This window comes from Pseudomonas sp. B16120 (assembly GCF_044218845.1).
In the GTDB taxonomy this organism is placed as follows: domain Bacteria; phylum Pseudomonadota; class Gammaproteobacteria; order Pseudomonadales; family Pseudomonadaceae; genus Aquipseudomonas; species Aquipseudomonas paracarnis.
Map to the genome: position 1 here is coordinate 2101846 of NZ_CP162588.1, position 461373 is coordinate 2563218.

A 461373-nucleotide genomic window follows, 5' to 3' on the forward strand; every position below is an offset into this window, starting at 1 on the left:
TGCGCATCAATGCTCGCCATCACTATGGGCACTTGGGTGGCTGGGTGGCGGCGCACTGCCGTAACCAGGGGTATGCGGCAGAAGCGGCGAGCGCGGTGATGGATTTCGGCTTCGAGGCGCTAGGGTTGCAGCGCGTGGGCAGCCAGTGTTTCGCGCGCAACAAGGAATCGGCGCGAGTCATGGAGAAGATCGGCCTGCGCTATGAAGGCTGCATGCACCAGGCGTTCCTGAAGAACGGCGTGTATGAGGACTTGCTCGGGTTTGCCAGCGTGCGTGATGACTGGGAGCGCTGCTTGTGAGCGGCGACGTCGACCACGGCCGACGCCGGGTCCTCGGCGGGTTGGTGGTCGCTACCGCCTTTTCCATCCTCAGCCCGTTTGCGCGCAGTGCCGGGGTGGATTATCCGTTCACCCTCGGCGTGGCTTCCGGCGACCCGTTGCCAGATGGCTTTGTGATCTGGACGCGCCTGGCGCCGTTGTTCAATGCTGCGGATGGCCGTGTCGGCCTCAGTCGCTCGGTGCCGCTGCGTTGGCGGGTAGCCAGCGATGCGGCGATGACGCGCATTGTGAAGCAGGGCGAAGTACTGGCGACGCCCCGTTTTGCTCACGCAGTGCATGTCGAAGTGGCGGGGCTGGCGGCGGATCGGCCGTATTGGTACCAGTTTGAAGGGCTCGGTGCGCAGAGCCCGGTGGGCCAGTCGCGCACGATGCCGCCGCTGCAGGCCATGGCCGCGGCCCGGCTGGGGTTTGTGTCCTGCTCGCACTGGGAACGTGGCTATTTCAGCGCCTACCGACACCTTGCCGCCGAGCAGCCGGACCTGGTGTTTTTCCTCGGTGATTACATCTACGACAGTTCCTATGCTGCGGATTCGGGCAAGGTGTTTCGTTCTCACGGCAGCGGCAATGCGCAAAGCCTGAGTGATTACCGCAACCGCTACGCACTGTACAAGACTGATCCAGACCTGCAGGCCCTGCACGCCGCGGCTCCTAGCGTCGTAACCTGGGACGATCACGAAGTACAGAATGACTACGCCAACCGCTGGTCCCAGGACCCGAAAGTGACGGTGGCGCAGTTTCTCAAACAACGCGCGGCGGCTTATCAGGCGTTTTACGAACACATGCCGCTGCGTGCCAGCAGCGTGCCGAAGGGGCCGGACATGCGCATTTACCGGCGCCTGGATTACGGCCGGCTTGCGCGTTTCCATGTGCTCGACGGTCGCCAGTACCGTTCCGAGCAACCGTGCATCGCGGCCAATGGCAGCCACCAGGGGCATATTGTCACCGCCCCCTGCAGCGACCTGCGTGACCCTGGCCGCACGTTGCTCGGCTGGCAGCAGGAAGCCTGGCTGGATCAGGGCTTTGCCCAGTCTGGAGCGCAGTGGAATGTGATCGCACAAGACCTGCTGGTGGCGCCGCTGATGCAGCGTGACCTCACCAACCATAAGCTTGGCCGCTGGACCGATGGCTGGGATGGCTACATGGCGAACCGCTCACGGATGCTGGCGTCGATCGTGCGCAATCGCGTGAAGAACCCGGTGTTCTGGGGAGGGGATATTCATTCGTTCTGGGCCACCGACCTGCATGCCGACGCAGAAAGGCCGGACTCGGCGGTGGTCGCCACCGAGTTTGTTGGCTCGTCGGTGACCTCCGACGGCCCGCCCTATGACGCGTTCATGAAGATCATGCCGCTCAACCCCCATGTGAAGTTTTTCGACAGTCGCCAGCGTGGGTATGTGTCGGTGGAGTTGGCGGCCAATAGCATGTTGACGAATTTTCGTGCGATCAGTGATCCGCGTGACCCGGCGGCGACGGTGTCGACGTTGAAGTCGTTCGTGGTTGAGCCGAGCAGGGCGGGGGCGATTGCCGTGTAGCCTGTTTCTTTGGGGCGATCCAATGTGGGAGGGGGCTTGCCCCCGATAGCGGTGTGTCAGTCACTGCATCTGCTACTGCACTAACGCTTTCGCAGGCAAGCCAGCTCCCACAGGGGAACTGAGCTTAACTGAATGGCATTAAGGCAAGCCTCCTCCCGCATTGATTTCATAGCGCACCGAGAGCGCGCCTTTTTTCTCCGACAACGCCAGGATCGTTACCTGGCCCAGTTCGCTCAGCGCTTGGACATGAGTGCCACCACAGGCGTAAGCCGGTAATTCGCCGAAGCCGACTTCGCGGGTGCCATCTTCCAGCGTCATATAGCGGGGATAGTCGGCGGCGATCCATGTGTTGACCCACTGCTGGAGCGTCTGCGCATCCATGTCTTGCGCGGTCTGGCCACGGATAAAGGTGATCTTGCCTTCGCCGGGCCAGTGGTGAGCCTTGATCGGCATCCAGCCCAGGCGTTCGCCGGCATTGCCAATTAAGTGCCCCGCCGAATGCAGACGAGTGTGCAAGGCGCGCCGCTGTGCGTCGACTCGTGCAATGGCGGGTCCTGGTTCCAGGGGCTGGTCGACGTAGTGCACCACCTGTTCGGCTTCCTGCACGACCCGCAGTACCTGGCTATCGCCGAGCCAGCCGGTGTCGAACGGCTGGCCGCCGCCTTGGGGGTGGAAAATGGTCGACTGCACAATCACGGCGAATTGCTCTTCGTGCGGGGTGCAACTGAGCACTTCCAGCTCGGCCGTCAGGTGGTCGTGGGTAAAAAACAGGCGCTCGGTCATTATTTACATCCGCATCAGGGTTCTGTGGGCAGTATAAATAGTGCGCAGATGGGTGATAATCCGCTCAATTATCAATGGACCTGTGCGTCATGAGCATCAATCTTCCTTTACCGTTATTGGGTGAAATGGCGATTTTCGTCAAGGTCGTGGAAACCGGCAGCTTCTCCGAAGCGGCGCGGCAACTCAGCGTTTCACCTTCGGCGGTGAGCCGCAGCATCTCGCGCCTGGAACAAGCCCTGGCCATGCGCCTGCTGCAACGCACCACGCGCAAGCTGCGCCTGAGCGAGGGCGGCGAGGAGGTGTTCAAGCGTTGCCAGGAGATGGTCAATGCGGCGCGCTCGGTGATGGAAATCAGTGGGCAATTTACCCATGAAGCCGAGGGGCTGGTGCGGGTCAGTGTGCCCAAGGCGGTGGGGCGATTTGTGGTGCACCCGCATATGCCGGAATTTTTGCGGCGCTATCCCAAGGTGGATGTGCAATTGATCCTGGAAGATAGGCATGTGGATTTGATCGACGACAACGTCGACTTGAGCATCCGCATCACCGACAGCCCACCGCCAGGCTTGGTCGGGCGCCAGCTGTTGCCCATCGAACATTTGTTGTGCGCGACGCCGCAATATCTGGCCGAGCACGGTACACCGAGCCATCCCCATGATCTGCTTGGGCACAGTTGCATTTATCTGGGTGAAACACCGGGAGATTCACGCTGGAAGTTTCGCCAGGCTGGCAAGGCGGTAACGGTCGGCGTACGCGGCCGGTATGCGGCGAACCACACCGGGGTGCGGCTGGAGGCGGCGTTGCAGCATGTCGGGATTGCCAGCTTGCCGTATTTCACCGCGCGGCATGCATTGGAAGCGGGGGAGTTGGTGCAGGTGTTGCCGGGGTGGGATTTTATTGCCTCGTACCATGGCGAGGCGTGGCTGCTGCATTCGCCCACACGGTACCTACCGCCGAAGTTGCGGGTGTTTATCGATTATCTGGTGGAGTGCATGGCCAAGGAGCCCACGCTGCGGCGGCGGTAGGAGCGCGGTTGCTCGTTCCCACGCTCTGCGTGGGAATGCCACCTTGGACGCTCCGCGTCCTGCCTTTATGCCTGTGCACGGGTGACGCAGAGCGTCACAGGATAGGTTCCCACGCAGAGCGTAGGAACGAGCATAGTCGTCAGTGTTTGCTCTGGTCCTGAGGCATCGCCAGCAGCTGTTTTTCCTGGTTCCAGTCGAACGGTTCGTCGTTCTGTTCGGCTTCATAGCGACGTTCTTCCAGGGCCTGGTACAGGTCCAGTTCTTCGTCGGGCATGAAGTGCAGGCAGTCGCCGCCAAAGAACCACAGCAGGTCGCGGGGCACCAGGTGGGCGATTTGCGGGTAGCGCAGGATGACCTGGCTCATCAGGTCCTGGCCCAGGTACTGGCTTTCGATCGGGTCGATTGGCAACAGGGCGCGCAGTTCGTCGAAACGCTCCAGGAACAGCGAGTGGCTTTCCTCGGGTACCTGTTCGGCTTCGCCGACGGCAACCAGGATGCTGCGCAAGTGGTCGAGCAAGACGAGATGATCGGCAACGACGTTGGACACGAGATAAGGCCTCTAAAGCAAAAACGGGCGCGAGAGTATAAGCCTCTCGCGCCCGTTTTTATATGACCGCTCGACTCAGCGGACTTTACCTTCTGCCTGCATCAGCTCTTCCTTGCTGAAATCATCCACGTCGATCACCTTGCGTCGCGCCGCCTCGGCATCGCGCAGGGTTTGCGCCTCGGCCGGTTGCAGCACGCCGGCCTGCAGGGCCGCGTCGATGGCATGCTCGCCGGCAGCCGGCTTGACCTGGCCGCTTTTGAGCGCGCTGTGGAGTTTTTTCTGCAAGGGGTGGCTGGCACCGAGCAGGTCGTAGGCATGTTGCAGGGCGCCCACCGGATCTTCTGCTGATTGCGGGCGATAACAGCCGGCCAGCAATTCTTCCAGGGTCGGGTCGCCCTTGGCGCGGCCGATCACGGCTGCCACTTCGGCATCCAGCGCATCGGACGGGCCGGTATGACGACGCCCGAATGGGAACACGATCACCCGCAGCAGGCAGCCCAGCACCTTGTTCGGGAAGTTGCTCAGCAGCTCATCCAGTGCGCGTTCCGATTCGCCCAGGCTTTCTTCCATGGCCCAGGCAAACAGCGGCTCCAGATGGTCCGGCGAGTCCAGGTCGTGATAACGCTTGAGCGCCGCCGAGGCCAGGTACATGTGGCTCAGCACATCACCCAGGCGGGCGGACAGGCGTTCGCGGCGCTTGAGCTCGCCACCCAGCAACATCATGCTCAGGTCGGCCAGCAGGGCAAACGCAGCCGCCTGGCGGTTCAGGGCACGGAAGTAGCCCTGGCTCAACCGGTTGCCCGGGGCTTTTTCGAAGTGCCCGAAGCCCAGGTTCAGCACCAGGGTGCTGGCGGCGTTGCTGACGGCAAAGCCGATGTGTTGCATCAGCAGGCCGTCGAATTCCTTCAACGCCTGGTCATGGTCTTCGCGGCCGGCCAGGGCCATTTCCTTGAGCACGAAGGGGTGGCAGCGAATGGCGCCCTGGCCGAAGATCATCAGGTTACGCGAGAGGATATTGGCGCCTTCCACGGTGATGAAGATCGGTGCGCCCTGCCAGTTGCGGCCCAGGTAGTTGTTGGGGCCCATGATGATGCCCTTGCCGCCGTGCACGTCCATGGCGTGGCTGATGCACTCACGGCCACGCTCGGTCAGGTGGTACTTGAGGATCGCCGACAACACCGACGGCTTCTCGCCCAGGTCCACGGCGTTGGCGGTGAGCATGCGCGCACTGTCCATCAGCCAGGCGTTGCCACCGATGCGTGCCAGGGCTTCCTGGATCCCTTCGAAGGCCGACAGCGGTACGTTGAACTGTTCGCGCACCTGGGCGTATTGGCCGGTCACCAGGCTGGTGAACTTGGCAGCGCCAGTGCCGACGGCGGGCAGCGAGATCGAACGGCCGACCGACAGGCAGTTCATCAACATCATCCAGCCCTTACCGAGCATCTCCTGGCCACCGATCAGGTATTCCAGAGGGATAAACACATCCTTGCCGGAGTTGGGGCCGTTCATGAAGGCGGCGCCAAGCGGCAGGTGACGACGGCCGATTTCCACGCCAGGGGTGTCGGTAGGAATCAACGCGAGGCTGATGCCCAGGTCCTCTTCCTCACCCAGCAGGTGGTCTGGGTCATAAGCCTTGAAGGCCAGACCGAGCAAGGTCGCGACCGGGCCGAGGGTGATGTAGCGCTTTTCCCAGTTCAGGCGCAGGCCGAGGGTTTCCTTGCCTTCCCATTCCCCTTTGCAGATCACCCCGGTGTCGGGCATGGCGCCCGCATCGGAGCCGGCCAGCGGGCCGGTGAGGGCGAAGCACGGAATGTCGTCGCCGCGGGCCAGGCGCGGCAGGTAGTGGTTACGTTGTTCGTCGGTGCCGTAGTGCAGCAGCAGTTCGGCGGGGCCGAGGGAGTTGGGGACCATCACGGTGGAGGCCAGGTCACCACTGCGGGTCGCGAGCTTCATGGCGACCTGGGAGTGGGCATAGGCGGAGAAGCCCTTTCCGCCGTACTCCTTGGGAATGATCAGGGCGAAGAAACAATGGGTCTTGATGTGTTCCCAGGCTTGCGGCGGCAGGTCCATGGCCTGGCCGATTTCCCAGTCGCTGACCATGGCGCAGAGTTCTTCGGTGGGGCCGTCGATGAACGCCTGCTCTTCCTCGGTCAATTGCGCCTTGGGGTAGGCCAGCAATTTGTCCCAGTCGGGGCGGCCACTGAACAGTTCGCCATCCCACCATACGGTACCGGCATCGATCGCATCGCGCTCGGTCTCGGACATCGGCGGCAGCACTTTCTGGAACCAGCTGAACAGCGGCTTGGTGAAGTATTGGCGGCGCAGGTCGGGCAGCAACAAAGGCGCGGCCACCACGGCCAGGAGCACCCAGAAGATCAGCAGCAGCCAACCCGGTGCGTGGCTCCAGGCGCCCATCGCCAGCAGGTAGACGGCGACCACGCCCAGGGCGGGCAGGGGGGCAGTACGGCGGTGTGCCAGGTAGGCAATGCCGACCACCAGCACCAGTATCCACAACAACAGCATATTCAATCCTCCGTGAACCAGGGGCGAAACCACCAGGGAGCTTAGTCGGCATCCGAACAAGCCGGGTGATCAGGGTGTAACAAGGTGTACTGGGCAACCCATCAGCCGGCGCCGGCATTTGGCCGAATCGTCGTTATCTCTCTGGCAGGCCTGGTGGTTAAACTCCAGGCTCCCCTCGGAGATCAAGCTCATGAATACGTACTTGAGTCCCAGCCGCTTCATCGATAGTGACCACCCTGTGGTGGTGGAGTTCGCCGAGAAACATCGCGGAACCCGCCCGGATTTAAGTGACCAGGCAGTCAGTCTTTACTACGGGGTGCGTGAGGCCATTCGCTACAACCCCTATACCTTCAGCCGTGACCCCAACACCTTGAGTGCCAGCTTCGCCCTGGCGGCCGGCGAAAGCTACTGTGTGCCCAAAGCTACGTTGCTCGCCGCTTGCGCGCGCCACTGCGGCATTCCCGCACGCATTGGCCTGGCGGACGTGCGCAACCACTTGTCCACACCGCGGCTGCTCGCGCTGCTCAAGAGTGACGTGTTCGCCATGCACGGTTATACCGAGCTTTACCTGAACGGCCGCTGGGTCAAGGCCACTCCGGCGTTCAACCAGCAACTGTGCGAGGTGTTCGACGTGCCGCCGCTGGAATTCGATGGCCTGCACGACAGCGTGTTCCACGCGTTCAATCGCCAGGGTCAGCGTTCGATGGAGTACGTGGTGGACCACGGGCAATTTGCTGACGTGCCTGAAGCATTTTTCTTCGGGCATATCCGTCAGTGCTACCCGCACCTGTTTGCCGACGATGCGCCCACCCTGCTCGGCGATATGCAGAGCGATTTAAGCCGCGGCTGAACCGGCGTATGCTGCTGCCTTCATCCAGCCAAGTTCATCCACAATAAGGCGCGGTCATGCTGAAGATCTGGGGTCGTAAAAATTCATCAAACGTCAGGAAAGCACTGTGGTGCGCCGAGGAACTCGGCCTGGACTATGAAGCAATTGATGCGGGCGGGGCTTTTGGTGTGGTCGATACCCCCCAATACCGGGCCATGAACCCCAATGGCCGGGTGCCGGTGATCGAAGATGGCGACTTTGTGCTGTGGGAGTCCAACACCATCGTGCGTTACCTGTGCGCCAAGCAGGCATCGGACTTTTACCCCAGCCACTTGCAAGCCCGGGCCAACGCCGAAAAGTGGATGGACTGGACCACTTCCACGCTCGCCGACCCGTTCAAGGCGGTGTTCTGGGGCATCGTGCGCACCCCGGCTGACCAGCAAAACTGGGACAGCATCAATGCCGGGCGCCAAGCCTGTATCGACGCGCTCAAAACCGTCGAACAAGCCCTCGCCGAGCAACCCTACCTGTCCGGCCAGGCGTTCGGCATGGGCGATATTCCCTTGGGCTGCTTCATCTACGCCTGGTTCGAGATGCCCATCGAACGCCCGGCAATGCCGAATCTGGAGGCCTGGTACCAGCGCTTGCAACAGCGCCCGGCCTACCGCAAGGCGGTGATGACCGCGTTGACTTAATACACACTATTAATACGGGTGACTGTACTTGTGCGGCATGGGCAAGCACCATGCTCGCATTGCATCGCCGGTTGAACTACCTGCGGTGTGCCCTCATCTATTCTTTCTATTCCCTTCTTTGGTGCGTATTCCGATATGAGTTCCGCTCTGTCCATCCGGCAGCTAACCAAAACCTACGGCAACGGTTTCCAGGCCCTGAGTGGTATCGATCTGGACGTTGCCGAAGGTGACTTCTTCGCCTTGCTGGGCCCCAACGGTGCCGGCAAATCCACCACCATCGGTATTCTCTCCACCCTGGTCAACAAGACCAGCGGCACGGTGAATATCTTCGGGCATGACCTGGACAAATCCCCGGCGGCGCTCAAGCGCTCCATTGGCGTGGTGCCCCAGGAATTCAATTTCAACCAGTTCGAAAAGACCTTCGACATTGTCGTGACCCAGGCTGGCTACTACGGCATTCCGGCGAAAGTCGCCAAGGAACGCGCCGAGCAGTACCTGACCCAACTGGGCCTGTGGGACAAGCGTGACGTGCCTTCGCGCTCGCTGTCCGGTGGCATGAAGCGACGCCTGATGATCGCCCGTGCCCTGGTGCATGAGCCGCGCCTGTTGATCCTCGACGAACCTACCGCCGGCGTGGACATCGAACTGCGCCGCTCGATGTGGACCTTCCTCACCGAACTGAACGAGAAGGGCATCACCATCATCCTCACCACCCACTACCTGGAGGAGGCTGAGCAGTTGTGCCGCAACATCGGCATCATCGACCACGGCACCATTGTCGAGAACACCAGCATGCGCAACCTGCTGGGCCAGTTGCATGTGGAAACCTTCCTGCTCGACTTGAAAAACAATCTCTCGGTGGCGCCGCAGTTGCTCGGCTACCCAAGCCGGCTGGTGGACAGCCACACCCTGGAGGTGCAGGTGGATAAGGCCATGGGCATCACCGCGCTGTTCACCCAGCTGGCGACTCAGAACATCGAAGTGTTGAGCCTGCGTAACAAAACCAATCGCCTTGAGGAGTTGTTCGTGTCCCTGGTGGAGAAAAATCTGGCGAAGGTGGCGGTATGAGTTCCGAACTGCAACCCAACCTTGTCGCGCTGCAAACCATTGTCTATCGCGAAGTGAAGCGCTTTACCCGGATCTGGCCGCAGACCCTGCTGCCGCCGGCGATCACCATGGTCCTGTACTTTGTGATCTTCGGTAACCTGATCGGCCGGCAAATCGGCGACATGGGTGGTTTCACCTACATGGAGTACATCGTGCCGGGCCTGATCATGATGTCAGTGATCACCAACTCCTACGGCAACGTGGTGTCGAGTTTCTTTGGCAGCAAGTTCCAGCGCTCCATCGAAGAGCTGATGGTCTCGCCGGTGTCACCGCACACCATCCTCATCGGTTACACCCTGGGCGGCGTGTTGCGTGGCCTGATGGTGGGGGTGATCGTGACGCTGCTGTCGCTGTTCTTTACCCACCTGCAGGTGCATCACCTGGGGGTCACCATTCTGGTGGTCGTGCTGACGGCGACGATCTTCTCGCTGCTGGGCTTTATCAACGCCGTGTTCGCACGCAACTTCGATGATATTTCCATTATCCCGACCTTCGTGCTGACGCCGCTGACCTACCTGGGCGGGGTGTTTTACTCCATCACCTTGCTGCCGCCGTTCTGGCAGACGGTGTCCTTGGCCAACCCGGTGCTGCACATGGTCAACGCCTTCCGCTACGGCATTCTGGGCGTGTCGGATATCAAGATCAGCGTGGCGATCACCTTTATGATCGTTGCGACCGTGGTGCTGTATATCGGTTGTGCGCGGTTGCTGGTGAGTGGGCGTGGGATGCGTACATGATGTGGGATTGGAAATAACAAAACGGCCTCATCAGAGGCCGTTTTTTATTGGATGCACACCGAACAAATGTGGGAGCTGGCTTGCCTGCGATGGTATCGACTTCGCTTGACGGGTGTACCGAGGTGTCTGCATCGCAGGCAAGCCAGCTCCCACATTTTGTGTCGGCGCACGCGCTTCAGTTTTTTAGTGCCAGCTCGATCAGGGCATGCAGTTCTTCTACCGCCAAAGGCTCTGCCGAAAACAGAATACGAAACACCGTAGGTGCGGCGAGCAGGTTGATCAGATGGTCAACGCTCGGTGGCTGTTCCTGCGGGTAGCGGTCAACAATCACCTGCAACTGCCCACTCAGGATGCTCACGCAATACCCTGGCGTCGGGCTGCTTTGCACGTCGCGCATCATGTTGCGGCCTACGTCCGAACTCATCTCATCCAGGTATTGCTCGGCCCAGGCTTGCAGGTCGCCACGCAGGCTGCCGGTGTTGGCCGGTTCGGTATCGGGACGCATTCGGGCCAGGGCGACGTCGGCGAGCAGTACTGACAGATCGCCCCAGCGCCGGTAAATGGTCGACGGCGTGACGCCTGCACATGCCGCAATCATCGGCACGGTGACACTGGAACGCTCATGGGCTTCCAGCAATTCGCGCACCGCTCTGTGGACGGATTCTTGTACCCGGGCACTGCGGCCCCCCGGGCGGAGGCCTTCTTTGATCGCCATGGGCAAGACCTTAACACAAAGAATTTGCTTTAAGCGCCAGCGAATAGCACACTGCACAAAAGCAAAATATTAGCTTTAGCGGAGCGTGCCCATGTCCAGTGTCATCTCTCAGCGGTCCAGCCTGGCGTTTCTAGTGATCATGGTGCTGACCTTTCTCGCCGCCTCCAGCGCGCCGACGCCCTTGTACCAGGTGTACCAAGACCACCTGCATTTTTCGGCGGCCATGCTCACGGCCATCTTTGGTGTCTATGCCGTGAGCCTGCTGGCGGCCCTGCTGACGGTGGGGTCGCTCTCGGATTACCTGGGGCGCAAGCCGGTGATCTTCGCCGCGCTGCTGCTCAATAGTGTGGCGATGCTGCTGTTTATCCACGCTGACAGCACCGCCTGCCTGCTGGCCGCCCGCGCGTTACAGGGCTTCGCGACTGGCACTGCCACAGCGGTATTGAGTGCGACGCTGCTCGATACCGACCGCGTCCGCGGCCCGATGCTCAACAGCCTTGCACCGATGCTCGGCATGGCCAGTGGTGGCCTGGGCAGCGGGTTACTGGTGGAGTACGCGCCATGGCCAACCCAATTGATCTATTACGCCCTGCTGGGCTTGATGGTGATGCAGGCTCTCTATGTATGGCGCCTGCCTGAAACGGTCAGTCGTATACCCGGCGCCTTGCAGTCCCTGGCGCCAACCCTGCATGTGCCGCCGCAGGCGCGCCGCGCCTTGTGGCTGGCGATGCCATTGAATGTGGCCGTGTGGGCGCTGGGTGGGTTCTTTTCCTCGTTGGCGCCGTCGTTGGTGCGCGTCGCCACCGGGTCGACCTCGCACTTGATCGGCGGCGGGCTGGTGGCGGTGGTGACCTTGAGCGGCGCGGTGATGATCTACAGCCTGCGCAATCACGCGGCTGACAGGGTGATGCGCTTGTCGGCTGCACTGCTGGCCGTGGGCGTGGGGTTGCTGCTGGTTGCCGTAAACACCGCCAGCCTGTGGCTGTTCTTTGTCGCCAGTGTGATCGCAGGCCAGGGCTTCGGCGGCGGTTTCATGGGCAGTGTGCGCAGTATCGTGGGCCTGGCGTTGCCCCATGAGCGGGCGGGCCTGATGTCGGCGTTCTATGTATTGAGCTACCTGGCGTTCTGCGTGCCGGCGCTGTTGGCGGGTAACCTGAGCCGCGTCTTTGGCCTGATCGCGACCACGGACGGCTACGGTGCGGTGCTTATCTTGCTGTCTCTCGGCGCGCTTGTTGGGTTGTTGTGGCGGGACACGGCGCAGGCAAGGGCCAGCGCATGATTACGATTAATATAGGTAAAATAGATAACAGCTAGAGATATTACCCGTTATATAGATATTCGATCAGGTTCTATCATGGCCCCAACCTCAAATGAGGAAGAGGATTAACCCATGACCTGCTCGACCACTCACCGCTACAAACCCTTCAGTCACTTGGCACGTCCCCGGGAAGTGATTCGCCAGTTCACCCCGAACTGGTTTGCCGCGACCATGGGCACCGGTGTGCTGGCGCTGGCCTTGGCCCAGCTGCCAGTCAGCCTGCCGGGCCTGCATGCCGTCGCCGAGGGCCTGTGGCTGTTCACCATTGGCCTGTTTGTGCTGTTCAGCGTGCTGTATGCCGCCCGCTGGGTGATGTTTTTCCACGAGGCGCGGCGCATCTTCGGGCACTCAACGGTCTCGATGTTTTTCGGCACCATCCCCATGGGGCTGGCGACTATTCTCAACGGCTTGCTGCTGTTCGGCCTGCCGCGCTGGGGCGGTGATGTGATCCCGTTGGCCGAAGCCTTGTGGTGGCTGGACGTGGCCATGTCCCTGGCCTGCGGCGTGCTGATCCCGTTCATGATGTTCACCCGCCAGGAGCACAGCATCGACCAGATGACCGCCGTCTGGCTGTTGCCCGTGGTGGCGGCCGAAGTGGCAGCGGCCAGCGGTGGCTTGCTCGCGCCGCACTTGGCCGATGCCCATTCGCAACTGGTGATGTTGGTGACCAGCTACGTGCTGTGGGCGTTTTCCCTGCCGGTAGCGTTCAGCATTCTGACCATCCTGATGCTGCGCATGGCCTTGCATAAGTTGCCTCACGCCAATATGGCAGCGTCGAGCTGGTTGGCCCTGGGCCCGATCGGTACCGGTGCCTTGGGCATGTTGCTGCTCGGTACGGATGCCCCTGGGATCTTCGCCGCCAATGGCCTGGCCAGTGTCGGTGAAATGGCCCACGGCCTGGGCCTGATTGCGGGCATTACCCTGTGGGGCTTCGGTTTGTGGTGGATGTTGATTGCGGTGTTGATCACCCTGCGTTACCTGCGCGCCGGTATCCCGTTCAACCTGGGCTGGTGGGGTTTTACCTTCCCATTGGGGGTTTACGCCTTGGCCACGCTTAAATTGGCGAGCCTGTTACAGCTGGCGTTTTTCAGCGTGTTTGGCAGTGTGCTGGTGGTTGCGCTGGCGCTGATGTGGCTGATCGTGGCCAAGCGCACCGTGCAGGGCGCTTATAAAGGCGAGCTTTTTGTTTCGCCTTGTATTGCCGGGCTAGCGAATAAGTAAGCAGGATTAGGTAAAGTCGTGGCCTGATAAATAAAGGCCACGCAGGAACACGGACGACGATGAGCCATCCTTCCCAATTTACCTTGCTGCGCACGCGGCGCTTCTTGCCGTTTTTCATTACCCAGTTGCTGGGCGCGTTCAACGACAACATCTTCAAGCAGTCGCTGATTCTGGCCATCCTTTACAAGCTCACCATCGAGGGTGACCGCTCCATCTGGGTCAACCTGTGTGCTTTGTTGTTTATCCTGCCGTTCTTCCTGTTCTCGGCGTTGGCCGGGCAGTTTGGCGAGAAATTCAACAAGGACGCGTTGATCCGCGCGATCAAGATCGGCGAGATCGTGATCATGGCGGTGGGCGCGACGGGTTTTCTGACCAATCATCTTGAACTGATGCTGCTGGCGCTGTTTGCCATGGGCACTCACTCGGCGCTGTTCGGCCCGGTGAAGTACTCGATCATGCCCCAGGCCTTGCACGACGATGAGTTGGTGGGCGGCAACGGCCTGGTGGAGATGGGCACGTTCCTGGCAATTTTGGCGGGCACCATCGGTGCCGGGATCATGATGTCTTCCACCCATTACGCGCCGGTGGTGGCGGTGGCGATTGTGGCCGTGGCGGTGCTGGGCTACCTGGCCAGCCGCAGCATCCCGCGCGCAGCGGCGTCGACACCGCAGCTGCGCCTGGACTGGAATATCTTCACTCAGTCGTGGGCGACGTTGCGCATGGGCCTGGGGCAGACGCCGGCGGTGTCGCGCTCGATTGTCGGCAACTCATGGTTCTGGTTTGTCGGCGCGATCTACCTCACGCAAATCCCGGCCTATGCCAAGGAATGGCTGTACGGCGACGAAACCGTGGTGACCTTGATCCTCACGGTGTTCTCGGTGGGCATCGCCCTGGGCTCGATGCTGTGCGAAAAACTCTCCGGGCGTAAGGTGGAAATCGGCCTGGTGCCGTTTGGTTCGTTTGGCCTGACCGTGTTCGGCCTGCTGCTGTGGTGGCACTCCGGCGGCTTCCCGCAGAACGTGCAAGCCAACGATTGGCTCGCGGTGCTCAGCTACGGCCAAGCCTGGTGGGTGCTGTTCGATATCCTCGGCCTGGGTGTGTTCGGCGGCTTTTACATCGTGCCGCTGTATGCGCTGATCCAGTCGCGTACCGCCGAGAACGAACGGGCTCGGGTGATCGCGGCCAACAACATTCTCAATGCACTGTTCATGGTGGTCTCGGCCATCGTGTCCATCCTGCTGTTGAGCGTGGCCAAGCTGTCGATCCCCGAGTTGTTCCTGGTGGTGTCGCTGCTCAACATCGCGGTTAACACTTACATCTTCAAAATCGTCCCCGAGTTCACCATGCGCTTCATGATCTGGCTGCTCAGCCATTCCATGTACCGCGTGGAGCATCGCAACCTGCAAGCCATCCCGGATGAAGGCGCGGCGTTGCTGGTGTGCAACCATGTGTCGTTTGTCGATGCGCTGTTGATTGGCGGTGCAGTACGTCGGCCGATTCGCTTTGTGATGTACTACAAGATCTACCGTTTGCCGGTGCTCAACTTTATCTTCCGTACCGCCGGGGCGATTCCGATCGCCGGGCGTCATGAGGATATGCAGATCTACGAACAGGCGTTCTCACGGATTGCCCAGTATCTGAAGGAAGGCGAGTTGGTGTGCATCTTCCCGGAAGGCAAGCTGACAGCCGATGGCGAGATCAATGAGTTTCGTGGTGGGGTGACGCGCATTCTGGAAGAGACACCGGTGCCGGTGATCCCCATGGCATTGCAGGGTTTGTGGGGGAGTTTCTTCAGCCGCGATCCGAACAAGGGCTTCTTCCATCGGATCTGGTCGCGGGTGGTGCTGGTGGCGGGTGAGCCGGTGGCTGTGGAGGCGGCGACGCCTGAGCAGTTGCAGGCTGTGGTGGGCGGTTTGCGGGGGAGTGCCAGGTAGTTTTTCGTTGTTTGTCAGGGCATCATCCCAGGCAAGCCAGCTCCCACATTTTGAATTGTGAATACAGTCAAATGTGGGAGCTGGCTTGCCTGCGATAGCGGTAGTGGCTTATGTCGAGATCTTGAGGCCAATCAGCCCACAAATAATCAACGCCACACTCGCCAACCGAAACAACGCCATGGACTCTCCAAACAGGATAATCCCCGCAATTACGGTGCCCACGGCGCCCACGCCGGTCCAGATGGCATAGGCGGTGCCCAGCGGCAACTCCTTCATGGCCAGCCCCAACAACCCAAGGCTGACGGCCATGGCGGCAATCGTCAGGGCGGTGGGCAGCGGCTTGCTGAACCCGTCGGTGTACTTCAGACCGACGGCCCAGCCCACTTCAAACAACCCGGCAAAAAACAGAATGATCCAGGACATGATGACCTCGCTTCTATCAAAGTGGGGTCGTCCCCGGGTGAGCGCTTGATAGCGTCGCGAGGTCGTCCCCGCGAAGTTCGGTAGAGTGCCGAAATTGGACCAGGCGATCAAGTTACGGCGTGGTTTCCAGGGCGCGGCGGTCTTCCTTTTCGCTCATGCGGCGGAAATAGGTCGACAGCAATGCGCCCGAAATATTGTGCCAGACACTGAACAGCGCACTGGGTACCGCTGCCAGCGGCGAAAAATGTGCACTGGCCAGCGCGGCACCCAGCCCTGAGTTCTGCATACCGACTTCCAGCGCCAACGACTTGCGTTGCGCCAGGGGCAACTTGAACAGTCGCCCGGTGAAGTAGCCCAGCAGGTAACCGAAGCTGTTGTGCAGCATCACCACCGCCATGATCAGCAGGCCCGATTCGGCAATCTTGCCTTGGCTTGCGGCAACCACGGCCGCGACGATGATCACAATGCTGACCACCGACACCAGTGGCAGTACGTCCACCGCATGCCTTACCCGATCACCGAGCAAGCGCTGCGCGACCACGCCCAGTACGATGGGTAGCAGCACCACTTGCAGGATCGACCAGAACAGCTCCATGAACGACACCGGTAGCCAGGCCGAGGCCAGCAGCCAGATCAATGCCGGTGTGAGCAGCGGGGCGAGGAGGGTGGTGACGGCGGCAATCGCTACCGATAAGGCCAGATCACCCCGGGCCAGCCAGGTCATCACGTTGGACGACGTGCCACTTGGGCAACAGCCGACCAGGATCACGCCAACGGCAATTTCCGCCGGCAAATGGAACGCCTGGCACAGCAACCATGCCACGCCCGGCATGATCACGAAATGCGCGACCACGCCCAACGCCACGCGCCAGGGGTGGCGAGCGACTTCGGCGAAGTCTTCCAGTTTCAAGGTCAACCCCATGCCGAACATCACCAGGCCCAGCAGTGGGACGATGGCGCTTTTCAGGCCGATGAACCAGCTGGGTTGGAGAAAGGCGACAACGGCAAAGATCAACACCCAGTAGGCAAAGGTGTTGCCGACGAAGCGGCTCAAGGCGGCGAGTGCGCGCATGGGGATGTCCTTTTTTATTCGATTTCTGAGTTGTCGATGCAATCAAATGTGGGAGCTGGCCTGCCTTCGATAGCGGTGTATGAGTCGGCACTACTCTGGCTGACACTCTGCTATCGCAGGCAAGCCAGCTCCCACACTGACCGTGCCCACATTGGATCGGTGTTGCTTAGATGCCCTGTGGTGTCTCTTCGCCGCCCAGTGCCTCAACCAACGCTGGCAGGAAATCGCCGAAAGTCAGCATCATCAAGGTAAAGCTGGCATCCAGTTGGCCCAGGGCTTCATCGCCGCCGTCCTGTTCCGCCTGGTCTTGCAGCAGGTCTTCGAACTTCAGACGCTTGACGGTCATCTTGTCGTCGAGCATGAAAGACAACTTGTCCTGCCACGCCAGGGACAGTTGGGTCACGACCTTGCCGGTGGTCAGGTGCAGTTGGATCTCTTCGCTGGTCAGGTCTTGGCGCTTGCAGCGCACGATGCCGCCGTCTTCGTGGGTGTCGCGCAGTTCGCATTCGTCGAGGACGAAGAAGTCATCGGCCGGTTTCTGGGTGGTGACCCAGTCGGTCATGATGGCAGTTGGTGCAGTCTTCACCGTCAGCGGACGGACGGGCAGAGTGCCGATCACCTCGCGCAAGGTCGACAGCAGGTCTTCGGCGCGCTTTGGGCTGGCCGAATTGACAAGGATCAGGCCCTGTTTCGGCGCGATCGCAGCAAAGGTCGACGAGCGACGAATAAAGGCACGCGGCAGGAAGGCCTGGATGATTTCATCCTTTATCTGGTCGCGCTCCTTCTTGTAGACCTTGCGCATCTGCTCGGCTTCGATCTCTTCGACTTTCTCTTTAAGTGCATCACGCACCACGCTGCCCGGCAGGATGCGTTCTTCCTTGCGGGCGGCGATCAGCAGGAAATCTCCACTGACGTGAACCAGGGGAGCATCTTCACCTTTACCGAAAGGTGCGACGAAACCGTAAGTGGTCAACTCCTGGCTTGCACAAGGGCGCGCCAGCTTGGTGGCCATGGCCGCTTCCAACGCCTCGGCATCAACAGGCAGATCTTGGGTCAGGCGATAGATAAGCAGGTTCTTGAACCACATGGGGTGAGTCTCTCCTCTATACAAAGGGGGGCATTATTCTCTTGATCACGCCGCAGGCCAACCCTGCCTAAGCCATTGGAAGGGCTGAAAAAAAAGATTTAAGAAAGTGCTTGCCAGACTTAGGGTCGCTCCGTAGAATGCGCGCCACACCGAAACGAAGGGTGATTAGCTCAGCTGGGAGAGCATCTGCCTTACAAGCAGAGGGTCGGCGGTTCGATCCCGTCATCACCCACCATTCGCTTCAGTGTTACGCGCAGCGGTAGTTCAGTCGGTTAGAATACCGGCCTGTCACGCCGGGGGTCGCGGGTTCGAGTCCCGTCCGCTGCGCCATATTTGCTTCCACTAAGGCCCACTGAACGCCTGGAAGCCACGGAAATAGCGGCCTTGAGCCGCTTTTTTCGTTTTCTGAATTCCACTGGAATCCATCTCCAGCCACGGTTTTTAAGTACACATTTGAGTACACCGCTGGCACAGCCTTTTACGATCCCTTGCGCATCAATTTTCGTATTGGTCCGTCTACCGCTGGGCTGTATTCCCCTCCTTGATGCAAAAGGAGGTGTCTGATGGCTCTGACAGATACAGCGATCAAGCAAGCCAAGCCCGCCAGCAAGCCTTATACGTTAACTGATGGGGATGGCTTATCCCTGCAAGTGCCCACGACGGGTTCGAAGCGCTGGCATTTCCGTTTCTATTGGCATGACAAGCAATTGCGTATTTCCCTTGGCATCTATCCCGACGTCAGTCTCAAGGAGGCTCGCCAGCGGAGAGAGGCTGCACGTGCGCTGGTGGCCAACAATATCGATCCCCGCTCACATCGTCGCGCCGAGCGCCAAAAAGCCTCTCACGCCGCCAACAACACGTTTGAAGCGGTTGCTGGTCGCTGGCATGAGTTCCGAAGTAAAAAGCTGACGAAAAGTAAGAAGGGCAGTGCAGGGCAAGCGAGCAAATACCTCAAGAAGGACATGCTGCCGTGTTTGGGCGATCTTCCGATCTCAGATATTTCTCGGGGTGACGTGCTGGAGGTCATTAGGCGAATTGAGCGCAGAGGGGCGCTGGTCTCTGCTCGAAAGGTACGCACCTGGCTCAACCAGATCTTTCGTTTTGCCATGGCGGAAGGGCTCGTTGATGTGAACCCAGCAGCAGACCTTGATATCGTTGCCGAGACGCCGCGGCCAGTTCGCCATAATCCCTTCCTCCAGGTAAATGAACTTCCAGGACTGCTCAGGACCGTCACCCAATATGGGTGTGCAGAAGCGACACGGCTTGGTATTCGTCTGTTGCTGCTGACAGGGGTTCGTACAGGAGAGCTGCGGGCGGCTACGCCAGACCAATTCGACCTCGACAAGGGGATCTGGCTGGTGCCGCCGGAGGGTGTGAAGCAACTCCGGAGTCGTGTTCGAACACAGGGGAATGAGATCCCACCTTATGTGATTCCACTGTCTATCCAAGCAATTACAATTGTGCAGCGGCTAATGCAGTTAAGGGCGCGCGGTGCGCGGTACCTGCTGGTTCACCGATACGAACCGCAGGAAATGATCAGTGAAAATACCCTTAACACCGCGATTAGCCGTATGGGTTACAAAGGAAGGCTCACCGGGCATGGCATCAGGGCCACCATCTCAACGGCGCTCAACGAGGTTGGCTTTGTAGAAGAGTGGATTGAGGCGCAGCTCTCACACGCTGATACCAACCAAATTCGGGCTGCATACAATCATGCGGAATACGTCGAGCCGAGACGTAGGATGATGCAGTATTGGGCGGACTTATTAGATGCGCTAGAGGTCGGCTTTGCTCCACCTAGGCCAGAAACATACATGGCGCAGAGCGGTCGACGTTCAATGGATTTTCTGAACCCGCAGCAGGAGTATGCTGGTGATGGTATGAGGTGCTAGGGTTAGAGTTTTCGAATCAATCCGTCCCGACTATATTTTTCAATGAGTTAGCCCAATCTGAAAAGGTTGGGCTTTTTCATGTCTAAAAAATACTCCCACATTTACTCCCACGGATATCTTGGACCTCGGTAGATATGCCACTTGAGAGGCCTTCAACCGAGCCGGTCGAGCAGCATTTCGACCATTTCTTTGTTCGAGTAGGCGACAATGTCGAGCGGAAGGTTTTCCTGCCGCATAAGCGCGATTAGGGCACAGGCTGTGAAGGCCCAGAATGATGAATCGGCTGGCAGAGTGTAGCCACGGATCATTGCTGTCAGCCGTTCGGTAATCGGTGGATATTCGCTATTGCCCCAACGTGCATGGGGCGGCGTCATCGCATGAATGATGACGGCGGCGAGCGTGATGCCCATCGCACGCTTGTTCTGGACCTGGGCGAAATCGTGTCCGTGTACCTTCGCATAGGCGGCGAGCTCGCTTGTCATGAAAGTTCGGGCATAGGTGTCGCAGGCGATTTCCTCTTCAGGTCGCGTAGAGGGCGCGCGTTTATCGTCGCAGAACATGACGTGCTGGAATTCGTGTAGCAGGGCGAAGGCCAAGGCGAGCGCAACAAGGTCGAATGCCGCCATGTGCTGAATGTTGCCCAGGCCATCACGGTCAGCGCTCGGCAGGGGGATGTCCACCGGCCAGGATACGTCTGAGGTCTTTTCGGCTGTGATAAGCGACTGGGCGGCGGCGATGCGCTGCTTGTAGTCGAATTCATATTGGCCGCGTTCTTCATCGACACTGAGGGCTTGGTCGAGCGGTAACCCGTTGGATGTCGCGACAACTAAGGCTGGTGCGTACACTTCGATGGCCCGCCACGAGCTGAAGCCAAGCAGCCAGAACAAGTCGATCGTCTTAGTGTCGAACTGGATACGTTTCCCGTTGGCATTCATCGTCACGCCCTTTCTACTTGGCGCGACCTCGACGGCATGGCCGTATTGGCTCCAAAGACCGCTGATTTCATCGGCTCGTTCGGGCACGGCGCCTCGGAGGAGATGTAGGATGATCGTCCGATCAGATGGCTCATTCGTCATTGTCGTTGTCTATTCTGTGCTCGTGGGGGGCAGGAGGTTGGCGACGGTCACGCGGCTTGCTCGTCACAACGGGTTTGCCGTCCAACTGTAGATGAGTGATCGATGAGATGACTGAGTTCGCCCAAATCGTGCTGCATTCGATGTCGCCATCGCGTTCAAACCAGTGGGTCACGCCGGGGATGAGATCAAACGGGATGGGATGTGTGGCCAATGGGTTGTGAAACACTTCCAGTTCCTGACACTAAGCTTCGCCCCACGGCCAGAGTGCTTGGTATTCGGCACTGTCGACGGCAAGGTTGAAATCGATAGGCTCTAATGCGCCCGGAGTTCGGTCGACGAGAATGCCGCGCCTGATCATCGCCAGCCCGGGCGGTCGCCATCCTGCCAAGAAACCCATGCGGTTGAATTTGGCGAGCGTTGCAGAATTACTGAAGATGACGGCCGAGAGGTGTGCGAAATTTGGGTCGCGGAAGAGCCCAGCAGGAATGCTGTGTGGGCCCGTCAGATTTGCGATCGGCACTCCAATCGCGCGACGATCAGTGCCATCACCGGTGACGTCCGCGCGTAAGCCGTAGAGGTAGGTGGGAAGAGCCTCGCGGCTCCAAACCATGGAGCCGAAATCATGGAAGTCGGCGATCGCTAAGGCGAACGGCTGTCCTTTTACATGGTCTAGTTCATGATAGTTGCGCTGGAGCTTGCCGCGCAGCGTCTTTGCGAATCGTTCCGCCGGCTTGCCTGTGAGCCGTTCAATGCGATCCTTTGGGGCATGAACCCATTTCCCGATGCCGCCGGCGCGTGGAAGCTCTGAGTTTGCTGTAACTGCCTCAATCCAGCATGCGTTACCTTCCTTCTCGATCAAGAAGTCGGGAGAGACATGGTCTTGTCGGACGTTCAAACCCTGCTCACGAAAGCAGCTGAAAAGGTAGAGCTCGAACAGACGGGACGCAAAGTTGTTGGTTTGAAAGTCCGAGACGAAATTGGCGTCGGGGTTGGGAAGCGCGAGGTAGCATTCGCCGACCGCCATGAGCGCCGGCAGATGGTTGATCGTGGTTGTCAGTAGCTGGAACTCTGGAGATGTCCCACGCGGCCCCGGTTTCAGCAAATGCGGGCGACGCCTGACTCCTGGCGGCAATGGCTCCGGTGGATCACTGGCACGCATAGCGACGGTGAGTCGGTCTAGTGCAGCCTCGGGTGTGGAGTAGGGCCCGCTTTCATCTACTTTGATCCAACAGTGGTCGATGCGGCGGCGCATGGCCAGATATGTGAAAGCTCCTGTGTCCGGATCAAGAAGAATGCAGCCGGTTACGCCACCAGTTTCGGCCTGATAGGCACTGGAAATATGTGCGGGGTCGAAATTGGGACCGTGCTCGAGCGACAGGGCATAGAGCTCGAATTGGCGCTGGCTGATTAAGGTGAAAAGTCGAGTTTCGCCGGTTGCGGACATGGTCGGCCTCTTAGCCCTGTATGTAGCAGATGCGCGAATTCAAGTTCCTCTTCACAAGGACTCCGTTGCGGCAAGGATGTCGGTGGACTCCCAGTTGTCGATCTGGCGGATGGTCACGAACTAACGGTCCCAGACGCCCCAATTCACGGTCAATGGTGCCTGTGCCAGGGGATTGTGAACATAGGTGATTGGCCGAACCTGACGCGAGAGGTTGCCAAGGCCAACCCGTGACCAGATCACGCCTGAGATATCTGCGAAGCGCTCGTCAAGAAATGCCGAGCGCGGGATCGGATTCCGTTCTCGGTGGATCAAGGGAGAGACGTGAAAGCCTTCTTCGATGACATCGCCTGTATCGCGATCGATAGTGAGGAAAGCATCGCCGATGGGGAACAGTGTCGTCATGATGAGTGGTAAGGGATGTTCGGGGACATAGATGCCGAAGCGGCTGGCGCTGATCGCGACGATGCGAGCGTCTTCCGGGGCGATCACGCCCTGTTCGATATAGCGGCTGATCTTCCTTGCTTTGGTCCAGAATGCCCCGGAGGTCCGAAGTTGCGCTTGACGGATCGGCGCAGCAATAAGGCCACCGCCCTCATTGATCGGCACAGGACGCACAATCCGTTATGATCCCGCAGCGCGTCCGTCTGGAGCTATAGCTTCGATCCAGATACGGCGATTCTCTTCAAGCACGCATAGGTCGGGCTGGCCGCCTTCGCGCTGACGGTCGGCGACGGGCAACAATGTGCGCCTCGCCTCAAGAAGTGTGCAACCTAGATACATCCCCCGGAAGCGTACATCCACGTCACGTGCGAATCCCTAGCGGAAGTCTGGATCGGCATAGGGCTCGTAGTGGGTCCACATCTCTTGCAGTGTGACGCGAAGCTGCTGCTCAACCGGGCTTTCGGCGGCCTTCAGGTTCTCGAACCCCAGATCGAGATTGGAACCGTCAACATCGAGTAGGTCGCTCATTGTCTGATTGTTTCCATATGCAAAAGCGCGGGTGAGGGGGTTGACGACAAAAGTTTCGTCATACGGCACTCTATGCTCTCTTAAATGTCTGAGTTATGACTTTTTTCAATGGTGAGATTTGGAGGTCCGATGAGAATTGAGGAGAGTTTTAATCCGATCAAGGATTTTAAACTGGAGGAGCTTGATGATCCAGATTTCAAGGAGGACTCTGTTAGGGAGGAAATTATTCTTCCTATATTGAAGCATCTAGTGTGCTGTCTCAAAAATAAAGCTCCTCATGCCTGTGAGACCATTGCCTCACGGGCTCGCTGTATCTTGTTCAAAATATCTTCCCCCTTGGCGTTCCAGACGTAGCGAGTCGGCTGCGCATTTCGCAGTGCCAGGAACGTGGTGATCGAGCTTTCCAGTTCGCGAACCGAACTGAAACTGCCGTCACGCAGGTACACCGTGATATCGCGAAAGAAGCGCTCAACCATGTTCATCCACGAGCTGGAGGTCGGGGTGAAGTGCATGTGGAAGCGCTTGTGCTTCTCAAGCCATGCCTTCACTTTCGGGTGTTTATGCGTGGCGTAGTTGTCCACGATCAGATGCAATTGGAGCTGTTTGGGCGTTTCTCGATTGATCTTCTTGAGAAACTCCAGCCATTCCTGATGCCGGTGTTGGCGCTCTATGGAACTGATCAAGCGCCCCTGAAGATAATCCAGCGCAGTGAACAAGGTGACGGTGCCATGGCGGACATAATCGTGCGATTGCGTACGGATATGACCGATCCCCAAAGGCAGTCCAGGCTGGGTACGCTCCAGAGCCTGAACCTGGCTTTTTTCATCGCAACAAAGCACCAATGCCTTATCCGGCGGATCCAGATACAGCCCGATGACGTCCCAGAACTTCTCTTCGAAGTTTGGATCTTTGGACAGTTTGAAGGTACGTGTCAGGTGCGGTTTTATATCGTTGGCGGCCCATATGCGCTGGACGCTGGCCGGTGAAATGCCGGCGACTCGCGCCATGCTTCGACAGCTCCAGCGAGGCTGACCGATAGTAACCGTCCGGCCAGCACCCTCTCCTGACAGCCCTCCAAATTAGCCAAGATAGTGGACACCATTTTTTAGTGGACACTATCTTGGATACAGTTGCCCCCGCTCGTCGAACCGGTCGCCGCCCCAACTTTTCGCTGACGTTCAAACGCCAAGTCGTCGAGGCCACCCTCCAGCCTGGTGCTTCCGTGTCGTTGATCGCTCGTGAGCATGACGTCAATGCCAACTTGGTCTTTCGCTGGCGGCATCAATATCATGAAGGGATGTTCGGCCCGACTAACCAGAGCGCAACGCTTTTGCCTGTTCAGGTGATTGAGGCGTCGACGGATGCATCGCAAACCCTCCAGCCACAGCCCGTATCTTATTCCGAGATCGTGATTGAGCTTGGAAAAGCCAAGCTGCGCATCACTGGCACGCCTGACCCGCATACCCTGGAAGTCATCTTGCAGCAGTTACTGCGATGATTGCCCCGCCTGCTGGAACCCGTATCTGGATCGCCGCCGGCGTCACGGATATGCGCCGTGGCTTCGATGGATTGGCAGCCTTGGTGCAAACTCAACTTGAAGCCGATCCATTCTCTGGCCAGATTTTTGCCTTTCGCGGACGGCGCGGTGACCGGATCAAGCTGTTGTGGTGGGATGGCGACGGTTTGTGCCTGTTTTGCAAACGGCTGGAACAAGGGCGCTTCGTTTGGCCGCAAGCTACCAGCGGCAGCGTGTCGCTAACGCCTGCGCAGTTGTCGATGCTATTGGAAGGCATTGATTGGCGCAGGCCCACTCGTACAGCGCCCGTCCTTGCGGTCTGACTTGCCACGCTGAAAAAATCCCAAGTAACATTCGGTCATGACTATCGCGACCGACTCCTTGCCTAACGATCTTCAAGCCTTGAAAGCTCTGGTCTCTGCCCAACGGGCAGAGATTGAGCGCTTGAAAATGATGATCGCCAAGCTGCGTCGTATGCAGTTCGGTCGCAGCTCCGAGCAACTCGACGCGATGATCGATCAGCTCCAACTGAGTCTTGAAGAGTTGCAAGTCAGCCAGACTGAACTGACGCCGCCAACCGAACCGCCACCTCGCCCTGTCTCTCGGCGCAAGCCATTACCTGAACACCTGCCTCGCGAAATTCACGTCCATCAGCCCGAATCACAGTGTTCTGGTTGTGGTGGGAAACTTCGCCACTTGGGGGAGGATGTGTCTGAGGTGCTGGAGTACGTCCCAGCGCGTTTCAAAGTGATCCGCCATGTTCGCCCCAAATGGGTTTGCCGCTGCTGTGAGCACATTGCTCAGGTACCGGCGCCGAGTCGCCCGATCGCTCGAGGCTTTGCAGGCCCGGGGCTACTGGCCCATGTGCTGGTCTCCAAGTTTGTTGACCATTTGCCGTTGTATCGACAATCCGAGATCTACGCCCGTGAGGGCGTGGATCTGGAGCGTTCAACCCTGGCCGACTGGGTCGGCCAGAGCAGTCAGTTGCTCAGGCCACTGATCAACGCCCTTGAGCACCACGTCATGAGCGGTCACAAAGTCCATGCCGACGACACGCCGATTGGCGTGCTCGCGCCGGGCAACGGCAAGACCAAAACGGCTCGCCTGTGGACGTACGTGCGCGACGACCGACCTGCTGGTTACACGACACCGGCGGCGGTCTGGTTTGCCTACTCGCCGGATCGCAAGGGAGAACATCCCCGCGCTCATCTCAAGAGTTTCAGCGGGATCTTGCAGGCTGACGGCTATGCCGGTTTTGCTCAGTTGTATGCGACGGGCATTATTCAGGAAGCCGCCTGCTGGGCTCATGCCCGGCGCAAGTTTTACGATGTCTACAAAGACCAGGCTTCACCACTTGCTGGCGAGGCGCTGCAAAGAATTGCTGCCCTGTATGCCATCGAGAGCGAAATTCGAGGGCAACCGCCTGACCAACGCAAAGCGATTCGGCAAAGCCGGGCCAGTCCGCTGCTGGAACAATTACACGCATGGCTTAACCAGACGCTGACTCAACTGTCGAAAAAATCGGCATTGGGCGGTGCGATCTTCTATGCCCTCAATCGGTGGCAGGCTTTAATGCGCTACTGCGATGACGGCCGAATCGAAATCGACAACAACACCGCCGAACGGGCGCTGCGCGCCGTTGCGCTGGGCCGCAAGAACTATCTGTTTGCCGGTTCCGATGCCGGCGGAGAACGCGCGGCTGCGATTTACAGCTTGGTGGGCACTGCCAAATTAAACGGGTTAAATCCGCAGGCGTATCTGACCTACGTGCTGGAGCATATTGCCGAGCACCCAATCAATCGGGTAAGCGAGTTGCTGCCCTGGAATATTTCTTTGAACCACTCTGAGCACTGCGAGGCCGCCTGATCCATGGTTAAAATTGTCCGTTTACCCAAACCCGCCTCCGAGCTGTTGCTGCTGCACATTGAGCTGAAGTGGATCACTCCGAAGATTTGGCGCCGTTTCGCAGTGCCTGAAAACATCACCTTGGGCAAACTGCACCATGTCATCCAGGCCGTGATGGGCTGGAGTGATAGCCATCTGCATGAGTTTGAAATTGCCGGTGAGCGTTATGGTATGCCCGATCCCGATGGCTGGGGGCCGGCGGTTAACCCGGAAGCTCGTAAAACGCTGATCAAGGCGCTGAACGGAAAGCGGACATTTAATTATCTCTACGACTTTGGTGACAGCTGGCATCACAGTATCAAGGTCGAAAAAACGTTACCCGCTATTGCCTGTCCTCAGGCGCCGTATTGCATCGATGGCGCCAATGCTTGCCCACCGGAAGACGTGGGTGGCGGGCCTGGCTATGAGGGCTTTTTGGCAGCGATGGCCAACCCCGATCATCCAGAGCATGACGACATGGTTGAATGGCATGGCGATGTTTTTGATCCAGCGGCATTTGAGTGCGAGCGCGTGAATCAGCGGTTTAAACGGATTTAGGTTTGAGTTGCAAGGCGGTGTAGCTCGGACGCTTACGACCGATACGCGGCTGAGTGACCTGCTCAAGTGTTCGTTTCAACGCTTCGGCCGATAGGGATGGCTTGCGACCTCGTCCGGGCAGATCCACTAGGCCTTGTAGACGCAGCTCTTGAAAGCGCTTGCACCAGCGGGTGACTGAAACAACGGAGAGACCTGTCAACTGGGCAATCTCGTTACGAGAACAACCTCGAGCGGCTAGCAAAATCACCCGTGCCCGACGACCGTCGCGCTGACTGATCGTGGCTGATCTTATGCGCCGACTCAGTTCAATTTGTTCGTCTTCACTGAGCACGATGTCCTGAGAGTTCATGTGATCACTCCAAGCACTGACTGACCACAGAAGCATAGCTCAGGTTAGAAACTTATTTCAGAGACGGCACACTAGGGTATTCGGCTAGTAAGCCATATAAAATTGTTCGCAGTAAACCGCTTGTTCATCCTTTCATATCAATTGGTAGCTCTCGAAAAAAAATTACCTGCATCCCGGATTACCTTTTTGAAGTAAGTGGTCAGTATTCATGGCTTCTTGAAGCAAAGGCGCCTGACGAAAATATCACTTCAGGGGCTCACGTTGAACAGGCTTATTCTTATGCTATTCATAGTGAGATTCGTGTACCAATGTTTGCATTGTGTAATGGTCGGGAGTTTGTGCTTTTTAATATAAGTAAGCCGGACCCTATATTGCATTTTGCAATGGCTCTGTTGCCTCAGTATCTGGATGAGCTTAAGAGGATTCTGGGTCCAGAAAACTCATTGAGTTATGAGTTTAAGTTAGCAAAGGACCTTGGCCTGCATCTTAAGAGGCTTGGCTTTCATGAGGTTGAGCATCTAATATTTCCAGGTGTTCCTATAAGTTTCATTGCCCAGCTTGATGGAAATATGTTCACAACTGGAAGTAGTACTGCGTTGCCTGGTGGCGACAGCTATGTTGTTTCGCTAGATTTCGGGCTGAGCGCCCTTGCCCAGTTGAAAGCTAAAATACCCGCAGATGCAATGAAAATTCTCCTTGAGCGAAAATCCGAAGGGAGGTCTTGCGTCAGGTTTACAAATGCGTCGATATTGACAACTGTGGATTGTCGTGTTGGTGAGAAGCTAGAAGAAAATTCAGATGAGATTTTTATGCCCCTCATTGTAAATAATTTTATTTGACGTGCTCTGTTGCTGGTGAAGCAGCTGACCTCTTCGGTAGGGGTATAAAATTAGAAGAAATGTACGGCAGTCCACGCAGTTTTCGGAATTATGGTCGTTGTAGGCCGTTGGTTGTTGGCAAACAGCCACGTCGAGCGCCCGGTACGGGCGCTTTCTTCTGCCTGATGTTGGTGCGGATGCGGAATTGCCCGACCTGCTTGGGCAAGACTGACCCTGGCATGAATAAGTAGATAGCCAGCACAGACGGCCACAGCTCAAGAATTTGCTTTAGCGCATCGTTCAGCTCAGAGGCCGGAACGACGGCCTCACCGGCACTGACTGCCGACAAGCTGGCTTCCTTGTAAAGCTTGCGCCACAGGAAAAGCTAGTTGGCATTCATACCGTTGCGCCTGGCGACTACCGAGACGCTCTGCCCGGGCTCCAGGCTCTTGCGCACCATGGCCAGCTTCTACTCGGGGCCCCAGCGCCGCCGCTCTTGACTAAGCGATTTACCGTCACCCTTGTCGTTACTGTTAGTCAAACATACCCGTCTGCCTACCCCTTCTCTTAAATATCCTGTCTTTCAAGGGGCTCGTTCACGTCCTTGAAGAAGCGATGTTCGAGAGAGTGAGCCCGTTCAGGTTTTTGGAGGCTTTACCCGCTTCGCTTTAGAGATCAAGTGATGGGTCTTAGTACCGCTATCAGCCTCGGACCGGGATGCGCTGGCTGGTGATGCTGGTCGGGTGGCGCTGAGGCTGCGATGGGCGCTGCGTTTCGTGCTAGGCGGGATGGCGGACTACCTGCGCGACAACCGCATCGAGGTGTTTCAGCAGTACTGAAGGAGGTGTTGATCCGAACCCCGCTTCATGGCCACGGAACGAAGATCATCCAGCGCACTTGCCCAGCTTGATGGTTTTGCCTAGGGCGAACAGCGTGCTGTCGATGTGCATCAGGTAATCCGCTGACTCTTTAAGTTGCGGGTCGAAGCATTCGGTTTTCAGCCAGCTCTTGTAATCGTTGATACCAGAGACCTGGTTGTTGAGCAATGTGATCCGGCGGATGGAGTCCATCTTTTTTTCGTCGTTGCGATCGGCGCGCCATAGCAGGAAACCACGCAGGACATGCTGGTCGATGATGGGCTCGCGCTTGTCGGCAAGGTGGCGGCCAAACTGGTGGAACACCTGTCCCCGGCCGTTTTTCCGCGCAGTGTCGGCATGGGCGCCGCGCACTCCTTCGACGATGTGCGTCACCTTCGCCAGGTCGCCGTTCTTCCAAGCGATGGAATAGAGCAGCTTTTCCAGCGGTGACAGCGTCCTGGCGCTGATTCGGGGGTGGAGCTCGCCCTCGTCGGTCAGCAGCCCGTCGGCTATCAGGGTGGCGATCTCATCGCTGTTGATCGAGAGCCGCAGTTCCGGGTAGTCCTTACGGTCCAGTCGATTGACATGAAGGTCGGGGCGCTGGAAGACGATGGCCGAAAACTCATCGGCAGAGCGTGCCCGTAGAATGTCGGCGAACACCGCATCGACCAGCTTCAGGGCTTGGACGTTGTTCACCTTCAAGCATCCTCGCCGACGTTGTTGTAGGTCTTGCGGTTGACCAGCCAGGGCAATGCTGGCTGGCTGCGAACGTGCTTGTAGCGGCCCCTGGCGAATTCATAGGTTTTCAGTTCCTGGAAATAGCGACTGCGCCCGTGCCATTCATAGGTCACGAGAAATACCAGCAATGGCTTGTCCGCGTGTTCCCATACCCCGTGTATGCGCTCCAGCGCCATCTGCAGCTCAGTAACCCTGGTGTAGCCGATGAAGGTCTGAAACACTGCATCATCAGCGCGTTTCAGCAGCTTTTCGAACTCATTGATATCGGTATGGGCTCGTTTCCATTCCCATTCCACATAGGACAGGGTTTGTTCCGGAAAACGTATGACTGCATCGGTACGGCCGCCTTGCTCGAATAGTGCGCGAGCGCCGAGCAGGGTCGCGCATTGCCTGACCACCAAGCCGATATGAATAGTCCAGTTGGCAGGGTTGGCCATGGAGTGCTCCTCTGTCACGGGAAAGTCTCGATACCAGAGGCAGTTGAAGAGGGTTACGAAATCTCGTTCGATGCGTTTCACCGGCATTCCTTGCATGGGGCAGGAGGAGGGGGGCATCATATTGCAATAATGTGGCGATGGCACACCGCCCCATAATTACTGTTGCTGCAGGGCCATGTGTTTGCGGTACCTGCAGTGTGCTGAACTCCTGCGTCAGCAACGTCTAGACGGGGGATACAGCAATATCGGGAGTGTGTCCCCGGTCCAGCTGGCGCAACTGGAATTTCACGGCTGTCATGGTGCCCATCGACGCCAGTGCCTTGTTCATCCAGATGATGGGTCGTAGTTTCGAAGCATTGTCCCGCCCCTGGCGCCACTGCCTTGCCAGGTCGGGCTCCATGGCCAAGACGGTACCGTTCCCAGCCATGGCAATACCCGAAGCGATCACCTGTTCTACCACGGCGCGATGTCGGATGCCGCCGGCAACCATCAGCGGCATTTCCGTCACGCCCTGCAAATCCCGAGCAAAGTCGATGAAGTAGGCGTTCTGGGCTAGGGGCCGTCCGTAGGGCGCTGTAGGTGTTCCTCTAGCAGTGCTCCGCCCCAAGCTCGATTGTGCCGCTCCTAATAAGTCTCGGCGTCGGTTTACGCCGAGGATGAGGCATAGCATTATGATGCCATTCGAAAGCAGGAGCATTAGTATGGCAGCTTGGATGGCGAGGTTAATGAATAGGCCATTTCAATGGTTTGAGTCTTTCGTTAAACCAGGAGATGATCTTGGCGTCAAAGGACTATATCGAATTTTTATTTTCGCATTATTAGTTGTTTCGGCGATTTTTTTAATCGATGTGGCATTGACCCTCTCCACAAATAAGGAGAGCGAACCAAGTCACGGGGTTTTTGGTGATTTTTTTGGCGGAGTGGCCAACCCTTTTTTGACGTTCCTTACATTTATGGGCTTGCTTCTGACAATAGTTGTTCAGAAAGTGGAACTAAGAGATTCAAGGGAGGAAATGAAGCGCTCCGCAGATGCTTTGAGTGAGCAGGTAGTGGCCTTCAGGAAGCAGAGCTTTGAGGTGACTTTTTTGAAAATGCTCGAGATTCACTCCGCGCTTACCCAGTCGATAGATCTGTTGTTAGTAAAAGCCAACAAGACCGTCACCGGGACAGACTGTATGGCTCGCTTCCATTTGAGGCTAAAAAAAAAATACCGTAGTAAATTTAAAGGCAATGGAATGTCTTTTGATGGCATGACACTGCAAGGTATGGAGGAACTAAAATCTATGTATGTTGAGTATTGGGAGCCTATTAGAAAAAATTTGCATAGCTGGCATGAAAGCCTTTCAGTAATTCTGGGATATATAGAGTCGGAGTCCAGTTCAAATGAACCCTACCTGTCGATGGTATCTGCTCAGCTATCGGAATATGAAAAAATATTAGTTTTTTATCATGTTGCTCTTCACGATCAAGCTCGGTTGAAAAAGCTGGTTTTAGAGTTGGGTTTTTTGAGAAACTTACCCGCTGATCTTCTCCTTCATAAAAGTCATATGCAGTTGTTGCCGACGACGAGTTTTTTGTAGGACGACTGCAAGCGAGCGGGGTTGGTCTCTCGGAAAGCTAGGGTGCATCATTAGCCTGCAAGGTGTCTAAAAAATGGGCGTGATTTAGACCTCTCGAGCATGGTGTGTACATTCGGCTGCCCAATCTCTGAATGTGCTACGAAACCGATGCGCAGTGATGACTCTGTCATTGCTATCACGCGGGCCTTTGCCCTCATCTTCGAGGTCTCTATGATCCACGCGACGCAGGGTCATCAACATGGCTATGTTGCTAATCGGTCCGTGCTCCTGGAAACAGTCGCGAGCTTCTTTGGATTCGTGGGAGCCCGTTTAGCTCAACTGCGGGGCACGTTGCAGAGCAAGCGTCAGCCAGCCGTAAACCTGAAGATCGATGGCTCGCAACGGCGCGTCGATCTGAAGGTGGATAATATCGACATAGCCTTCCTCATGGGCAAACTGCAATGGTTCATCGACCACTGACAGCAAGGTTCAGAAACTCTACAATTCTCATCTTGGCCCTCACTGTATTAAGGGGTTAAGGCGTAAGCCCTGCATTGGTTTTGATCGAGCATTTCGTAGCGCTCACTTGCTGAAACCCAAAGAATTCAAAATCGAAAGGACTCTTCATGACTGCAGGTAGCAGAAGCCAATCCACCTCCACGGAACTGACTGGTGGGGCAGGATTCAACTACGAAGACCAAGTAGTGGCCTACTACCTCGTGGCGCTACTGCTCGAAGGACATGCGGCGGGATGTACCGGGGTGGTCAGGTCCGTTGCGGTACAGCAGGCGGCCGATCATCCGATGGATGATCTTATCGTGGAGATGAAGGACGAAGCCGGTAAGCGAGTGCTCGGCCTGCAAGTAAAACGTTCGTTGCGGCTCACTGCGGCGGCTAGCAATTCAGATTTTCTCAGCACTATGACTGCCGCTGCCGCTACCCGGCGGCTGCCGACTTTCCAGGTCGGCCGCGATGCCTATGGCTTTGTGACCGAGCATGTTGCGGTGGCGAGTTACCGTTCGATCAACCGGTTGATTGACTGGGCCCGCGCAGATGTCTTTGGAAAAGATTTTGCTAGGCGCTTCGAGGTCGGGGGAACTGCGGCCGCTTCAGAGCGTTCTTTGCGGACAGAACTGCAGCCGTTGACTGAGACACAGACAAAGAACGAAGAAAAGGACTTCTATCAACACCTTGTAGCGCTGCGTATTGACGGGCTCGGTGAGGGCGGCATTTATCGTGGCGCCGTAATCACCCAGTTGAAAGGGGTGATCGCTAGCGATCAGGAAGGGCTTGCAGAGTTGTTGTTCAATCGGTTATGCCAGATCGCAAGCGATGGGGCTGGGCAGGCTAGAAAATGGACGCGAACGACACTTGTTCAGCAGTTGCGGGGCGCAGTGCCACTCCGGTGCGCTCCCAGCTATGTCGCGGACCTTGACCTGATTCAACGGTATTCTACGGACGGCATGGCTGACATCCTGGAGGATGTTGGCAGTTACCACGTCGAGCGACCCAGTGTTGCCAAGGAAGTTGCTGCACATCTAAAGAAGTTTCGGCTGGTAAATCTAACGGGCTTGCCTGGTTGCGGGAAATCGGTGGTTTTAAAGCAGTTCGTTAAGACTGCCTCCGCGAAGGGACCATGCCTATTCATCAAGTCTGACCGATTGTTCGGAAATAGCTGGTCAGCATTCTCCGCAACCTTGGGCCTAAGGCATGCCGCAGAAGAAATCCTTGCTGAAATCGGGAGCACAGGTACACCGATCCTGTTTATCGACGGCATTGATCGCGTCCCTTTGGATCGTAAGGGCATCATCATTGATCTGCTGAGGGTCATTGAAACCCATGAGACCCTCAGCAATTGGAGAGTCTTAGCAACATCTCGGGACCAAGGGTTAGAACCGTACCGAGCATGGTTTCCAAGCAGTTTCTATCACGATGACGGGATTGGCGATGTCTTTGTAGAACCCTTTTCGGATGCGGAAGCCGATAGGCTGGCGGACCAAATTCCAGCACTCCGTTCGCTGCTAAGTAACTCATCTGCGGTGAAGGAAATTGCACGGCGGCCTTTTTTCGCCGCAGTACTAGCGAGAAACAGCGCAACAATTCAAGGCTCAGCGCTGCAGACAGAAATTGATCTGATCGCAGCCTGGTGGTCCCGTGCAGGCTACGATGCATCACCCGATTCCGCTTACGTAAGGCGACGCGCCATCCTCGATCTCGCGGAGAAAGGTGTAGGAGAGTTGGGTAAAAGTGTTCGGCTTCGCAGATTAGAGCCTAGTACCGTGTCCCAGCTAGCCTCGCTCAAGGCTGACCTCATTGTTCGCGACCATGATGATGGAGCGGCCGTCTCTTTTACCCACGATATTTTCTTTGAGTGGGCGTTTTATCAATTGTTAATCGATCTTGGCCCTGATTGGCACGGCGCGATCGGTGAAGCCGGCGAGCCCCCCTTACTCGGTCGAGTGGTGGGATTACTCGCCCAGCGGAGCCTGGGTGTTCCGGGACAATGGACGCAAGGATATCGTTTGCTGGAGAGCAGGCCACTGAGGCCGCAATGGCGAAGAGTCTGGCTGACCGCGCCCCCTTTCACCGCAGCCTTCATTGCAGAAGGCACACAAGCAGAATTCACTTCTGCCATGCAGAAGGTTGATTTCCAACTCTTAGAAAAGCTTTTAGTGTGGTTTCAGGCGGAGCACACTATTCCCAACCCCGTGGTATTAGAGCGTGCTGGAGGTGTTGAGGACGGGGAGGACTCCATACGTATTGCGCACCTTCTGGGTTGGCCTTCGGATGTCAGAAGCTGGGGCCGGCTCATAGATTGGTTGTTATCAGTTGCCGATACATTGCCCGGTCGCCTGATTCCATGTGTGGTGGATGTTTTTGAAGTATGGCTGAACATGTGGGCCAACCACGGCAACAAGCGCACCCGCGGTATCGTGGCTCAGAGTAGCAATTGGCTGCTGCATCTTGAAAACTCGAACCGTGCTGATTCAAATCACCGGAAATGGGTCGATCTTGGCCGTGACGCCATCAATCAGCTCGCCGTTTCTCTTCGCCGCGCTATCCTACGAAGTGCAGCTGCATTCCCTCATGCAGCCGTTGAGCTTTACACGCGCGCAGCGGATACCGAGCACTTACGAGATGATGCATACAGTACGCTAATGGCATACACACACGTTATGGCGTCCGTTAATCCAGAGGCCGTCGTTAAACTAGCCAAAGCAGAGTTGCTGGACGAGTTGCCTGGTGATCGCTTTGCACGCGAGGAAGAGGAAAGTCGAAGGAGCGCCGAGCGCAGGAAAGCCATACGCGCAATTCCTGAAGAAGAACGATCTCCTAAGCAACAGCAACTGCTGGGCCATGTGTTTCACTCCTTGGGCCAACAGCTTCCGAAGATCGATGAGTCAGGCATCAGAAAATACCACCGCTACTACTCTGATCCCTCGGCTCTGCACGAGCCGTTTGCCAGCCTATTTGCCCACGCCCCTGATCAAGCTCTCGGGCTCATAAACGATATGTCCAACCACGCAGTGAAGGGTTGGCGGCAGGTTCATGCACTCCGGGATGACCTGAAGACTCCCGTGCCAGTCATACTGGAATTTCCTTGGGGCGTGCAGGCTTTTTGGGGCGATTGGCCAGTCTACAGCTGGTCTCAGGGCCAATTAGGCGCCGCCCCGCTCGAATGTGCATACTTGGCGCTTAGCTATTGGGCATTCCAACAACTTGAACATGGCCGGCCGACAGACGAAATCATCCGGCTGATCGTAGAAAACTCAGATGGTATCGCTGCTCTTGGATTGGCCCTGGTTATTGCACTTGAATCGCTTCATGTGTCCGAAACCACGTTGGTATTGGTAGGCTGCCAAAGGCTCTGGCAGCATGACCTAAAAAGGGTGGTCCAAACGCCTACCTTGGACATCGACATTTTTGGACTCGGCCTGGAATCAAGGTTGATGGGGGACAAAGCCCAAGCCCAAGCTTTTTTGAAAGCACGGAATAGTCGGAAACGTAATGTGCGGCAACTCGCAGCAGCTTTTGCGATGACGGGTAATGATCAGTTACGTGATCGTTTTCGGGTTGCCCTCGCCGCATTCCCAACCGCGCTCCCTTTCGAATTTGAAGAAGACGCTAATGATGCTCTCACCACCAAGCGCTTGATGGAGTTAGCAGTGCTGTGGGCGGGACAAGGTGATAGTGATAACTACCGAGCAGTTCCAACACAATCGGGCCTTACCGAAATTTTGTATGAGTCACCAGTGCCATTGGATACAGAGCATCAGATAAGACTGGAGGAGACGACGGCGTTTCTTCACGCATCGAGCGTACTTGATTGGGCAACCCGATCACTCGAGCAAAATGCGTTACAGCCTCGCTTAAATCTGGAGCGCGCGATTGCATTTGCCAAACAATATGACACCGATGAGATGTTTGAGGTGCGTTACGACGTAGGTGATCATGCGGTGCAGAGTGCGATTTCCTGCATTGCCGCATGCGTCATACGGCTTGGCTCAGAGGAGAGCGGGGAGCTTGAGTGGGCTTGGGAGGTCATGGGGCGCGTCTGGAATATGCGGGAGCGCCCTCTCAATGGCTCGCAGGTTTCATGGCATCCGTTTAACCACCTAATTGTGGCGTTGGTGCATAAAAGGCAAACCGATAGCCTGGATGTCGATGCCGTTACAGCGTTAATCGATCTGACCTCTCATCCGCTGGAGGGTGTTTCGGCTCTGGCTTTTTCAGGATTGTTCCAAGATCCTGACCTGGCAGTAAATTGGGTGTCTGCCCAGTTAGCCATGCGGATGGCCGTTCGTTGGCGCTCGTCCTGGACACCCAAAGGTGGCCACGACCATTCCAGAGACCGCATCAATCGTGATCAGTCTCTGCTGCTCGCCCATGAAGCGCTTTCTGAGGCACATCCTACTCAGTTCCCAAGTATGCCAAAGCCCTGGGAGCAGTTATCAGAGGCTATGGGTAAGGAGGGCGATCAGGTCCTGCGTGATCCTGACCCATTCTTTGACTGGCATTTTGCCGCGGGAATCTTTAAGTACTTCCCCGTTGAACGGTGGTGCTCTTCAGATGTGTATGGGGATTTTTGGCAGTCGGCGCTTGATGACCTCGCAGCATGGACGGCTTCGAGGCTGGTTCCACCCATGCCTGAAGGAGGGAAAGAACATCACCCAGAGGAGTACGACTGGCATACCTCACTCGGTGATTTGTTTGCTCGCTCAGCACCACTAGTCGAAGAGCGATGGTTCATCGATTCCTGCTTAAGGCCGTTCTTAGTGCCAGAGCGGAATGCACTTCAAATGCTAAGCCGTATCGCTCAATCCTTGACGATCCGCCATATTGTAGGTGCTCCCGTCATTCCCTCGAGCACTTTGCCGTTGTTATACATGTGTACTGAAAGGCTGATCAGTGATCGGGCGTTTTCAAAACGAAATGATGGTTCTGTCCACGATAATGCGTTGTCACGACTCATCGATGCGTTGCTGTTTGTAGCGACAGAGGATAAGCCAGGTGCGAATCGATTCGCGAACGGCAACTGGTCAGAAATCGAGGCAGTCATGCCATTGATTACTAAAATCATGTCCTCCATCGGTTGGTCGTCGTATGTAATGGGTAAGTTTTTGAGCCTTTGTGAACGAGCTGCAGATGTCTATCCTTTGGATGCGTTCATCCATCAGGTGTCAGCTGCACTTGAATCCCTTGAGCGGGCCCACGGAAGCTGGACGGGCTCTACACTACCAGCACGTATTGCTGCTGTTGTACAGCGCCTCGCCGACAGGTACTTCCCTCTCGATCAGAGCCAGTCGCTTGGCTTGCTGCGTATACTCGACGCGTTGATCGATCTAGGTGACCGTCGCAGTTGTGCCTTAGAGCAAAGTGAAGCGTTCAGAGCTGTACGCAAAAATTGCTGACTGTGTGTCGCCAACAAAGTGAAGGCTCCGCCCGTGTCCGATCAGTTCAAGTTCGCTTGCTCCCAGAGTAAATCTAGTGAGTTACCTAAGCTCATTCGATTTCGCTTCACTCTAGGACGGACCAAACGAGCTTCAGCCGCAGGGTTGGTTGTTGCATTCACTGCTGTGCCGCGAGGCCTCGTGCGAGGTTAATCCCTAAGCTATTGCGTTCATTCTCCCGGACGGCCTCCTGGGGGTGGCGACGCAACATCACCGGCTGCCGGATAATCACCTGCAATCCGGGCAAACGCCCGGCGAACAGCAACGCTACACCCGTGATGTCCAGGGGGCATTGATTGTGGTGGATCGATAAATCTGATATCACGGTGCGATCACGTCGAACAAGGAAGATGACGTATGCATTTGCGTCGCATCACTATCAAGCGTTTCAGGAAGCAGCAATTTCAGGCGGTGACCGCGGTTGGTTTAGAGGGCAGCACATTTCCCAAAGGAAATGAGAAAACAGACGTTAAGTGGCTAGAAAACGCAGGCCGCCGATTTTACGTAAGGGTGGCTTGCGCTAAAAGGCGGGCCCACTCCCTGTATGTCTGGCGTAGTTCGCAATTCACTTCTGCTATTGGTCTGGCCACTGGTTGCCCCGCTTATGCTTGAGTTGAAGATGTATCCGGCCAAAAACGGCGATGCCTTTTTGATCAATGCTAACGGTCAGTACGTTCTGATTGATGGAGGTTATGCCAGCACCTACACGTCTTGCATTTCCCCCGACTTGACCATGCTTGCGGAGCGGGGAGAGCGTCTTAGTCTGGTGGTCTGCAGTCACATCGACGCAGATCACATCGGTGGGTTGTTGGCCTTCTTCGACGATAACGGTGATCCCGGTTCTCGTAGGATCGAGGTTGACGCTGTCTGGCACAATAGTCTGCGTTCGGTGCCGTACACGTCTGATGGACCAGACCTGGGCGATCATGCTGGCGTTCTACAGGCCTTTAAACGCCGCGGTTTTCCTGTGCCGCCGGCGCTTTCCCCTAATCCTATCGGGGCGAGCCAAGGAAGCTCCTTGGCTAAGCTTCTCAGATCCAAGGGCTACCATTGGAATCATAGTGATGGCTCTCGCTCGATCGATAACCGTTGTGCTCCTTACACCTTGGGCAACCAGGTGCAACTGGAAGTACTGGGGCCTACCCTTGAGCGATTGGAAGCCCTAAGTAAACTGTGGTTACTAGAGATGCGTCGGTTGGGCTACCGGGGTAAGCCTTTGAGCAACGATTTAGTAGACGACGCTTACGAGATGTGGTGCAGCCATGCAGCGCAACAATCGCGCGTACCCAGTGTTCGCCCCATTGCTGCTCGGCGCGATCGAACCCTCGCCGATGCCTACACACCGGATACGGCAAGAGCCAATGGCAGCTCCATTGTGTTGGTGCTTTCTGCTGGCTCGGCTTGTGTGCTCCTATTGGGCGACGCTTGGGCCGAAGAAGTTGTCGAGGCATTGCAACGACACTACCCGGGCGCTCAGGGCTTGATGTTCAGTGCGATTAAAGTCGCTCACCACGGGAGCCTCTGTAATACCAGTCCGGAACTCCTCGCGTTGATCGATGCGCCTTGCTACCTCGTTTCCTCCAACGGAAGCAGGCACTGTCATCCAGACTTCGAAGTCTTGGCAGCGATCGTAGATCGACCTGCGACTTTTGAGCGCAAGCTCTATTTCAATTACGAAACCGCATCCGTGCAACGGCTGCGGAGTCACTCATCACAATCCGGGGCGCGCTTCAGTGTTCACGTCGTCAAGGATGAATGGATTCAATTAGGAGACGTCAACTGTGGCGGATGAAGTGGTAAAACAAGCAACTTGCCGTGTCAGCAATGCCCACGAAGAAGGCACCGGCTGGCTTATTACCCCCTCACTCGTATTAACGGCCTTTCACTGCGTTGAGGCGGCTGTAGCTTCAGGCGCAGACATCATCGTTCAGTTTGGCTCCGGCGACGCATCGTTGCAGCATAACGTGACGGTTCAGGCTCAAGATGCAGACCTGGATATCTGCCTTCTCCGTCTACCTATCGAGCATCCATTTGAACCACTTGTAATCAGCACCCGGCGGCTCAGGGGCGGTGAAAAATGGTCCGCATTCGGCTATGCCGTGCACAAGCTTAACTTGGGCCACTTACTCAACGGCGGGATCCAGCAAGCATTAGACGAACTCGTCCATGGGGTCGATCTAGATCTATCAGTCAGCGCGGACACCCACCTGACAGATTATGGTGGTCTCTCTGGCGCGGCGTTGATGGTCGAAGGGGAGTGCCGCGGAATGTTACGCGTAAGCGTCAACACTGCGCTCGCGGCAATAAGCTTCCACCAGCTATCTCCTTTCCTCGAAGCCAATGGTGTACTGGCAGACGTTGCCTCAGTTGAGGCACAACGTATGCCTTTTGGTACTCGACCCGAATTCGACCGATTGCTTGAAGAACGCTTGGCCACACTCGAGAACGGTTACTTGGTCATGGAGGGGGCCCATGGTATCGGCAAGTCAACCTACTGCCGGCAATTTGAACCTGTTAGTAAGTCGCTCGAAGTGTTGGGGATATACGCGCTATCTGAGCGGGGGCGTGGGATCACTCCGGCGCATCAGGCCCAGCCGGAAGTATTTTTTGATTGGATCAATTCACTGTGGTCGAGTGCGGTGAGCGGAAAACCGGCGCGTTTGCAGGAGCTCTCTTATCCAGAGCTGATCCGAACCAGCCATAAACGAATCCAGGATCTGGCACACCGCCAAGCGGCAGTGGGCAAGGTCGGTGTCATTTTTATCGACGGTCTGAACGAAGCCGCTAGCGTCGGCACGGACGCTCTTCAACGACTCGTCGCGCTAATACCACCAACGTTACCGACTGGGTTGGTGATTGTCATAACCGTCGCCGGCTTGGATGTACATGCAGCGAGCATGGGCGGTTTGTTACAGGGTGCTGCTCGTTTGACCTTGCCCGCACTGGGGCAAGACAGTCAACAAGAGCTGTGTACAGAGTTACTCGACCCGACCGTAGCAACTTCAAAGCTAGTTAGCCTGTTGTGTGACCGGGCAAAAGGGCATCCGCTGTACCTGCGCTACCTTACTGATATGGTGAACGACGGGGCAAGCGAAGCCGATATTATCCAGATGCCGGCATTCAGCGGCACCATTGAAGACTACTATGAAACCTTGTGGGGACAGTTGCTCACCGACCAGGATGCGGTGAATTTGCTGGGGCTTGTGGCGCGCCTACGCTGGGGACTCCCCACCAAGGACCTGGTCGCGATGCTGGAACCAGCCGAGAGCATGGTATATGTCCCCACGCTCGCGAGAATCCGTCATCTGTTTTCTGAAGCGGGAAATACCGAGATTTACCATGCTTCGTTTTCAGAGTTCATCAAGCATAAAACCTCTACGGTTGGGGAGCGTCTACAAGAACGGCTGGCCGAGTTTTGCTACTTGGTCCAGAGCGGAGACTATGGTCAGCTGAATCGGGTTTACCACGGGTTGTTGGGCGGCACAGTGGGGCAAAAACAGGCAATCCAGCACTGCCAACAAACCTGGGTGGACACCTCGGTCACGCTCGGTGCCGAACCGGACGTACTCTTGGGAGACATTGAGGCTACGCTTACCGCAGCGACTCAGATCGGTGCGGCCCAAGATACGATTCGCTTGCTGCTGTTGTCGCAACGCCTGACCTTTCGTTACAACACCCTGTTTACCCAAGCCGCTGAACAAGTGGCCTTGGCCTTGTGCGCGCTCGGGCATACCGACCAGGCGCTGCGCCATCTGATTCGCAATGGTCGTCTTGTTGCTCCTCCCCTCGGTACTTGTGCAGTCGTTCATGCTTTGATTCGGATGGGCAGTACAGCGCAAGCCATGCAGCTGATTGACGCAATGCATCAATCATTGGATTCGGTTTTTGAAGATTTTCAAGCGACAGGCAGCATTGAAACGGATGTGTTTCTCCAGACCGTAATGCTGCGCCTGCATGGATTGGCATTGGAAAGCGCCGCTGGTGGCGAACCACCCGTAAACCCTATCTTAGCAGCGGCGATACGACAGGTCCGCGCTGTCCCTGAGGCTTTCGGTGAGATCGACTTGGGCGAGGTTATCGCCAATCTGGGCGGCAGTTTCTACGGGGCAAAGTTATGCCTGGAAGGACTGTATACCCCGATTGCGCGATTGCCTTTGACAGCTATTCCGCCTGAGGCAGTGGTCTCGACACTGCTCGGCGTGCTCAATCATGCCAGAATCAATTCGCATCTGTATGGCATACCCTTGTCTGCAAGCATGGTTGGACCATTGCTCAGTGATCTGGACGAGGCTAGTCAACGGCTCGACCAACCTACCGAATTATCTTTAAGCACAGTCAATACTTTGATTGAAAGCGGGGCATCACCGCAGCTCATTCGCAAGTGTGGGGGTCCCACTCTCACCAAAGTCCAGCCATTGATGTTGTATTCGTCCAATCGCGCACGACCGGACCTTACGGGATTCCTAGAATCGTACGAGCTGTGGCGGGCAGCGGACTTTCTCAATGAAAGCTATCAGGAACCGGCGATTGGCTCAGAGGTTGGGGCCGACTGGGAGGCGTGGTTACGCTCGCTGGTGGCTTCCGTCGCCTGGGCGGATGGCACCGCCCGCCGAGCAAAAGCCATTAATGACGCGCAAGTACTGGGTCAGGTGTGGTCGTACTTATCGGACCGCGTTCTGCCGAACATGACGCGTCCTTTGAGTGAGCGCATGCACTGGCAGCACGCCTATGCCATACCGGAATCCATTTTCCCTGCGCTGTTCCAGCGATTGGCAAAACTGCTGGTGGAATGCCTGCCACAATTCGTCGGCCAGTTGTTAACGGTACTCAAGCAGGGGTTTGCCGAGCAACTGGGCCTATACAACGAAGGGTTTCGACAAACATTGGCCATGGTGGCGGATCAGTTCATGACCATGGAGCTGCAACCGACTATCGCCGATGCGCTGTTTGACTTGCTAATCCGGTGGCGTGATTTCGTCCAGACAAACGTCGAGAACCGCTACGAGCTCATTCCTGAATTACTGCGTATTGTCCCATTACTGAAGCGACTGGACGCGGAGGAAGAGGCGGTCAAAACTTATCAGACGGTGTTGCGCTTCTCCATGGGGCCCAGTTGGTATAAGGAGGACCAGCTTTCGCTCATGTCCAGCACGCTGGCAGCGCTGCCAGCGGCTACATTGATACCGACCGCCTCACTGCAGCAAATTGCTGCGTATCTTGAACGTGCAAGCGGGGAGATGACATTCCAGCGCTATGTGCGGGCAGATAAGGGCAACTTCATAGCTCAACTATGCCGACGAGCCCTGTACAGCCAGGCTGTTGATTACTTCAAGCACCAAACATGTGGAACGTCGCCCCAACTTTATGAACAAGCGGCAGCAGGGGGCTTGGATCGGGTGGCGCCGTTGACCGGCATGCATTTCCCGGGAGGTGCGCTTGAAGAGCAGGCCGCATTACTCTCGCTGTTATGGGAAACGCCCGATAGTCTAGATTGGCGGTTGTACTGGGCTTTGTTGGAGGTCTTTCAAAGTGGTGATGACCGTCATCTTGACGATTGGGGGATGCACTATGCCCGGTTAATTAGCGCCATGGTTGTCGGCTCTGATGACCTAAAGTGGGCGGAGGGGCGCGTCCGAACTATCTCGCAGAATATGAATGCCGAACGATCGCTCCGCCTGCTACGAGCCTTGGTTGCTGCCTTACCGACGACACATACAGCTATTTTTGAGCCTGTGCTTGCGATTATTGAGACGAGCGCAGGACCTGAACCCTTTGAGCAGTTCACAGACAGCTCCAGTCGTGCCACCGCCACTGCTCAGCCCACATCGGCTGAACCTGAGTCGGAGTCAAAGGCAGAATCTGTTGGCGACACCTCGGTGGAGGAGTCGCTTTACCAGCCCGGGCTTTTTGGAAAGTTCTCGTTTGATGAGCAGGCGCGCGTCGAGTTGCAAACCGCGCTAACGCTCAAGCGTAGGGGTAACACTACCGCGGCAGTCAAAGCAGCGGTTCGCGTATTGCAGACACTGCAGGATGGCGGCTGGTCCGTCTGGACGAGCAACCACACCGGATCAGCCGCAGAAAAAATAATACAAGACGCGGTTCCAGAGGCTGACGCCTTAGCCAGACTGTATGGTCCCCTGGCGCTAGAAGAACGCCATGTTCGACGTTGGCTGATTGCGTCGCACATGATCGATAAGGTGGCCAGCAAGCTGAACGCGGATCAACAATGCACGCTACTCCACCATGCTATCGAGCACGTCGGCCACATGGTCGGAGAAAACGCGACGCAGGAATTTGAGTATCTGGAAGGCGCAACCACGAGTGTAGAGGTAGCGTTATTCGATTTTTTCTTGTGGACGCTCGATCATCCATCTTGGGAGCGGCGGGATAGCGCGGCAGCTATGTTGCTTTGGTTAGTGAGCACGGGAGAGACCTATTTTGTTCCCGTTATACGGCTGGCGTTTTCGATGGATTCACACAATCGGGCCGATCTCGCGGCAGCAGTCTTGGACGTATTGTCCCGCCGCAATCCTGTGGCCTTGTGGGAGCGCCTTGCTCCGCATCTCGATCTAGCTATGCTGCTCGTCGAATGTCGACACGTATCGCGCCTGGCCATTCTTTCCAGGATCGTTGATCGTGCCGCAGAGCAGGATAGCACCACCGCGCAGGCCGCACAGACCACTCTAAATACCGTCCTAGACCAGCAAGCCACTGAGCCGTCTGACGATCCGATCGCTCCGCCGAGCCACTTCCCACAGGGGCTGCGTTCGCAGTGGGCTACATTGGCAAGGCTAGGTCTGATTACGGCAAGCACGCGGAACAAAACTGAAGAGGTGCTGGCGCAACTCTGCTCGCCGCTGTCGACGGAGGTCACACATCTCTTGGAGCAGCGTGTTGCAGAAAACTTCAGAGAGCCGGAACAAATCCCGACGGGCCGCTGGGCGAACAAAGTCCGTTATGCGTTCAATCTCGGCCTTTACCAATCCACGTCCCGCGAGCAGTTGCACGTCATCGAAGAGCTGTTACGGTGCCATAACCCTAACCATTGTGCAGCACCTCCGAATGGTCATCAGTTTCTCTCTGACCTTATTGCATCGCTCAAGATGCGCTCGCTAAAGGGCTTTCGGCCATTCAGTCAGGGTTTAGTTTTTCTCGACGTGCAATGTGTGATCGAATTGAATGGGAAAATTGTCACCGTTGAGCTGCTGGCCCATCTCCGCTCACCCGATCCTCGGCAGTCACCTTTCGTATCGCTTGAGGGGTTCAAGGCCAACCAGGATGCGCCACAGGCGCCTGACGGGCAGATGGCAATTTGCGTTCGCGCTCGGCCTACAGCGGCCTATTTTGCGTCGCGCACGCCTTCCGTACCGACGCGCAAATTTCTTCAGTTGATCGGTGTCAGTGAGTCAGCCACCGTTCGCTATCACTGGCGTGATGGCAGTACGGTCGCGGCGAACGGGGGCAGTCGTCGCTGTGAGGCGGCCATGCTTTCCATTCATGAAGGTGCTTTGACACTTCCGCCTGGGTGGAATATCGGCTGGGAGCTTCGGCTGAATGGAAAAGTCTGGGCAGTAATGAAGTCTTGAGAGAAAGGAGATTTAAATTATGGCTACTTTTGATACGCCAGAAACCCGGGCTGATTTTGAGGAGCGGATGGGAGTCCTGGTAGAAATGTGCCGAACCGGCCGTATGCGCTTTGTCGAAGGAGTAGGGGGGTATGACAGCATCTCTCGGGTCAGATATCTGCCCAATGGCAGGGTCGATTTCCTCAGTATTGACGAGTCTGCTCGCTTGCAAGCGAATATGGCTCATCAAATGCCAACGTTCGCCCCCTCATTTGATTCCGATGAAGATTGAACCCACCATTCACAATTCATACGAGATGATCATAACGGCTTGCCATAAAAGGATTACATCAAATAGCCCCGCCGTGCAGCTCGCCGACGTGATGATCGGCGCGGCTATCGAGATGGCTCAGAGGATTACTGGCCGTATCAGCAATGGGCTTGAGCCGGAAGCAGTGCTGAGGTTGTATGCCGATGATCAGCTTATCCATATGCTGCCCTCGTTAGACATTGAAGACCAGATCGCATTTCGCGAGGTAATTCAGGCGTCAGCCCTGATTGATTGCTATGCCAAACATTTTCCCAGCTAGCGAACCAATGGGGCAAAATTTGTCCGAATAGGTATTGAACGAGCTTTCGCCTTGGATTTTGATCAGTCGGCACAGACGTATGTAATGATTTTCCGTGAGAGTCTATAAAATCTAAGGTCGCTCACCGCCCTGAGTCGGTTTAGCCAGTTTCACTCTGCCAGATTCCGCGCTGAGAACCGTGACCGCCTCATGTCTTTCTTTTCTGGCGGTCAACCCCTTGCGAGGCTAGGGCTCACACAGGCACACTCCTGTACAGCCGAAACGGCCCTCAAGCGTTAAGTTGGCGTAACGTATCGAGCGGCATCCAGGGAAGGGCAAAAAATGGAAAGAATTGATGACCGTTATTGACGATACCCTGCCCGGGCCCATTGTCTGGCCATCTATCGACGAAATCCCTCCACAAGAAGAGGGAGGCCCAATTGCCAGAGCTGGCTTCAGTTATCAGGACGAAGTTGCCGTTGGGTTTCTCATTGAGATGCTGCGCTCCTCAGCTGTCGTAAAGGTTCATTGCGAATCGCACGATGACATTCTAATAGTTCGATGCATCGATGGGGCTCTCTTTGCCGAGTTTGTCCAGGTCAAAGGTAACCAGTTGGACCAGCTATGGTCCGTAGCCAATCTTTGTACTCGCAAGAAGGGCTTAGGGACTTCGATTTTTGAGGTTTCGCTAGCTCGTGACCGGCACGATCTACCTTCTCTGTTTCGGCTGGTCACCCATCGGCCTGTGGCGCCTCCACTTCGCGTTTTGACATATCCGCTCGGCTCGCTCGGACGAGAATCAGATGGGAATGCAGTAGTTACGCTGCGGGCCGCAATTTCCGAGTACCACCCTGACGCCAAGTCGCCGAAGGGCAACGATACGCAGTTTTGGATTGAAAATTGCGTCTGGGACATTCGAAACGACCAAAGCAACATCGCCAATGCAAATCTGATCAAATTGATCGAACTATCTGCCATCGATGGTCGTTGTTTACTTCCTGAGCACGCTCAAGTGTTGCTCACAGAGTTACGGGAATGGGCAAAACGGGCTGGAGAGGCGCGATGGATTCCCGATCGTGACAAGAAAATCATCGAGCGCGCTGAAGTTTGCGCTTGGTGGGAGCGGCGTACGGCAGAAATTCGTGAAGGAGCCGCAGCGCCTGGTGGGGGCAAACTCTCACACAAGCTCGATGAAATCGGTGCCGGTGACGAGATGATAGCGCTTGCTGTCGAGTTGAGACGAGACTATGCCGCGCTGATGCGAACCCCTCGTTACATGGAAACGGACGAAACGGCTGCGCTCCAACAGCGGGTTAAGTCGGAAATGATGCGTTTGCGAGCACGATATTCTGCCGGGCACCTAGACATCGACGGGGTGGAGTTCCTTTCACTGTGCTTGGACCGCCTGGACGAAGTGAACGAAGCACGGCCTGACGGTGAGCAGGATCGTTCGGCCTTCTTACAGGGATGTATGTACGACATCACAGATCGATGCTTACACCGATTTGGGAGACCACTACGATGAAGTCTCTCGAACGTTTGGGTAGCCGTCCAGTGAGCTTGCCGCTAGCGGCCGACGACGTCATCGAATTTCATATGGCAAGACTGCTGCTGCTCTTGAAACTATGTGGGACTGCAGGCCGAATTGACGGTTTGACTAAGATGGCAAAGCTAGACTTCTTCGTTAGATACCCAGACTTCTTCAATGTCGCGCGCGATCAGTCGGTCGGAACAGTGCGGAGCGACCACGCTGTCGAATCAGCCATGGTGCGGCACCACTATGGTCCTTGTAGTGGTCTAATGAAACCGGACACTCATTTAGGCGAGAATGCTCGCCATATCGAGGTGTCAGATGACCAAGCAACGTCGTGTCTTTTCCGCTGAATTCAAACGCGAGGCTGCTGACCTCGTACTCAAACAAAATTACAGCTGCATCGAAGCCAGTCGTTCACTCGGCATTGGCGAGTCGGCCCTGCGCCGTTGGGTCAGTCAGCTTCTGCAGGAACGCACAGGCGTCACCCCGCAGAGCAAGGCGCTCACCCCAGAGCAGCAAAAGATCCAGGAGCTGGAAGCCCGAATCGCCCGTCTTGAACGAGAGAAATCGATATTAAAAAAGGCTACCGCGCTCTTGATGTCGGAAGATCTCGAGCGTTCGCACTGATCCATCAGCTAAGCGCCCATGAACCTGTTGACTGCTTGTGCGAGGTGTTCGAAATCACCCGTTCGACTTACTACGCCCATCGCCTCAGGCGGCGTTCTCCGGGCGTTGAGAGAATTCGATTACGCAGTCGAGTCAACGAACTGTTCACCCAGAGCCGAAACGCTGCTGGCAGCCGAAGTATCGTGTCGATGATGCAGGATGATGGCGAGCAGATCGGGCGTTTCAAGGTGCGAGGCTTGATGCGGGAACTGGGGTTGATCAGCAAGCAGCCTGGCTCGCATGCCTACAAAAAAGCAACGGTCGAGCGGCCTGACATTCCAAATACACTGAATCGTAAATTCGATGTTCCCGAGCCAAACAAGGTTTGGTGCGGTGACATCACCTACATCTGGGCGCAAGGGAAATGGCACTACCTGGCCGTGGTTATGGATCTCTATGCTCGCCGGATAGTGGGCTGGGCGTTATCAGGAAACCCGGATGCTGACTTGGTCACCAAAGCACTGGATATGGCCTATGAGCAACGCGGGAAGCCTCAAGGGCTGCTGTTTCATTCGGATCAGGGATCGCAATATGGAAGTCGCCACTTCCGTCAGCGTCTGTGGCGGTACCGCATCAGCCAGAGCATGAGTCGCCGGGGCAATTGCTACGACAACTCGCCGATGGAGCGAGTATTTCGCAGCTTGAAAACCGAGTGGATACCTTCAGTGGGTTATATGTCGGTTCAGCAGGCACAACGAGACATCAGTCATTATTTGATGCATCGCTACAACTGGATACGGCCTCATCAATTTAATGGCGGGCTAACGCCGGCTCAGGCCGAGAAAAAACTTAACGTCGTGTCCGGGATTAGTTGACCACTACACCTTGGGACAAGCGCTACTATCACGTGCTGGCAAATCTGGAAGCAAAGGGATTGATTTCGGTGACTAAAGAGAAGAACTCATATCAAATCGCCCTGACCGAACTCGGGCAAAGTCGAGCGAAACGTTTGCTCGGTCTTCCATCTTTCGAGCCAATTGTGGATCGTATGAAGGATGTTAAGCGCGCTTTTGGCGCTCGCAGCGGCTCCTCGCTCAAGCAGATGATTTACAAAGTCTTTGATGAAGAAGTTGGACAGCGTCGTCTCGGCGAGGTGATCGAGGCATGAGCGGCCCCTACCTTTCGATCGCGCGATTGTCTCGACGGCTCACTACCGGCACCACGGAAGCGCTAACTTTCCAGCCAGGCGTCAATCTACTGATTGGCCAGCCCAATACGGGCAAAACAAAGTGGCTGCAGATGCTTGATCATCTGTTGGGCGATCCATCTTCCTTTGAGTCCACGTTCGATGAGCAGCTCTACGAGAAATATGACGCGATCAGCGCCGAGCTTGTAATCGGCGAACAAACGCTGAATGTTGAGAGGCGCTGGAAAGAGCCCGGTAGCAAAAGCAAAGTATTCGTTGATGGCGAGCCGCTGTCACCTCGCGATTTTCAGCATGTGTTGCTCGACAAGCTGGGCATTCCGTTGTTGCACTTTCCGAAGGGCAATCCCTTCTCGGGCCAAACGTGGCCTGAGCTCAGCTTCCGGATGCTATTGCGCCACATCTATCGCCAGCAGCGATTCTGGGGTGGGATCGCGGATCAGCAGATCGACGCAGAGCAGCATGCCTGCATGCTGCAGTTTCTCGGGCTCGCCGAGCATATCTATACCGACGAGTATGGAAAGTTGGTAGAGATGAAGCTCACTGCTGAGCGACTCAAAGCGCGTCGTGAGCAGTATGGCGCTACTCTTAGTGAGCTCGCCGGCGACCTTTTGACCGCTGAAGGCCTCGATCTGACAGTAAATTCAGAAATGGTCCGACTGGCAGAAGAGCGCATCATTGGGAAAATCGACGACCTGCACGTCCAACGCGACAGGACGCTAACCTATGGGAGGGATAAAGTTGTTGCGACAGAGTCGCGTGGTCGCATCGATGCATTGAGCGAAAAAAGGGCGACTCTCATCATCGAACGGGAGGAGCTGTTTATTCAGGCCAAGGCGACGAATGAGCGCCTTGAGGAAATGAAGCGCTATCGCGACGATCTAAATAATGAGCTGGCTCGGCTGCATCGTGCAGAAGATGCAGGCGCAGTATTTGCCGACTTGAAAGTCACGCATTGCCCTGCATGTGATCAGCCCGTCGCGGCTCAAGCTGTCGCCGACGTTAACTGCCATCTGTGCCATCAGCATCTGCCGAGCGACCCGATGGTTGAGGGCATGGGCGCTGCACGTCTGCAGTTCGAGAACGATCGGCTCACCGGTGAGGTGCACGAAGCGAAAAGCTTACTCGATGTTTTGGAGCGGGAGGCAATACGACTTGCCCGTAGGCACGAGACACTCAATGAGCAACTTAAGGCTGCTGAGACTGAGCTTGCGCCCGCACGGCAAGCGGTTTCCGCCTTAGTCAACGAGGATCTACGCGCAATTGACATGTCCATGGGTGAGCTAAACGAGCGGCAGCGCCAAGTACAGCGTCTCAAAGGGGCGCTCGAGTTGGGTGAGCAACTGACCGCACAGATCCAAGAAATGGAAACTACCATTGAGCCGTTGCAGGATCAGGTCGACGCAAAGATGCGTACGATGGATTTTAGTCATGGCGAAGAAATGCTCGCGGCAGGTATGTCTACTTACTTGAACTCGCTTAACACCCTAAAACCCAAAGTCTGGCGGCACAGCGCACCAGACGTGAATCTTTCCCGGTCAAGCTTCAGCATCAAGGTTGGCACCAGACGGTGGAACTCTGCCTTGGGCGGGACGGACACTTTGTATTTCTTAATGTCGTACCACTACGGCCTTCTCTCGCTAAGTGCCACGCCTGGGTACCACTACCCGGGCTTGATGATTATTGACCTCCCCGGAGACTTTCTGGGAGAGTCGGTCGAGGACAAAGAGAACTTTATCGTTCAACCTTTCATCGACCTTTTGGGCCAAGAAGCTTATGCAGGAGCGCAAGTCATCATCACGGGTGCCTCCTTCCAAGGCCTAGAAGGCGTTCATAGGAACAAACTCACCAAGCCTTACGTTGGGTGACGCCTCATACCATGTATTAAGGCTCTGCGATTTTAAGAAAAGGATTGTCGGGTGGTGTCAATTCAAAAAAAAGCTTCGGCTCCTCAATGAGATACCCCTTCAGGATGGTTTTCTTCCTGGGGCCCTGGACATGGCATGCCCAGATATTTAGGCCGTTGTCTCGCTTCCTGTGGACCTTCAGTTTTTCAAAATGCTTCTGCACCCAACGCCATTCTTCAAGTTGTTGATCGGTCCCCTGAGAGAGACCAGGAAACTCCTGCGCGTAGCGTTGGAAGATACCAGGCGTGACCAGAAATACGCTGCCACTCACCGTGTGGATTTTGGCCTTGTTATCGTTGATGACTAGCTTGTGGCTTAGGATGCCTTCCTTGACCCAATTCAAGAATACGTAGCCAGGGTTATCCGAAGGTAGGGTTGAAGTTTCAAGAGCGTTTTCTGACGGTGCCTCACTGGTCTCAGGCTTTTCCAACTCGAACATGTCCAGCAACGTGCCGAGGTAGTCGGCATCCTCCAGCGCCATGGGATCCGGCTGCGGTTGGCTTTGACTTGATCTTGCACGGACTGTCTCGGCCGCTGGTGTTGGTACCGGGGTGTCAGTTGAGTTGTCATGCACTGCAATGCTCACCGTTCCGCTGAAATTTTCGGGGCGGTCTTCGTTCCCCCAGATCAACGCGGGTTGAAGGCGCAGAAAAGTGAAACTCTGCTGCCAGTCGCCCTGCGTGACAAGAGCGCTCCAGATGGCTTTGCCTTCTAGGGTAGACTCGACCAGTCCATGCGATTGCAGTTCGTCGAACACGGCTATGTTGGATGAAGGAATACCTTCAATCGACTGCGACAGCAAATAGGCCCGCAGCTTGTCCGTGACCGTCTTGCTTACCAGCCAGAGTGCGTCCTGGGTCAGCCAACCCGCGGCACCCGGCTGATTGAGTTTCAGCTCGTGCTGAACCAGGTGACGCAGTCCGCTGATCAAGTGATGTTGCAGCGAATGAATCGGCGCTTGCAGCGCCTTGCTGGGGTTACCACCGATGTTCTGTGCGGTGGAGACGCGGTCGGCCTTTGTCACTAACTCACCGAGCACGCCGGCACGTTCGTACTGGCCCGCCAGGACATACAGCAAACTGGCCCACAGTGCTGGAAATCCGCTTAGCCAATCGAGGATTGGGCGGTCGAGAATCTGCGTGTAGAGCAAACCTGCAGCGGCGCCATGCAAGTGATAGTCGCGACCCTTGATGTAACGAAAACGGTAGGGCTGATCCAGCGGACCCTGCCAAGGGTGCCAAAGACGGCCGTCTTGGCGTTCAACCTGCAGGTCCACGGCGATCTTGCCGATGTCATGCAGCAGGGCGCCATAGGCGATGCCAGCCGACCAAGCATCGGTCTGAGCGGCTTGGTCTTCGGGTGCGGCACCGGTGGGAAGCAGATACGACTGACGCAGTTTCAAACTGCAGGCGACCAGTTCCAGTCCATGGTCGAGCATGCCTCCGAGATAAGCGTGGTGGTGCGTCTCGCTGGCCGGGAGTTGCTGGACCCGTTCGGCGTAGCGATGGATCGGATTTAAGTAGAGCTGGATGAACTGCGCGTGGGAGAGGGCGGTGTACTGCCAGATGCGATCGAGCAGCTGGCGGCGGTGCTCCGCGGCTAACAAGCTGTGAGCCGATTCGATGGGCAGGTAGCCTTCGGCGACGTTGACGGTCGGTGGCGGAGGGGGCTTCCGCCTTTTGCGGCGAAATAGGCTGAACATCGTGATCTCCGTGAAGTGTCTGGGGCAGTGGCCTTTTAGCCTTTTCGGATAGAGCTCTTACCCTTGAGCACCCATTCCCTTCCAACCCTTATCCGTCCTTTTGGCTCGCATCCCTTTGCATGGCAATTGGAATATGGATACGGCTAGGCATCGTTTTGTTGGGGGTAGTATGGGCAAGAAAAGAGTCGGTACACTGCGGTGTATATTTTTTGGGTCTTGCCATGAACCTCACTGACGCCACGCTCGTGCTGCTGCTCGCGGCACGTATCCATGGAACCGACGAAGCTGTCAGAGCCTCGGCGAAGAGCGTGGTCAAGAAGTTGCCGCGCAGTAAGCGTGATCTGATTTACAAGGTGATCGACAGCCGAAGTCCCCTCGAGCTGGTGGATTATCTGGCGCAGAACCTGGATGAGGAATGACAGGCTGTGGGGATGTGCCCATCCCTGACTCTTTGAATTAAAGCCCAGCGGCATGGGGTTTTCTGGGCGCAGAAAAAAAGGGCCCAACTTGCGTTGGGCCCTTTGATGCGATTGCAGCGGTGAGGTAATGATCAAACTCCATCGTTCATGCATCGTGAGTCATCCATTACCATCTGCTTCCGTTGCTGCTCCAAGTTCAGTACGTACTCCGAGGCGCTTCGGGCCAGACCACTGGCGCGAAAGATCGCGCGTTTGTCAGCCTTGAGCAGGCCAAGCCAGGAGTCGATGTAGCCCTCGTGCCGCAGCTCCCCCTGTATACCTGCGTAGGCACATAAAAAAGCAGCGCCCATCTCGGCGATCAACTCCTCAAACGCGTAGCCTGGCGAGCCGAATGGACAGGCTGACGTCACGCCTTCGCGCTGCAACCGAGTGTGATGCCCGGTCCAGTGCGTCAGCTCATGCAGTGCCGTGGCGTAGTACCCGCCTTCATCGTGAAATTGTGCTTTTGTCGGCAGTTGGATGAGATCCCTGATCGGGTGGTAAAAGGCTTCGTCGGCAGGCCGATGAACGATGCGTGCACCTGAACTTAACAGCAGATTTTCCGCGGCGCTGTTGGGCTGGAAGGGATCACTCTGTTCAGTCTCGAGCAGGGTGTCATTGAGCATTTCGAGCCCCTCCGTTTGCTCGATGTTGAACAGAAAATGCGTCCTGAGAATGCCGAAGTGAGCGATCTTAGGTTGACCGTTTTCATCGAGTACTGGTTGGCCTGACTCGGTCTGTTCCTCGCGCTCCATCGGCTTGTAGAGTACCGCCAGAGTGCTGTGCTCACCCTTACGAATGTGCCCGCCAGCTTTTTTGGCTTGATTGAAAGTCAGCCAACGATCTTGAGTGAACCCCTGCAACCTGGCCTCGGCCCAGAGCAGCGGTAAATTGATGCCCGAATACGGACGTCGCGTGATGGCGTTGACGGGGTAGGGTTGATGACCGATGTGAGCGGAGCCACTTGAGGACCAGGGTTTGATCCAGGGTGCAACGCCTTGGTCTAACGCAGTAATGATCTTGTCAGTTACGTCTTGGTAGATATCACGCATGGCAATTTCCTCGAGAGAAAAACGGAGGAACGCCGTGCCCGTCGGGGAGGGTTCCCCGGTTGGGTGATGTGCTGGATTGATGCAGGTCTTGCATGTTGTTCGAATGTGGAGTTGAACGCCGCTAATTGCGCTTAGCGATGGTGTTCTCCTACAAGCGCTATCAGCAAGGCGCTAGGCTGACCCGGCTCTTGGAGTAGGCTCAGACTCAATTGGAGCAACGGCTCGGGGTCTAAGTGATCGGCTGTTTCAATATGCATTACCTCGAACAGCACGTAAGGCTTGTGTGGAAAGGCCAGGTGGGCCTCGAAGGCTGCGCGCAATACGTGGCTCAACCGATCGACCTGCAGCTTCTCAGCGTGATCGGATTGATTGAGCAGTACTGCGCGTTGCCACGCGCCAGGAGTGAACACGATGGGCAGCCGAAGGGTGTTCAGTGTTTCCGGTGTAAGTGAGTCGGGCATGGTATGTCTCCGTTGAAAACGCGAAGAAACCTGTCCCGTGCGGAGAAAGATTTCCCCGCAGTGGGTTGAAGAAAATCAAGAGGGCTTACCTCACGAGCAGAGCTCGAAAGGCGCTCATAAGAGCAGTAGGCGTTCATTACCGTAGAAACGGTCACCGTGCGAGCCACCGAACGCTAATCGCACTTGGGGGGAACCATCATCGAAGTGACGTAGCCTTGAAGGTTCTGGCTACCTGGGAAAGTGCTGTCGATAACAGCGATCCGCACCTTGTATTTAGCCGGACGATTTATCTGGGTCAATCGCTGTAGAGACGATGTTTCGCAGAGCTTGTCTTCTGGCTTCCAATGAGGATTTTTCGGCCGGGGAAACTGATAAACGGTCAGGCATGGGCCGTTTTCAGTAGTAGCCTATTCCTCTAGGCTTAACCATGAAAACGCTCAGAAGAGGGCGAGACCATGCCGACTCAACAACCTGTTCAGAATTCACGTGCCCACCGCTGGGCGTATTCCTGTGGTCTGTCGGTGAAGCGTGGTTACCGTAGGTTGAAAGCTTTTGAATCCCATGTGTTTGAGCGTGCGGAGACCGCAGGTGTGCCCGCAGGTAGATTTCTTGTTCGCGGGAGTTTTCTGATTGCCAAACTGGCATTGATCGGAGGATTACTGTTTGTCAGTGTTTGGCTGGTTACTTTCATTGTGATGATGCTGGCTGTCATCACTTTGCTATGGCTCAGGACTTTTATTGGTGCCGATCGCGAAGATAAAAATCCAGGGGCAGACTATCTAGGTGCTGATCTCTACATCGGCGACTTCGACGACAATGGGCATTACATAGGCGACAGCAAGTCATCTAATTGAGCGCTTAGCAGCACCCAATATTTGATCCGTACCTTTGCTCGCTGAATCACTTGCAGCTTTGCTACCGTTCGCCAACATGCCTTGAATACCGCTGCCGACTGAATATCCTGCCCAGCTCATGGCGCCTAGAAATAGCATTGGTAGCACGATGAACATCGCCCCCATCACATACTCGATCACCTGCGCTGTGACGGTTCCATCCATGAGGCCGGATGTGGGCAGCGACAACAGCACCTGATTGGAAGCCGAAACCTGGTTGTACAGGGTATCGAGCATGCTGGAGTCGACCCAGCGCGCCAGTTCCCACCAGAAGCTCAGCATGTGTAAGGTGAACAGCGCAAACGTTACCGTCATGACGGTCTTCAGCTGGTAGGTACTGACAAGCAGGATCAGCGGCAAGCTGATGATGACGCCCATGATCAGGAACGCCTGCACCATCGGCAATGCTGCGCGTAGTGCATTCATTGCCGGGAAGTTGCTGAAGGAACCGAGGGCCAACCCGGTGTTGGTGGCCAGGTTATTGAGCCCCTGATTGATCGAACCGCCACGAGCGCTGGAGCCGTAGTCCTGATACACCTGTCCGGGCGACATGGACATCGATTGCTGGCGCGGGCTAACCAGCTCGCGAAGGGTGGCATCTTCGATCTCGTTGCTCGAACGCCCAGTCAACCAACCTTTCAACTGAGTCAGCAAAGAGGGATTAACCTGCTCGATCAAGCGTTCGCGTAGCCCGACACCACGGTCGCTCCACCACTGCTTACAGGTGGGGTAGCCCGCGCCATTCTCCAGCCGCGGCAAGGAAACATCGCGGTTGTCGTCATACGGCCAGCTGACTCTCGGTGTACGTGAGCGATCCGTATCGTAGTAGCCGGGTGTGTCGAGAAAATAGCTTGACCCGATCCACGCTGCGTCGTGGCTTTGTGCTTTATCCAACTGCGGACGGTTGGTGAACAGCCGAGAACGGGAATAGCCATAGCAGTCGCGAGTGAAGTCGGCGACTTCCTGCAGCAGGACCTGATTATCGATGCGCGAACTGTCGATCTCCATGCGCATTTGTCGGATATCCGGTGCGCAAGGGATGGAGGCGGTGGCTGCCGCAGTCACGCCTTTGCTCAAAGCATGCACCAGAAACCACCAGATCGGCACATTGGCGGAGCGCCCGCCGATGGTATTGAACGTCGTCCCCCAGGCAGTTTCCGCTGGCTTGGTCACACTTACGCCGCAGCGCTGACTCGCCGCATCATCGAACGTCATTGACGAGAGGCTCAACGGAAAGACCGGCGCGCAGCCGAACAACACGACGATGTAGGCCAGCCACAACCGGTTCTCGATCCGTGGCACCGAGAGCAGTCCCTTGTTGCCCTCATCCGCACCTTGCTGACGGGCAGACAACCATTCCTGCAAGATGATTGCACCAAAGGGCGCGGCGAACAGCCCTGTGTCGGACAGGACACTCCAGAGGCCGTTGTTGATGATCCAGGCCAGGAGAGAGAGGTAAAACTCCAAGTAACTGTTGGTGCTCATGAGCATGGTAATGACCTCACAGTCGGGTGAGCTCGACGCAGATAAAGAGCAGGAACCCTACTGTCCCGATGCGTTTTATGCGCCGTCGATCCTGTGGTCGATGTCGGTAGCGCCGAAGCAGATCCCACCAGAGTGCAAAGAGAGCGCCGTAGAGCAGGGCACGCCACCATCGCAGATTGGGCCGTACGGATTCGAATGCCTGCTGCCAGGCGTCGAAACTACCCAGCGCGGTACTACCTATCCAAGCGACCAGTGCGGCGGTCAGGATCATCACCGCAACCATCCCCAGACTCGAAAGCAAAGTGAATAGCGGTGAGCGTTTCATGGCTCACTTGCGCCTGGCGTCAGCATCATTGAGTCGACCTGGCTCAGGGTCACCTTGCTCGACGGTGCGCGAAGCATCGGCACCACCTGCATGTCGATCGAGCACGAGGCTGGCGGTGTTGGTAGCCAACATTTGCCGAACCTGCAGTTCGGCCTGCAGCAGGCGTATTTCGCGCTCCAGCGCGTCGATGTTTTTCGTCAATGCGATTTGGGCCGGCTCGGCGGAGGCGATGTTCGGTTCTTGACTGCCCGCCAGCAGCGTACGCAGTAGCAGCAACGCCTTGTGGAGTACGCTGGATAGGGCTGTCTCACTGGCCAAACGCCGTGCCAGCAGATCCTGGTCGGGATCGTCACGCAGGGCTTCAACCACACCTCGGGTCACCAGTAACATCGGGCTGGAGGCCTTAGCCAGATTGTCAGAAGTAGGCGGCAGCGAGCCGGACAGCAACCCTTGTAGTGCTTTGAGGTGTTCGCTGTAGGCCTCCTGAATCAGCGGAGTCAATCCGCTGCCAGCGGTCGCACGAAGGGTTTCGCAGCTGTCGCAGGTCGAGACTTCGCTCTCGCCCAACACGCGAACGGCCCATTCGGATTCCTCTTGGGGCGAGGTCCATGTCTGGCAAATAGCCCCACCCAGACAATCACCGCTACTGATCGAGGCGCTGTCATCCACCGAACGGTTATGCAGCAGGTTATAACCCGCGCGCACCACGTCGGCGGTCACCCGAATGGGCGTCTGCCCATTGCCTCCAGCCTTCGAGCCGCCGACCCAGGACACCCCATTGTTGCCGTTACGGGTCTCGGTATTTTTCACCGCGGCCACCGCATCACCACCGGTTTGCTCCAGGTTGCCCTGCATCTCCTCGTTTTTGGCCAGCGCGCCCCAGCCGGCCTGACCGACCTTGTCCGCCATCTTTTCGGCCATGGCCTGGCAGGTCAGCTTGGAGCGGTCGAAGTCGATGCGCCCCTGCATCACCCCGTTACTGAGCAACTCATAGAGACCTGGGTTGGCGCGCTGTATGATCAAGGCAGGCAGCGACATAACGGCTTGGGTCGCGTTCTGCACGATGCTGCCCATGATTTGCTGGAAACCTTCAGTGACGCCGTTCAGTTGGTTTTGCAGGGTGTTGGTGAGGCTCATTTTTCCGCACATCATGTTCGCTCGCCATGATCCGCCGACACCGAGACCACTGGGCCGATAGAGCGAACTCGGTGAGCCTACTGCCGAGCCGCCACCAATGGTGTACATCACGCGGTCATCGAGCACTTCGCCTTGAGTGCCAAGGCGATAATCGCCTTCGGCGGCGTGGGCATGCGTGGCCATGGTGAGCAGTCCACAGAACAACAGACTCATCGTGCCCAACCATGGTCTTGCGAGAAGCTGACTCATGAAGCACCTCCTTCAAAGTCGATGCTGAACAGAAAGGTTTGCCCCTCACGTTTGCAGCAGCTATAGGGACGCCAAAGCGACCAGGCGTAGCCGCCATCCGCGCTCTGGACTGGATTGCTGGGGAAGATGGCGCACGTGGGTTGAATTTGGGGGGAGAGCAATTGCCATTTGTGGGTCGAAGCGTCGTTTTCGATGATAGGGCCAGGCGGCCAGTAGCCGTCGTGTCTGGCTGGTGTGAGTGGTGCATACACATGCGGCTGCCAGTTTCGGGTAACCACATCACCGGCCCGTTGTGCCATGACTGCGGCTGCCTCGAAATCGTCGGGCTGTACCAGAAAACCCTGCCTGGGATAAACGTTGCCCCACATGTTTCCTAAAACTTGACTACCGACTTCGCGGACTCCGGGCACAAGTGACTCTGGGTAGAAATTTTCCGGGATGCCATGGCGCCAGGCCAGTGAGTCCAGGGTACTCAGGTAGTAAGGTATGAATGCTGTTGCACCGCTGGCGCAGGCATAGCCGGATTGCGAAGCCAGTTGCGTTGCGATCCAGCCGCCGGGGTGGCCGATGCCATCGACGTTCTTGAAGCGGGTCAGGTTGTCGCGGTGGGTGTTCGGGGTGATCAGGTTGCCGCCACCTTCCGCACCGCTGATGGGAGAGGAAAGGGTGGCCATCTCGGTCCAGGGGTTATTGCCCGTGGCGGTGTAGCTTGAGACCACCAGTTCAGGAATGAAATGACGAACCTTGGTCGAGGTTTTGACTGTGCAGCCGAACGGCGTGCAGAGCAACCAGAAGCAAATGCCGACGACCCTGTATTCGAGGCAGTCTGGCGAAAGCACGGAGGACGTGATGCTTCCGGTGTCCAGAGCCACGCTTGGGCCGCATGCCAGCAGGATGCTCAGTGCCAAGGGTCTTAGCTTTGCGGGCGATATTGACGAGCAGACGGCAGTCATAATCCAGGCTCAATATGTATGGCCTGGGCAGATTCGGTGAGGGGCTGGAGATTGTCAGCGGAAATTATGGAAGCGGGTGTATCGGGTTTGCGAGACTTGAGACTATTATTTGACGTGAAGGGAGCTGCTCAGGATGTCGGGTTCCACAAGTAACTGATCTGCGGTAATTTCGAAAATATTGGCGAGCTTGCACAGAACCAACAGCGACGGATTGCCCGTGCATCGTTCGATTTGACTGACGTAGGTGCGATCTACCTCGGCCATGAGCGCGAGCTGCTCCTGGGTAAGGTTCTTCACGCGTCGCATCAAGCGGATGTTTTCCGCCAGCTGCAGACGAAGTTGTTCGTAGTCTTGAGTCATGCGCGCAAATTGCGCCTTGAGGGACTCTCAATCCACGGGATATAGTCTGCATTGGCACTGCTCTATGCCATTTGAATGCTTATGGCTGGTACCTAAAGCCTAAATTTTTTCGAAGCTGGCCTTTGCGTCTGAAAATAAATCAGAAATTTAGGGTGTATATGGACGAAAACTACATTTCAATTCCGCCGGCGGATGGTTGTCCAAGTCTTCTGACGCCGTGGGGTAGCGAATTTTCCTCAATGATTGAGCGCGGCGTGCAATGCGCGCAGGCTTGGCTTGATGCACCTGGCGAAATTCCACTGTGGTGGGAGCTGGCGCAAACCCGCAAGACTTTTCCTGTTGGTGACTGTCAAGATGCCTTTGAAGCCGGATTCTTGTTGAGGATTCAGCAGCGGCTTCGGGGTTTACCGCAATAACTGGTCACTCGCTTTAGAGCGAGAGGCCTGAACAGATTCCGCTATGTTGGATCTATTCCTCGCATCCTATCGATCCGTTCAGCTACGCGATACGCCGCTTCCAACTCTGAGCAGACGTTCTCCTGCATCAGTGTCCAGCGCTCGGCTTTCTCCTCGGGCTCAGTCATGGCCAGAGCGAGATAAAGACTGGGTGGTACGGCCCGAAACAGCGTCTCAATTTTTTTCGATAGCACGACCCCTTCGGTGTACTTCCCCGGCTCCTTGCCAGCGGACAGCAGCAAGGCTTTTTGCGCAGGCGTGAGCTTTTTGAACCGTGCGATTTCCTCAATCTCCGCGGGCGGCATATTCAAGCAAATCCACCATTCGATCATGTTGAGCATGGTCTGCGCAGCCGTTGGAAAGTCGGCAAGGTTTTGCGTCGCCAGCCAGAACCAGGCGCCGAGCTTGCGCCACATCTTCGTGCCCTTGACCACGAAGGGCGCCAGCAGCGGGTTCTTGGTAATGATGTGCCCCTCGTCGGTGACCATGATGATTGGTCGGCCCAAGTACTGGTCGCGCTCGGCGAGGTTGTTTACGGTGTTCATCAGGCTGATGTAGCTAATGGACATCTGAGCCTCATAGCCTTCGCGAGCGTAAGTGGCGAGATCGACGATGGTCACATCGCTTTCCGGCCACGGGGTGCCTTCACGGTCGAAGAGCTCACCCTCGAAGCCCTGGCAAAAGAGATCGATGGACTCGCCCATTTCCTGTGCACGTTCGCGACGTTTTTCCGGTAAGCGCGAGTCTGTGGCGACGCGCAGTAAAGCGTTGCGCACATCGCGGGTCAGTACCTGACGGTTCGTTGCGACACAGATTTGCGCCGCATCGAGAATACACTCGCGGATCAAGCTGCGATCAGCTCGACTCAGTCGCGCCTCTTCCTTGGCCTCGCCACCGGTGATCATCAGGCGAGCGGTGATTTCCAACTCGCCGAGAACATCGCGCTGGTCCTCGCGACTGGCTACTGCTTCATCGTCCCACTCATCAATGGAAAGGCTCGCCACCTGATCTGGTTGTTCGACCAAGCGCCAGGCATCGCCGAATGGGGCAAGACTGACCGGGGCGCCAGGTTTTAATTGGACCTTGTTGATCGACAAGCCCTGTGTGGCGAAGTAGTCACCCTGCAGGCCGAACGAGTTGCCAGCCTCTACGATAAATAGGCGAGGGCGGTATATAGCCATGATCTGCATCAACAAGGTGACTAGGGTCGCTGACTTGCCGGCGCCGGTGGGGCCGAATAACAGCAGATGGCCGTTCATTGCCCGGTCTAAACGTGACAACGGATCAAAGCTCAGAGGCGACCCACCACGATTAAACAGCGTGATACCCGGGTGGCCGGTGCCAATGCTGCGGCCCCAGACTGGAACGAGGTTTGCCAGGTGTTGGGCGAACATCAGGCGTGTGTACCAGTTACGTGTGTCGCGGGCTGGGTTGTAAGCCATCGGTAACCAACGCAGGTAGCTGTTGCAGGCGGCGACTTCATCGCCCTCACGCACCGGTTGTAGCCCCGCACCCAGCAGCGCGTTCGTTAGGCCGACTGAGCGTTGGTGCAACTGCTGTTCATCGTGACCGCGCACATAAAATGCCAGGGTGCCGCGGTACAGCTTGTGCTGTCGGCCAATGATCGCACGAGCCTCTTCAACATCCTGACGGGCCTGAGTCGAAGCCAAGTTTTCACCAATGGCTTTGCGGGCCAGGCGGTTCAACTGATCTTCGAGTACATCTTGTGGTTTGACCACCAGGGTCAGACTCATCACCGTGCCTTCGGGCAACTGGTCGAACAGCGCATTCACCGCGTCTCCCTTGCGGATTTCGCCAGTGAGTTGACCAATCAATGGCGCCCGGCGCAGCTTGTCCACCACCATGACCCGGTGGGGCTGACCATCAAAAAACCAGAGTCCATGCTGCACGTCCGAACGCGGTTCGTTGAAGAACAGGCGTTCGGCAAAGTCATGATCGAAGGGCAGCTCCAGCGATTCGCCTTCGCCGGACTCCGGATAGGCTACCCGGCGGTAGAAGCCCTCGGGCGCTTCATTAGTGAGACGGGGTGCCGGATTGAACCAGGGCAACAACCAGGCATACAAACCTCGGCCATCGACTCGCGTCGATTGCACCCCGCACGCCTGCAACGAAACAGCGATACGTTCGCAAGTTTGTTGCAGCGATTGCACTGGGTTGAGTCCCGCCTCCTCACCGACAGACTCAAGCCAGCGATAGATCACCAATCGCACCCGACGGTTGTTTCCTCGCCAGGGCAGGCGCGTGACTGCCTTATCCTCGAACAGGCCGCCGGGCTTGGAGATGGCTTTCAAATGTCGGCGAATAAGTTCCAGGTACGCTTCGGTGAAAACCGTGCCTCGGGCGCCGTCCTGAATATAGTCGGTGAGCCGGGTCAGGTAGGGGGTGAAGTCGTTGTCGTCCTGGCAGAAAAATTGCGCCACCCAAGGCGCTTGATCCAGCTCGTCAAAGCTATCCTGCAGGGCATCTTCAAGGGCATCGCGGGCTGCCATTAACCAATCGGGTTCGCGCCCTTCGGTGCCGATGGGCAGTAGCTCGAAAACCGCACCCACAGAGCGATTGTCATCTAGTAGAAAACAGTGCTCGGTTTCGAGGTATTCGACCCACGGCAGATGATCGGTGAAGCTGGGATTGTGCGCATAGAGCGCAGCTTCATCGGCCAGTGTGGCGCGGGGGCGCAATGGGTTGCGCCAGGCTTTCCATGCAGACGTGCAGTTGCCCGTATCGTCGCTACACATTACAGATCTTCCTGACGTTCACCCGGCATTGCGTACTGCACCCGTTGGTAAAATGGAAAGACGGTCGAGTATCCAGGCACTGGTGCCTGCTCGGTACCACTCAGATGCGGATACACGTACATCACCAAATCAGGATTGGGCAGGCGCGGGAATAGGTTGCGAATTTCATTCGCTGCTGTACGCGTGTACGGTTCTTGGAGCGAAGCGGAGAGATCTGTTTGAGCCAACGGGCGGCGCAACGGTTGCCGAGCATCCAACAGTTGCTGTTGTGTACCCTGTGAGCCGGCGCCGTTCCAGATATCCAGCATGGTTTGCTCGCCATGCGGCAAAAGTGTGTCCTTGTCGGTGGAACACCCCGTCAGGACCCAGCAGAGCAAGCTAATCCAGATCAGATAGGGAGGTATGGTCTTTTTCATGGCGAACGCTCCGGCCCTTGGGCTCGTAGTCGATGGTGATCTCATGGTCGAGGTGTAGGGTCACCTGTGCTGCAGGTGGTACATACACGGCAGCAAAGGCTTCGCCATACAGTTTGTTGACCCACTCGCGAATGTCGCTGACCCCACCACTGAGAATTGAATTCAGTGCGCTATTGCCACTGCTGCTGGTGACCCCGAAGGCACTGCCGCCCGTGCTGATCGTGCTGCTGTTGTTTTGTTCATTCCCGAGCAAGGCAGCGACACCCGCGCCGGCAGCAGTGATCAGGCTCTGGCTACCGAGGTACTGCTGGGCATTCGAGCGACGCTCGCCGGCAATGCAAGGAATGCCATACGGATCGGAGAGGTAACCGAGTCCACCGCGGATCTTGTCGGTGTTTGAGCTCTGGGTGGTGGAGGCATTGCGGCTGGATACCGCTTTCGGCTGAGGCACCGTGCGGATGGTGCCATCGGTAAACACAAAAGTGATCGACTCGACCTGTCCGCGTACGCATGACAGGGTCCAGTCACCGGACGCCGTGCCGCTCATCACAGCACCCGCGACGTCTGGCAGGTCGATGCCGTTGGCCGTCAGGTTTTCCGGACCGACCAGTACCTTGAAGGGATAGGGATCATTCACGGTGCCATCCACCGGGACTCGGCCAATCAGCGCGGTCATGGCGACCGAGCCCATCAATGTCGCATTTTCGGGAATGGTGTAGACCGGCTTCGCACCTTCGGTACGATCACCGGATCGCGTCAGGTCACGCTCACCCTTGGTGACCTCGCGTAACTGCTTTTGGCTGCGGTCGATGGCATTGTCCTTCAAGCCCTCGAGCGAGTTGAAGGCATTAGGCAGACTCGGTGCGGAAGAGGTCTTGGTTTTGCCTCGGGCTTCGGTGGAGGGAGCATCCGAGGGTTCAATCCACTGCAGCGCATCGTTGGCAGAATGCCGCCCTTCGAACTGGTCCCCATCGCCCGGTTCAAGCCCCAGTCCGATCGGCATATCCTTGCCTTTGCCGGTCAGCGCCGACAACTGTTCCTGCAATTGCGTCAGCAGACCGCGAGCCTGACGACTGTCTTGTTCCGCTTTGAGGCGTGCTTCATTGGCTTGTCGGCGGCCTTCGTCTACCTGCTGGGTCACACTGCCAAGTGCCGTCTGAATACGCGAGTCGACGCTGTTTTCTCGCTCGCGCAGGCGGTTGTTTTCCGTCTGCAGCGAATCGTTGTGTTTCTTCAAACCGAGCATGTCGCTGCGCATGGCCTTCACTTGGCCTACCAAGGTGGCGACCGTGTCGCGTGGGGTATCGCCCGCAATGCCGAGCGACTTGGCTTGCTCGGCAGATAATTGAATATCGCCCTGATCAACTGGGTGCTCTGGAGAAGGCATGCTGCCTCCCGCGACCCAGCTTTTCATGATGATCAGCGCCACACCCAGCAGCGCAGCCGGTACCAGCCATTTGAGCAAGGCGTTAGCCTTCATCGTCAGCACCTCGCGCAACGGGCGGAAGCATCACGGCGTGTTCGAGGCCTGCACCTCGAGTGATGAGGTAGGCAATCGTGGTGTCTTCCGCACTGCCGACCGGCCCGAGGAAAGCATGCTGGAAGGTCGCGGCGAACAGCTTTGCCTGAAGCTGACGCGGATCTAGTTGCACCGTCGCTGTACCTCGATTGCGCAACTTCACGGCCGTCACCCAATAGTCACCGAGCCGCCAGGCGGCGATGGGTGTGCTGGAAACGTTTTCGCTCGGCAGCAGGGTCGGCAGTTCGGTGCGCATCTTGAGCGGGACGCGGCGTACGCCGGGCAGGGACTCCACGGTGAGCAGCGGGCCGTACAGGCTTTGCGCGGCGTAGCGCGTCAAAGCGGCCGGGATCGGCGTACGTTCTGGAACAGGGAAGGTGCTCGATTCAGACTCGATAGCTTGCATCGGAGCATTCTTGAGAATACGCACGGGCTCTAGGGGTTGATCGCCAGGCGTGGCCGCGATATCCAAGAGGATGATCTCGCCCGTCTTGACCGATTGCAGTTGCAGTCGTGTCGGTGCAATGGCTTCCGACGCGCGCAGGTACAGCGTGCCTCCGGTTGATTGCACGCGCAGTTTATCCTTCAGCGTGGAAGGCACGCCGACACGAACAGCTTCATCGACAAAGACCACTCGTTCCTGATTGATCACCAGTGGGACCGCGAGCGGTAGGCGTTCCCAGTGCATCAGTTCGACGGCCTGCGCTGCAGCGCCCGATAGCATCAGTGTGAGGGTGAGTCCCAGGGTAGAAATCCGCTTCATGGCTCACCTCCAGGTAGGGAGATTTTTTGCGGCGTACCCTGATAGCAATCCAGTGCGAGGCCCCACTTATTGCGTTCGGGGTCCAGATCGAAACGCACCACCCGTAACGGATAGCGCACGACCACCCGTTTCACCGGTTCGGCGGCGTAATACTCATCAGCGTTGAGGTCGAGTGTGACCAACCAACTGTCGCGATCGAGTTGCTTGACCCGCAGTTCCGGATCTTCACTGTAGCCTCGGCCTAGAATTTCGTAGACGCCACGCACCCGTTGACGCAGTTCGCCGGCGGCCTTGCGATACTCGTAGTCGCCGTCGAGGAAGGCCTTGCAGGCAGGTGTCAGGTAGGACTGCAAGCCATAGATGGCGCGGCGATAATCCTGCTCGCCATCCGAGGGCCAGCGGTTGAGTTGGCCAAAGATGTACAGGGCAAAGGCATACACATTCTCTGGGGGAACATCCCACCACTTGCGCGTGCTGCCCGAGCGCAGATCAGGGGGTACATGCACGGTCAGATCGGTCGGTGCTGAGCGCCAGCCATACCATAGTCCGGCGCTGAGCAGGGCGAGCATCACTATCGCCAGACGCAGGCTGAAGATATGAGCCTGTTGGGCATCGACCTTGTTTCGAAATCGACTCATGGCTGCCACCGGGACAGGGCAGGGCGCAGTCGACGCGAACGGCGAACTGTCCAGGCACCGGAGTGGAGAATCAAACTTCCACGCCCCAGGCGCCAACGGCTGGCGAGTATCCATTCGAGCTTGCGGTACAACCAGGTCTCCGGACGAGCCCGTTTGGCCCGACGCAGTAGCGTGCCACCGATCAATAAGACCACTGTCATGCCTGCGATCATGCTGGTCGGCGCCACGGCAATCGAGGCGGTGACGATCGCCAGAGGAATGCCCACCAGCAGGCCAATGACGGCACCGGTGCCTAGGGCCACCCACATTTCATCATTGGTTAAACCGCGCAATACGGCTGGATCACGATTGAGTCGCTCTGGCAGAAAGACCAAAGTGCCGTCGGCAAGACGTTCGATAGTGTCGTTCATGCCAACCTCACAGAATCGCGGCAGCCTTGGTGAGAAACCAGATGATGATCACCACCAACAGGGCGCCGATACCGACTACCGCGCCGAGGTCTTTCCAGGTCTTGCGCTGGTTTTGGACATCGGCGAATACAGTCAGGGAATGCCAAGCCACGCCGAGAAACGCGAGCAGGGCAATCAGTAGACCGAGCAGAATGCCGCCGTCGTAGGCGTAGTTTTTGATCGTCTCGATCAATCCGGAACCTTCGCCTCGGGACGGCGCCTCCATGGTCGGTAGCTCGGCAAAAGCTAGGCCTGGACCAAGGACAAGCAGCAGACCTATTAAGCGTTGGCTTGCACGATCACGCAGGTTGTTTTTAAGGGGGACAAGGCACTTGAGCATGATGGCGATCTCCGATATTAGGACAGGGTGAAGAACATCAAAATCAGCAAGGTGAGCAGTACGCGCGCAACGCTGCCGCCAAAGGCACCAAAGCGCACGCTTCCTGTCGCCCAGCCCCGGTAAGCCGTCCACATCACCCAGGCACACCAGAGCAAAGCCAGGACCAAAACCATGGAGATCCAAAGCATCGAACTGCCTTGCGCCGAAAAGCCGGAGGCGTTTTGGAAGGCAGCGGTCTGCGCGTCCGTCATGCTCATGGCGAGGGTTTCTCGGACGAGGTGTCGAGGCGATAATTGCCGACTAATTCAGTGGGGTCGCGGGGTTGAGCGCGAGAAGGGGAGAGATAATCCTGTACACCGTGGCGGATACGCTGGATGTCATGAATTAGACGGAGATAGTCAAAGCGATATCGTATGGACGTCTCTGGCGTATTGGTTGTATTTGCGCGATTCGCGATGTGCTCAGTAACCTCAAGCTGTTTTTGGATGAGCTCCATATCAACCGGTTCTTGACTGGGTGTTGCGTTGGCGCAGCTGCACGCTACCAACAATATGGAAATCAGAAGGCGGGGGATGAAGTGCGTAAGCATGGCAATCAGCTCTGGATTCTCACGTTCAGGATTGTGAAAATGACCAGTTAAATCCCTAGGAAAATTGAAGCAGAGACAATCGTTTTTGAGGGCGATTGACCTCTTGGGTATTCTTGATTGGCGCGGTCCACATGCGCCGACGGTAGGGTTACACCGAGGGGCTACCCCCTCAGTTTTGAACATGAGGTTGTTTTTTAGGGAGCAGTTTTTATGCAATGGCTTTATCTGTTTATAAAACCATATTATTGGATATCTTTCATTGCCTCTTACGGGGTGGCACAGAACCTAGAAGGAATCGGTTGGTTTGGTTATTTTAATGATATATACGAGCCAGGTATACCGTACCCGCTGTTGAATCTTAGTCCTGTTGCGGGCGTAAAAATAATTTCTTTGTTTTTTTTTATGTTTCTTGTTTTGGTGGGCCTTGTATTTGTCAGAGGGGCTTATGTTCTAGGGCGTAAGCCGGGCACGGCGGGATTGTTGATCGTGCTTTTTCCTGGGTTTTTATCACTGGTCGGGTTCGCACCGAGTTGGTGGTTGCTTATTCCTGAGGACTTTAATCTGGGGGCGGGTTATATAGGTGGCTTTTGGAGCAGTGGAATAAATTTTTTAATTGCATTTGTCTTGGGTTGGTCGATTATTTTAATTTTTGCGAATTTTTTTAAGAGTCCGAAGTTTAAGCATGGCTATGACCATCTGTGGTGCATGCTAAGCCTGGTGGGATGCATGTATTTGGTGGTTGACTCCCAAGCAAAGTTTGATCGTGACCAAATGGTAGATACTAATAAATTGCTGGGTGACTATTTGCGGTTTTATAAAGATCGGTATCAAGATTTGAAGGAGAGCTGTCTAACCGATACCTCATTTTCAGGGGCTGAAAATGCAGTCTGCAAATCCGCTGTCAAAGTGTATTCGATATTATCGATCAATAGCGTCGGAGATGAACCGGAATTGAGACGCTACGGAGATTCCTGGTTGCAATCATTACCAGGCCCCGATGCCATAGCCAGGATAAATGCTTATTTTTGCTCTCGTGCCAATAATAGCGGCGCGTGCCATGAAACACCTTCTCATCTAATGATAAATAGTCAGGAGTTTGGGAGCAAAGATTACATTCCACTGACTGCCCATGGGGAGCGTGTACGTAAGCTCTATGAAAAACTTGGAAGGTTAGTGGATAAGGTTAAGCTGAGTCGCGAGCACGAAAATTTGAAGTATTTTCTCTTTTGTATTATTTCTTTTCTTGCGGGCGGCAAGGCCGCAACAGCGTCATTATCAATAATAGGAGAGGGTAACATGAAGTCGCGCTCGTGGTTGTTGCGCGCAATGAGAGTAATATTTTTTAAATGCTGGTTTCTCATAAAGCTGAGAGCTTGCTAAGTGGCATATCATTCTAGCTTTTTGGCTCTCTTGGATAGGAATTCTTCTAGTTCCTTGGTTGAGCTTCAGGTGATTTGTTTAGATGTATTTTTTGAATGTGGTTGTTGTCAATGCGGTGGCTGCCCCGAGTATCACGGCGCAAGGGATAAAAACGGCCGGCGGATTGAGTGTAATGGGTAATGATAGGTAAACGATCCAGGGTAGAGTCAATAGCGGTACCACAGTCCGTTTTGCACGGTGATAAATAAAACTACTTTCCCGACCTGCGCCAAATTTGCGCAGGTCGCGGCGTATCAGACCATCGATAAAACCAGTAAACATGGCCATCAGAAACAGGGGGGCGGCCAGGACCAGAATGGTCAGGCGCACCACGAAGGTAAAGATCACATAAACTGCGGCCAGTACGAAGTCCTCAATGCTTACGTAGATCTGGTTGATCCAGCTCCAGAAGCCGTTGCCCTGGCTCGATACCCGCGCCAGCTGGGCAAAATCCGCAAAGCCAGTCTTGACCAGCAGCCACTGATTGAGGAGATCCAGCCACTGGACAATCGTCTGTCCGGGTTGTTGGAGGATGAGTGACGATTTGAAGTGCTCGCTCAGCCAACCTAGTTCGTTGGTCAGCATGGCTTGGCTGTGCCGCCAACCCTGATCACCCCAGAACAGCAGCAAACCGGCGAATTCGACGAGGATCGAAAACAGCAACGAGGCGATCAGCATACCGATGATGCGTAAAACCAAGCCGATTGCCGAGACGATTAATCCCGGGCGCTGGATCGGTTGTGGCGACGTGTTCTGGGCGGAAGTCGCCATCGTTCACTCCATATTGCGAGTTGCATAGTTGATGTGGGCACGACGCCTGCCGAATACGTGTTTGCTGAATCGAAACCTATGACAGGGCCGGGTTACTTAACCTGATCCAGATCGCAGTTTGTTGTTGGACCGCCACCGCTCGCACTCCACCATTGGCCCGGCTGTTCGTTGTAAGTTGCCCGCATCCGCTGGGTAAGCTCCTTCAGGTCATTGGGCATGGCATCGTCGTTGGAGGGCTTAGGTAAGGGCATGCGGACTTTCCAGAGTTGGCCCCCGGCCTGGAAGGAGAACATTTGCCCCTTGGGCAAACTGACGATGTGAGCAGGCTCGATCAGCGGCACGCTGGTGCTGCTGACACGGTCCTGTGAGGACGAGGTGAAGTCCGTGTTGGCCTCCGGATCGGAGGTGTCGGTCGCGCCCGAGACCAGGGTCTTGGTCAGCACATTAACCTTGGGCAACTGCTGGGTGAGCAGTTCCGCGGTTGCGGTTTCGCGCACCCGCAGCATCTGTAGGGTGTTGAAATTGCCCACCACCTGGCCGGCCTTGGCGCGGTTGCCTATACGTGCTTCGATATCGCTGAGGGTTTGGGTGTAGGCGGTTACCTGGATACCGGCACCGCCCCCTTTGTTGATCAGCGGAATGAACTCATCGCCCATCAACTCGTTGAACTCATCGGCATGCAGGTTGATTGGCAGTTTGTCACCAGCGTTGCCAGATTGAGGCAGCCCATGGTCAATGCCATGCTTGTAGATATGACCCGCGACCGAGACCAAGTCGGCGAACATTGAATTGCCCACGGCGGCGGCCACTTCGGCATCAGTCAGCGCATCCAGGCCAACGTAGACGATTCCGCGTTTTCGGATGATCTGCATCCAGTCGAAGATCGGCCGCGGGTCATCCAGGTCGGTGTAGTTGGGAGCCAGTAACTGAGCGGTCTTGCCGGTGGTGAGTTTCTCCAGCAGCGGCAGTAGCGAGGCCACGATTTTGTCGAAGTAAGTGCGGTCGTAGCGCACCGCTGAACGCAGTCCGTCCATTACCGGATCAAATACACGCTTCACCGCCAGGTATTGCTCGATGGCCACCACCCGCTTTTCGCGTCCTATCATATGCCGGGGAATGTTCTTCTCGGTGAGCTTGCCTTCGAGCTGGACGATCACTTCCCACGCCTTCGGTTCGGTCTTGGCGAAAAACTGCTGGGCGTATTCGATGAACAGCGCATCGATGTTGACCACATGCCGCTGGATCTGCAGGTAGTCCGGACGCCGGCCCAATTCGATCAAAGCCCGGGCAATGATGTTGACGAAACGCCAGGCGAACTCACGGAAGGCCGCGGAGTTACCTTCACCACTGAGCTGCCCAGCAATGCGAGATGCCACCTCAGAAATACGTCCGAAACGTCCCACCGCGTTGTAGCGGGCGGAGATTTCTGGCCAGCCCAGATGGAAGACATAAAACTCTTTCTCCCGTCCGGCACGTTTGGCTTCGACGTACATGCGCTTGAGCAAGTCGGCATCGCCCTTCGGGTCGAAGACAATCACTACCTCATGTTCAATGCGGTGAATGTCCTGGGTGATGTACACCTCGGCGAGTCGCGTCTTGCCGACGCGGGTCGTGCCCAGCACCAGGGTGTGACCGACCCGTTCGCCCAGAGGCAGACTGACTTCCGTTTCATCGGGCTCGACCCCATGCAGCAGTGGCGAGCCTCCTACCGGTGGTAAAGGGCGCAACGGATTGAAGGCACTGTCCCAGGCGGTGACACGGGACAATATCGAGAGCGGAAACGGTGCATGCTCAAGGGACCGTTCGAGTCCACGGGCCATACGATAGCGGGTCGGTTGGTCGACATAACGTGCGACCGCTGGATCCTGAGCCTCGACCAAGCGCTGGGTATGCAGGCGGGTCCAGCGAAACCCGCGGCCCATGAACAGACGCTTACAACTGACCGGAATCTGCCGACTGGTCAGCTCGTAGCGGGATAGCCGACGGATATTGCGCCGGTAGCGCAACACCTCCCATGCTTGTCGCAGGCGGATCAGGCCGAATAGGGTATAGGCCAGCGCCGCAACCAGCCCGATCTCGGGTGACAGGGCCACAGCCCAGGGCGAGTACACGCACAGTACTGCGGCAGCGATGCAAATTGCTACCGTGTAAAGCTCTACCGCGGGACGGAGCTTGGACTCCATCGTATGCTCGGCCATGACCTTACTCACTGCTCCAATGATGTGGCAGTGATCAAGACAGGGTAATGCTCAATCTGCAGGCGGGTGGCGATGTCGTTACCGTTGACCGGTAGGATGGTGACACTAGGAGCGGCTGCTCGGATCCGAGCCAAGGCTCCGGTATCGGCCACTTCGACGGCAAGGCCAGCCGCGCCGATTTCCTGCAGCTCAGTCGCGCGTTGACGCAACCAAGCCAGTGATTGGGTATCCTCACCCACCAGGAAAAATGGCCGTAAGCCCGGCATGTTTAGGGCGCGAGACGTGATTTGGCCGGGGCTCAAGAGGGAGCTGCGAACGGGTAATATCCAGGTTTCATCGGCAAATGTGGACAAGTCCGCATGCATGGCGCGACCAGGCTGGAGATTGCTGTTTATGGGCGGCCTAGCAACTTGAAGATGGGGACGGGTGAAGCCGCCAAACTGGTCCTCTGCAACGGATTGTTTCGACTGGGCGAAAGCAGCCAAGAGCAGGGAGAAGTAATAGGCAGTAGGAATTCGTTTCATGGTGGTGTGCCTTGTTCAGCGGAAGCTTGTAGCCGTGCGAGTTGCCGGGAGAATCCATCGCGGTAGCGCGCGGCGGGTAAACCTCCCGCAGGGCGGTGATAACGCCCAGCGGCTGAAACCCAGTCACCGGTGACGGCGTGATGCTCTTGCAGCAGGGCGGCAGTCACAGCTAGATTGCGGTAGGGTTCGAGAGCTTCGCAGGGACTGGAAAAACGTTGTCCGTGATAACCCAGGTTGGTTTGCCCAAGTCCGGCGTCGACCCGTTTAGCGTCATATTGTGTGAGCGCCTGGAGCAAGGCGTGACATGCGGCCTGGCGAGTGGGGAAACGGTAGGGTGTTCCGGCGATATTTAGGGTCCAAGGCCACGGCAGCAGTCGACCACGGACGCGAATACCGCTCTCCTGTAAGGCAATCGCGAACAACACCGTAGAAGGGATGTTGGCGTCATGCGCCGCCAGTTGATAAGCCGGAGGCGGAAGTTCGTTAGCCCGAACCGTGTGCACCGTCAGCAGGAGCGCAATAGAAATCAATCGAGACGTTGCCATTGTCCATTCACCTGTTGAAATGTGGCGGGCAATGGCCCCGGAGCCCCCAGGCTGAACCATCGACCACGGTCATGGTTCAGGGTGATCTGCCCGCGTTGAACCTTAGCCGGATCGATGTCCGCTTGCCGAGCCCAACTGCGGACGCGTTCATCTTGGCCTTGGCTGCCCACTAGGTAGATATCGAACGCCGTGTCACTGTTCTGCAAACGTTGTGCTTCAGCGGTGCATGCAGGGCAGTGGTCCTCTACAAAAAGGGCTGGGCGCGGGGCGACTGATGAGCTGGTAGGGGAAGAAGATGCCATGCCCTGGATCGGTAGCTGGCCAGGAAACAGCTTGGTCCAGGCCGCGGTGTAAGCGTTTTGGTAGGCCAATTCACGCTCGGCGCGTTTGGCTTCCAGTGCTACCTGTAATTCAGCATAGCGCTGGCGCTCTTGGTCGGTCTGGGCCTCAACCCCTAGGGCGGTCAAGGGATCGAGCTTCGGGCTCCAGAAACCACGTGGGCCGGTTTGGATCTGCTCGAAGCGCGTCCACTCCTGCTCCGTCAGACCCCAGCTTGCAGCCTGTTCAGCGTGCAAGCGTCCCAGCGGAATGGATTGTGTGTCCTGGATCCGCGACGGTGTCGTGACAGGCGTGCCCATCGCATCGCCTATGGCCAGCAGCGACGCGAGACAGACGACGGGGAGTAGTGGCGCTCTGTTCATGATCGCTTCTCAAGGGAGTTGCACGGTCTGGTCTGGCTGAGCGACCACCGAGAAGATGGCTGAGTGCGGCTCCAGCACTTTCAGGTGCCAGGCTCCGAACTGCTCGCCGGCATGCAGCAGCCGAACATCTATGAGAGAGCTACTGTCATGAGGTGCGACTGCCAAAAAGCGCTCACCTCCGCGGGACTCGACACCCAACACCGAGAACGGTGGCGATAGTGGGACGGGTTTTGGGGGAGCCGTCTTTTTCGGCTTGTTCGCGGAAGAGGTTGGCGGTGGTAGGGAAGGCTGAGTCTTGAGCTCCAGTAGCTGCTGTTCGACGTGCTCAAAGCGTCCGCTTAGAGCTGTCAGATCTTTCACTTTGGCGCGCTCTGCCAGACCGTCGCGCATCTCCTGTATCTCTTGCGCCCACTGATCCAGCATCGGATCGAGGGTATTGGCCTGTTGCTCACCTGTATCGACCATCTGCTTCAGGTCTTTCAGCGAGTACTGCAGTTTCTCCTGTGCGTCCCTGAGCGCGCTTAAATCACGTTGCAAGGTGTCCAAAGTTTGGAAGCGCTGGGTGTTCGTACTCTGTAGCTCGGCCATGCGCTGATACTGGTTAAACAAACCGCCGCTCAGCCCGGCGACTGCCAGGCAAAGTAAGCCAACAATTATGGTTTGAAACGTCGAGGCTTTCATGGACGTGCCTCCGCCTGATGGGACGAGTCTGGTGTAGCCCGCACGATGCCGACATCAGCTTTCTGCTGTTCGAAGCAGACCGAACGGCTGACCTCATCGGTCGTGAGTTGCCAGGAGGAGCCAGCCAGTACCTGTAGTGCGCTGCGTAACGCAATCGGGCCGAGTCGGTAATGGGCTGCAGGCAGAGGCCGAGTGAAAAGTGTCTTTACTGGTTCGGTGGTAGGGCAGAGCGAATAACCCGAGCGCTGCAGCACGTAATGCATCGCCTCCTCTACCGAGGGATTAAGGTTGGACGGTATGCTCAAATCAATTATTTGAGCGAGAAGATCACGTTGCTCCGTAGTGGGCTCTGTGCTCACCAGGGTATAGCGACCATAACGGATCTCCGCCGGATGGTTTGCTTCGGCCGGGCTCCTTGATAATTGGGTCCGATTGGAGCCACTGTCGATCTTTGGATTAGTCGGCAATGGGGTGGAAATTTGCGCGCTGCAGGCACTCAAAAAAAACAGCAGGCAGACAGGCGTAAAAAAACGCTCCATAAAAAAACCTCATGTCAGATTCAGTACAGAACCTGACATGAGGTGAAGGATCGATTCAGTGAGAAATCCGATTTATGGCAGGTCGTGTTAACGCTAAATACTTTGCTCTGCATCATAGATAGCTAGTCCATCCAAGACAGCAGCGTCGGGGTCGAAGATCAACAATCGCACATCCGCCAATGCCGCCATATACAGTACGTTGACCAAGGCTGCCGGCGTACTAGCATCGAGTTGCTCTTGCCTCAGCGATGAGTAAGAACAGCCCTCGATTTTTATCAGGTTATCGTCTGTCCAGGGCGTGCCGATCAGCTTACACCCGACGCCATTGCAGTCCTTCAGGACAAAGGGTTCGAACAGCAGCCCGGTTGGGCTAGAGTCGAAATAGTCCGCCCCGCGTTCCAAGTAGCGCAATGCTTCTTCAGTGAGGTGTGCGGTACTGATCTCCCAAGCTCGGCTGTAGCGTCCAGTCTCGAAACTCAAACGATGGACCACGGACTTGGCTTCTTCCAAGGAGTCAAAGTCCGCGACGTGGCACTGCGCGTTGAACACTTAGCCTATTACGGCATAGACCACCTAGTGCACTAGTCCGTTGGACGGGCAGCAACCATCCAATTCATTCAGAATGGATTGGCCTTCGCTGATCAAGGCGAAATCATCATTGAAGATGCAGGGGACCAGTTGCAACGTATCGTCGGACAGATGCTCCTGGGAGTCGTGCATAGGCCGAAAGCAGGGAGGACAGCCATCCTCGTAGAAGATCAGTAACAACCGTTCGATATAAAGTTTGTCGTAGCCCCGAGTAAATGGATTTGAGGCGATCAGCAGGGTGGGTGCTTGGTGTGTGGGGTTCATGAGCGTGCTCCAGAATGAAAATAAACGAGGCGCCCGTAGGCGCCTGTGAGGTTTAAAGCCATCCGTATTCGGCAAGGGAGAGCGGGCGACCTTCACCTACGATAAAGTGATCCAGTACGCACACGTCGATCAAGGCCAAGGCCTCTTTCAGCCGTACGGTCAAAACACGGTCCGCCTGGCTGGGCTCTGTACACCCTGAGGGGTGGTTGTGAACAAAAATGACGGCTGCAGCGTTATGCGCGAGGGAACGCTTAACGACTTGGCGGGGGTAAACGCTGGCGCTATCAATGCTGCCGTGAAAGAGGATTTCAAACGCCAGCACCCGGTGCTGGGCGTCAAAAAAAATCACACCAAAGACTTCATGTTCTTGTTGTGTAAGCTGCAGTTTTAGGTAAGAGGTCACGGTTTCAGGTGACGTCAGTTTAGGACCGCGGTTGAACAGTCGACGATCCAGAATATGCAGCGCTTCGTCGATCAGCTGGTTTTCTTGGATAATGCGATCAGCCTCGAAATCCGAGGTCTCAATCAGTGTGAGTGGGGTGTTCATGGCGCTACCTCCGAATGGAATAATCAGGGGTACACGCCCGAGGGGAGTGGTTTCCCCAGGGTGGGTGTGGAGTTGCAGGCGTTTGCAGGTGATGTAGGGTTTACAGCCGAGTGTATCGGTGGCGTTGACCGTGCAGAGGTGAACCACAACCGTCGCAAGGCAATGGAGAAAAGGATCTTATTCCCCAGCCGGTTTCGGGATCGAAGTCGGCACTGATGGGCAATAAGCGAACCAGCCCCCGGTGTATCGCGGCGATACGTTGTTCGGTCTCATCTGGCGAGTAATACAGCGATAACGTGCTGTAGTCCTCGTAAGCCGCACCGAACAGGCAGTCGTCGCAAAGCCAGAAGGATTCCATATAGGTTCTCCTGTGCTGGTTGAAGAAAAGGCGCTCGATTGAGCGCCTTGATGTAAAACATCAGGGATTGTTCAGGCGGACTGAACAGCACGTGTGGCGACACGGCGGGCCGTGCGGGGAGTGGTTGGAGATTCCGGTTCAATCCTGGAGTCTGTAGGGTTGTCGGTATCCTCAGCTTCGGCATCAGCCGAAGTTGGGGACGGCTCACGGTTTGGCGCTTGCTCAGCAGGTGCTGTTGCTTCCTGCCTGGCGGGCGCTTTGTATTCGAACTTGCCATTGACCTTGATCCAGTCGATGAACAGCAAACGACCTTTCAGGCTGGCGCCAGGTTGGCCTTGTTTATCGCCTTTCTCATAGAGAAATGGGTCGATCCACAGGTCACCAATACGGAACGACAGCAAGACCTTTTTCTCGGCTTTGACGGCGTCCATATAGAGACGAATCAAGCGGTCAGCTTCGCCACCAGCGACTTTGCAATCAAAGCGGGTGTACTCCACTGCATCGGAGGCACCATGCAAGGCTGCGATATCGCAGGCCATGAATGGCTGGCCGCGGCGGACCTGTACTTCACGAACACGGTTGAGGTAGCCGATACCGACGGTGTGCAGGTTGAAGTAAGAGGTCGCTTCTTGGGGTTGGTTGGCGTAGGCCATGGTGGTTCTCCTGTTTCAAGGGAAAACGGCGACGCACATTCCCTGACAGGGAAGTGAGCCCCGTCAGGGTGGGTAAGATGAAGGCGAGTTATGAACGACTCGTCACCGGCAAGCCGATGACCATCAGAATGATGCTTCTGGGGGAATAGCTGTGTAGCAGAGGAACGTCTGCGGTGGTAATCCGCAAGCATGGAGTAGTCGGCATTCATCACCGCTGAAGCGGCAACCGCGCGAGCTTCCGAACGCTAATCGCACTTGGGTAAACCACCACGAACGTGGCGTAGCCTTGAAGGTTTTGGCTACCTGGGCTGGGCTGTCAACGACAGCGAACCACGCCCTTTGTATAAGCCTGTCACAGGGGAGCGTCAAGACGCTGCAACCCGATTTTTTACGCCTGGATTACAGTGGTATTCACTGGCATGAACAAAATGAAGAGTAGGCCCGACGGGGCGTCAGGCGAGGAACAGAAAAGCCACCTCTGACGGTCTTACGCAGTCGTCAAGCTCCTCGCAAAACTTGGTTGAACTGCGTAATGATTCGTCAACCGACCCTTGTCGTGGCCTGGGTCGGAACGTGTTGGCACGCATCCGCGCACAAAGGGTGCCCCTTGGTTCCCCGGTGGGCTCCGGGACTGAATACGATCGTAGAAGCGGATGACCGCTATTGCCAGATAGAGGCAACAGTGGTCATCCGCCACCACAATCAGGTCGAGCAAAAAACCGGAATTAAATTCCGCAGAATAGAAGGCTCCGAACTCGAAGAGTTTGACCGAACTGCCCGGAGCTAATCGGTCTTGGGTCGCCGTTGGCGGTTATCCAAAGCTACTACAGCAGAGAGGTCAACACGACGTCAAGCCTGCAGGCCCCCTTCATAAGACGCTACGTTGAACCCGATGAAAGAGGTTACTTACTGCCGAGATGTGCGGCTAATTGTTCGACGGTTGCCAAGATAAAGGCACGGTCGCTTTCCTTCAGTCCACTCAGCAGACCCGCGATCATCTGACCCTGGTCATTGGGGCGATTACTCGAGGCCGTCAGGAGTTCGTCCATCCGGCAATCGAAAATATCAGCCAGTTGCATCAGCTTGACCACTGAAAGCTCCACTACACCCCGCTCCAGGCGCGAGATGGCTTCGCTACCGATCCCTAAACGTTCAGCCACCTCTTCCTGGGTCAGATTACGCTCGCTGCGGTGCTTCGCGATCATGCGCCCGATTTGGGCTTGGGTTGGATGTTTATGTGCCAAGTGATGAGTTCTCCAGTTCAACCCGAATGGTTGAGCAAAGACCCGTTGACATGAACATCCTTAAGGGTTGAGTATCGACTCATTGGGTTGTTATAGTGACTGAAACAGCTTTATATCGCGACGTGGTTTCTGTCCCTCCAGGGATCAGAGTCCAGAGTGGTTATTAAGAACGACGGTCTGACAGGACCAAGTTGAGGGATGGTTGAGCATGGAAGATGAGAGAAAGGACGTCATGGATTTAATTTGGGATCGAACACTGGAGCTGTTCATCAAGATTCATGATTGCCCGGATAATCCCGAATACTTCGAACGACTTGTTCATTGGCTCAACGAAGATCCTGCCCACCTAAAAGCCTTCAACGAACTGGGGCAGATATGGATTTCGACAGGCATCGCTTTGGCCCGTGAAGTCGGACAACCTTTGATCGACTTGGAGCGGGATCAGGCGCCGCTGATGATGCACTGAGCTGTGCACCACCCTAACTTCATGTTGATCTCAATCGAACTGTCATGGGCGGCGCGTCTCTTTTCTGAACTGCGTAGTGCCCTTGCAGTTCGGATACTGCGAGCATGACCAGAACGGCCCAGATTTGCCCTTCCGCTTGATCATTGAGGCATTGCAAATGTGGCAGGTTGGTCCGGCTTTGTCCGTTATCGACAAGGTGAGCGCACCACAATGTTCGACCAGCTGCGAAATCCATTTCGCCTGCTTTGCGACGAACGCATCCAAGGTCAGGCGTCCCGCTTCGATTTCGTCAAGAGCCTGCTCCCAAATCGCAGTCATGCCAGGATCCGCAACTGCAGCGGGCACCGCCTCGATCAGGGTATGGGCCGCCGCCGTTGCCATTAAGGCGCGTTTTTTCTTCAGCAAATAACCGCGATCAATTAACCCTTTGATAATGCCGGCTCGTGTGGCTTCGGTTCCGATACCGGTGGTGTCCCGAAGTTTCTGTTTCAGGCGTGGGTCGTTGACAAGCTTGGCGACGTTTTTCATCGCCTTGATCAGATCACCCTCGGTGAGAGGTTTAGGAGCGGCAGTTCGCATGGATTTGAGTTCGACATTTTCCACTGCGCACTGCGTGCCCTGTTGCAAGATGGGTAAGACTTGGGATTTGTGACTGGGCTCATCCTCCTCGGTGTTTTCGGAGAGCGAGCTTTTCCAGCCCTGGACTAAGATCAGTTTGCCCACAGCGGTCAATCGTTCTTCGCCACACGCCAATTCGACCTGGGTCCGATCAAACTCGTGATGCGGAAGAAACTGCGCTAGGTAGTGGCTACGGATCAGTTCGTAGACATGGCGTTCTTGTTCGGACATCCGCACCAAGTTTGCCGGTTCGGTGGTGGGGATGATGCCGTGGTGCGCAGTGACCTTGGCATTGTTCCATGCGCGGGAGCGCAATGATTGATCGAGGTCCTCGAATGCAGGTCTGAGTGCAGGATCCGTTTTGAGCAGGGCGTCGAGTACCGCGGAAGCCTCGTTGAACATATTCTCTGGCAAATAGCGGCAATCGCTGCGCGGGTAGGTGGTGGCTTTGTGGGTTTCATACAGGGCTTGGGCGATGTTCAGGGTTTCCTGGACGCCGAGCCCCAGCTTACGCGAGCAGACTTCCTGCAACGTGCTTAGGTCGTAGGGCAGGGGCGGCGGTTCTCGGAAATGCTCAGTATGTAACGAGAGTACCGTGGCGGACTTCTCGTCGGTGATTGTTTGGACCGCGTGATGGGCAAGCACTTGTTGTAGGCAACGCCCCGACTCGTCCCGTCCTGAGCATGGCGGTAACCACGACGCGATGAATCGCTGGCCCATCGACGATAGGTGTACCTCAATGTTCCAGTAAGGCACCGGGACGAAGCCGGCAATCGCACGATCCCTATCGACCACCAGACGTAAGGTGGGTGTCTGGACGCGCCCCACTGACAAAACGCCGTCGTAGCCTGCCCGCCGACCAAGAAGGGTAAACAAACGACTGAGGTTCATGCCGATCAGCCAGTCGGCCCGGCTACGGGCGAGGGCCGAGTGATAGAGCGGGAAGGTCTCCTGACCAGACTTCAGCGAGGTCAGTGCCCTGCGAATCGATGCTTCGTTGAGTGCGGACAGCCAGAGGCGCTGAACAGTGCCTCGGTACTGGCAGAGCTCCAATAATTCGCGGGCAATCATCTCACCTTCGCGGTCGGCGTCGGTTGCGATGACAACGGTGGTGGCTTCGCTGAGCAGGCGTTTGATGATTTTGAACTGCGCGGCAGTCTTGGGTTTGACCTCCACTTGCCACTGCGCCGGAATGATCGGTAGATGATCCAACGACCAGTTCTTGTATTGAGTGCCGTAGGCTTCAGGCGGGGCCGTCTCCAGTAGGTGGCCGATACACCATGTGACAGTTGTCTCGGGGCCGATCAGGCAACCATCGCCACGCCGAGTGGCTCCGAGAACCTTGGCGATGTCACGACCCTGGGAAGGTTTTTCGCAGAAGAAGAGGCGCATATAACTACTCCGGATTGAGTTCGGAGCAGCGTTGTTCGAATTAGCAGGGGCGAGATATGAGAAACCTGAATGGCAGGTTCCTCATATTAGTCGGTGAGGGCGGCCTTGAATGAGCTGAAGCTGTTACCTTATTGGAGCGTTCGTAGCTGGGTGGGGGGCTTCATGAGCAGCGAGCAATGGCAGGCCTGGAACCTCGCGCAAAGGCGCAATTTTTATGCCTGAAGTCGTTCAGGCCTTAGGTGATTGCCCTCTGTGTTTCTTGGGTTTCGACGTCGGCGAGCTGGCCTGCTCAGTATTTTGAGCGGCCGTCGGTTCACTGGAGCGTTCCCGCATGACCACGCTGTTTACCCTGTGAGGCAGGATTCCGACTCGACGGGCCTCGATCTTGAAGGTCACCCGTGCATTGTCTTCGCTGTCCTCCCACTCATCGCGCACCGTACGACCTTCGACCAACACGCGCATGCCTTTCTGGTACAGCGTGCTCCAGTGTTCAGCCTCACGGTGCCAGAGCTCAACCGGTGCCCAATAGCCGCCCCGATCTTCATAGCTGCCCTCGCGTGGTATGGGGTTGTCGAAGTACACATTCAGCCGTAGCAAACGCCGTGGCTCGTCATTGCCTGAGGCGAACTTCTGGAACTCTGGTGCACTGCCGATATTGCCTTCGCCGACGAAAAAAGTACTCATCGTGTTTTCTCCACTGCGGGTGTGAACTGGCGCAGCAACTGTTCGGCACTGGCCATTTTGATCGCGCAGGTCGTAGCCTGGCGGTAGAGCGAATGCACCACACTCATCTGAAGGTTTAGTGCGATACGCGCGCATTCGAAACGGTGCAATTCCTCTCGTACGATCTGCGGCAATGCTTTGTTGGAGATCTGACGTTCCCAAACCTCCACACCCATGCGAGAAAAATCACGGGTGCGCCAACGCAAAAAGGTGCTGCCCGCACTGGTCTTCTGCAGCACCAATCGTATCTTCAATAGCGAGTACGGCGGCTGCCCGGCTTGCTGCACGACAGCCTCCATCAGGCGACACAACTGCGCCTCGATTTCCCTCGCCACCTGCGCCAGGTGCTCCAACTCCCCCTTACCCTTAAAAGGTTTTAAAAGGCCTTTTAGGGAGGCAGCGTGTTCGAGCTGCCGATAGGCATCCGGTGTCAACGCTTCGAAGGGCATTGGGTGAATCGGGATCATGGGATTCATGCATCAGCCTCCGACTCATCTACGCTCGCAGACGGACCGTCCACTACCTCTGCCAAAGCGTCAGCGTCATCCACTGCTACAGCACCACGGCGAATGATCGGCGGTGAAAACCGAGAACGGCGATGACCCTCAAGGATGTCCATCGGGGGCAATCCATACTTCTCCACGGCCGCCAGGGCGCGGGCATTATTTGCGGCCATATCATCGCGTGTAACGCCGGCATGTCGATAACGTTGTGCCTGACCGAACAGGCTGCGTAACAGGTGAGCACCGTCGTCGATCCAGGCTTCCATGTCTCTTCGGCCGATCAAGGCGGTGTGATGGGCCAATAGGGTATGGCGTACCAGCGTGTCGTAATCGGTCAGCAGGTAGACGGCTAGAAAACCCAGCTGACTACCGATGTACAATGGCAAAGTAACGGGGTGGATGTTGAGGTTGTCCCCCATGTCGATCTGTGTCGGCAGGTCCTGTCTTATTCGGTCTAACTGTTGAGTCAGTTCCAGCATTCCAGCCTTTGCCTGCATCAATTTTTCTTCGAGCTGCACGATGGCCCAATCTGCATAGGGATCGTCCTGAGCCGCAGTTTGTTTGATCAGGTTGGTGACACTGATGTAACCGGCCATACCCATGATCGAGTGGACGCCTTCGCGTGCGGCTCGACCTTGCCAGATACGGGCTGCATGGTGGGTATGCAGGGTCAGGGTGATGCTGCTGCGCAATGAACCCAGATTGAGTTGATAGTGATCGGCCATGGTGTTGTCCTCGCATTGGCTTGGACGAGACGTTGCGACAGATGAGGGTCAAGGACAGCCAAAAAGCTGAATGCGGTCTATTCGGTTTGGTGAGAGAGGGCAAATGCCTGACGTCTACGGTTATTGGAACTACGCCCAGGCGTTTCCCTAAACGCTCCATGGTTCGGTCCGATATTTTCGTAGATTGGAACGCTATGGATTTGATGCCACTGGCATCAAATCTACTGACGTCCACTGCCTCCACGCAGTTGGCGCAGCTCATTTAGGCACGCTTGGGCGAGGGCTGATGCAGGTTCGCCCTTTTTTCGAGATGGCCGCGAGGGGGCGGTTGGGGGCGGTTCTGCGATGGGTGATGGTTCGGCCTGACTTGCCCAAGGACGAAAGTCGCCTTTCAGCGCACGCTGGATCAGGCCCATCAGATAGGCCGCTGGTTTGCGGATACCGCCGGCCTTACAGCGTGCCCCCGCCTCGTTGAGCACAGCCTGCTGATCCGCTGGGTTAAGCTTGATCAGCGCCACCGCGACGGCCTGACGTTCGCTGGGACTCAGGTGCAGCGCAGTGGGCCAGCGCAGGTTATCCACAGTAGAGGTCGCGCGCGGTACTGTACATTTACTTTCTTTTAATACAGTACAGGCGGCGTTCGGATTCCGAACGGTGCTGGAAACGTTAGGGTTCGAGCCTGATTCGGAATCCGAACGAGGGCCTGCACGATTCCGAACGCGGTGATCTTCCCCATGTTCGGCATCGTGAAATGCATCACCGGGTGGCTGATCCAAGCCTTGCTGCGCCCACTGTTCGCCCCAACTGTCCAGCCGCGTCGGTAACCGACCCTGATCGATATTCGTGTCCTGTCGGACCTCCTCCACAATGTGCTGAGCGACAATACGCACCGCCTTTGTCGCATGTCCGAGGGCATGTCCGACCAGTTCTAGGTAATCCTGATCGAGCTCCATGGCTTCGGCGGGGGTTAACGGCTCATCGTGCAGAACGTACAAAGAACCTTGTAGCTGCCCGCTGATTTGATCGCGACCGCGGCTAACCAAGCTGAGCCAACGAGTGAGCCTGAGCATCGTCAACACGCGTGCAATGGTTTCACGCGAGGCTGACGCACCGTAGGGCACGCTCGAGAGGTAAGGCTGCAAATCCTCATAGCGCGGCGTGACCACGCCCTGGCCTTGCAGCATGAGCCGAAATACCTGCCAGGCATTTCGCTCCAATGGCGTCAGCCGATTATCCAACAGCAGCCGGCGTGGCACGATTTCGTGGGATTGGCCGCTAAACAGAAAGCCAGCCTGTAGAGCCTGATTGGAGGGCTTTTCAGTGGTAGAGCGTGCTGGCCAGCGCTCATGCAGCTGCTGTGTGCATTGCTGCAGGACACGTTGCCAGCGGCTGGAAGGAACAGCATTCATGTTTTGTTGCTGTACTGGTCGATTTGCTGCCAAACGATGGTCAAGCTGATCTGCTGTTCTTCGGCAAGCATCATCATAGCGTCGAGTTTATCCTCGGTGCCGTCCTCTGTTCCTATTTGGCACCAACGTTGCCACAACGCATGCTCCTGCGCTTCGCTCAAATGTTGGGGGCGGCCTTTACGGCTTTCTATCTTGAGTAGACGCCGGCGCATGGCTGTTTCCGAATGCGCCAAGCCAAAACACTGGTACATAATGGTGCTGCTGGCGCCGAGCTTGAGTGCTCGGTTGATCAACCGTTCGTTCTGTTCGTCGCGTTCAGCTTGTTCAATCAAACGATGCAGCACTGGCGAGTCAATCTTGACCTCAAGCCAAGGGACAGTGGCATGGGCCAGGCGCGATAGCGTGGTCGGTGGTAAGGATTGCAGCACGAAGATGTCATCCTCACTCAGTCCAAGTGCCTTGCAACGTTGCAGGTTGCCCAGGCGCAGTTCGTGCAGTACCTGGGTTAGCATGGCTTGATTGAGCATATTGAAGGACAAGTTCATCTCAGCTCCTCCGGTGAGTTTTTGTCTTCAGAGATGAGTGTTAAGTCGATTAGACGCCGGGCCAGGCGGATCAGGCGAAACAGCTTGATTAGCAGACTGTCAGGCAGTCGCTCCAGCCCCACGTCCGTGACTGGTCTATCTGGTAGAGGGAGTTGATAGACCCCCAGCAGCAACTGCCCGAACAGTGCAGAGGGGATTTGCTTGCGGTCCTCCCAGTTAACCTCGTCTTGAGCCCTTAACAGGGCCAGGAGCATTAGGTGAACGCCGGTCGAGCGAGGCGCTGAAAGATCAAGTCGCTCAATGTCTAGGGTGAAGCCCAAACCAAGCTTTTGATCAATGATGCTCTCGGCATCTCCGGCATAGGCCGCCATTTCCCGAGCCAGTCCAGCAATGGCTAAACGCAGTTGTTCGGGCGTATCCAGCGGTGGTGTGATGATCCAGAGGTCGTCGATTGGGCAGGTTTCGACTGGAGACGTCGCCTCGCTGGATATCTCGCGATTGATTTGCTCACGAATCTGTTGAACGCGTGGTAGAGGGCTGACCGCAGGTGAAGCATTTGTTTCGGGTGCTCTGAGCAGTTCTTCTGGATTTGGCTCTACCTTGCTCTTGGCATCAGTTGATTCGGGTTCAGTGTCGGAGGAGGGCAACTCTGCCGCAGTTTCATGCACGCTTGGCCGATGGCTGCTTTCTGAGGTCGTGGTGGTGACAGCCCCAGGCGTGGAGGCGACCCGTTGGGTATCGCTCAGCTCCAGGGCCAGCATACGGTAGGACTGTCCGAGCAAGTGGCTCATGCGTTCGAGCAATTCGTCCTGGATCTGCTCAAGATCAAAGGATTCAGGATCGCTATCGAAGTAGCCCATGGTTTCTAGCCAGAACTCTGCAAATGAAACGGCAGCGGTTGGATAACGATTCCAGGTTCGCTCAGCCTGACTACGTAGACCGATCAGGCGCTCTATCTGAGGCTTACCCAATCCGGCATACAGAGTTTGTGGAATGGCGGGCAATAAGTGTTCGAGGGTGTCCAGCATACGGCTGATATGCGACTGCGAAATCGGATAGCCTCCAGCGGCAAGACGTCGAGCCAGTTCCCTTTGTGATAGATCTGCGCCATCGGACTCAAGCATGGTTTTGAGTTTGGCTACTGCCAGCGCCCGTTCGATGAACGTGAGTTGACCGTGCAGGTCGCTTTCCGCCAAATGGCCGAGTAGGGCGGTGATTTCATTGCCCCAAGGTCGGAACAGGCAGTGGATCCGAAAGAAACGCTCGTCGCGAGTTTCCTGCCACAGTTCGCCGAGAATGGCTAAGCGCGTATTACCGCCGTTGCGGATGATGAAAGAGGTTTCACCCGGGCGGCGGGTTATCGGTGGCGGTTGATCCAGCCCGCGTTCACGGATCGACGCCTTGATATCGTCATAAAGCGGGTTACGAATGAAGCGTGGGTTGTGTTCGTAGGGACGTAACTGTTCCAGAGTGACCAGCATGGGAGTGTCGATGACGGGATCGGACAGTCGCTCCAGTCCAGGACCTTGAGTGAAGTGGTCCTGGTGCAGCTTGTCGGTAATTTCCTCCTGACTGAGCTTCTTCATCTGAACCGCCTCGGTTAACGCCGGCTACGCAAATGGTCACCGACCTCGAATTTCACGATTTCGGCAGTCCCTGAACCTTCGAAATGTTGGGAGAGTTCTGCGAGGAACCACAACATGGCCGAGCGCCCCCCTTGCAAACGAAAAACCAAAGTGCAGCACTCCCCGCAAGCCGCGTCGTGTGGTCGAATGGAAGGCTGAACGACGATAGGAAACTGATCCAACATTAGAAAACTCCTTACCAAGCCCTGATGGCTTCAAGGTCGATCAAACAAAAATAATTCGGTGAAAAAGCTAATTGGGCGATTTGGTTTATCGAGACTCCGCACACCTCATTACCGATGAGATCGCTTCGCGCCATTCCGGGAATAATTCGATTGCCAGCGCTTGCATTACTTCTAGCGCAGACTGCGAGCGTCGGCGTTTACTCGACGGGCGAGCATCTATTCGGTGGACCGGTAAGCCGAGGGAGGCGGCATTGAGGTACGCCACCCGGTCCGGGATTACGGTGTCTAGAACCGAGATATTGGTAGCCTCTGCGAAATTCTCGCGCAGGCTTCGGATGATCATCCGGGTGTCCACTCGATTGACGTTCACTTGGTTCAGTAAGAGCCGCAACGGCGGCGGGTCGATGCCTAGATGACGAAACGGTTCGAGCTCACTCAGTAGTTTTAAGGTGCCCCGACGCATTTCGCGGGCAGCGAGCATTTCCGGCGTGATGGGAGAGAGGGCGAGATCGGAGGCCAAGATGGCCATTTCCAACAGCACACCGCGGGCTCCCTGAGTATCAATCAAAAGCAGGTCATAATTGAGATGCAAATCGTTGAGCAAATTGTGTAGGCGTAGTCGTCCGTCAGGGGCATGTAGCAACAAAGTGCTCAGTCGACCTTGATCGTCATTAGAGAAAATCAGGTCGAGACCGACGACTGCAGTCCTAGAAATTATTCGTTCAGGTATTGTTAGATTGAGTGCAATGAGCTCGTACGCACCTGCCTGCGCTTTCTGGCTCAATGAATAATAACTGGAGAGGGTGGGTTGGCTATCCAGATCCAAGAGCAGAACACTGAGACCAGCATCGGCCAACAGGCCGCCGAGGTTCGCCGCTACTGTAGTTTTGCCTACACCACCCTTGGTGGAAACCACCGAGACCACGTGCATCACCTTCACTCCTGTTGTGAAAGGCGTTCTGCAATCCAGTGTTCGATTTCCAGAGAGTCCCAGCCGACTGCGCGCAGCCCGATACGCTTCGCCCGCGGGAACTTGCCTTCCTTCATCAGGTTGTAAATATGCGCACGTTTGAAGCCGGTTTTTAGTTCAACCTCGTCACGTCGCATGATGTGCCGTTGGGGTTGAGGTGCTTCGAGTGCGGGTACCGATGGGTTGGACATGCTAGTCACTCCTGGCGCCTGTTGGCGCGTGGTGGGAAGTGACTTGGATTGAATCGCACTAACGCGGCTGAGTCATTGCACTGCAATCAAGCCCATTGCAACGCAATTGACTGGATCAGTTGTTTTTCTTGAGGCTACGATTGGCCACGGCAAACTTTTCATCCAGCGTCCGCTTGCTGAGGCCGGGCACATCTTTGTGACGGGCGACAATGGCGTCGACGATGGCTGCTTGATTCGTGAATACCGAAAGAGGTTTTCCGGCGGGCGAATGGTCCAAAAGAAGGCTGACCAATGCCCCGATCATATTGTGATAGGTCAGTTCACTACGCTCGCTGAGTTGACCATTCGTTTTGGCCAAGGCTTTGAGATCATCTCTTTCAAGTCCAATCGACTGGAGTTCTCCCAAGATTTCTTGAACGTGTTGCTGTTGCGCTTTCAACGCTCTCGATAACTCGTCTCGATCTGCTTTCACTGAAAGAAACGTTCCGAGACTGACCTTTGCAGATGTATCCTCACCGGACTCGAATAAAAAGCTGGGCTTATGGTCGGGATAATGAATTTCCATCCAGCGGCGTAAGTCTGAATGGCGTATGGTCAGCTGATAGGGCTCTACGTAGCTTCCCAAAGGAACAGAAACGCCGAGGCAGCCGTACGGCAGTTCTCCATTGCGTATGGCGTCTAAAATCCTTTCGACAGCGATGTGAAGATTGGGCCATTGGGGAAAGAGGGTTGCAAGGTTCTCAGGACGAGACCAATCCGCCTGCATAATTTGGGCTTCGTAGCGAGTGAGATTGCACCAGCGCAATGCTGCATCTATAGGGCGATAGAAGCTTTTGCTATGCGAATTAAAAACATTAATAGCCATAGCGTGACGGACCTCCATTCCTAATGGATAGGCCTCTCACCGACTATCAATATTCAAACTAGCGATTCATGCTAGCTGTTTCCTCCATCGACCAAATCGGTGAGGTCATTTAATTTCGAGTGCTACCAGAAAGCAATACCCGAGTAGCAATCGATTTTTTACGCGATCCAGAGCCACGATCTCGGTCTCTTAACAAAAAAATCGGGTTCTGATTAGGTATCCTCCACATGACCCAGAGGTGCAGATATCATTAATCAATGATGCAGATTCTTGATGTTTGGAACTTCTTGATCAGTTGAACCACTCTGGATGTTAATAGCTAGGGAAGATTGATTATATTGTGCTGAGGCCCAGAGCCTAATTTCGTAATATTTTCCGCACCCCTGTCATTTACAATGAGCACGCTGCCCTCTCGATATCCCCCAGCACCTGGCGTACCTTCCGGTAGCATTACCATAGGTGTCATCGATACCACCATGCCCGGTTCTAGCACCGTCTCGATATCTTCGCGTAATTCGAGCCCAGCCTCCCGTCCGTAATAGTGGCAGAGGACTCCATTTGAGTGACCGTAACCGAATGTGCGATATTTGAGCAGATCCGCTTGTAGATAGATTTCATTTAGCTCTGCGGCAATATCGCAGCAACGAACCCCTGGTCTGATTAACTCCTGCCCGCGTTGGTGTACTTTGCAGTTGATTTCCCATATGCGACGTTGCTGGGTATTTGGCTCACCCAAAAAAGCCGTTCGTTCTAATGAAGAAAAATAGCCTGCGATCATCGGAAAACAGTTAACTGAAAGTATATCCCCGGATTTAACTCGACGACTGGTAACGGGATTGTGTGCACCATCAGTGTTCAGACCGGATTGAAACCACGTCCACGTGTCGCGTAACTCGCAGTAAGGCATACGCCTAGCAATTTCCCTAGTCATTGCAGACGTCCCCGCAATGGCTACCTCGTACTCAGGCACACCTTCAGATATCGCGTCTAAACAAGCCGCACCTCCTACGTCCGCTACCGCTGCACCAATACGAATCAGCTGGATTTCTTCGGTTGACTTGAACATGCGAATACGGTTGGTGCCAGGCGCGATGTCAACCAGTTCCGCATTGTCAAGAGCGGCTTCGATCTTGCGAAATTTATCGAGGGATAGATGATCGAACTCTACGCCTATACGGCGAGATTTTAATGGGATTGCTTTACGTAGAGCAACGAAATAGTTATCACGCTTCCAGTCTGTATAGACAAGATTATCTCCCCAGCTGCGGCGATAACCTTGGCCTCCATCAATATTGGTCGTGATAAGAATGGAGCTATCGTGCGTTACTACTAATGCGTAGCTACGCCCAAACTCGCAGAACAGGAAGTCGCCAAAATAGTTTATGTTGTGTATTGAGCTCAATACAATGGCGTCCAAACTGGTGCTGGTCATATGCTGACGTAATAACTGAAGGCGTCGGGACATTTCCTTCACACTGAAAGTAGACCGTGTTTTAGGTCCATTTTGAAGTGTAATGTAATTAGGCATGCTCATGCCGAGGTTCCTATCTAGTGAAGGCAGCGCGTAGCATCTCCTTCACGCCCAATAGGAACAAATGACGATTTTTAATTCCGTACCATTAGCAGAGCTTATGGCTGAGACAGATATCTAGCTGCCCAGGTTCAAGCGCCGCTGCGACAGGTGCTGCTCCACCTCGCTCTTAATCCACTTCTTCAGCGCCTGAACCCGAGGGCGGTCTTCATGGATGCTCGGGTGCACTAGCCATACTTGGCCATCTTGCATTACCTCAGGGAACGGCCTGACCAAGGTACCGCTTGCTATCTCTTTTGCACACAGCGAATGCCGCATTAACGCGACCCCTTGACCATCACAAGCCGCCTGCAAAACAAGGTCTGCCCGTGAAAATGAGCAGCCACCACGGGTATTGATATCGTAGCGGCTGTGCCGGGAGAAAAAAGCGTCCCAGTTGGTGCTGTAGGCAGCGTGAGGCATAGAGTCATGTAACAAGATCGTCTGGCACAAATCACCATAATCTTTGATTTCTACTCGTGCCAACAAATCCGCGCTGGCTACTGGATAAACGAGGTCATCGAATAGATGTAGCTGAGAGAGTTTGGCATTGTCAGTCCAAGCGCAGCTGATTGCCAAGTCGACGCCGTCGCTATTGAAATTAGGGGTACTCAGATCTGCTTCTACCTCCAACTGTATGCCAGGGTAGGCTTGATTGAAGGATGGCATCCGCGGCAGCAACCACTTGCTAGCGAAGGAGGGCATAACGCGCACTTTTAGCGTGCCACTTAGCTCTTCATCTCCAATTTGGTGCAAGGTCGTTCCTAAAAGCCTCAACGCTTGGTCGACTCCGACGTGCAGCCGTTCACCGCGGTGCGTAAGCCTCAAACCCCGAGGCAGGCGATAAAAAAGCTCATAGCCCAGTTCCTGCTCAAGCGCTTGAATCTTCTGGCTTACAGCGCTTTGTGTAAGGAACAGGTCTTTTGATGCGCGAGTGAAGCTCAAGTGCCGTGCAGCAGCATCGAAGTAGCGCAATCCCTCAAGAGAAGGTAGGGCACGAGACATGACGAGGCTCCAGCTGTTGGGATTTTACCAGTACAAGCATGAGTCATGCCGACATTAGTAAACCTAATGAGTCGACGTTAAAAATAGCCGTTTGTTCATGATTTCGGTTGTGGACATGCTGTGTGAACGCCAACCGGTTCGCCCACTTCTACTCGTAACTCATCGAAAGGATCGCGTCATGAGACCACTGTATTCGCTGCTGACCCCATTGTTAGTTGGCACTTTAGTGTCCTTTGCAGCTATTGAGGCTAAGGCTGATTTACTTTCTGACATCAAGGGGCGTGGCGAGATTGTCGTCGCAACCGAAGCACGTTATGCGCCTTTTGAGATGATCGAGGACGGTAAAATTGTCGGGTACGGGAAAGACTTGCTTGACGCGATTATACTCGATTTGCCCGGGGTTAAACTTAAACAATTAGATGTTCCATTTCAGGGTATACTTCCTGGATTATCCAGCAAAAGATTCGACTTCGTTGCCACGTCACTTACTATCACTAAGGCGCGCGCAGAAAGTTTTGCTTTTACCTTGCCTTTCTCCACTGCTAGTGTGGCAGTATTGAAGCGTAAAGGGGACGCCCGGATCAATAGTGCCGAAGATTTGATTGGCATGGTAGTAGGAAGTCAGGCCGGGGCACCACAAATCGACGTGCTCAAGGAGTATGAGCGGACTGTACTGCAGCCGACTAAGAACTCGGGCGTGAAAGAAATCAAGGCATTTATGGACTATAATGAGGCTTATGCGGCTTTGGCCTCCCGTCGCGTCGATGCAGTAGTTCAATCCCTACCCAATCTCGCGCCTTTAATCAAGGAGCGTGGAGATGTATTTGAAATTGTACAGCCTCCCTTCGGACCGCCGACATACTATGCGTGGGCCGGTCGTAAAGATGCTGACAGCGCCTCTCTTGTTAAATTCTTTAGTGACGGTATTGCAAAGCTGAACGCAAGCGGTGAGTTAGCCAAGCTTCAGCGCAAATGGTTCGGCTTCGAAATGCCTCTACCTACTGATGCTGTTCCAGCACCGATAAACTGAATGCAGTAATGCTAGTCGGGAAAATTAGGTATGTTTGATTTAACAGCTACAGCCCACTATTTGCCACAGCTTTTGGCAGGCCTGTTTACCACACTATGGGTATCTTTGACCGCTATTGCGTTAGGGCTGGTGATGGGCTGGGCTGTTTGCCTTGGTCTGATGGGTGAGCGTAGGTGGCTCCGGATGTTCTGCGCTGCTTATGTAAGCTTCTTTCGAGGCACGCCTTTGTTGGTACAGCTTGTTCTAGTATTTTATGCACTGCCTTCTATCGGAATAAGTTTACCTCCACTGGCCGCCGCGATTGTCGCATTAACTTTGAATAGTGGAGCCTTTCAGGGTGAAATATTGCGCTCCGGTTTCCAGCTTCTGCCATACGGTCAAACTGAGGCGGCCAGAGATCTTGGTCTGTCGCGCTGGCAAGCATTGATTTATATTAAAACACCCCAGGTGTTGAAGGCCATGTTGCCTGCTCTTGTAAACGAAACTATCGATATCATTAAAAATTCCTCATTGATTTCTGCTGTCGCTGTACATGAGCTTATGAGGACAGCTCAAACCCTTGCCTCAACTACCTACCGCCCCATCGAATTCTTTATCGTGACTGGTCTGCTTTACTTGGCCCTAACAATGGCGACTGGACGGGTGGGTAACTGGCTGGAAGCTAGGCTAAAAATTGCGTAGGAGGTGCCTTTGATCGGCATTGGTCTGTTTGACGAGTACGGTAGCTCAATCCTAGCTGGGATTTGCGTTACGCTGAAAATGAGTATTGGGGGAATTGCGCTGGGGATGGTTTTAGGCCTGGTGTTACAGAGTTTTTACAAGCCAGATAACAAGCCAGCTGCCTTTTTATATAAGCTGTATTTAAACATTTTTCGGGGTACTCCGCTTCTTCTACAATTATTTTTGGTTTTCTATGGGGGACCATACATAGGTATTGACTGGACTGCAGAAACCGTAGGATTGATAGGTCTAGGGTTGTATGGTGCAGCCTATTTTGCTGAGATATTTCGTGCCGGACGTGAGTCAATTCCACAAGGTCAACTCGAAGCTGCAAGAGATCTGGGACTGACAGGTACTCAGGTATTTCGCGTTGTGCTGTGGCCGCAGATGATGGCTCGGTGCGTACCAGCAGTTGTCGGGCAGACGATAATTCTACTAAAAGAGTCGTCTGTTTTGTCGATTATAACAGTCGCTGAGTTAACTAATGTGGCGATGACAATTGCTGTTCAGAGCTACTCCATGCTGGAGCCATATACGATATTGGCGTTGACGTATTGGGCTATTGCCATTGTACTAGCTGGCATTGGTTCCAGAGCTGAGCGGCATTTTAAAAATTATCTGCAGCGCTGAGGTTATGCATGTCGAATTCATACGCTATAGAAATTCGTGATTTGCAAAAAAGCTATGGTCAGCATGAAGTGCTCAAAGGCATTTCACTCACCGTCGCAAAAGGCGAGGTTGTTAGCATCATCGGAGGTTCTGGATCTGGTAAATCAACGTTGCTGAGATGTATAAATTTTCTTGAAGAATATGACGGTGGTGAGGTATTGGTAAATAACCGCCTTATTGGTTACGGAAGCTCTGTTACTGGAGGTTTGTACCAATTGCCCGAAAACACAATCCAGAGTTCGCTTCGCAAGGTGTGCATGGTTTTTCAACAGTTCAATTTATGGCCGCATATGCGTGTTCTTGATAATATTGCCACCCCCCTGAGGCTTGTAAAAAAAATTCCGAAACTTGCGGCATATGCAATGGCGGAGGCCCAGCTTGAAAAGGTCGGTCTCGCTCATAAGGCTTCCAGCTACCCGAGTCAACTCTCCGGAGGTCAACAGCAACGGGTTGCAATAGCCAGAGCGTTGGCGATGGAACCCAGCATTATGCTGTTTGATGAGCCTACCTCAGCTTTAGACCCCGAATTAGTAGGAGAGGTGCTCAATGTCATTAAGGACGTTGCGAGTGAAGGTATGACATTAGTTATCGTGACGCATGAGATGGGATTTGCGGCAAAGGTATCGGATAAAGTCGTCTTTCTCGCTGATGGTCGCGTAGAGGAGCAGGGACCTCCTAGCCAGATATTTGGGGCTCCCACCAGCCCTCGTTTACTTCAGTTCCTTACTTCATGGAATGAGCGGCAGAATGGTGGCAGTGTGAATTGAATTGAATTGCATTGCATTGCATTAATATGGTCTTGCTTTGTGATCAAGCTATCATCTGATCTCTTTCCTTAAACATTAGGTGCTAAATGTTATATTGCGCGGTGTCGCGTTTGAGCATGGTACTGAGGATGCAGAAAAGTGCCTAGAATTCCTGGTAGTGACTTGCATATTGTGAAAGTTGGGTTCTTGCTCACTGAGGGGTTTGACCTATATTCATTAGCGAATGCTATACAGCCATTACGATCCGCTAATCATGTAGCAGGATTTCAGCTTTGTGAATGGCAAATCCTCAGTTTAGAAGGGGGCACGCTTAACGCAAGCAGCGGCATAGCTACCGAAACTACTCGGCTGGACCATGCGCAGTTATTTAATGTGTTGATCCTGTGTACCGCCGAGAATATACATTTCGATACGGATTACGATGTTATCAGGCAGCGGCTGGACAATTGGACCACCGAGCCTGTTGATCTGGGGGCCTTCGGCGGTGCGGGCTGGTTGTTGGCAATGAGTGGCGCGCTAAATGGTTTTCGTTGCAGCCTTCCTGAAATAGGTTACTCCCAGCACCTCGGTGTTTACAAAGACATCAAATTTGTTACTGCGCCATTCTGTGTCGACCGTGGACGCCTAACATGTATTGGCCGCCAAGCTGTTCAAGGGCTCATGTGCGAATTTCTAGCACAAGAGTATGGCGGATATATTATGTTAGAAGTTGAAAAGAATCTGGCAGTTAAATCAGGCGCACGTGGTAGGAACCCTCACGTCCGAACTTAAATCCAGATAACCGTTATGAACGGGCTTATCGATGTAAATTTAAGAGACAGAGCCCTGGTTTTCTTGTGTGGCCGATTCGAAAGTGCTCAACCGTTCGCATATCAATCCTGAATTCATAGAATAAGCGCAACGCTTGAAACGAGAGGCAGAGAGCCAGCCACCGGTAGAATCCAGGCTCTCACACCGAAGGATTCAAGCGCAGATGACTACGCATTACCGGCAGCTGACTCAGGGACAACGTTACCAGATTGAGGCTGGCTTGAGCGCCGCAGAGAGCCAGGCGAGCATTGCAAAGCGGGTCGGCGTGCATCCCTCGACGATCAGTCGCGAGGTTCGCCGCAACAGCACCCAGAATATCTACAAGGCTGTTTCTGCGGCCCATGAAAGTGATGCTCGTCGAGCGGGTGCGCGCAAGTTTTGCAAGCCGGCGACATGGCTCAGCCATCATCTCCCGGTGTGGCTCAAGCATGGCATGAGTCCGGAGCAGATCGCCCAGCGGTTGAAGCAGGAGCAGCCAAGCCGGGCGGTCAGCCATGAGTGGATTTATCGGTTCATTGCCGCCGAACAGCGCGCCGGTGGTGAGCTTTATACCTATCTGCGACATCGCCGAAAGCGCTACCGGAAACGCTATGGAAGCCACGATCGGCGCGGGCAGCTGCGTAATCGCGTGTCAATCAGTGAACGCCCAGCCGAGGTCGAAAGCCGCGAGCGCCTGGGGGACTGGGAGGGCGATACGGTACATGGACTGGGCGGTAACCTGGTGACCCTGGTTGATCGCAAAAGCGGCTATCTGAGCGCCTATCCGGTCAAGCGCAGAACGCGCCGGCAGGTAACGCGGGCGATCAATCTGATGCTTCAGGGCCATGCCGCTCACACGCTGACGCTGGATAACGGAAGGGAGTTTGCCGGGCATGAACGCATCGCGCTACGGAGCCAGTGCCAGGTCTTTTTTGCAGACCCCTATTCATCCTGGCAACGTGGCACCAATGAAAACACCAACGGTCTGCTCCGCCAGTATTTCCCCAAGGGCAGCGACTTCAGCAAGCTGACCGTCGAAGCCGTCAATCGGACAGTAGCGAGGATCAATCTACGCCCGCGCAAGCGCTTGGGCTGGAAGACGCCGTACGAAGTGCATACAGGGGTGAGCGTTGCACTTATGTGTTGAATTCAGGAATGTTATTTACTTCCCGACCGAAATTATCCATCGCCAAGCTAGTGTGCCGTCTCTGAAATAAGTTTCTAACCTGAGCTATGCTTCTGTGGTCAGTCAGTGCTTGGAGTGATCACATGAACTCTCAGGACATCGTGCTCAGTGAAGACGAACAAATTGAACTGAGTCGGCGCATAAGATCAGCCACGATCAGTCAGCGCGACGGTCGTCGGGCACGGGTGATTTTGCTAGCCGCTCGAGGTTGTTCTCGTAACGAGATTGCCCAGTTGACAGGTCTCTCCGTTGTTTCAGTCACCCGCTGGTGCAAGCGCTTTCAAGAGCTGCGTCTACAAGGCCTAGTGGATCTGCCCGGACGAGGTCGCAAGCCATCCCTATCGGCCGAAGCGTTGAAACGAACACTTGAGCAGGTCACTCAGCCGCGTATCGGTCAGCCTCGCTGGAGCTGTCGAAGCATGGCGCGAGTCGCCGGCATTTCACCGGCCAGCGTCCAGCGCATATGGGCCGCCAACGATATAAAACCGCACCTGACACGTACCTTCAAACTGTCCAAAGATCCAAACTTCGAAGAGAAGTTCTGGGACGTCATCGGGCTGTATCTGGATCCGCCGGATAAGGCATTGGTGCTTTGTTGCGATGAAAAAAGCCAGGTTCAGGCTCTGGAGCGTACCCAGCCTGGACTGCCTTTGGGGATCGGTCATATCCGTACGCAATCGCACGATTATGTCCGCCATGGCACCGTCACCTTGTTCACTGCGCTGGATTATCTTCAGGGGCGCTTGATCAGTTCCATAGAGCGCCAACACCGGCATCAGGAATGGCTGGAGTTTCTCAAGAAGATCAATCGAGAAACGCCCAAACAGCTCCAATTGCATCTGATCGTGGACAACTACGCCACGCATAAACACCCGAAAGTGAAGGCATGGCTTGAGAAGCACAAGCGCTTCCACATGCACTTCACCCCGACCTCCAGCTCGTGGATGAACATGGTTGAGCGCTTCTTTCGCGATATCACGGTGTACCTGCGTGACGGCAGTTTCAGTTCGGTTCGCGAACTGGAAAGCTCGATCACCACGTTCCTGGCACTGCGAAATGCGCAGCCGACTCGCTACGTCTGGAACGCCAAGGGGGAAGATATTTTGAACAAGATACAGCGAGCCCGTGAGGCAATGGTCTCACAGGCATGAGGAGCTTTATTTTTGAGACAGCACACTAGTTTCGGTAATCTCTCTACCACCGTGGCCATACCCTTGTCCCGAGATTGATCGGGCTAGCATGAAGATCTGCCTCGGCAAGGATGTTATCGTCGATATCATGATATCCGCTGATGAATCGCATCCCTCTGCCCATTCTGGAAGCCGGTCTGCACATCTGAGATGTGTTGGGCTACTCGGAACTCATGCGCTTTTTCGCTCTGATTACCGATAACAGCGCAAATACGCTGCACTTGGCAGACCCCTACAGGCTAGCGGTCAGGCGACCTGCTAATGTTTGATCCTGTCAGCCCCAGGCGACTACGTAATAATCTGATGTTGCTCTACAAAGCAGAGTCCTGATGCAGCGCAGCTCGGCGCGTGGAGTTATTCTCCGGTTGAACCGTCTGTGTCAGTAAATGTTGCTTCTCCTCCCCGCATCACCGCTCGCCTCACCCAGAGAAGAACCATGCACTCGAGCTCGCTCGCTTCGGTGCGCTGGTCACCTATCGCCAGCATCTAAGCTGCGTTTTTGGCTCGGTCTCGACGGTCGGGATTGTCCATGTCTCACCTCTATTAATGCGTTTTTAGGTAATAAACGGTGTCCTAATACGAATTATCAGAATGAAAAATCCCCACTAGACTCGACCTCATCGCCGCATTTTCACGTTGCGAAAAGAGAAAGGAGTTACGTTTTGCAAACACACGAGGCATCCAAGTACACCACAGGCCTGCGGCGCGTAGTTGTGACCGGGATGGGCTTGGTATCCAGCCTGGGCAATAGCCAGGCGGAGGTTGTGCAGGCATTGCGTGAAGGGCGCTCGGGAATTGGCTTTAACCCGACCTACGCCAAAGCAGGACTGCGTAGCCACGTCAGCGGTCTGCTGACCGTGGATCTGGAACAAATTGACCGCCGCCAGCGCCGCTTCATGGGCGATGCCGCTGCCTATGCCTATCTTGCGATGCGCGATGCAATAGCTGACGCGGGGCTGAAGCCAGAGCAGGTGTCTAATCCCCGAACGGGCTGCGTGATGGGGTCGGGCGGCGGCTCCAGCGAAGATATCGTCCAGGCTAACCAGTTGCTCGAACAGGGCATTCGCAAGGTCGGTCCTTATCGAGTGCCGCGGACCATGACCAGTACGGTGTCGGCCTGTATGGCCAGTTTTTTTGCCATCAAAGGACTCAACTACTCCATCGCTTCGGCTTGCGCGACCAGTGCCCACTGCATCGGTCATGCGTACGAGCAGATCCAGTTCGGCAAACAGGATGTTGTATTCGCCGGGGGAGCCGAGGCCGAACATGTCAGCCAAAGCTGTATGTTCGACGCCATGGGGGCTTTTTCGACGGGCTACAATGATGTGCCGACCCGGGCAAGCCGGCCATACGATGTTGCACGCGATGGTTTCGTGATAAGCGGAGGCGGTGGGGTGCTGGTTCTAGAAGAACTGGGTCATGCACTTGAACGCGGTGCAACAATCTATGCAGAGGTGATTGGTTATGGCACCGCTTCCGATGGCCAGGACATGGTATCGCCCAGCGGCGACGGCGCACTTCGTGCCATGCAGGCCGCATTGATTCATTGCGATGAAACTGTTGATTACCTCAATACCCACGGCACCAGCACTCAGGCGGGCGATCTGGTTGAGTTGCGGGCTGCCTCACTGGCGTTCGATGGCAAGTTGCCGCCGTTCAGTTCAACCAAATCATTGACAGGTCATGCACTGGGCGCTGCGGGTGTTCATGAAGCTATCTTTTCGCTGTTGATGATGCAGCACGGATTTCTCGCGGCATCCCACAACATCGAGCAGTTGGACCCGGAAGTTGAAACGTTGCCAATCATCCGCACTACGCGCCTTAACCAGCTCGTAAATTGCGTCATGAGTAACAGCTTCGGTTTCGGGGGGGCAAACGCCAGCCTTATTTTTAGCAAACGCGCACTCGACGCGTGATCCGGGGAAATCGACTGGAGTGAAATCGCTGCGACTTGGCCGGTAATAGTCGGGTCATTGCGAGCGGCAACCAAGGTCCGCCAGAGACTAACAGCGCCTCTGCCTTTTTATTTAGTTAGCTACTGCCCATCGCTTGTTCCGACAACTGACAGTGAGGTGGATATGACAACTAATACGCACACGCCCCAGCATCCAGTGGAGTTGAAAAAAGTAGTCTGGGCGGCTTCCATCGGCAACTTTGTCGAATGGTTTGATTTCGCGATTTACGGCTTTCTTGCGACTACGATTGCGCAGATATTCTTCCCCAGCGGCGACACGACGACCGCACTGCTCAAGACGTTCGCAGTATTTGCCGTTGCCTTCGCCTTCCGCCCGCTGGGCGGCCTCGTCTTTGGCATGTTGGGGGATCGGCTGGGGCGACGCCGTGTACTCTCGCTGACTATCCTGTTAATGGCCGGCGCAACGACTCTGATCGGCCTTTTACCTACCTATGCGAGCATTGGCTTGATGGCTCCGGTGCTGCTGACGCTTATTCGCTGCGTACAAGGCTTTTCCGCCGGAGGTGAGTACGCTGGCGCCTGTATCTATTTGATCGAGCACGCCCCGTCCCACAAACGTGCTCGCTACGGCAGTGCTGCTCTGGTTTCAACGTTTGCCTCGTTCGCCGCCGCAGCCGTGGTCACTTATCTGCTCAATACTTTCCTAAGCACCGAGGAGATGCTCAGCTATGGTTGGCGTCTACCGTTTCTGATTGCTGCCCCCCTAGGCTTGGTAGGTTTGTATCTGCGCTGGCAGCTGGACGAAACCCCGGCATTTAAGGTCATCGCAGCAACCGAACGCGGTGTGCATGCGCCGCTCAGAGAAACGTTGCGTGAGCAGGCTGGCGCGATGTGCTGCCTAGGTGCATTCATCTCGTTGACAGCATTGTCCTTCTATATCTGCACCACCTATTTTGTAACCTATCTGCAGCTTCAGGGTGGCTTGCCTCGGCCTACTGCACTGTTGATTTCCGTACTCACGCTGGTATTCGCCGCCGGGCTCTGCCCGCTGGCCGGCGCTTACTCAGACTACATTGGCCGGCGGCGCACCATGCTGACCGCCGCCTTATGGCTGCTAGTGACGATTTATCCGGCTTTTCTGCTGGCCAGTTCTGGCACTTTCGTAGCGAGTCTAATCGGCGCATGCCTACTAGCCGTCGGCGCAGTGCTCTGCGGGGTCGTTACGGCTGTGCTTTTATCCGAAGTTTTTCCGACCCATACGCGGTACACCGCTTCGGCCATTACTTACAACATGGCTTACACGATCTTTGGCGGCACCGCGCCGTTCATGGCGACCTGGTTGATCGAGCAGACCTGAAGTTCCATGGCCCCTGCGTTCTACCTCGCCGGCATTGCACTCTTTGCTCTGGCCGGTGGTTTGTCTCTGCCGGAGACCTGCGGACGTTCACTAGATAGAGACGTGGCTACGCAACAGCCCAGGTTTAAGCCCTTAGTCTGATCGTTCGATCATTGAGGCTTCCCAGATAGAACCCACACCAGGTCGATGCGTGCCATACCATAATGTTCCTGCATTATCCTGAATGCCTCAGACTGGGCGTCTGAGGCATTCGCGGCACATTCAGCAGTAGCCATCTGAGCTAAGCCGTTAGGCGGTCAGGTCTCGCAACAACGCCTTGAATCTGGCGGCCGTGGGCGTTTCGTACTCCTCGTTCCAGGCGGCTATGGTTTGCACCCAAGCGTGATCGTTTTTCAAGGGTAGAATGACCACTCCTTCGCGCTGGATCTTGTAGGCGCATTCCGAATAGATCGACACCCCCATATTGGCGGCCACCAACCCAAAGATACCTATGCTGGTCGTCGCCTCCTGAACGATGTTTGGCGTAAAGCCAAAGCGCTGGCAGAGTCGAAATGACTGGTCCCGAAACAGACTCCAGCCGCTCGCCGCACCGAAGATGAAGCGCTCGTCTTTGAGTTGTTCGACTTTGATGCTGGCCTTGTTGGCCATGGGATGCTTGGCTGGGAGAATGGCGACCATTCTTTCTCGCGAAACAGGTAAAGATTCGATCCCCGGCATTGACACCGGCCCCAGCAGAAAACCCACGTCGATCAGGCAATCATCAATTGCTTTGTACTGTTCGTGTGACGGCATGTAGAGCAACTCTACCAAGACGTTGGGATGCAGATCCTTGAAGCGCTCAAGTATCGCGGGCAGGGCACCGTTGATGGCGAAGTCGTTATAGGCGACTGTCAGATGACCAACATCACCCGCCGCTGCACTACGCGCAAGTTCGATGCCTCTCGCTATGTGGCGAAATACCTGCTGACACTCATGCAGAAACAAACGACCTGCCTCAGTAAGCGCAACTTGCCGGGTGGTGCGCTGGAATAATTCCGCTCCAAGCTCTTCCTCCAGCCCTTTGATCAAGCGGCTCAGTGCCGGTTGCGTAATGAATAACCCGTCAGCCGCACGCTTGAAATGCAGATGTTCCGCCACCGCCATAAAGGCTTTCATTTGCTTGAGATCGAAGCGGATATTGATGTTCATATTGGTATCAATAGTGGGAAATAATGAATTGGATGGAATTTATTCCCCAGATTATCTTGAGCTCTAGGTCAAGGCAAACCCAAATGCCAACCGTTATTACTTAGGTCGGAGAGACTCACTATGTCGCAAGAACTGATGATTATGCTGGAGCGCGCTTTTGAAGAATCCACCAAGCTCTACAAGGAGCGAGGTTTTCAGCGCCGGATTGGTTTCGGTAAACGCCCAGCGTTGATTAACGTAGACCTGGCCAACGCCTGGACCCGTCCGGGAAATCCATTCACCTGCGATAAAATTGACGACGAAATAATTCCGGGCGTCCAGCGCCTTATGAAAGAGTTTCGCGCTAAGGGCTTTCCAATCGTCCACGTGACGACTTGCTACCAGAACACGGATCGAAATGACCCGAATACCGACATGGGGCAGTGGCACAACAAGATACCCGTGGATGTGGTCAACCAGAGTGACGAAAGCCTCTGGGCCATTGACTCACGTATAGCCCCTATTGACGGTGAATTCGTCCTTATTAAAAAGCGCGCCAGTTCGTTCAGCGGAACATCACTGGCAGGCTATCTGCGTTCAGCCGGTGTCGACACTATTCTGGTCACAGGTGTCACGGCTTCAGCCTGTGTCCGCACCACGCTGTGTGACGGCCTGGCCGAAGGCTTCCGTACGATTGCAGTGAAAGAATGTATCGGTGATCGAGTACCGGGAGCGGTGGCTTGGAACTTGTTTGATATCGACGCCAAATTCGCTGACGTGGAGACAGTCGACACATGTCTGGATTACTTGACCACTGCAGGTCAGAAGTAACGGTGAGTGAATGATGCGATCCGTAGGGTAAGGACCCAGCGGAATAAAAGGGCCGAGCGCTTACGCTTTACGGCCCTTTTTCTTTTCCTGTCTTGTGCATCCATCGGCGCCGCCTTTTTCAGGACGATCTGATGGGGTGGTGGCCGATCAATTAGGGGGGGCGCCACTGGTTTGGTCTTCGGAATACAGTGAGACGATATGGTCGAACGACGTAAATTCAGCTGCTGCGTGAAGGGAAAGAATCTGCGTTAAGTGGATGATGAACTTCGAGCGCCTTCAACCCAGGCTAGAGCAGGGTATTTGCTGCTCGAGCATTTATCGCTTCCCGCTTTCACCTAGGCACTGGACATTATTGTCACTGCTAATCTGTTGTGTCCTGAATTGTTTGCTTCACATACCTTTGGTTTGCAAGACGGGGAAGTCGTAAGCGATTTGGGGGTGATTATCAGACCCGCGCTCGTATCAGGCTGGCGGACATTCAGGATCTGGATTTGCTGGTTGTATGCGGTGGTTAGCCCTCTCGGCCGGTCCAGACAACTCCGATAGGCCTGTCTGCTGGAAGTAGAGCTATCTACACCTGGCGTAAGTGCGGCTGATGAAGGTGCTATTTGGTAATCAAGGCGCCCGCGAAATCAGCCAGGCTGACGTCAGAAATCAGCGGCGTTCGATCGCCGACCTCCATAAGTCTGCCGTTGCCGCGCTAGCTCAACGTATCGAGATTACGACGTAGTTGCTTGAGATTTGACTAGCGTTACCTAGCATCGAATAGCCAGCACAACCTGTCCGGCGCCAGCCTCACGCGCGACGTGCTGAGCGCTGATGGACATATGTCATCCAAAACATCGCGCTGTGTAGCGCTTTTTTGATTAGCCCTGAGTTCCCCTTCGAAAATAGCGGGTCTGGTCAATTACAGGTCGGATTCGCACAAAAAATCCTACGTCGCATCTGTTCGAATGATCTTCAGCGGCCAGCCAGAGTGGCGTCTTACGTCGCTCAATCAACGACAAGGATAAATGACATGCAAATGCCTAAAACCATCCAGATCAAGAACGGCGAAAAAGTGAAATCGACGTTTTCGGTTGAGGAATACGCCAATCGACAGGCCAAATTGCGAGCGTATCTAGCGCAAAACAATATTGATGCGGCAGTATTCACGTCCTATCACAACATAAACTACTACAGCGATTTCCTGTTTTGCTCTTTCGGCCGCCCGTACGCGCTGGTCGTCACCCAAGACAGTGCCGTTACTATCAGCGCCAACATCGATGGCGGTCAGCCTTGGCGCCGCACCGTGGGCACTGAAAACATCGTTTACACCGACTGGCAGCGCGACAATTATTTCGTCGCGATCCAGCAAGCATTGCCGAAAGCTGGGCGCATTGGCATCGAATTTGACCATCTGAACCTGCTCAATCGCGACAAACTTGCCAGTCGTTACCCGCAGGCCGAATTGGTGGATATCGGCGCACCTTGCATGCGTATGCGCATGATCAAATCCGCCGAAGAGCATGCAATCATTCGCCATGGTGCCCGCGTGGCAGACATCGGTGGCGCAGCAATCGTGGAAGCCTTGCGTGATCAGGTGCCGGAGTATGAAGTCGCCCTGCATGCTACCCAGGCAATGGTGCGAGAAATTGCCCGCACCTTCCCGGACTCCGAACTGATGGACACCTGGACCTGGTTCCAGTCTGGCATCAACACCGACGGTGCACATAACCCGGTGACCTCGCGCAAGGTTAACAAGGGCGACATCCTGAGCCTCAATTGCTTCCCGATGATCGCTGGTTATTACACTGCGCTGGAACGCACAATGTTCCTGGACCATTGCTCCGACGAGCATCTGCGTTTGTGGGAAGTGAACGTTAAAGTGCACGAGGCCGGCCTGAAACTAATCAAGCCGGGCATGCGCTGCTGCGATATCGCCCTGCAACTTAACGAGATTTTCCTTGAGCACGATCTTCTGCAATACCGCACTTTCGGCTACGGCCACTCCTTCGGTACGCTGAGCCATTACTATGGCCGCGAAGCTGGGCTGGAACTGCGCGAGGACATCGACACGGTATTGGAGCCGGGGATGGTGGTTTCTATTGAGCCGATGATCATGCTGCCTGAAGGCCTTCCGGGAGCGGGCGGTTACCGCGAACACGACATATTGATCGTCAACGAGCAGGGCGGGGAGAACATCACCAAGTTCCCGTATGGCCCGGAACACAACATCATCAAGAAGTGAGATTACGCGCCGCACAGTGAACCTGTGCGGCGTTCTCTTTCATTAGTGGCAAACGTGTAGAAAAAAACCGTCCCGGCGGCTGAGTTAAACGGAAAAAACAACGCATGCACGATAATATCGCGCATCATTTACTGACCCTAAACCCTGCCAAGTAAAACAATAGAGGGTATTTGTCATGTTCTACGTCACGATTCCGGCCACTGGCTCGAACCAAACCAATTTCCATACCGCTTCAGGTAGCGATACAGCGTTGCCTCTTCATTCCGATAAAAGCACCTCTACCACCGGAGGTGCGCAATGAGCACCCGAAGCGCAAGTCTGACGTCGATTCTGGACCAGCAGCTTGAACAGGTGTCCGAGCGCAAGGCACTGCGGCGCGCGGCCAGTGCCAGTTTCATGGGCAACTTCGTCGAATGGTTCGACTACGCAGCCTACGGCTATCTGGCAACCGTTATTGCACTGACGTTTTTTCCTCAGACCGACAAGGCGACCGGCCTGCTGGCAACCTTCGCGGTGTTTGCGCTTTCGTTTATCGTCCGACCGCTGGGAGGGCTAGTCTGGGGGCACTTCGGAGACAAATACGGGCGGCGCAGCGCATTGTCCTGGTCGATTCTGATCATGTCAGTCTCGACCTTCTGCATCGGTATCCTGCCGACTTACAACCATATTGGTCTGTGGGCACCGGCTCTGTTGTTACTAATCCGCTTGTTTCAGGGCTTTTCCGCTTCCGGAGAGTACGCCGGTGCATCAGCCTTTCTGGCCGAGTATGCCCCCGAGGGTAAACGCGGTTTGTATACCAGCATCGTGCCTGCGAGTACTGCTGCCGGCTTGTTGTTCGGAGCAGTGTTCGTGGCCGGTCTGCATTCGTGGATGAGCGTTGAGGATCTGCACAGCTGGGGCTGGCGTTTGCCCTTCCTGCTGGCGGCACCGTTCGGTCTAGTCGGGCGTTACATTCGCATGAGTTTGCAAGACACACCCAAATTTCTGGAGATGGAAAAACGCCTCGAGGCCAAGGAATGCGCGACCCACGCTCCGGTTCGCGAACTTTTGACCTTACACCGGCGTAGCGTGATTATCGGGATCGGTGTGACATGCCTGAATGCGGTGGCGTTCTACCTGTTGCTGAGTTATATGCCGACCTACCTGTCCACCGAGATGGGCATGAGCGAGAGTGATTCGTTCATGGCGTCAACGGTATCGTTGGCGACCTATATCGGGCTGATTTTCCTGATGGGCAAACTGTCGGATCTGTTCGGACGAAAGACCATGTTGCTGACCGCTTCGGTGCTGTTCCTAGCGCTTACATGGCCGCTGTTTGGCATGCTGAACAACCAGCCGCTGGTCGTCATTCTAATGATCCAGATCGCTTTTGGCGCGATCCTGGCGATGAATGATGGCACCTTGCCGTGCTTCCTCGCCGAGATATTCCCGACCCGCGTGCGCTTCAGTGGTTTTGCCTTTAGCTTCAATATCGCCAATGCGGTTTTCGGCGGCACTGCGCCCTTTATTGCGACCTGGCTGATTCAATTGACCGGTAACAAAATGGCGCCAGCCTGGTATCTACTGGCGGCCGCTGCCGTTGCTTTGATTGCCATGCTCGCCAGTCGCGAGACCGCGCATAAAGCCTTGCAGGATTGACCAGCACCATCACTACCCTGTAGAAGCCGAGCTTGCTCTGATCGCGTCCTTGAGGTCGCCGTGACGAACAGGCTCGGCTCCTACAATTAATGCACGGCAGCCACTTTTTTTCGTTCACTTATGGGCGATATGCCGAAGAAACGGCTGTAGCATTTGGAGAAGTGCGCTGGGGAGACAAATCCGCAAGCTAGGGCAATGTCGCGCACTTGCGACTCGCTGCGCAATAGCAATTGCCGCGCTCGCGACAAACGCAGCTCCAGGTAATACTGACTCGGTGTGCGTTGCAGGTGCTTGTGAAATAGGCGTTCCAATTGCCGCACCGATACTTCGTTCAACCGCGCGAGCTCCTCAAGGCTCAATGGCTCATCGAGATTGGCTTCCATGATTGCCACCATCTGGCTGAGCTTAGGTTGGGACGTGCCCAGTTTCTGTCGTAATGGGACACGTTGTTGTTCCTGCGCGCCCCGTACCCGATCACACAGTAGCAACTCGGCCGCATGGGCTGCGATGTCCCGACCACCGGGTTCGCGGGCAATCAACTGTAGTGTCATGTCCATAGAGGCCACGCCACCGGAGCAGGTGTAGCGATCGCGATCGAGCTCGAATAACTGGTTGGAAATAATGATCCCCGGGAACCGCTCCTTCAATGCTTCGATATCTTCCCAGTGAATCGTGCAGCGATAACCCTTGAGCAAATTGGCGCGCGCCAATAAGTGGCTTCCAGTGCAAATCCCGCCTAGTGGCACCTGATCGTGCGCTAGCTTACGTAGCCAATTGAGTAACGGTTGACTGCTGTGATTGGAGACGATCGGGTTTGATCCGACAACAAACAGAATATCCAGTTTTGGTGCATCGGTGATCGTGTAGTCGGGCAGGATGCGCATGCCGTTGCTGGCCGTGACCGGCTCCATGTTGGCTGCGATGATAACCGTGCGAAACATCGGTTGACGCGCCGCCATATTGGCTATGCGCAATGTTTCCACGGCGGAGGCGAAGCCGATAGTGGTGAAATTTGGTATGACCAGAAAACCTACGGTTTTCACTGGCCGTGGTTCATGAGCCGAACGTCCCGCATCGGGGGGGAGCGCCGCCTGGAGTTTCGCCATTGTTAGCACTCCTCAACTGCATAAGTGACGCGCTCTTCGGCAATCTGCCGACGTTCGCAACATCATTTTTTTCTACGAGGGTTAACCCTGCTTTCAGTCTTTGGATCTTACTCCGAGTGTCCGATCAATAGACAAAGCGATACCTGCTGCACGCAAGATTTGTCTTGGGGTCAATTTGAAGCAGGTCGATCCGACCAAATGGCTACGGACGCTAATGTCCATCGCATGTATGCAATTACCTTCAAATCCCGCCGCCGGTAGGGCCAAACGTCTAGCAGTGTATGCGGAATGATGCATCATTTCTCACCCCGGCCCATCGCCAAGTGATACCGGGAGAAAATTTGTGGGTTGGTCCAAAGACGAGCTTGCTCGGAGGCGTCGATTGCTTCCTGCAGCGGTCAGTGATCTAGGTGTCGTCCCCTAGCATTACCCGGCAAAACGAAACCTTCCCCGATGCCCTCGATATCGGCTTTTCATGTCTGGCATTTGGCAGAATGAGTTCCTGATTCGATCAGTTTTGGGTCGTGCCCTTACAAAAGTCTTGATCTCGGCCGTCGCCAAGTTCAGTGATCAAAGTCAGTTTAAGCCGCTTATGGGTGCGACATCAGCCTTAAGAGCATCTCTGACTCTGTTGATACATTTACCTTTAATGGAGCCAGCTATGCGTTCCTACTGACTGAAGCCAACGCCTCCGTTGGCGTGCGGCGGCCGATACCGCTATAGGTGTGGTGTTGACTCTGTTGGTGCTCAGCTTACTGATGCGGCGCGTGTTGCGGCTAAGAAATTCGCTGCATCAACTTAACGGCGGTCAGGGTGACCTGCCCCGGCGCCTGCCTATCCAGGGCAACGATGAAATCGCCCAGGTTGGGGAGGAATTCAGTTGCTTTCTGAAAAGCCTGCAGGGGTTAATTAGCGACGTGATGAGCAGCTCGCAGCAAGTTTGAGTCAGAAGCCATGTTACCTCCAGCGAAGCGAGTCAAACCGCCACCCCCTTCAGCAGCAACTGCAGGAGTTGATCATTTGGCTACGGCCATTCAGGAGATGGCAATCACCGCGGAGGACGTCGCATGCAATGCTCAAGCAGCGGCCCTGGCTGCCAACGCCATCAATGAGGAAACCGATACTGGCGACAGCCTGGTCTCGCTTAACCCCTCCCCACGCCTGGGTGCTATTTGCTCTTTATATGTTAGTTAATTCTGTATTTGTGATATTCAAGCGAAGTCATTACAATATTTTTAGGATTTTTTTGATAAAGGTTTTTGCAGATTTTCTATTGCGAAATTATTATTTTGGCTCCATCTTTAGTTTTTATTGAGTTTGATTATTTAACAGCAGTTTGGGTCTTCCTCCGACATCGAAGAGGGGCTAACACACAATTCAAGGTCGAATCCAGGCAAGCGTAGGTAATCATTTCAAATTGATAATCTAAGCCAATGCGCACATGCGCCCCATCCTGACCCTGATATGGTTGGCATCTATTATGAACATCGCGTTGAGCGTTGACGGAAATCTTCGTTCGCACCCTGTACGCACCATCGAGTCGGTAGGATTTTTGTTGGTCAATAATTTCACGTTGATTGCAATGGCAGCAGCTATCGAATCGTTGCGGCTGGCAAATCAATTGTCCGGCCAGAAACTTTATAGCTGGCATACTTTAACCCTGGATGGCCGGCCTGTCTTGGCCAGCAACGGTTTGAAAGTTTCACCCGATGCTGTTGGAACGACGTCTCCGGCGATGGATGCGGTGTTCGTCTGTGGCGGTAAGGATATACAGCTAAGGTGTACCGAACAGCAGTCTGCTTGGCTGCGGTCACAGGCGGCGCAGGGTGTGTGTTTGGGTGGATTATGTTCTGGCAGTTGGGCGTTGGCCGCTGCTGGTCTTCTCGAGGGTTATGAATGTAGTATAGATTGGGCTTTTTGGCTTGATATGCAGAAAGACTTTCCGGGTGTGCTCGTCAGCCCGCAGCTGTTTGTGATTGATCGCAATCGCTATACTGCATCAGGCGGCACTGCATCTTTGGAAATGACCCTGCGGTTGATTGGCGACCGGCACGGGCATGAATTGGTGACGCAGATTTGCGAAGCGCTCACTATCGAAAATCAATGCAATGCAACAATACACCAACGGCTACCGATCAAGCACATCCTGGGCTCGTCACACCCGATGTTGCAGGAGGTGGTCGCGTTGATGGAGAACAACCTGCGTGAGCCACTTGAACTCGATGAACTGGCAGGCTATTTGAGTGTGTCCAGACGCCATCTGGAGCGCTTGTTTCTGAAGTATCTGCATTGTGCGCCTTCGCGTTACTACCAAAAATTGCGATTGATACGGGCCCGAAAGTTGTTAAAGCAGACGTTGATGTCTGTGAAGCAGGTCGCTCATGAGTGCGGGTTTGTTTCGACCCCGCATTTCAATAAACGTTATCGTGAGCAGTATGGCAGGGCACCAGGCGCGGAGCGCGCTCGACACACCAGCCTGCGGATAAATCCATGAGATACCTACTGGATTCGAACAATTCCAGGCAAATACAACAGAAACATGAGCGATCTGTTCGAATATTTTTTAGGCGAAAATCCTAGAGCGACGTACAGTTTAACTCTAAATTTTGCAATCAAGCAGGTGCAGCCTAAAGCGGGGCGCATCATATTGAACTCAATTACTTTAACCCACAAGACCACTAGAAACTCGCTGCGCACTATCCGCAAACACAGCTCGTCGACATTGCAGCGCTGTGCAAGCGCATGCATATGATCAAGTCGTCTGACAAGTATGTGATGACTCGCCTTGGTGCGCGGATTGCCAAAATATTTTTCGATACTTGCCTGTCGGGGAACGGCTTACAAGGTCCTGCAGGACTGAGTCCTAATACTGCGAAGGAGTGACGCCTTTACAATCAGGTGCAATGCAGCGAACCTTGTTTGCGCTCCCCCATTGGTGAAACCCCGAAGTAACGGCTATAGCATTTTGAAAAATGCGCAGGCGAGGCAAATCCGCAGGACAGTGCGATATCTCGCACTTGCGATTCACTGCGTAGCAGCAATTGTCGAGCACGTGACAGGCGCAGTTCCAAGTAATATTGGCTTGGAGTGCGCTGAAGATATTTGTGAAACAGACGCTCCAGCTGGCGTACCGATAACTCGTTCAAACTCGCCAGTTCATCCAGCCCAATCGTCTCTTCAAGATTTGCCTCCATGATTGCAACCACCTGGCTCAGCTTGGGCTGCGTGGAGCCTAGGATCATTCGCAATGGCACACGCTGTTGCTCTCGCTCACCTCTAACTCGGTCACACAACAGCAGTTCGGCAGCGCGGGCTGCAATCGCGGTCCCGCCAGATTCGCGTGCGACCAATTGTAAGGTCATGTCCATAGAGGCAACGCCACCAGAACAAGTGTAGCGGTCTCGGTCCAGCTCGAACAATTGATTGGAAATGATGATTCCGGGAAAACGCTCTTTCAGCGCTTCGATATCTTCCCAGTGAATAGTGCAGCGATATCCTTTGAGTAGATCGGCGCGCGCGAGCAAATGGCTTCCTGTGCAGATGCCGCCTAAAGGCACGCGTTGGTGAGCCAACTTGCGTAGCCAATTGATCAGCACCCGGCTGCCATGATTGGATATGATCGGATTGGCGCCAACTACGAACACCGTGTCCAGTTGTGGAGCGTCATCGATGGAATAATCAGGCAGGATTCGCATACCGCTGCTTGCGGTCACCGGATCGTGACTGGCTGCAATGATCACGGTTTTATACAGCATCTGGTGGGCGGCCATATTCGCCATTCGAAGTGTTTCTATAGCTGAAGCAAAGCCGATCGTTGTGAAGTTGGGCAATACCAGAAAGCCTATGGTCTGAATCGGCGGTTGCGGTTTGCTCGAGCTTGCTGTCGCGTTTTTTTTTGTATAAGTCTTCGACATTTCCGAATTTTCCTCAGCATGCCAAGACCCGGTTCAACAAGGGTAGCAGGGCGTCGCTTTAAGCGTTTTTCTTATTGTTATTACATCTCCTAATTTTCAATCCTACACCTATTGGCGTGTTCAAAGTAATTCTCTTGCCGAGTGTAGGTGGGCATTTTGATGTCGGAAACAGACAAATCAGGCGTAGGGCGATTTTGCACAATCGGTTCACATCCTTCGGTAGCCATAACGCCTGCTTCAGATACACGGATTGCCGAAACCAAAACAATAACGACGGAGCAACGCCGTCATCGGGAGAGCACCCATGTTCAAGAAAAACGACCAAATCCAGGGTTATGACGATGCACTGCTGGCGGCGATGAATGCCGAAGAGCTACGTCAGGAAGATCACATCGAGCTGATCGCGTCGGAGAACTACACCAGTAAACGCGTCATGGAAGCGCAAGGTAGCGGCCTGACCAACAAATACGCCGAAGGCTATCCGGGAAAGCGCTACTACGGCGGCTGTGAGCATGTGGATAAAGTCGAGCAACTGGCCATCGACCGCGCCAAGCAACTGTTCGGCGCTGATTACGCCAACGTTCAACCGCACTCCGGCAGCTCGGCCAATGCGGCGGTTTATCTGGCGTTGCTGCAAGCGGGCGACACCGTGCTGGGTATGAGCCTGGCCCACGGCGGTCACCTGACTCACGGTGCGAAAGTCAGCTTTTCCGGCAAGCTCTACAACGCCGTGCAGTACGGCATCGACACCGCTACCGGCCTGATCGATTACGACGAAGTCGAGCGTATCGCCGTTGAATGCCAGCCGAAAATGATCATCGCCGGTTTCTCGGCCTACTCGAAAACCCTCGACTTTCCACGCTTCCGGGCAATCGCTGACAAAGTCGGCGCTTACCTGTTTGTCGACATGGCCCACGTGGCTGGCCTGGTCGCTGCCGGTCTGTACCCGAACCCGCTGCCGTACGCCGACGTTGTCACGACAACGACCCACAAAACCCTGCGCGGCCCACGTGGCGGCCTGATCCTGGCCAAGGCCAACGAAGAGATCGAGAAGAAGCTCAACTCGGCAGTCTTCCCCGGCGGTCAGGGTGGCCCGTTGATGCATGTGATCGCGGCCAAGGCCGTGTGTTTCAAGGAAGCCATGGAGCCTGGCTTCGTCGCTTATCAACAGCAAGTGATCGATAACGCTCAAGCCATGGCGCAAGTGTTCATCGACCGCGGCTACGACGTAGTTTCCGGTGGTACCGACAACCATTTGTTTCTGGTCAGTCTGATTCGTCAGGGCCTGACCGGCAAAGATGCCGACGCCGCTCTGGGCCGTGCACACATCACCGTCAACAAGAACTCGGTGCCTAACGATCCGCAATCCCCATTCGTGACTTCGGGCCTGCGTATCGGCACCCCGGCGGTCACCACTCGCGGCTTTAAGGTCAGCCAGTGCGTTGAGCTTGCCAGCTGGATCTGCGACATCCTCGATAACCTCGGTGACGCAGATGTCGAGGCGGATGTGGCGAAGAGTGTGGCAGCCCTGTGCACGGACTTCCCGGTTTACCGCTGAGAGCAGTTTTGGAGTAAATGACTATGCAACGCTACTCGGGCTTCGGCCTCTTCAAGCACTCCCTCAGCCACCATGAAAACTGGCAGAAGATGTGGCGCACGCCGACCCCGAAAAAGGTCTACGACGTGGTTATCGTCGGCGGCGGCGGGCATGGTCTGGCCACGGCTTATTACTTGGCTAAAGAGCACGGCATCACTAACGTGGCCGTGGTCGAGAAAGGCTGGCTGGGCGGCGGCAACACGGCGCGCAACACCACCATTGTGCGTTCCAACTACCTGTGGGACGAGTCGGCGCACTTGTACGAACACGCGATGAAACTGTGGGAAGGCCTGTCCCAGGACCTGAACTACAACGTGATGTTCTCCCAGCGCGGCGTGTACAACCTGTGCCACACCTTGCAGGACATGCGTGACTCCGAGCGTCGGGTCAGCGCCAACCGCCTCAATGGCGTGGACGGCGAATTGCTCAACGGAAAACAGGTCGCAGACGAAATCCCGTACCTGGACTGCTCGAAAAACACGCGTTACCCGATCATCGGCGCAACCGTGCAGCGGCGCGGCGGCGTGGCCCGTCACGACGCCGTGGCTTGGGGCTTTGCCCGTGCAGCCGATGCCTTGGGCGTGGACTTGATCCAGCAGACCGAAGTGATCGGCTTCCGCAAGGAAAACGGCGTATGTGTCGGCGTGGAAACCAATAAAGGCTTCATCGGCGCCAAGCGCGTCGGCGTGGTAACGGCCGGTAACTCCGGGCACATGGCGAAACTGGCGGGCTTCCGTTTGCCGATCGAATCCCACCCGCTGCAAGCGCTGGTGTCCGAGCCGATCAAGCCGATTATCGACAGCGTGATCATGTCCAACGCCGTACACGGTTATATCAGCCAGTCCGACAAGGGCGACCTGGTGATCGGCGCCGGCATCGACGGCTACAACGGTTATGGCCAGCGCGGCTCTTATCCGGTGATCGAACACACCGTGCAGGCCATCGTCGAGATGTTCCCGGTGCTGTCCCGCGTGCGCATGAACCGTCAGTGGGGCGGCATCGTCGACACCACGCCGGACGCTTGCCCGATCATTTCCAAGACGCCAGTGCCGAACATGTTCTTCAACTGCGGTTGGGGCACCGGCGGCTTCAAGGCCACGCCGGGCTCGGGCAACGTGTTTGCCGCCAGCCTCGCCAAGGGCGAAATGCACCCGCTGGCAAAACCTTTCTCCATCGACCGTTTCCACAACGGTGCGTTGATCGATGAACACGGCGCAGCGGCTGTCGCCCACTAACAGGAGAAATCTCTATGTTGCATATCTTCTGTCCTCACTGTGGCGAACTGCGCTCCGAAGAGGAATTCCACGCATCCGGCCAGGCTCACATCCCGCGTCCACTAGACCCGGCTGCCTGCACCGACGAGGAGTGGGGCGACTACATGTTCTTCCGTGACAACCCACGCGGGTTGCACCATGAACTTTGGGATCACGTGGCCGGTTGCCGTCAGTATTTCAATGCCACCCGTGACACCGTGACTTACGAAATTCTCGAAACCTACAAGATCGGCGCCAAGCCGCAATTCACCGGTAAGACAGAGACGAAGAAAGTCGCCACTGGTCTGGGAGAGAAGGTATGAGTCAGATCAATCGTCTGTCCAATGGCGGCCGCATCGACCGCAGCAAGGTGTTGAACTTCACCTTCAACGGTCAGACTTATCAGGGCTTCGAAGGCGACACCCTGGCCGCTGCTCTGCTGGCCAATGGCGTGGATGTGATTGGTCGCAGCTTCAAGTATTCCCGCCCGCGTGGGATCTTCGCCGCAGGCTCCGAAGAGCCGAATGCGGTCTTGCAGATCGGCGCCACCGAAGCGACCCAAATCCCCAACGTCCGCGCCACGCAACAGGCCTTGTATTCGGGCCTGGTCGCCACCAGCACCAACGGCTGGCCAAGCGTCAACAATGACGTGATGGGGATTCTTGGCAAAGTCGGCGGCAAGCTCATGCCACCGGGTTTCTACTACAAAACCTTCATGTACCCGCAATCGTTCTGGATGACCTACGAGAAGTACATTCGTAAGGCCGCAGGTCTTGGTCGTTCGCCGATCGAGAACGATCCGGATACCTACGACTACATGAACCGTCACTGCGACGTGCTGATCGTCGGCGGTGGTCCTGCTGGCCTGGCGGCTGCTTTGGCGGCTGCGCGCAGCGGCGCCCGGGTAATTCTGGCGGATGAACAGGAAGAGTTCGGTGGCAGTTTGCTCGACTCCCGCGAAAGCCTCGACGGCAAACCATCCAGCGAATGGGTGGCCAGCGTTATCACCGAACTGAAATCTCTGCCGGACGTGGTGCTATTGCCGCGCGCCACGGTCAACGGCTACCACGACCATAACTTCCTGACCATTCACGAACGCCTCACCGATCACCTCGGCGACCGCGCTCCGGTTGGCCAAGTACGTCAGCGTATAAATCGGGTTCGCGCCAAGCGTGTGGTGCTGGCCACCGGTACCCATGAGCGTCCACTGGTCTACGGCAACAATGATGTGCCGGGCAACATGCTGGCCGGCGCAGTCTCGACTTACGTGCGCCGTTACGGCGTAGCTCCGGGTAAGAAACTCGTGCTTTCCACCAACAACGATCACGCCTACCGCGTGGCGCTGGACTGGCTCGACGCAGGCCTGCAAGTGGTGGCCATCTCAGACGTACGGAGCAGTGCACGCGGCGCGCTGGTGGAAGAAGCTCGTGCCAAAGGCATTCGGATTCTGACTGGTAGCTCTGTGATCGAAGCCCGCGGCAGCAAGCACGTCACCGCAGCTCGTGTTGCAGCCATCGACGTTGAAGGTCATCGCGTCACCAGCTCCGGCGAATGGCTCGACTGCGACTTGATCGCCAGTTCAGGTGGCTACAGCCCTATCGTTCACCTGGCTTCGCACTTGGGCGGCAAGCCGGTCTGGCGTGAAGACATCCTCGGTTTCGTACCGGGTGAAGCGCCACAGAAGCGCGTCTGCGTCGGCGGCGTCAATGGCGTCTACGCCTTGGGCGACGCGCTGGCCGATGGCTTTGAAGGTGGCGTACGCGCAGCCAGCGAAGCTGGTTTCAAAGTCGTCGAAGGCATCTTGCCCAAAGCCCTGAGCCGCGCTGAAGAGCCAACACTGGCGCTGTTTCAGGTGCCGCACGACAAACCGACTGCTCGCGCGCCGAAGCAATTCGTCGACCTGCAAAACGATGTCACCGCTGCCGCCATCGAGCTAGCGACCCGCGAGGGCTTCGAGTCGGTCGAGCACGTCAAACGCTACACCGCGCTGGGCTTCGGCACCGATCAGGGCAAGTTGGGTAACGTCAACGGTCTGGCCATCGCGGCGCGTTCACTGAACGTGACCATCCCGGAAATGGGCACCACCATGTTCCGCCCGAACTACACGCCGGTGACCTTCGGCGCAGTAGCCGGTCGCCACTGTGGGCATATCTTTGAGCCGGTGCGTTACACCGCTCTGCAAGCCTGGCACGTGAAGAACGGCGCCGAGTTCGAAGACGTCGGCCAATGGAAGCGTCCATGGTACTTCCCGAAGAAAGGTGAGGACATGCATGCCGCCGTCAATCGCGAATGCAAAGCCGTGCGCGACAGCGTTGGCCTGCTCGATGCCTCGACACTCGGTAAGATCGATATCCAGGGCCCGGATGCACGAGAGTTCCTCAACCGCATCTACACCAACGCCTGGACCAAGCTCGATGTGGGCAAGGCGCGTTACGGCCTGATGTGCAAAGAGGACGGCATGGTTTTCGACGACGGCGTAACGGCTTGTCTTGCGGACAACCATTTCGTGATGACCACTACCACTGGCGGCGCTGCACGCGTGCTGCAATGGCTGGAAATCTACCAGCAGACCGAGTGGCCAGACCTGAAGGTGTACTTCACTTCGGTCACCGACCACTGGGCGACCATGACCTTGTCCGGGCCGAACAGCCGCAAGCTGCTCAGCGAAGTCACCGACATCGACCTGGACAGGGACGGCTTCCCGTTCATGACCTGGAAAGAAGGTTTGGTCGGCGGTGTGCCGGCGCGGGTTTTCCGTATCTCGTTCACTGGAGAACTGTCGTACGAAGTCAACGTGCAGGCCGACTACGCCATGGGCGTTCTGGAAAAAATCGTCGAAGCGGGCAAGCAGTACAACCTGACGCCGTATGGCACCGAAACCATGCACGTACTGCGGGCCGAGAAGGGCTTCATCATCGTCGGTCAAGACACCGACAGCTCGATGACCCCGGACGACCTGAACATGGGCTGGTGTGTCGGCCGGACCAAACCGTTCTCGTGGCTCGGCTGGCGCGGTATGAACCGCGAAGACTGCGTACGTGATCAACGTAAACAGTTGGTTGGCCTCAAGCCGATCGACCCGACCAAATGGCTACCTGAAGGCGCGCAATTGGTGTTCAACACCAACCGAGCCATTCCGATGAGCATGGTCGGTCACGTCACATCCAGCTACACCTGCGGTACGTTGGGCTACTCATTTGCCCTAGGTGTGGTCAAAGGCGGCCTTAAGCGTATGGGCGAGCGTGTTTTCGCACCTCTGGCCGACGGCAGTGTGATCGAAGCGGAAATCGTTTCTTCGGTGTTCTTCGATCCGAAAGGCGAACAACAGAACGTGTAATTGATCGCTACCTGATCCGCATGGGAACGCCGTCATGGGCGCTCCGCATGAAACGCGGAGCGTCACGAGATGCATTCCCACGCAGAGCGTGGGAATGATTAGCGAGCTGCACAACAGAATTCAAGACAGGTGCTTTATGACCGCAGCCAATGTTTACCAACAACGCCCAGCCACCGGCGCAAAGAGCGAGTCGTCGCTGCATCATGCCGATCTCGCCAGCCTGGTGGGCAAGGGCTGCAAAAACGCCAGTGTCACCGTGCGTGAAAGGAAACTCCTTGGTCACCTGACCATTCGTGGTAACGGCCATGACCCAGCTTTCGCTGGCGGTGTGCACAAGGCTCTGGGCCTGGAGTTGCCAATGGCCCTGACCGTCGTCGCCAAGGGCGAAACCAGCCTGCAATGGTTGGGCCCGGACGAATGGCTGCTGATCGTGCCAACTGGCGAAGAGTTTGCTGCCGAGAAAAAGCTGCGTGAAGCGCTGGGTGCTCTTCACATCTCCATCGTTAACGTCAGCGGTGGCCAACAGCTTCTCGAACTGAGCGGCCCGAAAGTACGCGAAGTGTTGATGAAATCCACCAGCTACGACGTGCACCCCAATAACTTCCCGGTGGGTAAAGCTGTCGGCACCGTGTTCGCCAAGTCGCAGCTAATAATCCGCCACACCGCCGAAGATACCTGGGAACTGGTGATCCGCCGCAGTTTCTCCGATTACTGGTGGCTGTGGTTGCAGGATGCCGCGGCTGAGTATGGTTTGAGCGTGCAGGCCTAAAAGCTGATCTCGCGTAGCAGCTGCCGAAGGCTGGGTTCGGCCGCGCGGCAGTCGTAAACCCGTGTCCCCGGTTCTGAATCGATAACGGGATGATCGGATTGCGACTGCTTCGCCGCCGAACTTAGCCTACCGGCAACTGCTACGAAAAGCTGCTTTGCGGGTCATCAACCAACAGGAGTCACCACACTATGAGCCGCGCCCCAGACACATGGATTTTGACTTCCGATTGCTCAAGCGTTTTGGGCACGGTGGATGCGGTGACCCGTTTTCTGTTCGAACAGGCTTGCTACGTCACCGAGCACCATTCTTTCGATGATCGGCTTTCCGGCCGTTTCTTCATTCGTGTCGAGTTCCGTCAGCCCAACGACTTCGACGAAGAGGCGTTCCGCGCTGGTTTGGCCGAACGGACCAATGCGTTCGGCATGACCTTCGAGCTGACACCGCCGCACCACCGGCCAAAAGTGGTGATCATGGTCTCTAAGGCGGATCATTGCCTTAACGACTTGCTCTATCGCCAGCGCATCGGCCAGCTGTCCATGGATGTGGTTGCGGTGATCTCGAACCACCCGGACCTCAGGTCCTTGGCGGATTGGCACCAGATTCCCTACTACTATTTCCCGTTGGACCCGAATGACAAGCCATCCCAGGAGCGTCAGGTGTGGCAAGTCATAGAAGAGTCCGGTGCTGAACTGGTGGTCCTTGCCCGCTACATGCAAGTGCTGTCGCCGGAGCTGTGCCGCAAACTCGACGGCAAGGCGATCAACATTCATCACTCCTTGCTGCCGGGGTTCAAAGGCGCCAAGCCTTACCATCAGGCCTACAACAATGGCGTGAAACTAGTCGGCGCGACGGCGCACTACATCAATAACGACCTGGACGAAGGCCCGATCATCGCCCAAGGCGTGGAAGCGGTGGATCACAGCCACTACCCTGAAGACTTGATCGCCAAAGGGCGTGACATCGAAGGACTGACATTGGCAAGGGCGGTTGGGTATCACATCGAGCGGAGGGTGTTTCTTGATGCCAACCGAACAGTGATTTTGTAAAGGCCGTAAAAGAAGGTGCTTTACGTGCAACAAAAAAAGATAAACCCCAATCGCCATATCAGGGTAAGCAGCCTAGGTGAGCGTGGGTTGCTGATCGAGTCTGCGCGAGAGCGCGCAGACCATATCACCCAGCATATTTTCTGGCAGATCGATGGTATCAGTATGGGGTGGCCAGGCTTCAAGGAAACCGTACCGGGTGCTAGTGGTTTGGTTATTGTTTTCGATACAGTCGGTAATCGCCTGCAAGGGCATGATCGGCTGCTGGTCATATGGGACGAATGTCTGAGGCATGCGCAGGAACGTCAAGTCGCAGAAATCATCATCGATGTTCGCTATGGCGGAGGAGCGGGGCCTGACTTGCCATGGATTGCCGCCGAAGCAGCACTGAGTGTTCAAGAGTGGGTCGCGCAGCATGTTGCAGATAGCTATACGGTCGCTTCTTTGGGAGCGCATCCTGGTGTTTTGTATCTAGATGGACTGGCAGATGGCGTGCTCAGATTCCCAGCATCTGTGTCGCCACCCTCTCGCATTGCGCCCGGAGCAATAGCGGTCAATGGCTTGCAGACAAGCATCGCAGCTGCCACCTTACCGTTCGGATGGGCGGTGATTGGCCAGGCCGGTATGCCTCGTTTTGCTTTTTCAGGTGAGCCGGCACTGTTGCAGCCAGGCGACAGGGTCAAATTCTCTTCGCTCGATTCAGCCACGTAGTCTAGAGGTGGTTCTTAATCAAGCCCGCCAGTTTACAGATGCCACGAGGATCAATATCAACCGATAGTTACCGGCCTGTTACTCTTATCGGGTAGATATCCGGTGGAATTATCTGAGCCTCAAGAAAAAGGGGCCCGCGTGGTACGTGCTTTGTTGAGATGCCTGTTAGACGTCATTGTCAGGGTTGCCGAAGATGTCGAATAAAGCATGAGGTATTTTTGATCGCCGTCGACCAGCATTTCCGTCGAATGAAAATCGAGCGGATGTTGAATCAGTTGGGATATGTCCGCATCCGCCCCATGCATTCCGTTGAAGAGTTTTAACCTTGGTGGAGTACGGCCAGCCCTTCGATTACGTTAGGCGGGTTTGACGTTACGCCCGGACAGGTCGCTGGATGGTTTCTAGGGCAACCTTTGCACACTGAAAACGTATGTCTGAACTTCTTTAGAATGTATCCGCGATCGCCAGAATTCCCATTCGGGTGGCCATTCCCGGTGATGGCTCAAATTCTGAGAGCGTGCGCTTTCAATCAGACTTGATGTCATGGTTCTAGACGGAATCGAATAGACGTGGCGAATTGCCTAACCACCGCAGTTGCTGGCGCGAGGTCAGCATGCATCAACTCGGCCAGCTTGCAATTGGTATTAGTGAACACTTAGGAGTCGATATCTGACACGTCTTGATGATCACTGGCGCCGACAATCGGGGGAGTTCCTGACAACCTTAAAGCGGCGCGGAGATCAACTATGGCTATCAGTGTTTTTGACTTGTTCAAGATTGGAGTCGGCCCGTCCAGTTCCCACACCGTCGGCCCAATGCGTGCCGGGGCTCTGTTTATCGAGGCCTTGCGTGAGCGGGAAATGTTGGCGCAGGTGCGACGCATCGAGGTAAGGCTTTATGGTTCTCTGTCGGCCACGGGGATCGGACATGGTACTGATAAAGCGGTGATCATGGGGCTAATGGGGGAGTGGCCAGATAAAGTCGACCCATTACTGATCGAGCCACGCTTGCTGGATCTGCGCGAGACGCAATGCCTGCTGTTGGCCGGTGAATACCGTGTGCCGTTTATCTGGCAGCGGGACATGCGGCTGCTAGAAGAAAACCTGCCCTACCATCCCAACGCCATGACCGTAAGCGCATTTGCCGAAGATCACCTCCTGCTAGGCGAAACCTACTACTCCATCGGTGGTGGGTTCGTCGTCGATCAGCAGCAGGCAGCGAGTGGCCAACTAGATCAGGATCTCACCGAACTGCCTTACAAATTTGATACCGCCGCGCAGTTGCTGAGCCAATGTAAAAACCATGGCCTGCGGATTTCCCAGCTGATGCTGGAGAATGAAAGGGAGTGGCGCAGCGAAGAAGAGATCCGCCAGGGGTTGGCGAAAATTTGGCAAGCCATGCGCACCTGTGTGGATAGCGGGCTCAAGCATGAAGGTGTATTACCTGGCGGATTGAATGTACAGCGCCGCGCGGCACGGCTGCACCGCAGCCTGTTGGAAATTGGCAAGCCTAATGTCATCGGCTCGACCTTAAGTGCCATGGAATGGGTGAACCTATTCGCCCTGGCCGTTAACGAGGAAAATGCCGCTGGCGGTCGCATGGTCACTGCTCCCACTAACGGCGCGGCAGGGATCATTCCAGCCGTCTTGCAGTACTACATGAAATTCTGCCCTGAGGCCAAGGATAGCGACGTGGTGGATTATTTCCTGGCTGCCGCCGCTGTCGGCATTCTGTGCAAACGCAATGCCTCAATCTCAGGGGCGGAAGTCGGCTGCCAGGGCGAAGTTGGTTCAGCCTGCGCTATGGCCGCTGCAGGCCTTGCAGAAATTCTCGGGGCCACTCCCGAGCAAGTGGAGAACGCGGCGGAAATAGGGTTGGAACACAACCTCGGTCTGACCTGCGATCCAGTCGGCGGGTTGGTGCAGGTACCGTGCATCGAGCGTAATGCCATAGCAGCGGTGAAGGCAATTAATGCCGCACAGATGGCGTTGCGCGGTGATGGTACGCACTTCATCTCGCTGGATCGGGTAATCCGCACCATGCGCGATACTGGCGCCGACATGCATGACAAATACAAAGAGACCTCCCGTGGCGGGCTGGCCGTGAGCTCCATCGAGTGCTAAGCCACCTTGGCTCATAGGAGGAGACATGCAATTGAACGAATCTTTCTATCCACAACCGCCGGCGTTGCGTATTGGCTTCTGGTTATTGGAAGCCTTCGACTTTTATACTCTGGCCAATGCGTTGGAGCCCCTGCGCCTGGCCAATCAAGTTGCTGGACGCAGTGTTTGTCACTGGCAAATTCTCAGCCTAGAAGGCCAGTCACTAAACGCCAGCAACGGCATTACTACCGCCACCAAACGATTAGATCAGGCACAACCGCTAGATGCGCTGATCGTCTGTGGTGGCGAGAACCTGCATACTCAAATGGATCTTCCAGACTTTCATCATCATCTGCATCGCTGGGCCAAGAAGCCTATTAGGCTCGGTGCAATGGGTAACGCCGGTTGGTTGCTAGCGCAAGTAGGCGCGCTGGACGGTTACCGCTGTAGTTTGCCAGAACCCGAACCGTCGTCGTTGGGTGCCTTCAATGAGTTGACGCTGGTGGCCGCGCCGTTCTGCGTTGATCGGCAACGTTTGACCTGCGTTGGCCCGCTGGCGGTTAAAGGATTGATGCACGAGCTGCTCGCCCGCTCCCACGGTCGTGGTCTGATTCTGGGAATGGAAAAGCACGTCGCCCGGCAGGTCAGACCTCTGCAGCGGACGCATAATGCCCCAGCCAAATTGCAGGAGACGCTGACGTTGATGAGCGAGCACCTGACCCGCACGCTACCGATCGACGAAATGGCCAAAGCGATAGGTATTTCTTGTCGACATCTGGAGCGACTATTCAAAAAAAATCTGGGGTGTTCGCCCTCGCGGCATTACCTTGACTTGCGTCTGCAACAGGCGAATCAGCTATTGCAGGGCGGGCAACGTCAAATGCCGGATGTCGCTCGCGATTGCGGGTTTGTCTCGGTGCAACATTTTATTCGCTGCTATCGCCATTACTTCGGCGTACACCCGCGCGACCACGTAGGAGTGAACTTGCTTGCGATAGGAGGCCAACCACTAGCATCCTTTTCACTTAACCGCGAGTAAGCTCGCTTTTATGTTTAGCTCGGAGGCGGTAATGCCGACTCTGACTATAAACAAGAAAAATCAGTGGCTAACCACCAATTCCTGAGTTCAAGCAACCTCAGGACCAGTACCCAGAAGAATTCATGCCTGCATGAGTCAGGCGAACCACTTCCGAGAATTTGGTGCATCTAGTTCGCGGGTGAACTCCACTGGCGAGCAATATTTAATGCGCTATGGGGAAGCCGCTCGTTGCATTGTTCGCACGCCATTGCTGGGTTACGCAACACTGTTCCTCGACCCGGTTTGGCAGTGTGAGAGACGTAGACACGCTTGATAATTTTCACGCACATCCCCGCCATACCGTTGATTTAAGAACATTGTTGCCGAGGCGTCGAGGCAGCAGCAGTTTATTCCAGGGAAGGGTAGGCGCTGCTATTGGTGCGCGATCAATGGCCGGACGTTGCCATTTACCGACAGCAGATTATTAGAAGGTTGCGGGCGTGTTGATCCAGAGTATACGGACGACACTCTTGGTCGAATTGCGATAGCCATGGGGTACGTTGCTGGGGAAGTGAAAAGAATCGCCAGCGTTCAGCGTGTAGGTTGTCTCGCCGAGAGTCAGGTCGAGGCTGCCCTCGATCACGTAACCCATCTCTTCACCCGCATGCTCAATCATGTCGCTGACCATGCCTGGGGAAACGATATGAATATCGCCTTGCAGCAGCCCGCCTTTTTGCAGATGGGTGATGCGTTCCAGATCGATATAGCCCTTCGCGGTGCCTTGTGCGAAACGACTCACTTGTCGACCGCCGGCGCGCAGCACGGGCTCTTCAGACTCCCAGTCTTCGGATGTCAGCTCGGACACGTTGCTGCCAAGCGCGAGTGCCAGCCGGTGCAGCATGGCCAGTGAGGGCGATGCGGCGTCGTTTTCCAGTTTGGAGATCAGGCTTTCGGAGCAGTTGGCAGCTTGGGCAACTTGCTTGAGAGTCAGGCCTGCCACCTTGCGCGCATGGCGAAGGCGAACGCTCAAACTCGGCAGACCATCGGAATGCTGGGATTTGGCTACTGGCGTTTTGCTGGGTGTGGACATGCATCCCTCGAAAAGTATGTACGAAGTGAGCGACAGGCATCCTAGGGTTACGGAGGCCTGTCGTCTACTGGGATATTGACGATCAGCCGTGAACCGAGAAGGTAACTTCCACCGGGTTAAGGTCATTGATAGGCACGATGTCCTGAGGGCAGGCAGACATCACCACGATAACGTCCATGTCTGCACGGATTTCAACGTAGTCCCCTGCTTTGGATACCGGCGGCAGCCATTCAACAGTGTAATCAGGCTTGACCGGAATATTCATCCACAGATTGAAAGGCTGCGGAACTTCATGGGAGCGCAGACCAATAGCCTGCAAGGCCAGACGCATGTTATCCGCGCAGCTATCGTGATAACCCTCGACTCCCAGGTTGGTGTAGCGGTGCAGATCACACGCAGCCATCAAGGTGTCGTGAATGCCGGGTGAGGTGTCAGTCAACAAGGTGCCGATCGTGCGGCGGCGGTTACTGAACAGGGCGTCGCCGGCTTTGGGGATGATGCTGTTGCAATGAGCGCGAGCATGTTCCATCGACAGAAATTCGCTCATGTCTTCGCTGTTGAACAGCCAGGTGTCACAGACTTGGGTGCCGTGGGTGTTGACGATTTTGATGACTTGGCCAGCTTTCAAGCGAACAGCGCGACCACAACGGGCAGGCACTGTGTAGCTCTCGCTCAGGACTGGAGTGCCATCGGTCGAGATCGGCTCTTTCAACGTGGCGTTGATGCCCAGCGAGGAGCCGTTGTCGGGCTGGCAGCAGGCTGGATAGTCGTGGCTATGGGTGATGTTGGTCATATGAGTTCCTATGGGTTCAGGGTTGTTCTGCAAGTGCAACCAGGCTCCAGGCCAATGCCTGGGCGCCTGCTTTCAATTGCGCGGGATCTGTGAATTCCTTCGGGTTGTGGCTTATGCCGTCCCGGCTGGGTACAAAAAGCATTGCTGTAGGACAGTGCTCCGCCAGATACATGGCGTCGTGGAAGGCGCCAGAACGTATCGATTGCCAAGTCAGTCCTGTGGCTTCGCAGGCGTTCTCCAACACATTGATGACCTGATGATCGAACGCGGTCGGGCTGTGGCTGAACAGGCTGGTCAGTTCGGCGTCGGCAGGCAGGCAGGCACTCAGGGCATTGTCGAAGGCGTCGAGTACCGCCGGATCGGCGTGGCGGAAGTCGATGCTGAAGATGGCTTCACCGGCAATCGTATTAATTGCATTGGGCGAGACGTTCCAGCGTCCGAATGTCAGGCGCTTGTCGTCACCGGCCAGTCTTTCGGCCAGCGCGTCGATGCGGCCGAGGGATTCCATGGCAAGCAACAACGCATCGTGCCGCATGTGAGTCGGCGTGGTTCCTGCGTGTGCCGAAGCACCCTTGCAGCGCACTTGATACCAGCGCACGCCCTGAATACCGGAAACCACTCCCAGCGGGACATTGGCTTGCTCCAATACCGGGCCTTGCTCAATGTGCAACTCGACAAAGGCGTGTGTGGCGATTTTCTCGCGCTGCGGCAGATCGGCAAAGCGCAGGGCGTGAGCGTCCAGTGCCTCTCCTACCGAGATACCCGCGGCGTCAAGGTTTTTTCTATAAGTCTCCAGTCGTACCGGGTCCACGTAGGCGCTGGAGCCCATCGCTCCTGGACTGAAGCGGCTGCCTTCTTCGTTAGTCCAGACCACCACTTCGATCGGGCGACGGGTGCTGACGTTGAGTTCTGCCAACGCATACAGGCATTCAAGCCCGGCCATCACCCCGTAACACCCGTCAAGCTTGCCGCCTGTGGGTTGGGTGTCTATGTGGCTACCGGTCATCACTGGCGGTAAGTCTTCACGGCCTTCGCGGCGGATGAACAGATTGGCACTGGCGTCCGTCCACACCTTGCAGTCCAGCTTTTGGGCTTCTTCAATCAGCCAGGCGCGGGCCAGGAAGTCCTCTTCGGACAACGCTTGACGGTTCATTCCGCCATCGATGCCGGGCCCGAAGGTTGCCAGGGTCTCCAACAAACGCTGCAATCGTTCCGATGAAACGGCTTGCATCACTTGATCGGCAATCATGGGGTCACCTGCACGCGTGGAGTGAGGCTGCGGTTAAACCAGGGGCTGAGAAACTGCTGTAAGCGTTCCGTCTTTGGTGCCTGGAACAGTGCCTGCGGAGTACCGGTTTCAATTATTTTTCCTGCTTCCATAAACACCACCTGACTGGATATCTGTGCAGCGAAGCTCATTTCATGGGTCACCATCACCATGGTCATGCCATCGTTCGCGAGGCTGCGAATGACCTGCAGCACTTCCTCAACCAGTTCAGGGTCCAGCGCCGAGGTCGGTTCATCGAGCAGCATCAACCGCGGTTTTACCGCCAGTGCCCGGGCAATGCCGACTCGTTGCTGTTGTCCACCGGAAAGGCGAGCGGGGTACGCGTCCGCCTTGGCGCTCAGGCCGACACGTGCCAGTGCCTGATCAGCCAGGTTGCGCGCCTCGGCCTTGGCGATTTTCTTGCCGAGTACCAAAGGCGCCATGACGTTTTCGCGCACGGTCATGTGCGGCCACAAATTGAATTGCTGGAACACCATGGACAGCGGGTTGCGCACCTCATCGATCTTGGCTTCGCTGTCGCGGTCGGCTTCACGTCTGCCCGGCCCGCTGTAGCCCAGCAGTTGACCATCGATCCATATATCTCCCTCGTCATAGCGCTCAAGGAAATTCATACAGCGCAGGGCGGTGGTTTTTCCTGACCCTGAAGGCCCGATCAAAGACATGATTTCACCGGCTTGTACGCTCAGGTCAAACTCACTGAGCACGCGGTGCGAGCCATAGGATTTGCCAACGCCACGCAAGTTGAGAAGCGGAAGGGTATTCATCTGTTCAGCCTCGTAGATGGCGTGTCATGCGCCGCCCCAGTGCGCTGGCGACAGCCGCGACCGACGAGGTCAGCAGCCAGTAGCTCAACACCAGCAGGGCGTATGGCAATACGTAGGAAAAGGTAGTTGATACGATGCGTCCGGCAGTCATGGTCAGCTCTGGCACGGTAATGATCGAGGTGATGGCGCTTTCCTTGATGGTCAGGATCACCTGATTGCCCAATAGCGGGAGGGCGAATGCCAGCGCTTGCGGCGCTTGTATGTGCCAGAACACCCGGCTGCGCGAAATGCCATGCACCCGCGCTGCTTCTACTTGACCGCTGGGCACACTGGCCCAGGCAGAGCGGAACAGCTCAGCAAAATAAGCAGCGCTGTATAACGCCAGCGAGAGGATGCTTGCCTCGACGGCTTCCAGCCGCAGACCGATGACTGGCAGCCCGAAATAAATAACCGCGAGTTGCGCGAGAAACGGCGTCCCGCGGATCAGCCATACATAAACGCGATAGATCGCCAGAAATCCCGGGACCGCAATGCGCAATGCGTTGAGCCCGAAGCCCAGCAGTAAACCCATGGCAGCAGCAGTCAAGCTAATACCTAGCGTGATCAGCAGTGCATCGGCAAAATCCGGTAGATAACTCAATAATTCTTGCATCACTTGAGCTCCTGCCAGCGACGTTCTAGCAGGCTGCCCAGCACGCTCAACAGGCTTGTCAGCACGAGATAAAACAAACCCGCCACCAGATACACCTCAAGCGGGCGGTAAGTCTGCGAAACCAGCTGCTGGCTGACGCGCATCAAATCAGTGATGGAAATGACCGAAACCACGGCTGAAACCTTGATCACATCGATCAACTCGGAGATCAGCGCGGGTGAGGTGAGGCGCAACACTTGTGGCAGTTGGATATGAAAAAGCGTGTTGTATTTGCCGATGGCAAACACGGCCGCCGCTTCCATCTGGCCCTTGGGGATTGCGGCGAAACCGCTGCTCAGAATCTGCGACTGATAAGCCGCCGTGTTCAGCGCTAGGGCTACAGCAGCAGCCACCATGGGTGGCACATCCAGGCCCAGGGCTGATGGGAGATAGAACAGAAGCAGCAGCTGCGCCAGCATGGGCGTGCCACGAAAGAAACTGACATACACCCGGGTGAATGCTCTGCCGGCAGGGCTGCGACCATTGGCAATCAGATGAATTACTACGCCGAGAATGAAACCCAGCAGCATGCCGATGGCGCACAACCACAATGTGGTTGTTGCACCGTCGATCAAGGCAGGCCAATAGAGCGCGAGACGGCTGCTGAAATCATTCATCATCAGCGGCTCAGATGCTCGGTACTGGCATAGCATCAGCAGGCAAGTCCATGGTGAAACCAAACCACTTATCTTGCAGCGTCTTTAAGGTGCCATCTTTTCCTGCACGGGCAATGCCCTCGCTAAATAGCTTCACCAGGCTTGCGCTGTCAGCATCCTTGCGACCGACCCAGCCGAAATACGTCACTGGACCGACCATCTCCGGCAACGTTGTGAACAGCCCTGGACGAGCTTTCATCAATGGGCCGAGGTTGGAAAGCGACTGTGCCACGCCATCGAGACGACCATTGGCCAGATCCGCATAAGCTTCATCGAAGCTCACATACTCTTTGATCCGCTTGAGGCCCGGTTGGCCTTCAGCTTTGAGCTTGGTGTCCAGTGCTTGTAGCACTGCCAGCTGGCCGGAACCTGCCTGAGAGCCAATCACCCGACCGTTCAAGTCGGTCAATGCCTTGATATTGTTATCGTCGGCGCGCTTGAGCAATGCAACGGTGGACTCGGCAATGGGGACGGTAAAGGCGAATTGCTCAAAACGCGCTTTATTGACTGTCACTGATGTCACGACGAAGTCGAATTTACGGGTATCCAAGCCTGGCAAAATCCCCTGGAACGGTAGATCGAGCTGGCGCACCTTAACGCCGGGCAAGTCAGCATCCAGTACGTAATGCATCAGGTCTGCGCCATAGCCGACAATCTTGCCATTTTCTACCGACTCGAACGGCGCGAAACGCGCCTCGGTGGCAACGACTATCTCGTTTTTCTGCTTGATGCGCTGCAGCAAATCGTCTGCGTGCGCTAGTGTGCTGTCTCAAAAATAAAGCTCCTCATGCCTGTGAGACCATTGCCTCACGGGCTCGCTGTATCTTGTTCAAAATATCTTCCCCCTTGGCGTTCCAGACGTAGCGAGTCGGCTGCGCATTTCGCAGTGCCAGGAACGTGGTGATCGAGCTTTCCAGTTCGCGAACCGAACTGAAACTGCCGTCACGCAGGTACACCGTGATATCGCGAAAGAAGCGCTCAACCATGTTCATCCACGAGCTGGAGGTCGGGGTGAAGTGCATGTGGAAGCGCTTGTGCTTCTCAAGCCATGCCTTCACTTTCGGGTGTTTATGCGTGGCGTAGTTGTCCACGATCAGATGCAATTGGAGCTGTTTGGGCGTTTCTCGATTGATCTTCTTGAGAAACTCCAGCCATTCCTGATGCCGGTGTTGGCGCTCTATGGAACTGATCAAGCGCCCCTGAAGATAATCCAGCGCAGTGAACAAGGTGACGGTGCCATGGCGGACATAATCGTGCGATTGCGTACGGATATGACCGATCCCCAAAGGCAGTCCAGGCTGGGTACGCTCCAGAGCCTGAACCTGGCTTTTTTCATCGCAACAAAGCACCAATGCCTTATCCGGCGGATCCAGATACAGCCCGATGACGTCCCAGAACTTCTCTTCGAAGTTTGGATCTTTGGACAGTTTGAAGGTACGTGTCAGGTGCGGTTTTATATCGTTGGCGGCCCATATGCGCTGGACGCTGGCCGGTGAAATGCCGGCGACTCGCGCCATGCTTCGACAGCTCCAGCGAGGCTGACCGATACGCGGCTGAGTGACCTGCTCAAGTGTTCGTTTCAACGCTTCGGCCGATAGGGATGGCTTGCGACCTCGTCCGGGCAGATCCACTAGGCCTTGTAGACGCAGCTCTTGAAAGCGCTTGCACCAGCGGGTGACTGAAACAACGGAGAGACCTGTCAACTGGGCAATCTCGTTACGAGAACAACCTCGAGCGGCTAGCAAAATCACCCGTGCCCGACGACCGTCGCGCTGACTGATCGTGGCTGATCTTATGCGCCGACTCAGTTCAATTTGTTCGTCTTCACTGAGCACGATGTCCTGAGAGTTCATGTGATCACTCCAAGCACTGACTGACCACAGAAGCATAGCTCAGGTTAGAAACTTATTTCAGAGACGGCACACTAGAGAAATACTGCACAGCGTGACGAGCGACAGCGAGAGTGCTTTTAGAGTGAAACGCGTCATTGGTATTCCCCTTGAATTCCTCAAAATGTTATTCAAGTAACTTGAATAATAATACAAGAGCATGAAGCGTGCCAGGAGTTAGCTTGCGCGAATAGGGGCGTAGGAGAGGATGGGAAGTCGGGAGAGGTGCGCTAATTGCGTGCGATAGCAGGTGTTACGCATTGATGTGGTGCGCAGTGTGTGGTTGGTGTCTGTAGTGCTTGGATGTGCCGGCGCTGCTCGGGTGCTTGTTCGTGGGGCGGGGGGAAGACGCAGTGCTTACATATGCCCTAACGAGTAACTATTCAGAGCTCGAAAGCAGTCGGTCACTAATGGCAGCTTTGGTCTGCTTGAACGCCTTGGCACGCTTTGCAGGGTTGGAGAGAGAGACGGAAGTTTGAACTCTGAGACGGCAGGCTACGATTGCGAGGCATTCGATTGAAACCGAACGCATGATCATTGACCTACAGTGATTAGGACGGAATGTCCGCAATTGGCCGATTTCTGGCTTTAGTCAACTGCTTTACGTAGAGCCGCTGCAACGGTAATGGGCAATGCTACATCTGGCTGGGATCAGTCGACCACTACATAGCGACTGGGTTCCGGCTCCGAGGTTTTGACGTTACCAAGACGTATCAGTTGCTCGCGAACGTCAAGCTTGTCCAAAGTAATCTATTCGGGCCATTCAGAGAGTCGCTGAGCATCGTAATTCCCAACTTGAAATAATGAGTACATAATCAAGTCCATCAGCGGTATGCTGAGCGACAGAAAGCTGAAGCTTTCAATGATTTAGAGGATGAGTTATGATCCCGTCCGCTGCGCCATATTCGGTCACCTGGAACGCTGAACGCCAGGTAGCCAAAGAAAGCCCGCTCATCGAGCGGGCTTTTTTCTGTCCGAAATATGGCAAAAAATCGTGCGCTAAACTTTTTTTAAATAAATTGCATTTAAATCAAGACATTACGATTTTTTGGTGTATGATGCGCCCACACCGAAACGAAGGGTGATTAGCTCAGCTGGGAGAGCATCTGCCTTACAAGCAGAGGGTCGGCGGTTCGATCCCGTCATCACCCACCATTCGCTTCAAGTGTTACGCGCAGCGGTAGTTCAGTCGGTTAGAATACCGGCCTGTCACGCCGGGGGTCGCGGGTTCGAGTCCCGTCCGCTGCGCCATATTCGGTCACCTGGAACGCTGAACGCCAGGTAGCTATAAGAAACCCGCTCATTGAGCGGGTTTTTTTTTCGCCTGCGATTTAACGCACCTTACGGCGCGTTGCGGCTGTGGCGGTAATCGCTGACGGCTTCGTACACCGCTTTGCGCAGCCGATTGATGCCGCCGATGGGGCGGTGCGCTTCCAAACCGAACCAGGGGTTGAACGACTGGTTATCGCACGCCAGGTTCTGCGCCGGCGTGTCGAAGTCCTGGGCGGGAATCCTGACCTTGGCCACCGTTTCATACGGCGCGTCGCTTTCCTTCCACTCGATGCTGGTGTCTTCGATGGGCATGAAGGCCTGCGGGTTTTGCCGCTGGATCTGCAGCACAAAACACGCGTCTACGCGGTCGGTGGACAGTTGCTGGTTGAGCGCGCTGCGCAGGAAGTTGGGCAGGTCCTGGTTCTGTTTGGGCAGCACATAATCCGGGCAGCTTTGCGGGTCGGGCGCCACGCGAAACTTGGCGTTGGCCGCGCCAAACTTATAAGGCGACACTGAAAAGTAAGTCGTCTGCGTCGGGCTGGCCGGGGCGGGCGCCAGGGTTGCCAGGGCGATAAACAAGTGACGCACTTGCCAGCTGCGCGGGTCGAGCTTGGGAAAGAACGCCAGGACCTTCTTGCCATCCGCTTGCGCACCGATGTTCTGCGCGTATTCCGCGACATCGCTGACAAAGAAGTTCGGATGGCTGAACATCACGAAATCCTGCTCGGTGCGCGCTTGCTGGTCGGCCATCAGTTGCTTGCCCGGCACATCCAACAGCTTGATCGCCATGCCGCGGGCATCGCGGATGCTGTCGAATTGCGGGTAGGCGTTGCCGTTGGACAGGCGCATCGTCGCCTGCCAGGTCTTGCCCGGCTCGGCGAACACACCCTGGCGCAAGGCCGGGTCGAGATTCGCCAGAACGCTGACCTCGGCTTTCACGCACCCATGGGCCTTGGCATGGGCATCGCGCAGGTAGCGAGTGCCTTCGCGATGCTGGTCAACGATGCGCACGGCGGTCTGGATGATGCCTTGGGTCATCGCCGCCTCACCCGGCGGGATCTGTTCCTTCACCGACACCGGGCCCCTGTGCTGCCAGGCGAACCAGGCCGTGGCCAACACCCAGCCCAGCAGGCCCAGGCCCAGCAGCCACAGCAGGGTTTTGCCCACAAAGGCGCCAAGGCGCAGCCAGAGACGAGCAAGCATGGAGCGGTCCTTGTTTTGCGATCGGATAATCATGGCAGTTGTTGCTCCAGCGGGCCGCCCAGCACTTTGAGGTATTCGAGCAGCGCCCAGCGTTCCTGCGGCAGCAGGCCACGGCCGATAACGCCATTGCCACGTTCGCCGGCACGGAATTCGTGGCCGCTGTTGTGGTTGCCGGTGACTCTGGTATCGAACAGGAAGGCGTTCTTGAAGGCGGTGGTCTCAAACCCCAGGTGACGCGGGTCGTAGTTGAAGGTGCCTTTATAGAAAGTGGTGCTGCGTTCGTCCTGGGGCGAGAGCAGTTGGTAGATCGTCGGCACCGAACCGTTGTGCAGGAACGGTGGGGTGGCCCATACGCCTGCCAGTGGCCGCGCCTTATAGGCACGCAACTCGCGTACGCCGATGGGCAGGCCGAACCCGTCCAGGCCCGGGCGCTCGGCCGGGGTCACGCCCGCCGCACGGTAGGCATGCTCTTCGACGAAGGCGGTGACATAGGCCAGGCCTTGGGCCACCGACATTTTTTTCAGGTCCAGCGGCGCGGTGGGGGTGGGGTGCAGTTCGACATTGAGCCGGGCCAGTTCGGCCGGGTCCCATTGCAGCGCGCTGAGGTCATAGCGTTGGTCGGCAATGTTGTTGGCTGTGCCGGGGTCGGTGCCGATGTAGTCCACCGGCAGCATTTTCAACTGCTGCACCGGTCGGCCGTTTTCTTCGGTAACGGTGGGCAGGTGGCAGCCGGCGCAGTTCTCGGCAAAGAGTGCGCGGCCCTGGGCGGCGAGGGGGTTGTCGATGGCACCGAACAAGTCTTGCGGCCAGGTCGGCGGCTTGAGCCGTTGCAGGGTTTCTTCGATCAGGTGCAGGTCGCGCACCCGTACGCTGGATGGGTAGCGGGCATCGCCCTTGAGCGGTTGCCCGGCTGCGTCGAAGAACGCCAGAGTCGCGCCTACGCCAAGGGCTTCGCCGATGTTGCGCGCCATGGGCTGCTGTGCCGAGCCATTCCACTGCACCCAGTCGAAGGTCCAGATATCCCACAACTGCGGGTAGTCCACCGGCGCATTGGCGACGCGATAATTGTCGGGGGAAATGGCGTCGCCAAAACTGGCGTTGGCGATGCGTCCAAAGGCGTCAGTACGGCCCGGGCCTTCTTCGGTGGGGTAAAGGCCACGGTGGGTGTCATTCCAGGCGACTTTGAGGAACTGGTTCAGCGATTGCTTGAAGTCCTTGCGCAGTTGATCGCGCTGGGTATCGTACTGATCCCCCAGCACCTTGTGAGCAAAGCGCTCAAACTTCCATGGGTTGTAATAGGTAGCGGCCAGGCTCGCGACCAGGGCCTGGCCGAAACTGCCACCGCGCAACGTGGGAACGCTGGAGGGCAGTACGTGTTGCGCCGAGCCACCGTCGATGCGCAGGGCCTGGCCCTTGTAGTGCAATTCGCCGGTGTGGCAGGCCGCACAGGTGATATCCAGGTACTGAGCCCTGCTGTCGGCGTTCTGGTGCCGGGCGAACCCTACTGGCAGGTTGCCAGGGTTTTGCGCGGTGGGCGTCTGCTTGGGGTCGACCAGGAAGCCAAAGCGCGCCAGGTACTCCGGCGCGGCAAAGCGTTGCTCGGAAAACGGCAGTTCCAGGGCGGTGAACCAGTCGTAGTGCAGGCCTTTTACTTGGGTGCCCTGGGGCGTGAAGTAGTAGGTCTGGCGGTCGTCGGCACTCCATTGCTCCTGGTAGTGCACCTGCTTTACTGGCACGTAGTCCGGCAGCTTGGGGTTGAGGGTGTAGTAGAGCACCACGGCCAGAATCAGGCCCAGTGCGATCAGTATCAGGAGTAAAACACGGGAAAAAATGCGCAAGATAACTATCCTTGTCGAATTGTCGCGTTGTTATGCCACTGCGCCACAGGTGCGGCAAGTAGCAATTGGCCCGCTATCAGGCGGTCCCGCGATCCGTCGCGGGGCCCCATGATAAATGGAAATGCTTTTAAACACGTGAACTTATCAGAAGTTTCCTGCTCACATGCCGGTAGCCATTGGTCGTGGCCGCCTGATAAGCTCGCGACTTTATTCGAATGCCCTTATGGCGCATGAACAAGGAAATAGCATGAAACAGCATCGGTTGGCGGCGGCGGTGGCCCTGGTTAGCCTGGTACTTGCGGGTTGTGATTCGCAGACTAGCGTAGAGCTGAAAACCCCGGCGCAAAAAGCTTCCTACGGCATCGGCCTGAACATGGGCAAGAGCCTTGCCCAAGAAGGCATGGACGACCTGGACTCCAAAGCTGTTGCCCAGGGCATCGAAGATGCCGTCGGCAAGAAAGAGCAGAAGCTCAAGGACGATGAGCTGGTTGAAGCGTTTGCCGCACTGCAAAAGCGTGCTGAAGAGCGCATGACCAAAATGAGCGAAGAGTCGGCAGCCGCTGGCAAGAAATTCCTCGAAGACAACGCCAAGAAAGACGGTGTTGTCACCACCGCTTCCGGCCTGCAGTACAAGATCGTGAAGAAGGCCGACGGCGCCCAGCCTAAGCCGACCGACGTGGTGACTGTTCACTACACCGGCAAGCTCACCAACGGCACTACCTTTGACAGCTCCGTAGATCGCGGTAGCCCGATCGACCTGCCGGTCAGCGGCGTGATCCCGGGTTGGGTCGAAGGCCTGCAACTGATGCACGTTGGCGAGAAGGTCGAGCTGTACATCCCGTCCGACCTGGCCTACGGCGCCCAGAGCCCGAGCCCGGCGATCCCGGCCAACTCGGTGCTGGTATTCGACCTGGAACTGCTGGCCATCAAGGATCCAGCCAAGGCAGAAGCGGCTGACGCACCTGCTGCACCAGCCGCCAAGAAGTAATCGGCGCCTGAACACACAACGCCCCGTCTCGACGGGGCGTTGTTGTTTTCGGGACTGGCCAAGGGCTATAAGATTTTCTATGGGAACGGGCAGGCCGCCGCGGGAGCAAGCTCCCTCGCCACAGGGGTCAGCCTCGTGCCGGAGTCGTGCAGATGCAGCCCCTACGTGAAGCCTCAAAAAATCCAAACGAACGTCTGCAACCGGACACAGTCTGATATAAGACTCGAGCACGGGTAGCCGCACATACATGCCAAGTCAATGAATTCTTGGGTTTTTTTTATGTGCGCAAAAAACGCCCGATCTGACTGTAGGCCTTGTAGTCCGTGGCTTTCAGCCGATAAAACAGGCTCTGTTCACAAGGTTATCCACAATTTGTGTGGATAACCTTTTATATCGCCTGGAACTGGAGTGCCCTATGAAACCACCGTTCACTTTCACCCGCTTCCTGCCTATGGCCGCACGCTTGCTGGGTCGCGGGCGCTTGCCAACCTTGTTGTTTGCCGTTGCAGCCAAAGGCTCAAGCCAAGGCAATCGGCTCGGCCAGCTCAAGGACGATCTCAAATTGCTTCAGGCCCTTTGCCTGGCTTACTGGCGTGGCGAATACCGTGCCATCAGCCCCAAGGCGCTGATTTCGGTGGTAGCGGGGCTGATGTACTTTCTCAGCCCGATTGATGCCATTCCGGACTTCCTCCCTATGTTCGGCATGCTCGATGACATCGCCGTGCTGGCATGGGTCATGAAGACCCTGAGCGGCGAACTGAGCGCGTTTCGTGCCTGGCGCGATGGGCAGCGCCCGGAAAAACTTGCGGTGGTTGAGCGCCTGCCAGCGACGCCTGAGCTGCTGGCCCGGGAAAACCCGCAAAAAAACTAATGTTGCCCGGTATCCCCTGCGACCTTTGTGGCTGTTAGGATTACACTCCTAAGGAAATAACTTACTTAGTAAGTGTTTTTATCCTACGGGGCAGTCATGGATATCCAGATCATTTCACGCGATGGCGCACCCGAATACGCGGTGTTGCCATGGGACCAGTACCAGGCGCTGCTAAAAGCTGCCGGTCAATTGCAACCAACACGCGCTTCTCCTTCTGTTGCACCCACCGCTATCGAGCAGGACCTGCGTCCGCTTGCAGCCCTGCGCGGCCTGCGTGAGGCCAAGGGCCTGGCAATCGAGGCCCTGGCGCGTACCGTGGGCATCAGCCCTTCGTATCTTGGATTGATAGAAAGTGGTGAACGCCAGCCGGATGCCGCCATTCGCCGCAGCCTGGCCTGGGAATTGGGCGTTGCAGGTTGGAGGGATGAGTCTTGAGCTTACGTATTAGTCGTCAACACTGGGATGGGTTGCTCAACGAACTGGATCAGGCGCGGCGCCAGCGCCATTTGCTCACCTACCGTGCGCTGCTTGAGCGCCTGCAATTCCCGACGCCGGCCATGCAGACCCTGGCTGCGGCCCTGGAGCACCTGGCGGCACTGGATGCCAAGGCGGAGCAACCGCTGCGCAGTTCCCTGGTGATCAGCCAGGGTGCCAGCCGCCTGCCGCGCACCGGTTTTTTTGAGTGTGTTGAGCGCCTGGGGCGGTTCAGCGGGCCTTCCGATGGTGTGGCCGCCGCGTCCTGGCATGCATCCGAAGTGGTGCGGGTGTTCGAGTACGAGTACCCGGAATCCGCCGAGGCCTAAAGCGCCTGGGCGCAGGTGTCCATGCTGTCGATCACGTGGATGCTGTAGCCCGCAACATCCTTGGCATGGTGCTTGGCTTGTGAAGCCAGCTCTGCCAACTGGCTGGCATCGAGTTGTGCGCAGGCCTGAGGATACAAATGCACTACACCGATGGACAGCGACAGCAATGCAAACTCCTGGCGCGCGCCCTGGCGATTGAGGGCCACGAAGCACCCAGCCTCAAGGTGTTCAGCGCGGTAGAAGCGTCGGCATTGGGTGTGGAAATCGTCCAGCAGTTGGTTGAGCCGCTTGCGCCAGTCCTGCGGGCCCAGCACCAGCAGAAAGTCATCGCCGCCAATGTGTCCGACAAAGTCGCGGCTGGGGTCTACCCGGTCGTTGAGGCACTGCGCCAGGCACAGCAGCACTTCATCCCCGCGCCCGTAGCCGTAGATGTCGTTGAACGGTTTGAAACTGTCGATATCCACATAGCAGATCACCGACTCGCGCTGTTGCTGCAGCAGCCGGGTGAGGCATTGCTGGATCGGCACATTGCCAGGCAACAAGGTCAACGGGTTGGCGTAGCGGGCCTGCTGGATTTTCAGCTCCGTGATCAACTTGAGCACGTCAATGACCCGACCCAGCCCCAGGTAATCACCGTTCAGGGTGATGATGAAATCCTCTTCGATGCGTTGCCGTGCGCGGCTGGTGAGTAAACGGCTGACCTGTTGCAAGGACTGGCTCAGTTCCACCGCCAAAAAATCATCGCTCATCAAGCGACTGATGGGTTTACGTGCAAACAGATCGGTCGCGAACGGCTTGAGCAACGCGTCCGACAACGAGTGCCGGTGCACAATGCCGACCGGGCAACCACGGCCGTCTAACACCGCCAGCGAGTTGAGGTTGGCCTGGCGGCGGAACGATTCCAGCACTTGGGCGGTGGCGGTGTCTTGATCCACGGCGGGTTGCTCATTGAGCAGTGCGCTCAGGTCACTGCCTTCGTCATTGAGGGCCAGCGTGGCGTTATCCGGCTTGGGCAGCATCAGGCGCGCTTCCTGCGGCGGCTTTTCCTGAGGGCGGCAGAGCAGGTAGCCCTGGACCAGGTCGACGCCCATCTCGGTCAACACCGCCAGTTCTTCTGGCAGTTCGATGCCCTCGGCAATCACTTGGGCGCGGGATGCCCTGGCGATCTGCAGGATCGAGCCGACAAACTCGCGCTTGAGGGCGTCCTGGTGAATGCCGTCGATAAAGTGCCGGTCGATCTTCACGTAGTCCGGGCGCAGTTCCGACCACAACCGCAAACTGGAATAACCGGCGCCCAAGTCATCCAGTGCGATGGCAAAACCCATGTCGCGGTAGTGGTGCAAGGCAGTTTGCAACAGCGCGAAATCGTCGGTGGGCGCTTGCTCGGTGAGCTCGATCACCACTTGGCTGGGAGAAATACCGAAGTCGCGCAACAGTTGCAGGGTGCGCCCTGGCTGATGCGCGTGCTCCATCAAGGATTCCGGCGAGATATTGAGGAACAGCTTGCCGGGCAGTTTCTGCTCGCTGAAGCGCCGGCACGCACTCTCTCGACACGCCATGTCCAGTTCGCTCAGGCGCCCGGCATGGCTGGCCACCGAAAACAGCGCAACGGGGGAGTGCAGCGGGCTGTTGGACGGGCCACGACTGAGGGCTTCATAACCGAGGATGCGCCGCTCCGACAGGCAGATGATCGGTTGGAACAGGCTGTGCAAACTGCCTTGAGCCAGGATTGAGCCCAATGCATTCAGCTGTTCGGTCATGGTCATGGCGGTCTCGATCAAAAAAAAGGACCGCAGGCGTAAACCTGCGGTCCTTTTATTTCACGACAGAATGATGTCTATATGATGACACTCCGAGGAGCGATCACATTAAATCGCCATCATTTACTGCTTGGCCACCTGCTTGGTGATTTTCAGGTAATCCAGCAGGATCCGGCCAGTCTCGGCCAAGTAAGCGTCGTCTTCCGGCTTGGTTTTATCCGCCTCGGTCGGCAGCGCGTCTTCATCTTCTTTCTTCAGCTCTTTGAGCGGGTCTTCACCCTTGGCCTTGCGGCGGGTGTTTTCCAGTACCAGTTGCTGATTCTCGATGCTGGAATGCTGTGCACGGCGATCCGCTTCGTTGAGGCTGACGGTCTTCTCTTCCATCAGCTTCTTGGCCAGGGCCAGCTTGTCGCGGATAAACACGAACTCGGCATCCTTGGCGGAGCGGGTGTCATGATCAGCCTTCAACTGCGCCAGGAAGGGCTTGAACGGATCCGACGCCGGCTTGATCGCAGGGCGGATGGTGTCCCACGGCATGGCTTCAGGCAGGGCGCTTTCGCCGATTTCCTTGGTGTCGATGATCGACGGGAAATCGATATCCGGCAGTACGCCTTGATGCTGGGTGCTCTGCCCGGATACCCGGTAGAACTTGGCCAGTGTCAGTTTAAGCTCGCCATGATTCAGCGGCTGGATGGTCTGCACGGTGCCCTTGCCGAAGGTCTGGCCGCCGATGATCAATGCACGGTGGTAGTCCTGCATGGCGCCGGCGAAAATCTCCGAGGCCGAGGCCGAGAGGCGGTTGACCAGCAGCGCCATCGGCCCTTTGTAGAAGGCCCCCGGGTTCTCGTCTTCGAGCACGTCGACACGGCCGTCAGCGTTGCGTACCAGCACGGTCGGGCCCTTGTCGATAAACAGGCTGGTCAGCTCGGTGGCTTCCTGCAGGGAGCCGCCGCCGTTGTTGCGCAGGTCGATGACCACGCCGTCGACTTTCTCTTTCTGCAGTTCTGTCAGGATTTTCTTCACGTCGCGGGTGGTGGACTTGTAGTCCGGATCCCCGGCACGAAACGCCTTGAAGTCCAGGTAGAAGGCCGGGATTTCAATCACGCCCAGCTTGTAGTCCTTGCCATCCTGCTTGAGGTTGAGGACTTTCTTCTGCACAGCCTGGTCTTCGAGCTTCACCGCTTCACGAGTGATGGACACGATCTTGCTGGTCTGGTCGTTCGGTGCATTGGTGTGTGGAATCACTTCCAGGCGCACCACGCTGCCTTTAGGCCCGCGGATCAGCTTGACCACTTCGTCCAGGCGCCAGCCGACCACATCGACCATCTCTTTGTCGGCCTGGGCCACGCCGATGATCTTGTCGGCCGGTGCCACTTGCTTGGTTTTGTCAGCAGGGCCTGCCGGCACCAAACGTACGATCTTCACCTGGTCATTGTCGCTTTGCAGGACGGCACCGATGCCTTCCAGGGACAGACTCATATTGATATCGAAATTTTCCGCGTTATCTGGCGACAGATAATTGGTGTGCGGGTCGTAGGACATCGCAAAGGTGTTGATGTAGGCCTGGAAGATATCCTCGGCACGGGTCTGGTCCAGGCGTGCCAGCTGGTTCTTGTAGCGCTTGGTCAGCAGTTCTTGAATGGCCTTGGGCTCTTTGCCGGCGATCTTCAAGCGCAGCACTTCGTCCTTGACGCGTTTGCGCCACAGGTCGTCCAGCGCCGCGGTACTGGTCAGCCAAGGAGCGTCTTTGCGGTCCACCAGAAGGGTTTCTTTCTGTGTGAAATCGAGCTTGTCGATACCTTTGTTCAGCTCACCCAACGCGAAATCCAGACGCGCTTTGACGCGGTCCAGGTAACGCTTGTAGATGGTGAAGCCGGGCTGCAGGTCGCCGCTCTTGAGGAAGTCGTCGAATTGGGTCTTCCACTTGTCGAACTCAGCGATATCGCTGGCCAGGAAGTAGCTACGCGAGGGGTCCAGCAGCTTGAGGTAGCTGTCGTAGATGATCACTGAGCGAGCGTCGTCCAGCGGCGGCTTGCTGTAGTGATGGCGCTTGAGCAACTCGACGACGTTAAGGCTGGCAATCACCTCATCGCGATCAGGCTGAAGGTTGTCCCAGCTATTGGCTGCGAACGTATTGGTCGACATCGACGCGAAGCCGAGACCAATGAAAAATGCGAGGGCGGTGCTGGGGAACAGATGCTTCATGCTGATTCGACGCGGGGGCAATTGATAACGCATATTAGGCCGTCTTTGAGGGAGCCGGTTCCATATGGTCCGGTCGCATAATGCAAAAAGCCCGGCGCTACAGCACCGGGCTCAGTCCAGACTCACTATGGAGGCACTGTGAAAGCATTGCAAGGCGTTGACGGTGATGTGGGGGCCTAGAACAACCTCGTCCTACGTCCGGTGTAGTCCATATTGCCAACAGCCTGACCGAATCCTAGATTGAAATGCAGTCAGTGTGGGAGCTGGCTTGCCTGCGATAGCGGTGCACCAGATGAAGAATTCTTCACTGTTGCACCGCTATCGCAGGCAAGCCATCTCTTGCGGGTTGATCTCTATTGATTCAGGTCCAGTGGTGGATCGGCCAGCCGGCCTGTTCGGCATGGGCGCGCAACACCGGGTCCGGGTTCACCACCTGCGGGTGATCCACCTTGAGCAGCAGCGGTAAATCATTGCGCGAGTCCGAATAGAAATAGGCACCTTCAAGGGTTTCGCCTTCCTGCTCCAGCCATTCCAGCAAGCGCGTGATCTTGCCCTCACGGTAAGTCAGTACATCGACGGTACGGCCGCTGTACACGCCGTGGCTGACCTCCAGGTTAATCCCCAGCACTTCCTCGATACCGATACGCGCAGCAATCGGCGTGACCAGGTGAGTGCCCGAAGCGGAAATCACCAGGATCCGGTCGCCATTCGCGCGGTGGCGGGCGATGGTCTTGGTGGCGTCGCTGTAGATCAGCGGCTCGATGACGTCCTCGACCCACGGCTCCACCAAGTGCTCGATTTCTTCCGGGGTGCGGCCGATCATCGGCTCCAGGCTGAAATCCATGAAATCTTCCATCCGCAGCTTGCCCTGGCTGTAGGCATCCATCAGCTCGTTGTTCCTGCGCATGAACGACTCAGGGTCCACCCAGCCAAGGCGGCCCATCTGTTCGCTCCACAGCGTGGCGCAGTCGCCGTGGATCAGGGTGTCGTCCAGATCAAAAATTACCAATGCCATCGGTGATGCTCTCTCTCAATAGGTCGCTGCCTGTCAGGCTACTTCACACAGTGCGCTGGGGTCGATGGAAAGTGCCAGGCGCTGGCCGTCCGGGTGCAGGTCGTCGGCCGAACGATTGAGCACGTCCACCACCAGCTCGACGCCACGGGCTTCGATGCGGTAGCGAATCACGTTACCCAGCAGGCTGTGGCTACGCACCAACGCATCGAGCTCGCCGCTGCGGCTCAACTCGATGGCCTCGGGGCGAATCGCGATGCGCCCGCTGATCGGCCGCTGCAGCAGTTGGCTGGCCTTGTCGGCATCGAGCAGGTTGTAGTTGCCGATAAACCCGGCAGCGAACACATCCACCGGCGCGGTATAGAGGGTTTCGGCATCACCGCTCTGCACGATCTTGCCCTGGTTCATCAAGAAGATGCGGTCGGACATGGTCAGCGCTTCTTCCTGGTCATGGGTCACGAAGATCGTGGTCAGCCCCAGCTCGCGCTGGATCTGGCGGATCTGCTCGCGCAAGTGCTTGCGAATACGTGCATCCAATGCCGACAGCGGTTCATCCAGCAACAGCAGGCGCGGGCGGGTCACCAGGGAGCGGGCAAGAGCGACGCGCTGGCACTGGCCACCGGACATCTGGTGCGGATAACGGCCGGCCAGGTCCTTGAGCTCCACCAGTTGCAGCACTTCTTGCACGCGCTTGTTGCTGTCGTCGGCGTTGACCTTTTGCATGCGCAGGCCGAAGGCGACGTTCTGTTCCACGGTCATGTTGGGGAACAGCGCGTAGCTCTGGAACACCATGCCGATCTGGCGTTTCTGTGGGCTCAGGGGCACGATGTCCTGGCCATCCAGGAGGATCTGGCCACTGTCCACCGGCGTAAGCCCGGCGATGCAGCGCAGCAAAGTGGATTTGCCGCAACCGGACGGGCCGAGCAGGGTGACGAACTCGCCTTTGGCGACCTCGCAATTGATATCGCTGAACACCGGGGTGCCGGCGTAGCCTTTTTGCAGGTGTTGGACGCTGACGAAGCTCATTGGCTTTTGTCCTTGTTCAAGAGAGTGGCGGCCCAGGTCAGTACCAGCACAAAGAAGAAATAAGAGATCACCACGGCGCTGGTGAAATGGCCACTGCTGTTGCGCATGTTGTTGAGGTACACCTGCAGGGTTTCGTACCGGGTGCCGACGAGGATGTTGGCGAACACGAACTCGCCGAACAGGAACGAGAACGACAGCAGCAGCGCCACCATCAGGCCCTTGCGCAGGTTGGGCAGCACCACCAGGATCGCGGCCTGCCAGGTGCTGGCGCCGAGCAGTTGCGAAGCGTCCATCAGGTCGCGCAGGTTGATGGCTTGCAGGTTGTTGGTGATCGCGCGGTACATGAACGGCAGCGCGACGGTGAAGTAGCAGCCGATCAAAATCCACGGCGTGCCCACCATCGCCAGCGGCCCGGACCCGTACAGTTGCAGCAGCCCCACCGAGGACACCACCGGCGGCACCGCAAAGGGCAGCAGGATCAGGATGTTCATCAACGCGTCGAGCTTGGGAAAGTGGTAGTGCACCACGAACAGCAGCGGCAAAATCAACACCACCGAAAGGATCAGTGCGCCCACGCACACCAGCAACGATTGCCCGAAGGCCATCAGAAAGCGCGGGTCGCTCCACAGCTGTACATACCATTTCACGCTGAAGCCGGCGGGCAGGATAGTTGCCGACCAACTGCTGGAAATCGAGTAGACAAAGGTGCCTACCAAAGGCAGCACCAGGATCAGGAACAACAGGTACACCACCACCCGATGGTAGAGGGAGGCCGGGCCGGCTTCAGCGCGAGACATGGTAGCTCCTCTTGAGCAGCAGTTGATGCACCACCGTGACCACGGTCATCAGCGCCACCAGCACCACGGCCAGGGCGCTGGCCATGTTCGGGTCCAGCGACACATCGCCGGAGACCAGGCCGGCAATGCGAATCGGCAGTACGTTGAAGTTGCCGGTGGTCAGTGCATAGACCGTGGCATAGGCGCCGAGGGCGTTGGCCAACAGGATCACAAAGGTACCGAGCAGCGCCGGGGTGAGCACCGGCAGGCCGATATGCCGCCAGAACTGCCAGCCATTCGCACCGAGCAGGGCGGCCGACTCGCGCCAGTCTTCGCGCAATGCGTCGAAGGCCGGGTAGAGCAGCAGTACGCCGAGGGGAATCTGGAAGTAGGTATAGAGGATGATCAGGCCGGTTTTCGAGTACAGGTTGAAGTCCTCAATGATCCCGGCCTGCTTGAGCATGAGGGTGATACTGCCGTTGAACCCCAGCAGGATGATGAACGCGAAGGCCAGGGGTACGCCGGCGAAGTTGCTGGTCATGTTGGCGAATGCGGTGACGAAGTTGCGCAGCGGCGAATCCACTCGGCGCAATGAGTAGCTGCCCAGGGTGGCGATGATGATGCCGAAGATGCTGGAGTAGAAACTGATCTCCAGGCTGAACTGGATGGCCTGCCGGTAGAACTTCGAGGTGAAGATGCGGGTGAAGTTTTCCAGGCTCCAGCCGGACTCTTCGGTTTGCAGGCTGCTGATCAGCACCCATACCAGCGGCGCGATCTCGAACACGATAAAGAACAGTGCGAAGGGCAGCAGGCATAGCAGGGCCAGCCATTTGCCGCGGGTCAATGCATTCACTTGAGCAGCTCCCGGCACACAGGCTTGTTGTGGGGCACGCCCAGCAGTTCGCAGATGGTGCCGCACAGGTCGGTTTGTTTCGGCGCAGCGTCGGTGTCCAGGCTGAAGGCGTCACCGATGACAAACAGTGGCACTTCCCGTTCTTCGCGCAACAGGCCGTTGTGGGAGCGGTCGTTGTTCATGCCGTGGTCGGCGGTGACCAGTACCTGGTAGCCGGCATCGAGCCAGTCTTGCAGGTAGTCGGCCAGGATAATGTCAGCCGAGCGTGCGCTGTTGCGGTATTGCGCGGTGTCGAGGCCATGCTTGTGACCGGCGTCGTCGATGTTCATCGGGTGCACCAGCAAAAAGTTTGGCGCGTGCTTGAGCCGCAGGCTTTCGGCGTCGGCGAACAGGTGGGAATCGGGGTAGTGGTCATTCCAGTAGAAATGCCCGTGCTGGATCGCCAGCGCCTTGTCGTCGGTATGACGATCGCGGGCGGCGAGAAAGGGCGTGCGGTTATACAACTCGCTGACCCAGTGGTAAGCCGCCGCAGCGGTGCTCAAGCCGGCGTCGGTGGCGTAATGGAAAATGCTGCGCTGGGTGGACAGGCGCGAGACGTTGTTGTGCACGACACCGCTTTGGATCGGCGGCACGCCGGTGAGGATGCACTCGTACAACGGGCGGGACAGGGCAGGCAGTTCACATTCCAGTGTGTAGAGAGCTGCGCGTCCTGCGCCGACATAGGCCTGCAAATGCCCCATGGCGTGCCGGGCAACCTCGAAGTTGAGGCCGTCGAGCACCACAAGGATGACAGTGTGCTTCATGGGGGCTGGGGCTCCGCAACAGAGGGTATGGCTCAGTATCAACGTGGAATGGGATCAAATGTGGGAGCTGGCTTGCCTGCGATGGCGGTGTATCAGTGGACACAAATGTTGAATGTCAGACCGCTATCGCAGGCAAGCCAGCTCCCACACTGACCGCCTTTGGATCAGAGAGACCGATTACTTCATTTCTACGATGACTTGCTCGTTCCACATCTGTGGCAGCTTCTTGGACGTCGCTTCCCAGGCATCGGCATCCTTGATCGGCTGCGGGTTGGCCTTGGTGTACTGCTCGCCCGGGATCAGGTTTTTGGCAACGTCTGCCGGCAGTTTCAAGTCGGTTTCAGCCCGGATCGGACGCGCATTGCCGCGTGCCAGGTTGAGCTGGCCGGCATCGCTGAAGATGTATTCGCGGGTGAGCTTGGCGGCGTTCGGGTGCTTGGCGTATTTGTTGATGAGGGTGGTGTAGCCGGATTTCACCGAGCCATCCGAGGGGATCAGCACCACGTAGTCATCGGGGTTGGCCATCTTGGCCTTATAGCTCAGGCCGTTGAAGTCCCAGACGAGGCCCACTTCGACTTCGCCTTTTTCCATGGTAGCGATGGTCGGGTTGGACAGCGAGAGGCGACCTTGCTGGGCGATCTTGGTGAAAAATTGCAGGCCCGGCGCGATGTTTTTCTCGTCGCCTTTGTTGGCGATGGCCGCGGCGAGTACTGCGTTCGAAGCCTGGGCGGCGGTGCTCACGTCACCCACCGATACCTTGTATTTACCGGTTTGCAGGTCAGCCCAGGTGGTGGGCACTTCGGAGCCGTGCAGCAGCTTCTTGTTGACGATAAAGGCAATGGTACCGGTGTAAGCCAGGGCCCAGTGACCGTCCTTGTCTTTCGCCCAATCCGGCACCTGTGCCCAGGTGGATGGTTTGTACGGCTGGGTCACTTCTTGCTTTACCGCGATCGGGCCGAAGGCCGCGCCCACGTCACCGATATCGGCGCTGGCGTTGTCCTTTTCGGCTTTGAACTTGGCGATTTCCTGGGCCGAGCTCATGTCGGTGTCGATGTGCTTGAGGCCGTAGGTTTTGGCCAGGTCTTCCCAGGTGCCTTTCCAGTTGGCCCAGTCATCGGGCATGCCGACGCTGTTGACGGCGCCTTCCGCTTTGGCGGCGGCTTCCAAGGTTTTTAGATCGGTATCAGCAGCCATGGCGGCGGTGCACATGGCAATGGTCGAGCCTAACAGTGATGCCAGGAAAAGCTGTTTCATCCGAAGCTCCTTTGGGGCGTTTTCAACGCGGCGTTTTATCTGAACGTTAGCGGTGGTTTGGTCTAGGTCAGCAATACCTGAGCCAATCTAGGCCCCCTGGATGACAGTTTCATGTCGATGTCGTTTTTGAAGCGCTGATGTCGTTCAGCTCTGACTTAGCGTAGACCATGCCCAAGTGCCCGCAGGCCTTGGACTTGGCCGATGTATTGCAGGGTGTGGAAGACGCAGTCGACAGCCTTTGTCATCTGTCGGTCATCTGGAGTGCCTAGGCTGGCACCCAGCAGCAAAAGCCCAGATAGAGCGCGTTTTGTGCACCTGAACGGTGCTGGTCTAGTCCAGATAGGTAACGTTGATGCGTGATGAGGCAATCAAGGCGGTAACTTCCATCGGCCTGGCGCTGCAGGAGCAGATCGACCACGGCCTGTTGCCGCCTGCCAGCAAACTGCCCGCCGAACGCAAGCTCAGCGAGTTGTTTGGTACCACTCGGATTACCGTGCGGGAAGCCTTGTTACAGCTTGAGGCCCAAGGGCAGATTTACCGCGAAGAGCGTCGGGGCTGGTTCGTTTCGCCGCCACGGCTGGCCTATAACCTGATGCAGCGCAGCCACTTTCACGCCATGGTCAGCGATCAGGGGCGCGAGGCTTCCACGCAGGTCATCTCCGCACGCCTGCAACCGGCGTCGGCGGCGGTGTGCGCGTGGTTGCAGTTGCCGGCGTTGTCGAGCGTGATCCAGATTTGCCGGGGGCGCAGGATTGACGGGCGCCTGGTGTTGTATGTGGAGCACTATCTGAACCCGCAGTATTTTCCGGGGATCCTGGCGTGTGATTTGAATCAGTCGATGACTGAGCTGTATGCCAGCAAATATGACTTGCACTACGGGCGGGTGCGTTTCGAGATTGTGCCCACCTCGCTACCGGTGGAAGCGGCCGCTGCGCTACGCGTCTCGGTAGGCAGCCCGGGCTTGCGCATCGCCCGGGTCAATTACGACCAGCATCAACGCCTGATCGACTGCGACCTGGAGTTCTGGCGGCATGATGCGATTCATGTGGGTGTGGATGTGGTGTAGCGGCTGGTGCACCGCGAACCCATGTGGGAGCTGGCTTGCCTGCGATGGCATCGACTCGGTGCGCCTGATAAACCGAGGCGTCCGCATCGCAGGCAAGCCAGCTCCCACATTGAACCGAGTTTATCTCTGACGGATCGGTGGCTTGCCTAGGGTGTGAGTGCTTTGATCACTTGGTCTACATTGGTTTCCAACTCCGTCACCGGGTCGGCGCCGTCCACATTCAACACCAACAGTCTGGAGCCGCCGGCAGTGACGGCGGTTTTGACTGCATCGCTGGGTTGACGGTGATGCAGCACCACCGCCACATCGTTATCCTTCAACGCGCTGCTGAGTTTTTGCAGCGCCTCGGGCGTCCACTCGGCGTCGGGCCGTGCATCGGTGCTGAGCACTTCCAGGTTCAGGCTGCTGACCAGGTACGCGAAGTGATCGCTCAAGCTGAGCACACTCAGGTTGTCGGCCTTGGCCAATCGCGCCTCGCTGTCGGCGGTGAGCTTGAGTAAACGCTGTTTGAGCGCGGCCAGGTTAGCGTCGATCCTGGGTTTGGCAGCCGGCGCCAGGCGGCTCAGGTCGGCGGCCATCACGTCGGCCATGCGCCCCATATTGTTGCTCGATTGCCAGGGTTGGCTGTTCAAGCCATCGGTGACCCCCGGTTGTACTGCGATACCCGGCAAGCCGCCGTCCACCGGGCGTGCGGCATCGACTTCGACGATGCGGATATTGCTGCGCCGCGCCACGGGGTACAGCGGGTCATCGGCCCACAGCGAGCGCAGGCCGATGGCCGCGTCGGCGTCCAGCGCCAACTTGTTCAATGCCGCAGCACCGCGGCCGGTGAAGTAGGACACCTGCCGCGAACCCGGTAGGTTGGCCGGCGCGGCGCGTTCAAGCGCTACGTTGGTGCCTGTGAGCAGCGCCTCGGCCAAGCCGTAGGTAATCGGCAGCGACGCCAGCACCTTGACCGGCGGCTTGGTCTTGGTCAGGGCTGCGTGACCGAGGCCCTGGTTGACTTTGAAGTCCTTGGCGTCGAAACCGTCGACGGCCAGTGCCGACGTACTCATCAAGCAAGCGATGGCCAGGGCCAGTGGGCGAAAGACAGGGCGCATTATCCAAGATTCCCTTTGAGGCTGGGCACAACGCCACGGGCGATGGCCGCGAAGGCGAAGGCGATACCGGCAACCAGAATGATGGCGGCGCCGGATGGGATGGGCAGGTCGAAGATGATCGGCAGCAGGATGCCGCACAGGGTGCTGACGGTGGCGATCAGCACCGAGATCCAGAAAAACCCTTTGAGTGACTGGCTCAACAGGCGCGCCGCAGCGGCAGGAATCACCAGCAAGGCACCGACCAGGATTGCGCCGATGACCTTGACCGCGGCCACGGTGATCAGGGTCACCAGGATCACGAACAGGTAGTCCAGGCTTTTCACCGCCACCCCGCGCACTGCTGCCAATTGCGGGTTGAAACTGGCCAGCATGATGCGGTTGTACAGCGGCAATGCCAGGGCCATCACCAGCGAGCCGACAATGGCCAGTACCAGCAGGTCGTTGCCGTTGACCGTCAGCACCGAGCCAAACAGCACGTTCTCGAGAATGTGCACGTTGATCTTGCCGGCCAGGATCAGCAGCAGGCTTGCCCCCAGTGCCAGGGACACGGACAGGAACACGCCGATCAAGGTATCGGGCGCCAGGCCGGTGCGGTTACGCAGGTAATTGAGCAGGATGCCGAACAGCAGGCAGTAGCCAAACAGGCTGCCATAAGGCCCGGTATAGGGTTCGCCCAGCAGGATGCCCACGGCCACGCCGGTCAGCGCGGCATGGCCGACCGCTTCGGAGAAAAACGCAAAGCGCTTGACCACCACCAGCGTACCCAGGCCGCCGAGTACCGGGCCGATCAACAAGCCGGCGAGCAGGGCGTTGACCACAAACCCGTAGGCCAGGGCTTCGGGCAGGTAACCGGCAGAGGCCCAGCCCTGGACCATCAAGCGAAAGGCTTCATAACTCATGGGGCCGGGCTCCGAGGGTGGGTGGAGAACAGAGTGAGCAGGCGGTCCGGGGTCAGCGCCTCTTTCGGTGTGGCGTCGAACAGCACGCGGCGGTTAAGACCGGTGACGCGGTCGGCCAGGCGGCCCACGGCCTCTAGGTCGTGCTCGATCCACAGCACGGTAATCCCGGCCAGGCGCCAGTCGTTCAACAGCCGTTCGAACACCTGGATACCCGCCTCGTCGAGGGCCGACATCGGCTCATCCAGCACCAGCAACTGCGGCGCCGGAATCAGCCCCTGGGCCAGCAGTACGCGCTGGCGCTCACCGCCGGACAACGCGCCCATGCGGCGCTTGCGCTTGTCTTGCATGCCAACGCGCTCGAGGGCATCGCCAATCGCTGCTGCGTAATGCCTGGAAAGGCCCAGAAACGCCGGGCGACGCTGGCACATGGCAGCCATGAAATCGTCCACGGTCATCGGCAAGCCGCGGTCAAATTCCAGCGCCTGGGGCACGTAACCGATGGTGCCGGGTGTGGTTGGCCATTCCAGGCTCAAACGCCCCTGGTGCGGCGTCTGCCCCAGCAGGGTCTTGATCAGCGAGCTTTTACCGCCGCCGTTGGGACCTACCAGTGCGTGGATGCTGCCCGGTTGTACCTGGAAACTCACGCCATCGAGGATTACGGTGCGCCCCAGGGTCAGCGAGACCTGGTCGAAGTTCAGGGTGGGGCCGACGTTGACGGCGTTCAGGTGCTGCGCGGCGGTCATGCTCCCGACTCCTGAATCGCCCGTACCACGGTGTTGAGGTTGCCGGTCATCTCCACTTCGTACTTCTCCGCGCTGTATTCGCCGTAGGAAATATGCGACAGCGGGTACAGCTTGACCCCGGATTCACGCTGGATGGTATCGACGTAGGTGGACGGGAAATCCATCTCCGAGAAGATCACTTTCACATCCAGAGCACGCAGTTCATCGATGGTCTTTTTCAGCTGGCTGGGGCTTGGCTCGATACCGTGGGCCGGCTCGACCACGGCGGTGACTTCCAGGCCAAACTCGCGCAACAGGTAGTCGTAGGCCGCGTGTACGGTGGCGACACGCAGGTCGGGGTTGGGCGCGCTGGTCAGCTTGGCCAGGGCGTCGGCGCGCATCTGACGCAGGCGCTTGCTGTAGGCGCGGGCGTTCTGGGTGTAGGTTTTGGCGTTGTCCGGGTCGAGCGTGCCCAACTCACGGGCAATGTTATTGACCTGGGCAATCGACGCGCTGATCGACAGGAAGGTGTGCGGGTTGACCACCTTGCCCGCACCGCGTGCCGCGTTACCGGTAGCGGCGAGCAGCGGCACGTTGGCGTTGGCTTCGATCACCTTGATATCCGGGCGCTCGCTGGTGGCGATCATGCGGTCGGCGAAGTCGTCGTGGCCGACGCCGTTGAGTACGATCACATCCAGGGTGCCGATGCGCTTGATGTCTTCGGCGCGCGGCTCGTAGGCGTGCGGGTTGAAACCGGCGGGAATCAGCGGCACCACCTCGGCCTTGTCGCCCACGATATTGGCCACGTAGCTGTAATAGGGGTGCAAGGTAATGCCGATACGCAGGCGCTTGGCCGCCTCGGCATTGGCAAGGGGGGTGAGCATCAGGCTGAACAGGCCAACCAGTAAAAGGCGCAACAGGGGCGATGACATGGACATGGGCAATCGGTCTTCTCGTTCAGTGACGGTGCTGGCGGGTGACGCCAGCATCGAATTGCGCGACCACCTGCTGCCAGCCGGCCGCGATCAGCGCCTGGTCAGTGAGGTCGGAAGGGGCGGCAAGGTTGGCGCTGCGGTTGAGCCAGATATCCGGCTCACTGCCTTGCACGCGCATCAGCAGCGAACCGCTGGTGGCCGGCGCCTGGCTCAAGCCCAGGTAGGCGGCGGGTGCCAGCAGCTGCCAGCGATGGCCGCCACGGCTGACCGAACTGGCATCCTGGGCAAAGGGCGCGAAGCCTTCTTCGGCCAGTTGCTCAGGCGTCGGCAGGGCGCTGTGTTCCTGCTGCAACAGGTGGATTTCATCCAGGGTCACCCGCAGGTCGGCGTAGATGCCTTGCTCGGCGGCGCTCAGGTCGCGGCGGGCGTCCAGCTGGTGGCTGGGCACTGCCGCGACTTCCTGGGTTTCCCCGTGCAGCGTCACGACCGTGCCCGCCACCGCGAGGATGATCAGGCACAACAGCAACACATAAAGGGTTTCGTGGCCCGCGCCCGCGGGGCGTACAACCTGTGTGGTACTCATTGCGACGGGATATCCGCTTGGTCGATTTCCACCACGTGGCCGGGGCCGGCATCGAACAGCACGTAGAATTCGGCGGCGGGCTTCTTGAAGGTCAGGGTCGAATCCTCGCCAAGCTTGCCCGGCACCAGGATGGTTTCGTCGTAGCCGATCACATCCAGGGTTACGCCGGGGGCGCCACTGCCGTCGGAAAAACCGCCTTTGCACTGTATCTGCTCGCCGGGGATTTCTTTGCATTCGCACATCGGGTTGTGGGCGAAGGCGGTGGTGCTCAGGCCGGCGCACAGCAACAGCGCGGCGCGGGTGAGGCGCTTGAACGTCATGGTTTGACTCCTTGCTTGTTCAGCCAGGCAATGGTGGCAGGCGAGGCCTGGCTCAGCGGGATGGAACCCTGGTGCATGCTGCCGTCCCACCCTTCCATGGTCACCCATATTTCGGCATCCGCCGGGGTGCGTTCTGGGATCGGCAGGGCGGCGCCCATGCGGTACGGCGTGCCGAAGAAGATCACTCCGGCGGCGCGCAGGCTGCGGGGTTTGCCGATACGCAGGTAAGTGGCCTTGACCTGCTCGGCACAGGTATCGCACAGGGCAGCGTTGAAGAACTTCATCGGGCCAGCCGGGTTCGGGCTCGGGCCTTCGTTGCGAAACTCAGCCAGCGTCAGGCTCCAGGGACCGACTTGCACCTGCCCGGCCACGCGCTCGCCGATGCCGGTATCCCCGCGAAACAACGCGGCGTCGGCAAAGTATTTGGGCATGAACCCCAGCGGCACCAGCAACAGCAGGATGTTGACATGGAAACGCCATTTCAGCCAAAAGGCGCGCAGCGGGGACGGCGGTACGGTTGCAACCTTGCTCATCGCTGGGCCTCCGAGGTGTCGGCGTGCATGGTCGGGATGGGCGCGTGCTGACGTTGTGTCTTGGCCTCGCGCTTGAGGGCGTTGAGGGTGGCCAGAGCGGTGCGCTTGGTCCAGATCAGCAAGCCGCTCAATACCATCATGCTCAGCACCAGGCCGAAGAATGCCCAGATCAGCTTGATCCACAAACCGCCAAAGTCCCCGGTGTGCAGTGGGCGCATCGACTCGGTGACGAATTCCAGCGGGGTACGGTCGGACAACAGGTTCGAGACCGCGATTTCACCGTCATAGGGGTTCAGCTGTGCGGTCTGGAACATCAACGGGTACCAGCCACGCCCGCCGATCTGCAGGTGGCTGTAGGCGTTGCTTGGCATGAACACAAAGCTGGCGTCCAGGCCGGGGATCCGCTCGGCGGCGATGTCGATCGCCTTGTCGATAGGGATCATCGGTGCCGGCACGCCCGGCGCCGACAGCGGCACCTTATCCCGTGCGATCACTGGCACGATGGGTTCACTGGAAATGGATATCTGGTTGTCGCCCAGGACAGCCTCGATCAGGAACCAGGTGCCGGTGATAGAAATGACCGCGATAAACCAGATCGACCAGATGCCACTCAGGCGGTGAAAGTCGCCCCAGAAGATCCGCGCACCGTGGCGGATGCGCAGGGTAGGGCGCAGGAAGCCTTTCCAGAAGCGCTTGTACACCACCAGCCCGGTGACCAGTGAAGCCAGCAGCGGCAAGCCCAACGCAGACACCAGGTACCAGCCCCAGCTGTACCCATTGGTGAACGGCACCAGCCACCAACCATGCAGGGCGCGGGTGAATTGCTGGAAGTTGAACGAGGGGCTGATGCCCTGGATCGCGCCGGTGTAGGGATTGGCATACACCTCCACGGAGCGCCCGTCCGGGTAGCTGAGGCCGACGCTTAGCGCGAAGTGCGATTCATCCGGGCGGATGATGGACTGGACGATGGCCTTGGGCTCATCGTGCTTGATGGCCGCGATCACCTGGTCAAAGCTGAGCGGCTGAGCGTCATCCGACGGCTTGCTGGCGCGGATATCCGGGTTGGCCAGCCACACGATTTCCTGGCTCACCACGGCCAGGGTGCCGGTGACGCAGACGATCAGTACAAAGAACCAGATGGGCAACGCCAGCCAGCTATGGACGAGAAACCAGAGTTTGGAGCGTGACTTCTTCGACATATGAATGAGGGTCTTGATCGGAGGGGGCAATAGAGGCCCGGAAAAGGCCAGTCGTAGCTTTTGCTGACGCGACAGGCTGTATCTAAGTTAAGACGGATGAGCATGAGAAATCCCTAAGGTGGATATGAAAGAAAATGTTTCAGGTTCACATTCAGGCCGCATTTATGCGCTGATCGAACACGCAGTGCGCCAGCCCGCAGGCGTTCAGCGGCTTGCGTTAGGCCGGGGCAGACCTCCAAGGACGTGATCATGCCGCTGTGTGATGTCGTCAGTAGCCACGCATCTGAGCGCCACTTCCTGGCGGCCAACCCTTGGCTCAGCTGAAGTGCGGCTACGTAGTTATATAAGTAGAAATAACGCTCTCTATACTCACTGAGCGCGTTGCTTTTAGTATTATTTGTTTTTCAAATAGCTGGGCTTGAACGAAAGCGCCCCTTGTCATTACGGGGTGTTGGCGCGGGTGCAGGTTAATTCCAGAGGAGTGACAAGGTTATTGTATTGACACATTGGCGGGCATCGGCTTTAGTGAGTGCGGACTTGGAAGTCGCAATAGTATAAAAAGGAAGTTAATCGCATGACCGTGCTAGTCGTTTATTCGCGCCATCACGTGGTGAACTGTTATATCTCTCTGGTGCCGGTGATCAAGTTAGTTACTTGATTGTGGTCTGTCGCCTGCCCGTCGATTGTCATTGCTGCGAATCATACTTTTCCTGTGCTGGAAAAGTACGCGTCCCTATGCCTTAACAGAGAGTTCAAACTCATGTCGATTTTTGATCAAGCCATGCATCGTTCAGTTCAATGGCAAGACTGGCGTTGGCAGCAGAAGAATGCCATCCGCGATGAACCTGCACTGCGCAATGCCTGCGGTGGATGGGACGAGGCCACAACGGCGCATATCGAGCACAACTTGCAAGATCGCAAGATGCAGATCACGCCTTATTACATTGATTTAATCAAGCGTTCACTCACCAGCGCAGAGGTGATGGACCACCCCCTGTGGCGCCAGGTAGTACCGTATTGGAGCGAACAGGTGCAGGGCGACTACGACGGCAGTTCCGAAAACTGGGAACTCAATCATGAGATGAAGACGCCCATCTGCCAGCACAAGTACGACAACCGCGTGATCCTGCGCACCACCAACACGTGCAATGCCTATTGCCAGTTCTGTTTCGAGGCGCTGCGCACGCTGCAGGTGGGCACCGACAAAGCTAACGCCAACACTGACTCGTTCAAGGATTCGGTGGAGTACATCCGCGGTAACCCAGCGATTGAAGAGGTGATTCTCAGCGGCGGTGACCCACTGATGCTGGCCGACCGCAAGCTTGAGGAGATGCTGGCCGCATTGCGCGGCATTCGTGATGATCTGCTGATACGCATTCATTCACGGGCCTTGAGTTTCAACCCGTTTCGCGTGACCGATGAGTTGGTGGCGATGCTGGAGAAGTACAAGGTCAATGCATTTGGTGTGCATGTCTGCCACCCGCTTGAGCTCAGTGCTGATTTTGCCGTCGCGGTTAAACGGATTCAGGGTGTGGTCCCGATTGTATTCTCTAACATGCCGCTGTTGCGTGGCGTGAATGATGATGAAGCGACGTTGCATAAATTATTCATTGATCTTTATCGTTTGGGCGTAAAGCCATATTACTTATATCACTTCATGCCGTTTTCACCCGGTGCTTCAGAGTATAAGGCGTCGATCAGCCAAGCCATCGCCATCATGGATCGGCTCAAACGCCGTGTATCGAATATTGCCCTGCCCGAGTATGTACTGCCGCATGCACAAGGCAAGTTCACCGTGCCATTGTTGGACTTTGAAAAGCCTGAAGACTTACCGCATTTTGAAGTCCGCGATGGGCAGCGGACTTACCGTTTTCGCAACTGGGAGGGCCAATGGTGCAGTTGGCAGGATGCGGTATGAAACAGGATGCGATTCTGTTTATTGATGTAGATGACGGTGCTTGCGCTCGCTACCGCTACCGGGAACCGCATTTCACGGTGGCCCGCGCCCACGGTTTGGCGTGTTTGACGGCCGCCGTGGCGGGGCGCAAGCACCTGCAACGCCTCAGGGACGACAGTGACGAAGTGTTCCTGCTCGAAACGCTCAGTGAGCAGTCTGTCCTGGAGTTGGTCGGACAGTTGGACGGGCGTTATCAGGTGCGTGGGATTTTCTGCCAGGCCGGGCACCCGTCCGCACAAGGGGAGGTGGGCTGTATCGTTGCGCAGGCGTGTCAGCGGTTGGGCTTGGTCTACAGCCACCCGGAGGCGATTGCCGCGTGCAATAACAAGTTCTTGATGCGCCGCGTGTTGAAACAGCATGAATTGCGTTCGGTACCGTTCGTGCTGTGCAACAACGAACAGGAACTCCAGCAAGGCGCCGAGCGCGTGGGTTATCCACTGATCGCCAAACCGCCCTTTGGCGGGGCTTCGGCGTTTATCAAAAAATGCTCGAGCTGGGAGGAGCTACGCAGCCACTATTGGCATTTCGTAAGTGATCATGGCGCCGCCGCTTATGCGGACTTCTACGGCTGTGCGCACGCCCTGCCGCTTGAGGATGGGCTGCGGCGTGAATACTTGCCAGGCCACAGCATTCTGCTGGAAGGTTATATTCCTGGCATCGAAGGCAGTGTGGAATGTGTGATTGTCGGCGAGCGTGTCCATCCGCTGCTGATCAATGAAAAACTGCTGCTGACCGAGCGCAGCGGCACGGTCCTGGAGAACCTGCTGATTTCCCCGCCGACGTCGTTCAGCCAGGCCCAGTGCGAGCAGATCCGCCAGTACGCGGTGGACTGCCTGCACGCGGTGGGCCTGACCAACGCTGTGGTGCATTTCGAGTTTCGCATGACGGACGCAGGGCCGGTGGCCATCGAGATCAACCCGCGCCTGGGCGGACTGTATGTGAACTCGGCGTTCCGCGACCTGGCCGGTATCGATCCTTATCAGCTGTACATGGGATTGTTGTTGGGCGAGAAGGGCATCAATGCACAGTTGGAGGCTGGCGCACATAAGGTTGCCGATGCGGGGCAACACTACGCGATGCTGGCGATTTATCCGCAGCACAGTGGCCTTTTCAGGGGCATTGACGGCCTGCAGTTCCTCGACCAACACCGCTCGGTGCTGGAATACGCCCCGCAGGACCCCGGCCACTACATTGACGCGGATATCGAGGAGCATTATTTGCTCAAATGCTGGGCCCAGGTTGGCAATGCCGCCGACGCCCATGCCTTGCACGATGCGTTGCAGCAACATCTGCGCATCCTCATCGATCCACCGGTTGCAGGATAGCGATATGGACATCCCTCAGATCTCGGCGCTTTTGCGCGAACATCACTTCTGTCATCGCCCGGACTTTCGCGAACTGGTCAACGTTGAACCCGGTGAGGAACAAAGCTTTCGCGCGTATTGGGATAACCTGGTGCGCGACGAGGCGTTCAGGACTTACACCCACCGCGAACGGCGCATCTTGCGCTATCGTCTGTTACCGTCACGGCAATTGCAGATCGACAGGAATACGGCGTTCAAATCGCCGGTCACCTACGCGGTGAACTATCGCCAGGGCGTGAATCACCTGAGCTATAGCGAGGAGGGCTTTATCGAGCATCCCCTCATGCACAAGCTGCTGGCGACGGACCTCGCGGTGATTGCCCCGCACCTGGGCGAACAGACCTATACGATCGATATCCATCAGTTCCGGGTGCGGGCGGACGTGTCATCGAGCAGCCCGACCACATCGGGGATTCACCAGGACGGCCTGGATTGGGTGTTCATGCACTTTATTGGCGAATGCAACACGGTGCCGGTGGTGTCGGAGGTGTTTGCCGACGAAACGGAGCACAGCCGGCTACTGAAACTGCCGATGGAGAAATTTCTGGAGACTATCGTGATCAACGACCGTGGGTTCTACCATCGGGCCGGGGAGGTGCGACCGCGGGTAGAGACGGAACCGGCCTGGCGCGATGTGCTCTTGGTAAGCCTGCGCACTGTCGAGGGGGCACAGCCTGCATGAGTCACGATCAACAACTGAATCTGTCGACCCGCAACGCTCGCCTGATCATCTTTGCCCGCGGTGTGTCGGATTTTGGCGCATTCCTTAACATGGTGGCGTTGTCCACTTATGTGTACTGGCTCAGCCAGAGCGTGGTGTTTGTCAGCATCTTCCTGGCGTGCCGGGTCACCGGCGGGATTGTCGCGAGCCTGTTTGGCATTCCGTTTTTCCGGCGGTTTGCCGGGCGTGGGACGTTGGCGGGGTTGGACCTGGCCCGGGCGCTGTTGCTGATGCCGCTGCTGGTGTTGTTACCGGCCCATCAACTTACCCTTCTTCCCTTTATCGCCTTCGGTATCGGCCTGTGCAATTCGCTGTTTGCCATTGGCCTCAACAGTCAGTTGCCCACTTGGGTCGCGCTTGAGCAGCGGGTGAATACCAACGCATGGATCACCTCGGCGGCCGCCACCGGCGCGGTCTTCGGCAGTTTGCTCTCCGGCTTGCTGATCGCCACGGGCGGATTTGAAGCGGTGTTTGCGGTCAACATCGGCACCTATGTGATTGCCGCTTGCCTGGTCTTGCCCTTGCGCGCGTTGTTTAGCGTTGCTGTTGCCGCGCATCGCGGACTCGCCGCCGAATGGCATGAGCTGACCAAGGGGTTGCGCGGTGCGCCGGTGCTGGCCGCGATGTTGCTGATCAGCATGTTAGACACCCTCGGCAGCGCGGCCCATAACGTCGGTTGGCCAGTGCTGTCGCAGTACATTTCACCGGACACGGCCAAAACGGTCATGGGCTATCTGCTGGCCGTGTGGGCCTGTGGCAAGTTTGTTGGCGCGCGCATCGCCAGTGCAGTGTTGAAAGGTCGTGGCACCCAAGGCATGGAGCGCTTGTTCATGCTCGGTGTGGCGTTGATGTCCAGCGGCTTTATCCTGACATTCCAGCAGACCGAACTGTGGCTGGCGCTGTTGCTGGTGGTGTGGGCGGGGCTGGGCGATGGATTGTCCGAGGTGGCGTTGATCTCCCGTGCGCAAAGCGAGCCCGATAGCTTGCGCTTGCCGCTGTTCAGCCTCTTGACCCTGATCCAGATGGCCGGTTTTGGCGTGGGCATGCTGGTGGTCGGGCCGTTCTATGTGACGTGGACGCCGGCCCAGGTGATCGTGTTGTTCCATGGGCTGCCATTGACCGCCTTGTTGGTCATGACGATATGGCTGGGGCGCAATGCCTACCGGGGTGTCAGATCGACAAACCCTTGAAGTGTTCCAACGCCACGCAGGCCTTTACTTTGCCGGAGCAGGCCGGTTGGAACCTGGGGCAAGGCGTGGCGTGTTGCAGGCGCGAGCAAGCTCACGCCCACAGGGTTAATGTTGCTTGAACATCTCCATGGCACGCTGGCGGATTTGCTCCTCGGTCAGGTCCTCCTTATGGGTGGCCAGGAACCACAGGTGCCCGAACGGATCCGTCACACTCGCCGAGCGATCCCCATAGAACTGATCCTGCGGCTCGGACACTGCGCTGGCGCCGGCATCAACCGCTTGTTTGAATTGTGCGTCCACATCATTCACATACAGGTGCAAACCGACACTGGGATGCGCGTCCGGATTGCGCAGGGCCGTTTCATCGCAGGGCGTGCCCAGCATGATCACCGCTTCGCCAATACGCAGCTCCGCATGGCCGACCCTGCCGTCGGGCATGTCCAGGCGCATGAACACTGAGGCGCCAAAGGCCTTCTTGTAGAACTCGATCGCCTTTGCGGCCTCGTTGATGCCCAGATAGGGGGTAATGCCGTGATAACCCTCGGGAATAGGTTTAACGCTCATAACGTTCTCCTTTGATTGTGGTTATGGGTTTCAGCCTTTTCACTATAGGTCACGTTGCATTGCGCAACTGGCTTTACCGATCAGCATCAGGCGTGGGCTCCAGCAACTGCGCACCAGGGCCACGCTCACCCAGCTGGTCATCGTGATTGCGCAGCGGGCACGCCTCCATCGACAGGCACCCGCACCCGATGCAACCATTGAGCTTGTCGCGCAGCAGCATCAGTTTGTTGATGCGCTCATCCAGATCTTCACGCCACAACGCCGACAGCCGTTCCCAGTCGTGAGCGTTCGGTGTGCGCCCATCGGGCAGGGCCCGCAAGGCCTCGCCAATGGTCGCCAGCGGAATGCCCAGACGTTGGGCGATTTTGATCAGCACCACCCGGCGCAGTACATCCCGTGGATATCGTCGTTGATTGCCGGCATTGCGATTGCTCTTGATCAGCCCTTTGGATTCGTAGAAGTGCAGCGCGGTGACCGCCACGCCGCTGCGAGCGGCCAACTGACCGACGCTGAGTTCGTTGCTGAGCATGTAAGGCTCCCAAACAGTGCTTGACCTCGACTTAACTAGAGGTTTTACCCTGCGTGGCATCGAATCGCAAGATTCTTCCTACAGAGAGAGGGGGTTTTCATGCAGGTATCAGAGAAGAGTCGCAGCTTCACTCAGCTGATCGAATTTCACATCGAACCCCGTCAGCAATCCGCCCTGGTGGCCGCCTTGACCACCCAGAGCGAGCGTCTGGCCGTGCGCCATGGCGGCTTCTTGAGTGCCAGCGTACAGGTCAGCGATGACGGACGCAGGGTGCTCAATTACTTGCAATGGCAATCGCGGGAAGAGGGTGAGGCGGCCTTCAAATGTTTTGAGCAGGGCGGCGAAGATTTCTGGACGCTGATCCGCGCCCACCGGGCCACGGCCGTGACCTTTGGCGCATTCCAGGTACTGCGCAGTTTTGAGCGCAGTCAGGACGATGCCTTGCACTGCCGACTAAATGGATAGGTGCAGCATCCGTTCGCCTTGCGCATTTTTCCCGGGCCTGCGCTTGTTGACCGCCAGTTCGCCGATCTTGATCAGGCGAGCGCGAGCGACGTTGCGGCTCAGTCCCAGCAAGGTGGCGGTGTGTACTTGGTTGTAGTGGCTGAAGTGATAAGCAGCGCGCAATAAGGCGTCCTCGACCTTTTCATGCAGGGCGCCGGACTGTTCCTCGAAGAGCCTTTGAAACGCCCGCGCCAGCAGGGCTTCTGCACAGGTATCGGTGTCGCTGTCGTTCTGGCGTTCGATGCGCAGGTTCGACAGGCGCAGGTCGTCGGGTTCGATCACAGCGTTGCGGCAGACCAGCAGGGTGTGATGAATCACGTTTTCCAGCTCACGGATATTACCCGGCCAGCTGTAGCGCTTGAGCTTGTGCTCGGCCTCGTGGCTCACGCTGATCGGACCGTAGCCCAGGCGCTGGCTGTAGGTTTGGATGAAGTGCCGGGTCAGCGGCAGGATATCGCCGGTACGTTCGCGCAGCGGGCTCAGTTCCAGGCTGACTACATTGAGGCGGTAGTAGAGGTCTTCACGGAAATGCCCGGCGTTGATGGCCTGTTCCAGTTGTACATTGGTGGCGGCCAGGACTCGCACATCGATTGCAATGCTTTTGCGCGAACCCAGGCGCACCACCTCACGCTCCTGTAGCACCCGCAGCAGTTTGACCTGGATGGCCATCGGCAAATCGCCGATCTCATCCAGAAACAAGGTGCCGCCGTCAGCCTCTTCGAACCAGCCGGCCTTGGCGCTGAGGGCACCGGTAAAGGCGCCTTTCTCATGGCCGAACAACTCGGCTTCCACTAGTGCTTGCGAAAAAGCCCCGCAGTTCACTGCCACGAAGGGCCGATTTCGCCGCGTACTGAGGTGGTGGATATGCCGCGCAACAAGCTCTTTGCCGGTGCCGGTTTCGCCGATGATCAGCACGCTGGCCTCGCTGGGGGCCACTTGCTGGATATGGTCGAGCAGGGCCTGGGACTTTGGGTCTTCGAAGACCTGGGCTGTGGCGCGGATCGAGGTCGCGAGGGCAGGCGAGGGCGGCAGGGTGAACAGCTGCATGGTGACCTCTCATGGGAATTCAAGCTTTGTTGAAGGGCTGTTGCCGGGTGGACAGTGGGCTGCGCGCAAGGTCTTTATAGAGGTATCGTCTTAATTCGTAAATGAAGGTGTTTCTATATTTATAGAACTTAAATGAATATAAAGGCGTTCCCCCTGTGGACGCCGATACGCGTGATAGCGACTATCACGGACGATGATTTTTCAGCGAGAAGGGGCGGGAGTAGCCTGTGTTCATTGACTCGAAACCATCTTCGCAGGGCCATCGCCATGAACCGTTTCCTCGCTGTTTCCCTTTTACTTGTCACCTCTGTCCTTGCGGGGTGTGCGACCCAGCCATCCCCGGAAATGCGCCCTTATACGGCCGAGGAAACCAAGCAGTTGGCTTTGGAGGCCCTGGGCCGTCGCGGCTTGTCGTTTGACGACTATCAACGCCAACGCGCCGCGTTGCTTGGCCAGCCAAAGCCCTTCGGCTTTGATCACCAGGGTGAAATGAACGCCGAGCGCAGCGTGGTTTTGCATGGTCGGCCCAGTTGAGCGCGCTTCATGCAGCAAAAAGCCCGAGGTTTCCCACAAGGAACCTCGGGCTTTTTGTTTGCCATGGGGCTACTTCAGCCTGTTAAGCTCAATTCCAGGAGCGTTCCTACGCACATTTAAATAAAGTTACCTTCTTTAATGGCATTCGATCGGTTAAACCTGACGACCTCTGTTCTGGTCGATGCCCCCCGAGACGCTGTTCTTGGGAATACGCTCTGCGAGTTTTAACCTCATGAATAAACGTCCGCTGTATTTCGACTACGCCGCCACCACGCCGGTGGATGAGCGAGTTATCCAGGTGATGGTCGATTGTCTGGGTTTCAACGCCCACTTCGGCAACCCTGCGTCCAGTTCCCATGCATTCGGCCAAGCGGCCCGGCAGAAGGTTGAACAGGCGCGTCGCCAGGTAGCCGAGTTGGTGGTGGCCGAGCCCGAGCAGATAGTCTGGACCTCCGGTGCCACGGAATCCAACAACCTTGCGCTCAAGGGCGTGGCCCAGGCCCGTGGTGTGGCGGGTGGGCATATCATCACCAGCCAGATCGAACACAAGGCCACGCTGGACACCGCGCGGCAATTGCAGGAAGCCGGAGTGGCAGTGACTTACCTGGTACCGGATGCAGACGGCTTGATCAGCGTCGAAGCGGTCAGCGAAGCCTTGCGCGAGGATACCTTTCTTGTCTCGCTGATGCTGGTCAACAACGAACTGGGCACCCTCAACGATATCCCGGCCATTGGTGCGCGGGTACGTGAGCACGGCGCGTTGTTCCATGTGGACGCGGCGCAAGGGGCAGGCAAAGTGGCTATCGACCTGGCCCGGTGGCCGGTGGACTTGATGTCGTTCTCTGCTCACAAGCTGTATGGGCCCAAGGGTATCGGCGCGTTATATGTCGGGCCTCGGGCGCAGCAGAAGGTATTGGCGCAGATTCACGGGGGGGGCCACGAAGGCGGTTTGCGCTCCGGCACCCTGGCGACTCATCAGATTGCCGGCATGGGCGCGGCGTTTGCTCTGGCGGCGGCGTCTTTCGAGGATGAGAAGGCCACGATTGTCGCGCTGCGCCAGCGCTTGCTGGATCAATTGGCGTCGGTTGCCGGCTTGCGTCTTAATGGCAGCTCAACCCAGCGTATTCCACACACATTGAGCCTTACCTTCAGCGAAGGCGAATTCAATTCAGCCGCATTGAGTGCAGGCATTGCCTTTTCCGCGACTTCGGCGTGCAATTCGGCCAGCAATGCGCCGTCCCATGTGCTTCTGGCCTTGGGGCATGACGCTCGCAGTGCCGCTCGCACTATTCGCTTGAGCCTGGGCAGGTTTACCACCGAACAGGATATCGACCAGGCCGCGCAGTTGATCAAGGCCGCATTGGCGAGTGCGCCAGCGTTCTGGGCAGTCTGATTTATCATCGCAGTACATAACAATTATTAGTGGTTAGCAGGAGACACAATGAGTACGCAGCCTTTGACCCATGGAACGGTTCCCCAGCGCCTGGCGCACACCCGTGAACTGATGCGCCGCGAAGGCATTCATGCCTTGCTGGTGCCATCGGCGGACCCGCATTTGTCCGAATATTTGCCGGGTTACTGGCAAGGGCGCCAGTGGTTGTCCGGTTTTCATGGCTCGGTGGGCACTCTGATCGTCACGGCGGAGTTCGCCGGGGTCTGGGCGGATAGCCGTTATTGGGAACAGGCGACCAAGGAGCTCAAGGGCAGCGGTATCGAGCTGGTGAAGCTGCAACCGGGTCAGCCCGGGCCGCTGGAGTGGCTGGCCGAGCAAACCCCTGAGGGTGGCGTGGTGGCGGTGGACGGTGCGGTCATGGCCGTGGCCTCGGCACGTACCCTGGGTGGCAAATTGGCCGAGCGTGGCGCGCGTCTGCGTACCGATATCGATGTGCTCGATGAAGTCTGGCAAGACCGCCCAGCGTTGCCGAACCAGCCGATCTATCAGCATCTGCCGCCCCAAGCCACCGTCAGTCGTGGCGAGAAACTGGCCGCATTGCGTGCCAGTTTGAAAGACAAGGGCGCCGATTGGCATTTCATCGCGACGCTGGATGACATCGCCTGGCTATTCAACCTGCGCGGCGCTGATGTGTCGTTCAATCCGGTGTTTGTGTCCTTTGCCTTGATCAATCAGCAACAGGCCACTTTGTTTGTGGCGTTGGGCAAGGTCGATGCGCAACTGCGGGCGGTGCTTGAGCAGGATGGCGTGACCCTGCGTGATTACAGCGAGGTGGCGCAAGCGCTGCGAGCGGTACCGGCGGGCGCAAGCTTGCAAGTAGACCCTGCCCGCGTCACCGCCGGCTTGCTGGAAAACCTCGACGCGGGCGTCAAGCTGGTTGAAGGCCTCAACCCCACCACACTGGCTAAATCCCGCAAGAGCCTGGCGGATGCGGAACATATCCGCCAAGCCATGGAGCAGGATGGTGCGGCGCTGTGCGAATTCTTTGCCTGGCTCGACAGCGCCCTGGGTCGCGAGCGCATTACCGAACTGACGATTGACGAACACCTGACCGCTGCACGTACCCGCCGCCCAGGCTATGTATCGCTGAGTTTCAACACCATTGCCGCCTTCAACGCCAACGGCGCGATGCCGCATTACCACGCCACCGAAGAAGAGCATGCGCTGATCGAAGGTGATGGCTTGCTGTTGATCGACTCGGGCGGCCAATACCTGGGCGGAACCACGGACATCACGCGGATGGTGCCTATCGGTACACCGAGTGAGGAGCAGAAACGCGATTGCACGCGGGTGCTCAAGGGGGTGATTGCTCTGTCCCGTGCGCAGTTCCCCAAGGGCATTCTTTCACCGTTGCTGGATGCCATTGCCCGCGCGCCGATATGGGCAGAAGGCGTGGACTACGGTCACGGCACAGGCCACGGCGTGGGTTATTTCCTCAACGTACATGAAGGTCCGCAGGTCATTGCCTATCAGGCTGCTGCGGCGCCACAAACGGCGATGCAGCCAGGGATGATTACTTCAATTGAACCGGGTACTTATCGCCCTGGCCGTTGGGGCGTGCGCATTGAGAACCTGGTGTTGAACCGTGAAGCGGGCAAGACCGAGTTTGGCGAATTCCTCAAGTTCGAAACCCTGACCCTGTGCCCAATTGATACCCGCTGCCTGGAGCCGTCGTTGCTCACGGCGGATGAGCGCGAATGGTTCAACGCGTATCACGCCCAGGTGCGTGAGCGTTTGAGCCCGCTGCTCAATGGTGCAGCGCTTGAATGGTTGCAGGTGCGCACTGCGGCGATTTGATCGGTTGCAGCCAAGGCATTGCCGGCTGCAATCAACACCTAGCTGAGGGCTTCACGCACAAAGTCCAGGCGGTCCTGGCCGAAGAACAGCTGGTTTCCTACAAAGAAACTGGGAGCGCCGAACACGCCGCGCTTAATGGCTTGTTCGGTTTTGTCCTTGAGAGCGTCCTTGACGGCTGCATCATTGGACAGGGCCAGTACCTGCTCGGGATCGAACCCCTGTTCGGTGAGCACATTGGCCACGACCTCTGGGTCGCCCAGGTGACGGCCTTCCACCCAGAGTGCGCGGAACAGGCAGTCGATGAAGTCGAGGAAGCGCTCAGGCTGGTGGATTTGAATGCCGGTGACGGCGCGCATCAGCACCAAGGTATTGATGGGAAAGTGTGGGTTGAACCTGAGCGGCACGTTGTAGCGTTTGGCGTAACGCGCCAGGTCATCGAGCATATAGCGCCCCTTGGCGGGCACCATGATCGGCGAGGCATTGCCCGTGGCCTTGAATACACCGCCCAACAGCATCGGTTGATACACCACCTGTGCGCCGGTTTTAGCGCACAGCGCCGGCAACTGGGTATAGGCCAGGTAAGTGGCGGGGCTGCCGAGATCAAAGAAGAACTCCAGGGTTTTACTCATGGTCTGTACTCACTGCTTATTGTTATAGAGGGAGTCACCAGGTTTCATTCCAGGGGCGCAGGTCCAGTTCGAACGTCCAGGCGTCCCGTGGCTGGCGATGCAGGAACCAGTAGTTGTCGGCAATATGGTCAGGGTTGAGGAGGGCGTCCTGATCCTTGAGGACGTATTTTTGCGGGAAGTTCTCGCGAATGAAGTCGGTATCGATGGCACCGTCCACCACCACATGGGCGACATGGATGTTCATCGGGCCTAACTCCCGCGCCATGCTTTGTGCCAGGGCGCGTATCCCATGCTTGGCGCCAGCGAAGGCAGCAAACCCCGCGCTTCCGCGCAAGCCGGCGGTGGCTCCGGTGAACAGGATAGTGCCGCGGTTACGCGTGACCATGCGCTTGGCGACTTCCCGTGCGTTCAGGAAGCCGGAGAAGCACGCCATCTCCCAGATCTTGAAGTACTTGCGTGCGGTTTCTTCCAGAATGCTGCAAGGCACATTGGCGCCGATGTTGAAGACGAACGCTTCAATAGGCCCCAACTCGGTTTCGATTTGCTCGACCAGTGCGATCACGTCCTCTTCTTTACGTGCATCACAGGCAAAACCATGGGCTTCACCGCCCGCCAACTGAATGCTGTCTACCAGGGGCTGCAGTTTGTCGGCGCTGCGACGGGTGACGCAGGCGATGTAGCCTTCGCGGGCAAAGCGTTTGGCTATGGCGCCGCCGGTCGCGTCACCCGCACCCACTACTAATACGATTTTCTTGTTGTGCGGCATGGGAACTCCATTGGCTCGATGGTCGAGCAGGAGTTTAGCCTTCGTGCCGCAACTGGCCTGAATTTAAGATGAGCAGTCAGGAAAGACTGCTCGGGCAGCTATTTGCAGATGACGATCATACTGCGGCTGGTATAGCCAGCTGGGTTGAGGCCGAAAGGATAGTCCCCAGGCTCTTCGGAGTTATCGCCGGATTTGGCTATCACCCGGTAGCCCTTGGCACCGCATGAGTTGGCTGCACTGGTGTAGCACTGGTCCCAGGAGGAGGACAGGCCTGAACAGTTGATATGCAGCCCTTTTTTTCCCCGTTTCACTTCTGTTTTTGTGGTTGCAGCACAGCCAGCGATGCCCACAACCAGCAACAGTATCAAAATTCGTTTCATTCCCATCCTTAATAGCCGCCCTGCAAAAGAACAGAGCCGCTTTACTCGCTCTCGAGCGAAGCGTTCATGCTGTCCGTGTCGAAATTCTCCATGAATGACATTCGGTTACGGCCTAAACATGGCCTAAATGAGCGGCAAATACCAGAGCTGGCTTTAAAGATGATCAGTCGGCAGGCACCAGTGGTTTGGATTCGTTGCGCATCGTTAACGTCGCGCCTACGCTAGCCAGGATAATGCAGGTGATGGCCAGCCATTGGGCCAGGGATAAATGCTCATGCAGAAAGAACAGGCCGGAGAGGGCGCCGAACGCCGGTTCGATACTCATCAACGTGCCGAATGTGCGAGCGGGAAGGCGAGTCAGTGCGACCATCTCCAAGGTGTAGGGCAAGGCGGTGGACAGAATTGCGACGCCAATGGCGACAGGGATCAGGGCGGGCGTCAGCAGCGCGGCGCCCGCATGCACGATGCCGATCGGTGCGACGAACAGGGCCGCAATCATCACGCCGAGTGCAGCGGTCTGAACACCATTGTCGTTCCCAGCCTTTTGGCCGAACAAAATATAGAGGGCCCAGCATCCGCCTGCGCCCAGTGCGTAAGCCGCGCCGACCCAGTCGATACCGCTACTGGCCTCGCCCATCGGAATTAACAGCAGCAGGCCGATGATCGCCAGGGCAATCCACAGGAAGTCGACAGCTCTGCGCGAGGCATAGATAGCGACGGCAAGCGGGCCTGTGAATTCGAGTGCTACTGCAATCCCCAGCGGTACGGTACGAAGGGACATATAGAAGAGGAAGTTCATGCCGCCCAGCGCCATCCCGTAAATGATCACCGTGCGCAAGGACTTGGCCGTCAGCGTGGCGCGCCATGGGCGTAATAGCACCAGCATGATCACACTGGCGAAAATCAAACGCAGAGCAGTGGTGCCTTGTGCGCCAACAATAGGAAACATGCTTTTGGCCAATGACGCACCGGATTGGATGGACGCCATGGCGATCAATAGCAGGCCGATCGGAAACAATGCGGATGCCAGGCTACGAGGAGGGGTGGTCATTGCGGGAGTTCTTCCGAAGTCATGATCGATAAATACGTGGCGCTATGATGCTTAACTGTCAATGAATGAGCAATATATTGCTCAAATACTGACTCATAGCTATCTATATAGTGGAAGTATCGGGTTTTTGAGGGTTTTGATAGAAAAACCGAATAATTGGGTTGACGGCAGATTCTGGAAGCCTATAATTCGCCCCACTTCCGGCGCAGTAGAAACGGAAAACTCCTTGGTAAACAATGAGTTACGAAGTTCTCGACAGCAAGTTGCTTCAGTTCATCGAAGCCAAAAGGAAGTTGAAAAAGAGGTATTGACAGCAGCGTGTAACGCTGTAGAATTCGCCTCCCGCTTACGAGAGATCGCAAGCGCAAGTGGTTGAAGTTGTTGAAGAAATCTTCGAAAACTTCTGAAAATAACCACTTGACAGCAAATGAGGATGCTGTAGAATGCGCGCCTCGGTTGAGACGAAAGATCTTAACCAATCGCTCTTTAACAACTGAATCAAGCAATTCGTGTGGGTGCTTGTGGAGTCAGACTGATAGTCAACAAGATTATCAGCATCACAAGTTACTCCGCGAGAAATCAAAGATGTAACCAACGATTGCTGAGCCAAGTTTAGGGTTTCTTAAAAACCCAAAGATGTTTGAACTGAAGAGTTTGATCATGGCTCAGATTGAACGCTGGCGGCAGGCCTAACACATGCAAGTCGAGCGGTAGAGAGAAGCTTGCTTCTCTTGAGAGCGGCGGACGGGTGAGTAATGCCTAGGAATCTGCCTGGTAGTGGGGGATAACGTTCGGAAACGGACGCTAATACCGCATACGTCCTACGGGAGAAAGCAGGGGACCTTCGGGCCTTGCGCTATCAGATGAGCCTAGGTCGGATTAGCTAGTTGGTGAGGTAATGGCTCACCAAGGCGACGATCCGTAACTGGTCTGAGAGGATGATCAGTCACACTGGAACTGAGACACGGTCCAGACTCCTACGGGAGGCAGCAGTGGGGAATATTGGACAATGGGCGAAAGCCTGATCCAGCCATGCCGCGTGTGTGAAGAAGGTCTTCGGATTGTAAAGCACTTTAAGTTGGGAGGAAGGGTTGTAGATTAATACTCTGCAATTTTGACGTTACCGACAGAATAAGCACCGGCTAACTCTGTGCCAGCAGCCGCGGTAATACAGAGGGTGCAAGCGTTAATCGGAATTACTGGGCGTAAAGCGCGCGTAGGTGGTTTGTTAAGTTGGATGTGAAATCCCCGGGCTCAACCTGGGAACTGCATTCAAAACTGACTGACTAGAGTATGGTAGAGGGTGGTGGAATTTCCTGTGTAGCGGTGAAATGCGTAGATATAGGAAGGAACACCAGTGGCGAAGGCGACCACCTGGACTAATACTGACACTGAGGTGCGAAAGCGTGGGGAGCAAACAGGATTAGATACCCTGGTAGTCCACGCCGTAAACGATGTCAACTAGCCGTTGGAAGCCTTGAGCTTTTAGTGGCGCAGCTAACGCATTAAGTTGACCGCCTGGGGAGTACGGCCGCAAGGTTAAAACTCAAATGAATTGACGGGGGCCCGCACAAGCGGTGGAGCATGTGGTTTAATTCGAAGCAACGCGAAGAACCTTACCAGGCCTTGACATCCAATGAACTTTCTAGAGATAGATTGGTGCCTTCGGGAACATTGAGACAGGTGCTGCATGGCTGTCGTCAGCTCGTGTCGTGAGATGTTGGGTTAAGTCCCGTAACGAGCGCAACCCTTGTCCTTAGTTACCAGCACGTTATGGTGGGCACTCTAAGGAGACTGCCGGTGACAAACCGGAGGAAGGTGGGGATGACGTCAAGTCATCATGGCCCTTACGGCCTGGGCTACACACGTGCTACAATGGTCGGTACAGAGGGTTGCCAAGCCGCGAGGTGGAGCTAATCCCATAAAACCGATCGTAGTCCGGATCGCAGTCTGCAACTCGACTGCGTGAAGTCGGAATCGCTAGTAATCGCGAATCAGAATGTCGCGGTGAATACGTTCCCGGGCCTTGTACACACCGCCCGTCACACCATGGGAGTGGGTTGCACCAGAAGTAGCTAGTCTAACCTTCGGGAGGACGGTTACCACGGTGTGATTCATGACTGGGGTGAAGTCGTAACAAGGTAGCCGTAGGGGAACCTGCGGCTGGATCACCTCCTTAATCGACGACATCAGCTGCTCCATAAGTTCCCACACGAATTGCTTGATTCATTGAAGAAGACGATAGAAGCAGCTTTAAGCTCCAAGCTGATAGCTCTTAGCTAATCAGTTACGCGCTCGAAATTGGGTCTGTAGCTCAGTTGGTTAGAGCGCACCCCTGATAAGGGTGAGGTCGGCAGTTCGAATCTGCCCAGACCCACCAATTTTGTTATGGGGCCATAGCTCAGCTGGGAGAGCGCCTGCCTTGCACGCAGGAGGTCAACGGTTCGATCCCGTTTGGCTCCACCATTAACTGCTTCTGCTGTTAGAGTTTAGAAATGAATATTCTGAAGCGAATATTGATTTCTAGTCTTTGATTAGATCGTTCTTTAAAAATTTGGGTATGTGATAGAAAGATAGACTGAACGTTACTTTCACTGGTAACGGATCAGGCTAAGGTAAAATTTGTGAGTTCTCTTAATTGAGAAATTCGAATTTTCGGCGAATGTCGTCTTCACAGTATAACCAGATTGCTTGGGGTTATATGGTCAAGTGAAGAAGCGCATACGGTGGATGCCTTGGCAGTCAGAGGCGATGAAAGACGTGGTAGCCTGCGAAAAGCTTCGGGGAGTCGGCAAACAGACTTTGATCCGGAGATGTCTGAATGGGGGAACCCAGCCATCATAAGATGGTTATCTTGTACTGAATACATAGGTGCAAGAGGCGAACCAGGGGAACTGAAACATCTAAGTACCCTGAGGAAAAGAAATCAACCGAGATTCCCTTAGTAGTGGCGAGCGAACGGGGACTAGCCCTTAAGTGGCTTTGAGATTAGCGGAACGCTCTGGAAAGTGCGGCCATAGTGGGTGATAGCCCTGTACGCGAAAATCTCTTAGTCATGAAATCGAGTAGGACGGAGCACGAGAAACTTTGTCTGAATATGGGGGGACCATCCTCCAAGGCTAAATACTACTGACTGACCGATAGTGAACTAGTACCGTGAGGGAAAGGCGAAAAGAACCCCGGAGAGGGGAGTGAAATAGATCCTGAAACCGTATGCGTACAAGCAGTGGGAGCCCACTTTGTTGGGTGACTGCGTACCTTTTGTATAATGGGTCAGCGACTTATTTTCAGTGGCGAGCTTAACCGAATAGGGGAGGCGTAGCGAAAGCGAGTCTTAATAGGGCGTCTAGTCGCTGGGAATAGACCCGAAACCGGGCGATCTATCCATGGGCAGGTTGAAGGTTGGGTAACACTAACTGGAGGACCGAACCGACTACCGTTGAAAAGTTAGCGGATGACCTGTGGATCGGAGTGAAAGGCTAATCAAGCTCGGAGATAGCTGGTTCTCCTCGAAAGCTATTTAGGTAGCGCCTCATGTATCACTGTAGGGGGTAGAGCACTGTTTCGGCTAGGGGGTCATCCCGACTTACCAAACCGATGCAAACTCCGAATACCTACAAGTGCCGAGCATGGGAGACACACGGCGGGTGCTAACGTCCGTCGTGAAAAGGGAAACAACCCAGACCGTCAGCTAAGGTCCCAAAGTTATGGTTAAGTGGGAAACGATGTGGGAAGGCTTAGACAGCTAGGAGGTTGGCTTAGAAGCAGCCACCCTTTAAAGAAAGCGTAATAGCTCACTAGTCGAGTCGGCCTGCGCGGAAGATGTAACGGGGCTCAAACCATACACCGAAGCTACGGGTATCACGTAAGTGATGCGGTAGAGGAGCGTTCTGTAAGCCTGTGAAGGTGAGTTGAGAAGCTTGCTGGAGGTATCAGAAGTGCGAATGCTGACATGAGTAACGATAATGGGTGTGAAAAACACCCACGCCGAAAGACCAAGGTTTCCTGCGCAACGTTAATCGACGCAGGGTTAGTCGGTCCCTAAGGCGAGGCTGAAAAGCGTAGTCGATGGAAAACAGGTTAATATTCCTGTACTTCTGGTTATTGCGATGGAGGGACGGAGAAGGCTAGGCCAGCTTGGCGTTGGTTGTCCAAGTTTAAGGTGGTAGGCTGGAATCTTAGGTAAATCCGGGATTCTAAGGCCGAGAGCTGATGACGAGTTACCTTTCAGGTAACGAAGTGGTTGATGCCATGCTTCCAAGAAAAGCTTCTAAGCTTCAGGTAACCAGGAACCGTACCCCAAACCGACACAGGTGGTTGGGTAGAGAATACCAAGGCGCTTGAGAGAACTCGGGTGAAGGAACTAGGCAAAATGGCACCGTAACTTCGGGAGAAGGTGCGCCGGTGAGGGTGAAGGACTTGCTCCGTAAGCTCATGCCGGTCGAAGATACCAGGCCGCTGCGACTGTTTATTAAAAACACAGCACTCTGCAAACACGAAAGTGGACGTATAGGGTGTGACGCCTGCCCGGTGCCGGAAGGTTAATTGATGGGGTTAGCTAACGCGAAGCTCTTGATCGAAGCCCCGGTAAACGGCGGCCGTAACTATAACGGTCCTAAGGTAGCGAAATTCCTTGTCGGGTAAGTTCCGACCTGCACGAATGGCGTAACGATGGCGGCGCTGTCTCCACCCGAGACTCAGTGAAATTGAAATCGCTGTGAAGATGCAGTGTATCCGCGGCTAGACGGAAAGACCCCGTGAACCTTTACTATAGCTTTGCACTGGACTTTGAATTTGCTTGTGTAGGATAGGTGGGAGGCTTTGAAGCGTGGACGCCAGTCTGCGTGGAGCCATCCTTGAAATACCACCCTGGCAACTTTGAGGTTCTAACTCAGGTCCGTTATCCGGATCGAGGACAGTGTATGGTGGGTAGTTTGACTGGGGCGGTCTCCTCCTAAAGAGTAACGGAGGAGTACGAAGGTGCGCTCAGACCGGTCGGAAATCGGTCGTAGAGTATAAAGGCAAAAGCGCGCTTGACTGCGAGACAGACACGTCGAGCAGGTACGAAAGTAGGTCTTAGTGATCCGGTGGTTCTGTATGGAAGGGCCATCGCTCAACGGATAAAAGGTACTCCGGGGATAACAGGCTGATACCGCCCAAGAGTTCATATCGACGGCGGTGTTTGGCACCTCGATGTCGGCTCATCACATCCTGGGGCTGAAGCCGGTCCCAAGGGTATGGCTGTTCGCCATTTAAAGTGGTACGCGAGCTGGGTTTAGAACGTCGTGAGACAGTTCGGTCCCTATCTGCCGTGGACGTTTGAGATTTGAGAGGGGCTGCTCCTAGTACGAGAGGACCGGAGTGGACGAACCTCTGGTGTTCCGGTTGTCACGCCAGTGGCATTGCCGGGTAGCTATGTTCGGAATAGATAACCGCTGAAAGCATCTAAGCGGGAAACTAGCCTCAAGATGAGATCTCACTGGAACCTTGAGTTCCCTGAAGGGCCGTCGAAGACTACGACGTTGATAGGTTGGGTGTGTAAGCGCTGTGAGGCGTTGAGCTAACCAATACTAATTGCCCGTGAGGCTTGACCATATAACACCCAAGCAATTTGCGAACTCGAGAGAGACCAGATTGCGGTGTGTGAAGACGCAATGAACCGAAAGTTCGACGCTCACAAAACACCACGATCTATCACATACCCAATTTGCTGAAGCGAGGCCAGCTGGCCACGACTCAGTACCCGAATTTCTTGACGACCATAGAGCATTGGAACCACCTGATCCCATCCCGAACTCAGCAGTGAAACGATGCATCGCCGATGGTAGTGTGGGGTTTCCCCATGTGAGAGTAGGTCATCGTCAAGATTAAATTCCGAAACCCCAATTGCGAAAGCAGTTGGGGTTTTGTTTTGGGCGCTCGAAAATTCCAGCGCTTCTGGCAACATTAAATAAGCTGCCGTTGAGGGAATTCGATACAAAGTGTTTCTGCATTTTTGCTATGGTGCAGCACATTTTCACAAGGATTGATCCTTATCCGCAGGATGCGGCGTCGACCTTTTCCAACGAGATGCTGTAGAAATGCCTGAACCGATACCTATCAAAGATCACGAAAAAGAAAACCGCCTGGTCAACAAGCGCTTGCTCGCCTGTGCGGTGCTGGTGATTGGGATCACCTGTGCGCTGGTAGGGCGCATGTATTTCCTGCAGGTGGTGCAGTACGACTACCACTCCACAATTTCGGAAAACAACCGGGTCCACGTACTGCCCATCACACCGACTCGCGGCTTGATCTATGACCGTAATGGCGTGGTGCTGGCCGACAACCGCCCTAGTTATAACCTGACCATCACCCGTGAGCGCACCGCCGACCTCAAGGGTGAGCTGGATGAAATCGTCAATCTGTTGCACCTGCCTGCCGAAGACCGTGCGGTGTTTGATAAGGCGCTCAAGCAGGCCCGTCACCCGTTTGTTCCCGTCACGTTGTTCTACGAATTGACCGAAGAGCAGATCGCCGTTTTGGCCGTTAACGAGTTCCGTCTACCTGGTGTGGACGTCGAGCCACAATTCGTTCGCCATTACCCCCTGGGCGCGCACTTTGCCCACTCCATCGGCTACGTTGGCCGCATCAACGAAAAAGAATCCAAGACCCTTGATTCGGTGGAGTACCGCGGTACCCAATCCATCGGCAAAACCGGAATCGAGCGCTTTTACGAGTCAGAACTGCATGGCCATGTCGGTTATGAAGAGGTCGAGACCAACGCACAGGGCCGTGTGCTGCGCGTGCTCAAGCACACCGACCCGATCCCTGGCAAAAACATCGTCCTGAGCCTCGACGTCAAGCTACAGGAAGCCGCCGAAGAGGCCTTGGGCGACCGTCGCGGTTCAGTGGTCGCCCTGGACCCGCAAACCGGTGAAGTACTGGCTATGGTCAGTAAACCGAGTTTCGATCCGAACCTGTTCGTCACCGGCATCAGCTTCAAGGAGTACGCCGCGCTGCACGACTCCATTGACCGGCCGCTGTTCAACCGCGTGCTACGCGGGCTCTACGCGCCAGGTTCAACCATCAAGCCGGAAGTGGCCATTGCCGGTCTCGACAGCGGTGTCGTTACCCCACAAACCCGAGTGTTCGACCCGGGTTATTATCAGTTGCCAGACTTTGACCATAAATACCGCAACTGGAACCACAGCGGTGACGGCTGGGTGGACATGGACGCGGCCATCATGCGTTCCAACGACACTTACTTCTACGACCTGGCCCATAAGCTCGGGATTGACCGCCTGCACGACTATCTGGCCGAGTTCGGCCTGGGCCAGAAAGTGTCCCTGGATATGTTCGAAGAGTCTGCCGGCCTGATGCCATCCCAAGCCTGGAAGCGTGCGACCCGTCGCCAGCCGTGGTTCCCAGGCGAAACCGTGATCCTCGGCATTGGCCAAGGCTATATGCAGGTGACGCCACTGCAATTGGCCCAGGCCACAGCATTGATTGCCAACAAAGGTGTATGGAACCGCCCGCACCTGGCCAAGACCATCAATGGCGTGGCGCCTGTAGATGAGCACCCAATGCCCAACGTGGTGCTCAAGGACCCGCGTGACTGGGAGCAGGTCAACCACGGCATGCAATTGGTGATGCACGATCCCCGCGGTATCGCCCGAGCGGCAGCGCAAGGCGCGCAATACCGCATCGCCGGCAAGAGTGGCACCGCCCAGGTGGTGGCGATCAAACAGGGTGAGCGCTACAACCGCAACAAGACCTTGGAGCGGCATCGCGATAACGCCTTGTTCGTCGGCTTCGCGCCGGCCGAACATCCGAAAATCGTGATTTCAGTCATGATCGAAAACGGTGAGGCCGGCGGCCGTGTAGCCGGGCCTGTGGTGCGCCAGATCATGGATGCCTGGCTGCTCGACCAGGAAGGCCACCTCAAGCCGCAATATGCGGCGCCGGCCAAGGCACCGGGTGATCCACGGGTTTGACTCAAACCCTCCACTCGTCCCAGCGCGCTACGCCGTCATAGGCCAGCCAGGGCACTTCATGGGCCGTCCAGATATGCGAGGTGGGCCTGGCGCCCGGATCATCATCTAGCGTCGCCACCCGCACGATCACGTGGGGCTGATGCCCACGTTCAGCAATTAGATGCGCGCCGCAACGCGAGCAGAAATGCCTGAATTTGCCCGGCGAAGATTCAAAGGACGACAGCAGCTCCTCACCCTGCGTCCAGCGAAAATGCTCACGCATCACCCCGGCCGTGGCAACAAACGCGGCCGCGTGTGCCTTGCGGCAGCTTTCGCAGTGGCAGTGGCTGATGGGCATGTCCAGGCTGTCGACTTGGTAGCGCACACCTTTGCACAAGCAACTTCCATTCAGTGGGTCAGTCATAACCTATGGCCAGGCAAGGAGGGGGTCATCATCATCGCGCACAACGCAAGGTTGCGCATTGGTTGATGTCGCCTAGTGTTCAGTGAAGGAGGTGACTCATGCACGTATTAGATCGCATCGAACGCAAGGTGCTGCTCAGCGCATCACGTAAACAGGTCTGGGAGGCACTCACGCAGGCCGAGCAATTTGGTAACTGGTTCGGTATCGCGCTTAAAGGTAAAACCTTTGTGGCCGGAGAAACCATCGAAGCGCCAATTACCTACCCAGGTTACGAACATGTCGTGTGGAAGGCCAGGATCGAACGCATCCTGCCCCAAACGCTGTTTTCTTTCTGGTGGCATCCTTTTGCAGTGGAAGAGGGCGTCGACTACGACAAGGAAACACCGACGCTGGTGGAGTTCACGATTGAGGATCGCGCTCCAGGCATCCTCTTGCGGGTCGTCGAGTCCGGTTTTGACCAGATCCCCGAAGCGCGGCGCCAGAAAGCCTTCAAGATGAACTCCCGTGGCTGGGACGAACAAATGAGCAATATCGAAAGCTATCTGAATCAAGCCTGACCCGAACGGGCATCATGGTTGATGCCCGGCTTCACGCCAGCGTGCATTCGATTGCTTTAGAAACTCATCTGCCACTGGCCGACCACCGCATGATTGCGGCTATTGCTACCCAGCTCGCCGTTATAACCGACACTCAGGTTCTGCTGCGCAGACAAACCCACCGCCAACCCCACTTCAACCATCAAGCCGTCGCGGTCCAGTGCGCTGCCTTCAATATTGAACGCGTCGCCGCCAATCAAAAAAGCCTGCCGAGTCTTACTGTCGACATTGCCATAGAGGTGCCGCCAGCCGAAGCTGGCCCGCGGGGTCAGGCTGATGCCATTGTCCAGTTGGCTCAGATGAGCCAGGCGCACCCCGAAGGTACTGCTGACATTGTCCTGGGTTTGTGCATCCACCTTGAGTGAAGCATCGCCGCCTTTCTCGCGGTAGTTGTCGCGGTGATAGCGCTGATAGCCGAGGTTGGCGAAGGGTTCGATATTCAATCGGCCGTTACCCAGCATGTAACCCATCTCGGCAAAGGCTTGCTGGCTATTGGCATCGTAATCACCCTTGGGGCGCTCGCTGAAACCTGCGAATTCCACTGTGCGCTTGTTGTTACCCCTGTGCTGGCTGTACGCAGCCCCCAGGCGCAACGCAACTGGGCCATCCTGGCGTACGGCATATGCCCCCGCGTGCCAGCTGCGCAATGAATTATCGACGTTGTGGCTGTCCATATCGGTCTTCGAATAGCCGCCCAGTACACCCAGGCGCCAGAGAGGCGACAAGGACCAGTCAATACCCAGCAGACTGCCTTGTGTGCGTTGCTGTGAAGACGCATTGCCGTGTTGACCATCAAGCTTGCCGTAGCTGCCGATACCTTGCAGCCACACGCGGCCTCGCGCGTTTGGATCATTCAAGTTGCGGGCACTGCTGGGGATGCCACTTATGGCCAGCTCAGGTGTTTGTACTGGATTAAGCCCGACGAGCAAGCTTGAACTGCTGCTCATCTGGCGCATGGCCGACAGCATGGACGTGGCCACCTGGCTGCTGGCCGTCAGTGTGGCACTGGCGAGGTTGGCGTTGCTGCTGCCTGCCAGGGCCTCGAGCGCGGCGCTGGCCGTAGTCTCCGAGGTGGCCAGCAGCGCGTCGTAGAGCGGGTTGGGGTTTCGCATCATGGAGGGCGGGGGGAAACTGCCATCCCAGTTGCTCCAGTGGCGCCACGTGATGGACTCGATGCTGTTGACTGCGTGGGCGGCGTTACGGGTACGGGCGTAATCGATGAACTCGACATCGTTGCGTGTGTAGCTCAGGTTCACCCGGTTATTGTCGTAGCTGAGTGTTGGCGTCAGGAAGGCGTAGTAGCTGCGCAGGTTGGAGTCATCAAAGGTCCCCGTGATGCTGCCTGCTTGCAGGACCGTGTACGTGCTGTGCCAGGGATAGTCCATCGAGTAACCCGGCTGCGGCCACAAATAGGCACCGTTGAGGCTGGCATTGCCGACCACATGGGTTGTCGCAGCACTGCCGTCGGGATAAGTAGCGAACTCGAATGCAGAGCCTGGCTTCATGATCAGGTTGCCGTTGACCTGAGGAGCGCCGACAACGGTATCCGTGATCAATCTCCCGCTGACGGTAAGATTGTTGACTGAGCCTCGGCCCCGGTAAGTCGCGCCTTGGTCGACGATCACGTCACCAGCGATGTTGCCCTGGTTGTTTAAGTGACCATTGGCAGAGAGGCGTGCGCCTTCGCTGAAATCGCCGCGACCATTGAGTACCCAGTAGCCGCGACTCACTTGTAGTACGTCAAAATTGCGCGTCGCCTCGACCGTCCCGTCGGGTTCACGCGTATCTGAAGGATAATATTGGTAGCCCTCCAGAATCATGGTGTTATGCCCTGCGCCGCCGTCAACTAACCCCTCAAAACGGGCGCCGGGGTACAGCGTCAAGGTGTCGTTGCCGCCCCCCATGTCCAGGGCTACACCATTACTCCCGCTGATCAGGGCACCGTTAAATACCCGGTCGTCGAAATTACCGATAAAGCGCGCGCCATAGCCATCAAGCCCACGCAGGTCGACGAAATTTCTCAGCTCCGTTGCGCCGGTTGCCGGCCCATCATGGCCATCACTGACTAAGAGGCCATTGTTGGCACCTGTGATTGAGCCGGTACGTGGAATGCCTGTGGAAGGATCAAACCTGCCGCCGTTGAACAGGTAGCCACCGCCAATCGATACCCCATCGCTGGTGTTGGCTCGTCCATTTTTGTCCGCTCCACCGGCGCCCCATGCCCGGATAACGCCAGAGTTTTCGATGTGGGCAATGCCTCCTATGCGTAGGCCATCGCCGTCGATATTCTCCAGGCGTCCTTCTCGTGCGCCAGTGATCGTGCCGTCGTTGTAAACCGTGGCATCACCCGTTATCGAAACCCCAGCGCCGTCACGTCCGGTAAGCGTGCCATTATTGCTCAGCAAATTGAGTTGTTCGCCTGAGATTGCATGCCGGGCGCCCGAGATTACCCCGGTGTTGTCGATGCGCACATCGGTCGCAGCGCCCAGGCTGATCGCGTCTAATTTATCGGCACTGATCGAGCCGTCATTTTGAATGAAGACATTGCGTTGCCAATCAGGCAGGTTTTGGCGAACGCTGACGGCGGTCGTATGGGTGGTGATGCTGCCGGTCTTGGTCACCCACAAACTGGGATTGTAAAAATAGCCACTGCCCACGGTGAGCGGGGTATTGGTTGGGGTATCGATGAATGCTTGAGCAAGGCTGGCAGGAGAAAGCGAGGCGCCGGAAACAATCAACGAAATAGTCAGGGCCAGACGGCGGGGGACGAACGACATGCGCGAAATCCTTTTCTTGAATCGCGCTATCTTCCTATATAGCCATTTGATATTGCCAGCGCATTCTTATCCTAAAAAGCGATGACATCCTTTTTATGATATTGCGCGCTAGATGTGCGTTTACCCGACGCCTTGGCCCGGATGCCGAGTAGAATCACGCCCTGAACGCGATTCTTGAGGTGCGGTACGGTGGATTTAGAGCAGGGGTTTGTCCTGACCCGGCATTGGCGCGATACCCCGGCGGGTACCGAGGTCAGCTTCTGGCTGGCCACCGACCAAGGGCCACGGTGCATTCGCCTACCCGTGCAGACCTCGGTGGTGTTCATCCCGCAAGCCCACCGCAAGCCGCTCGATTGGCTGCTCAAGGGTGAACGTGATCTCGAGTTGCGCCCCTTGCAGCTATACGACTTTCATCACCGCCCGGTTCTGGGCCTCTATGCGCGCCAGCACCGCCAGTTGATGGATATCGAGAAGCGCCTGCGCGCTGCCGGAGTCGATGTCTACGAAGGTGACGTGCGCCCGCCGGAGCGCTACATGATGGAGCGTTTTATCACCGCTCCCGTCTGGTTCGGGGGCACCGCTGATGCAAGCGGCACCGTGCTCGACGCGCAGATGAAGCCTGCCCCCGACTATCGCCCGCCCTTGAAGCTGGTGTCCCTGGATATCGAGACCACCGCCCAGGGCGATCTGTATTCCATCGCCCTCGAAGGCTGCGGCGAGCGCCAGGTGTACATGCTCGGCCCGCCGAACAAAACCGACGCGGTGGATTTCAAGCTCGACTATTGCGACACCCGTGCTCAACTGCTCGAGCGCCTCAACCAATGGCTGGCCACTTTCGACCCCGACGCGATCATCGGCTGGAATGTGGTGCAGTTCGACCTGCGCGTACTCCACGAACACGCCCAGCGCCTGAACGTGCCGCTGTTGCTGGGGCGTGGCGGTGAAACCATGGCCTGGCGCGAACACGGCAGCCGCAATCACTACTTCGCGGCGGCGGCGGGGCGGTTGATCATCGACGGTATCGAAGCGTTGCGCTCGGCCACTTGGAGTTTTGAATCCTTCAGCCTTGAAAACGTCGCGCAAACCCTGCTTGGCGAAGGCAAGGACATCTCCACGCCGTACCAGCGCATGGACGAAATCAACCGCATGTTCGCCGAGGACAAACCCGCCCTGGCGCGCTACAACCTCAAGGACTGCGAACTGGTCACGCGGATTTTCGAGAAGACCGAGCTGCTCAAGTTCTTGCTCGAACGCGCCAGCGTCACCGGGTTGCCGGCCGACCGTAACGGCGGCTCGGTGGCCGCCTTCACCCACCTGTACATGCCGTTGATGCACCGCCAGGGTTTCGTCGCGCCGAACCTGGGTGACAAACCGCCCCAAGCCAGCCCCGGCGGGTTTGTCATGGACTCGCGCCCGGGCCTCTATGAATCGGTGCTGGTGCTGGACTACAAAAGCCTTTACCCATCGATCATCCGCAGTTTCCTCATCGACCCGGTCGGCTTGATCGAAGGCCTCAAGCATCCTGACGACAGCGACTCGGTGGAAGGCTTTCGCGGCGCACGCTTCTCCCGCACCCGGCATTGCCTGCCGTCCATCGTCACCCGGGTGTCCGAAGGCCGCGAAGAGGCCAAGCGCGAGCGCAATGCGCCGTTGTCCCAGGCACTGAAGATCATCATGAACGCCTTTTACGGTGTGCTCGGCTCCAGCGGCTGCCGGTTCTTCGACACCCGGCTGGCATCCTCGATCACCCTGCGGGGGCACCAGATCATGCGCCAGACCCGCGCGCTGGTTGAGGCCCAAGGGTACGAGGTGATTTACGGTGACACCGACTCCACCTTCGTCTGGCTGGGCAGCGCGCACTCTGCGCAGGACGCCAATCGCATCGGCCTGGCGCTGGTGCAGCACGTCAACGACTGGTGGCGCGCGCACCTGAGCAACGAGTACGGCCTGCAAAGCGCCCTGGAGCTGCAATACGAAACCCACTTCAGCCGCTTCCTGATGCCGACCATTCGTGGCGCCGAGGAGGGCAGCAAAAAGCGCTATGCGGGCCTGGTCGTGCGCGAAGATGGCGGCGAAGAAATGGTCTACAAAGGCCTGGAAACCGTGCGCAGCGACTGGTCGCCCCTGGCCCGGCAATTCCAGCAGGAACTCTACCAACGCATCTTCCATCGCCAACCCCATCAAGACTACATACGCGATTACGTGCGGCGTACCTTGAGCGGCGAATTCGATGAGTTGCTGATCTACCGCAAACGCCTGCGCCGGCCCTTGCACGACTACGAACGCAACGTCCCGCCCCACGTACGCGCCGCGCGACTGGCGGACGAGTACAACGATCGCCTGGGCCGCCCGCGCCAGTACCAGCGCGGTGGCTGGATCAGCTACGTGATCAGCGTCAACGGCCCGGAACCGCTGGAAGTGCGGCAGGCGCCCATCGACTACGACCACTACGTCACGCGCCAATTGCAGCCCGTGGCTGACGCAATCCTGCCGTTCGTGAATGACGATTTCGGTACCCTGGTAGGCGGGCAGATGGGGCTATTCTAGGTAATCACCACAGGCTCAATATTGCCCATCGCTCAGGAGGAAACGCCCATGTACACCCTTTACGGCACCGACGAATCCGGATCCTGCATGATCGAAATCGCCCTGCAGCGCTGCGCAGTGCCGTGGCATCGCGTGCAGGCCAGTTCCTGGCAGGACGGCGAGGGTAGCGACGCCCTTGCACGTATCAATCCACTCAAGCAGATCCCCACCCTGGTCACTCCAAATGGCCAGGTACTGACCGAAAGCGCCGCGATCCTGATCCACCTGGGCCTGGAGTATCCCAAGGCCGAGTTGCTGGCTGGCGATCGTACGCAGATCCTGCGCGGCTTGCTGTACATCGCCGCCAACTGCTATTCGGCGATCGGCATCATCGACTACCCGCAACGCTGGTTGGGCAACGCCGATGAGGCGCAGCAAGCACAACTGGTCAGCGGCACACGGCGCTACCTGCATCAGGCCTGGGTCGTGTTTGCCGATCAGTTTGCCGGCCAACTGTTTACACCCAGCAACGCGCCGAATGCACTGGGCATCATGGCGGCGGCGGTATCGCGTTGGGACGACGCGCGCGAGGTGCTCGGCAACCTGGCGCCGGGCTTTGCGCAGAGCCTGGAGCGGGTAGACGCCGACCCTGTCGTGGCCCCCGTTTTTGCCCGGCATTGGCCGCAGTGGAAGGTCTCGTAACCGGAAGAAACAATGACCAGGCCACTGTCCAAGCCCTTGCGTAGCGGGCTTCCTGACCTACGCTTCTCAAGGTGGTGTAGGAATCATCCTTGAATTTGGCTGTCGCAGACATGAAACTCAAGAACCCTGCATGGAATTCAAAGGAGGTGCGCATGCTCATCCGGTCGCTGACCCTGGCTACCTTGATGGCTTTTACGGGGCCGTTGTTGGCCGCTGATGATAATCCGCTCAAGCAGGAGTTGGGCAAGACGCGCCCCCTGGTGGTCGTGGAGCTTGATGCTGGAAACCCGACACTGGCAACGCTGAAGAAACAACTGGAAGAGGCTGCCACCAAGCAGTCCTTCGAAGAGCGCAGCATGGTGTTCTATACCGTGAAGTTCGGCAGCATTGGCGCTGAAGGAGAGAAGTTCGCCAAGGACCCAAAGGACAGCAAAAAGCTCACGCCGCCTGAAACCAACGCGCTGATCCGCGCCCTCAAGCTCGGCGTCGGCAGCGGCACCAAGGTGATTCTGATCGGCAAGGACGGTGAGAAGAAACTCGAAAAAACCGTGCCACCGGACAGCCTTGACCTGAAGGAGTTCTTCAGCGCCATTGACCAGATGCCTCAGGCGGAAAAGGAGCTTGCCGCACCTGCGGAGCCGGAGCCTGTTCCAGCCGCGCCAGCGGCTGCGGCCAAGGGCACCAAGCCCGCCAAGCCCGGCAACAAAGCCCCCAAGCCGCTGGAAGATTGAACAGGTCCCCTCCCACCGTTCTGGTGGGAACCGGCCTCAGGCTTTCCACGGCTTGAGCCAAAGCCCCAACCCCACCAACACCAACGCGCCGGCCAGGCTACTCAACCCCAACTGCCACCCATCGTTGTGCAAGGGGTGCAGGGCCAGCGCCGCCACACCCAACAGCACCCCGCTCAAGCCCCACTGCAATGGCCAGCCCAGTTGGCCGAGCAGTTGCTGGCGGTGCATCAGCAACAAGTTCGTCACCACGACGCCACCCAACGCCGCCAAGGCGATCCCCGGCAGGCCGATACAATAGGGCAGCACCACCAGCAAGGCGGCGTTGACCAGGCTGCCCAGCAGTTCGCAATTGAGCGGCAGGCGCGTGTCGCCGCTGGCATAGGCATAGCGAGCGAGCATCGCGTTCCAGGCGCCAAACACCAGAGGCGTGGCGAACCAGGCCAGCAGCGCCGGCAGTGGGCCATCGACGCTCTGGGCGGGCATCAGCAGATGGATCAGCGTGGGGCTGGCGCCAATCAGGCCGAAGGCCGCCGGCAGGCTCAGCAGGGTCGCTGCATCCAGGCCGCGACGCAGCAGGGCCAGGCGCTGCTGACCTTGTTCGCCGCTCATCATGCCCAGCAGCACTTGGTTGAGGCTCATCAGGGCGATCAATGGCAGGTTGATCAGCTTGCGTGCGAGGTTAACCCACGTCACCGCGCCTTCCCCCAGGAAACTGGCGATCAATCGCTCCAGTAGCGCCAGGCCCTGGCTGGCCACGTTGCTGGCCAACAACGGGCCGATGCGGCCCAGCAATTCGCGGCCTGCCAGCGGGTCGCCGCTGATCTGCCACGGCCGCCAGCCGAAAGACCAGACCGGCACCAGCAACGGTAGGCACATCAACACACTGCCGGCAAAAAAGCTCATGGCCAGTTCGGCACTGTCGCTGGAGCTGCCACGGATAAACAGGTACAGCACCGGTGGCAGATTGAACAGTAAAGAGCCCAGGCCCGGCAGGACAAAACGTTGGCGTGCCTGTAAGGGAATACTGAACAGCCCATGCATCACCAGGCCCGGCGCACAGGCTGCCAGCCAACGCAAGTTAGCGGCGGCTTCGGCATGGGCCGCCACGTCCAGGCCGGGGCCGATCAGGCGCACCCACAGTGGCGCGCCCAGCGCCAGTACGGCAAACAGCGCCAGGCCCACTCCCAGCAGGCGTGGGGATAGGCTGGCCAGCCAGGCCTGCTGGCGGTGTGGGTCGCGTTGTTGATAGAGGGGCAGGGCAGCCGCCGCAAGCAGGCCGGCGGCCAGGGTCATGCGCAATGCTTCGGGCAAAAACACCGCCACCAGAAACCCGTCGCTGCGACTGCCCGCGCCCCAGGCCGCCACCAGCAGCCATTCGCGGGCGAAACCGGCGACCAGCCCTGCGAGGGTCGCGATGGTCAGCCAGAGCGTGCTGCCGAACATCAGTGAAACAGGGTGAACAGGCCTTTGCCACCCACCTTGTAGTTCAGATCATGGCAACGTTCGCCCATGATTTTGGCCCCGGAACCGCCAATGATTTTGTAGGGGGCTACTGCCTTGGCCACCACGGTATTGGCGCTGATCACTGAACCATAGCCCAGGTGCGTGCCGTAGCCGATCAACGCCCGGCTGCCGATCCACACGTAGTCGTCGATGTAGATCGGCCCGGAAATCGACCAGAACTCTGGTGCCTGCAAATCATGACTGCCGGCGATGATCAGCACGTGGGAGGCGATCGCCACGTGGTTACCGATCACCAGCCCGGCGCGGGCGTCCACCTGGCAATGCCAACCGATTACCGAATCGTCGCCGACCACCAGATTGTGCATGCCCAGCACCTCGGTGTTACGCCACAAGCTGGAGCCCTTGCCGATCTTCGCGCCACCCAGGCGCAGCCAGGCGATGCGTACATGGTGGCTGGGGATCTTGTTGATCAAGATGTTGTAGGCCATGTCCCAGACACTGCGCCACCGGTCTTTGACGGTCGCCCAGTTTTTGCCGTAACGCGGCAGTAGCTGGGCCGCAAGGTCCTGTTTCATCCGGTGGAACAGGCGGCGCGCCACCGGGTGCTCAATCGCGGTTTCCAGATCGATGGAGCTGATCCAGAAGCGCTTGTTGTCGCCTTCGCCTTCTTCAAATACCACGTCGTTGGCCAGGCACCAGTCCAGCGCCTCTTCCAGGTCCGGCAGGCTCACGCCCATTTCAGCGGCCAGCGTGGGGAGGCGGTCACGCAAGTCGGTGGAGTGGATCATCCGGTGCTTCATGGTTGGTTATCCTTTGGCGCAATAGCAGCAACAGGGGCGGTAATGGAGGGGCGCAGACGCACCTGTTGCAGGCTCATGCCCATCAACAGCCAGAACAGCGCGATCAGTACAAAGGTGAAGCTGAAATAATGGTCGAAAATCCCCGTCAGCAGTGCCGCCAACACACCACAGAGGCACCCCAGCCACAGCGCATTGTCGGCGGTGACTTTGCGCACCTGGCCCAGGGGGCGCACTTCGCGCCACCACAACAGGGTGACGGTGATAAACAGCAGCATCCCTGGAATGCCGACTTTGTAGATGAAGTTCAGCCACAGGTTGGAGATCCCCAACAGATTGGAGCCGGGCACGGGCGGGTCGATCTTGAAGCCGATCCCCAGGGGGTAGGTCGCCATGGCGGTGGGGAACCGGGCGTACTCGTCAAAGCGGATTTCGGTACTGGCGTTGGTGGTCGAGAAGATGGTCAGCAAGCGCTCCTGCAACGGCGGATAGAACATCACCAGCGCAACGGCGAACGCCGCCCCGATACCGATAATGCGTCCGCTGTTCGGCACGCGCTTGTAGGCCAGCCAGATCAATACCAGCGCCAGGGCCACGATGGCACCACGGGAAATACTCAGCAGCAGGCCGGCACACCCCAGCACCGCCACCGCCAGGCCCAGGGCCCGACGCCAGCCGCTGCGGGTCCAGCCATAGAACAGCGCCAGGGGAATAAACAGCACCAGCACGCCACCGGTCAGGTTGGGGTGCACCCAGGGCGAGGCCATGCGCGTGTAGTTGGCAGAGAAAATATCCTTCACCGCTTCCGGGTGGGCGTATTTGAGGTCGGTGAGAATATCGATCATCGACATCGCATTGCGCGTCTTCAGGAACATGAAGATCGACAGCAGCAGCATCGCCAGGTTACCCAGCAACAGGGCGACCACCACCTTGTCGCGGTCAGCGTCGGTGCGCAGCAACAGCGGCACGATAAACAACATCGACAGGTTCATCAGCCAGCGCACCCAGTTCACCGGCCCGTTGCCTTCGGCATGGATGATCAGCATGCCCCAGATAAACGGAATGGTGCTGAACAGCATCAGCCACATCAGCGCCCGCTCGGTCGGTCGCCACAGCATGAAGCCACGGGTCTTGCCGATGAACGATTGCCAGAACACCCCGACCCAGGTCAGCCCCAGCACCGCCTCGCTGACGGTGGTGCGGATGCCCAATTGCAAGGTGGTGTAGGGAATACTGGTGGCCAGTACCGAGAAAATCAGCAAGCCCCACAGGGGAAAGCGGATCAGGGTCAAGGCCACGGCCACACCGGCTACCACCAGCATGACCTTGATCGGCGACAGGGCCAACAGCAACCCGCCGAACACCAGGCCCAGCAGCAGACTGACGAATTTTCCTGGCAGCATTAGCGGTCCAATTCCTTGAGCAAAGTGTCCAGGCGCGCGCGATAAGCCGGTTCGGCAAATTGCCGGGCCCAGGCGCGGTGTGTTTCGCCGTCTTGCGTGGCCTCGGCGCCGGCCAGTTGTTGCATGACCTTGTGCAGTTGCTCGGCGTCATGGGGGGCGAAGCGCGGGGCATCGGGCGGCGCGATTTCATCCAGGGCGCTGCCGCGTGCCACCGCTACTGGCGTGCCGACACTCAAGGCTTCCACCACCGGCAGGCCAAAGCCTTCGGCATAGGATGGCTGCCACAGGCACGCGGCATGACGGTAGAGCGCTTGCAGTTGCCCGTCCGATAAACCGCTGCACCAATGCAGGCCCGGCAGCTCACCGAGTGCCGCCGGTACATCGCTGGCGTGGCCCACCAGAACCAAGTCCGGCACATCAGGGTTCAGCGCACGGCAGGCCTGCCATTGGCGCAGAAAGAACTCCATGTTCTTGCGCGGCTCCCGCGTGCCCACCACCAGCCAGTAACGCGCCGGCAGGTTGGCGGGCAGCGGTTCTGGCGCTGCATTCAATTCGGGCACCAAGTTGTTCAGCACGCGGAACTTGGCCCGTGCCCAGGGGAACAGGCGCGCGGCTTCATTGCAGGAAAACTGCGACGGGCACCACACCCGATCAGCCTGCCACACCGACCAGGCAATCGAGGCCCCGTCGATCAGGCGGTAGGCCAGGGCCTTGAGTTTGGAGCGATGGAAGTTGCGGTGGGTCAACTGAAACAGGTCATGCAGCACCAGTACATAGCGGGTGCCGGCGGGTTTACGGCACAACGGCAAGCCCATATTGGCGGTGGCGATGTACAGGTCGATCTGCTGCTCGTGCAGCGCCCTGGGCAAGAACCCGCGCTCGAACCGCAGGCGCACTTGTGGGCGTTGCAGGCCGTCCAGCGGGCTGGCCCAGGCCGGGCAAACGGCAGTCTGGCGCTGCGGATGCTCCAGGGGCGCTTCGCTGAACAGCACCACCTCGGTGTTGCCCCGCGCGCGCAGGGCGTCTTCCAGGGCCACGACCTGGCGGGCGATGCCCGAAGACGGCGCAACCGTGGCGGGGCGATAGTCCAGGGCTACGCGCATGGCTGAGACTCCTTGGCGGTGAGCAAGCTGCGGTAGAGGTGCTCCAGTTCATTAGCCGCCACCGCCCAGTCGTGGTATTGCCGCGCGTAGTCGCGTGCCGTATCCGCCAGTCGCCCAGCCAGTGCCGGTTCATCCAGCAGGCGCACAACGGCGTCGGCCAGGGCCTCAGCGTTTTCGCCGGCCAAGTAATGTACCTGTGGCTGTACCGCCAACCCGGACACGCCCTGGGCCGTGCTCACCAGCGGCAAGCCGGCGGCCATCGCCTCCAACACCTTGAGCTTGGAGCCGCCGCCATGGCGCAACGGGGCGACAAAACCGGCGCAGCGGCGTTGCAAGGCACACAGGTCGGGAACAAACCCCAGCCACTCGATACGTTCATCGGGCCAGCGCTCGCGCCAGTGTTCGGGTAAGCCATAGCCGACCACTGCCAGGCGTGCGCTCGGGCACTGCAACCAGAGCCTGGGGAAGATCTCGTCGAGCAGCCACTGCACGGCGTCCAGGTTCGGTGCGTACTCGTAATTGCCGACGAACAACAGGCGCTGGCTCTGCGCATCGGCGCTGACCTCGGCAAAGGCGCGGCTGTCGACCCCATTGACCACCACGCTTACCGGCGTCGAGGACAACGGCCGCATGGCCTGAGCGTCCGCCTCGGTCACGGCGACCACATGAGCGGCGGCATCGAACGCCTTGCGTTCCCATTGCCGGCAGCGCCACTGGTCATACTGTACAAACGGTGCGGCCCACTTGGGGAAACGGTCGTAAGTGGCGCCGCCGAGGCTCGATTCCAGGTTGTGCTCGGTCAGCACAAACTCGCGCCGTTGCTGCTGCAAGGTGCGCAGAAACGGCTGCAGGCTGTAGCTGTGTTCTACCTGAATCACGTCCCAGCGCTCATTCAACAGTTGCGCAAACTGGGCCTGCAACGGTGCCGACAGGCCGTTGACCGTGGTCAACAGCGGCCAGGGCGCGAACAGGCCGCCGAGCAGGGTCAGCGGATGTTTCAGCGGCCGGCGTGGAACCATGATCAGGCGTTCAAGCAACGGCTCCAAGGCCGCATGCGCCGCGTCATCGGCCGGCGTTTTCGATTGCGCCAGCAGCGTGATGCGATGCCCGCGCTCACTCAAGGTGCGCAGCAAATGGTACTGCCGCGTCTTGCCGCCGCTGGTGGTCGGCCACGGCAGGTAGGGCACAATCCAGAGGATTCTCATGTACAGCTCTCCATGCCCGGGGCTACCACACCAGTATCTGCAAACTTGGCTTCACCGCTGGGCGAATACCGTTGTCGTCGCTCAGGGTTTGCCGGGCGCCGGTCAGCGGGTCCAGCAGTTCTGCGTGTTTGATGCCGGGCAGGCTGATGCTGCTGCCTTTGGCGCTCCAATACATCAGCAGGTGCTTGCCGTCAGGGCGGGTCCAGGCCACGCTGTAGAAGCTGTCCGGTACATCCTGCAACTGCGGCGTGTTGCCGGGTTCAAGCGTGGGGCCGGTAATCTCCAGGAAGCGGGCGAGGGCGGTGTATACCGGCTTGGGTTCGCCATCAAGGTTCAACAGGCCGTAATGCTGGTCGCGTGGCGAGGCGCGTTGGTCGAGGTCGGACAGCGCGAACAGGAAAATCTTCTGGTAGTCCTGGGACGCCATCAACGCCAGGCGGCGCAAGGTGTAGTCGGCCTGCCCGTCGATACCGATCAGGTCCTGCATCTCCTTGGGGCCGGCGTAGCTGGACCAGCCCCACTCGGTGGCCCATACGTTCTTGATCCCGGCGCCGTGCAGCATTGAGTTGAGTTGATCACCGCGCAGCAGCACTTCGTTCTTGCCCGGCTCATCGGTTTCCGGGGTCATCGAATAAGGGTGATAGGCCGCGACCATGCCCAGGTTTTGCACACCCAGCGCGCCGAGTGCTTCAAACATCAGGGTTTTGCCACGCGGCGGCATTTGGCTGTAGTACGCCATGCCGCCCATGACCTGCAGTTTGCCGGGCGCGGCAAGGTTCAGGGCCTGGTGACTGGCCAATAACAATTGCCCGTACTCCTTGGCGTCGACTTTGGGGCGCCAGTTGTTCGGCAGGTTCTGCTCGTTCCACACCTGCCAGGCATCAATAGTGGGGTAGCGTTTGGCCAGAAGTGCCAGGCGCAACGCATACACTTCCGGATCCCGCGGTCGGTACTGATCCTGGAACTGCGCACCCTTGGGGGCGGTGGTGATAAAGGGCGCCGAGCCCACCAGGTAAAACACCGAGCGGATTTTTTCAGCGGTCAGGGTGCGGTCCAGTTCATCGAAGGTGTTGAGCTGATAACCGTCTTCTTTGGGTTCCAGGCGATCCCAGTGCAGGTCGACCCGCACCCATTGCAATCCAAGCTTTTTATACTGTTTGATCTGCTTGTGGTACTGCTCGGGTGTGAACCACAGAAAGTGTGCGTTTACGCCGAGAAAGTCCTTCCAGACGACGGTGCGCTCCGGGGCCAGGTTCACCGGCTGCGCATCGACTTTTTCACTCAACAGCAGGGCGCTACCGACGGCGATTGACAGCGCCAGCGGCAAGTAGCGCCACAGTGGGCGAACGGATGACAGGTTCATCGCAACGGCTCCTCACAAGCATCCCGAAATAATTCAGCAAACCGCTGGGCCGTGTTGGCCCACTGGCGTTGGTGGCCGATTTCTCCAGCCCGGGCGGCCCATTGCTGCGCCTGTTGCGGGTCAAGGATCAAGCGGCTCAAGGCGTTGCTCAAGGACGCTGTATCGCCCTGCTGATAGGTGATGCCATTACCGCCAGCCACCTCTTCGGCAAAGGCGCGGGCGTTGGAGGTGATCACCCCGCGCCCGCATGCATTGGCCCACGACAGCGCGCCACTGGTGCCGCGCATTTGCCCTAGGAAACTGAGTTTTTTCGATTCGCGATAGGGCAGCACCATCACGTGGTGCGCCTGGATCGTAGAAGGGATCTGCGCCGATGGCAGGTCCAGTTGCCAGTCCACCACATCCTCAAGATGCAGGGCGCTGATCTGCTCGCGCAGGCCATCAAGGTAGTTGCCGGCGGGGTCAAAGGTCATTTCCGGCGCGGTGCCACCGGCCAGGGTCAGGCGTACCTGGCTTCGGCATTGCGGGTGGGCGGCCAGTGACTGGGCCAGGGCCTGGAGCAGGTCTTCAATGCCCTTGCCACGGTAGATAAAACCGAAATACAGCAGGCGCAACGGTGCCAGTGGCGGCAACGCCTGGGGCACGATGGGCAGGTTGCCATGGGCAATCACCGCCACCTGTTGCGGGTGCAGGCCCATGCGCTGGCGCAGGCAGTCGCCGCCCAGGCGGGTGAGGGTGATCAGCCGGCGCATACCTTTGGCCAGGCGCCGCTCTTCGTGCAAGGTCAACGGGTCGGCCAGCAGCGCCGCCGCCTGGGGCAGCGGATGGGGCAGGCGTTCAAGTAGGGTCAAGGGGAAAAACAGCTTGGCCCGGCGCCAGATCAGGCGCTCCGGGTCATGCACCGTGGCGGTCAACGGCAGGTGCGGTTGCGCCCGGCGCAGGTACTCCAGCGCCTGGAACTCACCGAAGCGCCCACCCCCCAGTTCGGCATGCACCAGGTCCACGCCGCGCCAGTCGAAGGCCTGCAGGCGCTTCAACTGTTCAGGCAATTCCAGGCAGCCGGCGAGCGGGGTCACCACCTCCAGCCCCTGTTCGATCAACGCATGGCGCAGATGCGCGGCGTAATCGGCGATCCCGGTCTGCTCCGGTGGCAGCGGCGCCAGCAGTGCGATACGCATCAGGCCGCCCCGCGCCAGCTGTTGAGTCGTGCCAGCACCTTGGCCGGCACTTCGAAGCGACGGCGGTTGAGGATCATGCCGTCGACTTTGCCGAACGCGGTGGTCAGCAACGACACGGCATTTTCGATCGTCGGTACGGTGCTGGTGCGGGCCTCGATCACCAGTACGATCTGGTCAGCGCGGCGCAGCGTCAGGAAGGCCTGCGGGTTGGAGGACAGCGCCGAGGCGTCCAGCAGCAACACCTCACCCGGCGTTGGCGCGCTCGCCCCATCGACCGAGACGCGGTGACCACGTTCCTCCAGCAGACGCTTGAGTTGCGAGGCGATAAAGGTCACACCCTCGCCATGGCGCGCCGAGGTCAGGCCCAGGGCAAAACCGTCGGCGGCAATGCGATCCAGGGGCAGCAGGCTGTACAAGCGGTAGAGGCTGGCGGTGACGGCTGCCGGCGTTGCGTCTTGCACATCGGGAATGCTGCTCCACAGCGGCACATGGAACATCTCCTGCAAGCGCGTGCCATCGTGGATGCGCTGGTCCAGCAGGTACAGCACATAGATGGTCAGCAAGCCCACGGCCACGCCGGCGGGAATGGCGAACAACAGCATCAGCAGGCTCTTGGGAAACACGCGGGCCGGGTTGAGGGTGGCGTGTTCGATCAGGGCAATGTTACTGATCTGGCTATTGTCCAGTTCGTGGTCGATTCGCGCCTGTTCAAGATTGTCCGAGTACAACGCATAGCTCTTTTCGGCCGTGCGCAGTTGTTGGCTCAGGGTGTTGAGTTGCGGTTCATCGGTCATCGCCTGGTCACGCTGGGCGCGCAGTTCGGCAAGGGTCTTGTCGTAGTTCTCGATTTCCCCGGCCAGTTTGCGCTCTTGCAACTGGGCGTCGATCATTTGCTGTTTAACGTTGATCACCAGGCTGTTGGGCGCGGTGTTCTGCGAGCGTTCCAGGCGTGTAGCTTCCTGGGCGCTGAGGGCTTCCATGTCGCGGATGTTCTGCTCGATCTGATTGACCTGCGGCGTGCCCGGCAGGTAAGTGCGCAGCAGCCGAGCCCGCTCCACTTGCAGCGCATTGAGCTGGCGCTTGAGGTCGAGCTGGGTGGGGTTGAGGCTGGTTTCGCGCATCGTGACCACGTCTGCCGGCTGGCTCTTGATCTGCTGGCTGGCGTTGGCCAGGAGGCTGCGAATCCCCGATATCTGGTTCTGTGCGCTGACCTTGGCATCGGTGACGCGGTCGATCTGGTTGGTCAGGTTCTTCAGGCGTGCATCGACACTGATCGAGTCGATCTGCTTCAAGCGGCCTTGCAGCTGATCTTTCAGACTCTGGATGTTCTCTGCCACCTTGGCGCGTTCGGTTTCATAGAAGGTGTGCAGGCTCTTGCGCCCGAGAATCCGCGCGCGTTCTTCGAGGTAGGCGTTGACCCATTCCTCGACGATTTTTTGCGCCACCGCCGGATCGTCCCAGGTGAAGGAAATCTCGATCACCGAAGAACCCGGCTCGTGACCGGCGGTGAAGTTCTTCTCCAGTGAGGTCGCCAGGCGTTCCAGCGGACTTTGTTTCTCGGCAAGGCCGACGAACTGCAGCACACTACGAATGCCATTGATGACTTCGCCCACGCCCTTTTTGATGTAGAACTTGGTGACCTTCCAGAAGCCTTGCGGCGGTTCGGCGGTCATCGCCATATAGCGCTCGGCGACGATATGCACGATGGGCCGGCCCGTGAGCATTTTTTCTTCGTCGACAATCGGGTCGTGCTGGGTGCTCGGGGCAATCAGCGTCTGACGGTTGGCGGCTTCGATCGGCAACGTGGTGTTGTCCCGGCCCGGCTTGACCAGCAAGCGCGCGTCCGACTCGTAGCGAGCCGGCAACAGGAAGGCACCCAGCACGGCAACGACGATCGTGGTGATCACGGCCAGTTTGAATTCGCGGCGGTAGATGAAAAACAGCCGCAGCAGGTCGCGAAGAGAGCGGATTTCGATCACAGGATCACTCCATGGATGGGGAGGTGAAAGCTTCTATTTGTTGGAAGGGTGTGATCATTAATGACTAAAAACATGTACCACCCCGACAGTCGACGTTGTTGCCGCTATTTTTCACGTCACTCTGGTTTAGGTCGTAGTTCAAGCCCACACCAATCCCTTTATTGATCGGAAACAGCTTGGTGAAGTACATATCCACAGCCTCCACCGTCGCGCCGATGCCCGACTGCGGCACAAAGATCAAATCGCCACGCTGCAACGCCACCCGCGGGTGATTGGGGTTGGTCAGCATGCTCTCCAGGCTGATGAAGTACGTCCTGTACTTGCCATCGGGCCCGGTACGCAGCAAGGCCACGTTGGAGGCATCCGCCGAGGGCAATACGCCACCGGAACTGAGCAGCGCCTGCTCGATGCTGACGTTGCCGGCCAGGTCGAAAAATGCCGGGTTGGACACCGCGCCGCCGATAAACACCTTGTTGCTCGGTGCGCTGGCGATGTTCACCGTCACCGCAGGTTCGCGGTAGATGCGCTTGTACTTCTCGGTGATCTCCTTGCCCAGGTCTTCGGGCGTGCGCAAGGCCGCCTTGACCCGGCCAATGTTGGGTACCGAGATCACGCCGTCGGGGCGCACCACGAATATCGTCATGTCATCGGCCGCCGCCGGCTCCTGGGCATCACGCACGATACGCAGCGAGTCGCCGCTCTGGATCAGCACCTGCGGCGGTGGCAGGTCGGCCAGGGTCAACGCCGCTTGATGGCCGGCCTTGAGCGTAGTGTTGTCAGGAAGCGGCACCCGCGCCGGGGTCGAACAACCGGCCAGCCAGATTGAGGTGCTCAAAAGGCCGAGCAGGGTAAGACGGAAACGTCGGTTGATAGTCTTCATGACGGCTCAAGTCCAGTAGGTGGAAAACATGCCCAGGCGCCGTTTAAGCGCGTTGGGCAGGTGGCGTTCAAGGTGGCCGAGGCGATAGCCCAGCAATTTAAAGGCACTGCGCACCACCACTTCGGGGGCGCGGTACAGCGCGTTGGCCTCGCGCAATGCGTGCAGTTCGGCCAGCACATAACGTTTGCCTTCGCCGCCGGCGTCGCCAAATGCCTGGCGAATCCACGGCTCGCGGCCGTAGAACACACCGATGTCGAAGTAGCGGCGAAACTCTTCCAGCAAGCGGTAATCGTGGGAGTGATACACCTGCGCACTCGCGGCATAGCGCACCTGGTAACCGGCCAGCAGCATGCGCGCGGCCACATAGGCGTCTTCACTGCCAATCACATCCCGGGGGAAACCGCCCACCGCGCTCAGGGCGCTGCGCCGGTACACCGAAAACGAGTCGGAGCTGAAGCAGGTCTTGATGCCCAGTTGCGCTGCATCGTCCAGGCGCTTGGTGCGGCTGGCCGCCGGGTAATTGAAGTGCCGCGACTGCGCGCCGAGCACGCCGGCGCCGGGGTGCGGCAGCTGCCGTCCATAGGCCACGCCATTGAGCGGCTCCAGTTGCAGCTCGCTGATCAGGTTGGCGAAGGTCTCGGCGGTGGCGGGAATCGCGTCCTGGGTCATCACGATCAAGGCGTCGCCGCCCACCTGTTCACTGGCCCAGCGCCGGGTGCCGCCGTGGTTGAAGTCGCGGGCATCAATCACCTCCACACGTGCGCCAAACTCGCGAAAGCGCGCCACGGTGTCATCGCTCGATGCGCTGTCGACCACCAGCATCTCGTCCGGTTGCAACGTCTGCATGCGCAGCGCTGGCAACAGGCGGTCCAGGTGACTGGCCGCGTTGCGGGTGGGGATGATCAATGACGTACGCATCAGGGCTTCACTTCAACTGGCGCGCGGCCGTAGATGTCGTCATAACGCACGATGTCGTCTTCACCCAGGTACTCACCGCTCTGTACTTCGATCATCACCAGGTCGATGATGCCGGGGTTGGTCAGGCGGTGCTTGTGCCCGGCGGGAATGTAGGTGGACTCGTTCATGTTGAGCAGGATCTCGCGTTCGCCATTGGTGATCATCGCTGCGCCGCTGACCACTACCCAATGCTCGCTGCGGTGATGGTGCATTTGCAGGGACAGCGAGCCTTTGGGCTTGACCACGATGCGCTTGATTTTGAACCGCGTGCTTTCCTCCAGCACCGTGTAGGTGCCCCAAGGCCGGGTGACAGTGCGGTGCAGGCTGAACGCCGGGTGATTCTGGCGCTTGAGTTCGGCAACGATATGCCGCACGTCCTGGCTGCGATGGGCGTCGGCGATCAGCAGGGCGTCCGGGGTGTCGACGATGATCAGGTCGCGCACGCCCACCGCACCGAGTACCCGCTTGGGCGAATCGATGTAGCAGTTATGTACGTCGTGCAGGATCGCCTCGCCATTGATCTGGTTGCCATTGTCATCACTGGGCGTGAGTTGGCGCAGGGCTTCCCAAGAGCCGATATCGCTCCAGCCAATGTCGCAGGGCACGACCGCAACCTGGGCGGATTTTTCCATCAGCGCCACATCAATGGAGATATCCGGCGCGGTGCCGAAACCTTCAGGGCTCAGTTCGCGCTGGCGGCTGCTGCTGTTTTGCAGGCTCTGGCTGTGCTCCAGTGCCGCCTTGGCCGCCTCCAGAACCGCCGGGGCGTGGCTGGCCAATTCTTCCAGCAGGGTGGCTGCCTTGAAGCAGAACATGCCGGCATTCCACAGGTGCTTGCCGCCGTCCAAGTAGCCTTGGGCGGTGGCTTGGTCGGGCTTTTCGACAAAGCGCTGCACCCGAAACCCAGCGCCCAGTGCCGGCCCTTGTTCGATATAGCCAAAGCCGGTTTCTGCTCGGTCAGGCTGGATGCCAAAGGTCACCAGGTAACCGGCCTCGGCCAACGCGCGGGCTTTTTCCACCGCCTGGGCAAAGGCGTCTTCATCGAGGACCAGATGATCGGCCGGCATCACCAGCAACTGCGCGTCTGCGCCGAAATGCTCCTGCACATGCAACGCAGCCACGGCGATGGCGGCGGCGGTGTTGCGGCCAAACGGCTCCAGCAGCAGGTCGAGGCCCAGGCGCTGGGTGTTCACCGCGCGGTAGTCGTCCAGGGTGCGAAACAGCAGGTCGCGGTTGGTCACGGTCAGGATGCTGTCGACGCCCGGCAAGTGACTGGCCCGCAGGAAGGTCTTCTGCAACAGGCTCTGGTCGTCGCGCATGCGCATGAACGGCTTGGGCATGTTCTGCCGCGAAACCGGCCACAGCCGCGTACCCGAACCACCGGAGATGATGCACGGGATCAATCCGTTAAGTGGGTTCATCAATAGACTTCCTTGGTGGAAAGAACGGCCGGGACCGTCATGAAAACGATGTAGAGGTCCAGCCACACGGACCATTTGGCGATGTATTCCAGGTCGTATTCGACCCGTTTCTGAATCTTGAACAGCGTGTCGGTCTCGCCGCGGTAACCATTGATCTGCGCCCAGCCGGTGATGCCAGGCTTGACCCGATGGCGCGAGCTGTATTCGCTGACCGCTTGCTCGAAAGGAATCCCGGCCGCCTTGGTGGCCGTGGCGTGGGGGCGCGGGCCGACCATCGACATATTGCCCAGCAGTACGTTGAACAGCTGGGGCAGCTCATCGATGCTGGTCTTGCGGATGATCCTGCCGACCCGGGTAATGCGCGGGTCCTGGCGCGTGGTCTGGTTTTCGGCGTTGAGGTCGGTCTGTTCGACGTACATTGAGCGGAACTTGAATACTCGGATCAGGTTGTCGTTGTAGCCAAAGCGCTTCTGGCGAAACAGCACCGGGCCCTTGGAATCGAGTTTGATCGCGATGGCGGTCACCAGCATCACCGGCGACAGCAGCAGCAGGCCGATGCTGGCCAGCAGCAGGTCTTCACAACGTTTGATAAAGGGCGACCAGCCCCGCAGTGGCAACTGCGAGGTGTTGAACATCAGGATGCCGCCCACATCGGTGATGCGGTTATGGCCGTAGCGCAGGGCGGCCATATCCGGCACCAGCATGACGTTCACCGACATCTGCCGCAGGCGCTTGACCAACCCATTGATGCGCTGCTCGGCAGCCCAGGGCAGGGTGATCATCACCTGGTTGACCTGTTCGGAGCGGATCAGCTTTTCCAGGTCGCGGGTATTGCCCAGCAACGGCAGGCGGCTCAATTCCTTGGGAATGCGCTCGGTACGGTCGTCGATAAAACCGATCAGGCCGGAGCGGATGTCACTGTTGCGCGACAGGTGTTCAGCCACATGCACGGCCGTGTCGGTAAAGCCCAGGATCACGGTGCGCTGGAGGAATTTGCCGTTATCCATCAGATGGCGGTACAGGCGCAGCATCAATATCCGCTCCACGCCAAACAGCACCAGGCTCATGGAAAACCAGGCCGCCAGGTTGCGTGGGCTCAACTGGGGGAAGAGCAGCAGGATCTGGTACATGAACAGCAGGATGCAAAACGCCGAGACCCAGGCCACCAGCATCACGCGAAAACGCAGGCGGTTGCTGAACAGATCCTCGGAGTACACCCCCAGAGCCTGGAACAGAATGATGGTCAAGAGCGCAAAGAACACCAGCAGGCCCAGGTAGTGGTTGCGCATGTGCTCGGCGACGGGGTCCGGATAGAACAACAGAATAATGGCCGGCACCACAGCCGTAAGGCCGTGGATCAGTTTCACGAAAACGACAAAAAACTCAACGAAACCGGGACGAGTCAGAAACAGGCTATCGACCGACGATTTACCGCGCATAAATCAGATCCTCAATACACCACCAGAACGTTACTATTCGTTTGCTCATCCATAAGGCAGCTTTGCTTTACAAGTGGTGCAAATCGAACAACTGCTGTTGCTGGGTAATACGTAATGCCTGTTCAGACGCAGGAATTTACGGAGTGATGGCTAAATAGTGGCTCTCTTGAGGGTCCGTGTCAATGTTTTGGCTTTTTGGCCTTTGCCGTCAATGGCTCTCGTAAGGCCTCCATGATATGACGATTAATTGACATAAGAGGGGGCGCTTTCAGAAAAATCGAGAATTGATGCTGGCTTTTTGGAGTGTAGGAACAAACGTCGGGATTTGCCTGGCAGCGAAAAAAAGCTTTCTGACGATGGCAGGAAGGGGAAGTTGTAGGAGCGAGCATGCTCGCTCCTACAGGAGGGCCAGTGCCTAGAAGTTGCCTTTGAGGCTCAGGGTCAGGTTGCGCGGCTCTCCATAGAGATTACCCCAGCCTGAGGTGCCCACGGTCTGGTAGTAATTTTTATCGAACAGGTTGTTGCCATTGAGCGCCACGGTCCAGGTGTCATCCACCTGATACGACAGGCGCGCATTCCACAACGCATACCCGGCCTGTTCCAGTTTGATGGTTTGCAGCCGGTAGTTGCTGCTTTGGGCGTTGACCCCTGCGCCGACTGTCCATTTCGACAGCGCACCGTCCAACTGGTAGTCGCCCCACAAGCGCAGCATATGCCGTGGCACGTAAGTGTTGGACACCGCGCCTTCGGCTGCGCTGTCGATGTTCTTCAGGTTCTTGGTTTGCGTGTAGGTATAGCCGCCAAACACTTGCAGGCGCTCGATCAATTCGCCGCTCAGCTCGGCCTCGACCCCTTGGGCGCGAACTTTGCCCGTGTCGGTGTAGCAGTAGCCGTCGGAGGAGCTGCCGCAGCGGGTCTCGAAATCGGTTTGGGCGGCGTTTTTTTCGATGGCGCGAAACAGCGCCAGGGAGCTGTTCAGGCGCCCGTCAAACCATTCGCCCTTGATGCCCAACTCATAGTTCTCACCCATTTTCGGCTTGAGGGCCGAACCGCTGACCGTAGCGTAGGAGCTTTGTGGTTGGAAGATATCGGCGTAGCTGGTGTACACCGAAAGGTTGTCATTGAGGTCGTAGATCAGCGCGGCGAACGGCGTGACCACCCCGGTTTCCTTGGTGCGTGCATCCTGGTCGGTCCACTCGCCCCAGGCCAGGTTCAGGGACTCACGGCGGTTTTCATACCAACTGACGCGACTGCCCAGAACCAGCATCAAAGGTTCGGCCAGACGCAGGCGCAAGGTGGCGTAGGCACCGTATTGAGTGGCGGTTTCCTTGACCGTGCCGCCACGGTACATGTTGGGCCAGAAGGTGTCGTCGGCAGGTTCCGGGAAGTGGTGGTTGGGGTTGAAGACGCTTTGGCGCTGGGGCAGGTTGCGGATCGCATAGACATCGTCCTGAGTGCCACGGCTGCCATTGGCGCCGAGGATCAACTCATGTTGCAGGCCAAAGGCTTCGAATTGACCATCGATGTAGGCGTCCAGGCCGTAGTCTTTGTGATCGTAGTCCAGCAAGGCTGCATAGCTGGTGAGCGTGGGGGCCGGGTTACCATAGTCCACGGTGCTTTCGCTGGCGGCGTATTTGATGTCTTGCAGGTTGCGGCTATGCACGGCGCTGACTTTGAGCTTCCAGTCGTCGTTGAAGTGATGGGTCAGATCGGCGAACAGCGTGGTGCGCTGGCTTTGCCAATCGTTCCAGGCCTGGCCCAGGCAGGTGGAGCGGCTCAGGCCGAGGCTTTTGCCGTCGCGATAACGCGGCAGGCCGCTCCAGCACGGCGTGGAGTCGACATCCTCATAGCTGGCCCCGAAGCCCAGGGTGGTATCAGGGCTGACATCCATGTCCAGGGCCGCGTAAAACGCCTGGTCCTGACGCTTGGCAAGGTCCATGTACGAGCCACGATTCTGTTGGCTAACCGCCGCGCGGCCACGTACCGTGCCGCTGTCGTTCAATGGGCCGCCGGTGTCGAATTCGGTGTGATAGTTATCCCAGGTGCCCGCCGAGAGGCCAAGGCTGGTGGTGGGCTTGTCCTGGGGCCGTTTGCGTACGAAGTTCACCGCACCACTGGCGGTGCCGGCGCCCTTGAGCATGCCAGCAGCGCCCTTGAGGACTTCCACCCGATCATAGATCGCCATGTTCGCGCTGAAACTGTCGGCCTGTACGTAGTCCTTGCCGATATCCAGTGGCACGCCGTCGAATTGGTATTGGCCGAGCATCTTGAAGCCCCGGGAGTAAAAATACTTGCCGCCCATGGGTGATTCGTAGCTGGTGATGCCTGGGGTGCGCTCCAGCAATTGGTCGATGGTGGTGATGTTCTGGTCATCCATCAGCTTGCGGGTCATCACACTCACCGATTGCGGCGTGCGTCGCAGGCTGTGTTCGCCCTTGCCGATGGTCACGGCGCCGGTGGTGTAGGAGCCGGTGCCTTCGGTGGTGGCGCCCAAACGATCACCGGTGATGGTGGTGGCGCCCAGGTTCAGCGTCGAGCCGGCTTGCTGCTGGGGTAGCAGTAACCAAGCGTTCTGGCCCTGGCTTTGCGCCTGCAAACCCTGGCCCTGAAGTAACCGGTTCAGGGCCTGTTGTGGGGCCAGGGTGCCGCTCAGCCCCGGGCTGCTTTTGCCTGCCACGCTGCCAGCGTCATACGACAGGCTGATACCGGCCTGCCGCGCAAACTGATCAAGGGCGCCCGCCAGCGGCCCAGGCGCAATATTCCAGGCGCGGGCCTGGCGCTCGCTGCCGGGCTCCTGGGCACTTGCGGTATACGGCAAGGCGCTGGCCGCCACGCACGCGCCAAGGAGGGTGGCATTGAGGGCGTGTCTGAGGGGTGAACGTTTGGAGGGGAACGCTTGCATGACCGCGGGATGCTCCTGAAGGAAGTGGACAACACGGGCCTGTTGATCGGCCTCTCCTTACAGGTCGAATGGCAATGAGAATTCACCTCATTTATTTTGCAAGGTCACACGCGAGCGGAGACGGTCACCCAGTAACGGCTACGGTAGGTCACATCGATTGCCAGCGATTGCGCCACCAACTTGAGCACCTGGTCGGTGTCGTCCAGTTGGTAAATACCCGACACCCGCAGCCCCGCCACGGCTTCGCTGCAACGCAGCAACCCATTGCGATAGCGGCCCAGCTCGGCCAGGAAGTCCTCCAGACGCATGTTGTGGGCGCTGATCACCCCGTCACTCCAGGCCCAAGGGTCCAGGCCGTTGTTGGGGGACGGGCGGATACCGCTACGGTTGAACACTACCTGTTCGCCAGGCTTGATCACTTGGCGTGCCGTGCCGTCATGGCGGTCGGCAAACACCGCCACCGCACCCTGCTGCACGGCCAGCAGGGTGCCTTGGGGTTCTTCGCGCACCAGCAAGCGTGTGCCCAGGGCGCGTAGGTAACCGTCGCGGGTATGCACCCATAGCGGACGGCGGTCGACGCCGGTATTGATCAATATTTCACCCTGGCGCAGGTTCACCAGCCGTTGTTCGGCGCTGGAGGTAATGTCGACGGCGCTGGCGCTGTTGAGCTGGACTTTGCTGCCATCCTCCAATGCTACCCAGCGCCGCTCGCCAGTGGCGGTGCGGTAGTCCGCCATCAAGGCGGGCAGGGGCGTGTAGTCGCGGCCCAGCCAGGCTAAACCTGCGGCGCCGGCAAACAGCCCGAGCATTTTCAGACCTTCACGACGGCTGATGTGCCGGCGTGCGCCGTCGAGTGCATGGCGACTGACATGCGCTGGCAAGTGGTTGAAATCGTCATTCAGGGTGGCGACCCGTTGCCAGGCCTGCTGATGCGCCTCGCTGGTCTGCAGCCACTGCTCAAAGGCCGCGGTGCTGGCGTCGTCGGCGGTGTTGTAGCGCAGCTTGATCATCCACTGGATGGCCTGGTCGACCAGGCGCGAGTCAGGAGTCGGCATAGCGCAACCGGTAACAGGCGTGCAGCGCCTTGGACAGGTCGCGCTCCACTGTGGCCTTGGACACGCCCAGGCGCAGGGCGATCTGTGGACAGGTCAGGCCGTCCAATTGGGCCAACAGAAACGCCTCGCGCACCCGTGGCTTGAGCTGGTCGAGCAAACGGTCGATGCGCTCCAGGCTGTCGAGGATCAGCAGCCGTGTTTCCTCGCTCGGCACCTCCATTTGCGCAAAGTGCGCCAGGCTTTCCAGGTAGGCGCGTTCCAGTTCGCGGCGCCGGTATTGGTCGATCATCAAGCTGCGCGCGATGCTGCTCAGGTACGCGCGCGGCTGCTGCAAGGTCTGTTGCTGACGCGCGTTGAGCAGGCGCACGAAGGTGTCCTGCGCGAGGTCGGCGGCGCGCTCATGGCAACCCGTGCGCCGGCTCAACCAGCCCCGCAGCCAGGAATGGTGGGCTTGGTAAAGCTGGCCGATGGCAGCAAGGTCCAGTGGGTGATTGCTCGACATGGTCATCCTGGCGCAGCAGGCTTAATTGATAATGTTTCGCATTCTAGACGTTGGTTGTGGCATTCAGCAATCACTCGGTTCGCTGCGTGAGCAATGTATCCAGCACAATTTTTTGTAGCGCCTGCCAGCGCCGATTAATCTGGATTTTTTCCCAGCGGACGGTTCGACCATGATCAGCCTCGTCACACTTGGTGTTTTTTCCGGCGCTGTGTTGCTGTTGTTGCTGTCACCGGGGCCGAACATGGCATTTGTCATCAGTCAGGGCGTCACCCATGGCTGGCGCGGCGGCGTTGCTTCGGCCCTGGGCATTGGCGTGGCCGACCTGTTGCTGACAGCGTTGACCGCCATGGGGGTGACGGCGTTGGTCGCCAGTTGGCCGCCAGCGTTCGACCTGATCCGTTATGCGGGCGTGATTTACCTGCTGTGGCTGGCCTTCAAAACCTTGCAAAAACGCCCCGGCCTGGACACCGCTCACGTCGGCCGCGTGGCGTTGGGCCGAGTGTTTCTGCAAGCCATGCTCAACAGTTTGCTCAACCCCAAGGCGTTGTTGTTTTTCATGGTGTTCCTGCCACAGTTTGTGCGGCCCGAGGCGGGGCCCATCGCCTTGCAACTGATGGTGCTGGGCGGCGTGCTGACGTTGATCGCGAGCGTGTTTCACATGCTATTGGGCCTGTTTGGCGGGGCGCTCAGCCGCTTCTTCGCCAAGCGCACCAAAAGCGCCTGGCTGCAGAAGTGGGGCTTGGCAGCGGTGCTGACGGCGTTGGCCGTGCGCTTGGCGGTGATGTCGCGTCCTGCCTGAATGACAGGCGGGAAGCCAAGCAAGTTTCTTTGTGGCGGGGGAGCTTGCTCCCGCAACGGCCCGACAGCCAATGCTCATCTACCAGACACCCCGCAATCCAACTGTGGGAGCTGGCTTGCCTGCGATGACGGCATGCCAGCCGACACCGGGTATCAGACCGATCACATATTCATTCCTGCGGTAACGGCCACCTATTTGACTGAAAGAGATACCTTTGGCCAGCTTTGCCACGACTACCAGGTCAGTCGAAAGACTGGCTACGACTGGACAGCCGTTGAGCACCGAGAGAATCAAAAGGAGTTTCGTACAGCGGACTAGGACTTACCTCACGTTCAAGCGTTGAAACCGGTTCATTCCCACGGACCTTCCCAGTCGCTGCAAATTCAGCGACCGGACGTGAGAAATCCAACTTCACCCCAGCCGCGCAGCTGCCCGCGCAACAATCTCCCCGCGCACTCTGCGTGACTCCACCGTGCGCTTGTTGGCTTCCTCCAGCACATGCCGGGGCGCCGTCTCCGGGCGGCCTGAGTCAAACGGTGGGGCTGGCGCGTATTCGATCTGCAGTTGCACCAGTTGCGCCGCCGCTTCGCTGTACAACTCCGCGGCCAGAGTCAGGGCAAAGTCGATGCCGGCGGTGATCCCGCCGCCGGTAAACAGGTTGCCGTCACGCACCACACGTTCCTGTACGGGAATAGCACCGAGCGGGGCGAGCAGGTGGTGGTAGGCCCAATGGGTGGTGGCCTTGCGACCGCGCAGTAACCCTGCCGCGCCCAATACCAATGAACCGGTGCACACCGAGGTCATGTAGCGCACTGTCTGTGCCTGGGCCTTGAGAAAATCCAGGGTTTGCGGGTCTTCCATCAAAGGGCCCACACCGGCGCCGCCGGGTACGCAGAGCACATCCAGGTTCGGGCAGTCGGCATAAGTGATGGTCGGCGTGAACACCAAGCCCGTGCTGGAGGTGATCGGCGCGAGGTCTTTCCACACCAGGTGCAGTTTCACGTCTGGCAGCGAACCGAGGACATCATAGGGGCCGGTAAGGTCCAGTTGCTGGATGCCGGGGAACAATAGAAAACCGATCTGCAAGGTCATGGTTCAAGCTCCGAAAAGGAATGGACGTCCTCACTGTAGAAGCCTAGGCTTTGGCGAATACGCCATTGAGCCCACTAATCTCGCCAATCATGCCAAAAATTATTCATGTACTCGCGTTTGAGAATGCCCAGGTGCTCGATGTCACCGGGCCTCTACAAGTGTTCGCATCGGCTAACGATCTGGCGCGCCAACGTGGTTTGCCATTGCCCTACGCGGTCAACGTCATTGCTACTCAGGCTGGGCCGGTAATGACGTCGGCCGGCCTGGCGCTGCTGGCCGAGCCGCTGCCCGCCATTGACCAGCCCTGCGACACCCTGGTGATCGCCGGTGGCTGGGGCGTGTACGGCGCTGCCGAGGACCCGACGCTGGTGCAATGGGTGCGTGATAAATCCCTGCACACCCGGCGCATGGCCTCGGTCTGCACCGGGGCTTTTCTGCTGGCCGCCAGTGGTCTGCTCGATGGTTGCCGCGTGGCCACGCACTGGACGCGCTGTGAAGAACTGGCGCGCAAGTTCCCTGCGCTCACGGTGGAGGCCAATCCGATTTTCATCCAGCAGGGCGCGGTGTGGACGTCTGCTGGCGTGACCGCCGGGATCGACCTGTGCCTGGCCCTGGTAGAGGATGACCTGGGGCGTGCGATTGCCCTGGAGGTGGCGCGCCACTTGGTGGTGTTCCTCAAGCGCCCTGGCGGTCAGTCGCAATTCAGCGTGACGTTATCTCTGCAAAAAAGCGACAGCCGTTTTGCCGAGCTGCATGCCTGGATCGCCGATAACCTGACGCTGGATTTGAGCATCGCCACCCTGGCAGCCCAGGCTGGCATGAGCGAGCGCAGCTTTGTACGCCATTACCGCACCGAGACTGGCCAAACACCGGCGCGGGCCGTAGAACTGATTCGCGTCGAAAACGCACGCCGGCTACTGGCAGACAGCACGACCTCCATCAAACGTATCGCCATGCAATGCGGTTTTGGCTGTGAAGAGACTTTGCGCCGCAGCTTTCTGCGGGCCTTGTCAGTGACGCCCCAGGCTTATCGAGAGCGTTTTTCACCGCTCCAGTAGTTCCAGCAGTGCTTCAAGCGTGACCTGCGGCGCTTCCTGGAAAACATTATGACCCACGCCGGGCAACACCTGCCGGCGATAAAAGCCGCTGAAGTGCTCCACATCGTCATCCACAAGCGGCGGCGGGCCCACACCGTCATCGGCCCCACACAACGAAATGCTCGGTACCGATATCGCCGGTTGGGGCACCAGCGCCTGCTCGATGTATTCCAGCGCGGGATCACCCGGCGCATACATAAAGCGATGGCGATAGGAATGAATCACCACCTCGACAAAATCCGGGTTATCAAACGACGGCGCGGTCAGGGCGTAGCGGCTTGGCCCTTCGGCCCAGGACGGTGACCACAGCGTCCAGAGCAATTGGCAGAGTTCACGCCGGTTGGCCGTCAAGCCGTCGACCCCGCGCTGGGTGTGAAAGTAGTACTGATACCAGAGCCGGTGCTCTGTCTCAGGCGGCCGGGGTTTGAGCGACTGGCTGATGGCCTGGATGTTGTAGCCATCGCCGGTCACCAGCCCGCGCACCCGCTGTGGCCATAGCGCCGCGACAATACAGGCGGCGCGCCCACCCCAGTCAAAGCCGGCGAGGGTGGCTTGCGGGATCGACAATGCATCCATGAAGTCGAGCAAATCCTTGGCCAGCGCCGCCTGTTGGCCGGAGCGCATCACTTGCGTGTTGATAAATCGCGTCGGGCCATAACCGCGTAAATACGGGACCAATACCCGATAACCACGTTCAGCCAGCACCGGCGCGATGTCGTCGTAGCCCCGTGGGTCGTAAGGGAAGCCATGCAACAGGATCACCGGTTCGCCATCGATGGGGCCGTGGGTTTCGTAAGCCACATCAAGCAGGGTTGTGCGCACATACAGCAGCGGCGCAGGGGACGTCACGGTTGCCATACGGTTTTCTCCCCGCTGAGTTTGCGGTCCAGGAACGTTGCGGCACTGATCAATGCCAAGTGGCTCAAGGCCTGGGGCGTGTTACCCAAGTGCCGGGCCTGGCTGTCGAACTCTTCGGCGTACAACCCCAGCGGGTTGGCGTAACGCAGCAACTGCTCGAACTCCAGATGAGCTTTTTCGACTTGCCCGGCGCGCGCGAGGCATTCGACGTACCAGAACGAGCAGGCGGCAAACGCGCCTTCGACGCCTTGCAGCCCATCGATCTGGCTGTCGTCATTGCGGTAGCGGTAGACCATGCCGTCGCGCACCAGGCTTTTCTGGATCGCTTCCAGCGTCGCCAGCCAGCGCGGGTCGGTGGCTGCAACGAAGCGCACCAGCGGCATCAACAGCATCGAGCCGTCCAGCGCCGTACTGCCGATATGCTGGACGAAATGCCCGCGTTCTTCGTTCCAGAAGTTGCTCCAGATGTCGGCGTAGATCGCCTGGCGCGTCTGGTCCCAGCGTGCGAACGGGGCCGGCAGCGAACGTTTGGAGGCCAGGCGAATGGCACGGTCCAGGGCCACCCAGCACATCAGGCGTGAATGCAGGAAGTGGTGCTGCTCACCGCGCATTTCCCAGATGCCTACGTCTTTGCGGTTCCAGATCTCACACACTTGGTCGACCACTTCCACCGTGTGTTTCCAGCCTTGGTGGGAGATGGCTTCGCCGTACTTGTTCACCAGATAGACCGCGTCCATCAGTTCGCCATAGATATCCAGCTGGATCTGATCGAACGCCTCATTGCCCACCCGTACCGGTTGGGCGCCGCCGTGGCCGCTCAAGTGGTCGAGGGTGGTTTCCGGCAGTTCCTGGCGACCGTCGATGCCGTACAGGATGTTGATCTTGGTCGGCTGGCCGCAGCAGTCGCTGACCCGACCCCTGAGCCAGCGCATATAGGCGTTGGCTTCCTCGACGAAACCCAGGCGCATGAACGCATAGACGGTGAACGACGCATCGCGGATCCAGGTATAGCGGTAGTCCCAGTTGCGTTCGCCGCCGGGCGTTTCCGGCAGCCCGAACGTGGCCGCGGCGATGATGGCGCCGTGTTTGCGCGAGGTCAGCAGTTTCAGCGCCAGTGCCGAGCGGTTGACCATCTCGCGCCAGCGCCCGCGATAGTTGGACTGGCTGATCCAACCGCGCCAGAACTTCAAGGTGCGCTCCAGGTAGAGGTCAGTACAGTCGTTGGTGACGCGCGCATCCTCCTGGCCACCGAGGACAAATTCGGCGCCTTCATCCTGGGCGAGGGTAAAGGTGGCGATGGCGGTGTTGTCTTGGAGGGTCAGCGGCTGGCTGCCGGTCAGGCGCAGGCCGGGTTGGCCGTTGGCGGTGAACACGACACTGGCAGCCTCGGCCTTCGCCTCGGTAGCGGCCCGGGCATAGTCGTGGCGCACGGCGCAGCTTAAGTGGATAGTCGCCTTGCCACTGACCACCCGTACCCGCCTGATCAGCAAAGGCAGTTCATCGACGTTTTCGCTGACGGTCAGCAGGTCGGTGATCTCCACCACCGCTTCATCGCTCAGCCAGCGGGTCTGCAGCACGTTGGTGTCGGGCAGGTAGATCTGCTCGCGGCGGGCGTTGGGCAGGTCCGGGGTAAGCTGAAATGTGCCGGCCTCGGGCGTGTCGAGCAATGCGCAAAACACCGACGGGCTGTCAAATTCCGGCCAGCAGAAGAAGTCGATGCTGCCGCGGTCGTTCACCAGTGCCGCGCTGCGCATGTCGCCAATGATCCCGTGGGCATCAATGGCACTTTGAGGTTCGTTCTTGAAATCAACCATTGCCACGGAACTCCGGGTAGAGGCTCATACCGCCATCGATGAACAAGGTGCTGCCAACCACATAATCAGAGGCATCGCTGGCCAGCCACACCACGGCGTTGGCCACGTCTTCGACGTCACCGACACGACCATAGGGAATCAATTTAAGCAGCTCTTGTTCTGCCGCGCCTTCGGTGGCCGCGCGGTTGATCGCCGTGCGAATCGCCCCTGGCGCAATGCCATTGATACGGATGCGCTGTTCGCTGACTTCCTGGGCGAGGGTGCGCATCAGCATCTCCACGCCGCCCTTGGACGCGGCGTAATTCACATGCCCGGCCCAGGGGATGATTTGATGCACCGAACTCATATGGATGATTTTGCCGGCGGCCCGTGACACACCTTCGCGAACGCCCTGGCGATTGAAGATACGCACCGCCGCCCGCGCGCACAGGAACTGCCCGGTGAGGTTGACGCCAATCACCGTGTTCCAATCCTCAAGGGTCATGTCGACCAGATTGGCATCTTTTTGCAGGCCGGAGTTGGCCACCAGAATATCCAGATGGCCGAAGGCGTCGAGGGTTTGGGCGAACAGGCGTTCGACATCGGCCTCCTTGGACACATCGCCGCCAATCGCAAGCGCTCGGCCGCCGTTGGCATTGATCTGCGCGGCGAGAGCCTCAGCCGGTGCCGCCTGGGAGTTGTAGTTAAGCACCACCGCGGCGCCTGCTGCGGCCAGGGCTTTGGCCGCGCCCGCGCCAATGCCGGAACTGGCCCCGGTGACCAGGGCCACTTGTTGCTGCAAGGAAATCTGCATCGCCCACCCACCGTTTTATGAGAGTCCTTCTTGCTGACTGGCGGCGGGGAGCGGAAGTTCACCCCCTCGCGTTTACGCCCAGCGCGGGTAAAAGCGCGACTTTATCGTATGATGCTGAAAACAAAGGGCAATACAGGAAGCGACGGAATGCAGGCGCGGGCCGATACCAGATTGATCAAACTGTTAGTCAGCGGCGTCTTGGCCGTTTTATCACTGACTCAAACAGCCCTGTGCCTTGCCGATAACAGCAATGGTAAAACGCTGTATCTACAGCGCTGTGCTGTATGCCATGGGTCCGATATCAAAGGCACGGGGCCATTGGCTAAAAAAAGCAATCCGCCAACCCCTGACCTGACAACCGCCGCCTTCAAGAAACGACTCCATGAATATCCTGGCGTTATTGTCTCCTCGGTCATTCTTCGCCCCAATGGCAACCTGATCCCCAAGACGCTGCAAGACAATGGCGTAAAGATCGCGCCACATGCCTGGAGTGTTAAAGACTTTCGCGATTTGCATCAATACATGAGTGAGGTCATTTCAAACAAATAGTGGGTGGGCGATGAGCAGCAATTGCCCCACTTAATAGGAAGCATTACTATTCACGCCCCGCCTCCCCAGTGCTCTCGCGATGACTCCTCAGCCGCCCCGCAGAACAGGCTTTTTCGAGCACTACGAAGAGTTGATCGGCACCTGGACACGCCGCCTGAGAAACCGTCAGCAAGCCGAAGACCTGGCGCACGACACCTTCGTGCGTGTGCTTGAGTCCGCTGCCTGCGAGGTGGCGCAACCGCGCGCCTACCTGCATCAAACCGCGCGCAATATTGCGGTGGACGCCTACCGCCGCGAAGACCGTCGCGAGACGTTGACGCTGCAGGTGGCTGATCACAGTACGCCGCACAGTAGCGACCCGGAACATTACATGCACGCGATCCAATTGGCCGACGCCATCGAGCGGGCGCTGGCCGAGTTGCCGCTCAACTGTCGCAGGGTTTTTATCTGGCAGAAGATCGAAGGGCTCACCCAGCAGGAAATCGCCACACGCCTGGGGCTGTCTAAAAACATGGTGGAAAAGTATATGATCCGCACCTTGCGGCATCTGCGTGATCGTCTGGATGCGAGCGCGCCATGACCGGCTTTGAAACAGGATCTTCCACGATGGATAACCGTGTCCGTGATGAGGCCGCGCAGTGGTTTGTACGCCTGCAAGACGGCCCATTGAGCGCCCAGGAACGTCAACGTTTCGATGCCTGGCGCAGGTCGCAGCCCGCGCATCAGTACGAAATCGATGTGCTGCAAGGGCTATGGAGTGCGACGGATTTGCTGCCCAAGGCCCGCTTGCAGGCGCTGGGCGATGCGCCAACCGAGCGCCTTGGACGGCGTGCGCTGCTGCGTTATGCCGTGGCCGCCAGTGTGGTCGCCGTTGCAGTGGGCCTGGGTGCGTACAGCGGTCTGGGGCAGCCAAAGCCCTACAATGCCGAATTCAGCACGCGGTTAGGCGAGCATCGTCAGGTGACCTTGCCTGACGGTTCCGTGATGGACCTCAACAGCCGCAGCGTGGTCGCGGTTCGCTACGAAAAGAGCCGTCGGGGCGTAGAGCTCAAGCAGGGCGAGGCGATGTTCAGCGTGCAACATGACGCCGAACGCCCGTTTGTGGTCGCAGCCGGGGCAGGGCAGGTGACCGTCACCGGCACGCGCTTTGATGTACGTCGGGAGGCGGACCAGACCCGCGTGGCGGTCGAAGCCGGCACGGTCAAGGTGCAGGGCCGGGCATCCGATCACATCGTCACGCTCACCGCCGGGCGTGGCACCCATGTCGATCCCCAAGGCCAAGTGGCGGCGGCCTACGCGGTGAACCCTGAAGAACTGACCGCGTGGCGCAGCGGTAAACTAGTGTTCAACAACGCCACCCTGGTAGACGTGGCGCGGGAAGTGTCGCGCTACCGCGAGCAACCGCTGCGGGTCAGTACGGCAGCGGTGGGCAACCTGCGCTTGACCAGCGTCTTCAAATCCAGCGACACCGACGCTTTGCTCAAGGCCTTGCCCCACATCCTGCCGGTCGCCTTGCGCACTTTGCCGGACGGTAGCCAGGAAATTATTTCACGCTGACGTTCAGGTTTTTTTCGAGTTCTTCGTCTTCTCATACAACTGCAACTGGTTTGCATTAACGGCTGCGCATGCTTGCGATCACAGGACTAGGTTCGACGTGAAAAAACTTGCTCTTCACAACAATAAAATTTCCCGCTGGGCGCCCTTGGCCCTGGCCGTTGCCATCAGTACCGCACAGGCTGCCGAGGGCATCCACATTCGTGCCCAATCCCTCGGCGCAGCCTTGAGCCAATTGGGCCAGCAGACCTCGCTGCAAGTGTTCTTCAGCCCCGATATGGTGGCTGGCAAGCAAGCTCCCGCGGTCGATGGCAACCTCTCGCCCGAACAAGCCCTGCGGCAATTACTGCAAGGCAGTGGCCTGGATTACCAGATTGACGCCGGCTCCGTGACCTTGCGTCCGGTGCGCAGCGGCACCGGTGAAGCGGGCTCACCGCTGGAACTGGGGGTCACCGATATCAAAGTGGTGGGCGACTGGCTTGCCGACGCCGATGCCGAAGTGGTGCAGAACCACCCCGGTGCGCGCACGGTTATTCGCCGCGAGGCCATGGTAGAGCAGGGCGCGATGAACGTCGGTGATGTGCTGCGCCGTGTGCCTGGCGTGCAAGTGCAGGAATCCAACGGCACCGGCGGCAGTGATATTTCCCTAAACGTCGGTGTGCGCGGGCTGACGTCACGCCTGTCGCCGCGCTCCACCGTGCTGATCGACGGCGTACCGGCTGCATTTGCTCCCTACGGCCAGCCACAGCTGTCGATGGCGCCGATTTCTGCCGGTAACCTGGAAAGTATCGACGTTGTCCGTGGCGCGGGTTCGGTGCGTTATGGGCCACAGAACGTCGGCGGCGTGATCAACTTCGTAACCCGTGCGATCCCGCAGGACTTCTCCGGGGAAGTCGGCACCACCCTGCAAACGTCTGCCCACGGGGGCTGGAAGCATGTGGAAAACGCCTTTATCGGCGGCACGGCCGACAACGGTATCGGTGCCGCGCTGCTGTACTCCGGGGTCAATGGCAACGGTTACCGCAACAGCAACAACGGCAACGACATCGATGACGTGATCTTCAAGACCCACTGGGCGCCGACCGATCAAGACGATTTCTCGCTGAACTTCCACTATTACGATGCCAGCGCCGATATGCCCGGCGGCCTGACCCAGAAGCAGTTCGATGCCAACCCGTACCAATCGGTGCGTGACTGGGACAACTTCAGCGGGCGCCGCAAGGACATCTCCTTCAAGTACATCCGCCAGATCGACGACCGCACCCAGGCCGAAGTGCTGACTTACTATTCCGACAGTTTCCGTGGCAGCAACATTGCCAACCGCGACCTCAAGACCCTCAGTTCCTACCCGCGCACCTACTACACCTTCGGCATCGAGCCGCGTGTGTCCCATGTGTTTGACCTGGGGCCCAGTACCCAGGAAGTCAGCGTGGGCTATCGCTACCTCAAAGAAGGCATGCACGAGGAGGCCACCAGCCTGAACCTGGTCAACAACGTACCGACGCCGGGCGGGCAGAGCGACGGTCACGTGTATCAGGACCGCACGGGGGGCACTGAAGCCAACGCCTTCTATATCGATAACAAAATCGATATTGGCAAATGGACCATCACCCCGGGCATTCGCTTTGAAGATATCCGTACCGAATGGCATGACCGCCCAGTCGTGGCCCTGAACGGCAAGCGTACCGAGGAAAAACGCCGCGAGGTCCACAACAACGAACCGCTGCCGGCGCTGAGCGTGATGTACCACGTGTCTGACGCCTGGAAACTGTTCGCCAACTACGAAACCTCCTTCGGCAGCCTGCAGTATTTCCAACTGGGCCAGGGCGGTACCGGCGACCAGACGGCCAACGGCCTGAACCCGGAAAAGGCCAAGACCTACGAGGTCGGTACGCGCTACAACGACAGCGTCTGGGGCGGCGAAGTGACGCTGTTCTACATCGACTTCTCGGATGAACTGCAATACGTCAGCAATGACGTGGGCTGGACCAACCTCGGCGCCACCAAGCACAGCGGCATCGAAGCATCGGCCCATTACGACCTGTCCAACCTCGACCCGCGCCTCGACGGCCTGACCGCCAACGCGGGCTTCACCTACACCAAGGCCACCTCCGAAGGTGATGTGCCGTTCAAGGGCCGCGACCTGCCACTGTATTCCCGCCAAGTGGCGACCCTGGGCCTGCGTTACGACGTCAACCACTGGACCCACAACCTGGATGTCTATGCCCAGTCCGGCCAACGGGCGCCAGGCACCGGAACCACCTACATCACCCAAGGCACCGCGGATGGTCAATACGGTGATATCCCAGGGTATGTCTCGGTCAACGTGCGCAGCGGTTATGACTTCGGCGCGCAGTTGTCGAACCTGAAGCTGGGTGTGGGCGTGAAAAACGTCTTCGACCAGCAGCATTACACGCGCTCCAGCGATAACAATGCCGGCTTGTACCTGGGCGAGCCTCGCACCTTCTTTGTACAGGCAAGCGTCGGGTTCTGATCTGTCGTCTCTGGGGAAAATCGCAACCTCAGAGGGGCGATTTTTTTTGCCTGGGCAAAGCGCTCCGCGCACTCATTGCTGCAAGACCACACTCTGTTTCCTACATCACCACAGCACAGATTATGGCTGGATCAGGAACTGATTCCGACGCAAAACCACACATGGGAAAGCTGATGGGCTTCGACACTGCGTTGGAGCGACAAGCTGAAAATCGCCCACTGTATGGAGAAACTTATGTCGGTATCGATGTTGGATACACCCGTCTCTGCTTCATCAACGCCTGACCTTTCACAGGCCAGCGCCAAGGCCGAGGTCAAAAACACGCGCCAGGCTGCACCTTCCTTCAAGGGCCAGAATGCTGCCCATGTGAATTTTCAATCGGGGGACAACAAAGCCGGGCCGGTATTCGGTAACCCCCAGGCACCCACCTCCGCAGCTGACGTGCGTGGACATCACCACAGACCACCGGCGATGCAGAATTTCCTGGGCCAACTCCCGCACTGGATCAGTCATTGGTTCTTCGGACATCGGCCGTCTATGCATCCTGGCTGTGGGCATCCGCCGCCAAAGCCGAACCCAGGTTGCAGCAACCCGCCACCCAGGCCGAACCCCATTGGGAGTAATCCGCCACCGAGGCCGGACCCCACTGCAGGTCGGCCGTATCCGCCCGCCCCCGGCAGGCCTGATCCGCAGTACTCGCTGAAAAATAGAGAAGAGCTGGCGCAGCAGTTGCGCGATAACTTCAATGCCTTCAGAGACCCGAAGAACCCTGGTTCCATTAGCGTTGACAGCATTCTTGCAATGGCAAAAAGAGGGTGGTCGCCCAACCCCGTCATGAACGAGAACATTCGCCTGGCCAATGAACTGCTACGACGTCCGGAACTGATGGCCGCATTGGACCGGCACGGTTCCACGGGCGCTTTGGATGGCCTGATCGACCGGCACAGCCTGAACGCGGTAATCAAAGGAGAAAACTACTTCAAGTACAAGAGCGACAAGGAACTGGCCGGTGAGCTGCTTGAGCATTTCGACGAGTTGAAAAACGGGAGCGGGGGCTCAAGCCTTAAAATCCGCGACCTGAAAAAGTGGGCCTGCCAGCCACTTACCGGCGACGCAGCCAAGGACCATCTGATTCAGTTATCCCAGGAAATAATACGCAAGCGCAGTGATCTGCTGGAGAAAATGGATAACCGCGCCAGTAAAGATGACGACGGGAAAATCAGCCGTACAGGACTGTACTTGTTGTCCCGCTGACCGCTCTTCAGGCGCCGCCTCTCGGGGGCGGCGCCAGTCCAATATGTTTCAAGGAACGAATTACGCCCATTTGCCACAGAGGTGATACTTGCGGTTGTAATTCGACCCGCCGCTTTTCAGATTCTGAATGAGGGAAAACATATGACTTCAGCCTCGTTTAATTCTTCCCCAAACGGTCCCATCGACCTGTTGCGCAGTACCCAACGTACAAGTCCACCAGTATCCAAGGAGCGCGGCCCCTCGCGTAGCTTCCCTTTTGCGTCGACGGAATATGAGGCAGAAGCACGGCGTATGAAGGCTTATGCCGGCGAGCGTAGATTCCAGGCGCCCGTGTCGGACGACTTTTCCCGGGGCATGCTGGCAGACCCGCAGGTCAGGGGGGAGGGCGCCGATTCGTTGAACGACACGGGGTTGATCAATTGCCTGGCAGGCTGGTGGCGTAGGCGCAAGCTGGGTTAACCGCGGCTGACCACGGTTTTACATATTGTCATTGGTAGGTATCGTTGACTCGGAACTGCCGAGTTCCTCCAACCACACATGAGGTGCCTGCCTGGGTAGAGTCCATTCGTTGATTTTGCCCATCAAGGTAAAAATCACCCTGCGGATATGCATCTGAAAAGTGTTGGAGAAAACCCATGACAATCGAGGGTGTATTACCTTCCGGACGGCCTCTGCCCCCCGACAAGCCGGCCGTATACTCAACTACGTCATCAGCGGCCATCCACCCTGAGACCTGGCATCAGCCCCCTTCATCGACGTCGGGCGAGGGGTCGCGCAAGCCTTTTCTTTTACGCGGAACATTGTCCGCTCTGCGCCATCGTGACTTGCAGAACTTTCCCATTGGGCGGGCCAGTGGTACCCCGCCGGGTGCTAGCTCAACGGACAACCAACTGGCGAAGGCCCTGGAAAAATCCTTCGGCCTGCTGCACTCCTTTCTGAATGATGGGCGCTTGACGTGGATGTCTTTGCAGCGGATCGCCGTTCATCCTATGGGTGAAAGCGAGGCGTTGGACGGCGTGATTCAGGTCGTCGGGGAAATGCTCAAGCGCCCGCGGTTAAGTGACGCGATCTTCAGTCGTGACGGCGATATCACCCGTGACAGCCTCCGCGCGGCGGCCCAAGCGTTGCAGGGGAACAGCTCGGCAACCGAGTTCAGTCAGGACCCGTTTCATGCGCAAGGCAATGCGCAGGTGGTGGAGGCGCTACAAAGCCAGTTTCCGCTGTTGAGAGACAAGGCCATGGACCGAACCTACCTGTTTGAACCGCATCAGTATGTTGAAATAGCCAGGCTGCGGGAGGTCATGCAGGACCCGCATGAGGTTGATCAGCAGGGCGCGCCGGTGCTGGATGCGTCCACGGGCATGCCCCAGTCCAAATACAGCGAACTCTGTGTCTACACCGCGAAGAACATTATTGAGCGTCCAGGTTTGCTGCCTTCGTTGGAGCGCGCCAATGGCACACGACTATTTGGCCCGCCTCACAAAGAGGGGTGGCTCAGCAACAAAAGCCTCGAACGGTGGCATGAGCAAGACGCCGCACGCAAGGCACGCTGAAAGGCAAGCTACACCTTTAGGACTTTGCCGCTGATGGCCACCGCCGCCAGCAATACGGCGATCAGGATGAAGGCAGTGCTCAAGCTGCTGCCGTGGGCGATAAAACCAATCACGGCGGGGCCGGCGAGAATGCCGGCGTAGCCCAATGTGGTGATGGCAGGCACTGCAATATGCTCCGGCATTACCGTTTGCTTACCCACGGCGGTGTACAGCACCGGCACGATATTCGAACACCCGGCCCCCACCAGCGCATACCCCAGCAGCGCAGTTTCCCACGCAGGCAATAGCGTCGCGAGGAGCAAGCCGGCACAGGCCAGCGTGCCGCCCATCACGATGACCCGCGTGGGGCCCAGGCGTCGAACAATCGCATCACCGGTCAGGCGTCCAGCGGTCATGGTCAAGGCAAATGCCGCGTAGCCCAGGCCGGCGTAAGCCTCATCCAGGCCGCGCTCGGCGCTGAGGAACACAGCGCTCCAATCCAGTACGGCGCCTTCAGCCAGGAACACGATGAAACACAGGCAACCGATAAACAACACCACACCATGGGGCACTGCAAATGCCGGCCCCGAACTTTCACTGCCATAAGGCAGTAAGTGCGGTGCAGCCTTCAACAGCGCGGCCAGTGTAATAACCACCACCACCAGGGTCGCCTGCAATGGCGACAGGCCCAGGCCCAGCAACCCCGCAACCCCCGCAGCGCCGACAATGCCCCCCAGGCTGAACAAACCATGGAAACCCGACATCATGGTTTTGCCACTGGCGCGCTCAACGATCACCGCTTGCAGGTTCACGGTGGAGTCCACGGTGCCCAGGCCTGCGCCAAACAGGAACAACCCGGCAATCAGCAACGGGATGGAACTGACGGTGGCCAGCATCGGCAGGGCCAGGCAGATCATCAGTGTCCCTGCGCTCAGCACGCGTCGGCAACCGTAACGCGAGGCCAGCGCGCCCGCTGCCGGCATTGCGATGATCGACCCCACCCCCAGGCATAACAGCAGCAGGCCAAGGGTGCCTTCATTCAGATTCGCACGCGCCTTGGCGTACGGCACCAGCGGCGCCCAGGCGGCGATACCAAAACCTGCGATAAAAAAAGCGATGCGGGTCGACATCTGCTCCAGTCGCCCGGGAACCACGGGGGCAGGAGTGGGAATGGCAGTCATGGAAAATCCTTGGTTTGGCGTTCAACGAACGATGTCCGGCGCGACATCCTTGCATATCAGGCCCTCTTGAGCGAATCGGGTTCCGTTGGTGTTCAGGATTAAAGGTACGGGGTGCAAGCCTCATTTTTTTACAAACACGGAACGCTTTGGTGGCCGGTCACCACGTAGAAATGATCGAGCCTGTAGGAGGTGGGCTGGAAGGTGTGTAATCCCTGCGGGGAGTGGTTGAACCCCAGGTTTCTTGCGGCGGATTACCACCTTCCAGCTCACTTCCCACAGACCGGCTGTTGTGTAATACGCTGCTGTCCCGATAGTAGATAAGTGAACGGACGAACCGATGAAGAATTTCCGGTTGGTGTGGTTATGACCCGATTCTACGACGCGCGCGGCAATATCTATGGGGTGGTCAGCCCCGCCTATTTATGCCGCCAGGGTATTGCCGTGCCCGACACTGCCGGCTTGGCTGCGAGCACGCGTAAGGCGTGGGCCGCATCGGCGATTGCGTCGGAATGTGGTTGGGGTTCGTTGCCGCGTCCTGCTGGTGCCAAGGCGCATCGCTGCGATGGTTTGTTGGTCGGGCCATTTCAGGCCCAGCCACCGTTTGATCTGCTGATCATCAATACCGACGGCTCTCTCGCCGAACGCAGTGGTAATGGGCTGACTATCTTTGCCCAAGCGTTGACCGACCAGGGTTTGCTGGTCCATGGCAGCGAGTTGCGGGTGTATCACGACAAGCCGGATGCGGTATCGCCCGTAATCACCTGTGTCGAGCCGGCTGAGCATGAACAGGTGCCAGGCTTCTGGCTGGCCTTGGGCCGGCCCGAGTTTGGCCCCTTGGCGGTGGGGGCGGTTGGCGTGAGCCCGGTGGCTGTGGGGCGGCATGAACTCAGTCATGTGGCAGCCTTGACGTCGCTCAATCCGCAATGGGGGAGCAGTCAATTTGTCCGGGTTGGCAACCCCCATTGTGTGACGCTGGTTGAGCAGGTTTCGGCATTGCCAGGCTGTGGCACGATGCATCAGTCGGTACTTTTCAAGCAGTTGAAGGCCATCGCTTTTGCACCGCCGGCAGGGTGCGGCCAACCCTGTGTCGGTGGGGTCAACCTGCAATGGGCTGCTCGAGACGCTGGCAATCGAATCATCGCACGCGTATTTGAGCGAGGAGAGGGGCCTACGGCGTCCTCGGGGACCAGCGCCAGTGCAGTGGCGTGCGCGGCATGGCGAGCAGGTTGGGTTGAGGGGGGCGACGTAGCGGTGGTAATGCCGGGTGGCACGGCGCCAGTGCGCTTGCAGATCGAATCAGGAAACGTGCTGAGTGTTAGTCTTTTCGGGACAGCGCAATTAAAAGTCTGAACATCGGAAATGACTGATGCCTTAAATAAGCGTCAGCCGTTTCCTTAAAACTCAGTTAAGAGAGTACAAGCCGCAGTCAGAGTTTACCTCTAATTACTAGATGATTTTTTGGCTGTATTTATATTCTGTAAAAGACACTTCCATCTTTGCTGTACGAAACTTCTTTATTATTTCTGAAGGGCCGAAAGTCGCCTGAAATCGCTAAGCTTTAGCGCATTCAGGTGCTTTTTCTCAATCCAAATGGCGTTGACGAGGGAAAGCTGTTCAAACGAAAAGTTGAAGACGGGTAACAAAGGATGGTTAACGCGTTTGTTTCGTCACGTTTCAAATTGGTCCTTGCAGGTATAAAGACAGATTTTCAGATAGTGGCATTCAAAGGCAGCGAAGCCCTCGACCAGCCCTACTTTATACAGGTGCAGTTAGTCAGCGAAGACCCCTTCCTTGACCTGGAGGCATTGCTTCATCAACCCGCCTATCTGCACTTGGGCGAAGCAGGTCAGGGCTTGCATGGGCAAATCTTTGCCATCGGTCGGGATGATCCCGGTATGCGGCTCGCCCTTTATCACCTGACACTGGCGCCACGTCTGGCATCCCTTGCCTATCGTTGCGACCAGCGGGTTTTCCAGCAGCGCAGCGTACCGCAGATCATTGTTGCGGTCCTCGAACAGCACGGCATCTTCGCCGACGCCTATGCCTTTGAGCTCGGGCCGGTGGTGTATCCACCACGCGCCTTTTGCGTGCAGTACAGGGAGTCCGACCTGCATTTCATCCAACGGCTGTGTGAAGAGGAGGGCATTCACTATCACTTTCGTCACAGCGCAGAGAATCATCTGCTGGTGTTTGGTGATGACCAGACGGTGTTTCGCCGGTTGCCGGTACAGCGTTATTGTTCCTCGGCTGATCCATCGCTTGGGGCCCCGGTCGTCCAACGTTTCGACCGGCGCCTGGTCACGCGCAGCCGGCGCACCGTACGTCGTGACTATGACTTTGAGCACCCTTCGTTTCGCCTGCATGACCAAGCCGGTGCCGGGCCGGCGGATCCTTTGGAAGACTATGGCTACCCTGCTGGCTTTACGGGCCATGCACGTGGTGCGAAGCTGGCGCGACGCAGCCTGGAGCGTCACCAGCGTGATCGCCATCGAGTGCTGGGCAAGAGCGATCAACCGGCGCTATGCAGTGGCCACTTCCTTGAACTGTGCGATCACCCGGACCCAGCCTGCAACGACTTATGGTTGCTGACCTCGGTGCGTCATGAGGGTTACCAGCCGCAGGTGCTGGAGGAGTCGATCGTTGATGCCAATGGGTTCCAAGGCTATCGCAACCGGTTCACTGCAACCCCCTGGCGCGCAGTGCATCGACCTGCCCTCAAGCACCCCAAACCGACGATCAGTGGCAGCCAGACCGCGACGGTAACCGGGCCTGCCGGCGAGGACGTGCACTGCGATGCCTATGGCCGTGTGAAGGTGCGCTTTCATTGGGATCGCGCGGACAAGGGCGACGAGACGAGCAGTTGTTGGCTGCGCGTGGCGTCCGGTTGGGCGGGTGATGGGTTTGGCGCCATGGTCATTCCACGGGTGGGCATGGAAGTGCTGGTGAGCTTTTTGGAGGGCGACCCGGACCAACCCCTTGTCACCAGTTGCCTGCCCAATGCATCGCACTTGCCGGCGTACGCTTTGCCGCAGCACAAGACACGCAGCGTACTGCGTAGCCGCAGCTCGCCGGGCGGCGGAGGCGCCAACGAGTTGCACTTGGAAGACCGGCGCGGCGAAGAACTCATCTACCTGCGTGCCCAGCGTGACCTGGAGCAACGGGTGGGGCATGACAGTCGCCTGGAGGTGGAGGGCGATAGCGTGACTCGCGTTGGCAAGAGCTTGTTGATCGAAGCCGGGCAGCAGGTTCATCTCAAGGCCGGCGCCAGCCTGGTGATAGAGGCCGGCGCACAACTGAGCTTGAAGGCAGGCGGGGAACACCTGGTGATGCAAGCCGGCAGTATTTCCAGCAGCCGGTCCATCACTCTGGGCGGTTCGCCGTCTGCAAGCCGTTCGGTGAACCCATCAGGGGTTGCCGGCACGCAAATCTCTGCTGTGCAAAACGTCATCATGGACTTGGCCAAGCAACTGGGCGCCGACTTTTGCCCTCTGTGCGAAGGCTGCCGCGAAGGCCTGTGCGATATCCCAGGGAGGGCGGCCTGATGGACAGCTTGCTCCATTGTTGGATGGCCCAACAACAGCAGAGCGGACACCCATTGTGCCTGATGCTTGATGGTAACCACGAGGCTCGCCAACGCCTGATGGCAAACCGTGCTCCGTCGCACTATTGCAACCTCTACAGCGAGACCGCTGCGGCGGAGTTGGCGAATACAGGCCCGCTCATACTGTTACTGGAACAACTGAATGAGCCTGCCTTGGCCGACCTGTTGCTACACCCCGAGTCGAACTGGGGCTGGCTCGCCAGCCTGTCGGCCAGCGACCTGGTGGGTGTGGCGCGCCATTGGCGCGAGAGACTGCGGGTGGCGCCAGAAGGCCGTCAGGTGCTTTATCGCATTCACGACAATCGCACCCTGGCCCGTGCCTTGGCCCATCTGGGCAAAGAGCATTGGCCCGCCTACCTCGGACCACTGATCAGCGTGTGCTATTGGCATGAAGGCCGTTGGCATCACCACGAAAATCCTGCGCCGGGCGACTACCCTGCGCCTGATCCAGCGCCGTGGCTCGACACACCCAACCCTCACGCCGAAGCCATCCTGCACGCCAATATCCTGCGCTACCTGCTGGCTGAGCACAGTGAAGACCTGGCGGCATTGGTCGAATTCCAAGACCCCAGGATTTGGCTGGCCCAGGTACTGGAGCAGGCACGCAGCTGGCAATGGCGGGAGCCGGCGCAGCTCGAGTTCCTGGTGGTACGCCGGTTGGCAGAGGCGACCGGCAGCAGTGTTATTCATTGGTTACCGAGGATTGGCGAGGCGCCAGGGGAGCATTTTGAACGAGTGATGGAGCAGTGGCACAGCGAGGTAGGGAAAGGTGAATAGGTGGATAGGGTGGGTGCTGGTGGTTATTACGGGTGCGTGGCTTTCGGGGTGTACGGGGAGGACGGTGGAGCGTTTTACATTGGAGGTGGATTTGCCGGCGCAATTTGAACTTAAAACGGCTGCCAACTACCGGCCCGCAACGGGTGAGACCTGCACCTTGCCTCGGCGGCGAGGCAAAAGACCTGAGCGAAAAGTCTTTTTTACAGACTACAAGCCTGTAGCGAGCAGCGTGAGTTATGAGTTGCCATTGACTGAAACGGTAGAGGGTTGTCCATTGGTACTACGCAGTGTGGAGTTTGACTTCTATGCGAAGTGGGGGACGCGGAGTACGGATGTGGGCGGGAATTTCGGGAGTATTTCCATTCGCGACCGTTTGGAGGCCGACCTACCTGGGATGCCCGAGTCGGGTGTGCAGGAAATACGTGGGCAATGTAAATGGCACTTTCGGACGGTCGGGCCTTTGCACGCGATTAGAAAACTTCTGATCTGCAATTCATTGGATTCGATGGGCAATTTGCAAGAGTCGCGGGTAGGGGGCGTGGCGCAACGTCCGCAATTGCCGGGGAAAAAGCTGAGGTTGGTGCTATCTGTCAGTGAGGATGAGTTACCTGCCTTTGATGATAGGTGGGTAGCTGTGCCGGGTGGATGGCGGCGATGCAGAGGCAAGAGTTTCGAAGACCTTTTTGCATATTGCGCAGGTAACACCACGGACTTCAAACCCATAAAAATGCCGGACGGGCGCATATGCGACGTCTATCCAACATGCCAATAACAAGGACGAATTCATGAAGCTGGATGCATGGAAGCACGCTTTTTTCAGTGAACGAATGCCTGCTTGCGCATTGAAAGGGCACTGGGTAAGTTTTCGTTTAGTCGATATGGCGGGCAATGGAAAAGCCTATGGCGGACTATCATTTTCGGTCCATGACAGTTCAGGGAGGCAGTACGTCGGTAAATTGAATGGTGAGGGTTTTGCCAGTCTGCAGGATTTCTATTGCGGCCCTGTTGTTCTCATGTTGGATGATTTGTATAGCGGGACTGAGGAGCCGTACTACCAGCTAAGAACGCGCCGAACGTACAAACTACCTATCACCGAACTTCAAATTCGCGCTGAGCGAACTTTTTTTGCTAGTGCTGACGGAAGACGCGTTGAGGGGGCGCCTGCCTACCCACAAGCGGATGGAGTTTATCAGGTTGAAGTAAGCGATTTGGTACGCCATAGCGCTCATCTGCCCCGACCTGCTTCGTCAGCTTTGCGACCCAAGCGTCACGCATTGAAAATGATGGCCGATCTGGGCTTCGGCCCGCCTCAGCCCTCATTGGTGGGTATCGTACTGTTCCCCAACAAGCACACCGTTCTAGAAGTACGACCCCTACGGGCGTTACGCCCAATGTTATCCACCGAAGACAGCTTCTGCGCCTTGAACCTATACCAACTGGCATTGTTTGCTGCGTTGAGTTACTGCGATTTTGGGCAGGTCCCCGCAGAAAGACCGTTAGACGAAGTTCGGTTTCCGTTAGATCCGAGCGTTGGAAATTTATTCGCTGAACAGCTTTCGGTGTATCACGAAGCCTGGCGAATTGATCCGAAGCAATCACACCGTTTTTACCCCCTCTACGAAGATATCCCTTACTCCCAACGCTTCGAAATCCTGCCTTTCGATCCGCAGTTGTATCCACAAAATCGCCCGGAACGGAAGGAAGAACAGGAACACCCCGCACGCTTGCACTTTTTCGATGATGAAAAATTCGGTACTGACACCCAGGCTTTCATCACCCACCACGATGAAGTCATCCTGATTTCTGTGCGAGGAACGGTCAGCCGTGCCGACGCATTACGTGACGCCGACGCCCATCAGGTGGCTTTTGAAGGCGGTATTGGAAAAGCACACGATGGTTTTTACCAGGCCTATCGGGCTATGCGTAATTTCGTATTGCAATATCTTGATCAGTTTCACACAGGTCAGCGCATCGTAATTTGCGGTCACAGCCTCGGCGGCGCCATTGCATTGCTATTGGCCGAAGGACTGCGCCGAACCCCAGACGCCCACTACAACATTCTGCTCTACACCTACGGCGCCCCCCGCGCCGCCGACGCCGAATTCACTGCCGGCGCCTCAACATTGGTCCACCACCGCATCGTCAACCACAACGATCCTGTCCCCAGCGTCCCGGCACCCTGGATGAATACCACCGCCAAGCTCTGGATTCCCGGGGCCATCACGCTATTCAGCCACCCCGTGCCCGGTGGCCTGTTGTTCGCCGCAGGGCTGGTGCGGGTGGGTGGTAACCCTTATCGACATCATGGCGAGCAATATCACTTCATGCCGATCACGCTCCCGGATGGCAGCCACTCCTCGGTGTTATGGAAGCCTGGCTGTGAATCCCTCCAAGAGGCGGGTTGCAACCGCGCATTGCAACTGCAGGGCGACATGCCCGAGCGCGATAATGTGCTGAGGCAGCTGTTTCAAGCCGACCAGCACTTCATGACCACCAGCTACATCCCCGCGGCGTGGGCGACATTGCGCCGCTGGCAACAAACCCTGGGGAGTGAGGGCGCGTTGGTGACCCAGAGGGAGTTCGAGCTGCTCGACCGGGCCTTTGAAGACATGCGCGAGCAACTCCGGGCCAAGCGGCGTGAACTTGCGCTACGGCGCCCTGCCAATGATCGTAGCCATGAACCTACTGATGCCTTGAACGCAGAGATCGACCGGTTGCACACCAGTCGTGAGCGCTTGGCAAGCCTGCGCTGGCGACGCCTGGAAGCCCGCGATGTCTACGGCAGCCATGCCCGTTCTGCACATCTCCAATCGAGCCTCAAACGTTGGTTCAGCCACCGCGAGAATCGTGAGCCGGCCCAATTCGCCAGCATCCCGCCGCCTGCCCACGACGAACAGGCACGGGGGCAAACGCTGGACATCGACTCAATCGTCTAACCCGCGCGGTTACATAAACTCTACCTGCGCCGGTTGCCGCTTCATCAGCACCTTGCCGTTGCGAATCGAGTACAGCGGCAAGCCCTGGCTACGTATGACTTCGTAGTCGCTGTCGGCCGACAGGATCAACAGGTTAGCCGGGCGGCCTGCTTGCAACCCATAACGATCACCCAGGGCCATGGCTTTGGCACTGTTGTCGGTGACCAGGTCCAGGGCGTTTTGCAAATTGCGGTAACCGAGCATATGACAGATGTGCAGACCGGCCTCCAGTACTCGCAGAATGTTGCCGTTACCCAGCGGGTACCAGGGATCGACGATGGAATCCTGGCCGAAACACACGTTCATGCCGGCCTCAAGCAGTTCGTTCACACGGGTGACACCGCGCCGTTTCGGGAAGTTGTCGAAGCGGCCCTGCAGGTGGATGCTTTCGGTGGGGCACGAGACAAAGCTGATGCCGGAATGCCCCAGCAGGCGAAACAGCTTGGCGCAGTAAGCATTGTCGTAGGAACCCATGGCGGTGGTATGGCTGGCGGTCACGCGGGCACCCATGTCGCGGCTGCGGGCTTCTTCCGCGAGGACTTCGAGAAAGCGTGAGTGGGGGTCGTCGGTTTCGTCACAGTGCACGTCCACCAGGCAGCCAGTACGTTCGGCCAGGTCCATGAGGAACTTCACCGAACTCACGCCTTGGTCGCGGGTGTATTCGAAGTGGGGGATGCCACCGATCACATCGGCACCCAGGCGAATGGCTTCTTCCATCAACTCACGACCATTGCGGAAGGACTCGATGCCTTCCTGGGGAAAGGCGACGATTTGCAAATCGATCAGGTGCGTGCTCTCTTCACGTACCTCCAGCAGGGCCTTGAGTGCAGTAAGGTCTGGGTCGGTGACGTCGACATGGGTGCGCACATGCTGGATGCCATGGGCGGCGAGGGTCTGAATGGTTTTTTTGGCCCGGGCCTTGGTGTCTTCCAGAGTAATGGTGGCCTTGCGTTCGCCCCAGCACTCGATGCCTTCAAACAGCGTACCGCTCATGTTCCAGCGCGGCTCGCCGGCGGTGAGGGTGGCGTCGAGGTGGATGTGGGGCTCGACAAAGGGCGGTATGACCAGGTTGCCGGCGGCGTCCAAGTCGCCGGCCATCAGCGCCGGCTCCCCCGTTTGCGCAGTGATGCTGGCGATCCGGCCGTGTTCCAGGTGCAGATCATGCAGGCCTTCACGGTTGCGCAGGCGGGCATTGATGATGTGCATGGGCAAGTTCCTCTTGGCTAAAAACAATCAGGCAGACAGCCGCCAGATCCTCAGGGCGATACCGATGTCCAGGCGGTCATGGCGCGTAGTATGGCGCTGAGCAGCACATAGGTCAGCGATGCGGCAAAAATTCCCACCAACGGCGCGACCCACGGCGAGTTGAATGCGACCACGGTGCCCACCCCATACGCGATCAGACCTGGCCAATTGAACGCCGGTAAGCGAGCCTCTGCCAAGCGGGGATAGTGGCCGCGATAGCGATAAAAGAAGTCCGCCATGATCACGCCTCCTATCGGCGGGATGACCGTACCCAGCAGGATCAGGTACGGCACCAGCAGGTCGTACATGCCGAACAAGGCGAGCAGGGTGCCGATCACCGCGCCGGCCAGGGTCACGCTCTTGCGACGCTGGGTGCGCAGCAGGTTGCAACCGGCGACGGCGAAGTTGTAGATGGTGTTGTCCTGGGTGCTCCAGATATTGAGCAGCAACATCGCCATCGCCGCCGTGGCGAAACCTTGCAGCAGCAAGACCTCCACCACATCCGGTTGCTGATAGACGATGGCGCCATAGGCCCCGATCAGCACCATCAAGCCGTTGCCGACAAAAAAGCCGATCAGGCTGGCCAGCACCGCAACCTTGGCCGAGCGCGAAAACCGTGTCCAGTTGGTGGCCTGAGTTGCCCCGCTGACAAAGGTCCCGAACACCAGCGTGATGGCGGTGGACAAGTCCAGCTCAGCGCTGGGCACCACCGCCAGCAGCCCCTCCAGCCCGCCGACCTTCACGGTGGCGACCCACATCGACAGCGTCAACAGGATGCCCATGGCCGGCACCGCGATGTAGGACAGGATTTCCAAGCCGCGATACCCCACGTAGGCGGTGGCGCAGAACAGTAAGCCAAATACCACCATCAGCCCCAGCACACTGCCCTGGCTCAATTGGAAATACTTGCCCAATACCACCGCAGCCGTGGCCGTGCCCCAGGCATACCAGCCGATCTGGGTAAAACCGAGGATCAAGTCACTGAGTTTGCTGCCCACTTCGCCAAAGCAGAAACGCCCCATCAACACCGAGTTCAAGCCGCTCTTGAACGCGATGTAACCCAAGCCTGCGGCGTAGATACCCAACAACAGGTTACCCAGGGCCACGACGCCGAGCATATCCATGAAGCTGAACGCTACCCCCAGCTTGCCGCCGGCGAACATGGTCGCGGTAAAAAAGGTGAACCCCAGCAACACCATGGCCGTAGAGGCCAGGCCCTTACGCGCGTGCAAGGGGACTTCGCTGAGAGGGTAGTCGTTGCCGGGTTCTTGCTGCGTCATGGGGGCTGCTCCCTGAGTGGTGACCCAGGTCGTGTGCATCCTGCGTGCGAATGCAGGTGCAGGCAGGTATGGGCTGACGGGAGCAAGCCTTTTATAAGGCCGCCCCCTCCCAATCAGCGCAAAAGCAGTGCAGCGGTGAGCCAAACTGGCTCAGTCGAACAGCGTCTGTGCGGGTTTCCCAAATGGATCAGCCCGCCGGCGCTTCGAAAAAAACCACCCGCAGGTGGTTCTTACTCACCGCGATAGATGCAGCCACTGGTGCACGTCTCGTGGATACGGATCGCACTGAGTTCCGGCAGCAAGGGTTTCAGTTCATTCCAGATCCACTTGGCCAGCACTTCGCTGGTGGGGTTTTCCAGGCCGGGAATGTCATTGAGGTAGTTGTGGTCGAGGCGTTCATAGAGCGGCTTGAAAATCGCTTTGATCTCCGAGAAGTCGCGAATCCAGCCGGTATGGGGATCCAGGTCGCCGCTCAGGTGGATGGCCACCTTGAACGAGTGCCCATGCAGACGCCCGCATTTGTGGCCTTCCGGTACGTGGGGCAGGCGGTGGGCGGATTCGAAGGTAAACTCTTTGAAGATTTCCACAGTGTTTTCAGCTCGGTCAGGTGTCTGGCAGGCGGCGAGTTTAACAGTTTGCTCAACCTCTGCGCATACCGCCCCTCGGCCGCAGGCGCCCATGCGGTCAAAGGGCTAGCAAACGGTCGCCGAGCTTGCCGTTATCTGCCAATGCCAAAAACTCATCTCCCAGTCGTTGGCTCTCGCTCATGGCAGTTTGCCAATATTTGTTGCGGCCTGGATCATCGCCCATGAAACGCTTGAAGTCGCTGCGATCTGGCAGCTTGCCGTGGGGCAGGCGGGCCAGGTAGTCCCTGGACGGCGCCAGCAGTAACACATCCTGCAAGCCCTGCTGGTTGCTGCGTCGCCATGGCAGGCCCTTGTCGAACCAGCCGGGGATGACCCGGTCGGTAAAGTGCGGGTACAGCACAATGTCATCGCCGTGGTAGGGCAGGTCGAGGTGGTAATCCAACAGGCCGCCGTCGCGGTAGGTGCCGGCCCCGGCCCCGGGCAGGTCGCGCACGCCTTGCATGACCATGGGGATCGAGCCGGACGCGAGCAACGCCTGGCGCAGGTTGCCCACGTCCAGGGTGAGGAAGCGCGAGGGGAAATCTTTCAGGGGGTGTACCGGAGGCGCCTGGCGCGGGTCGTGGATGATCAGCCGTTCGAAATGCCGCGACAGCCGTGCGCGGCCCCGCAGATTATCGGCAATCACCGATGACAGGCCCAGCCCCAGCCGCCCACGGTGGTCATCGGCGAGCAATCCGTGGCTCTTGACCACCATGATGTTCAGCCGATAGTCGGGGTTGTCCAGCACCCGCGCATCGCGCCCGGCCAGCAGGTCGTCGAGCATGCGTTGGCAGCTCTGGCTGACTTGCGCCATGGTCACGCCTTTGGCAAAGCGCTGCTCGTTGTACAGGCGGCCCAGGTCGAGCAAACCTTGCACCGGGTCGGGCAGGCAGGCGCTGGCGAACCGCCACGAGCCGATGGACGCGCCGATCAGCGCACGCTCGCGCGGCGCACGGGGCAACCAGTCACCGAACAGCGCCAGGTCCAGCCCTTGGATACCCAGGGCCTTGGGGCCGCCCGCCGCGCCGGGGAGGATACCGACGTCGGCAGGCGCAAGGCCCTGCTCGCGGATGCGGGTGAAGGCGCGTTTGCCGGCCTTGAGGGTCAAGGCCGGGAACTTGATATGGATGGCTGTCATAACGGTCTCTGTTGAGGCGAGCGGGGCAGTATAAGAAATCTCGCAGGCAGTGGGAAAAATGGCTTAACCGGAATTGCCATGGTGGCAATTCAGTTTCAGTTAAGTTGCAGCGCGTACCGTGGCCGGCGTAGGAAAACATCATGTAACGGAGACTTATCATGAAGCGCCTCACTGCCCTGGGCGCCGCCGCTATCATCCTCGTTACGGCGACCCCGGCCGCCGCCGTGGACCCCGACAAGCCACTGATCGTGCCGGCCACTGTTACAATTGTCGCTTTCGATCAATTGGACGCTACGGCCCTGGCCCTTCACCCTGGTTCGACGCTGCTGGACACCGATTTGGATGAGGAATACGGCAAGTACGTTTATGAAGTCGAGCTACGAGATACCGACGGCATTGAATGGGATGTTGAATTGAATGCGCTCACCGGGCAGGTTCTCAAGAATCATCAGGATACGTAATGAAGGTAAATTTACGCGTCGGCAGTCGCGTGGCGCTGGTGCTCATGGTGTTTTGTTCCAGCCTGGCGGCCCGCGACCTCAACCAGGACGAAGCCCTGGCCCTGCGCCAGCAAGGCGTGATCCTGCCATTGGAACAGCTGTTGCAGCAGGCCATGGCGCGATACCCCGGCTCGCGGCTGCTGGAGGCCGAACTGGAAAAGAAACACGGGCAATACGCCTATGAAGTGGAACTGGTGACCACCGAGGGCGTGGTGCGCGAGATCAAGCTGGATGCCACCAATGGCGACCTGATCAAAGATGAGGAAGACTGATGCGCCTGCTCCTGGTGGAAGACAACGTGCCCCTGGCCGACGAACTGATGGCCGGCCTGCAGCGCCAGGGTTATGCAGTCGACTGGCTGGCCGACGGCCGGGACGCCGTGTATCAAGGGCGCAGCGAGCCCTATGACTTGATCATTCTCGACCTTGGCCTGCCCGGTTTGCCCGGGCTTGATGTGCTGGCTCAATGGCGCGCCGCCGCGTTGGCCATCCCGGTGCTGATCCTTACCGCCCGCGATTCCTGGGCCGAGCGTATCGAAGGGCTCAAGGCCGGCGCCGATGATTACCTGAGCAAACCCTTTCACCCTGAAGAGCTGTACCTGCGCATCCAGTCGCTGCTGCGCCGCTCCCACGGCCAGACGAACCAGCCCACCCTGCAAGCCGCCGGCCTGCATCTGGATGAAGGGCGCCAGTGCGTGCTACGTGACGGCGCCGAGATCCAACTGACGGCTGCCGAGTTTCGCTTGTTACGCTATTTCATGCTGCATCCCGAACAGATCCTGTCCAAAAGCCACCTTGCCGAGCACTTGTATGACGGTGAGACCGAACGCGACTCCAATGTGCTGGAGGTGCACGTCAACCACCTGCGGCGCAAATTGGGACGCAGCGTGATCGAGACCCGACGCGGTCAGGGTTACCGATTCGGCGCCACTCCGGCATGAGGTCGATCCAGCGGCGCTTGAGCCTGGGGTTGATCAGCGTGATGGTGATCGTCGGCGTGGTGCTGGCGCAAACCAGCCTGTGGTTGTTCGAGGCGGGTTTGCAGCGCTACCTTGAAGCGGGCTTGCGCAACGACAGCGAAAACCTGCTGGTGGCGCTGGTGCGTGGGCCCAACGGCGTGCAGTTGGATGAGCAACGCCTGTCGCCGGCGTACCAACGGCCATTTTCCGGGCATTACTTTCGTATCGACTTTGCCGATGTGCATTGGCGCTCCCGCTCACTGTGGGACCAGGAACTGCCCCGGCTCCCGGTGGCGGGGCTCAAGGGCAACCTGCAACTGGGACCCGAAGGCCAGCAACTGTTGGTGCTGCGCTCGGACTACAAGCGCTTTGGCCAATCGATTTCCATCAGCGTGGCCCAGGACTACACGCCTGTGCGCGAGAGCTTTCGCCTGATGCGTCAGGTCGGCCTGGTGATGGGGCTGGCGGCGCTGCTGCTGGTGCTGATCCTGCAACGGGTCACCGTGCGCCGTGCCCTGCGCCCCCTGGAGACCGCACGTAACCAGATCGCCCAACTGCAACAAGGCCAGCGCTCGCAACTCGATACTCAGGTGCCGCTTGAGCTGGAGCCACTGGTGGCGCAAATCAACCACCTGTTGGCGCACACCGAAGACAGCCTCAAGCGCTCGCGCAACGCCCTCGGCAACCTGGGGCATGCGCTGAAAACCCCGCTGGCAGTGTTGTTGAGCGCGGCCTCCAGTGACGCCCTCAAGGATCATCCGCAACTGAGCCAGTTGCTGCGCGAGCAATTGGAGCAGGTGCAGCAGCGCCTCAACCGTGAACTCAACCGTGCGCGCCTGGCGGGTGATGCGCTGCCGGGCGCGTTGTTTGACTGTGAACAAGAACTGCCCGGTTTACTGGCCACCCTGCGCATGATCCACGGCGAACACCTGGACCTCAGCTACCAGGTGGCGCCGGGCCTGCAACTGCCTTGGGACCGTGAAGATCTGCTGGAACTGCTGGGCAACCTGTTGGACAACGCCTGTAAATGGGCGGACGCCGAGGTACGCCTGAGCGTTAGCGAGACGCCCCAGGGCTATCGGCTGGCGGTGGAAGACGACGGCCCCGGCATTCCCGAGGCCCAGCGCGACCAAGTGTTCAGCCGTGGCGCACGCCTGGATGAGCAAAGGGTTGGCCATGGCCTGGGTTTGGGGATCGTGCGGGATATCGTTGAGGTGTGGGGTGGGGTGTTGCAACTGCAAGAGAGCGAGCTGGGTGGGCTCAAGGTATTGATCCAGTTGCCACGGCGCTAGCATTCACACACCACCGCTCAAAATGTGGGAGCTGGCTTGCCTGCGATAGCATCGACTCGGTTTGCCTGACATACCGAGGTGTCTGCATCGCGGGCAAGCCCGGCTCCCACAGTAAAGCCTTGCTACATTCAGACCCTGAACTGATCCATCAACCCCTGCTGCTGATTTGCCAGGCTGTTCAACGCCTGGCTGACCCGCGCCGATTCATTGGCCTGCTCCGACAACGACTCGGTCACATCGCGAATGGTCGCCACGTTGCTGTTGATCTCTTCGGCCACGGCGCTTTGCTCTTCGGCGGCGCTGGCGATTTGCAGGTTCATATCACTGATCACCGTGACCGCATCGCCAATCTGGCGCAAGGCGGTGACGGCCTGGCCGACCTGTTCGACGCTGCCCTGAGCCTGGCGATAGCTGTTGCCCATGGAGCCGACCACGTCGCTGGTACCGGTTTGCAATTGTTCGATCACCAGGCGGGTTTCTTCCACCGATTCCTGGGTGCGCCGCGCCAGGTTGCGCACTTCGTCGGCGACCACGGCAAAACCGCGGCCGGCTTCACCGGCGCGAGCGGCTTCGATGGCGGCGTTGAGCGCCAACAGATTGGTCTGCTCGGCGATGCCGCGAATCACTTCAAGCACCGAGCCGATCTGTTCGCTGTTGGCGGCCAAGCCCTCTACCTGGGTCATGGCGGTGCTCATGTCGGCGGCGAGGTCGCCAATGTTGGCGGTGGTGCGGTCGATAACCGTCAAGCCTTGACGAGTTGCCTGGTCGGCATCTCGGGCGGCTTGGGCCGCTTGGGCGGCGCTGCGGGCCACGTCCTGGGCGGTGGCGCTCATTTCGTGGGATGCGGTAGCCACCTGATCCACCTGGCGGTACTGCTGCTCCATGCCGGCGCTGGTTTGCGTGGCAATGGCCGCGGACTGGTCGGCAGTGCCGCGGGCGTCCTGCACCGAGCGTTTGACCTCGGCAATGATCGGCTGCAGCTTGTCGAGGAAGCGGTTGAACCAGCCGGCCAATTGGCCCAGTTCGTCCTGTTTGGCGTAGGCCAGGCGCCGGGTCAGGTCGCCTTCGCCGCTGGCGATATCCTCAAGCATGTGCGCCACGCCAAGGATTGGCCGGGTCACGCTGCGCGCCATCAGCCACACCAGGATCAAGCCGACCACGGCGGCGAGCAGGCCCAGGCCCAGTTCTAGCAGGGTGCCTTTGGCGTTGTCGGCGTCCAGCTGGTTTTTCAGCGCTTCGGCGGGGGCGACCAGGACTTTTTCCGGTACATCCAGCAATACGCCCCACGCCTTACCGCCGGGAATCGGCGCAAAAGGCGCCAGTACCTTGAGTTGATGGTCGGTGCGCAGGCTGTGGGTCTGGGTACTGCTGGCCAAGGCACTGGTCAACTGTGCGCCGCTGGCCGGGTCGACCTGCTCCAGGCGTTGGCTGAGTTTGCTGGCATCCGGGCTGTAGCCGGCCAGTAAGCCGGTCGGGCTGAGGATGCTGACCTGGGTCTGGCCGTCGTACAGTTTCTGGCTGGCCTGTTGGCTGACCGCCTGCAGGCTGTTGAGGTTGATATCCACCGACAGCGAGGCGATGACTTTGCCATTGACCATCAGCGGGAACACGATGCTGGTCATCAGCACGTTCTGGCCGTCGATCACATAGAAGTAGGGCTCGATCACGCAGGGTTTGAGAGTCGTGCGCGGGCAGGTGAACCAGGCGTTGGCTTTTTCGCCGCTGGGGCCGATGGAGGTGTCGGCCATGTCGCTCTCGGGCAGTGCCATCGAGGTGATTTTCCCCGGTGTCGGTTGCGACCAGTACAGTGCGAAACGGCCTTTGTCATTGCTGCCTAGTTCTGCCTGGTTGGCGAACAGTTCGTCTTTGCCGTCCAGCGCATTGGCTTCGAACACCAGGGACAGGCCGAGCAGGTCGGGGTTGGCCTGCAGGGCGGCCTTGACCTGGCGGGTCAGGTCTTCACGGGTGTCGAAGGCATCGAGAAAGCGCTTCTCGGCCTGTTCGCGCAAAAACAGCACCTGGCGGGAAAAACCATGGCCGTATTGGTAGGCATCCATGAACTGCTGGCGAATGCCCAGAGCTTGCACTTCGCCTTGGGCCTCGATGCGCGACTGGGCGGCTTCGTCGAGCATCTGCATGCTGGACGCCTTGACCTGCTGGGAGCTCTGCGCCATGCGATACAGCGACAGACCCACCAGCAGGGTCACGATCCCCAGCAGGCAGAGGCCCGCCAGCAGGGTGATTTTCCATTGAATGGAGAGCTGCCTGAGCGACATCGGGACATCCTTACCTGAAAGCACATAGAGACAGCGTATCGGCCAGCGCCTGTAATTCTTTATGCGTGCAGAGGGCTTTGCCTCACCACAGTTTTTGACATGACAGCCCAGCTCCTGCAAAGTGCGCGCCCTCTAATAAGACCTCTTTCAAGCTTGCACGCCGGCAGCTGTTCCCATGGGCCGCGCGCGGGCATGCCTGTCTTTTTTGTTTCTGCTTGAGGTAACCATGATTAACGCAGTCATCGCCGCGGTCGGCACCATGCTGGTACTCAGCCTGTCCCGCGTGCACGTGGTCATCGCCATTATCGTCGGCGCCCTGGTGGGCGGCTTGACCGGTGGCCTGGGTATCGAGGCCACGCTCAAGGCCTTCAACGGCGGGCTGGGCGGCGGCGCAACCGTGGCCTTGTCCTACGCATTGCTCGGGGCTTTCGCCGTGGCGATTGCCAAGTCCGGGCTGGCCCATGCGCTGGCGGACAAAGCCTTGCTGCTGGTGGACCGCCAGGACGCCAGCGGTGGCAACCACGTCAAATGGCTGCTGATCGGCCTGTTGTGGGTGGTGGCGATTGCCTCGCAGAACATCTTGCCGATCCACATTGCGTTTATTCCGCTGCTGGTACCGCCGCTGCTGTATGTGCTGACCAAGCTGCAACTGGACCGTCGCCTGATCGCCTGCGTGATGACCTTCGGCCTGATCACCCCGTACATGTTTCTGCCGGTGGGCTTTGGCAATATCTTCCTCAATCAGATCCTGCTGGCTAACGTCGCCAAGAGCGGAGTGGATATCAGCGGGGTCAATGTCACCCACGCCATGGGCTTGCCGGCGCTGGGCATGGTGGTCGGCCTGCTGGTGGCGGTGTTGATCAGCTACCGCAAAAAGCGTGTGTACGACCTGAAGAAAATCGAGCGTGTCGAGCAAGTGGCGGTGCAGTACAACCCGCTGACCCTGCTGGTGGCCGGCCTGGCGATTGCCTCGGCGTTCATCATCCAGTTGTGGCTGGACTCGATGATCATCGGCGCCCTGGCCGGGTTCCTGATCTTCTCGGTGTCGGGCATCGTGCGCTGGCGCGACACCGATGACCTGTTCACCGAAGGCATGAAGATGATGGCGATGATCGGTTTCATCATGATCGCGTCCTCAGGTTTTGCCGAAGTGCTCAAGGCGACCGGTGACGTGAACTCGCTGGTGCAGGCCTCGGCAGCGTTCATCGGTCATAGCCGGGGCGTTGGCGCGTTGTTGATGCTGCTGGTGGGGTTGTTGGTGACCATGGGCATCGGCTCGTCGTTTTCCACGGTGCCGATCCTCGCGGCGATTTTCGTGCCGCTGTGTGTGCAGTTGGGCTTCAGCCCGGTGGCCATCGTGTGCATCGTTGGTACCGCCGGTGCCTTGGGCGACGCCGGTTCGCCCGCTTCGGACTCCACCCTCGGCCCCACCTCCGGCCTGAACATCGACGGCCAGCACCACCATATCTGGGACACCGTGGTACCGACCTTCCTGCACTACAACCTGCCGCTGCTGGCGTTCGGCTGGCTGGCTGCGATGACGCTCTGATCCAAGTGAGCCCCCTGTGGCCAGAGATTGCTCCCGCTGGGCTGCGAAGCAGCCCCAAAAAGCTTGCGGGCGCTGCGCACCCGAGCGGGAGCAAGCTCTGGCCACACAAGCTCGCGCCTACAGTAATCGCTCACATGGCCGTTAACCTCTCAAGTCGCCACTAACAAGAGAGAAAAGCCATGCGTCTGAGTTTGAAGGCCAAAGTCCTGGCCCTTGCTGTCGTGCCGGTGTTGTTGTTTGCCGTGGTCATCAGCCTGACCACCGTGTGGATTCTGCAGGGCCAGGCCCGCAACGAGGTGGATGAAACCCGTCAGCGCCTGCTCAACGACGCCAAGGCCACCCTGCAAAGTTATGTCGAGGTGGCTATGACCACCATCAAGCCGCTCTACGACGCGGCAGCCCCCGGCGACAGCGCGGCGCGGGCGCAGGTGGTCAAGTTGTTATCCAATACCAGCTACGGCAAGGACGGCTATTTCTTCGGCTACGACTCCGAGACCATCCGCCTGTTCAAGGGCAACAGCCCGGACGGCGTGGGCAAGAGCTTTAAGGACAACCGCGACCCCAACGGCGTCTACGTCAACCGCGACCTGGTCAAGGTCGGCAAGGACGGCACCCACTACCTGCAATACAGCTCGACCCAGCCCGGCCAGACCGAACTGGTGCCCAAGCTCGGCTATACCGAGTACCTGCCCAAGTGGGACATGGTAATCGGCACCTCGGTGAACCTCGATGGCATCGACGCCCAAGTGGCGGTGGTGCAGGCAAAAGTCGAGAAGCGCATGCAAGGCGTGCTGTTGAGCATCCTCGGCGTGGCCGTGGTGGTGTTGCTGGTGATCGCCGCCGTGGGCATGCTGCTGGCCAATACCATCCTGCGCCCGCTGCACCTGATGAAAGCCAACCTCGATGACATCGCCGCGGGTGAAGGTGACCTGACCCGCCGCCTGGCCATTACCAGCCAGGATGAACTCGGCGACCTGGCCGGTGCATTCAACCGCTTTGTCGATAAAATCCACGGCCTGGTGCGCCAGATCACCGACATGACCGCCCAACTCACCGGGCTGGTGAGCCAGGTGTCCGACCAGGCCCAGCGTTCCGAACAGGCCATGGAACGCCAGCGCCACGAGACCGACCAGGTGGCCACTGCGATCAACCAGATGTCTTCGGCGGCGCACGAAGTGGCACGCAGTGCCCAAGGCGCCGCCGTCGCTGCGCAGCAGACCGACGCCGAAGGCCAGGCCGCCAAACGTGTGGTAGACGGCAGCATCGCGCAGATCCATGCGCTGGTGAACGACATCCGCAGCAGCGGCGTGTCCCTGGACAGCCTGCAGCAGGATGTATCGTCAATCGTCAGTGTGCTCGGCGTGATCCGCTCCATCGCCGAGCAAACCAACCTGCTGGCGCTCAACGCTGCCATCGAGGCCGCACGGGCCGGGGAGGCTGGGCGTGGCTTTGCCGTAGTCGCCGATGAAGTGCGCGCCCTGGCCAGTCGCACCCAAACCAGCACCCAGGAAATCCAGGGCATGATCGATCGCCTGCAAAAAGGCACCGAGGCGGCCGTGGACGCTATGCGCCGCTCCAGCGATGCCGGCGACGGCACCTCGGCCCAGGCCAACCAGGCCGGCGCGTCCCTGGACACCATGGCGCAACTGATTGGCACCATCAACTCAATGAACGCCCAGATCGCCAGCGCCGCGGAAGAGCAGACCGCCGTGGCGGAAGAGATCAACCGCAGCGTGCATCAGATTGCGGTAGCGGTGGACAGCGTGGCGGACGAAACCCAACTGGGCGCTCAAACGTCTCGCAGTCTGGCCGACCTGGGCCAGCGCCTCGGGCAGTTGGTGGGCCAGTTCAGGATCTGATCCATTCAACCCATGGCAGGGTTTAAACGTCGCGCATCAGCAGGCCAAAGCGCAGGTCCATCTGCGCCGGAATCGGCACATACACCGTATGCCCGTCCCCCGGCGCCACCTCAATGCTTTCGCCCTTGGCGTTATGCAGGCTCGGCAAGTCAAAATGAAAATTGCCCGCGGGCGTCATCAACTCCAGGTGGTCGCCCAGCGCAAAGCGGTTCTTGACCTTCACCTCGGCCAACGCGCCACGGCGCTCGCCGGTCAGCTCCCCGACAAACTGCTGGCGCTCGGAAACCGAGCTGCCGTTCTGGTAGTTCTGGTATTCATCGTGCACGTGGCGGCGCAGGAAACCTTCGGTGTAGCCACGCTGGGCCAGGGACTCGAGGTTGGTCATCAAGCCGCGGTCAAATGCACGCCCGGCCACTGCGTCATCGATGGCCTGGCGGTAGACCTGGGTGGTGCGCGCGCAGTAAAAGTGGGACTTGGTGCGGCCTTCGATCTTCAACGAATGCACGCCCATCTGTGCCAGGCGTTCCACATGCTGCACGGCCCGCAGGTCCTTGGCGTTCATGATGTAGGTGCCGTGTTCGTCTTCGAAAGCGGGCATGGGGTCATCGGGGCGATTGGCCTCTTGTAGCAGGAACACCTGATCGGTGGGTGTGCCGATGCCCAATGTGGGTTGATATTCATGGACGATATCGCCAGTGGCATTCTCCACTGCCGGCGTGGCCTGGTATTTCCAGCGGCAGGCATTGGTGCAGGTGCCCTGGTTGGCATCGCGCTTGTTCATGTAGCCCGACAGCAGGCACCGCCCGGAATAGGCCATGCACAAGGCGCCATGTACAAACACCTCCAACTCCATCGCCGGCACTTGCTGGCGGATTTCGCCGATCTCTTCCAGGGACAGCTCCCGCGACAGAATCACCCTGCAAATACCCTGTTGCTGCCAGAACGCCACGCTGGCCCAGTTCACCGTATTGGCCTGTACCGACAGGTGGATCGGCATTTGCGGGAAGTGCTGGCGCACCAGCATGATCAACCCCGGGTCGGACATGATCAGCGCATCCGGGCCCATGGCGATCACCGGCGCCAGGTCCTTGAGGAAGGTCTTGAGCTTGGCGTTGTGGGGCGCAATGTTCACCACCACGTAGAAGCGCTTGCCCAGGTCATGGGCTTCGTGGATGCCGAGGGCCAGGTTGGCGTGGTCGAACTCGTTGTTGCGCACCCGCAGGCTGTAGCGCGGTTGGCCGGCATAGACCGCATCGGCACCGTAGGCGAAGGCGTAGCGCATGTTTTTCAGGGTGCCGGCAGGGGCGAGCAGTTCGGGGGCAATCATCGAGGGCATGGCTGTAGGTCGCAAAAGGCGCGAGGGTAGTGCAGGGCCGGGCGCCGTTCATTGATCCACGTCTACGCATGGCGATCTATGCTTGTTCGATAAACAAGGGCACTCCCACGTTTGGCTGCGGACTAAGCAACAGGGCCGCCATCGGCCCTGTTTTTCTGACATGGACCGGACATGAATCAAACCAACCTGCAATTCAAAACCCTGTTGCTGCTACTGGCCTTGGTCACCGTGGCTTTTATCTGGATATTGCTGCCGTTCTACGGCGCGGTGTTCTGGGCCGTGATCCTGGGCATTATCTTTGCGCCGATGCAGCGCCGCCTGCAGCAGCGTTTTAGCTGGAACCGCAACCTGACCTCCCTGACCACCTTGATGGTGTGCCTGGTGATCGCGATTCTGCCGGTGATCATCACCAGTGCTTTGCTGGTGCAAGAGGGGGCCACGCTCTACAAAAACATCGAGAGCGGCAAACTCGACGTGGCGGGTTATATCGAGCAATTCAAGAACGTTCTACCGCCGTATTTCCAGCAATTGCTCGACCGTTTTGGCATGGGCAACCTCGAAGGGCTGCGGGAAAAGGTCGTCAAGGGCGCGATGCAGGGCAGTCAGTTCTTTGCCTCCCAGGCGTTCAGCTTCGGCCAGGGGACGTTTGATTTCCTGGTGAGCTTTTTCATCATGCTGTACCTGCTGTTTTTCCTGCTGCGCGATGGCCCGGAACTGGTACGCAAAGTGCGCACAGCCGTACCGTTGGCCGAGCCGCAAAAGCGTCGCCTGCAGCTCAAGTTCAACCGCGTGGTGCGCGCCACGGTCAAGGGCAACGTGCTGGTGGCTGTGACCCAAGGTGCGCTGGGAGGTTTGATCTTCTGGTTCCTGGACATCCCCAGTGCCTTGCTCTGGGCCGTGCTGATGGCGTTCCTGTCGCTATTGCCAGCGGTGGGTGCCGGGCTGGTCTGGGGGCCGGTGGCGGTTTACTTCCTGTTGAGCGGTTCGATCTGGCAGGGCGTGGTGCTGGGGCTGTTCGGGGTGTTCGTGATTGGCCTGGTGGACAACGTACTGCGCCCGATCCTGGTGGGCAAGGACACCAAGATGCCGGACTACCTGATCCTGATCTCGACCTTGGGTGGCCTGTCGGTGTTCGGCCTTAACGGCTTTGTCATCGGGCCGCTGGTGGCGGCGTTGTTCATGTCGTGCTGGGCGTTGTTCGTCGAAACCAAGCCGCGGGTCAAGTTGCCGCTGCCATAGCGTTCAGGCTTCTAGCCTGAAGTCGGTTGCCATTCGGCGTTGTGTTTCGGCATCCGATAACGAAGTGAGCGGGCCGCTGATCGGCTCGCCATCGCGCACCACATACCAGCAGGCGAGCAAGCCCAGTTTGCGCAGAGGGGCGGGGACGGCGCTACCGATGACAGACATGATTTGAACAGTGGGCATAAGTACCTCCAAACGTTATGGAGGTCACCTTACGGTTTGCCGGTGCTTGGGAAAAATCACCTGGCTCGATAGTCGACATCAATGCCAGGCGTTAATCCACCACCTGGTCGAGCATGTTCACCACTTCGTGCTCACTGAGCAGGCCCTTGCGCACCAGGTTTTCGGCCAGCAATGCCAGGAACTTGGCGCTGCGATGGCCTTCAAGGTGCTTGAGTTCAGTCAAAGCGTTATAGACCTTGCTGGAGGTGCACAGGCCGGCGGTGCGGTGCGGGTTTTGCGTGGGCATGGTCAATCGTCCTTAATTGTTATTGGCTGGACTGGGTCGATAGTGCGACTGTTTTGTGACGCAAACATGACAGCGCAGCCCGCCATCGATCAAGAGGATATTCGACGCTCATGATGTGGGATTGGCGCTCGTGCGTTGTTCTCACAGCGACATCGGCAGGATAAATCCGGACTTTTCAGGCAAAAAAAGGCCCCGCGTGTGGGCGAGGCCTGTGTCTGTCAATGGATTAAAACTTACCAACCATGGCGGTAGTAGCCGTGGGGCGGGCCGTAGTAGCCGCGAGGTGGCCCATAATAACCGCGCGGTGGGCCGTAATAGACGGGCGCCGGGCGGTAGTAAACCTGCTGTTGCACATACACTGGTGGCGGTGGCGCGTAGTAGACCGGCGGCGGCGCGGCATACACCGGCTGCGGCTGCACATACACCGGTTGTTGCACGTACACCTCACGCGGCTGGCTGGCAACCACAGAGCCGACTACCGCTGCGCCGACAAGCGCACCGAACACGGCCGGGCCACCCCAACCACCACCGTGGGCGGAAGCTTGGCCGGCCATTGCGAGTGCGCCGATAAGCAAGGCGATCCTGGGAAGTTTACGCATGATGGTCATTCCTCAATTAGCCCCTGCGCTTGTGGTCTGCAATCAATAGACTCAAGGATTGTCGCGGGGATACTTTTAAGACAACGTATTTCGAGAAAACAGCACGGCCAGTGAGTAAAGGTTGTGTAAGGTCTGTACCGATTTGCTTACTTCAAGGAGTTATCCATGCAGATGCACCCCAACAAGGACACCCAACTGTGCATGTCACTGTCGGCGCGCCCTGGGAACTTTGGCCTGCGTTTTCATAACCACCTGTATGAACAGCTGGGTCTGAATTTTTACTATAAAGCCTTCAGCAGCCAGGACCTGCCCGGCGCGATCGGCGGTATCCGCGCCCTGGGTGTGCGCGGTTGCGGGGTGTCCATGCCGTTCAAGGAGGCTGCCATTGCCTTGGTGGACGAACTCGACGAGTCGGTTCAAGCCATCGACTCCCTGAACACCATCGTCAACACCAACGGCCACCTCAAGGCTTACAACACCGACTACATCGCCATCGAGCAACTGCTGAAAAAACACGCGGTACCCAAGGACTCCAGCTTCGCCCTGCGCGGCAGCGGCGGCATGGCCAAGGCGGTCGCCAGTGCCTTGCGTGACGGGGGGTACGCCAATGGCGTGATCGTGGCACGTAATGAGGTGGCGGGCCAGGCATTGGCCAGGAACCTGGGGTACGCGTGGCAGGCGGATCTGGGCAGCCTGCGGCCACAGATGCTGATCAACGTGACGCCCATTGGCATGACCGGCGGTGCGGAAGCGGATGCGTTGGCGTTTGACGCCGAGGCAATCGATCAGGCCGAGACGGTCTTCGATGTGGTGGCGATCCCAGCGGAAACGCCGTTGATCGTGCGTGGCCGTGCCCAGGGCAAGCGGGTGATTACCGGGCTGGAAGTGATCGCTATCCAGGCGTTGGAGCAGTTTGTGCTTTATACCGGTGTGCGGCCTACGCAGGAGCAGTTCGAGGCAGCGGTGGCCTTCGCCCGCAGCTAAAGCCTTACGCACAACCATTCGGTGATCTAACTGACGCGCACGCGATCCAACTGTGGGAGCTGGCTCGCCTGCGATGGCGGCCTGCCAGGCGACGGCTATCTACCTGACACCCCACGATCCATCTGTGGGAGCTGGCTTGCCTGCGAAGACGGCCTCACAGTCGACGCCGTAATACCGAGTACATATCCATTCCTGCGGTAACGGCTACTTAGGGTTCCGCTTTTACAGCGGCTCACTTTTGAAAAGAGCCCAAAAGTAAGCAAAAGGCTCTTGCCCCACCACTCGGCACCTCGCCTAGGCTCGGTGTGCCCGAACGCAGGCTTGAATCCGTGGGCCGCCGCCACGCGCCATCCATGGCGCGGGGCGGCTAACCCGGCGTCCTGCCGGGTTACCCACGAATTAAAGCCTGCGTTCGGCCAGCGTGGTTTAACGGGGCGCCTAAGATCAAAAGCAGAGCAAGATCAAGAGCGGCTCGCTTCGCATCGTAGTTACCGTTGGCTGCTGCAACCCACAAAGTTGTGTCGATACCAATGGCTATCACAGGCAAGCCAGCTCCCACATGTTTATCTGCATTATCCCTGTTCCAGCTGCGCCAGCCGTTCTTCCAGTGCGGCAATCCGCGCTTCCAGCTCTTCAATGCGCTCCACCGAAACAGCCCCTGCGCTACGCTCTACCGAATTCCCCCGCGCGGTCATAATCGCTTCAATATCTGCCGGGTCCCCCAGTGCATGGGTATACCGGTCTTCCCGCTGCCCCGCCTGACGCGGCACGAGCAGCGCCAGTCCTCGTGCAATCAGGCGCTCGAGCTGATGCACAACCTGTTCGGCATCCTCAAAGTCATGCATACGCCCACTGCGGGTGAGCAACTCATTGACGGTCTGCGGCCCCCGCAGGAACAGCAGCCCGGTCAGGATCACCTGGGCCGGCACCAGTTCCAGGGCCTTGTCCACACGGTGCTCCCAGCGGTCGGCGCGGCTGCCCATCACCAGGCGCGTGAAGCCTTGGCCTTCGAGCGCGCGCAGGCTCTGGCCGACCTGGCCTTGGCTGAGGTTCATCACCGGCTCGCGGCTGGTCTTCTGGTTGCAGGCCAGCACCAGGGCGTTGAGGGTGAGGGGGTAGGTTTCCGGGTTGGTCGCCTGTTTTTCGATCAGGCAGCCCAGGATGCGGATTTCCGTGCTGTTCAGGCGCGGCTCAGGGGTGTCGGTGTCGTGCTCGGCGGTCATCGCGCTTTCCCTATGCAGTGAAGCTCACCAGCGTAATCCTCAAAAAATAAAAGACAAGCACCGGGCATGGCTATAATCGCCGCTGGTTCCAACCCTGCCATTATCAGTGAGACTGACATGACCATTTCCCTGTACGCCGCTTCTATCCCAGTCTTCAAGCAAATGCTCAACGCGTTGAGCGATGTGCTGAAGAAAGCCGAAGCCCACGCCAGCGCCAAGAACATCGAGCCCAACGCCTTGCTGCAAGCGCGCCTGTTCCCGGACATGTTCCCGTTGGTGCGCCAGGTGCAGATCGCCGTGGACTTCGCCAAAGGTGTGTCGGCACGCCTGGCCGAGATCGAAGTACCGAAGTACGAAGACAACGAAGTCACCTTTGCCGACCTGCAAGCACTGATCGCCAAGGTCCTGGCCTTCGTCGACACCATCAAGCCCGAGCAGATCGACGGCAAGGAAGGTATCGAAATCATCACCCGCCCAGGCACGCCGAAAGAGAAGCGCTTCAGCGGCCAGTCCTACCTGCTGACCTACGGCCTGCCGCAGTTCTTCTTCCACATCACTACCGCTTATGCCTTGCTGCGTCATAACGGTGTGGAAGTGGGCAAGCGTGATTACATGGGCGCGTTCTAAACTCACGCTTCAATAAAAAAACCGGGGCTTGTTCTGAAATGAACGGCCTCGGTTTTTTTTTGCAGGATATTCTTTTCACCAATGCTTTGTTACATATCTTGATGCAACCAATATTCAGTAAATCTCACTCAGGAGTGCCTATTAAACTTTCAACCGAAGAACCTGGAGACCACAAACTAAATGCAGCTTTCCTCCTCTGCGTTAACGTCGACAACCCATAACGCTTATTTCGAAGATACACGCAATACCTCCGTCAGCCAGGATTCGTCTTCACGTTCGTTTGCGATGAGCCGGACCCGTCGAGAGGCTCCCGGTAACGAAGCGGTTCTATCAACTTCTGACCGTGCTCAAGCCGACAGTGAATTGGCCGCCCGTTATGCAGAAGCCCTGGAGAGTCGAGCCCGTGATGAGCACACTATTATTCCGAATATTCCAGACGCGTCGTCTCTCGGCCAATGGCGTATACAGTTGCGTAATACATTTGAAGACCCGTATCTTGCCTATGTGCTGAAGAGGCAGGGTTTGGACCCGACCACCATGGAGATCGCCCCAGACGGGACGCTGAGCGTTAAAGAAAAAAATGGAGCAATTGCCCGATTTACTTTAAAAGACCACCCTCGCTGGGCGTTATACGCAGGGCCAATTCTAGCCGCATTGAAAGCCTATGCTCCCGACGGGATAAGCTACTCGGCCGTGCGCGCCGACAGTGTACCGCTCAAGTTGATCGCCCAGTTTTATGGAGAGACGATACATAACGATTCAACCGAGGATCGAGCACGAGCTCAAGCGTTGCAAAAAAACAACGCATTTGCGACGTCGGGCGTTGGTCAAGCGCGTTCTGAAGAAACCCTGATGTTACAAAAACAACAACTTGCCGATAGACGCGATCTGCAAGCCTTCCAAGATGCCCTGGTCGAAGCTAATGCTAAGGTAGGCAAGTATCTGGATCAACAAGAGCGCTTGCATCAGAGTAACCTCTCTTTTCGCCCTGGCTTCCAGCCTCCCTATGATCGTGAAGCCGGATTTCTATCCTACCTGCAATCGCAACTGTTCACGATTGGCCCTGAATCTGGTTTCCACTTGGATAACCAACCAATGGCCGGACGACAAGTGAACCTCTTGCAGTTCATGACGGCCAATGGCTGGAAACATCCGGTTAATACAGAAGAAATGCGACAAATTGGCCTCAGTTTAGCAGAGCTCCAGTACCCACAACGGCGTCAGGATTTGGGCGGCGGACTAGCGTGGCCAACGCCGCTCGATACGACGCAACAGCAGGCGATCTACGATGCTGTTTCCTATAACGCGATGGGGCTACCCGAATTCGACCAGTTGAAATTGAGCCAAAACGCGTTCGGGTATCTGACACAAACCATCCAATGGTCCGAAGCAGAGTTGAAAGATCCCCGACAAGCGATCTTGAGGCTTTTGCAAAGCCCGGCTGCGCAGTCCTTGGGCGAAGCCTTGCGCGATAAGTTCGAGGGGGTCGGCAGTGTTGAGGACTGGGTACTTTCGGCTCTCCAGATAGGCCTCAATCAGGATGCGTTATGGAAACCGGGCGAAAAGAACAAGGTGGCCGGGTTTGATCTGTCGGCGCGCGAGAACTGGGGAAAACCGCTGTCATTTGTTCTGAAGGGGCTCACTGATCATCTGAGCAAGTCATACGGCGGTAACGCTCCTGTTGCGGCCTATCTGCCGTTGTCGCACCACGCTCCGGAATTACTGGTCAAAGATGTCCCGGATCATGTGACTTACGGCTCACCGGGTTGGGTCAGTTTGAAATCGATCGTTGCCAAAGCTGAAATGCGCTCTCCAGGTGTGGCGGCGACTAAAACATATGAGCAGTTGCTCAAAGACGACTTGAGGCCCATAGACGATGCCGGGATACAAGTGGAAGCGTTGGCGGCGCGAGAGGGGTTGATTCATTGGGCAGTGGCGGATGGGGCCATCGAAAAACGGGAGGATAACAATTATACGGATGAAGAGATTGAACGTGCCGGCGTCCTCGCCAACGAGCGCTTCGAGTTATTGACAACGGCTTCAGAAGCGCAACGCACGATATTACATAGTCGCTCGGAATTAGGGCTCAGTATATTGAGGGCCCGTTTTCCCGAGGAAACCTATGGGAAAATAGACTTCGAGAAAAAAACAATCTATCCCACCGAGAAACACCGCGACTTAAAAGGCCCCTATTCGATATTGGATATCTATTCCGCCCCGCAGCAACATGTCAGCTGGTTTTCCAATGATCCCGCTGTTCCATTTGAAAAAATTGCGGCTGACGTTCACAAAATGGGATCTTTAAACGAAGCGTTCGAATCACATGTCGTGGAGTATTTCGACGGATTTAAAGACGCCATGAGCGTGAATGTTAAACATCAGATGTCTTTGCTGCCTCAGGAGGATCAGGAGGCACTGCAGCACGGCGCGTTGAAAATCTATGGGGAGGAAAAAGTCACCCAAACCATTACATCGGCAGGTTACAAGATTCAGTACGATGTTTCGGAGACTGAAGAAGTTAAAAGTAGCTCTGTATTTCTTGAGACGCTGCATAAAGGCAAGAAACGGATTTACGAATTCAATCCCGCGACGGGCGGGCTGCAGCATCGCGCAGATTTAGCGGAGGGGCTCAAGACAGGGCTGCAAGGCGAGTGGACCCCTGTTGCTACGAATAAACCCAAGGTCAGAGCTCAATCCAACACCAAAATCAGTGAAATTAATGCCAATGATTCGGCAGAACGTAAAGAGCGAGAATCAAAACTTCAAACTTCATCTCCTACCCAAGCCTTCAATTCGCAGCGAACGCAGCATATAGCAGACGCAGTCACACGCCATTTTTTCAGGGCCGACGAACGTGAAACGGTGGTCAACGCGGCCAGAGGTGTCACCACGTTCGACACTGAAGTGACTGAATTCGAAAAAATCCAGGCGGTGACCCGTGCACTGATACCGGGTGCGTCGGCGCTTCACAGTTTTCAGCAGGGTAGGGTTGGTGAAGGGCTTAAATTCCTTGCATTTGACGTGTTTGGTTTTGTTGTCGCAGGTGCAGGCGCCGTCGGAAAAATTTCAAAGATCGCGAAGGTAGGTGGGCAGCTAGGGCGCGGAGGTGTTACAGGCAGGCTGGGGCGGGCATTTATAAGCGCCGCCAACCCCTTTGCAGGCGGGGCGGCCATCGGGACTAGAGGCCTGACAGCGTTTTCTTCGGTAGTGGGCAAATTAAGCCTTGGCTGGAAAAGCGTTGCGGCTAACATTAGTGTTAACAGGGTTTTTCAGCACAAGCCGAAAAATGTAATGGTTGGCACTTCTGCGGGCGAGGACGCGACAAAGATTATCGCTCAGCTAGATTCCGTCAGCGGTAAATGGTACCGATTCAATCCGCAAACAAACGAGCGATACGGGATGCCCCTTCAGGGATTCACTGCGGCCACTTCGCCATCTTGATGGATATTCAGCCGCCATGAAAAACGCCCGAGTCGGTTCAGGAGTGAACGGCTCGGGCTTTTTTTGCTCAATCAGGCGGTCTGATCTTCTTTACCCAGGCACGCCGCCGCAGTAAACAACACATCGGTAGATGAGTTGAGTGCCGTTTCGGCCGAATCCTGCAGTACGCCGATGATGAAACCAACGGCGACAACCTGCATGGCGATTTCACTTGGAATACCAAACAGGCTGCACGCCAGCGGGATCAGCAGCAGCGAGCCGCCCGCCACGCCGGAAGCCCCACAGGCGCAAATGGCCGCGACCACGCTGAGCAGCACGGCGGTTGGCAGGTCCACGGTAATCCCGAGAGTGTGCACAGCCGCCAGGGTCAGCACGGTGATAGTGATGGCGGCGCCGGCCATGTTGATGGTGGCACCGAGGGGGATCGACACCGAGTAGGTGTCTTCATGCAGGCCCAGGCGTTTGCTCAACGCCAGGTTGACCGGAATGTTCGCTGCCGAGCTGCGCGTGAAGAAGGCGGTGATCCCGCTTTCACGCAGGCACATCAGCACCAGCGGGTACGGGTTGCGGCGCAGTTTCCAGAACACGATGGCCGGGTTGATCACCAACGCCACGAAAAGCATGCAGCCGATCAGCACCACCAGCAGATGGGCATAGCCGAGCAGGGCACCGAAACCCGAGGTGGCCAGGGTGGAGGCCACCAGGCCAAAGATGCCCAGCGGGGCGAAGCGGATCACCACGCGTACGATCAGGGTGACGCCGTTGGACAAGTCGTCCAATACCGTACGGGTGGTTTCACCGGCATGGCGAATGGCGATGCCCATGCCAATGGCCCAGGCCAGAATGCCGATGAAGTTGGCGTTCATCAGCGCACTGACCGGGTTATCCACCACGCTGAGCAACAGGCTTTGCAGCACCTCGCCGATACCGCCGGGGGCGCTTACCGTGGCGTCATGGGTGACCAGTACCAAGGCAGACGGGAACAACATACTGGCGACCACTGCAACCACGGCGGCGGAAAAAGTGCCGAGCAGGTACAGAAACAGGATCGGGCGGATGTGAGTTTCCTGACCGTGCTTGTGGTTGGCAATCGAGGCCATGACCAGCACAAACACCAGGATCGGCGCGACAGCCTTCAGCGCCGTGACAAATACCTTGCCGATAAAACCGGTGGCGCGCGCGGCCTCGGGGAACAGCAAGGCCAACACGATCCCGGCAATCAGGCCGATGACAATTTGGGTGACCAGGCTGACGCGCATTAAACGTTGCAACAGGGAAGGGGCAGCAGTCATAAAGAGTTGTCTCTAGTTTTTTTAGTAGGGCACAGCATTGCAGGCAGAAAGCACTGTAGGAAGCAGGCGCGAAGTCTAGCATGCTGTAGGACGCGTCTCGTTCGCTGCGGCATTCCGTCACCCGTTTCAGTCGGGCTTGGTCAGATCCGCACATGTTCTGTTAAGCTTCATCCCTCTCATCTTTCCTATCCGTCAGCGGGCCCCTCGGGCTGTCGTTGATGTCGTTGTTTCTGGAGTTTTCATGTTGTTTCCTATCCTGCTGCTGTCAGCCGCCGGTTTTACCGTGCTGACCACAGAATTCGTCATCGTCGGCCTGTTGCCCTCGATTGCTCGGGACCTGAACGTCAGTGTGTCCCAGGCCGGGCTGCTGGTGACCTTGTTCGCGTTCACCGTGGCCGCGTTCGGCCCGTTCCTCACTGCCTACTGCGCACGTTTCCCACGCAAGCGTCTGTTTATCAGCATCTTGATCATGTTTGCAGCGGCCAATACGGTGGCGGCACTGGCGCCGAATATTTGGGTAATGGCCCTGGCCCGTTTGATCCCAGCCTTGGGCTTGCCCGTGTTCTGGGCCCTGGCCAGCGAAACGGCGGTTGACATTGTCGGTCCTGAGTTCGCCGGGCGTGCGATTGAAAAAATCGGCTTTGGCATTGTTTGCGCCACCGTATTTGGTATTCCGGTGGGCACGCTGATTTCCGATATGTTCGGCTGGCGCACCGCGTTCGCCGTGCTCGCGGTGATTGCCCTGGCCAAGGCATTGCTGCTGTATGTCTACCTGCCGGTTACCCCGGCCAAGCACCAGCAGGCCAGCTTGCGCTCGCAATTCAAGATCCTGCGCAGCCCCGTGATGCAGGGGCATATCCTGCTGTCGATCCTGGTGTTCAGTGGCATGTTCACCGCCTATACCTACTTGGCAGATATCCTTGAGCGCCTGGCCGGGTTCGACGGCACGTTGGTGGGCTGGTGCCTGATGGGCTTTGGCGCGGTCGGGCTGATCGGTAACTCCCTGGGCGGACGTGCCGTGGATCGTCATCCGTTGATTGCGTCCATGGTGTTTTGCGGGTTTATGATCGCGGGCATGGTGGCGGTGGTGCCGGCGATTCACTCGACCATCGGCCTGGCCGCGGCGATGGCGGTGTGGGGCGTGACCCAGGCGGCGATGTTCCTGGTCAGCCATGTGCGCTTGATGAAGGCCGCGCCCCATGCACCGGCGTTTGCCGCGTCGCTGAATATCGCCGGCGCCAACCTCGGCATTGGCCTGGGCGCGATGGTGGGCGGGCATGTCATCGACACCCTGGGCCTGGGCAGCCTGGGGTTTGCCGCTTCGGGGTTTATCCTGGTGTCGATCCTGCTCGCACTGTGGCTGATGACCGCCAAACCCACGGCGTTCAATGCCTGAGCGATCAGGGCAGGGCGGTAAACAACTCCCGCCGGGCACCCTCGGTAATTGCCACAATGCCGGGGTGCTTGACCTTGCGCTCCACTGAGATTGCATAAAACGACTCGGTCACTGCATCGGTCTGGCCGATCAGCGCTACGCCGTATTGGCGCACCACCTCGTCGGCGATCACGCTGGGCGCGATAAAAATTCCGCTGCCGGATTGCCCGAAGGCCTGCATCAAAGCGCTGTCGTCGAACTCGCCGATGATGCGGGGTTGAATTTGCTGTTCGGCAAACCAGCGCTGCAAACGGCTGCGCACCACGGTCTCAGCGCCCGGGATCAGCAGCGGTGCGCCCTGCAAACACTGTGGGAAATCCCCCCCATGCTGGTCAGCCAACGTCTGGGTGGCGAAAAAACTGATGCCGCATTCTCCCAGCTTCTGGCTGTAGCCCTTGATGTCCAAGTGCGTGGGCATGGGGCTGTCGGAAATCACCAGGTCCAGGCGCTGGATCGCCAGGTCGGCCAGTAAACGTTCGAGTTTGTCTTCACGGCAGGTGATGCGGATCGGTTCGCTCAACTCCATGGTCGGCGCGATCAACCGGTACACGATGGATTTGGGCACCACATCCGCCACCCCAACGCGGAACGGGATCTGCTGTTCGTCGGGCTGGGCGCGCAGCATCGCCTCCAGTTCGTTGCCGGTCTGGAACATCTGCTCGGCGTAGGGCAGCGCCTGGCGCCCGGCTTCGGTCAGTTCAAGCTGGCGCCCGACCCGCTGAAACAGGGCAATACCGAAGGTCTGCTCCAACAGGCTGATCTGCCCGCTGATGGTCTGCGGCGTGAGGTTCAATTGCTCACAGGCGCGCACGATGCTGCCGGTCTTGGCCACCACCCAGAAGTAATGCAGTTGTCGATAATTGAGCATCACGGCCTACACTTCGTAAAAATCGAAGTATACGCGAGAAAAATACGAATTTTCCTGAACTGTTCGCCTGCATAGAATGCCTCGCTATCGAGGGGCCACTACTTGGACCCAATGGTTCTAACGAGGAATACATCATGAAACTCAATTCCCTGGGCGCGGCGTCGTTGCTTGCGCTTTCATTGATAGGGGTCAGCGGCTGTGATCAAGTCGAGAAAAGCGCGCAACAGGTGCTGGGCAAAGCCACCGAGTCGGCCAAGCAGGCCATCGACGACACCCACAAGGCCGCCGAGCAGGCATTGAGTGAAGCAACCCAGGGCTTGATCAGCCCTGAGAAGCAGGAAAAAGACGCCGAAAACGCTGCTGAATCCGACACCAAAGAAACCTAATTCCCCAGCACAACCACGTCAGGACTGACCTATGGATTACCTTCTACAACTGGCCGCCAGCCCCACCGCCTGGGTCGCACTGGCTACCTTGATCGTCATGGAAATCGTGCTGGGCATCGATAACCTGATCTTTATCTCGATCCTCACCAACAAACTACCTGAGAAGCACCGGGCCAAGGCGCGGCGCATTGGTATCAGCATGGCGTTGATCTTGCGCCTGGGCCTGCTGAGCACCATCGCATTCATCGTGCAATTGACGACACCGGTGTTCGAAGTGTTCGGCCAGGCGTTCTCGTGGAAGGACATGATCCTGATCGCCGGCGGCCTGTTCCTGGTGTGGAAGGCAACCACCGAGATCCATCACAGCATGGACCCGGAGCCTGAAGAGAAGGCAACTGTCAGCAACACCGTGACCATCGGTTTTGCCGCCGCCATCGGCCAGATCCTGATGCTCGACCTGGTGTTCTCCATCGACAGCATCATCACCGCCGTGGGCATGACCGAGCACTTGCCGATCATGATCATTGCCGTGGTGGTCTCGGTGATCGTGATGCTGGTGGCCGCTGAGCCGTTGGCCAAGTTCATCAACGACAACCCGACCGTGGTGATGCTGGCCCTGGGCTTCTTGATCATGATCGGCATGACGCTGATCGCCGAAGGCTTCGGCGCCCACGTACCAAAAGGCTACGTGTATGCGGCCATGGCGTTCTCGGCTGCGATCGAATGCTTGAACATCGCCCGGCGTAACCGGCACGCACGTTTGCTCGCTGCGCGCCAGTAATCGCTGAACAAACAGGCCGGCTGTGCTCACAAGAGCCCAGCCGGCCTTTTGCTGTCTGCTAGAATCGGCCCACTTGTTAGCTTGAGGTCCCCCATGAACGAGCCGATTCGCCTTACCCAGTACAGCCACGGTGCGGGTTGCGGTTGCAAGATTTCGCCCCAGGTGCTGGAAGTGATCCTTGCGGGCAGCGGTGCACAGAACCTCGACCCCAACCTGTGGGTGGGCAATGCCTCCCGCGACGATGCGGCGGTATACGCCATCGACGACGAGCGCGGCGTGGTGTCCACCACGGACTTTTTCATGCCGATTGTCGACGACCCGTTCGACTTCGGCCGCATTGCCGCCACCAATGCCATCAGCGATATCTACGCCATGGGCGGCGATCCCTTGATGGCCATCGCCATTCTCGGCTGGCCGGTCAATGTGCTGGCGCCGGAGATTGCCCGCGAAGTGATTCGTGGCGGTCGGGCGGTGTGCGACGCGGCGGGCATCCCGCTTGCGGGCGGGCATTCCATCGACGCGCCGGAGCCGATCTTCGGTCTGGCCGTGACCGGCATTGTGCAAAAGCGCCATATGAAGCGTAACGACACGGCCACCGCCGGTTGCCGCCTGTACCTGACCAAGCCCCTGGGCATCGGCATCCTCACCACCGCCGAGAAGAAGGGCAAGCTGCGCGAGGCGGATATCGGCCTGGCCCGTGACTGGATGTGCACTCTCAACAAGCCGGGCAGCCGTTTCGGCAAGTTGGCCGGCGTGACGGCCATGACCGATGTCACCGGTTTCGGCCTGCTCGGCCACCTGGTGGAAATGGCCGACGGCAGTGGCCTGACGGCCCGCATCGATTATGCAAAGGTTCCGCGCCTGCCAGGGGTGGAGTATTACCTGGACCAGGGCTGTGTGCCGGGTGGCACCTTGCGCAACTTTGAAAGCTACGCCAGCAAGCTGGGGCGTGTGCAGGAACTGCACAAGCGCGTGCTGTGCGACCCCCAGACCAGCGGCGGCCTGCTGATCGCCGTTACCCCGGAAGGTGATGCCGAGTTCCACGCCGTCGCCGCCGAGCTGGGCCTGGCCCTTGAGCCTATCGGTGAACTGCTGGAGCGACAGACCAACGCGGTTGAGGTGATTTGATGGCGACGGACATCACCGATTACCGCGACATTTTCCTCAACGACCGCCCGATGATGGATACCCGCGCGCCGGTTGAATTCACCAAGGGCGCGTTCCCCGGGGTGATCAACCTGCCGCTGATGACCGACGACGAGCGCCAGCGGGTCGGCACCTGTTACAAGCAGCAAGGCCAGCAAGCGGCGATCGTGCTGGGGCATGAGTTGGTGTCCGGGGCGATCAAGGCCGAGCGCATCGAACAGTGGGCGCAGTTTGCCCAGGCTAACCCCAATGGCTACCTTTACTGCTTTCGGGGCGGCCTGCGTTCGCAGATCGTGCAGCAATGGTTGAAAACCGAAGCGGGCATCGAATATCCCCGCGTGGGCGGTGGCTACAAGGCCATGCGCACCTTCCTGCTGGAGACCCTGGAGCAGGCGACTGCCCAGTGTGATTTCGTACTGCTGGGCGGCATGACCGGCACCGGCAAGACCGAAGTGCTCGGCCAACTGCGCAATGCGCTGGATTTGGAAGGGCACGCCAACCATCGCGGTTCCAGCTTCGGCAAGCGTGCTACGGCGCAACCGTCCAATATCGACTTCGAGAACCGCCTGGCGGTGGACCTGTTGAAGAAGCGCGCGACGGGCATTGACCAGTTCGTGGTCGAGGACGAGAGCCGCATGATCGGCAGCTGTGCGCTGCCGCTGCCATTGCACAAGGGCATGCAGACGTTTCCGATGGTGTGGCTGGAAGACAGCGTCGAGGGCCGTGTCGAGCGCATCCTGAAGGATTACGTGGTGGACCTGTGCGCCGAGTTCATTGAGGTGTTTGGGGAAACCGGCCAGCGATTATTTGCCGAGCGCCTGACCCAGAGCCTGGCCAATATTCACAAGCGACTGGGCGGCGAGCGTTTCCAGCGGTTGCAGGCGGTGTTGCAGGATGCCCTGGCCGAACAGGCACGCAGCGGTGCAGTGGAGCTGCATCGGGTATGGATTGAAGGCTTGTTGCGTGAGTATTACGACCCGATGTATGCGTTCCAGCGCGAAAGCAAGGGCGCGCGTATCGAGTTTGCCGGGGAGCAGGGTGCAGTGGTGGAGTATTTGCGCGAGCGGGCGGCCCGGGTGGGGTGACCTTTGGGACGCCATCGCAGGCAAGCCAGCTTCCACCTTTTGAAGTGTGAATACATACAAAGGTGGGAGCTGGCTTGCCTGCGATGAGGCCATCGGCCCCACTGAAAATCTAAAGAATTACCGCTCCAATCAACCCACACACCACCCCCACCAGCATGGTCAAGCCGGCCACCGTCACCAGCACCCGCGCATCGAAATCCTTGCGCAGCATCAACAGCGACGGCAGGCTCACGCTCGGCAGGGTCATCAGCAAGGCCACGGCCGGGCCGGTGCCCATGCCCAGGGCCATCATGGTTTGTACGATGGGAATCTCTGCCGCTGTCGGAATCACAAACAGCGTGCCCACAATCGCCAGCGGCACCAGCCACACCAGGCTGTCGGCCATCGCTCCGTCCACATGGGGAAACAACCAAACCCGTGCCGCGCCGAGGATCAGCACCGCCAGGATATACACCGGGATAGTGCTCCAGAACAGCTGCCACAGCGTGCGTAACCAGCGGCTCAAGAACGGTTGCGACTCCACTGTGCTGACGTCGGCAACGGCTTCAAGTGCTGCTTCCGGCACGTGGTCCGGGCGCGCAATGCGCTGTGCCACCAGGGACACGCCCACCACCAGCACAATCCCCGCCACCAGCCGCAGCGCGGTGAAACCCCAGCCCAGCACAAAGCCCATGAATACCAGTGTGGCCGGGTTCAATACCGGGTTGGCAATCCAGAACGCCAGCGCCGCGCCGACCGACACTTGCTGGCGGCGCATGCCCGCCGCCACCGGGGCCGCGCAGCAGCTGCACATCATCCCCGGCAGGGCGAACAGCCCACCGCGCAGGGTCGAGCCCAGCCCGGCGCGGCCAAACAGGCGCAGCAGCCAGTCGCGGGGGATCAACACTTGCAGTAACGAGCCGAGGATCACCGCCAGTACGGCGGCTTTCCAGATGGCCAGGAAATACACCTGGGCATAGGCCAGCGCCGCCGCCAGGGGCGAGCTTTGCTGGTCATTGAGAATCGAGGCGCCAATGCTGTGGTTGTCGGCCGCTACAAACGCCTTGAGGTAGTAGGGCGACCACTTCACATAGTAGAGGCCGATGCAGGCCACCAGGAGAAACAGCGCAGGTTTGCACCAGAATGCCCAGCCGCGGTTGGGCTGGGTGGAAGCGAGGTTGGACATGGAGAGGATCCGCAGGTGAGTCGATAGCCCGGCATCATACGCCCCTGCGGCCCAAGCTTCAGATATCTGCGCTGACCTGGGTCGGGTCCGGGCAGTTTTCCCCGCCGTTATTCAGCCCTTGCTTGTAGTTGCGGCTGAGCAGCGAAGCCTTGCCGTTGTGCCAGGTCAATGTCAGCACGTACAGGGAGTCGTAGTCATTGCCAGACCAATCATCGGTAATGGTGTGTTTTTCGCCAGCGGCTTCGCTGGCGACTTTGTTGATCAGTTCCGGCAAGTAACCGTGGGACCAGGCCGTGTAGATGGTCGCGTTGCGGTACTTGTCCTCGACCAGTTCTTCGGCCAGGGCACTGGTGTCATTCGCTGAGAACTCGATATTCACCGGCAGGCCGAGCTTGATCGCGCTGGGGCTGATGGTGATCAGTGGGCGAATGTAGCTGTAGGAGTTATCCAGTTCGCCTTCCTCGACGTTGCGCGTCGGGTTGGCAGCGAACACATAGTTGGCTTTGCCGAACTTTTCCGGCAACAGGGTCGCCAGGTTCATGGCGCGGTTCAGGCCCTGGCAATTGAGTTGGCCCAGGCCACCGGCGGGTTTTTCACCATGGCGCAGGAATACCAGGGTTTGCACGCCATCGACCGGTTGCGCACGGCTTTCACGGGCGTCCAGGGCGGTGACGATGGCAGCGCTGACCAGCAGCAGCGGCAATACCATGTAGGAATAACGTTTGAGTCGTGGCACAAGGCGCAGAGGCTTGATCGTCATGATAGGTTCGAGTCTTCGTGCGTCGGGTTAAGGCGGACAAGCCCGGCCCCAGTGACGCATCAGCGTCCTGCGGTGTTCCCTGTCGATATAGCAAGCAGCCTCCATTCATTGTTCGGGCGCTCTTTAAGAGTGCATTCGGGCGCTTTGGTTCGCCCACGCGGGATACTAGCCGGCAAATGTTGCGCAACGATGACCCATGCACGACGGCAGGCAGATGACTATGATGGGGCTTTCCGACCAGGGGGTTCTCGATGAACGCACTCGCCGCTTTCCCGATCAATAGCAAATGGCCCGCCCAGCACCCAGAACGCCTGCAGCTGTATTCGCTACCCACGCCCAACGGCGTCAAGGTGTCGATCATGCTCGAAGAACTGGGCCTGCCTTACGAGGCGCACAAGGTCAGCTTCGACACCCAGGACCAATTGTCTCCCGAGTTCCTGTCCCTGAACCCCAACAACAAGATCCCTGCGATTATCGACCCCAACGGCCCGAGCGGGCAGCCGCTGGCACTGTTCGAATCCGGCGCGATCCTCGTTTACCTGGCGGAAAAGACCAGCCAGTTGCTCTCCGAAGACCCGGCCACCCGCTATGAAACCCTGCAATGGTTGATGTTCCAGATGGGCGGCATTGGCCCGATGTTTGGCCAACTGGGGTTCTTCAACAAATTCGCCGGCAAGGCGTATGAGGACAAGCGCCCGCGTGATCGCTACGCCGCCGAATCGCGGCGCTTGCTGGGCGTGCTGGAAAAGCGCCTGTTGGGCCGCACCTGGATCATGGGCGACGAGTACAGCATCGCCGACATTGCGACCTTTCCGTGGGTTCGCAACCTGATCGGGTTCTACGAGTCCGGTGACCTGGTAGGCATCACCGATTTCCCTAACGTACTGCGCGCGTTGGACGGCTTTGTCGCACGTCCTGCGGTGATCCGTGGCCTGAACATTCCGAGCTGAAGCATGTCGACTTTCGATTTTCAACAACTGGATGTATTCAGCAGCGTGCCGCTCAAAGGCAACCCCTTGGCCGTGGTGCTGGGGGCCGATAGCTTCACCGACCAGCAGATGGCGGACTTTGCCAATTGGACCAACCTCAGCGAAACCACGTTTTTACTGACGCCGCGCGACCCACGTGCTGACTATCGGGTAAGAATCTTCACCACCCTCAAAGAGCTGCCGTTCGCCGGGCATCCGACCTTGGGCAGTTGCCACGCCTGGTTGCAGGCTGGCGGCGTGCCACGTGGGGAGGAGATTATCCAGGAGTGCGAAATCGGCTTGGTGCGTATTCGTCGCCAGGGTGACCAACTGGCGTTTATCGCGCCGCCATTGTTGCGTGCAGGGCCCGTGGAGGCGCCGTTGCTGGAGCGCGTGCGCCTGGCTTTGAAGCTGGCGCCCGAGGCGATTGTGCGCAGCCAGTGGGTCGACAATGGTGCGGGTTGGCTGGCGGTGATGCTGGCGGATCGTGACGCGGTGCTTGCGTTGCAACCGGACTATGCGCAACTGCTGGGTCTGGCCGTAGGGGTGATCGCCCCCTGTGATCCGACGCGTGATGCGGTGGACGCGCACTTTGAAGTGCGCGCTTTTGTCGCTGGCGATGGCGCCGCCGAAGACCCGGCCACCGGCAGCTTGAATGCCGGCGTGGCCCAGTGGCTGCTCGCCGAGGGCCTGGCGCCCAGCCGTTACGTGGTCAGCCAAGGCACGGCGATTGGGCGAGCGGGGCGTATTCATATCGAGCGCCAGGGCGATGAAATCTGGGTGGGCGGCGCCGTAGCGTTGTGCATCGAAGGGCGTCTACAGCTTTAGATCAATGAATTGTTACGCACCCGGCAATACACTATTGGCCCCTCGGCATTTGTGTTGCCGGGACTTGGGGGCATAAGCTTTCGCCCCAAAGTGTTCAGCCATTTTTCAGGATTGCCATGACCAGCCAGTTCCCCCAAGCCCGTCCACGTCGCCTGCGCCGCTCCCCGGAATTGCGTGGCCTGTTCCAGGAAAGCGAATTCACCCTCAACGACTTGGTACTGCCGATTTTCGTCGAAGAAGAAATCGACGACTTCGTGCCCATCACCAGCATGCCGGGTGTGTTGCGCATTCCTGAGAAAAAACTCGCCGGTGAGATCGAGCGTTACGCCCGCGCTGGCATCAAGTCGGTGATGACCTTCGGTGTGTCCCACCACCTCGACGCCAGCGGCAGCGACACGTGGAAAGAACGCGGCCTGGTTTCGCGCATGTCCTCGATCATCAAGGACGCCGTGCCGGAAATGATCGTGATGTCCGACACCTGCTTCTGCGAATACACCGACCACGGTCACTGCGGTGTGATGCACGGTGCCCATGTCGACAACGACGCGACCCTGGTCAACCTCGGCAAACAAGCCGTGGCCGCCGCCCGCGCCGGCGCCGACGTGATCGCCCCTTCAGCGGCGATGGACGGCCAGGTCCAGGCCATCCGCCGCGCCCTGGATGACGCCGGCTTCACCCACATCCCGATCATGGCCTACTCCACCAAATTCGCCTCGGCCCTTTACGGCCCCTTCCGAGAAGCCGGCGGCAGCGCGCTCAAGGGCGACCGCAAAAGCTACCAGATGAACCCGATGAACCGCCGCGAAGCCGTGCGCGAATCGCTGCTGGACGAACAGGAAGGCGCTGATGCGCTGATGGTCAAGCCTGCCGGTGCCTACCTCGACATCATCCGCGACATCCGCGAAGCCTCGCGCCTGCCGGTGGCGGCGTACCAGGTGAGCGGTGAGTACGCGATGATCAAGTTCGGCGCACAGGCCGGGGCGATTGATGAGGATCGAGTGGTGCGCGAGACGTTGGGGTCGATCAAGCGGGCGGGGGCGGATTTGATATTTACGTATTTTGCGATGGATTTGGCGGTGGCGGGGATTTAAGGGCGTCGCTGAACCTGTGGCGAGCTTGCTCGTCACAGGTGCAAACTTGAGAGGTAGCGCTTCATTGGATGGTATCAAGCAATCAACGACGCGGTGTTTTTTTGAAGTTCTGTGTTAATCGATATTTGAGCGAGCAGTAGTAGTTTGCTTAGCGCCCCAATTGACTGCGCGGTAAGCGTTAAGGTGGGATAGTCCCATTCATAGTCTTTGACAACCTTGATTTGGAAGTGTCCTTTTGCATCGAATGAAGGGTACCAACCTACGTCAATGAGGAAGCCGTCTGGATACTCCACCTGAAGCATATCCTCCTTCAGGTTGTGGGCTTGATGTTCAATCCCTGAGTCCTGCAACGTCGATAGCTCGTCGTAAGTGATTTTGCCTTGTAGGAAATCTAACGAGATCATTTAGTTAATCTCCGAAATTCTTGCTCTGAAATAGGGTGGCCGTGAATTGTTTTCGCACTCAATTCAATGCGTATCCAGCGGCTGGATACTCCTTCGCTAGCGCCAATGGTCTCAGGATACTCCATCACTTTCCACGGCTTTCCATTGGTAGTCGTTCTGCCATTTTTATAGGCTTCTCTTTCTATATTTTCAATATTTATACCTGGCTTGTACTTTGCAGGACCAGACTTAGTTGTTGCCAAAATATCTTTCCAAGGCATTTTCTTTGAAGGGCTGTGCTTATAGCCATGAGCTGTCCACTCAATTTCATCAGGTGCAGGCAGCGCCGGCTGGCTGTCTTTGGTTTTTGCGCTGGTTGTCGAATCTTCAACGCCTTCAATGGAGCCGCATTTGCCGGGGCATTTACTGAGTCCTAGCGGATCCACCCATCCAGTAGGATTGGGCACATACTGGTACCCGTTGATCCCACCGGCTAACTTCACCGGGTCCGGTGTCAGGTAGCGACCAATATCCGGATTGTAGTAGCGATGGCGGTTGTAGTGCAGGCCGCTTTCTGCATCGAAATACTGGCCTTGAAACCGCAGTGGATTGTCGACTTTGCCCACGTCGAGCCGGGCGATCTGGCCGTAGGCGCGGTAGTGGGCGGACCAGACGATTTCGCCTTCGGGGCTGGTCAGTTCCTGCGGGGTGCCGAGGTGGTCGAGTTGGTAGTGGTAGGGCTTGGTTTCTTTTGGGCCGAAACCGTCCAATAGTGCCAATGGGCGGAAGCTGCCGGGCTCGTAGAGGTAGCTGCGATGGCGCTCTGCATGATGTTCGGCAATCAGCTTGTCGCCTTGCCAGAAAAACTCGGTGGTTTTGTCGCCCACGGTTTTGCTGATGCGGCGTCCAAATGGGTCATAGCGATAGCTGGCGGTTTCGCCGTTCGGTTTTGTGATGCTGATTAACCGATGCTGGCAGTCGTAGCGGTACTCAGTAACGAGTTGCTGGCTTTTGCCGCGTCGTTCGCGGATGAGGTTGCCGAAGGCGTCGTAGTCGTAGTGGCGGTCGCCCTGGATCATCAGACGATTCGCGGCGACGATGTCGGGGCCGGGGCGGTCTTGCATGAGCAGGTTGCCCGCCGGGTTGTGGCCGAAGCGTTCCTGTACGTCATGGGAGTGGTCGGCGCGGGTCAGGCGATTAAGCGGGTCGTAGCGGTAAAGGTGTTCGCCTTTGCGGGTGTCGAGCAGGCGGGTGAGGTTGCCGGATTTGTCGTAGTCGTATTGGCGTTGGTAGAGGTGGTTTTGCTGTTGGGTCACCGCGTGGGCGTGCAGGCGGTGTTGGTCATCGTAGTGGTAGTGGCTGAGCAGTTGGCCTTGCTGGCGCTGATGTTCGCGGCCGCTGTTGAATAGATGTGAGGTAAGCACTTCACCGTTGAGTTCGACGGTGGCGAGGTGGCCGCCTTTGTCGTGGTTGAAAGTGACGCGGTTGTTGTCTGGCAGGCACAGGTTTTTCAGCTGGCCGCAGGCGTCGTAGCCGTAGCGCAGGGTGCCCCAGCCTTGGTGTTCGGCGGTGAGGCGGTTTTGGCGGTCGTATTCGTAGGCCAGCGCCCAGTGGCCGTCTTCGGCGCTGAGGAGGTTGCCTTGGCGGTCGTAGGTATAGTCGACAACGCTGGCATCGGGCAGGGTTTTTTGTACGAGGCGCCCGGCGTGGTCGCGCTGATAACGGGTGATTAGCTGACTGTTATCGTCGCCGTATTCGGTCTTCTCCAGCAGGTTGCCGTTGAGGTCGTAGGCATACGCGGTGCGCTGGCCGTCGAAGCCGGTTTCCTGGCGGATCAGGCCGTTGGGGTGATAGTCGAGTTGGTAGGTTTCGCCGGCTTCGTTTTCGATCTCGGTGAGCAGCAGCCGGGCGTTGTCGTAGCGGTACTTGACTTGGGTGCCGTCGGCGTTGAGCCGGCGGCTGATCAGGTGCAGGCCGTCTGCGTATTCGTAGCCGGTGACGTGGCCGAGTTCGTCGCGTTCGGCGATGATTTTGCCGTAGGGGTTGTAGCTGAATTCCCTACAACCACCACCGGGCTCGATCAGCTTTAGCAGACGCCCGACGGCATCCCATTGATATTGAGTTTGAGCCCCATGCTCATCCTCACGCGCAATCTGCCGGCCTAGATCGTCATAGCGATAACGCTTGATCCCGCCGTTGGGCAATTGCTCTTCAAGCAACTGCCCACGCTCGTTCCACACCAGCCGATGGCAACTGCTGTCGGGATACCAAACACCGGTCAGTTGTCCCTGTTTGTTGTAGCTGTAGTCAGTAACCTCACCATCGGGATCGGCCCTACGCGTTACATCGCCTTGCTCATTACGCTCATATTTCCAGACCGCCTCACCACGGCGCACAACTCGTACGAACCCATTGTCATGCTCGTAGGATGTCGGCTCATCCTCCCCCGGAAACAGCGCCACCAAGCGTCCGGCGTCGTCATATTGATAGGCCGTCACCGCGCCCATAGGGTCTTGCTCGACGGTCAGCCGGCCCTGGTCGTCGTAGGATTTGAAATGCGTGGCACCATCCGGATCAATCCTCTGTACCAGCCGCGCCCGCTGATCATGGACATACACCTCCTGGCTACCATCGGCGTTATGCACCGTGACACGCCCGTCATCCCCCCAGGCGTAACGCGTGTCCATCTGCGAAAAATTTGCCCAATGCCGGACGCAGCGCGCCGCCTTGCCCGCGCGTTCCCATTCCCAGAAGAAACTCGCCCCACCGGCCAGTTGGCGCTCAAGAATGACGTGCTGATCGTCGTAGCGATAACGCTCGCTTTCCCCGACAGCATTGGTCGCGCAGACCAGTCGTCCGTGTTCGTCATAGGCGTAGGAAACAAGGTTCTGCTCGGTCTCCCACACGTAGGGCTCTCGCCCTTTGGCACGATGTACTTGGTAGTCCACCGCAACGATGCGATCCAGCTCATAACGCAACAGCAACGAGCGACCCGCGCCGTTATCCAGCCGCTCAATCCGCCCGGAACGATCACGGCAAATGCGTAGACGGTTGTCATACGCATCGCTGATCGCAGTCAGTACACCGTCGCGAAAGTGATAGAACCGTGACGCTTGGGCCAGCACCAACTCGTCAGGCGCCGAACCCAAATAGATCGCCGCTTCCGCCAGGCTATTGGTGATTGCGGGTCGAGAGTCGCTGGGCAATGGAAACTGCGTATGGCGGTTCTCATGATCGGTCCACACCACCGAATCGCCCGACACCACCAGCCGATGGGCCAGCGCATGGCTCCAACCAAACCCCAACCCACAATCGACCTCCACCGCGCTAGTGCGATACAGCCGCGTCCACTCAAACGGCAAGATCCCATCCAGCGCGCCGTCGGTAAGGGTCAGCAACTCCTCGCCGGTGACCATCGACACCGGGCAACCATGGGTGACCGTTTTATCCGCAGGCGCCGCCGCATCGCCCTTCGGATTCGACGCCATGGCCGGCACATCATCGACAGGCTCCTGACGAACCAACGTGGTGCGCTGGGCCTTGCCGCGCACCATCGGCACCGGGTTCGAAACCAGCGTGTCGCCCGCCTTCAACGGCACAGCCGGCACCGTCTTAATCGGCGTCGCCGCACTGCTCAGCAACACCGGCTTGGCGGCCTCCACATGGGTTTCCAGCCGAGGCCCCACTACTTGCTTGGCCAGCAATTCCAACAACGCCCGCGCCCGCCCGGATTTGACGTGACTGAGCACACGAGCCCCCAATCGCACCATCACGCCCATCGCACCCAACACGCGAATCAGCAGCAGATTGATCAGCACCTCACCGGTAATCTCACCCCACAGTTCAGCCATCTCCGGTGGCGGGAGCATGCGCATCCAGCTGACCAGCGCCGACAGGTAGATAAACAGCAGCGGCTCATCACTGAGCACCAACAAGCCTTGGGCTATCGCATCACTGCCCAGTGTCAGCAGTTCATCGAGCTCGGTTTGAGAAAGGTATTGCAGCAGTTTTTCGCTGTTGGGCTTGAGGTCCGCCAGCAGCGCAGACAGCTCGCCAATGTTGTCCCACAGGCTGTAAAGCGCTTTGCCTAACCCACTGGCAAAAGCCGCTTCCAGCAAGCGGCGCCGCTCAAGCGGGCGGGCGTCTGCATAATTTTTCCACTGGGCCTGGAAGGTGTCGGTCCACTCTTTGCGCAGCCGGGCTTCCAACGCTGCGATCACTGACTGGTAGGACGCATACAGTGCTTTGAGGTGATCCTGGGAAACGTTGGGGTAGAAACTCACCCGGTATTGCTGGTTGCGATCACACTCGGTGACTTCGAGGATGCCACTCGAGCCGATGGTCTTATGGAGGGGCTCGCCCAGCGGGCCGCCGTTTGGATCAACGCGTTGCACGATCACCGGGGTGTTGCCGATGGGTACGAACCTCGTGCTCTGGAACATATGCACCAGGGTCAAGGTACCCGTGGCCTGGCAGGTGGCGACGGTGCTGCTGGGAAACAGGGAGCGATTGATCGGGGCAACCAGCGCGACGTCATCCCCGACCTTGAACACCTGTTCGACGTCCAGCGCGGAGAAGCTCCAAAAGCTTTTGGCCCAATCGTCAAAGGTGTTCAAGCAATCGCGAAAGTCACGGAAGACGCCCTCGACGTCGACCGTTTCCACGTTCATTGGCGTCAGCGCCAGCCTGCCAATGGCCGGGTTCAAGTGGCGGCCCCGTCAACCGCACGCGTCACGAAAAAAACCATCTGCATTCCCTCGCACTGTTTGATCAGGCGAGGGACTTTGCAGAGGTTTGCCGGGGTGAGGAGTAGAGCTTATCCGGCAGTGGTGTGGGATGTTTCAGTTACTGCCAGGCACTGGGTTCGGCATGCCGACGAACCCCGGTTAGACTTACCTGTCGATATCAGCACTGCCCGGCCCGTCGTTAACCAAGGAAGCCTCATGTATTCAACCCGTCTGCTGTTCTGCCTTATTCCGTTGTGGGTACTGGCCGGTTGCTCCACTTCCCGTGGCCCCCAGCAGCCCGAGCGCAGTGAAGCCGAGGTGAAGGCGCAGATCGTGCGCCTGCTGCCGGCCAAGGTGTCGGACCGCAACGGTTGGGCCCAGGACATCTACACCGCCTTCGACACCCAGAAAATCTACCCCAGCACCGAAAACATCTGTGCGGTATTGGCGGTGACCGAGCAGGAGTCCACCTATCAGGTCGACCCGCCGGTGCCGGGCATGGGCAAGATCGCCCAGGATGAAATCCTGAGCCGCGCCGCCAAGGTGCATGTGCCGGCATTCGTGGTGCGCAGCACCTTGCAACTGCGCTCGCCCACCGGCAAAACCTACGCCGATCGTTTGAATGCCGCCCGTACGGAAAGGGATTTGAGCGGCATCTTCGACGACTTCATCAGCATGGTGCCCTTGGGCAATACGCTGTTTGGCGGGTTCAACCCGGTACACACTGCAGGCCCCATGCAGGTCAGTATCGACTTTGCGCAGAAACAGGCGCGGGGTTATCCCTACACGGTGGACGGTACGATTCGCCGCGAAGTGTTTACCCGTCGCGGCGGCATGTACTTCGGCATCGCCCACTTGCTCGGCTACCCGGTGAGCTACGACCAGCCGCTGTACCGCTTTGCCGATTTCAACGCCGGTTGGTACGCCAGCCGCAATGCCGCGTTCCAGGCTGCAGTCAGTCGTGTTTCAGGCAAAGAGCTGGCGCTGGATGGGGATTTGATCCGCTATGGCTCATTGCTGCCCGGCACCACCGAGCTGGCGGTGCGTTCACTGGGGGCGAAGTTGGATATGCGCAACCCGAGCATCCGCAGCCAACTGGAGCAGGGCGAGCAGTTGGATTTCGAGGACACCACCTTGTACAAGCGCGTTTTCAGCCTGGCCGACCAGGCGGCCGGCAAGCCGCTGCCTCGGGCGATCCTGCCGGGTATTGTGCTCAAGAGCCCGAAGATCACCCGCAACCTGACCACGGCCTGGTTTGCCAAGCGCGTGGATGAGCGTTACCAGCGCTGCATGAAGCGCTGATCAACCGCGACGCTTGACGAACCGGCGCCACAAGCCCACCCACAACCACACCACCGGGAACGCCAGGATCACGAAGGGCAGCACATAGCTGGCACGTTCCAGGGCGTCTGCGGTGCCGTTCACCAGGTTGTCTCCCAGGTTGCTGAACATCCGGGTGAACCTTGACACCTGGTTGGCGCCGTCCGAGGAACGGAAGTTCAAGGTCACGCGGTTGGTGTCGAGGCGGCGTTGCTGGCCGGCGGCAACCTGAGCCAGTTCCTGCAGCTCGTTTTCAATGCCGGCTTGCTCTTTGCTCAGGACGATCAGATCGCTGACGGTGATGTCCTTGCGCTTGGCCAGTTCATCGAGGCGTTGCTGCTGAGCTTGCAGGCGGTCCTGGCGGCGGCGTACATCCGCCACGGCATCGGCCAGGTCTTCGGCAGTGGTGATGCGCTGGCCGAGCTTACCGCCTTCGGCCGCCAGGGCGACCATCGGCTCCACACCCGTGGGCGCGATCCGCAGGATGATCTGGCCACCTTGGCCGTCTTCGGTAATGCCAAGGATATTGCAGGCACCAAAGCGCGCCGTTTCACACGCCTCACGAGTGGCCTGCATACGCGGCGCAAGCAGGACGCCGGGCAGGGCCAGGGTCAATTCATGCTCATAGGCCAGTTGCGCCCCGGCCTTGCCCTGTTCGCCATTGATGACCGTGGCGCGAGAGTGGTCCTTGGGGGAACAACCGGCCAAGGCCAGGCCAGCAAGCAAGATCAACAGCGGCGCGCGAAGCGGGTGGGAGTTGCCGTCCAGGTGGCGCATGGCGTTTCCTTGAAATGTGCAGGAGAAATTGGCCGAGATTAAAGCGGGTCTGGCCCATTAACGCAAAGCATTGCCCGGGATTTGCCCGGCTGATGGTGGTGGCTGCCGGGTCGAGGCTGGCGTACACCTCAAGCCTCACACCAGGGAAGCATCCGCCATGAACGCTCAGACCGTCCCCCAAGGCTTTGTCCCATTGCCGCGCAGCAGCCCGTTGCTGGAACTGCTCGGCCCGGCGTATTGCCGTGGCGAAGGTTTGCAATTGGAAGTCGGCCTGCGCGCCGATCATCGCCACGCCAATGGGCGAGGTACGGTGCACGGCGGGGTGCTGGCGACGCTGGCCGATATCGGCATGGGGTACGCCATGGCGTTTTCCAGTGAGCCGCCGTTGCCGTTGATTACCGCCAGCATGACCGTGGATTACCTGGGCGCCGTGCAGGTAGGGGAGTGGATGGTGGTGCGTCTGGAAAGCCATAAGCGAGGACGGCAGATGGCGTTCGCCACGCTGAGTTTGCAAGTGGAGGAGCGCGTGGTGCTGCGGGCGAGCGCGGTGTTTGCGGTGCCGCAAGCTGACAGGCAGTGAGATCAAATGTGGGAGCTGGCTTGCCTGCGATAGGGGTGTGTCAGTTAGCAATGATCTGACTGATAGACCGCTATCGCAGGCAAGCCAGCTCCCACATTTTTATCGAGTTCATTCAGGGGATATCGATAAAAGAAAAGGCCTGGCTTTTCGTGGAGCCGGGCCTTTTCTGTGTTGCTCTTATTGGCATGGGGGCCGCTACGCAGCCCAACGGGAGCAAGCTCCCTCGCCACAACCGCGATCCGGTTCAGTTGCGTTCGAGCGCCAGGGCCACGCCTTGGCCGCCGCCGATGCACAGCGTTGCCAAGCCTTTCTTGGCATCGCGCTTGATCATTTCGTGCAGCAGGGTCACCAGTACGCGGCAGCCTGAAGCACCGATCGGGTGGCCGATGGCGATGGCGCCGCCGTTGACGTTGACCTTCTGCGCGTCCCATTCCAGCTCTTTGCCCACCGCCAGGGATTGCGCGGCGAAGGCTTCGTTGGCTTCGATCAGGTCTAGATCAGCCAACTGCCAGCCGGCCTTGTCCAGGCAGCGGCGGGTGGCCGAGACCGGGCCGATGCCCATGATGGCCGGGTCGACGCCCGCGTTGGCGTAGCTGGCGATACGCGCCAGTACGGGCAGGCCGAGAGCCTTGGCTTTGTCGGCGCTCATCAGCAGCACGGCCGCAGCGCCGTCGTTCAGGCTGGAGGCGTTGCCGGCGGTGACGCTGCCGTCTTTCTTGAACGCAGGCTTGAGCTTGGCCAGGGATTCGGCGGTGGTGCCGGCGCGGGGTTGTTCGTCCACCGCGAAGGCCACCGGGTCGCCTTTGCGCTGGGGAATCAGGATTGGCGTGATCTCATCGGCAAAGCGCCCGGCTTCGATAGCGGCGGCGGCTTTTTGCTGGGAGGCGGCGGCAAAGGCGTCCTGGGCTTCGCGGCTGATGCCGTACTTGTCCACCAGGTTCTCGGCGGTGATGCCCATGTGGTAATCGTTGAACGCATCCCACAGGCCGTCGGTGATCATGCTGTCGATCATCTTCGCGTGGCCCATGCGCAACCCGGTGCGTGCGGCAGGTAATACGTACGGGGCCAGGCTCATGTTCTCCATGCCACCGGCAATGATCACCTCGGCGTCGCCGCAACGAATGGCCTGAGCGCCCAGGTGCAAAGCCTTGAGGCCCGAACCGCAGACCTTGTTCAGGGTCAGGCTCGGCACGGCGTGGGGCAGGCCGGCAAGGATCGAAGCCTGGCGTGCCGGGTTCTGGCCGCTGCCTGCGGTGAGCACCTGGCCGAGGATCACTTCATCCACTTGCGCCGGGTCCAGGCCGGTCTGCTCCAGCAGGCGACGGATCACGGCGGCGCCCAGTTCCGGGGCCGGAATGTTCGCCAGCGAACCTTGGAAGCTGCCCACGGCGGTGCGGGTGGCAGCAACAATCACGACGTCTTGCATGGAATCTGTCCTCACTGGAAGTGCATTTCTGGAACGTGGTCCGGGACGATCAGTTTACCGGCGGTCTTGCTCACAATCTCTTCAACGCTGACGCCAGGTGCGCGTTCCTTGAGGACAAAAGCGCCATTTTCGATTTCCAGGTACGCCAGGTCCGTGAGCACACGCTTGATGCAGTTGGCACCGGTCAGCGGCAGGCTGCATTGGCTGAGCAACTTGGACTCACCGTCTTTGGATGCGTGAGTCATGATCACAATGATGTTTTCTGCGCCGGCCACCAGGTCCATGGCACCGCCCATGCCCTTGACCAGTTTGCCGGGGATCATCCACGAAGCGATGTTGCCCTGTACGTCCACTTCGAATGCGCCCAGTACGGTGAGGTCGACATGCCCACCGCGAATCATCGCGAACGACTCGGCGGAGGAGAAGATCGAGGCGCCGATGCGTGCGGTGACGGTCTGCTTGCCGGCGTTGATCATGTCGGCGTCGATGGTTTCTTCGGTCGGGAACGGGCCCATGCCAAGCAGGCCGTTTTCCGATTGCAGCATCACTTCCATGCCGTCGGGGATGTAGTTGGCCACCAGGGTCGGAATGCCGATACCGAGGTTGACGTAGTAACCGTCCTGCATCTCGCGGGCAACGCGTTGAGCCATTTGTTCGCGGGTAAGCGCCATGATTGTTTCCTCTTATTGTTCTGGACGGGGATTATTTGCGGACGGTGCGCTGTTCAATGCGCTTTTCGAAGGTGCCGCAGATGATCCGGTCGACGTAGATGCCAGGGGTGTGGATCTGCGCCGGGTCCAGCTCGCCCGGTTCGACGATTTCCTCGACTTCGACCACGGTGATCTTGCCGGCGGTGGCGGCCAGCGGGTTGAAGTTCTGGGCGGTGTGACGGTAGATAACGTTACCGAAGTGGTCGGCTTTCCAGCCTTTGACGATGGCAAAGTCGCCGGTGATGGACTCTTCCATCAGATACGGGCGGCCCTTGAATTCGCGGGTTTCCTTGCCTTCGGCAACGGGGGTGCCGACGCCAGTGGCGGTAAAGAAGGCCGGAATGCCGGCACCGCCTGCGCGCATTTTTTCTGCCAGGGTGCCTTGAGGGGTAAGCACCACCTCAATCTCGCCGCTGAGCAGTTGTTTCTCGAAGAGGGCGTTTTCACCCACGTAGGAAGCGATCACTTTGCTGATCTGCTTCTGTTCCAGCAGCACACCCAGGCCGAAGCCATCGACGCCACAGTTGTTGGAGACCACCGTCAGGTCGCGGGTACCTTTGCGCTTGATTTCGGCAATGAGGTTTTCCGGAATGCCACACAGGCCAAAACCACCGGAGAGCACGGTCATGCCGTCTTCCAGGCCCGCCAGCGCTTCTTCATAGGACGCCACGCGTTTATCGAAACCTGCCATATGCACCTCTTTTATTGTTTGTGGTCCAGCCAGTGAGTTGAGTGTTGCGCCAGCGGATTGATTTGTTAAGTTGTTTTTTAAGGTTGATTGATTTAAAAAACAGCATAGTCCAGTCGTCGTCCGGAGCTGCGTCATGACCGTTAAACAGATGCGTGCCTTTCTCGCTGTTGCTCAGAGTCTGAGTTTTGCCGCTGCCTGCGAGCGTTTGCACCTCTCCCAGTCGGCGTTGAGCTTGACCATCAAGGGCCTGGAAGAAGGCTTGGGCGGGCGCCTGTTCAGCCGTAATACCCGTAACGTCGCGCTGACCCCTGAAGGTGAGTCCCTGTTACCCCTGGCCCGCCGGTTGATTGCCGACTGGGACAACGCTGAGGACGAACTGCGCCAGCGTTTTACCTTGCAACGGGGGCGTGTCACGGTGGCAGCGATGCCATCGTTTGCTGGCAACCTGCTGCCGCCCATCCTGAAGATATTCCGCGCCCGTTACCCTCAGGTGAACGTGACGGTGCATGACCTGATCAATGAGCAGGTGCTGGAGATGGTGCGCGACCGTCAGGTGGAGCTGGGGGTGGCGTTCGAGCCATCAGATGGCTCGTCATTGGCGTTCACGCCGCTGTACCTGGACCGCTTTATCGCCGTGGTCCCGGGAGATTCAGCCTTGGCACAGCGCGCTGAAATCGACTGGAAAGCTCTATTGGAACAGCCGTTCATCACCCTGCAACGACCTTCCACCGTGCGAGTAATGCTGGAAGAACACCTGGGTGCCTTGCAGATGAAATTGCCCGTGGCCTTGGAAAGCCATCAACTGGCGACGGTGGGCAAGATGGTTGCCAGCGGTTTGGGGGTTAGCGCGGTGCCGGCGTTATGCGCCAGGCAGATGGAAGAGGCCGGAGCCCATTGCATTACCTTGACCGGCCCGGTGATCGAGCGGCCGATTGGGGTGCTGACCAAGCCGGGGCATGAACTGTCTGCGGCGGCGCAAGTGTTGTTTGATATCTTTCGGGATGAAGCGGGGAAGGGCAGGTTTCCAAGTTTCTAAACCGGTAAATACAAATGTGGGCGCTGGCAAGCCAGCGCCCACATTAATTAAGTACTACTCAGTAGTAACGGTCGATCACTTTAACTTGCGAGCTGTCTTTGAAAGACGCCCAGGCATTGTTAAGTGTGTCGAACACTTGCTCGATAAAGTTGCGATCAGCGGCGGCCTTCTTGCCGACATAACCCTGGCCGCGGCGGTACATCTTCAGGCGCGCCGCCAGCTCACGGTTATTGCGGTCAAACTCGGCTTCTTCGGTATGGGGCGCCAGGCAGTCAATTTGCACTTCGCCCGATTTGCCAATCCACAGGATATGGTCGTCGAGTGTGTCTTTCTGCGCTGCGAACATCTCAGCCAATTCATCGATAGTGGGTTGGTTGTTCAGATTCATGTGTAAGCCCCTTGACCAGTTGGCGATCTATCAGTTGATTCGTTAATACCAGTAAGTTGTCTCCGGTCACTAAAACCGGGCGTCAGCGACGGGCTGCCGAATACGGGCAGGGTCTTGAAGCTGATGCATGTAGTCTTGCTGATGGACTGCTACGCAATGCTCTGATCACGAAGACAAGCCGCGTTTGAGCGCCTTGTACCTGTCCCTTCCGGGGCCGGTCAGCTTCATCAATCTGCCTTGTGGGCAGTGCACATCCGGAAAAACAGCTCGGCGGTCAGACGAGCCTGTTCAAAACGCTTGTTACCAACGCTCTCGATCCGAGAGACGTCTAGATCATGCAAGGACAAAAAGGTTACGTCAACGGTTATGTAGTGATTATTTTTGCTCACTACATAAATTGCCGCGGGGACGGGGGAATGCGCGAAAACGTGACTTGGGCGTCATTTTCTGTGCGGTGGGTCGCAGGGTTTTGGTGGCGAGTTTACGCAGATCCCCTGTGGGAGCTGGCTTGCCTGCGATGGCGATGTGTCAGTGAGTACATGTTCGCCTGACACACTGCTATCGCAGGCAAGCCAGCTCCCACATGTTGATGCGTCGCTATCTCAATCTCTCGGACAGCAAGGGTAATAGCCGCTCGCACGAGGCCTGGATCTTCACCTGCAACAGCTCATCACCCCGAGTCTTGCCCAGGTTGATGGCGATCACCGGCTTACCCTGATCGACCATCGCCTTGCACAGGCGAAACGCCGAATAGGCCATCAGCGATGACCCCACCACCAACAGTCCTTCGGCATGCTCTACCGCCGTCATTGCCTTGAGCGCCGTCGCTGGTGCGACGTTCTCGCCAAAGAACACCACATCCGGTTTCAGCCGTTCGCCATTGCAATGTGGGCAGCGGGGTACCTGGAAGCGCTGTTCAAAGGCCGGATCGAGCAAGGTGTCGCCATCCGGCGCTTGCACCGCATGAACCTGTGCCATGTGCGGGTTATCGACCTCCATCTGCCGCTGGATCACGTCGCGCTCGCTACGCAATTGGCAATCCAGGCACAGCACCCGATGCAAGCTGCCATGCAGCTCGATCACACCCTGGCTGCCGGCCTGGTCATGCAGGGTGTCGACGTTCTGCGTAATCAGCCCGCTGATGTGGCCACGGTGCTGCAGCGTCGCGAGCGCCAGGTGGGCCTTGTTCGGCTGGGCAATGCGCACCCGTGGCCACCCCAGCATCGCCCGCGCCCAGTAGCGGCGCCGCGCCTCGGGAGTGGCGAGGAATTCCTGGTACATCATCGGTGGCTTGCCCCGGCGTACACCTTCCCCGTCCCGGTAATCCGGGATACCTGAAGATGTACTGATCCCTGCGCCGGTCAGCACCAGGAAACGCCGGCCGGTCATGGCCCGGTGCAGGGTGTCGAGGTGATCTTCCTGATGGTCCAGCGTGTCGAGCATGGGTTCCCCCTATTCGCCGCGGATGTATTGTTCCAGTTGCTGGATCAAGGCCGCTTGTTCGGCAATCGCTTCCTTGACCAGGTCACCGATGGACAGCAGGCCCAGCAGTTTGCCGTCTTCGACCACCGGCAGGTGGCGCAGGTGACTGTCGGTCATGATGTTCATGCATGCCTCGACACTCTTGTGAGTATCCACCGTGATCACCGGCGAGCTCATCACCTCATGGACCTTGGTGGTGACCGATGAGAGGCCCTTGAGCATGATTTTGCGCGCGTAATCCCGTTCACTGATGATGCCGACCACCACGTCATCCTTGACCACTGGCAAGGCACCGACGTTTTTCTCGGACATCCGCACCAGCGCTTCAAACACGGTGTGGTCCCATTTGATCGTGTGGACGTCCTGGTTTTTCTGATCCTTGGCTTTCAGCAGTTGTGCAACGGTCTTCATGGCGGCCACTCCGGTGTTGTTGTTGGTAGTCCAGATCCCCTACAGAATCCTAGACCGAACTCGCCGGAGCAAGGGCCAATGCGGCGTTAAACCTGTCGAAAAACGTCATGTGCCGGTTTTTTTCGGTATCTATCCCGCATTTACCGGCTTTTTCCCGCGTTTGGGGCTGGCGCCGGCCTTGCGCGGGGCGGCCTTGCGTTTCTTTTTCCAAGGCGTTGCACCTCGTCCAGCCGGGCTGGCGGGGCCAGTGATAGTCATGCGCATGCCGTTACAGCGTGCCACCTGCTTGCTCATCCACGCCGCTTGCTTGGCGACGAATTCCTCCAGGCTCATTTCGCCGCTTTGCACCATGTCCAGCGCCTGTTCCCAGATGGCGGTGGTGCCGGGGTCGGCGATGGCGCGGGGCACTGCGTCAATCAGGCTGAACGCGGCCGGGGTTGCCGACAGGGCCTTGCCGTTTTTCACCAGATAACCGCGGTCCAGCAAGCCCTGGATGATCCCGGCGCGGGTGGCCTCGGTGCCGATGCCAGTGGTGTCCTTGAGTTTTTGCTTAAGCAACGGGTCCTCCACCAGCTTGGCGACGTTTTTCATGGCCTTGATCAGGTCGCCTTCAGTAAAGGGCTTGGGCGGCTGGGTCCATAGGTCCTTGAGGTTGACCTTGGCCACGGCGTAGTCGTGGCCCTGCACCAGCGTCGGCAACGCTTGGGGCGCAGGCGCTTCGCGACCTTTGGCGGGTGCCAGCGCTTCGGGCAAGGCGCGTTTCCAGCCCGGCTCGATGATGACTTTGCCCACCGCGCGCAACGCGTGGCCGGCACAGTCGAAATCGGCCTGGGTGCGGTCGTATTCATGGTTGGGCAGGAACTGCGCCAGGTAGCGCGCACGAATCAGCGTATAGACCGCACGGTGCTTGCCGGTCAGTTGGCTGACCTCCTTACCGGCTCCGGTGGGGATGATGCCGTGGTGGGCGCTGACTTTCGCGTCGTTCCAGGCCCGCGAACGGCGCCGAGGGTCGATGTGCGACATCAGCTCGTTGACCGCCGTGTCCGCACGGCCCAGCGCCGCAAGAATCTTCGGCGCTTCACTGTGCTGGCTCAACGGCAGGTAGCCGCAATCGCTGCGCGGGTAGGTGATGGCCTTGTGGGTTTCGTACAGGGATTGAGCGATGTCCAGGGTTTCCTGGGCGCCCAGGCCGAGCTTCTTCGAACAGATCTCCTGCAAGGTGCCGAGGTCGAAGGGCAGGGGCGCCACTTCGCGCATGCGCTCGGTACGCAGCTTCACCAGTCGCGCCGTGGCGGCGTTGAGCATGGCGTCGGCGGCGTCCCGCGCCAGTTGCGGGTTGAGGCAACGGCCCTGGTCGTCACAGGCATCGTCAGGGGCGCGCCATTGGGCGGTGAAGGTCATGTGCTCGTGGCGCAGGTCGATATCAATGGCCCAATAGGCCACCGGCACGAAGTCGGCAATGCTGCGATCACGGTCCACCACCAGGCGCAGGGTCGGGGTTTGCACGCGGCCTACCGGCAGCACGCCCTGGTAACCGGATTGGCGCCCCAGCAGGGTAAACAGGCGGCTCATGTTCATGCCGATCAGCCAGTCGGCACGCGAGCGCCCCAGGGCCGAATGATACAGGCTGAAGGTTTCTGCACCGGGTTTGAGCGCCGCCAGGGCCTTGCGAATGGAGGCGTCGTCGAGCGCCGACAACCACAGCCGCTGGATCGGCCCGCGGTAGCGGCAGTGTTCTACCAGTTCACGGGCGATCATCTCGCCTTCACGGTCGGCGTCGGTGGCGATCACCAGTTCCTGGGCTTCGCCCAGCAAGCGCTTGATGGCCTTGTATTGGCTGGCGGTCTTGGGCTTGACCAGCATCTTCCATTTTTCCGGGACGATCGGCAGGTCGGCCAGCACCCAGCGTTTGTATTTGGCGTCGTAGGCGTCGGGCGGGGCGGTTTCCAGCAGGTGGCCGATGCACCAGGTGACCGTGACTCCATTACCCAGCCAGCACCCATCGCCACGGTGGCTGGCGCCAAGCACAGCCGCGATATCCTTGGCCTGGGAGGGTTTTTCACAGAGGTACAGCCGCATGGTCATCACATCAGATCGGGTTGATGCCTTGCAGGATGCTTATTTGAAGGGGTTTGAGCAACCATTATCTGTATGGATGTACAGCAATTTGTGTGAGTGCCATACGTCGCTGTAGGAGCGAGCTTGCTCGCGAAGGTCGTTAACGATGACGCGGGGCGCCTGGTGCCCCGCGTTGCTCTCAGGTTCTTCGCGAGCGAGCTCCTACAAGGGAGAGGTATCAGTTTTTTTCGATATCCACATGCCGGGTTTCCTTGAGGCAGAACAACCCGACGATCAGGCTCACGCCCGTCACCACCACCGGGTACCACAACCCATAGAAGATATCGCCGGTGTACACCACCAGGGCAAACGATACAGTGGGCAGGAACCCGCCAAACCAGCCGTTACCGATGTGGTAGGGCAGGGACATCGAGGTGTAGCGGATGCGCGTCGGAAACAGCTCCACCATCAACGCCGCCAAGGGCCCGTAGCACATGGCGGCGATGAAGATCAGCACCACGATCAGCACCACCACCATCAGCTTGTTGACCTGGGCCACATCCGCCGATGACGGGTAACCGGCCAGGGCCACGGCGCCACGCAGGGCCGCTTCATCAAAACCGTCGATACGCACATCGCCGACGCTCACTTGCACCGGGCTGCCCGCAGGGGCGGCGGCGCTGCTGTAGGGCAGCCCCTGTTTGACCAGGAAGGTCTTGACCTTGTCGCAGGGGCTGTCAAAACGTGCCTTGCCCACCGGGTCGAACTGGAAGGTGCAGGTGGCCGGGTCGGCCAGTACGGTGATCGGCGCCTGTTGGCTGGCCTGGTCCATTGCGGGGTTGGTGTAGTGCGCCAGGCCCTTGAAGATCGGGAAGTACAGCGCGGTCGCCAACAGCAGGCCGAGCATCAGCACCGGCTTGCGCCCGACCTTGTCCGATAGCCAGCCAAACAGGATAAAGAACGGTGCGCCGATCACCACGCTGATGATCAACAGCATATTGGCCAGGGCTGGGTCCATGCGCAGGAACTGGGTGAGGAAGAACAGCACATAAAACTGCGCTGCGTAGAAGGTCACCGCCTGCCCGCCGTTGATGCTGAACAGCGCGATCAGCACCACCTTGAGGTTTTCCCACTTGCCGAAGGACTCGCGAATCGGCGCCTTGCAGGCCTTGCCTTCCTCTTTCATCTTCAAGAAGGCGGGCGATTCGTGCAGGCTCATGCGGATCCAGGTCGAGATGCCCAGCAGCACGATGGAAAACAGGAACGGAATGCGCCAGCCCCACACCTCGAACTGATCGCCGGTGAAGTAACGGCAGGCCAGCACCACCAGCAGCGACAGCAGCAGGCCGAGGGTGGCGGTGGACTGAATCCAGCTGGTGTGCAGGCCGCGCTTGCCCGGTGGCGCATGCTCGGCCACGTAGGTAGCGGCGCCGCCGTACTCACCGCCCAGCGCCAGGCCCTGCAGCATGCGCAGCACAATGAGGATGATCGGTGCGGCAATGCCGATGCTGGCGTAGGTCGGCAGCAACCCGACGCAGAAGGTTGCCACGCCCATCAGGATGATGGTCACGAGGAAGGTGTACTTGCGCCCGATCATATCGCCCAGCCGGCCGAACACCAGCGCTCCGAATGGCCGCACCACAAAGCCTGCGGCGAAAGCCATCAAGGCAAAGATAAACGCCGTGGTGTCGTTGACCCCGGCGAAGAACTGCTTGCTGATCACCGCCGCCAGGGCGCCGTAGAGGAAAAAGTCATACCACTCGAACACCGTCCCCAAAGAGGAGGCGAAGATGACCTTTCTTGATTCGTTGGCGGTACTTGCACTGGCCGCCGAGCCCAGGGGTTGAGCATGTTCTGACATCGGGTGTCCCTCACAGTGATTATTTATTGTTTTTCCACTGTCGGCGCCAACCTCGGCGCCGGTGTTTTTCAACTTCATATAGCGTTAATGATTACGCGGGGTGCCCTGTGGTGCGCGGTGCTGGTGGGTTTTTCGCGAGCAAGCTCGCTCCTGCAGTGTTGGGTGACAGAATCAGCTGTGCGGCCTTCTCCGCGATCATCAGCGTGGGTGAGCAGGTATTGCCGGAGGTGATGCGCGGCATGATCGACGCATCGGCAATGCGCAGGCCGGGAATGCCGTGTACGCGCAGCTGGCTGTCGACCACGGCGTCTTTGTCATCGCCCATGCGGCAGGTGCCCACCGGATGGAAAATCGTGGTGCCGATCCGTGCAGCGGCCTCGTGCAGTTGTTCTTCAGTTTGCAGGGCTTCGCCGGGCAGGTATTCCACCGGTTTGAACTGGCTCAGGGCCGGAGCGGCGACGATGCGCCGGGTCAGGCGAATAGCGTCGGCCGCTACACGCAAGTCTTCGGGGTGGCTGAGGTAATTAGGCTGTATCAGCGGCGCATCCGCCGGGTTGGTCGAACGGATATCCACCCGGCCGCGACTTTGCGGGCGCAGGTCGCAGACCGACGCGGTAAATGCCGGGAAGCCGTGCAACGGTTCGCCAAAGCGTTCCAGGGACAGTGGCTGCACATGGTATTGCAGGTTGGCCGAGGTCTGCTCCGGGCCGGAGCGGGCAAACGCGCCAAGCTGGCTGGGCGCCATCGACAGCGGGCCGCTGCGGTCGTACAGGTAGCGCAGGCCCATGCCCATCTTGCCCCACAAGGTACCGGCGATCTGGTTCAGGGTGCGGGCATTTTCCAGCTTGTAGATCAGGCGCAGTTGCAGGTGATCTTGCAGGTTGCCACCAACCCCTGGCAGCTCGTGCACCACGTTGATACCCAGCGGCTTGAGCACATGGGAAGGGCCGATCCCTGAGCGTTGCAGAATCCCCGGTGAACCCACGGAGCCGGCGCACAGCACAATCTCCTTGCGCGCCTTCCAGCTCATCGACTGGCCGTGTTGACGCCCCAGTACCTGGCAAGCACGCCCGTTCTCCAGTAGCACACGCTCAACCTCTACCTCAGTCAGCACGGTGAGGTTAGGGCGCTGGCGGATCGGCTTGAGAAACGCCTTGGCCGCATTCCAGCGCACACCGGCTTTCTGGTTGACCTGGAAATAGCCACAGCCCTCGTTGTCGCCCTGGTTGAAGTCATTGATATTGGCGATGCCGCTTTGAGCCGCCGCCTCACGAAACGCATCGAGGATCGGCCACGACAGGCGCTGTTGCTCGACGCGCCACTCGCCGCCCTCGCTGTGGAATTCAGAGCCGCCGGCAAAATGGTTTTCGCTCTGTTTGAACAGCGGCAGTACGTCTTTCCAAGCCCAGCCCGCGTTGCCCGCCGCCGCCCAGCCATCGTAGTCCTGGGCCTGGCCGCGCATGTAGATCATGCCGTTGATGGACGAGCAGCCGCCCAGCACTTTGCCGCGAGGGTAACTCAAGGCGCGTCCCTGCAGGCCGGCTTGGGGTTGGGTCTTGAAGCACCAATCGGTGCGTGGGTTGCCGATGCAGAACAGGTAGCCGACGGGGATATGGATCCAGGGGTAGTTGTCGCGGCCACCGGCTTCCAGCAGCAGGACACGGTGAGCCGGGTTGGCGGACAGACGATTGGCCAGCAGGCATCCGGCAGGGCCGGCGCCGACGACGATGTAATCGTATTCAGCAGTTGCATTGGGCATCTGGGGTCTCGCTTGTTTTTCTTATTGGGCCCATCCTAGTTGTTAGTTTTCGTCTTAAAAATGTTAGTTTTTACCCACCCGCTGTGCGTTTTTAAACAACGCCGGCTGGCCCAGGCTCTGGAGGCGATATGTTCGACTGGAATGACCTGCGGTTTTTTCTCGAGTTGCAGCGCAGTGGCCGCCTGCTCACCGCCGCCCAACGCCTGAAAACCACGCATGCCACCGTGGCGCGGCACATCGACGCCATCGAGAAAAGCCTCGGCACTGCGCTGTTTGTGCAGCACGCCCAGGGCTATGAACTGACGCCCGCCGGCGAAGCGCTGCTCAAGCATGCCGAGGCTATGGAAAATGTGGCACTGCTGGCTGAAGATGAACTCACCCATTCTGCTGCGCCCCTGGGCAAGATCCGCCTCGGCGTAGCCGAAGGCCTGGGCGTGATGTTTCTGGCCGCACGCATGGGCGGGCTATTTGAACGCTACCCAGGGTTGGAGGTGGAGCTGGTCGCGGTGCCGCGCTTTGTCAGCATCCTCAACCGCGAGGCGGAGATCAGCATTCACTTGGAACGCCCCAGCGCCGACCAACTGGTGACGCGCAAACTCACCGATTATCGCCTGGCGCTGTACGCCAGCCGTGCCTATCTGGCGCGTAACCCGCCCATCGAAAAACGTGAAGACCTCGCTGCCCATGCCTGGATCGATTATGTCGATGACTTGCTGTTCAGCCAGGAACTGAAGTTCCTCAACAGCTTCTGCCGTAGCCCCAAGGTGGTGTTCCACAGCACCAGCGTGATCGCCCAGCACCAGGCGGCGCGTTCGGGGTTGGGCATTGCGGTGTTGCCGTGTTTCATGGCAGCTGGCGATGAGGCGTTGGTGCCGTTGTTGCCGGCAGAGGGCATTCAGCGCAGCTATTGGATCAGCTCGCGCCGGGAGCTGCACAAGTCGGTGCGGTTGCGGGTGTTGTGGGATTATGTAGTGGGGTTGTGCGCGCGGGAGCAGGGCTTGTTGCTCGGTGAATCCCGCTGACGCACACGGATTAAACGGTGGGAGCTGGCTTGCCTGCGATGGCGGCGTGTCAACTTGCACATGAGTGGCTGATACACCGCCATCGCAGGCAAGCCAGCTCCCACATTTGGATCGGGGTGTGTCAGGGGCAGTCTAGAACTTTACTACCTGATGCACCTGCTCGGCACAGGCCCGAGCCTCTTCAATCATCTTTCCGAACGCATCGCTGGTGACTTCGGCATGGGTCAGCCAGCGCTTTTTCTGGCTCAGGCGATAGTGGTAGCGCAGCGAGCCGTCCTCGAGTTTGCCGTCCAGGTCGAGGTCGTACCAGGGCGAGCGCACCTTGCAGCCGGGGATGGCTTTTTCCATCTTCCCGCCAGCCAGGGTGTAGGTGTAGTCGTAGGTCTCTGGGTTGCCCAGGTAGAGGTCAGCCTGTTGCCCCTGGCGGCGATAGTTGATGTAGCCCTCCCAGCGGTCTTTCAAGGACGGGTCGGTGTAGACATAGTCATTGTCCAGTTTTTCCAGGGCGCGCTGATCGTTCATGCGGGCGGTGACGCTGTAGCCGTCATGTACCACAAAGCGGGTGGGTTCGCGGGTGATCTGGCAGTCGCTGATGTCATTGCCGAAGTTGGCGCAGATGTTCTGGTCGGTGGCGGTGGTGCCTTGCTGGCGGTCAGCGACGCTCAGTTGCATCAACGGCAAGCGGCTGAAGGTAATAGTCGCCTTGACCGCGCCATCTCCCTCTTTGCCGTACTGCACCTGTTTGTCCAGGCGTATCGAGACTTCGGGGCGCTCCAGTGGGATGTGTTCTTCACGCACCTGGCCCTGCGCATCGTTGACCAATACCCACCGGTCCTGAATGTCGGGCATGGTTTGGCCAGGGGCGAAGACCGGGTTGGTCGGGTCAAGCCACCACACCTGTCCATTCACTTCGGCACGCACGATGGCATGGTTCGGCGCCTGGGTGCCGGGGATCAGCAAGGCATCGACCACGTCGCCACGGCTGACCCACGCGGTCTCAGCCTTGATGCCGCTGGCCTTGAGCATGGCCGTCAGCAGGGTCGCCAGGTCCTTGCAATCGCCGTAGCCGTGCTGCTCGATTTCCGCCAGGCTGAACGGCACATAGCCGCGCTCGGTCGCCCGCCAGTCACCCAGGTAGCGGTAGTGATCATTGATGTGCTGCATCAGCGCGGCCACTTGCTCAGCCGGCGCCAGGCTGCGTGCGGCGGCCACCGCGGTGGCGGCTTGCGCCGGCAGGGTGGCGCCGAGGATCTGGTTGTAACGCTGGGCGAAATCACCAAAGTACGCCTGGCGGTCCACGGCGCTGCCCACTTCAAGGCGTGGGACGCGCAGCAGCGCGGCGGCGGAGGATTCATTGATGTAGTTGAGGTAGGTCGGGGCTTTTTGCACCACGTCCAGGGTCTTGCCGTTGCTCGAAGGCGTTACCTTGAAACCGTCGAACAATTCACTTCGCCACGGGATCGGCCGTTCGGCGGTAAAGCGCGCCTTGAAGCGATCGCGGCGGGCTGAGCTGGGCCCGAATTTGAGTACATAGTGGAACTGAGTCATCAGCGGTTTGGCCGGGTAATGCTGGCGTACCGTGTAGCGGATCTGCGTGCCCACGCGCAGGTTGGGGAAGGCCAGGGAGGTTTGCTTGTCGCGGCTGAAGCCTTGGTCCGGGTTGGGTGCGCTGCGGGTATCGATTTGCGTGGCAGCCAGGGCGACCGGCTTGGCGCCAGGCTGAGTGGACTGTGCACTGACCACTTCAAAGGTGTCGGCTTCGGAGTAGTCGAAGTCGATGCGCGAGAGCATTTCGCGGCCGTTGGCCTTGAGAATTGTGTAGCGGTAGGTGGTGGTGCAGTCAGTGCTGGCGTCGCGGTTGAAGTGGCAGTGCAGCTCGGTGTCACTGGCCAGCGGGGCTTCGGCTATGGGTTGCAGGGCCGCGCTGACGGAATGGGAAACCAGCCCCAGACTGATGACAATCAAAGGGCGGTGAAACGGAAAACGGTACATGGGCGCCTCGGGTGACACATTGAAACAGCTACCCGGCGGGTAGCGAGAAGGCGCCGGATGATAATGGATCTCAACGGCAAAGGCCAGGATTGTTCGACAATTTATCGGGCTGAAAGGCCCGTTCTAGAGCCTTTCTTTGATTTGGGTCAAGGTTTTTATACCGCGAGCGCGTCACGCGCTTAGAGGAACCAGCGATATTCCCGCGCCTGGATCTCCTGCTGGAAAGTCAGGTGGTCCTGGCGTTTGTTCTCGCAATACACCTCGACAAATTCCGCGCCCAGCTTGTCGCGCAGTACTGGTTGTTGTTGCATGGCACGCACGGCGTCGAGCATTTCCACCGGGAAATCGGCGCCGCTGTTGCGGTCCTCGTTCAGTGGCGCGATGGGTTCGCGCTTGGCCTCAAGCCCGTGCTCCAGGCCCACCAGGATCGCCGCCAGCACCAGGTAAGGGTTGGCATCGGCGCTGGCCAGGCGGTGCTCGATCCGCAGGTTGCGCGGGTCGGACTCGGGGATGCGCACACAGGCATCGCGGTCTTCAAAGCCCCAGCTCGCCCGCGTCGCAGCGTTAACCGTGCCGCCCAGGCGGCGGAAGGCATTGTGGTTGGGCGAGAAAATCGGCATGCAGTGGGGCAGTAATTCCAGGCAACCGGCTACGGCGTGGCGCAATGGCCGCTGCTGATGGGCCGCTAGCAAGTTATTGCCCGCTGCGTCGTAAAGGCTGACATGCACGTGCATGCCGCTGCCGGGAAATTGCAGGTAGGGTTTGGCCATGAAGCTGGCGCGGTAACCATGCTTGAGCGCGACGCCACGGGTGCTACGGCAGAACAGGGCGGCCCAGTCGGCGGCGCGCAGGCCGTCATCGCAGTGGCCGAAGTTGATCTCGAACTGGCCGGGGCCGATCTCGGCGGTGATCACCGTGATGTCGATGCCTTGGTCCTTGGCGGTTTGCGCCATGTCGTCGAGCACGTCGCTGAAACGCGACAGCCTTTCGATATGCAGGTTGGGCTGGTCGTCGGCATCCCCACTGAGCGGGTCGCGGGCAAATTGCGGCAGGCCGTTTTCCAGCTGTTTATCAAACAGGTAGAACTCCAGCTCAAACGCCACCACGGGATGAATGCCCTGATGCTGCAAGCGTTCCAGCACCTTGGCCAGGACTTCGCGGGGTTCGAACTCGATGGGCGCTTCGGTGCCGTCCGAGGTGATGAGCATTTGCCCCAATGGCTGCGACTCCCAGTTCACCGGTTTGAGCGTGCCGGGCACCAATCGGCGATTGGCGTCCGGGTCGCCATCGTTGAAGCAGTAGTCGCCAATCTTGAACAGCCCACCCTGGGCCCCCAGTAGCACCGCATTCTGCGGCAGCTTCAGCGGGCTGCCGGCGGCGATTTTTTCAAGCATCTCCACTGGGTAGCGCTTGCCGTAGAAATGCCCGGGAATGTCCAGGGCGATCAGGTCGACATAGCGCACGTCGGGGTGGTTCTGGCGAAAGCTCCGTACTTCGGCCAGCAACGTGGAGGAATGGCTTTTCACGGGTGCAGCTCCTAGTTGTAAACCCACAAGACGCGGGCGGGCAGGTCGGTCAGGTTGGCGTAGCGGCAGTGGGCGAAACTGGCGAGGTGGAAGCTGTCGCCGGGGCCGAGGGTGACTGGCTCGGCTTCGTCATCCACCCACAGGGTCAACTCGCCTTCGAGCACAAAACCAGCCTGTTCGGCGCGGTCGCTCATAGTCTGTTCGCCGCTGTTGGCACCGGGGGCCAACAGGCTGTCAAGCATCGAGAACGCGCCGTTCATGCTCGGCGACACCAGGATGTCGGTGATGCCGTTGGCGTAATACACCGTGCGCCGCTCGTTGGGGCGTGTGACCCAATCCACCGCCTTGGGTTTGGGCAGGCTGTAGAAATAGGTGGTGGGCACGTCGAGGGCGTGGCTGATGGCGGTTAAATCGGCCACGGTCGGGCGCGACAGGCCACGTTCGACCTGGGACAGAAATCCCACCGATCGTTCGATTTTTTGCGCAAGTTGGGCCAGGGTGAGCTTCTTGTGCTTGCGCAGGTCGTGGATCAGCGCCGCGAGGGTGGCGAGTTCTTCTTGTGGGGTCATGAAATTTATATCGAATAATTTCATGAAAAATTACACGATAAATTTCACGAAGGCAATCTTTGGCCACAGGGAAACCCGGCTGAATGATTGCGCGCCGCCGCGGTCGGAAACTGGGTACGCACCATTAATTGAAGGAGCACCCATGAAGTCGAAAACCTTAGCCGCTTGCCTGCTGGTCGCTGCCAGCTTTTCCTCCGTCAGCGCTGTCGTGCAGGCCGGCGATACCCCTCAGGAAACCGTGCAACCTTCAAACATCAACGCCCGTGACTTGAAAGAGGGTGATCGCGCCCCGGACATCTTGATGCGCGAGGAGTCAGCGATTAAAGACTGGAAAAAACGCGGGCTCAAACAGCCCGAAGAAGAAAGCCAATGGGCGCGTGTAGGTGACAAGTACGTCCTGCTCAAGACCACCAACGGCACCATCCTCGAGATTACGCCAGTCAAGAAATAATCCCGCCGGGCACCTGCTCGTTTCATGTTTCTTGCGTTAAGGTAACCGACCGCAATGGTCGCGTTACCTTTGAAGAACGAGAGCAGGATGCTTGCCACCATCAGAAACTACCCCCGCACCGTGAACCTGTTGCTGTGCGCCACGTTGCTGCTGACGCTGGCCAAGGCCATCACCTTTCCTTATCTCGTGATCTACCTCACCAGCCACTTCGCCTTGGACATTACCCAGGTCGGCCTGGTAATCGGCAGTTCGCTGATCGTCGGTTCACTACTCAGTGTCTACGGCGGTTTCCTGGTCGACCGCATCAACAGCTATCGCCTGTTGCTCGGCTTGAGCCTGGTGTTTGTGCTGGGGTTTATCGGTACGGTGCTGGCGCAGAATATCTGGGCGTTCTATGGCTGCCTGATCCTGATCAACCTGGCCTACGCCGTCATTGATATTGCGGTGAAAGCCGGCTTCGCCAGCCTGCTGCCCGAAGACGCGCGCAGCGAAGTATTTTCCATCAAGTACACCCTCACCAATATCGGCTATGCCGTAGGGCCGTTCTTTGGCGCGATGGTGGCCAAGCTGGATATCAGCTTGCCGTTTGTTCTGTCGGCGCTGTTGGGGCTGGGGTTTTTTCTGCTGTATGGGCGCTGGGGTGACCGTAACTTGGCCACGGTGGACGCCACGCAAAAGCCGCTGCCGTTCCTTGCCGTCGCCCGCGTTTTGCTGCAGGACCGTCGCTTAGTGTGCTTCACCCTCGGCGGTTTACTCAGCGCGGTGGTGTTCGGCCAGTTCACGGCCTATCTGTCGCAATACCTGGTGACCACCACGACCGCCGAATACACCTACACGGTGATCAGCGCGGTGCTGACCACCAACGCCGTGCTAGTGATTGCCTTGCAGTACCTGATTGGCCGGCGCATCTCGCACCGTTACCTGAGCCAGTGGCTGATCGCTGGCTTGAGCATGTTCATGCTGGGGTTGATCGGCTTCGGGCTGTCCACCAGCGTGGTGGGCTGGGTGCTGGCGATGGCGGTGTTCACCGTCGGGGAGATCATCGTGTTCCCGGCCGAGTACATGTTTATCGACCGAATTGCCCCGGACCACCTGCGGGGCATGTATTACGGGGCGCAAAACCTGTCCAACCTCGGTGCCGCGCTGGGGCCGGTGCTGTGTGGGCTGGTGTTGGCCAGCCTGCCGGCCCATTACATGTTCTACATGCTGGGGGCGTTTATCGTCGCAGGTGGGGTGTTTTATTTCATGGGAGCGGCGATAAAGGCAAATCATCCAGCGTGAGCTTGCCGACGTTGTTGCTTTGCAGCTCGTAGCGCAATTCATCCACCATTTTCGCTACTTCCTGCGGGGTCTGCAGGCGGTTGGTGCTGATGCCAGTGACCACCAGGTCGACGCGGCCGGTCTCGGCATCATAGACCTTGAGGGTCAAGGACGCGTCCCGGCACAGGGTGAATTCGCACGTCAGCGGTGACAGGCCTTCTTCGATGCAGTTGCGCAGCTGAGAGAGGGTAAACATGCGGGTTCCTTCTAGGCATAAATACGATCCCTTGAAGGTTATTGCTTGCACCGCCGCTCAATAAGGCGAATTCGCACTAGACGCACTAGTGCATTTGCAGGGTCAGGGCTTGTTTTTCAGGCGCAAATCACCGGCAAACAGCCCGCGTTCACGAGCCCAGACGATCGCTGCACTACGGCTGTGCACCCCCAGCTTGGAATACACCGTGGCCACATGGTTACGCACGGTGTTGGGCGCCAGTTTCAGGCGCGAGGCGATCTCTTTGTCCGCCAGGCCCTCGCAGATCAGGCCCAATACATCGCGCTCGCGGGCGGTGAGGTCGGTGAAGGAAACATTCGGCAGGTTGGGGCTGTTGACGCTCTTGGCGTTGGCCAGCTTCTCGATCAGGGTCTGGCTGAACCAGGACGCGTCCTGCATGACTTCCTCGATGGCCGCCACCAGTTCCAGCTCCGAGCGTTTGCGCTCGGTGATGTTCATCAGCACCATCAGGTAGCAGGGCACGTCCTGGATAATCACGGTGTCGGCGGATACCACGCAGTCGATCACCTCGTTGCCTTTCTTGCGCACCTTGAGGTCCTGGCCTTCAAGGTTGCCGGCTTTTTCCAGGGTGGCGAACAACTGCGCGCCGGCCTGGGGGCTGTCGATGAAGTTGATGTCTTCGATGGATTTGCCGATCAGTTCCTCGCTGATATAGCCGGTGATGCTCATGAAGGCTTCGTTGATGTCTACCACCTGGCGGTTGTCGGCACTGCATACCAGGGTCGGCACGGGCGTCAGGCGGAAGGATTTGGCGAAGCGTTCTTCGCTCTGGCGCAGGGCGATCTCGGCTTTACGCCGTGGCTCCAGGTCGGTGAAGGAAAACAGCATGCAGTCTTCCTCGTTCATGTCCAACGGTTGGCCGGCGACGATCACCAGTTTGCTGCCACCTTCGGGCAGTCTCAGTTCGGCCTGCATCTGCGGGATGGTCGCGCCTTCGCCCAGGCGCTGGATCGCCAGGTCCTTGCGCTCGGCCTGTTCCAGCACATCCAGTTCATACACGGATTTGCCGATGACCTGGTCGCGGTTGTAGCCGGTCATCTCCAAAAAACCCTGGTTGACCTTGATGTAGCGCAGGTCGCTGAGGCGACAGATCACCGCGGGCGCCGGGTTGGCGTTGAAGGTTTTCTCAAAACGTTGCTCGGCGCTGGCCCATTCGGTGGCGTCGCTGAGGATCAGCACCAGCAACTCCGGCTCACCCTGGGCATCGGTCAGCACCAGGCTGCGCAGGCGATGTACCCAACTGCGGTGTTCGTCGTCGGCGGGCGTGACTTCCACCACCACATCGCTGAACTCTTCACCGGCAGCCACGCGGCTGAGGGGGTAGCTGTCCAGTGGCAAGGGATGGTTGTTGCGATAGCGCAGGGCAAAGCGCTTGGCGTACGCCTCGGTATTGGCGCCCAGTTCCTTGACCTCGCTGACCCCATGCATGGTCAACGCCGCTTCATTGGCCCACAGAATGGTCTGGTCGACCTCGGCCAGAATCACACCGTCGGACAGTCCCGAGATGATGGTCTGCAGTTGGCGGCGGTTGGTTTCTTTGGCGAGAACATCCTGGGTCATAACGTCTCCGAATAGGGCAGGGCAAGGCACATTGGGTTACGACATCGTGGCCTCAGGATAGTGCAGAGTCATTGCCCACGGGGCAGTGCGAATGCACCAGGTCGCCTGGTGCATATGGGCCAGGACTGAACGTATGTCGTTTCGCCACACTCACACCCATCAAGGCGCATTGCCTTGCTCCTCAATTTGAAAAGGACCTTTGTATGACCACTGTCTATGAAACCAATCGATCGCTGTTTCGAGTGTCGTGGAGCTCGGTATTGGCCGGTAGTGCAATCGCACTGGTCACCTACCTGGTTTTGAGCGTGTTGGGCACCGCCATTGGCGCCAGTGCCGTTGACCCGATGGAAGCGGGCAACCCGTTGAGCGGTTTTGGCACGGGTGCGGGTATCTGGCTGTTTGTATCGACACTGGTCGCCATCGCGTTGGGCGCCTTCGTGGCCGGCCGCACCGCGCCGGATCGTGGCGGTCTGCATGGGGTGCTGACCTGGACCTTGACCACCTTGCTCACCACTTGGCTGTTGGCGGGCCTGGCTTCCAGCGTATTCGGTACGGCCGGCAACGTGGTGGGTAAAGGTCTGTCTGCTGCGGGCAGTGGCATTGCTGCCGCCGCGCCGGGGATTGGCAATAGCATCAAGCAACAGTTGAATGAGCAGGGCATCGAGCTGGACTGGAACAGCCTGCAAGGCCAACTGGATACGTTGCTCAAGCAGAGCGGCAAGGCTGAACTGGACCCTGCCAATGTCGAGCAGAAAGCCGATCAGGCAGCTGCCGATGGCAAGCAGTCGGCTACCGATGCAGCGACCAATCCTGCCCAGGCCGGTGATGAGCTCAAGCAATGGTTCGAACGTGTGAAAGCGTCCGGCGAGCCAGCATTGAATGCAGCGGATAAAGAGGCGCTGGTCAACATCGTCGCGGCCCGCACTGGCAAGAGCAAAGAAGAAGCCACCCAGATCGTCGACAACTATGCCCAGGCTTATCAGCAAGCCATGCAAAAAGTCGATGAGCTGAAAAAACAGGCTGAACAGAAAGCCCGTGAAGCCGGTGAAGTCGCTGCCAAGCAACTGTCCCGCGCCGCCTGGAGCACCTTGGCCATGCTGCTGTTGGGTGCGGCGTTGAGCTTCTTTACTGGTCGTATCGCGCTGACTACCCGTCGCGTGCCTTTGGCTTAAAGATGTCTGCGGCAAGGACGCCGCCTGTGTGAAGGGGTAAAATGCTGGCATTTTACCCTTATCCCACAAAGGTGACCCTTGAGCGCAGGCAAAGCCGTCGGACTGTTATTACTCACTTCCCTGTTGGCGGCGTGCGGCACCTCGCCGCCACGCACGCCCAACGACCTCTGCGGTATCTTGCGCGAAAAAGACGACTGGTACGACGCCGCCAAGGTCACGCAAAAGCGCTGGGGCGTACCGATCCAGGTGCCGTTCGCCATCATGTATCAGGAGTCGGGCTTTCGCCACGACGCCAAAACCCCGCGTAAATACCTGCTGTGGATCATCCCTTGGGGCCGCGTCTCCACCGCTTCCGGCTATGCCCAGGCCAAGGATGAAGTATGGAACGACTACCGCAAAGCCACCGGCCGCAGCGGCGCTGATCGCGAAGACTTCGACGACGCGATCGACTTTATCGGCTGGTACATGGACAAGACCTACACCATCAATGGCGTTTACAAGTACGACGCCTATGGCCAATACCTGAACTACCACGAAGGCTGGGGCGGCTACCGCCAGCGCACCTACGCCAGCAAAGCCTGGCTGCCGCCGGTAGCGAGCAAGGTACAGGCGCGTTCGCAGATGTATGCGCGCCAATATGCCGGGTGCAAGGATGAGTTGGGGCGTGGGTTCTGGAGCCGGTTCTGGCATTGGTTGTAAAGGCTTTTGGATGCACGCAGATCCAATTGTGGGAGCTGGCTTGCCTGCGAAAGCGGTCGTGCAGTCACAGATGCATTGACTGACACACCGCCTTCGCAGGCAAGCCAGCTCCCACATTGGATTGTGTTAACGCGGCTGTATGCATTCCAGCGAACGATCTACCATCACGCTGGCTGTTCCCCTGCGCTTGCCAAACCCACCCAATTCTGGGAAAACCCCAGCCTTTGACCCCTTCAATGAGAACCCCATGAGCAACGATGAACTGCAGGTCACAGACATCCGCCTGGGCGACGGCAAAGCCGTGGTCAAGGGCGCGCTGATCACCACCCAATACACAGGCACCCTGGAAGATGGCACGGTGTTCGATTCCTCCTGGGAACGGGGCAAACCGTTTCAGTGCGTGATCGGCACTGGCCGCGTGATCAAGGGGTGGGACCAGGGCTTGATGGGCATGCAGGTTGGCGGCGTGCGCACCTTGTATGTACCCGCGCACCTGGCCTATGGCGAGCGCTCGATGGGCGCGCATATCAAACCCAACAGTAACCTGCGCTTCGAGATTGAATTGCTGGAAGTGCTGACGCGGGATTGAAGAGGTTGAACATGGACGTTGATCTACATCTGTTGCCTGGCAGCTCCTTGGAAGGCATTCGGGTGGTTGAGCTTTTGGGTTGCGATGAGGCTGAGTTGCAGCAGTTTTTTGAACAGGCACCCGATTACTTCATCGCGGTGAATGGCGAACCGGCTACCCCGACCGAAGCACGGGAAGAGTTACGCGGCCAATTGCCCGCTGGCTGGCATTGCAGTCGCCTGTACTGGCTGGGTTACCGCGATGCGCAGGGCCACTTGGTCGCCGTGGTGAATATCGCCGCTGATTTGCTCGCCACTGGGGTGTGGCACATCGGGTTACTGCTGGTGCATGCGCGCTGGCACGGCAGCGGGCTGGCGCAGCGTTTGCACACCGACCTTGAGGCGTGGGCGGTGGCAAAGGGCGCTCAGTGGCTACGGCTGACGGTAGTGGTGGGCAATACCAGAGCCGAGCGTTTTTGGCCCAGGCTTGGCTATGTACAGGTGCGCACCCGTGAGGGGATCACGATGGGCCGGCAGGTGAATAGGGTGTCTATCCAAGTGAAGGTTGTGGCTAGCGCGAGCATTGAAAACTACCTGGCGCTGGTCGAACGGGATCGCCCAACGTGGGGTTGAGAAAGGCGTTCCTGAACCCATCCTGAAGAATTTTCTTATTCACCATGCAGGCACTTTCCTACGGTTTACTCCGCCAACATCGGGGCGTAAGCTTCGCGCGTTTTCATCAATAGCGGAGACCCTCAGTGGGTACTTGTTCGAGTGACAGTCGTCGGCCGGTTTCGGTAACCGGCCTCTTGGCAAGGTAACGCGCATTTTCCAGATGCCGTTGTCTCGCCTCACAAAGCGAGAAGCGGCATCCCGGCGGTGACCAGTCCTGGCACCCGCCTGATTCCCTCTCATCGACGCTGACCAGCACCTGGGTAACGCCTGGATGCTACGGACGCGCCTGCCTGTTACGGCGGGCGGGCCAGGTTCGGCTGTGCCTGTGTGACGGGCGCGGTGTGGACGGGCAGTACCTGCACGACGGTTTTTCCTCGCGCAGGAGTTACACCATGAACCTCACTTTGCTCAAAGAGTTCTTCGCCGGTTTCCTGCGGACCCGGCATATCGCCCGGCATTTTCGCCGCCTGGCGATGCTGGAGACCGTGACCGATGCCAGTGTCAGCCGGGAAGTACCGCCCAGCCTGACGCAGACACTGGTGGCGTCTGCCAACCGCAGCACTGTGCAATTGCTGGGCGTGCTGGGCAGCCACACCGAGGGGCTGAACACTCAGGAGGCCGACGCCCTGCGCGTGCAGTACGGCCTCAATGAAGTCGAGCACGAGCAGCCGCTGCCGTGGTGGGTGCACCTGTGGCATTGCTACAAGAACCCGTTCAACCTGCTGCTGACTCTGTTGGCGGTGATCTCCTGGCTGACCGAAGACATGAAGGCCGCCACGGTGATTTTCTCCATGGTGGTGCTCTCGACCCTGTTGCGCTTCTGGCAGGAGGCCAAGTCGAACAAGGCCGCCGACGCCTTGAAGGCCATGGTGAGCAACACCGCGACGGTGCTGCGCCGCGATGCTGCCAAGCGCATTGAACTGCCGATCAAACAACTGGTGCCAGGCGATCTGATTGTATTGTCGGCCGGCGACATGATCCCCGCGGACTGCCGCGTGCTCAGCGCCAAGGACCTGTTCGTCAGCCAGGCGGCGATGACCGGTGAATCCATGCCGGTGGAGAAGTTTGCCCACCAGCAGGACGCCCACACGCGCAACCCGCTGGAGCTGGAAAATATTCTGTTCATGGGCACCAACGTGGTGTCCGGCGCCGCCACGGCGGTGGTCCTGGCCACCGGCAACAGCACGTATTTTGGTGCCTTGGCGCAACGCGTCACGGCGACAGACCGTGCGACCACCTCGTTCCAGCAGGGGGTTAACAAGGTCAGTTGGTTGCTGATTCGCTTTATGTTCGTGATGGCGCCGCTGGTGCTGTTCATCAACGGCTTCACCAAGGGCGACTGGACCGAGGCGTTGCTGTTCGCGCTGTCGATTGCGGTTGGCCTGACCCCGGAAATGCTGCCCATGATCGTCACCTCGACCTTGGCCAAGGGCGCGGTGTTTCTGTCGCGCAAAAAGGTCATCGTCAAGCGCCTGGACGCGATCCAGAACTTTGGCGCCATGGACGTGCTGTGCACCGACAAGACCGGCACGCTCACCCAGGACAAGATTTTCCTGGCGCGCCATGTGGACGTGTGGGGCCAGGAGTCGGACGACGTGCTGGAAATGGCCTACCTCAACAGCTACTACCAGACCGGCTTGAAAAACCTGTTGGATGTGGCCGTGCTCGAGCATGTGGACATCCATCGTGAGCTGAAAGTCGGTACCGCATTCCACAAAGTCGACGAGATCCCATTCGATTTCAACCGCCGCCGCATGTCGGTGGTGGTGGCCGAGCAGCATCAACCGCATTTGTTGATCTGCAAAGGGGCGGTGGAGGAAATTTTGTCGGTGTGCAACCGCGTGCGCCATGGCGACGTCGATGAAGCGCTGACCGACGAACTGCTGGCGCGCATTCGCCAGGTGACGGCCGCTTTTAACGAAGAAGGGCTGCGGGTAGTGGCGGTAGCGGCGCAGCCGATGCCGGCAGGGCGTGATACCTACAGCCTGGCGGATGAAAACAACCTGACGCTGATCGGCTATGTGGCATTTCTCGACCCACCCAAGGAAAGCACCGCCCCCGCCCTCAAGGCCCTGAAGGCCCACGGCGTGGCGGTGAAAGTGTTGACCGGCGACAACGAACTGGTCACGGCGAAGATCTGCCGCGAAGTGGGTCTTGCGCAACAAGGCTTGCTGATGGGTAACGACATCGAGGCGATGAGCGACGCCGAACTGGCCCTGGCGGTGGAAACCACCAATGTGTTTGCCAAGCTCACCCCCAGCCACAAGGAACGCATCGTACGGCTGCTCAAGGCCAACGGACATGTGGTGGGCTTTATGGGCGATGGCATCAACGACGCTCCGGCGTTGCGCACGGCGGATATCGGGATTTCGGTGGACAGTGCGGTGGACATCGCCAAGGAAGCGGCTGACATCATCCTGCTGGAGAAGAGCCTGATGATCCTGGAGGAGGGCGTGCTGGAAGGCCGGCGCACCTTCGCCAACATGCTCAAGTACATCAAGATGACCGCCAGTTCCAACTTCGGCAACGTGTTTTCGGTGTTGGTAGCCAGTGCCTTCATTCCGTTTCTGCCGATGCTGCCGATGCACCTGCTGGTGCAAAACCTGCTGTATGACATCTCGCAAATTGCGATTCCGTTCGACAACGTCGATGACGAGATGCTTGCTACGCCGCAACGCTGGCAGCCCGGGGAAGTGGGACGTTTCATGTTGTTCTTCGGGCCGATCAGTTCGATCTTCGACATCACCACGTTCGCACTCATGTGGTATGTGTTCGATGCCAACACTCCAGACCACCAGACGCTGTTCCAGTCCGGCTGGTTCGTGGTGGGGCTGCTGACCCAGACCCTGATCGTGCACATGATCCGCACGCCGAAAATCCCGTTCCTGCAAAGCCGTGCAGCGCTGCCGTTGATGCTGATGACCGGCGTGATCATGGCCGTGGGGATATTCCTGCCGATGGGGCCTTTGGCGCACTACTTCAAATTGCAGGCGCTGCCGTCGCTGTACTTCGTGTTCCTGCCGGTGATTTTGCTGGCGTACATGGCGCTGACCCAGGCGGTGAAGGGCTACTACATCCGCAGGTTTGGCTGGCAGTAACAGGTCCCGTGCAACATCGCCAAACCCTGTGGGAGCCGGGCTTGCCCGCGATGACGGTGTATCAGTCGCCAGACTCATGGGTCGGTGTACCGCTATCGCAGGCAAGCCAGCTCCCACAGGGACCTGCGGTGTTTTTCAATTTGTCGCTGCATTCATGGAGATTTTTTATGCAGGCAATCAACAACATCAACCTCAACTCCCTGGTCGACACCGTGGTCAGCCTCAGCGCTGCGTTTATTCTCGGTGGCCTGATCGGGTTCGAGCGCCAGTACCGCCAACGCACCGCCGGCTTACGTACCAATGTGCTAGTGGCGGTAGGCGCGGCGATCTTTGTCGACATGGCCAACCGCCTGGGCGGTGCGGAAGGCGCGGTGCGCGTGGTCGCTTACGTGGTGTCGGGCATCGGCTTTTTGGGGGCGGGTGTGATCATGCGGGAGGAGGGCAATGTACGCGGGCTTAACACTGCCGCCACCCTCTGGGCTTCGGCGGCGGTGGGCGCCTGCGCCGGGGCCGATCTGATCCTCGAGGCTTTGCTGGGCACGCTGTTTGTGCTGGCGGCCAACACCTTGCTGCGGCCGATCGTCAATAACATCAACCGCCAACCCTTGGACGTGGTGTCGGCAGAGGTCACCAATATCCTCTATGTCATTGCGCGCCGCAGTCAGCAACAGGCGGTGATGGCATTGCTGGAAGCCGAGTTGGCCCGCTGCAACTACCCGGCCAGTGATGTCGATGTGCGGCCATTCGGCAGCGACGAAGTGGAAATCGAGGCCATCCTGGCCGCCACGTCGGTGGATGGCGATGAACTGGATGCACTGGTGGCGCGCCTCTCAACATCAACCCTGGTGGTACAGGCTTTCTGGAGCCCGAGTACCACCGATTGATCTCCTTTGGGCTGGCCAGGATTGGCTAAGCTTGTTTGTGGAAAAATCCTACATATAGTCCGGATTATCCCTTCAGTTGAAACATCATTGCGTTGCTAAGGTTGGGCACTTGCGGCTGTTGGGTCGTTGAGGTCCGGCGTCCGTGGTTATGCTGAGTTAATTGAAGGGGCCAGACACCGCCTCGTTACCTTCCTCAGAAGGCAGCGCCGCTCGTCGGAACTGTCAGTTCTCACAGGTACCCAGGTCCGGTGTGATGTGTAAGGGTATTTTGTCCACATAGGGAAGTTTTATGAGCAAAGCATTAATTGTGGATGACCATCCGTTTATCCGGGCGACGGTCAAATATCTCCTGAAAGTGGAGGGGTTTGATGAGATTTTCCAGGCAGGGGATGGCGCAGATGCCATGCAGTTGGCGAGGGAGCAACGTCCCGAGCTGATTATCCTCGACCTGGCGATGCCTAAATTAGGCGGGTTGGAGGTTATCAGCCGCATCAAGGCGTTGGGCCTGCCATGCAAGATTCTGGTACTGACCTCCTACCTGGCGGTGTTTTTTTCTACCCGCTGCATGCGTTCCGGTGCCATGGGGTTCGTCGCCAAGACCGGTGAACTGGATGAGCTGCAAAAGGCTATCAAAGCCATCATGTCGGGCTACAGTTGCTTCCCCAGTTTGCCGACCAGTTCGGTGCGTCGCGACGATCTGCAAGAAACGGAACGGCAGATGATCGACTGCCTGTCGGATCGTGAATTGACCGTGTTGCAGATGCTGGCCCTGGGGCTGGGTAACAAGGAAATCGCCGAGCAAATGCTGCTGAGCCACAAGACCATCAGTACCTACAAGACTCGACTCAAGGAGAAGTTACGAATGTCCTCGGTAGTGCACTTATCCAAGTTTGCCCAGCGCAACCATCTGATCTGATCCGAACTGAAATGGTCACCACCGCGTTGATGAGGTTCGCCACGGTCCTTTGGATGAGCCTGTTACCCCTGATCGCGGTGGCCCTCGAAGAGCCTCACGCTTTGCGGCTGTTGGGGCACTCTCATATCGAAACCCCGCAAGTGACGCTGGACGAGGCCGACTGGCGTTGGCTGCGTGAGCGGCGCTCATTACTGATGGGCGTCTCGGCGCCCGATTACGTACCTTTTGACTTGACTAACAACAACGACGAGCTCGAAGGTATCACGGCCGATTTTGCCGCATTGGTCGGCCAGGCCCTGCATATCTCCATCGAGGTTCGGCGTTACGACACACGCGATGAAGTGATCGAGGCCCTGAAGCAGGGAGCGGTGGATTTCCTCGGTTCCGCCAATGGCTATGAAGCGGCCGATCCGCAACTGCTGTTGTCTCGCTCTTATGCCAACGATCAACCGACCCTGGTGACCCGCAGCGGTGACAGCCAGGTGTTGAATGATGACCTGGCCGGCAAGCGCGTGGCGATGCTGTATCACTATATGCAGCCCGACGCCGTACGGGCGTTTTACCCCCAGGCCCAGCTGGAACTGTTTGCCTCGACCTTCGAAGCCATTGGTGCCGTGGCGTTTGGTCGTGCCGACGTCTACCTGGGGGATGCCATCAGTAGCAACTACCTGATCAATCGCAACCACCTCAACAATGTACGCATGGCGGATTTTTCCGGCCTGGAAGTCAATCCGTTTGCGTTTGCCGTCACCCGGGAAAATACGCGTTTACTGCCCATCCTCAATGCTGCGCTGGAGGCGATTCCCGCCAGCGAGCAGATGGAAATTCTACGCCGCTGGAGCGGGGGTAACCTGGGCATAATCGGCGTTGACCGGCTGCACTTGAGCGCCAGTGAACAACGCTGGGTGCAGAAAAATCCACGGGTCAGGGTCGCGGTGCTCAATGATTTCCTTCCCTTATCGTTTATCGGCGATCAAGGCCAATTCGAAGGGCTGAGTGCCGAAGTGCTGTCGCGCATCAGCTTGCGTACCGGCTTGAAGTTCGATGTGGTGCCAGGCAGTTCGTTGCCGCGCCAGATCAACATTGTCAGCGCGGGCACGGCGGACATGCTGGCGGTCGTCACGCCTAGCGTGGAGCGGGCTGATAAAGTGCGCTTTACCCGGCCCTACTTGACCAACCCCTTTGTGCTGGTTACCCGCGACGGTCCGCACAGCCCGCTCACGCTGGAGGACATGGTCGGCAAACGCCTGGCCATGGTGGTTGGCAATGGGCTGCACGATGAGATAGCGCAGAATTTTCCAGGCGTGATGTTTGTCGGCGTGGAGACCCCCCAGCAAGCCATGGCGCTGGTGGCCAATGGTGACGCCGATGGCGCGGTCAACTCATTGATCAGCGCACGCTATCTGATCAACCGGTATTACCGCGACCGCTTGCGTGTCACCAGTACGGTCGGCACCGAGCCTGCACGCGTGACCTTTGGGGTCAACCGCAGTCAACTGGAGTTGTATTCGATCCTCGACAAGGCACTGCTGAGTATCACCCCGCAGGAAATGGACGAGTTGATTGGCCAGTGGCGCAGCGAGGTCATCATCGAGGACAGTTACTGGTTGCGCTATCGCAACGTGATTCTTCAAGGCTTTGGGTTGGCGGCGCTGTTGTTGGCCGTCACGCTGGGCTGGGCCATTTACCTGCGCAGCCTGATTCGCAAGCGCCTGCAGGCCGAGCGGGCGCTGAGCGATCAGATGCGGTTCATGAGTGTATTGATTGACGGCACGCCGCACCCGATTTATGTGCGTGATCGCCAAGGGAGGCTGATGGCCTGCAATAACGCCTACCTCGACGTGTTTGGCTACAAGCTTGAAGACGTGATCGGCAGGACGGTGGTGGAAACCGACGTCGAAAACCCGCCACAGGCCCAGTCGTTTCATGAGGATTATCTGCGCTTGATGGCTGGGGGCGAGCCGCAGATTCATGATCGAATACTCAAGGTGCCCAACGGCGATGTGCTGACCATTTACCAGTGGATGCTGCCGTACCGCGACGGCGACGACAAGGTGGTGGGTATGATTGCCGGTTGGGTCGACGTGAGCGAGCGGCACCGCTTGCTCGGCCAGCTACAGGAAGCCAAGGACGATGCCGACGCCGCCAATCGCGCCAAGACTACCTTCCTGGCGACCATGAGCCACGAGATCCGCACGCCCATGAATGCCGTGATCGGCATGATTGAGCTGGCGTTGAAAAATGCCGAACAGGGGCGGGTCGACCGCGACGCCCTGGAGGTGGCCTCGGTGGCTTCGCGGGGGATGCTGGAGTTGATCGGCGATATTCTCGATATCGCGCGGATCGAGTCCGGGCACTTGTCGCTGACCCTGGAGCCCGCCAACCTGCATGAGCTGTTGGCGTCGGTCGCACGGGTGTTCGAGGGGCTGGCCCGAGCCAAGGGGTTGGCGCTGCAGGTTGAATTGGACCCGCTGATTGACCAGGCGGTGCTGGTCGATCCGCTGCGATTCAAGCAAGTGGTGTCCAACCTGCTGAGCAATGCCATTAAGTTCACTCCCCATGGGCAGGTCAGCCTGGTTGCACGGGCGGTGGTCGAGGGCGATCGCTTGGCCGTGCAATTATGGGTGCAAGACACCGGCATTGGAATTAGCGTCGCCGACCAGCAGCGGCTGTTCAGCGTGTTTATCCAGGGCAGCAACAATCAACAGTCGGCACGCAGCGGGTCTGGGCTGGGGTTGGTGATCAGCCGCAGCTTGTGCGAAATGATGGGCGGCCAATTGCACTTGAGTAGTGTGCTGGGGCATGGCACTCGGGTGGACGTGACGTTGGCCCTGGCCATGACCGCCACGCTGCCGGCCCCGATTGAGCCTGTGCAAGAGGCGGCGCCTGAGGGCCGTGCGCTGAGCATTCTGGTGGTGGACGACTACCCGGCCAATCGCTTGCTGCTGGCTCGACAGTTGAGCTTTCTGGGCCACCGTATCGTCACGGCCGAAGACGGTGTGCAGGGGCTGGAGCAGTGGCGAGCGGGGCAGTTCGATGGCGTCATTACCGATTGCAACATGCCCTTCAAGAACGGCTATCAGCTGGCACAGGACATTCGCGCGCAAGAGCGTGAGCAGGGTCTTGAACCCTGCCTGTTGCTGGGGTTCACCGCCAACGCCCAGCCGGAGGAAGCTGAGCGCTGCCGGCAGGCGGGCATGGATGGGTGCCTGTTCAAGCCAACCGGGCTTGACGACTTGCGGTCGGCGCTGGCCTCGCGTTTGGCAGACGCGGGCCCGCAGCCTGTGCCGACATTCGATTTGAGCACACTCGTCGCGCTGACCGGCGATGATCACGCAGCGCTTGTCGGATTGTTGGCGCCGTTGCTTAAAAGCCTGGGGGAGGACCGTGCCTTGCTGCCACGCCTGGCAAGCCAGGCAGATTTTGCCAAGCTGCACGACCTGGCCCACCGTGCCAAGGGCGGCGCGCGAATGGTCAAGGCAAACCTATTGATCAGTGGGTGTGAAGCATTGGAGGCCGCATGTGAACAGCGCGACCGTCAGGCATTGGGGCCCGCGGTTGACGGCGTGAACGAAGCGCTTGATGTTTTGCATCGTGGCTTGAAAGCTTATTGCAATCAGCCCTGACTGCGGTTGATCGCCATTCGGGAAATTTGGGAAAACTCTTACACAAACCGGGAACATGCCTGATTTTGTCGTCGGCATATGTCTGGAGAATGGGCTGCGCTCACTGCCGAGCACTGCCTGCCCAGGGGTTTGCCATGCCGAACAAAGCACTGACCATCCTGATTGCCGATGAACAGCATCTGCAACGCTTGTACATCGAGAAAATGCTCAACCAGTTGGGTTATTACCGGATCGTGCCGGTGCAAACATTCGAAGAGGTGCGGATTCTCACTGCCATTCCTGCCGAACCCTTCGACGTGCTGATAATCAATGCGGGGCTGATGGCCCAAGCCCATGAGCCTCTGCCCCAGGTGCGTCATGTACTCGTCTACGAGCATCTGGACCTGGGCGCCCCTTGCGGCGTAACGCCGGCTGTGCGAGTGCGATTGCCGGGTGTGCCGGACCACGTCAACCTCGAACACTTCATGGACATCGTCGACCCCTGCGAGACCGCCCACGGCCTGCGGGTGTTGCCGTGGCTTCGAGAGCTGTCCCGCATGCCGGTGGCCCGGGCCTAGTCCACAGCCATTGTTTGTAGGAGCTCGCTCGCGAAAAACTCGCAGGCGCTGCGTTTATTCAGGAAGCACGCGTTATCGTTGACGTTTTTTTGCGAGCAAGCTCGCTCCTGCACGAAGGCGATTCAAGGGTGCATCGTGTTTACCGTATGCCACGAAATCTACGGGCCAGTTCAATCTTCGCAGAAGCAGGCAAGAGAAGGCATCGAGCACACGCCGCTACCGGCCCATGCCCGCCCACTGCAGGAGTTTGCCAAACAGAATTCCAGGCCGATCTAATGTTTTTCACCGATCAGTCGGCTTTGCCGTGTTCCCGCAAACGCTCGGCGGCACTGCGTAACAACTGCTCGGTCCCGTCCCAACCCAGGCAACCATCGGTCACCGAAACGCCGTATTTCATCGACGCGCTCAGCGGCTGGCAGCCTTCGAACAGGTGACTCTCAAGCATCATGCCGACCAGCGAGGTATCACCTTGCAAACGCTGCTCCAGCACGTCATTGAATACCGCCGGTTGGCGCAGCGGGTTCTTGCCGCTGTTGGCATGGCTGCAATCGACCATGATTCGTGGCGCTACTTTGGACTTGGCCAGGTCATGCTTTACGTCGGCCACGCTTTGCGCATCGTAGTTGGGCCCACGATGGCCGCCGCGCAGCACCAAATGAGTGTCGGGGTTGCCGGGCGTCTGGATGATCGCCGGGTGGCCCTGGCTGTCGACGCCGAAATGACGATGCGGGTGAGAGGCTGAGCGCATTGCATCGCAGGCAATGGCGACGCCACCGTCGGTGCCGTTTTTGAAGCCCACGGGCATGCCCAGGCCGCTGGCCATTTCGCGGTGAATCTGCGATTCGGTCGTGCGTGCGCCAATGGCGACCCAAGTGAGCAGGTCATCGAAGTAGCCGGCGGCCATGGGTTGCAGCAGCTCGGTGGCCACCGGCAGGCCCAGGCGCAGCATTTCACGCATCAGTTCGCGGGACAGGGTCAGGCCGGCGGCCATGTCATCGCTGCCGTCCAAGTGCGGATCGTAGGCCAAGCCTTTCCAGCCCACAGTGGTGCGCGGTTTCTCGACGTAGGCACGGATCACCAGCAGCATCTGGTCGCTGACTTCAAGCGCAAGCTTCTTCAGATTGCGCGCGTATTCCATGGCCGATTCCGGGTCGTGGATCGAGCACGGGCCGACAATCACCAGCAAGCGTGAATCTTCGCCATTGAGGATGGCGCGCACGGCTTGGCGATGGGCGTGGACTTGTTCGTTGAGGAACGGGCTGAGCGGGAGTTGGTGCTTGAGTTCAAGAGCGCTGGGCAAACGCTGGGTCAGGGCTTCATTAGCGCTGTTGAGGGCAGAGACGGGCAAAGCGGCGACGGAGGAGTTCATATTCAAGGCTTCCTGGGCAAGCGGCGGGCGATTCCCGCACGCTTGGCCTACTGGGGTGTTCGACAATTGGCCGTATCGGCTACGTGTGTTGGCTTGCCACCACGGGGTGACCGGTCGGAGGCGGCAGGCTGTCCCGAACGGAGCTGGCTAAATCGCCATGCAGTGCAAGTGTCGTAGCGGTAATAGGTGGCGTAGTTCATGGTGTGATTCCTTTAAGTGAGCGTGAAAAACAAATTGTCAGGCGCTGAAAAAACAAAACCCCCGGTCGGGGAGCCGACCGGGGGTTTAGATTTCTCTGGTAGGCGACCCCTTGAGTAGTGGGCGCCGATTTCAGGTATCAGGCGCGCCAGTGGCTAAACCAATACCCAAAATAAAAGCCGGCCAGTGCGCTCGAACCATTCACATGGGTAGCCGACACCGAGCGCAAGGCGCTGGCAGCAGGGCAAACCTGAGTGTGGGTGAGTGGCAACATGGGGCTCTCCAAATGATGGGGGGAGCTTACTAGAGGCGTGCGGGTGGATTCAATCAGTAATTTCTATCGCGCGGCAGTAGTTACCGCTATGGGGTAAGTGTGGATATGCTGATAACTCTCAACCAATGATTGCCAGGACGCGACCATGACTGCCTTGACCCTTGCTGCGGCGCAAACCGTTTCCATCCCGGGCGATATCGCTGCCAATATCCAGCGGCACCTGGCGTTGATGCGGGCCGCGGCTGAACAGGGTGTGCAATGCCTGGTGTTTCCAGAACTGTCACTGACAGGCTACGAGCCGTTCCTGGCGGCCGATTTGGCCATCGACCCGCAAGACGCCGTGTTGACGCCGTTGCGTGAACTGGCGCGGGAGCTGCAGTTGACGGCCGTGGTGGGCATGCCGGTGCGCTTGACGCCAAAAACAGGTGTGCTGATCGGCGCGCTGGTGCTTGAGGCGGACGGTTCAGTAGGCGTCTACACCAAGCAGCATCTGCACCCCGGCGAAGAGCTGGCATTTGCTGCGGGGCAGGGCGGCGAGCCCCTGGAATTGGCAGAGGAGCGCATCGCGCTGGCGGTGTGTGCGGACTTTTCCCAGGCCAGCCATCCACGCCAAGCGGCGGCAGCGGGCGCCACAGCGTATGCCGCAAGCGTACTGATCAGCGAGGCAGGCTACGCGGCGGACAGTGCTTTGCTTGAAGGCTATGCGGCCGAGCATGGCCTGTTGGTACTGATGGCTAACCACGGTGGCCCATCTGGAGGCTGGGCTTGTGCCGGTCGCAGTGCGATCTGGACCGCCGATGGCAACTTGCTTGTTGCCGCCCCCGGTGTCGGCGACGCGTTGGTGATCGCCCGTCGCGACGGCGGGCAGTGGACCGGCCAAGTGGTCGCCCTCTGAATGAGGTTTCATTTGCGCCGGGCCATCGAGCAGGACCTGCCGTTTGCCCGCACCCTGACCCAGCAGGCCATGAGCCATTACTACCGTCAGAACGGCTTGTTGTGGTCCAGCGACGGCTTCGACGTGGCCTGGGCGGGCCGCGAGAACTGGCTGATCTGCAACGATGACGTCGTCATGGGCTTTATCAGCCTGAGCCGCGATGGCAAGGCCCTGTATATCCGCGAGCTGCACCTGCTGGAATGCTGCCGCAAGCAGGGCGCGGGCACATGGGTGCTGGAGCAAATGGCGCTCAAGGCACGCGTCGAGGGCCTGGGCTTTCTACGTTTGACGGTGTTCAAGACCAACCCGGCAAGAAGGCTGTATCAGCGCTTGGGGTTGAGCATTGTCGGTGAAGAGGATGGCTTCTGGCGGATGGAGCGTGAGTGTCGCGCACTCACATCGGACTAAAACATGCACGTCCTACAAATAAGCGCATACTGCTGTCAGTTAGTGCTTTGTTCGTCGTGGGATTGAGCTCTTGGCTCATCCACGATAACGCCCTCTTTCATGCCCAGAAGTACCGCCACTTTATGGGCTTCTCCACGCCGTCCCTTTTTGCGCCCGGAGAGCACTTGATACGTGGTTGCCGGGTCTACGCCATGTTCCCGGGCGAACGCTTGAACTGACTTTCCTTGATGTTCCAGCCAGGCCTTGGCTTGTGCAGCAGTACGGATTCCGGGCATAGTTCAAAACCGTTCAAGTTTGTTTAACGAAGTGATGGTGTGACACCTCTTGGGGTGTGCCAATTTAGGATCATACATCCAAATGAGTGGAATCGGTTCGCGCTTAAGGCAAGAAAGAGAGCGACTTGGCCTGTCGCAGAAAGTTTTTGGAGAAATTGGAGGCGTTGAAGCGAACGCCCAAGGCAAATATGAAAGCGGTGGTCGTGCACCCAAGGCCGACTATTTGTCTCGCGTCGCCGAAAAAGGTGTGGATATCCTGTACGTGTTGACCGGCAGCCCAACGCCGATCCAGCTGGATAACCTGAGCAAGATCGAAGAGAAAGTGCTGGGCAATTACCGAGCGATGTTCAAGGAAGACCAGGACGCAATCCGTCGCTTGACCAGTACCTTGGCTGAGCATTCATCCGTGGTGAACGGAAAAGCCAAGTCGCCCCCCCAGGAATCCTGACCTTTAGCCCAGGAAACAGGGCTGTTCGCCAGCCGGCGAACAGCCGCAGCACGTTTAATCTCTATATATATGACACTTGCAACTAGGTCTGCGCCTTGGTTTTTTGCTAAGGTGTTCAGCAACCTATAAGACCATATCGCGAGGTGTCTGCTTGATTAGGGTGCTAGTAGTCGATGACCATGATCTCGTTCGTACAGGCATTACACGAATGCTGGCTGACATCGACGGCCTGCAAGTAGTCGGCCAGGCGGAGTCGGGGGAGGAATCCCTGATCAAGGCCCGGGAGTTGAAGCCCGATGTGGTACTGATGGACGTCAAGATGCCTGGGATTGGCGGTCTTGGTGCCACGACCAAGTTATTGCGCAGCCATCCGGACATCAAGGTCGTGGTGGTCACGGTGTGCGAGGAAGACCCGTTTCCCACCCGTTTGCTGCAAGCCGGTGCCGCCGGCTACCTCACCAAGGGCGCAGGCCTGGCCGAGATGGTGCAAGCCATTCGCCTGGTATTTGCCGGCCAGCGTTACATCAGCCCGCAGATTGCCCAGCAATTGGCGATCAAGTCGTTCCAGCCCACCAGCGATTCGCCATTTGATGCGCTGTCGGAGCGGGAAATCCAGATCGCCCTGATGATCGTCGGTTGCCAGAAGGTGCAGACCATCTCTGACAAGCTGTGCCTGTCGCCCAAGACCGTCAATACCTACCGTTATCGTATCTTCGAGAAGCTTGCCATCAGCAGTGATGTTGAATTGACCCTGCTCGCAGTGCGCCACGGCATGGTGGACGCCAGCGCCTGACATGACCACACCGTTTGATCCGAGTGCCTTTCTCTCCACCTGCAGTGGCCGCCCCGGCGTGTACCGCATGTTCGACAGCGAGGCGCGCCTGCTTTACGTGGGCAAAGCCAAGAACCTGAAGAACCGTCTGGCGAGCTACTTTCGCAAGACCGGCCTTGCGCCGAAAACCGCCGCCCTGGTGGCGCGTATCGCCCAGGTCGAAACCACCATCACCGCCAATGAAACCGAGGCGCTGCTGCTTGAGCAGACGCTGATCAAGGAATGGCGGCCGCCTTACAACATCCTGCTGCGTGATGATAAATCCTATCCCTATGTGTATTTGTCGGACGGCGATTTCCCCCGGCTGAGCATTCATCGCGGGGCTAAAAAGCCCAAGGGCAAGTACTTCGGGCCTTATCCCAGTGCCGGTGCAATTCGTGAAAGCCTGAGCCTGCTGCAAAAAACCTTTTTTGTACGCCAGTGCGAAGACAGCTTTTACAAGAACCGCACGCGGCCGTGCCTGCAATACCAGATCAAGCGCTGCAAGGCGCCCTGTGTGGGCCTGGTGGAACCTTCGGAGTACGCCGAGGATGTGCGCCATTCCGTAATGTTCCTCGAAGGGCGCAGCAACGCTCTCACCGATGAGCTGTCCGGGGCAATGGAGCAGGCGGCCAGCACTCTGGATTTCGAAAAGGCTGCAGAACTGCGTGACCAGATCTCCCTGCTGCGCCGTGTCCAGGACCAGCAAAGCATGGAAGGCGGCACCGGTGACGTCGACGTGATCGCCGCGTTCGTCAACCCGGGCGGCGCCTGTGTGCACCTGATCAGCGTGCGTGGCGGGCGGGTGCTGGGCAGCAAGAACTTTTTCCCGCAGACCGGTATCGACGAAGACGTGGCAGAGGTGATGGCCGCGTTCCTTGGCCAGTACTACGTCAGCAGCCCTGAGCGCGACCTGCCGTCTGAACTGATCGTCAACGTGGTGCACGAAGACTTCCCCACCTTGATCGAGGCCATCCACGAGCTGCGCGGCCGCGAGCTGGCCATCAGCCACCGCGTACGCGGCACCCGTGCTCGCTGGCAGCAGCTGGCCGTGACTAACGCCGAACAGGCCCTGGGCGCGCGGCTGGCGAACCGACAGCACGTCGCTGCACGCTTCGACGCCCTGGCCGAGGTCCTCAACCTGGACGAGCCGCCCCAGCGCCTGGAGTGCTACGACATCAGCCACTCCAGCGGCGAGGCCACAGTGGCCTCTTGCGTGGTATTCGGGCCGGAAGGGCCGATCAAGGCCGACTACCGGCGCTACAACATCGAAGGCGTTACCGCCGGCGATGACTATGCCGCCATGCACCAGGCGCTCACGCGGCGATTCAGCAAGTTGAAGGACGGGGAGGGCAAGCTCCCCGATATCCTGCTGGTAGACGGCGGTAAGGGCCAGTTATCCATGGCCCGTGACGTGCTCAACGAACTGGCGGTGCCCGACCTGATCCTGCTCGGTGTGGCCAAGGGCACCACGCGCAAGGCCGGTTTCGAGACGTTGTACTTGAATGATGCCGCCCATGAGTTCACGTTGAAGGGCGACTCACCCGCACTGCATCTGATTCAACAAATCCGCGACGAAGCCCACCGTTTCGCCATTACCGGCCACCGCGCCCGCCGTGGCAAAACCCGGCGAACTTCAACCCTGGAAGGGGTGGCAGGGGTTGGCCCGACGCGGCGTCGCGACTTGCTTAAACATTTTGGTGGCTTGCAGGAGCTCTCCCGTGCCAGCATTGACGAGATAGCCAAAGCACCCGGTATCAGTAAAAAGCTCGCTGAATTGATTTATGCCAATCTGCACAGCGAATAGAATGCCTTCTCACCTCGTAGCCAGTTGTGCCGATGAATATCCCTAATCTGATCACCGTTCTACGCGTCCTGCTTATCCCGATTTTCATTTTGTTGTTCTATTTGCCGTATGAATGGAGCTACGTCGCGTCCAGTTCGGTATTTGCCTTCGCAGCCGCCACCGACTGGCTCGACGGCTACCTGGCCCGCCGCCTGGAACAGAGCACGCCCTTCGGCGCGTTCCTCGACCCCGTGGCCGACAAACTCATGGTGGCCGTCGCCCTGGTGCTGCTGGTACAGGAACACGGCAACCTGTGGCTGACCCTCCCGGCCGCCGTCATCATCGGCCGCGAGATCGTCGTGTCGGCCCTGCGCGAATGGATGGCCGAAATCGGCGCCCGCGCCCACGTGGCCGTCTCCAACATGGGCAAATGGAAAACCGCCGCGCAAATGCTCGCGCTGGTGATCCTGCTGGCCAACCCGTCGGACTTCTCGTTCTGGGTGCTTGCCGGCTACGCCTTGCTGCTGGTCGCGGCCGGCCTGACCCTGTGGTCCATGCTGCAATACCTGCGTGCTGCCTGGCCCCATCTGCGAACCACCGTTGAAAAGAAATAAAACTTTTTTGAATCAAGGGGTTGACGGGGGCTGAGGATTCTATAGAATGCGCATCACCAAGCGGGAATAGCTCAGTTGGTAGAGCACGACCTTGCCAAGGTCGGGGTCGCGAGTTCGAGTCTCGTTTCCCGCTCCAAATATTGCGCTGCAGAGTTCCACTGAATTCTGTAAGTGATTGAAATCAGGGCCTTTAGGCCCTTTTTTCGTTCCAGCGGGAACCACTGAAATCCAGCACTATCCGGTGCGTTTAAGTCCAGGATTGAGTCCAGAATCCTGACGCGTACCGAATCGGTTTGATGCTGGAGCAGTTTGCGCAACGAGATGAGCATCTGGCCCTGACTCTGTTCAGGAGCTCGCGATGGCACTCTCAGAAATGACAGTTCGGCACGCCCGAATCACCGGTAATGACTACACCCTCGGCGACAGTGATGGTCTCACACTCAATGTGACGGCCAGGGGCGGAAAAGTCTGGCTCTTCCGCTACTACTGGGCAGGCAAGCAGAAGCGCATGTCCCTCGGTAGTTATCCCCAAATTGGGCTTAAAGAAGCCCGTACCCGTCGTGATGAAGCCCGTACCTTGGTTGCCCAGGGCATCAATCCCTATGAGCATCGCAAACAACAGCGGCTTGCTGTTCGTTTTGCGACAGAGCACACCTTCGAGGCCGTGTTCAATCAGTGGGTAGAGTTCCGCAGGCTAAGCCTGAAGGAAGGGCGGCAGAGCACGCTCTCGCAGATCTTGAGAATCTTCAATAAAGACGTCCTGCCCACCCTGGGCGGGCGGTCCATCTATGATATCAATCGTCACGATCTGCTGGATTTACTGAGCAGGATCGAACAGCGCAAGGCCTTAACGACAGCCGAAAAATGCCGGACCTGGTTCAACCAATTGTTCCGCTATGCGCTGGTGAAAATCGAGGGGCTGGAACACAACCCAGCTTCAGATCTTGACGTTGTCGCACTCCCCAAACCTCCGGTTACGCACAACCCATTTCTTCGTATGGACGAGCTTCCGGGATTGATGGCTGCTCTTCGAAATTACGGTGGCGCCAACCAAACTCGGCTTGGCCTTCGGTTGTTGCTGCTGACCGGTGTTCGCACGGGCGAATTGCGGTTGGCAACACCCGATCAGTTCGATCTGGAGAAGCGCTTGTGGATCATACCAGCGGAAGTGGTGAAACAACTTCAGCTAGCGATGCGGAAGCCAGGTAAACAGACCCAAAATGTACCGCCTTATATCGTGCCGCTGTCGGTACAGGCGCTGGAGATCGTGCGTCACTTGCTGGACCAGGTTGTCCCTGCGCAACGCTACTTGTTTGCGCATCGAAGCGACCTGAGCAAGCGCATCAGTGAGAACACTCTGAATGGCGCGCTACGCCGAATGGGGTACGCCGATCAACTTACCGGTCATGGCATGAGGGCGACGATCTCGACGGCGCTGAACGAGATCGGATACCCGAAGGTGTGGGTGGATGCCCAGCTTTCTCATGCTGATCCGGACAAGGTGAGTGCGGCCTACAATCACGCGGAGTATGTCGAGCAGCGCCGGACGATGATGCAGGACTGGGCGAATCGTTTGGACCTTTGGGGGCAGGGTCAGCTGAAAGCGGCAAGCTCTCCGCTGACCATTCGTTTAGAGGGCGCAGCTTCGTTACCTTCGTCGGAAAGCGCGAACGCAAACGCCGTTCTGTACAGTAGCGGCTTCCCAGCGATGACGATCCCAGCCTCCAAAACGTCCGTCAGCGACGAACCGGTCCTTACCTCGGCTCAGTATTCACCTGTCCTACCTGCTCCAACGCAGACCGAACAGCCGCGCGAACCCCAAGTATCTGACATACAACGCCAGCGCGCCGAGATGTTAGCCACCTATGAAGCTTCGAGTAATTTGCCGCTGCTTGTCTTCGCCAAACTGGCAGGCAAATCCCGAGATCAGATCAACCGTGATATCAAGGCTCGGCGCCTGCTGTCTTTGAGCCTCGGGAATCGCGGTCAGCGCATTCCCGATTGGCAGCTTGATCCACTGCGGCACAAGTTGGTGCTTGCGGCGTTAGCGCAATTTCCGGATGTCGATGCGTGGAGGCTTTATGGCGCCCTTTGTAAGCCTCATGAGCGATTAAAAGGTCGCGCGCCAATCGATGTGCTCAATATGGCAAATTTCGACGGGACCGCACGAATCGTTTGCAGTGCGCTGAGTTCAAGCTGAGATGCTGTCTTCGTGCTGCGATAACGGATGTCGCTGCTTGCTTGGGACTATCTAGCTCGGGCACACCCTGAATGCGTGGACTTCACGATGCCTGAGGTGCGGCGGAGGCCTAGCGTTGGGCATTGTTCACTAACCGTAAAGGGGCGATAGGTACGTTTAACATGAACTGATTCTTCACCATCTCCGTGCTCAAGCCGGCAGCAGCAAGCACACGATTCCAAGTCGTATAGTCCAGTAAGTCGATTGCGCGCTGAACGAGGAGGGGGGACTCCATCGGAATCAACTCGTCAAACTCTTCGCTTTTCGTAAACCCTTTACGCGCGAGGTAGGTAAAGCCGCTCTTCGCTTGATCGGCAGTTAGCAGATCCAACGCACGAGCCCGATAGATTAATGCCTTGAAGCTAACTTTCCAACGAAGCTTTAGCTCTTTGAGCGCTGTCCAGTTTAGGTACTTCCCTCTCATAGTTGGGAATTCGGCTGCGAAGCTTGCTCGTGGCATCAAGAGTGCGCTGGCGAACTGGTTGGCTTGTTCCTCAGTTTCACGACACTCTGTCTCGATCCCTTGGTGCATGACTAGATGGCCGAGCTCATGAGCCAGGTCAAACCGTTGCCTTCCAGGGTTGGCCTTGGATGTATTGCGAACAATTAAAGGACGCTTGTTGAATCGCCCCTAGTTTCGTAGACACCTCCAAGCCTTAAAATGAGGCCCATTAGGAGGTGCCATGAGCAACCAGCGTTATCCCGAAGAATTCAAAATCCAGGCGGTCAAGCAAGTGACCGAAAAGCAGCTTCCTGTCTCGGAGGTGGCTGCACGATTGGGTGTGTCCGTGCACAGCCTCTATGCCTGGGTTAAGCGCTACACCAAGCCCCAGGAACAGCGCGTTGAGGAGAATGATCAGAGCGCAGAGGTTCGTCGTTTACGTGCCGAGCTGAAACGGGTGACGGAGGAGCGAGACATCTTAAAAAAGGCCGCCGCGTACTTTGCCAAGGAGTGCGGCTGAAGTACGCCTTTATTAAGCAGCAAGCGGGTCACTACGCGATTCGACGGCTTTGCCTGACGCTCAAGGTTCATCCCAGCGGCTACTACGCGTGGCTATCAGAACCAAAATCTGCGCGAGGCAAGGACGATCAGCGACTGCTTGGATTGATCAAACACTCCTGGCTGGAAAGCGGTGGCGTTTATGGCTATCGCAAGATCCATGATGACCTGCGAGAGGTCGGTGAGAGCTGTGGCCGTCACCGGGTGGCTAGGTTGATGCGCCTTGAAGGTTTACGTTCTCAGACTGGGTATCGACGGAGGCCGGGAAAATATGGCGGTAAACCAGCCGTTGCCTCACCGAACTTACTGAAGCGCCAATTCGATGTCAGAGAACCCAACAAAGTCTGGGTCACAGACATTACCTACATCCGAACATATGAAGGCTGGCTGTATTTGGCCGTGGTGCTCGATCTGTTTTCACGCCAGATCATTGGTTGGTCAATGAAGTCGCAGATGACCAGCGACGTAGCCATTGATGCACTGCTGATGGCGGTTTGGAGACGTAAGCCGAAGCAAGAGGTGATGATCCACTCAGATCAAGGAAGTCAGTACAGCAGCTCAGACTGGCGAAGCTTCTTGAAAGCTAACAACCTGATAGCCAGCATGAGTCGTCGAGGTAACTGCCACGACAACGCTGTAGCGGAGAGCTTTTTCCAGTTGCTAAAGCGGGAACGGATCAAGCGTAAAATCTACACTACACGCCAGGATGCTCGGGATGATGTGTTCGATTACATCGAGATGTTTTACAACCCAAAACGACGCCACAGTTTCAACAATCAGCTGTCACCGGTAGAGTTTGAAAAGCGTTACGCAGCGAGCCTGGAGAGTGTCTAGAAAACCCGGGGCGATTCAGAGATTTGGAAAGTCGCTCGGCAAGCCTCCGGCTCTTCGACAAACACATTGGGGTGAATCTCGTCTTTTGATCTTGAGCCACAGGCTTGCTTGAGTAGTCGTGCGTACCCACTTTTTCCTGAGCCGTTCTGGCCATAGAAAACGGTTATGTTACCAGCACAAAAGGGTAGTGCTGCTCCTGATTTCACCGCATTTAGCCCATAGACATCTGTTATGCCGTCTATACGAATGGCTGGGCGGTTGGCGGCAAGAGCCAGAGAGCCGGGTGTCACTGTACCGAAGCCAGGATCTTCGCCTTTTTTTGATTCGGTGATACAGAGCCGAGCCAGCTCCGCGACCTGGTCATCCGTTGGAGGCTTTTTGGTTTCAATGAGATTCTTGGCTGCTGTTTGCAACCAGCGGTTTCTCTCGCCAAGCCAGCCTTCAAATGCGTCAACAACAGGTACATCTTCCTCGCCCAACTCTTGACCGCCAGTCATTGAGATCTCTCCATGAAATACCGTGAGAAAGCAAGGATAGACCAATGCTGGCGAATTGCCTTGAGCATGGGTAGGGCTGGTACCATATTCCAATGGGAAGCCCCAGATGGCGGAAATGTAATATGGCGTGCCGGCACGGAGAGCGCATTGGCCAGAGTGGTCGCGGTATTCGGTGCGGCGAAGCGCACTGCGCCGATCTCTTTCCAACCGCCGGGCCAACCGTGTGAAAGTGCTGGTGCATGATGGCGTCGGTATCCCGCGCTCGACACTGGCGCAGTGGGTGGGTCAAACCGGCGTGCAGCTTCAGTCGCTGGTCGATGCGCTGCGCGAAGCAGTGCTGGCCCAGCGCGTAGTCCACGCCGATGAAACACCGGTACAAATGCTGGCTCCAGGAGAGAAGAAAACCTACCGCGCTTAGGTCTGGGCCTACAGCAGCACGCCATTCTCGGCACTTAAGGCTGTGGTCTACGACTTCAGCCCCAGTTGTGTCGGCGAACATGCGCGTAACTTCCTGGGCACATGGAACGACAAGCTAATTTGTGATGACTCGCCGGCTACAAGGCCAGCTTCGAGTTGGGCATCACCGAAATCGGCTGTATGGCGCATACTCGGCGCAAGTTCTACGACCAGCACGTGGAGAACAAAAGCCAGCGGGCGGAGCAGGCGCTTCGCTCGATTGGTGGGCTGTACGAAGTCGAGCGACACGCTAAGGAAATGAGCGGCGAAGACAGGTGGCGATTACGCCAGGAAACAGCAGCCCCCATCGCTGAAAAACTTCATGAGTGGATGCCGGCCCAACGCGAACGTGTACCCGAGGGCTCGGCTACGTCCAAGACCCTGGATTACAGTATTAAAAGCTGGGTAGCGCTGACGCACTACCTGGAACATGGTGCTGTGCGGTGCTTACTGCATCAAGTTCATCATTGAACATTATGGGCCACTGAGAGGCGGCAAGAGTACCGTTCAGTGGCGGGTGTGCCAGCGTTGACTCTGCGTGTTGAGCTCTTTTGGGAGGCTTCGGACGTTTATGCTTTTTCCACTTTAAGGAAAGGATTATCGGCAGGTACCGGCCCAGCTTCGAATAAGAGTGCTGGATTTTCTAACAAATAGCCTTTGAGGGTTCCTTTTTTTCTTGGACCTTCCACCTGACAGATCCAGATATTCAAACCATCATCACGCTTTAGGTGGGTTTTCAGTTTTTCGAATTGCTTCTGTACCCATCGCCATTCCTCACCTGCGGAATCGGTCCTCAGTGAGATGCCCGGAAACTCCTGAACGTAGCGCTGAAAAAGGCCAGGCGTGACCAGGAACACATTGCCGCTCACCGTATGGATTTTGGCCTTGCTGTCATTGATGATCAGCTTGTGGCTGAGGATGCCTTCTTTGACCCAATTCAGGAATGTCTGGCCTGGGTTATCCGAAGGAGGGGTTGACGTTTCGAGAGCGCTTTCTAATGGCGCATAACTGGCCTCAGGCTCTTCCAACTCGAACATATCCAGCAGCGTGCCGAGATAGTCGGCATCCTCCATCTGCGGTGGCTCGGGCTGCGATGGGCTTTGACGAGATTCTGCACTGACAGTCTCGGGCGCTGCAGGTGATGCCGGAGTGTTGGGCTGATTGTCATCGCGTGCAACGCTTACCGTTCCGTTGAAAGCCTCAGGTCGGTCTTCGTTCCCCCAAATCAATGTCGGTTGAAGGCGCAAAAAGGTAAAGCTTTGCTCCCAGTTTCCCTGTGCGACAACAGCGCTCCAGATGGCTCTGCCTTCCGGGGTAGACTCGACCAGCCCATGCGACTGGAGTTCGTCGAATACCGCGATGTTGGATGAAGGAATGCCCTCGATCGATTGCGACAGCAGATAGGCTCGCAGCTTGTCCGTGACCGTCTTGCTGACGAGCCAGAGTGCGTCTTGGGTCAGCCATCCAGCGGCACCTGGCTGGTTGAGTTTCAGCTCGTGCTGAACTAGATGACGCAGTCCGCTGATCAAGTGATGTTGCAGCGAATGAATCGGCGCTTGTAGCGCCTTGCTTGGGTTACCACCGATGTTCTGCGCGGTGGAAACACGGTCGGCCTGCATCACCAACTCACCGACCACGCCGGCACGTTCGTACTGGCCCGCCAGGACATATAACAAGCTGGCCCACAGCGGCGGAAATCCACTGAGCCAATCGAGGATGGGACGGTCGAGAATCTGGGTATAGAGCAAACCTGCGGCAGCGCCGTGCAGGTGGTAGTCGCGACCTTTGTGGTAGCGCAATCGGTAGGGCTGATCCAGGGGGCCGTGCCAAGGATGCCAAACACAGCCATCCTGGCGTTCCACCAGCAGGTCCACGGCGATCTTGCCGATGTCATGCAGCAGGGCGCCATAGGCGATGCCAGCGGACCAGGCATCAGTCTGGGCGGCTTGGTCTTCGGGGGCGGCGCCGGTGGGAAGCAAATACGACTGACGCAGTTTCAAACTACAGGCAACCAGCTCCAAGCCATGGTCAAGCATGCCGCCGAGATACGCATGGTGGTGCGTCTCGCTGGCTGGGAGTTGCTGGACCAGCTCGGCGTAGCGATGGATCGGATTTAAATAGAGCTGGCTGAACTGCGGATGGGAGAGGGCGGTGTACTGCCAGATACGGTCGAGCAACTGGCGGCGATGCTCCGCGGCTAACAAGTTCTGGGGCGACTCGATGGGCAGGTAACCTTCAGCGACGTTTATGGTTGGTTGGGGAGGAGGCTTTAGCCTTTTGTGGCGAAACAGACTAAGCATCGTGACCTCCCGGAAAATGGCAGGGTCAGTGGCTTTTTAGCCTTTTTGGATAGGACTCTTACCCTTGACTCCCCATTCCTTTCCAACCCTTACCGCCCTTTTGCCGTGTGTCCCTTTGTGCGGCAATCGGAATATCGATTTGTCCAGGTGCCGTTTTGTTGGATGCGCGTGCTGGTAAGAAAAAGGAAAGTATCGGTACACTGCGGTGCGAATTTTATTGGGTCTTGCCATGAACCTCACTGATGCCACGCTCGTGCTGCTGCTCGCGGCACGTATCCATGGAACAGACGAAGCTGTCAGGGCCTCGGCGAAGAGCGTGGTCAAGAAGTTACCGCGCAGCAAACGTGATCTGATCTACAAGGTGATCGACAGTCGAAGTCCGCTCGAGCTGGTGGATTTTCTGGCGCAGAATCTGGATGAGTGATAGCTCGACGTTGGAGTCTGGCTATCTATTATTTTTTACGTGAGACGCCCGTGGCGCGATGCCGTCTGTTTTCTAGAAACAGAAAAAAGGGCTCAACTCACGTTGGGCCCTATGACGCGTTTGCAGCAGTGAGGTAACGATCAAGCTCCATCGTTCATGCAGAGTGAGTCATCCAAGACCGCTTGCTTCAGTTGCTGCTCCAGATTGAGCACATACTCCGAGGCGCTGCGGGCCTGACCACTGGCGCGAAAGATCGCGCGTTTGTCAGCCTTGAGCAGGCCGAGCCAGGAGTCGATGTAGCCCTCGTGCCGCAGCTCCCCCTGTATACCGGCGTAGGCACATAAAAACGCAGCGCCCATCTCGGCGATCAACTCCTCAAACGCGTAGCCTGGCGAGCCGAACGGACAAGCTGACGTCATGCCTTCGCGCTGCAACCGGGCGTGATGCCCGGTCCAGTGCGTCAGCTCATGAAGTGCCGTGGCGTAGTACCCGCCTTCATCGTGAAATTGTGCTTTTGTCGGCAGTTGGATGAGATCCCTGATCGGGTGGTAAAAGGCTTCGTCGGCAGGCCGATGAACGATGCGTGCACCTGAACTTAACAGCAGATTTTCCGCGGCGCTGTTGGGCTGGAAGGGATCACTCTGTTCCGTCTCGAGCAGGGTGTCATTGAGCATTTCGAGCCCCTCCGTTTGCTCGATGTTGAACAGAAAATGTGTCCTGAGAATGCCGAAGTGAGCGACCTTGGGCTGACCGTTTTCATCGAGTACGGGTTGGCCTGACTCGGTCTGTTCCTCGCGCTCCATCGGCTTGTAGAGCACCGCCAGAGTGCTGTGCTCACCCTTACGAATGTGCCCACCGGTCTTTTTGGCTTGGTTGAAAGTCAGCCAACGATCTTGAGTGAACCCCTGCAACCTGGCCTCGGCCCAGAGCAGCGGTAAATTGATGCCCGAATACGGACGTCGCGTGATGGCGTTGATGGGGTAGGGTTGATGACCGATGTAAGCGGAGCCACTTGAGGACCAGGGTTTGATCCAGGGAACAACGCCTTGGTCTAACGCGGTAACGATCTTGTCTGTCACGTCTTGGTAGATATCGCGCATGGCAATTTCCTCGAGAGAAAAACGGAGGAACGCCTTGCCCGTCGGGGGAGGGTTCCCCGGTTGGGTGATGGGCTGGATTGATGCAGGTCTTGCATGCCGTCCGAATGTGGAGGTGGGCGCCGCCCATTGCGCTTAGCGCTGGTGTTCTCCTGCAAGCGCTATCAACAAGAAGCCAGGCTGACCCGGTTCTTGGAGTAGGCTCAGACTCAATTGCAGCAACGGGTCGTGGTCTAAGTGACCGGTTGGTTCAATGTGGATTACCTCGAACAGCACGTAAGGCTTGTGTGGAAAGGCCAAGTGGGCTTCGAAGGCTGCGCGCAATACGTGGCTCAACCGATCGACCTGCAGCTTCTCAGCGTGATCGGATTGCTCGAGCAGTACTGCGCGTTGCCACGCGCCAGGGGTGAACACGATGGGCAACCGAAGGGTGTTCAGTGTTTCCGGTGTAAGTGAGTCGGGCATGGTATGTCTCCGTTGAAAACGCGAAGAAACCTGTCCTGTGCGGGGAAAGATTTCCCCGCAGTGGGTTGAAGAAAATCAAGAGGGCTTATCTCACGAGCAGCGCTCGAAAGGCGCTTAGGAGAGCAGTAGGCGTTCATCACCGTAGCAACGGCCATCGTGCGAGCCACCGAACGCTAATCGCACTTGGGGAGAACCATCACCGAGGTGACATAGTCTCGAAGGTCCTGACTATCTGGGCAGGTGCTGTTGATAGCAGCGATCCGTAGCTTGTATTTAGCCGGACGACTGATATGGGTCAATCACTGTAAAGACCCTGATTTACGGGGGCTGTCTTCTGACTTCCAATGAAGATTTTTCGGCCGGAAAAACTGATAAGCGGTCAGGCACGGGCCGTTTTCAGTAGTAGGCTGTTACCCTTGTCTCAACCATGAAAACGCTCAGAAGAGGGCGAGACGATGCCAACTCAACAACCTGTTCAGAGTTCACGTGCCCACCGCTGGGCGTACGCCTGTGGTCTGTCGGTGAAGCGTGGTTACCGTAAGTTGAAAACGTTTGAATCCCGCGTGGTTGAGCGTGCGGAAATGGCAGGTATGCCCGCAGGTAAATTACTTGTTCGCGGGAGTTTTCTGACTGCCAAGTTTGCTCTGCTCGGAGCATTTCTTTTTGTTAGCTTCTGGTTGTTTGTGCTGATGTGCACAATCGTCGTATTAGCAGCTATCCCAATTCAAGATTCAGACACTCTAGGTATTGACGATCTCGATGATCCAACGCATAGAACGTCTTGGCCTGAGCGGTACGATAAATGGGGTTCTCTGAAGTAGCCTCTTGGTTATTTTGAGCTCGATTTACCCGAAACAATTCTTGCACCGCTCATCAACTGAGAGGTTCCGTTAGAGCTCGCTGTCTGTGCTGCGTGGGTTCCCCTGCTGAGCATTCCTTCTACGCCTGAACCTACGCTATATCCGGCCCAGCTCATGGCCCCTAGAAACAGCATTGGTAGCACGATGAACATCGCCCCCATCACATACTCAATTACCTGCGCGGTGACCGTCCCATCCATAAACCCGGACGTAGGCAGCGATAACAGCACTTGATTGGACGCCGAAACTTGGTTGTATAAGGTGTCGAGCATGCTGGAGTCGATCCAGCGGGCGAGTTCCCACCAGAAACTCAGCATGTGCAGCGTGAACAGCGCGAACGTCACCGTCATGACGGTCTTCAGCTGGTAGGTACTGACCAGCAAGATCAACGGTAAGCTGATGATGACGCCCATGATCAGGAAAGCCTGCACCATCGGCAGAGCGGCACGTAGCGCATTCATTGCCGGGAAGTTGCTGAAGGAACCCAGTGCCAGCCCGGTATTAGTGGCCAGGTTATTGAGCCCCTGATTGATCGAGCCGCCACGAGCGCTGGAGCCATAGTCCTGGTACACCTGTCCGGGCGACATGGACATCGATTGCTGGCGCGGGCTGACCAGCTCACGCAGGGTGGCATCCTCGATCTCGTTGCTCGAACGACCAGTCAACCAACCTTTCAGCTGAGTCAGCAGCGAGGGATCGACCTGCTGGATCAAGCGCTCGCGCAACCCAACACCGCTATCACTCCACCACTGCTTGCAGGTGGGGTAGCCCGCGCCATTCTCCAGCCGAGGTAAGGAAACATCGCGGCTTTCGTCATACGGCCAGCTGACTCGCGGTGTGCGTGAACGATCCGTATCGTAGTAGCCGGGCGTGTCGAGAAAATAGCTTGAGCCGATCCAGGAGGCGTCGTGACTTTGTATCTTGTCCAACTGCGGACGGTTGGTGAACAACCGAGAACGGGAATAGCCATAGCAGTCGCGGGTGAAGTCGGCGATTTCTTGCAGCAGTATCTGACTGTCGATACGCGAACTGTCGATCTCCATGCGCATCTGCCGGATATCCGGTGCACATGGAATGGAAGCGGTGGCTGCGGCGGTTACGCCTTTGCTCAAGGCATGCACCAGAAACCACCAGATCGGCACGTTGGCGGAGCGTTCGCCGATGGTATTGAAGGTCGTCCCCCAGGCGGTTTCTGCTGGCTTGGCCACACTGACACCGCAGCGTTGGCTCGCCACATCATCGAACGTCATCGAGGCGAGGCTCAGCGGAAAGACCGGCGCGCAGCCGAACAACACGACGATGTAGGCCAGCCACAGCCGGTTCTCGATCCGCGGCACCGAGAGCAGTCCCTTGTTGCCTTCATCCGCGCCTTGCTGACGGGCCGACAACCATTCTTGCAAAATGATTGCGCCAAAGGGCGCGGCGAACAGTCCGGTGTCGGACAGGACGCTCCAGAGGCCGTTGTTGATGATCCAGGCCAGCAGGGAGAGGTAAAACTCCAAGTAGCTGTTGGTGCTCATGAGCATGGTGGTGACCTCACAGTCGGGTGAACTCGACGACGGTCAAGAGCACGAGCCCTAATGTCCCGATGTGCTTCACACGCAGTCGATCCTGTGGTCGATGTCGGTAGCGCCGAAGCAGATCCCACCAGAGCGCAAAGAGGGCGCCGTAGAGCAGGGCACGCCACCACCGCAGATAGGGCCGTGCGGATTCGAATGCCTGCTGCCAGGCCTCGAAACTACCCAGCGCAGTGCGGCCGATCCAGGCGACCAATGCGGCGGTGAGGATCATCACCGTGGCAATTCCCAGACCTGAAAGCATAGTGAACAGCCGTGAGTGTTTCATGGCTTCACTTGCGCCTGGCGTCGGCGTCATTGAGTCGGCTGGGTTCGGGATCACCTTGTTCGACGGCGCGCGATGCGTCGGCACCCCCAGCATGCCGATCGAGCACCAAGCTGGCGGTATTGGTGGCCAGCATCTGCCGGACCTGCAGTTCGGTCTGCAGCAGGCGAATTTCGCGCTCCAGAGCGTCGATGTTTTTCGTCAAGGCGGTTTGGGCCGGTTCGGCGGAAGCGATGTTGGGTTCGTGGCTGCCCGCCAGCAGCGTGCGCAGCAGTAGCAACGCTTTGTCCAGCACGCTGGACAAGGCTGTCTCGCTGGCCAGGCGTCGCGCCAGCAGATCCTGGTCGGGATCGTCGCGCAGGGCTTCAACCACACTACGGGTCACCGGCAGCATCGAGCTGGAGGCTTTAGTCAGATTGTCAGGGGTAGGCGGCAGAGAGCCAGACAACAGCCCTTGTAGGGCCTTGAGGCGCTCGCTGTAGGCCTCCTGGATCAGCGGCGTCAGCCCGCTACCCGCGGTAGCACGCAGGGTTTCGCAGCTGTCGCAGGTCGCGACTTCGCTCTCGCCCAATACCCGAACGGCCCAGTCGGACTCCTCCTGGGGCGAAGCCCAGGTCTGGCAAATGGCCCCACCCAAACAGTCGCTGCTACTAATCGAGGTACTGTCATCCATCGTCCGGTTATGCAGCAAGTTGTAGCCCGCGCGCACTACGTCGGCGGTCACCCGAATGGGCGTCTGTCCGTTACCTCCGGCCTTCGAACCGCCGACCCAGGACACCCCATTGTTGCCGTTCCTGACCTCGGTGTTTCTCACCGCGGCCACCGCATCACCGCCGGTTTGCTCCAGGTTGCCTTGCATTTCTTGGTTCTTGGCCAGCGCCCCCCAGCTGGCTTGACCGACCTTGTCCGCCATTTTCTCGGCCATGGCCTGGCAGGTCAGTTTGGAGCGGTCGAAGTCGATACGACCTTGCATCACCCCGTTACTGAGCAACTCATAGAGACCGGGGTTGGCACGCTGGATGATCAACGCCGGCAGCGACATCACCGCTTGGGTCGCGTTTTGCACGATGCTGCCCATGATCTGCTGGAAACCTTCGGTGACGCCGTTCAGCTGGTTTTGCAGGGTGTTGGTGAGGCTCATGTTGCCGCACATCATGTTCGCTCGCCATGACCCGCCGACACCGAGACCACTGGGTCGGTAGAGCGAACTCGGTGAGCCGACTGTCGAGCCGCCACCAACGGTGTACATCACTCGGTCGTCGAGTACTTCGCCTTGAGTACCCAGGCGGTAATCGCCTTCGGCGGCGAGGGCATGCATGGGCATGGCGAGCAGTCCGTAGAGCACCAGATTCATCGTGCCCAACCAGGATCGTGCGAGAAACCGACTCATGAAGCACCGCCTTCGAAGTCGATGCTGAACAGGAAGGTCTGCCCCTCACGCTTGCAGCAGCTATAGGGACGCCACAACGACCAGGCGTAGCCGCCATCCGCGCTCTGTACCGGATCGCTGGGGAAGATGGCGCACGTGGGCTGCACTTGGGGGTAGAGCAATTGCCATTTGTGGGTCGAAGCGTTGTTTTCAACTATAGGGCCAGGCGGCCAGTAGCCGTCGCGTTTGGCGGGCGTGAGGGGAACGTACACATGCGGCTGCCAGTTGCGGGTAATCACATCGCCGGCCCGTTGCGCCATGACGGCGGCCGCCTTGAAATCGTCGGGCTGGACCAGAAAGCCCTGTCGGGGATAGACGTTGCCCCACATGTTTCCCAAAGCCTGACGACCAATTTCACGGATCCCCGGCATGAGCGACTCGGGGTAAAAACTTTCCGGGATGCCATGGCGCCAGGCCAGTGTGTCCAGGGTGCTCAGGTAATAGGGCATGAACGCAGTAGCGCCGCTGGCGCAGGCGTAGCCGGATTGAGAAGCCAATTGCGTGGCGGCCCAGCCACCGGGGTGACCTATGCCATCAACGTTTTTGAAGCGAGGCAAATTGTCGCGGTGGGTGTTCGGGGTGATCAGGTTGCCGCCCCCCTCCGCACCGCTGATGGGAGCGGAGAGGGTGGCCATCTCGGTCCAGGGGTTATTGCCCGTGATGGCACAGCTCGAGACCACGAGTTCAGGAATGAAATGACGAACCTTGGTCGAGGTTTTGACTGTGCAGCCGAAGGGCGTGCAGAGCAGCCAGAAACAAATACCGACGACCCTGTAGGCGAGGCAATTTGGCGAAAGCACAGAGGCGGTGATGCTGCCAGTATCCAGCGCCATGCTTGGGCCGCACGCCAGCAGGATGCTTAGCGCCAGGGGCCGTAGCTTTGTGGGCGAAATTGACGAGCAGGCAACAGGCATGATCCAGGCTCTCGGTGTATGGCCTGGGCAGGTTCGATTACGGACTGAAGGCTGTCAGTGGAAATTATGAAGGCGGACCTATCGGATTTGTGAGTCGTGAGACTATTATTTGACGTGAAGGGCGCTGCGCAGAGTATCGGGTTCAGCAAGTAGCTGATCCGTGGTGATTTCGAGAATATTGGCGAGCTTGCACAGGACCAATAGCGACGGATTGCCCGTGCATCGTTCTATTTGACTGACGTAGGTGCGATCCACCTCTGCCATGAGCGCCAATTGCTCTTGGGTAAGGTTTTTCACGCGTCGCATCAGGCGAATGTTTTCCGCCAGATGCAGACGAAGCTGTTCGTAGTCTTGAGTCATGCGCGCAAATTGCGCCTAGAGGGACTCTCAATCCACGGGGTATAGTCTACATTGACATTGATCTAGGCCATTTTATGCTCATGCCTGTTATCGAGCGTTCATTTGGTTTCGTTAAGATTTTCGAAGCTGGGCCCAGCGTCTAACAATAAATCAGAAATCCAGGGTGCGTATGAACGAAAACTACCTTTCAATTCCCGCTGCGGATGGTTGTCCAAGTCTTTTGACACCTTGGGGCAGCGAGTTTGCCCCGATGATCGAACGTGGCGTGCAATGCGCTCAGGCTTGGCTTGATACGCCCGGCGAGATTCCCCTGTGGTGGGCGTTGGCGCAAACCCGCAAGACCTTTGCTGTCGGTGACCGCCAAGATGCTTTTGAGGCTGGATTCCTGTTGAGGATTCAGCAGCGATTAAATTGTGCCGAATGAACGATCTGAGGAAAACGACGTTTAAGCAGGCTTCGTATGGATGACATGGACAGTTCCCTGTGTCCGGCAAGCGTGTTCGGCTGCTGAAGCCCCAATACCAGCGCTCTCACAGAGTTGGTATTGGGTAATCGCCGCCGGCGTCTAGTTAACCGCGCCTTTCAGCGACTTACCGGCTTTGAAACTAGGCGTCTTCGCGGCTGCGATCTTGATGGTGCCCCCAGTTTGAGGGTTGCGGCCGTCGCGCGCTGCACGCGCTTTCACCGCAAAGGTACCAAAACCAACCAAGGTGACGTTCTCACCACTTTGCAACGCAGTGGATATGATGGTTGTGAGGGCTTCCAGTGCGCGCCCGGCATTAGACTTCGGGAGGTCGGTGGAGCTCGCTATAGCCTCGATCAGTTCGTTTTTATTCATGTGCGACTCCTTCTGCTGGCTGAATGTTGACGAGTAAATCTACTTAGATAGTTCTGGCAAACCTGCCAAAAATTTCTAGCGGAATACTGATCCAGATCAGTTTATGCGCTTGATGTGCCTGATAGCCTCAAATAAACGTGCGCGATTTTTTTACCGGCCAGGTTTGGTGGGCAGGCGCTCCGGGAGCGCCTTTGTGATCGAATGTTAAGGAAGAGTGATGCACTTGGCAGGCAAGAAAAGCGCGATGAAGTTTGTGCTGGGCGGGGTGATTGTCGTCGGCTTGGGGTTCTGGGCCTGGATGGAGCTTCGACCATCCGGGCTGGGTGAGGGTTTTGCCAGTGGCAATGGACGCATCGAGGCCACTGAAATCGATGTGGCCACCAAGTTGGCGGGGCGCATACTGACCATTGATGCGGATGAAGGCGACTTCGTTCAGCCTGGCCAGGTGCTTGCTACCATGGATGTGCAAGTGCTTGAAGCGCAATTGAAACAGGCCCAGGCCCAGGTACGGCAGGCCGACAATGCGGTGCTAACCGCCAGCGCCATCGTTCAGCAACGCCAGAGCGAAAAGCAGGCTGCCGAAGCCACTGTCAATCAGCGGGTTGCCGAATTGACCGCCGCGCAAAAACGCTACGGACGTACCGATCAACTGATCAAGTACAACGCCGTGGCTCGTCAGCAGTTGGACGACGATTTAGCCGTGCAGCAAAGCAACCAGGCGGCGGTGGCTTCGGCCAAGGCTCAGGTCTGGTCGGCCGAAGCAGCGATTATTGCCGCCAAATCCCAGGTCATCGAAGCGCAGTCTAGCGTTGAAGCGCTCAAGGCAGGGGTTGATCGGTTGCAGGCCGATATCGTTGACAGCCAGCTCAAAACCGACCGCCAGGCGCGGGTCCAGTACCGAGTGGCACAACCTGGCGAGGTGTTGGCCGCCGGCGGCAAGGTGCTTAACCTAGTAGACCTCAATGACGTCTATCTGACCTTCTTCCTGCCCACGGCCCAGGCTGGGCGCGTGGCGCTGGGCTCTGACGTGCGGCTGATTCTGGATGCTGCGCCACAGTATGTGATCCCTGCGCAGGTCAGTTATGTCGCCAGTGTGGCGCAGTTCACGCCCAAGACCGTGGAGACCAGCAGTGAGCGGGAAAAGTTGATGTTTCGGGTCAAGGCGCGGATTGATCGCAAGCTGCTGGAAAAACATCTGAATCAGGTCAAAACTGGCCTGCCCGGTATGGCGTACCTCAAGCTGGATACCGATGCACAATGGCCGGCTGAACTTCAGATCAATGTGCCGCAATGACCGCGCCTCAAACCACCGTCGCGCAGCTTGCCGGAATAAGCCTGCACTACGGTAAGCAATGTGCGCTGGACGACGTGACGCTGCAGATACCGGCTGACTGCATGGTTGGGGTGATCGGCCCCGATGGGGTTGGCAAATCCAGTCTGCTGGCACTGATTTCCGGTGCGCGAAAACTGCAACAGGGCTCGTTGCAGGTGCTGGATGGCGACATGGCCAATGCCGGGCACCGACGTCAGGTATGCCCGCGCATTGCCTACATGCCTCAGGGCTTGGGCAAAAACCTGTACCCCACTCTGACGGTATTCGAAAACCTGGATTTTTTCGGCCGTCTGTTCGGGCAGGGGCAAGCCGAGCGCAAGCGACGTATCGATGATTTGGTACGCAGCACCGGCCTCGATGGCTTCACCGATCGCCCAGCGGGCAAACTCTCCGGAGGCATGAAGCAGAAACTGGGCCTGTGCTGTGCGTTGATCCATGATCCTGACCTGCTGATCCTTGACGAGCCGACTACTGGCGTCGATCCCCTTGCGCGCAATCAGTTCTGGGAGTTGATCGCGCGCATTCGCAGCAATCGTCCCGGCATGAGCGTACTGGTGTCCACTGCCTACATGGACGAAGCTCAGCGCTTTGACTGGCTGATGGCCATGGATGCCGGTAGGGTATTGGACACCGGCTCGCCCGCTGAGCTGCTGGAGCGCACCCACAGCGAAAATTTGGAGCAGGCTTTTATCGCCTTGCTTCCAGAAGAAAAGCGCCGTGGCCATCACACGTTGGTCATTCCGCCACGTAAAACCCAAGGAGCAGAAGCTGCTGTGGCGATTGAAGCCCACGGCCTGACCTGTCGCTTCGGGGATTTCGTCGCCGTGGATCATGTGGATTTTCGTATCGAGAAGGGCGAGATTTTCGGCTTCCTGGGCTCCAATGGTTGTGGCAAGTCCACCACCATGAAGATGCTCACTGGGTTACAGCCCGCTACCGAAGGCAAGGCTCAGCTGTTCGGGCAGGATGTCGACCCCAAGGACATCGAGACTCGACGCCGCGTGGGCTACATGTCTCAAGGCTTCTCGCTGTATGGCGAGTTGAGCGTTTTGCAGAACCTTGAGTTGCACGCGCGCCTATTTCATCTACCCAAGGAGCGGCAGGGCCAGCGTATCAAAGAAATGCTTGAGCGCTTTGACCTGGTTTCCGTAGCCGACAGCTTGCCCAATGATCTGCCTCTGGGCGTCAGGCAACGTCTGTCGCTGGCGGTGGCGGTTATCCATAATCCGGAAATTCTGATCCTCGACGAGCCGACCTCCGGTGTCGACCCAGTTGCGCGGGATAATTTCTGGGAGTTGCTGATCCAGTTATCCCGGGAAGAGGGCGTGACGATTTTCATCTCCACGCACTTCATGAACGAAGCGATGCGTTGCGACCGAATTTCGATGATGCATGCCGGTCGCGTACTGGACAGTGACACGCCGCAAGCCTTGATGGACAAGCGTGGTTTACCAACGCTGGAAGAAACCTTTATCGCCTACCTGGAGGATGTCGCGGCCCCGCAAACAGTGGCTGAGGCCCCAGCGGCCGTCGCGCAAGCAGCGGATGCTGTCAGGACCGTTCGGCAGTCGCGCTTCAGCTTGTCCCGCCTGCTCAGTTACAGCCGTCGCGAGGCCATGGAGTTACGCCGTGATCCGGTCCGCGCCACGCTTGCGCTGCTGGGCACCGGGCTGCTGATGCTGATTATAGGCTATGGTATCAATCTGGATGTAGAGAACCTGCGCTACGCAGTGCTTGACCGCGACCAGACGGGATCCAGTCAAGAATATATCCTCAACCTCTCCGGCTCGCGTTACTTCACCGAGAAGCAGGATCTGCGCGATTACGACGACCTGGATCAGCGCTTGCGAAGAGGTGATATAAGCCTGGCGATAGAGATCCCGCCTGGCTTTGGCCGTGACCTGAAGCGCGGCAGCCATCCCGAGGTGAGCTTCTGGGTCGACGGTGCCATGCCGACCCGGGCTGAAACCATCAAGGGTTATGTGGCCGGGATTCATGCCAGTTATTTGCAGCAGCGTTTGCTGGAAACGACTGGCACGGCGTCCGGCAGCCCGGTGGACATCGCCTTGCGCTATCGCTACAACCCCGATGTACAGAGCCTTCCGGCGATGGTTCCGGCGGTGATCCCGCTGTTGCTGATGCTGATCCCGGCCATGCTTACCGCCTTGGGTGTAGTCCGGGAAAAGGAGCTGGGTTCAATCACCAACCTGTATGTCACGCCCGTGACGCGTTTGGAGTTCCTTCTGGGCAAGCAATTGCCCTATATCGCCCTGGGGATGATCAATTTTATTCTGTTGTTGCTGCTGGCGGTGATGGTCTTCGGTGTCGCAGTCAAAGGTAGCCTGCTAACTTTGATCATCGGTGCCTTTTTTTACCTCATTTGTTCCACGGGTATGGGGCTTTTGATGTCGTCTATCCTCTCCAGCCAAATTGCGGCGATTTTCGGCACTGCGATCGTCACGCTACTGCCCGCGATTCAGTTTTCCGGGTTGCTCAATCCGGTGTCATCCCTGGAAGGCGTGGGCACGCTGGTCGGCAATATGTATCCGACCAGTCACTTCCTCACCATCAGCCGTGGGGTGTTTTCCAAGGGGTTAGGGCTGGCGGATCTGTACGGCTATTTCATCCCGTTATTGATTGCCATCCCGCTGCTGACGCTGTTCAGCGTCGCCGGCCTGAAAAAGCAGGAGAAGTGAGTGTCCAGTCTCTCCAACATCCTGCAATTGGGCATCAAGGAACTGCGTAGCTTGTACCACGACCCGGCGTTGCTGGCGCTGATCGTATTCTCGTTCACCCTCGGTGTTTACTCGGCTGCCACCAGTGTGCCGGAGACGCCGCACCGGGCCAGCATTGGGATCGTCGATGAAGACCGGTCGCAGGTGTCCAACCAAATCATCAACGCGTTCCAGATGCCGTACTTCCTCAAGCCGGTGGATATCGACTACTCCCAGATCGACCGTGGCATGGACTCGGGCGTCTATACCTTCACGCTGAATATCCCCGCGCGCTTCCAGCAGGACCTGCTTGCCGGGCGTAAGCCGACGATACAGGTCAACGTCGATGCCACCCAGATTAGCCAGGCGTTTTCTGGGGCTGGCTATATCCAGCAGATCATAGGCACGGAGGTGGCCGAGTTTCTCAAGCATTACCGCGCTGTCACGGCCGACGAGGTCGTGTCGGTGGTCCATATGGAGTTCAATCCGAATTTGATTTCCAGCTGGTTCGGAGCGATCAACGAGGTGATTAACCAGATCACCATGCTATCGATCATCCTCACCGGTGCAGCGCTGATTCGCGAGCGTGAGCACGGGACCATCGAACATCTGTTGGTCATGCCCATCACTCCGTTTGAAATTATGGTGGCCAAAGTCTGGTCAATGGCACTGGTAGTGCTGGCAGCAGCGGGGTTGTCGATGTTTTTTATCATCGAGAAGTGGTTGCAGATTCCTATCAATGGCTCGCTCGCACTGTTCCTGGCGGGCGCTGCTTTGCATTTGTTTGCCACCACATCGATCGGAATTTTCTACGGTACCCTGGCCCGCTCGATGCCCCAGTTGGGGCTGTTGATCATCCTGACGCTGATTCCTTTGCAAATCCTCTCGGGAGGTATGACCCCCCGTGAAAGCATGCCCGAAGGGGTGCAGAACATCATGCTGGCGGCACCCACCACGCATTTCGTCGAGCTCAGTCAGGCGATTCTGTTTCGTGGTGCTTCATTGTCGATCATCTGGCCGCAGCTACTGGCGTTGGTGACGATTGGCAGCGTGTTCTTTTTCGTCGCGCTTTCACGCCTGCGCAAGTCCTTGAATTGACGATCGCGTGCGTTGGCGCGCACGCGACGCTTTGTCCAATGGGCCTAGCGTCTACGCTGGACTCCGCCGTTGGGCATTGCCTGGCACACGAACCCGAGCCCAATCAGATGCCCACCTGGGTTATATGCCAAGCATCCAGGGCGCAACCCCGCTCTTCATTGCTGGGCTCGACCACCACGGTGACCCGGCTGGTCGGACTCGAAATCACCGCATCCAGTTCGATGCCCAGATACTCTAGGCTCGCGCACATGCGTGCCCGAATCGTTGCGTTGTGTTCGCCGACGACAGCGGTGAACACCAGTACGTCCAGGCCGTCCAAGGTCGCCAGCAGCGCGCCGGCTTCATGCAGGAAACGGCACATTTATAAGGCAAGGGCCATGGCTGCGCGAGGTTCACCGGCTTCTACCTCAAGCAGTTCACGCGGGTCGCTGGAAATTCCGGAAACCCCCAGCAGGCCTGACTCGTGGTAGAGCTTATGGCTGACTCTTTCCAGGCCCAGCTTCCAGATTTCCATGAGGAAATCACCGCGCCGGGTCCATCGCATCGCCGCGCATGCCCAACATCAAGCCGTCTAGCGCCGAGAAGCCAATGGTCGTGGCGAGGAGAATTGCTGATGCGGCTGGAGGCATGACGGTGGCCTTACTTTCGCAGTTGGAGAGCAGAAATCTGCGCCTCATTCGCTAGTAATAACTTGTGTTTGGTTAGTAAAAAGGCAATTAAAAGGACCAGACTGTCTGGCTTTGGTATCGATGGCACAAACAACCCCATCTGCGGGCAGCGATATCAAACGGTTACGGCTTGGGACACAGCGGGACGCTCAGATTTCCTGCTGAAGAAGTACCCTCCACAACGATTTCATACTGGATGAAAAGCTTTCTGAACTGAATGCATTACGCCCAAACTGCCCGACGAAAGATCGCAACGAAACCGTCAGAGCAATGGCACCAGAAACATTATAAAAAAACAGATGGGGGTCGACGTTTTTTAGAAAACCATCAGCGACAGCATGCTCAACAATGGGTAGCAACACTTCTTGGGCGGGCCCTATGAGACGCTCATAAACATAAAGGAATCTTTCGTGCTGCTGCGCGACTTCCTTGATCACGAACATCGATATTTCAGGTGATGCAGCTGAAAAATCAATCATCTGGTCGACGGCAAACAGCAGTCGCTGCATGGATGTCTGGTTAGCGGGATCGAAGGGCTCGTGTGGTCGGCTCAGTTGCACGACAAACTTATCTGCGATGTCGTCTACGACAGCCTTCCAAAGCTCGAGTTTTGTGCCGTGCCGGTGTGATATCAGAGCCACGTCGACGTTTGCAGTGGAAGCGATGCGCCGCAGACTAGCGCCTTCGAAGCCGTGCGCTGCAAACGACTTTAGGGCCGCCCGAATGATGGCATCAGGTTTGATCTCATTGGCTTTCGGTGGTCGGCCTCGCCGTTTGGTGAGTTCGGTGTGCATTGGTTCAAATACCTTGGTCTAGACGGGTTGGTTGACATGCAGAGCCAAGCAGGGATTTAATCAGCGATCGATGAATAAATTTTCATGATGGGCTAATCGTAGCATTTGAGCTGTGATGCGTCTTACATGCGACGGCTGCTCTCGATCGGGGCTCAACCATCGTTATTCAGTGTGGACGTCGAGGCGAGTCCTCTTTCCCGTTTTCGCAGAACGATTAGCCAAATGGCCTGATAGCAACGTCTTCCGCCGCACGGCGGATGCGCTCATTTTCGTTAGTTCACTAGTAAGGTCTTTTTGTGTCGTTGCAACAATTGAATGGCTTGGCTCGTATCTGTCCTGGAGCAATGTTGGTCGTACTCATGATCGCTACCGTCGGTTGCGCCGGGGTCAAGGTCAATGCCGTTGATAATCGCGATTATCTCTCGCTTCGTCGTGGCGATGCGCTGACGTCAGGAAAGCTCAGTGTCGCCGCGCGTACCTCGCTACAGGTCGCCGGAGTTGCCGAAAAAGACTGCAGTGAGAACCCAAGTGCCTGCCGTGAACAGGTGCGTCTTAACGCAGGGTTGGGCGAGGAACAGCGTCTTTCCACGCTGTCTGAATTATGGCTACAAGAGGCTCAGGATTCGCGCAGTTCGTTAAGTGCCGAAGGCCGTACCGATGCTTTTTTGGAGAGCGCACGTTATGCCTACGCTTATCTGTTCCTGACAACTAGATCGCCCAGTCAGAGAGCTTTGGAAGACCGTCAATCACAGGTGCGCGATTACTACAACTTTTCCGTCCAGCAAGCACTCAGTGAGTTGTTCGAACGGTATCGCGGTCGTCCGCCACAGGCCGAGGATGACCGGGGGAATTTCCGGCTACGTGCAGGACGCTGGACGGTGTTCGGACGTATGGAAAATGTGCGTCTGGCCAATGAACGTTTTTTGCCACAAGAATTGATTCCTGCCGCCTCATTATCTTTTGCAGGACTGCGCAACCAGTATCGCCGTGATGGACTCGGTGCTGAACTAGTGGCTGTCACAGCGAAAAAGGTGGTTAACAGCGACAGCGACGAACAGTCCTGGAGCGAAACGCCTTTTCCAGCGGTGACCGCAGTCGCTCGTTTTCCAGGCCAAACCCTTGAGCAGGTGTTAGCCACCGATGAGGTCGAAGTGCTGGCCTACGACCCGTATCACCAAGACGCTGTGACGCTTGGCGGCATTGAAACGCCGTTGGCGGCCAACTTCACCTCGGGCTATGGTTTGTGGCTAGCGCGTTCCGGTTTTGCGCGTCAATCGTTGCTTACGTTGGTAGGGAGGGGGGATGTCCTGAAAAAGCCCCATCTATATCTCTTGCAGCCGTACGACCCAGAGCGCCATGTCGTGATCATGTTGCATGGTTTTGCAAGTAGCCCCGAGGCCTGGATTAACGTTGCCAATGAAGTCCTCGGTGATGAACACCTGCGACGCAATTACCAAGTGTGGCAGTTGTACTATCCGACGAACCTGCCGCTTGCGCTAAACAATGCCACCATCCGTAGCGTCATTGAGGAGACGTTGCAGCATTTCGATCCCGAGGGAACAGCGCGGGCCAGTCGTGACGTGGTTCTGGTAGGTCACAGCATGGGTGGTGTCCTGTCGCGCCTTATGGTATCGACGTCTGGAGCCGGGGTGGGAGATACGTTGTTGGCCAAGTACAAACTGAATGATCGACAACTGGCGGCTGCACACAAAAATCTAGATCCGTTTCTGAAGTTCTCGCCTTTGCCTCAGGTCAGCCGCGCGATTTTCGTCGCCGCTCCGCACCAGGGTACGCCGTTCGCCGAGAATCGCATTTCACGTTGGGCAGCCGGACTAGTACAGTTGCCGGTGTCGGTGCTCGATCGGTTCAAGCAATTGGGACAATTGTTGGTGATGCCTGGCAGTGCCTCCTCAGCCGCTATGGTGCGTCCGCTAAACAGTATCGACAACTTGAGCAATCATGATCCGCTTGTAATGGCGGTGGCAGATCTTCCTATCTCCCCAAAGGTGCAGTATCACAGCATTATCGGTAACTACACGCCGTCTATTGCGCTGACCCTTTCTGACGACGGAGTAGTGCCCTATAGCAGCAGCCATCTGCTCGGTGCGCAATCGGAAAAAATAGTGTCCTCAGGTCATAGCGTGCAAGAAACCCCCGAAGCAATTATCGAGATTCGCCGTGTCCTTCAACAGCATCTTGCAGATATGAAAGACTCCCCAGGGAGGCGCCAATGAGACCTGTGCGTAAGGTTATCGACCTATTGCTGCGCAGCCTGCTGACCCTGATAGGTACCGTTCTTATCGCCTGGGGTGCACTGGCGTTGAGTTATCGACTGCCATTGCCGTTGTGGGCCTGTAATGCAGTGATCTTCGTATGGTGTCTATGCGGAATAGGTTTTGCGGTACTGACATGGAGCACAAGGCCCTGGCGAGCCGTTCTCGGTTACGCCGTATTACTGGCAACTATCGGAGTCTGGTGGGGTACGCTCACACCGTCGAACGAGCGCATCTGGGCAGACGATGTCGCGCAGATGACCTCCGGGAAACTTGAAGGCAGCCGGCTGACAATGAGCAATGTGCGCAACTTCGAGTGGCAGACGGATGAAGATTACCGTGCCCGTTGGGAAACACGTGAATATGACCTGGAGCACTTGTCTTCGGTGGACCTCATCACTTCGTACTGGGGGATGCCTGCCATAGCCCACATCTTGGTGTCGTTCGGTTTCGAGGATGGTAGGTTTTTGCTGTTCAGTGTCGAAACCCGTAAGGAAAAGGGCGAGAGCTATTCTGCGATCAGCGGATTTTTCAAGCAGTACGAAGTCAGTATTCTGGCGACCGATGAACGTGACGCGTTGCGGGTTAGAACCAACGTGCGCGGTGAGGACGATTACCTCTATCGTATTGTGTTATCGGCGCCCCAGCGCAAAGCATTGTTGTTGTCCTACGTTGAGCAGGCCAATGATTTGCTGAGTCACCCGCGCTTTTACAATACCGTCAGCGCCAACTGTACCAGCATTGTTTTCGACATGATGAACACCATTGTGACAGGGTTGCCGATGGATTACCGGTTGCTCCTGACCGGTTACCTGCCTGGCTATGTTCACGATGTCGGTGGCCTGCAGCCGGCTTATTCGCTTGAAGCACTGCGAGAGGTCGGCCGCATCACTGAGCGTGCGAAGGAGGACTCCACAGGGTTTTCCGCGAGGATCCGTGAGGGCGTGCCGGGTTGGTAATCCTTTGATTTATTCAATGAGTGATGATTTAATTGGGCCAGCCTTTACTTTGCCGGTCAGGGAATACTCAGTGCCTCAAAGAAGGCCGCCAGTCCAGCACGTGCGCTCCATCCTGATGTTCTATCGGATAAAGGAAGACACTATGAAAGCCCTCGTCTATCAAGGTCCTGGCATTAAAGACTGGACCGACAAGCCTACCCCTGTCATCGATAAACCTACTGACGCCGTTATTCGTTTGTTGCACACCACAATATGCGGCACTGACTTGCATATCCTCAAGGGCGATGTTCCTGCGGTTACGCCTGGACGGACCCTTGGCCATGAAGGGGTTGGCATTGTCGAGACGGTCGGCTCGGCTATACGCAATTTCAAACCTGGTGATCATGTGCTGATCTCCTGTGTGACCTCTTGTGGCAGTTGCGCCAACTGTCGGCGTCAGATGTATTCTCACTGCGCTGACGGCGGCTGGATTCTTGGCCATATGATCGATGGAACTCAGGCTGAATACGTCCGCATTCCGCATGCCGATAACAGCCTTTATCCGGTTCCTGCGGGTGCGGATGAGGAAGCCCTGGTGATGCTGAGCGATATCTTGCCCACAGGGTTTGAAATCGGGGTCTTGGCCGGCAAGGTCAAGCCTGGTGACAGCGTGGTGATAGTCGGGGCGGGGCCGGTGGGTATGGCGGCATTGTTGACGGCTCAATTCTATTCTCCGGCCATGCTGATCGCGGTCGACGGTGATAGCAATCGCCTGGAGGTTGCCAAACGTTTCGGTGCCACCCACGTGATCGACATCAAGACCGAAAATGCTATCGAGCGTATCTTTGAATTGACCAATGGCATTGGTGTGGATGTCGCAATTGAGGCGGTGGGAATTCCAGCTTCTTTCGATACTTGTCAATCGGTGATAGCCCCAGGTGGCCATATTGCCAACGTGGGAGTGCACGGTAAGAGCGTGGAGCTACATCTGGAAAAGCTATGGATCCAAAACATCAACATATCCACCGGGTTGGTGAACACCAACACTACCCCGATGCTGATCAAGACGGTGCAAGCTGGCAAAATCGATGCGGGCCGGTTGATCACTCATCGCTTCGCACTGAATGACATACTTCAGGCTTACGAGGTCTTTGGCAACGCGGCCCAGGAAAAAGCGATCAAGGTCATTCTCAGCCAGTAACACCCGTCCGCCTCGCATTGCAGGAACTACGCATGGCGATCCAGACCAGCGGATTGTTGCTGGTGCTTAAGGCCGGTTCCTCAAGCTTGAAGTCATCTCTGTTTGGCGGCATAGCCTATGAGCAAATTAACCTCTGGCTCAGGGGCAGGGCCACCTGGATCGGCAGGGTGGGACCGGATGTAGTGCTGTAGTGCGCGGGGAACTTGCTGACAACCGAGGCGGGAGTAGCTTAGTGGCTAATGTAGAAACTGGTATCCGCGAACGAGGCGCGCTTTCATGTATGGGGGATCTCATCACGTGAGCACTACAACACCATTCTGGTCGTGTTAAACAGCATGAGTCGCTATGAGTTCGCGATAGATAAGTTGTCTGCCTCTCGGCTGTTTTCCAGAGGCGGTATGGCATGAGCTATTTCGAAGCCGGTTGTGCAACCACGATGCTTTCCTCGCGAGCATTTCGAGGACGTGCCCAGGATCCGCAACCGGCACTGGACAGCTGACTACGGCCAGCCACAGTCCCCCATTTGTTAGGGCCAAGCGTGCGGCTGGACCTTTTCCGATGCGTGAGGCTGTTTAATTCCCTTTTACCGTTTTAGCGAGAATCCTATGAATGAAGGTGCCTCAACTGCTACCCCACAGCAACAGCTACGCTTTCCGCCGGGACTGATCGTCGCGGTTGTGGCCATGGTGATCGTGTTGTTCTTGCCGTTGCCTACGGAGTTGCCGGTAGCCGGACACCGTATGCTGGCCATCCTGGTGTTTGCGGTCACGGTCTGGGTGACCGAGGCGGTTTCATACGAGGCCAGTGCCATCATGATCACTTCGCTGATAGCGATATTGATCGGCACTGCACCAACCGTGCAGGCCCCGTCACTCACCTATGGTTCATCGGCTGGTGTTTCAATGGCACTCACCGGCTTTTCCAATCCAGCCCTTGCGTTGGTGGTTGGGGCATTGTTCATCGCTGCCGCGATGACTCATACCGGGCTGGATCGCCGCATAGCACTTGTGACCTTGACGAAGGTCGGGGCCAGCACACGGCGGATCCTGTTCGGCGCAATGCTGGTGATCGTGCTACTGAGCCTGGTAGTACCCAGCGCCACCGCGCGTAGTGCCTGCGTGGTGCCTATCATGATGGGGGTGATCGCCGCCTTTGGCGTGGCCAAGCGCTCCAATATCGCAGCCGGTCTCATGATAATTGTTGCCCAAGGTACCAGTATTTGGAACGTGGGTATTCAAACAGCTGCCGCACAGAACTTGCTGACGGTGGGGTTCATGGAGAAGATGCTGGACCAAAGAGTGTCATGGATCGATTGGTTGATTGCGGGGACTCCCTGGGCAGTGATCATGTCGTTAGTGCTGATTGTGGTGGTGCTGAAAGTGCTCCCCCCTGAAAGCGACAGGGTGCCGGGTGGATTGGCAGCAGTGAAGCAAAGTTTGGCCGAGCTTGGACCTATGACTGGTCCGCAGAAACGCTTGGGAGTGGTATCGCTGCTGCTTTTATTGGCGTGGGCAAGCGAAGGCCGGTTGCATTCGTTCGACACCACATCGACCACCTATGCCGGATTAGTCATTCTCCTATTACCGCGTTTCGGTGTGATGACCTGGAAGGACGTTCAGTCCCGTATTCCCTGGGGCACGGTGATCGTATTCGGTGTCGGGATCAGCTTGGGCACTGCGTTGTTGACCACACAGGCCGGGCAGTGGCTAGGTGCGCAGGTGGTGGAGCATACGGGGTTGGACAAGGTCGGTCCGCTGGGCGTTTTTGCGATACTCAGCGCGTTTCTGATCGTGATCCACTTGGGGTTTGCCAGTGCTACGGCTCTGACTTCGGCACTGTTACCCATTCTCATGGCTGTGCTCCTCACGCTTCCAGGCGAGTTCAGTCGCGTAGGAATGACTATGTTGCTCGGGTTCGTTGTGAGCTTCGGTTTCATCCTGCCCATCAATGCACCGCAGAATATGGTTTGCTTGGGAACCGACACGTTTACCCCCAAACAGTTTGCTCGGGTCGGTGTTCTCATCACTTTGATTGGTTATGTGTTGTTACTGGTATTCGCCAGTACCTACTGGAGTTGGCTAGGCTGGATCTGAAGTGGGACTGCGGAGCTAATACGAAGTAACTACTCAGTAGAGTAGTAATTAAAACGCGCATAGTGACCAATTAGGTTAGTTAAATAGTCTTTGTGTTTTTTGAATCATCAATAATGGAGTTCTGTTATGAAATATGTAAAATACGTCACCTCTACGTTTGCATTCTGCGTATTGGCTGGCTGTGCCACCCCATCGTCGATTGTGCTCAACGACGGCCGCGAACTTCAAACGCTGGATGCGCCAAAATATGACGCAAAGAGTGGTTTCTATGAGTTCAAGCAATTGGATGGTAAATTTCAACGTATTAACAAAGACCAAGTACGGACGATCAAAGACCTGTAAGAAAACTCCACGATATTAGCCTTCGCTGGAATTGTCTGCGGGTGGCCCGCATTCCAGGCAGGTCCTGTTCAGTGCAATAGCCAGGGCAATGCCCTGGCTATTTGGCGTTCTCGAGATGCAAGCAAGGCTTAGCCCTTGTCGATTCTAAAGACCCCGTCCCTTGCTACTGCGATTACGCCACAACCGATAGGCTCTGATGCCCGAACGCACTGAACCAAATAACCTTTCGCCCTCCATCTCCCGCGCAAGTCCCGAACGTATCAGCATGCGCAGAAAACGCCCACGTGCACGGGCGATGCCGAAGTAGATGCCGCGCGCTTTCAGGGTATCGCACACCTCCCTCAGTGCGGCAATACCGCTGACATCTATCGAGCTGACCGCCTCAGCATCGAACAGCACCGCTCGCGGTTGTTCCTCATGCTGCACGGCCTCAAGCAAGCGCATCTTGAAGTAGTCGGCGTTGAAGAACAGGATGGCATCGTCAAAGCGATACACAACCAACCCCTGCACCGTGCGCGCATCCTTATGGTGGCGGATATCGACCTGGCCTTCGATACCCGGCACCCAGCCGAGCACCGCATCGGTGGGCTGGTAGATGCTTTGGAGCAAGCGCAGGATCGCCAGGGTCACGGCGATGATGATGCCCGGCAGTACGCCGACCCCAAGCACGCCGATGGTGGTCAGTACGCACAGCCAGAACTCAAAGCGACTGAGCTTGTAGATCTTTCGCAGTGACTGCACATCAATCAGTCCCCAGCCGGCCATCAGCAGGACCGCCCCCAAGGCGGCCTGCGGAATCCAGGCCAAGGGCGTGGTGAAGGCCAGTAGGATCAAAGCGATGACCGAAGCGGCGATGATCCCCACCAGCTGACTTTTACCGCCGACCATGTCGTTGACTGCGGTGCGCGAGTCGGCACCGCTGATGGCGAAGCCCTGAGAGACCCCGGCGGCGATGTTGGTAACGCCCAAGGCCAGGAACTCGTGGTTGGCGTTGATCGAATAACCATGGCAAGCCGCAAAGCTGCGGGCGGTGAGCATAGCGCTGCAAAAGCTCACGGTGGCGATGCCCAGGGCATCGCGTAGTAGACTTTTCATTTCTTCAAGATTGGTTTTTGGCCAAGCCAATTGCGGCATGCCCGCCGGCACCGGACCCAGAATTGCCACGCCAAAACGGTCGAGGCTAAACAGGCCGACGACCAAGGTTGCGACGGCCACCGTCACTAGCGCCGCCGGTAGGTGCGGGTAGCGACGTGGCAGCCAGATCAGCAAGGCCAGGCCTGCGACGCCGATCCCCAGCGTTGGCCAGTGAATGTCCCCCAAGCGCTGTAGCAGATTGATCAGGCTGAAGATGAAACCGTTGCCCTCGATCTGAAATCCCAGCACTTTGCCCAGTTGCCCTGCCAACAGGCTCAGACCGATACCGTTGAGGTAACCGATCAGGATCGGCCGCGAGAAAAAGCTAGCGATGAACCCCGCCCGTGCCAGGCCAGCACCGATCAGCATTAAGCCAACCAGAATCGTGACGATCACCGACAGTTGCGCCAGACGCGCCGGGTCGCCCATCGCCAGCGGCGCAATCGCCCCAGCGACCATGGCACAGGTAGCGGCATCCGGGCCGACCATCAACTGTCGCGAACTGCCGATCAGGGCGTAAACCATCATCGGCAAAATACATGCGTACAAACCGTACTGTGGCGGGAGGCCGACAATTTGCGCATAGGCGATGGCAATGGGTATCTGGATTGCCGCCACCGACAAGCCGGCCTGCAGATCATGTCGAAACCATTCGCGGCGATACTGCAACAGGTTGGCCAAGCCGGGCAACCAGCGAGAGAGAAACATGCATGGGGCCTTTCGAGTGGTGAGTGGTGGGCTATTGAAGCGCGCAAATATGACTGCTCATTTAGAGTATTAAATCATAAGCATCGCTTTTAGGTCTGCTTCAAGCGACGAAGGTCGCTTCACGAAACAAATCAAAGAAAAACTACTTCTTCGATTGCACGCCATCTAATATCGGCCTGTCAACTCCGCAAGTTGTTATCATTCAATTAATTGATTTTTTGTCCTGCTCAGTTGTCACCCAGGTTTTCACCATTGGCATCTCGGTTATCGAGCGTTTATTTGGTGCCGTTACGCTTTTCGAGGTTGGATTCCACGTCTAACAATAAATCAGACATCTAGGGTGGGTATGGACCAAAACTACATTTCAATTCCTGCGGCGGATGGTTGCCCAAGTCTTCTGACACCTTGGGGCAACGAGTTTGCCTCGATGATCGAACGTGGCGTGCAATGTGCTCAGGCTTGGCTTGATACGCCCGGCGAGATTCCCCTATGGTGGGAACTGGCGCAAACACGTACGACCTTTCCTGTTGGCGACTGTCAAGATGCTTTTGAAACCGGATTCTTGTTGAGAATCCAGCAGCGGCTAAGCAGTGTGTCACCCTGCCCAAATCAAAGCTGAGAAAAACGACGTTTAAGACGGGTTCATACACATGGCTTGGACGGCTCCCGGAGTTCAGCAAGCGTTTCGGCTGCTGAAGCCCAACGCCAGCGCTCTCGCAGAGTTGGTATGGGGTAATCGCCACCAGCGTCTAGTTAACCGCGTCTTTCAGCGAGTTACCGGCTTTGAAGCTAGGAATTTTCGAAGCAGCGATCTTGATGGTGGCCCCGTTCGAGGGTTACGGCCGTCGCGCGCTGCACGCGCTTTCACCGCAAAGGTACCAAAACCAACCAAGGTGACGTTCTCACCGCTTTTCAATGCAGTGGATATGATGGTTGTAAGGGCTTCCAGTGCGCGTCCGGCAGTGGATTTCGGGAGGTCGGCAGAGCTCGTTATGGCCTCGACGAGATCGTTTCTATTCATGTACGACTCCTTCTGCTGGCTGAATGGTGACGAGTAATCTACTCAGATAGTTCGGGCATATCCAGCACAACACCGCTCTCCAACTCTGTGCAGATGTAATGCTGTTTGGGCTTAAAAAATCGATACTTACGTCCCGATTCCACGGGCCTGGTCAATGTGCTCAGCTACCAGGTGAGCCGCTTCCAACTCTGAACAGCTGTTCTCCTGCATCAGTGTCCAGCGTTCGGCTTTTTCCTCGGGTTCCGTCATGGCCAGGGCGAGATAGAGGCTAGGTGGCACGACCCGAAACAGCGTTTCGAGCTTCTTCGATAGCACGACCCCCTCAGTGTATTTTCCCGTCTCCTTACTGGCGGAGAGCAGTAAGGCTTTCTGCGCCGGCGTGAGTTTCTTGAACCGTGCGATCTCTTCGATTTCCGCGGGCGGCATGTTCAAACAGATCCACCACTCGATCATGTTGAGCATGGTTTGCGCAGCCGTGGGAAAGTCGGCAAGGTTTTGCGTCGCCAACCAGAACCAGGTACCGAGCTTGCGCCACATCTTCGTGCCCTTGACCACGAATGGCGCCAGCAGCGGGTTTTTGGTGATGATATGGCCCTCGTCGGTGACCATGATGATTGGCCTCCCCAGGTACTGGTCGCGCTCGGCGAGGTTGTTCACGGTATTCATCAGGCTGATGTAGCTGATGGACATCTGTGCCTCGTAGCCTTCGCGAGCGTAAGTGGCCAGATCGACAATGGTCACATCGCTCTCGGGCCAAGGCGTACCTTCGCGATCAAACAGTTCGCCTTCGAAACCCTGGCAAAACAGGTCGATGGACTCGCCCATTTCCTGGGCACGCTCGCGACGCTTCTCCGGCAAGTGCATGTCGGCGGCGACGCGCAGTAAAGCGTCGCGAACGTCGCGGGTCAGCACCTGGCGACCCGCTGCGACACAGGTCTGCGCCGCATCCAGGATGCACTCGCGGATCAGGCTTCGGTCGGCTCGGCTCAGGCGGGCTTCTTCCTTGGCCTCGCCGCCGGTGATCATCAGTCGGGCGGTGATTTCCAGTTCGCCGAGAACATCGCGCTGGTCTTCGCGACTGGCTACCGCCTCATCCTCCCACTCATCGATAGACAGACTCGCCACTTGATCTGGTTGCTCGACCAGACGCCAGGCATCGGCGAACGGGGCGAGCCTGACCGAGGCGCCAGGTTTCAATTGGACCTTGTTAACCGACAGGCCTTGTGTCGCGAAGTAGTCGCCCTGCAAGCCGAAGGAGTTGCCAGCCTCGACGATAAACAGGCGAGGGCGGTACACCGCCATGATCTGCATCAGCAGGGTTACCAGGGTGGCGGACTTGCCGGCGCCGGTGGGGCCGAACAACAACAGATGACCGTTCATGGCCCGGTCCAGGCGTGACAATGGGTCGAAGCTCAATGGCGAGCCGCCACGATTGAACAGGGTGATACCCGGGTGGCCGGTACCGGTGCTGCGGCCCCAGACTGGAACGAGGTTCGCCAAGTGCTGGGCGAACATCAGGCGCGTGTACCAGTTGCGCGTGTCGCGGGCCGGGTTGTAAGCCATCGGCAACCAACGCAGGTAGCTATTGCAGGCGGCGACTTCATCGCCTTCGCGTACCGGTTGCAGCCCCGCACCCAACAGCGCATTGGCCAGGCTGACCGAGCGCTGGTGCAGTTGCTGTTCATCGTGACCGCGCACATAGAACGACAGGGTGCCGCGGTATAGCTTGTGCTGGCGACCGATGATCGCACGAGCCTCTTCGACATCCTGACGGGTCTGGGTCGAGGCCAGGTTTTCACCGATGGCTTTGCGCGCCAATCGGTTTAACTGGTCTTCGAGCACATCCTGCGGCTTGACCACCAAGGTCAGACTCATCACCGTGCCTTCGGGTAACTGGTCGAATAGGGCATTGGTTGCATCACCCTTACGGGTTTCTCCGGTGAGTTGCCCAATCGATGGTGCGCGTCGCAGTTTGTCCACCACGATGACCCGATGGGGTTGCCCATCGAAGTACCAAAGTCCCTGTTGCACATCCGAACGCGGTTCGTTGAAAAACAGCCGTTCGGCGAAGTCGTGATCGAAGGGTAATTCCAGCGACTCGCCATCAGCAGGCTCCGGATAGGCAACACGTTGGTAAAAGCCCTCGGGTGCTTCATCGGTGAGCCTGGGTGCCGGATTGAACCAGGGCAATAACCAAGCATACAGACCGTGGCCATCGACTCGCGCCGATTGCACGCCGCACGCCTGCAACGAAGCCGCAATACGTTCGCAAGCCTGCTGCAGGAATTGCACAGGGGTGAGTCCCGTCTCCTCAGCGCCAGACTCAAGCCAGCGATAGACCACCAGGCGCACCCGGCGGTTATTGCCGCGCCAGGGTAGGCGCGTGACGGACTTGTCCTCGAACAGACCTCCCGGCTTGGCGATGGCCTGCAGATGACGACGACTGAGTTCCAAAAACGTTTCGGTGAAGACCGTGCCTCGCGCGCTGTCTTGAATATAATCGGTGAGCCGCGTCAGGTAGGGGGTGAAATCGTTATCGTCCTGGCAGAAAAACTGCGCCACCCACGGCGCTTGATCCAGCTCGTCAAAGCTATCCTGCAGGGCATCCTCAAGGGCATCGCGGGCCGCCATCAACCAATCGGGTTCGCGCCCTTCGGTGCCGATGGGCAGTAATTCGAACACCGCCCCCACCGAGCGATTGTCATCCAGTAGAAAACACTGCTCGGTGTCGAGGTATTCGACCCACGGCAGGTGGTCGGTGAAGCTGGGGTTGTGCGAATAGAGTGCGGCTTCATCGGCCAAGGTTGCGCGAGGGCGCGCTGGGTGGCGCCAGGCTTTCCATGCCGAAGTGCTGTTGCCCGAATCGTGGGTACGCACTACAGGTCCTCCTGTCGTTCACCAGGCAGTGTGTATTGCACCCGTTGGTAGAACGGAAAGACGGTTGAGTAACCCGGCACGGGTGCTTGTTCGGTTCCACTCAAATGTGGGTACACGTACAGCACCAGATCGGGATTGGGCAGGCGAGGGAACAGGCTGTGGATCTCGTTCGACGCCGTGCGCGTATACGGCTCTTGGAGAGAAGCGGAGAAATCCGTCTGGGTCAGCGGGCGGCGTAGCTGCTGCCGAGCATCCAGCAGCTGCTGCTGGGTGCCTTGCGAACCGGCACCGTTCCAGATGTCCAGCATGGTTTGCTCGCCATGGGGCAGAAGCGTCTCCTTTTCGGTGGAACACCCCGCCAAGACCCAGCAGAACAGGCTAATCCAGGTCAGGCAGAGAAGCATGGTCTTTTTCATGGCGAACGCTCCGGCCCTTGGGCTCGTAGTCGATGGTGATCTCATGGTCGAGGTGCAGCGCGACTTGGGCGGCCGGTGGCACGTACACGGCAGCAAAGGTCTCGCCATACAGTTTGTTGATCCACTCGCGGATGTCGCTGACCCCACCACTGAGAATTGAATTCAGCGCGCTGTTGCCTTTGCTGTTGGTAACCCCGAGCGTACTGCCGCCCGAACTGATCACACTGCTGTTGTTCTGCTCATCCCCGAGCAAGGCAGCGACACCTGCGCCAGCTGCTGTGATCAGACTCTGGCTGCCGAGGTATTGCTGGGCGTTCGAGCGGCGCTCGCCGGCAATGCACGGAATGCCATACGGATCGGACAGGTAACCGAGTCCACCGTGGATATTGTCGGTGTTCGAGCTTTGGGTGGTGGAGGCATTGCGGCTGGCTACCGCCTTCGGCTGAGGCACCGTGCGGATGGTGCCGTTTGTGAACACGAAAGTGATCGACTCGACTTGCCCGCGAACGCAGGATAGCGTCCAGTCACCGGACGCTGTGCCACTCATCACGGCGCCCGCGACGTCTGGTAGGTCGATGCCGTTGGCCGTCAGATTCTCGGGACCGACCAACACCTTGAAGGGGTAAGGATCATTTACGGTACCGTCCACCGGGACTCGACCGATCAGCGCAGTCATGGCGACCGAACCCATCAATGTTGCGTTTTCGGGGATCGTGTAGACCGGCTTCGCGCTTTCGGTACGATCAACGGATCGCGTCAGGTCGCGCTCACCCTTGGTAACTGCACGTAGCTGTTTCTGGCTGCGATCAATCGCGTTGTCTTTCAAGCCTTCCAGTGAGTTGAAGGCGGTAGGCAGACTCAATGCGGAGGAGGTCTTGGTTTTGTCTCGGGCGTCGGTGGGCCGAGCATCTGAAGGTTCAATCCACTGCATCGTATCATTGGCAGAATGCTGCCCTTCGAACTGAGCACCATCGCCGGGCTCAAGCCCCAATCCGATTGGCATTTCCTTACCTTTGCCGGTCAGCCCCGACAACTGGTCCTGCAATTGCGTCAGCAGACCACGGGCCTGGCGGCTGTCTTGTTCTGCTTTGAGCCGGGCCTCGTTGGCTTGTCGACGGCCTTCATCAACTTGCTGGGTCACACTGCCAAGCGCGGTCTGGATGCGCGAATCGACACTGTTCTCCCGTTCGCGCAGGCGGTTGTTTTCCGTCTGCAGCGAATCGTTGTGTTTCTTCAAACCGAGCATATCGCTGCGCATGGCCTTCACCTGTCCGACCAGGGTGGCGACGGTGTCGCGTGGGGTATCGCCAGCAATGCCGAGCGACTTGGCTTGCTCGGCGGATAACTGAATATTGCCCTGATCAACTGGGTTCTCTGGAGAGGGCGTGCTGCCACCCGCGACCCAGCTTTTTAGGATGATCAACACCACGGCCAGCAGCGCAGCCGGTACCAGCCATTTGAGCAATGCGTTAGCTTTCATCGTCAGCACCTCGCGCAACGGGCGGGAGCAGCACGGCTTGCTCGAGGCCGGCACCGCGGGTGACAAGGTAGGCGATCGTGGTGTCTTCAGCGCTGCCGGCAGACCCGAGGAAAGCATGCTGGAAAGCAGCGGCGAACAGCTTGGCCCGAAGCCGACGGGGATCGAGTTGCACTGTCGCTGAGCCACGATTGCGCAACTTCACCGCCGTCACCCAGTAGTCACCGAGTCGCCAGGAGGCGATGGGCGTGCTGGACACGTTTTCGGTGGGCAGCAGGGTTGGCAGTTCGGTGCGCACCTTGAGCGGGGCGCGACGGACACCGGGCAGGGACTCCACGGTGCGCAGCGGCGCGTACAGGCTTTGCGCGGCGTAACGCGTCAATGCGACCGGGATTGGTGTGCGTTCTGGAGCAGGGACGGTACTGGATTCAGCCTCGGTAGTTTGCACCTGAGCATTCTTGAGAATGCGCACGGGCTCCAGCGGTTGATCGCCGGGAGTGGCCGCGATATCCAGAAGGATGATCTCGCCCGTCGTGACTGATTGCAGTTGCAGTCGGGTCGGTGCAATGGCTTCTGACGCGCGCAGGTACAGCGTGCCGCCGGTTGACTGCACGCGCAGCTTGCCTGTCAGCGTTGAGGGCACACCGACTCGAACAGCCTCATCGACAAAGACCACCCGCTCCTGATTGATCACTAGTGGGACGGCGAGGGGTAGGCGTTCCCAGTGCATCAGCTCGACGGCCTGCGCTGCAGCTCCCCATAGCATCAGTGCGACGGTGAGTCCCAGGGTCGAAATCCGCTTCATGGCTCACCTCCAGGCAGGGAGATTTTTTGCGGAGTGCCCTGATAGCAATCCAGCGCCAGCCCCCACTTGTTGCGCTCGGGATCCAGGTCAAAACGCACCACGCGCAATGGATAACGCACCACCACCCGTTTCACCGGTTCGGCGGCGTAATATTCATCGGCGTTGAGGTCGAGCTTGACCAGCCAGCTGTCACGGTCGAGTTGCTTGACCCTGAGTTCCGGATCTTCGCTGTAGCCTCGTCCCAGAATTTCGTAGACCCCACGCACCCGCTGGCGCAGTTCGCCGGCGGCCTTGCGGTACTCGTAGTCGCCATCGAGGAAGGCCTTGCAGGAGGGTGTCAGGTAGGACTGCAAGCCATAGATGGCGCGGCGATAGTCCTGCTCTCCATCTGAGGGCCAGCGGTTGAGCTGACCAAAGATGTATAGGGCAAAGGCATACACATTCTCTGGGGGGACATCCCACCACTTACGCGTGCTGCCCGAGCGCAGATCCGGGGGTACATGCACGGTCATATCGGTCGGTGCCGAGCGCCAGCCATACCAAAGTCCGGCACAGACCAGGGCCAGAATTACTACCGCCAGACGCAGGCTGAAGATGTGGGCGTGTTGGGCATCCACCTTGTTCCGAAAACGACTCATGGTTGCCACCGGGATAGGGCAGGGCGCAGTCGACGCGAACGGCGAACCGTCCAGGCGCCGGAGTGGAGAATCAAACTTCCGCGCCCCAGGCGCCAACGGCTGGCGAGTATCCATTCGAGCTTGCGGTACAACCAGGTCTCGGGGCGAGCCCGTTTGGCCCGACGCAAAAGCGTACCGCCGGCAAATAACACCAGTGCCATGCTTGCGATCATGCTGGTCGGCGCAACGGCAATAGACGAGGTGACGATCCCTAGAGGAACGCCCAGCAGCAGGCCAATGACGGCGCCAGTGCCGAGAGCTACCCACATCTCATCATTGGTCAAACCGCGCAGTACGGCAGGATCGCGGTTGAGTCGCTCCGGCAGAAAGACCAAGGTGCCGTCGGCAAGGCGTTCGATAGTGTCGTTCATGTCGACCTCACAGAATCGCGGCGGCCTTGGTCAGGAACCAGGTGATGATCACCACCAACAGGGCGCCGATGCCGACCACCGCGCCGAGGTCCTTCCAGGTCTTGCGCTGGTTCTGCACGTCGGCATAGACGGTCAGGGAGTGCCAAGCCACACCGAGAAAAGCGAGCAGGGCGATCAGCAGGCCGAGCAGGATGCCGCCGTCGTAGGCGTAGTTTTTGATCGTCTCGATCAACCCAGAACCTTCGCCACGCGAAGGGGCTTCCATGGTCGGGAGTTCGGCAAAAGCCAAGCTTGGACCGAGCACCAGCAGCAGTCCGATCAAGCGTTGGCTGGCACGATCACTTAGGTTGTTTTTCAGGGGGACAAGGCACTTGAGCATGACGGCGATCTCCTGGTTTAGGAAAGGGTGAAGAACATCAGAACCAACAGCGCGAGCAACACGCGTGCAGTGCTGCCACCGAAGGCGCCGAAGCGCACACTGCCTGTCGCCCATCCCCGGTAAGCCGTCCAGATCACCCAGGCACACCACAGCAAAGCCAGAACGAGGACCATGGACAGCCACAGTGTCGAACTGCTCTGCGGTGAGAAACCGGATGCGTTTTGGAACGCTGAGTTCTGAGCGTCAGTCATCCTCATGGCGACGGCTTCGCGGACGGAGTGTCGAGGCGGTAATCACCTACCAATTCAATGGGGTCGCGGGGCTGAGCGCGCGAAGGGGACAGGTAGTCCTGTACTCCATGGCGGATGCGCTGGATGTCCTGAGTCAGCCGGGGATAGTCGAAACGATAGCGTTCGTCTGGTTCAGACCTGTTGGTTGTCTCGGCTCGTGCCGCTAGTCGTTCTATAGTGTCGAGTTGCTGCTGGACTAGGCTGAGCTGTTCCTGCTCATGAGCAGATGCGGCATAACTGCTGCCATCGACGATAGCAAGCGAGAACAGTAACAAGCAGCGAAAGGGGGTAGTTGGCATGATGCTGGCCCATATGGATCTGGGAACAGAATCAAGTCAGAGGTCGAATTGTTCATTAAGAAACTTGAGGTGTGATGAATCGTTTTTCTGAGGAAGGACTGGGGATATTTACTTCACAGCTGATGTGGACCTTCGATCGTCGGCGGCGAGTGTGTTGGCTGCCATCGGAGACGTTAAGACGGTGCAGAACTACTCTTGGGCGTGGCTGTATCGACCAATGCAGGCCGCTTCTAGATGGTGATTTGAGATTCCGGCGCGCTTTCGCACTTGAGATGGCATAGTGATGTCGGTGATCCTATTTATTTGTCTGCATTGATATGGCAAATCTGGAGTATATGGATGGCGCTTTTTTCACAGGATCAGCTTGAGGCAATTGCAGGAGCGTTAGGCGACACCAGCGCAGGACTTACCGGATCTGAAATTTAGTTTCTTCTAGCCACTGCTAAAATGATAGATCCGGGACCGATCACAAAACGCACGCGCATCTACAACGCTTTTGCCGATAGCCAAAATACCAAAAGGAATCGTACCCACGTTTTGGAGTTCATTCGCCAAGCGATGAAGCCTGCCCGCTATAGCCGCGATCCTGAGCGCTATGAGCCGATGCGTGCCCTGCTTAACCTGGTCCTAGGCTCTGTACGTAAACCCAAGAAATACGATTTTCTGTAAAATACACCGCCATTAAAGCCAGGAGGCCAAGATGGCAAAGCGGTATGAACTCCCCGACGCAGCCTGGGATCTGGTTGCAGATATCTTCACCAAAAATCAGCGCACCGGGCGCCCTCGGGCCGATGATCGCCTGATGCTAAACGGTATTCTCTGGGTGCTTTGCTCTGGCGCAGCCTGGCGAGACATGCCCGAACGATTCGGCCCTTGGTCAACGATCTATCAACGGTTCCGGGGATGGCGTGATTGCGGAGCTTTTGATCAGATGCTCAAGCGTCTTCATATCCGATTGAATGAGCAGGGTTTGATTGACTTGGAAACATGGATGATCGACTCCACTGCCGTACGAGCAACCCGGGCCTCATCAGGTGCCGGGAAAAAAGGGGATTTGAAGAACCGCAAGACCACGCGCTCGGGCGCAGCCGGGGTGGCCTGACGACCAAGATACACATGCTGTGCGACGCCAATGGTGTGCCTCTGCGTTTCCTGTTGTCAGGCGGACAAGCCAGCGATATAGCCTATGCCCAACCGCTACTCGATCAGGCTTGCATACCCAGCCTGCGCGGTCGCCCACGCAAGCGTTGCCGCTGGTTGCTGGCTGACAAGGGTTACGACGCTGAAGCGCTGCGCCAGTATTGTGATCGTTATCGCATGCAGCCAGTCATTCCGTTGCGAAGCATGAAGCGCAAAACCAAGCCAGGATTGCCTCGACTTTTTGATCGCCCCAAATATCGGCAGCGCAACATCATCGAACGCATGTTTGGCTGGCTGAAGGAGAACCGTCGCATCGTGACGCGCTTCGACAAGCTCGCAACAAGTTTTGCGGCGATGGTCTCATTGGCCTGCGCTATGCGGTGCTTGCGACAATACTTTACGTACAGAGCCTTAGCTATGGTAAGTTGCGCATCTGAAAATTAAAGACTGCCCATGACCCGCCCGAATCGCAAAACCCTTATAGCAAGCCTGCTGATTATGCTCTGGGGCCTCTCCATGCTAGTCGCCTACTGGTGGTACGAAGCGCGCTACCTGCGCAGCTTCAGTGAGCAGACCGCGTTATTCTACGGTGAACAGCTGCGCCTGCCTGATGAGCTTGCTGGTCCAGGCCCGATCCGCCTGATACATTTCTGGGACCCGTCCTGCCCGTGCAATATCGTCAACCAGCAACACCTGACCGAGCTGATCAAGCGCTTCGGCCCACAGGGTGTAAGTTTCTACGCGGTACAACCGCCAGGTAGCCACGGCCAATTATCTGATGTCCTGAACGCCCTGAAAACCTTACCGGCCTTGAGCGGCAGCTACAAAATCCCCGCCAGCCCGGCTGTGGCAATCTGGGACCGGACAGGCCAACTGGCATACTTCGGCCCCTACAGCGAAGGCGCAACCTGCACCTCTTCTAGTAACAGCATTATCGAGCCCATTTTAGACGCCCTGATTGCTGGCAGACCCGTAAACGTAAACAACACAATGGCGGTAGGCTGCTTCTGCGACTGGCCGAGCAATTAACGATCACAAACCGGCAGCGCGCTACGGCATTATGCGCAAACTCACGCTCATCCCTAGACTCAACTTGCCGATACAGCAATTGTGAGCAGTTGCCGCTCGCCTAAATCAAGCTAACGCTATTTAGAAGTATATTGATTGCCGCACTCACCACGATTGCAGCACAACCTCTCGAGCCTCTCACCATGTCAGCTAACCTGTCCCCCACCCTTCAACAGCACTACCAAAAAGCAGACCGAATTATGCTGGGGGTGCTGTGGCTGATGTTTGTGTACTCGCTCGGCCTCGCATTCTGGAATGGCACTTGGGGTCAAGCGCTCCTGGTCGGTGGTGGTACGGCTGTAGTAATGGGCGTACTTAACCAGCTCATCAGCGGCCAACGCCTGTTGCGTTGCGTGATGGGCGCGGCGTATATGGTGATGGCGGCCCTGCACATCAACCAGGCCGGCGGCATGATGGAAATGCACTTCAGCATCTTTGTGTTAATGGCCTTCTTAGTATATTACCGCGACTGGCTGCCGATCGCGGTCGCAGCATTGGTGATTGCGGTGCATCACCTGAGTTTCTTTGCATTGCAAGGACAAGGTGTTGACGTGGTTGTACTGCCGAGCGGCAGTTGGCCGATAATTTTCCTGCATGCAATGTACGTCGTAGCAGAAAGCGCAATCCTGATTTACTTGGCGATACAGACCCACGCGGAAGCCGTTGAAAGCGCGGCGCTGATGCAAGCGGCCGAAAAGCTCACTGAGAAAGATGACGAAATAAACCTCGTTTGCCGCAGCAGTGCCCAGGGCAAAGTTAGCCTAGGCTTTAATCACTTTCTCGGCACCTTAGATGAGTTGGTCGGTGAAGTGATTAAAGACACCCAAAGCCTGAAAAAAATGGGTGACAGTCTGCTGCAAACCACCGCCCACGTAAGCTCCGGCGCGGAGCAGCAGCAAGGCGAAATCATCTACATGAGCTCAGCCATGCTGCAGATGAGCACCGCTATTGACGAAGTAGCTGGACATGCAGATGGCGCCGCAACGGCAGCACAAACCGCCAATCAACAGGCTGCCGAGGGCAGCCGCTCGGTCAACCATGTGCGTAGCGAGATTGGCAAACTAGCCACGCAAATCGATGTTACTGAAACCGAGGTTCAGGCGCTGGCAGAACAGTCCGAGAAAATCGGCAAGGTTTTGGAAGTGATCCGTTCGATTGCGGATCAAACCAACCTGCTGGCCCTAAACGCTGCGATTGAAGCCGCACGTGCTGGCGAGCATGGTCGTGGTTTTGCCGTCGTGGCTGACGAGGTCCGTAATCTTGCGCAGAAAACAGCGTTGTCCACCGCTGAGATCCAAGAAATCATCAGCGGCCTGCAACAAGGCAGCCGTCAAGCAGCGACTGCCATGCAGGAAAGCCGAAACAGTGCGCGCAGCTGCCTACGAGACAGTCAGGAAACTGCCGAACTGCTCGGCGCCGTAGCGCAAGACATCAGCGCCATTACTCAAATGAACGAGCTGATTGCCGCTGCCACCCACGAGCAAGCTGCGACCAGTGCAGAAGTCAGTCAGCATCTGCACAGTGTGCAAAAAGTGGCAGAGCAAACGTTCGGCGATGCGAACAAGCTTAATAACGATGGCCAGCAACTCAGCCAGTTAGCCGATCGTTTGAGCCGTTTGAGTGGTCGCTTCCGCGTTAGCGCTCTAAACGCTGAATAGCCACGACTTGGTAGGCAAATCTTACGGACTACTTTTGGCTGATGTTTGTGTGTCTAGTCCGACATTAACGGCCGGACGCGTGCCAGCGCGTGCCCTGCACTGGCACGCGGTAATCTTGACCCGTACCATAAGCGCCGTTATACGCAGTCCCTCGCTCGCTTACCTTGGCTCGGCTTACCCACCGCTGGATCGATTTGTGCCTCTAGGCTCTGTACGTAAACCCAAGAAATACGATTTTCTGTAAAATACACCGCCATTAAAGCCAGGAGGCCAAGATGGCAAAGCGGTATGAACTCCCCGACGCAGCCTGGGATCTGGTTGCAGATATCTTCACCAAAAATCAGCGCACCGGGCGCCCTCGGGCCGATGATCGCCTGATGCTAAACGGTATTCTCTGGGTGCTTTGCTCTGGCGCAGCCTGGCGAGACATGCCCGAACGATTCGGCCCTTGGTCAACGATCTATCAACGGTTCCGGGGATGGCGTGATTGCGGAGCTTTTGATCAGATGCTCAAGCGTCTTCATATCCGATTGAATGAGCAGGGTTTGATTGACTTGGAAACATGGATGATCGACTCCACTGCCGTACGAGCAACCCGGGCCTCATCAGGTGCCGGGAAAAAAGGGGATTTGAAGAACCGCAAGACCACGCGCTCGGGCGCAGCCGGGGTGGCCTGACGACCAAGATTCACATGCTGTGCGACGCCAATGGTGTGCCTCTGCGTTTCCTGTTGTCAGGCGGACAAGCCAGCGATATAGCCTATGCCCAACCGCTACTCGATCAGGCTTGCATACCCAGCCTGCGCGGTCGCCCACGCAAGCGTTGCCGCTGGTTGCTGGCTGACAAGGGTTACGACGCTGAAGCGCTGCGCCAGTATTGTGATCGTTATCGCATGCAGCCAGTCATTCCGTTGCGAAGCATGAAGCGCAAAACCAAGCCAGGATTGCCTCGACTTTTTGATCGCCCCAAATATCGGCAGCGCAACATCATCGAACGCATGTTTGGCTGGATGAGGCCGAGATCCTGGTTGGAGATTCTTTAACCAAAAAAATTGACGAAGGCTTAAGAAAGACCAAATACATCTGTGTTGTGCTGTCTGCCAAATCGGTCAAGTCACCGTGGGTCGAGAGAGAGCTGGAGATAGCCATCCATCGAGAAATTTCGACTGGAGAGGTCGTAGTGCTTCCGCTTTTGTACGAACAGTGTGATCTCCCATTATTTCTAGTGGGAAAACTGTATGCCGATTTCACTTCTCCCGACTCTTACGATGAGGGCGTAGGAAAATTGTTGCGACGCCTTAAAGTTTCATAGTTGACGGCCAACCATGGAAGGTCGTCACGGGTAGTAACTGACTGTCGATGGAAATCTTGCAGCACCATAAACCCGCTAAGTGCTGGCTTGCACCAGTAGAGGCGCACCCGGGTTGGCCTTGGCGTTATGGAGGAACGACGGAAAGGAACCCCACCCATGAGCGCCGTGGATTCATGTGAACCGGCGCCGGAACTGTGATCGAACCGCTAGCAGTCACCCTGGATGCGTTCAACCTGGCGATCTCAATGCTTTCCGTCAGGCGGTGCATGCTGAGCAGTAAGCCTGAGGGTTGAGCGGGAATTCAGCCAGCGGAACACTGCGAGGCGCAGTGTAGCAAGGCCCTAAGGGCGGTGGTCGCCCTGGCTGAGTCTCTGAGCGAGCTGGCTGGCGCTGAGTCGCCAGTCCGATACTGCAACCTTGCGGCAAGTGCACACGATCAAATCAAACGACTGCTCAAAGACGCGGATCGCCTGAACTTCTGGTGGGCGCATTATTGGTATATGGGGGAGCGCACATCAGATGGACTATGGAGATTCTTGGATGCTGAAAAGTATCGGTAACGCCTGCACAGGGGCAAGTCTGCGTGAAGCTTTAAATGAGCTACAGGTAGGTCAGCCGGTTTTTCGCGGTGAAATGGACGATGCTGAGACCTGGGAAGGTTGAGTGTCATCACTACCAAATCAATCGCGGAAAAAGCTTAACTAGTACTAGAGATGCTTTTTGAACGTCGTCGCTGTGATCGCTTGCGGATTCCACGGTCATCTGGCCACCCATTCCATAAGCATCTGACCACCGATTCCACGGTGATCCGGCCACCCATTCCACGCGTATCCGACCACTGATTCCACGGTCATCCGGCCACTCAACCGGGCAGGCAGTAACGCAGGATTTCTTCACTACCATCGACCTCTTTTTCGAAGCAGAGAGGTCGTCGTGGAGCGTTTATCCATGCGTAAGATTCGCGAAGTACTTCGTCTCAAGTTCGAGGTCGGGCTATCGGCTCGCCAGATTGCCGTCAGCGTGCAGATCGGTCGTGTCACTGTCGGCGATTACCTCAACCGCTTTGCCGCCAGCGGTCTAGCCTGGCCCTGTTCGTTGTCCGATTCCGAGCTGGAGCAGCAACTGTTCCCACCGCCCCCTGCGGTGCCCAGCGAGCAACGGCCATTGCCCGATTGGTCTTGGGTGCATGCCGAGCTACGCCGGCCGGGCGTGACCTTGGCGCTGCTCTGGCAGGAGTATCGCCTGAGCCAGCCGAAAGGCTTTCAGTACAGCTGGTTCTGCGAGCACTACCGAGCCTGGCAGGGCAAGCTGGACGTGGTGATGCGCCAGGAGCATCGCGTCGGTGAGAAGCTGTTTGTCGACTACGCCGGGCAGACGGTGCCGGTGATCGACCGCCACAGCGGCGAGATCCGCCAGGCGCAGGTGTTCGTCGCGGTGCTTGGCGCGTCCAGCTACACCTTCGCCGAAGCCACTTGGTCGCAGCAGTTACCGGACTGGCTGGGCTCCCATGTCCGCTGCTTCGCCTTTCTCGGCGGCGTGCCGGAAATCGTGGTGCCGGACAACCTGCGAAGCGCGGTGAGTAAGAGCCATCGCTACGAGCCGGACATCAACCCGAGCTACCGCGATCTGGCCGAGCACTATGGCGTGGCGGTGGTGCCGGCGCGGGCGCGTAAGCCGCGCGACAAGGCTAAGGCTGAGGTCGGCGTGCAGGTGGTCGAGCGCTGGATCCTCGCCGCGCTGAGGAACCGCCAGTTCTTCTCCCTGGACGAACTCAACAGCGCCATCGCCTTATTGCTGGAGCGGCTCAACCGACGACCGTTTCGCAAGCTGCCGGGCTCCCGGCACTCGGCCTTCGAAGCCCTGGATCGTCCAGCGCTGAGCCCACTGCCGGAGCAGCCCTACGTCTATGCCGAGTGGAAGAAGGCGCGCGTGCATATCGACTATCACGTCGAGGTCGATGGGCATTACTACTCAGTGCCCTACCAGTTGGTGAAGAAACAGCTGGAAGTACGGCTGACGGCGCGCACCGTCGAGTGCTTCCACGCCAACCAGCGGGTGGCCAGCCACCTGCGCTCGCCACACAAGGGCCGGCATAGCACACAGACCGAGCACATGCCCAAGAGCCATCGCGAGCATGCCGAGTGGACGCCGCAACGGTTGATCCGCTGGGCCGAGCAGACCGGGCCGCACACCGCCGGCGTGATCAGCCACATCCTCGAACGGCGCATCCACCCAACCCAAGGCTACCGGGCCTGCCTGGGCATCCTGCGCCTGGGCAAGACCCATGGCGAAGTGCGCTTGGAGCTGGCCTGCCGACGCGCCCTCAGCCTCGGCGCGTGCAGCTACAAGAGCCTCGAATCGATCCTGCGCCAGGGGCTGGAAAACCTGCCGCTGGCCCAGCAGCACCTGCCCCTGCTGCCGGACGACCACGCCAACCTGCGCGGCCCCGGCTACTACCACTGAACACAAGGAATCCCACCATGCTGCCCCATCCGACCTTGGACAAGCTCCAGACCCTGCGCCTGACCGGCATGCTCAAGGCACTCGCCGAGCAACTGAAAACCCCCGACATCGACAGCCTGAGCTTCGTGGAACGCCTCGGCCTGTTGGTCGACCGCGAACTGACCGAGCGCGACGACAAGCGCCTCAGCAGCCGCCTGCGTCAGGCCCGGCTCAAGCACAACGCCTGCCTCGAAGACATCGACTACCGCAGCCCGCGCGGACTCGACAAGGCGCTGATCCTCCAGCTGAGCAGCGGTCAGTGGTTACGCGACGGACTCAACCTGATTATCAACGGCCCGACTGGCGTCGGTAAGACCTGGCTGGCCTGCGCCCTGGCCCACCAGGCCTGCCGAGAGGGTTACAGCGTGCGTTACCTGCGCTTGCCGCGCCTGTTGGAAGAGTTGGGCCTAGCCCACGGCGACGGGCGCTTCGCCAAGCTGATGAGCGGCTATGCCAAGACCGACCTGCTGATCCTTGATGACTGGGGTCTGGCCCCGTTCAACGCGGAACAGCGCCGCGACATGCTGGAGCTACTGGACGACCGCTACGGCCAGCGCTCGACCATCGTGACCAGCCAAATGCCAGTGGACAACTGGCACGAACTGATCGGTGATCCGACTCTGGCCGACGCCATCCTCGACCGCCTGGTGCACAACGCTTATCGGATCAACCTCAAGGGTGAGTCGATGCGCAAACAGACGAAGAAATTGACGACACCGGGCACCTCAGACTAACAATGCCCCCCCTGCGTCGCTGCGCTCCGACTGCCCGGCCGGATGGCCGTGGAACAGGTGGCCAGATGGCCGTGGAATGCCTGGCCAGATGAGAGCGGACTGGGTGGCCGGATGGCGTGGAATCCGCAATCGCTACCGTTGTCCCAAGTATTACTGCGCAAGGCAATAGAATAGCCATAGGATTGAGCGTAAAGGGCAGGGACAGGTAAATGATCCAGGGTACGAACAGTAGCGGTACCACTGCACGTTTAGCACGATGATAGACAAAGCTGCTTTCTCGCCCTGCTCCAAATTTCCGTAGGTCGCGGCGCATCAAGCCATCGACAAAACCGGTGAACGAGGCCAACAAAAACAGTGGTGTGGCCAGGACGAGAATGGTCAGGCGCACCACAAAGGTAAAGGTCACATACACCGCCGCCAGCACGAAGTCCTCAATGCTCACGTAGAGCTGATTGGCCCAACTCCAGAAGCCGTTACTCTGGCTCGACGCGCGTGCCTGCTGGGCAAAATCCGCAAAGCCACTCTTGACCAGCAACCACTGATTGAGGATGTCCAGCCACCGGATAATCGTCTTTTCAGGTTGTCGAAGAATGAGTGAAGCTTTGAAGTGCTCGCTGAGCCATCCCAATTCGCTATTCAACATGGCTTGGCTGTGCCGCCAACCCTGATCGCCCCAGAACAGCAGCAAACCGGCGAACTCGATAAGGATTGAAAACAGCAACGAGGCGATCAGCATACCGATAATGCGTAAGACCAAGCCAATCGCCGAGACGATCAATCCCGGACGCTGGATCGGTTGTGGCGGCGTGTTCTGTACGGAAGTCGCCATCCTTTACTCCATTGTGCACCGTTAAGTTGATGCTGCCACGGCGCTCGCCGAATACGCGTTTGCTGAATCGAAACCTGTGGTGGGTCGGGCTAACCCACCTGATCCAGATCGAAGTTTGTTGTAGGGCCGCCACCGCTTGCGCTCCACCATTGCCCTGCCTGTTCGTTATAGGTGGCCCGCATCCGCTGGGTAAGCTCCTGCAGGTCCTTGGGCATCGCCTCGTCGTTGGAGGGTTTTGGCAACGGCATGCGGACTTTCCAGAGCTGGCCACCGGCCTGGAAGGAGAACATTTGCCCCTTCGGCAAACTGACGATATGCGCTGGCTCGATCAGCGGCACACTAGTGCTGCTGACGCGGTCCTGAGAGGAGGAAGTGAAGTCCGTATTGGCTTCAGGATCGGAGGTGTCGGTGGCACCCGATACCAGGGTTCTGGTCAGCACGTTGACCTTGGGCAACTGCTGGGTGAGCAGCTCCGCAGTGGCGGTCTCGCGTACGCGGAGCATCTGCAAGGTGTTGAAGTTGCCAATCACCTGGCCGGCCTTGGCGCGGTTTCCGATTCGCGCTTCGATATCGCTGAGTGTCTGGGTGTAGGCAGTTACCTGGATGCCGGCGCCACCTCCCTTGTTGATCAGCGGGATGAACTCGTCGCCCATCAACTCGTTGAACTCATCAGCGTGCAGGTTGATCGGCAACTTGTCACCGTTGTTGCTCGATTGGGGCAGGCCATGGTCAATGCCATGTTTATAGATGTGTCCCGCCACCGAGACCAAGTCGGCGAACATGGAATTGCCCACAGCGGCGGCCACCTCGGCATCGGTCAGCGCATCGAGGCCGACATAAACGATGCCGCGCTTTCGGATGATCTGCATCCAGTCGAAGATCGGCCGCGGGTCATCTAAATCGGTGTAGTTGGGAGCCAGTAACTGGGCGGTCTTGCCGGTGGTGAGTTTCTCCAGCAGCGGCAGTAGCGAGGCAACGATTTTGTCGAAGTAAGTACGGTCGTAGCGTACCGCCGAACGCAGCCCGTCCATTACTGGATCAAATACCCGCTTCACCGCCAGGTACTGCTCGATGGCCACCACGCGCTTTTCGCGTCCGATCATATGCCGGGGGATGTTCTTCTCGGTCAGCTTGCCTTCAAGCTGGACAATCACTTCCCACGCCTTAGGGTCGGTCTTGGCGAAAAACTGCTGGGCGTACTCGATGAACAGCGCGTCGATGTTGACCACATGTCGCTGGATTTGCAGGTAGTCCGGACGTCGGCCCAACTCGATCAGGGCGCGGGCGATGATGTTGACGAAACGCCAGGCGAACTCGCGAAACGCCGCCGAGTTACCTTCACCACTGAGCTGCCCGGCGATGCGCGACGCTACTTCCGAGATGCGCCCGAAACGTCCCACGGCGTTGTAGCGGGCGGAGATCTCCGGCCAACCCAGATGGAACACATAAAACTCTTTCTCCCGACCGGCACGTTTGGCTTCGACGTACATGCGCTTGAGCAAATCGGCATCGCCCTTCGGATCGAAGACGATCACTACCTCGTGTTTAACGCGATGGATGTCTTGGGTGATGTACACCTCGGCGAGCCGCGTCTTGCCAACACGGGTCGTGCCCAGCACGAGGGTATGCCCGACTCGTTCACCCAGCGGCAGACTGACTTCCGTTTCGTCGGGCTCAACCCCATGCAACAGCGGTGAGCCACCGACTGGGGGTAAAGGGCGCAACGGATTAAAGGCGCTGTCCCAGGCCGTGACACGCGCCAGTGTCGAGAGCGGAAACGGTGCATGTTCTAGGCGACGTTCGAGTCCACGTGCCAGGCGGTAACGGGTCGGTTGGTCGACGTAGTGGGCGACGGCCGGATCCTGGGCCTCGACCAAGCGCTGGGTGTGCAGGCGGGTCCAGCGAAAGCCGCGGCCCATGAACAGACGTTTGCCGCTCACCGGAATCTGCCGGCTGGTCAGCTCGTAGCGAGGCAGCCGGCGGATATTGCGCCGATAGCGCAACACCTCCCAGGCTTGTCGGAGGCGGATCAAACCGAACAGGGCATAGGCCAGAGCCGCAATCAGACCGATCTCGGGTGATAGGGCCACGGCCCAGGGCGAGTACACGCATAACACCACCGCGGCGACGCAGATCGCCACGGTATACAGCTCGACTGCGGGCCGGAGTTTGGACTCCATCGCATGCTCGGCCATGACCCAGACTCACTGTTCCAGTGAGGTGGCTGTGATTAAGACAGGGTAGTGCTTAATTTTCAGGCGAGAGGCGATGTCGTTCCCGTTGACCGGCAGGATGGTGATGCCCGGCGCGGCTGCTCGAATTCGGGCCAGGGCTTCAGTATCGGTCACTTCGACGGCGAGGCCGGCTGCCCCCATTTCTTGCAGTTCAGTCGCACGCTGATGCAGCCAAGCCAACGATTGGGGATCCTCCCCGACAAGGAAAAATGGCTGCAAGCCCGGCATGTCTAGGGTGCGAGTTGTGATTTGGCCTGGGCTCAAGTGAGAGCTGCGCACGGGCAGTATCCAGGTTTCATCGGCAAATGCAGATAGGTCTGCATGTATGGCCCGAGCAGGCTGGGTCTTGTTGTTTATTGGCGGCGTGGAAGCTTCAAACTGGGGGCGAGTGTGAACTTCTGCAAACGACAGTACCGGCTGGGCGAACGCTGCCAAGAGCATGGCGAAGTTATACGCACTGGGAATTCGCTTCATGGTGGTGTGCCCTCTTTAGAGGAAACCTGCAATCGTTCGAGTTGTCGGGAAAAGCCGACGCGGTAACGCGCGGCCGGCGTTCCTCCTGCCGGGCGGTGATAGCGGCCAGCAGCTGACACCCAATCACCGGTAACGGTGTGATGTTCTTGCAGCAGCGCGGCAGTCACGGCCAGATTGCGGTAGGGTTCAAGGGCTTCGCAGGGACTGGAAAAATGCTGTCCGTGATAACCCAGGTTGATTTGCCCAAGCCCGGCATCGACGCGCTTGGCGTCATACCGAGCAAGCGCCTGAAGCAAGGCGTGACAGGCGGTCTGATGATTGGCGAAACGGTAAGGGCTACCGGCAATATTCAGCGTCCAGGGCCAGGGCAGCAGTCGACCACGGAGGCGGGCGCCACTCTCCTGCAGGGCAATCGCGAACAACACCGTGGAAGGGACGTTGGCGTCATGCGCTGCCAGTTGATAAGCCGGAGGCGGAAGTTCGTCTGCCCGGACGGCGTGCACCGTCAGCAGGAGCGCAATAGCAATCAATCGAGACGTTGCCATTGTCCGTTCACCTGCTGAAATGTGACGGGTAACGGTCTCGGGGCTCCCAGGCTGAACCAGCGCCCGCGATCATGGTTCAGGGTGATTTGCCGGTGTTGGACCTTGCTCGCATCAATGCCTGCTTGCCGCGCCCAGCCACGGACATGTTCATCCTCACCATGGCTACCCACCAGGTAGATATCGAACGCTGTATCACTGCTTTGCAGACGCTGCGCTTCAGCGGTGCACGCAGGGCAATGGTCTTCGACAAACAGAGCACGGCGGGGCTCTACCGGTGAGCTAGCAGCGGGCGGGGATGCCATACCCTGAATCGGCAACAGCCCCGGAAACAGCTTGGCCCAAGCTGCGGTGTAGGCGTTTTGGTAAGCCAACTCGCGCTCGGCACGTTTGGCTTCCAGCGCTACCTGCAATTCGGCATAGCGCTGGCGCTCTTGGTCGGTCTCTGCCTCTACCCCAAGCGCGGTCAATGGGTCGAGGCTCGGGCTCCAGAAACCGCGCGGGCCGGCTTGAATTTTTTCGAAGCGTGTCCACTCCTGCTCCGTGAGACCCCAGCTTGCAGCTTGTTCAGAGTGCGAGCGCTCCAAGGGAATGGACTGTGTGTCCCGGTTCTGTGACGGTGCCGTGATAGGGTTGCTCATCGCAGCGCCCGTGCTAAACAGTGAAACGAGACAAACGACGGCGGGCAGCAGCGCTCTGTTCATGATCGTTTCTCAAGGAAGGTGCACGGTCTGGTCTGAGTGATTGATCACCGCGAAGATGGCCGCGTTCGGCTCCAGCACCTTCAGTTGCCATGTGCCGAACTGCTCGCCGTTGTGCAGCAACTGGATATCATTGAGCGAGCGACTGTCAGGAGGTGCGACAGCCAGAAAGCGCTCCCCACCGCGGTACTCGACGCTCAACACTGAAAATGGCGGCAGGAGCGGGGCAGGCTTGGGCTGAGCGGTTTTTTTCGGCTTGGCCGAGGAGTGCGTCGGTGGTGGGAGTGGTGGCTGACTTTTGAGGTCCAGGAGTTGCTGCTCGACGCGCTCAAGTCGTGCGCGTAGCGCGATCATGTCGGCTTCGGTAGCACGGGCTGCCAGACCATCGCGCAGTTCCTGTATCTCCTGCGCCCATTGATCCAACATCGGATCGAGGGTATTGGCCTGTTGCTCACCGGAATCGACCATCTGCTTCAGGTCTTTCAGTGCGTACTGCAGCTTCTCCTGTGCATCCAAGAGGGTGCTTGAATCACGTTGCAGGGTATCCAGGGTCTGTAGGCGTTGGGCGTTCGCATTTTCCAGCTCGGTCACGCGTTGATACTGGTTATACAAACCACCACTCAGCCCGGAGACCGCCAGGCAAAGTGAGCCGACAATGAGGGTTTGAAACGTCGTGGCTTTCATGGGCGTGCCTCCGGCTGATGGGCCGCGCTGGGTGCGAGCCGCACGACGGCAGCATCATTTTTTTGCCGTTCGAAGCAGACCGAACGGCTGACCTCATCGGTCGTGAGTTGCCAGGCGGGGCCAGCCAGCACTTGTAGCGCGTTGCGTAGTGAGATCGGGCCGAGCCGGTAATGGGCGGCGGGCAGAGGCCGGGCAAACAGTATCTTTACTGGTTCGGCAGCAGGGCAGAGCGAATAACCTGAGCGCTGCAGCACGTAGTGCATCGCTTCCTGTACCGAGGGATTCAGGTTGGTCGGAATGCTCACGTCAATGATTTGAGCGAGAAGATCACGTTGCTCTGCCGTGGGCTCGGTGCTGATCAGCGTATAGCGGCCATAGCGGAGCTCTGTCGGGTGACTCTCTTCGGCTGTACTTCTCGAAAGCTGGGCCCGATGGGAACTACCGCCATTCTCTGGACTAGTCGGCAATGGGGTCGGGATCTGCGCCGTGCAGGCACTCAACAAACCCAGCAGGCAGACAGGCGTGAAAAAACGCTCCATGGAAAAAACCTCATGTCAGATTCAGTGCAGAACCTGACATGAGGTGAAGGAGCGATTCAGTGAGTAAGTTGATTCAAGACGGGTCGTGTTTAAGTAGAACGCGTTGCTATTTCGTCATAAATGGCGAGCCCATCCAGGACGGCAGCGTCGGGGTCGAAAATCAACAACCTCACATCCGCCAATGCCGCCAGATACAGTACGTTGACCAAAGCCTCCGGCGTACCGGCGTCGAGCTGTTCTTGCCTCAACGACGAGTAAGGATTGCCCTCGATCTTAACCAAGTTATCGTCGGTCCAGGGCGTGCCGATCAGCTTACACCCGACGCCATTGCAGTCTGGTAGGGCAAAGGGTTCAAACAGCAGTCCGGTTGGCCTGGAGTCAAAATTGCCAACCCGGCGTTCCAAGTGACGCAGCGCTTCGTCAGTGAGGTGTACGGTACTGAGCTCCCAGGTTCGGCTGTAATGTCCTGTGTCGAAGCTCAAACGATGGACCAAGGCTTGGGCTTCTTCCAAGGAGTACAGATCACCGACGTGATGTCGCTCGTTGAGCATTTCGCCAGTCACGTCATAGATCACTTGCTGTACCAGCCCGGTGGACTGGAAGCGTTCATCCAATTCATCCGGAATGGACTGACCCTCGCTGATCAGAGCCACGTCGTCATTGAACAGGCAGGGAAATAGTTCTAACGCATCATCGAGCAGATGGGCTTGTGCGTCGTGTACGGGGCGAAAGCAGGGAGGGCAGTCATTTGCGTAAGTGATCTGTAGCAGTCGTTTGATATGCAGTTTGTCGTAGCCGCGAGCAAATGGATTCGAGGTTTCCGGCAGAGCTAAGGGTTGGGGTGTTGGGTTCATGAGGATTCTCCAGAAGGGAAATGAATAAGGCGTCCGTAGACGCCTTTGGGGGGGGTTAAAGCCAGCCATGCTCGGCAAGAGAGAGAGGACGACCTTCACCGACGATGAAGTGATCCAATAAGTGCACTTCAATCAAGTCCAAGGCCTCTTTCAACCGTGCGGTCAAGGCGCGATCCGCCAGGCTGGGTTCCGTGCAACCGGAGGGGTGGTTGTGGCAGACAATGGCAGCTGCTGCGTTATGCGCTAGGGAGCGCTTGACGACCTGGCGGGGGTAAACGCTGGCGCCATCGATGCTCCCGTGAAAGAGGATCTCGAATGCCAGAACGCGATGGCGGGCATCGAGAAAAATCACACCGAAGACTTCATGCTCTTGTGGTGCAAGATGCAGTTTTAGGTATGAGGCCACGGCGTCAGGTGACGTTAGGTTAGGGCCGCGGGTGAACAGCCGACGGTCCAGAATACGTAGCGCTTCATCAATCAGCTGGTTTTCGTGGGCGATACGATCAGCCTCGACATCCGAGGTTTCAATCAGGGTGAGTGGGGTGCTCATGGGGTACCTCCGAAGCGAACATTCAGGGGTACACACCCGTGGGGAGTGGTGTCCCCAAGGTGGATATAGAGTCGCGGCTATTAGCCGATGACGCACTTTTTACAGCCGAGTGAATCGGTGGCGTTGTCCGTACAGGTCTGAGTCACAACCATCGCAGGGCAAGGGGGAGAAGGTTTTTATTCCGCGACCAGTTTCGGGGTCGAAGTCGGCACTGACGGGCATTAGCCGAACCAGCCCGCGATGGAGACCGGCGATGCGTTTCTCGATTTCATCCGTCGTGTAGTAGAGCGATAACGTGCTGTAGTCCTCGTAAGCCGCAGCGAACAGGCAATCGTCGCAAAGCCAGAAGGATTCCATGTGGGTTCTCCTGTGCGGATTGAAGAAAGGCGCTCGATTGAGCGCCTTGATGTAAAACATCGGGGATTGTGTTCAGGCGGACTGAACAGTGCGTGTGGCAACACGGCGGGCTGTGCGGGGAGTGGGTGCAGATTCAGGTTTGATCCTGGTCTCTGTTGGGTTGTCGGTATCCTCAGCTTCGGCATCAGCCGACGTTGGGGATGGCTCACTGTTTGGCGTTTGCTCAGCAGGTGCTGTTGCCTCCTGCCTGGCAGGCGCTTTGTATTCGAACGTGCCGTTGACCTTGATCCAGTCGATGTACAGCAGCCGACCTTTCAGGCTGGCACCCGGCTGGCCTTGTTTATCGCCTTTCTCATAGAGAAATGGGTCAATCCACAGATCGCCGATACGGAACGACAGCAAGACCTTTTTCTCGGCTCTGACGGCGTCCATATAGAGACGAATCAAGCGTTCAGCTTCGCCTCCAGCGACTTTGCAGTCGAAGCGGGTGTACTCGACCGCATCAGTGGCACCGTGCAGAGCCGCGATATCGCAGGCCATGAACGGCTGACCGCGGCGGACTTGTACTTCACGAACACGGTTGAGGTAGCCGATACCGGCAGTGTGCAGATTGAAGTAAGTGGTCGCTTCTTGGGATTGGTTGGCGTGGGCCATGGTGGTTCTCCTATTTCAAGGGAAAACGGCGACGCACAGCCCCTAACGGGGAAGTGAGCCCCGTCAGGGTGAGTGAGGTGAAGGCGAACGATGAACGACTCGTCACCGGTAAGCCGATGACGATCAGAACGATGCGTCTGGGAAAATAGCGATGCAGCAGAAGAGGATCCGCAGCAGTGGTTTGCGGATCTGGGGACAGTGAGCATTCATCACCGCTGAAGCGGTAACCGGGCGAGCTTCCGAATGCTGATCGCACTTGGGTAAACCACCACGAACGTGGCGTAGCCTTGAAGGTTCAAGCTACCTGGGCTGGGCTGTCAACGACAGCGAACCACGCCCTTTGTATAAGCCTGTCACAGGAAAGCGTCAAGACGCCGCAAGCTGATTTTTTATAGCCGGAATACAGTGGAAATTAATGGACTGAAGAAAATGAAGAGTAGGCCTGGCGGGGTGCCAGGCGAGGAATAGAAAAGCCACCTTAGGCGGTCTGACGCAGTCGACAAGCTCCTCGCAAAACTTGATTTAACTGCGCCATGATTCGCCAACCGACCCTTATCGTGGCCTGGGTCGGAATACGCTGGCACGCATCCGCGCACAAAGGGTGCCCAGTGTTTCCCCGGCGGGCTCCGGGACTGAATGCGATCGCCGTAGCGGATGACCGCTGCTGCCTGGCAGAGGCAACAGTGGTCATCCGCCACATTGATCCGGTCGAGCACAAAGAGGGAATGAAATTCCGCAGAAGAGAAGGCTCCGAACTCTAAGAGTCCGACCGAGCTACCCGGAGCGAATCGGTCTTGGGTCGCCGTAAGCGATGATCCTGAGGCACTACAGCAGAGCGGGTGTGACGACGTCAAGCCAGTGTGCGAAGCGGTTATTTGCTACTGAGATGAGCGGCCAGCTGTTCGACGGTCGTCAGGATAAAGGCACGGTCGCTTTCTTGAAGGCCGCTCAGCAGGCCCGCGATCATCTGGCCCTGGTCGTTGGGGCGACTGCTCGACTCCGTCAGCAGTTCATCCATCCGGCAGTCGAAGATGTCCGCCAGTTGCATCAGCTTGACCACGGAAAGCTCCACCACACCCCGCTCAAGGCGCGAAATGGCTTCGCTGCCGATCCCCAGGCGTTCAGCCACCTCTTCCTGGGTCAGATTACGCTGAGTGCGGTGCTTCGCGATCATGCGCCCAATTTGGGCTTGGGTTGGATGTTTATGTGCCAAGTGATGAGCTCTCCAATTCAACCCGAATGGTTGAGCAAAGACCCATTGACATGAACATCCTTAACGGTTGAGTATCGACTTAAAGGGTTGTTATATTGACTGAAATAGCTGTTTGTCGCGACGTGACATCTACTCCTCCAGGAATTAGAGGCCGAAGTGACCAGCGAGACTGAGTGGTCTGATGGGGCCAAAGGGAGGAAGGTTGAGCATGGATGAGCAGCGCGAGCACGACATGGACCTGATCTGGGATCGAACACTGGAGCTGTTCATCAAGATCCATGACTGCCCTGATAATCCTGAACATCTCGATAGCCTTGTTCATTGGCTCAACGAAGATCCTGCTCACCTGAAAGCGTTCAACGAACTGGGGCAGATATGGATCGCGACAGGCATCGCCTTGGCCCGTGAAATCGGACAACCGCTAGACGATTTGGAGAAGGATCAGGCGCCGTTGATGATGCACTGATGACTTCCCCCGAGGTTCATGTGAGCGCCAAATGGTGCCTCATGGACGACGTATACCTTTACTGATCGGCACAGTGCCTTTGCAGTCTGGGTAGTGGGAGCATGACCAGAACGGCCCTGATTTACCCTTCCGCCTAAGCATTGATGCGTTGCAAATGGGGCAGACAGGCCCGGCTTCGACCGGTACCGACAAGGTAAGCGCTCCGCAGTTTGCGATCAGCTGCGTAATCCAGTGCGCCTGCTTGGCAACGAATGCATCCAAGCTCAGACGTCCCGCTTCGATTTCATCCAGCGCTTGCTCCCAGATCGCTGTCATACCCGGATCCGCGACTGCAGCGGGTACCGCTTCGATCAGCGTATGGGCCGTTGCGGAGGCCATTAAGGCACGTTTTTTCTTCAGCAAGTAACCGCGATCAATCAAGCCCTTGATGATGCCGGCTCGCGTGGCTTCCGTGCCGATACCGGTGGTATCCCGAAGTTTCTGTTTAAGGCGCGGGTCGTTGACCAGCTTGGCGACGTTTTTCATCGCCTTGATCAGATCGCCCTCGGTGAGCGATTTGGGCGCAGCGGTGCGCATGGATTTGAGTTCAACGTCGTCCACTGCGCACTGCCTACCCTGTTGTAGGGCGGGCAACACCTGGGACTTTTGACTAGGTTCATCATCGTCGGGGTTGTCGGAGAGTAAGCCTTTCCAGCCTTGGACGAGGATCTGTTTGCCAACAGCAGTCAAACGCTCGGCGCTGCACTCCAGTTCGACCTCGGTTCGATCAAACTCGTGATGCGGCAGGAATTGCGCGAGGTAGTGGCTACGAATCAGTTCGTAGACTTGGCGCTCTTGTTCAGACATCCGCCCAAGGTTCGCCGGCTCGGTGGTGGGGATGATGCCGTGGTGCGCGGTGACCTTGGCATCGTTCCATGCTCGTGAGCGCAATGATTGATCGATGCTTCCGAGCGCTGGGCGTAACGCGGGGTCCATTCTGAGCAGGGCATCGAATACCGCGGCGACCTCGTTGAACATGCTCTCTGGCAAATAGCGGCAATCGCTGCGCGGATAGCTGGTGGCTTTGTGGGTTTCATACAAGGCTTGAGCGATGTTCAGCGTTTCCTGAGCGCCGAGTCCCAACTTGCGTGAACAGACTTCTTGCAGTGTGCTCAGGTCGAAGGGCAGGGGTGGCGCTTCGCGCAAATGCTCAGTCCGCAGCGAGACTACGGTGGCGGTCTTGCTGCTAGAAATCGCTTGGAGGGCTTGACTTGCGAGCGCCTGCTGCAGGCAGCGACCGGCTTCGTCACGTCCTGAGCTTGGTGGTATCCACGATGCGATGAATGGTTGTTGCCCCATTGAGGACAGGTGCGCATTCACCACCCAGTACGGCACCGAGACGAAGCTGGCAATCGCGCGGTCTCGTTCAACCACCAAGCGCAAAGTGGGCGTTTGGACGCGTCCAACCGACAGCACGGCGCCATAGCCCGCCCGCCGTCCTAGGAGGGTAAACAAACGACTGAGGTTCATACCAATCAGCCAATCGGCGCGGCTGCGGGCGAGGGCTGAGTGATAGAGCGGGAAGGTCTCCTGACTAGACTTCAGCGAGGACAGTGCTTTGCGAATCGACGCCTCGTTGAGTGCGGACAACCAGAGGCGCTCAACAGAACCACGATAGTTGCAGAGCTCTAGTAACTCGCGGGCAATCATTTCACCTTCGCGATCGGCGTCGGTGGCGATGACGACGGTGGTAGCTTCGCTGAGCAGGTGTTTGATGATTTTGAACTGCGCGACAGTCTTGGGTTTGACCTCAACCCTCCACTGCGCGGGAATAATCGGTAGATGATCCAGCGACCAGGTTTTGTACTGATCGCCATAGGCTTCAGGTGGGGCCGTTTCCAGCAGGTGACCGATACACCAGGTGACGGTTGTCTCGCGTCCGATCAAGCAACCATCGCCACGTCGGCTGGCTCCGAGAACCTTGGCGATGTCACGACCTTGGGAGGGTTTCTCGCAGAGAAAGAGACGCATAGAACTGCTCCGGGTTGAGTTCGGAGCAGCGTTGTTGGAAACAGCAGTGGCAAGCTATGAGAAACCTGAATGGCAGGTTCCTCATATTAGTCGGTGAGGGCAACCTTGAATGGGGGCGAGGCGGCTACCTTGTAGTCACATGGACGACAGTGCTTCACGAGCAGCGAGTAATGACAGCCCGGGGGACTTCACGCAAAGGCGGAATTTTTATGCCTCAAGTCCGTCATGCCGATGGTGGCTGCCCTCTGCGCTTTTTGGACTTCGACGCAGGCGAGCTGGCCTGGTCTGTAGCCTGCCCGACGGGAGCCGCAGACGAGGCTGATTCACTTGAGCGCTCCCGCATGACCACGTTCTGCACGCGATGAGGCAGGATGCCGACACGACGCGCCTCGATCTTGAAGGTGACCCGGGCATTGTCTTCACTGTCCTCCCACTCATCGCGCACGGTGCGGCCCTCTACCAACACGCGCATGCCTTTCTGGTACAGCGTGCTCCAGTGTTCAGCCTCGCGGTGCCAGAGCTCGACCGGCGCCCAATAGCCGCCTCGATCCTCATAGCTGCCATCGCGTGGCACGGGGTTGTCGAAGTACACATTCAGGCGCAGCAAGCGCCGTGGCTCGTCATTGCCTGACGGGAACTCCTGGAACTCTGGCGCACTGCCGATGTTGCCTTCGCCGACGAAAAAGGTACTCATTGTTATATCTCCGCTGCTGGTGTGAATTGGCGCAGCAGCCGTTCGGCGCTCGCCATTTTGATCGTGCAGGTTGAAGCCTGACGGTAGAGCGAATGCACCACGCTCATCTGCAAGTTCAGTGCAATGCGCTCGCATTCGAAACGGTGCAATCCCTCGCGTACGGCTTGCGGCAAAGCCTTGTTGGAGACCTGGCGTTCCCAGGCCGCAACGCCCATGCGGGCAAAGTCGCGGGTGCGCCATCGCAAAAAGGTGCTGCCCGCACTGGTGTTCTGCAGCACCAATCGAATATCCAGCAACGAGTAAGGCGGTTGTCCGGCTTGCTGCACCACAGCCTCCATCAGACGACGTAACTGCGCCTCGGTTTCCCTCGCCACCTGCGCCAGGTATTCCAGCTCCCCCTTACCCTTAAAAGGTTTTAAAAGGCTTTTTAGGGAGGCAGAATGTTCGAGCTGTCGATAGGCATCCGGTGTGAGTGTTTCGTGGGGCATTGGTTGAGTCGGGATTAGAGGCTTCATACTCCGTCCTCCGGCTCATCGACTGTCGCAGATGGGTCTACTGCTTCCTCTGTCAACGCGCCAGTGCCATCCATTGCCACAGCACCATGACGAACGATGGGTGGCGCGAACTGGGAGCGGCGATGCCCCTCAAGGATGTCCATAGGGGGTAGTCCAAACTTCTCCATGGCCGCCAGAGCACGAGCGTTATTCGCCGCCATATCATCACGGGTGACGCCGGCATGCCGATAACGCTGCGCCTGGCCAAACAAGCTGCGCAGCAGATGAGCACCGTCGTCGATCCAGGCTTCCATGTCCCTACGACCGATCAAGGCGGTGTGATGGGCCAACAGGGTATGCCGCACCAGCGTGTCGTAGTCAGTCAGCAGGTAGACGGCGAGAAACCCCAGTTGGCTGCCGATGTACAAGGGTAAGGTGACGGGGTGGATGTTGAGGTTATCGCCCATGTCGATCTGTGTCGGCAGGTCCTGTCTGATCCGGTCCAACTGCTGGGTCAGTTCCAGCATCCCAGCCTTGGCCTGCATCAATTTTTCTTCGAGCTGCACGATCGCCCAGTCGGCATAAGGATCGTCCTGCGCTGCGGCTTGTTTGATCAGGTTAGTGACGCTGATGTAGCCCGCCATACCCATGATCGAGTGGACGCCTTCGCGTGCGGTTCGACCTTGCCAGATTCGGGCGGCGTGGTGGGTGTGCAGTGTCAGGGTGATGCTGCTGCGCAGTGAGCCAAGGTTGAGCTGATAGTGATCGGCCATGGTGTCGTCCTCGCATAGGCTTGGACGGGAACGTTGCGGTAGACGAAGGTAAAGGACATCCGAAAAGCTGAATGCTGTCTGTTCGATTTGGTTCGAGACGGTTGATTTTCGAGACGTTCCTCAGTGATGCCAGTGGCATCAAATCTACTGACGTCCAGGGCGTTTGCCACGTAGCTGACGCAGTTCGTCCAGGCACGCTTGGGCGAGGGCCGAGGCGGGCTCGCCCTGTTTTCTAGGTGGGCGCGGGGGAGCGGGTGGCGGTTCTGCAATGGGTAACGATTCAGCCTGACCTGCCCAAGGGCGGAAATCGCCTTTCAGCGCCCGCTGGACCAGGCTCATCAGATACGCCGTGGGTTTGCGGATACCGCCGGCCGCACATCGCGCCCCTGCTTCGTTGAGCACCGCCTGTCGATCCGCTGGTTTAAGCTTGCCCAGCGCCACGGTGACCGCCTGACGTTCGCTTGGACTCAATTGCAGCGGATCGGGCCAGCGCAGGTTATCCACCGCTGGGGTCGCGCGCGGTACCGTACTAATACTTTCTTTTAATACAGTACAGGCAGCGTTCGGATTCCGAACGCTGCCGGAAACATTGGCGCTCGGACCCGGTTCGGAATCCGAACCGGGTCCCGCACGATTCCGAACGAGGTGGTCGCCACCCAGTTCGGAATCGTGTAACGCTTCATCGGTCGTCTGATCCAATCCTTGTTTTGTCCAATGGTCGCCCCAACTGTCGAGTCGGGTGGGGAGCCGACCCAAATCGATATCGGTGTCCTGACGAATTTCTTCCAAAACATGCCGAGCGACAATTCGCACAGCCTTGGTTGCATGATCGAGGGCGTGTCCGACTAGCTCCAGGTAATCCTGATCCACCTCCATGGCTTCGGCGGGGGTTAACGGTTCATCGTGCAGGACGTATAGAGAACCTTGTAGGCGCCCGCTGAGCTGATCGCGGCCACGACTTACCAAGCTGAGCCAGCGGGTCAGCCGGAGCATCGTCAAAACGCGAGCGATGGTTTCACGAGAGGCTGACGCACCGTAGGGCACGCTCGACAAGTAAGGTTGCAGATCTTCATAGCGCGGCGTGACCACTCCCTGGTCTTGCAGCATGAGTCGAAATACTTGCCAGGCATTCCGTTCCAATGGCGTCAGCCGACTATCCAGCAGCAGTCGACGTGGCACGACTTCGTTAGATTGGCCACTGAACAAAAAGCCCGCCTGCAGGGCCTGGTTGGAAGGATGTTCAGTGGTGGGGCGTGCGGGCCAACGTTCACTTAGTTGTTGGGTGCATTGCTGCAGAACACGTTGCCAGCGACTGGAAGGGGTAGTGTTCATGTTCCGTTGCTGTAATGGTCGATCTGCTGCCAAACGATGGTCAAGCTGATTTGTTGCTCCTCCGCCAACATCATCATGGCGTCGAGCTGATCCTCAGCACCGTCCTCAGCGCGTAGCTGGCACCAACGCTGCCAGAGCGCATGTTCCTGCGCTTCGCTCAAGCTCTGGGGCCGGCCCTTACGGGGTTCTATCTTGAGCAGCCGTCGGCGCAGGGCGGTCTCCGAATGCGCCAAGCCGAAGCACTGATACATGATGGTACTGCTGGCACCGAGCTTGAGCGCTCGGTTGATCAGGCGCTCGTTCTGTTCGTCGCGTTCGGCCTGGTCGATCAAGCGATGTAGCACCGGCGAATCAATTTTGATCTCAACCCAGGGGACGGTGGCGTGGGCTAGGCGTGACAGCGTGGTAGGCGGTAAGGATTGCAATAAGTAAATGTCCTCCTCACCCAGCCCGAGTGCTTTGCAGCGTTGCAGGTTACCCAGGCGCAACTCGTGAAGGACCTGAGTCAGCATGGCCTGGTTGAGCACGTTGAAGGACAGGTTCATGGCTCCTCCCTTGGTGAATCGACTTCAGCGGAAAGCGATAAGTCGATCAGGCGCCGGGCTAAGCGAATGAGACGATACAGTTTGATTAACAGACTGTCGGGCAGTCGCTCCAGTCCTACGTCCATGGCGGGACGATCTGTCAGCGGGAGTTGATAGACCCCCAATAGCAGTTGTCCGAACAAGGCTGAGGGCAATTGCTTACGATCTTCCCAGTTCACTTTGTCTTGAGCGCGCAGCAGGGCCAGGAGCAATAGGTGAACGCCGGTCGCGCGGGGCGCTGCAAGATCAAGTTGGTCGATGTTCAGGGCGAAGCCCAAGTCGCGCTGCTGATCGCTGACGCTCTCGGGATACCCGGCATAGGTCGCCAGTTCCCGAGCCAGCCCAGCAATGGCTAAACGCAGCTGCTCGGGGGTATCCAGTGTTGGTGCGATGATCCAGAGGTCGTCGATCATGCAGGTTTCGACGGTCGGTGCTGGTTCGGGGGCAGTGTCGCGTTCAATCTGTTCGCGAATTTGTTGGACACGTGACCGAGGGCTGACTGCTGATGCGACATTTGTTTCGGGCAGCGTGAGCTGCTCCTCTGGCGCTGTTTCGGCCCGGGTTCCGGTTTCAGTTAATGGGGGGCGGGACTCGGAGGAGGGAGGTCCTGCTGCGGCTTCATCAATGCTTGGCAGATGGCTGTTCTCTAAGGAAGTGCTGACAACGCCAGGCCGTTGTGTGGAGCTCAACTCCAAGGCCAACATGCGGTAGGACTGGCCGAGTAGGCGGCTCATGCGTTCGAGCAGTTCATCCTTGATTTGCTCAAGGTGGAAAGATTCGGGATCGGCATCAAATTGCCCCAAGGTGTCGAGCCAAAACTCGGGGAACGAAATGATGTCGGTTGGGTAACGATTCCAGGTTCGTTCAGCCTGGCTACGCAGAGCGATCAAGCGTTCAATTTTGGGTTTACCCAATCCGGCATACAGGGTCTGTGGAATGGCGGGCAGGAGATGTTCGAGGGTGTCGAGCATCCGGCTGATGTGCGACTGTGAAATTGGGTAACCCCCAGCGGCAATACGTCGCGCCAGCTCACGTTGCGAGAGTGTCGCTCCGTCTGATTCGATCATGGTTTTGAGTTTGGCCACCGCCAGAGCCCGTTCGATGAAGGTGAGTTGACCGTGCAGATCGCTTTCGGCCAGATGGCCGAGCAGGGTGGTGACTTCATTGCTCCAAGGCCGAAACAGACAATGAATGCGAAAGAAGCGCTCGTCGCGGGTTTCCTGCCACAGCTCGCCGAGAATTGCCAACCGCGTATTACCGCCGTTGCGGATAATGAAATAGGTCCCACCCGGGCGGCGGGTAATCGGCGGTGGTTGATCCAGCCCGCGTTCACGGATGGAGGCTTTAATATCGTCAAAAAGCGGATTACGGATGAAGCGTGGGTTGTGTTCGTAGGGTCGTAACTGCTCCAGTGTGACCAGCATGGGAGTGTCGACGACCGGATCGGAGAGTCGCTCCAGTTCTGGACCTCGAGGAAAATGGTTCTGGTGCAGTTTGTCGGCGACCTCCTCCTGACTGAGCTTCTTCATTTGAATAGTCTCAGTTAGCGCCGGTTGCGCAAATGGTCACCGACCTCGAATTTGACGATCTTGAGAGTCCGCGCATCTTCGAAGTGACTGGAAAGTTCTGTTAGGAACGATCCCATGGTAGAGCGTCCGCCCTGCAGGTGAAATACCACGGTGCAATACTCTTCGGACGGCGGAGGGGGCAGCCAATCGGATGGCTGAACGACGATGGGTAGTTTATCTAACATCGAAGAGATCCTTGCCAATGCTATTGGCGTCGAGGCCGGTCAAACAATATGGCCGGGCGAGAAACACCCGCTTGGTAATTCGTTTCATTGAGCCTCCTCACACGTGGCTATCGAGGTTGACGGCAACCGTGGGTTTACCTGTTCCACCTTTAGTGGAAGCCACCGACACCTCGCGCGTAACATCAGCGCTGCTGCGCCAAGCGATCGGTGACCCATCGCTCGATCTCCATTGAGTCCCATCCCACAGCACGCAATCCAATGCGCTTGGCTTGTGGGAATTTGCCCTCCTTCATCAAGCTGTAAATGTGCGCGCGCTTGAAGCCGGTTTTTTGCTCCACCTCTTCACGCCGCATAATATGGCGTTCGACTTGTGGTTGATGCTTAGGGAATCTCCGAACAAGTTTTCAAATGTGCTGAAATACGCCTGACCACCTGATCCGAGCCGCCTATGAGCCAGATGAGCTTTTCCGATTTCGAATACGCCGGCAAGCGCAAGCAGACACGCCGCGAACGCTTCCTCGCCGAGATGGATCAGGTCGTGCCCTGGACGGGTCTGCTGGGCCTGATCGAGCCGTTCTACCCCAAGGCCGGTGGCGGCAGAAAACCCTATCCTCTGGAAACCATGCTGCGTATTCATCTGTTGCAGAATTGGTTTTCCCTGAGCGATCCGACCATGGAAGAAGCGCTCTACGAAATCACGCCCATGCGCCAGTTTGCACGTTTGACCTTGAGCGCCCCGATACCTGAAGACACCACGATCATGAATTTCCGGCACTTATTGGAAAAGCATCAGCTTGCACCTGCAATCCTCGCGGTCATCAATGGTTATTTGCAGGACAAAGGCATGTCTCTGCGTCAGGGCACTATCGTCGATGCCACCATTATTCATGCTCCCAGTTCGACTAAAAACGAAGAGGGAAAGCGCGACCCCGAGATGCATCAGACCAAAAAAGGTAACCAGTATTTCTTCGGAATGAAGGCCCATATTGGCGCTGATGTCGAGTCCGGCTTGGTTCATCACGTCCACGGCACCGCCGCCAACGTCGCCGATGTCACACAGGTCGCCGAGCTTTTGCATGGCGAAGAAAATGCAGTGTATGCAGACGCCGGATACACCGGCGTTGAGAAGCGTGAAGAGCATGAAAATCGTGAAGTGATCTGGCAAATCGCGGCGCGCCGCAGCACCTATTCCAAGTTGAATAAACGCAGCGTGCTCTACAAGGCCAAGCGCAAGATTGAGTACTGCAAAGCCCAGACACGGGCCAAGGTCGAACATCCGTTTCGGGTGATCAAATGCCAATTTGGGTACGTGAAAGTGCGCTTTCGTGGGCTGATGAAAAACACGGCTCAGTTGACCACATTGTTCGCCCTGTCGAACCTGTGGATGGCTCGAAAACAACTGATGGGTATGGGCGAGTTGCGCGCTTAACATGGAAAACCGGGCGAAAAACGCCCTCGATGAACACTGCATCAGGTCGTTTTGAGCAAATAGCGCTGCGTGCCGTGCAAATTACGACTTGCGGCCGCCGCGCAGCAAGTTGATCGGAGCATCCCTAGCGAAACACTTTTGCTACTTACAGTGGGGTGGTTATGCCCGCAAATCTGCTAAAAGAACAACCGAACGTTGCGTACCGAGCTATGGGCGAAGACTATATTCATCGAACGTATGTAGCTCAACGCTGCAAGAAAGCCAACTGGCTATGATCAGGTAACAAACGCATCAATCGTTACCAACATCAATAGTTGAAATTCTTACTATTTTTTTCTCATGCCCCCATGATGGTCCGAACACTACAATAGTGGCCAGGAACGGACCGTACGTACCTGGGGATAGTATAAAGTTTTTAATCTATTGACACCGGGGCTGGACGAAAGAAAAATGATGGATTCGACGTATAATTTATTCTAGGAGTCCATGATTTACAGGAATAGGAGGTTCCTTCGGTGTACATATCTCAAAGCTGTAACCCACTGGCACAGGTATTCTATCGCCCCATCGATGCAGCAATACGTTGGTGCAACTTAATGGCCTACGAGACGCAGATTCTCGAGGTAGCCTGGCGATCACCTACCATGCTCAGGTCTGCCTTCCCACAATGGCCATGTCTGTACGCAAACACTGAGAAAATTTTCGATGCTATTCGTCATGGAGAACTTCCCTACGGCTGCCTCGGCATACAGGTAGCCATTGGGACTCGCGTCGAGTGCACTCAAGTAACCATCCGCCACACTGATCTTAAACTTTGGATGTCTCGCTTTCACCCTGAACAAAAGCCAGCTTTCCTTTTCGATCAACCATTGAACCAGAACGGAACAATCAGCATTGGTACCTACTTGGCTCTACAAGCCGATCGTGATGCTTTGCAACTACAGGTGAGGAGTACAGAAACAGCTTATCAACAACTGTTGAGTGAACTTGAAGCTGTCGGTTTGGAAAAGGAGAACATCGAGCATCTCATCAAAATTAACGGCAAAGTAAGCGACCGAAGTGAGGCCACTTACCTCCACATCATCGGAGCGATGCTCAGTCTACTGCTCGGTCACTCTCCCTCAGGAAAACCTCATTCAGTTTTCCGTTCCCAAGCCGCCATTGTCGACGCACTGACCGCCCATTATGACAAGCTGCCAGGCATATCCAAGCGAAATCTGGATGAGAAATTTGCTGCTGCCAAACGCAGCCTCTCGGAGCGCTAGGGCAGATTGCGCTGCAATCGCTGTAGTTGCAGCGCAATGACGCCAACCCGTTTCAACGATTCAATTCAGGTCACGTCTTATCACGCGCCAATCGACGCCAGGAGTGACCATTATGTCCAGCCAGTCCTTCCCCATCGCTAAGGATAGGCCGTGCCGGTGTTGAACGCTGCCAGCTCCTGTACATCACGGCTGCGCGGGTTCGGCACCGCGCGGCCATAGCCCAGGGCGACGGTATCGCGCGGGCGACCTTCGAACGGCTTGTATAGCACGACGCCCGCGCCATACCACTTGGTGAACGGCGAGGCCGCTTGGCTGGCGGCGGAGTACTGGCCGAAGGCGTGCAGGCTGCGGCCTTGAGAGGATGGGGAGGCCCACACAGCCTGGTCGATCAAGAGGTAGTGACCGCCACGCCCGCTGACGTCCTTGTTACTGCCAATGCGTTTTACATCGGAACTGTCGTAGTAATAACCGAGCTTGTATTCACCGGGCAGTGCGCCCGCGTACTTGTAGATCAGCTCGATGGGCACCGCGGTGCCGGTGGTGTGCTTGGGCCCCAGGTGCCAGGCACGGCTGGCGTTGCCGTTGCTGGACGGGTCGACATTGAATGCCGCCACGCGCAGTTGCCAGTTGGGCGAAAAGTCGTACTTCACCCGGGCACCGAGGTGCGCATTCGGGTAGTTGGCCCAGCCACTGCCGCCGGACATGTTCAGCGGATGCCCGCAGAAGCCGGCGTTCATGAAGTTGCACAGGATGCCGCTGTCCAGGCCACCGAGATCATTGCCCATGGCCATATAGCCCAGCTTGAGGTTCAGCGCCGGGGTGAACAGCGTGCGCTCGTAGCTCAGTTCGGTGAGGCGCGTGTAGAGGCCACCGTAGTTTTCCTGGATCGGCAGACGGTTGCCCACCAGGTCCTCGGAGGCGCTGTTGCCGCGTCGGTCGTTGATGGTCAGCTGGATGCGGTCGCCGTTGGTAAAACCGTAGAGCTTGCCCAGGTCGAACTGCACGCCGAGCTTGACGTTTTGCGAGTAGCGCGCCGAACGGTGCTGGCCGCCGTGGGCGTTGTAGGCGGTCTCGCCGCTGTAGTCACCGGTAAAGCGCACACCTTGCGCGTCGAGTTCGCGGCGCAGGCCGCCCCAGTCGCCGGTCAGGGTGGTGTCGTCGGCTTGAACGGGTAGGGCGGCCGCAAAGGCCAGGCCCAGCGCCAGGCGCCAGGCGGTATGAGGAGTAGGGGTCATGGGGGATCTTTCCAAACACAAAGCGCGGTGCCGGAGCACCGCGCGAACAGAGGGCGGTTACGGCAGGGCGTAGGCGATCACGTAGTCGCCACGGTCGGTGGACTGGCGTGCGCCGCCGGCGGTGACGACGATGTATTGCTTGCCGGTTTTCGGCGACACGTAGGTCATCGGCCCACCCTGGCTGCCGACGGGCAGGCGGGCTTTCCAGATTTCATCGCCATTGCCGCTGTTGAAGGCGCGCAGGTAGAAGTCCTGGGTGCCGGCAATAAAGATCAGGCCGCCTTGGGTGGACAGCGTACCGCCCAGGGTCGGCAGGCCCACCTTGATCGGCAGGTGCATGCGGATACCCAGGGGGCCGGTGTCTTCAACGGTGCCCACCGGTACTTGCCAGGCGACCTTTTGCGTCTTCATGTCGATGGCGGTCAAGGTGCCGAACGGCGGCGCCTGGCACGGAATGCCGGCCACCGACAGGAAGCGGTTTTTGTTCACCGCATACGGCGTGCCCTTGAGCGGCACGGCGCCCATGCCGGTGTTCAGCGCTTCACCACCGGAAGAGGCCTGGGCCTTGTTCTGCGACGGTATCATCTGGATCCACAGGCCCAGGCGCATGTCGTTGACGAAGATAAAACCGTGCACCGGGTCGGTGGAAATGCTGCCCCAGTTCATGCCGCCCAGGGAACCCGGGAAACTCAGGGATTTATCGGTGCCTGGTGCGGTGTACAGGCCGTCGTAGCGCATGCCCTTGAAGTCGATGCGGCACAACAACTGGTCATACGGCGTCGCGCCCCACATGTCCGATTCGGTCAGGGTTTGCGCGCCGATCTGCGGCATGCCCACGGATTTCGGTTGGGTGAGGGAATACGGCTCGTTGGGAATGTTCGCGGCTTTGACCGGAACTTCCTGCACGTCCGTCAGCGGCTTGCCCGTGGCGCGGTCGAGCACATAGATCTGCCCGGCCTTGGTGCCGATGACTAAGGCGGGTACGGCCTTGTCGCTGCCTGGCGGGGTGAAGTCGATCAGGCTGGGCTGCATCGGCAGGTCGAAGTCCCAGAGGTCGTTGTGGACCGTCTGGTACACCCACTTCTCGGCACCGGTGGAGGCGTCGAGTGCCAGCACCGAAGCACCGTATTTGTGGTTGAGCTGGGTGCGCTCCACACCGTAGATATCGGTGGACGAGCTGCCCATCGGCAGGAAGACCGTGTTCATCAGCGGGTCGTAAGACATCGGCGCCCAGCTGTTCGGGGTGCTGCGCACGTAGGTGGCGTCGCCCGTCGGAGCCTGCTTGTCTTCAGGGTTGCCTGGGTCGAACGCCCAGCGCATTTGACCCGTGATCACGTCAAAGCCACGGATCACGCCACCGGGCATATCGGTCTGCACGTTGTCTGCCACGCGACCGCCGACCACCACGGTGGTGCCGGCCATCAGCGGCGCCGAGGACAGTTGATAGTAGCTGTCCGGCACATTGCCCAGGCCGGCCTTGAGGTCCACCTGACCATGGGTGCCAAAGTCTTCGCAGAACTTGCCGGTGTCGGCGTCTACGGCGATCAGGCGTGCATCAATGGTGTTGGTCAGCAGGCGACGCTGGCACTGCGCACCGACAGGCACGCTGGCGGTCAGGATCGGCGAGCTGTTGGGCTGGGTCGGCTGGGCAATCGGCGCGCTGGCGTCGAAATACGCCATGCCCCGGCAACGCTGCCACACTGCCGATTTGGCGTTGACTTCGTTCTTCCACAGTTCTTTGCCGGTGTCGGCATCCAACGCGATCAGGTTGTTGTGCGGGGTGCAGATAAACACTTTGTTGCCGACCTGCAGGGGCGTCAGCTGGTCTTCGGCACCGTTGCCGTCGCTGATGGCCACGTCGCCGGTGTGGTAGGTCCAGGCGACTTTGAGCTTGTCGATGTTGTCGCGGTTGATCTGGTCCAGCGCGGCGAAACGGCTGCCACCTTCGGTATTACCGTAGTGGGCCCAATCTTTCTGCGCATCGGCCGCCGCCACCGGGGTCATGCCCGGGCCTGCACCGGTGGGCGCAACGCTTGGGTGCGCGACAAACATATTGCCCGCCGCCACCGCCACGCCCAGCGCCAACACGGCGGCGACGCCATAGGCACCCCGCGCCGGTTTGCCGGCCAGCAATGGATACACCAGCGCCACAACCACGCCAATCACCGCAAACATGAACAGTCGCGAGAACAGCGGCCAGTATTCCAGGCCCACGTCGGCCACCGCCCACACGGCAGTAGCCACTAGAAACGCGGCGAACAACCAGGCGCCGGCAGGCTTGCAGCGGGCAATCAACAGCCCGGAAATGGCCATGGCCACGCCGCCGAGCAGGAAGTACCAGGAGCCTCCCAGGCTGACCAGTTTGGCGCCGCCGACGGCCAGCGCAAGGCCGAGCAGGGCGATGACGACGCCCAGGCCCAGGAGTAAGAATCTAGAGACGCCAGCGGCGCACGATGCTCGTTTCATGTCGAATGGACTCGAGTGAGAGAGGGCAAAGACGCGATTTTAGCAAGATAAGTAACCAGTTAGTACATTTGAGTCCTGCAATAGACTGTTGCAGGTACTGCGATGATGGGGCGGCTCTCTTCTGAAGGGGTCAGTAGGTGGTGCAGACAATCGACAAACCTCTGTGGCGAGGGAGCAAGCTCCCTCGCCACGGCATCAGAACTTGAAGCGCCCCACCAGCCCATTGAGCTGGCCGGAAATATCCGTCAGCCGCCCTGAACCGGTCTGCGCCGAATGCGCAAAGCCTTCCACCAACTGCGCGTCGGCGTGGATCTGCGCGATATGCCGGTTGATCTCTTCGGCCACCTGGTGCTGCTCTTCGGCGGCGGTGGCGATCTGGGTGTTCTGGTCGCGAATCGAGTCCACCGAACCACGGATCTTGTCGAAGCTGTCGCGGGCCTGCTGGATGCGCTCCACGCTGGTGTTGGACACCAGCAAGCTGCCTTGCATCTGCTGGGTGACTTCCTGGGTGCGGCGGGCGAGGTTGCCCAGCAGGCTGTCGATTTCGCCGGTGGAGTCGGCGGTGCGACGCGCCAGTGCACGCACTTCATCGGCGACCACCGCAAAGCCGCGGCCCTGGTCGCCAGCGCGGGCAGCTTCGATCGCGGCGTTGAGCGCCAGCAGGTTGGTCTGTTCGGCTATCGAACGGATGGTATCGAGGATGGTGTTGATGTTCTGGCTGTCTTGCTCGAGCAACTGCATGGTCTGTGTGGATTTTTGCAGGTCTTCGCTGAGCTTGAGCACGCTGCCGGTGGCTTCGCCGATGTGCTGCTGGCCGGTGTGCACGTCGCGATAGCCCTCATCGGCACTCGTGGCGGCGGCGCTGCATGAACGCGCGACTTCGTTGGCGGTGGCAACCATCTCGTTGAACGCAGTGCTAACCAGTTCCACGGCTTCGCGCTGGCGGCCGGCGGCCTGGTTCATATTGTTGGCCACGGCGCTGGTGTCGGCGGCGGCGGTTTGCAGGTCTGAGGAGGCGTTGCCGATGCGCTGCACCAATTGCGCGATCATGCTCAGGAACTGGTTGAACCAGCCGGCCAGGCTGGCGGTTTCGTCCTTGCCTTGCACTTTGAGCTGGCGCGTGAGGTCGCCTTCACCTTCGGCGATTTCCTGCAGGCCGTCGGCCACGCCGCGAATGGGTCGCACGATCACACGGGCGAAACTGGCGCCGACGATGGCGAACACCACGGCCAATACGGCGGCAATCGCCGCGATCAACCACGTCAGGCGGGTGGCGCCGGCCATCACTTCGTCGCGCTTGATCAGGCCGATAAAGCGCCAGCCCAGGTCTTTGGAACTGACCACGTTAGCCATGTAGGCCACGCCGTCGATGCTCACCTCGGTCACGCCATCGCCGTGCTTGGCCAGTTCGGCGTAGTTCGCGCCCAGGCCCGCCAGGGGCTTGAAATTGTGCGTGGCATCGCTGGGGTCCACCAGCACGTTGCCGTCGGCTTCCACCAGCATCAGGTAGCCGCTGTCGCCCAGCTTGATGGTGCGCACCAACTCGGTGAGTTGCTTGAGCGACACGTCCAGGCCAACCACCCCAAGCACATTGCCCGTGGCATCTGCCACGGTGCGCACGGTGCCGATCAGCACCACATCGTCCGGGGCCCAGTAGTAGGCGCCTGTGCGCACGGTCTTGCCTGGCGCTGCGATGGCGGCCTGGTACCAGGGGCGGGTGCGCGGGTCGTATTGCGTCAGTTTGGCGTCGTCTGGCCAACTGGCGTAGCCGCCATCGCTCAGTCCCAGGGACAGGTAGGCGGTGCTGGGGTGGCTTTTGGCGAACTGATCGAAAATCGCCAGCAGCTCTGTGTTGGTCGGCGTAAGCGGGATTTGCGCGGCATCGGCGCCGGCATAGCTTTTGAGGTTCTTGGCCGCGATCACGCGCGGGTCCTTGGCGACGAAGTCGACATTCTGGCTGATGCCGTCGAAAAACTGCTGCATGCCATTGTCGATCTGGCGGATCTCGCGGCCGCTGCTGTCGAGGAAGTTGGCCAGCGCACCCTCGCGCAGATTCAGCACCACGATAATGGCGACCAGGATGACCGGCACGCACGCGATGGCCGCAAACGCCCATGTCAGCTTCTGCTTGATATTCATGACTTCACCCGCGGGTATTTATAGTTTTGGCAAGGGGAGAAAAATTAGTGCTGCGTGTCGCAGGCGTTTTTGTGAGAGGCGAGGCCATGCGTACCCTCGGTATATCGGCCGAGGGAGTTGGCACTTGAGCAGGGGGAATCAGGCGATCGGGTCACCGACCAGGGCATCGCGGCGCATCGACTGCAGGTTCTTCTCGATGGTTTCGCAGATGCTTTCCATCTGGATCTGGTGTTCGCTGGAATTGAACGGGCTTTGCAGGTCGGTGCCGATGCGTTCGATGGCCAGCAGCATGAAGCCCACGACTGTGGAAGCCAGCGGCGTGAACCAACCGAGGGATTCCACCAGGCCCACCGGTACGATCAGGCAGAACAGCGAAATGAATAGCCGCGGGAAGTACACGTAAGGGTAGGGCAGTGGCGTGTTGGCAATCCGCTCCATGCCGCCCTGGGCGTTGGAGAGGTCCACCAGGGTCGACTCCAACCGCGCCAGGCGGATGCTGTCCAGGCGCCCGGCCTGGTATTCGCGCGCCAGCAACGAGGCTGAGCCGGTGAGGATGTCATTGGCGAAGTTATTGGTGGCGCCGTTGCGCGCAAATTCTTCGGCGGGGATAAAGGCTCGCACTTCCTCCGGGCACGGCTGGCCCTTGAGGTGCGCAGCCAGGCAGTTGACGTAAGCCACGTGACGGCGCAACAGCGTCGACTTCACCGGGTTCACCTCACCGGGGGCGTCATCGAGCAGGGTCAACACTTGCCGGGCAAAACTGCGCGAGTTGTTGACCATCGCACCCCACAGCGTGCGTGCTTCCCACCAGCGGTTATAGGCGCTGCTGTTGCGAAAACTGATCAGCACCACCAGTGCCGAGCCGAGCAAGGTCAGGGGCATCAGCGGCAAATTGATCTTGGCGGTGAGAAACAGCATGAAATCCACCGTCACCGCCACATCCCACAACAACAGCCAGAACAACGCCCAGCCCACATAGCCCATGGTCTTGATGATCAGGCGGTATTTCTTCAGAAGGGCAGCTTTCAAACGAGAACCTCGCGGCGGGCGGTTGGCAACAATCCCCTGTTACGACGCCGTCGAGGAAGGAAGGTTCGCAGTGTGCTGAATCGATTAGTCCTCTAACCGCCAGGCGGAGAGAATGTAACCAAAGGTTGCGCGTAAGTGTGTGCTACGGGGCATTTGACGGTGGAACAACTTTGGTACTGATGACGTCTTGTCCGGCAATCGCTGTACATTGCGTTCGAGGCAAAAAGCCATTAATGGCAGGAATTTTGAAGTGATTTGTTTTGGGGCCGGGCTGCAGGGATTTCGTAGCTGAGATCAGTGGCATCAAGTTGGATGATCAGGGCTCTTTCATGCGTGTCAGTTCGTTGAAGTTAGCTATGTGTAATACCGCGCAAGCGCTCGAACGTCATAAGGATTTTGAATCGTGCATGAGAGCGCATTACCACGTGCTGCTCGTGCCCTATTCAAAACGACCGTTTTTCTACAAGAGTGCCCTTAAATACAGCCGCTTGATGGTGTCGTTTGCATTATTGAGCCAATACTTTTCCACACCGCTGCCGTTGTTGGCAGAAGTTAAAGCCTTGTGCGTAACGCGCAAATATTGTTCGAAAAACAGCCTGGAATCGATTTTTTTGCTATTCCGGGCTCTGGGTTTCATGGAGGTTGCGCCGCACCCCGAAGACAGTCGCTTCAGGGTGTATGCACCCTCGGATGAAGCCTGCCGCGAAGCGCGGTTGATGCTCACCGCCCTCACGGAGTCGTTGGCGTTGCTCTACCCCGAACGGGAAGTGTTCCGGCAGATGCGCGACTTGGATGACCGTGAGTTCCTGGCGCTCTATTTCAAAGGTTTTGCCATGATTCTCGCGGCCGAGTTGACGGTGGATGTCTTGCTGCCCGAATGTTATTGGCTGGTGAAACGCGATGCCGGCCATCTGTTGATGCTGGCGATCTACAACGATGCCTTTGCCCCTGAGAACGACCGCGCCACCTTCCGGTCGTCTTCCTACCTGGCCTTGGCCAAGCAACTTTCCGTGTCCAAGACCCACATTATCCGTATGGTGCAGGAGGGGGTCGAAAAGGGTTATTTCAAAGCCCACTCCAAAACCCGGCTGGAAGTTCTGCCACCCTTTGCCAGCCTGGTAAAGCGGTTCATGGCCTTTTCATTTGCGATGGGCCTGCATGCTATTGAGATGGGAGCGTAAGGATGCCTGCTAACTTGAAGTTGCGGCCCAGAATGCGCAGTTTGTTGTCACCTGCGGTGACCCAAGCCGAATGGGTCGGGATTATTGCCTGGGTCGGCATGCTCCTGATTCCTGCGGCCCTGAAGTTGGATTTTTATATGTTGGCCGTCACGGTGGGCCTGCTGATTGTTTGCCGGGTACATGCCACCACCACGAACTTTCTGCTCTGGCGAGTGCTGGGAGTCACCTATATGGTGTTGTTGTCCGTCGGCTTCGCTTATCTGATTCATATGCACGCAGAGTTGCGTATCTATGGCTTGCCGTTGGCGGTGACCCTGGTGGTGGGCAGTGCGATCTTGTTTATCAGTGTCCAGGATTATCTGGCCGATGCGCTATTGATCTGGCTGATCCTGTGGCCGCCCATGCAGGCGGATATATACGCCGGCACCGAGGTGTATTTGCTGCTGTTCTGCGCGGCGTCGGTGTCCATCGGGTTTATCTTGAGTTATTCCTACTTGAAGAACCTGCGTTCGGTATTGCTGGTGGAAAGCGAGTTTCGCGCCTTGGCCGAGACCGACTACCTGACGTCCATCCTCAACCGGCGCGCCTTTATGCAGAGCTTCGAGAAGTTGCTCGGTGGGGAGCGGGGCGGCTACTTCATCATGTTGGATATCGACAGTTTCAAGGAAAAAAACGACCTGTATGGCCACGACGTGGGGGACAAGATTCTGCGCGCCATGGCGCTGTGCCTGAAAAACGCCAAGGGCAGCCACAGCTTCGGACGGATCGGCGGGGAAGAGTTCGGCGTGTTATTGCAGGGCGACGATGTGGAGGTGGCCTGTGATTATGCCCTGGACTTGTTGCAGGCGATCCGCAGCAGCGTGCCTGCGCCCCACCATTACACCTGCAGTGCGGGGATGGCGCGTTTTTCGCCAGGCGACGAGTTGTCGGCCGTACTCAAGATGGCGGACAAGAACCTGTACGGCGCCAAGCGCAATGGCAAGGACTGTGTGCACCTGGACGGCGCATTGCTACAGGCGGTCTTGTCCTGACGCGTGCCGTCTAGTGCTGTGACAGAACGCTCGCCAGCAACCCAGGGAAGCGGCTTTCCAGCTCGTCACGGCGCAACGAGTTCATATGGGTGGTGCCCACATTGCGCGTGTGCACCAGGCCGGCATCGCGCAATACCCGGAAGTGATGGGACATGCTGGATTTGGGCCGCCCCCCGTCGAGTTCGCCACAGGTGGCCTCTGGCACGTTGGCCAGGTAGCGCACGATGTCCAGGCGCACGGGGTCGCTCAAGGCGTACAGCACACGCTCAAGCGTCAATTCTTGGGGGGTAGGGTGTTTGAAGGCTCGCATGGGGCGGATCATAACAGGGGGGTAGCGTTCAATACCATAGTTCGATTACCATCGAACTATCGAATCACCCACCCCTTCCTGGAGTTCTCAATGTCGGCTTTGTTCGAACCGTTCAAACTCAAAGATGTGACCTTGCGCAATCGCATTGCTATCCCCCCGATGTGCCAATACATGGCCGAAGACGGCATGGTCAACGACTGGCACCACGTCCACCTGGCCGGCATGGCCCGTGGCGGTGCCGGCCTGCTGGTGGTCGAGGCCACCGCGGTCGCCCCTGAAGGACGCATCACCCCAGGCTGCGCTGGGATCTGGAGCGACGCCCACGCCCAGGCATTCGTGCCCATGGTCAAAGCCATCAAGGCCGCAGGTTCGGTGCCGGGCATCCAGATCGCCCACGCCGGTCGCAAAGCCAGTGCCAATCGCCCCTGGGAAGGTGATGACCACATCCCGGCCTCTGATGCCCGTAGCTGGGAAACCATCGCTCCCTCTGCCATCGCGTTCGGTGCCAACCTGCCCAACGTACCGCGTGCCATGACCCTGGAAGACATCGCCCGCGTGCAGCAGGACTTCGTCGACGCGGCCCGTCGCGCCCGCGATGCCGGTTTTGAATGGATCGAGCTGCACTTCGCCCACGGTTACCTGGGCCAGAGCTTTTTCTCCGAGCATTCCAACCAGCGTACCGATGCCTACGGTGGCAGCTTCGACAACCGCAGCCGCTTCCTCCTCGAAACCCTGGCTGCGGTGCGTGAAGTCTGGCCGGAAAACCTGCCGCTCACCGCCCGGTTCGGCGTGATCGAATACGACGGTCGTGATGAGCAGACCCTCACCGAGTCCATTGAACTGGCGCGCCGTTTCAAGGACGGGGGCCTGGACCTGTTGAGCGTCAGCGTCGGCTTTACCATTCCTGACACCAACATCCCATGGGGCCCGGCCTTCATGGGCCCGATTGCCGAGCGTGTACGCCGTGAAGCCGGTATTCCGGTGACCTCGGCCTGGGGCTTCGGCACGCCGCAACTGGCCCAAGGCGCTTTGCAGGCCGGGCACCTGGACCTGGTTTCGGTAGGGCGTGCGCATCTGGCCGACCCGCATTGGGCCTACTTTGCTGCCAAGGAGCTGGGCGTGGACAAGTCCTCCTGGACCTTGCCGGCGCCTTACGCGCACTGGCTGGAACGCTATCGCTGAGGTACGCCTGCGCGTTGCATGAGCCACTCGATTGAGTGGCTTTTTTTCGCCTGTCGCTTTTCGCGACCTACGCGGTGAAAAATAACAAATGAGAATCGATGTCAAACGAGAATCCGCTGATATATGATGCGCCGCGAATTCTTGGCAGGTTTGCCGTCCCATCTGGCTCATTCACTAGGTTCTACACCCATGCGTCGTACCCTGATTTCCATCTGTGTGCTCCAGGCGTTTTCCCCCTTCGCGTGGGCAGAGCAGGCACCTGCCGAGAACGCCAGTATCGAGCTGCAAGCGACCAATGTCACCGCCACCGCGGACCTTGAGTCGGCCCAAGGCCCCGTGCAGGGCTACCACGCCACACGTTCAGCCAGTGCGACGCGCACCGACACCGCCATTCATGAAACTCCACAGTCCATCAGCGTAGTGTCCAAGGACGTGGTCGAAGACCTCGGTGCAACGCGCCTGCAGGATGCCCTCGATTACGCGGGCGGCGTGGGCCGCGCCAACAATTTCGGCGGCCAGGGCCTGACCACCTTTACCGTGCGCGGCTTCACCACCGGTGAGTTCTACCGCAACGGTTTCCCGATCAACCGCGGTTACCCGAACATGCCGGACGCCAACACCATCGAGCGTCTTGAAGTGCTGCGCGGCCCCGCGACCATGCTCTACGGCCGTGGCGACCCAGGTGGCACCTTCAACGTGGTGTCCAAGCAGCCGCTGGCCGAACGCACCGTCACCCTGGGCAGCCAGCTCAATGACCAGGGCATGAAGCGCGGTACCCTGGATGCCTCCGGCCCGCTGGACGAGGAAGGCCGCCTGGCCTATCGCCTGAACGTGGTGGGCGAGGGCGGCGACACCTTCCGCGATCACGTCGAGACGGAACGCTACGGCGTGACGCCGGTGATCACCTGGCAGGCCACCGATGACACCAAGGTGACCTTCGAAGGCGATTTCATGCGCAACAACCACCCGCTGGACCGCGGCCTGACGCGTTTCCCCAACCAGCGTGGCACCCCCTCGCGCGATACGTTCTGGGGCGACAAGGATGCCGGCAAGCTGCACAACGACAACAACATGGCGCAGTTGCGTTTCGAGCACGTGCTTAACGACAACTGGACCCTGGGCGGCGGTTTTCAATGGTTGGACGGCAGCCTGAAGGGCAACGCCATTGAGGCCAATGGGCCGGGTAGCCTGGGCGCTGATGGCCGGACCCTGCAACGCAACTTCAACTACCGCAAGCTGGAATGGACCGACAAGGACTATCAGCTCAACCTGACCGGGCACTTCTCCACCGGCGGGTTCGATCACACCTTGCTTACCGGTATCGAGTACGAGGACTACGACTACAAGTCGATTATCCAGCGTTCCAGCGCCGCGGCGGGCACCTACCCAATCGATATCTTTGATCCGGTGTACGGTCAAACCCGCCCGGCGCTGACCCGAACGCCGACCCACGATAAGGAAAACCTCAAGACCTACGCCGCTTTCGTACAGGACCAGGTCGCCCTCACTGAACGGCTGAAAGTACTGGCCGGTGCCCGCTTCGAGCGTTTCGAGCATGACTACCAGAACTATGTAGGTAAAAGCTGGCAGGCCGCCGACAACGCCGTCACCCCGCGCGTGGGTGTGATCTACGACCTCACCGACACCGTCGCGGTCTATGCTGACGCCGCACGTTCGTTCAAACCCAACACTGGCGCCAGCCGCGAAGGTGGTGGTTTTGCGCCGGAGAAAGGCAAGTCCTACGAGATGGGCCTCAAGTGGGAGGCGCTGGACCGGCAGTTGAGCGTGGATGCGGCGATCTATCAGATCGAGAAGAAAAACGTGCTGACCCCCGATCCGGTGGACAGTGCCTTTAATGTCGCGGCCGGCCAAGTGCGCAGTCGTGGATTTGACCTGAACGTTGCAGGCAACCTCACGCCCGAATGGCGCGTGATCGGCGGTTACGCCTATGTAGATGCCGAAGTCACCCGTGATAACACTCTGCGCTCCGGCACTCGCTTGATGAACATCCCGCGCAACAGCTTCAGCCTGCTCAACGTCTACGAGTTCCAGGACGGCGCGCTCAAAGGCCTGGGCCTGGGCGCCGGCGGCAAGTACGTCGACCAGCGCGCCGGCCAGACCGCCAATACGGCATTCTCCATGGACGCCTATACCGTGGTCGACCTGCTCGGTTACTACAAGGTCAATGAGCGTGTGCGCTTGAACCTGGATGTGAAGAACCTGTTCAACCGTGAATATGAAGAGGGCGCGTTCGGCAATATCTACGCTTACCCTGGTGCACCGCGAACTGTGCAGGTGGGCATCGCCTACACCCTGTGATGAACAGCTGCGGTACCACGCAGGGCCTGTGGCGAGGGAGCTTGCTCCCGCCACGGCGCCTATCTACCTGACGCCCCGCGTTCCAACTGTGGGAGCTGGCTTGCCTGCGAAGACGGCCTGCCAGCCGACGCATTTCTACCTGACACGTCGCGTTCCAACTGTGGGAGCTGGCTTGCCTGCGAAGACGGCCTGCCAGCCGACACATTTCTACCTGACACGCCGCGTTCCAACTGTGGGAGCTGGCTTGCCTGCGAAGACGGCCTGCCAGCCGACACATTTCTACCTGACACGTCGCGTTCCAACTGTGGGAGCTGGCTTGCCTGCGAAGACGGCCTGCCAGCCGACACATTTCTACCTGACACGCCGCGTTCCAACTGTGGGAGCTGGCTTGCCTGCGAAGACGGCCTGCCAGCCGACGCATTTCTACCTGACGCCCCGCAATCCAACTGTGGGAGCTGGCTTGCCTGCGATGGCGGCCTGCCAGCCGACACAGGGTGTCAGACCGAGTACATATCCATTCCTGCGGTAACGGCTGCTCAGGGTTCCGCTTTTACAGCCAGCCCTTTCAAGGTCTTTTCGTCTTGGCAGCCTTGATTATCCGGTCCGTTGAAACATGCGCATTCACCGCGGTGCCTTTAACCCATGTTTTGGGCTTGGGTACCTTGGGGCCACGGGGGCTTTTCGCAACTTGTTTAGGTTGGATATTTCTGGCAAGCGCCAATAAGTGCTGAGCCAGTTTTTCCAACGGAATGACAGGAAAATGTTCCGAGGGCAGCGCAATCTGCATTCCCTCATATCCACTCCTGACCTGAACCGCTAAATGGTAAATCGAGGCTTCCCATCCTTCAGGCTGGGTATCCCGATGAGCTTGTTCAACACTGCGTTTGAGAACAGCCAGGACGTTGTAAGCCAATACCGCCGTTGCGAACCCCAGTAAGGCAGCCTTTGGGCTGCCAAGGGTTTCGATCTCACTTTCCAGGATCGCTTCCAGTCGCTGGAACATACCTTCAATGCTCCAGCGGCGGCGATACAGTTCGGCGATCTGTTGCGCACTGACGCTCTCAGGCAGGTTGCTCCAGAACATCAAGCTGCTGTCGCCGGAGTCCGTTGGCGAATGAAGCGTCAGTTCGACACGCCGACATTGGTAACCGCCTTTGACCTGGATGATCTGCTCACGCACAGTGCCAGTTTCCACAGGTACTGGCTCTTGCCACTCACCCTCTTGAATCAAGCGTGGATGCTTGGCTTGCTGACGAATGACAAAGCAAGTTTGGACTTGCTCACAAGCCTCCATAACCGGGAGCGTGCAATAAAGCCGGTCAGCCAGCCACACTTGGCCTGGCTCGGCATTGGCCAATAAAGGCAGCACACAAACGCGCTCGCTTGCGTAGGCATCCTCACACGCCTGAAGGTCGACGACCTGATCCAGATCGGGATCGTATGCAACAACCGAAAAACCGGGACGAGCGGCGCCGCGCTCGTTGCGTAAAGCTCCCAGACGTTTTTCAGTGGATGCCAGATGATTACCGTCCACTACCCGAACCTGCCAACCCGGCAGCATCGCCGTGCAGCCCAGCTCCCGGATGGTTGGAGCCAGGCGCTGTGCACAGCCCGTAATCAGGGCGCGCAACAGAGCAGGCTCGGTACGACTGATCTTGTCGTAGAGAGCCGCCAGGCTGACCGGAAGGTCCTCCAGTTGTCGCGCGGCGGCGTGCAGAGATGGCTTCAAGCCCAATGAAACAAGGGACATTAGCTTGATGATGGTCGAGAACAATAGCTCACGAGAATACTGCCGTTGCCGGTGTTCTTCGAAAACCTGATCAATCCACTCGGGGGCAATAGCCTGCTGCAGCGCCAGTTTGGCCATGACACTGGCAGGTGCTTTTTTCTCGAAACGCGCTAGAACTTCCGCCCACATCGTTTAGGTACCCCCTGAATGAATTTCAGGGGATTTTACAGAAGACCTTGAAAGGGCTGGCTTTTACAGCGGGTCACTTTTGGAAAAGAGCCCGGAATGCCGGCCCAGCCAAAAGTAACCAAAAGGGCTCTTGCCCCACCACTCGGCACCTCGCCTAGGCTCGGTGTGCCCGTAATCCGCCAGTGATTTGGGGGGGCGCCTAAGATCAAGATCAAAAGCAGAGCAAGAGCACGAGCGGCTCGCTTCGCATCGTGAGCTGGGCGAAAGTTAACAGTCAGGAATGAAGCGGGGTTACAACGGCGTCAACACATTCATCACCGTGTCCAGCGCCACCCGCGTGTCATCCAGTTGCACCAGCGACGCATGCCGCGCACCCAGGGCATCGCGGTTCTGGATCGCCGTGAGGATCGCTTTGTGCCGAGGCAGACTCAGGCCCTGGATATCCGGACGGCGGTTGGTGATGTTGATCGACTCGCGCAACGGCAGCGAGAGCATGTTGCACATATAGGCGAGCAGGTCGTTGCGGGTGGCGTCGGCAATCGCACGGTGGAAGTCCAGGTCGGCCTGTAGCAGCTCCTCGTGGGTCTTGGCGGTTTCCATGCCTTGGTAGGCGTGTTCGATAGTGGCGATGTCTTCATCGGTGGCGGTGGTCGCGGCCATCGCGGCGATTTCCGGTTCGAGGATGCGGCGCACCCCGGCCAGGGTGTTGAAGAACTCGCTGTGGGGCGTGGACTGCATCAACCAGGACAACACGTCCGGGTCGAGCAGGTGCCATTTCAAGCGTGGCCGCACCACCGCGCCCACCCGTGGCTTGGAATACACCAGGCCCTTGGCGCTGAGCACCCGCGTGGCTTCGCGCAATACCGAGCGGCTGACCTGGTATTCCTCGCACAGCGTCGCTTCCATGGGCAAGCGTTCTTCAGGCTTGAAACGACCGGAAACGATGTGCATGCCCAGGTCCTGAACGATCTGGGCATGCTGGCTCTTGCGCGGCTTGGGCGGCTGGTGATCCATAACGACGGGGAGGCTCTGGCTTAGATTCGCCGCATCATAGCATCCCAATTAGTGGGAATGCCGTGGGACTTCTGCCCCGCGACAGCCCACCAGGAAGTCAAAGTCGCAGCCTTGGTCGGCCTGCAGCACATGGTCGATGTACAGCTGGCGATAGCCGCCGACGATGAGGTTTTGCGCTGGGGGCAGGTCGGCCATGCGCGCTGCCAGCTCGGCGTCTGGAATGTCCAGGTGCAGGCGGCCATTGGCGCAATCGAGTTCGATCCAGTCACCTTCCTTCACTGTCGCCAATGGCCCGCCGGCAGCGGCTTCCGGGGCCACGTGCAACACCACGGTGCCGTAGGCGGTGCCGCTCATGCGCGCATCGGAAATGCGCACCATGTCCGTCACACCCTGGGCCAGCAGCTTGGCCGGCAAGCCCATGTTGCCGACTTCGGCCATGCCGGGGTAACCCTTGGGGCCGCAGTTTTTCATGACCAAAATCGAGTTGGCATCCACGTCCAGCTCCGGGTCGTTGATGCGTGCCTTGTACATGTCGAAGTTCTCGAACACCACGGCGCGGCCACGGTGCTGCATCAGTTCGGGGCTCGCTGCCGAAGGCTTGAGCACCGCACCCAGGGGCGCGAGGTTGCCACGCAGCACGCAGATGCCGCCGTCGGCGCGGATCGGGTTGTCCAGGGTGCGGATCACTTCGTCCTGGCCGTAGATCGGCGAATCCTGGGTGTTCTCGCCCAGGGACTTGCCATTGACCGTCAAAGCGTTCGGGTGGGGGATCAGGTTGGCCTCACCCAGGCGACGCAGCACCGCGGGCAGGCCGCCGGCGTAGTAGAACTCTTCCATCAAGAAGCGCCCCGAGGGTTGCAGGTCGACGATGGTCGGCATACCGCGCCCGATGCGGGTCCAGTCATCCAGGTCCAACTCCACGCCGATGCGCCCGGCGATGGCTTTCAGGTGGATCACCGCGTTGGTCGAACCGCCGATGGCTGCGTTTACGCGAATCGCGTTTTCAAACGCTTCTTTGGTGAGGATCTTCGACAGCTTCAAGTCTTCGCGCACCATCTCGACCGCACGCATACCGGACATATGCGCCAGCACATATCGCCGTGCATCCACCGCCGGGATCGCCGCGTTGTGGGGCAGGGACGTGCCCAGCGCCTCGGCCATGCAGGCCATGGTCGAGGCCGTGCCCATGGTGTTGCAGGTGCCCGCCGAACGCGACATGCCGCCCTCGGCCGCGAGGAAATCATCCAGGGTGATGGTGCCGGCCTTGACCTGTTCGCTGAGCTGCCACACCACCGTCCCCGAGCCGATGTCCTGGCCCTTGTGCTTGCCGTTGAGCATCGGCCCGCCAGTGACCACGATGGCCGGCACATCACAACTGGCGGCGCCCATCAGCAGCGCTGGGGTGGTCTTGTCGCAGCCGGTGAGCAGTACCACGCCATCAATCGGATTACCGCGAATCGCTTCTTCCACATCCATGCTCGCCAGGTTGCGCGTGAGCATGGCGGTAGGGCGCAGGTTGGATTCGCCATTGGAAAACACCGGGAACTCCACCGGGAAGCCTCCGGCCTCGATCACGCCACGCTTGACGTGTTCGGCTATCTGACGGAAGTGCGCGTTGCACGGCGTCAGCTCCGACCAGGTGTTGCAGATGCCGATGATCGGCTTGCCATGGAACTGATGGTCGGCAATGCCTTGGTTCTTCATCCAGCTGCGGTACATGAAGCCGTTCTTGTCGGCAGTACCGAACCACTGGGCAGAGCGTAGGCCGGGCTTTTTGTCAGGCATGATCGATTCTCTTATTGTATGACTATATGTTCTATGCGTGCTTAAACATAAGCGCAAAATCGCCGCTTTGGAAGTGTTGTTTTGCAAATAGTCATACTATATAGTCGGTCTTAACTGAGGTATGGCCCTGGCGGATTTCGTCAGAGGCGTCCCCCGAGCTTCTATAAAAACAACAATCGGAGATCGACCCCATGAGCCAGGAACTGCGGCTTATTCGGCGCATCACGCTGAAACTGATTCCCTTCCTGATCTTGCTGTACCTGATCGCCTACGTGGACCGTTCCGCCGTAGGGTTCGCCAAGCTGCACATGGGCGCTGACGTGGGCATCGGCGACGCCGCCTATGGCCTCGGTGCCGGGTTGTTCTTCATTGGCTATTTCCTGTTCGAGATTCCCAGCAACCTGATGCTCGACCGCTTCGGCGCGCGGCGCTGGTTTGCGCGCATCATGATCACCTGGGGCGCCATCACCATCGGCATGGCGTTCGTGCAAGGGCCGCACAGCTTCTATGTGATGCGTTTTCTGCTGGGCGCGGCGGAGGCGGGGTTCTTCCCCGGCGTGCTGTACTACATCACCCAATGGTTCCCGGTGCGCCATCGCGGCAAGATCCTCGGGCTGTTCATCCTCTCCCAACCGATTGCAATGATGATCACAGGTCCAGTGTCCGGCGGTCTGCTCGGCATGGACGGCATTCTCGGCCTGCATGGCTGGCAGTGGCTGTTTATCGTGATCGGTACCCCGGCGATCCTGCTGACCTGGCCGGTGCTGCGTTACCTGCCGGACGGCCCCCAGAAGGTCAACTGGATGAGCGAGGAAGAAAAAGCCTGGCTCACCGGCGAGCTGCACAAAGATCTGCAAGCCTACGGCCAGACACGCCATGGCAACCCCTTGCATGCGCTCAAGGACAAGCGCTTGTTGTTGCTGGCGCTGTTCTACCTGCCGGTGACCCTGAGCATCTACGGCCTCGGCCTGTGGCTGCCGACCCTGATCAAGCAGTTTGGCGGCAGCGACCTTACCACCGGCTTCATCTCCGCCGTGCCCTATATCTTCGGCATTATCGGCCTGTTGATCATCCCGCGCAGTTCCGACCGTTTGAACGACCGTTACGGCCATCTCGCCGTGCTCTATGTGCTGGGCGCCATCGGCCTGTTCTGCAGCGCCTGGCTCACGGTGCCAGTGCTGCAAATGGCCGCGCTGTGCCTGGCGGCGTTTGCAATGTTTTCCTGCACCGCCGTGTTCTGGACCCTGCCGGGGCGCTTCTTTGCCGGCGCCAGTGCGGCGGCCGGTATTGCCTTGATCAACTCGGTGGGCAACCTCGGCGGCTATATCGGCCCGTTCGTGATCGGTGCGCTCAAGGAGTACACCGGCAACCTGGCCTCAGGCTTGTATTTCTTATCCGGTGTGATGGTGTTCGGGTTGCTGCTGACCCTCGTGGTCTACCGCTTGTTGGAACGCAAGCACGTGCTGCCCGTCGACCAATTCGCCGCCAGCGCCCGTGGCGCCACACGCACTTAAATCCAGGAGAACCTGCATGCGTTTAGTTCAGTTCGAGTTGAGCAACGGTGAGCGCCGCGTCGGCGTGGTAGAAGGCAACCAGGTACGCGAAGTGCGCGGCGCCCACAGCGTGCGTGAACTGGCGCTGGCCGCCATCGAAGCCGGCGGCAAGTTGCAGCAACAGGTGCAAGCCCTCGGCCTGGGCGCCAGCCATGACTACACCGCCTTGTTGGCGGACCACAAAATCCTGCCCCCGCTGGACCACCCGGACCCGGCCCACATGCTGATCAGCGGCACCGGCCTCACCCACCTGGGCAGTGCCTCGGCCCGCGACAAGATGCACCAGCAGGCCGGCGACGACAGCGCGATGACCGACACCATGCGCATCTTCAAATGGGGCGTGGAGGGCGGCAAACCAGGCGCCGGCCAGGCCGGTGTGCAACCGGAGTGGTTTTACAAAGGCGATGGCAGCATCGTCGTGCGCCCGGGCCAGGCCTTCCCGGTGCCGCCGTTTGCCGAAGATGCCGGCGAAGAACCAGAAATCGGTGGCCTCTATGTGATCGGGCATGACCGTAAGCCCTATCGCCTGGGTTTTGCGGTGGGCAACGAGTTCTCCGACCATGTGATGGAGCGCAAGAATTACCTGTACCTGGCCCATTCCAAGCTGCGCAGTTGCAGTTACGGCCCGGAGCTGCGCGTAGGCGAACTGCCCGAGCATCTGGCGGGCACCAGCCGCATCCTGCGCAACGGCGAGGTCATCTGGCAGAACGAATTCCTCAGTGGCGAGGCCAATATGTGCCACAGCCTGGAAAACCTCGAATACCACCACTTCAAATACAGCCAGTTCCTCAAGCCGGGTGATGTGCACATTCACTTCTTCGGCACCGCCACTTTGTCATTCGCCGACGGTATACGTACCCAGCCGGGCGATGTGTTCGAGATCAGCCAGGCTGAATTCGGCGCGCCGTTGATCAACGGTATCGGCAGCAGCGATGCGGCATTTGAACCCGGCCAAGTCACCCCCCTTTAAGGAGATCAACATGACCCCGTTCCTCGGCCACAACTACATCGGCGGCCAGCGCAGCGCCAACGGTAGCACTAAGCTGCAAAGCATCGACGCCACCACCGGCGAAGCCTTGCCCCAGGATTTCTACCAGGCCACCGCCCAGGAAGTGGACGCCGCCGCCCAGGCCGCGGCCCAGGCGTACCCGGCCTATCGCGCCTTGAGCGCCGCACGACGTGCGCAGTTTCTGGATGCGGTGGCCGATGAGCTGGACGCCTTGGGCGATGACTTCGTCGAACTGGTCTGCCGCGAAACCGCATTGCCGGCCGCACGCATCAAAGGCGAACGCGGGCGCACCAGCGGCCAGATGCGTTTGTTCGCCACCGTGCTGCGCCGCGGTGACTTCTACGGCGCGCGTATCGACAAGGCCCTGCCAGAGCGCCAGCCGTTGCCGCGCCCAGACCTGCGCCAATACCGCATCGGCCTCGGTCCGGTGGCGGTCTTTGGTGCCAGTAACTTCCCCCTGGCATTCTCCACCGCCGGCGGTGACACGGCGGCTGCATTGGCCGCCGGTTGCCCGGTGGTGTTCAAGGCCCACAGCGGCCACATGGCGACCGCCGAGCGCGTGGCCGATGCGATCATTCGTGCCGCCGAGGCCACCGAGATGCCGGCCGGCGTGTTCAACATGATTTTTGGCGGCGGCGTCGGTGAGGCGCTGGTCAAGCACCCGGCGATCCAGGCGGTGGGCTTTACCGGCTCACTCAAAGGCGGCCGCGCCCTGTGCGACATGGCCGCGGCGCGCCCGCAACCGATCCCGGTGTTTGCCGAAATGTCGAGCATCAACCCGGTGATCGTGCTGCCCCAGGCGCTGCACGCCCGCGCCGAGAGCATCGCCCGCGACCTGACCGCCTCGGTGGTGCAAGGCTGCGGCCAGTTCTGCACCAACCCAGGTCTGGTGATCGGTATCGCTTCGCCTGCGTTCACCGCGTTCACTCAGCAGGTCGCGCAATTGATTGGCGAGCAGCCGGCGCAAACCATGCTGAATGCCGGCACCCTGGGCAGCTACGGCAAGGGCCTGGAAAAACTCCGCTCTCACCCGGGCATCCAGCATCTGGCGGGCAGCGCGCAATCGGGCAACCAGGCGCAACCGCAGCTGTTCAAGGCGGATGTACGTCTGTTGATTGACGGCGACGAAGTGCTGCAAGAGGAAGTGTTCGGCCCCACCACGGTGTTCGTCGAAGTGGCCGACCAGGCCCAACTCAGCGCCGCCCTGCAGGGGCTGCACGGGCAGTTGACCGCCACGCTCATCGGCGAACCGGCCGACCTGCACCAGTTCGCCGAACTCACGCCGCTGCTGGAACAGAAAGTCGGGCGCATCCTGCTCAACGGTTACCCGACTGGCGTGGAGGTGTGCGATTCCATGGTTCACGGCGGGCCGTACCCGGCGACTTCCGACGCCCGTGGCACCTCGGTCGGCACGCTGGCCATCGACCGTTTCCTGCGCCCGGTGTGCTTCCAGAACTACCCTGATAGCCTGCTGCCCGACGCGTTGAAAAACGCCAATCCCTTGCGTATTCAGCGCCTGGTAAATGGCACGCCATCGCGCGAATCGCTGTAACTGATCAGGAGGCTTCATGTCGTTGAGCGCAGTCACCCCGCACCGTGCCCGGTTGGGCGAAGGGCCGTTCTGGGATGTACCGACCCAGGCCCTGTATTGGGTGGATATCGCCGCCCGCCAGGCGCTGCGTCTGATGGGTGGGCAGTTGCAGGTGTGGCAATTGCCTGAGCACGTCTCGGCGTTCATCCCCTGTCAAAGCGGTGATGCGCTGGTGACCTTGAGCAGCGGCGTATATCGCCTGGACCTGGCCACCGAAGCCTTGACCCTGCTGTGCGTAGCCGACCCGCAAACGGGCAACCGCAGCAATGAAGCACGCTGCGATGCCCAGGGCCGGCTGTGGTTGGGCACCATGCAGAACAACATCGGCGAGCAGGGCGAAGACCTGCCGATTACCCGGCGCTCCGGTGGCCTGTTTCGCATCGATGCCGATGCGCGGGTCACGCCGTTGCTGGCGGGCCTGGGCATTCCCAACACCCTGCTCTGGAACGAGGAGGGCAGCCAGGTGCATTTCGGCGACAGCATGGACGGCACGCTCTATCAGCATTCGATCCAGGCTGACGGTCAACTCGGTGCCGCCCAGGCCTGGTTCGGGCCGCACACACGCGGCGGGCCGGATGGCTCGGCCATGGACGCCGACGGCTACATCTGGAATGCGCGCTGGGACGGCAGTTGCCTGCTGCGTCTGACGCCTTCAGGTGAGGTGGATCGCATAATCGAACTGCCGGTCAGCCGTCCCACCAGTTGCGTGTTCGGTGGGCCCGAGCTCACCACGCTGTACATCACCAGCGCGGCGAGTCCCTTGGATCACCCCCTTGATGGTGCGGTATTGGCCATTGAAGTCGATGTTCCTGGCAAGCCTTGCCATCGTTTCGCCGGTTAAACCCAAGACTTAAAAAAACAACAACAAGAGGTGTCGTTCATGAAAAAGGTTCTACGCGTTCTGGCTGCCGCTGTTGCGTTAAGCAGCCTCAGCAGCATCGTATCCGCTGAAGACGTGAAGATCGGCTTTCTGGTCAAGCAGGCCGAAGAGCCCTGGTTCCAGACGGAGTGGGCGTTTGCGGAAAAAGCCGCCCAGGACAAAGGCTTCAAACTCATCAAGATCGCGGTGCCCGACGGCGAGAAAACCCTCTCGGCCATCGACAGCCTGGCCGCCAACGGCGCCAAAGGCTTCGTGATCTGCCCGCCGGACGTGTCCCTGGGCCCTGCGATTGTCGCCAAGGCCAAGGTCAACGGTTTGAAAGTGATGGCCGTGGATGACCGCTTTGTCGATGCCAAGGGCAACTTCATGGAAGACGTGCCGTACCTGGGCATGGCCGCGTTTGAAGTCGGCCAGAAGCAAGGCGCCGCCATGGCCGCCGAAGCGAAAAAACGTGGTTGGGACTGGAAGGACACCTACGCGGTGATCAATACCTTCAACGAACTCGACACCGGCAAGAAACGCACCGACGGCTCGATCAAATCCCTGGAGGAAGCCGGGATTCCCAAGGACCACATCCTCACCGCCGCGCTCAAAACCCTCGACGTACCTGGCAGCATGGACGCCACCAACTCGGCCCTGGTCAAGCTGCCGAGTGGGGCGAAGAACCTGATCATCGGCGGCATGAACGACAACACCGTGCTCGGCGGCGTGCGTGCCACCGAAAGTGCCGGTTTCGCCGCAGCCAACGTGATCGGTATCGGCATCAATGGCACCGACGCCATCGGCGAATTGAAGAAAGCCAACAGCGGCTTCTTCGGCTCAATGCTGCCCAGCCCGCACATTGAAGGCTACAAAACCGCTGAGATGATGTACGAGTGGGTTACCCAAGGCACCGAGCCGCCGAAATACACGGCCATGGACGAAGTGACGCTGATCACCCGTGAAAACTTCCAGGCGGAACTGACCAAGATCGGGCTGTGGAAATGACCGCTGCGGCCCTGCGGTTTGACGGCATCGGCAAGACCTTTCCCGGGGTCAAGGCGCTGGACGGCATTTGCTTCACCGCCCACCCCGGGCAGGTGCACGCGTTGATGGGCGAGAACGGCGCAGGCAAGTCGACCCTGCTGAAGATCCTCGGCGGCGCCTACATTCCATCCAGCGGCACGGTGCAGATCGGCGCGCAGACCATGGCCTTCAAATGCGCCGCCGACAGCATCGCCAGCGGTGTGGCGGTGATTCACCAAGAGCTGCACCTGGTGCCGGAAATGAGCGTGGCCGAGAACCTGTTCCTCGGGCATTTGCCCACGCGCTTTGGCGTGGTCAACCGGAGTCTGCTGCGTAAGCAGGCCCTGGCGTGTCTCAAGGGGCTGGCCGATGAAATCGACCCCGACGAGAAACTCGGGCGCCTGTCCCTGGGCCAGCGCCAACTGGTGGAAATCGCCAAGGCGCTGTCTCGCGGCGCCAACGTGATCGCCTTTGATGAACCCACCAGCAGTTTATCGGCGCGGGAAATCGACCGCTTGATGGCGATCATCACGCGCCTGCGCGACGAGGGCAAAGTGGTGCTCTACGTGTCGCACCGTATGGAAGAAGTGTTCCGTATCTGTGACGCAGTGACGGTGTTCAAGGACGGCCGCTACGTGCGTACTTTCGAGGACATGAGCACGCTGACTCACGACCAGTTGGTGACCTGCATGGTCGGTCGCGATATTCAGGACATCTACGATTACCGCCCGCGCGAGCAAGGCGAAGTGGCGCTCAAGGTGGACGGCTTGCTCGGCCCGGGCCTGCGTGAGCCGATCAGTTTCCAGGTGCGCAAGGGCGAGATCCTGGGCCTGTTCGGGCTGGTGGGGGCGGGGCGTACCGAGCTGTTTCGCCTGCTCAGTGGGTTAGAGCGCGCCAGTGCCGGCAGCCTGGAACTGTGCGGGCACGCGCTGCAACTGCGCTCACCCCGGGACGCCATCGCCGCCGGGGTATTGCTGTGTCCGGAGGATCGCAAGAAAGAGGGCATCATCCCGCTGGGCAGCGTCGCTGAAAACATCAACATCAGCGCCCGTGGCGCCCATTCCACCTTTGGCTGGCTGTTGCGCGAAGGCTGGGAGAAAGGCAACGCCGACCGACAGATCCAGGCGATGCGGGTCAAAACGCCGAACGCGGCGCAGAAGATCCTGTACCTGTCCGGCGGCAACCAACAGAAAGCCATTCTTGGCCGCTGGCTGTCGATGCCGATGAAGGTGTTGCTGCTCGACGAACCCACTCGCGGTATCGACATCGGCGCCAAGTCGGAGATCTACCAGATCATCCATAACCTGGCGGCCAGTGGCATTGCGGTGATCGTGGTGTCCAGCGACCTGATGGAGGTGATGGGCATCTCTGACCGCATCCTGGTGCTGTGCGAAGGCGCCCTGCGCGGCGAACAACTGCGCGAGCACGCGACTGAATCCAACCTGCTGCAGCTGGCCTTGCCACGCGGCCTGGCGAACTGAGAGACGACCATGACCATTCAAAACAACGCGTTGCCCTCGGCACGCAAACCCCTCGATATGCGTGCATTGCTCGATAACTGGGCGATGCTCTTGGCGGCGGTGGGCATCTTCGTACTGTGCGCGCTGCTGATCGATAACTTCCTCTCTCCGCTCAACATGCGCGGCTTGGGCCTGGCGATTTCGACTGTCGGTATTGCCGCATGCACCATGCTGTTCTGCCTGGCCTCGGGGCACTTCGACCTGTCGGTAGGCTCGGTGATCGCCTGCGCCGGGGTAGTTGCGGCGATTGTAATGCGCGATACCGACAGCGTGATGCTGGGCATTGGTGCAGCGCTGCTGATGGGCCTGATGGTGGGGCTGATCAACGGCATCGTGATCGCCAAGCTGCGGGTCAACGCCTTGATTACTACGCTGGCGACCATGCAGATCGTGCGCGGCCTGGCTTACATCTTTGCCGACGGCAAGGCGGTAGGCGTGTCCCAGGAGCAATTTTTCGTGTTCGGCAACGGCCAATTGTTCGGCGTGCCGGTGCCGATCCTGATCACCATTGTCTGCTTCCTGTTCTTCGGCTGGCTGCTCAACTACACCACCTATGGGCGCAACACCATGGCCATCGGCGGTAACCCGGAGGCGGCGCTGCTGGCGGGCGTGAACGTTGACCGCACCAAGATCCTGATCTTCGCCATCCATGGCCTGATCGGCGCCTTGGCCGGGGTGATCCTGGCTTCGCGCATGACCTCTGGCCAACCGATGATCGGCCAGGGTTTCGAGCTCACGGTGATCTCGGCCTGCGTGCTGGGTGGGGTGTCGCTGAGCGGCGGCATCGGCATGATCCGCCATGTGATCGCCGGGGTGTTGATTCTGGCGATCATCGAGAATGCGATGAACCTGAAGAACATCGATACCTTTTACCAGTATGTGATCCGCGGTTCGATCCTGCTGTTGGCCGTGGTCATCGACCGCATGAAACAACGCTGAACCCAGGCGCTGTGAAAAACCAATGTGGGAGCTGGCTTGCCTGCGATAGCGTTGGTTCAGGCAATAATTGAGTAGCCTGTGCCACCGCCATCGCAGGCAAGCCAGCTCCCACAATTTAATCAGCGGTGAACTTGAAAATAGTGTGTTGGGTGTAAGTCTGCCCTGGATTCAAACGCGTTGAGGCAAAGCTCGGCTGGTTAGGCGCATCCGGAAAATGCTGGGTCTCCAAGGTAAACCCACTCCAGTGCTGGTACGTCTTGCCGCCTTTGCCCTTCACCGAACCGTCCAGGAAGTTGCTGGTATAGAACTGCACGCCAGGCTCTGTGGTGTAGAGCTGCAAACGTCGGCCTGATTCAGGATCATGCACCTCGGCGGCCAGTTGCTTGACGTCGCCTTTGGTATCCAGCGCCCAGTTGAAGTCGAAGCCACCTTGCTTGGGCTCGGCGAATTTGAGCTGCGGATGGTCTGCCTTGATGTGCTGGCCGATGGGTGTGGGCTTCAGGAAGTCCATGGGCGTGCCCTTGACCGGCGCCAGTTCGCCGGTGGGAATCAAGGTGGCATTCACCGGTGTGTAGTGGCTGGCGTGCAAGGTGGCGACCTGCTTGAGAATGTCGCCGTTGCCCGCGCCGGCCAGGTTGAAGTAGCTGTGGTTGGTGAGGTTGAGCACCGTCGGTTTGTCGGTGGTGGCGGTGTAGTCGATGTGCAGTTCGTTGTGGTCGTTGAGGCGGTAGGTGACCTCGGTTTTCAAGTTGCCCGGAAAGCCCATTTCCCCATCTTTGGACAGGTAGGTGAGGGTGACGCCCACCGAATCCTTGTCCTTGACCGATTTGGCTTGCCACACCTGCTTGTCGAAGCCCTGGGCGCCGCCATGCAATGAGTTAGGGCCGTCGTTGAGCGGTACCTGGTAGCGTTTGCCGTCGAGTTCGAAGGCGCCGCCGGCCAGGCGGTTGCCGAAGCGGCCAATGGTCGCGCCGAAAAACGCGGTACCGCCTTGATAGCCTTGCACGTCATCGAAGCCCAGCACCACGTCGTCGAGCTTGCCGTGTTTGTCTGGCACTTTTAGCGACTGCAGCACGCCGCCGTAGGTGATCACCGTGGCTTGCATGCCATGGCTGTTACGCAACACGTACTGTTCGACGGCGGTGCCATCGTTGGTTTTGCCGAAGGGTTTGTGTTCGCTGCTAAGGCCGGCGGCGTGCGCGCCACCGCTGGCGATCAGCATGGACAGCGCGAGGCCGGACAGCAGGTATCGAGGGTGCTTCATGGTCGAACTTCCTTTTGTTGTTTTGCTGGAATAGTTCTACTAATTTGAGATATTTTGTCGATATGACAGCAGATTTATAGCCTTTAACGCCGTTCTTGCAAAATAAAATAAGACTAATTAAGCGGAGCACTGATTGTTATGACTACCCAGCAAGCAATTTATCCCGACCTCAAGGACAAAACCGTGCTGGTTTCCGGCGGGGCGTCGGGGATTGGCGAGTTCATGGTGCGGGCCTTCGCCGCGCAGGGTGCCAAGGTGGCGTTTGTGGACCGTGCACAGAGCCAGGGTGAACGCTTGGCGGCGCTGCTCAACTCCAAAGGGCACAGTGTCGAGTTCGAGTGCTGCGATATCACCGACGAGATCGGCTACCGCGCGGCGATCGGGCGCTTCGAGCATTCCCTGGGGCCGATCACGGTACTGGTCAACAACGCAGCGAACGATGTGCGCCACAGCCTGGAAGAAATCGACTCGCACATGTTCGACCAGCTGATTGCGGTCAACCTCAAGCACGCCTTCTTTGCCGCCAAGGCGGTGGTGCCCATGATGAAGGAGGCCGGTAGCGGCTCGATCATCAACCTGGGCTCGGTGGGCTGGATGATGGCCTCGGCCGGCTACCCCGTATACGCCGCCAGCAAGGCCGCCGCCCACGGCATGACCCGAGCCCTGGCGCGTGAGCTGGGGCCCAACCGTATTCGCGTCAACACCTTGGTGCCGGGTTGGGTGATGACCGAAAAACAACTGGCCATGTGGGTCGACGACGCCGCCAAAGAACTCATCGCCCGCAGCCAGTGCCTGCCCGGCAGCGTGATGCCAGAACACATCGCCAACATGGCGCTGTTTTTGGCCTCGGATGCCTCGGCGATGTGCTCGGCGCAGAACTTTATCGTTGACGGCGGGTGGGTATAACACGCGACTTTCAGAATGATGCACATCGAGTGTGGGAGCGGGCAAGCCCGCTCCCACAGTTAAATTGTGGTGCTTACTCGATGGGGTAACGCTTGAACGCCGGGTGCTGCTCCAGGCGTTCAGCATGGCGCTTGAGGTTGGGGAACGCATCGGCCTTCACCACCGAGGCCACGGTGAACTGGCTGAACGACCAGGCGACCGCTGCGGTAATCGACGCCTGGGTCAGCGCTTCATTGCCTGCCAGCTGCTTGTCCAGCAGCGCATAAGCCGCCAGCAGTTGCCCGGTAACGCGCTCAAGCCACGGCGCATGCAATTTTTCAGCGGGGCGAAGGTTGTGTTCATAGACGATCTGCACGCTTTTCTCGCATGCCGCCAGCGCGAGCCCAAGCAATTGCAGGTCACGGGCACGTGCCGCCGGTTGTTGGGGCAGCAGCTTCTTGTCAGCCGGCGCCAGCGTTTCCAGGTAATCGAGGATCAGGCTCGAATCCATCAGCACCGTCCCATCGTCCAGCACCAGGGTAGGGGCCTTGACTACGGGGTTGATCTGGGCAAATTCAGCGTAAGTGCTGAACACCGACAGCGGTTCATGCACAAAGTCCACCCCGTATAACTCCAGGGAAACAGCCACGCGGCGTACGTAGGGCGAGTCCAGCATTCCGACCAGTTTCATGCAGCCTCCATTGCTTACAGGGTGTTGGGCTCAAGAGATTACGGGCACGGGCCGGGCGTGCGCAACGGCGTTGTGCAGCAGCCGATACGCTTGCACCAATTGATCGAGGCTGAACGCCAGGTTGCGCCCGCTGGGGTTGGGCAGCACCCAGACCGAGGCGTCGCCCAGTGGCTGCGCTTGCAAACCCCAGGCGACCTCGCGCTGGCCGCTCAGCGCGCTATAGCCGGGCTTGCCGAGGAACGCCACGAAACGCGGGGCATGGCGGCGGATCTTGTGTTCGAACGCCGCCGCCGCGTCCTGGAATTCATGCCGCGCCAACTCGCCTGCACTGGCCGTTGGCCGTGCCACCAAGGTGGTCAATCCGCAACCGTAGTGCAGCAAGGTGGCGCCGTCTTGCGGGCGAATTTCATGGGGCGTGAAACCGGCCAGATGCACGGTGCGCCAGAAGCGGTTGCTGCGATTGGCAAAATGCAGGCCGAGGGCTGCCGAGCCCTTGCCAGGGTTGATGCCGCAGAACAGTACGTGCAAGTGGTCGGCGAGGAGGTCGTCGAGTCGCTCGTTCATGCCGGATCTTCCATGCTGATAGGTGTGACGAGTCATCAACCTTTGGTTTAGTCTGGAACGCTTAGTGGATCACAAGCGCCTCTGGAGCATTGATTATGACCGAGTACGTACCTGCCAAAGTCTGGACCTGGGACACCGAAAGCGGCGGCACCTTCGCCAGCATCAACCGGCCCATCGCCGGCGCCACCCACGAAAAGCCGCTGCCGGTGGGCAAGCACCCGCTGCAGTTATACTCCCTGGCCACGCCCAATGGGCAGAAGGTCACGATCCTGCTGGAAGAACTGCTGGCCCTGGGGCACAGCGGCGCCGAATACGATGCCTGGCTGATCAAGATCGGCGACGGCGACCAGTTCGGCAGTGGCTTTGTGGCGGTGAACCCGAACTCGAAGATTCCAGCGCTGATGGACCACAGCGGCGCCACGCCGATTCGCGTGTTCGAATCGGGCGCGATTCTGCAGTACCTGGCCGAGAAGTTCGGTGCGTTCCTGCCCACGGAGCCTGCGGCCCGGGCTGAATGCCTGTCGTGGCTGTTCTGGCAGATGGGCAGCGCGCCTTACCTGGGGGGCGGCTTCGGGCATTTCTATGCCTATGCGCCGAGCAAGATGGAATACCCGATCAACCGCTTCGCCATGGAGACCAAGCGCCAACTGGATGTGCTGGATAAGCGCCTGGCGGTCAGCCAATACATCGCCGGGGATGAATACACCATTGCCGACATCGCGATATGGCCTTGGTACGGTGGGTTGGTCAAAGGCCGCTTGTATGGCGACTCGGCGGAGTTTCTCTCTGTGCATGAATACAAGCACGTGCTGCGCTGGGCCGACGCAATTGACGCCCGGCCGGCGGTGCAGCGCGGGCGGCGGGTGAACCGGGTGTCGGGTGAGGAGCAGTTGCCAGAACGGCATGATGCAAGTGACCTGGATTGATTCAGATCCAGTGTGGGAGGGGGCTTGCCCCCGATGGCGGTGAATCAGTCACAGATGTAACAACTGATCCACTCTCATCGGGAGCAAGCCCCCTCCCACATTTAGTTTTCCTTCGCTTCGATTTATTTGTAGCGTTGTTCGAATACCGCCACCTGTTCGGGCTTGATCAGTTCAAACGGCACCCACACTTGGGCTTCAATCGGCTCGCCCTTGATCATCTTGATCGCCGCTTGCACCGCCTGGGTCGCCTGGGCCTTGGGGTCCTGGAACACTGAGGCAGCAAGCAGCCCACGCTTGATCGCTGCCAAACCGTCGGGCAAGCCGTCGATGCCGACGATCGCAATCTCGCCCTTGGCCTTGCCGGCTTGCTGCAACGCCATGGCCGCACCGATTGCCATTTCATCATTGTTGGCGACAATGGCATCGAACTGTGTACCTGCCAGCAGCCAGTTGCTGGTGAGGTCCATGCCTTTGTTGCGTTGCCACTCGGCGCTTTGCTGCTCGACGATCTTGATACCGGGAAAGTCCTTGAGCACCTGCCTGGCGCCTTCGGTACGGTCATGGGTGGCGTTCTGTGCAAGGTCGCCCATGATGATCGCCACATTGCCCTTGCCGCCCAGTTTTTGGGCGAGGTAGCGCATCTGCAATTGCCCCGCTTCGATGTCGTTGGAGGCCACCGTGACCACGCCCGCAGGCAGCGTACGCTCATCCGGGTGGCGGTTGACGTACACCAGCGGTGTCTTCGCCGCCACGGCGGCGCGGGTGATGTTGGCAGTGGCGGCGGTGTCGACCGGCAGCACGATCACCGCATCGACCTTCTGGTTGAGAAAACCTTCGACTTGATTGAGCTGGCGCACCACATCGCCCTGGGCGTCTTCAAATTGGATCTGCACGTCCTGGTGTTTGGCTGCCGCCTCCAGGCCGGTGCGCACGTAGGTCATGAAGTTATCGTCCACCCGGGCAATGCTCACGCCGATGCGATAGGCGGCGAAGGACCACTGGCTGAACATCAACAACAGCGCGGCCACTAGTAATGAATAACGGTGCATGAGGCTGTTCCTTTTATTGTTATAGGGTGAATGCCTGGCGGAAACGCTCCAGAGCCGACTCGCTGTCGCCGCTGGCCCAGCCCTCCAGGCCGACCACACCGGTGTAACCCATGGCGTGCAAGGCCCGGGCAATGGCCGGGTAGTGGATTTCGCCCGTGCCGGGCTCTTTGCGCCCAGGCACATCAGCGACCTGGATTTCGCCGATGGCGCTGCCAGCGCGCTGGATCAATTCGATGAGGTTACCTTCGCCAATCTGCGCGTGGTACAGGTCCAGGTTCATTTTCAGATGCGGGCTGCCGACGGCTTCGATCAGGGCCAGGGTGTCGTCGGCACGTGCGAACGGTGTACCTGGGTGGTCGACGGCGGTGTTGAGGTTTTCCAGCAGGAACACGCGGCCTGCGTCTTCCCCCAGGCGCGCGATTTTCTCCAGGCTCTTGCAAGCGCTCAGCCACATGCGCCCGTTGGTATGGCTGACGGCCTGCACGGGCAGGCCGCCTTCACCCAGGCCCGTGCCATGCAGGTTGAGGCTGGGGCAATTGAGGCGCTCGGCAATGCCCAGGGACTCACGGGCGCTGTCGAGCAATTGGCGGATGCCGTCGGGGTCGGTGAGGGTGCCGCTGAGGTAGCCGGTCATCGAGGTGAAGTCCGCGCCGGTCGCCGCCAAGGCCTGAATGTCCTTATCGGCCCAACCCCAGATTTCGGTGCTGAAACCCAGGGCATGTATACGTTTGACGCGTTCGATGAAGGGCAACTCGAGGAACACCATTTCGGCGCTGACGGCCAATTTGAACGGCATCATTCGCGGGCTCCTTGTACGGCCACGGCCTTGCCGGTTTGGTACGACTCAATGCAGGCACGGGCAATTGCCAGGGCTGCGCGCGCATCTTCACCGCTGGCCAGGGGCTTGGCGCCGCTGCGCAGGCAGTCGACAAAGTGGTTGAGCTCGGCGATGTAGGCGTCGCGCAACAGGTCGGTGTCCATCCGCTGGGTGTCTGCCTGGATGCCCTCGGCCAGGTAGCGCACCAGGTCGCAGTCGTTAAGGCTGCCCATGCTCAGCATGCCCTTGCTGCCGAACACTTCGCCGCGCACGTCGTAGCCATACACGGCCTGGAAGCTGGCTTCGGCGGTGGCAATGGCGCCGTTGTCAAAGCGCAGGGTGACCACGGCGGTATCGAGCAAACCTTGGCTTTTGAATTGCGGGGCAATCAGCGCGTCGGCCATCACCTGCACCTGTACCACTTCGGCCCCAGGGTTGAGGTAGCGCAGGGTGTCGAAGTCGTGGATCAGGGTTTCGAGGAAGATCACCCATTGCGGCGAGTTGGCCGGGTTGTTCAGCGCCGGGTCGCGGGTCAGCGAGCGTAGCAGCTGCGGCGTGCCAATACGTCCAGCGACGACGTCGAGGTGCGCTGTGCGAAAGCTTCTGGCGAAGCGCCGATTGAAGCCGACCTGCAACGGCACCCGTGCATCGACAGCGGCGGCGATGGCGCGGTCGGCTTCGTCCAGCGTGATCGCCATGGGCTTTTCGCAGAAGATGCCCTTGCCGGCACGTGCGGCCTTGATCACCAGCTCGGCATGGCTACGGGCAGGTGCGGCGATGAGTACGCCGTCGATGTCCGGGTCGTCCAGCAGCTGTTGCGGGTCGGTGTAGGCCTTGTCCACCCCCAGTTCTGCTGCCAGGCGAGCGGCCTGGCCTGGAACCGGATCGGCGATGGCGGCGAGGCAGGCACCGGGGATATGGCGTGCAGCGGTAAGGCCATGGAAGCTGCCCATGCGACCGGCACCGATCAAACCCAGGCGGATGTTGTGTGTGCTCATGAAACGACCCCTTTTGTTGTTGTGGGCCCCCAGGACCGTCCTAGGTGACACAGGGGCGGGAGCAAGGCCTATGCCAATTTATAAATAGCTGATTTATAAAGGCTTATTATTTTAATCAAACTAAAAGTGTTCATTTTCATGACATGTCTATACTGACATGTCGAAAATGTGAACATGGATAACCGCAATGACCCAGGCGTTCAGTGTGCAAGACCTCGAATACCTCACGAACCTGGGGCCTGCCGCGCTGAACGATGGGCCCATCGCCGCGTTGGAACAGGCGTGGCGAGAGTGCCTGGCTGGCAAAGTCGTGCGTCCGGACGGGGTGCGCCAGGTCATCTGGGATTCCTGGCGACGCAGTGTCGAGGCGGGTATCGAGCCCGGTAACAGCGACTACCGCTTTGTTGCGCCTCATGCGCTGGCGGCGACCCTGGCCCACCATCGCGCCCTGATCGCCGCTGCCGCGCAAGTCATGCATGGATTGCTGGCTTACAACCCGCGCGGGCATATCAACCTCACGGATGCCGAGGGCACGACGCTGTATTTTTGCGGGCTGGACATCACCCCGGTGGGCAGTCGCTTGCTCGAAGCGGTGCAAGGCACCAACTGCACCGGCCTGGCCCTGGCCGAAGATCGTCTGGTGTATGTGCTGGCTGAAGAAAATTTCGCCAGCGGCCTGCGCCAGCGCCACATGCACTGCGCCGCCGCGCCGATCAAGGATGCCCAAGGCCAGACCCTGGCCATGCTCACCCTGACCGCCGAGCCCGGCTGGTTTCATTTCCATACCCTGGGCACCGTTCAAGCGGCGGCCGAGGCGGTGTCGCGGCAGATGGCGCTGCAGGTGTTGCTGGAAGAACAACAGGCCGTGCTCGAAGTGCTCAACGAAGGTTTGGTGGTGCTCGATGAGCGTGGCTGCATCAAGGCACTCAACCGTTATGCGCGGCAACTGTTCGGGGTGGGGCGCGAGTTGATCGGCAGTCCTTTCCAGCGCCTGGGCCGCAGTGAACTGAGCGACGCGCTGGGTGAGCCGGTGCGCGACCGCGATTGCACCTTCCACTTGCACGACGCCAGCCAACTCGCCTGCCTGGTTTCGGTATGCCCACTGGAGCAGGGTGGGGTGATTGTGTCGGTGCGCGAAAACCGCCGTATCCGCGAGATTACCCGGCGCATTATCGGCACCCAGGCCCGCTATACCTTCGAGACCATCCTGGGCACCTCGCGGGCCATACAAGATGCACTGCACCTGGGGCGCATTGCCAGTCGCAGCGAGTCCACCACCTTGATCCTCGGCGAAAGCGGCACCGGCAAGGAGCTGTTTGCCCAGGCCATTCATAACGGCAGCGAGCGTTGCAACGGCCCGTTTGTGGCGGTCAACTGCGGCGCGATCCCACGGGACCTGGTGCAGAGTGAACTGTTTGGCCACGTCGAAGGCGCGTTCACCGGCTCGGCGCGGGGTGGGGCGGCAGGCAAGTTCGAACTGGCGGATGGCGGCACCATCTTCCTGGATGAAATCGGCGACATGTCCTTCGATGCCCAGGTCAGTCTGCTACGGGTTTTGCAGGAGGGTGAGATCACCCGCGTCGGGGCCAAGCAATCGCGGCAAGTCGACGTGCGCATCATCGCCGCCACCCATCGCAACCTGAGCCAGGCGGTGGCCGAGGGCGCGTTTCGTGAAGACCTTTACTACCGACTCAACGTGCTGAACCTGAGCGTGCCGCCACTGCGTATGCGCCGTGACGATATCCCATTGCTGGCGCAGCACTTCCTGCAGCGCTGTGCCGGCTCGCTACGTAAAACGGTGCAAGGTTTCGCGCCGGATGCGTTAGCGTTGCTGTCAGCCCATGGTTGGCCGGGCAACGTGCGGGAACTGGAGAACGTTATCGAACGAGCGACCAACCTGGCGATGGGCGAGCTGATTCAATCGGCCGACTTGCCGTTGGAAACCCAGCAACGCCCGACGTTGCGCGCCTACCAGCCCCAGCCCGCGCAGGATTTGAGCAGCCATGAAAGGCACGCCATCGTTGCCGCGCTCACCAGCACCCGCGGCAACATTCGCCTGGCCGCACAGCAACTGGATGTGTCGCGGGGCGGGCTGTACAACAAGATGAGCCGGTTTGGCTTGAGCGCCGCTGATTTCCGTGAGCGCTGAAACCTCAAGCCAAACCGATCAGCTGCACAGGTTTTCCGGGGTCACTATCTGCGGCGGTATATGCACGCGGTGCCTCAATGGGTCAAACCCCTCATCACTCTGCAAGCGCACCAGCAACTCCACCAGCGCCACGGCCGTTTGCCGTGGCTGCGAGTCCATCACCACATCAATCAAGCCGTTGCTCAATGCCTGACGCGACAACGGCGTGGACTCTTGCAGGATGCAGCACAGCGCCGGGCGCTTGGGCAGTTGCGCCAGGGCGTTGATCACGCCGTCGCCACCACCGCCGACCACACATAACCCACGCAAATCGGTATGGCGGCTGAGCAGGTCGAGGGTGGCTTCTTCGGTGATGTCGCAGTTGTCCAGGTTGATCAGCGGCTCCAACGGTTTGAGCCCCGGCGCGTGTTCGGCCAGGTAGCTGTGCAAGCCCTCGACCCGTGCCTGATGGCCGAGGAAACGATGGCCGCCCAACAGGATGCCCACGCTGCCTTTGCGTGCGCCGCAGGTGCGCGCCAGCAGCCAGCCCATGGTGCGCCCGACCACGTGGTTGTTCTGGCCTACATAGGGTTCGCCAGCGTGTTCATGGATATCCGAAAGCAGGGCAACCACCGGCACGTCCGCTGCGCGGATCTGCGCCAGGCAGGCGTTGATCAACGGATGGGCGAAGCTGACCACCGCGAGGGCGTCGCACTGCACGGCCAGTTGTTCGATTTGCGCGACGATGACGCCGGGCGTGCGGTCGTTGATGTAGTCGAACTGGCAGCTCAGGTTAGCGGTGGCGTGATGCTGCGCTGCCTCGCTGATGGCGTGGGCCAACTGCGCATAGAAGGCTTGGGCGGTCCCCAGCAACAGCACGCCGAAACGGTAGGTGGGCCGACGTTCGCGAATGCGCTGGCCGATCAGCCGTGCGGCGAAATAGCCCACCGCTTCGGCGGCCTGGAACACCTGTTCGGCGGTGCCGGGGTTGACCGGCGCGCGGGCGTTCAATACGCGGTCGACGGTGGCTACGCTGAGCCCCGCATGGGCGGCGACGGTGGCGATGGTTGGGCGTTTGTTGTTGTGCATGGCAGGCCCCTTGAGCGTCTTGATAGAAAACTATCAAGCCCCGCTGGGCCTGGATGATAGCTTGATAGGGAATGGATTCAAGGCCTTGAGGGTGATTTAGCCGCACTCTATCGTTGGTTTCGCAAAGCACCTGAAACCCACGCTTGCGGAGAACAATAACAATGCCTGGACACACCGCTCACCGCGCTCGGCGCGATTACAGCCTCACCGGCCCCGAAGCCGCCCGGGCCGCCGACAAGGGCCTGGTCTCGGCCCGTTGGTACCAGTCGCCCATCCCGCGCAATCGCATGAAAGCCCTGATGCAACGCCGCGACGCTCCGGCGTTGCTCGACACCGCCCTGTGGTTCTCAGCGTTGTTGGCCACCGGTGTCGGCGGCTACTGGTTCTGGGGCAGTTGGGCCTGCGTGCCATTCTTCATCGCCTACGGTGTGCTCTACGGCACGGCCTCCAACCCGCGCTGGCACGAAACCGGCCACGGCACGGCGTTCAAGACCCGCTGGATGAACGATGCGCTGTATCAGGTGGCGAGCTTCATGTGCCTCTTCGAACCCCACGTGTGGCGCTGGAGCCATGCCCGCCATCACACCGACACCATTGTCGTCGGTCGCGACCCGGAGATCGTTGAACCGCGCCCGCCGAGCTTATGGATGATGGCCCTCAGTCTGTTCAACCTACCCCTGGCCTGGAAGACCTTCAGCGGCGTGGCCCGCCATACGTTCGGGCGAATGAGTGCCCAGGAGCAGGACTTCATCCCCGAATCCGAGTGGCCCAAGGTGTACCGAGATGCGCGTATCTGGGTCGGCATCTACGCCCTGATCATCGGCACCGCGCTGTACCTGCACAGCGCGTTGCCGCTGATGCTGGTGGGCCTGCCCAGCCTCTACGGCGCGTGGCTCGGCTACCTGTTTGGTCTCAGCCAACACGTGGGCCTGGCCGAAGATGTGCTCGACCACCGTAGCAATTGCCGCACCATCTACATGAACCGCGTGTTGCGCTTTATCTACATGAACATGAACTACCACCTCGAACACCACATGTACCCGATGGTGCCTTACCACGCGCTCAGTCAACTGCACGAAGAGATCCGCAGCGACTGCCCGCCGCCGTATGCCAACCTGTGGCAGGCCTACCAGGAAATCATTCCGACGATCTGGCGCCAGCGCAGCGACCCCAGCTATTTCGTCCAGCGCCCCACCCGTGGCGAGCAAGCTCGCTCGCCACAGACTGAAAGCCAGTCATTGGAGATAAATGCATGAACGATCAATGGATCGACGTCTGCGCCGTGGGCGAAATAGAAGCAGAAGACGTGCTGCGCTTCGACCACGGCGCGCAGACCTACGCGGTGTTCCGTTCAGCCGATAACGAATTCTTCGCCACCGCCGGCCTGTGCACCCACGAGAAAATCCACCTGGCCGACGGCCTGGTGATGGACCATGTGATCGAATGCCCCAAGCACAACGGACGCTTTGATTACCGCACCGGCAAGGCCCTGGGCGCGCCGGTGTGCGTCAACCTCAAGACCTACCCCGTGCGGGTAGATGCGGGGCGGGTACTGCTCGCCGTCACGGCCGAAGAATGAACGCTCCCCTGATCATCGTCGGCGCCGGCCATGCTGGTGGCCGTGCGGCACTCACCCTGCGTGACGAAGGTTACAGCGGGCGCCTGATCCTGATTGGCGATGAAGCGCACTTGCCCTACGAGCGGCCACCGTTGTCCAAGGGCTTGTTGCAAGGCTCGACCGACTTGGCGCAATGCAGCCTGTGCGACAGCCAGCAGTTGGCGGCGTTCGAGGTAGAGCATATCGCCGCCAACCCGGTCAGCCGCCTGGAGCCGCAGCACCACCGGTTGCAATTGGCCGACGGCCAGTGGTTGAGCTATGCCGGCCTGCTGCTGGCCACCGGAGGCCGGGCGCGGCGTTTGCCCCAAGAGCAGGCCAACGTGTTTTACCTGCGCACCCATGATGACGCGTTGGTCTTGCGCAATGAATTAAAGCCAGGCGCCAGGCTGGTGGTGGTTGGCGGTGGTTTTATCGGCCTGGAGGTGGCAGCGACGGCGCGGGGCCTGGGCTGCGAGGTGACGCTACTGGAAGCCGGGCCACGGCTGGCAGGGCGGGTGTTGCCGCCGGTGATCAGTGACGCGTTGCTGGCATTGCACCGTGAGCAGGGTGTGGACGTGCGTTTGAACGTCGCCCTGGAGTGCATCCACGCCGACGCCGTGCAACTGGTCGACGGGCAACGGCTGCCCTGCGACCTGGTGGTGGTCGGCATTGGCATGCAGCCCAACATCGAGATGGCCGCGGCGGCAGGTTTGGACGTCGGGCAGGGCATTCGCGTCGATGCGTACTTGCGCACCAGTGTGGCGGATATCTACGCGGCGGGGGATGTGTGCGAGTTTCGCCTGGCGGGCCTTTATCAGCGCCAGGAAACCTGGCGCAACGCCGAAGCCCAGGGCCGTCTCGCGGCGTTGAACCTGCTGGGGCAGGCGTTGGCGTTCGAGATGATCCCGGGTTTCTGGTCCGATCAATACGCGTGGGGCTTGCACACCGTCGGGGTGATGACTGCACTGATGGTCCGCCGGCAATTGCCCGACGGCGGCCTGCTGCTGTTCTACCTTGACGACCATCACCGTTTGCAAGGCGCCTGCGGTTGGGCCATGGGTCACCGCGCAGCCAAGGACATCAAGCTGTGCGAGCACTTGATCACCGCCCACATCCCGCTTAACCCGGCCAGCCTGGCCGACCCCGAGGTATCCCTGAAGCTGTTATTGCGAGGCTGACCATGCGCCAGTTGTTAGTATTCCAATCGATGTGGGCCATGCAAACCGAGCCCGGCAGCCTCGAAGCGCAATTGGACCGCATCGCCGCCGCCGGTTATGACGGCATCACCGAGCATTACTGGGCGCCGGCATCGGTGCAGCGCCTGCACGCGGCGGCCACGGCCAGTGGCCTGCAGATTGAAGGGCAACTGTTCCCGCAATCGGTGGATGATCTGGCCAGGGCATTGGAGGTGATCAGCCGTTACGGCTGTCACCACCTCACCTTGCAAGCCGACGTGCGCCCACGTACCCAGGCCGAGGCGGCCAGGCTGATCGACGGCTGGCAACGCCTGGCCGAACAGGTGGACTTCCAGATTTTGCTGGAAACCCACCGTTATCGGCTCACCAACGACCTGTTGTTCACCCTCGACCTGCTGGCACAGATGCCCGATCTGAAACTGCTCGCTGACCTGTCCCACTACGTGGTTGGCCGCGAGTTGCCCCAGCCCGGCAGTGTGGAAGACGACGAACAGATACGCACCATCCTGCGTCACAGCTGGGGCTTTCATGGCCGCATCGCCAGCAGCGAACAGGTGCAGGTTGGCCTGGATTTTCCCCAGCACCAACCGTGGGTCGAGCGATTTACCGGCTGGTGGCGCTATGGGATCGAACACTGGCTGGGCCGCGCTGACACCCCGCAGAGCCTGTCCTTCACTTGCGAGTTGGGCCCGCCACCCTATGCGATTACCGACGCACAGGGGCGCGAACTCACCGATCGCTGGGCCGAGGCGCTCAAGCTCAAAGCCCTGATTCGCCAGGTGTGGGCCAGTTGCCATCGATGATCTGCTAATCTGCGCGGGTTCAAACCGCCCTCAGCCTGTGGAATGCCCATGAAAACCTGCCCCGTCCGTCCCCCGCTCGAACCGCAATCGGTGTGTCACCCGATCACCAGCAGCGCGATCTTCATGGTCGCCACCCTGGCGCCTGATGCGGTTGAAAACGTGCGGGCCTGGTGCGCCGACATCGCAGGCCTGGTGCGCTCGGTAGGCAAGCGCGTGCCCTCGGGCAACCTGACGTGCGTTTGCGGGTTTGGCTCGGATGCCTGGGACCGCCTGTTCGGCGCGCCGCGCCCGGCGGCCTTGCATCCGTTTCGCGAGTTCGGTGTGCAAGGGCGCAAGGCGGTGTCGACCCCAGGTGACATCCTGCTGCACATCCGTGCCGAGCAGATGGACCTGTGTTTCGAGCTGGCAACCCAACTGATGGCCGCCCTGGGTGATAGCGTGAAGGTGGTCGATGAGGTCCAGGGCTTTCGCTACTTCGATATGCGCAGCATTATCGGTTTCGTCGACGGCACCGAGAACCCGGTGGGGCGCAAGGCCGAGGCCTTCACCCTGGTGGGCGATGAAGACCCTGAGTTCGAAGGCGGCAGCTATGTGCTGGTGCAGAAATACCTGCACAACATGACCGCGTGGAATGGCTTGACGGTGGAGGCTCAAGAGAAGGTGATCGGGCGCACCAAATTGTCGGACATCGAACTGGACGACGACGCCAAGCCGAGCAACTCCCACAGCGCCCTGACAGTGATCACTGACGAGGACGGCGAGGAGGTGAAGATCCTGCGCGACAACATGCCCTTCGGCCGCCCTGGTGCCGGGGAGTTCGGCACCTACTTCATCGGCTATGCACGCTCGCCGCAGCCGTTGGAGCAGATGCTGGAGAACATGTTCGTCGGCCGCCCGGCCGGCAACTACGACCGCTTGCTCGACTTCAGCACGGCCGTGACCGGGGGCCTGTTCTTCGTGCCCTCGGCCGACTTGCTCGAAGCGCTGGCCGACCGCGAACCGGTGGCTTAACTCAACAACCCGGTGCTGACCGCCACAATCAGGAAGATCCCCAGCAGCGCACGGTAGATCACGAACGGCCAGGTGGAGAAACGCTCCAGAAATTTCATCAGGCCCCAGATGGCAAAGAACGCCGAGACGCTGGCCACCACCAGGCCAAAGATCAAGTGCGGCCAGGCGTGGGCGGGCAGGTCGGCGCGCAGCAGCACCCATAACTCTTTCAAACCGGCCAGGGCGATGGCCGGCAAGCCTAACAGGAAAGAAAACCGCGCCGCTTCTTCGCGTTTGAAATTCAGGAACAGCGCCGCGGTCAACGTGGAGCCCGAACGCGATACGCCCGGTATCAACGCGCCAATCTGTGCAACCCCCACGATCAGGGCATCGCGCAGGCGCATTTGGCTCACGTCGCGTGTATGCCGGGCACGCAGTTCGGCCACTGCCAGCAGCACCGCCATCACCACGCAGGAAATGCCGATCACCATCAGCCCGCGCAATGGCGAGTTGCAGGCATTCAAGGTCGACGACAACGCCAGCCCGGCGATGCCAATCGGGACGGTTGCCAGCACAATTGCCACGGCGAGCTTGAACCAGCGGTCGTTGTAGTCGCCCCGGCGTACCGCACTGATGCTGCCCGTGGTGACCTGGCGCACATCGCGCCAGAAGTAACTGACCACTGCTGCCAACGCCGCCAATTGCATGGCTGCGGAAAACGCCGAGCCAGGGTCTTGCCAGCCGAGCAGGGCGGGTACCACGCGCATATGGGCGGTGGATGACACCGGCAGCAATTCAGTAATGCCCTGGATCACCCCAAGGATGAAGATTTGCAGGTAATCCAGGGAGGCAAAGCCCACATCCAGGCCGGCGGTACAGACGTTGGTCAAAATACGTGTCCTTGAGCAAAAGGGGGAACCGGCGAAGTTTATTCTAAATGTTTCAGGATTTCGGCCAGGGCAACCGCTATTTGCAATCGGTTCAGCCAATAGAAAGGATTCGCCAGGCCATTGGCGTGGGCAGCACTTTTGTGAACAATGGCGCCCTGCGTTTTTCCACCGAGAGCCCCATGCCTGAAACCACCGTCGAATTGATCCAGACCGGCCCCGAAGAAGCCGAACTGATCCGCAATCTTTACCAGTACTACGCCTATGAGTCTTCGGACTGGGAACAGGAAGATGTCGAGGCCGATGGGCGTTTCTACATCCATGACGAACACTTGGCCCGCTACTGGAGCGACCCGCAATGGAGCGCCAACCTGCTGCTGGTAGACGGCTACATCGCCGGCTTCCTGTTGATCGAAGGCAGCGAACTGCCTGGCATCGACGCCCTGGAACTGGCCGACCTGTTCATCCTCAAGCGCTACCGCCGCAAGGGCATCGGCCGCGCCATCGCCAGCCAGGTGCTGTGCAGCGGCGCGGCTAATTGGCTGGTGCGATTCTATGATCAGGACGAGGTGTCCCAAGCGTTCTGGCGCACCGTGCTGGATAACCTGCCGCGCCCGGTGCAGAGCATTGAATTGGACGATGACCCGCAGTTGGTGAACTACCTGATTACCCGGGCATCGCTGCATTAAAAGCCTGCTGCATCGCCTGGGGCGGCTGCCCGAAGGCCCTGAGGAACGCCTGGCGCATGCGTTCGCGATCACCAAACCCGGTTTCGCGGGCCACCACCTCTACCGGGTGACGGCTGATTTCCATCATCGCCCGCGCAGCTTCCACCCGCAGGGCTTCGATGGCTTTGGCTGGGGTTTGACCGGTTTCTTCGCGAAACACCCGGCTGAACTGGCGGGGGCTGAGCCGGGCAACGTCGGCCAGGGCGTCCACCGACAAATCATGGGTGAGGTTTTCACGGGCATAGGCCAGGGCCAACTGCACGCGGTCGGACTTTGGGTCCAGTTCCAGCAAGGCCGACAGTTGCGACTGCTCGCTGCCGCGGCGCTGGGCAATCACCAGCTTGCGTGCAATGCGCCGGGCCAGGCCGCTGCCCAGGTCGTCCTCCACCATCGCCAGCGCCAGGTCGACCCCGGCGCTCATGCCCGCACCGGTCCACACCTGGCCGTCGACAATGAACAACTTGTCTTCTTCCAGGTGGATATCCGGATAGCGTTTGCGAAATGCCGGCGCATGGATCCAGTGGGTGGTGGTGCGCTTGCCCGCCAGCAGGCCTGCCTCGGCCAGTACAAAGATGCCCATGCATAAGGACGCCACCCGGCGCGACTGCGCGGACGCGGCCTTGACCAGCTCCAGCAGGTTGGCTTCGGGCAGGCGAAACTCCAGGTAGCCGCTGACAATCAAGGTGTCATAGCCCTCTGGGCGCAGCGCGCTGGTGTTCACCGAAAAACCCTGGGAGGTCATCACGGCGCCGCCGCTTTCCGACACCAGGTGAAACTCATAGGCCGGCTCGCCGCGCAGCAGGTTGGCGCACTCGAACACCGAGCCCAGGCTGAGGCTCAACGACTGGAAATTCGGGTAAACCATCAGCGCAACGCTGTGCATTGCATCTCTCCAAGGGGCGGGGGAGAGGCGATTGTCGGCGCGTGCCCGGCAAACGGCAACCGACTTTGGTGCATGTCCGCAATCCTTGCGGATATGACATTGTGAGCCACTGCCTCGCTGCCTAACATGAGACAACTGTTATTCACACCGACCGAGGCACTGGAAAATGAAAGTATTAATGGTACTGACCTCTCACGACCAGCTTGGCGATACCGGGCGCAAGACCGGCTTCTGGCTCGAAGAATTCGCCGCACCTTATTACGCGTTCAAGGACGCTGGCGCCGAAGTGGTGTTGGCTTCCCCGGCCGGCGGCCAGCCGCCGCTGGACCCCAAGAGCGATGAACCGGATGCGCAAACCGAGCAGACCGAGCGCTTCGGTAAAGACTCGGCTGCGCAGCAAGCCTTGGCGACCACCGTGAAGCTGGACTCGGTCAACGCCGCCGACTTCGACACCGTGTTCTACCCAGGCGGCCACGGCCCGCTGTGGGACCTGGCGGAGTCGCCGGTGTCCATCGCGCTGATCGAAGCCTTCGAGCGGGCCGGCAAGCCCATTGGCTTTGTCTGCCATGCACCGGGTGCCTTGCGTCACGTCAAGGCGGTTAACGGTGAGCCGTTGATCAAGGGCCGCCGCGTCACCGGGTTCTCCAACTCGGAAGAGGCCGCTGTGCAGTTGACTGAAGTCGTGCCGTTCCTGATTGAAGATGAATTCAAAAAACTGGGCGGCCAGTATGAGAAGGGCGCTGACTGGCAATCCTTCGTCCTCGTCGATGGCTTGCTGGTGACTGGGCAAAACCCAGGCAGCTCCAGCGAAGTGGCCAAGGCCCTGCTGACACTCTGCGCTTAAGTTAATCAACCGATCTACACGGTGGCGATTCCCAGGAGTTGCCACGGTTTTCGTTCGTCCTGAATTTGGAATATCGCCGTGCCTGACTGCATCCTGAACACCCCGATCAAGCTGGGGAATCACCGCTTGAACAACCGTGTCGTACTGCCGCCGCTGACCCGCCAGCGCAGCGCCCAGCCGGGTAATATCGCCACCGACCTGATGGCCGAGTATTACCGTCAACGGGCCAGTGCCGGGTTCATGGTCAGCGAGGGGACGCAGATCGAACCCCGGGGCCAGGGCTACGCGTGGACGCCGGGCATTCATACACCGGCGCAAATCCAGGGTTGGCGCAAAGTCACCGCAGCGGTGCATGACGAGGGCGGTGTGATCTTCGCCCAGCTATGGCATGTGGGGCGGGTGTCCCATCACGCGCTGCAACCTGACGGTGGTGCACCGGTGGGGCCGTCTGCACTGGCGGCGTTGCAAGCCAAAGCCTTCATTGAAACCGGGCCTGGTGTGGGTGAACTGGTGCAGCCACCGGTACCCCGCGCCTTGACCGCGCTGGAAATCGAAGAGCTGGTGGGGCACTACGCCCAGGCTGCACGCAATGCCCTGGACGCCGGGTTCGACGGTGTGGAAATCCACGCGGCCAACGGCTACCTGGTCAACCAGTTCATCTCGGCCCATTCCAACCTGCGTGAGGATGAGTACGGCGGCTCGCTGGACAATCGCCTGCGCTTGCTGCGCGAGATTGTCGAAGCGGTGTGCAAGGTGGTGGGGCCGGAGCGCCTGGGCGTGCGCTTTTCGCCGCTGTTCAGTGGCACCGACCAGGACCGGGTCTACATCGGCCTGGTGGAAGAAGACCCGCACCTTACCTATATCGAAGCGATCAAAGTGCTGGAAGCGTCGGGCATCGCCTATGTGTCCATCGCCGAAGCCGACTGGGACAACGCGCCCGACCTGCCCGAGACTTTCCGCCAGGCCGTGCGCCGCACCTTCAGCGGCAGGATCATCTACGCCGGCCGCTACACCGCCGAGCGCGGCGCACGGCTGGTAGAGGCCGGGTTGGCGGACCTGATCGCCTTTGGACGGCCCTTCATTGCCAACCCGGACTTGCCCCAGCGGCTGTTCAATGGCTGGCCATTGAATGCGTTGAAGGCCGAAGGCTTGTATGGCGGGACAGAGGCGGGGTATGTGGACTATCCGGTGTATGCCCAACAGCCGTGATAGCCCATGATGGCCTGTGTTTTATCCAGTGTGAGGAGGCTTGCCCTAACGCCGGTCAGTTAAACGAACGCTATGCTCGAAGCAATGAAGATCAAATGTGGGAGCTGGCTTGCCTGCGAAAGCGGTCGTGCAGTAACAGATACAGTGACTGACACACCACCTTCGCGAGCAAGTCGAATCGCCTCACTTCACCCGCAACACAATCTTGCCGATATGGTCTCCACCTTCCATCCGCGCATGGGCCTGGGCGGCGTCGGTGTAGGCGTAGACCTGGTCGATCATCGGTAGGCAGCGCCCGGCACTGAGTACCGGCCACACGTGTTCGCGCAGTTGCTGGGCAATCTCGGCCTTTTCTTCCCGGGTGCGGGCGCGCAGCAGTGAGCCGGTGATCACCGCGCGTTTGCCGAGGATGGTCAGCAGGTCGACGTCGTTGGCCTTGCCGCCACCGAGGAAGCCGAGGATCACCAGGTGGCCGTCCATGCCCAGGGCCTTGAGGTTATTGTTCAGGTACGAGGCGCCCATGATATCGAGGATCACGTTGACGCCTTTGCCGTCGGTCTGTTTGGCGATGACCTCGGCAAAGTCCTGTTCGCGGTAGTTGATCGGCTCGGCACCGAGCTTGGCAATCGCCGCGCATTTGTCGGCGCTGCCCGCCGTGGCGAATGCCTGGATGCCGAACTCCTGGCAGAGCATCAACGCGGTGGTACCGATGCCACTGGTGCCGCCGTGGATCAATGCGCGCTGGCCCTTATGGGCACCGCCGAGGCCGAACAGGTTGGCCCAGACCGTGAAGAACGTTTCCGGCACGGCAGCGGCCTGAATCCAGTCCATGCCCGCAGGGATCGGCAGCGCCTGGCTGGCCGGCACCGCGCAATACTGCGCATAGCCGCCGCCATTGGTCAGGGCGCAAACCTTGTCGCCCACGCTGTATTCGTTCACGCCAGTGCCCAGCGCCACCACTTCACCGGCCACTTCCAACCCCGGAATCGGGCTCATGCCGGGCTTCATCGGGTATTTGCCCGCGCGCTGCAAGGCGTCTGGGCGGTTGACCCCGGCGGCGTGCACGCGAATCAGAATCTCGCCTGGCCCGGCCACTGGCACGTCGGCGCTGCGCGGCTGCAAGACCTCGGGCCCGCCAGGGGTGGTGATTTCGATCAGGGTCATTTCTTGGGGAAGCGTCATGGAAAAATTCCTGTAGCGATGAGCGTATGGGTTGGGACCGTAGCGCGGGGTCGGCAGTTCAGCAAGATCATGCCGGGTTCTTTGGGCAATGCAAACGCAGGATTTCAGCACAAGCCTGCAAGTGCGGCGACGCGACGTTGGACACACTGACTGCCGGTCATTTTCGACGCAAACAGGTGGCATATGAACCAAGCAAGAAATCAGGATATCGGGCTGTTGTTTCTGCGGGTCAGCGGGGCGTTGTTCCTGCTGTGGGTGCATGGGTTGCCCAAGTTGTTCCACTACAGCGAGCAATTGAAGCTGATCGAGGACCCGTTTCACCTGGGCGCCCATGTCACGTTGCTGCTGGCGATCTTTGCCGAGGTGCTGTGCCCGCTGCTGATCATCGCGGGCGTGCTGGTGCGCCTGGCGTGCCTGCCGATCCTGGCGGTGCTGGTCATCGCGTTGCTGGTGGTGCACCCGGAGTGGACGCTGTTCGAAGGTCAGTTCGGCTGGCTGCTGTTGATCATCTTTACCAGCATCCTCATTGCCGGGCCGGGCCGGCTGGTATTGGCTCAGCGCTTTGCTTGAACAAAAAAAGGCCGGGCGAGCCCGGCCAAACAAGGAGAGGATGTTTCAAGGTTCAGCGGTTCAGGAACCCCAGCAGGTCTTCATTGAGCTGTTGAGCGTGGGTCACGGCAAACCCGTGCGGCGCATCCTTGTACACTTTCAGTTGTGCGCCCTCGATCATCTGCGCCGCGACTTTGCCGGTGGTGTCGAACGGCACGATCTGGTCGCCGTCGCCATGGATCACCAGGGTCGGTACGTCGATCTTGGCCATGTCCGGGCGGAAGTCGGTTTGCGAGAACGCGGTGACGCAATCCACGGTCGACTTGAGCGAGGCAAGCATGGCGATCTGCAGGGTCTGGCTGAGCACACCCTCTGAAACGTGCTGGCCTTTATTGAGACCGAAGAACGGCGTGTTGAAGTCGCTGATGAACTGCGCACGATCCTTCAACAGGCCTGCCTTGATGCCATCGAACACCTCACCAGGCACGCCTTGGGGGTAGTCGGCTTGCTGGCCGAAGATCGGCGTGACCGCGCCCAACAACACCAGGCCGGCGACACGGGCACTGCCGTGGCGGGCGATGTAGCGCGCCACGTCACCGCCACCCATGGAGAAGCCCACCAGGGTCACGTCCTGCAGGTCCAGGTGTTCGATCAACTGGGCGATATCGTCAGCGAAGGTGTCGTAGTCGTTACCGGTCCAGGGCTGGTCCGAGCGGCCAAAACCACGACGGTCAAAGGCAATGGTGCGAAAGCCACGGCTGCTCAGGTATTCCATCTGGTATTCCCACATGTCCGCATCCAGCGGCCAGCCGTGGCTGAACAGCACGGGCTTACCGCTGCCCCAGTCCTTGAAGTAGATCTGGGTACCGTCTTTGGCAACGAATGTGCTCATCTGAAACTCCTTGCAGGGCTGAAAAGGGGCGGTGAAAAAACCGCATCACTATTGCCGTAAACCTGAGCCGAGGCTTGTATGGGTGTGCTTGTCTCACCAACTGAACTTGAGCTCCATGCCCAGGTAATTGCTGTCGTGTCCACCGGCATCACGCAGGGTCTGGCCGACCGCGTAGTGCACGGCCTCGACCGCACCGCTGAGGTTGGGCGTAAAGGCGTAGTCGGTGCGCAGTTGACCGTAGGCGCCGGTCCAGCGCTCACCTTGGCCCGCCGTGCCAGCCACGGGCAGGTTGGGCTGGGTGTAGACGGCGTCTGCGGTGGTCTGCCGCCACAGCAGGCCGACGGCGGTTTGCACGCTGAGCTTGGCGAGGGGCTTGACGGTAATCGACGGCTTGACGTGGATCAGGTTGCTGTAGCCGGTATAGCCCGCCAGGGAAAAGTAATAGCCATTGGGGAACAGCGGGTTGAAGGTGCCGACCCGGCCGTCACCGGCCTGGCGGTCACCGGAAGCGATATCCAGTTGCAGGCCGATACGCGGCTTCCAGGCCAGCGTGTCAAAGGTGTAGCCGGTGCGGCTGCCACCGGCCCAGGCGCGAATCGTCTTGCTACCCACCGAGCCCCGTTGCAGCATGGCTTCGACGTCCCAGTCGAAACCCTGGGCTGCGCCACCGAGGCGGGCGTCCAGCAACTGGCGCGTCTCTTCGCCGTCGGCGTCCAGGTAATGAGCGGCGCTGCGCTCGTACACGCCGTAATAGGCCGACAGCTCATTGGTGCCGCCCACCAGCCGCTCGACCCGCAGCATGTGGAAGCGCGCGTCGCTGTTGGACTTGTCGTCGAAATGCCGGCCATCCTGATACTGCACCGGTTGGCTGGCGATCCCGATAAAGCGCCATTGCGGCGTTTCCCAGTCCGCCCACAACGCATCGAAGGACTGCCGCACATTCGGGCCGTCCCGTGACGAGATGAAGCGCTGCAAGTCGAAGGCGAAATCCTGGCGGCCAGCCCGTGCCTTGAAGGTGCCGGCGCTGAAGGTCTTCACGTATTCGGCAAAGGCCAGGCGCAGGTCGACGCGGTTCTGGTCGGCACCGCCAATCGTGGTCTTGTCATAGGCCCGCACATCTTCCAGCTGGGTGAACAGCCGCCAGTGTTCGTTCAGGTGCAAGTCGGCGTGCACCTGAAAGCGCTGGATCAGGTAGCGGTCACGCGGTACATCCCGCACGCCGAACCCGCTGGCGTCGTTCATCTCGAAGCGTTCACGCAAGGTTGCGCCCAACGACAAGTAGGTGAACGGGTTGGCGGCGGACAGTGGGATGTACTTGAGGTTGTCCAGCGGTTGCGTGCGCAACGCCGGGTCCTTGAGCACAGACCAGTCCTCCTGCCAGCGGTTGGCCTTGATCACCGGGCGTACCGGCGGGTCGTCGGCCTGCACGCTGCCGGTAAGCAACGGCCACAGCACCCCCAGGCTCCAGCCTGCGTGACGAATCATTTTGCCGCGCTGAGTTGGTGGATTTCTGCGACATAACCGCCGGGGAACTCCACCAACGCACTGCGCCGACCTTTGCTGTCGAACGCCGGCACCAGCACGGTGGCACCAGACCCGGTGGCCTTGCCCAGGGTGGCGGCGAGGTCGCTGACCTGATAACCGGTGGTGTCGTGGCCGAACGGGTAGGGCAGTTGGCCGTTGGTGACCAGCACCGCCATGCGCCCGAACGGCGATTCGATATCCACGCGGCGGTAGTGGCCGCCGGCCTGGCCGACATCAACCCCTGGGGCGTGCTTGTCGTCGCTCACTACCTTGCCGTGGGAGAAACCCAGGAACGCCTTGATAAACCGCTCGGCGCTGTCGTGAGACACATACACACGGTTTTCCGGCACGGTGTCGAAGGCGGTGTAATCCGGGGTCTTGGTGTGCCAGTAGAGCTGCATGTTCACACCACCCGGCCACTGCACCACGGCATCACGGCCGATGGGGTCGGGGAAATCGCTGACGATCACATCGGCGCCATTTTCCCGCGCGGCCTTGAGGGCCACGTCCATGTCCTTGACCAGATAGCCGTTGCGTTCCTGGCCGAACGGGTGGGGTACGGGGGTGGTAAAGCCGAACAACGACACGGTGCCCGCCGGGGTCTGGAGCAATTGCGAGGTGGTGCTGCTCGGCACCGGCAGCACATTGACCACGACCTGGGGCGTGCTTTTGCCGCCGAAGGTGGCGAGGAAACTCTGGGCAAAACGGTCCACATCGGCCGGTGCCACATACACATGGCTGGTGTCGTATTGCGGCGCCACGGCCACGCTTGGGGTGGCGGCGAACGCGCTGTTCATCATCGCGCTTGCCAGCAGCGTCAATGCCAGCGATACCTTGGTTGTTGTGTTACCCATGCCCGTTCTCCAGCGCTTCTGAGGGTTCGAAAGCCGTGAGGTTAGGGGGGCAGGGCGGTGGGGAATTGTATGGACGTGCTCGGTTGAACGTTTCAGCTACCTGACGCCCCTCAATTTAAATGTGGGAGCTGGCTTGCCTGCGATGACGGCGTGTCAGTCACTGCATCTATGACTGCACGACCGCTTTCGCAGGCAAGCCAGCTCCCACATTTGATCTTCGCTGCTTTGGGCATTGCGGTCAGGCCACCATGATGATCTTCGATACCAATTCCACCACCGTCTTGGCCTGCAGTTTCTTCATCAACCGCGCCCGGTGCACCTCAACGGTGCGGTGGGAGATCGCCAGGCGCAGGGCGATTTCCTTGGATTTGAAGCCGTTGACGATGTGCATGGCAATTTCCCGCTCACGGGGCGTGAGGTCGCCGGTGCCCTGGTGCATGCGGTCCAGGCGTTCGAAGTGCCAGATCATCAGTTTGAATGGGTCTTTGGGGGTGAGGGTGTAACCGTGGGACTTGGCCCAGAACACTTCGCCGTTGTGGTGCTGCATGAAGCGTTCATCGGAATAAAAGCCGTTGTCGCTGTCGAGCAGCCAGTCATGGCTGCGCTTGCCGATGGCGTGGTAGTCGGCCTGGGACGGGTAGATCAGCAGGGTCAGTTGGTTGACCAGTGCATCGCGCGTATAGCCGAACAGCTTCAGAAAAGCGTCGTTGCAGTCGAGAATCACGCGGTCGCTGGTGACGATCTGCGGGGCAGGGGACAGCTTGAACGCCAGGCGTTCGAGGTCGGGAAATTGCTGGGCTAGCGCGGTCATGGGGCATCCTGCCTCGTTGTTCAATGCCCTGGGGCGCTACTTACCCGTGTAAGTAGTTACACGAATTGGCGCACGATCAGGGGTGGGTCATTGTAAGTAAAGTCCGAATCAAGAACAGAAGAAATTGATTATGCCTGCTGATTGCGTCTCCATTGTTGCCGCTGGTCACTCCCGCTTTGGTCGCCTGGAAGGCACGACGCTGGAAGACCTGATCGTCCAGGTGACCCGGGAAGCCCTGAGCGACGCCGAGATTGACGCGTCGCAAATCGATGCGTTGTTCCTCGGTCATTTCAACTCGGGGCTGGTGCCCGACGGGTTTGCCGCCTCATTGCTATTGCAAGCCGACCCCGGTCTGCGCTTCAAACCTGCCACCCGCTGTGAAAACGCCTGTGCGTCCGGCTCGGCAGCGATCCAGGCGGGGGTCAATGCGATTCTCTCCGGCAGCGCCGAGCTGGTATTGGTAGTGGGCGCCGAGAAGATGACCCACACCAGCACCGCCGCAGTCACCCAAGCCTTGGCCGGGGCCGGTTACCAGAACGACCCGGCCGAAGCCGGCCTGAGTTTCCCGCAGTTGTTCGGCCGCGCCGCCCGCCAATACGCCGAGCGTTACCACTGCCCGCTGGGCTCGATGGCGGCCATCGCCACCAAAAACCACTCCAATGCCATGGCCAACCCCTTGGCGCAGATGCATCGGGAGATGAATTTCGAGCACTGCAACAACGTCTCCCAAAGCAACCCGTTCGTGGCCGAGTCCCTGCGCCTGACCGATTGCTCGTTGATCAGCGATGGCGCCGCCGCCATCATCCTCGCCTCGCCCAAACGTGCGCGTGCGTTTCGTCGCGAGGTGCAGATACGTGCAATGACCCAGGTCAACGACACGCTGCCCATCGCCCAACGCGACATCCTCGCCTTCGAGGGCCCGCAGCGGGCGATTCATTCAGCATTGCGCGGCGCAAATGTGACCCTGGCCGACCTGAGCTTCGCCGAGGTGCACGACTGCTTCACCATTGCCGAGTTGCTGATCTACGAAGCCATGGGTCTGGCGCCCAAGGGCGAAGGCCATCGCGTGCTCGACAGCGGCGTGGTGCGCGCCGGCGGGCGCTTGCCGGTGAACCTTTCCGGCGGGCTCAAGGCCAAGGGGCACCCCGTCGGTGCCACGGGGGTGTCCATGCATGCCTTGGCGTTCCGGCAATTGACCGGCGAACCGATTGGCCTGGCGGTGCCCAACCCGGAGTTTGGCCTGGTTTTCAATATGGGCGGCATGGCGGTGGCCAACTACGCCTCGGTCCTGCAGGCACGCCGGAGCTGAGCCATGAACATTGCCAACTGGCTGCACGACACCCAGCGCCGGGCCCCGCAACGCCCGGCCTTGTTCGACGGCAGCGTGCAAGTGGCCGATTACGCCACCTTCGCCGCCCACGTGCGCCAACGCGCCGCGCACCTGGTGGAGCAGCATGGCCTGGTGCCGGGAGACGCGGTGGCGCTGCTGATGAAAAACAGCTGCGACTACCTGGAACTGCTCTACGCCATCTGGTGGATGGGCGGGGTGGCGGTGCCGATCAACGCCAAGCTGCACCCCAGCGAAGCGGCGTGGATTACCGATAATGCCGAGGCGCGGCTGATCTTTACCGACGGCGGCCAGGTATTTTCATCGCGGGATTTGCCCGCGCATTGCACGGAACTGGACGGCCACCCGCTGCCGCCCAGCCATGGTTGGCCCGGCCTGGAGCAGCCGGTGCCCCGCCAGGATCACGACCTCGCCTGGCTGTTCTACACCTCCGGCACCACCGGGCGCTCCAAGGGCGTGATGCTGTCCCACGGCAACCTGATCGCCATGTCGCTGTGTTACGCCACGGATGTCGATCAAGTGAACGCCGACGATGCGGCGCTGTATGCCGCGCCCATGTCCCACGGCGCCGGCCTGTACAACTTCATCCATGTGCGCTGCGGCGCCCGCCATGTGGTGCCGGCCTCCCATGGCTTCGATGCCGCCGAGCTGTTCGGGCTGGCCGAGCACATGGGCGATGTGTCGTTGTTTGCTGCGCCGACCATGGTCAAGCGCATGGTCGAGCAGGCGCGGCGCCAGGATTATCACGGCGCCGGCATCAAGACCATCGTCTACGGCGGCGGCCCCATGTACCTGGCCGACCTGCGCGAAGCAGTCGACACCTTCGGCCCGCGCCTGGTGCAGATCTACGGCCAGGGCGAGAGCCCGATGACCATCAGCGTCTTGCCACGCGCCTTGATCGCCGAGCGCCAGCGTCCCGACTGGGCCACCTTGGCCGCCTCGGTGGGCCACGCGCAAGCCTGTGTCGAGATCCGCATTCTTGATGCCGAGCACCAGCCACTGCCCACCGGCGAGCGCGGTGAAATCGCGGTGCGTGGCGCCACGGTGATGCAAGGCTATTGGCGCAACCCGCAGGCCACGCGCCAGACGCTGGTGGACGGCTGGCTGCTGACCGGCGACATCGGCTACCTCGACCCGGCCGGCTACCTGACCCTGACGGATCGCTCCAAGGACGTGATCATCAGTGGCGGCAGCAACGTGTACCCGCGTGAAGTCGAGGAAGTGCTGGCCCAGCATCCCGAGGTGTTCGAAGTGTGCGTGGTGGGCGAGCCGGACGCGCAATGGGGTGAGTCGGTGGTGGCCTTTGTCGTGACGCGCAGCGGCCAGCCGCTGGACGAAAGCGAGCTGACGGCCTGGTTCCTGGCGCGCATGGCCTCGTTCAAAAAGCCGAAAAAATATGTGTGGCGCAGCGATTTGCCGAAGAACAGCTACGGCAAGATTCTCAAGACCGACTTGCGGCATTGGCTGCAAACCGCGAGTATCGCCGCGCTTTAACATGGATCGATAATCAGACAAGGAGTCCCCACGATGGGCAATCCCGCACAAGACACCGTCCGCAAGCGCCGCCGTGCGTTTCTGGGCGCCACCTCCGGCCACTTGATCGAGTGGTACGACTACGGCGTGTATGGCTTTCTCGCGGTCTATATCGGCCAGGCGTTCTTCGTCTCCGATGACCCCACCACCAGCCTGTTGGCCAGCTTTGCCGCGTTTGCACTGAGCTTCTTTATCCGCCCTCTGGGTGGGCTGTTCTTTGGCCCGCTGGCGGACAAGATCGGCCGGCGCAAAACCCTGATCATGGCGCTGGTGATGATGACCGGCTCCACGGTGATGCTGGGCCTGTTGCCGACCTACGCCAGCCTGGGCATCGCCGCACCGATCCTGTTGATTCTGGTGCGCTGCGTACAGGGCTTCTCGGCGGGCGGCGAAATCGGCACCGTCACCAGCTTTATCTCTGAATACGCCGGCCCCGGTCGCCGCGGCTTTGCCACCTGCTGGCTGATGGTTACCGCCGTACTCGGCCTGCTGCTCGGCGGCGCTGTGGCCAACGGCATGACCTGGGGGCTGGGCGCCGAGGTCATGCAGGAATGGGCCTGGCGCGTACCGTTCCTGATCGCCGCGCCCCTGGGCTTTATCTCCATGTACATCCGCCTCAAGCTCGAAGACAGCCCCGAGTTCCTGGCCCTGCAACGCGCCGGGCAAACGTCGCGGGCGCCGCTGCGCGAGGTCTGGCAGTGGAAGCGTGCGATTGCCCTAGTGTTCTTTATCATCACTTTGCACAGCTCGATTTTCTACCTGGTGCTGACCTTTGCCTCGACCTACATGGCCAAGATCCTCAAGTTCGACAGCGGCACCACCTTGCTGTACGTGTTTGTCGCCAGCTTCTCGGCGGCTTTCGTGATGCCATTTGGCGGGGCCTTTACCGATAAATACGGGCGCAAGCCGTTCCTGATGGTGATCGGCACCTTGGCGACCTTGGCGATGTTCTGGCTGTTCAAATCCGCCCCCACCGCCACCCCGGCGACCTTCTTCGCGCCGTTGATGGCGGTGGCGATTTTGTTCGGGCTGTACGCGTCGTCAACCTATGCGCTGATGAGTGAACTGCTGCCCACGCGCATTCGTTCCACCGGGATTGCGGTGGCCTATAACGTGCCGGTGGCGGTATTTGGCGGCAGCGCACCGTTGATTTCCACCTGGCTGATCAAGGTGACAGGCGACATTACCTCGCCGTGGTATTTCTACGTGGCGACCGGGGTGGTGTCGTTGCTGGCGTTGGTGGTGTTGCGCAAGGAGGATTTTGTCGCCAGCGGTCACTCCACGGCCGTGCCCGCCAGCGCTGCGTTGGCTTGAAGCACGAACACCCCGTAGGAGCGAGCTTGCCCGCGAAAAACTCATAGGCGCCGCGCTTATTCAGGCAGCACGCGTTATCGTTGAGGTTCTTCGCGAGCAAGAACTAGGCGTCCCCCTCGCTCCTACAGGTACAGAGAATTGCCATGCCGGCCACCCGCTTGACCCTGATCTGCCACGCCATCACGCCCCTGCAAAAGCAGGGGCGTTTCTCTGATGACGAGTCCGTCACGATGGACTGGCAGGGCGCGGCCTTGTCCCTGGCCGGCCGCTACAAACAACAGGCACGCCTGCTGTGCGGCCCCGAGGCCAGAACCTGCCAGAGCGCTGGCTTGTTCGGCGATAACGCCCAGGTCGACCCCGCCTTACGCGACCTTGATGTCGGCGCATGGAAAGGCCAGCGCATCGGCCAACTCGACAGCGCAACCTTGAACACCTGGGCCACCGACAGCGCCAGTGCAGTCCACGGCGGCGAGTCGGTGGGTCAGTTGTGCATTAGGGTTGGCCAATGGCTCAACTCCCTCGAAACCCACCCCGGCCATGTCATCGCCGTGACCCACCCGTTCGTCATCCGCGCGGCGATGCTGTCCGTCATGCAGTTGCCGAGCGCGATGTTCTACCGGATCGACGTCGAGCCATTGTCCGCCACCGAGCTACGCTTCAACGGCGTGTGGCGCCTGCGCCTGGAAACTTCCGCCTGATTCCCGGAACATGGCAAAATCAACGCCCCGCACTGAGAGCACCCCATGAAACGCATCCTGATCATCGGCATTGGCGCCGGCAACCCTGACTACATCACGATGCAGGCCGTGAAGGCGCTGAACCGTACCGACGTGTTCTTCCTGATGGACAAGGGCCAGAGCAAGGACAAGCTGATCGACCTGCGCCGGGAAATCTGCGACACCTACATCACCGAACCCGGCTACCGTTTTGTCGAGGCCGATTGCCCGGAGCGGGTGCGTGGTGAAATCGACTACACCACCGCCGTGCAAGACCTCAACCGCGATAAGCAGCAGACCTTCGAACGCATGATCAACGAAGAAATGGCCGACGGCGAAGTCGGGGCGTTTTTGGCCTGGGGCGACCCGGCGCTGTACGACAGCACCATTCGTATCTTGCAGGCGATTCTTGCCAGCGGTCGCTGTGTGTTCGAGTTTGAAGTGATCCCCGGTATCACCAGCGTGCAGGCCCTGGCGGCGCAGCATAAGGTGCCGCTCAACCGTATCGGCAAGTCCATCGAAATCACCACTGGGCGACGGCTGGCGGCGGGGCAGGCGAGTGATGCCGATACCCTGGTGGTGATGCTCGACGCCGAAGATTCCTACCGCAGCGTAGCGGATCAGGACCTGGATATTTACTGGGGCGCCTACCTGGGCACGCCGGACGAGATCCTAATCAGCGGTAAAGTGGCGCACGTGGCAGAAGAGATCGAACGGGTACGCAAGGCGGCGCGCCTGGAAAACGGCTGGATCATGGACACCTATTTGCTGCGCAAACCCTGAGGTAAACCCGATGCTCAAACAGCTTGCCCTCGCCTTGGCCCTGGTGGCCGGCGCCGCTCATGCCGACACCGGCTTGCACACCGACTTGCCGTTGTCCTACCTGGAACAGACCCAGGGCGATGCGCGCAACCAGCCGCTGGTGATCTTCCTGCATGGGTTTGGCAGCAACGAGGAAGATTTGTTTGGCATCAAGGACGCGTTACCGTCTACCTGGACCTACCTATCAGTGCGTGCGCCACTGTCGGTGGAGCCGCAGGGGTATCGTTGGTTTACCAAGACCGATGAGCCTGAGTACAACGGCGAGACCGATGAACTGTTCAGCAGCGCCCGGCTGATCAAGGACTTTGTGCTCAAGGCCACCGCCAAGTACCACACCCAAAGTGATCGGGTGTTCCTGGTGGGGTTCAGCCAGGGCGCGATCATGTCTTACGAGGTGGCTTTGCGTGAACCCGAGTGGGTGCGCGGTATCGCCGCACTCAGTGGCAGCGTGCTACCGGGGCTCAGGTCTGCGCTGAAACCGGATGCGTCCATGGGCAAGCTGGCGATCTTTATCGGCCATGGCACCTTGGACCAGGCGCTGCCCTTCAGCTCGGCCACGCAGGCGAACAAGGTGCTGACAGGGTTGGGGCTCAAGCCGGAGTTTCATGAGTACCCGGGGATGAATCACACCATCAGCGAAGCGGAAATCCAGGACTTAAAAGCCTGGCTTGAGAAAAGCCTGAAGTGAAATGCGGTTAAAAATGTGGCAGCTTGCCTGCGATAGCGGTGGCTCAGTAAAGATTGAGTGACTGACACACCGCCATCGCGGGCAAACCCGCTCCCACATGGGTTTTGTGTTGGCTGGAAGAGGGGGGTTACTTGCCGCCCGTAATCTGCTTCACCAGCTGCGCATGCCCCTTCACATCATCCGCCCGGGAAATGGCCTGAATCACCAGCAAATGGTTGCCCGAACCACCCAGGAATGTGGAGTTCAAGGTCTTGCCACCACCTTGGGTGGCGCTGCTGTCCACTTGGCGCAGGCCCAGGCCCTTGTAGGTGAGTTTCTTCTCGCCCAGTTTCTTGAAGTCAGGCAGCGCAGCGCTCTGGTCCTTGACGAAATCGGCCACGGCGCCGTCTAGGAACTGCGGGTCGTTATCCTGGATAGTTGCCCCATCGTTGCGCACGGTTTCGGCGACGATCACCACACTTTTCGTCGTTGAGTTAGCGTACAGGGTGCCTTGGGTGTCAGCGGTGCCGTCTTGCGCTGTGCCGGAGGGCAGGGTGTCGGCGCTGTAGGCCTTGGGCAGTTTGAAGGTGAACTTGCCACCCAAGGTGGAGATGGTCTGGGTGGTGGGCTTTGCAGCAGCGAATACGCTGCCGGCGGTGAGCGCGAGGGCCAGCAGCATTGCGGTCTTGGTGAACGTGGCCATGAAGCACTCCGGGGATGAACGAAATTGCGGCGTATTCTGTCAGAAAATTCGCAATCTCGTTCATCGGCCCCGTCACACTTTGTCGGAAGACTCTTCCTCAAGCCTGTCCATTTCAAACAGGCGCGCCAGTTCCGCACGGGCTTCCTGGGCGGTTTGCATGACCTTGGCCGCGTCGTCGTACACCGCGTGTTGGGCGGCGAGTACCTGCTGGTCGTGGGTCTTGAAGCGGTTGATGCGCGCATCGGCCTGGGCCTGGCTCAAACCGAGGCCGACCAGGGTACGGCGGCTCATTTCCAGGCTGGAGTAGAAGGTTTCGCGCACCGGTGAAGCGTCCAGGTCCACCAGGCGGTGTACGTGCTGGCGGTTACGCGCACGGGCGATGATCTTCATGTGCGGGTAGAGGTTGCGCACCAACTCGGCGGTCTTGATGTTGATCTCTGGGTCGTCCATGGCGATCACGAAGAATTCCGCCTGATCGACTTTGGCCGCGTGGAGGATTTCCGGGCGCTGGGGGTCGCCGTAGAACACCGGCATACCGCCGAAACTGCGGGTCAGCTCGATGGTTTCCACCGAGGTGTCGAGGGCGATGAACGAGATGTTCTGCGCGCGTAGGATGCGCGCCACGATCTGGCCCATACGGCCCATGCCGGCGATGACCACGCGGGGCGCATCGCTTTCGATGGCGCGGTATTCCTCGGGTACTTCCACCGGCTTGACCTTGGGCTTGAACAGCTTCGGGCACACCAGCAACAGCAGCGGGGTCACGGCCATGGACAGCGTGATGGTGAGCACCAGCACGTCGTACAGCTGCGGTTCGAACAGGCCCTGGTCGCGGCCGATCTTGAACACCACAAAGGCGAACTCACCCCCCGCCGCCAGCACCACGCCCAGGCGTAAAGCGCTCTCGCGGTTGAGGTCGCCCACCATTCGCCCGACGGCGTACAGCAGCGGCAGCTTCAAGCCGATCAGCAGCAGGGTCAGGCCGATCACCACCAGCGGTGTGCTGAGCAGCAGACTGAGGTTGGCGCCCATGCCCACGCTGATAAAAAACAGCCCCAGCAGCAGGCCCTTGAACGGCTCGATCTGGGATTCCAGTTCGTGGCGGTATTCCGAATCCGCCAGCAGCAGGCCGGCGAGGAAGGCCCCCAAGGCCATGGACACGCCCACCAACTCCATCAGCCAGGCGGTGCCGATCACCACCAGCAACGCGGTGGCGGTGGACACTTCGCGCAGGCCGGTCTTGGCGACAATGCGAAACACCGGGCGCAACAGGTAGCGCCCGCCGATGATCACCACGGCGATGCTGCCCAGGATCTGCAGCACATGTTGCAGGCCTTGGGCCTCGGTGGTCGGATGATCGCTGCCGGCCAGCAACGGCACCATGGCGATCAGCGGGATGGCGGCGATGTCCTGGAACAACAGGATGGCAAAGGCCAGGCGTCCGTGGGGTTGGTTGAGTTCCTTGCGTTCGGCCAGGCTTTGCAGGCCAAACGCCGTGGAGGATAGTGCCAAGCCAAGGCCCAGCACGATGGCGCTGTTCCACGACTGGCCAAACAGCCACAGCGCGACCGCGCCCATCACCACACCGGTGAGCAGGACCTGGGCCAGACCGACGCCGAACACCGCCTTGCGCATCACCCATAAACGTTTGGGCGACAGCTCCAGGCCGATGATGAACAGCAACAGCACCACGCCCAGTTCAGAGAACTGCGCCACGCTTTGCGGGTTGCCGATCAGGCCGAGAACAGACGGGCCGATGATCACACCGGCAAACAGATAGCCCAGCACCGCGCCCAATTGCAGGCGCTTGGCCAGGGGCACGGTCAGCACGGCGGCGAACAGGAACACCACGGCTGCTTGTAACAGGTTGCCTTCATGGGGCATTACGAACTCCAGCATTTGCATCGATCGACGGTAGGAGCGAGCTTGCTTGCGAAGAACGCAAGGGCACCGCGTTGTGTCTGGTTTGTCGCGTCATCGTTGAGGATTTTCGCGAGCAGGCTCGCTCCTACGGTGGGGAGGATAGGGCGCTATTAGAGCGCTTTTTCACATTTGGAAACTTGTATTTTTGACGCGACAGTCAATGGATGTTGGCGCTCATCCCATTCTTACACCGGTTTTACGAAAGTATTAATACCATTTAATTCAATGGCTTTCGCGCAGGTCTACTAACGTTTCGAAAAACTGAACCAGTAGTCACCACGGTCAGGTGTTTCGAATTCGATGCGTGTGGATCGTTGAAACAAGGCGTGCACGCAGTCACGGATGAAAGGCTTGGACCACAAGGAGTAGAACGTGGATAGAAGACTTGCGACTGCCGCTTTACCTCGTATTTCTGCGCTTTCTCTTGCGATCCGCCTGGGCGTGGCCGGGCTGGTGATGGGGCTGGCGAGCCCGGATGTGTTCGCCGCCTGTAGCCCGGCGAGTCCCACCGCTGGAGCGACGGTGACCTGTACGGGTGTGCCGACATTGCTGCTGATTCCCAACACCTTCAACAGCGCTGTCAACACCCTCACGGTCAACGTCACCGCCGGGACGAAGCTCAATACATTGGTGGGTGGTGTCGCGCTCAGCCTGACGGGCAACAACACGACATTGAACAACGCCGGCACCATTGACCCGGCAGTACTTGGGTTGGTTTCAGCCCTGAGCGGTGGTGTGGTGATCGGCAACTCGACAGCCAATGCGCTGAACATCACCAACGCGGCCACCGGCGTTATTAACGGTACCGGCGCGCTGCTTGGGTTGAACCTGGCCTCGCTGGGCGGCATGGCACTCAATGCCACCAACGGCGTAGGCGGCACCACCACGATTGTCAACGACGGCACCATTGGTTCGTCTTTCTTGCTCGGCCTTTCGCTGCTTTCCTCCGACACCCCGGTGGTGGCGGTACAGGGTGGCGGGCAGGTCAATATGACGAATAACGGCACCCTGACCGGGCGCGTGGCGTTCGAGAGCTCCACTACAGGGAACACGTTCCGCAACACCGGCACTATCTCTGGCGGCGTGTCGATGGGGGCCGCCAGTACCAACACCTTTACGGCAGTCACGGGCTCGCAAGTGACCAACGGCGGCGGCCTCGGCTTAAGCCTTGGCGGACTGATCGGCGTGAACCTGACGTTCGCCCCCACCGGCCAGGTGGACGGCGGCGCAGGCGGCAGCAACTCGCTGATCCTTGAAAACACGACGGGCGTCGGTGGTGGCAGTACAGGCACCGGCACGGCTTCAAGCGCCAACTATGTCAACTTCAACAACCTGGCCATCAATAGTGGCACCTGGACGTTGCAGGGGCCGTTGGTCAGCGGCAGCACTACGCTCAATGGCGGTGTGGCGCAATTCAATAACAACGCGACATTTGGCAGCGGTGTGCTCACGTCTAACGGCGGCGCTATCGAGGCCACCGGCAACGGCTTGACACTGGCCAACCTGTTGACCCTGGGTACCGGTGGTTTAACGGTACAGGGCGCCTCGACGGGGCTGAACCTGAGTGGTGTGATCTCGGGCGCCGCGGGTGTGAGCAAAGCGGGTACCGGCGAATTGATCCTCAGTGGCACCAACACCTTCCAGGGTGGTACCACCTTGAACGCCGGCACGCTTACATTGGGCAATGCCGCGGCGCTAGGTACCGGTGCCTTGACCGTTGCGGGTGCGAGTACGTTGCAGAGCAATGCAGCCTTGACCACCAGCAATGCAATCGCCTTGAACGCCAATCTGACCGTGGACGGCGTGAACCCGCTGACCCTTGGCGGGGTTGTCAGCGGTGGTTCCGGGTTGATCAAGGAGGGCGTATCGAGCCTGGCGCTTACGGGCAACAATACTTACACCGGCGCCACGGCCCTCAACGCCGGTTCGCTGGTGGTGGGCTCCAATACTGCGCTCGGCGCCAGTGTGTTGAACGCCTCGGCGGGTACCACGTTGGATGCCAGTGCAGCAGTGAGCCTGGGCAATAACCTCAACCTGGGCGGTAACCTGACCCTTGGCGGCAGCAACGCGCTGACCCTTGGCGGTGTGGTGGCGGGCCTTGGTGGGTTGATCAAGAACGGCCCGGCGGATCTGCTCCTCAATCAAGCGAACACTTACCTGGGCAACACGGCACTCAACAGCGGCAAGCTGGTGATTGGCGCTACCGGTGCCTTGGGTGCGGGTACGTTGAATGCAGCTGCAGGCACGACCCTGGACGCCAGCACCAGTGCCACGCTGACTAACGCGATCAACCTGGCCGGTAACCTTGGAATCGGTGGCAGCGCCAACCTGACCCTGGGCGGCACAGTCAACGGTGCAGGCAGCCTGACCAAGAACGGCACAGCCGGCCTGACACTGAGCGGCAGCAATAACTTCCTGGGAGGCACCACGCTGAATGCTGGCACGCTGACCGTCGGCAGCAACACGGCGCTTGGCCTGGGCAACTTGACCGTCGGCGGCGCCGCCACCCTGGACAGCACCTCGGCGGTGGCGTTGGGCAATGGTATTGCCCTCAACGCCGGGCTGACCGTCGGCGGCACCAATGGGCTGACCCTGGGCGGTGTGGTCAGCGGCGCGGGTGCGCTGATCAAGGATGGCCTGGCCAACCTGACCCTTAACGGCACCAACACGTTCACCGGTGGCACCAGCCTCAACGCCGGTACGTTGACCTTGGGCACGGCAGGCGCATTGGGCGCAGGCCCCTTGACGGTCGGCGGTGCGGCAACCCTGGATAACAGTGCGGCCCTTACCCTGGGCAACGGGATTGCCTTGAATGGCGACCTGACGCTCGCGGGCAACAATGACCTGAACCTCAGCGGCGTGCTCAGCGGCGCCAGTGCGCTGATCAAAAATGGCTTGGCTGACCTGACCTTGAGCGGCAACAACACGTTTACCGGGCCATTGAATATTGTCTCCGGCAGCGTCACCACCGGCAGCGCCGGTGCATTGGGCAACACCTCTGGCGTCAATGTCAGCACCGGCGCCGCACTGAACCTGGGCGTCGATTCCAGCCTGGCCGGCCTCAGCGGTGCGGGTGGCGTGGCAGTCGGCGGCGGTTTGAATCTCACCGTGGGAGGGGTGAACACCAGCAGTACTTTTGACGGTGACCTCAGCGGCGCGGGCAGCTTGATTAAAGTGGGTACCGGCACGCTCACGCTCAACGGAATCAATGGCATCACGGGTAACACGGCGATCAACGCGGGCACTCTGGATGTCGATGGTTCTCTGGGCAGCGCGTTGGTCAACGTGAACAGCGGCGGCACCCTCACCGGCAGTGGCTCGCTCTTGGGTACGGCGAATATCAATAGCGGCGGGCACCTGGCGCTGGGCAGTGGCACGACCTTGTCGGCCGCTGGCCTGAACATGAGTGCCGGGGCCAGTCTGGATGTGGCGCTTGGCGCACCGTCGCTGACCTCGCTGATGAATGTCGGCGGCAACGTGAATCTGGCCGGCGACCTTAATGTGAGCGATGCCGGTGGCTTTGGCGCTGGTGTGTATCGCTTGATCAACTACACCGGCGGCTTGACCGGCGCATTGAACGTCAACACGGTGCCGCTGGGTTATGGCCTGGGTGATCTGCTGGTACAGACCTCAGTGGGCAGCCAGGTCAACCTGGTGGTAGCGGCGCCGAATATTCGTTTCTGGGACGGCAGCAACACCCTTGCCAACGGCACTGTTGACGGTGGCAACGGCACCTGGACAGCGGGGGGCACCAACTGGACCTCGGCCGACGGCCTTTCCAACCAGACCTGGGGCGGTGGCTTTGCGGTGTTCCAAGGTGCTGCGGGCACTGTCAGCGTGGATGGCGTACAAACCATCACCGGTCTGCAATTCGTCACCGATGGCTACAGCCTGGTCAATGGCACCGGTGGGCAGTTGAGCACCGGCAGCGGCAACTTCGCCGTGCGCGTCGACCCACTGGCGACTGCCACCCTCGGCGTCGATATCACCGGCGCGGGCGTGCTGAACAAACTCGATACCGGCACGCTGGTGCTCAATGGCGCCAACAGCTACACCGGCGGCACCTTGCTCAATGGCGGTACGGTGGTGGTCGGCAGCAACACCGCGCTGGGCACTGGCACGCTGACCGCTGCGGCGGGCACCACCCTGGACAGCAACGCCTCTGTAACCCTGGGCAATGATGCGGTACTCAACGGCAGCCTGACGGTCGGCGGCAGCAACGCATTGGCGCTCAATGGCGCCATCAGCGGCACCGGTGGCCTGGTCAAGAATGGCACGGCAGGCCTGACACTCGGCGGCACCAATACCTTCCTGGGCCCTGTGGCCTTGAACGCAGGCGGGCTGATCCTGGCCAGCAATACGGCGCTGGGCGCGGGCGTGTTGAACGCCGCAGGCGGTACCACCTTGGACGCCAGCACGGCGGTCGCCACCACCAACGCGATCAATCTGGCGGGCAACCTGGGCATCGGCGGCACCGCTGACCTGACCCTCGGCGGCGCAATCAACGGTGCAGGCAGCCTGACCAAGGAGGGCACGGCCAATCTGATCCTCAGCGGCGCCAACGCCTACCTGGGTGGCACCACCCTGAACGCCGGTACGCTGACCTTGGGCAGCACCACCGCCCTTGGCCTGGGCAACCTCACCGTTGGCGGCGCGGCGACCCTGGATAACACGGCAGCGCTGAGTGTGGGCAATGGCGTCGTGCTTGACGCCAACCTCGCCGTCACCGGCAGCAACGACCTGACCCTGGGTGGCCTGGTCACCGGCACGGCTGGCCTGAGCAAAGACGGCGCGGCCAACCTGACCCTCAATGGCGTCAACACCTTCCAAGGCGGCACCAGCCTCAACGCCGGCACGCTGACCCTGGGCACGGCAGCAGCCCTGGGTACCGGCGCCTTGAACGTAAACGGTGCAGCTACTCTGGCCAACAGCACACCGCTGGTATTGGCCAATGCGGTCAACCTCAACGCTGGGCTGACCGTGGGCGGTCTCAACAACAACCTGACCCTGGCCGGCGTGCTGGCCGGCAGCGGTAGCCTGGTCAAAACCGGCACGGCGGATGTGAGCCTGACCGGCACTAACACCTTCAACGGCCTGTTCGATGTGCAATCGGGCAGCCTCACCACGCTGGGCAACGGAGCACTGGGTGTCGGCGCCGGGGTCAACCTGGCGAGCGGTACTGCCCTGAACCTGGGCGGCAGCGCCAGCCTGGGCGCCCTCACGGGTACCGGGCTTGCAACCGTAGGGGCCGGCAGCACCTTGAGCGTCGGCAACAATAATCTGGACAGCACCTTCAACGGCGTCGTGGCAGGCCTCGGCAACCTGGCCAAAGACGGCACAGGCGCCTTGACCCTCGGTGGCCTCAGCGTGGTGACCGGGGACGCCCAGGTCAACGCCGGCAGCTTGCTCGTCAATGGTTCCCTGGCCAGCGCCAACGTGGCGGTGGGCAGTGGTGCCACCCTCGGTGGTACCGGTACTTTGTTGGGCAACGTGAGCATCGCCGATGGCGGCCACCTGGCCGTCAATTCCGGCGCGACCCTGACCACCGGTTCGCTGCTGCTCAATGCCAACGCCAACCTGGATGCGGGCCTCGGCGCGCCCGCGACGGGCGGTACGGCGCTGGTGCAGGTCAACGGCAACCTGACTCTGGACGGCACCCTTAACGTCACGGATATCGGCGGCTTCGGTGCGGGTATCTACCGCCTGATCGACTACACCGGCGGCCTGACCAACAACGGCCTGCTGCTGGGCAGCCTGCCGGTGAACATCCCGGCCAGCGACCTGGACCTGCAAACCGCGATCGGCAACCAGATCAACCTGCTGGTCAACGGCAGCACCAACGTGCAGTTCTGGGACGGCAGCCAAACCACGGGCAATGGCACCATCGAAGGCGGCAGCGGCACCTGGAGTGCAGGCGGCAGCCAATGGACCGGCGTCAATGGTGCATTCAATACAGCCTGGACGCCCAACAGCTTTGCCGTGTTCCAAGGCACGGCGGGCACCGTCACGGTTGACGGCGCGCAAGCCATCACTGGTTTGCAGTTCGTCACCGATGGCTACAACCTGGCCGGCGGGGCAGCGGGCGCCCTGACCCTGTTCAATGGCGTGGGCGGCAACACCGCCGTACGTGTCGATCCAGGCGTCACTGCCACCTTGGGCGTGGCGCTTAACGGCGGCGGCACCCTGGCCAAGCTCGACACCGGCACCCTGGTGCTCAACGGCGCCAACAGCTACACCGGCGGCACTGCCCTGGATGGCGGCACCCTGGTGGTCGGCAATAACAGTGCCCTGGGCAGCGGCCTCTTGACCACCGCCAACGGCACCACCCTGGACAGCAACACCGCGGTCAGCCTGGCCAATGCACTCAACGTCAACGGCAGCCTCACCCTCGGCGGCAGCAATGCCCTGACCCTGGCCGGCACGGTGGCGGGCACGGGCAGCCTGATCAAGAATGGCATCGCCAACCTGACCCTCAGTGGCAACAACACCTATGCTGGCCCAACCGCACTCAACGCAGGCGGCCTGATCCTGGCCTCCAATTCGGCCCTGGGCAGTGGTGCCCTGAACGCGGCCGCCGGCACCACCCTCGACAGCAGCACGGCGGTCGCCCTGGCCAACACGGTGAATCTGGCCGGCAACCTGGGCATTCTGGGCACCGCCGACCTGAGCCTGAACGGCTTGGTCAGCGGTAGCGGTGGGCTGACCAAAACCGGTGCGGGCAACCTGACGCTCAACGGTGCCAATGCCTACCTGGGTGGCACGCAATTGAATGCCGGTTCCTTGACCCTAGGCAATGCGTCAGCCCTGGGCAGCGGTGCCTTGGCGGTCAATGGGGCAACCACCCTGGACACCAACACGGCGTTGGCCCTGGCCAATAACACCAGCCTGAACGCCGCGCTCACCGTCGGCGGCAGCAACGATCTGAGCCTCAACGGTGTAGTGGACGGCAGTGGTTCGTTGACCAAGGCCGGTGGCGCCAACCTGACCCTCAACGGCACCAATACCTACAGCGGCGGCACGGCCCTCAATGCCGGCACGCTGACCGTCGGCAGCACCACGGCCCTGGGCTCGGGCGCATTGACCGTCGGCGGTACGGCGACCCTGGCCAACAGCACGCCGTTGGTGTTGGCCAATGCGGTCAACCTCAATGGCGACCTCACTGTCGCAGGCAGCAACAACCTGACCCTGGCCGGTGTACTCGCTGGCAATGCAGCGCTGATCAAGAATGGCGCGGCGGACCTGCTGCTGACCGGCAACAACAGCTTCAGCGGCCCACTGACCGTGGCGGCGGGCAGCGTGACCACGACGGGTAATGGTGCGCTGGGCACCACCTCCAGCGTCACTGTCGGCAGCGGCGCCAGCCTCAACCTGGGTGGCAACGCCAACCTCAACAGCCTGGCCGGCAACGGCGTGGTACAGGTGGCTGGCGGCAACACGCTGGCGGTGGGTGGCAGCAACCTGGATAACAGCTTTGGCGGTGCGCTCAACGGTGCCGGCAACCTGGATAAAAACGGCAGCGGAGTGCTCAACCTGAGCGGCACCAATGCCATCAGCGGCGCGGCCAACGTCAACGGCGGCACCTTGAATGTCACCGGTTCACTGGCCAGCGGCACAGTGGCGGTGAACAGCGGCGCAACCCTGGCCGGCAGCGGCTCATTGGCCGGCGCGGTGACCGTGGCCGACGGTGGGCACATCGGCTTGGCCACCGGCAGCACGCTGTCGGTGGGCTCGTTGGTGCTGGGTGGCAACTCGAACCTGGATGTCGGTCTCGGCACTCCGGTGCTGGGTGGCGGCACAGGCCTGCTGAATGTCGGCGGCAATCTGACCCTGGACGGCAACCTCAATGTCACTGATATCGGCGGCTTTGGCAGCGGCGTCTACAACCTTATCAACTACACCGGGGCCTTGACCGATAACGGCCTGGCTCTTGGCACACTGCCAGGCAGCGTGGTGCCGGGCGACCTGCAAGTGCAGACCGCGATCACCAACAAGGTCAACCTGCTGGTGACTGCGCCCAACACCACCGTGCAGTTCTGGGATGGCAACAGCCTGATCGGCAACGGTGCGATTGACGGCGGCAACGGCACCTGGAACGCCGGCAATACCAACTGGACCAATGTCGACGGCACTCTCAACCAAGGCTGGGCCAACAGCTTCGCGGTGTTCCAAGGCGCGGCGGGCAACGTGACGGTGGACGGTACGCAAAACATCACCGGCATGCAGTTCGTCACTGATGGCTACACCCTGGGCTCCGGCACGGCGGGCGTGCTCAACCTGGTCAATGGCGGCACCGGCAACACCGCGGTACGCGTCGACCCCAACGCCACCGCGACCCTGGGCGTGACCCTCAACGGCGCTGGCACCCTGGCCAAGCTCGACAGCGGCACCCTGGTACTCAACGGCAATAATGGCTACACCGGCGGTACCGCGCTCAATGGCGGCACCCTGGTGGTGGGTAATAACAGTGCCCTGGGCACAGGCGCTCTGACGGCGGCCGGTGGTACTACCCTGGACAGCAACGCGGCGGTCAGCCTGGCCAATGCGGCCGTGCTCAACGGTGCCTTGGCGGTGGCAGGCAGCAACGCGCTGACCCTTGATGGGGTTGTCAGCGGCAGCGGCAGCCTGGTGAAAAACGGTGCGGCAGCGCTGACACTCAATGGCGTCAACAGCTACAGCGGCGGCACTGGCCTGAACGCCGGTCAATTGATCCTTGGCAATAATGCTGCCCTGGGCAGTGGTGCCTTGACGGTCGGCGGCGCGGCGCAACTGGATGGCAGCACCGACCTGCAACTGGCCAATACCCTCAACCTGGGTGGCGCGCTGACCCTGGCCGGCAGCCACGACCTGGCCCTCAACGGCGTGGTCAGCGGCAGCGGCGGCCTGGTGAAAAATGGCAACGGCGACTTGTTGCTGACCGCGGCCAACACCTACAGCGGCGGTACCACGCTCAACGGCGGCAGCACCACGGGCAACACCACCAGCCTGCAAGGCGCTATCGCCAACAACGCGGCGTTGACCTTTGAGCAAGCCATCGACGGCACCTACACCGGCAACCTCACCGGTACCGGTGTGTTGAACAAAACCGGCACCGGCGCGTTGTTGCTCAGCGGCAACAACACCTTTACCGGCAACACCAACGTCAACACCGGCAGCCTGCTGGTCAACGGCACCTTGAACAGCGCCGCAGTGCAAGTCGCCAGCGGCGCGACCCTCGGCGGCAGCGGTACCCTGGGCGGTGCGGTGAACATGGCTGACGGCTCGGTGCTCCAGGCCGGTGCCGCGACGCCGCTGTCGGTGGGTTCGCTGGCCTTGTCATCGGGCACCACCCTGGACTTCGCCCTCGGTGCGCCGGGTGCCTCCAGTACAGCGGTGAACGTGGCGGGCAACCTGACCCTGGACGGCACCCTCAACGTCAGCGATACCGGCGGCTTCGGTGTCGGCGTGTACCAGCTGTTCCGCTACGGCGGCAGCTTGACCGATAACGGCCTCACCTTTGGCACCTTGCCGGTGGCACTGGGTAACCTGAGCCTGCAAACGGCGCTGGCCAACCAGCTCAACCTGGTGGTGCAAACCACCCCAGGGCAGATCCAGTTCTGGAACGGCGGCACCACCAACCCCGATGGCAGCATCACCGGCGGCAGTGGTACCTGGGGCCCAGGCACCAACTGGACCGACCCCACCGGCACTCAAGGGCAGGCGTCCACCAATCAGTTCGCGGTATTTGGCGGGCAGGGCGGCACCGTGACCGTAGTCGGCAACCAGGGCTTCACTGGACTGCAAGTGCTGGACGCCGGCTACACGCTGGTCGCCGGCGCAGGCGGTAGCTTGAGCCCGACCAATGCGGCCGATGGCAGCCTGGCGCCAGTGCGCGTCAATTCCGGCGTGACCGCTCAGATTGATGCACCGCTGGTGGGAACCGGCGGCATCAACAAGCTGGATGCGGGCACCTTGCTGCTGACTGGCGCCAATACCTACACCGGCGGCACCACCGTCAGTGGCGGTACGCTGGCGGGCACCACCACCAGCCTGCGTGGCAGGATCCTCAACAACGCGCGGTTGTTGTTTACCCAGCGCACCAATGGCCAGTTCAGCGGCACCTTGAGCGGCACCGGTGCGCTGATCAAGCAAGGCGCAGGCGCGCTGTTGCTGACCGGCAACCAGCCGTTCAGTGGCACCGTGGCGGTGGAAGAGGGCGTGTTGCAAGTGGGCAACGCGGCCAACCCAGGCGCGGTGCTTGGCGGCCAAGTCACTGTGGCCAACGGTGCGGGGCTGACCGGTAACGGCAGTGTCGGTTCGCTGGTCAACAACGGCTCGGTGACGCCCGACGGTGGCAAGCTGACCGTTGCCGGTAACTTCACCAACGCCAGCACCGGTGCGCTGAACCTGGTGATCACCCCATCCACCACCGGCTCCCTGGCCGTGGGCGGCACCGCCAACCTGGGCGGCACCTTGAATGTGGTCAACCTGGCACCCTATGCCGGCGCCACCACCTACACCCTGCTGACGGCGGGCGCGGTCAACGGCACCTTTGCCACCACCAACCTGGAGAACCTGGCATTCCTCACTACCGCGTTGAACTACAGCCCAACCCAAGTGGCCCTGGCGGTCAGCCGCAACGACGTCAGCTACGCCAGCGTGGCGGCCACCGGTAACCAGCGCGGCGTAGCGGCGGCGTTGGGCACAGGCACCGGAGTCGGTGGCGCAGCGGTGCAAAATGCACTGCTTAACGGTGATGCAGGGGCGGCACGTGCGGCCTTCGACAGCTTGTCCGGCGAAATCCACGCCAGCACTGCCAGCGCCATGCTTGAAGACTCGCGTTACGTGCGTGATGCGGTCAACGAGCGCCTGCGCCAACCCGGTTGCTACCGCGAGGACGACCCGCGCAATGCCCTGGCACCCAGCGAAAACCACCTGAGCAGCGCCGGTTGCCACGGCGAGATGGTCGGTTGGATGCGCGTGCTCGGCACCTGGGGCCATATGGGCGGTGACAGCAACAGCGCCAAGCTGGACCGCAACCTCAGCGGCTTCCTGCTCGGTACCGACAAGCAAGTGGACGACGCCTGGCGCGTGGGCGTGGCCGCCGGCTATACCCGCAGCGACCTGGACGCCAAGCGCCGCAACTCGAGCGCCGATGTGGACAGCTACCACCTGATGGCCTACACCGCCTACCAGCAAGAAGCCTTCGCCGCACGCATGGGCGTGGCGTACAGCTGGCATGACGTTGAAAGCAAACGCAACGTGGCCGTCGGTGGCGAAGGCCAACGCCTCAAAGCCGATTACAAGGCACGCAGTGCGCAGGTGTTCGGTGAAGTCGGCTACACCATTCAAACCCCTACCGTGGCCCTGGAACCGTTCGCCGGCCTGGCCTACGTCAACTATGACAGCGACACCATCAAGGAAAAAGGCGGCTCGGCAGCCCTGCGTGGCGATGCCGACCAGGACATCACCTACTCGACCTTGGGCGTGCGCATTGGCCAGACCATCACCCTGGGCAACGGCTCGAAAATCACCCCACGGGGCAGCATCGGCTGGCGCCATGCCTTCGGTGACACCAAGCCCGACGCCGACCTGAGCTTTATCAATGGCGGTGGCTCGTTCAGCACCCAGGGCGTGCCGATTGCCAAGGACAGCGCGGTGGTGGAAGCGGGCCTGGATTACCAGATCAGCCAGAACGGCAGACTGGGCCTGGGCTATTCCGGCCAACTCTCGCGCAACGACAAAGACCACGCCGTGACGGTGAGTTTCTCCCTCGGTTTCTGATCAAGGCCGAGTTTTCTTGAACCGCCCGCAAGGGCGGTTTTTTTTGCTGAAAGCTGGGCTTGCCCGAATACCCCGTGTAGAAGCGAGCGTGCTCCCACAGTTTGATTGGCGTGAGCTCAGAAACGGGTGCCGTCTTCGGTCGAGTACATCCACCGCAACAACGAATGCCGCCCGCTGATCCCCAACTTGATCGCCGCACGCTTGAGGTAGCTCTCGATGGTGTTGACCTTCAACGCCAGTTGTTCGGCCAACTCCGGCGCGGTGCGCCCGGCCAGCAGGCCTACGCACACTTGCAGTTCACGGTTGGACAGGGTCAGCCCCGATTGCACCAGGCGCTCCTGAATGCGTCGGTGCAAGGTGTCGATGCCCTGATGTTGGGGCACTGCGCACGGGCTGTCTGGGAGCGATGGCTGCAGCGCGGTGATGTGTTTTTCCACCATGGGCAGCAACAGCGCGGAGAAGTCTTGGAGCATGCTGCGTTCTTGCGCGGAAAAGCTGTCGGACGGGTGCGAGCGATACACCGACAGTACATAGCGCACATCGTCCTTGCGGCCCGTGAGGTGCAGTTGTGCGGCGAGTTGCTCGCTGCCCAGGGCCGCCACCGAATCGGTGTACACCGGGCTGATCTTGCGGCGGCCAAGGCCTTCGCGGCTGACGTGCAATTGGGTGATATGGGTGGCGTCCACTGCCAGTTGGGTGAGGATCAGGTCATGCAGCATGCGTGGAAAATGGCGGCTGCCGGTGCTGGCGATGACCTTGCCTATCTGTGGGAACAGGTGTGAGTTCATCAATTCGTCCATGAGTTTCGTGCAGGTGTTCGGTTTTATAGCGACGGGGGTTAAGAAGGTAACGAATGTGAATAACCTGCAGTGATAGTGCGTCCCGCTGCGGACATGCTAGTACAGGCTGGCTAAAGGAGGGGGATCCAATCTGCGAAAAAAAGCATTAAACATGTAGAACGGCAGTCGGATCCTTCCGACCGCCGCCCAGGCACCGCAAAACGCACGGCTTGAGGCGCTATTTCATGGCATAAACCGCTGTGGGGGCTGGCCGCAGGTTGGCACCGCTGCACTTGGCCAGGGCCTGTTGGATATCCGTCAGCAGGTCGGCAACGTCTTCAAGCCCCACCGACAAACGCACCAGGCCCTCGCTGATACCGTGCTGCGCAAGTTGCTCGGGGGTGTAGGTGGAGTGGGTCATGCTCGCCGGGTGTTGGGCCAGTGATTCGGCATCTCCCAGGCTGACCGCACGGGTGAACAGTTGCAGTGCGTTCATAAAGCGCCGGCCCGTCTCGATCCCACCCTTGAGTTCAAAGGCAATCATGCCGCCGGGCAGTTTCATTTGCCGGGTCGCCAGTTCGTACTGGGGGAAGGAACGCAGCCCGGGGTAGATCACACTCTCCACGGCCGGGTGCGCCTGCAAGGCTTCGGCCAGCGCCTGGGCATTGCTGCAATGACGGTCCATGCGCAGGGCCAGGGTCTTGAGGCCGCGCATCAGCAACGACGCGTCCTGGGGTGACATCACTGCGCCGGTCAGGTCCTTGAGCCCTTGCAGGCGGATGCGCTGTGCCAGCGCCTGGTTGCTCACCGCAACACCTGCGGTGATGTCGCCGTGGCCGCTGAGGTATTTGGTGGCCGAGTGCACCACCACATCGGCACCCAGTTCCAGGGGGCGTTGCAGATAGGGCGTGCAATAAGTGTTATCGACCACCACGGTGACATTCGGCTGTTGATGGGCCAACTCGGCCACGGCGGCGATGTCGATCAGGCGCAGGTTGGGGTTGGCCGGCGTCTCGCAGTAGAGCATGCGCGTGGCCGGGGAGAATGCTGCTTGCAGGGCGGCCAGGTCGGTCAGGTCGACATGCCGCACCTTGATACCGAATTCGCCCAGGCCATGCTGCAACAGGGCGAAGGGACAGCCATAGAGGGTCTGGCTGACGATGATCTCGTCGCCCGGGCGCAACAGGGTCCAGAACGTTGCGGCAATCGCGCCCATGCCGGAGCTGAATGCTACGGCGGCCTCGCCGTTTTCCAGGCTGGCCATGCGTGACTCCAGCAGGGCCAGGGTGGGGTTGGAAATGCGCGTATAGAAGTGGCCGCTGGCTTCGCCGGCAAAGCAGGCGGCGCCGTATTCGACGGTGGGGAAGGCGAAGGTGGCAGACAAGTAGATGGGCGGAACGAGGGCGCCGTGATGGTCAACAGGGTCATAGCCATGGTGAATGGCACGGGTGCAAAAGCCGAAGCTGGTGTGTTGAGTGTGCATGTCGGGCGCTCCTTATTTCCTACAATGCTATGCTCATAACCACAGATGAACTTTGCGAAAAAGCCTGCAAAAACCCGCGTTTGTGGATCAAACATCGATAAAAATAATGATTAGAGGCACGTTATGCCCATCAAGCTGGACCGTACGGACAAAGCCCTTTTAAACGCGTTGCAAGGCAACGCCCGCCTGACCGTGGCCGAGTTGGCAGAGCGGGTGGCCCTCACCACCTCACCGTGCTGGCGCCGGGTGCGCACCCTGGAGGAGAGCGGGGTGATCAGTGGCTACCAGGCGATCCTTTCTCCCAAGGCGCTGGGTTATGGGGTGACCGCGTTTGTCAGCATCATGATGGAAAGCCACACCCAGGAAATCGCCCGCGCGTTCGAGCAGCGCCTGTTGGCGATTCCGGAGATTGTGGCGTGCCATAACGTCTCGGGGCGCTATGACTTTTTGCTGGAAGTGGTGGCCAAAGACCTGGAATCGTTTGGCGAGTTTGCCCGCGAGGTTTTGCAGACGTTGCCCTGCGTCAAGGAGATCTATTCGAGCTTTTCCTACAAGTCGGTGCGGCCGTTGCGGGTGATTCCGTTGCCGGGTTGACGGGAGGCTTACGGCGCGAGCCGATGCGTATCCACCCGACGCCCCGCGATCCAACTGTGGGAGCTGGCTTGCCTGCGATGGCGGCCTGCCAGCCGACACCTATCTACCTGACGCCCCGCGATCAATTTGTGGGAGCTGACTTGCCTGCGAAGGCGGCCTGACAGCCGACGCAGTTATACCGAGTACATATCCATTCCTGCGGTAACGGCCACCTAGGGGTCCGCCCTTACGGCGGGTCACTTTGGAAAAGCCCCAAAGTAACCAAAGGGCTCTTGCCCCACCACTCGGCACCTCGCTTAGGCTCGGTGTGCCCGTAATCCGCCAGTGATTTGGGGGGCCGCCGCCACGCGCCATCCATGGCGCGGGGCGGCTAAACCGGCATCCCTGCCGGTTTACCCCCCAAATCCCTGTCGAATTCCGGCCAGCGTGGTTTAACGGGGCGCCTGAGATCAAAATCAGAGCAAGAGCAAGAGCTACTCGCTTCGCATCGTGGTTACGTTGGGCCGCTTTTGCTTTTGTGTGCCACCCCATGCAACAACAGCGCCTCAAATACCCGCTGCACCCGTGGCTCATCACTGTGGGCCACATTGAAGCGCATCGAGTCGCGATGGGCCGGGTCATAGCCAAACAGCGCACCGGGCGCCAGCACCATGCTGCGTTTCAGGGCTTGCTGAGCCAGGAGTTCGCCGTTCACGCCAGGCGGCAGGCGTGCCCAGATGAACATCCCGCCTTCATACGCCATCGGCAGTTCGCACCCGCAGCGCTTGAGCCATTGTTCGACGCGCCCTCCGGCCTCCATCAGGCGTTGCACCATGCGCTTGCGATGCTTGGCATAGCTGCCTTCGCTGAGCATACGGTAGACGATTTGTTCGAACAGTTCGGAGGTGACGCCGCCGCTCATCAATTTCATATTGGTGAGGTTGGCGGCCAGTTGCGGCGCGGCCACGACGTAGCTGACGCGGGTGTTGGCGCTGAGGCTCTTGGAGAACCCCGACAAGTAGGTGACCTGCTCCAGCCCGGCGACGGCGGCCAGGCGTGGAGGAGGGTTGGGATGCAGGTCGCCATAAAGATCATCCTCGACGATATGGCAGTGATAGTGCTGGGTCAGTTGCAGCAGCCGAAACGCCTGGCTGGGGCTGAAGGAATGCCCGGTGGGGTTATGCAGAACGCTAGTGGTCAGGTAAAGGCTGGGGCGGTGTTCGGCCAGCAACTGTTCGAGGGCCGCGAAATCGAACCCATCGGGGCGGCGCTCAATGGTAACGACCTTGACCCCATGCAGCGCCAGGTTGGCGTGGAAGTTGAAATAGCACGGCGCGTCGAGCAACACCGTGTCGCCGGGGCGTGCAAGCAGGCGCATGAGCATGTCCAGGCCCTGCACGGTGTTGGGGGTTGTGATGATTTGCTCCACCGGCACCGACAAGCCTTCGCCATGCAGTTTCTGTTGCAGCGCCTGGCGCAACGGCAACAGCCCCGCCGGCGTGCCCAGCCCGGCGATGCGCAGCGACGGCGCACGCACCACGCTGCGCATGGCCTGGCGGATCGCTTCGCCATTGAGCCAGTCCTCCGGCAGGTGCCCGCCACCGGGCCGCAGTTCGCCACTGGCGGTGGCCAAGGGCCGGCGCAATACGCTGAGCAGGTCTTGGGGCAGTAGATCGACCCAGGTCGCCGAAGCAGGGCGTGTGCTGTCCATCGCCACGAAGTAGCCGCGGCCCTGGCTCGAGGTCAGCAGGTGGCGACCGCGCAGGCGGTCCAGAGCCTCATTGAGGGTGAACTTGCTGACGCCGAGGATCTGGGTCAGCTCACGCACGGATGGCAGTTTGCTGCCCGGTGCCCATTCGCCATTTTCGATGGCGTGGCTGAACGCCTCGACGATCTGCTGGACCTTGGGCGTGCCTTCTACGAAAGCGATGGCGGATACAAACATGACGCGTCCTTGTGTTTGCAGGTGATTTTACCGGTGAAGTGAGGCCGGATTAGGCATCACTTTACCTGCCTTGCGCAATGCCACTCCCCTAGACTGCGCGGCATCTCGCCTGGAGATGGCGATATTTCCTACACCTGAGCAATGGATTCTGCATTTCCATGAAGACTTATATGTGCGCACCCTGCGGTTTTATGTACGTAGAAGAACTGGGTATTCCGGAGGACGGAATTCCCGCAGGCACCCCTTGGGAAGAGGTGCCTGAAGACTGGACATGCCCGGATTGCGGCGTGACCAAGGCCGACTTCATGGCCATCAATCTTCCTGAACGTCAATTCGCCTGACACTCCATCAACGAAAGGAATCGCTCCATGGAAAGCAAACTGATCAACGCCACCGTCCCGTTCTGCACCGGTGTGGCCCACCAGAAATACCTGGGCGCCGAAAAGGGCCTGCAAACCGCCATCGAAGGTGACTGCACCCACTGGTACATCGACGGCAGCCTGTTCGGCGAAATGGTCGATGACTGGACCGAGGCGCGTATCGAAAGCCTGCAGGCGCAAATCACGGCGACTGGGGTCAAGCCGGTTTTCCACGGCAACTTCAAGGCACCGTTGGGCAGTGATGTAGAAGCCTTCCGCAGCGCTGCCGTGGAGTATGTGAAAAAGGAAATCGACATCGCCAGCCGCCTGGGCGCGCCGTTGATCATTCACGGCGGTTGCATCGTCGAGCCGAAAATGGTGCTGATGGCCAAGAAGGTTGCCCTGGAGCATTACCTCAAGTCGGTGCAGGAACTGGCGCGCTACGCCGAGGCCAAGGGCACGGATATCTACCTGGAGAACCTGTCCAACTACGTCAACTATCGGCCGTTCCACTACATCTTTACCCATGAAGCCGAATACGCCTTTGTGTTCGAGCGCCTGCAAGCCCATAGCAATGTGTATTTCTTCCTCGATGCCGGCCACGCCAACATCGAGAACGGCCTGCCGGCAGAAGTGGTGCGCAAATACCACCACCTGATCAAGGGCATTTCCTTCAGCAACAACAACGGCGTGCAAGACCAGCACTTCGGCATCCATGACGGCAACTGCGATTACGCCGATGTGCTGCAGGCCATTGTCGAGACCAACTGGAAGGGGCTGGTCGCGTTTGAAACCCGCAACCAGACCGCCAAGGCTGCCCTGGCTGACCTGGCGGTGATGTACCGCGACTCCCTGACCACCGAAATCGCTGTCGCCTGATCGGCCGGGGGCGGGCGCTGGCCGCGTTCGCCCTGTTGCTGCTGTTTCTCTTTATTCAAGGTGCTGGCCATGACAAGTGCGTTAACCCTGTCTTCATTTCTCTACTTTCTGTTGTTTTGCGCCACCATGACCTTCAGCCCGGGCCCCATGACGTTGCTGTTGTTGAGCCTGGGCTTGAAGGACGGCCTGCGCAGTTCGATCCCGGCGCAGGTCGGCGCCACTGTGTCGTACCTGATTTCGATCCTGATCTTTGCCGTCGGCTTCTCGGAATTGATCAAGGGCAACCTCGCCATTACCCAGACCATCCAGTTTGTCGGGGTAGCCTACATTCTTTACCTGGCCTACAAGCAGTGGACCAGCAGCGGCGTGTCGATCAACAACGCCGGCACGGTCGAGGGGGCACGCAGCCTGTTTGGCAAAGGGCTGTTGACCGGGTTTTCCAACCCCAAGACCATCATCATGTTCAGCGCCGTGTTCCCGCAGTTTGCCGGCGCCGGTGAACACAGTTCGGCGGCGGACATCGCCATCCTTGGCCTGACCTTCCTGCTGCTGCAATTTGCCAGCGGCTGCCTGTATTGCTATTTCGGCCAGCGCATCAAGCACGTGCTGGAAAACCCCAAGCGCCGGGTGTTGTTGCAGCGGGTCACGGCCGTCTTGCTGCTGGGCGTCGCCTTGATGCTGGCACGCGGGTTTTCGCACTGAAGTATTAGCCAATAAGCGGTAGTGGCGATTTGACGTCGCCCTGTTAGACTCCAGGCATTCACCCAGGATCGCCCCCACCATGCCAGCCGTCGGAGGAAAAGGACTTCCGCTCGCTTTGCGCTTGTACAAATCTCGCCTGCTGGGGCTGACGCTCGGCTTTGTGTGCGTGGCGTTCGGCATGTATCCGTTGAACCCCTCCCTGTGGGTATGGGCTTGGATGCTGGTCAATGCCTTTGCGTGGCCGCACCTGGCTTTTCAATGCTCGTTGCGCTCGGCCAATACCTTGCGCAGCGAACGCCGCAGCCTGCTGTTCGATTCCTTTTGCGGTGGGTTCTGGGTTGGCGCGATGCACTTCAACCCGCTGCCCAGCGTCACCACCCTGTCGATGATGAGCATGAACAACGTCGCCATCGGCGGGCCGCGCTTCCTGTTCGCGGGTTGGGTGGCGCAGGCACTGGGACTGGGCACCGCGTTGTTGCTGTTCACACCTGGGTTTGTCGCCCTGACCACCCAGGCCCAGCTGTATGCCTGCCTGCCGATCCTGATGCTGTATCCCCTGGCCCTGGGCTGGATCTGCTATCGCCAGGCCGTCACCTTGGCCCGGCACAAACGTGAACTGCTGGCCTTGAGCCGCACCGACAGCCTGTCGGGCCTGCTCAACCACGGCGCCTGGAAGGACCATCTGGACCTCGAATTTCAACGTTGCCGCCGTGGCCCGGCCGGTGCCGCCATCGCGTTGATCGACATCGACCACTTCAAGACCATCAACGACACCTACGGCCATGTGACCGGCGATATCGTCCTGCGCCAACTGAGCAAGGTGCTGCGCCAGAACCTGCGCACCACCGACCTGGCCGGCCGTTATGGCGGTGATGAGTTCTGCGTGATCCTGCCCGATATGCCCCTCAACCGTGCCACCGAGGTGATGGAGGCCTTGCGCGGTCGCTTCAACGCCTTGGCCTACGCCCAGGACCCAACACTGCGAGTGAGCCTGAGCATCGGCCTGGCGCCGTACCAGCCGAGCCACGCCGACTCCATCAGTTGGCTCAACGATGCCGACCAGGCGCTGTATGAAGCCAAGAGCAGCGGGCGCAACCGGGTCAGCTCGGTACAGGGCAGTTGGTTGCGGTCAGTTTAGTGGGGTAGGGTGGCGGGGCATCCTCCAACAAAAAACAAGGATCGGTCCATGTTCTTCACCTTCCCGCGTACCCTGTTGGCCGCTACCCTGGCCTTGTCTTTCAGCCTGCCGGCCTACAGCGCCGAGCCTCATAAACAGATCCAGCAACAGGCCGAACAATACAAGGCCCAAGCCCTGAAGCTGCTGGAGCGCCTGGTGAATATCGACTCGGGCTCAGGCTACGAGCCGGGCCTGACCCAAGTGCGCGATATCGCCGTGGACGAGTTGAAACAGTTGGGTTTCACCATCGAATTGGTGCCGGATAAAGCCGCCAACAACAGCCATGTGGTCGCCACCCTCAAAGGCACCGGCAAGGCCAAGATCCTGCTGATGGCCCATATGGACACCGTATTCAAGGAAGGCTCGGCTGCCGAGCGCCCCTTCCACATCAAGGACGGCCGCGCCTACGGCCCCGGCGTGATGGATGACAAGGGCGGCATCGTCGCGGGCATCTATGCGCTCAAAGTCCTCAAAAGCCAGGGTTTCAAGGACTACGCGCAGATCACCTTCCTGCTCGACGCCAGCGAAGAAACCGGCTCCGACGCCGCCTCCGAACTGATCCGCAACACTGCCAAGGGCCACGACGTGACCCTGAACCTGGAACCCGGCCGCCCCGCCGACGGCCTGGTGGTGTGGCGCAAAGGCAGCGCCACCGCCGTGGTCGAAGTCAAAGGCAAGGCCGCCCACGCCGGCGTCGCCCCGGAACTGGGACGCAACGCCGCCATGGAAGCCGCGCACCAGATCCTGCAACTGGGCAAACTTGGCGATGAAGACAAGAAAACCACCATCAACTTCACCGTGCTCAAGGCCGGTGACCGCACCAACGTCATCCCTGACCAAGCCACCGCCAAGGCCGACGTGCGTGCGGCCTTGCCGGAAGAGTTCGACCGGATCGAGAAAGACCTGGCCCGGGTTTCAGCCAACAAATTGATCCCGGAAACCGAAGTGAACACCAGCCTGCAGCGCGGCCTGCCACCGATGCCGCAGACGGCCGAGTCGGATAAGTTGGTGGCGATGGCCCAAGGGATTTATGGCGAACTGGGACGCAAGTTGACCATCGAAGGCAGCGGCGGCGCGGCGGATGCCAGCTTGTCCGCCGGGGTAGGCACGCCGACGTTGGATGGGTTTGGGATAGTGGGGGGCAATATTCACACCCCGGAGGAATATGCCGAGGTGGAGAGTGTGGTGCCGCGGGTTTATTTGTTGAGTCGGATGATTATGGAGTTGTCCAAGCGCTGATCAGATCGAACGAAGCGGGTTTGAGTGTGGGAGGAATGCCAGTCAGGTAAACGCAGATCCCCTGTGGGAGCGGGCTTGCCCGCGAAGGCGGTGTGTCAGTCGCTGCATGTGTTACTGCACTACCGCTTTCGCAGGCAAGCCAGCTCCCACATTTGATCTTTTTTGCTTTGAGCGTTGCGTTCGCCTGACTGATCGGTATTCGGGGGTGATTGTGATGGGGCAGTTTGCACATGAATTGGCTGGCCCGCGCTGATCAGATCGCTGGATTTCGAAGCGAAGCTAAAGGTTGGCAAACCCTGATGTCAGTCTGTTAAAAGCATGTGTAGGAGCGAGCTTGCTCGCGAAAAATTCACAGGCGCCGCGTTTATTCAGGCAGCACACGTTATCGTTGATGTTTTTCGCGAGCAAGCTCGCTTCTACAACAGGTGACGATGACGCTCTAACTGACCGGCATTTGGGCTTGCCCCCTCCCACATTGAGTACTCGGTGTATTCAATGTGGAAGTCACCATGTGGCAGGGTCTTCGAGGCTGGCTTTTTGGAGGTCTTCTTTCCACCATTCATTAGTTAATCTATAAATTTCTTCGAAAAAACCTTTTGGATTGTCCATTTCACTCCATCCCCACGGCAGGGTGCAATAATAGCCGGGAGCCTGTCTCAATAAGTGCGAAAAATCAAAGGTTTCGTCGCTAAGTGCAGCCCCCAATTTGTCGCATAAAACCTTGCGATGTCGATAGCTTAGATCTGAAGATTTCTCAATTATGTATTTTTCGATCAGTCGTCTTCTGTCTGTGTCAAGGTTGATGTCGTAACGTGCAAACTCTTCACCTAAAGTCTCTTCGCGATCATAAATATCGAACGGGCTGAGTAAGTGCCGAAGTTTCGGTGCGTACGGGATATCTAGAAAAGGGTGTTTCAGCATTGGTCATTACCCACAGGGAATACGGTATAAAGTTCTTTGGTTTCGCGATCAAATTTTGCGATCGCTGCATCCATGTTTTCATCAAGTATTGGATTGTTTCGGTCAGAAGGGTTTGGTATGTATCCTCTTCCGCAACCCTGCATTTCGATTCGGACAACTGGGTTGCCGTAGTAATCTTCCCCGGTAAAAGGCGGTAGGTTGCGTTCTGCTCTGGTGGTTACCTCATTTAGTACAGCGAGTTGCGCTCGATGACTTTTAAACTGCGTACTTAACTGCATAGGATTTTTCCTTTAGTGGCGGTGCTGATTTGTTTAGGGGGGCGATCGATTATTGTTTGAGGAGTAAGTGGTTCTCAATTTTTCTTACGATGTGGCTCAGCCAAAGCGGCCCTGATGCCCACTCGTGCGGATAATAATAATAGCAATATTGTTTGTGTAGCAGGTTCTCCAAAAGATTTGATTCGTTTGTATAGTATTTGAGCAGTTCTAGAATTTCTTCTTTTACGGTGGTGATTACATCCGTAGATGAGACTAGTAGAAAAGCATCAATGACCTCGTCAGCTGTGGCGTGCTCATCTACCCAGTCTTGATGGAAGTAAGCTCCAAAGAATTGCTGAAGTTCAGTTAGTTGGTTGTTCATTTTTCTATTGGGTATCCTGTCAGTAAAAGGTAGCCGTCTGGCATTTTTGGTTTTCGAATTAAAACTAGCATAAACTTATAAACAGGTATGGATTCTGTGGTGCCTCTTATAACGCTCAACCCTACGGGTTGGCTCGAATGCTCTCTGATAATATGCTTGTCCTTCGTTCCTTGTAGGAATTTGGATATTTC

At 58.7% G+C, this 461373-nt stretch carries 401 protein-coding genes, 7 tRNA genes, 3 rRNA genes and 20 pseudogenes (2 of these 431 cut by a window edge); 202 read left to right on the forward strand and 229 right to left on the reverse strand.

Going from position 1 to position 461373, the window contains the following annotated elements:
- Together AB4P90_RS10030 and AB4P90_RS10035 are read left to right on the forward strand one after the other, a co-directional pair.
- Positions 1–299, forward strand: the 3' portion of a protein-coding gene (locus AB4P90_RS10030) for a GNAT family N-acetyltransferase (RefSeq protein WP_014717775.1). 256 nt of this gene lie to the left of the window's left edge; only the last 299 of its 555 coding nucleotides appear in the window; its start codon lies off the left edge, out of view; the stop codon is at positions 297–299.
- Entirely contained in the window at positions 296–1870 is a 1575-nt protein-coding gene (locus AB4P90_RS10035; protein WP_395605846.1) for an alkaline phosphatase D family protein, read from the forward strand. The genes AB4P90_RS10030 and AB4P90_RS10035 overlap by 4 nt, the downstream gene beginning before the upstream one ends.
- 138 nt (positions 1871–2008) lie before the next feature.
- Here AB4P90_RS10035 and AB4P90_RS10040 read toward each other — a convergent pair whose 3' ends face one another.
- On the reverse strand, positions 2009–2653 hold the full coding sequence (locus tag AB4P90_RS10040) for a hypothetical protein (RefSeq protein ID WP_019817272.1): 645 nt from the start codon (positions 2651–2653) through the stop codon (positions 2009–2011).
- An 89-nt stretch (positions 2654–2742) separates the two neighbouring features.
- On the opposite strand from AB4P90_RS10040, the gene AB4P90_RS10045 reads away from it, so the two are divergent.
- Positions 2743–3675 carry a LysR family transcriptional regulator gene (locus AB4P90_RS10045; protein ID WP_395605847.1) on the forward strand — a complete coding sequence of 311 codons (933 nt, stop codon included), beginning with the start codon at positions 2743–2745 and terminating at the stop codon, positions 3673–3675.
- A gap of 139 nt (positions 3676–3814) precedes the next feature.
- Here AB4P90_RS10045 and AB4P90_RS10050 read toward each other — a convergent pair whose 3' ends face one another.
- Both AB4P90_RS10050 and AB4P90_RS10055 read right to left on the reverse strand, forming a co-directional pair.
- The gene (locus tag AB4P90_RS10050) at positions 3815–4222 is read right to left on the reverse strand and encodes a PA2817 family protein (protein ID WP_003190109.1); all 408 of its coding nucleotides are present in this window, start codon (positions 4220–4222) and stop codon (positions 3815–3817) included.
- Positions 4223–4297: 75 nt separating this feature from the next.
- Positions 4298–6745: an acyl-CoA dehydrogenase gene (locus tag AB4P90_RS10055; protein ID WP_395605848.1), complete on the reverse strand. Its 2448-nt coding sequence runs from the start codon at positions 6743–6745 to the stop codon at positions 4298–4300.
- 190 nt (positions 6746–6935) lie between these two features.
- Between AB4P90_RS10055 and AB4P90_RS10060 the strand changes: the two genes are divergently transcribed.
- From AB4P90_RS10060 to AB4P90_RS10075, 4 genes are all read left to right on the forward strand, one after another.
- On the forward strand, positions 6936–7595 hold the full coding sequence (locus AB4P90_RS10060) for a transglutaminase family protein (protein WP_014717780.1): 660 nt from the start codon (positions 6936–6938) through the stop codon (positions 7593–7595).
- A 56-nt stretch (positions 7596–7651) separates the two neighbouring features.
- The gene (locus tag AB4P90_RS10065) at positions 7652–8269 is read left to right on the forward strand and encodes a glutathione S-transferase family protein (RefSeq protein WP_395605849.1); all 618 of its coding nucleotides are present in this window, start codon (positions 7652–7654) and stop codon (positions 8267–8269) included.
- 135 nt (positions 8270–8404) lie between these two features.
- Complete coding sequence (locus tag AB4P90_RS10070; protein WP_014717781.1) at positions 8405–9337, forward strand: ABC transporter ATP-binding protein; 933 nt, start codon at positions 8405–8407, stop codon at positions 9335–9337.
- Positions 9334–10113 (forward strand): ABC transporter permease, encoded by a 780-nt coding sequence (locus AB4P90_RS10075; RefSeq protein WP_005786689.1) that lies wholly within the window; start codon positions 9334–9336, stop codon positions 10111–10113. The genes AB4P90_RS10070 and AB4P90_RS10075 overlap by 4 nt, the downstream gene beginning before the upstream one ends.
- A 175-nt stretch (positions 10114–10288) precedes the next feature.
- Here the strand turns inward: AB4P90_RS10075 and AB4P90_RS10080 are convergent, their stop codons facing one another.
- Positions 10289–10828, reverse strand: a complete 540-nt coding sequence (locus AB4P90_RS10080; RefSeq protein WP_014717782.1) for a TetR/AcrR family transcriptional regulator — start codon at positions 10826–10828, stop codon at positions 10289–10291.
- A gap of 91 nt (positions 10829–10919) precedes the next feature.
- Between AB4P90_RS10080 and AB4P90_RS10085 the strand changes: the two genes are divergently transcribed.
- The 3 genes from AB4P90_RS10085 to AB4P90_RS10095 all read left to right on the forward strand — a co-directional run bounded on the left by AB4P90_RS10085 (position 10920) and on the right by AB4P90_RS10095 (position 15301).
- Positions 10920–12107 (forward strand): MFS transporter, encoded by a 1188-nt coding sequence (locus tag AB4P90_RS10085; RefSeq protein WP_395605850.1) that lies wholly within the window; start codon positions 10920–10922, stop codon positions 12105–12107.
- A gap of 111 nt (positions 12108–12218) precedes the next feature.
- Positions 12219–13367: a TDT family transporter gene (locus tag AB4P90_RS10090; protein WP_038449620.1), complete on the forward strand. Its 1149-nt coding sequence runs from the start codon at positions 12219–12221 to the stop codon at positions 13365–13367.
- A gap of 59 nt (positions 13368–13426) precedes the next feature.
- Complete coding sequence (locus AB4P90_RS10095; protein WP_395605851.1) at positions 13427–15301, forward strand: MFS transporter; 1875 nt, start codon at positions 13427–13429, stop codon at positions 15299–15301.
- Positions 15302–15409: 108 nt separating this feature from the next.
- Here the strand turns inward: AB4P90_RS10095 and sugE are convergent, their stop codons facing one another.
- The 3 genes from sugE to rdgC all read right to left on the reverse strand — a co-directional run bounded on the left by sugE (position 15410) and on the right by rdgC (position 17883).
- Positions 15410–15724 carry a quaternary ammonium compound efflux SMR transporter SugE gene (gene sugE, locus AB4P90_RS10100; RefSeq protein ID WP_010211634.1) on the reverse strand — a complete coding sequence of 105 codons (315 nt, stop codon included), beginning with the start codon at positions 15722–15724 and terminating at the stop codon, positions 15410–15412.
- A 112-nt stretch (positions 15725–15836) separates the two neighbouring features.
- Positions 15837–16796: a bile acid:sodium symporter family protein gene (locus AB4P90_RS10105; RefSeq protein ID WP_003190129.1), complete on the reverse strand. Its 960-nt coding sequence runs from the start codon at positions 16794–16796 to the stop codon at positions 15837–15839.
- Between the two features lie 166 nt (positions 16797–16962).
- On the reverse strand, positions 16963–17883 hold the full coding sequence (gene rdgC / locus AB4P90_RS10110) for a recombination-associated protein RdgC (protein WP_020301078.1): 921 nt from the start codon (positions 17881–17883) through the stop codon (positions 16963–16965).
- A gap of 159 nt (positions 17884–18042) precedes the next feature.
- Between rdgC and AB4P90_RS10115 the strand changes: the two genes are divergently transcribed.
- From AB4P90_RS10115 to AB4P90_RS10125, 3 genes are all read left to right on the forward strand, one after another.
- A tRNA-Val gene (locus tag AB4P90_RS10115) sits at positions 18043–18118 on the forward strand.
- Between the two features lie 18 nt (positions 18119–18136).
- Positions 18137–18213: transfer RNA gene (locus tag AB4P90_RS10120), tRNA-Asp, on the forward strand.
- A 233-nt stretch (positions 18214–18446) separates the two neighbouring features.
- Positions 18447–19775 (forward strand): tyrosine-type recombinase/integrase, encoded by a 1329-nt coding sequence (locus AB4P90_RS10125; RefSeq protein WP_395605852.1) that lies wholly within the window; start codon positions 18447–18449, stop codon positions 19773–19775.
- 152 nt (positions 19776–19927) lie between these two features.
- Here AB4P90_RS10125 and AB4P90_RS10130 read toward each other — a convergent pair whose 3' ends face one another.
- The 5 genes and pseudogenes from AB4P90_RS10130 to AB4P90_RS10150 all read right to left on the reverse strand — a co-directional run.
- Entirely contained in the window at positions 19928–20797 is an 870-nt protein-coding gene (locus tag AB4P90_RS10130) for a phage exclusion protein Lit family protein (protein ID WP_395605853.1), read from the reverse strand.
- 295 nt (positions 20798–21092) lie between these two features.
- Positions 21093–22295 carry a hypothetical protein gene (locus AB4P90_RS10135; protein WP_395605854.1) on the reverse strand — a complete coding sequence of 401 codons (1203 nt, stop codon included), beginning with the start codon at positions 22293–22295 and terminating at the stop codon, positions 21093–21095.
- 120 nt (positions 22296–22415) lie between these two features.
- On the reverse strand, positions 22416–22901 hold the full coding sequence (locus AB4P90_RS10140; protein WP_395605855.1) for a hypothetical protein: 486 nt from the start codon (positions 22899–22901) through the stop codon (positions 22416–22418).
- A 210-nt stretch (positions 22902–23111) separates the two neighbouring features.
- Positions 23112–23264: a hypothetical protein gene (locus AB4P90_RS10145; protein WP_395605856.1), complete on the reverse strand. Its 153-nt coding sequence runs from the start codon at positions 23262–23264 to the stop codon at positions 23112–23114.
- Positions 23265–23539: 275 nt separating this feature from the next.
- A pseudogene (locus AB4P90_RS10150) lies at positions 23540–24301 on the reverse strand (IS630-like element ISPpu1 family transposase); the annotation flags it as partial.
- A gap of 83 nt (positions 24302–24384) precedes the next feature.
- Between AB4P90_RS10150 and tnpA the strand changes: the two are divergent.
- Genes tnpA through AB4P90_RS10170 form a run of 4 tightly spaced genes read left to right on the forward strand, consistent with a single transcriptional unit; the run spans position 24385 to position 27222 of the window.
- Positions 24385–24762 carry an IS66-like element accessory protein TnpA gene (tnpA, locus tag AB4P90_RS10155; RefSeq protein WP_395605084.1) on the forward strand — a complete coding sequence of 126 codons (378 nt, stop codon included), beginning with the start codon at positions 24385–24387 and terminating at the stop codon, positions 24760–24762.
- Positions 24759–25103, forward strand: a complete 345-nt coding sequence (tnpB, locus tag AB4P90_RS10160) for an IS66 family insertion sequence element accessory protein TnpB (RefSeq protein WP_395605083.1) — start codon at positions 24759–24761, stop codon at positions 25101–25103. Before tnpA ends, tnpB begins: the two co-directional genes overlap by 4 nt.
- A gap of 37 nt (positions 25104–25140) precedes the next feature.
- Positions 25141–26646: an IS66 family transposase gene (gene tnpC, locus AB4P90_RS10165; protein ID WP_395605082.1), complete on the forward strand. Its 1506-nt coding sequence runs from the start codon at positions 25141–25143 to the stop codon at positions 26644–26646.
- A 3-nt stretch (positions 26647–26649) separates the two neighbouring features.
- The gene (locus AB4P90_RS10170) at positions 26650–27222 is read left to right on the forward strand and encodes a plasmid pRiA4b ORF-3 family protein (RefSeq protein WP_395605081.1); all 573 of its coding nucleotides are present in this window, start codon (positions 26650–26652) and stop codon (positions 27220–27222) included.
- A 28-nt stretch (positions 27223–27250) separates the two neighbouring features.
- Here AB4P90_RS10170 and AB4P90_RS10175 read toward each other — a convergent pair.
- Positions 27251–27571, reverse strand: a pseudogene (locus AB4P90_RS10175) (helix-turn-helix domain-containing protein); the annotation flags it as partial.
- A gap of 308 nt (positions 27572–27879) precedes the next feature.
- Here AB4P90_RS10175 and AB4P90_RS10180 point away from each other — a divergent pair.
- Entirely contained in the window at positions 27880–28410 is a 531-nt protein-coding gene (locus AB4P90_RS10180) for a hypothetical protein (protein ID WP_395605857.1), read from the forward strand.
- 250 nt (positions 28411–28660) lie between these two features.
- Here the strand turns inward: AB4P90_RS10180 and AB4P90_RS10185 are convergent.
- The 4 genes and pseudogenes from AB4P90_RS10185 to AB4P90_RS10200 all read right to left on the reverse strand — a co-directional run.
- Positions 28661–28849 (reverse strand): annotated as a pseudogene (locus tag AB4P90_RS10185) (transposase); the annotation flags it as partial.
- 424 nt (positions 28850–29273) lie between these two features.
- A complete protein-coding gene (locus AB4P90_RS10190) occupies positions 29274–29942 on the reverse strand; it encodes a hypothetical protein (RefSeq protein WP_395605858.1) in 669 nt (222 codons plus the stop codon).
- 2 nt (positions 29943–29944) lie between these two features.
- Positions 29945–30502 (reverse strand): hypothetical protein, encoded by a 558-nt coding sequence (locus tag AB4P90_RS10195; protein ID WP_173926060.1) that lies wholly within the window; start codon positions 30500–30502, stop codon positions 29945–29947.
- Positions 30503–30644: 142 nt separating this feature from the next.
- Entirely contained in the window at positions 30645–30920 is a 276-nt protein-coding gene (locus AB4P90_RS10200; protein ID WP_157893898.1) for a hypothetical protein, read from the reverse strand.
- A gap of 202 nt (positions 30921–31122) precedes the next feature.
- Here AB4P90_RS10200 and AB4P90_RS10205 point away from each other — a divergent pair, with 202 nt between their 5' ends.
- The 11 genes from AB4P90_RS10205 to AB4P90_RS10255 all read left to right on the forward strand — a co-directional run bounded on the left by AB4P90_RS10205 (position 31123) and on the right by AB4P90_RS10255 (position 51277).
- The gene (locus AB4P90_RS10205) at positions 31123–32001 is read left to right on the forward strand and encodes a putative phage abortive infection protein (RefSeq protein WP_395605859.1); all 879 of its coding nucleotides are present in this window, start codon (positions 31123–31125) and stop codon (positions 31999–32001) included.
- A gap of 147 nt (positions 32002–32148) precedes the next feature.
- Complete coding sequence (locus AB4P90_RS10210; RefSeq protein ID WP_163022879.1) at positions 32149–32460, forward strand: hypothetical protein; 312 nt, start codon at positions 32149–32151, stop codon at positions 32458–32460.
- Positions 32461–32606: 146 nt separating this feature from the next.
- Positions 32607–37892, forward strand: a complete 5286-nt coding sequence (locus tag AB4P90_RS10215) for an AAA family ATPase (protein WP_395605860.1) — start codon at positions 32607–32609, stop codon at positions 37890–37892.
- Positions 37893–38535: 643 nt separating this feature from the next.
- Positions 38536–39723 (forward strand): AVAST type 1 anti-phage system MBL fold metallo-hydrolase Avs1a, encoded by a 1188-nt coding sequence (gene avs1a / locus AB4P90_RS10220; protein WP_395605861.1) that lies wholly within the window; start codon positions 38536–38538, stop codon positions 39721–39723.
- Entirely contained in the window at positions 39713–45517 is a 5805-nt protein-coding gene (avs1b, locus tag AB4P90_RS10225) for an AVAST type 1 anti-phage system protease Avs1b (RefSeq protein WP_395605862.1), read from the forward strand. The genes avs1a and avs1b overlap by 11 nt, the downstream gene beginning before the upstream one ends.
- A 19-nt stretch (positions 45518–45536) precedes the next feature.
- Positions 45537–45788, forward strand: coding sequence for an AVAST type 1 anti-phage system protein Avs1c (gene avs1c / locus AB4P90_RS10230; RefSeq protein ID WP_175581887.1), 252 nt, complete (start codon positions 45537–45539; stop codon positions 45786–45788).
- Positions 45778–46086, forward strand: a complete 309-nt coding sequence (locus AB4P90_RS10235; protein ID WP_395605863.1) for a hypothetical protein — start codon at positions 45778–45780, stop codon at positions 46084–46086. The genes avs1c and AB4P90_RS10235 overlap by 11 nt, the downstream gene beginning before the upstream one ends.
- Before the next feature lie 334 nt (positions 46087–46420).
- The gene (locus AB4P90_RS10240; protein ID WP_395605864.1) at positions 46421–47590 is read left to right on the forward strand and encodes a dsDNA nuclease domain-containing protein; all 1170 of its coding nucleotides are present in this window, start codon (positions 46421–46423) and stop codon (positions 47588–47590) included.
- A gap of 327 nt (positions 47591–47917) precedes the next feature.
- Positions 47918–49080, forward strand: a protein-coding gene (locus tag AB4P90_RS10245; RefSeq protein ID WP_282374564.1) for an IS3 family transposase whose coding sequence is annotated in 2 segments (ribosomal slippage) — positions 47918–48173 and positions 48173–49080 — 1164 coding nt in all. Because the reading frame shifts where the segments join, the coding sequence is not laid out codon by codon here.
- Positions 49077–49373, forward strand: coding sequence for a hypothetical protein (locus AB4P90_RS10250; RefSeq protein WP_395605865.1), 297 nt, complete (start codon positions 49077–49079; stop codon positions 49371–49373). Before AB4P90_RS10245 ends, AB4P90_RS10250 begins: the two co-directional genes overlap by 4 nt.
- Entirely contained in the window at positions 49370–51277 is a 1908-nt protein-coding gene (locus AB4P90_RS10255) for a hypothetical protein (RefSeq protein WP_395605866.1), read from the forward strand. The genes AB4P90_RS10250 and AB4P90_RS10255 overlap by 4 nt, the downstream gene beginning before the upstream one ends.
- A gap of 16 nt (positions 51278–51293) precedes the next feature.
- On the opposite strand, the gene mobH (AB4P90_RS10260) is transcribed toward AB4P90_RS10255, so the two are convergent.
- Positions 51294–53018 (reverse strand): MobH family relaxase, encoded by a 1725-nt coding sequence (gene mobH, locus AB4P90_RS10260; RefSeq protein ID WP_395605867.1) that lies wholly within the window; start codon positions 53016–53018, stop codon positions 51294–51296.
- Between the two features lie 221 nt (positions 53019–53239).
- On the opposite strand from mobH (AB4P90_RS10260), the gene AB4P90_RS10265 reads away from it, so the two are divergent.
- A complete protein-coding gene (locus tag AB4P90_RS10265; protein WP_046035945.1) occupies positions 53240–53437 on the forward strand; it encodes a hypothetical protein in 198 nt (65 codons plus the stop codon).
- Between the two features lie 131 nt (positions 53438–53568).
- On the opposite strand, the gene AB4P90_RS10270 is transcribed toward AB4P90_RS10265, so the two are convergent.
- Positions 53569–54528 (reverse strand): ArdC family protein, encoded by a 960-nt coding sequence (locus AB4P90_RS10270; protein ID WP_060766734.1) that lies wholly within the window; start codon positions 54526–54528, stop codon positions 53569–53571.
- A 131-nt stretch (positions 54529–54659) separates the two neighbouring features.
- On the reverse strand, positions 54660–54989 hold the full coding sequence (locus tag AB4P90_RS10275; RefSeq protein ID WP_060766735.1) for a hypothetical protein: 330 nt from the start codon (positions 54987–54989) through the stop codon (positions 54660–54662).
- Positions 54990–55444: 455 nt separating this feature from the next.
- On the opposite strand from AB4P90_RS10275, the gene AB4P90_RS10280 reads away from it, so the two are divergent.
- A complete protein-coding gene (locus AB4P90_RS10280; RefSeq protein ID WP_060766736.1) occupies positions 55445–55843 on the forward strand; it encodes a DUF3742 family protein in 399 nt (132 codons plus the stop codon).
- On the opposite strand, the gene AB4P90_RS10285 is transcribed toward AB4P90_RS10280, so the two are convergent.
- From AB4P90_RS10285 to AB4P90_RS10305, 5 genes are all read right to left on the reverse strand, one after another.
- On the reverse strand, positions 55832–57373 hold the full coding sequence (locus AB4P90_RS10285) for a conjugal transfer protein TraG N-terminal domain-containing protein (protein ID WP_060766737.1): 1542 nt from the start codon (positions 57371–57373) through the stop codon (positions 55832–55834). The genes AB4P90_RS10280 and AB4P90_RS10285 overlap by 12 nt on opposite strands.
- A gap of 10 nt (positions 57374–57383) precedes the next feature.
- Positions 57384–57692: a hypothetical protein gene (locus AB4P90_RS10290; protein ID WP_060766738.1), complete on the reverse strand. Its 309-nt coding sequence runs from the start codon at positions 57690–57692 to the stop codon at positions 57384–57386.
- A gap of 3 nt (positions 57693–57695) precedes the next feature.
- Entirely contained in the window at positions 57696–59078 is a 1383-nt protein-coding gene (locus AB4P90_RS10295) for an integrating conjugative element protein (RefSeq protein ID WP_060766739.1), read from the reverse strand.
- Positions 59075–60031: a TIGR03756 family integrating conjugative element protein gene (locus AB4P90_RS10300; RefSeq protein ID WP_395605868.1), complete on the reverse strand. Its 957-nt coding sequence runs from the start codon at positions 60029–60031 to the stop codon at positions 59075–59077. The genes AB4P90_RS10295 and AB4P90_RS10300 overlap by 4 nt, the downstream gene beginning before the upstream one ends.
- A gap of 105 nt (positions 60032–60136) precedes the next feature.
- Positions 60137–60391 (reverse strand): helix-turn-helix domain-containing protein, encoded by a 255-nt coding sequence (locus tag AB4P90_RS10305; protein WP_123480311.1) that lies wholly within the window; start codon positions 60389–60391, stop codon positions 60137–60139.
- 158 nt (positions 60392–60549) lie between these two features.
- Here AB4P90_RS10305 and AB4P90_RS10310 point away from each other — a divergent pair, with 158 nt between their 5' ends.
- Positions 60550–60807, forward strand: a complete 258-nt coding sequence (locus AB4P90_RS10310; protein WP_081088268.1) for a LasR-specific antiactivator QslA — start codon at positions 60550–60552, stop codon at positions 60805–60807.
- A 41-nt stretch (positions 60808–60848) separates the two neighbouring features.
- On the opposite strand, the gene AB4P90_RS10315 is transcribed toward AB4P90_RS10310, so the two are convergent.
- From AB4P90_RS10315 to AB4P90_RS10355, 9 genes are read right to left on the reverse strand one after another with little or no spacing between them, the layout of a single operon-like run.
- Positions 60849–63602, reverse strand: coding sequence for a conjugative transfer ATPase (locus AB4P90_RS10315; RefSeq protein ID WP_060766742.1), 2754 nt, complete (start codon positions 63600–63602; stop codon positions 60849–60851).
- Positions 63602–64018 carry a TIGR03751 family conjugal transfer lipoprotein gene (locus tag AB4P90_RS10320; RefSeq protein ID WP_060766743.1) on the reverse strand — a complete coding sequence of 139 codons (417 nt, stop codon included), beginning with the start codon at positions 64016–64018 and terminating at the stop codon, positions 63602–63604. Before AB4P90_RS10320 ends, AB4P90_RS10315 begins: the two co-directional genes overlap by 1 nt.
- Positions 63981–65498 carry a TIGR03752 family integrating conjugative element protein gene (locus AB4P90_RS10325; RefSeq protein WP_060766744.1) on the reverse strand — a complete coding sequence of 506 codons (1518 nt, stop codon included), beginning with the start codon at positions 65496–65498 and terminating at the stop codon, positions 63981–63983. The genes AB4P90_RS10320 and AB4P90_RS10325 overlap by 38 nt, the downstream gene beginning before the upstream one ends.
- Positions 65488–66300 carry a TIGR03749 family integrating conjugative element protein gene (locus AB4P90_RS10330; RefSeq protein WP_060766745.1) on the reverse strand — a complete coding sequence of 271 codons (813 nt, stop codon included), beginning with the start codon at positions 66298–66300 and terminating at the stop codon, positions 65488–65490. Before AB4P90_RS10330 ends, AB4P90_RS10325 begins: the two co-directional genes overlap by 11 nt.
- Entirely contained in the window at positions 66297–66938 is a 642-nt protein-coding gene (locus tag AB4P90_RS10335) for a PFL_4703 family integrating conjugative element protein (RefSeq protein WP_060766746.1), read from the reverse strand. Before AB4P90_RS10335 ends, AB4P90_RS10330 begins: the two co-directional genes overlap by 4 nt.
- Positions 66935–67348 (reverse strand): TIGR03750 family conjugal transfer protein, encoded by a 414-nt coding sequence (locus AB4P90_RS10340; protein ID WP_060766747.1) that lies wholly within the window; start codon positions 67346–67348, stop codon positions 66935–66937. The genes AB4P90_RS10335 and AB4P90_RS10340 overlap by 4 nt, the downstream gene beginning before the upstream one ends.
- Before the next feature lie 7 nt (positions 67349–67355).
- Entirely contained in the window at positions 67356–67727 is a 372-nt protein-coding gene (locus AB4P90_RS10345) for a TIGR03745 family integrating conjugative element membrane protein (protein WP_058426013.1), read from the reverse strand.
- A gap of 17 nt (positions 67728–67744) precedes the next feature.
- Entirely contained in the window at positions 67745–67984 is a 240-nt protein-coding gene (locus AB4P90_RS10350; protein WP_060766748.1) for a TIGR03758 family integrating conjugative element protein, read from the reverse strand.
- The gene (locus AB4P90_RS10355) at positions 67981–68499 is read right to left on the reverse strand and encodes an RAQPRD family integrative conjugative element protein (protein WP_318533239.1); all 519 of its coding nucleotides are present in this window, start codon (positions 68497–68499) and stop codon (positions 67981–67983) included. The genes AB4P90_RS10350 and AB4P90_RS10355 overlap by 4 nt, the downstream gene beginning before the upstream one ends.
- A 27-nt stretch (positions 68500–68526) precedes the next feature.
- Here AB4P90_RS10355 and AB4P90_RS10360 point away from each other — a divergent pair, with 27 nt between their 5' ends.
- The gene (locus tag AB4P90_RS10360) at positions 68527–69696 is read left to right on the forward strand and encodes a hypothetical protein (protein ID WP_060766750.1); all 1170 of its coding nucleotides are present in this window, start codon (positions 68527–68529) and stop codon (positions 69694–69696) included.
- Between the two features lie 78 nt (positions 69697–69774).
- Here the strand turns inward: AB4P90_RS10360 and AB4P90_RS10365 are convergent, their stop codons facing one another.
- The 12 genes and pseudogenes from AB4P90_RS10365 to AB4P90_RS10420 form a co-directional block, all read right to left on the reverse strand.
- Complete coding sequence (locus tag AB4P90_RS10365) at positions 69775–70506, reverse strand: TIGR03747 family integrating conjugative element membrane protein (protein WP_060766751.1); 732 nt, start codon at positions 70504–70506, stop codon at positions 69775–69777.
- A gap of 92 nt (positions 70507–70598) precedes the next feature.
- Positions 70599–72704 carry a type IV conjugative transfer system coupling protein TraD gene (gene traD, locus AB4P90_RS10370; protein WP_060766752.1) on the reverse strand — a complete coding sequence of 702 codons (2106 nt, stop codon included), beginning with the start codon at positions 72702–72704 and terminating at the stop codon, positions 70599–70601.
- A gap of 8 nt (positions 72705–72712) precedes the next feature.
- Entirely contained in the window at positions 72713–73228 is a 516-nt protein-coding gene (locus AB4P90_RS10375) for an integrating conjugative element protein (protein ID WP_060766753.1), read from the reverse strand.
- Positions 73225–73773: a lytic transglycosylase gene (locus AB4P90_RS10380; RefSeq protein WP_081088269.1), complete on the reverse strand. Its 549-nt coding sequence runs from the start codon at positions 73771–73773 to the stop codon at positions 73225–73227. The genes AB4P90_RS10375 and AB4P90_RS10380 overlap by 4 nt, the downstream gene beginning before the upstream one ends.
- Positions 73755–74474 carry a TIGR03759 family integrating conjugative element protein gene (locus tag AB4P90_RS10385; protein ID WP_060766754.1) on the reverse strand — a complete coding sequence of 240 codons (720 nt, stop codon included), beginning with the start codon at positions 74472–74474 and terminating at the stop codon, positions 73755–73757. Before AB4P90_RS10385 ends, AB4P90_RS10380 begins: the two co-directional genes overlap by 19 nt.
- A 9-nt stretch (positions 74475–74483) precedes the next feature.
- Positions 74484–75155 (reverse strand): chemotaxis protein, encoded by a 672-nt coding sequence (locus AB4P90_RS10390; RefSeq protein WP_395605869.1) that lies wholly within the window; start codon positions 75153–75155, stop codon positions 74484–74486.
- Positions 75152–75694, reverse strand: coding sequence for a PilL N-terminal domain-containing protein (locus tag AB4P90_RS10395; RefSeq protein ID WP_060766755.1), 543 nt, complete (start codon positions 75692–75694; stop codon positions 75152–75154). The genes AB4P90_RS10390 and AB4P90_RS10395 overlap by 4 nt, the downstream gene beginning before the upstream one ends.
- Before the next feature lie 93 nt (positions 75695–75787).
- Positions 75788–76546 (reverse strand): annotated as a pseudogene (locus AB4P90_RS10400) (ABC transporter substrate-binding protein).
- A 52-nt stretch (positions 76547–76598) separates the two neighbouring features.
- Complete coding sequence (gene radC / locus AB4P90_RS10405; RefSeq protein WP_042558368.1) at positions 76599–77093, reverse strand: DNA repair protein RadC; 495 nt, start codon at positions 77091–77093, stop codon at positions 76599–76601.
- Between the two features lie 100 nt (positions 77094–77193).
- Positions 77194–77451, reverse strand: a complete 258-nt coding sequence (locus AB4P90_RS10410) for a hypothetical protein (RefSeq protein ID WP_080896004.1) — start codon at positions 77449–77451, stop codon at positions 77194–77196.
- Between the two features lie 71 nt (positions 77452–77522).
- Complete coding sequence (locus AB4P90_RS10415) at positions 77523–78104, reverse strand: STY4534 family ICE replication protein (RefSeq protein WP_060766756.1); 582 nt, start codon at positions 78102–78104, stop codon at positions 77523–77525.
- 902 nt (positions 78105–79006) lie between these two features.
- Positions 79007–79348, reverse strand: coding sequence for a helix-turn-helix domain-containing protein (locus tag AB4P90_RS10420; RefSeq protein WP_003235829.1), 342 nt, complete (start codon positions 79346–79348; stop codon positions 79007–79009).
- A 208-nt stretch (positions 79349–79556) separates the two neighbouring features.
- On the opposite strand from AB4P90_RS10420, the gene AB4P90_RS10425 reads away from it, so the two are divergent.
- The gene (locus tag AB4P90_RS10425; RefSeq protein ID WP_060766757.1) at positions 79557–79814 is read left to right on the forward strand and encodes a hypothetical protein; all 258 of its coding nucleotides are present in this window, start codon (positions 79557–79559) and stop codon (positions 79812–79814) included.
- Positions 79815–79856: 42 nt separating this feature from the next.
- Here AB4P90_RS10425 and AB4P90_RS10430 read toward each other — a convergent pair whose 3' ends face one another.
- The 13 genes from AB4P90_RS10430 to AB4P90_RS10490 all read right to left on the reverse strand — a co-directional run bounded on the left by AB4P90_RS10430 (position 79857) and on the right by AB4P90_RS10490 (position 92140).
- Positions 79857–81824: a DNA topoisomerase III gene (locus tag AB4P90_RS10430; protein ID WP_060766758.1), complete on the reverse strand. Its 1968-nt coding sequence runs from the start codon at positions 81822–81824 to the stop codon at positions 79857–79859.
- 228 nt (positions 81825–82052) lie between these two features.
- The gene (locus AB4P90_RS10435) at positions 82053–82508 is read right to left on the reverse strand and encodes a single-stranded DNA-binding protein (protein ID WP_060766759.1); all 456 of its coding nucleotides are present in this window, start codon (positions 82506–82508) and stop codon (positions 82053–82055) included.
- Complete coding sequence (locus AB4P90_RS10440) at positions 82505–83023, reverse strand: DUF3158 family protein (protein ID WP_060766760.1); 519 nt, start codon at positions 83021–83023, stop codon at positions 82505–82507. Before AB4P90_RS10440 ends, AB4P90_RS10435 begins: the two co-directional genes overlap by 4 nt.
- Positions 83020–83775 carry a PFL_4669 family integrating conjugative element protein gene (locus AB4P90_RS10445; protein WP_395605870.1) on the reverse strand — a complete coding sequence of 252 codons (756 nt, stop codon included), beginning with the start codon at positions 83773–83775 and terminating at the stop codon, positions 83020–83022. The genes AB4P90_RS10440 and AB4P90_RS10445 overlap by 4 nt, the downstream gene beginning before the upstream one ends.
- A gap of 221 nt (positions 83776–83996) precedes the next feature.
- The gene (locus tag AB4P90_RS10450; protein WP_060766762.1) at positions 83997–85184 is read right to left on the reverse strand and encodes an STY4528 family pathogenicity island replication protein; all 1188 of its coding nucleotides are present in this window, start codon (positions 85182–85184) and stop codon (positions 83997–83999) included.
- Positions 85181–85729, reverse strand: a complete 549-nt coding sequence (locus tag AB4P90_RS10455) for a DUF2857 domain-containing protein (RefSeq protein ID WP_395605871.1) — start codon at positions 85727–85729, stop codon at positions 85181–85183. Before AB4P90_RS10455 ends, AB4P90_RS10450 begins: the two co-directional genes overlap by 4 nt.
- Positions 85726–87315, reverse strand: coding sequence for a ParB family protein (locus AB4P90_RS10460; protein WP_060766764.1), 1590 nt, complete (start codon positions 87313–87315; stop codon positions 85726–85728). Before AB4P90_RS10460 ends, AB4P90_RS10455 begins: the two co-directional genes overlap by 4 nt.
- Positions 87316–87329: 14 nt before the next feature.
- Positions 87330–87539: a hypothetical protein gene (locus tag AB4P90_RS10465; RefSeq protein WP_042558375.1), complete on the reverse strand. Its 210-nt coding sequence runs from the start codon at positions 87537–87539 to the stop codon at positions 87330–87332.
- An 85-nt stretch (positions 87540–87624) separates the two neighbouring features.
- Positions 87625–88470: a ParA family protein gene (locus AB4P90_RS10470; protein WP_060766765.1), complete on the reverse strand. Its 846-nt coding sequence runs from the start codon at positions 88468–88470 to the stop codon at positions 87625–87627.
- 5 nt (positions 88471–88475) lie between these two features.
- A complete protein-coding gene (locus AB4P90_RS10475; protein ID WP_042558377.1) occupies positions 88476–88700 on the reverse strand; it encodes an AlpA family transcriptional regulator in 225 nt (74 codons plus the stop codon).
- A 115-nt stretch (positions 88701–88815) separates the two neighbouring features.
- Complete coding sequence (locus AB4P90_RS10480; protein WP_060766766.1) at positions 88816–89565, reverse strand: hypothetical protein; 750 nt, start codon at positions 89563–89565, stop codon at positions 88816–88818.
- A 319-nt stretch (positions 89566–89884) separates the two neighbouring features.
- On the reverse strand, positions 89885–91099 hold the full coding sequence (locus tag AB4P90_RS10485) for an aminopeptidase P family protein (RefSeq protein WP_060766767.1): 1215 nt from the start codon (positions 91097–91099) through the stop codon (positions 89885–89887).
- Between the two features lie 114 nt (positions 91100–91213).
- Positions 91214–92140: a LysR substrate-binding domain-containing protein gene (locus AB4P90_RS10490; protein WP_060766768.1), complete on the reverse strand. Its 927-nt coding sequence runs from the start codon at positions 92138–92140 to the stop codon at positions 91214–91216.
- 178 nt (positions 92141–92318) lie between these two features.
- On the opposite strand from AB4P90_RS10490, the gene AB4P90_RS10495 reads away from it, so the two are divergent.
- The 9 genes and pseudogenes from AB4P90_RS10495 to AB4P90_RS10535 all read left to right on the forward strand — a co-directional run bounded on the left by AB4P90_RS10495 (position 92319) and on the right by AB4P90_RS10535 (position 101904).
- Positions 92319–93170, forward strand: a complete 852-nt coding sequence (locus tag AB4P90_RS10495) for a transporter substrate-binding domain-containing protein (RefSeq protein WP_395605872.1) — start codon at positions 92319–92321, stop codon at positions 93168–93170.
- Between the two features lie 30 nt (positions 93171–93200).
- Positions 93201–93851: an amino acid ABC transporter permease gene (locus AB4P90_RS10500; RefSeq protein ID WP_060766769.1), complete on the forward strand. Its 651-nt coding sequence runs from the start codon at positions 93201–93203 to the stop codon at positions 93849–93851.
- Positions 93852–93854: 3 nt separating this feature from the next.
- On the forward strand, positions 93855–94520 hold the full coding sequence (locus AB4P90_RS10505) for an amino acid ABC transporter permease (protein ID WP_230957526.1): 666 nt from the start codon (positions 93855–93857) through the stop codon (positions 94518–94520).
- An 8-nt stretch (positions 94521–94528) separates the two neighbouring features.
- Entirely contained in the window at positions 94529–95326 is a 798-nt protein-coding gene (locus AB4P90_RS10510; RefSeq protein WP_060766771.1) for an amino acid ABC transporter ATP-binding protein, read from the forward strand.
- Between the two features lie 138 nt (positions 95327–95464).
- On the forward strand, positions 95465–96097 hold the full coding sequence (locus AB4P90_RS10515; protein WP_155717083.1) for a hypothetical protein: 633 nt from the start codon (positions 95465–95467) through the stop codon (positions 96095–96097).
- A gap of 202 nt (positions 96098–96299) precedes the next feature.
- Complete coding sequence (locus AB4P90_RS10520; protein WP_004577240.1) at positions 96300–97262, forward strand: IS30-like element ISPpu17 family transposase; 963 nt, start codon at positions 96300–96302, stop codon at positions 97260–97262.
- 122 nt (positions 97263–97384) lie between these two features.
- Positions 97385–98452 carry an IS630 family transposase gene (locus AB4P90_RS10525; protein ID WP_395605873.1) on the forward strand — a complete coding sequence of 356 codons (1068 nt, stop codon included), beginning with the start codon at positions 97385–97387 and terminating at the stop codon, positions 98450–98452.
- A 737-nt stretch (positions 98453–99189) separates the two neighbouring features.
- A complete protein-coding gene (locus tag AB4P90_RS10530) occupies positions 99190–100407 on the forward strand; it encodes a beta-ketoacyl synthase N-terminal-like domain-containing protein (protein ID WP_060766962.1) in 1218 nt (405 codons plus the stop codon).
- Between the two features lie 162 nt (positions 100408–100569).
- Positions 100570–101904, forward strand: a pseudogene (locus AB4P90_RS10535) (MFS transporter).
- 147 nt (positions 101905–102051) lie between these two features.
- Here AB4P90_RS10535 and AB4P90_RS10540 read toward each other — a convergent pair.
- A complete protein-coding gene (locus AB4P90_RS10540; protein WP_060766775.1) occupies positions 102052–102951 on the reverse strand; it encodes a LysR family transcriptional regulator in 900 nt (299 codons plus the stop codon).
- A 120-nt stretch (positions 102952–103071) separates the two neighbouring features.
- Between AB4P90_RS10540 and AB4P90_RS10545 the strand changes: the two genes are divergently transcribed.
- The 4 genes and pseudogenes from AB4P90_RS10545 (at position 103072) to AB4P90_RS10560 (ending at position 107629) form a co-directional block, all read left to right on the forward strand.
- Positions 103072–103761 carry an isochorismatase family protein gene (locus tag AB4P90_RS10545; RefSeq protein ID WP_060766776.1) on the forward strand — a complete coding sequence of 230 codons (690 nt, stop codon included), beginning with the start codon at positions 103072–103074 and terminating at the stop codon, positions 103759–103761.
- A gap of 252 nt (positions 103762–104013) precedes the next feature.
- Positions 104014–104273 (forward strand): annotated as a pseudogene (locus AB4P90_RS10550) (GlxA family transcriptional regulator); the annotation flags it as partial.
- 506 nt (positions 104274–104779) lie between these two features.
- The gene (locus AB4P90_RS10555) at positions 104780–105991 is read left to right on the forward strand and encodes a M24 family metallopeptidase (protein WP_060766777.1); all 1212 of its coding nucleotides are present in this window, start codon (positions 104780–104782) and stop codon (positions 105989–105991) included.
- Between the two features lie 297 nt (positions 105992–106288).
- Positions 106289–107629: an MFS transporter gene (locus AB4P90_RS10560; RefSeq protein WP_060766778.1), complete on the forward strand. Its 1341-nt coding sequence runs from the start codon at positions 106289–106291 to the stop codon at positions 107627–107629.
- A gap of 86 nt (positions 107630–107715) precedes the next feature.
- Here AB4P90_RS10560 and AB4P90_RS10565 read toward each other — a convergent pair whose 3' ends face one another.
- A complete protein-coding gene (locus AB4P90_RS10565; RefSeq protein WP_060766779.1) occupies positions 107716–108735 on the reverse strand; it encodes a GlxA family transcriptional regulator in 1020 nt (339 codons plus the stop codon).
- Positions 108736–109466: 731 nt separating this feature from the next.
- Here AB4P90_RS10565 and AB4P90_RS10570 point away from each other — a divergent pair.
- A complete protein-coding gene (locus tag AB4P90_RS10570; protein ID WP_060766780.1) occupies positions 109467–109679 on the forward strand; it encodes a HAMP domain-containing protein in 213 nt (70 codons plus the stop codon).
- A 536-nt stretch (positions 109680–110215) separates the two neighbouring features.
- Positions 110216–111229, forward strand: a complete 1014-nt coding sequence (locus tag AB4P90_RS10575) for a GlxA family transcriptional regulator (protein WP_081088282.1) — start codon at positions 110216–110218, stop codon at positions 111227–111229.
- 400 nt (positions 111230–111629) lie between these two features.
- Here AB4P90_RS10575 and AB4P90_RS10580 read toward each other — a convergent pair whose 3' ends face one another.
- Complete coding sequence (locus tag AB4P90_RS10580) at positions 111630–112649, reverse strand: GlxA family transcriptional regulator (RefSeq protein WP_060766782.1); 1020 nt, start codon at positions 112647–112649, stop codon at positions 111630–111632.
- Positions 112650–112953: 304 nt separating this feature from the next.
- On the opposite strand from AB4P90_RS10580, the gene glyA reads away from it, so the two are divergent.
- The 10 genes and pseudogenes from glyA to AB4P90_RS10630 all read left to right on the forward strand — a co-directional run bounded on the left by glyA (position 112954) and on the right by AB4P90_RS10630 (position 124500).
- Positions 112954–114207 carry a serine hydroxymethyltransferase gene (glyA, locus tag AB4P90_RS10585; protein WP_060766783.1) on the forward strand — a complete coding sequence of 418 codons (1254 nt, stop codon included), beginning with the start codon at positions 112954–112956 and terminating at the stop codon, positions 114205–114207.
- A gap of 23 nt (positions 114208–114230) precedes the next feature.
- Entirely contained in the window at positions 114231–115481 is a 1251-nt protein-coding gene (locus tag AB4P90_RS10590) for a sarcosine oxidase subunit beta family protein (protein WP_060766784.1), read from the forward strand.
- A 14-nt stretch (positions 115482–115495) separates the two neighbouring features.
- On the forward strand, positions 115496–115822 hold the full coding sequence (locus AB4P90_RS10595; RefSeq protein ID WP_060766785.1) for a sarcosine oxidase subunit delta: 327 nt from the start codon (positions 115496–115498) through the stop codon (positions 115820–115822).
- Positions 115819–118836, forward strand: a complete 3018-nt coding sequence (locus AB4P90_RS10600) for a sarcosine oxidase subunit alpha (protein WP_060766786.1) — start codon at positions 115819–115821, stop codon at positions 118834–118836. The genes AB4P90_RS10595 and AB4P90_RS10600 overlap by 4 nt, the downstream gene beginning before the upstream one ends.
- 136 nt (positions 118837–118972) lie before the next feature.
- On the forward strand, positions 118973–119605 hold the full coding sequence (locus tag AB4P90_RS10605; RefSeq protein ID WP_060766787.1) for a sarcosine oxidase subunit gamma: 633 nt from the start codon (positions 118973–118975) through the stop codon (positions 119603–119605).
- A gap of 188 nt (positions 119606–119793) precedes the next feature.
- A complete protein-coding gene (gene purU / locus AB4P90_RS10610) occupies positions 119794–120651 on the forward strand; it encodes a formyltetrahydrofolate deformylase (protein WP_060766788.1) in 858 nt (285 codons plus the stop codon).
- A 24-nt stretch (positions 120652–120675) separates the two neighbouring features.
- Positions 120676–121359, forward strand: a complete 684-nt coding sequence (locus AB4P90_RS10615; RefSeq protein WP_196492685.1) for a carboxyltransferase domain-containing protein — start codon at positions 120676–120678, stop codon at positions 121357–121359.
- Between the two features lie 158 nt (positions 121360–121517).
- A pseudogene (locus AB4P90_RS10620) lies at positions 121518–121711 on the forward strand (hypothetical protein); the annotation flags it as partial.
- 394 nt (positions 121712–122105) lie between these two features.
- A complete protein-coding gene (locus AB4P90_RS10625) occupies positions 122106–123482 on the forward strand; it encodes an L-serine ammonia-lyase (RefSeq protein ID WP_060766790.1) in 1377 nt (458 codons plus the stop codon).
- Positions 123483–123507: 25 nt separating this feature from the next.
- Entirely contained in the window at positions 123508–124500 is a 993-nt protein-coding gene (locus AB4P90_RS10630) for a GlxA family transcriptional regulator (protein ID WP_060766791.1), read from the forward strand.
- A 463-nt stretch (positions 124501–124963) separates the two neighbouring features.
- Here the strand turns inward: AB4P90_RS10630 and AB4P90_RS10635 are convergent, their stop codons facing one another.
- From AB4P90_RS10635 to AB4P90_RS10670, 8 genes are all read right to left on the reverse strand, one after another.
- The gene (locus AB4P90_RS10635; RefSeq protein WP_060766792.1) at positions 124964–125569 is read right to left on the reverse strand and encodes a cupin domain-containing protein; all 606 of its coding nucleotides are present in this window, start codon (positions 125567–125569) and stop codon (positions 124964–124966) included.
- 82 nt (positions 125570–125651) lie between these two features.
- The gene (locus tag AB4P90_RS10640) at positions 125652–126362 is read right to left on the reverse strand and encodes a DUF1989 domain-containing protein (protein WP_060766793.1); all 711 of its coding nucleotides are present in this window, start codon (positions 126360–126362) and stop codon (positions 125652–125654) included.
- Between the two features lie 16 nt (positions 126363–126378).
- Positions 126379–127611, reverse strand: coding sequence for a M20 family metallo-hydrolase (locus AB4P90_RS10645; protein WP_395605874.1), 1233 nt, complete (start codon positions 127609–127611; stop codon positions 126379–126381).
- Positions 127608–128414, reverse strand: a complete 807-nt coding sequence (locus AB4P90_RS10650; RefSeq protein ID WP_395605875.1) for an amino acid ABC transporter ATP-binding protein — start codon at positions 128412–128414, stop codon at positions 127608–127610. The genes AB4P90_RS10645 and AB4P90_RS10650 overlap by 4 nt, the downstream gene beginning before the upstream one ends.
- A 4-nt stretch (positions 128415–128418) precedes the next feature.
- Positions 128419–129066 (reverse strand): amino acid ABC transporter permease, encoded by a 648-nt coding sequence (locus AB4P90_RS10655; RefSeq protein WP_060766796.1) that lies wholly within the window; start codon positions 129064–129066, stop codon positions 128419–128421.
- Entirely contained in the window at positions 129066–129725 is a 660-nt protein-coding gene (locus tag AB4P90_RS10660) for an amino acid ABC transporter permease (protein ID WP_155717084.1), read from the reverse strand. Before AB4P90_RS10660 ends, AB4P90_RS10655 begins: the two co-directional genes overlap by 1 nt.
- Positions 129726–129732: 7 nt before the next feature.
- A complete protein-coding gene (locus tag AB4P90_RS10665; RefSeq protein ID WP_395605876.1) occupies positions 129733–130503 on the reverse strand; it encodes a transporter substrate-binding domain-containing protein in 771 nt (256 codons plus the stop codon).
- A gap of 43 nt (positions 130504–130546) precedes the next feature.
- A complete protein-coding gene (locus tag AB4P90_RS10670) occupies positions 130547–131614 on the reverse strand; it encodes an IS630 family transposase (protein WP_395605873.1) in 1068 nt (355 codons plus the stop codon).
- A gap of 1115 nt (positions 131615–132729) precedes the next feature.
- Here AB4P90_RS10670 and AB4P90_RS10675 point away from each other — a divergent pair.
- Together AB4P90_RS10675 and AB4P90_RS10680 are read left to right on the forward strand one after the other, a co-directional pair.
- Positions 132730–132805, forward strand: a tRNA-Val gene (locus tag AB4P90_RS10675).
- Between the two features lie 19 nt (positions 132806–132824).
- Positions 132825–132901, forward strand: a tRNA-Asp gene (locus AB4P90_RS10680).
- Between the two features lie 90 nt (positions 132902–132991).
- Here AB4P90_RS10680 and AB4P90_RS10685 read toward each other — a convergent pair.
- Together AB4P90_RS10685 and AB4P90_RS10690 are read right to left on the reverse strand one after the other, a co-directional pair.
- Complete coding sequence (locus tag AB4P90_RS10685) at positions 132992–134125, reverse strand: catalase family protein (protein ID WP_395605877.1); 1134 nt, start codon at positions 134123–134125, stop codon at positions 132992–132994.
- Positions 134126–134154: 29 nt separating this feature from the next.
- Positions 134155–135963, reverse strand: a complete 1809-nt coding sequence (locus AB4P90_RS10690) for a di-heme-cytochrome C peroxidase (protein WP_395605878.1) — start codon at positions 135961–135963, stop codon at positions 134155–134157.
- 247 nt (positions 135964–136210) lie between these two features.
- Between AB4P90_RS10690 and AB4P90_RS10695 the strand changes: the two genes are divergently transcribed.
- From AB4P90_RS10695 to AB4P90_RS10710, 4 genes are all read left to right on the forward strand, one after another.
- Positions 136211–136951: an FKBP-type peptidyl-prolyl cis-trans isomerase gene (locus AB4P90_RS10695; RefSeq protein WP_003190133.1), complete on the forward strand. Its 741-nt coding sequence runs from the start codon at positions 136211–136213 to the stop codon at positions 136949–136951.
- 415 nt (positions 136952–137366) lie between these two features.
- Complete coding sequence (locus tag AB4P90_RS10700; protein WP_014717793.1) at positions 137367–137822, forward strand: YkvA family protein; 456 nt, start codon at positions 137367–137369, stop codon at positions 137820–137822.
- A gap of 96 nt (positions 137823–137918) precedes the next feature.
- Entirely contained in the window at positions 137919–138257 is a 339-nt protein-coding gene (locus tag AB4P90_RS10705; RefSeq protein ID WP_014717794.1) for a helix-turn-helix transcriptional regulator, read from the forward strand.
- Positions 138254–138625 carry a hypothetical protein gene (locus tag AB4P90_RS10710; protein WP_005786715.1) on the forward strand — a complete coding sequence of 124 codons (372 nt, stop codon included), beginning with the start codon at positions 138254–138256 and terminating at the stop codon, positions 138623–138625. Before AB4P90_RS10705 ends, AB4P90_RS10710 begins: the two co-directional genes overlap by 4 nt.
- Here AB4P90_RS10710 and AB4P90_RS10715 read toward each other — a convergent pair.
- The 8 genes from AB4P90_RS10715 to AB4P90_RS10750 form a co-directional block, all read right to left on the reverse strand.
- Positions 138622–140391 carry a bifunctional diguanylate cyclase/phosphodiesterase gene (locus AB4P90_RS10715; protein WP_014717796.1) on the reverse strand — a complete coding sequence of 590 codons (1770 nt, stop codon included), beginning with the start codon at positions 140389–140391 and terminating at the stop codon, positions 138622–138624. The genes AB4P90_RS10710 and AB4P90_RS10715 overlap by 4 nt on opposite strands.
- Positions 140392–140508: 117 nt before the next feature.
- Positions 140509–142590, reverse strand: coding sequence for a carboxy terminal-processing peptidase (locus tag AB4P90_RS10720; RefSeq protein WP_224796967.1), 2082 nt, complete (start codon positions 142588–142590; stop codon positions 140509–140511).
- Positions 142591–142951: 361 nt separating this feature from the next.
- Positions 142952–143605, reverse strand: a complete 654-nt coding sequence (locus AB4P90_RS10725; RefSeq protein WP_072435546.1) for an HAD family phosphatase — start codon at positions 143603–143605, stop codon at positions 142952–142954.
- A gap of 33 nt (positions 143606–143638) precedes the next feature.
- Complete coding sequence (locus AB4P90_RS10730; protein WP_060766799.1) at positions 143639–144628, reverse strand: ABC transporter ATP-binding protein; 990 nt, start codon at positions 144626–144628, stop codon at positions 143639–143641.
- Positions 144625–145425: an ABC transporter permease gene (locus AB4P90_RS10735; protein ID WP_003190144.1), complete on the reverse strand. Its 801-nt coding sequence runs from the start codon at positions 145423–145425 to the stop codon at positions 144625–144627. Before AB4P90_RS10735 ends, AB4P90_RS10730 begins: the two co-directional genes overlap by 4 nt.
- Positions 145412–146257 (reverse strand): ABC transporter permease subunit, encoded by an 846-nt coding sequence (locus tag AB4P90_RS10740; RefSeq protein WP_014717799.1) that lies wholly within the window; start codon positions 146255–146257, stop codon positions 145412–145414. The genes AB4P90_RS10735 and AB4P90_RS10740 overlap by 14 nt, the downstream gene beginning before the upstream one ends.
- Positions 146254–147060 (reverse strand): alkaline phosphatase family protein, encoded by an 807-nt coding sequence (locus AB4P90_RS10745; protein WP_014717800.1) that lies wholly within the window; start codon positions 147058–147060, stop codon positions 146254–146256. The genes AB4P90_RS10740 and AB4P90_RS10745 overlap by 4 nt, the downstream gene beginning before the upstream one ends.
- A gap of 177 nt (positions 147061–147237) precedes the next feature.
- Positions 147238–148314: an ABC transporter substrate-binding protein gene (locus tag AB4P90_RS10750; protein WP_014717801.1), complete on the reverse strand. Its 1077-nt coding sequence runs from the start codon at positions 148312–148314 to the stop codon at positions 147238–147240.
- A 352-nt stretch (positions 148315–148666) separates the two neighbouring features.
- Between AB4P90_RS10750 and AB4P90_RS10755 the strand changes: the two genes are divergently transcribed.
- Positions 148667–149380, forward strand: coding sequence for a UTRA domain-containing protein (locus AB4P90_RS10755; protein WP_003190151.1), 714 nt, complete (start codon positions 148667–148669; stop codon positions 149378–149380).
- 146 nt (positions 149381–149526) lie between these two features.
- Here the strand turns inward: AB4P90_RS10755 and AB4P90_RS10760 are convergent, their stop codons facing one another.
- The 8 genes from AB4P90_RS10760 to AB4P90_RS10795 are packed head-to-tail and all read right to left on the reverse strand — an operon-like array spanning position 149527 to position 155671.
- Complete coding sequence (locus AB4P90_RS10760) at positions 149527–150480, reverse strand: metal ABC transporter solute-binding protein, Zn/Mn family (protein ID WP_073845413.1); 954 nt, start codon at positions 150478–150480, stop codon at positions 149527–149529.
- Positions 150480–151379 carry a metal ABC transporter permease gene (locus AB4P90_RS10765; protein WP_032901932.1) on the reverse strand — a complete coding sequence of 300 codons (900 nt, stop codon included), beginning with the start codon at positions 151377–151379 and terminating at the stop codon, positions 150480–150482. The genes AB4P90_RS10760 and AB4P90_RS10765 overlap by 1 nt, the downstream gene beginning before the upstream one ends.
- Positions 151376–152122 carry a metal ABC transporter ATP-binding protein gene (locus tag AB4P90_RS10770; protein ID WP_014717805.1) on the reverse strand — a complete coding sequence of 249 codons (747 nt, stop codon included), beginning with the start codon at positions 152120–152122 and terminating at the stop codon, positions 151376–151378. The genes AB4P90_RS10765 and AB4P90_RS10770 overlap by 4 nt, the downstream gene beginning before the upstream one ends.
- A complete protein-coding gene (locus AB4P90_RS10775) occupies positions 152119–153039 on the reverse strand; it encodes a metal ABC transporter substrate-binding protein (RefSeq protein ID WP_395605879.1) in 921 nt (306 codons plus the stop codon). The genes AB4P90_RS10770 and AB4P90_RS10775 overlap by 4 nt, the downstream gene beginning before the upstream one ends.
- A gap of 19 nt (positions 153040–153058) precedes the next feature.
- Positions 153059–153619: a DUF6162 family protein gene (locus tag AB4P90_RS10780; RefSeq protein ID WP_395605880.1), complete on the reverse strand. Its 561-nt coding sequence runs from the start codon at positions 153617–153619 to the stop codon at positions 153059–153061.
- Positions 153616–153939 carry a hypothetical protein gene (locus tag AB4P90_RS10785; RefSeq protein ID WP_014717808.1) on the reverse strand — a complete coding sequence of 108 codons (324 nt, stop codon included), beginning with the start codon at positions 153937–153939 and terminating at the stop codon, positions 153616–153618. Before AB4P90_RS10785 ends, AB4P90_RS10780 begins: the two co-directional genes overlap by 4 nt.
- Entirely contained in the window at positions 153936–154472 is a 537-nt protein-coding gene (locus AB4P90_RS10790) for a hypothetical protein (protein ID WP_014717809.1), read from the reverse strand. The genes AB4P90_RS10785 and AB4P90_RS10790 overlap by 4 nt, the downstream gene beginning before the upstream one ends.
- On the reverse strand, positions 154469–155671 hold the full coding sequence (locus AB4P90_RS10795) for a PepSY domain-containing protein (protein WP_014717810.1): 1203 nt from the start codon (positions 155669–155671) through the stop codon (positions 154469–154471). The genes AB4P90_RS10790 and AB4P90_RS10795 overlap by 4 nt, the downstream gene beginning before the upstream one ends.
- 760 nt (positions 155672–156431) lie before the next feature.
- On the opposite strand from AB4P90_RS10795, the gene AB4P90_RS10800 reads away from it, so the two are divergent.
- Genes AB4P90_RS10800 through AB4P90_RS10815 form a run of 4 tightly spaced genes read left to right on the forward strand, consistent with a single transcriptional unit; the run spans position 156432 to position 160903 of the window.
- Positions 156432–157589, forward strand: coding sequence for a KamA family radical SAM protein (locus AB4P90_RS10800; RefSeq protein ID WP_014717811.1), 1158 nt, complete (start codon positions 156432–156434; stop codon positions 157587–157589).
- Positions 157586–158953, forward strand: coding sequence for an acetyl-CoA carboxylase biotin carboxylase subunit family protein (locus AB4P90_RS10805; RefSeq protein WP_032901928.1), 1368 nt, complete (start codon positions 157586–157588; stop codon positions 158951–158953). The genes AB4P90_RS10800 and AB4P90_RS10805 overlap by 4 nt, the downstream gene beginning before the upstream one ends.
- A gap of 4 nt (positions 158954–158957) precedes the next feature.
- The gene (locus AB4P90_RS10810) at positions 158958–159674 is read left to right on the forward strand and encodes a 2OG-Fe dioxygenase family protein (RefSeq protein ID WP_102666702.1); all 717 of its coding nucleotides are present in this window, start codon (positions 158958–158960) and stop codon (positions 159672–159674) included.
- Positions 159671–160903 carry an MFS transporter gene (locus AB4P90_RS10815; protein ID WP_014717814.1) on the forward strand — a complete coding sequence of 411 codons (1233 nt, stop codon included), beginning with the start codon at positions 159671–159673 and terminating at the stop codon, positions 160901–160903. The genes AB4P90_RS10810 and AB4P90_RS10815 overlap by 4 nt, the downstream gene beginning before the upstream one ends.
- A 105-nt stretch (positions 160904–161008) precedes the next feature.
- Here the strand turns inward: AB4P90_RS10815 and AB4P90_RS10820 are convergent, their stop codons facing one another.
- On the reverse strand, positions 161009–161467 hold the full coding sequence (locus AB4P90_RS10820) for a VOC family protein (RefSeq protein ID WP_014717815.1): 459 nt from the start codon (positions 161465–161467) through the stop codon (positions 161009–161011).
- A gap of 73 nt (positions 161468–161540) precedes the next feature.
- Complete coding sequence (gene soxR / locus AB4P90_RS10825; protein ID WP_014717816.1) at positions 161541–161996, reverse strand: redox-sensitive transcriptional activator SoxR; 456 nt, start codon at positions 161994–161996, stop codon at positions 161541–161543.
- Between the two features lie 99 nt (positions 161997–162095).
- Between soxR and AB4P90_RS10830 the strand changes: the two genes are divergently transcribed.
- Positions 162096–162461: an antibiotic biosynthesis monooxygenase gene (locus tag AB4P90_RS10830; protein ID WP_019817256.1), complete on the forward strand. Its 366-nt coding sequence runs from the start codon at positions 162096–162098 to the stop codon at positions 162459–162461.
- Here AB4P90_RS10830 and AB4P90_RS10835 read toward each other — a convergent pair.
- Positions 162450–163547, reverse strand: a complete 1098-nt coding sequence (locus AB4P90_RS10835) for a sigma-54-dependent Fis family transcriptional regulator (RefSeq protein WP_019817255.1) — start codon at positions 163545–163547, stop codon at positions 162450–162452. The genes AB4P90_RS10830 and AB4P90_RS10835 overlap by 12 nt on opposite strands.
- 267 nt (positions 163548–163814) lie before the next feature.
- On the opposite strand from AB4P90_RS10835, the gene AB4P90_RS10840 reads away from it, so the two are divergent.
- From AB4P90_RS10840 to AB4P90_RS10850, 3 genes are all read left to right on the forward strand, one after another.
- Positions 163815–164081, forward strand: a complete 267-nt coding sequence (locus AB4P90_RS10840; RefSeq protein WP_032904559.1) for a lipoprotein — start codon at positions 163815–163817, stop codon at positions 164079–164081.
- A gap of 232 nt (positions 164082–164313) precedes the next feature.
- The gene (locus AB4P90_RS10845; RefSeq protein WP_395605881.1) at positions 164314–165474 is read left to right on the forward strand and encodes a cysteine desulfurase family protein; all 1161 of its coding nucleotides are present in this window, start codon (positions 164314–164316) and stop codon (positions 165472–165474) included.
- A gap of 48 nt (positions 165475–165522) precedes the next feature.
- Positions 165523–167331 carry an aminopeptidase P family protein gene (locus AB4P90_RS10850; protein ID WP_032901925.1) on the forward strand — a complete coding sequence of 603 codons (1809 nt, stop codon included), beginning with the start codon at positions 165523–165525 and terminating at the stop codon, positions 167329–167331.
- 38 nt (positions 167332–167369) lie between these two features.
- Here the strand turns inward: AB4P90_RS10850 and AB4P90_RS10855 are convergent, their stop codons facing one another.
- The 4 genes from AB4P90_RS10855 to rhtA form a co-directional block, all read right to left on the reverse strand.
- Positions 167370–167960: a 2-hydroxychromene-2-carboxylate isomerase gene (locus AB4P90_RS10855; protein ID WP_032901924.1), complete on the reverse strand. Its 591-nt coding sequence runs from the start codon at positions 167958–167960 to the stop codon at positions 167370–167372.
- A 34-nt stretch (positions 167961–167994) separates the two neighbouring features.
- Positions 167995–168726 carry an SDR family oxidoreductase gene (locus AB4P90_RS10860; protein WP_395605882.1) on the reverse strand — a complete coding sequence of 244 codons (732 nt, stop codon included), beginning with the start codon at positions 168724–168726 and terminating at the stop codon, positions 167995–167997.
- Positions 168727–168824: 98 nt separating this feature from the next.
- Positions 168825–169106 carry a hypothetical protein gene (locus tag AB4P90_RS10865; protein WP_003190182.1) on the reverse strand — a complete coding sequence of 94 codons (282 nt, stop codon included), beginning with the start codon at positions 169104–169106 and terminating at the stop codon, positions 168825–168827.
- A 163-nt stretch (positions 169107–169269) separates the two neighbouring features.
- Positions 169270–170157, reverse strand: coding sequence for a threonine/homoserine exporter RhtA (gene rhtA, locus AB4P90_RS10870; RefSeq protein WP_014717824.1), 888 nt, complete (start codon positions 170155–170157; stop codon positions 169270–169272).
- A gap of 642 nt (positions 170158–170799) precedes the next feature.
- Here rhtA and AB4P90_RS10875 point away from each other — a divergent pair.
- From AB4P90_RS10875 to mrdA, 6 genes are all read left to right on the forward strand, one after another.
- Positions 170800–172336, forward strand: a 16S ribosomal RNA gene (locus tag AB4P90_RS10875).
- Between the two features lie 124 nt (positions 172337–172460).
- Positions 172461–172537, forward strand: a tRNA-Ile gene (locus AB4P90_RS10880).
- A gap of 10 nt (positions 172538–172547) precedes the next feature.
- Positions 172548–172623 (forward strand) — tRNA-Ala (locus AB4P90_RS10885).
- A gap of 237 nt (positions 172624–172860) precedes the next feature.
- A 23S ribosomal RNA gene (locus tag AB4P90_RS10890) occupies positions 172861–175752 on the forward strand.
- 156 nt (positions 175753–175908) lie between these two features.
- Positions 175909–176024, forward strand: a 5S ribosomal RNA gene (gene rrf, locus AB4P90_RS10895).
- Together the 16S, 23S and 5S rRNA genes with 2 tRNA genes alongside form the textbook arrangement of a ribosomal RNA operon.
- A 213-nt stretch (positions 176025–176237) precedes the next feature.
- Positions 176238–178130, forward strand: coding sequence for a penicillin-binding protein 2 (gene mrdA / locus AB4P90_RS10900; protein WP_014717825.1), 1893 nt, complete (start codon positions 176238–176240; stop codon positions 178128–178130).
- A gap of 1 nt (position 178131) precedes the next feature.
- Here the strand turns inward: mrdA and AB4P90_RS10905 are convergent, their stop codons facing one another.
- A complete protein-coding gene (locus AB4P90_RS10905) occupies positions 178132–178533 on the reverse strand; it encodes a GFA family protein (RefSeq protein WP_032873644.1) in 402 nt (133 codons plus the stop codon).
- A 98-nt stretch (positions 178534–178631) separates the two neighbouring features.
- On the opposite strand from AB4P90_RS10905, the gene AB4P90_RS10910 reads away from it, so the two are divergent.
- Complete coding sequence (locus AB4P90_RS10910) at positions 178632–179090, forward strand: SRPBCC family protein (RefSeq protein WP_019818740.1); 459 nt, start codon at positions 178632–178634, stop codon at positions 179088–179090.
- 56 nt (positions 179091–179146) lie between these two features.
- Here AB4P90_RS10910 and AB4P90_RS10915 read toward each other — a convergent pair whose 3' ends face one another.
- A complete protein-coding gene (locus tag AB4P90_RS10915) occupies positions 179147–181906 on the reverse strand; it encodes an autotransporter domain-containing protein (protein WP_395605883.1) in 2760 nt (919 codons plus the stop codon).
- A 189-nt stretch (positions 181907–182095) separates the two neighbouring features.
- On the opposite strand from AB4P90_RS10915, the gene AB4P90_RS10920 reads away from it, so the two are divergent.
- From AB4P90_RS10920 to AB4P90_RS10930, 3 genes are all read left to right on the forward strand, one after another.
- Positions 182096–184453: a DNA polymerase II gene (locus AB4P90_RS10920; RefSeq protein ID WP_395605884.1), complete on the forward strand. Its 2358-nt coding sequence runs from the start codon at positions 182096–182098 to the stop codon at positions 184451–184453.
- 48 nt (positions 184454–184501) lie between these two features.
- A complete protein-coding gene (locus AB4P90_RS10925; protein ID WP_032903754.1) occupies positions 184502–185134 on the forward strand; it encodes a glutathione S-transferase N-terminal domain-containing protein in 633 nt (210 codons plus the stop codon).
- Positions 185135–185286: 152 nt separating this feature from the next.
- Positions 185287–185865 (forward strand): DUF4174 domain-containing protein, encoded by a 579-nt coding sequence (locus tag AB4P90_RS10930; protein WP_019818734.1) that lies wholly within the window; start codon positions 185287–185289, stop codon positions 185863–185865.
- A 36-nt stretch (positions 185866–185901) separates the two neighbouring features.
- Here AB4P90_RS10930 and AB4P90_RS10935 read toward each other — a convergent pair whose 3' ends face one another.
- The 15 genes from AB4P90_RS10935 to AB4P90_RS11005 all read right to left on the reverse strand — a co-directional run bounded on the left by AB4P90_RS10935 (position 185902) and on the right by AB4P90_RS11005 (position 205513).
- A complete protein-coding gene (locus tag AB4P90_RS10935) occupies positions 185902–187308 on the reverse strand; it encodes a lipid II flippase MurJ (RefSeq protein WP_032903756.1) in 1407 nt (468 codons plus the stop codon).
- Positions 187308–188129: an acyltransferase gene (locus AB4P90_RS10940; RefSeq protein WP_014717831.1), complete on the reverse strand. Its 822-nt coding sequence runs from the start codon at positions 188127–188129 to the stop codon at positions 187308–187310. Before AB4P90_RS10940 ends, AB4P90_RS10935 begins: the two co-directional genes overlap by 1 nt.
- Positions 188126–189529: an O-antigen ligase gene (locus tag AB4P90_RS10945; RefSeq protein ID WP_019818732.1), complete on the reverse strand. Its 1404-nt coding sequence runs from the start codon at positions 189527–189529 to the stop codon at positions 188126–188128. The genes AB4P90_RS10940 and AB4P90_RS10945 overlap by 4 nt, the downstream gene beginning before the upstream one ends.
- Positions 189529–190632 carry a glycosyltransferase family 1 protein gene (locus AB4P90_RS10950; RefSeq protein WP_032903758.1) on the reverse strand — a complete coding sequence of 368 codons (1104 nt, stop codon included), beginning with the start codon at positions 190630–190632 and terminating at the stop codon, positions 189529–189531. Before AB4P90_RS10950 ends, AB4P90_RS10945 begins: the two co-directional genes overlap by 1 nt.
- Positions 190623–191837, reverse strand: coding sequence for a glycosyltransferase family 4 protein (locus AB4P90_RS10955; protein ID WP_395605885.1), 1215 nt, complete (start codon positions 191835–191837; stop codon positions 190623–190625). Before AB4P90_RS10955 ends, AB4P90_RS10950 begins: the two co-directional genes overlap by 10 nt.
- Positions 191838–191859: 22 nt before the next feature.
- Positions 191860–193200: a beta-xylosidase gene (locus tag AB4P90_RS10960; protein ID WP_032903762.1), complete on the reverse strand. Its 1341-nt coding sequence runs from the start codon at positions 193198–193200 to the stop codon at positions 191860–191862.
- Positions 193197–194378 (reverse strand): glycosyltransferase, encoded by a 1182-nt coding sequence (locus AB4P90_RS10965; protein ID WP_014717836.1) that lies wholly within the window; start codon positions 194376–194378, stop codon positions 193197–193199. The genes AB4P90_RS10960 and AB4P90_RS10965 overlap by 4 nt, the downstream gene beginning before the upstream one ends.
- Positions 194378–196357 (reverse strand): exopolysaccharide transport family protein, encoded by a 1980-nt coding sequence (locus AB4P90_RS10970; RefSeq protein ID WP_073843227.1) that lies wholly within the window; start codon positions 196355–196357, stop codon positions 194378–194380. The genes AB4P90_RS10965 and AB4P90_RS10970 overlap by 1 nt, the downstream gene beginning before the upstream one ends.
- Before the next feature lie 64 nt (positions 196358–196421).
- On the reverse strand, positions 196422–197237 hold the full coding sequence (locus tag AB4P90_RS10975; RefSeq protein ID WP_395605886.1) for a polysaccharide biosynthesis/export family protein: 816 nt from the start codon (positions 197235–197237) through the stop codon (positions 196422–196424).
- A 6-nt stretch (positions 197238–197243) separates the two neighbouring features.
- Positions 197244–198155: a glycosyltransferase family 2 protein gene (locus tag AB4P90_RS10980; RefSeq protein ID WP_014717839.1), complete on the reverse strand. Its 912-nt coding sequence runs from the start codon at positions 198153–198155 to the stop codon at positions 197244–197246.
- On the reverse strand, positions 198155–199615 hold the full coding sequence (locus tag AB4P90_RS10985) for a mannose-1-phosphate guanylyltransferase/mannose-6-phosphate isomerase (protein WP_032903768.1): 1461 nt from the start codon (positions 199613–199615) through the stop codon (positions 198155–198157). The genes AB4P90_RS10980 and AB4P90_RS10985 overlap by 1 nt, the downstream gene beginning before the upstream one ends.
- Entirely contained in the window at positions 199615–201054 is a 1440-nt protein-coding gene (locus tag AB4P90_RS10990) for an undecaprenyl-phosphate glucose phosphotransferase (RefSeq protein ID WP_014717841.1), read from the reverse strand. The genes AB4P90_RS10985 and AB4P90_RS10990 overlap by 1 nt, the downstream gene beginning before the upstream one ends.
- Before the next feature lie 415 nt (positions 201055–201469).
- On the reverse strand, positions 201470–203956 hold the full coding sequence (locus tag AB4P90_RS10995; protein WP_395605887.1) for a TonB-dependent siderophore receptor: 2487 nt from the start codon (positions 203954–203956) through the stop codon (positions 201470–201472).
- A 104-nt stretch (positions 203957–204060) separates the two neighbouring features.
- Positions 204061–205011 (reverse strand): FecR domain-containing protein, encoded by a 951-nt coding sequence (locus tag AB4P90_RS11000; protein ID WP_395605888.1) that lies wholly within the window; start codon positions 205009–205011, stop codon positions 204061–204063.
- Complete coding sequence (locus tag AB4P90_RS11005) at positions 204998–205513, reverse strand: sigma-70 family RNA polymerase sigma factor (protein ID WP_014717844.1); 516 nt, start codon at positions 205511–205513, stop codon at positions 204998–205000. The genes AB4P90_RS11000 and AB4P90_RS11005 overlap by 14 nt, the downstream gene beginning before the upstream one ends.
- Before the next feature lie 169 nt (positions 205514–205682).
- Here AB4P90_RS11005 and AB4P90_RS11010 point away from each other — a divergent pair, with 169 nt between their 5' ends.
- Positions 205683–206312, forward strand: a complete 630-nt coding sequence (locus AB4P90_RS11010; protein WP_014717845.1) for a LysE family translocator — start codon at positions 205683–205685, stop codon at positions 206310–206312.
- A 411-nt stretch (positions 206313–206723) separates the two neighbouring features.
- On the opposite strand, the gene inhA is transcribed toward AB4P90_RS11010, so the two are convergent.
- The gene (inhA, locus tag AB4P90_RS11015) at positions 206724–207404 is read right to left on the reverse strand and encodes an isonitrile hydratase (RefSeq protein ID WP_019818712.1); all 681 of its coding nucleotides are present in this window, start codon (positions 207402–207404) and stop codon (positions 206724–206726) included.
- An 89-nt stretch (positions 207405–207493) separates the two neighbouring features.
- Here inhA and AB4P90_RS11020 point away from each other — a divergent pair, with 89 nt between their 5' ends.
- Positions 207494–208462 (forward strand): GlxA family transcriptional regulator, encoded by a 969-nt coding sequence (locus AB4P90_RS11020; RefSeq protein ID WP_395605889.1) that lies wholly within the window; start codon positions 207494–207496, stop codon positions 208460–208462.
- On the opposite strand, the gene AB4P90_RS11025 is transcribed toward AB4P90_RS11020, so the two are convergent.
- The 3 genes from AB4P90_RS11025 to AB4P90_RS11035 are packed head-to-tail and all read right to left on the reverse strand — an operon-like array spanning position 208448 to position 211966.
- Positions 208448–209359, reverse strand: a complete 912-nt coding sequence (locus tag AB4P90_RS11025; protein ID WP_014717848.1) for an alpha/beta fold hydrolase — start codon at positions 209357–209359, stop codon at positions 208448–208450. The two genes, AB4P90_RS11020 and AB4P90_RS11025, sit on opposite strands and share 15 nt — an antisense overlap.
- Positions 209347–211173, reverse strand: coding sequence for a glycoside hydrolase family 15 protein (locus AB4P90_RS11030; protein WP_014717849.1), 1827 nt, complete (start codon positions 211171–211173; stop codon positions 209347–209349). The genes AB4P90_RS11025 and AB4P90_RS11030 overlap by 13 nt, the downstream gene beginning before the upstream one ends.
- Positions 211166–211966 (reverse strand): glucose 1-dehydrogenase, encoded by an 801-nt coding sequence (locus tag AB4P90_RS11035; protein WP_020301883.1) that lies wholly within the window; start codon positions 211964–211966, stop codon positions 211166–211168. Before AB4P90_RS11035 ends, AB4P90_RS11030 begins: the two co-directional genes overlap by 8 nt.
- A gap of 147 nt (positions 211967–212113) precedes the next feature.
- Here AB4P90_RS11035 and AB4P90_RS11040 point away from each other — a divergent pair, with 147 nt between their 5' ends.
- From AB4P90_RS11040 to AB4P90_RS11070, 7 genes are all read left to right on the forward strand, one after another.
- Complete coding sequence (locus AB4P90_RS11040; RefSeq protein ID WP_020301884.1) at positions 212114–212515, forward strand: c-type cytochrome; 402 nt, start codon at positions 212114–212116, stop codon at positions 212513–212515.
- 79 nt (positions 212516–212594) lie between these two features.
- Positions 212595–213095 carry a sigma-70 family RNA polymerase sigma factor gene (locus tag AB4P90_RS11045; RefSeq protein WP_058410398.1) on the forward strand — a complete coding sequence of 167 codons (501 nt, stop codon included), beginning with the start codon at positions 212595–212597 and terminating at the stop codon, positions 213093–213095.
- A gap of 26 nt (positions 213096–213121) precedes the next feature.
- Positions 213122–214072 (forward strand): FecR family protein, encoded by a 951-nt coding sequence (locus AB4P90_RS11050; protein WP_019818704.1) that lies wholly within the window; start codon positions 213122–213124, stop codon positions 214070–214072.
- 97 nt (positions 214073–214169) lie between these two features.
- Positions 214170–216563, forward strand: coding sequence for a TonB-dependent receptor (locus AB4P90_RS11055; protein ID WP_019818702.1), 2394 nt, complete (start codon positions 214170–214172; stop codon positions 216561–216563).
- A gap of 234 nt (positions 216564–216797) precedes the next feature.
- A complete protein-coding gene (locus AB4P90_RS11060; RefSeq protein ID WP_172832669.1) occupies positions 216798–217817 on the forward strand; it encodes a type III secretion effector protein in 1020 nt (339 codons plus the stop codon).
- Positions 217818–218108: 291 nt separating this feature from the next.
- On the forward strand, positions 218109–218276 hold the full coding sequence (locus AB4P90_RS11065; RefSeq protein WP_020301887.1) for a hypothetical protein: 168 nt from the start codon (positions 218109–218111) through the stop codon (positions 218274–218276).
- A gap of 176 nt (positions 218277–218452) precedes the next feature.
- Complete coding sequence (locus AB4P90_RS11070; RefSeq protein WP_238347436.1) at positions 218453–219370, forward strand: type III secretion protein; 918 nt, start codon at positions 218453–218455, stop codon at positions 219368–219370.
- 8 nt (positions 219371–219378) lie between these two features.
- On the opposite strand, the gene AB4P90_RS11075 is transcribed toward AB4P90_RS11070, so the two are convergent.
- Positions 219379–220530: an MFS transporter gene (locus tag AB4P90_RS11075; RefSeq protein ID WP_014717858.1), complete on the reverse strand. Its 1152-nt coding sequence runs from the start codon at positions 220528–220530 to the stop codon at positions 219379–219381.
- A 363-nt stretch (positions 220531–220893) separates the two neighbouring features.
- On the opposite strand from AB4P90_RS11075, the gene AB4P90_RS11080 reads away from it, so the two are divergent.
- The 5 genes from AB4P90_RS11080 to AB4P90_RS11100 all read left to right on the forward strand — a co-directional run bounded on the left by AB4P90_RS11080 (position 220894) and on the right by AB4P90_RS11100 (position 227844).
- The gene (locus AB4P90_RS11080; RefSeq protein WP_103451770.1) at positions 220894–221880 is read left to right on the forward strand and encodes a diaminopimelate epimerase; all 987 of its coding nucleotides are present in this window, start codon (positions 220894–220896) and stop codon (positions 221878–221880) included.
- Between the two features lie 296 nt (positions 221881–222176).
- A complete protein-coding gene (gene tssI, locus AB4P90_RS11085; protein ID WP_395605890.1) occupies positions 222177–224072 on the forward strand; it encodes a type VI secretion system tip protein TssI/VgrG in 1896 nt (631 codons plus the stop codon).
- Positions 224072–224908, forward strand: a complete 837-nt coding sequence (locus AB4P90_RS11090) for a DUF4123 domain-containing protein (RefSeq protein WP_060767125.1) — start codon at positions 224072–224074, stop codon at positions 224906–224908. The genes tssI and AB4P90_RS11090 overlap by 1 nt, the downstream gene beginning before the upstream one ends.
- Positions 224901–225680: a hypothetical protein gene (locus tag AB4P90_RS11095; RefSeq protein WP_371103922.1), complete on the forward strand. Its 780-nt coding sequence runs from the start codon at positions 224901–224903 to the stop codon at positions 225678–225680. Before AB4P90_RS11090 ends, AB4P90_RS11095 begins: the two co-directional genes overlap by 8 nt.
- Positions 225681–225693: 13 nt before the next feature.
- The gene (locus tag AB4P90_RS11100; protein WP_395605891.1) at positions 225694–227844 is read left to right on the forward strand and encodes a lipase family protein; all 2151 of its coding nucleotides are present in this window, start codon (positions 225694–225696) and stop codon (positions 227842–227844) included.
- A gap of 9 nt (positions 227845–227853) precedes the next feature.
- On the opposite strand, the gene codA is transcribed toward AB4P90_RS11100, so the two are convergent.
- The 4 genes from codA to AB4P90_RS11120 form a co-directional block, all read right to left on the reverse strand.
- Positions 227854–229089 carry a cytosine deaminase gene (gene codA / locus AB4P90_RS11105; RefSeq protein WP_014717864.1) on the reverse strand — a complete coding sequence of 412 codons (1236 nt, stop codon included), beginning with the start codon at positions 229087–229089 and terminating at the stop codon, positions 227854–227856.
- A gap of 50 nt (positions 229090–229139) precedes the next feature.
- The gene (gene codB / locus AB4P90_RS11110) at positions 229140–230408 is read right to left on the reverse strand and encodes a cytosine permease (protein ID WP_014717865.1); all 1269 of its coding nucleotides are present in this window, start codon (positions 230406–230408) and stop codon (positions 229140–229142) included.
- 230 nt (positions 230409–230638) lie between these two features.
- On the reverse strand, positions 230639–230995 hold the full coding sequence (gene queD, locus AB4P90_RS11115; protein WP_003190259.1) for a 6-carboxytetrahydropterin synthase QueD: 357 nt from the start codon (positions 230993–230995) through the stop codon (positions 230639–230641).
- A gap of 97 nt (positions 230996–231092) precedes the next feature.
- Positions 231093–232172, reverse strand: a complete 1080-nt coding sequence (locus AB4P90_RS11120; RefSeq protein ID WP_003190262.1) for a hypothetical protein — start codon at positions 232170–232172, stop codon at positions 231093–231095.
- A gap of 158 nt (positions 232173–232330) precedes the next feature.
- Between AB4P90_RS11120 and AB4P90_RS11125 the strand changes: the two genes are divergently transcribed.
- Genes AB4P90_RS11125 through AB4P90_RS11140 form a run of 4 tightly spaced genes read left to right on the forward strand, consistent with a single transcriptional unit; the run spans position 232331 to position 234922 of the window.
- A complete protein-coding gene (locus AB4P90_RS11125; protein ID WP_014717943.1) occupies positions 232331–232633 on the forward strand; it encodes a PepSY domain-containing protein in 303 nt (100 codons plus the stop codon).
- Positions 232633–232944: a PepSY domain-containing protein gene (locus AB4P90_RS11130; protein ID WP_003190266.1), complete on the forward strand. Its 312-nt coding sequence runs from the start codon at positions 232633–232635 to the stop codon at positions 232942–232944. The genes AB4P90_RS11125 and AB4P90_RS11130 overlap by 1 nt, the downstream gene beginning before the upstream one ends.
- Positions 232944–233612, forward strand: coding sequence for a response regulator transcription factor (locus AB4P90_RS11135; RefSeq protein WP_003190268.1), 669 nt, complete (start codon positions 232944–232946; stop codon positions 233610–233612). The genes AB4P90_RS11130 and AB4P90_RS11135 overlap by 1 nt, the downstream gene beginning before the upstream one ends.
- Entirely contained in the window at positions 233609–234922 is a 1314-nt protein-coding gene (locus AB4P90_RS11140) for a sensor histidine kinase (RefSeq protein ID WP_014717944.1), read from the forward strand. Before AB4P90_RS11135 ends, AB4P90_RS11140 begins: the two co-directional genes overlap by 4 nt.
- Before the next feature lie 128 nt (positions 234923–235050).
- On the opposite strand, the gene AB4P90_RS11145 is transcribed toward AB4P90_RS11140, so the two are convergent.
- Both AB4P90_RS11145 and AB4P90_RS11150 read right to left on the reverse strand, forming a co-directional pair.
- Complete coding sequence (locus tag AB4P90_RS11145; RefSeq protein WP_395606093.1) at positions 235051–235806, reverse strand: methyl-accepting chemotaxis protein; 756 nt, start codon at positions 235804–235806, stop codon at positions 235051–235053.
- Positions 235807–235956: 150 nt separating this feature from the next.
- Positions 235957–237198, reverse strand: a pseudogene (locus AB4P90_RS11150) (chemotaxis protein); the annotation flags it as partial.
- A gap of 229 nt (positions 237199–237427) precedes the next feature.
- On the opposite strand from AB4P90_RS11150, the gene AB4P90_RS11155 reads away from it, so the two are divergent.
- From AB4P90_RS11155 to AB4P90_RS11165, 3 genes and pseudogenes are all read left to right on the forward strand, one after another.
- Positions 237428–238747 (forward strand): Na+/H+ antiporter family protein, encoded by a 1320-nt coding sequence (locus AB4P90_RS11155; protein WP_161793214.1) that lies wholly within the window; start codon positions 237428–237430, stop codon positions 238745–238747.
- Positions 238748–238926: 179 nt separating this feature from the next.
- Positions 238927–239700: pseudogene (locus tag AB4P90_RS11160) on the forward strand (cache domain-containing protein); the annotation flags it as partial.
- Between the two features lie 315 nt (positions 239701–240015).
- Positions 240016–240606, forward strand: a pseudogene (locus AB4P90_RS11165) (methyl-accepting chemotaxis protein); the annotation flags it as partial.
- Positions 240607–240628: 22 nt separating this feature from the next.
- Here AB4P90_RS11165 and yegQ read toward each other — a convergent pair.
- Positions 240629–241942, reverse strand: a complete 1314-nt coding sequence (gene yegQ / locus AB4P90_RS11170; RefSeq protein ID WP_395605892.1) for a tRNA 5-hydroxyuridine modification protein YegQ — start codon at positions 241940–241942, stop codon at positions 240629–240631.
- A gap of 171 nt (positions 241943–242113) precedes the next feature.
- Here yegQ and AB4P90_RS11175 point away from each other — a divergent pair, with 171 nt between their 5' ends.
- Positions 242114–243181, forward strand: coding sequence for an AI-2E family transporter (locus AB4P90_RS11175; protein ID WP_019818663.1), 1068 nt, complete (start codon positions 242114–242116; stop codon positions 243179–243181).
- A gap of 3 nt (positions 243182–243184) precedes the next feature.
- Here the strand turns inward: AB4P90_RS11175 and AB4P90_RS11180 are convergent, their stop codons facing one another.
- The 3 genes from AB4P90_RS11180 to AB4P90_RS11190 all read right to left on the reverse strand — a co-directional run bounded on the left by AB4P90_RS11180 (position 243185) and on the right by AB4P90_RS11190 (position 244261).
- Positions 243185–243367, reverse strand: a complete 183-nt coding sequence (locus AB4P90_RS11180; protein ID WP_003190283.1) for a hypothetical protein — start codon at positions 243365–243367, stop codon at positions 243185–243187.
- 91 nt (positions 243368–243458) lie between these two features.
- Complete coding sequence (locus AB4P90_RS11185) at positions 243459–243653, reverse strand: hypothetical protein (protein WP_014717949.1); 195 nt, start codon at positions 243651–243653, stop codon at positions 243459–243461.
- Positions 243654–243886: 233 nt separating this feature from the next.
- Positions 243887–244261, reverse strand: a complete 375-nt coding sequence (locus AB4P90_RS11190) for a hypothetical protein (RefSeq protein ID WP_019818659.1) — start codon at positions 244259–244261, stop codon at positions 243887–243889.
- 156 nt (positions 244262–244417) lie between these two features.
- Here AB4P90_RS11190 and AB4P90_RS11195 point away from each other — a divergent pair, with 156 nt between their 5' ends.
- On the forward strand, positions 244418–245236 hold the full coding sequence (locus AB4P90_RS11195; protein ID WP_395605893.1) for a shikimate 5-dehydrogenase: 819 nt from the start codon (positions 244418–244420) through the stop codon (positions 245234–245236).
- A 572-nt stretch (positions 245237–245808) separates the two neighbouring features.
- Here the strand turns inward: AB4P90_RS11195 and AB4P90_RS11200 are convergent.
- Complete coding sequence (locus AB4P90_RS11200; protein ID WP_395605894.1) at positions 245809–246459, reverse strand: YceH family protein; 651 nt, start codon at positions 246457–246459, stop codon at positions 245809–245811.
- 117 nt (positions 246460–246576) lie between these two features.
- On the opposite strand from AB4P90_RS11200, the gene AB4P90_RS11205 reads away from it, so the two are divergent.
- A complete protein-coding gene (locus AB4P90_RS11205; protein ID WP_019817519.1) occupies positions 246577–247086 on the forward strand; it encodes a DUF1993 family protein in 510 nt (169 codons plus the stop codon).
- 285 nt (positions 247087–247371) lie between these two features.
- Positions 247372–250527 carry a hypothetical protein gene (locus AB4P90_RS11210; protein WP_395606094.1) on the forward strand — a complete coding sequence of 1052 codons (3156 nt, stop codon included), beginning with the start codon at positions 247372–247374 and terminating at the stop codon, positions 250525–250527.
- A 71-nt stretch (positions 250528–250598) separates the two neighbouring features.
- On the opposite strand, the gene sstT is transcribed toward AB4P90_RS11210, so the two are convergent.
- Positions 250599–251819, reverse strand: a complete 1221-nt coding sequence (gene sstT, locus AB4P90_RS11215; protein ID WP_014717954.1) for a serine/threonine transporter SstT — start codon at positions 251817–251819, stop codon at positions 250599–250601.
- Positions 251820–252060: 241 nt separating this feature from the next.
- On the opposite strand from sstT, the gene AB4P90_RS11220 reads away from it, so the two are divergent.
- The gene (locus tag AB4P90_RS11220) at positions 252061–253215 is read left to right on the forward strand and encodes an MFS transporter (RefSeq protein WP_038449689.1); all 1155 of its coding nucleotides are present in this window, start codon (positions 252061–252063) and stop codon (positions 253213–253215) included.
- Positions 253216–253219: 4 nt separating this feature from the next.
- Here the strand turns inward: AB4P90_RS11220 and nhaR are convergent, their stop codons facing one another.
- On the reverse strand, positions 253220–254122 hold the full coding sequence (gene nhaR / locus AB4P90_RS11225) for a transcriptional activator NhaR (RefSeq protein ID WP_014717956.1): 903 nt from the start codon (positions 254120–254122) through the stop codon (positions 253220–253222).
- Positions 254123–254256: 134 nt separating this feature from the next.
- Here nhaR and AB4P90_RS11230 point away from each other — a divergent pair, with 134 nt between their 5' ends.
- From AB4P90_RS11230 to mnmH, 4 genes are all read left to right on the forward strand, one after another.
- Positions 254257–254508, forward strand: coding sequence for a hypothetical protein (locus tag AB4P90_RS11230; protein ID WP_014717957.1), 252 nt, complete (start codon positions 254257–254259; stop codon positions 254506–254508).
- Positions 254509–254539: 31 nt separating this feature from the next.
- Positions 254540–255289, forward strand: coding sequence for a TerC family protein (locus AB4P90_RS11235; RefSeq protein WP_014717958.1), 750 nt, complete (start codon positions 254540–254542; stop codon positions 255287–255289).
- Between the two features lie 93 nt (positions 255290–255382).
- Complete coding sequence (gene selD, locus AB4P90_RS11240) at positions 255383–256417, forward strand: selenide, water dikinase SelD (RefSeq protein WP_020302053.1); 1035 nt, start codon at positions 255383–255385, stop codon at positions 256415–256417.
- Positions 256417–257520: a tRNA 2-selenouridine(34) synthase MnmH gene (gene mnmH / locus AB4P90_RS11245; RefSeq protein WP_019817515.1), complete on the forward strand. Its 1104-nt coding sequence runs from the start codon at positions 256417–256419 to the stop codon at positions 257518–257520. The genes selD and mnmH overlap by 1 nt, the downstream gene beginning before the upstream one ends.
- 109 nt (positions 257521–257629) lie before the next feature.
- Here mnmH and AB4P90_RS11250 read toward each other — a convergent pair whose 3' ends face one another.
- Together AB4P90_RS11250 and AB4P90_RS11255 are read right to left on the reverse strand one after the other, a co-directional pair.
- Positions 257630–258685, reverse strand: coding sequence for a permease (locus AB4P90_RS11250; RefSeq protein WP_019817514.1), 1056 nt, complete (start codon positions 258683–258685; stop codon positions 257630–257632).
- Positions 258686–258743: 58 nt separating this feature from the next.
- Positions 258744–259445, reverse strand: a complete 702-nt coding sequence (locus tag AB4P90_RS11255; RefSeq protein ID WP_102667030.1) for a histidine phosphatase family protein — start codon at positions 259443–259445, stop codon at positions 258744–258746.
- Between the two features lie 251 nt (positions 259446–259696).
- Here AB4P90_RS11255 and AB4P90_RS11260 point away from each other — a divergent pair, with 251 nt between their 5' ends.
- From AB4P90_RS11260 to hemB, 3 genes are all read left to right on the forward strand, one after another.
- The gene (locus AB4P90_RS11260; protein ID WP_019817512.1) at positions 259697–260395 is read left to right on the forward strand and encodes a glutathione S-transferase N-terminal domain-containing protein; all 699 of its coding nucleotides are present in this window, start codon (positions 259697–259699) and stop codon (positions 260393–260395) included.
- 3 nt (positions 260396–260398) lie between these two features.
- Positions 260399–261241: a PhzF family phenazine biosynthesis protein gene (locus tag AB4P90_RS11265; protein WP_014717964.1), complete on the forward strand. Its 843-nt coding sequence runs from the start codon at positions 260399–260401 to the stop codon at positions 261239–261241.
- A gap of 116 nt (positions 261242–261357) precedes the next feature.
- Positions 261358–262332 carry a porphobilinogen synthase gene (gene hemB / locus AB4P90_RS11270; RefSeq protein ID WP_019817510.1) on the forward strand — a complete coding sequence of 325 codons (975 nt, stop codon included), beginning with the start codon at positions 261358–261360 and terminating at the stop codon, positions 262330–262332.
- Positions 262333–262406: 74 nt separating this feature from the next.
- On the opposite strand, the gene AB4P90_RS11275 is transcribed toward hemB, so the two are convergent.
- Entirely contained in the window at positions 262407–262736 is a 330-nt protein-coding gene (locus tag AB4P90_RS11275) for a hypothetical protein (RefSeq protein ID WP_020302050.1), read from the reverse strand.
- A complete protein-coding gene (locus AB4P90_RS11280; RefSeq protein WP_395605895.1) occupies positions 262733–267385 on the reverse strand; it encodes an RHS repeat-associated core domain-containing protein in 4653 nt (1550 codons plus the stop codon). The genes AB4P90_RS11275 and AB4P90_RS11280 overlap by 4 nt, the downstream gene beginning before the upstream one ends.
- Positions 267386–267658: 273 nt before the next feature.
- On the opposite strand from AB4P90_RS11280, the gene AB4P90_RS11285 reads away from it, so the two are divergent.
- The gene (locus AB4P90_RS11285) at positions 267659–268744 is read left to right on the forward strand and encodes a DUF1615 domain-containing protein (protein ID WP_395605896.1); all 1086 of its coding nucleotides are present in this window, start codon (positions 267659–267661) and stop codon (positions 268742–268744) included.
- Here the strand turns inward: AB4P90_RS11285 and AB4P90_RS11290 are convergent, their stop codons facing one another.
- The gene (locus AB4P90_RS11290) at positions 268745–269539 is read right to left on the reverse strand and encodes a DUF4349 domain-containing protein (RefSeq protein ID WP_020303178.1); all 795 of its coding nucleotides are present in this window, start codon (positions 269537–269539) and stop codon (positions 268745–268747) included.
- 157 nt (positions 269540–269696) lie between these two features.
- On the opposite strand from AB4P90_RS11290, the gene AB4P90_RS11295 reads away from it, so the two are divergent.
- Positions 269697–270119 carry a PaaI family thioesterase gene (locus AB4P90_RS11295; RefSeq protein ID WP_014717969.1) on the forward strand — a complete coding sequence of 141 codons (423 nt, stop codon included), beginning with the start codon at positions 269697–269699 and terminating at the stop codon, positions 270117–270119.
- Positions 270120–270363: 244 nt separating this feature from the next.
- Here the strand turns inward: AB4P90_RS11295 and AB4P90_RS11300 are convergent, their stop codons facing one another.
- The 3 genes from AB4P90_RS11300 to AB4P90_RS11310 are packed head-to-tail and all read right to left on the reverse strand — an operon-like array spanning position 270364 to position 272946.
- The gene (locus tag AB4P90_RS11300; protein ID WP_003190325.1) at positions 270364–271545 is read right to left on the reverse strand and encodes an acetyl-CoA C-acetyltransferase; all 1182 of its coding nucleotides are present in this window, start codon (positions 271543–271545) and stop codon (positions 270364–270366) included.
- Between the two features lie 11 nt (positions 271546–271556).
- Positions 271557–272216: a CoA transferase subunit B gene (locus AB4P90_RS11305; RefSeq protein WP_005786928.1), complete on the reverse strand. Its 660-nt coding sequence runs from the start codon at positions 272214–272216 to the stop codon at positions 271557–271559.
- A gap of 31 nt (positions 272217–272247) precedes the next feature.
- Entirely contained in the window at positions 272248–272946 is a 699-nt protein-coding gene (locus tag AB4P90_RS11310) for a CoA transferase subunit A (RefSeq protein ID WP_003190329.1), read from the reverse strand.
- A gap of 133 nt (positions 272947–273079) precedes the next feature.
- Here AB4P90_RS11310 and AB4P90_RS11315 point away from each other — a divergent pair, with 133 nt between their 5' ends.
- Complete coding sequence (locus AB4P90_RS11315) at positions 273080–273982, forward strand: LysR family transcriptional regulator (protein ID WP_056787687.1); 903 nt, start codon at positions 273080–273082, stop codon at positions 273980–273982.
- A 58-nt stretch (positions 273983–274040) separates the two neighbouring features.
- On the opposite strand, the gene AB4P90_RS11320 is transcribed toward AB4P90_RS11315, so the two are convergent.
- The 6 genes from AB4P90_RS11320 to AB4P90_RS11345 all read right to left on the reverse strand — a co-directional run bounded on the left by AB4P90_RS11320 (position 274041) and on the right by AB4P90_RS11345 (position 281941).
- Complete coding sequence (locus AB4P90_RS11320) at positions 274041–274370, reverse strand: hypothetical protein (protein WP_003190335.1); 330 nt, start codon at positions 274368–274370, stop codon at positions 274041–274043.
- Between the two features lie 597 nt (positions 274371–274967).
- Entirely contained in the window at positions 274968–275813 is an 846-nt protein-coding gene (locus AB4P90_RS11325; RefSeq protein ID WP_020303181.1) for an NAD-dependent protein deacetylase, read from the reverse strand.
- 9 nt (positions 275814–275822) lie between these two features.
- Positions 275823–276263: a CBS domain-containing protein gene (locus AB4P90_RS11330; protein ID WP_014717973.1), complete on the reverse strand. Its 441-nt coding sequence runs from the start codon at positions 276261–276263 to the stop codon at positions 275823–275825.
- 129 nt (positions 276264–276392) lie between these two features.
- Positions 276393–278342, reverse strand: coding sequence for a DNA topoisomerase III (locus tag AB4P90_RS11335; RefSeq protein WP_395605897.1), 1950 nt, complete (start codon positions 278340–278342; stop codon positions 276393–276395).
- A gap of 217 nt (positions 278343–278559) precedes the next feature.
- On the reverse strand, positions 278560–280182 hold the full coding sequence (locus tag AB4P90_RS11340) for an MFS transporter (RefSeq protein ID WP_019821419.1): 1623 nt from the start codon (positions 280180–280182) through the stop codon (positions 278560–278562).
- A gap of 91 nt (positions 280183–280273) precedes the next feature.
- The gene (locus tag AB4P90_RS11345; RefSeq protein WP_014717976.1) at positions 280274–281941 is read right to left on the reverse strand and encodes a GMC family oxidoreductase; all 1668 of its coding nucleotides are present in this window, start codon (positions 281939–281941) and stop codon (positions 280274–280276) included.
- A 128-nt stretch (positions 281942–282069) separates the two neighbouring features.
- Here AB4P90_RS11345 and AB4P90_RS11350 point away from each other — a divergent pair, with 128 nt between their 5' ends.
- The gene (locus tag AB4P90_RS11350; protein ID WP_014717977.1) at positions 282070–282963 is read left to right on the forward strand and encodes a LysR family transcriptional regulator; all 894 of its coding nucleotides are present in this window, start codon (positions 282070–282072) and stop codon (positions 282961–282963) included.
- 132 nt (positions 282964–283095) lie between these two features.
- Here AB4P90_RS11350 and AB4P90_RS11355 read toward each other — a convergent pair whose 3' ends face one another.
- The 3 genes from AB4P90_RS11355 to AB4P90_RS11365 all read right to left on the reverse strand — a co-directional run bounded on the left by AB4P90_RS11355 (position 283096) and on the right by AB4P90_RS11365 (position 287050).
- Positions 283096–284955 (reverse strand): DUF3857 domain-containing transglutaminase family protein, encoded by a 1860-nt coding sequence (locus AB4P90_RS11355; protein ID WP_395605898.1) that lies wholly within the window; start codon positions 284953–284955, stop codon positions 283096–283098.
- 179 nt (positions 284956–285134) lie between these two features.
- Complete coding sequence (locus AB4P90_RS11360) at positions 285135–286481, reverse strand: glutamine synthetase family protein (protein ID WP_395605899.1); 1347 nt, start codon at positions 286479–286481, stop codon at positions 285135–285137.
- A gap of 11 nt (positions 286482–286492) precedes the next feature.
- A complete protein-coding gene (locus AB4P90_RS11365) occupies positions 286493–287050 on the reverse strand; it encodes a helix-turn-helix domain-containing protein (RefSeq protein ID WP_019821423.1) in 558 nt (185 codons plus the stop codon).
- 142 nt (positions 287051–287192) lie between these two features.
- Between AB4P90_RS11365 and AB4P90_RS11370 the strand changes: the two genes are divergently transcribed.
- The gene (locus AB4P90_RS11370; protein WP_014717981.1) at positions 287193–287501 is read left to right on the forward strand and encodes an RcnB family protein; all 309 of its coding nucleotides are present in this window, start codon (positions 287193–287195) and stop codon (positions 287499–287501) included.
- A gap of 87 nt (positions 287502–287588) precedes the next feature.
- Positions 287589–288782 carry an MFS transporter gene (locus AB4P90_RS11375; protein ID WP_072435654.1) on the forward strand — a complete coding sequence of 398 codons (1194 nt, stop codon included), beginning with the start codon at positions 287589–287591 and terminating at the stop codon, positions 288780–288782.
- Here the strand turns inward: AB4P90_RS11375 and AB4P90_RS11380 are convergent.
- Both AB4P90_RS11380 and AB4P90_RS11385 read right to left on the reverse strand, forming a co-directional pair.
- The gene (locus AB4P90_RS11380) at positions 288745–289017 is read right to left on the reverse strand and encodes a DUF1652 domain-containing protein (RefSeq protein ID WP_003190355.1); all 273 of its coding nucleotides are present in this window, start codon (positions 289015–289017) and stop codon (positions 288745–288747) included. The genes AB4P90_RS11375 and AB4P90_RS11380 overlap by 38 nt on opposite strands.
- Positions 289018–289119: 102 nt before the next feature.
- Positions 289120–290616, reverse strand: coding sequence for a PAS domain S-box protein (locus AB4P90_RS11385; RefSeq protein WP_014717983.1), 1497 nt, complete (start codon positions 290614–290616; stop codon positions 289120–289122).
- A 203-nt stretch (positions 290617–290819) separates the two neighbouring features.
- On the opposite strand from AB4P90_RS11385, the gene AB4P90_RS11390 reads away from it, so the two are divergent.
- The 9 genes from AB4P90_RS11390 to AB4P90_RS11430 all read left to right on the forward strand — a co-directional run bounded on the left by AB4P90_RS11390 (position 290820) and on the right by AB4P90_RS11430 (position 302810).
- Complete coding sequence (locus AB4P90_RS11390; RefSeq protein WP_395605900.1) at positions 290820–291788, forward strand: hypothetical protein; 969 nt, start codon at positions 290820–290822, stop codon at positions 291786–291788.
- A gap of 78 nt (positions 291789–291866) precedes the next feature.
- On the forward strand, positions 291867–292487 hold the full coding sequence (locus tag AB4P90_RS11395; protein ID WP_003190361.1) for a hypothetical protein: 621 nt from the start codon (positions 291867–291869) through the stop codon (positions 292485–292487).
- 247 nt (positions 292488–292734) lie between these two features.
- Positions 292735–293076, forward strand: a complete 342-nt coding sequence (locus tag AB4P90_RS11400) for an FKBP-type peptidyl-prolyl cis-trans isomerase (protein WP_032903474.1) — start codon at positions 292735–292737, stop codon at positions 293074–293076.
- Positions 293077–293087: 11 nt separating this feature from the next.
- Positions 293088–293687, forward strand: coding sequence for a GNAT family N-acetyltransferase (locus tag AB4P90_RS11405; protein WP_072435653.1), 600 nt, complete (start codon positions 293088–293090; stop codon positions 293685–293687).
- A gap of 434 nt (positions 293688–294121) precedes the next feature.
- Positions 294122–296827, forward strand: coding sequence for a magnesium-translocating P-type ATPase (gene mgtA, locus AB4P90_RS11410; RefSeq protein WP_395605901.1), 2706 nt, complete (start codon positions 294122–294124; stop codon positions 296825–296827).
- Between the two features lie 167 nt (positions 296828–296994).
- Positions 296995–297711, forward strand: a complete 717-nt coding sequence (locus AB4P90_RS11415; protein WP_019821435.1) for an MgtC/SapB family protein — start codon at positions 296995–296997, stop codon at positions 297709–297711.
- 289 nt (positions 297712–298000) lie between these two features.
- Positions 298001–298627 (forward strand): response regulator transcription factor, encoded by a 627-nt coding sequence (locus tag AB4P90_RS11420; RefSeq protein ID WP_014717992.1) that lies wholly within the window; start codon positions 298001–298003, stop codon positions 298625–298627.
- A 53-nt stretch (positions 298628–298680) separates the two neighbouring features.
- Positions 298681–302253, forward strand: coding sequence for a transporter substrate-binding domain-containing protein (locus tag AB4P90_RS11425; RefSeq protein WP_395605902.1), 3573 nt, complete (start codon positions 298681–298683; stop codon positions 302251–302253).
- Positions 302254–302387: 134 nt separating this feature from the next.
- Positions 302388–302810 carry a hypothetical protein gene (locus AB4P90_RS11430; RefSeq protein ID WP_014717994.1) on the forward strand — a complete coding sequence of 141 codons (423 nt, stop codon included), beginning with the start codon at positions 302388–302390 and terminating at the stop codon, positions 302808–302810.
- A 289-nt stretch (positions 302811–303099) separates the two neighbouring features.
- Here the strand turns inward: AB4P90_RS11430 and AB4P90_RS11435 are convergent, their stop codons facing one another.
- Positions 303100–304179 carry a 3-deoxy-7-phosphoheptulonate synthase gene (locus AB4P90_RS11435; RefSeq protein WP_058410178.1) on the reverse strand — a complete coding sequence of 360 codons (1080 nt, stop codon included), beginning with the start codon at positions 304177–304179 and terminating at the stop codon, positions 303100–303102.
- A gap of 617 nt (positions 304180–304796) precedes the next feature.
- On the opposite strand from AB4P90_RS11435, the gene AB4P90_RS11440 reads away from it, so the two are divergent.
- Entirely contained in the window at positions 304797–305546 is a 750-nt protein-coding gene (locus tag AB4P90_RS11440; RefSeq protein WP_122299513.1) for a carbon-nitrogen hydrolase family protein, read from the forward strand.
- The gene (locus AB4P90_RS11445; protein ID WP_032905025.1) at positions 305547–305993 is read left to right on the forward strand and encodes a GNAT family N-acetyltransferase; all 447 of its coding nucleotides are present in this window, start codon (positions 305547–305549) and stop codon (positions 305991–305993) included. It begins immediately after the preceding gene.
- A 35-nt stretch (positions 305994–306028) separates the two neighbouring features.
- On the opposite strand, the gene AB4P90_RS11450 is transcribed toward AB4P90_RS11445, so the two are convergent.
- Entirely contained in the window at positions 306029–306268 is a 240-nt protein-coding gene (locus tag AB4P90_RS11450; protein ID WP_003190382.1) for a DNA-binding protein, read from the reverse strand.
- A gap of 82 nt (positions 306269–306350) precedes the next feature.
- On the opposite strand from AB4P90_RS11450, the gene AB4P90_RS11455 reads away from it, so the two are divergent.
- The 6 genes from AB4P90_RS11455 to AB4P90_RS11480 all read left to right on the forward strand — a co-directional run bounded on the left by AB4P90_RS11455 (position 306351) and on the right by AB4P90_RS11480 (position 312127).
- A complete protein-coding gene (locus AB4P90_RS11455) occupies positions 306351–306716 on the forward strand; it encodes a helix-turn-helix domain-containing protein (protein WP_003190384.1) in 366 nt (121 codons plus the stop codon).
- Between the two features lie 151 nt (positions 306717–306867).
- A complete protein-coding gene (uvrY, locus tag AB4P90_RS11460; protein WP_003190387.1) occupies positions 306868–307509 on the forward strand; it encodes a UvrY/SirA/GacA family response regulator transcription factor in 642 nt (213 codons plus the stop codon).
- 1 nt (position 307510) lies between these two features.
- The gene (gene uvrC / locus AB4P90_RS11465; RefSeq protein WP_395605903.1) at positions 307511–309334 is read left to right on the forward strand and encodes an excinuclease ABC subunit UvrC; all 1824 of its coding nucleotides are present in this window, start codon (positions 307511–307513) and stop codon (positions 309332–309334) included.
- A gap of 32 nt (positions 309335–309366) precedes the next feature.
- Positions 309367–309927: a CDP-diacylglycerol--glycerol-3-phosphate 3-phosphatidyltransferase gene (gene pgsA / locus AB4P90_RS11470; protein ID WP_323556237.1), complete on the forward strand. Its 561-nt coding sequence runs from the start codon at positions 309367–309369 to the stop codon at positions 309925–309927.
- A 60-nt stretch (positions 309928–309987) separates the two neighbouring features.
- Positions 309988–310063, forward strand: a tRNA-Gly gene (locus AB4P90_RS11475).
- Between the two features lie 222 nt (positions 310064–310285).
- Complete coding sequence (locus AB4P90_RS11480; RefSeq protein ID WP_034115550.1) at positions 310286–312127, forward strand: integrase arm-type DNA-binding domain-containing protein; 1842 nt, start codon at positions 310286–310288, stop codon at positions 312125–312127.
- A gap of 109 nt (positions 312128–312236) precedes the next feature.
- Here the strand turns inward: AB4P90_RS11480 and AB4P90_RS11485 are convergent.
- Positions 312237–312791 (reverse strand): annotated as a pseudogene (locus AB4P90_RS11485) (ImmA/IrrE family metallo-endopeptidase); the annotation flags it as partial.
- A gap of 58 nt (positions 312792–312849) precedes the next feature.
- On the opposite strand from AB4P90_RS11485, the gene AB4P90_RS11490 reads away from it, so the two are divergent.
- Positions 312850–314000 (forward strand): IS3 family transposase gene (locus AB4P90_RS11490; RefSeq protein WP_395605474.1). Its coding sequence is split into 2 segments (ribosomal slippage): positions 312850–313084 and positions 313084–314000, totalling 1152 coding nucleotides; the frame shifts between segments, so codons are not numbered across the junction.
- Here AB4P90_RS11490 and AB4P90_RS11495 read toward each other — a convergent pair.
- Positions 313997–314497: a hypothetical protein gene (locus AB4P90_RS11495; protein WP_395605904.1), complete on the reverse strand. Its 501-nt coding sequence runs from the start codon at positions 314495–314497 to the stop codon at positions 313997–313999. The two genes, AB4P90_RS11490 and AB4P90_RS11495, sit on opposite strands and share 4 nt — an antisense overlap.
- Positions 314498–314747: 250 nt before the next feature.
- Between AB4P90_RS11495 and tnpC (AB4P90_RS11500) the strand changes: the two are divergent.
- Positions 314748–315421 (forward strand): annotated as a pseudogene (gene tnpC, locus AB4P90_RS11500) (IS66 family transposase); the annotation flags it as partial.
- Between the two features lie 101 nt (positions 315422–315522).
- Here tnpC (AB4P90_RS11500) and mobH (AB4P90_RS11505) read toward each other — a convergent pair.
- Complete coding sequence (gene mobH / locus AB4P90_RS11505; RefSeq protein WP_169864970.1) at positions 315523–317253, reverse strand: MobH family relaxase; 1731 nt, start codon at positions 317251–317253, stop codon at positions 315523–315525.
- Between the two features lie 229 nt (positions 317254–317482).
- On the opposite strand from mobH (AB4P90_RS11505), the gene AB4P90_RS11510 reads away from it, so the two are divergent.
- Entirely contained in the window at positions 317483–317677 is a 195-nt protein-coding gene (locus tag AB4P90_RS11510) for a hypothetical protein (protein WP_034115548.1), read from the forward strand.
- A gap of 140 nt (positions 317678–317817) precedes the next feature.
- Here AB4P90_RS11510 and AB4P90_RS11515 read toward each other — a convergent pair whose 3' ends face one another.
- Together AB4P90_RS11515 and AB4P90_RS11520 are read right to left on the reverse strand one after the other, a co-directional pair.
- Positions 317818–318777 carry an ArdC family protein gene (locus AB4P90_RS11515; RefSeq protein WP_169864967.1) on the reverse strand — a complete coding sequence of 320 codons (960 nt, stop codon included), beginning with the start codon at positions 318775–318777 and terminating at the stop codon, positions 317818–317820.
- 132 nt (positions 318778–318909) lie between these two features.
- Complete coding sequence (locus AB4P90_RS11520) at positions 318910–319239, reverse strand: hypothetical protein (RefSeq protein ID WP_034115546.1); 330 nt, start codon at positions 319237–319239, stop codon at positions 318910–318912.
- A gap of 455 nt (positions 319240–319694) precedes the next feature.
- Here AB4P90_RS11520 and AB4P90_RS11525 point away from each other — a divergent pair, with 455 nt between their 5' ends.
- Positions 319695–320060: a DUF3742 family protein gene (locus tag AB4P90_RS11525; RefSeq protein WP_080758808.1), complete on the forward strand. Its 366-nt coding sequence runs from the start codon at positions 319695–319697 to the stop codon at positions 320058–320060.
- An 8-nt stretch (positions 320061–320068) separates the two neighbouring features.
- Here the strand turns inward: AB4P90_RS11525 and AB4P90_RS11530 are convergent, their stop codons facing one another.
- The 5 genes from AB4P90_RS11530 to AB4P90_RS11550 all read right to left on the reverse strand — a co-directional run bounded on the left by AB4P90_RS11530 (position 320069) and on the right by AB4P90_RS11550 (position 324644).
- Positions 320069–321625 (reverse strand): conjugal transfer protein TraG N-terminal domain-containing protein, encoded by a 1557-nt coding sequence (locus AB4P90_RS11530; RefSeq protein WP_169864964.1) that lies wholly within the window; start codon positions 321623–321625, stop codon positions 320069–320071.
- 10 nt (positions 321626–321635) lie between these two features.
- Entirely contained in the window at positions 321636–321944 is a 309-nt protein-coding gene (locus AB4P90_RS11535) for a hypothetical protein (protein WP_034113471.1), read from the reverse strand.
- 4 nt (positions 321945–321948) lie between these two features.
- Entirely contained in the window at positions 321949–323331 is a 1383-nt protein-coding gene (locus tag AB4P90_RS11540; protein ID WP_034113469.1) for an integrating conjugative element protein, read from the reverse strand.
- Entirely contained in the window at positions 323328–324284 is a 957-nt protein-coding gene (locus AB4P90_RS11545; RefSeq protein WP_034113467.1) for a TIGR03756 family integrating conjugative element protein, read from the reverse strand. Before AB4P90_RS11545 ends, AB4P90_RS11540 begins: the two co-directional genes overlap by 4 nt.
- Before the next feature lie 105 nt (positions 324285–324389).
- On the reverse strand, positions 324390–324644 hold the full coding sequence (locus AB4P90_RS11550) for a helix-turn-helix domain-containing protein (RefSeq protein WP_034113464.1): 255 nt from the start codon (positions 324642–324644) through the stop codon (positions 324390–324392).
- Positions 324645–324813: 169 nt separating this feature from the next.
- On the opposite strand from AB4P90_RS11550, the gene AB4P90_RS11555 reads away from it, so the two are divergent.
- On the forward strand, positions 324814–325068 hold the full coding sequence (locus tag AB4P90_RS11555; RefSeq protein ID WP_034113462.1) for a LasR-specific antiactivator QslA: 255 nt from the start codon (positions 324814–324816) through the stop codon (positions 325066–325068).
- A gap of 141 nt (positions 325069–325209) precedes the next feature.
- Here AB4P90_RS11555 and AB4P90_RS11560 read toward each other — a convergent pair whose 3' ends face one another.
- Positions 325210–325482: an HU family DNA-binding protein gene (locus tag AB4P90_RS11560; RefSeq protein ID WP_034113460.1), complete on the reverse strand. Its 273-nt coding sequence runs from the start codon at positions 325480–325482 to the stop codon at positions 325210–325212.
- Positions 325483–325726: 244 nt separating this feature from the next.
- Here AB4P90_RS11560 and AB4P90_RS11565 point away from each other — a divergent pair, with 244 nt between their 5' ends.
- The 3 genes from AB4P90_RS11565 to AB4P90_RS11575 are packed head-to-tail and all read left to right on the forward strand — an operon-like array spanning position 325727 to position 330627.
- Positions 325727–326776, forward strand: a complete 1050-nt coding sequence (locus AB4P90_RS11565) for an HlyD family secretion protein (RefSeq protein WP_372436608.1) — start codon at positions 325727–325729, stop codon at positions 326774–326776.
- The gene (gene rbbA / locus AB4P90_RS11570; RefSeq protein WP_034113458.1) at positions 326773–329511 is read left to right on the forward strand and encodes a ribosome-associated ATPase/putative transporter RbbA; all 2739 of its coding nucleotides are present in this window, start codon (positions 326773–326775) and stop codon (positions 329509–329511) included. The genes AB4P90_RS11565 and rbbA overlap by 4 nt, the downstream gene beginning before the upstream one ends.
- Positions 329512–330627: an ABC transporter permease gene (locus AB4P90_RS11575; protein ID WP_014338726.1), complete on the forward strand. Its 1116-nt coding sequence runs from the start codon at positions 329512–329514 to the stop codon at positions 330625–330627.
- A gap of 103 nt (positions 330628–330730) precedes the next feature.
- Here the strand turns inward: AB4P90_RS11575 and AB4P90_RS11580 are convergent.
- Together AB4P90_RS11580 and AB4P90_RS11585 are read right to left on the reverse strand one after the other, a co-directional pair.
- Positions 330731–331171: pseudogene (locus AB4P90_RS11580) on the reverse strand (hypothetical protein).
- A 273-nt stretch (positions 331172–331444) separates the two neighbouring features.
- Entirely contained in the window at positions 331445–332089 is a 645-nt protein-coding gene (locus AB4P90_RS11585; protein WP_034113455.1) for a TetR/AcrR family transcriptional regulator, read from the reverse strand.
- Between the two features lie 359 nt (positions 332090–332448).
- Between AB4P90_RS11585 and AB4P90_RS11590 the strand changes: the two genes are divergently transcribed.
- The 6 genes from AB4P90_RS11590 to AB4P90_RS11615 all read left to right on the forward strand — a co-directional run bounded on the left by AB4P90_RS11590 (position 332449) and on the right by AB4P90_RS11615 (position 338936).
- Complete coding sequence (locus AB4P90_RS11590) at positions 332449–334323, forward strand: alpha/beta fold hydrolase (protein WP_318253191.1); 1875 nt, start codon at positions 332449–332451, stop codon at positions 334321–334323.
- Entirely contained in the window at positions 334320–335321 is a 1002-nt protein-coding gene (locus tag AB4P90_RS11595; RefSeq protein WP_034113453.1) for a DUF4105 domain-containing protein, read from the forward strand. The genes AB4P90_RS11590 and AB4P90_RS11595 overlap by 4 nt, the downstream gene beginning before the upstream one ends.
- A gap of 142 nt (positions 335322–335463) precedes the next feature.
- A complete protein-coding gene (locus tag AB4P90_RS11600) occupies positions 335464–336501 on the forward strand; it encodes a zinc-dependent alcohol dehydrogenase family protein (RefSeq protein WP_014338731.1) in 1038 nt (345 codons plus the stop codon).
- A 32-nt stretch (positions 336502–336533) separates the two neighbouring features.
- Positions 336534–336692 carry a hypothetical protein gene (locus AB4P90_RS11605; protein WP_155717231.1) on the forward strand — a complete coding sequence of 53 codons (159 nt, stop codon included), beginning with the start codon at positions 336534–336536 and terminating at the stop codon, positions 336690–336692.
- Positions 336693–337106: 414 nt separating this feature from the next.
- A complete protein-coding gene (locus AB4P90_RS11610; protein WP_034113451.1) occupies positions 337107–338594 on the forward strand; it encodes a DASS family sodium-coupled anion symporter in 1488 nt (495 codons plus the stop codon).
- A 126-nt stretch (positions 338595–338720) separates the two neighbouring features.
- Positions 338721–338936: a YgdI/YgdR family lipoprotein gene (locus AB4P90_RS11615; protein WP_014338733.1), complete on the forward strand. Its 216-nt coding sequence runs from the start codon at positions 338721–338723 to the stop codon at positions 338934–338936.
- Positions 338937–339080: 144 nt separating this feature from the next.
- Here AB4P90_RS11615 and AB4P90_RS11620 read toward each other — a convergent pair whose 3' ends face one another.
- A complete protein-coding gene (locus AB4P90_RS11620; protein ID WP_014338734.1) occupies positions 339081–340778 on the reverse strand; it encodes a SulP family inorganic anion transporter in 1698 nt (565 codons plus the stop codon).
- Between the two features lie 427 nt (positions 340779–341205).
- On the opposite strand from AB4P90_RS11620, the gene AB4P90_RS11625 reads away from it, so the two are divergent.
- Positions 341206–341397: a LasR-specific antiactivator QslA gene (locus AB4P90_RS11625; protein ID WP_230961991.1), complete on the forward strand. Its 192-nt coding sequence runs from the start codon at positions 341206–341208 to the stop codon at positions 341395–341397.
- A 130-nt stretch (positions 341398–341527) separates the two neighbouring features.
- On the opposite strand, the pseudogene AB4P90_RS11630 reads toward AB4P90_RS11625, so the two are convergent.
- The 10 genes and pseudogenes from AB4P90_RS11630 to AB4P90_RS11675 form a co-directional block, all read right to left on the reverse strand.
- Positions 341528–341799: pseudogene (locus tag AB4P90_RS11630) on the reverse strand (HU family DNA-binding protein).
- A 126-nt stretch (positions 341800–341925) separates the two neighbouring features.
- Positions 341926–344676: a conjugative transfer ATPase gene (locus AB4P90_RS11635; RefSeq protein ID WP_169886235.1), complete on the reverse strand. Its 2751-nt coding sequence runs from the start codon at positions 344674–344676 to the stop codon at positions 341926–341928.
- The gene (locus AB4P90_RS11640) at positions 344676–345092 is read right to left on the reverse strand and encodes a TIGR03751 family conjugal transfer lipoprotein (RefSeq protein WP_034113447.1); all 417 of its coding nucleotides are present in this window, start codon (positions 345090–345092) and stop codon (positions 344676–344678) included. Before AB4P90_RS11640 ends, AB4P90_RS11635 begins: the two co-directional genes overlap by 1 nt.
- Positions 345055–346572, reverse strand: coding sequence for a TIGR03752 family integrating conjugative element protein (locus tag AB4P90_RS11645; protein ID WP_034113444.1), 1518 nt, complete (start codon positions 346570–346572; stop codon positions 345055–345057). Before AB4P90_RS11645 ends, AB4P90_RS11640 begins: the two co-directional genes overlap by 38 nt.
- The gene (locus AB4P90_RS11650) at positions 346562–347374 is read right to left on the reverse strand and encodes a TIGR03749 family integrating conjugative element protein (RefSeq protein ID WP_034113442.1); all 813 of its coding nucleotides are present in this window, start codon (positions 347372–347374) and stop codon (positions 346562–346564) included. Before AB4P90_RS11650 ends, AB4P90_RS11645 begins: the two co-directional genes overlap by 11 nt.
- Positions 347371–348012: a PFL_4703 family integrating conjugative element protein gene (locus AB4P90_RS11655; RefSeq protein ID WP_034113440.1), complete on the reverse strand. Its 642-nt coding sequence runs from the start codon at positions 348010–348012 to the stop codon at positions 347371–347373. Before AB4P90_RS11655 ends, AB4P90_RS11650 begins: the two co-directional genes overlap by 4 nt.
- Positions 348009–348422, reverse strand: a complete 414-nt coding sequence (locus AB4P90_RS11660; RefSeq protein WP_034113438.1) for a TIGR03750 family conjugal transfer protein — start codon at positions 348420–348422, stop codon at positions 348009–348011. The genes AB4P90_RS11655 and AB4P90_RS11660 overlap by 4 nt, the downstream gene beginning before the upstream one ends.
- Before the next feature lie 7 nt (positions 348423–348429).
- Complete coding sequence (locus AB4P90_RS11665) at positions 348430–348801, reverse strand: TIGR03745 family integrating conjugative element membrane protein (protein WP_034113436.1); 372 nt, start codon at positions 348799–348801, stop codon at positions 348430–348432.
- A 17-nt stretch (positions 348802–348818) separates the two neighbouring features.
- Positions 348819–349058, reverse strand: a complete 240-nt coding sequence (locus tag AB4P90_RS11670) for a TIGR03758 family integrating conjugative element protein (RefSeq protein ID WP_034113434.1) — start codon at positions 349056–349058, stop codon at positions 348819–348821.
- Complete coding sequence (locus tag AB4P90_RS11675) at positions 349055–349390, reverse strand: RAQPRD family integrative conjugative element protein (protein WP_034113432.1); 336 nt, start codon at positions 349388–349390, stop codon at positions 349055–349057. The genes AB4P90_RS11670 and AB4P90_RS11675 overlap by 4 nt, the downstream gene beginning before the upstream one ends.
- 700 nt (positions 349391–350090) lie before the next feature.
- Here AB4P90_RS11675 and AB4P90_RS11680 point away from each other — a divergent pair.
- The 8 genes and pseudogenes from AB4P90_RS11680 to istB all read left to right on the forward strand — a co-directional run bounded on the left by AB4P90_RS11680 (position 350091) and on the right by istB (position 357803).
- Positions 350091–350974 (forward strand): IS5 family transposase gene (locus AB4P90_RS11680; RefSeq protein WP_203321104.1). Its coding sequence is split into 2 segments (ribosomal slippage): positions 350091–350432 and positions 350435–350974, totalling 882 coding nucleotides; the frame shifts between segments, so codons are not numbered across the junction.
- Between the two features lie 9 nt (positions 350975–350983).
- On the forward strand, positions 350984–351559 hold the full coding sequence (locus AB4P90_RS11685) for a DUF6436 domain-containing protein (protein WP_034114526.1): 576 nt from the start codon (positions 350984–350986) through the stop codon (positions 351557–351559).
- A 182-nt stretch (positions 351560–351741) separates the two neighbouring features.
- Positions 351742–353256 (forward strand): methyl-accepting chemotaxis protein, encoded by a 1515-nt coding sequence (locus tag AB4P90_RS11690; protein ID WP_034114527.1) that lies wholly within the window; start codon positions 351742–351744, stop codon positions 353254–353256.
- Between the two features lie 275 nt (positions 353257–353531).
- Positions 353532–354271, forward strand: a pseudogene (locus AB4P90_RS11695) (IS5 family transposase); the annotation flags it as partial.
- An 8-nt stretch (positions 354272–354279) separates the two neighbouring features.
- On the forward strand, positions 354280–354567 hold the full coding sequence (locus AB4P90_RS11700; RefSeq protein WP_395606095.1) for a toll/interleukin-1 receptor domain-containing protein: 288 nt from the start codon (positions 354280–354282) through the stop codon (positions 354565–354567).
- Positions 354568–355107: 540 nt separating this feature from the next.
- Positions 355108–355230 (forward strand): hypothetical protein, encoded by a 123-nt coding sequence (locus tag AB4P90_RS11705; protein ID WP_262375565.1) that lies wholly within the window; start codon positions 355108–355110, stop codon positions 355228–355230.
- A gap of 285 nt (positions 355231–355515) precedes the next feature.
- Positions 355516–357030 carry an IS21-like element ISPpu23 family transposase gene (istA, locus tag AB4P90_RS11710; protein ID WP_058167704.1) on the forward strand — a complete coding sequence of 505 codons (1515 nt, stop codon included), beginning with the start codon at positions 355516–355518 and terminating at the stop codon, positions 357028–357030.
- 17 nt (positions 357031–357047) lie between these two features.
- Positions 357048–357803, forward strand: coding sequence for an IS21-like element ISPpu23 family helper ATPase IstB (gene istB / locus AB4P90_RS11715; RefSeq protein WP_046622600.1), 756 nt, complete (start codon positions 357048–357050; stop codon positions 357801–357803).
- 115 nt (positions 357804–357918) lie between these two features.
- Here istB and AB4P90_RS11720 read toward each other — a convergent pair.
- The 12 genes and pseudogenes from AB4P90_RS11720 to AB4P90_RS11775 all read right to left on the reverse strand — a co-directional run.
- Positions 357919–358632, reverse strand: a pseudogene (locus AB4P90_RS11720) (TIGR03747 family integrating conjugative element membrane protein); the annotation flags it as partial.
- A gap of 89 nt (positions 358633–358721) precedes the next feature.
- Positions 358722–360827 carry a type IV conjugative transfer system coupling protein TraD gene (gene traD / locus AB4P90_RS11725; protein WP_034113422.1) on the reverse strand — a complete coding sequence of 702 codons (2106 nt, stop codon included), beginning with the start codon at positions 360825–360827 and terminating at the stop codon, positions 358722–358724.
- A gap of 9 nt (positions 360828–360836) precedes the next feature.
- Positions 360837–361340, reverse strand: a complete 504-nt coding sequence (locus AB4P90_RS11730; protein WP_034113420.1) for an integrating conjugative element protein — start codon at positions 361338–361340, stop codon at positions 360837–360839.
- Entirely contained in the window at positions 361337–361885 is a 549-nt protein-coding gene (locus tag AB4P90_RS11735) for a hypothetical protein (RefSeq protein ID WP_039588671.1), read from the reverse strand. Before AB4P90_RS11735 ends, AB4P90_RS11730 begins: the two co-directional genes overlap by 4 nt.
- A complete protein-coding gene (locus AB4P90_RS11740; RefSeq protein WP_034113418.1) occupies positions 361867–362586 on the reverse strand; it encodes a TIGR03759 family integrating conjugative element protein in 720 nt (239 codons plus the stop codon). Before AB4P90_RS11740 ends, AB4P90_RS11735 begins: the two co-directional genes overlap by 19 nt.
- 9 nt (positions 362587–362595) lie before the next feature.
- Positions 362596–363267 (reverse strand): chemotaxis protein, encoded by a 672-nt coding sequence (locus AB4P90_RS11745; RefSeq protein WP_034113416.1) that lies wholly within the window; start codon positions 363265–363267, stop codon positions 362596–362598.
- A complete protein-coding gene (locus AB4P90_RS11750; RefSeq protein ID WP_034113415.1) occupies positions 363264–363806 on the reverse strand; it encodes a PilL N-terminal domain-containing protein in 543 nt (180 codons plus the stop codon). Before AB4P90_RS11750 ends, AB4P90_RS11745 begins: the two co-directional genes overlap by 4 nt.
- Positions 363807–363895: 89 nt before the next feature.
- A complete protein-coding gene (locus AB4P90_RS11755) occupies positions 363896–364660 on the reverse strand; it encodes a hypothetical protein (protein ID WP_034113413.1) in 765 nt (254 codons plus the stop codon).
- 55 nt (positions 364661–364715) lie between these two features.
- Positions 364716–365210, reverse strand: coding sequence for a DNA repair protein RadC (radC, locus tag AB4P90_RS11760; protein WP_034113411.1), 495 nt, complete (start codon positions 365208–365210; stop codon positions 364716–364718).
- A gap of 99 nt (positions 365211–365309) precedes the next feature.
- Positions 365310–365567: a hypothetical protein gene (locus AB4P90_RS11765; protein ID WP_034113409.1), complete on the reverse strand. Its 258-nt coding sequence runs from the start codon at positions 365565–365567 to the stop codon at positions 365310–365312.
- Positions 365568–365639: 72 nt separating this feature from the next.
- Positions 365640–366221 carry an STY4534 family ICE replication protein gene (locus AB4P90_RS11770; protein WP_034113406.1) on the reverse strand — a complete coding sequence of 194 codons (582 nt, stop codon included), beginning with the start codon at positions 366219–366221 and terminating at the stop codon, positions 365640–365642.
- Positions 366222–367092: 871 nt separating this feature from the next.
- A complete protein-coding gene (locus AB4P90_RS11775) occupies positions 367093–367434 on the reverse strand; it encodes a helix-turn-helix domain-containing protein (protein WP_027912505.1) in 342 nt (113 codons plus the stop codon).
- 208 nt (positions 367435–367642) lie between these two features.
- Here AB4P90_RS11775 and AB4P90_RS11780 point away from each other — a divergent pair, with 208 nt between their 5' ends.
- Positions 367643–367900, forward strand: coding sequence for a hypothetical protein (locus AB4P90_RS11780; protein WP_014338761.1), 258 nt, complete (start codon positions 367643–367645; stop codon positions 367898–367900).
- Positions 367901–367939: 39 nt separating this feature from the next.
- Here AB4P90_RS11780 and AB4P90_RS11785 read toward each other — a convergent pair whose 3' ends face one another.
- The 9 genes from AB4P90_RS11785 to AB4P90_RS11825 all read right to left on the reverse strand — a co-directional run bounded on the left by AB4P90_RS11785 (position 367940) and on the right by AB4P90_RS11825 (position 375893).
- Complete coding sequence (locus AB4P90_RS11785; RefSeq protein WP_014338762.1) at positions 367940–369910, reverse strand: DNA topoisomerase III; 1971 nt, start codon at positions 369908–369910, stop codon at positions 367940–367942.
- A gap of 223 nt (positions 369911–370133) precedes the next feature.
- Positions 370134–370604, reverse strand: a complete 471-nt coding sequence (locus AB4P90_RS11790) for a single-stranded DNA-binding protein (RefSeq protein ID WP_014338763.1) — start codon at positions 370602–370604, stop codon at positions 370134–370136.
- Positions 370605–370606: 2 nt separating this feature from the next.
- Complete coding sequence (locus tag AB4P90_RS11795; RefSeq protein WP_034113403.1) at positions 370607–371119, reverse strand: DUF3158 family protein; 513 nt, start codon at positions 371117–371119, stop codon at positions 370607–370609.
- On the reverse strand, positions 371116–371871 hold the full coding sequence (locus AB4P90_RS11800; RefSeq protein ID WP_014338765.1) for a PFL_4669 family integrating conjugative element protein: 756 nt from the start codon (positions 371869–371871) through the stop codon (positions 371116–371118). Before AB4P90_RS11800 ends, AB4P90_RS11795 begins: the two co-directional genes overlap by 4 nt.
- Positions 371872–372015: 144 nt before the next feature.
- Entirely contained in the window at positions 372016–373203 is a 1188-nt protein-coding gene (locus AB4P90_RS11805; protein ID WP_014338766.1) for an STY4528 family pathogenicity island replication protein, read from the reverse strand.
- Positions 373200–373748, reverse strand: coding sequence for a DUF2857 domain-containing protein (locus AB4P90_RS11810; RefSeq protein WP_014338767.1), 549 nt, complete (start codon positions 373746–373748; stop codon positions 373200–373202). The genes AB4P90_RS11805 and AB4P90_RS11810 overlap by 4 nt, the downstream gene beginning before the upstream one ends.
- Positions 373745–375316: a ParB family protein gene (locus tag AB4P90_RS11815; RefSeq protein ID WP_034113400.1), complete on the reverse strand. Its 1572-nt coding sequence runs from the start codon at positions 375314–375316 to the stop codon at positions 373745–373747. The genes AB4P90_RS11810 and AB4P90_RS11815 overlap by 4 nt, the downstream gene beginning before the upstream one ends.
- A 14-nt stretch (positions 375317–375330) precedes the next feature.
- Entirely contained in the window at positions 375331–375540 is a 210-nt protein-coding gene (locus AB4P90_RS11820) for a hypothetical protein (RefSeq protein ID WP_034113398.1), read from the reverse strand.
- A gap of 182 nt (positions 375541–375722) precedes the next feature.
- On the reverse strand, positions 375723–375893 hold the full coding sequence (locus AB4P90_RS11825) for an AlpA family phage regulatory protein (protein WP_014338769.1): 171 nt from the start codon (positions 375891–375893) through the stop codon (positions 375723–375725).
- A 95-nt stretch (positions 375894–375988) separates the two neighbouring features.
- On the opposite strand from AB4P90_RS11825, the gene AB4P90_RS11830 reads away from it, so the two are divergent.
- Complete coding sequence (locus AB4P90_RS11830; protein ID WP_034113392.1) at positions 375989–376969, forward strand: IS5 family transposase; 981 nt, start codon at positions 375989–375991, stop codon at positions 376967–376969.
- A 515-nt stretch (positions 376970–377484) separates the two neighbouring features.
- Complete coding sequence (locus AB4P90_RS11835) at positions 377485–378234, forward strand: hypothetical protein (RefSeq protein ID WP_034113394.1); 750 nt, start codon at positions 377485–377487, stop codon at positions 378232–378234.
- Positions 378235–378374: 140 nt separating this feature from the next.
- On the opposite strand, the pseudogene AB4P90_RS11840 reads toward AB4P90_RS11835, so the two are convergent.
- The 5 genes and pseudogenes from AB4P90_RS11840 to AB4P90_RS11860 all read right to left on the reverse strand — a co-directional run.
- Positions 378375–379469: pseudogene (locus tag AB4P90_RS11840) on the reverse strand (carbohydrate porin); the annotation flags it as partial.
- A gap of 57 nt (positions 379470–379526) precedes the next feature.
- Positions 379527–381935: a glucose/quinate/shikimate family membrane-bound PQQ-dependent dehydrogenase gene (locus AB4P90_RS11845; RefSeq protein ID WP_395605905.1), complete on the reverse strand. Its 2409-nt coding sequence runs from the start codon at positions 381933–381935 to the stop codon at positions 379527–379529.
- A 195-nt stretch (positions 381936–382130) separates the two neighbouring features.
- A pseudogene (locus AB4P90_RS11850) lies at positions 382131–382667 on the reverse strand (methyl-accepting chemotaxis protein); the annotation flags it as partial.
- A gap of 375 nt (positions 382668–383042) precedes the next feature.
- Positions 383043–384074: pseudogene (locus AB4P90_RS11855) on the reverse strand (cache domain-containing protein); the annotation flags it as partial.
- A 138-nt stretch (positions 384075–384212) separates the two neighbouring features.
- The gene (locus AB4P90_RS11860) at positions 384213–385103 is read right to left on the reverse strand and encodes a bestrophin family protein (RefSeq protein WP_003190542.1); all 891 of its coding nucleotides are present in this window, start codon (positions 385101–385103) and stop codon (positions 384213–384215) included.
- A 329-nt stretch (positions 385104–385432) separates the two neighbouring features.
- On the opposite strand from AB4P90_RS11860, the gene AB4P90_RS11865 reads away from it, so the two are divergent.
- Positions 385433–386284: a hypothetical protein gene (locus tag AB4P90_RS11865; protein ID WP_172832686.1), complete on the forward strand. Its 852-nt coding sequence runs from the start codon at positions 385433–385435 to the stop codon at positions 386282–386284.
- 2 nt (positions 386285–386286) lie between these two features.
- Complete coding sequence (locus AB4P90_RS11870; protein ID WP_014718066.1) at positions 386287–387315, forward strand: GGDEF domain-containing protein; 1029 nt, start codon at positions 386287–386289, stop codon at positions 387313–387315.
- Positions 387316–387325: 10 nt separating this feature from the next.
- On the opposite strand, the gene AB4P90_RS11875 is transcribed toward AB4P90_RS11870, so the two are convergent.
- A complete protein-coding gene (locus AB4P90_RS11875) occupies positions 387326–387625 on the reverse strand; it encodes a helix-turn-helix transcriptional regulator (protein WP_003190545.1) in 300 nt (99 codons plus the stop codon).
- A 90-nt stretch (positions 387626–387715) separates the two neighbouring features.
- Between AB4P90_RS11875 and AB4P90_RS11880 the strand changes: the two genes are divergently transcribed.
- Together AB4P90_RS11880 and AB4P90_RS11885 are read left to right on the forward strand one after the other, a co-directional pair.
- A complete protein-coding gene (locus AB4P90_RS11880; protein WP_014718067.1) occupies positions 387716–388807 on the forward strand; it encodes an NADH:flavin oxidoreductase/NADH oxidase in 1092 nt (363 codons plus the stop codon).
- A 189-nt stretch (positions 388808–388996) separates the two neighbouring features.
- Entirely contained in the window at positions 388997–391126 is a 2130-nt protein-coding gene (locus tag AB4P90_RS11885; RefSeq protein WP_395605906.1) for a TonB-dependent siderophore receptor, read from the forward strand.
- A 565-nt stretch (positions 391127–391691) separates the two neighbouring features.
- On the opposite strand, the gene AB4P90_RS11890 is transcribed toward AB4P90_RS11885, so the two are convergent.
- The 3 genes from AB4P90_RS11890 to AB4P90_RS11900 all read right to left on the reverse strand — a co-directional run bounded on the left by AB4P90_RS11890 (position 391692) and on the right by AB4P90_RS11900 (position 395843).
- Positions 391692–392993 (reverse strand): IS4 family transposase, encoded by a 1302-nt coding sequence (locus AB4P90_RS11890; RefSeq protein ID WP_074059269.1) that lies wholly within the window; start codon positions 392991–392993, stop codon positions 391692–391694.
- A 342-nt stretch (positions 392994–393335) separates the two neighbouring features.
- The gene (locus AB4P90_RS11895; protein WP_003190551.1) at positions 393336–394058 is read right to left on the reverse strand and encodes a FadR/GntR family transcriptional regulator; all 723 of its coding nucleotides are present in this window, start codon (positions 394056–394058) and stop codon (positions 393336–393338) included.
- Positions 394059–394106: 48 nt separating this feature from the next.
- Positions 394107–395843 (reverse strand): IlvD/Edd family dehydratase, encoded by a 1737-nt coding sequence (locus tag AB4P90_RS11900; RefSeq protein WP_019817288.1) that lies wholly within the window; start codon positions 395841–395843, stop codon positions 394107–394109.
- Between the two features lie 191 nt (positions 395844–396034).
- Between AB4P90_RS11900 and AB4P90_RS11905 the strand changes: the two genes are divergently transcribed.
- The 7 genes from AB4P90_RS11905 to araH are packed head-to-tail and all read left to right on the forward strand — an operon-like array spanning position 396035 to position 404340.
- The gene (locus AB4P90_RS11905) at positions 396035–397357 is read left to right on the forward strand and encodes an MFS transporter (protein ID WP_395605907.1); all 1323 of its coding nucleotides are present in this window, start codon (positions 396035–396037) and stop codon (positions 397355–397357) included.
- A 16-nt stretch (positions 397358–397373) separates the two neighbouring features.
- Positions 397374–398366 (forward strand): AraD1 family protein, encoded by a 993-nt coding sequence (araD1, locus tag AB4P90_RS11910; protein WP_014718070.1) that lies wholly within the window; start codon positions 397374–397376, stop codon positions 398364–398366.
- Between the two features lie 10 nt (positions 398367–398376).
- Positions 398377–399957 carry an aldehyde dehydrogenase (NADP(+)) gene (locus AB4P90_RS11915; protein WP_395605908.1) on the forward strand — a complete coding sequence of 527 codons (1581 nt, stop codon included), beginning with the start codon at positions 398377–398379 and terminating at the stop codon, positions 399955–399957.
- Between the two features lie 16 nt (positions 399958–399973).
- Entirely contained in the window at positions 399974–400837 is an 864-nt protein-coding gene (locus AB4P90_RS11920) for an SMP-30/gluconolactonase/LRE family protein (RefSeq protein ID WP_395605909.1), read from the forward strand.
- 39 nt (positions 400838–400876) lie between these two features.
- Positions 400877–401863, forward strand: coding sequence for a substrate-binding domain-containing protein (locus AB4P90_RS11925; protein ID WP_038449809.1), 987 nt, complete (start codon positions 400877–400879; stop codon positions 401861–401863).
- Positions 401860–403362, forward strand: coding sequence for an L-arabinose ABC transporter ATP-binding protein AraG (gene araG, locus AB4P90_RS11930; RefSeq protein WP_093114189.1), 1503 nt, complete (start codon positions 401860–401862; stop codon positions 403360–403362). Before AB4P90_RS11925 ends, araG begins: the two co-directional genes overlap by 4 nt.
- 9 nt (positions 403363–403371) lie before the next feature.
- Positions 403372–404340, forward strand: coding sequence for an L-arabinose ABC transporter permease AraH (gene araH / locus AB4P90_RS11935; protein WP_014718075.1), 969 nt, complete (start codon positions 403372–403374; stop codon positions 404338–404340).
- Positions 404341–404455: 115 nt separating this feature from the next.
- On the opposite strand, the gene AB4P90_RS11940 is transcribed toward araH, so the two are convergent.
- Entirely contained in the window at positions 404456–405604 is a 1149-nt protein-coding gene (locus AB4P90_RS11940; RefSeq protein ID WP_073454270.1) for an aldose epimerase family protein, read from the reverse strand.
- Between the two features lie 138 nt (positions 405605–405742).
- Here AB4P90_RS11940 and AB4P90_RS11945 point away from each other — a divergent pair, with 138 nt between their 5' ends.
- Entirely contained in the window at positions 405743–406510 is a 768-nt protein-coding gene (locus tag AB4P90_RS11945) for an SDR family NAD(P)-dependent oxidoreductase (protein WP_014718077.1), read from the forward strand.
- A gap of 73 nt (positions 406511–406583) precedes the next feature.
- On the opposite strand, the gene AB4P90_RS11950 is transcribed toward AB4P90_RS11945, so the two are convergent.
- Complete coding sequence (locus AB4P90_RS11950) at positions 406584–407180, reverse strand: glutathione S-transferase family protein (protein WP_014718078.1); 597 nt, start codon at positions 407178–407180, stop codon at positions 406584–406586.
- Between the two features lie 30 nt (positions 407181–407210).
- Complete coding sequence (gene mug, locus AB4P90_RS11955; protein WP_014718079.1) at positions 407211–407744, reverse strand: G/U mismatch-specific DNA glycosylase; 534 nt, start codon at positions 407742–407744, stop codon at positions 407211–407213.
- A 95-nt stretch (positions 407745–407839) separates the two neighbouring features.
- Here mug and yghU point away from each other — a divergent pair, with 95 nt between their 5' ends.
- Positions 407840–408670 (forward strand): glutathione-dependent disulfide-bond oxidoreductase, encoded by an 831-nt coding sequence (gene yghU / locus AB4P90_RS11960; RefSeq protein ID WP_020303155.1) that lies wholly within the window; start codon positions 407840–407842, stop codon positions 408668–408670.
- Positions 408671–408792: 122 nt separating this feature from the next.
- On the opposite strand, the gene AB4P90_RS11965 is transcribed toward yghU, so the two are convergent.
- Genes AB4P90_RS11965 through AB4P90_RS11975 form a run of 3 tightly spaced genes read right to left on the reverse strand, consistent with a single transcriptional unit; the run spans position 408793 to position 411534 of the window.
- Positions 408793–409719, reverse strand: coding sequence for a sugar ABC transporter substrate-binding protein (locus tag AB4P90_RS11965; RefSeq protein ID WP_019817323.1), 927 nt, complete (start codon positions 409717–409719; stop codon positions 408793–408795).
- A gap of 19 nt (positions 409720–409738) precedes the next feature.
- On the reverse strand, positions 409739–410518 hold the full coding sequence (locus tag AB4P90_RS11970; RefSeq protein ID WP_014718082.1) for a TIM barrel protein: 780 nt from the start codon (positions 410516–410518) through the stop codon (positions 409739–409741).
- Positions 410515–411534 carry a Gfo/Idh/MocA family oxidoreductase gene (locus tag AB4P90_RS11975; protein ID WP_019817321.1) on the reverse strand — a complete coding sequence of 340 codons (1020 nt, stop codon included), beginning with the start codon at positions 411532–411534 and terminating at the stop codon, positions 410515–410517. The genes AB4P90_RS11970 and AB4P90_RS11975 overlap by 4 nt, the downstream gene beginning before the upstream one ends.
- A 187-nt stretch (positions 411535–411721) precedes the next feature.
- On the opposite strand from AB4P90_RS11975, the gene AB4P90_RS11980 reads away from it, so the two are divergent.
- Positions 411722–413683 carry a sigma-54 interaction domain-containing protein gene (locus AB4P90_RS11980; protein WP_395605910.1) on the forward strand — a complete coding sequence of 654 codons (1962 nt, stop codon included), beginning with the start codon at positions 411722–411724 and terminating at the stop codon, positions 413681–413683.
- Between the two features lie 18 nt (positions 413684–413701).
- Here the strand turns inward: AB4P90_RS11980 and AB4P90_RS11985 are convergent, their stop codons facing one another.
- A complete protein-coding gene (locus tag AB4P90_RS11985; protein ID WP_395605911.1) occupies positions 413702–414751 on the reverse strand; it encodes a LacI family DNA-binding transcriptional regulator in 1050 nt (349 codons plus the stop codon).
- Between the two features lie 161 nt (positions 414752–414912).
- Between AB4P90_RS11985 and AB4P90_RS11990 the strand changes: the two genes are divergently transcribed.
- From AB4P90_RS11990 to AB4P90_RS12010, 5 genes are read left to right on the forward strand one after another with little or no spacing between them, the layout of a single operon-like run.
- Positions 414913–416007, forward strand: a complete 1095-nt coding sequence (locus tag AB4P90_RS11990) for a fatty acid desaturase family protein (RefSeq protein ID WP_060767140.1) — start codon at positions 414913–414915, stop codon at positions 416005–416007.
- Positions 416004–416330: a MocE family 2Fe-2S type ferredoxin gene (locus AB4P90_RS11995; RefSeq protein ID WP_019817317.1), complete on the forward strand. Its 327-nt coding sequence runs from the start codon at positions 416004–416006 to the stop codon at positions 416328–416330. Before AB4P90_RS11990 ends, AB4P90_RS11995 begins: the two co-directional genes overlap by 4 nt.
- Positions 416327–417526 carry an NAD(P)/FAD-dependent oxidoreductase gene (locus tag AB4P90_RS12000; RefSeq protein WP_395605912.1) on the forward strand — a complete coding sequence of 400 codons (1200 nt, stop codon included), beginning with the start codon at positions 416327–416329 and terminating at the stop codon, positions 417524–417526. The genes AB4P90_RS11995 and AB4P90_RS12000 overlap by 4 nt, the downstream gene beginning before the upstream one ends.
- A 2-nt stretch (positions 417527–417528) precedes the next feature.
- A complete protein-coding gene (locus tag AB4P90_RS12005) occupies positions 417529–418347 on the forward strand; it encodes a sugar phosphate isomerase/epimerase family protein (protein WP_395605913.1) in 819 nt (272 codons plus the stop codon).
- Between the two features lie 48 nt (positions 418348–418395).
- Positions 418396–419358: a Dyp-type peroxidase gene (locus tag AB4P90_RS12010; protein ID WP_019817314.1), complete on the forward strand. Its 963-nt coding sequence runs from the start codon at positions 418396–418398 to the stop codon at positions 419356–419358.
- Here AB4P90_RS12010 and AB4P90_RS12015 read toward each other — a convergent pair.
- Positions 419355–420227: an undecaprenyl-diphosphate phosphatase gene (locus AB4P90_RS12015; protein ID WP_014718091.1), complete on the reverse strand. Its 873-nt coding sequence runs from the start codon at positions 420225–420227 to the stop codon at positions 419355–419357. The two genes, AB4P90_RS12010 and AB4P90_RS12015, sit on opposite strands and share 4 nt — an antisense overlap.
- A 47-nt stretch (positions 420228–420274) precedes the next feature.
- Between AB4P90_RS12015 and AB4P90_RS12020 the strand changes: the two genes are divergently transcribed.
- The gene (locus AB4P90_RS12020; protein ID WP_014718092.1) at positions 420275–420913 is read left to right on the forward strand and encodes a GNAT family N-acetyltransferase; all 639 of its coding nucleotides are present in this window, start codon (positions 420275–420277) and stop codon (positions 420911–420913) included.
- Here the strand turns inward: AB4P90_RS12020 and AB4P90_RS12025 are convergent.
- Positions 420891–421835, reverse strand: a complete 945-nt coding sequence (locus AB4P90_RS12025) for a GlxA family transcriptional regulator (RefSeq protein WP_019817312.1) — start codon at positions 421833–421835, stop codon at positions 420891–420893. The genes AB4P90_RS12020 and AB4P90_RS12025 overlap by 23 nt on opposite strands.
- A gap of 166 nt (positions 421836–422001) precedes the next feature.
- Here AB4P90_RS12025 and AB4P90_RS12030 point away from each other — a divergent pair, with 166 nt between their 5' ends.
- On the forward strand, positions 422002–422679 hold the full coding sequence (locus AB4P90_RS12030) for a type 1 glutamine amidotransferase domain-containing protein (protein ID WP_019817311.1): 678 nt from the start codon (positions 422002–422004) through the stop codon (positions 422677–422679).
- A gap of 78 nt (positions 422680–422757) precedes the next feature.
- Positions 422758–423888, forward strand: a complete 1131-nt coding sequence (locus AB4P90_RS12035; RefSeq protein ID WP_333959359.1) for an alkene reductase — start codon at positions 422758–422760, stop codon at positions 423886–423888.
- Between the two features lie 183 nt (positions 423889–424071).
- Here the strand turns inward: AB4P90_RS12035 and AB4P90_RS12040 are convergent, their stop codons facing one another.
- Positions 424072–425070 (reverse strand): NAD(P)H-quinone oxidoreductase, encoded by a 999-nt coding sequence (locus AB4P90_RS12040; protein WP_014718096.1) that lies wholly within the window; start codon positions 425068–425070, stop codon positions 424072–424074.
- A gap of 183 nt (positions 425071–425253) precedes the next feature.
- Here AB4P90_RS12040 and AB4P90_RS12045 point away from each other — a divergent pair, with 183 nt between their 5' ends.
- Positions 425254–425640, forward strand: coding sequence for a DoxX family protein (locus AB4P90_RS12045; RefSeq protein ID WP_014718097.1), 387 nt, complete (start codon positions 425254–425256; stop codon positions 425638–425640).
- A 52-nt stretch (positions 425641–425692) separates the two neighbouring features.
- Here the strand turns inward: AB4P90_RS12045 and AB4P90_RS12050 are convergent, their stop codons facing one another.
- From AB4P90_RS12050 to AB4P90_RS12065, 4 genes are all read right to left on the reverse strand, one after another.
- Entirely contained in the window at positions 425693–426511 is an 819-nt protein-coding gene (locus AB4P90_RS12050; protein ID WP_014718098.1) for an alpha/beta fold hydrolase, read from the reverse strand.
- A gap of 93 nt (positions 426512–426604) precedes the next feature.
- Positions 426605–427996, reverse strand: a complete 1392-nt coding sequence (locus tag AB4P90_RS12055) for an alginate export family protein (protein ID WP_395605914.1) — start codon at positions 427994–427996, stop codon at positions 426605–426607.
- Complete coding sequence (locus AB4P90_RS12060; RefSeq protein WP_395605915.1) at positions 427993–428889, reverse strand: VOC family protein; 897 nt, start codon at positions 428887–428889, stop codon at positions 427993–427995. The genes AB4P90_RS12055 and AB4P90_RS12060 overlap by 4 nt, the downstream gene beginning before the upstream one ends.
- Before the next feature lie 238 nt (positions 428890–429127).
- Complete coding sequence (locus AB4P90_RS12065) at positions 429128–429700, reverse strand: LuxR C-terminal-related transcriptional regulator (RefSeq protein ID WP_003190613.1); 573 nt, start codon at positions 429698–429700, stop codon at positions 429128–429130.
- Between the two features lie 130 nt (positions 429701–429830).
- Between AB4P90_RS12065 and AB4P90_RS12070 the strand changes: the two genes are divergently transcribed.
- The 6 genes from AB4P90_RS12070 (at position 429831) to AB4P90_RS12095 (ending at position 436121) form a co-directional block, all read left to right on the forward strand.
- Positions 429831–431009: an acetyl-CoA acetyltransferase gene (locus AB4P90_RS12070; RefSeq protein WP_014718101.1), complete on the forward strand. Its 1179-nt coding sequence runs from the start codon at positions 429831–429833 to the stop codon at positions 431007–431009.
- Positions 431010–431012: 3 nt separating this feature from the next.
- The gene (locus AB4P90_RS12075) at positions 431013–432542 is read left to right on the forward strand and encodes a class I adenylate-forming enzyme family protein (RefSeq protein WP_032903457.1); all 1530 of its coding nucleotides are present in this window, start codon (positions 431013–431015) and stop codon (positions 432540–432542) included.
- 33 nt (positions 432543–432575) lie between these two features.
- Positions 432576–433895 (forward strand): MFS transporter, encoded by a 1320-nt coding sequence (locus AB4P90_RS12080; protein WP_014718103.1) that lies wholly within the window; start codon positions 432576–432578, stop codon positions 433893–433895.
- Positions 433896–434038: 143 nt separating this feature from the next.
- Complete coding sequence (locus tag AB4P90_RS12085; protein WP_014718104.1) at positions 434039–434593, forward strand: histidine phosphatase family protein; 555 nt, start codon at positions 434039–434041, stop codon at positions 434591–434593.
- A gap of 45 nt (positions 434594–434638) precedes the next feature.
- Complete coding sequence (gene cobF / locus AB4P90_RS12090; protein ID WP_019817301.1) at positions 434639–435394, forward strand: precorrin-6A synthase (deacetylating); 756 nt, start codon at positions 434639–434641, stop codon at positions 435392–435394.
- A gap of 10 nt (positions 435395–435404) precedes the next feature.
- Positions 435405–436121, forward strand: a complete 717-nt coding sequence (locus AB4P90_RS12095; RefSeq protein WP_395605916.1) for an alpha/beta hydrolase — start codon at positions 435405–435407, stop codon at positions 436119–436121.
- 127 nt (positions 436122–436248) lie between these two features.
- Here the strand turns inward: AB4P90_RS12095 and AB4P90_RS12100 are convergent, their stop codons facing one another.
- The 3 genes and pseudogenes from AB4P90_RS12100 to AB4P90_RS12110 form a co-directional block, all read right to left on the reverse strand.
- Positions 436249–436803 carry a hypothetical protein gene (locus tag AB4P90_RS12100; RefSeq protein ID WP_014718107.1) on the reverse strand — a complete coding sequence of 185 codons (555 nt, stop codon included), beginning with the start codon at positions 436801–436803 and terminating at the stop codon, positions 436249–436251.
- Positions 436804–436875: 72 nt separating this feature from the next.
- Positions 436876–438687 (reverse strand): monovalent cation:proton antiporter-2 (CPA2) family protein, encoded by a 1812-nt coding sequence (locus tag AB4P90_RS12105; RefSeq protein ID WP_019817299.1) that lies wholly within the window; start codon positions 438685–438687, stop codon positions 436876–436878.
- 26 nt (positions 438688–438713) lie between these two features.
- Positions 438714–438827: pseudogene (locus AB4P90_RS12110) on the reverse strand (outer membrane lipoprotein carrier protein LolA); the annotation flags it as partial.
- 271 nt (positions 438828–439098) lie between these two features.
- Between AB4P90_RS12110 and AB4P90_RS12115 the strand changes: the two are divergent.
- Positions 439099–450486, forward strand: a complete 11388-nt coding sequence (locus AB4P90_RS12115; protein WP_395605917.1) for an autotransporter-associated beta strand repeat-containing protein — start codon at positions 439099–439101, stop codon at positions 450484–450486.
- Positions 450487–450602: 116 nt separating this feature from the next.
- Here the strand turns inward: AB4P90_RS12115 and AB4P90_RS12120 are convergent, their stop codons facing one another.
- Complete coding sequence (locus tag AB4P90_RS12120) at positions 450603–451274, reverse strand: helix-turn-helix transcriptional regulator (RefSeq protein ID WP_072435738.1); 672 nt, start codon at positions 451272–451274, stop codon at positions 450603–450605.
- 229 nt (positions 451275–451503) lie between these two features.
- Positions 451504–452748 (reverse strand): methionine gamma-lyase, encoded by a 1245-nt coding sequence (locus tag AB4P90_RS12125; RefSeq protein WP_395605918.1) that lies wholly within the window; start codon positions 452746–452748, stop codon positions 451504–451506.
- Between the two features lie 123 nt (positions 452749–452871).
- On the opposite strand from AB4P90_RS12125, the gene AB4P90_RS12130 reads away from it, so the two are divergent.
- Positions 452872–453342 (forward strand): Lrp/AsnC family transcriptional regulator, encoded by a 471-nt coding sequence (locus AB4P90_RS12130; RefSeq protein ID WP_014718112.1) that lies wholly within the window; start codon positions 452872–452874, stop codon positions 453340–453342.
- Positions 453343–453835: 493 nt separating this feature from the next.
- Here the strand turns inward: AB4P90_RS12130 and AB4P90_RS12135 are convergent, their stop codons facing one another.
- A complete protein-coding gene (locus AB4P90_RS12135) occupies positions 453836–455266 on the reverse strand; it encodes a PLP-dependent aminotransferase family protein (protein WP_019817295.1) in 1431 nt (476 codons plus the stop codon).
- A 158-nt stretch (positions 455267–455424) separates the two neighbouring features.
- Here AB4P90_RS12135 and AB4P90_RS12140 point away from each other — a divergent pair, with 158 nt between their 5' ends.
- The 5 genes from AB4P90_RS12140 (at position 455425) to AB4P90_RS12160 (ending at position 459622) form a co-directional block, all read left to right on the forward strand.
- Positions 455425–455607 carry a rubredoxin gene (locus tag AB4P90_RS12140; RefSeq protein WP_014718115.1) on the forward strand — a complete coding sequence of 61 codons (183 nt, stop codon included), beginning with the start codon at positions 455425–455427 and terminating at the stop codon, positions 455605–455607.
- 27 nt (positions 455608–455634) lie between these two features.
- Positions 455635–456504: a sugar phosphate isomerase/epimerase family protein gene (locus tag AB4P90_RS12145; protein ID WP_395605919.1), complete on the forward strand. Its 870-nt coding sequence runs from the start codon at positions 455635–455637 to the stop codon at positions 456502–456504.
- Between the two features lie 69 nt (positions 456505–456573).
- Positions 456574–457206, forward strand: coding sequence for a LysE family translocator (locus AB4P90_RS12150; RefSeq protein ID WP_395605920.1), 633 nt, complete (start codon positions 456574–456576; stop codon positions 457204–457206).
- A 79-nt stretch (positions 457207–457285) separates the two neighbouring features.
- On the forward strand, positions 457286–458344 hold the full coding sequence (locus AB4P90_RS12155) for a diguanylate cyclase (protein WP_014718118.1): 1059 nt from the start codon (positions 457286–457288) through the stop codon (positions 458342–458344).
- A gap of 48 nt (positions 458345–458392) precedes the next feature.
- Entirely contained in the window at positions 458393–459622 is a 1230-nt protein-coding gene (locus AB4P90_RS12160; protein WP_014718119.1) for a M20/M25/M40 family metallo-hydrolase, read from the forward strand.
- Positions 459623–460126: 504 nt separating this feature from the next.
- Here the strand turns inward: AB4P90_RS12160 and AB4P90_RS12165 are convergent.
- The 4 genes in view from AB4P90_RS12165 to AB4P90_RS12180 are tightly spaced (at most 49 nt apart) and all read right to left on the reverse strand, a layout consistent with a single transcriptional unit that may run on beyond the window.
- Complete coding sequence (locus tag AB4P90_RS12165; protein ID WP_014718120.1) at positions 460127–460543, reverse strand: hypothetical protein; 417 nt, start codon at positions 460541–460543, stop codon at positions 460127–460129.
- Complete coding sequence (locus AB4P90_RS12170; RefSeq protein ID WP_074059145.1) at positions 460537–460821, reverse strand: hypothetical protein; 285 nt, start codon at positions 460819–460821, stop codon at positions 460537–460539. The genes AB4P90_RS12165 and AB4P90_RS12170 overlap by 7 nt, the downstream gene beginning before the upstream one ends.
- 49 nt (positions 460822–460870) lie before the next feature.
- Positions 460871–461182: a contact-dependent growth inhibition system immunity protein gene (locus AB4P90_RS12175; protein ID WP_060767278.1), complete on the reverse strand. Its 312-nt coding sequence runs from the start codon at positions 461180–461182 to the stop codon at positions 460871–460873.
- Positions 461179–461373, reverse strand: partial view of an RHS repeat-associated core domain-containing protein gene (locus AB4P90_RS12180; RefSeq protein WP_395606096.1) — the 3' end only. It continues 4494 nt past the right edge of the window; 195 of the gene's 4689 nt are visible here — the last part of the coding sequence; its start codon lies off the right edge, out of view; its stop codon occupies positions 461179–461181. The genes AB4P90_RS12175 and AB4P90_RS12180 overlap by 4 nt, the downstream gene beginning before the upstream one ends.

Bases quoted from the DNA above. Each gene is read 5' to 3' on its own strand.
- AB4P90_RS10040 (WP_019817272.1), bottom strand. From the start codon at position 2,653: ATGACCGAGCGCCTGTTTTTTACCCACGACCACCTGACGGCCGAGCTG.
- AB4P90_RS10045 (WP_395605847.1), top strand. From the start codon at position 2,743: ATGAGCATCAATCTTCCTTTACCGTTATTGGGTGAAATGGCGATTTTC.
- AB4P90_RS10055 (WP_395605848.1), bottom strand. From the start codon at position 6,745: ATGCTGTTGTTGTGGATACTGGTGCTGGTGGTCGGCATTGCCTACCTG.
- AB4P90_RS10060 (WP_014717780.1), top strand. From the start codon at position 6,936: ATGAATACGTACTTGAGTCCCAGCCGCTTCATCGATAGTGACCACCCT.
- AB4P90_RS10065 (WP_395605849.1), top strand. From the start codon at position 7,652: ATGCTGAAGATCTGGGGTCGTAAAAATTCATCAAACGTCAGGAAAGCA.
- AB4P90_RS10070 (WP_014717781.1), top strand. From the start codon at position 8,405: ATGAGTTCCGCTCTGTCCATCCGGCAGCTAACCAAAACCTACGGCAAC.
- AB4P90_RS10075 (WP_005786689.1), top strand. From the start codon at position 9,334: ATGAGTTCCGAACTGCAACCCAACCTTGTCGCGCTGCAAACCATTGTC.
- AB4P90_RS10080 (WP_014717782.1), bottom strand. From the start codon at position 10,828: ATGGCGATCAAAGAAGGCCTCCGCCCGGGGGGCCGCAGTGCCCGGGTA.
- AB4P90_RS10085 (WP_395605850.1), top strand. From the start codon at position 10,920: ATGTCCAGTGTCATCTCTCAGCGGTCCAGCCTGGCGTTTCTAGTGATC.
- AB4P90_RS10090 (WP_038449620.1), top strand. From the start codon at position 12,219: ATGACCTGCTCGACCACTCACCGCTACAAACCCTTCAGTCACTTGGCA.
- AB4P90_RS10095 (WP_395605851.1), top strand. From the start codon at position 13,427: ATGAGCCATCCTTCCCAATTTACCTTGCTGCGCACGCGGCGCTTCTTG.
- sugE (WP_010211634.1), bottom strand. From the start codon at position 15,724: ATGTCCTGGATCATTCTGTTTTTTGCCGGGTTGTTTGAAGTGGGCTGG.
- AB4P90_RS10105 (WP_003190129.1), bottom strand. From the start codon at position 16,796: ATGCGCGCACTCGCCGCCTTGAGCCGCTTCGTCGGCAACACCTTTGCC.
- rdgC (WP_020301078.1), bottom strand. From the start codon at position 17,883: ATGTGGTTCAAGAACCTGCTTATCTATCGCCTGACCCAAGATCTGCCT.
- AB4P90_RS10125 (WP_395605852.1), top strand. From the start codon at position 18,447: ATGGCTCTGACAGATACAGCGATCAAGCAAGCCAAGCCCGCCAGCAAG.
- AB4P90_RS10135 (WP_395605854.1), bottom strand. From the start codon at position 22,295: ATGTCCGCAACCGGCGAAACTCGACTTTTCACCTTAATCAGCCAGCGC.
- AB4P90_RS10145 (WP_395605856.1), bottom strand. From the start codon at position 23,264: ATGAGCGACCTACTCGATGTTGACGGTTCCAATCTCGATCTGGGGTTC.
- tnpB (WP_395605083.1), top strand. From the start codon at position 24,759: ATGATTGCCCCGCCTGCTGGAACCCGTATCTGGATCGCCGCCGGCGTC.
- tnpC (WP_395605082.1), top strand. From the start codon at position 25,141: ATGACTATCGCGACCGACTCCTTGCCTAACGATCTTCAAGCCTTGAAA.
- AB4P90_RS10170 (WP_395605081.1), top strand. From the start codon at position 26,650: ATGGTTAAAATTGTCCGTTTACCCAAACCCGCCTCCGAGCTGTTGCTG.
- AB4P90_RS10180 (WP_395605857.1), top strand. From the start codon at position 27,880: ATGTTTGCATTGTGTAATGGTCGGGAGTTTGTGCTTTTTAATATAAGT.
- AB4P90_RS10200 (WP_157893898.1), bottom strand. From the start codon at position 30,920: ATGCCGCTGATGGTTGCCGGCGGCATCCGACATCGCGCCGTGGTAGAA.
- AB4P90_RS10205 (WP_395605859.1), top strand. From the start codon at position 31,123: ATGGCAGCTTGGATGGCGAGGTTAATGAATAGGCCATTTCAATGGTTT.
- AB4P90_RS10210 (WP_163022879.1), top strand. From the start codon at position 32,149: ATGCGCAGTGATGACTCTGTCATTGCTATCACGCGGGCCTTTGCCCTC.
- AB4P90_RS10215 (WP_395605860.1), top strand. From the start codon at position 32,607: ATGACTGCAGGTAGCAGAAGCCAATCCACCTCCACGGAACTGACTGGT.
- avs1a (WP_395605861.1), top strand. From the start codon at position 38,536: ATGCTTGAGTTGAAGATGTATCCGGCCAAAAACGGCGATGCCTTTTTG.
- avs1c (WP_175581887.1), top strand. From the start codon at position 45,537: ATGGCTACTTTTGATACGCCAGAAACCCGGGCTGATTTTGAGGAGCGG.
- AB4P90_RS10235 (WP_395605863.1), top strand. From the start codon at position 45,778: ATGAAGATTGAACCCACCATTCACAATTCATACGAGATGATCATAACG.
- AB4P90_RS10240 (WP_395605864.1), top strand. From the start codon at position 46,421: ATGACCGTTATTGACGATACCCTGCCCGGGCCCATTGTCTGGCCATCT.
- AB4P90_RS10255 (WP_395605866.1), top strand. From the start codon at position 49,370: ATGAGCGGCCCCTACCTTTCGATCGCGCGATTGTCTCGACGGCTCACT.
- mobH (WP_395605867.1), bottom strand. From the start codon at position 53,018: ATGTTCAGCCTATTTCGCCGCAAAAGGCGGAAGCCCCCTCCGCCACCG.
- AB4P90_RS10265 (WP_046035945.1), top strand. From the start codon at position 53,240: ATGAACCTCACTGACGCCACGCTCGTGCTGCTGCTCGCGGCACGTATC.
- AB4P90_RS10270 (WP_060766734.1), bottom strand. From the start codon at position 54,528: ATGCGTGATATCTACCAAGACGTAACTGACAAGATCATTACTGCGTTA.
- AB4P90_RS10275 (WP_060766735.1), bottom strand. From the start codon at position 54,989: ATGCCCGACTCACTTACACCGGAAACACTGAACACCCTTCGGCTGCCC.
- AB4P90_RS10280 (WP_060766736.1), top strand. From the start codon at position 55,445: ATGCCGACTCAACAACCTGTTCAGAATTCACGTGCCCACCGCTGGGCG.
- AB4P90_RS10285 (WP_060766737.1), bottom strand. From the start codon at position 57,373: ATGCTCATGAGCACCAACAGTTACTTGGAGTTTTACCTCTCTCTCCTG.
- AB4P90_RS10290 (WP_060766738.1), bottom strand. From the start codon at position 57,692: ATGAAACGCTCACCGCTATTCACTTTGCTTTCGAGTCTGGGGATGGTT.
- AB4P90_RS10295 (WP_060766739.1), bottom strand. From the start codon at position 59,078: ATGAGTCAGCTTCTCGCAAGACCATGGTTGGGCACGATGAGTCTGTTG.
- AB4P90_RS10300 (WP_395605868.1), bottom strand. From the start codon at position 60,031: ATGACTGCCGTCTGCTCGTCAATATCGCCCGCAAAGCTAAGACCCTTG.
- AB4P90_RS10305 (WP_123480311.1), bottom strand. From the start codon at position 60,391: ATGACTCAAGACTACGAACAACTTCGTCTGCAGCTGGCGGAAAACATC.
- AB4P90_RS10310 (WP_081088268.1), top strand. From the start codon at position 60,550: ATGGACGAAAACTACATTTCAATTCCGCCGGCGGATGGTTGTCCAAGT.
- AB4P90_RS10315 (WP_060766742.1), bottom strand. From the start codon at position 63,602: ATGTGTAGCGACGATACGGGCAACTGCACGTCTGCATGGAAAGCCTGG.
- AB4P90_RS10320 (WP_060766743.1), bottom strand. From the start codon at position 64,018: ATGAAAAAGACCATACCTCCCTATCTGATCTGGATTAGCTTGCTCTGC.
- AB4P90_RS10325 (WP_060766744.1), bottom strand. From the start codon at position 65,498: ATGAAGGCTAACGCCTTGCTCAAATGGCTGGTACCGGCTGCGCTGCTG.
- AB4P90_RS10330 (WP_060766745.1), bottom strand. From the start codon at position 66,300: ATGAAGCGGATTTCTACCCTGGGACTCACCCTCACACTGATGCTATCG.
- AB4P90_RS10335 (WP_060766746.1), bottom strand. From the start codon at position 66,938: ATGAGTCGATTTCGAAACAAGGTCGATGCCCAACAGGCTCATATCTTC.
- AB4P90_RS10340 (WP_060766747.1), bottom strand. From the start codon at position 67,348: ATGAACGACACTATCGAACGTCTTGCCGACGGCACTTTGGTCTTTCTG.
- AB4P90_RS10345 (WP_058426013.1), bottom strand. From the start codon at position 67,727: ATGCTCAAGTGCCTTGTCCCCCTTAAAAACAACCTGCGTGATCGTGCA.
- AB4P90_RS10350 (WP_060766748.1), bottom strand. From the start codon at position 67,984: ATGAGCATGACGGACGCGCAGACCGCTGCCTTCCAAAACGCCTCCGGC.
- AB4P90_RS10355 (WP_318533239.1), bottom strand. From the start codon at position 68,499: ATGTTCAAAACTGAGGGGGTAGCCCCTCGGTGTAACCCTACCGTCGGC.
- AB4P90_RS10360 (WP_060766750.1), top strand. From the start codon at position 68,527: ATGCAATGGCTTTATCTGTTTATAAAACCATATTATTGGATATCTTTC.
- AB4P90_RS10365 (WP_060766751.1), bottom strand. From the start codon at position 70,506: ATGGCGACTTCCGCCCAGAACACGTCGCCACAACCGATCCAGCGCCCG.
- traD (WP_060766752.1), bottom strand. From the start codon at position 72,704: ATGGCCGAGCATACGATGGAGTCCAAGCTCCGTCCCGCGGTAGAGCTT.
- AB4P90_RS10375 (WP_060766753.1), bottom strand. From the start codon at position 73,228: ATGAAACGAATTCCTACTGCCTATTACTTCTCCCTGCTCTTGGCTGCT.
- AB4P90_RS10380 (WP_081088269.1), bottom strand. From the start codon at position 73,773: ATGGCAACGTCTCGATTGATTTCTATTGCGCTCCTGCTGACGGTGCAC.
- AB4P90_RS10385 (WP_060766754.1), bottom strand. From the start codon at position 74,474: ATGAACAGAGCGCCACTACTCCCCGTCGTCTGTCTCGCGTCGCTGCTG.
- AB4P90_RS10390 (WP_395605869.1), bottom strand. From the start codon at position 75,155: ATGAAAGCCTCGACGTTTCAAACCATAATTGTTGGCTTACTTTGCCTG.
- AB4P90_RS10395 (WP_060766755.1), bottom strand. From the start codon at position 75,694: ATGGAGCGTTTTTTTACGCCTGTCTGCCTGCTGTTTTTTTTGAGTGCC.
- radC (WP_042558368.1), bottom strand. From the start codon at position 77,093: ATGAACACCCCACTCACACTGATTGAGACCTCGGATTTCGAGGCTGAT.
- AB4P90_RS10410 (WP_080896004.1), bottom strand. From the start codon at position 77,451: ATGGAATCCTTCTGGCTTTGCGACGACTGCCTGTTCGGTGCGGCTTAC.
- AB4P90_RS10415 (WP_060766756.1), bottom strand. From the start codon at position 78,104: ATGGCCTACGCCAACCAACCCCAAGAAGCGACCTCTTACTTCAACCTG.
- AB4P90_RS10425 (WP_060766757.1), top strand. From the start codon at position 79,557: ATGGAAGATGAGAGAAAGGACGTCATGGATTTAATTTGGGATCGAACA.
- AB4P90_RS10430 (WP_060766758.1), bottom strand. From the start codon at position 81,824: ATGCGCCTCTTCTTCTGCGAAAAACCTTCCCAGGGTCGTGACATCGCC.
- AB4P90_RS10435 (WP_060766759.1), bottom strand. From the start codon at position 82,508: ATGAGTACTTTTTTCGTCGGCGAAGGCAATATCGGCAGTGCACCAGAG.
- AB4P90_RS10440 (WP_060766760.1), bottom strand. From the start codon at position 83,023: ATGAATCCCATGATCCCGATTCACCCAATGCCCTTCGAAGCGTTGACA.
- AB4P90_RS10445 (WP_395605870.1), bottom strand. From the start codon at position 83,775: ATGGCCGATCACTATCAACTCAATCTGGGTTCATTGCGCAGCAGCATC.
- AB4P90_RS10450 (WP_060766762.1), bottom strand. From the start codon at position 85,184: ATGAATGCTGTTCCTTCCAGCCGCTGGCAACGTGTCCTGCAGCAATGC.
- AB4P90_RS10455 (WP_395605871.1), bottom strand. From the start codon at position 85,729: ATGAACTTGTCCTTCAATATGCTCAATCAAGCCATGCTAACCCAGGTA.
- AB4P90_RS10460 (WP_060766764.1), bottom strand. From the start codon at position 87,315: ATGAAGAAGCTCAGTCAGGAGGAAATTACCGACAAGCTGCACCAGGAC.
- AB4P90_RS10465 (WP_042558375.1), bottom strand. From the start codon at position 87,539: ATGTTGGATCAGTTTCCTATCGTCGTTCAGCCTTCCATTCGACCACAC.
- AB4P90_RS10470 (WP_060766765.1), bottom strand. From the start codon at position 88,470: ATGCACGTGGTCTCGGTGGTTTCCACCAAGGGTGGTGTAGGCAAAACT.
- AB4P90_RS10475 (WP_042558377.1), bottom strand. From the start codon at position 88,700: ATGTCCAACCCATCGGTACCCGCACTCGAAGCACCTCAACCCCAACGG.
- AB4P90_RS10480 (WP_060766766.1), bottom strand. From the start codon at position 89,565: ATGGCTATTAATGTTTTTAATTCGCATAGCAAAAGCTTCTATCGCCCT.
- AB4P90_RS10485 (WP_060766767.1), bottom strand. From the start codon at position 91,099: ATGAGCATGCCTAATTACATTACACTTCAAAATGGACCTAAAACACGG.
- AB4P90_RS10490 (WP_060766768.1), bottom strand. From the start codon at position 92,140: ATGTCTCGTGCCCTACCTTCTCTTGAGGGATTGCGCTACTTCGATGCT.
- AB4P90_RS10495 (WP_395605872.1), top strand. From the start codon at position 92,319: ATGAGACCACTGTATTCGCTGCTGACCCCATTGTTAGTTGGCACTTTA.
- AB4P90_RS10500 (WP_060766769.1), top strand. From the start codon at position 93,201: ATGTTTGATTTAACAGCTACAGCCCACTATTTGCCACAGCTTTTGGCA.
- AB4P90_RS10510 (WP_060766771.1), top strand. From the start codon at position 94,529: ATGTCGAATTCATACGCTATAGAAATTCGTGATTTGCAAAAAAGCTAT.
- AB4P90_RS10520 (WP_004577240.1), top strand. From the start codon at position 96,300: ATGACTACGCATTACCGGCAGCTGACTCAGGGACAACGTTACCAGATT.
- AB4P90_RS10525 (WP_395605873.1), top strand. From the start codon at position 97,385: ATGAACTCTCAGGACATCGTGCTCAGTGAAGACGAACAAATTGAACTG.
- AB4P90_RS10540 (WP_060766775.1), bottom strand. From the start codon at position 102,951: ATGAACATCAATATCCGCTTCGATCTCAAGCAAATGAAAGCCTTTATG.
- AB4P90_RS10545 (WP_060766776.1), top strand. From the start codon at position 103,072: ATGTCGCAAGAACTGATGATTATGCTGGAGCGCGCTTTTGAAGAATCC.
- AB4P90_RS10555 (WP_060766777.1), top strand. From the start codon at position 104,780: ATGCAAATGCCTAAAACCATCCAGATCAAGAACGGCGAAAAAGTGAAA.
- AB4P90_RS10560 (WP_060766778.1), top strand. From the start codon at position 106,289: ATGAGCACCCGAAGCGCAAGTCTGACGTCGATTCTGGACCAGCAGCTT.
- AB4P90_RS10565 (WP_060766779.1), bottom strand. From the start codon at position 108,735: ATGGCGAAACTCCAGGCGGCGCTCCCCCCCGATGCGGGACGTTCGGCT.
- AB4P90_RS10575 (WP_081088282.1), top strand. From the start codon at position 110,216: ATGAACATCGCGTTGAGCGTTGACGGAAATCTTCGTTCGCACCCTGTA.
- AB4P90_RS10580 (WP_060766782.1), bottom strand. From the start codon at position 112,649: ATGTCGAAGACTTATACAAAAAAAAACGCGACAGCAAGCTCGAGCAAA.
- glyA (WP_060766783.1), top strand. From the start codon at position 112,954: ATGTTCAAGAAAAACGACCAAATCCAGGGTTATGACGATGCACTGCTG.
- AB4P90_RS10590 (WP_060766784.1), top strand. From the start codon at position 114,231: ATGCAACGCTACTCGGGCTTCGGCCTCTTCAAGCACTCCCTCAGCCAC.
- AB4P90_RS10595 (WP_060766785.1), top strand. From the start codon at position 115,496: ATGTTGCATATCTTCTGTCCTCACTGTGGCGAACTGCGCTCCGAAGAG.
- AB4P90_RS10600 (WP_060766786.1), top strand. From the start codon at position 115,819: ATGAGTCAGATCAATCGTCTGTCCAATGGCGGCCGCATCGACCGCAGC.
- AB4P90_RS10605 (WP_060766787.1), top strand. From the start codon at position 118,973: ATGACCGCAGCCAATGTTTACCAACAACGCCCAGCCACCGGCGCAAAG.
- purU (WP_060766788.1), top strand. From the start codon at position 119,794: ATGAGCCGCGCCCCAGACACATGGATTTTGACTTCCGATTGCTCAAGC.
- AB4P90_RS10625 (WP_060766790.1), top strand. From the start codon at position 122,106: ATGGCTATCAGTGTTTTTGACTTGTTCAAGATTGGAGTCGGCCCGTCC.
- AB4P90_RS10630 (WP_060766791.1), top strand. From the start codon at position 123,508: ATGCAATTGAACGAATCTTTCTATCCACAACCGCCGGCGTTGCGTATT.
- AB4P90_RS10635 (WP_060766792.1), bottom strand. From the start codon at position 125,569: ATGTCCACACCCAGCAAAACGCCAGTAGCCAAATCCCAGCATTCCGAT.
- AB4P90_RS10640 (WP_060766793.1), bottom strand. From the start codon at position 126,362: ATGACCAACATCACCCATAGCCACGACTATCCAGCCTGCTGCCAGCCC.
- AB4P90_RS10645 (WP_395605874.1), bottom strand. From the start codon at position 127,611: ATGATTGCCGATCAAGTGATGCAAGCCGTTTCATCGGAACGATTGCAG.
- AB4P90_RS10650 (WP_395605875.1), bottom strand. From the start codon at position 128,414: ATGAATACCCTTCCGCTTCTCAACTTGCGTGGCGTTGGCAAATCCTAT.
- AB4P90_RS10655 (WP_060766796.1), bottom strand. From the start codon at position 129,066: ATGCAAGAATTATTGAGTTATCTACCGGATTTTGCCGATGCACTGCTG.
- AB4P90_RS10660 (WP_155717084.1), bottom strand. From the start codon at position 129,725: ATGATGAATGATTTCAGCAGCCGTCTCGCGCTCTATTGGCCTGCCTTG.
- AB4P90_RS10670 (WP_395605873.1), bottom strand. From the start codon at position 131,614: ATGAACTCTCAGGACATCGTGCTCAGTGAAGACGAACAAATTGAACTG.
- AB4P90_RS10685 (WP_395605877.1), bottom strand. From the start codon at position 134,125: ATGCTTGCTCGTCTCTGGCTGCGCCTTGGCGCCTTTGTGGGCAAAACC.
- AB4P90_RS10695 (WP_003190133.1), top strand. From the start codon at position 136,211: ATGAAACAGCATCGGTTGGCGGCGGCGGTGGCCCTGGTTAGCCTGGTA.
- AB4P90_RS10700 (WP_014717793.1), top strand. From the start codon at position 137,367: ATGAAACCACCGTTCACTTTCACCCGCTTCCTGCCTATGGCCGCACGC.
- AB4P90_RS10705 (WP_014717794.1), top strand. From the start codon at position 137,919: ATGGATATCCAGATCATTTCACGCGATGGCGCACCCGAATACGCGGTG.
- AB4P90_RS10715 (WP_014717796.1), bottom strand. From the start codon at position 140,391: ATGACCATGACCGAACAGCTGAATGCATTGGGCTCAATCCTGGCTCAA.
- AB4P90_RS10720 (WP_224796967.1), bottom strand. From the start codon at position 142,590: ATGAAGCATCTGTTCCCCAGCACCGCCCTCGCATTTTTCATTGGTCTC.
- AB4P90_RS10725 (WP_072435546.1), bottom strand. From the start codon at position 143,605: ATGGCATTGGTAATTTTTGATCTGGACGACACCCTGATCCACGGCGAC.
- AB4P90_RS10730 (WP_060766799.1), bottom strand. From the start codon at position 144,628: ATGAGCTTCGTCAGCGTCCAACACCTGCAAAAAGGCTACGCCGGCACC.
- AB4P90_RS10735 (WP_003190144.1), bottom strand. From the start codon at position 145,425: ATGTCTCGCGCTGAAGCCGGCCCGGCCTCCCTCTACCATCGGGTGGTG.
- AB4P90_RS10745 (WP_014717800.1), bottom strand. From the start codon at position 147,060: ATGAAGCACACTGTCATCCTTGTGGTGCTCGACGGCCTCAACTTCGAG.
- AB4P90_RS10750 (WP_014717801.1), bottom strand. From the start codon at position 148,314: ATGAAACAGCTTTTCCTGGCATCACTGTTAGGCTCGACCATTGCCATG.
- AB4P90_RS10755 (WP_003190151.1), top strand. From the start codon at position 148,667: ATGCGTGATGAGGCAATCAAGGCGGTAACTTCCATCGGCCTGGCGCTG.
- AB4P90_RS10760 (WP_073845413.1), bottom strand. From the start codon at position 150,480: ATGCGCCCTGTCTTTCGCCCACTGGCCCTGGCCATCGCTTGCTTGATG.
- AB4P90_RS10765 (WP_032901932.1), bottom strand. From the start codon at position 151,379: ATGAGTTATGAAGCCTTTCGCTTGATGGTCCAGGGCTGGGCCTCTGCC.
- AB4P90_RS10770 (WP_014717805.1), bottom strand. From the start codon at position 152,122: ATGACCGCCGCGCAGCACCTGAACGCCGTCAACGTCGGCCCCACCCTG.
- AB4P90_RS10775 (WP_395605879.1), bottom strand. From the start codon at position 153,039: ATGTCCATGTCATCGCCCCTGTTGCGCCTTTTACTGGTTGGCCTGTTC.
- AB4P90_RS10780 (WP_395605880.1), bottom strand. From the start codon at position 153,619: ATGAGTACCACACAGGTTGTACGCCCCGCGGGCGCGGGCCACGAAACC.
- AB4P90_RS10785 (WP_014717808.1), bottom strand. From the start codon at position 153,939: ATGACGTTCAAGCGCCTCACCCGCGCCGCGCTGTTGCTGTGCGCCGGC.
- AB4P90_RS10790 (WP_014717809.1), bottom strand. From the start codon at position 154,472: ATGAGCAAGGTTGCAACCGTACCGCCGTCCCCGCTGCGCGCCTTTTGG.
- AB4P90_RS10795 (WP_014717810.1), bottom strand. From the start codon at position 155,671: ATGTCGAAGAAGTCACGCTCCAAACTCTGGTTTCTCGTCCATAGCTGG.
- AB4P90_RS10800 (WP_014717811.1), top strand. From the start codon at position 156,432: ATGTCGATTTTTGATCAAGCCATGCATCGTTCAGTTCAATGGCAAGAC.
- AB4P90_RS10805 (WP_032901928.1), top strand. From the start codon at position 157,586: ATGAAACAGGATGCGATTCTGTTTATTGATGTAGATGACGGTGCTTGC.
- AB4P90_RS10810 (WP_102666702.1), top strand. From the start codon at position 158,958: ATGGACATCCCTCAGATCTCGGCGCTTTTGCGCGAACATCACTTCTGT.
- AB4P90_RS10815 (WP_014717814.1), top strand. From the start codon at position 159,671: ATGAGTCACGATCAACAACTGAATCTGTCGACCCGCAACGCTCGCCTG.
- AB4P90_RS10820 (WP_014717815.1), bottom strand. From the start codon at position 161,467: ATGAGCGTTAAACCTATTCCCGAGGGTTATCACGGCATTACCCCCTAT.
- soxR (WP_014717816.1), bottom strand. From the start codon at position 161,996: ATGCTCAGCAACGAACTCAGCGTCGGTCAGTTGGCCGCTCGCAGCGGC.
- AB4P90_RS10830 (WP_019817256.1), top strand. From the start codon at position 162,096: ATGCAGGTATCAGAGAAGAGTCGCAGCTTCACTCAGCTGATCGAATTT.
- AB4P90_RS10835 (WP_019817255.1), bottom strand. From the start codon at position 163,547: ATGCAGCTGTTCACCCTGCCGCCCTCGCCTGCCCTCGCGACCTCGATC.
- AB4P90_RS10840 (WP_032904559.1), top strand. From the start codon at position 163,815: ATGAACCGTTTCCTCGCTGTTTCCCTTTTACTTGTCACCTCTGTCCTT.
- AB4P90_RS10845 (WP_395605881.1), top strand. From the start codon at position 164,314: ATGAATAAACGTCCGCTGTATTTCGACTACGCCGCCACCACGCCGGTG.
- AB4P90_RS10850 (WP_032901925.1), top strand. From the start codon at position 165,523: ATGAGTACGCAGCCTTTGACCCATGGAACGGTTCCCCAGCGCCTGGCG.
- AB4P90_RS10855 (WP_032901924.1), bottom strand. From the start codon at position 167,960: ATGAGTAAAACCCTGGAGTTCTTCTTTGATCTCGGCAGCCCCGCCACT.
- AB4P90_RS10860 (WP_395605882.1), bottom strand. From the start codon at position 168,726: ATGCCGCACAACAAGAAAATCGTATTAGTAGTGGGTGCGGGTGACGCG.
- AB4P90_RS10865 (WP_003190182.1), bottom strand. From the start codon at position 169,106: ATGAAACGAATTTTGATACTGTTGCTGGTTGTGGGCATCGCTGGCTGT.
- rhtA (WP_014717824.1), bottom strand. From the start codon at position 170,157: ATGACCACCCCTCCTCGTAGCCTGGCATCCGCATTGTTTCCGATCGGC.
- mrdA (WP_014717825.1), top strand. From the start codon at position 176,238: ATGCCTGAACCGATACCTATCAAAGATCACGAAAAAGAAAACCGCCTG.
- AB4P90_RS10905 (WP_032873644.1), bottom strand. From the start codon at position 178,533: ATGACTGACCCACTGAATGGAAGTTGCTTGTGCAAAGGTGTGCGCTAC.
- AB4P90_RS10910 (WP_019818740.1), top strand. From the start codon at position 178,632: ATGCACGTATTAGATCGCATCGAACGCAAGGTGCTGCTCAGCGCATCA.
- AB4P90_RS10915 (WP_395605883.1), bottom strand. From the start codon at position 181,906: ATGTCGTTCGTCCCCCGCCGTCTGGCCCTGACTATTTCGTTGATTGTT.
- AB4P90_RS10925 (WP_032903754.1), top strand. From the start codon at position 184,502: ATGTACACCCTTTACGGCACCGACGAATCCGGATCCTGCATGATCGAA.
- AB4P90_RS10930 (WP_019818734.1), top strand. From the start codon at position 185,287: ATGCTCATCCGGTCGCTGACCCTGGCTACCTTGATGGCTTTTACGGGG.
- AB4P90_RS10935 (WP_032903756.1), bottom strand. From the start codon at position 187,308: ATGTTCGGCAGCACGCTCTGGCTGACCATCGCGACCCTCGCAGGGCTG.
- AB4P90_RS10940 (WP_014717831.1), bottom strand. From the start codon at position 188,129: ATGAAGCACCGGATGATCCACTCCACCGACTTGCGTGACCGCCTCCCC.
- AB4P90_RS10945 (WP_019818732.1), bottom strand. From the start codon at position 189,529: ATGCTGCCAGGAAAATTCGTCAGTCTGCTGCTGGGCCTGGTGTTCGGC.
- AB4P90_RS10950 (WP_032903758.1), bottom strand. From the start codon at position 190,632: ATGCGCGTAGCCCTGGACTATCGCCCCGCCACGGTTGCGCCGTCTTCG.
- AB4P90_RS10955 (WP_395605885.1), bottom strand. From the start codon at position 191,837: ATGAGAATCCTCTGGATTGTGCCCTACCTGCCGTGGCCGACCACCAGC.
- AB4P90_RS10960 (WP_032903762.1), bottom strand. From the start codon at position 193,200: ATGAACCTGTCATCCGTTCGCCCACTGTGGCGCTACTTGCCGCTGGCG.
- AB4P90_RS10965 (WP_014717836.1), bottom strand. From the start codon at position 194,378: ATGCGTATCGCACTGCTGGCGCCGCTGCCACCGGAGCAGACCGGGATC.
- AB4P90_RS10975 (WP_395605886.1), bottom strand. From the start codon at position 197,237: ATGAAGACTATCAACCGACGTTTCCGTCTTACCCTGCTCGGCCTTTTG.
- AB4P90_RS10980 (WP_014717839.1), bottom strand. From the start codon at position 198,155: ATGCGTACGTCATTGATCATCCCCACCCGCAACGCGGCCAGTCACCTG.
- AB4P90_RS10985 (WP_032903768.1), bottom strand. From the start codon at position 199,615: ATGAACCCACTTAACGGATTGATCCCGTGCATCATCTCCGGTGGTTCG.
- AB4P90_RS10990 (WP_014717841.1), bottom strand. From the start codon at position 201,054: ATGCGCGGTAAATCGTCGGTCGATAGCCTGTTTCTGACTCGTCCCGGT.
- AB4P90_RS10995 (WP_395605887.1), bottom strand. From the start codon at position 203,956: ATGCAAGCGTTCCCCTCCAAACGTTCACCCCTCAGACACGCCCTCAAT.
- AB4P90_RS11000 (WP_395605888.1), bottom strand. From the start codon at position 205,011: ATGCCGACTCCTGACTCGCGCCTGGTCGACCAGGCCATCCAGTGGATG.
- AB4P90_RS11005 (WP_014717844.1), bottom strand. From the start codon at position 205,513: ATGTCGAGCAATCACCCACTGGACCTTGCTGCCATCGGCCAGCTTTAC.
- AB4P90_RS11010 (WP_014717845.1), top strand. From the start codon at position 205,683: ATGATCAGCCTCGTCACACTTGGTGTTTTTTCCGGCGCTGTGTTGCTG.
- inhA (WP_019818712.1), bottom strand. From the start codon at position 207,404: ATGACCTTGCAGATCGGTTTTCTATTGTTCCCCGGCATCCAGCAACTG.
- AB4P90_RS11020 (WP_395605889.1), top strand. From the start codon at position 207,494: ATGCCAAAAATTATTCATGTACTCGCGTTTGAGAATGCCCAGGTGCTC.
- AB4P90_RS11025 (WP_014717848.1), bottom strand. From the start codon at position 209,359: ATGGCAACCGTGACGTCCCCTGCGCCGCTGCTGTATGTGCGCACAACC.
- AB4P90_RS11030 (WP_014717849.1), bottom strand. From the start codon at position 211,173: ATGGTTGATTTCAAGAACGAACCTCAAAGTGCCATTGATGCCCACGGG.
- AB4P90_RS11035 (WP_020301883.1), bottom strand. From the start codon at position 211,966: ATGCAGATTTCCTTGCAGCAACAAGTGGCCCTGGTCACCGGGGCCAGT.
- AB4P90_RS11040 (WP_020301884.1), top strand. From the start codon at position 212,114: ATGCAGGCGCGGGCCGATACCAGATTGATCAAACTGTTAGTCAGCGGC.
- AB4P90_RS11045 (WP_058410398.1), top strand. From the start codon at position 212,595: ATGACTCCTCAGCCGCCCCGCAGAACAGGCTTTTTCGAGCACTACGAA.
- AB4P90_RS11050 (WP_019818704.1), top strand. From the start codon at position 213,122: ATGGATAACCGTGTCCGTGATGAGGCCGCGCAGTGGTTTGTACGCCTG.
- AB4P90_RS11060 (WP_172832669.1), top strand. From the start codon at position 216,798: ATGTCGGTATCGATGTTGGATACACCCGTCTCTGCTTCATCAACGCCT.
- AB4P90_RS11065 (WP_020301887.1), top strand. From the start codon at position 218,109: ATGAAGGCTTATGCCGGCGAGCGTAGATTCCAGGCGCCCGTGTCGGAC.
- AB4P90_RS11070 (WP_238347436.1), top strand. From the start codon at position 218,453: ATGACAATCGAGGGTGTATTACCTTCCGGACGGCCTCTGCCCCCCGAC.
- AB4P90_RS11075 (WP_014717858.1), bottom strand. From the start codon at position 220,530: ATGACTGCCATTCCCACTCCTGCCCCCGTGGTTCCCGGGCGACTGGAG.
- AB4P90_RS11080 (WP_103451770.1), top strand. From the start codon at position 220,894: ATGACCCGATTCTACGACGCGCGCGGCAATATCTATGGGGTGGTCAGC.
- tssI (WP_395605890.1), top strand. From the start codon at position 222,177: ATGGTTAACGCGTTTGTTTCGTCACGTTTCAAATTGGTCCTTGCAGGT.
- AB4P90_RS11090 (WP_060767125.1), top strand. From the start codon at position 224,072: ATGGACAGCTTGCTCCATTGTTGGATGGCCCAACAACAGCAGAGCGGA.
- AB4P90_RS11100 (WP_395605891.1), top strand. From the start codon at position 225,694: ATGAAGCTGGATGCATGGAAGCACGCTTTTTTCAGTGAACGAATGCCT.
- codA (WP_014717864.1), bottom strand. From the start codon at position 229,089: ATGCACATCATCAATGCCCGCCTGCGCAACCGTGAAGGCCTGCATGAT.
- codB (WP_014717865.1), bottom strand. From the start codon at position 230,408: ATGACGCAGCAAGAACCCGGCAACGACTACCCTCTCAGCGAAGTCCCC.
- AB4P90_RS11120 (WP_003190262.1), bottom strand. From the start codon at position 232,172: ATGACAGCCATCCATATCAAGTTCCCGGCCTTGACCCTCAAGGCCGGC.
- AB4P90_RS11125 (WP_014717943.1), top strand. From the start codon at position 232,331: ATGAAGCGCCTCACTGCCCTGGGCGCCGCCGCTATCATCCTCGTTACG.
- AB4P90_RS11130 (WP_003190266.1), top strand. From the start codon at position 232,633: ATGAAGGTAAATTTACGCGTCGGCAGTCGCGTGGCGCTGGTGCTCATG.
- AB4P90_RS11135 (WP_003190268.1), top strand. From the start codon at position 232,944: ATGCGCCTGCTCCTGGTGGAAGACAACGTGCCCCTGGCCGACGAACTG.
- AB4P90_RS11140 (WP_014717944.1), top strand. From the start codon at position 233,609: ATGAGGTCGATCCAGCGGCGCTTGAGCCTGGGGTTGATCAGCGTGATG.
- AB4P90_RS11145 (WP_395606093.1), bottom strand. From the start codon at position 235,806: ATGGAGCAGCAGTACCGCCAGGTGGATCAGGTGGCTACCGCATCCCAC.
- yegQ (WP_395605892.1), bottom strand. From the start codon at position 241,942: ATGCCCTCGATGATTGCCCCCGAACTGCTCGCCCCTGCCGGCACCCTG.
- AB4P90_RS11175 (WP_019818663.1), top strand. From the start codon at position 242,114: ATGAATCAAACCAACCTGCAATTCAAAACCCTGTTGCTGCTACTGGCC.
- AB4P90_RS11180 (WP_003190283.1), bottom strand. From the start codon at position 243,367: ATGCCCACTGTTCAAATCATGTCTGTCATCGGTAGCGCCGTCCCCGCC.
- AB4P90_RS11185 (WP_014717949.1), bottom strand. From the start codon at position 243,653: ATGCCCACGCAAAACCCGCACCGCACCGCCGGCCTGTGCACCTCCAGC.
- AB4P90_RS11190 (WP_019818659.1), bottom strand. From the start codon at position 244,261: ATGACCATCATGCGTAAACTTCCCAGGATCGCCTTGCTTATCGGCGCA.
- AB4P90_RS11195 (WP_395605893.1), top strand. From the start codon at position 244,418: ATGCAGATGCACCCCAACAAGGACACCCAACTGTGCATGTCACTGTCG.
- AB4P90_RS11200 (WP_395605894.1), bottom strand. From the start codon at position 246,459: ATGACCGCCGAGCACGACACCGACACCCCTGAGCCGCGCCTGAACAGC.
- AB4P90_RS11205 (WP_019817519.1), top strand. From the start codon at position 246,577: ATGACCATTTCCCTGTACGCCGCTTCTATCCCAGTCTTCAAGCAAATG.
- AB4P90_RS11210 (WP_395606094.1), top strand. From the start codon at position 247,372: ATGAGCCGGACCCGTCGAGAGGCTCCCGGTAACGAAGCGGTTCTATCA.
- sstT (WP_014717954.1), bottom strand. From the start codon at position 251,819: ATGACTGCTGCCCCTTCCCTGTTGCAACGTTTAATGCGCGTCAGCCTG.
- AB4P90_RS11220 (WP_038449689.1), top strand. From the start codon at position 252,061: ATGTTGTTTCCTATCCTGCTGCTGTCAGCCGCCGGTTTTACCGTGCTG.
- nhaR (WP_014717956.1), bottom strand. From the start codon at position 254,122: ATGCTCAATTATCGACAACTGCATTACTTCTGGGTGGTGGCCAAGACC.
- AB4P90_RS11230 (WP_014717957.1), top strand. From the start codon at position 254,257: ATGAAACTCAATTCCCTGGGCGCGGCGTCGTTGCTTGCGCTTTCATTG.
- AB4P90_RS11235 (WP_014717958.1), top strand. From the start codon at position 254,540: ATGGATTACCTTCTACAACTGGCCGCCAGCCCCACCGCCTGGGTCGCA.
- selD (WP_020302053.1), top strand. From the start codon at position 255,383: ATGAACGAGCCGATTCGCCTTACCCAGTACAGCCACGGTGCGGGTTGC.
- mnmH (WP_019817515.1), top strand. From the start codon at position 256,417: ATGGCGACGGACATCACCGATTACCGCGACATTTTCCTCAACGACCGC.
- AB4P90_RS11250 (WP_019817514.1), bottom strand. From the start codon at position 258,685: ATGTCCAACCTCGCTTCCACCCAGCCCAACCGCGGCTGGGCATTCTGG.
- AB4P90_RS11255 (WP_102667030.1), bottom strand. From the start codon at position 259,445: ATGACGATCAAGCCTCTGCGCCTTGTGCCACGACTCAAACGTTATTCC.
- AB4P90_RS11260 (WP_019817512.1), top strand. From the start codon at position 259,697: ATGAACGCACTCGCCGCTTTCCCGATCAATAGCAAATGGCCCGCCCAG.
- AB4P90_RS11265 (WP_014717964.1), top strand. From the start codon at position 260,399: ATGTCGACTTTCGATTTTCAACAACTGGATGTATTCAGCAGCGTGCCG.
- hemB (WP_019817510.1), top strand. From the start codon at position 261,358: ATGACCAGCCAGTTCCCCCAAGCCCGTCCACGTCGCCTGCGCCGCTCC.
- AB4P90_RS11275 (WP_020302050.1), bottom strand. From the start codon at position 262,736: ATGATCTCGTTAGATTTCCTACAAGGCAAAATCACTTACGACGAGCTA.
- AB4P90_RS11280 (WP_395605895.1), bottom strand. From the start codon at position 267,385: ATGAACGTGGAAACGGTCGACGTCGAGGGCGTCTTCCGTGACTTTCGC.
- AB4P90_RS11285 (WP_395605896.1), top strand. From the start codon at position 267,659: ATGTATTCAACCCGTCTGCTGTTCTGCCTTATTCCGTTGTGGGTACTG.
- AB4P90_RS11290 (WP_020303178.1), bottom strand. From the start codon at position 269,539: ATGCGCCACCTGGACGGCAACTCCCACCCGCTTCGCGCGCCGCTGTTG.
- AB4P90_RS11295 (WP_014717969.1), top strand. From the start codon at position 269,697: ATGAACGCTCAGACCGTCCCCCAAGGCTTTGTCCCATTGCCGCGCAGC.
- AB4P90_RS11300 (WP_003190325.1), bottom strand. From the start codon at position 271,545: ATGCAAGACGTCGTGATTGTTGCTGCCACCCGCACCGCCGTGGGCAGC.
- AB4P90_RS11305 (WP_005786928.1), bottom strand. From the start codon at position 272,216: ATGGCGCTTACCCGCGAACAAATGGCTCAACGCGTTGCCCGCGAGATG.
- AB4P90_RS11310 (WP_003190329.1), bottom strand. From the start codon at position 272,946: ATGGCAGGTTTCGATAAACGCGTGGCGTCCTATGAAGAAGCGCTGGCG.
- AB4P90_RS11315 (WP_056787687.1), top strand. From the start codon at position 273,080: ATGACCGTTAAACAGATGCGTGCCTTTCTCGCTGTTGCTCAGAGTCTG.
- AB4P90_RS11320 (WP_003190335.1), bottom strand. From the start codon at position 274,370: ATGAATCTGAACAACCAACCCACTATCGATGAATTGGCTGAGATGTTC.
- AB4P90_RS11325 (WP_020303181.1), bottom strand. From the start codon at position 275,813: ATGCTCGACACGCTGGACCATCAGGAAGATCACCTCGACACCCTGCAC.
- AB4P90_RS11330 (WP_014717973.1), bottom strand. From the start codon at position 276,263: ATGAAGACCGTTGCACAACTGCTGAAAGCCAAGGATCAGAAAAACCAG.
- AB4P90_RS11335 (WP_395605897.1), bottom strand. From the start codon at position 278,342: ATGCGGCTGTACCTCTGTGAAAAACCCTCCCAGGCCAAGGATATCGCG.
- AB4P90_RS11340 (WP_019821419.1), bottom strand. From the start codon at position 280,182: ATGTCAGAACATGCTCAACCCCTGGGCTCGGCGGCCAGTGCAAGTACC.
- AB4P90_RS11345 (WP_014717976.1), bottom strand. From the start codon at position 281,941: ATGCCCAATGCAACTGCTGAATACGATTACATCGTCGTCGGCGCCGGC.
- AB4P90_RS11350 (WP_014717977.1), top strand. From the start codon at position 282,070: ATGTTCGACTGGAATGACCTGCGGTTTTTTCTCGAGTTGCAGCGCAGT.
- AB4P90_RS11355 (WP_395605898.1), bottom strand. From the start codon at position 284,955: ATGTACCGTTTTCCGTTTCACCGCCCTTTGATTGTCATCAGTCTGGGG.
- AB4P90_RS11365 (WP_019821423.1), bottom strand. From the start codon at position 287,050: ATGACCCCACAAGAAGAACTCGCCACCCTCGCGGCGCTGATCCACGAC.
- AB4P90_RS11370 (WP_014717981.1), top strand. From the start codon at position 287,193: ATGAAGTCGAAAACCTTAGCCGCTTGCCTGCTGGTCGCTGCCAGCTTT.
- AB4P90_RS11375 (WP_072435654.1), top strand. From the start codon at position 287,589: ATGCTTGCCACCATCAGAAACTACCCCCGCACCGTGAACCTGTTGCTG.
- AB4P90_RS11380 (WP_003190355.1), bottom strand. From the start codon at position 289,017: ATGTTTACCCTCTCTCAGCTGCGCAACTGCATCGAAGAAGGCCTGTCA.
- AB4P90_RS11385 (WP_014717983.1), bottom strand. From the start codon at position 290,616: ATGACCCAGGATGTTCTCGCCAAAGAAACCAACCGCCGCCAACTGCAG.
- AB4P90_RS11390 (WP_395605900.1), top strand. From the start codon at position 290,820: ATGACCACTGTCTATGAAACCAATCGATCGCTGTTTCGAGTGTCGTGG.
- AB4P90_RS11400 (WP_032903474.1), top strand. From the start codon at position 292,735: ATGAGCAACGATGAACTGCAGGTCACAGACATCCGCCTGGGCGACGGC.
- AB4P90_RS11405 (WP_072435653.1), top strand. From the start codon at position 293,088: ATGGACGTTGATCTACATCTGTTGCCTGGCAGCTCCTTGGAAGGCATT.
- mgtA (WP_395605901.1), top strand. From the start codon at position 294,122: ATGAACCTCACTTTGCTCAAAGAGTTCTTCGCCGGTTTCCTGCGGACC.
- AB4P90_RS11415 (WP_019821435.1), top strand. From the start codon at position 296,995: ATGCAGGCAATCAACAACATCAACCTCAACTCCCTGGTCGACACCGTG.
- AB4P90_RS11420 (WP_014717992.1), top strand. From the start codon at position 298,001: ATGAGCAAAGCATTAATTGTGGATGACCATCCGTTTATCCGGGCGACG.
- AB4P90_RS11425 (WP_395605902.1), top strand. From the start codon at position 298,681: ATGAGCCTGTTACCCCTGATCGCGGTGGCCCTCGAAGAGCCTCACGCT.
- AB4P90_RS11430 (WP_014717994.1), top strand. From the start codon at position 302,388: ATGCCGAACAAAGCACTGACCATCCTGATTGCCGATGAACAGCATCTG.
- AB4P90_RS11435 (WP_058410178.1), bottom strand. From the start codon at position 304,179: ATGAACTCCTCCGTCGCCGCTTTGCCCGTCTCTGCCCTCAACAGCGCT.
- AB4P90_RS11440 (WP_122299513.1), top strand. From the start codon at position 304,797: ATGACTGCCTTGACCCTTGCTGCGGCGCAAACCGTTTCCATCCCGGGC.
- AB4P90_RS11445 (WP_032905025.1), top strand. From the start codon at position 305,547: ATGAGGTTTCATTTGCGCCGGGCCATCGAGCAGGACCTGCCGTTTGCC.
- AB4P90_RS11450 (WP_003190382.1), bottom strand. From the start codon at position 306,268: ATGCCCGGAATCCGTACTGCTGCACAAGCCAAGGCCTGGCTGGAACAT.
- AB4P90_RS11455 (WP_003190384.1), top strand. From the start codon at position 306,351: ATGAGTGGAATCGGTTCGCGCTTAAGGCAAGAAAGAGAGCGACTTGGC.
- uvrC (WP_395605903.1), top strand. From the start codon at position 307,511: ATGACCACACCGTTTGATCCGAGTGCCTTTCTCTCCACCTGCAGTGGC.
- pgsA (WP_323556237.1), top strand. From the start codon at position 309,367: ATGAATATCCCTAATCTGATCACCGTTCTACGCGTCCTGCTTATCCCG.
- AB4P90_RS11480 (WP_034115550.1), top strand. From the start codon at position 310,286: ATGGCACTCTCAGAAATGACAGTTCGGCACGCCCGAATCACCGGTAAT.
- AB4P90_RS11495 (WP_395605904.1), bottom strand. From the start codon at position 314,497: ATGACTGGCGGTCAAGAGTTGGGCGAGGAAGATGTACCTGTTGTTGAC.
- mobH (WP_169864970.1), bottom strand. From the start codon at position 317,253: ATGCTTAGTCTGTTTCGCCACAAAAGGCTAAAGCCTCCTCCCCAACCA.
- AB4P90_RS11510 (WP_034115548.1), top strand. From the start codon at position 317,483: ATGAACCTCACTGATGCCACGCTCGTGCTGCTGCTCGCGGCACGTATC.
- AB4P90_RS11515 (WP_169864967.1), bottom strand. From the start codon at position 318,777: ATGCGCGATATCTACCAAGACGTGACAGACAAGATCGTTACCGCGTTA.
- AB4P90_RS11520 (WP_034115546.1), bottom strand. From the start codon at position 319,239: ATGCCCGACTCACTTACACCGGAAACACTGAACACCCTTCGGTTGCCC.
- AB4P90_RS11525 (WP_080758808.1), top strand. From the start codon at position 319,695: ATGCCAACTCAACAACCTGTTCAGAGTTCACGTGCCCACCGCTGGGCG.
- AB4P90_RS11530 (WP_169864964.1), bottom strand. From the start codon at position 321,625: ATGCTCATGAGCACCAACAGCTACTTGGAGTTTTACCTCTCCCTGCTG.
- AB4P90_RS11535 (WP_034113471.1), bottom strand. From the start codon at position 321,944: ATGAAACACTCACGGCTGTTCACTATGCTTTCAGGTCTGGGAATTGCC.
- AB4P90_RS11540 (WP_034113469.1), bottom strand. From the start codon at position 323,331: ATGAGTCGGTTTCTCGCACGATCCTGGTTGGGCACGATGAATCTGGTG.
- AB4P90_RS11545 (WP_034113467.1), bottom strand. From the start codon at position 324,284: ATGCCTGTTGCCTGCTCGTCAATTTCGCCCACAAAGCTACGGCCCCTG.
- AB4P90_RS11550 (WP_034113464.1), bottom strand. From the start codon at position 324,644: ATGACTCAAGACTACGAACAGCTTCGTCTGCATCTGGCGGAAAACATT.
- AB4P90_RS11555 (WP_034113462.1), top strand. From the start codon at position 324,814: ATGAACGAAAACTACCTTTCAATTCCCGCTGCGGATGGTTGTCCAAGT.
- AB4P90_RS11560 (WP_034113460.1), bottom strand. From the start codon at position 325,482: ATGAATAAAAACGAACTGATCGAGGCTATAGCGAGCTCCACCGACCTC.
- AB4P90_RS11565 (WP_372436608.1), top strand. From the start codon at position 325,727: ATGAAGTTTGTGCTGGGCGGGGTGATTGTCGTCGGCTTGGGGTTCTGG.
- rbbA (WP_034113458.1), top strand. From the start codon at position 326,773: ATGACCGCGCCTCAAACCACCGTCGCGCAGCTTGCCGGAATAAGCCTG.
- AB4P90_RS11585 (WP_034113455.1), bottom strand. From the start codon at position 332,089: ATGCACACCGAACTCACCAAACGGCGAGGCCGACCACCGAAAGCCAAT.
- AB4P90_RS11590 (WP_318253191.1), top strand. From the start codon at position 332,449: ATGATCGCTACCGTCGGTTGCGCCGGGGTCAAGGTCAATGCCGTTGAT.
- AB4P90_RS11595 (WP_034113453.1), top strand. From the start codon at position 334,320: ATGAGACCTGTGCGTAAGGTTATCGACCTATTGCTGCGCAGCCTGCTG.
- AB4P90_RS11600 (WP_014338731.1), top strand. From the start codon at position 335,464: ATGAAAGCCCTCGTCTATCAAGGTCCTGGCATTAAAGACTGGACCGAC.
- AB4P90_RS11605 (WP_155717231.1), top strand. From the start codon at position 336,534: ATGGCGATCCAGACCAGCGGATTGTTGCTGGTGCTTAAGGCCGGTTCC.
- AB4P90_RS11610 (WP_034113451.1), top strand. From the start codon at position 337,107: ATGAATGAAGGTGCCTCAACTGCTACCCCACAGCAACAGCTACGCTTT.
- AB4P90_RS11615 (WP_014338733.1), top strand. From the start codon at position 338,721: ATGAAATATGTAAAATACGTCACCTCTACGTTTGCATTCTGCGTATTG.
- AB4P90_RS11620 (WP_014338734.1), bottom strand. From the start codon at position 340,778: ATGTTTCTCTCTCGCTGGTTGCCCGGCTTGGCCAACCTGTTGCAGTAT.
- AB4P90_RS11625 (WP_230961991.1), top strand. From the start codon at position 341,206: ATGATCGAACGTGGCGTGCAATGTGCTCAGGCTTGGCTTGATACGCCC.
- AB4P90_RS11640 (WP_034113447.1), bottom strand. From the start codon at position 345,092: ATGAAAAAGACCATGCTTCTCTGCCTGACCTGGATTAGCCTGTTCTGC.
- AB4P90_RS11645 (WP_034113444.1), bottom strand. From the start codon at position 346,572: ATGAAAGCTAACGCATTGCTCAAATGGCTGGTACCGGCTGCGCTGCTG.
- AB4P90_RS11650 (WP_034113442.1), bottom strand. From the start codon at position 347,374: ATGAAGCGGATTTCGACCCTGGGACTCACCGTCGCACTGATGCTATGG.
- AB4P90_RS11655 (WP_034113440.1), bottom strand. From the start codon at position 348,012: ATGAGTCGTTTTCGGAACAAGGTGGATGCCCAACACGCCCACATCTTC.
- AB4P90_RS11660 (WP_034113438.1), bottom strand. From the start codon at position 348,422: ATGAACGACACTATCGAACGCCTTGCCGACGGCACCTTGGTCTTTCTG.
- AB4P90_RS11665 (WP_034113436.1), bottom strand. From the start codon at position 348,801: ATGCTCAAGTGCCTTGTCCCCCTGAAAAACAACCTAAGTGATCGTGCC.
- AB4P90_RS11670 (WP_034113434.1), bottom strand. From the start codon at position 349,058: ATGAGGATGACTGACGCTCAGAACTCAGCGTTCCAAAACGCATCCGGT.
- AB4P90_RS11675 (WP_034113432.1), bottom strand. From the start codon at position 349,390: ATGCCAACTACCCCCTTTCGCTGCTTGTTACTGTTCTCGCTTGCTATC.
- AB4P90_RS11685 (WP_034114526.1), top strand. From the start codon at position 350,984: ATGACCCGCCCGAATCGCAAAACCCTTATAGCAAGCCTGCTGATTATG.
- AB4P90_RS11690 (WP_034114527.1), top strand. From the start codon at position 351,742: ATGTCAGCTAACCTGTCCCCCACCCTTCAACAGCACTACCAAAAAGCA.
- AB4P90_RS11705 (WP_262375565.1), top strand. From the start codon at position 355,108: ATGCTGAAAAGTATCGGTAACGCCTGCACAGGGGCAAGTCTGCGTGAA.
- istA (WP_058167704.1), top strand. From the start codon at position 355,516: ATGCGTAAGATTCGCGAAGTACTTCGTCTCAAGTTCGAGGTCGGGCTA.
- istB (WP_046622600.1), top strand. From the start codon at position 357,048: ATGCTGCCCCATCCGACCTTGGACAAGCTCCAGACCCTGCGCCTGACC.
- traD (WP_034113422.1), bottom strand. From the start codon at position 360,827: ATGGCCGAGCATGCGATGGAGTCCAAACTCCGGCCCGCAGTCGAGCTG.
- AB4P90_RS11730 (WP_034113420.1), bottom strand. From the start codon at position 361,340: ATGAAGCGAATTCCCAGTGCGTATAACTTCGCCATGCTCTTGGCAGCG.
- AB4P90_RS11735 (WP_039588671.1), bottom strand. From the start codon at position 361,885: ATGGCAACGTCTCGATTGATTGCTATTGCGCTCCTGCTGACGGTGCAC.
- AB4P90_RS11740 (WP_034113418.1), bottom strand. From the start codon at position 362,586: ATGAACAGAGCGCTGCTGCCCGCCGTCGTTTGTCTCGTTTCACTGTTT.
- AB4P90_RS11745 (WP_034113416.1), bottom strand. From the start codon at position 363,267: ATGAAAGCCACGACGTTTCAAACCCTCATTGTCGGCTCACTTTGCCTG.
- AB4P90_RS11750 (WP_034113415.1), bottom strand. From the start codon at position 363,806: ATGGAGCGTTTTTTCACGCCTGTCTGCCTGCTGGGTTTGTTGAGTGCC.
- AB4P90_RS11755 (WP_034113413.1), bottom strand. From the start codon at position 364,660: ATGAACCCAACACCCCAACCCTTAGCTCTGCCGGAAACCTCGAATCCA.
- radC (WP_034113411.1), bottom strand. From the start codon at position 365,210: ATGAGCACCCCACTCACCCTGATTGAAACCTCGGATGTCGAGGCTGAT.
- AB4P90_RS11765 (WP_034113409.1), bottom strand. From the start codon at position 365,567: ATGGAATCCTTCTGGCTTTGCGACGATTGCCTGTTCGCTGCGGCTTAC.
- AB4P90_RS11770 (WP_034113406.1), bottom strand. From the start codon at position 366,221: ATGGCCCACGCCAACCAATCCCAAGAAGCGACCACTTACTTCAATCTG.
- AB4P90_RS11780 (WP_014338761.1), top strand. From the start codon at position 367,643: ATGGATGAGCAGCGCGAGCACGACATGGACCTGATCTGGGATCGAACA.
- AB4P90_RS11785 (WP_014338762.1), bottom strand. From the start codon at position 369,910: ATGCGTCTCTTTCTCTGCGAGAAACCCTCCCAAGGTCGTGACATCGCC.
- AB4P90_RS11790 (WP_014338763.1), bottom strand. From the start codon at position 370,604: ATGAGTACCTTTTTCGTCGGCGAAGGCAACATCGGCAGTGCGCCAGAG.
- AB4P90_RS11795 (WP_034113403.1), bottom strand. From the start codon at position 371,119: ATGAAGCCTCTAATCCCGACTCAACCAATGCCCCACGAAACACTCACA.
- AB4P90_RS11800 (WP_014338765.1), bottom strand. From the start codon at position 371,871: ATGGCCGATCACTATCAGCTCAACCTTGGCTCACTGCGCAGCAGCATC.
- AB4P90_RS11805 (WP_014338766.1), bottom strand. From the start codon at position 373,203: ATGAACACTACCCCTTCCAGTCGCTGGCAACGTGTTCTGCAGCAATGC.
- AB4P90_RS11810 (WP_014338767.1), bottom strand. From the start codon at position 373,748: ATGAACCTGTCCTTCAACGTGCTCAACCAGGCCATGCTGACTCAGGTC.
- AB4P90_RS11815 (WP_034113400.1), bottom strand. From the start codon at position 375,316: ATGAAGAAGCTCAGTCAGGAGGAGGTCGCCGACAAACTGCACCAGAAC.
- AB4P90_RS11820 (WP_034113398.1), bottom strand. From the start codon at position 375,540: ATGTTAGATAAACTACCCATCGTCGTTCAGCCATCCGATTGGCTGCCC.
- AB4P90_RS11825 (WP_014338769.1), bottom strand. From the start codon at position 375,893: ATGCGGCGTGAAGAGGTGGAGCAAAAAACCGGCTTCAAGCGCGCGCAC.
- AB4P90_RS11830 (WP_034113392.1), top strand. From the start codon at position 375,989: ATGAGCCAGATGAGCTTTTCCGATTTCGAATACGCCGGCAAGCGCAAG.
- AB4P90_RS11845 (WP_395605905.1), bottom strand. From the start codon at position 381,935: ATGAAACGAGCATCGTGCGCCGCTGGCGTCTCTAGATTCTTACTCCTG.
- AB4P90_RS11865 (WP_172832686.1), top strand. From the start codon at position 385,433: ATGCGTGTCAGTTCGTTGAAGTTAGCTATGTGTAATACCGCGCAAGCG.
- AB4P90_RS11870 (WP_014718066.1), top strand. From the start codon at position 386,287: ATGCCTGCTAACTTGAAGTTGCGGCCCAGAATGCGCAGTTTGTTGTCA.
- AB4P90_RS11875 (WP_003190545.1), bottom strand. From the start codon at position 387,625: ATGCGAGCCTTCAAACACCCTACCCCCCAAGAATTGACGCTTGAGCGT.
- AB4P90_RS11880 (WP_014718067.1), top strand. From the start codon at position 387,716: ATGTCGGCTTTGTTCGAACCGTTCAAACTCAAAGATGTGACCTTGCGC.
- AB4P90_RS11885 (WP_395605906.1), top strand. From the start codon at position 388,997: ATGCGTCGTACCCTGATTTCCATCTGTGTGCTCCAGGCGTTTTCCCCC.
- AB4P90_RS11890 (WP_074059269.1), bottom strand. From the start codon at position 392,993: ATGGCCAAACTGGCGCTGCAGCAGGCTATTGCCCCCGAGTGGATTGAT.
- AB4P90_RS11895 (WP_003190551.1), bottom strand. From the start codon at position 394,058: ATGGATCACCAGCCGCCCAAGCCGCGCAAGAGCCAGCATGCCCAGATC.
- AB4P90_RS11900 (WP_019817288.1), bottom strand. From the start codon at position 395,843: ATGCCTGACAAAAAGCCCGGCCTACGCTCTGCCCAGTGGTTCGGTACT.
- AB4P90_RS11905 (WP_395605907.1), top strand. From the start codon at position 396,035: ATGAGCCAGGAACTGCGGCTTATTCGGCGCATCACGCTGAAACTGATT.
- araD1 (WP_014718070.1), top strand. From the start codon at position 397,374: ATGCGTTTAGTTCAGTTCGAGTTGAGCAACGGTGAGCGCCGCGTCGGC.
- AB4P90_RS11915 (WP_395605908.1), top strand. From the start codon at position 398,377: ATGACCCCGTTCCTCGGCCACAACTACATCGGCGGCCAGCGCAGCGCC.
- AB4P90_RS11920 (WP_395605909.1), top strand. From the start codon at position 399,974: ATGTCGTTGAGCGCAGTCACCCCGCACCGTGCCCGGTTGGGCGAAGGG.
- AB4P90_RS11925 (WP_038449809.1), top strand. From the start codon at position 400,877: ATGAAAAAGGTTCTACGCGTTCTGGCTGCCGCTGTTGCGTTAAGCAGC.
- araG (WP_093114189.1), top strand. From the start codon at position 401,860: ATGACCGCTGCGGCCCTGCGGTTTGACGGCATCGGCAAGACCTTTCCC.
- araH (WP_014718075.1), top strand. From the start codon at position 403,372: ATGACCATTCAAAACAACGCGTTGCCCTCGGCACGCAAACCCCTCGAT.
- AB4P90_RS11940 (WP_073454270.1), bottom strand. From the start codon at position 405,604: ATGAAGCACCCTCGATACCTGCTGTCCGGCCTCGCGCTGTCCATGCTG.
- AB4P90_RS11945 (WP_014718077.1), top strand. From the start codon at position 405,743: ATGACTACCCAGCAAGCAATTTATCCCGACCTCAAGGACAAAACCGTG.
- AB4P90_RS11950 (WP_014718078.1), bottom strand. From the start codon at position 407,180: ATGAAACTGGTCGGAATGCTGGACTCGCCCTACGTACGCCGCGTGGCT.
- mug (WP_014718079.1), bottom strand. From the start codon at position 407,744: ATGAACGAGCGACTCGACGACCTCCTCGCCGACCACTTGCACGTACTG.
- yghU (WP_020303155.1), top strand. From the start codon at position 407,840: ATGACCGAGTACGTACCTGCCAAAGTCTGGACCTGGGACACCGAAAGC.
- AB4P90_RS11965 (WP_019817323.1), bottom strand. From the start codon at position 409,719: ATGCACCGTTATTCATTACTAGTGGCCGCGCTGTTGTTGATGTTCAGC.
- AB4P90_RS11970 (WP_014718082.1), bottom strand. From the start codon at position 410,518: ATGATGCCGTTCAAATTGGCCGTCAGCGCCGAAATGGTGTTCCTCGAG.
- AB4P90_RS11975 (WP_019817321.1), bottom strand. From the start codon at position 411,534: ATGAGCACACACAACATCCGCCTGGGTTTGATCGGTGCCGGTCGCATG.
- AB4P90_RS11980 (WP_395605910.1), top strand. From the start codon at position 411,722: ATGACCCAGGCGTTCAGTGTGCAAGACCTCGAATACCTCACGAACCTG.
- AB4P90_RS11985 (WP_395605911.1), bottom strand. From the start codon at position 414,751: ATGCACAACAACAAACGCCCAACCATCGCCACCGTCGCCGCCCATGCG.
- AB4P90_RS11990 (WP_060767140.1), top strand. From the start codon at position 414,913: ATGCCTGGACACACCGCTCACCGCGCTCGGCGCGATTACAGCCTCACC.
- AB4P90_RS11995 (WP_019817317.1), top strand. From the start codon at position 416,004: ATGAACGATCAATGGATCGACGTCTGCGCCGTGGGCGAAATAGAAGCA.
- AB4P90_RS12000 (WP_395605912.1), top strand. From the start codon at position 416,327: ATGAACGCTCCCCTGATCATCGTCGGCGCCGGCCATGCTGGTGGCCGT.
- AB4P90_RS12005 (WP_395605913.1), top strand. From the start codon at position 417,529: ATGCGCCAGTTGTTAGTATTCCAATCGATGTGGGCCATGCAAACCGAG.
- AB4P90_RS12010 (WP_019817314.1), top strand. From the start codon at position 418,396: ATGAAAACCTGCCCCGTCCGTCCCCCGCTCGAACCGCAATCGGTGTGT.
- AB4P90_RS12020 (WP_014718092.1), top strand. From the start codon at position 420,275: ATGTTTCAGGATTTCGGCCAGGGCAACCGCTATTTGCAATCGGTTCAG.
- AB4P90_RS12025 (WP_019817312.1), bottom strand. From the start codon at position 421,835: ATGCACAGCGTTGCGCTGATGGTTTACCCGAATTTCCAGTCGTTGAGC.
- AB4P90_RS12030 (WP_019817311.1), top strand. From the start codon at position 422,002: ATGAAAGTATTAATGGTACTGACCTCTCACGACCAGCTTGGCGATACC.
- AB4P90_RS12040 (WP_014718096.1), bottom strand. From the start codon at position 425,070: ATGACGCTTCCCCAAGAAATGACCCTGATCGAAATCACCACCCCTGGC.
- AB4P90_RS12045 (WP_014718097.1), top strand. From the start codon at position 425,254: ATGAACCAAGCAAGAAATCAGGATATCGGGCTGTTGTTTCTGCGGGTC.
- AB4P90_RS12050 (WP_014718098.1), bottom strand. From the start codon at position 426,511: ATGAGCACATTCGTTGCCAAAGACGGTACCCAGATCTACTTCAAGGAC.
- AB4P90_RS12055 (WP_395605914.1), bottom strand. From the start codon at position 427,996: ATGATTCGTCACGCAGGCTGGAGCCTGGGGGTGCTGTGGCCGTTGCTT.
- AB4P90_RS12060 (WP_395605915.1), bottom strand. From the start codon at position 428,889: ATGGGTAACACAACAACCAAGGTATCGCTGGCATTGACGCTGCTGGCA.
- AB4P90_RS12065 (WP_003190613.1), bottom strand. From the start codon at position 429,700: ATGACCGCGCTAGCCCAGCAATTTCCCGACCTCGAACGCCTGGCGTTC.
- AB4P90_RS12070 (WP_014718101.1), top strand. From the start codon at position 429,831: ATGCCTGCTGATTGCGTCTCCATTGTTGCCGCTGGTCACTCCCGCTTT.
- AB4P90_RS12075 (WP_032903457.1), top strand. From the start codon at position 431,013: ATGAACATTGCCAACTGGCTGCACGACACCCAGCGCCGGGCCCCGCAA.
- AB4P90_RS12080 (WP_014718103.1), top strand. From the start codon at position 432,576: ATGGGCAATCCCGCACAAGACACCGTCCGCAAGCGCCGCCGTGCGTTT.
- AB4P90_RS12085 (WP_014718104.1), top strand. From the start codon at position 434,039: ATGCCGGCCACCCGCTTGACCCTGATCTGCCACGCCATCACGCCCCTG.
- cobF (WP_019817301.1), top strand. From the start codon at position 434,639: ATGAAACGCATCCTGATCATCGGCATTGGCGCCGGCAACCCTGACTAC.
- AB4P90_RS12095 (WP_395605916.1), top strand. From the start codon at position 435,405: ATGCTCAAACAGCTTGCCCTCGCCTTGGCCCTGGTGGCCGGCGCCGCT.
- AB4P90_RS12100 (WP_014718107.1), bottom strand. From the start codon at position 436,803: ATGGCCACGTTCACCAAGACCGCAATGCTGCTGGCCCTCGCGCTCACC.
- AB4P90_RS12105 (WP_019817299.1), bottom strand. From the start codon at position 438,687: ATGCCCCATGAAGGCAACCTGTTACAAGCAGCCGTGGTGTTCCTGTTC.
- AB4P90_RS12120 (WP_072435738.1), bottom strand. From the start codon at position 451,274: ATGAACTCACACCTGTTCCCACAGATAGGCAAGGTCATCGCCAGCACC.
- AB4P90_RS12125 (WP_395605918.1), bottom strand. From the start codon at position 452,748: ATGCACACTCAACACACCAGCTTCGGCTTTTGCACCCGTGCCATTCAC.
- AB4P90_RS12130 (WP_014718112.1), top strand. From the start codon at position 452,872: ATGCCCATCAAGCTGGACCGTACGGACAAAGCCCTTTTAAACGCGTTG.
- AB4P90_RS12135 (WP_019817295.1), bottom strand. From the start codon at position 455,266: ATGTTTGTATCCGCCATCGCTTTCGTAGAAGGCACGCCCAAGGTCCAG.
- AB4P90_RS12140 (WP_014718115.1), top strand. From the start codon at position 455,425: ATGAAGACTTATATGTGCGCACCCTGCGGTTTTATGTACGTAGAAGAA.
- AB4P90_RS12145 (WP_395605919.1), top strand. From the start codon at position 455,635: ATGGAAAGCAAACTGATCAACGCCACCGTCCCGTTCTGCACCGGTGTG.
- AB4P90_RS12150 (WP_395605920.1), top strand. From the start codon at position 456,574: ATGACAAGTGCGTTAACCCTGTCTTCATTTCTCTACTTTCTGTTGTTT.
- AB4P90_RS12155 (WP_014718118.1), top strand. From the start codon at position 457,286: ATGCCAGCCGTCGGAGGAAAAGGACTTCCGCTCGCTTTGCGCTTGTAC.
- AB4P90_RS12160 (WP_014718119.1), top strand. From the start codon at position 458,393: ATGTTCTTCACCTTCCCGCGTACCCTGTTGGCCGCTACCCTGGCCTTG.
- AB4P90_RS12165 (WP_014718120.1), bottom strand. From the start codon at position 460,543: ATGCTGAAACACCCTTTTCTAGATATCCCGTACGCACCGAAACTTCGG.
- AB4P90_RS12170 (WP_074059145.1), bottom strand. From the start codon at position 460,821: ATGCAGTTAAGTACGCAGTTTAAAAGTCATCGAGCGCAACTCGCTGTA.
- AB4P90_RS12175 (WP_060767278.1), bottom strand. From the start codon at position 461,182: ATGAACAACCAACTAACTGAACTTCAGCAATTCTTTGGAGCTTACTTC.